The sequence below is a fragment of the Streptomyces inhibens genome, assembly GCF_022221585.1.
GTDB classification, from domain to species: domain Bacteria; phylum Actinomycetota; class Actinomycetes; order Streptomycetales; family Streptomycetaceae; genus Streptomyces; species Streptomyces inhibens.
The window spans coordinates 3214641-3676013 of record NZ_CP084681.1 but is presented as its reverse complement, the minus strand read 5'-3'; the positions used below and the strand labels follow the sequence as shown (position 1 = coordinate 3676013).

General features: G+C 70.4%; 380 protein-coding genes, 9 tRNA genes, 11 pseudogenes and 1 riboswitch (2 of these 401 running past the window's edge). Of the genes and pseudogenes, 214 read left to right on the top strand and 186 right to left on the bottom strand.

Annotated elements, in window-relative coordinates; all coding sequences use genetic code 11:
• A protein-coding gene (locus tag KI385_RS16810; RefSeq protein ID WP_238573014.1) for an FAD-dependent monooxygenase crosses the window boundary here: on the top strand, nucleotides 1-1002 show its 3' portion. 258 nt of this gene lie to the left of the window's left edge; 1002 of the gene's 1260 nt are visible here — the last part of the coding sequence; its start codon lies off the left edge, out of view; its stop codon occupies nucleotides 1000-1002.
• Nucleotides 1003-1174: 172 nt separating this feature from the next.
• Here KI385_RS16810 and KI385_RS16805 read toward each other — a convergent pair whose 3' ends face one another.
• Nucleotides 1175-1621 (bottom strand): hypothetical protein, encoded by a 447-nt coding sequence (locus KI385_RS16805; RefSeq protein ID WP_238573013.1) that lies wholly within the window; start codon nucleotides 1619-1621, stop codon nucleotides 1175-1177.
• Nucleotides 1622-1739: 118 nt separating this feature from the next.
• Between KI385_RS16805 and KI385_RS16800 the strand changes: the two genes are divergently transcribed.
• The 9 genes and pseudogenes from KI385_RS16800 to KI385_RS16760 all read left to right on the top strand — a co-directional run bounded on the left by KI385_RS16800 (nucleotide 1740) and on the right by KI385_RS16760 (nucleotide 12681).
• A complete protein-coding gene (locus tag KI385_RS16800) occupies nucleotides 1740-3458 on the top strand; it encodes a sensor histidine kinase (RefSeq protein WP_238573012.1) in 1719 nt (572 codons plus the stop codon).
• The gene (locus tag KI385_RS16795; RefSeq protein WP_238573011.1) at nucleotides 3451-3978 is read left to right on the top strand and encodes a response regulator transcription factor; all 528 of its coding nucleotides are present in this window, start codon (nucleotides 3451-3453) and stop codon (nucleotides 3976-3978) included. The genes KI385_RS16800 and KI385_RS16795 overlap by 8 nt, the downstream gene beginning before the upstream one ends.
• Before the next feature lie 303 nt (nucleotides 3979-4281).
• Nucleotides 4282-4506: pseudogene (locus KI385_RS16790) on the top strand (ATP-binding cassette domain-containing protein); the annotation flags it as partial.
• 309 nt (nucleotides 4507-4815) lie between these two features.
• Nucleotides 4816-6315, top strand: coding sequence for an alpha/beta fold hydrolase (locus KI385_RS16785; RefSeq protein WP_238573010.1), 1500 nt, complete (start codon nucleotides 4816-4818; stop codon nucleotides 6313-6315).
• 318 nt (nucleotides 6316-6633) lie between these two features.
• Nucleotides 6634-7416: an ABC transporter ATP-binding protein gene (locus KI385_RS16780; RefSeq protein ID WP_238573009.1), complete on the top strand. Its 783-nt coding sequence runs from the start codon at nucleotides 6634-6636 to the stop codon at nucleotides 7414-7416.
• Nucleotides 7417-7511: 95 nt separating this feature from the next.
• The gene (locus KI385_RS16775) at nucleotides 7512-10130 is read left to right on the top strand and encodes an ABC transporter permease (RefSeq protein WP_238573008.1); all 2619 of its coding nucleotides are present in this window, start codon (nucleotides 7512-7514) and stop codon (nucleotides 10128-10130) included.
• Nucleotides 10131-10280: 150 nt separating this feature from the next.
• Nucleotides 10281-10472, top strand: coding sequence for a hypothetical protein (locus KI385_RS16770; RefSeq protein WP_238573007.1), 192 nt, complete (start codon nucleotides 10281-10283; stop codon nucleotides 10470-10472).
• A 377-nt stretch (nucleotides 10473-10849) separates the two neighbouring features.
• The gene (locus KI385_RS16765) at nucleotides 10850-12049 is read left to right on the top strand and encodes a polysaccharide deacetylase family protein (protein WP_238573006.1); all 1200 of its coding nucleotides are present in this window, start codon (nucleotides 10850-10852) and stop codon (nucleotides 12047-12049) included.
• 227 nt (nucleotides 12050-12276) lie between these two features.
• On the top strand, nucleotides 12277-12681 hold the full coding sequence (locus tag KI385_RS16760; protein WP_238573005.1) for a hypothetical protein: 405 nt from the start codon (nucleotides 12277-12279) through the stop codon (nucleotides 12679-12681).
• 415 nt (nucleotides 12682-13096) lie between these two features.
• Here KI385_RS16760 and KI385_RS16755 read toward each other — a convergent pair whose 3' ends face one another.
• From KI385_RS16755 to KI385_RS16735, 5 genes are all read right to left on the bottom strand, one after another.
• The gene (locus KI385_RS16755; protein ID WP_238573004.1) at nucleotides 13097-13588 is read right to left on the bottom strand and encodes a hypothetical protein; all 492 of its coding nucleotides are present in this window, start codon (nucleotides 13586-13588) and stop codon (nucleotides 13097-13099) included.
• A 102-nt stretch (nucleotides 13589-13690) separates the two neighbouring features.
• A complete protein-coding gene (locus KI385_RS16750) occupies nucleotides 13691-14203 on the bottom strand; it encodes a RipA family octameric membrane protein (RefSeq protein WP_238573003.1) in 513 nt (170 codons plus the stop codon).
• Nucleotides 14204-14361: 158 nt separating this feature from the next.
• Nucleotides 14362-15036: a DUF4328 domain-containing protein gene (locus KI385_RS16745; protein WP_238573002.1), complete on the bottom strand. Its 675-nt coding sequence runs from the start codon at nucleotides 15034-15036 to the stop codon at nucleotides 14362-14364.
• A 144-nt stretch (nucleotides 15037-15180) separates the two neighbouring features.
• Nucleotides 15181-16716 (bottom strand): transferase, encoded by a 1536-nt coding sequence (locus tag KI385_RS16740; RefSeq protein WP_238573001.1) that lies wholly within the window; start codon nucleotides 16714-16716, stop codon nucleotides 15181-15183.
• Nucleotides 16717-16801: 85 nt separating this feature from the next.
• Nucleotides 16802-17566 carry a hypothetical protein gene (locus tag KI385_RS16735; protein WP_238573000.1) on the bottom strand — a complete coding sequence of 255 codons (765 nt, stop codon included), beginning with the start codon at nucleotides 17564-17566 and terminating at the stop codon, nucleotides 16802-16804.
• A gap of 280 nt (nucleotides 17567-17846) precedes the next feature.
• Here KI385_RS16735 and KI385_RS16730 point away from each other — a divergent pair, with 280 nt between their 5' ends.
• From KI385_RS16730 to KI385_RS16700, 7 genes are all read left to right on the top strand, one after another.
• A complete protein-coding gene (locus KI385_RS16730) occupies nucleotides 17847-18203 on the top strand; it encodes a site-specific integrase (RefSeq protein ID WP_238572999.1) in 357 nt (118 codons plus the stop codon).
• Nucleotides 18204-18946: 743 nt separating this feature from the next.
• A complete protein-coding gene (locus KI385_RS16725; protein ID WP_238572998.1) occupies nucleotides 18947-19753 on the top strand; it encodes a hypothetical protein in 807 nt (268 codons plus the stop codon).
• A 6-nt stretch (nucleotides 19754-19759) separates the two neighbouring features.
• Nucleotides 19760-21493, top strand: coding sequence for an alpha/beta hydrolase (locus tag KI385_RS16720; protein ID WP_238572997.1), 1734 nt, complete (start codon nucleotides 19760-19762; stop codon nucleotides 21491-21493).
• A 121-nt stretch (nucleotides 21494-21614) separates the two neighbouring features.
• On the top strand, nucleotides 21615-22145 hold the full coding sequence (locus tag KI385_RS16715; protein ID WP_238572996.1) for a hypothetical protein: 531 nt from the start codon (nucleotides 21615-21617) through the stop codon (nucleotides 22143-22145).
• 1355 nt (nucleotides 22146-23500) lie between these two features.
• Complete coding sequence (locus KI385_RS16710) at nucleotides 23501-24514, top strand: AAA family ATPase (protein WP_238572995.1); 1014 nt, start codon at nucleotides 23501-23503, stop codon at nucleotides 24512-24514.
• Nucleotides 24515-24881: 367 nt separating this feature from the next.
• A complete protein-coding gene (locus tag KI385_RS16705) occupies nucleotides 24882-26759 on the top strand; it encodes a S8 family peptidase (RefSeq protein WP_238572994.1) in 1878 nt (625 codons plus the stop codon).
• Nucleotides 26760-27269: 510 nt separating this feature from the next.
• The gene (locus KI385_RS16700) at nucleotides 27270-28418 is read left to right on the top strand and encodes a tyrosine-type recombinase/integrase (protein WP_238572993.1); all 1149 of its coding nucleotides are present in this window, start codon (nucleotides 27270-27272) and stop codon (nucleotides 28416-28418) included.
• A 176-nt stretch (nucleotides 28419-28594) separates the two neighbouring features.
• Here KI385_RS16700 and KI385_RS16695 read toward each other — a convergent pair.
• Nucleotides 28595-28667: transfer RNA gene (locus KI385_RS16695), tRNA-Arg, on the bottom strand.
• Nucleotides 28668-28978: 311 nt separating this feature from the next.
• On the opposite strand from KI385_RS16695, the pseudogene KI385_RS16690 reads away from it, so the two are divergent.
• From KI385_RS16690 to KI385_RS16675, 4 genes and pseudogenes are all read left to right on the top strand, one after another.
• Nucleotides 28979-29368 (top strand): annotated as a pseudogene (locus KI385_RS16690) (GTPase); the annotation flags it as partial.
• Nucleotides 29369-30019: 651 nt separating this feature from the next.
• Nucleotides 30020-31312 (top strand): annotated as a pseudogene (locus KI385_RS16685) (ATP-binding protein); the annotation flags it as partial.
• A 608-nt stretch (nucleotides 31313-31920) separates the two neighbouring features.
• Nucleotides 31921-33822 (top strand): YfjP family GTPase, encoded by a 1902-nt coding sequence (locus KI385_RS16680; RefSeq protein ID WP_238572992.1) that lies wholly within the window; start codon nucleotides 31921-31923, stop codon nucleotides 33820-33822.
• A gap of 209 nt (nucleotides 33823-34031) precedes the next feature.
• Nucleotides 34032-34349: pseudogene (locus KI385_RS16675) on the top strand (single-stranded DNA-binding protein); the annotation flags it as partial.
• Between the two features lie 263 nt (nucleotides 34350-34612).
• Here the strand turns inward: KI385_RS16675 and KI385_RS16670 are convergent.
• Complete coding sequence (locus KI385_RS16670; RefSeq protein ID WP_238578097.1) at nucleotides 34613-34813, bottom strand: hypothetical protein; 201 nt, start codon at nucleotides 34811-34813, stop codon at nucleotides 34613-34615.
• Between the two features lie 313 nt (nucleotides 34814-35126).
• On the opposite strand from KI385_RS16670, the gene KI385_RS16665 reads away from it, so the two are divergent.
• The 4 genes from KI385_RS16665 to KI385_RS16650 all read left to right on the top strand — a co-directional run bounded on the left by KI385_RS16665 (nucleotide 35127) and on the right by KI385_RS16650 (nucleotide 39697).
• Nucleotides 35127-36524: a Cys-Gln thioester bond-forming surface protein gene (locus KI385_RS16665; RefSeq protein WP_238572991.1), complete on the top strand. Its 1398-nt coding sequence runs from the start codon at nucleotides 35127-35129 to the stop codon at nucleotides 36522-36524.
• Nucleotides 36525-36849: 325 nt separating this feature from the next.
• The gene (gene ettA / locus KI385_RS16660) at nucleotides 36850-38514 is read left to right on the top strand and encodes an energy-dependent translational throttle protein EttA (RefSeq protein WP_238572990.1); all 1665 of its coding nucleotides are present in this window, start codon (nucleotides 36850-36852) and stop codon (nucleotides 38512-38514) included.
• 5 nt (nucleotides 38515-38519) lie between these two features.
• Nucleotides 38520-38954, top strand: a complete 435-nt coding sequence (locus tag KI385_RS16655; protein WP_425356916.1) for an acyl-CoA thioesterase — start codon at nucleotides 38520-38522, stop codon at nucleotides 38952-38954.
• Complete coding sequence (locus KI385_RS16650) at nucleotides 38951-39697, top strand: DUF8010 domain-containing protein (RefSeq protein WP_238572989.1); 747 nt, start codon at nucleotides 38951-38953, stop codon at nucleotides 39695-39697. Before KI385_RS16655 ends, KI385_RS16650 begins: the two co-directional genes overlap by 4 nt.
• A gap of 57 nt (nucleotides 39698-39754) precedes the next feature.
• On the opposite strand, the gene KI385_RS16645 is transcribed toward KI385_RS16650, so the two are convergent.
• The 11 genes from KI385_RS16645 to KI385_RS16595 form a co-directional block, all read right to left on the bottom strand.
• A complete protein-coding gene (locus tag KI385_RS16645) occupies nucleotides 39755-40834 on the bottom strand; it encodes an ABC transporter ATP-binding protein (RefSeq protein WP_238572988.1) in 1080 nt (359 codons plus the stop codon).
• Nucleotides 40831-43560 carry an FtsX-like permease family protein gene (locus KI385_RS16640; protein WP_238572987.1) on the bottom strand — a complete coding sequence of 910 codons (2730 nt, stop codon included), beginning with the start codon at nucleotides 43558-43560 and terminating at the stop codon, nucleotides 40831-40833. Before KI385_RS16640 ends, KI385_RS16645 begins: the two co-directional genes overlap by 4 nt.
• 48 nt (nucleotides 43561-43608) lie before the next feature.
• The gene (locus KI385_RS16635) at nucleotides 43609-47031 is read right to left on the bottom strand and encodes an FtsX-like permease family protein (RefSeq protein WP_238572986.1); all 3423 of its coding nucleotides are present in this window, start codon (nucleotides 47029-47031) and stop codon (nucleotides 43609-43611) included.
• Nucleotides 47032-47181: 150 nt separating this feature from the next.
• Nucleotides 47182-47586 carry a globin gene (locus tag KI385_RS16630; RefSeq protein ID WP_128504587.1) on the bottom strand — a complete coding sequence of 135 codons (405 nt, stop codon included), beginning with the start codon at nucleotides 47584-47586 and terminating at the stop codon, nucleotides 47182-47184.
• Between the two features lie 144 nt (nucleotides 47587-47730).
• A complete protein-coding gene (locus tag KI385_RS16625; protein ID WP_238572985.1) occupies nucleotides 47731-49392 on the bottom strand; it encodes an FHA domain-containing protein in 1662 nt (553 codons plus the stop codon).
• A gap of 60 nt (nucleotides 49393-49452) precedes the next feature.
• Complete coding sequence (locus KI385_RS16620; RefSeq protein ID WP_238572984.1) at nucleotides 49453-50814, bottom strand: VWA domain-containing protein; 1362 nt, start codon at nucleotides 50812-50814, stop codon at nucleotides 49453-49455.
• 47 nt (nucleotides 50815-50861) lie between these two features.
• Nucleotides 50862-52328, bottom strand: coding sequence for a PP2C family protein-serine/threonine phosphatase (locus KI385_RS16615; RefSeq protein WP_238572983.1), 1467 nt, complete (start codon nucleotides 52326-52328; stop codon nucleotides 50862-50864).
• Nucleotide 52329: 1 nt separating this feature from the next.
• Entirely contained in the window at nucleotides 52330-54912 is a 2583-nt protein-coding gene (locus tag KI385_RS16610; protein WP_238572982.1) for a serine/threonine-protein kinase, read from the bottom strand.
• Nucleotides 54909-56234, bottom strand: a complete 1326-nt coding sequence (locus tag KI385_RS16605) for a hypothetical protein (RefSeq protein WP_238572981.1) — start codon at nucleotides 56232-56234, stop codon at nucleotides 54909-54911. The genes KI385_RS16610 and KI385_RS16605 overlap by 4 nt, the downstream gene beginning before the upstream one ends.
• 183 nt (nucleotides 56235-56417) lie before the next feature.
• A complete protein-coding gene (locus tag KI385_RS16600; RefSeq protein ID WP_238572980.1) occupies nucleotides 56418-57446 on the bottom strand; it encodes a glutamate ABC transporter substrate-binding protein in 1029 nt (342 codons plus the stop codon).
• A 20-nt stretch (nucleotides 57447-57466) separates the two neighbouring features.
• Entirely contained in the window at nucleotides 57467-58840 is a 1374-nt protein-coding gene (locus KI385_RS16595) for a hypothetical protein (RefSeq protein WP_238572979.1), read from the bottom strand.
• 398 nt (nucleotides 58841-59238) lie between these two features.
• On the opposite strand from KI385_RS16595, the gene KI385_RS16590 reads away from it, so the two are divergent.
• Together KI385_RS16590 and KI385_RS16585 are read left to right on the top strand one after the other, a co-directional pair.
• On the top strand, nucleotides 59239-59931 hold the full coding sequence (locus KI385_RS16590; RefSeq protein ID WP_238572978.1) for a FadR/GntR family transcriptional regulator: 693 nt from the start codon (nucleotides 59239-59241) through the stop codon (nucleotides 59929-59931).
• Between the two features lie 195 nt (nucleotides 59932-60126).
• Nucleotides 60127-60441, top strand: coding sequence for a hypothetical protein (locus tag KI385_RS16585; RefSeq protein ID WP_238572977.1), 315 nt, complete (start codon nucleotides 60127-60129; stop codon nucleotides 60439-60441).
• Between the two features lie 10 nt (nucleotides 60442-60451).
• Here the strand turns inward: KI385_RS16585 and KI385_RS16580 are convergent, their stop codons facing one another.
• From KI385_RS16580 to KI385_RS16550, 7 genes are all read right to left on the bottom strand, one after another.
• Nucleotides 60452-61432, bottom strand: a complete 981-nt coding sequence (locus tag KI385_RS16580; RefSeq protein ID WP_238572976.1) for an N-acetylglucosamine kinase — start codon at nucleotides 61430-61432, stop codon at nucleotides 60452-60454.
• Nucleotides 61423-62676, bottom strand: a complete 1254-nt coding sequence (locus tag KI385_RS16575; protein WP_238577716.1) for a 6-phospho-beta-glucosidase — start codon at nucleotides 62674-62676, stop codon at nucleotides 61423-61425. The genes KI385_RS16580 and KI385_RS16575 overlap by 10 nt, the downstream gene beginning before the upstream one ends.
• A gap of 45 nt (nucleotides 62677-62721) precedes the next feature.
• Entirely contained in the window at nucleotides 62722-63624 is a 903-nt protein-coding gene (locus tag KI385_RS16570; protein WP_238572975.1) for a carbohydrate ABC transporter permease, read from the bottom strand.
• Between the two features lie 6 nt (nucleotides 63625-63630).
• A complete protein-coding gene (locus tag KI385_RS16565) occupies nucleotides 63631-64584 on the bottom strand; it encodes a carbohydrate ABC transporter permease (protein WP_238572974.1) in 954 nt (317 codons plus the stop codon).
• Nucleotides 64585-64609: 25 nt separating this feature from the next.
• Nucleotides 64610-65950: an ABC transporter substrate-binding protein gene (locus tag KI385_RS16560; RefSeq protein WP_238572973.1), complete on the bottom strand. Its 1341-nt coding sequence runs from the start codon at nucleotides 65948-65950 to the stop codon at nucleotides 64610-64612.
• A 79-nt stretch (nucleotides 65951-66029) separates the two neighbouring features.
• Entirely contained in the window at nucleotides 66030-67166 is a 1137-nt protein-coding gene (locus tag KI385_RS16555) for an ROK family transcriptional regulator (protein WP_238572972.1), read from the bottom strand.
• 312 nt (nucleotides 67167-67478) lie between these two features.
• The gene (locus tag KI385_RS16550; RefSeq protein WP_238572971.1) at nucleotides 67479-68573 is read right to left on the bottom strand and encodes a mechanosensitive ion channel family protein; all 1095 of its coding nucleotides are present in this window, start codon (nucleotides 68571-68573) and stop codon (nucleotides 67479-67481) included.
• Between the two features lie 289 nt (nucleotides 68574-68862).
• Between KI385_RS16550 and KI385_RS16545 the strand changes: the two genes are divergently transcribed.
• Nucleotides 68863-69399 carry an HNH endonuclease gene (locus KI385_RS16545; protein ID WP_018088296.1) on the top strand — a complete coding sequence of 179 codons (537 nt, stop codon included), beginning with the start codon at nucleotides 68863-68865 and terminating at the stop codon, nucleotides 69397-69399.
• Nucleotides 69400-69643: 244 nt separating this feature from the next.
• On the opposite strand, the gene KI385_RS16540 is transcribed toward KI385_RS16545, so the two are convergent.
• Nucleotides 69644-72592, bottom strand: a complete 2949-nt coding sequence (locus KI385_RS16540) for a glycoside hydrolase family 84 protein (RefSeq protein WP_238572970.1) — start codon at nucleotides 72590-72592, stop codon at nucleotides 69644-69646.
• 480 nt (nucleotides 72593-73072) lie between these two features.
• Here KI385_RS16540 and KI385_RS16535 point away from each other — a divergent pair, with 480 nt between their 5' ends.
• Entirely contained in the window at nucleotides 73073-73342 is a 270-nt protein-coding gene (locus tag KI385_RS16535) for a hypothetical protein (protein ID WP_238572969.1), read from the top strand.
• A 6-nt stretch (nucleotides 73343-73348) separates the two neighbouring features.
• A complete protein-coding gene (gene malQ, locus KI385_RS16530; protein ID WP_238572968.1) occupies nucleotides 73349-75571 on the top strand; it encodes a 4-alpha-glucanotransferase in 2223 nt (740 codons plus the stop codon).
• A 370-nt stretch (nucleotides 75572-75941) separates the two neighbouring features.
• Here malQ and KI385_RS16525 read toward each other — a convergent pair whose 3' ends face one another.
• Nucleotides 75942-77105, bottom strand: coding sequence for a cytochrome P450 (locus tag KI385_RS16525; protein ID WP_238572967.1), 1164 nt, complete (start codon nucleotides 77103-77105; stop codon nucleotides 75942-75944).
• A 234-nt stretch (nucleotides 77106-77339) separates the two neighbouring features.
• Here KI385_RS16525 and KI385_RS16520 point away from each other — a divergent pair, with 234 nt between their 5' ends.
• From KI385_RS16520 to alc, 7 genes are all read left to right on the top strand, one after another.
• The gene (locus tag KI385_RS16520; RefSeq protein WP_238572966.1) at nucleotides 77340-77828 is read left to right on the top strand and encodes a MarR family winged helix-turn-helix transcriptional regulator; all 489 of its coding nucleotides are present in this window, start codon (nucleotides 77340-77342) and stop codon (nucleotides 77826-77828) included.
• A 134-nt stretch (nucleotides 77829-77962) separates the two neighbouring features.
• Entirely contained in the window at nucleotides 77963-79669 is a 1707-nt protein-coding gene (locus KI385_RS16515) for an alpha-L-fucosidase (protein WP_238572965.1), read from the top strand.
• A 91-nt stretch (nucleotides 79670-79760) separates the two neighbouring features.
• Nucleotides 79761-80009 (top strand): hypothetical protein, encoded by a 249-nt coding sequence (locus KI385_RS16510; RefSeq protein ID WP_128512054.1) that lies wholly within the window; start codon nucleotides 79761-79763, stop codon nucleotides 80007-80009.
• Nucleotides 80010-80247: 238 nt separating this feature from the next.
• Nucleotides 80248-81228 carry an acyl-ACP desaturase gene (locus tag KI385_RS16505; protein WP_238572964.1) on the top strand — a complete coding sequence of 327 codons (981 nt, stop codon included), beginning with the start codon at nucleotides 80248-80250 and terminating at the stop codon, nucleotides 81226-81228.
• Nucleotides 81229-81282: 54 nt separating this feature from the next.
• Nucleotides 81283-82254 carry a DMT family transporter gene (locus KI385_RS16500; RefSeq protein WP_425357077.1) on the top strand — a complete coding sequence of 324 codons (972 nt, stop codon included), beginning with the start codon at nucleotides 81283-81285 and terminating at the stop codon, nucleotides 82252-82254.
• Nucleotides 82255-82289: 35 nt separating this feature from the next.
• Nucleotides 82290-83279: a LysR family transcriptional regulator gene (locus KI385_RS16495; RefSeq protein WP_238572962.1), complete on the top strand. Its 990-nt coding sequence runs from the start codon at nucleotides 82290-82292 to the stop codon at nucleotides 83277-83279.
• A gap of 89 nt (nucleotides 83280-83368) precedes the next feature.
• A complete protein-coding gene (gene alc / locus KI385_RS16490; RefSeq protein WP_238572961.1) occupies nucleotides 83369-84523 on the top strand; it encodes an allantoicase in 1155 nt (384 codons plus the stop codon).
• 155 nt (nucleotides 84524-84678) lie between these two features.
• On the opposite strand, the gene pepN (KI385_RS16485) is transcribed toward alc, so the two are convergent.
• Nucleotides 84679-87243, bottom strand: a complete 2565-nt coding sequence (pepN, locus tag KI385_RS16485) for an aminopeptidase N (RefSeq protein ID WP_238572960.1) — start codon at nucleotides 87241-87243, stop codon at nucleotides 84679-84681.
• A 164-nt stretch (nucleotides 87244-87407) separates the two neighbouring features.
• Here pepN (KI385_RS16485) and KI385_RS16480 point away from each other — a divergent pair, with 164 nt between their 5' ends.
• Nucleotides 87408-87944, top strand: coding sequence for a DUF1203 domain-containing protein (locus tag KI385_RS16480; protein WP_238572959.1), 537 nt, complete (start codon nucleotides 87408-87410; stop codon nucleotides 87942-87944).
• Nucleotides 87945-88041: 97 nt separating this feature from the next.
• On the opposite strand, the gene KI385_RS16475 is transcribed toward KI385_RS16480, so the two are convergent.
• Complete coding sequence (locus KI385_RS16475; protein WP_238572958.1) at nucleotides 88042-89073, bottom strand: aspartate-semialdehyde dehydrogenase; 1032 nt, start codon at nucleotides 89071-89073, stop codon at nucleotides 88042-88044.
• Nucleotides 89074-89478: 405 nt separating this feature from the next.
• Here KI385_RS16475 and KI385_RS16470 point away from each other — a divergent pair, with 405 nt between their 5' ends.
• The gene (locus KI385_RS16470; protein WP_238572957.1) at nucleotides 89479-91224 is read left to right on the top strand and encodes a TIGR03767 family metallophosphoesterase; all 1746 of its coding nucleotides are present in this window, start codon (nucleotides 89479-89481) and stop codon (nucleotides 91222-91224) included.
• A 25-nt stretch (nucleotides 91225-91249) separates the two neighbouring features.
• Here the strand turns inward: KI385_RS16470 and KI385_RS16465 are convergent, their stop codons facing one another.
• Nucleotides 91250-92272, bottom strand: coding sequence for a hypothetical protein (locus KI385_RS16465; RefSeq protein ID WP_238572956.1), 1023 nt, complete (start codon nucleotides 92270-92272; stop codon nucleotides 91250-91252).
• A gap of 124 nt (nucleotides 92273-92396) precedes the next feature.
• A complete protein-coding gene (gene pepN / locus KI385_RS16460) occupies nucleotides 92397-95000 on the bottom strand; it encodes an aminopeptidase N (RefSeq protein WP_238572955.1) in 2604 nt (867 codons plus the stop codon).
• A 131-nt stretch (nucleotides 95001-95131) separates the two neighbouring features.
• On the opposite strand from pepN (KI385_RS16460), the gene KI385_RS16455 reads away from it, so the two are divergent.
• Nucleotides 95132-95767, top strand: a complete 636-nt coding sequence (locus KI385_RS16455; RefSeq protein WP_238572954.1) for a mycothiol-dependent nitroreductase Rv2466c family protein — start codon at nucleotides 95132-95134, stop codon at nucleotides 95765-95767.
• 204 nt (nucleotides 95768-95971) lie between these two features.
• On the opposite strand, the gene KI385_RS16450 is transcribed toward KI385_RS16455, so the two are convergent.
• From KI385_RS16450 to KI385_RS16440, 3 genes are all read right to left on the bottom strand, one after another.
• Complete coding sequence (locus KI385_RS16450; RefSeq protein ID WP_238572953.1) at nucleotides 95972-96613, bottom strand: superoxide dismutase; 642 nt, start codon at nucleotides 96611-96613, stop codon at nucleotides 95972-95974.
• A 172-nt stretch (nucleotides 96614-96785) separates the two neighbouring features.
• Nucleotides 96786-98228 carry an amino acid permease gene (locus tag KI385_RS16445; RefSeq protein ID WP_238572952.1) on the bottom strand — a complete coding sequence of 481 codons (1443 nt, stop codon included), beginning with the start codon at nucleotides 98226-98228 and terminating at the stop codon, nucleotides 96786-96788.
• A gap of 295 nt (nucleotides 98229-98523) precedes the next feature.
• Nucleotides 98524-99936 (bottom strand): amino acid permease, encoded by a 1413-nt coding sequence (locus KI385_RS16440; RefSeq protein ID WP_238572951.1) that lies wholly within the window; start codon nucleotides 99934-99936, stop codon nucleotides 98524-98526.
• Between the two features lie 331 nt (nucleotides 99937-100267).
• Between KI385_RS16440 and KI385_RS16435 the strand changes: the two genes are divergently transcribed.
• Nucleotides 100268-100891 carry a biotin transporter BioY gene (locus KI385_RS16435; protein ID WP_238572950.1) on the top strand — a complete coding sequence of 208 codons (624 nt, stop codon included), beginning with the start codon at nucleotides 100268-100270 and terminating at the stop codon, nucleotides 100889-100891.
• A gap of 78 nt (nucleotides 100892-100969) precedes the next feature.
• Here the strand turns inward: KI385_RS16435 and KI385_RS16430 are convergent, their stop codons facing one another.
• Entirely contained in the window at nucleotides 100970-102445 is a 1476-nt protein-coding gene (locus tag KI385_RS16430) for an amino acid permease (RefSeq protein ID WP_238572949.1), read from the bottom strand.
• Nucleotides 102446-102657: 212 nt separating this feature from the next.
• Here KI385_RS16430 and KI385_RS16425 point away from each other — a divergent pair, with 212 nt between their 5' ends.
• Nucleotides 102658-103143 (top strand): ribose-5-phosphate isomerase, encoded by a 486-nt coding sequence (locus tag KI385_RS16425; RefSeq protein ID WP_238572948.1) that lies wholly within the window; start codon nucleotides 102658-102660, stop codon nucleotides 103141-103143.
• 70 nt (nucleotides 103144-103213) lie between these two features.
• The gene (locus tag KI385_RS16420) at nucleotides 103214-104029 is read left to right on the top strand and encodes an Fpg/Nei family DNA glycosylase (protein ID WP_238572947.1); all 816 of its coding nucleotides are present in this window, start codon (nucleotides 103214-103216) and stop codon (nucleotides 104027-104029) included.
• A 167-nt stretch (nucleotides 104030-104196) separates the two neighbouring features.
• Here the strand turns inward: KI385_RS16420 and KI385_RS16415 are convergent, their stop codons facing one another.
• Entirely contained in the window at nucleotides 104197-105426 is a 1230-nt protein-coding gene (locus tag KI385_RS16415; protein WP_238572946.1) for a GNAT family N-acetyltransferase, read from the bottom strand.
• Nucleotides 105427-105553: 127 nt separating this feature from the next.
• Between KI385_RS16415 and KI385_RS16410 the strand changes: the two genes are divergently transcribed.
• Nucleotides 105554-106699, top strand: a complete 1146-nt coding sequence (locus tag KI385_RS16410; protein ID WP_238572945.1) for a PP2C family protein-serine/threonine phosphatase — start codon at nucleotides 105554-105556, stop codon at nucleotides 106697-106699.
• 1 nt (nucleotide 106700) lies between these two features.
• Here the strand turns inward: KI385_RS16410 and KI385_RS16405 are convergent.
• Nucleotides 106701-106867 (bottom strand): annotated as a pseudogene (locus KI385_RS16405) (VOC family protein); the annotation flags it as partial.
• A gap of 52 nt (nucleotides 106868-106919) precedes the next feature.
• Nucleotides 106920-108083, bottom strand: a complete 1164-nt coding sequence (locus KI385_RS16400; protein WP_238572944.1) for an acyltransferase family protein — start codon at nucleotides 108081-108083, stop codon at nucleotides 106920-106922.
• A 639-nt stretch (nucleotides 108084-108722) separates the two neighbouring features.
• Between KI385_RS16400 and KI385_RS16395 the strand changes: the two genes are divergently transcribed.
• Complete coding sequence (locus tag KI385_RS16395; RefSeq protein ID WP_128509213.1) at nucleotides 108723-108917, top strand: hypothetical protein; 195 nt, start codon at nucleotides 108723-108725, stop codon at nucleotides 108915-108917.
• A 46-nt stretch (nucleotides 108918-108963) separates the two neighbouring features.
• Here the strand turns inward: KI385_RS16395 and KI385_RS16390 are convergent, their stop codons facing one another.
• Both KI385_RS16390 and KI385_RS16385 read right to left on the bottom strand, forming a co-directional pair.
• The gene (locus KI385_RS16390) at nucleotides 108964-109344 is read right to left on the bottom strand and encodes an arsenate reductase family protein (protein WP_238572943.1); all 381 of its coding nucleotides are present in this window, start codon (nucleotides 109342-109344) and stop codon (nucleotides 108964-108966) included.
• A 111-nt stretch (nucleotides 109345-109455) separates the two neighbouring features.
• Nucleotides 109456-109526, bottom strand: a tRNA-Gly gene (locus KI385_RS16385).
• A 193-nt stretch (nucleotides 109527-109719) separates the two neighbouring features.
• On the opposite strand from KI385_RS16385, the gene KI385_RS16380 reads away from it, so the two are divergent.
• The 5 genes from KI385_RS16380 to clpX all read left to right on the top strand — a co-directional run bounded on the left by KI385_RS16380 (nucleotide 109720) and on the right by clpX (nucleotide 114504).
• Nucleotides 109720-109796 (top strand) — tRNA-Pro (locus KI385_RS16380).
• Nucleotides 109797-110023: 227 nt separating this feature from the next.
• Nucleotides 110024-111412, top strand: coding sequence for a trigger factor (gene tig, locus KI385_RS16375; RefSeq protein WP_238572942.1), 1389 nt, complete (start codon nucleotides 110024-110026; stop codon nucleotides 111410-111412).
• Nucleotides 111413-111705: 293 nt separating this feature from the next.
• Nucleotides 111706-112308 (top strand): ATP-dependent Clp protease proteolytic subunit, encoded by a 603-nt coding sequence (locus KI385_RS16370; protein ID WP_238577715.1) that lies wholly within the window; start codon nucleotides 111706-111708, stop codon nucleotides 112306-112308.
• A gap of 65 nt (nucleotides 112309-112373) precedes the next feature.
• A complete protein-coding gene (locus tag KI385_RS16365) occupies nucleotides 112374-113051 on the top strand; it encodes an ATP-dependent Clp protease proteolytic subunit (protein ID WP_238577714.1) in 678 nt (225 codons plus the stop codon).
• 169 nt (nucleotides 113052-113220) lie between these two features.
• Entirely contained in the window at nucleotides 113221-114504 is a 1284-nt protein-coding gene (gene clpX, locus KI385_RS16360; RefSeq protein WP_238572941.1) for an ATP-dependent Clp protease ATP-binding subunit ClpX, read from the top strand.
• Between the two features lie 81 nt (nucleotides 114505-114585).
• On the opposite strand, the gene KI385_RS16355 is transcribed toward clpX, so the two are convergent.
• Entirely contained in the window at nucleotides 114586-115548 is a 963-nt protein-coding gene (locus KI385_RS16355; RefSeq protein ID WP_238572940.1) for a hypothetical protein, read from the bottom strand.
• 163 nt (nucleotides 115549-115711) lie between these two features.
• On the opposite strand from KI385_RS16355, the gene KI385_RS16350 reads away from it, so the two are divergent.
• On the top strand, nucleotides 115712-118360 hold the full coding sequence (locus KI385_RS16350) for a valine--tRNA ligase (protein WP_238572939.1): 2649 nt from the start codon (nucleotides 115712-115714) through the stop codon (nucleotides 118358-118360).
• Nucleotides 118361-118395: 35 nt separating this feature from the next.
• Here the strand turns inward: KI385_RS16350 and KI385_RS16345 are convergent, their stop codons facing one another.
• The gene (locus KI385_RS16345) at nucleotides 118396-119532 is read right to left on the bottom strand and encodes a hypothetical protein (protein WP_281066867.1); all 1137 of its coding nucleotides are present in this window, start codon (nucleotides 119530-119532) and stop codon (nucleotides 118396-118398) included.
• A gap of 223 nt (nucleotides 119533-119755) precedes the next feature.
• Here KI385_RS16345 and KI385_RS16340 point away from each other — a divergent pair, with 223 nt between their 5' ends.
• The 9 genes from KI385_RS16340 (at nucleotide 119756) to rodA (ending at nucleotide 130431) form a co-directional block, all read left to right on the top strand.
• Entirely contained in the window at nucleotides 119756-121204 is a 1449-nt protein-coding gene (locus KI385_RS16340; RefSeq protein ID WP_238572938.1) for a peptidoglycan D,D-transpeptidase FtsI family protein, read from the top strand.
• Nucleotides 121205-121363: 159 nt separating this feature from the next.
• Nucleotides 121364-122875 (top strand): bifunctional tetrahydrofolate synthase/dihydrofolate synthase, encoded by a 1512-nt coding sequence (gene folC, locus KI385_RS16335; protein WP_238572937.1) that lies wholly within the window; start codon nucleotides 121364-121366, stop codon nucleotides 122873-122875.
• 2 nt (nucleotides 122876-122877) lie between these two features.
• Nucleotides 122878-123255: a DUF4233 domain-containing protein gene (locus KI385_RS16330; protein WP_238572936.1), complete on the top strand. Its 378-nt coding sequence runs from the start codon at nucleotides 122878-122880 to the stop codon at nucleotides 123253-123255.
• Nucleotides 123256-123378: 123 nt separating this feature from the next.
• Nucleotides 123379-123792: a nucleoside-diphosphate kinase gene (ndk, locus tag KI385_RS16325; protein WP_128508980.1), complete on the top strand. Its 414-nt coding sequence runs from the start codon at nucleotides 123379-123381 to the stop codon at nucleotides 123790-123792.
• A 294-nt stretch (nucleotides 123793-124086) separates the two neighbouring features.
• Nucleotides 124087-125106 (top strand): rod shape-determining protein, encoded by a 1020-nt coding sequence (locus KI385_RS16320; protein WP_003985182.1) that lies wholly within the window; start codon nucleotides 124087-124089, stop codon nucleotides 125104-125106.
• A gap of 259 nt (nucleotides 125107-125365) precedes the next feature.
• Nucleotides 125366-126298 (top strand): rod shape-determining protein MreC, encoded by a 933-nt coding sequence (gene mreC, locus KI385_RS16315; RefSeq protein WP_238572935.1) that lies wholly within the window; start codon nucleotides 125366-125368, stop codon nucleotides 126296-126298.
• A 3-nt stretch (nucleotides 126299-126301) separates the two neighbouring features.
• The gene (gene mreD, locus KI385_RS16310) at nucleotides 126302-127027 is read left to right on the top strand and encodes a rod shape-determining protein MreD (RefSeq protein WP_238572934.1); all 726 of its coding nucleotides are present in this window, start codon (nucleotides 126302-126304) and stop codon (nucleotides 127025-127027) included.
• A 48-nt stretch (nucleotides 127028-127075) separates the two neighbouring features.
• Nucleotides 127076-129220: a penicillin-binding protein 2 gene (mrdA, locus tag KI385_RS16305; protein ID WP_238572933.1), complete on the top strand. Its 2145-nt coding sequence runs from the start codon at nucleotides 127076-127078 to the stop codon at nucleotides 129218-129220.
• A gap of 29 nt (nucleotides 129221-129249) precedes the next feature.
• Complete coding sequence (gene rodA / locus KI385_RS16300) at nucleotides 129250-130431, top strand: rod shape-determining protein RodA (RefSeq protein ID WP_238577713.1); 1182 nt, start codon at nucleotides 129250-129252, stop codon at nucleotides 130429-130431.
• Between the two features lie 24 nt (nucleotides 130432-130455).
• Here rodA and KI385_RS16295 read toward each other — a convergent pair whose 3' ends face one another.
• Nucleotides 130456-130902, bottom strand: a complete 447-nt coding sequence (locus tag KI385_RS16295) for an ATP-binding protein (protein ID WP_238572932.1) — start codon at nucleotides 130900-130902, stop codon at nucleotides 130456-130458.
• Nucleotides 130903-131087: 185 nt separating this feature from the next.
• On the opposite strand from KI385_RS16295, the gene KI385_RS16290 reads away from it, so the two are divergent.
• The 9 genes and pseudogenes from KI385_RS16290 (at nucleotide 131088) to obgE (ending at nucleotide 143844) form a co-directional block, all read left to right on the top strand.
• Nucleotides 131088-132689, top strand: a complete 1602-nt coding sequence (locus tag KI385_RS16290) for a CYTH and CHAD domain-containing protein (RefSeq protein WP_238572931.1) — start codon at nucleotides 131088-131090, stop codon at nucleotides 132687-132689.
• 88 nt (nucleotides 132690-132777) lie between these two features.
• Nucleotides 132778-134703, top strand: coding sequence for a TIGR03960 family B12-binding radical SAM protein (locus KI385_RS16285; protein WP_238572930.1), 1926 nt, complete (start codon nucleotides 132778-132780; stop codon nucleotides 134701-134703).
• Nucleotides 134704-134780: 77 nt separating this feature from the next.
• Nucleotides 134781-135344 (top strand): GNAT family N-acetyltransferase, encoded by a 564-nt coding sequence (locus KI385_RS16280; protein ID WP_238572929.1) that lies wholly within the window; start codon nucleotides 134781-134783, stop codon nucleotides 135342-135344.
• Between the two features lie 33 nt (nucleotides 135345-135377).
• Complete coding sequence (locus KI385_RS16275; protein ID WP_342593457.1) at nucleotides 135378-136571, top strand: hypothetical protein; 1194 nt, start codon at nucleotides 135378-135380, stop codon at nucleotides 136569-136571.
• Nucleotides 136572-136619: 48 nt separating this feature from the next.
• Nucleotides 136620-137419: pseudogene (locus KI385_RS16270) on the top strand (TIGR03936 family radical SAM-associated protein).
• Nucleotides 137420-137639: 220 nt separating this feature from the next.
• Nucleotides 137640-141380 carry an Rne/Rng family ribonuclease gene (locus KI385_RS16265; RefSeq protein ID WP_238572928.1) on the top strand — a complete coding sequence of 1247 codons (3741 nt, stop codon included), beginning with the start codon at nucleotides 137640-137642 and terminating at the stop codon, nucleotides 141378-141380.
• A 276-nt stretch (nucleotides 141381-141656) separates the two neighbouring features.
• A complete protein-coding gene (gene rplU / locus KI385_RS16260; RefSeq protein ID WP_006605648.1) occupies nucleotides 141657-141977 on the top strand; it encodes a 50S ribosomal protein L21 in 321 nt (106 codons plus the stop codon).
• A 14-nt stretch (nucleotides 141978-141991) separates the two neighbouring features.
• Nucleotides 141992-142249, top strand: a complete 258-nt coding sequence (gene rpmA / locus KI385_RS16255; RefSeq protein ID WP_018088248.1) for a 50S ribosomal protein L27 — start codon at nucleotides 141992-141994, stop codon at nucleotides 142247-142249.
• Nucleotides 142250-142407: 158 nt separating this feature from the next.
• A complete protein-coding gene (obgE, locus tag KI385_RS16250) occupies nucleotides 142408-143844 on the top strand; it encodes a GTPase ObgE (protein ID WP_238572927.1) in 1437 nt (478 codons plus the stop codon).
• A gap of 131 nt (nucleotides 143845-143975) precedes the next feature.
• On the opposite strand, the gene KI385_RS16245 is transcribed toward obgE, so the two are convergent.
• Nucleotides 143976-146072 carry a HupE/UreJ family protein gene (locus tag KI385_RS16245; protein WP_238572926.1) on the bottom strand — a complete coding sequence of 699 codons (2097 nt, stop codon included), beginning with the start codon at nucleotides 146070-146072 and terminating at the stop codon, nucleotides 143976-143978.
• A 452-nt stretch (nucleotides 146073-146524) separates the two neighbouring features.
• Between KI385_RS16245 and proB the strand changes: the two genes are divergently transcribed.
• The 5 genes from proB (at nucleotide 146525) to KI385_RS16220 (ending at nucleotide 151740) form a co-directional block, all read left to right on the top strand.
• Nucleotides 146525-147622, top strand: coding sequence for a glutamate 5-kinase (gene proB / locus KI385_RS16240; RefSeq protein WP_238572925.1), 1098 nt, complete (start codon nucleotides 146525-146527; stop codon nucleotides 147620-147622).
• 281 nt (nucleotides 147623-147903) lie between these two features.
• Nucleotides 147904-148401 carry a hypothetical protein gene (locus KI385_RS16235; protein WP_238572924.1) on the top strand — a complete coding sequence of 166 codons (498 nt, stop codon included), beginning with the start codon at nucleotides 147904-147906 and terminating at the stop codon, nucleotides 148399-148401.
• Nucleotides 148402-148469: 68 nt separating this feature from the next.
• Nucleotides 148470-149738 carry a glutamate-5-semialdehyde dehydrogenase gene (locus KI385_RS16230; RefSeq protein ID WP_238572923.1) on the top strand — a complete coding sequence of 423 codons (1269 nt, stop codon included), beginning with the start codon at nucleotides 148470-148472 and terminating at the stop codon, nucleotides 149736-149738.
• Between the two features lie 89 nt (nucleotides 149739-149827).
• Nucleotides 149828-150505, top strand: a complete 678-nt coding sequence (locus KI385_RS16225; RefSeq protein WP_238572922.1) for an SCO2584 family spore wall biosynthesis protein — start codon at nucleotides 149828-149830, stop codon at nucleotides 150503-150505.
• Between the two features lie 107 nt (nucleotides 150506-150612).
• Complete coding sequence (locus KI385_RS16220) at nucleotides 150613-151740, top strand: SCO2583 family membrane protein (protein WP_238572921.1); 1128 nt, start codon at nucleotides 150613-150615, stop codon at nucleotides 151738-151740.
• A gap of 23 nt (nucleotides 151741-151763) precedes the next feature.
• Here the strand turns inward: KI385_RS16220 and KI385_RS16215 are convergent, their stop codons facing one another.
• Nucleotides 151764-152858: a M48 family metallopeptidase gene (locus KI385_RS16215; RefSeq protein ID WP_238572920.1), complete on the bottom strand. Its 1095-nt coding sequence runs from the start codon at nucleotides 152856-152858 to the stop codon at nucleotides 151764-151766.
• Between the two features lie 153 nt (nucleotides 152859-153011).
• On the opposite strand from KI385_RS16215, the gene KI385_RS16210 reads away from it, so the two are divergent.
• The 9 genes from KI385_RS16210 (at nucleotide 153012) to KI385_RS16170 (ending at nucleotide 158635) form a co-directional block, all read left to right on the top strand.
• Nucleotides 153012-153161, top strand: a complete 150-nt coding sequence (locus tag KI385_RS16210; protein WP_238572919.1) for a hypothetical protein — start codon at nucleotides 153012-153014, stop codon at nucleotides 153159-153161.
• An 82-nt stretch (nucleotides 153162-153243) separates the two neighbouring features.
• Entirely contained in the window at nucleotides 153244-153453 is a 210-nt protein-coding gene (locus KI385_RS16205; protein WP_238578096.1) for a hypothetical protein, read from the top strand.
• Between the two features lie 52 nt (nucleotides 153454-153505).
• The gene (gene nadD / locus KI385_RS16200; RefSeq protein ID WP_238572918.1) at nucleotides 153506-154117 is read left to right on the top strand and encodes a nicotinate-nucleotide adenylyltransferase; all 612 of its coding nucleotides are present in this window, start codon (nucleotides 153506-153508) and stop codon (nucleotides 154115-154117) included.
• A 24-nt stretch (nucleotides 154118-154141) separates the two neighbouring features.
• A complete protein-coding gene (locus KI385_RS16195) occupies nucleotides 154142-155977 on the top strand; it encodes a LytR C-terminal domain-containing protein (RefSeq protein ID WP_238572917.1) in 1836 nt (611 codons plus the stop codon).
• Nucleotides 155978-156233: 256 nt separating this feature from the next.
• A complete protein-coding gene (rsfS, locus tag KI385_RS16190) occupies nucleotides 156234-156668 on the top strand; it encodes a ribosome silencing factor (protein WP_128511099.1) in 435 nt (144 codons plus the stop codon).
• Nucleotides 156665-157318, top strand: a complete 654-nt coding sequence (locus tag KI385_RS16185; RefSeq protein WP_238577711.1) for a histidine phosphatase family protein — start codon at nucleotides 156665-156667, stop codon at nucleotides 157316-157318. Before rsfS ends, KI385_RS16185 begins: the two co-directional genes overlap by 4 nt.
• 124 nt (nucleotides 157319-157442) lie before the next feature.
• Nucleotides 157443-157515 (top strand) — tRNA-Ala (locus KI385_RS16180).
• 634 nt (nucleotides 157516-158149) lie between these two features.
• A complete protein-coding gene (locus KI385_RS16175; protein ID WP_238572916.1) occupies nucleotides 158150-158398 on the top strand; it encodes a hypothetical protein in 249 nt (82 codons plus the stop codon).
• A 3-nt stretch (nucleotides 158399-158401) separates the two neighbouring features.
• Nucleotides 158402-158635 carry a hypothetical protein gene (locus KI385_RS16170; RefSeq protein WP_030413843.1) on the top strand — a complete coding sequence of 78 codons (234 nt, stop codon included), beginning with the start codon at nucleotides 158402-158404 and terminating at the stop codon, nucleotides 158633-158635.
• A gap of 223 nt (nucleotides 158636-158858) precedes the next feature.
• Here KI385_RS16170 and KI385_RS16165 read toward each other — a convergent pair whose 3' ends face one another.
• Complete coding sequence (locus KI385_RS16165) at nucleotides 158859-160229, bottom strand: glycosyltransferase 87 family protein (protein ID WP_238572915.1); 1371 nt, start codon at nucleotides 160227-160229, stop codon at nucleotides 158859-158861.
• 152 nt (nucleotides 160230-160381) lie between these two features.
• Between KI385_RS16165 and KI385_RS16160 the strand changes: the two genes are divergently transcribed.
• From KI385_RS16160 to KI385_RS16130, 7 genes are all read left to right on the top strand, one after another.
• A tRNA-Ala gene (locus tag KI385_RS16160) sits at nucleotides 160382-160454 on the top strand.
• Nucleotides 160455-160928: 474 nt separating this feature from the next.
• Nucleotides 160929-162887, top strand: coding sequence for a S53 family peptidase (locus KI385_RS16155; protein WP_238572914.1), 1959 nt, complete (start codon nucleotides 160929-160931; stop codon nucleotides 162885-162887).
• A gap of 312 nt (nucleotides 162888-163199) precedes the next feature.
• Entirely contained in the window at nucleotides 163200-166121 is a 2922-nt protein-coding gene (locus tag KI385_RS16150; RefSeq protein ID WP_238572913.1) for a leucine--tRNA ligase, read from the top strand.
• Between the two features lie 190 nt (nucleotides 166122-166311).
• Nucleotides 166312-167064, top strand: a complete 753-nt coding sequence (locus KI385_RS16145; RefSeq protein ID WP_238572912.1) for a hypothetical protein — start codon at nucleotides 166312-166314, stop codon at nucleotides 167062-167064.
• Nucleotides 167065-167225: 161 nt separating this feature from the next.
• On the top strand, nucleotides 167226-168071 hold the full coding sequence (locus tag KI385_RS16140; protein ID WP_238572911.1) for a DegV family protein: 846 nt from the start codon (nucleotides 167226-167228) through the stop codon (nucleotides 168069-168071).
• 391 nt (nucleotides 168072-168462) lie between these two features.
• Nucleotides 168463-169350 carry a ComEA family DNA-binding protein gene (locus KI385_RS16135; RefSeq protein WP_342593456.1) on the top strand — a complete coding sequence of 296 codons (888 nt, stop codon included), beginning with the start codon at nucleotides 168463-168465 and terminating at the stop codon, nucleotides 169348-169350.
• Nucleotides 169347-172454, top strand: coding sequence for a ComEC/Rec2 family competence protein (locus KI385_RS16130; protein WP_238572909.1), 3108 nt, complete (start codon nucleotides 169347-169349; stop codon nucleotides 172452-172454). The genes KI385_RS16135 and KI385_RS16130 overlap by 4 nt, the downstream gene beginning before the upstream one ends.
• Here KI385_RS16130 and KI385_RS16125 read toward each other — a convergent pair.
• Nucleotides 172384-173913, bottom strand: coding sequence for a substrate-binding domain-containing protein (locus tag KI385_RS16125; RefSeq protein ID WP_238572908.1), 1530 nt, complete (start codon nucleotides 173911-173913; stop codon nucleotides 172384-172386). The two genes, KI385_RS16130 and KI385_RS16125, sit on opposite strands and share 71 nt — an antisense overlap.
• Before the next feature lie 360 nt (nucleotides 173914-174273).
• Here KI385_RS16125 and KI385_RS16120 point away from each other — a divergent pair, with 360 nt between their 5' ends.
• Both KI385_RS16120 and KI385_RS16115 read left to right on the top strand, forming a co-directional pair.
• A complete protein-coding gene (locus KI385_RS16120) occupies nucleotides 174274-174759 on the top strand; it encodes an RrF2 family transcriptional regulator (protein ID WP_238572907.1) in 486 nt (161 codons plus the stop codon).
• Nucleotides 174759-175571, top strand: a complete 813-nt coding sequence (locus KI385_RS16115) for an arylamine N-acetyltransferase family protein (RefSeq protein ID WP_238572906.1) — start codon at nucleotides 174759-174761, stop codon at nucleotides 175569-175571. The genes KI385_RS16120 and KI385_RS16115 overlap by 1 nt, the downstream gene beginning before the upstream one ends.
• Nucleotides 175572-175706: 135 nt before the next feature.
• On the opposite strand, the gene KI385_RS16110 is transcribed toward KI385_RS16115, so the two are convergent.
• Nucleotides 175707-175931: a hypothetical protein gene (locus KI385_RS16110; protein WP_238577710.1), complete on the bottom strand. Its 225-nt coding sequence runs from the start codon at nucleotides 175929-175931 to the stop codon at nucleotides 175707-175709.
• 298 nt (nucleotides 175932-176229) lie between these two features.
• On the opposite strand from KI385_RS16110, the gene holA reads away from it, so the two are divergent.
• Nucleotides 176230-177213 carry a DNA polymerase III subunit delta gene (holA, locus tag KI385_RS16105; RefSeq protein ID WP_128506026.1) on the top strand — a complete coding sequence of 328 codons (984 nt, stop codon included), beginning with the start codon at nucleotides 176230-176232 and terminating at the stop codon, nucleotides 177211-177213.
• A 34-nt stretch (nucleotides 177214-177247) separates the two neighbouring features.
• Here the strand turns inward: holA and KI385_RS16100 are convergent, their stop codons facing one another.
• Complete coding sequence (locus KI385_RS16100) at nucleotides 177248-178129, bottom strand: hypothetical protein (protein ID WP_238572905.1); 882 nt, start codon at nucleotides 178127-178129, stop codon at nucleotides 177248-177250.
• A gap of 568 nt (nucleotides 178130-178697) precedes the next feature.
• Entirely contained in the window at nucleotides 178698-178964 is a 267-nt protein-coding gene (gene rpsT / locus KI385_RS16095; protein WP_128506029.1) for a 30S ribosomal protein S20, read from the bottom strand.
• 247 nt (nucleotides 178965-179211) lie between these two features.
• Between rpsT and lepA the strand changes: the two genes are divergently transcribed.
• From lepA to KI385_RS16070, 5 genes are all read left to right on the top strand, one after another.
• Nucleotides 179212-181086, top strand: coding sequence for a translation elongation factor 4 (lepA, locus tag KI385_RS16090; protein ID WP_238572904.1), 1875 nt, complete (start codon nucleotides 179212-179214; stop codon nucleotides 181084-181086).
• A 377-nt stretch (nucleotides 181087-181463) separates the two neighbouring features.
• Nucleotides 181464-183353, top strand: a complete 1890-nt coding sequence (locus KI385_RS16085) for an AMP-dependent synthetase/ligase (RefSeq protein WP_238572903.1) — start codon at nucleotides 181464-181466, stop codon at nucleotides 183351-183353.
• A 282-nt stretch (nucleotides 183354-183635) separates the two neighbouring features.
• Entirely contained in the window at nucleotides 183636-185705 is a 2070-nt protein-coding gene (locus KI385_RS16080; protein WP_238572902.1) for an ATP-binding SpoIIE family protein phosphatase, read from the top strand.
• Nucleotides 185706-185758: 53 nt separating this feature from the next.
• Complete coding sequence (gene hemW / locus KI385_RS16075) at nucleotides 185759-186991, top strand: radical SAM family heme chaperone HemW (protein ID WP_238572901.1); 1233 nt, start codon at nucleotides 185759-185761, stop codon at nucleotides 186989-186991.
• A 98-nt stretch (nucleotides 186992-187089) separates the two neighbouring features.
• A complete protein-coding gene (locus tag KI385_RS16070; protein ID WP_238572900.1) occupies nucleotides 187090-187668 on the top strand; it encodes a Uma2 family endonuclease in 579 nt (192 codons plus the stop codon).
• Here the strand turns inward: KI385_RS16070 and KI385_RS16065 are convergent.
• Together KI385_RS16065 and KI385_RS16060 are read right to left on the bottom strand one after the other, a co-directional pair.
• The gene (locus KI385_RS16065; protein ID WP_238572899.1) at nucleotides 187646-188479 is read right to left on the bottom strand and encodes a DUF3097 domain-containing protein; all 834 of its coding nucleotides are present in this window, start codon (nucleotides 188477-188479) and stop codon (nucleotides 187646-187648) included. The two genes, KI385_RS16070 and KI385_RS16065, sit on opposite strands and share 23 nt — an antisense overlap.
• A 43-nt stretch (nucleotides 188480-188522) precedes the next feature.
• Nucleotides 188523-189257, bottom strand: a complete 735-nt coding sequence (locus KI385_RS16060) for an MBL fold metallo-hydrolase (protein ID WP_238572898.1) — start codon at nucleotides 189255-189257, stop codon at nucleotides 188523-188525.
• Nucleotides 189258-189453: 196 nt separating this feature from the next.
• Between KI385_RS16060 and hrcA the strand changes: the two genes are divergently transcribed.
• From hrcA to KI385_RS16040, 4 genes are all read left to right on the top strand, one after another.
• Nucleotides 189454-190470: a heat-inducible transcriptional repressor HrcA gene (hrcA, locus tag KI385_RS16055; protein ID WP_128506046.1), complete on the top strand. Its 1017-nt coding sequence runs from the start codon at nucleotides 189454-189456 to the stop codon at nucleotides 190468-190470.
• A complete protein-coding gene (dnaJ, locus tag KI385_RS16050) occupies nucleotides 190471-191607 on the top strand; it encodes a molecular chaperone DnaJ (RefSeq protein ID WP_238572897.1) in 1137 nt (378 codons plus the stop codon).
• 109 nt (nucleotides 191608-191716) lie between these two features.
• Complete coding sequence (locus KI385_RS16045; RefSeq protein ID WP_238572896.1) at nucleotides 191717-192805, top strand: nitronate monooxygenase; 1089 nt, start codon at nucleotides 191717-191719, stop codon at nucleotides 192803-192805.
• Nucleotides 192802-193545 (top strand): 16S rRNA (uracil(1498)-N(3))-methyltransferase, encoded by a 744-nt coding sequence (locus KI385_RS16040; protein ID WP_238572895.1) that lies wholly within the window; start codon nucleotides 192802-192804, stop codon nucleotides 193543-193545. The genes KI385_RS16045 and KI385_RS16040 overlap by 4 nt, the downstream gene beginning before the upstream one ends.
• A 111-nt stretch (nucleotides 193546-193656) precedes the next feature.
• On the opposite strand, the gene KI385_RS16035 is transcribed toward KI385_RS16040, so the two are convergent.
• Complete coding sequence (locus KI385_RS16035) at nucleotides 193657-196137, bottom strand: hypothetical protein (protein WP_238572894.1); 2481 nt, start codon at nucleotides 196135-196137, stop codon at nucleotides 193657-193659.
• 176 nt (nucleotides 196138-196313) lie between these two features.
• Nucleotides 196314-196742 carry an OsmC family protein gene (locus tag KI385_RS16030; protein ID WP_128506056.1) on the bottom strand — a complete coding sequence of 143 codons (429 nt, stop codon included), beginning with the start codon at nucleotides 196740-196742 and terminating at the stop codon, nucleotides 196314-196316.
• Nucleotides 196743-196983: 241 nt separating this feature from the next.
• Here KI385_RS16030 and KI385_RS16025 point away from each other — a divergent pair, with 241 nt between their 5' ends.
• Nucleotides 196984-197343, top strand: a complete 360-nt coding sequence (locus KI385_RS16025) for a histidine triad nucleotide-binding protein (RefSeq protein WP_238572893.1) — start codon at nucleotides 196984-196986, stop codon at nucleotides 197341-197343.
• A gap of 6 nt (nucleotides 197344-197349) precedes the next feature.
• Nucleotides 197350-198255 (top strand): ribonuclease Z, encoded by a 906-nt coding sequence (locus KI385_RS16020; RefSeq protein WP_238572892.1) that lies wholly within the window; start codon nucleotides 197350-197352, stop codon nucleotides 198253-198255.
• 35 nt (nucleotides 198256-198290) lie between these two features.
• Here the strand turns inward: KI385_RS16020 and KI385_RS16015 are convergent, their stop codons facing one another.
• On the bottom strand, nucleotides 198291-199091 hold the full coding sequence (locus tag KI385_RS16015) for an HAD family acid phosphatase (RefSeq protein ID WP_238572891.1): 801 nt from the start codon (nucleotides 199089-199091) through the stop codon (nucleotides 198291-198293).
• Between the two features lie 279 nt (nucleotides 199092-199370).
• Between KI385_RS16015 and KI385_RS16010 the strand changes: the two genes are divergently transcribed.
• From KI385_RS16010 to KI385_RS15995, 4 genes are read left to right on the top strand one after another with little or no spacing between them, the layout of a single operon-like run.
• Nucleotides 199371-200678 carry a glucarate dehydratase family protein gene (locus KI385_RS16010; protein WP_238572890.1) on the top strand — a complete coding sequence of 436 codons (1308 nt, stop codon included), beginning with the start codon at nucleotides 199371-199373 and terminating at the stop codon, nucleotides 200676-200678.
• Nucleotides 200675-200866 (top strand): hypothetical protein, encoded by a 192-nt coding sequence (locus KI385_RS16005; protein ID WP_238572889.1) that lies wholly within the window; start codon nucleotides 200675-200677, stop codon nucleotides 200864-200866. The genes KI385_RS16010 and KI385_RS16005 overlap by 4 nt, the downstream gene beginning before the upstream one ends.
• A gap of 21 nt (nucleotides 200867-200887) precedes the next feature.
• Nucleotides 200888-201973 carry an S-(hydroxymethyl)mycothiol dehydrogenase gene (locus KI385_RS16000; RefSeq protein ID WP_238572888.1) on the top strand — a complete coding sequence of 362 codons (1086 nt, stop codon included), beginning with the start codon at nucleotides 200888-200890 and terminating at the stop codon, nucleotides 201971-201973.
• The gene (locus KI385_RS15995) at nucleotides 201973-202602 is read left to right on the top strand and encodes an MBL fold metallo-hydrolase (RefSeq protein WP_238572887.1); all 630 of its coding nucleotides are present in this window, start codon (nucleotides 201973-201975) and stop codon (nucleotides 202600-202602) included. The genes KI385_RS16000 and KI385_RS15995 overlap by 1 nt, the downstream gene beginning before the upstream one ends.
• 54 nt (nucleotides 202603-202656) lie before the next feature.
• Here KI385_RS15995 and KI385_RS15990 read toward each other — a convergent pair whose 3' ends face one another.
• Nucleotides 202657-203994 carry a family 4 glycosyl hydrolase gene (locus KI385_RS15990; protein ID WP_238572886.1) on the bottom strand — a complete coding sequence of 446 codons (1338 nt, stop codon included), beginning with the start codon at nucleotides 203992-203994 and terminating at the stop codon, nucleotides 202657-202659.
• Between the two features lie 66 nt (nucleotides 203995-204060).
• On the opposite strand from KI385_RS15990, the gene KI385_RS15985 reads away from it, so the two are divergent.
• The 4 genes from KI385_RS15985 to KI385_RS15970 all read left to right on the top strand — a co-directional run bounded on the left by KI385_RS15985 (nucleotide 204061) and on the right by KI385_RS15970 (nucleotide 208322).
• Nucleotides 204061-205206, top strand: a complete 1146-nt coding sequence (locus tag KI385_RS15985) for a carbohydrate kinase family protein (protein ID WP_238572885.1) — start codon at nucleotides 204061-204063, stop codon at nucleotides 205204-205206.
• A 161-nt stretch (nucleotides 205207-205367) separates the two neighbouring features.
• Nucleotides 205368-206369 (top strand): PhoH family protein, encoded by a 1002-nt coding sequence (locus KI385_RS15980; protein ID WP_238572884.1) that lies wholly within the window; start codon nucleotides 205368-205370, stop codon nucleotides 206367-206369.
• Nucleotides 206370-206466: 97 nt separating this feature from the next.
• Nucleotides 206467-206964: an rRNA maturation RNase YbeY gene (gene ybeY, locus KI385_RS15975; RefSeq protein ID WP_128506079.1), complete on the top strand. Its 498-nt coding sequence runs from the start codon at nucleotides 206467-206469 to the stop codon at nucleotides 206962-206964.
• Nucleotides 206965-206978: 14 nt separating this feature from the next.
• A complete protein-coding gene (locus tag KI385_RS15970) occupies nucleotides 206979-208322 on the top strand; it encodes a hemolysin family protein (protein WP_238572883.1) in 1344 nt (447 codons plus the stop codon).
• 277 nt (nucleotides 208323-208599) lie between these two features.
• On the opposite strand, the gene KI385_RS15965 is transcribed toward KI385_RS15970, so the two are convergent.
• Complete coding sequence (locus tag KI385_RS15965; protein ID WP_238577709.1) at nucleotides 208600-209997, bottom strand: MFS transporter; 1398 nt, start codon at nucleotides 209995-209997, stop codon at nucleotides 208600-208602.
• Between the two features lie 261 nt (nucleotides 209998-210258).
• On the opposite strand from KI385_RS15965, the gene KI385_RS15960 reads away from it, so the two are divergent.
• From KI385_RS15960 to era, 3 genes are all read left to right on the top strand, one after another.
• Nucleotides 210259-211092, top strand: a complete 834-nt coding sequence (locus tag KI385_RS15960) for a helix-turn-helix transcriptional regulator (RefSeq protein ID WP_238577708.1) — start codon at nucleotides 210259-210261, stop codon at nucleotides 211090-211092.
• Nucleotides 211093-211138: 46 nt separating this feature from the next.
• Complete coding sequence (locus KI385_RS15955) at nucleotides 211139-211498, top strand: cytidine deaminase (protein WP_238572882.1); 360 nt, start codon at nucleotides 211139-211141, stop codon at nucleotides 211496-211498.
• Between the two features lie 143 nt (nucleotides 211499-211641).
• On the top strand, nucleotides 211642-212580 hold the full coding sequence (gene era / locus KI385_RS15950; RefSeq protein ID WP_128506085.1) for a GTPase Era: 939 nt from the start codon (nucleotides 211642-211644) through the stop codon (nucleotides 212578-212580).
• Nucleotides 212581-212644: 64 nt separating this feature from the next.
• Here era and KI385_RS15945 read toward each other — a convergent pair whose 3' ends face one another.
• The 4 genes from KI385_RS15945 to KI385_RS15930 all read right to left on the bottom strand — a co-directional run bounded on the left by KI385_RS15945 (nucleotide 212645) and on the right by KI385_RS15930 (nucleotide 216967).
• Nucleotides 212645-213895, bottom strand: a complete 1251-nt coding sequence (locus tag KI385_RS15945; protein WP_238572881.1) for an MFS transporter — start codon at nucleotides 213893-213895, stop codon at nucleotides 212645-212647.
• Nucleotides 213892-215262 carry a GH1 family beta-glucosidase gene (locus tag KI385_RS15940; protein ID WP_238572880.1) on the bottom strand — a complete coding sequence of 457 codons (1371 nt, stop codon included), beginning with the start codon at nucleotides 215260-215262 and terminating at the stop codon, nucleotides 213892-213894. Before KI385_RS15940 ends, KI385_RS15945 begins: the two co-directional genes overlap by 4 nt.
• A gap of 61 nt (nucleotides 215263-215323) precedes the next feature.
• On the bottom strand, nucleotides 215324-215590 hold the full coding sequence (locus KI385_RS15935; protein WP_238572879.1) for a protealysin inhibitor emfourin: 267 nt from the start codon (nucleotides 215588-215590) through the stop codon (nucleotides 215324-215326).
• Nucleotides 215591-215875: 285 nt separating this feature from the next.
• Nucleotides 215876-216967, bottom strand: a complete 1092-nt coding sequence (locus KI385_RS15930; RefSeq protein WP_238572878.1) for a M4 family metallopeptidase — start codon at nucleotides 216965-216967, stop codon at nucleotides 215876-215878.
• Nucleotides 216968-217289: 322 nt separating this feature from the next.
• On the opposite strand from KI385_RS15930, the gene leuA reads away from it, so the two are divergent.
• The 3 genes from leuA to KI385_RS15915 all read left to right on the top strand — a co-directional run bounded on the left by leuA (nucleotide 217290) and on the right by KI385_RS15915 (nucleotide 221226).
• A complete protein-coding gene (leuA, locus tag KI385_RS15925) occupies nucleotides 217290-219068 on the top strand; it encodes a 2-isopropylmalate synthase (RefSeq protein WP_238572877.1) in 1779 nt (592 codons plus the stop codon).
• A gap of 185 nt (nucleotides 219069-219253) precedes the next feature.
• Nucleotides 219254-220285 (top strand): SGNH/GDSL hydrolase family protein, encoded by a 1032-nt coding sequence (locus tag KI385_RS15920; RefSeq protein WP_238572876.1) that lies wholly within the window; start codon nucleotides 219254-219256, stop codon nucleotides 220283-220285.
• A gap of 233 nt (nucleotides 220286-220518) precedes the next feature.
• Complete coding sequence (locus KI385_RS15915; protein ID WP_238572875.1) at nucleotides 220519-221226, top strand: TerB family tellurite resistance protein; 708 nt, start codon at nucleotides 220519-220521, stop codon at nucleotides 221224-221226.
• Between the two features lie 127 nt (nucleotides 221227-221353).
• On the opposite strand, the gene KI385_RS15910 is transcribed toward KI385_RS15915, so the two are convergent.
• The 8 genes from KI385_RS15910 to KI385_RS15875 form a co-directional block, all read right to left on the bottom strand.
• Nucleotides 221354-222589: a cytochrome P450 family protein gene (locus tag KI385_RS15910; protein ID WP_238572874.1), complete on the bottom strand. Its 1236-nt coding sequence runs from the start codon at nucleotides 222587-222589 to the stop codon at nucleotides 221354-221356.
• On the bottom strand, nucleotides 222505-223881 hold the full coding sequence (locus KI385_RS15905; RefSeq protein ID WP_238572873.1) for a cytochrome P450: 1377 nt from the start codon (nucleotides 223879-223881) through the stop codon (nucleotides 222505-222507). The genes KI385_RS15910 and KI385_RS15905 overlap by 85 nt, the downstream gene beginning before the upstream one ends.
• Nucleotides 223878-224510 carry a GTP-binding protein gene (locus tag KI385_RS15900; RefSeq protein WP_397879772.1) on the bottom strand — a complete coding sequence of 211 codons (633 nt, stop codon included), beginning with the start codon at nucleotides 224508-224510 and terminating at the stop codon, nucleotides 223878-223880. Before KI385_RS15900 ends, KI385_RS15905 begins: the two co-directional genes overlap by 4 nt.
• Nucleotides 224485-224847, bottom strand: a complete 363-nt coding sequence (locus KI385_RS15895) for a DUF742 domain-containing protein (protein ID WP_238572872.1) — start codon at nucleotides 224845-224847, stop codon at nucleotides 224485-224487. The genes KI385_RS15900 and KI385_RS15895 overlap by 26 nt, the downstream gene beginning before the upstream one ends.
• Complete coding sequence (locus KI385_RS15890) at nucleotides 224844-225272, bottom strand: roadblock/LC7 domain-containing protein (RefSeq protein WP_128506106.1); 429 nt, start codon at nucleotides 225270-225272, stop codon at nucleotides 224844-224846. The genes KI385_RS15895 and KI385_RS15890 overlap by 4 nt, the downstream gene beginning before the upstream one ends.
• Complete coding sequence (locus KI385_RS15885; protein WP_238572871.1) at nucleotides 225269-226726, bottom strand: ATP-binding protein; 1458 nt, start codon at nucleotides 226724-226726, stop codon at nucleotides 225269-225271. The genes KI385_RS15890 and KI385_RS15885 overlap by 4 nt, the downstream gene beginning before the upstream one ends.
• A 253-nt stretch (nucleotides 226727-226979) precedes the next feature.
• Nucleotides 226980-227270 carry a DUF397 domain-containing protein gene (locus tag KI385_RS15880; protein WP_238572870.1) on the bottom strand — a complete coding sequence of 97 codons (291 nt, stop codon included), beginning with the start codon at nucleotides 227268-227270 and terminating at the stop codon, nucleotides 226980-226982.
• A complete protein-coding gene (locus KI385_RS15875; RefSeq protein ID WP_238572869.1) occupies nucleotides 227252-228085 on the bottom strand; it encodes a helix-turn-helix domain-containing protein in 834 nt (277 codons plus the stop codon). The genes KI385_RS15880 and KI385_RS15875 overlap by 19 nt, the downstream gene beginning before the upstream one ends.
• A 134-nt stretch (nucleotides 228086-228219) precedes the next feature.
• Between KI385_RS15875 and recO the strand changes: the two genes are divergently transcribed.
• A complete protein-coding gene (gene recO / locus KI385_RS15870) occupies nucleotides 228220-228966 on the top strand; it encodes a DNA repair protein RecO (RefSeq protein ID WP_238572868.1) in 747 nt (248 codons plus the stop codon).
• Between the two features lie 108 nt (nucleotides 228967-229074).
• Nucleotides 229075-229893 carry an isoprenyl transferase gene (locus tag KI385_RS15865; protein WP_238572867.1) on the top strand — a complete coding sequence of 273 codons (819 nt, stop codon included), beginning with the start codon at nucleotides 229075-229077 and terminating at the stop codon, nucleotides 229891-229893.
• Nucleotides 229894-229968: 75 nt separating this feature from the next.
• On the opposite strand, the gene KI385_RS15860 is transcribed toward KI385_RS15865, so the two are convergent.
• The 4 genes from KI385_RS15860 to KI385_RS15845 form a co-directional block, all read right to left on the bottom strand.
• Nucleotides 229969-230397 (bottom strand): Fur family transcriptional regulator, encoded by a 429-nt coding sequence (locus KI385_RS15860; protein ID WP_238572866.1) that lies wholly within the window; start codon nucleotides 230395-230397, stop codon nucleotides 229969-229971.
• 122 nt (nucleotides 230398-230519) lie between these two features.
• On the bottom strand, nucleotides 230520-231416 hold the full coding sequence (locus tag KI385_RS15855) for a metal ABC transporter permease (RefSeq protein ID WP_238572865.1): 897 nt from the start codon (nucleotides 231414-231416) through the stop codon (nucleotides 230520-230522).
• Between the two features lie 14 nt (nucleotides 231417-231430).
• The gene (locus KI385_RS15850) at nucleotides 231431-232210 is read right to left on the bottom strand and encodes a metal ABC transporter ATP-binding protein (RefSeq protein ID WP_238572864.1); all 780 of its coding nucleotides are present in this window, start codon (nucleotides 232208-232210) and stop codon (nucleotides 231431-231433) included.
• A gap of 41 nt (nucleotides 232211-232251) precedes the next feature.
• Nucleotides 232252-233214, bottom strand: coding sequence for a metal ABC transporter substrate-binding protein (locus KI385_RS15845; RefSeq protein WP_238572863.1), 963 nt, complete (start codon nucleotides 233212-233214; stop codon nucleotides 232252-232254).
• Between the two features lie 210 nt (nucleotides 233215-233424).
• Between KI385_RS15845 and KI385_RS15840 the strand changes: the two genes are divergently transcribed.
• Nucleotides 233425-234807 carry a glycine--tRNA ligase gene (locus tag KI385_RS15840; RefSeq protein ID WP_238572862.1) on the top strand — a complete coding sequence of 461 codons (1383 nt, stop codon included), beginning with the start codon at nucleotides 233425-233427 and terminating at the stop codon, nucleotides 234805-234807.
• A gap of 115 nt (nucleotides 234808-234922) precedes the next feature.
• Here the strand turns inward: KI385_RS15840 and KI385_RS15835 are convergent, their stop codons facing one another.
• Nucleotides 234923-235393, bottom strand: coding sequence for a hypothetical protein (locus tag KI385_RS15835; RefSeq protein WP_238572861.1), 471 nt, complete (start codon nucleotides 235391-235393; stop codon nucleotides 234923-234925).
• A gap of 152 nt (nucleotides 235394-235545) precedes the next feature.
• On the opposite strand from KI385_RS15835, the gene KI385_RS15830 reads away from it, so the two are divergent.
• From KI385_RS15830 to KI385_RS15815, 4 genes are all read left to right on the top strand, one after another.
• On the top strand, nucleotides 235546-236772 hold the full coding sequence (locus KI385_RS15830; RefSeq protein ID WP_238572860.1) for a sensor histidine kinase: 1227 nt from the start codon (nucleotides 235546-235548) through the stop codon (nucleotides 236770-236772).
• Between the two features lie 8 nt (nucleotides 236773-236780).
• Nucleotides 236781-237419: a response regulator gene (locus KI385_RS15825; protein WP_281066982.1), complete on the top strand. Its 639-nt coding sequence runs from the start codon at nucleotides 236781-236783 to the stop codon at nucleotides 237417-237419.
• A gap of 245 nt (nucleotides 237420-237664) precedes the next feature.
• A complete protein-coding gene (locus tag KI385_RS15820; RefSeq protein WP_181923611.1) occupies nucleotides 237665-238045 on the top strand; it encodes a hypothetical protein in 381 nt (126 codons plus the stop codon).
• A 205-nt stretch (nucleotides 238046-238250) separates the two neighbouring features.
• A complete protein-coding gene (locus tag KI385_RS15815; RefSeq protein ID WP_238572859.1) occupies nucleotides 238251-238796 on the top strand; it encodes an anthrone oxygenase family protein in 546 nt (181 codons plus the stop codon).
• Nucleotides 238797-239124: 328 nt separating this feature from the next.
• Here the strand turns inward: KI385_RS15815 and KI385_RS15810 are convergent, their stop codons facing one another.
• From KI385_RS15810 to KI385_RS15800, 3 genes are all read right to left on the bottom strand, one after another.
• On the bottom strand, nucleotides 239125-239706 hold the full coding sequence (locus KI385_RS15810; protein WP_238572858.1) for a TetR/AcrR family transcriptional regulator: 582 nt from the start codon (nucleotides 239704-239706) through the stop codon (nucleotides 239125-239127).
• 150 nt (nucleotides 239707-239856) lie between these two features.
• Nucleotides 239857-240861 carry an aldo/keto reductase gene (locus tag KI385_RS15805; protein ID WP_238572857.1) on the bottom strand — a complete coding sequence of 335 codons (1005 nt, stop codon included), beginning with the start codon at nucleotides 240859-240861 and terminating at the stop codon, nucleotides 239857-239859.
• 158 nt (nucleotides 240862-241019) lie between these two features.
• On the bottom strand, nucleotides 241020-242573 hold the full coding sequence (locus KI385_RS15800) for an MFS transporter (protein WP_238572856.1): 1554 nt from the start codon (nucleotides 242571-242573) through the stop codon (nucleotides 241020-241022).
• A 101-nt stretch (nucleotides 242574-242674) separates the two neighbouring features.
• On the opposite strand from KI385_RS15800, the gene KI385_RS15795 reads away from it, so the two are divergent.
• Nucleotides 242675-243589, top strand: coding sequence for a helix-turn-helix transcriptional regulator (locus tag KI385_RS15795; RefSeq protein WP_238572855.1), 915 nt, complete (start codon nucleotides 242675-242677; stop codon nucleotides 243587-243589).
• Between the two features lie 48 nt (nucleotides 243590-243637).
• Here the strand turns inward: KI385_RS15795 and KI385_RS15790 are convergent, their stop codons facing one another.
• Nucleotides 243638-245059: an MFS transporter gene (locus KI385_RS15790; protein ID WP_238572854.1), complete on the bottom strand. Its 1422-nt coding sequence runs from the start codon at nucleotides 245057-245059 to the stop codon at nucleotides 243638-243640.
• Between the two features lie 354 nt (nucleotides 245060-245413).
• Here KI385_RS15790 and dusB point away from each other — a divergent pair, with 354 nt between their 5' ends.
• On the top strand, nucleotides 245414-246565 hold the full coding sequence (gene dusB, locus KI385_RS15785; protein WP_238572853.1) for a tRNA dihydrouridine synthase DusB: 1152 nt from the start codon (nucleotides 245414-245416) through the stop codon (nucleotides 246563-246565).
• 16 nt (nucleotides 246566-246581) lie between these two features.
• Here the strand turns inward: dusB and KI385_RS15780 are convergent, their stop codons facing one another.
• Together KI385_RS15780 and KI385_RS15775 are read right to left on the bottom strand one after the other, a co-directional pair.
• Complete coding sequence (locus KI385_RS15780) at nucleotides 246582-247862, bottom strand: cytochrome P450 (protein ID WP_238572852.1); 1281 nt, start codon at nucleotides 247860-247862, stop codon at nucleotides 246582-246584.
• A 52-nt stretch (nucleotides 247863-247914) separates the two neighbouring features.
• Nucleotides 247915-249273 (bottom strand): glutamine synthetase family protein, encoded by a 1359-nt coding sequence (locus KI385_RS15775; RefSeq protein WP_238572851.1) that lies wholly within the window; start codon nucleotides 249271-249273, stop codon nucleotides 247915-247917.
• Between the two features lie 328 nt (nucleotides 249274-249601).
• Between KI385_RS15775 and KI385_RS15770 the strand changes: the two genes are divergently transcribed.
• From KI385_RS15770 to KI385_RS15750, 5 genes are all read left to right on the top strand, one after another.
• Nucleotides 249602-250411: an acetoacetate decarboxylase family protein gene (locus KI385_RS15770; RefSeq protein ID WP_238572850.1), complete on the top strand. Its 810-nt coding sequence runs from the start codon at nucleotides 249602-249604 to the stop codon at nucleotides 250409-250411.
• Nucleotides 250412-250603: 192 nt separating this feature from the next.
• Nucleotides 250604-251185, top strand: coding sequence for a MarR family winged helix-turn-helix transcriptional regulator (locus tag KI385_RS15765; protein ID WP_238572849.1), 582 nt, complete (start codon nucleotides 250604-250606; stop codon nucleotides 251183-251185).
• 88 nt (nucleotides 251186-251273) lie between these two features.
• Nucleotides 251274-252752, top strand: coding sequence for an aldehyde dehydrogenase (locus tag KI385_RS15760; RefSeq protein WP_238577705.1), 1479 nt, complete (start codon nucleotides 251274-251276; stop codon nucleotides 252750-252752).
• Nucleotides 252745-253653 (top strand): DODA-type extradiol aromatic ring-opening family dioxygenase, encoded by a 909-nt coding sequence (locus KI385_RS15755; RefSeq protein WP_238572848.1) that lies wholly within the window; start codon nucleotides 252745-252747, stop codon nucleotides 253651-253653. The genes KI385_RS15760 and KI385_RS15755 overlap by 8 nt, the downstream gene beginning before the upstream one ends.
• Complete coding sequence (locus KI385_RS15750) at nucleotides 253650-254501, top strand: fumarylacetoacetate hydrolase family protein (RefSeq protein ID WP_238572847.1); 852 nt, start codon at nucleotides 253650-253652, stop codon at nucleotides 254499-254501. Before KI385_RS15755 ends, KI385_RS15750 begins: the two co-directional genes overlap by 4 nt.
• 40 nt (nucleotides 254502-254541) lie before the next feature.
• On the opposite strand, the gene KI385_RS15745 is transcribed toward KI385_RS15750, so the two are convergent.
• Complete coding sequence (locus KI385_RS15745) at nucleotides 254542-255450, bottom strand: helix-turn-helix transcriptional regulator (RefSeq protein ID WP_238572846.1); 909 nt, start codon at nucleotides 255448-255450, stop codon at nucleotides 254542-254544.
• 102 nt (nucleotides 255451-255552) lie between these two features.
• Between KI385_RS15745 and KI385_RS15740 the strand changes: the two genes are divergently transcribed.
• The 3 genes from KI385_RS15740 to ppdK all read left to right on the top strand — a co-directional run bounded on the left by KI385_RS15740 (nucleotide 255553) and on the right by ppdK (nucleotide 260921).
• Nucleotides 255553-257067 carry an MFS transporter gene (locus KI385_RS15740; protein WP_238572845.1) on the top strand — a complete coding sequence of 505 codons (1515 nt, stop codon included), beginning with the start codon at nucleotides 255553-255555 and terminating at the stop codon, nucleotides 257065-257067.
• A gap of 61 nt (nucleotides 257068-257128) precedes the next feature.
• Complete coding sequence (locus KI385_RS15735; protein ID WP_238572844.1) at nucleotides 257129-257860, top strand: type 1 glutamine amidotransferase; 732 nt, start codon at nucleotides 257129-257131, stop codon at nucleotides 257858-257860.
• Between the two features lie 280 nt (nucleotides 257861-258140).
• Nucleotides 258141-260921 carry a pyruvate, phosphate dikinase gene (gene ppdK / locus KI385_RS15730; RefSeq protein WP_425357076.1) on the top strand — a complete coding sequence of 927 codons (2781 nt, stop codon included), beginning with the start codon at nucleotides 258141-258143 and terminating at the stop codon, nucleotides 260919-260921.
• A gap of 224 nt (nucleotides 260922-261145) precedes the next feature.
• On the opposite strand, the gene KI385_RS15725 is transcribed toward ppdK, so the two are convergent.
• Nucleotides 261146-261427 (bottom strand): DUF6355 family natural product biosynthesis protein, encoded by a 282-nt coding sequence (locus tag KI385_RS15725; RefSeq protein WP_238572842.1) that lies wholly within the window; start codon nucleotides 261425-261427, stop codon nucleotides 261146-261148.
• Nucleotides 261428-262091: 664 nt separating this feature from the next.
• On the opposite strand from KI385_RS15725, the gene KI385_RS15720 reads away from it, so the two are divergent.
• Nucleotides 262092-262937, top strand: coding sequence for an ArsR/SmtB family transcription factor (locus KI385_RS15720; protein WP_238572841.1), 846 nt, complete (start codon nucleotides 262092-262094; stop codon nucleotides 262935-262937).
• A gap of 167 nt (nucleotides 262938-263104) precedes the next feature.
• Here the strand turns inward: KI385_RS15720 and KI385_RS15715 are convergent.
• From KI385_RS15715 to KI385_RS15700, 4 genes and pseudogenes are all read right to left on the bottom strand, one after another.
• Nucleotides 263105-263754 (bottom strand): annotated as a pseudogene (locus KI385_RS15715) (TauD/TfdA dioxygenase family protein); the annotation flags it as partial.
• Nucleotides 263755-263832: 78 nt separating this feature from the next.
• Nucleotides 263833-264669 carry a carbohydrate ABC transporter permease gene (locus KI385_RS15710; protein WP_238572840.1) on the bottom strand — a complete coding sequence of 279 codons (837 nt, stop codon included), beginning with the start codon at nucleotides 264667-264669 and terminating at the stop codon, nucleotides 263833-263835.
• Between the two features lie 5 nt (nucleotides 264670-264674).
• A complete protein-coding gene (locus KI385_RS15705; protein WP_425357075.1) occupies nucleotides 264675-265622 on the bottom strand; it encodes a carbohydrate ABC transporter permease in 948 nt (315 codons plus the stop codon).
• Nucleotides 265623-265684: 62 nt separating this feature from the next.
• Nucleotides 265685-266944, bottom strand: a complete 1260-nt coding sequence (locus KI385_RS15700) for an ABC transporter substrate-binding protein (RefSeq protein ID WP_238572839.1) — start codon at nucleotides 266942-266944, stop codon at nucleotides 265685-265687.
• A gap of 226 nt (nucleotides 266945-267170) precedes the next feature.
• On the opposite strand from KI385_RS15700, the gene KI385_RS15695 reads away from it, so the two are divergent.
• The gene (locus KI385_RS15695) at nucleotides 267171-267728 is read left to right on the top strand and encodes a nucleoside/nucleotide kinase family protein (protein WP_238572838.1); all 558 of its coding nucleotides are present in this window, start codon (nucleotides 267171-267173) and stop codon (nucleotides 267726-267728) included.
• A gap of 520 nt (nucleotides 267729-268248) precedes the next feature.
• On the opposite strand, the gene KI385_RS15690 is transcribed toward KI385_RS15695, so the two are convergent.
• From KI385_RS15690 to KI385_RS15640, 12 genes and pseudogenes are all read right to left on the bottom strand, one after another.
• Nucleotides 268249-270261 (bottom strand): SUKH-4 family immunity protein, encoded by a 2013-nt coding sequence (locus KI385_RS15690; RefSeq protein ID WP_238572837.1) that lies wholly within the window; start codon nucleotides 270259-270261, stop codon nucleotides 268249-268251.
• A gap of 446 nt (nucleotides 270262-270707) precedes the next feature.
• Nucleotides 270708-272873, bottom strand: a complete 2166-nt coding sequence (locus KI385_RS15685) for an SUKH-4 family immunity protein (RefSeq protein ID WP_238572836.1) — start codon at nucleotides 272871-272873, stop codon at nucleotides 270708-270710.
• 92 nt (nucleotides 272874-272965) lie between these two features.
• The gene (locus KI385_RS15680; RefSeq protein WP_238572835.1) at nucleotides 272966-273199 is read right to left on the bottom strand and encodes a hypothetical protein; all 234 of its coding nucleotides are present in this window, start codon (nucleotides 273197-273199) and stop codon (nucleotides 272966-272968) included.
• A 666-nt stretch (nucleotides 273200-273865) separates the two neighbouring features.
• A complete protein-coding gene (locus KI385_RS15675; RefSeq protein ID WP_238572834.1) occupies nucleotides 273866-276070 on the bottom strand; it encodes an SUKH-4 family immunity protein in 2205 nt (734 codons plus the stop codon).
• Complete coding sequence (locus KI385_RS43935; protein ID WP_281066865.1) at nucleotides 276070-283884, bottom strand: toxin glutamine deamidase domain-containing protein; 7815 nt, start codon at nucleotides 283882-283884, stop codon at nucleotides 276070-276072. The genes KI385_RS15675 and KI385_RS43935 overlap by 1 nt, the downstream gene beginning before the upstream one ends.
• A gap of 109 nt (nucleotides 283885-283993) precedes the next feature.
• Entirely contained in the window at nucleotides 283994-284509 is a 516-nt protein-coding gene (locus tag KI385_RS15665; RefSeq protein WP_238572833.1) for a hypothetical protein, read from the bottom strand.
• Between the two features lie 123 nt (nucleotides 284510-284632).
• Nucleotides 284633-285025: a hypothetical protein gene (locus KI385_RS15660; protein WP_238572832.1), complete on the bottom strand. Its 393-nt coding sequence runs from the start codon at nucleotides 285023-285025 to the stop codon at nucleotides 284633-284635.
• A gap of 130 nt (nucleotides 285026-285155) precedes the next feature.
• Nucleotides 285156-285953, bottom strand: coding sequence for a maleylpyruvate isomerase family mycothiol-dependent enzyme (locus KI385_RS15655; RefSeq protein ID WP_238572831.1), 798 nt, complete (start codon nucleotides 285951-285953; stop codon nucleotides 285156-285158).
• A gap of 36 nt (nucleotides 285954-285989) precedes the next feature.
• Nucleotides 285990-286318, bottom strand: a pseudogene (locus KI385_RS15650) (amino acid permease); the annotation flags it as partial.
• Nucleotides 286261-286392, bottom strand: coding sequence for a hypothetical protein (locus tag KI385_RS43930; protein ID WP_281066864.1), 132 nt, complete (start codon nucleotides 286390-286392; stop codon nucleotides 286261-286263). The gene KI385_RS43930 and the pseudogene KI385_RS15650, both read right to left, overlap by 58 nt.
• A gap of 165 nt (nucleotides 286393-286557) precedes the next feature.
• Nucleotides 286558-287853 (bottom strand): hypothetical protein, encoded by a 1296-nt coding sequence (locus KI385_RS15645; RefSeq protein ID WP_238572830.1) that lies wholly within the window; start codon nucleotides 287851-287853, stop codon nucleotides 286558-286560.
• Between the two features lie 794 nt (nucleotides 287854-288647).
• The gene (locus KI385_RS15640) at nucleotides 288648-289367 is read right to left on the bottom strand and encodes a hypothetical protein (protein WP_238572829.1); all 720 of its coding nucleotides are present in this window, start codon (nucleotides 289365-289367) and stop codon (nucleotides 288648-288650) included.
• A 705-nt stretch (nucleotides 289368-290072) separates the two neighbouring features.
• On the opposite strand from KI385_RS15640, the gene KI385_RS15635 reads away from it, so the two are divergent.
• The gene (locus tag KI385_RS15635; RefSeq protein ID WP_238572828.1) at nucleotides 290073-290699 is read left to right on the top strand and encodes a hypothetical protein; all 627 of its coding nucleotides are present in this window, start codon (nucleotides 290073-290075) and stop codon (nucleotides 290697-290699) included.
• Between the two features lie 96 nt (nucleotides 290700-290795).
• Here the strand turns inward: KI385_RS15635 and KI385_RS15630 are convergent, their stop codons facing one another.
• The 6 genes and pseudogenes from KI385_RS15630 to nirB all read right to left on the bottom strand — a co-directional run bounded on the left by KI385_RS15630 (nucleotide 290796) and on the right by nirB (nucleotide 297423).
• On the bottom strand, nucleotides 290796-291737 hold the full coding sequence (locus KI385_RS15630; protein WP_238572827.1) for an oxidoreductase: 942 nt from the start codon (nucleotides 291735-291737) through the stop codon (nucleotides 290796-290798).
• Nucleotides 291738-291864: 127 nt separating this feature from the next.
• Nucleotides 291865-292782, bottom strand: coding sequence for a hypothetical protein (locus KI385_RS15625; RefSeq protein WP_238572826.1), 918 nt, complete (start codon nucleotides 292780-292782; stop codon nucleotides 291865-291867).
• A 230-nt stretch (nucleotides 292783-293012) separates the two neighbouring features.
• Entirely contained in the window at nucleotides 293013-293318 is a 306-nt protein-coding gene (locus KI385_RS15620; protein WP_238577702.1) for an ArsR/SmtB family transcription factor, read from the bottom strand.
• Nucleotides 293319-293593: 275 nt separating this feature from the next.
• On the bottom strand, nucleotides 293594-294121 hold the full coding sequence (locus tag KI385_RS15615) for an SRPBCC family protein (RefSeq protein ID WP_238572825.1): 528 nt from the start codon (nucleotides 294119-294121) through the stop codon (nucleotides 293594-293596).
• 114 nt (nucleotides 294122-294235) lie between these two features.
• A pseudogene (nirD, locus tag KI385_RS15610) lies at nucleotides 294236-294538 on the bottom strand (nitrite reductase small subunit NirD); the annotation flags it as partial.
• A 227-nt stretch (nucleotides 294539-294765) separates the two neighbouring features.
• Nucleotides 294766-297423, bottom strand: a complete 2658-nt coding sequence (nirB, locus tag KI385_RS15605; RefSeq protein WP_281066862.1) for a nitrite reductase large subunit NirB — start codon at nucleotides 297421-297423, stop codon at nucleotides 294766-294768.
• Nucleotides 297424-297619: 196 nt separating this feature from the next.
• On the opposite strand from nirB, the gene KI385_RS15600 reads away from it, so the two are divergent.
• Nucleotides 297620-298960 carry a sensor histidine kinase gene (locus KI385_RS15600; protein WP_238572824.1) on the top strand — a complete coding sequence of 447 codons (1341 nt, stop codon included), beginning with the start codon at nucleotides 297620-297622 and terminating at the stop codon, nucleotides 298958-298960.
• 11 nt (nucleotides 298961-298971) lie between these two features.
• Nucleotides 298972-299622, top strand: a complete 651-nt coding sequence (locus tag KI385_RS15595; protein ID WP_238572823.1) for a LuxR C-terminal-related transcriptional regulator — start codon at nucleotides 298972-298974, stop codon at nucleotides 299620-299622.
• An 18-nt stretch (nucleotides 299623-299640) separates the two neighbouring features.
• On the opposite strand, the gene KI385_RS15590 is transcribed toward KI385_RS15595, so the two are convergent.
• The 3 genes from KI385_RS15590 to KI385_RS15580 all read right to left on the bottom strand — a co-directional run bounded on the left by KI385_RS15590 (nucleotide 299641) and on the right by KI385_RS15580 (nucleotide 303929).
• Nucleotides 299641-301659, bottom strand: coding sequence for a glycoside hydrolase (locus tag KI385_RS15590; RefSeq protein WP_238572822.1), 2019 nt, complete (start codon nucleotides 301657-301659; stop codon nucleotides 299641-299643).
• Nucleotides 301660-301882: 223 nt separating this feature from the next.
• Nucleotides 301883-303181 (bottom strand): sensor histidine kinase, encoded by a 1299-nt coding sequence (locus KI385_RS15585; protein ID WP_238572821.1) that lies wholly within the window; start codon nucleotides 303179-303181, stop codon nucleotides 301883-301885.
• 73 nt (nucleotides 303182-303254) lie between these two features.
• A complete protein-coding gene (locus KI385_RS15580; protein WP_238572820.1) occupies nucleotides 303255-303929 on the bottom strand; it encodes a response regulator transcription factor in 675 nt (224 codons plus the stop codon).
• Between the two features lie 146 nt (nucleotides 303930-304075).
• On the opposite strand from KI385_RS15580, the gene KI385_RS15575 reads away from it, so the two are divergent.
• Both KI385_RS15575 and KI385_RS15570 read left to right on the top strand, forming a co-directional pair.
• Nucleotides 304076-304579 (top strand): hypothetical protein, encoded by a 504-nt coding sequence (locus tag KI385_RS15575; RefSeq protein ID WP_238572819.1) that lies wholly within the window; start codon nucleotides 304076-304078, stop codon nucleotides 304577-304579.
• A gap of 406 nt (nucleotides 304580-304985) precedes the next feature.
• The gene (locus KI385_RS15570) at nucleotides 304986-305906 is read left to right on the top strand and encodes a D-alanyl-D-alanine carboxypeptidase family protein (protein ID WP_238572818.1); all 921 of its coding nucleotides are present in this window, start codon (nucleotides 304986-304988) and stop codon (nucleotides 305904-305906) included.
• A gap of 78 nt (nucleotides 305907-305984) precedes the next feature.
• On the opposite strand, the gene KI385_RS15565 is transcribed toward KI385_RS15570, so the two are convergent.
• Both KI385_RS15565 and KI385_RS15560 read right to left on the bottom strand, forming a co-directional pair.
• Nucleotides 305985-306206, bottom strand: a complete 222-nt coding sequence (locus tag KI385_RS15565; protein WP_238572817.1) for a DUF397 domain-containing protein — start codon at nucleotides 306204-306206, stop codon at nucleotides 305985-305987.
• Complete coding sequence (locus KI385_RS15560; RefSeq protein WP_238572816.1) at nucleotides 306203-307033, bottom strand: helix-turn-helix domain-containing protein; 831 nt, start codon at nucleotides 307031-307033, stop codon at nucleotides 306203-306205. Before KI385_RS15560 ends, KI385_RS15565 begins: the two co-directional genes overlap by 4 nt.
• 161 nt (nucleotides 307034-307194) lie before the next feature.
• On the opposite strand from KI385_RS15560, the gene KI385_RS15555 reads away from it, so the two are divergent.
• The gene (locus KI385_RS15555; RefSeq protein WP_238572815.1) at nucleotides 307195-307530 is read left to right on the top strand and encodes a hypothetical protein; all 336 of its coding nucleotides are present in this window, start codon (nucleotides 307195-307197) and stop codon (nucleotides 307528-307530) included.
• A 224-nt stretch (nucleotides 307531-307754) separates the two neighbouring features.
• Here KI385_RS15555 and KI385_RS15550 read toward each other — a convergent pair whose 3' ends face one another.
• Both KI385_RS15550 and KI385_RS15545 read right to left on the bottom strand, forming a co-directional pair.
• Nucleotides 307755-309452, bottom strand: a complete 1698-nt coding sequence (locus KI385_RS15550; protein ID WP_238572814.1) for a serine/threonine-protein kinase — start codon at nucleotides 309450-309452, stop codon at nucleotides 307755-307757.
• Nucleotides 309453-309802: 350 nt separating this feature from the next.
• Complete coding sequence (locus KI385_RS15545; protein WP_238572813.1) at nucleotides 309803-309958, bottom strand: hypothetical protein; 156 nt, start codon at nucleotides 309956-309958, stop codon at nucleotides 309803-309805.
• Nucleotides 309959-310051: 93 nt separating this feature from the next.
• On the opposite strand from KI385_RS15545, the gene KI385_RS15540 reads away from it, so the two are divergent.
• Both KI385_RS15540 and KI385_RS15535 read left to right on the top strand, forming a co-directional pair.
• Nucleotides 310052-310273, top strand: a complete 222-nt coding sequence (locus KI385_RS15540; protein WP_238572812.1) for a hypothetical protein — start codon at nucleotides 310052-310054, stop codon at nucleotides 310271-310273.
• A 259-nt stretch (nucleotides 310274-310532) separates the two neighbouring features.
• The gene (locus tag KI385_RS15535; RefSeq protein ID WP_238572811.1) at nucleotides 310533-310991 is read left to right on the top strand and encodes a hypothetical protein; all 459 of its coding nucleotides are present in this window, start codon (nucleotides 310533-310535) and stop codon (nucleotides 310989-310991) included.
• A 280-nt stretch (nucleotides 310992-311271) separates the two neighbouring features.
• On the opposite strand, the gene KI385_RS15530 is transcribed toward KI385_RS15535, so the two are convergent.
• Complete coding sequence (locus tag KI385_RS15530; RefSeq protein ID WP_238572810.1) at nucleotides 311272-312123, bottom strand: aldo/keto reductase; 852 nt, start codon at nucleotides 312121-312123, stop codon at nucleotides 311272-311274.
• Between the two features lie 43 nt (nucleotides 312124-312166).
• On the opposite strand from KI385_RS15530, the gene KI385_RS15525 reads away from it, so the two are divergent.
• Nucleotides 312167-312955, top strand: a complete 789-nt coding sequence (locus KI385_RS15525; protein ID WP_238572809.1) for a sulfite exporter TauE/SafE family protein — start codon at nucleotides 312167-312169, stop codon at nucleotides 312953-312955.
• Between the two features lie 104 nt (nucleotides 312956-313059).
• Here KI385_RS15525 and KI385_RS15520 read toward each other — a convergent pair whose 3' ends face one another.
• Nucleotides 313060-313428, bottom strand: a complete 369-nt coding sequence (locus KI385_RS15520) for a cupin domain-containing protein (protein WP_238572808.1) — start codon at nucleotides 313426-313428, stop codon at nucleotides 313060-313062.
• A gap of 303 nt (nucleotides 313429-313731) precedes the next feature.
• On the opposite strand from KI385_RS15520, the gene cutA reads away from it, so the two are divergent.
• Both cutA and KI385_RS15510 read left to right on the top strand, forming a co-directional pair.
• Complete coding sequence (cutA, locus tag KI385_RS15515) at nucleotides 313732-314085, top strand: divalent-cation tolerance protein CutA (protein WP_238572807.1); 354 nt, start codon at nucleotides 313732-313734, stop codon at nucleotides 314083-314085.
• 1 nt (nucleotide 314086) lies between these two features.
• Nucleotides 314087-315154, top strand: coding sequence for a trypsin-like serine peptidase (locus KI385_RS15510; RefSeq protein WP_238572806.1), 1068 nt, complete (start codon nucleotides 314087-314089; stop codon nucleotides 315152-315154).
• 43 nt (nucleotides 315155-315197) lie between these two features.
• On the opposite strand, the gene KI385_RS15505 is transcribed toward KI385_RS15510, so the two are convergent.
• Nucleotides 315198-315893, bottom strand: coding sequence for a SanA/YdcF family protein (locus KI385_RS15505; RefSeq protein WP_238572805.1), 696 nt, complete (start codon nucleotides 315891-315893; stop codon nucleotides 315198-315200).
• 243 nt (nucleotides 315894-316136) lie between these two features.
• On the opposite strand from KI385_RS15505, the gene KI385_RS15500 reads away from it, so the two are divergent.
• From KI385_RS15500 to KI385_RS15465, 8 genes are all read left to right on the top strand, one after another.
• The gene (locus KI385_RS15500; RefSeq protein ID WP_425356915.1) at nucleotides 316137-316673 is read left to right on the top strand and encodes a gamma-glutamylcyclotransferase family protein; all 537 of its coding nucleotides are present in this window, start codon (nucleotides 316137-316139) and stop codon (nucleotides 316671-316673) included.
• Between the two features lie 5 nt (nucleotides 316674-316678).
• A complete protein-coding gene (locus KI385_RS15495) occupies nucleotides 316679-317704 on the top strand; it encodes an adenosine deaminase (protein WP_238572804.1) in 1026 nt (341 codons plus the stop codon).
• Between the two features lie 161 nt (nucleotides 317705-317865).
• Nucleotides 317866-318810, top strand: a complete 945-nt coding sequence (locus KI385_RS15490) for a sirohydrochlorin chelatase (RefSeq protein ID WP_238572803.1) — start codon at nucleotides 317866-317868, stop codon at nucleotides 318808-318810.
• The gene (locus KI385_RS15485; protein ID WP_238572802.1) at nucleotides 318807-320120 is read left to right on the top strand and encodes a deoxyguanosinetriphosphate triphosphohydrolase; all 1314 of its coding nucleotides are present in this window, start codon (nucleotides 318807-318809) and stop codon (nucleotides 320118-320120) included. Before KI385_RS15490 ends, KI385_RS15485 begins: the two co-directional genes overlap by 4 nt.
• A gap of 344 nt (nucleotides 320121-320464) precedes the next feature.
• Nucleotides 320465-321784, top strand: a complete 1320-nt coding sequence (locus KI385_RS15480) for an NAD(P)/FAD-dependent oxidoreductase (RefSeq protein WP_238572801.1) — start codon at nucleotides 320465-320467, stop codon at nucleotides 321782-321784.
• 9 nt (nucleotides 321785-321793) lie between these two features.
• A complete protein-coding gene (locus KI385_RS15475; protein ID WP_238572800.1) occupies nucleotides 321794-322810 on the top strand; it encodes a threo-3-hydroxy-L-aspartate ammonia-lyase in 1017 nt (338 codons plus the stop codon).
• A gap of 135 nt (nucleotides 322811-322945) precedes the next feature.
• Nucleotides 322946-324865 carry a DNA primase gene (gene dnaG, locus KI385_RS15470; RefSeq protein ID WP_238572799.1) on the top strand — a complete coding sequence of 640 codons (1920 nt, stop codon included), beginning with the start codon at nucleotides 322946-322948 and terminating at the stop codon, nucleotides 324863-324865.
• Nucleotides 324866-325022: 157 nt separating this feature from the next.
• A complete protein-coding gene (locus KI385_RS15465) occupies nucleotides 325023-326372 on the top strand; it encodes an RNA polymerase sigma factor (RefSeq protein WP_238572798.1) in 1350 nt (449 codons plus the stop codon).
• Between the two features lie 61 nt (nucleotides 326373-326433).
• Here the strand turns inward: KI385_RS15465 and KI385_RS15460 are convergent, their stop codons facing one another.
• Nucleotides 326434-327915 carry an FGGY family carbohydrate kinase gene (locus KI385_RS15460; protein ID WP_238572797.1) on the bottom strand — a complete coding sequence of 494 codons (1482 nt, stop codon included), beginning with the start codon at nucleotides 327913-327915 and terminating at the stop codon, nucleotides 326434-326436.
• Nucleotides 327916-327994: 79 nt separating this feature from the next.
• The gene (locus KI385_RS15455; protein ID WP_238572796.1) at nucleotides 327995-328294 is read right to left on the bottom strand and encodes a YtxH domain-containing protein; all 300 of its coding nucleotides are present in this window, start codon (nucleotides 328292-328294) and stop codon (nucleotides 327995-327997) included.
• Between the two features lie 219 nt (nucleotides 328295-328513).
• Here KI385_RS15455 and KI385_RS15450 point away from each other — a divergent pair.
• The 3 genes from KI385_RS15450 (at nucleotide 328514) to KI385_RS15440 (ending at nucleotide 328918) form a co-directional block, all read left to right on the top strand.
• A tRNA-Asn gene (locus KI385_RS15450) sits at nucleotides 328514-328586 on the top strand.
• Nucleotides 328587-328591: 5 nt separating this feature from the next.
• Nucleotides 328592-328664, top strand: a tRNA-Asn gene (locus KI385_RS15445).
• A gap of 180 nt (nucleotides 328665-328844) precedes the next feature.
• Nucleotides 328845-328918: transfer RNA gene (locus tag KI385_RS15440), tRNA-Ile, on the top strand.
• Between the two features lie 150 nt (nucleotides 328919-329068).
• Here KI385_RS15440 and KI385_RS15435 read toward each other — a convergent pair.
• A complete protein-coding gene (locus KI385_RS15435) occupies nucleotides 329069-329743 on the bottom strand; it encodes a tyrosine-type recombinase/integrase (RefSeq protein WP_281066981.1) in 675 nt (224 codons plus the stop codon).
• A gap of 171 nt (nucleotides 329744-329914) precedes the next feature.
• Nucleotides 329915-330199 carry a hypothetical protein gene (locus KI385_RS15430; RefSeq protein WP_238572794.1) on the bottom strand — a complete coding sequence of 95 codons (285 nt, stop codon included), beginning with the start codon at nucleotides 330197-330199 and terminating at the stop codon, nucleotides 329915-329917.
• A 377-nt stretch (nucleotides 330200-330576) separates the two neighbouring features.
• Here KI385_RS15430 and KI385_RS15425 point away from each other — a divergent pair, with 377 nt between their 5' ends.
• From KI385_RS15425 to KI385_RS15405, 5 genes are all read left to right on the top strand, one after another.
• Nucleotides 330577-331116 (top strand): DUF4192 family protein, encoded by a 540-nt coding sequence (locus KI385_RS15425; RefSeq protein ID WP_342593522.1) that lies wholly within the window; start codon nucleotides 330577-330579, stop codon nucleotides 331114-331116.
• 684 nt (nucleotides 331117-331800) lie between these two features.
• A complete protein-coding gene (locus KI385_RS15420; protein ID WP_238572792.1) occupies nucleotides 331801-332469 on the top strand; it encodes a hypothetical protein in 669 nt (222 codons plus the stop codon).
• An 89-nt stretch (nucleotides 332470-332558) separates the two neighbouring features.
• Nucleotides 332559-333257, top strand: a complete 699-nt coding sequence (locus KI385_RS15415; RefSeq protein ID WP_238572791.1) for a hypothetical protein — start codon at nucleotides 332559-332561, stop codon at nucleotides 333255-333257.
• A gap of 120 nt (nucleotides 333258-333377) precedes the next feature.
• Nucleotides 333378-333758 (top strand): hypothetical protein, encoded by a 381-nt coding sequence (locus tag KI385_RS15410; protein ID WP_238572790.1) that lies wholly within the window; start codon nucleotides 333378-333380, stop codon nucleotides 333756-333758.
• A gap of 2202 nt (nucleotides 333759-335960) precedes the next feature.
• Nucleotides 335961-337433: a glycosyltransferase family 39 protein gene (locus KI385_RS15405; RefSeq protein WP_238572789.1), complete on the top strand. Its 1473-nt coding sequence runs from the start codon at nucleotides 335961-335963 to the stop codon at nucleotides 337431-337433.
• A 72-nt stretch (nucleotides 337434-337505) separates the two neighbouring features.
• Here the strand turns inward: KI385_RS15405 and KI385_RS15400 are convergent, their stop codons facing one another.
• The 5 genes from KI385_RS15400 to KI385_RS15380 form a co-directional block, all read right to left on the bottom strand.
• Nucleotides 337506-338396: a hypothetical protein gene (locus KI385_RS15400; RefSeq protein ID WP_238572788.1), complete on the bottom strand. Its 891-nt coding sequence runs from the start codon at nucleotides 338394-338396 to the stop codon at nucleotides 337506-337508.
• Between the two features lie 48 nt (nucleotides 338397-338444).
• Nucleotides 338445-338951 carry a caspase family protein gene (locus tag KI385_RS15395; protein ID WP_238572787.1) on the bottom strand — a complete coding sequence of 169 codons (507 nt, stop codon included), beginning with the start codon at nucleotides 338949-338951 and terminating at the stop codon, nucleotides 338445-338447.
• 10 nt (nucleotides 338952-338961) lie between these two features.
• A complete protein-coding gene (locus KI385_RS15390) occupies nucleotides 338962-339297 on the bottom strand; it encodes a Pepco domain-containing protein (protein ID WP_238572786.1) in 336 nt (111 codons plus the stop codon).
• A 105-nt stretch (nucleotides 339298-339402) separates the two neighbouring features.
• Nucleotides 339403-340161, bottom strand: a complete 759-nt coding sequence (locus KI385_RS15385; RefSeq protein WP_238572785.1) for a class I SAM-dependent methyltransferase — start codon at nucleotides 340159-340161, stop codon at nucleotides 339403-339405.
• A 273-nt stretch (nucleotides 340162-340434) separates the two neighbouring features.
• Nucleotides 340435-341022 carry a hypothetical protein gene (locus KI385_RS15380; RefSeq protein ID WP_238572784.1) on the bottom strand — a complete coding sequence of 196 codons (588 nt, stop codon included), beginning with the start codon at nucleotides 341020-341022 and terminating at the stop codon, nucleotides 340435-340437.
• A gap of 181 nt (nucleotides 341023-341203) precedes the next feature.
• Between KI385_RS15380 and KI385_RS15375 the strand changes: the two genes are divergently transcribed.
• Nucleotides 341204-342340: a hypothetical protein gene (locus KI385_RS15375; RefSeq protein ID WP_238572783.1), complete on the top strand. Its 1137-nt coding sequence runs from the start codon at nucleotides 341204-341206 to the stop codon at nucleotides 342338-342340.
• On the opposite strand, the gene KI385_RS15370 is transcribed toward KI385_RS15375, so the two are convergent.
• On the bottom strand, nucleotides 342300-343067 hold the full coding sequence (locus tag KI385_RS15370; RefSeq protein WP_238572782.1) for an N-acetyltransferase: 768 nt from the start codon (nucleotides 343065-343067) through the stop codon (nucleotides 342300-342302). The two genes, KI385_RS15375 and KI385_RS15370, sit on opposite strands and share 41 nt — an antisense overlap.
• On the bottom strand, nucleotides 343064-343933 hold the full coding sequence (locus tag KI385_RS15365) for a class I SAM-dependent methyltransferase (RefSeq protein WP_238572781.1): 870 nt from the start codon (nucleotides 343931-343933) through the stop codon (nucleotides 343064-343066). The genes KI385_RS15370 and KI385_RS15365 overlap by 4 nt, the downstream gene beginning before the upstream one ends.
• Nucleotides 343934-344037: 104 nt before the next feature.
• On the opposite strand from KI385_RS15365, the gene KI385_RS15360 reads away from it, so the two are divergent.
• Nucleotides 344038-345504: a N,N-dimethylformamidase beta subunit family domain-containing protein gene (locus tag KI385_RS15360; RefSeq protein WP_238572780.1), complete on the top strand. Its 1467-nt coding sequence runs from the start codon at nucleotides 344038-344040 to the stop codon at nucleotides 345502-345504.
• Here the strand turns inward: KI385_RS15360 and KI385_RS15355 are convergent.
• On the bottom strand, nucleotides 345488-346246 hold the full coding sequence (locus KI385_RS15355; protein WP_238572779.1) for an HAD family hydrolase: 759 nt from the start codon (nucleotides 346244-346246) through the stop codon (nucleotides 345488-345490). The two genes, KI385_RS15360 and KI385_RS15355, sit on opposite strands and share 17 nt — an antisense overlap.
• A 5-nt stretch (nucleotides 346247-346251) precedes the next feature.
• Entirely contained in the window at nucleotides 346252-347415 is a 1164-nt protein-coding gene (locus KI385_RS15350) for a serine/threonine protein kinase (RefSeq protein WP_238572778.1), read from the bottom strand.
• Nucleotides 347416-347713: 298 nt separating this feature from the next.
• Between KI385_RS15350 and KI385_RS15345 the strand changes: the two genes are divergently transcribed.
• Genes KI385_RS15345 through KI385_RS15330 form a run of 4 tightly spaced genes read left to right on the top strand, consistent with a single transcriptional unit; the run spans nucleotide 347714 to nucleotide 352086 of the window.
• Nucleotides 347714-349012: an extracellular solute-binding protein gene (locus KI385_RS15345; protein ID WP_238572777.1), complete on the top strand. Its 1299-nt coding sequence runs from the start codon at nucleotides 347714-347716 to the stop codon at nucleotides 349010-349012.
• A 46-nt stretch (nucleotides 349013-349058) separates the two neighbouring features.
• Nucleotides 349059-350114: a carbohydrate ABC transporter permease gene (locus tag KI385_RS15340; protein ID WP_425356914.1), complete on the top strand. Its 1056-nt coding sequence runs from the start codon at nucleotides 349059-349061 to the stop codon at nucleotides 350112-350114.
• A complete protein-coding gene (locus KI385_RS15335) occupies nucleotides 350111-350956 on the top strand; it encodes a carbohydrate ABC transporter permease (protein ID WP_425356913.1) in 846 nt (281 codons plus the stop codon). The genes KI385_RS15340 and KI385_RS15335 overlap by 4 nt, the downstream gene beginning before the upstream one ends.
• 29 nt (nucleotides 350957-350985) lie before the next feature.
• Complete coding sequence (locus tag KI385_RS15330) at nucleotides 350986-352086, top strand: radical SAM protein (RefSeq protein WP_238572774.1); 1101 nt, start codon at nucleotides 350986-350988, stop codon at nucleotides 352084-352086.
• Between the two features lie 9 nt (nucleotides 352087-352095).
• Here KI385_RS15330 and KI385_RS15325 read toward each other — a convergent pair whose 3' ends face one another.
• From KI385_RS15325 to KI385_RS15315, 3 genes are all read right to left on the bottom strand, one after another.
• Complete coding sequence (locus KI385_RS15325) at nucleotides 352096-353073, bottom strand: GHMP family kinase ATP-binding protein (protein WP_238572773.1); 978 nt, start codon at nucleotides 353071-353073, stop codon at nucleotides 352096-352098.
• A 122-nt stretch (nucleotides 353074-353195) separates the two neighbouring features.
• A complete protein-coding gene (locus KI385_RS15320) occupies nucleotides 353196-353690 on the bottom strand; it encodes an NUDIX domain-containing protein (protein ID WP_238572772.1) in 495 nt (164 codons plus the stop codon).
• A 50-nt stretch (nucleotides 353691-353740) separates the two neighbouring features.
• The gene (locus KI385_RS15315; RefSeq protein WP_238572771.1) at nucleotides 353741-354835 is read right to left on the bottom strand and encodes an NAD-dependent epimerase/dehydratase family protein; all 1095 of its coding nucleotides are present in this window, start codon (nucleotides 354833-354835) and stop codon (nucleotides 353741-353743) included.
• 179 nt (nucleotides 354836-355014) lie between these two features.
• Between KI385_RS15315 and KI385_RS15310 the strand changes: the two genes are divergently transcribed.
• Entirely contained in the window at nucleotides 355015-356745 is a 1731-nt protein-coding gene (locus KI385_RS15310) for an NAD-dependent epimerase/dehydratase family protein (protein WP_238572770.1), read from the top strand.
• 582 nt (nucleotides 356746-357327) lie between these two features.
• On the opposite strand, the gene KI385_RS15300 is transcribed toward KI385_RS15310, so the two are convergent.
• Entirely contained in the window at nucleotides 357328-357642 is a 315-nt protein-coding gene (locus KI385_RS15300; protein ID WP_238572769.1) for a hypothetical protein, read from the bottom strand.
• Between the two features lie 49 nt (nucleotides 357643-357691).
• Entirely contained in the window at nucleotides 357692-358567 is an 876-nt protein-coding gene (locus KI385_RS15295; RefSeq protein WP_238572768.1) for a glycosyltransferase family 2 protein, read from the bottom strand.
• A 345-nt stretch (nucleotides 358568-358912) separates the two neighbouring features.
• On the opposite strand from KI385_RS15295, the gene KI385_RS15290 reads away from it, so the two are divergent.
• From KI385_RS15290 to KI385_RS15280, 3 genes are all read left to right on the top strand, one after another.
• On the top strand, nucleotides 358913-359281 hold the full coding sequence (locus KI385_RS15290; protein ID WP_238572767.1) for a cupin domain-containing protein: 369 nt from the start codon (nucleotides 358913-358915) through the stop codon (nucleotides 359279-359281).
• 292 nt (nucleotides 359282-359573) lie between these two features.
• A complete protein-coding gene (trxA, locus tag KI385_RS15285) occupies nucleotides 359574-359957 on the top strand; it encodes a thioredoxin (protein ID WP_238572766.1) in 384 nt (127 codons plus the stop codon).
• An 11-nt stretch (nucleotides 359958-359968) separates the two neighbouring features.
• Nucleotides 359969-360565 (top strand): histidine phosphatase family protein, encoded by a 597-nt coding sequence (locus KI385_RS15280; RefSeq protein ID WP_238572765.1) that lies wholly within the window; start codon nucleotides 359969-359971, stop codon nucleotides 360563-360565.
• Nucleotides 360566-360610: 45 nt separating this feature from the next.
• Here KI385_RS15280 and KI385_RS15275 read toward each other — a convergent pair whose 3' ends face one another.
• The 11 genes from KI385_RS15275 to pgfA all read right to left on the bottom strand — a co-directional run bounded on the left by KI385_RS15275 (nucleotide 360611) and on the right by pgfA (nucleotide 374648).
• Nucleotides 360611-361642: a rod shape-determining protein gene (locus KI385_RS15275; protein WP_238572764.1), complete on the bottom strand. Its 1032-nt coding sequence runs from the start codon at nucleotides 361640-361642 to the stop codon at nucleotides 360611-360613.
• Between the two features lie 210 nt (nucleotides 361643-361852).
• Nucleotides 361853-362461 carry a hypothetical protein gene (locus KI385_RS15270; protein WP_238572763.1) on the bottom strand — a complete coding sequence of 203 codons (609 nt, stop codon included), beginning with the start codon at nucleotides 362459-362461 and terminating at the stop codon, nucleotides 361853-361855.
• Complete coding sequence (locus KI385_RS15265) at nucleotides 362445-363254, bottom strand: FkbM family methyltransferase (protein WP_238572762.1); 810 nt, start codon at nucleotides 363252-363254, stop codon at nucleotides 362445-362447. Before KI385_RS15265 ends, KI385_RS15270 begins: the two co-directional genes overlap by 17 nt.
• Entirely contained in the window at nucleotides 363251-363475 is a 225-nt protein-coding gene (locus KI385_RS15260) for a Trm112 family protein (RefSeq protein WP_238572761.1), read from the bottom strand. Before KI385_RS15260 ends, KI385_RS15265 begins: the two co-directional genes overlap by 4 nt.
• Nucleotides 363462-364394: a DMT family transporter gene (locus tag KI385_RS15255; RefSeq protein WP_238572760.1), complete on the bottom strand. Its 933-nt coding sequence runs from the start codon at nucleotides 364392-364394 to the stop codon at nucleotides 363462-363464. Before KI385_RS15255 ends, KI385_RS15260 begins: the two co-directional genes overlap by 14 nt.
• Nucleotides 364395-364398: 4 nt before the next feature.
• Nucleotides 364399-365163 carry a class I SAM-dependent methyltransferase gene (locus KI385_RS15250; protein WP_238572759.1) on the bottom strand — a complete coding sequence of 255 codons (765 nt, stop codon included), beginning with the start codon at nucleotides 365161-365163 and terminating at the stop codon, nucleotides 364399-364401.
• On the bottom strand, nucleotides 365160-366782 hold the full coding sequence (locus KI385_RS15245; protein ID WP_238572758.1) for a condensation protein: 1623 nt from the start codon (nucleotides 366780-366782) through the stop codon (nucleotides 365160-365162). Before KI385_RS15245 ends, KI385_RS15250 begins: the two co-directional genes overlap by 4 nt.
• Nucleotides 366779-371407: an alpha-(1->3)-arabinofuranosyltransferase domain-containing protein gene (locus KI385_RS15240; protein WP_238572757.1), complete on the bottom strand. Its 4629-nt coding sequence runs from the start codon at nucleotides 371405-371407 to the stop codon at nucleotides 366779-366781. The genes KI385_RS15245 and KI385_RS15240 overlap by 4 nt, the downstream gene beginning before the upstream one ends.
• Complete coding sequence (locus KI385_RS15235) at nucleotides 371404-372129, bottom strand: class I SAM-dependent methyltransferase (protein WP_238572756.1); 726 nt, start codon at nucleotides 372127-372129, stop codon at nucleotides 371404-371406. Before KI385_RS15235 ends, KI385_RS15240 begins: the two co-directional genes overlap by 4 nt.
• 7 nt (nucleotides 372130-372136) lie before the next feature.
• A complete protein-coding gene (locus KI385_RS15230) occupies nucleotides 372137-373312 on the bottom strand; it encodes a glycosyltransferase family 4 protein (protein WP_238572755.1) in 1176 nt (391 codons plus the stop codon).
• Between the two features lie 325 nt (nucleotides 373313-373637).
• Nucleotides 373638-374648, bottom strand: coding sequence for a cell envelope lipid trafficking protein PgfA (pgfA, locus tag KI385_RS15225; RefSeq protein ID WP_238572754.1), 1011 nt, complete (start codon nucleotides 374646-374648; stop codon nucleotides 373638-373640).
• 271 nt (nucleotides 374649-374919) lie between these two features.
• Between pgfA and KI385_RS15220 the strand changes: the two genes are divergently transcribed.
• The gene (locus KI385_RS15220; RefSeq protein ID WP_238572753.1) at nucleotides 374920-375066 is read left to right on the top strand and encodes a hypothetical protein; all 147 of its coding nucleotides are present in this window, start codon (nucleotides 374920-374922) and stop codon (nucleotides 375064-375066) included.
• Nucleotides 375067-375117: 51 nt separating this feature from the next.
• Nucleotides 375118-376365, top strand: a complete 1248-nt coding sequence (locus KI385_RS15215; RefSeq protein WP_238572752.1) for a PucR-like N-terminal domain-containing protein — start codon at nucleotides 375118-375120, stop codon at nucleotides 376363-376365.
• Here KI385_RS15215 and KI385_RS15210 read toward each other — a convergent pair.
• On the bottom strand, nucleotides 376358-377335 hold the full coding sequence (locus KI385_RS15210; protein ID WP_238572751.1) for a GntR family transcriptional regulator: 978 nt from the start codon (nucleotides 377333-377335) through the stop codon (nucleotides 376358-376360). The two genes, KI385_RS15215 and KI385_RS15210, sit on opposite strands and share 8 nt — an antisense overlap.
• A 169-nt stretch (nucleotides 377336-377504) precedes the next feature.
• Between KI385_RS15210 and KI385_RS15205 the strand changes: the two genes are divergently transcribed.
• Nucleotides 377505-379181 (top strand): MFS transporter, encoded by a 1677-nt coding sequence (locus KI385_RS15205; RefSeq protein WP_238572750.1) that lies wholly within the window; start codon nucleotides 377505-377507, stop codon nucleotides 379179-379181.
• A 71-nt stretch (nucleotides 379182-379252) separates the two neighbouring features.
• Here KI385_RS15205 and KI385_RS15200 read toward each other — a convergent pair whose 3' ends face one another.
• Entirely contained in the window at nucleotides 379253-379876 is a 624-nt protein-coding gene (locus tag KI385_RS15200) for a mycothiol-dependent nitroreductase Rv2466c family protein (protein WP_238572749.1), read from the bottom strand.
• Between the two features lie 256 nt (nucleotides 379877-380132).
• Nucleotides 380133-380564: a MarR family winged helix-turn-helix transcriptional regulator gene (locus tag KI385_RS15195; RefSeq protein ID WP_238572748.1), complete on the bottom strand. Its 432-nt coding sequence runs from the start codon at nucleotides 380562-380564 to the stop codon at nucleotides 380133-380135.
• 89 nt (nucleotides 380565-380653) lie between these two features.
• On the opposite strand from KI385_RS15195, the gene KI385_RS15190 reads away from it, so the two are divergent.
• The 6 genes and pseudogenes from KI385_RS15190 to KI385_RS15165 all read left to right on the top strand — a co-directional run bounded on the left by KI385_RS15190 (nucleotide 380654) and on the right by KI385_RS15165 (nucleotide 388492).
• Entirely contained in the window at nucleotides 380654-381673 is a 1020-nt protein-coding gene (locus KI385_RS15190; RefSeq protein ID WP_238572747.1) for an NADP-dependent oxidoreductase, read from the top strand.
• A 235-nt stretch (nucleotides 381674-381908) separates the two neighbouring features.
• Nucleotides 381909-382337: an organic hydroperoxide resistance protein gene (locus KI385_RS15185; RefSeq protein WP_238572746.1), complete on the top strand. Its 429-nt coding sequence runs from the start codon at nucleotides 381909-381911 to the stop codon at nucleotides 382335-382337.
• A gap of 292 nt (nucleotides 382338-382629) precedes the next feature.
• Nucleotides 382630-383631 (top strand): LacI family DNA-binding transcriptional regulator, encoded by a 1002-nt coding sequence (locus KI385_RS15180; RefSeq protein ID WP_238572745.1) that lies wholly within the window; start codon nucleotides 382630-382632, stop codon nucleotides 383629-383631.
• Between the two features lie 233 nt (nucleotides 383632-383864).
• The gene (locus KI385_RS15175) at nucleotides 383865-385487 is read left to right on the top strand and encodes a sugar ABC transporter ATP-binding protein (RefSeq protein WP_238572744.1); all 1623 of its coding nucleotides are present in this window, start codon (nucleotides 383865-383867) and stop codon (nucleotides 385485-385487) included.
• A 127-nt stretch (nucleotides 385488-385614) separates the two neighbouring features.
• Nucleotides 385615-387506 (top strand): annotated as a pseudogene (locus tag KI385_RS44595) (ABC transporter permease/substrate-binding protein).
• Nucleotides 387507-387574: 68 nt separating this feature from the next.
• Nucleotides 387575-388492, top strand: a complete 918-nt coding sequence (locus tag KI385_RS15165; protein WP_238572743.1) for a ribokinase — start codon at nucleotides 387575-387577, stop codon at nucleotides 388490-388492.
• A 297-nt stretch (nucleotides 388493-388789) separates the two neighbouring features.
• Here the strand turns inward: KI385_RS15165 and KI385_RS15160 are convergent, their stop codons facing one another.
• Together KI385_RS15160 and KI385_RS15155 are read right to left on the bottom strand one after the other, a co-directional pair.
• Nucleotides 388790-390184 carry a nitrilase-related carbon-nitrogen hydrolase gene (locus tag KI385_RS15160; RefSeq protein WP_238572742.1) on the bottom strand — a complete coding sequence of 465 codons (1395 nt, stop codon included), beginning with the start codon at nucleotides 390182-390184 and terminating at the stop codon, nucleotides 388790-388792.
• A gap of 99 nt (nucleotides 390185-390283) precedes the next feature.
• On the bottom strand, nucleotides 390284-391573 hold the full coding sequence (locus tag KI385_RS15155; protein WP_238572741.1) for a C15 family peptidase: 1290 nt from the start codon (nucleotides 391571-391573) through the stop codon (nucleotides 390284-390286).
• Nucleotides 391574-391705: 132 nt separating this feature from the next.
• On the opposite strand from KI385_RS15155, the gene KI385_RS15150 reads away from it, so the two are divergent.
• The gene (locus KI385_RS15150) at nucleotides 391706-392494 is read left to right on the top strand and encodes an LppU/SCO3897 family protein (RefSeq protein WP_238572740.1); all 789 of its coding nucleotides are present in this window, start codon (nucleotides 391706-391708) and stop codon (nucleotides 392492-392494) included.
• A 26-nt stretch (nucleotides 392495-392520) separates the two neighbouring features.
• On the opposite strand, the gene KI385_RS15145 is transcribed toward KI385_RS15150, so the two are convergent.
• The gene (locus tag KI385_RS15145; protein WP_238572739.1) at nucleotides 392521-393183 is read right to left on the bottom strand and encodes a TetR/AcrR family transcriptional regulator; all 663 of its coding nucleotides are present in this window, start codon (nucleotides 393181-393183) and stop codon (nucleotides 392521-392523) included.
• Between the two features lie 140 nt (nucleotides 393184-393323).
• Here KI385_RS15145 and KI385_RS15140 point away from each other — a divergent pair, with 140 nt between their 5' ends.
• Entirely contained in the window at nucleotides 393324-395909 is a 2586-nt protein-coding gene (locus KI385_RS15140; RefSeq protein ID WP_238572738.1) for a beta-glucosidase, read from the top strand.
• 70 nt (nucleotides 395910-395979) lie between these two features.
• Here KI385_RS15140 and KI385_RS15135 read toward each other — a convergent pair whose 3' ends face one another.
• The 3 genes from KI385_RS15135 to KI385_RS15125 all read right to left on the bottom strand — a co-directional run bounded on the left by KI385_RS15135 (nucleotide 395980) and on the right by KI385_RS15125 (nucleotide 398870).
• Nucleotides 395980-396627 carry a DUF4097 family beta strand repeat-containing protein gene (locus tag KI385_RS15135; RefSeq protein WP_238577700.1) on the bottom strand — a complete coding sequence of 216 codons (648 nt, stop codon included), beginning with the start codon at nucleotides 396625-396627 and terminating at the stop codon, nucleotides 395980-395982.
• A gap of 218 nt (nucleotides 396628-396845) precedes the next feature.
• Nucleotides 396846-397901, bottom strand: a complete 1056-nt coding sequence (locus KI385_RS15130; protein ID WP_238572737.1) for an aldose epimerase family protein — start codon at nucleotides 397899-397901, stop codon at nucleotides 396846-396848.
• A 57-nt stretch (nucleotides 397902-397958) separates the two neighbouring features.
• A complete protein-coding gene (locus KI385_RS15125; RefSeq protein ID WP_238572736.1) occupies nucleotides 397959-398870 on the bottom strand; it encodes an SGNH/GDSL hydrolase family protein in 912 nt (303 codons plus the stop codon).
• 323 nt (nucleotides 398871-399193) lie between these two features.
• Between KI385_RS15125 and KI385_RS15120 the strand changes: the two genes are divergently transcribed.
• Together KI385_RS15120 and KI385_RS15115 are read left to right on the top strand one after the other, a co-directional pair.
• Nucleotides 399194-399688 (top strand): DUF3145 domain-containing protein, encoded by a 495-nt coding sequence (locus tag KI385_RS15120; RefSeq protein ID WP_018088059.1) that lies wholly within the window; start codon nucleotides 399194-399196, stop codon nucleotides 399686-399688.
• A gap of 81 nt (nucleotides 399689-399769) precedes the next feature.
• Nucleotides 399770-400660 (top strand): NAD(P)-dependent oxidoreductase, encoded by an 891-nt coding sequence (locus KI385_RS15115; RefSeq protein ID WP_238572735.1) that lies wholly within the window; start codon nucleotides 399770-399772, stop codon nucleotides 400658-400660.
• Between the two features lie 75 nt (nucleotides 400661-400735).
• Here KI385_RS15115 and KI385_RS15110 read toward each other — a convergent pair whose 3' ends face one another.
• The 5 genes from KI385_RS15110 to KI385_RS15090 form a co-directional block, all read right to left on the bottom strand.
• Entirely contained in the window at nucleotides 400736-402001 is a 1266-nt protein-coding gene (locus KI385_RS15110) for a beta-ketoacyl-[acyl-carrier-protein] synthase family protein (protein ID WP_238572734.1), read from the bottom strand.
• A 77-nt stretch (nucleotides 402002-402078) separates the two neighbouring features.
• Complete coding sequence (locus tag KI385_RS15105; protein ID WP_238572733.1) at nucleotides 402079-402327, bottom strand: acyl carrier protein; 249 nt, start codon at nucleotides 402325-402327, stop codon at nucleotides 402079-402081.
• A gap of 104 nt (nucleotides 402328-402431) precedes the next feature.
• Entirely contained in the window at nucleotides 402432-403478 is a 1047-nt protein-coding gene (locus KI385_RS15100) for a ketoacyl-ACP synthase III (protein WP_238572732.1), read from the bottom strand.
• A gap of 13 nt (nucleotides 403479-403491) precedes the next feature.
• Complete coding sequence (locus tag KI385_RS15095; protein WP_238572731.1) at nucleotides 403492-404433, bottom strand: ACP S-malonyltransferase; 942 nt, start codon at nucleotides 404431-404433, stop codon at nucleotides 403492-403494.
• An 89-nt stretch (nucleotides 404434-404522) separates the two neighbouring features.
• The gene (locus KI385_RS15090) at nucleotides 404523-405707 is read right to left on the bottom strand and encodes a PucR family transcriptional regulator (RefSeq protein ID WP_128506844.1); all 1185 of its coding nucleotides are present in this window, start codon (nucleotides 405705-405707) and stop codon (nucleotides 404523-404525) included.
• Between the two features lie 57 nt (nucleotides 405708-405764).
• On the opposite strand from KI385_RS15090, the gene KI385_RS15085 reads away from it, so the two are divergent.
• Nucleotides 405765-406460: a pirin family protein gene (locus KI385_RS15085; RefSeq protein WP_238572730.1), complete on the top strand. Its 696-nt coding sequence runs from the start codon at nucleotides 405765-405767 to the stop codon at nucleotides 406458-406460.
• Nucleotides 406461-406518: 58 nt separating this feature from the next.
• Here the strand turns inward: KI385_RS15085 and KI385_RS15080 are convergent, their stop codons facing one another.
• Nucleotides 406519-407340, bottom strand: a complete 822-nt coding sequence (locus tag KI385_RS15080; RefSeq protein ID WP_238572729.1) for a serine hydrolase domain-containing protein — start codon at nucleotides 407338-407340, stop codon at nucleotides 406519-406521.
• Nucleotides 407341-407488: 148 nt separating this feature from the next.
• Here KI385_RS15080 and KI385_RS15075 point away from each other — a divergent pair, with 148 nt between their 5' ends.
• Both KI385_RS15075 and KI385_RS15070 read left to right on the top strand, forming a co-directional pair.
• Entirely contained in the window at nucleotides 407489-407977 is a 489-nt protein-coding gene (locus KI385_RS15075; protein WP_238572728.1) for a MerR family transcriptional regulator, read from the top strand.
• 6 nt (nucleotides 407978-407983) lie between these two features.
• Nucleotides 407984-409000 (top strand): aldo/keto reductase, encoded by a 1017-nt coding sequence (locus tag KI385_RS15070; RefSeq protein WP_238572727.1) that lies wholly within the window; start codon nucleotides 407984-407986, stop codon nucleotides 408998-409000.
• 193 nt (nucleotides 409001-409193) lie between these two features.
• Here the strand turns inward: KI385_RS15070 and KI385_RS15065 are convergent, their stop codons facing one another.
• The 7 genes from KI385_RS15065 to KI385_RS15035 all read right to left on the bottom strand — a co-directional run bounded on the left by KI385_RS15065 (nucleotide 409194) and on the right by KI385_RS15035 (nucleotide 417259).
• Nucleotides 409194-410444: an acyltransferase family protein gene (locus KI385_RS15065; RefSeq protein WP_238572726.1), complete on the bottom strand. Its 1251-nt coding sequence runs from the start codon at nucleotides 410442-410444 to the stop codon at nucleotides 409194-409196.
• A gap of 65 nt (nucleotides 410445-410509) precedes the next feature.
• Nucleotides 410510-411676 carry an alpha/beta hydrolase gene (locus KI385_RS15060; protein ID WP_238572725.1) on the bottom strand — a complete coding sequence of 389 codons (1167 nt, stop codon included), beginning with the start codon at nucleotides 411674-411676 and terminating at the stop codon, nucleotides 410510-410512.
• A gap of 176 nt (nucleotides 411677-411852) precedes the next feature.
• The gene (locus tag KI385_RS15055; protein ID WP_238572724.1) at nucleotides 411853-412533 is read right to left on the bottom strand and encodes a response regulator; all 681 of its coding nucleotides are present in this window, start codon (nucleotides 412531-412533) and stop codon (nucleotides 411853-411855) included.
• Nucleotides 412530-413921, bottom strand: a complete 1392-nt coding sequence (locus tag KI385_RS15050) for a sensor histidine kinase (protein ID WP_238572723.1) — start codon at nucleotides 413919-413921, stop codon at nucleotides 412530-412532. The genes KI385_RS15055 and KI385_RS15050 overlap by 4 nt, the downstream gene beginning before the upstream one ends.
• Before the next feature lie 114 nt (nucleotides 413922-414035).
• Complete coding sequence (locus tag KI385_RS15045) at nucleotides 414036-414914, bottom strand: DUF4429 domain-containing protein (RefSeq protein WP_238572722.1); 879 nt, start codon at nucleotides 414912-414914, stop codon at nucleotides 414036-414038.
• Between the two features lie 213 nt (nucleotides 414915-415127).
• A complete protein-coding gene (locus KI385_RS15040) occupies nucleotides 415128-416342 on the bottom strand; it encodes an alpha/beta hydrolase (RefSeq protein WP_238572721.1) in 1215 nt (404 codons plus the stop codon).
• A 257-nt stretch (nucleotides 416343-416599) separates the two neighbouring features.
• Nucleotides 416600-417259, bottom strand: a complete 660-nt coding sequence (locus tag KI385_RS15035; RefSeq protein ID WP_238572720.1) for a TetR/AcrR family transcriptional regulator — start codon at nucleotides 417257-417259, stop codon at nucleotides 416600-416602.
• Between the two features lie 115 nt (nucleotides 417260-417374).
• Here KI385_RS15035 and KI385_RS15030 point away from each other — a divergent pair, with 115 nt between their 5' ends.
• Together KI385_RS15030 and KI385_RS15025 are read left to right on the top strand one after the other, a co-directional pair.
• Nucleotides 417375-418976: an MFS transporter gene (locus KI385_RS15030; RefSeq protein WP_238572719.1), complete on the top strand. Its 1602-nt coding sequence runs from the start codon at nucleotides 417375-417377 to the stop codon at nucleotides 418974-418976.
• Between the two features lie 508 nt (nucleotides 418977-419484).
• Nucleotides 419485-419898, top strand: a complete 414-nt coding sequence (locus KI385_RS15025) for a peptidase inhibitor family I36 protein (RefSeq protein ID WP_238572718.1) — start codon at nucleotides 419485-419487, stop codon at nucleotides 419896-419898.
• A 128-nt stretch (nucleotides 419899-420026) separates the two neighbouring features.
• Here KI385_RS15025 and aceE read toward each other — a convergent pair whose 3' ends face one another.
• Nucleotides 420027-422759 carry a pyruvate dehydrogenase (acetyl-transferring), homodimeric type gene (aceE, locus tag KI385_RS15020; protein ID WP_238572717.1) on the bottom strand — a complete coding sequence of 911 codons (2733 nt, stop codon included), beginning with the start codon at nucleotides 422757-422759 and terminating at the stop codon, nucleotides 420027-420029.
• Nucleotides 422760-423278: 519 nt separating this feature from the next.
• On the opposite strand from aceE, the gene KI385_RS15015 reads away from it, so the two are divergent.
• From KI385_RS15015 to KI385_RS14990, 6 genes are all read left to right on the top strand, one after another.
• Nucleotides 423279-423701: a DUF3052 domain-containing protein gene (locus KI385_RS15015; RefSeq protein ID WP_128505937.1), complete on the top strand. Its 423-nt coding sequence runs from the start codon at nucleotides 423279-423281 to the stop codon at nucleotides 423699-423701.
• A 148-nt stretch (nucleotides 423702-423849) separates the two neighbouring features.
• Nucleotides 423850-424308 carry a peroxiredoxin gene (locus KI385_RS15010; protein ID WP_238572716.1) on the top strand — a complete coding sequence of 153 codons (459 nt, stop codon included), beginning with the start codon at nucleotides 423850-423852 and terminating at the stop codon, nucleotides 424306-424308.
• Nucleotides 424309-424479: 171 nt separating this feature from the next.
• Complete coding sequence (locus KI385_RS15005; protein WP_128505933.1) at nucleotides 424480-425055, top strand: TerD family protein; 576 nt, start codon at nucleotides 424480-424482, stop codon at nucleotides 425053-425055.
• Between the two features lie 210 nt (nucleotides 425056-425265).
• Nucleotides 425266-425841: a TerD family protein gene (locus KI385_RS15000; protein ID WP_238572715.1), complete on the top strand. Its 576-nt coding sequence runs from the start codon at nucleotides 425266-425268 to the stop codon at nucleotides 425839-425841.
• Nucleotides 425842-425893: 52 nt separating this feature from the next.
• Nucleotides 425894-427027 (top strand): DUF475 domain-containing protein, encoded by a 1134-nt coding sequence (locus tag KI385_RS14995; RefSeq protein ID WP_238572714.1) that lies wholly within the window; start codon nucleotides 425894-425896, stop codon nucleotides 427025-427027.
• A gap of 97 nt (nucleotides 427028-427124) precedes the next feature.
• Complete coding sequence (locus tag KI385_RS14990) at nucleotides 427125-427871, top strand: TerD family protein (RefSeq protein WP_238572713.1); 747 nt, start codon at nucleotides 427125-427127, stop codon at nucleotides 427869-427871.
• A gap of 73 nt (nucleotides 427872-427944) precedes the next feature.
• On the opposite strand, the gene KI385_RS14985 is transcribed toward KI385_RS14990, so the two are convergent.
• The gene (locus KI385_RS14985; protein WP_238572712.1) at nucleotides 427945-429126 is read right to left on the bottom strand and encodes a TerD family protein; all 1182 of its coding nucleotides are present in this window, start codon (nucleotides 429124-429126) and stop codon (nucleotides 427945-427947) included.
• 218 nt (nucleotides 429127-429344) lie between these two features.
• Here KI385_RS14985 and KI385_RS14980 point away from each other — a divergent pair, with 218 nt between their 5' ends.
• The 3 genes from KI385_RS14980 to KI385_RS14970 are packed head-to-tail and all read left to right on the top strand — an operon-like array spanning nucleotide 429345 to nucleotide 433891.
• Nucleotides 429345-430517: an HpcH/HpaI aldolase/citrate lyase family protein gene (locus KI385_RS14980; protein ID WP_238572711.1), complete on the top strand. Its 1173-nt coding sequence runs from the start codon at nucleotides 429345-429347 to the stop codon at nucleotides 430515-430517.
• Nucleotides 430518-430532: 15 nt separating this feature from the next.
• Nucleotides 430533-433070, top strand: a complete 2538-nt coding sequence (locus KI385_RS14975) for a phosphoribosyltransferase (RefSeq protein WP_238572710.1) — start codon at nucleotides 430533-430535, stop codon at nucleotides 433068-433070.
• Nucleotides 433070-433891, top strand: coding sequence for an HAD family hydrolase (locus tag KI385_RS14970; RefSeq protein ID WP_238572709.1), 822 nt, complete (start codon nucleotides 433070-433072; stop codon nucleotides 433889-433891). Before KI385_RS14975 ends, KI385_RS14970 begins: the two co-directional genes overlap by 1 nt.
• Here the strand turns inward: KI385_RS14970 and KI385_RS14965 are convergent.
• Nucleotides 433854-434492 (bottom strand): DedA family protein, encoded by a 639-nt coding sequence (locus tag KI385_RS14965; protein WP_238572708.1) that lies wholly within the window; start codon nucleotides 434490-434492, stop codon nucleotides 433854-433856. The genes KI385_RS14970 and KI385_RS14965 overlap by 38 nt on opposite strands.
• A 109-nt stretch (nucleotides 434493-434601) precedes the next feature.
• Between KI385_RS14965 and KI385_RS14960 the strand changes: the two genes are divergently transcribed.
• The 3 genes from KI385_RS14960 (at nucleotide 434602) to KI385_RS14950 (ending at nucleotide 437224) form a co-directional block, all read left to right on the top strand.
• Nucleotides 434602-435741, top strand: a complete 1140-nt coding sequence (locus KI385_RS14960) for a sensor histidine kinase (RefSeq protein WP_238572707.1) — start codon at nucleotides 434602-434604, stop codon at nucleotides 435739-435741.
• Nucleotides 435732-436391: a response regulator transcription factor gene (locus tag KI385_RS14955; protein WP_238572706.1), complete on the top strand. Its 660-nt coding sequence runs from the start codon at nucleotides 435732-435734 to the stop codon at nucleotides 436389-436391. Before KI385_RS14960 ends, KI385_RS14955 begins: the two co-directional genes overlap by 10 nt.
• Before the next feature lie 209 nt (nucleotides 436392-436600).
• Entirely contained in the window at nucleotides 436601-437224 is a 624-nt protein-coding gene (locus tag KI385_RS14950; protein WP_238577699.1) for an O-methyltransferase, read from the top strand.
• A 41-nt stretch (nucleotides 437225-437265) separates the two neighbouring features.
• Here KI385_RS14950 and KI385_RS14945 read toward each other — a convergent pair whose 3' ends face one another.
• From KI385_RS14945 to KI385_RS14915, 7 genes are all read right to left on the bottom strand, one after another.
• Complete coding sequence (locus KI385_RS14945; protein WP_238572705.1) at nucleotides 437266-437481, bottom strand: FmdB family zinc ribbon protein; 216 nt, start codon at nucleotides 437479-437481, stop codon at nucleotides 437266-437268.
• Between the two features lie 25 nt (nucleotides 437482-437506).
• Nucleotides 437507-438769 (bottom strand): sugar kinase, encoded by a 1263-nt coding sequence (locus KI385_RS14940; protein ID WP_238572704.1) that lies wholly within the window; start codon nucleotides 438767-438769, stop codon nucleotides 437507-437509.
• Between the two features lie 212 nt (nucleotides 438770-438981).
• Entirely contained in the window at nucleotides 438982-439602 is a 621-nt protein-coding gene (locus KI385_RS14935) for a bifunctional 4-hydroxy-2-oxoglutarate aldolase/2-dehydro-3-deoxy-phosphogluconate aldolase (RefSeq protein WP_238572703.1), read from the bottom strand.
• A 290-nt stretch (nucleotides 439603-439892) separates the two neighbouring features.
• The gene (gene dgoD / locus KI385_RS14930; protein ID WP_238572702.1) at nucleotides 439893-441038 is read right to left on the bottom strand and encodes a galactonate dehydratase; all 1146 of its coding nucleotides are present in this window, start codon (nucleotides 441036-441038) and stop codon (nucleotides 439893-439895) included.
• A 283-nt stretch (nucleotides 441039-441321) separates the two neighbouring features.
• Nucleotides 441322-442026 (bottom strand): FadR/GntR family transcriptional regulator, encoded by a 705-nt coding sequence (locus tag KI385_RS14925; RefSeq protein WP_238572701.1) that lies wholly within the window; start codon nucleotides 442024-442026, stop codon nucleotides 441322-441324.
• 206 nt (nucleotides 442027-442232) lie between these two features.
• On the bottom strand, nucleotides 442233-443000 hold the full coding sequence (locus KI385_RS14920) for a DUF4383 domain-containing protein (RefSeq protein WP_238572700.1): 768 nt from the start codon (nucleotides 442998-443000) through the stop codon (nucleotides 442233-442235).
• Between the two features lie 359 nt (nucleotides 443001-443359).
• Nucleotides 443360-444745, bottom strand: a complete 1386-nt coding sequence (locus tag KI385_RS14915) for a coiled-coil domain-containing protein (RefSeq protein WP_342593453.1) — start codon at nucleotides 444743-444745, stop codon at nucleotides 443360-443362.
• Nucleotides 444746-444887: 142 nt separating this feature from the next.
• Here KI385_RS14915 and KI385_RS14910 point away from each other — a divergent pair.
• Nucleotides 444888-444959, top strand: a tRNA-Val gene (locus KI385_RS14910).
• 496 nt (nucleotides 444960-445455) lie between these two features.
• On the opposite strand, the gene KI385_RS14905 is transcribed toward KI385_RS14910, so the two are convergent.
• Nucleotides 445456-446196, bottom strand: coding sequence for a GntR family transcriptional regulator (locus tag KI385_RS14905; RefSeq protein ID WP_238572698.1), 741 nt, complete (start codon nucleotides 446194-446196; stop codon nucleotides 445456-445458).
• Between the two features lie 137 nt (nucleotides 446197-446333).
• On the opposite strand from KI385_RS14905, the gene KI385_RS14900 reads away from it, so the two are divergent.
• The gene (locus KI385_RS14900; RefSeq protein ID WP_238577698.1) at nucleotides 446334-447371 is read left to right on the top strand and encodes a DUF1152 domain-containing protein; all 1038 of its coding nucleotides are present in this window, start codon (nucleotides 446334-446336) and stop codon (nucleotides 447369-447371) included.
• A 1537-nt stretch (nucleotides 447372-448908) separates the two neighbouring features.
• Nucleotides 448909-449784: pseudogene (locus tag KI385_RS14895) on the top strand (IS5 family transposase).
• Between the two features lie 77 nt (nucleotides 449785-449861).
• Here the strand turns inward: KI385_RS14895 and KI385_RS14890 are convergent.
• Complete coding sequence (locus KI385_RS14890; protein ID WP_238572697.1) at nucleotides 449862-450482, bottom strand: YcxB family protein; 621 nt, start codon at nucleotides 450480-450482, stop codon at nucleotides 449862-449864.
• Between the two features lie 603 nt (nucleotides 450483-451085).
• Between KI385_RS14890 and KI385_RS44200 the strand changes: the two genes are divergently transcribed.
• On the top strand, nucleotides 451086-451631 hold the full coding sequence (locus KI385_RS44200) for a GIY-YIG nuclease family protein (RefSeq protein WP_342593452.1): 546 nt from the start codon (nucleotides 451086-451088) through the stop codon (nucleotides 451629-451631).
• On the opposite strand, the gene KI385_RS44590 is transcribed toward KI385_RS44200, so the two are convergent.
• The 4 genes from KI385_RS44590 to arsM form a co-directional block, all read right to left on the bottom strand.
• Nucleotides 451562-452005 carry a transposase gene (locus KI385_RS44590; protein ID WP_425356912.1) on the bottom strand — a complete coding sequence of 148 codons (444 nt, stop codon included), beginning with the start codon at nucleotides 452003-452005 and terminating at the stop codon, nucleotides 451562-451564. The genes KI385_RS44200 and KI385_RS44590 overlap by 70 nt on opposite strands.
• Before the next feature lie 57 nt (nucleotides 452006-452062).
• Nucleotides 452063-452560 (bottom strand): GNAT family N-acetyltransferase, encoded by a 498-nt coding sequence (locus KI385_RS14880; protein ID WP_238572695.1) that lies wholly within the window; start codon nucleotides 452558-452560, stop codon nucleotides 452063-452065.
• 191 nt (nucleotides 452561-452751) lie between these two features.
• Nucleotides 452752-453270: an 8-oxoguanine DNA glycosylase OGG fold protein gene (locus KI385_RS44195; protein ID WP_342593451.1), complete on the bottom strand. Its 519-nt coding sequence runs from the start codon at nucleotides 453268-453270 to the stop codon at nucleotides 452752-452754.
• Nucleotides 453271-453332: 62 nt separating this feature from the next.
• The gene (arsM, locus tag KI385_RS14875) at nucleotides 453333-454103 is read right to left on the bottom strand and encodes an arsenite methyltransferase (RefSeq protein WP_238572694.1); all 771 of its coding nucleotides are present in this window, start codon (nucleotides 454101-454103) and stop codon (nucleotides 453333-453335) included.
• Between the two features lie 206 nt (nucleotides 454104-454309).
• Between arsM and KI385_RS14870 the strand changes: the two genes are divergently transcribed.
• From KI385_RS14870 to KI385_RS14850, 5 genes are all read left to right on the top strand, one after another.
• On the top strand, nucleotides 454310-454690 hold the full coding sequence (locus KI385_RS14870) for an ArsR/SmtB family transcription factor (RefSeq protein WP_238572693.1): 381 nt from the start codon (nucleotides 454310-454312) through the stop codon (nucleotides 454688-454690).
• Nucleotides 454687-455811, top strand: a complete 1125-nt coding sequence (arsB, locus tag KI385_RS14865) for an ACR3 family arsenite efflux transporter (protein WP_281066856.1) — start codon at nucleotides 454687-454689, stop codon at nucleotides 455809-455811. Before KI385_RS14870 ends, arsB begins: the two co-directional genes overlap by 4 nt.
• The gene (locus KI385_RS14860) at nucleotides 455804-456211 is read left to right on the top strand and encodes an arsenate reductase ArsC (RefSeq protein ID WP_238572692.1); all 408 of its coding nucleotides are present in this window, start codon (nucleotides 455804-455806) and stop codon (nucleotides 456209-456211) included. Before arsB ends, KI385_RS14860 begins: the two co-directional genes overlap by 8 nt.
• A 212-nt stretch (nucleotides 456212-456423) precedes the next feature.
• The gene (locus tag KI385_RS14855) at nucleotides 456424-456975 is read left to right on the top strand and encodes a DoxX family protein (RefSeq protein WP_238572691.1); all 552 of its coding nucleotides are present in this window, start codon (nucleotides 456424-456426) and stop codon (nucleotides 456973-456975) included.
• 215 nt (nucleotides 456976-457190) lie between these two features.
• Nucleotides 457191-457691, top strand: coding sequence for a VOC family protein (locus tag KI385_RS14850; RefSeq protein ID WP_238572690.1), 501 nt, complete (start codon nucleotides 457191-457193; stop codon nucleotides 457689-457691).
• Between the two features lie 176 nt (nucleotides 457692-457867).
• Here the strand turns inward: KI385_RS14850 and nicT are convergent, their stop codons facing one another.
• From nicT to KI385_RS14835, 3 genes are all read right to left on the bottom strand, one after another.
• A complete protein-coding gene (gene nicT / locus KI385_RS14845; RefSeq protein ID WP_238577696.1) occupies nucleotides 457868-459013 on the bottom strand; it encodes a Nickel transporter NicT in 1146 nt (381 codons plus the stop codon).
• Nucleotides 459014-459044: 31 nt separating this feature from the next.
• Nucleotides 459045-459260, bottom strand: a riboswitch (cobalamin riboswitch).
• A 67-nt stretch (nucleotides 459261-459327) separates the two neighbouring features.
• The gene (locus KI385_RS14840; protein WP_238572689.1) at nucleotides 459328-460176 is read right to left on the bottom strand and encodes an alpha/beta fold hydrolase; all 849 of its coding nucleotides are present in this window, start codon (nucleotides 460174-460176) and stop codon (nucleotides 459328-459330) included.
• On the bottom strand, nucleotides 460173-460838 hold the full coding sequence (locus KI385_RS14835) for a MarR family winged helix-turn-helix transcriptional regulator (RefSeq protein WP_238572688.1): 666 nt from the start codon (nucleotides 460836-460838) through the stop codon (nucleotides 460173-460175). Before KI385_RS14835 ends, KI385_RS14840 begins: the two co-directional genes overlap by 4 nt.
• A gap of 119 nt (nucleotides 460839-460957) precedes the next feature.
• Between KI385_RS14835 and KI385_RS14830 the strand changes: the two genes are divergently transcribed.
• Nucleotides 460958-461323 carry a hypothetical protein gene (locus KI385_RS14830; protein ID WP_238572687.1) on the top strand — a complete coding sequence of 122 codons (366 nt, stop codon included), beginning with the start codon at nucleotides 460958-460960 and terminating at the stop codon, nucleotides 461321-461323.
• Between the two features lie 23 nt (nucleotides 461324-461346).
• Here the strand turns inward: KI385_RS14830 and KI385_RS14825 are convergent, their stop codons facing one another.
• Nucleotides 461347-461373, bottom strand: the final stretch of a protein-coding gene (locus tag KI385_RS14825) for a nucleoside/nucleotide kinase family protein (RefSeq protein ID WP_238572686.1). Its footprint extends 630 nt past the window's final position; the window shows 27 of its 657 coding nt (coding positions 631-657); the start codon falls outside the window, past its right edge; its stop codon occupies nucleotides 461347-461349.

Here is a 461373-nt window from a genome sequence, read left to right as displayed (position 1 = left end):
GAGGGCGACCAATTAGCGGCGCTACCCCCCGAGTTCGCCGCCGGCGAGGTCGAAATACTCCGCTCGGACCTCTCCCGCATCCTCTACGAACACAGCCTGGCCCCGACCGGCGGCGGCCACGCCCCCGAGTACCTCTTCAACGACTCCATCGCCTCCCTCACCCCCACCCCCGAAGGCGTCCATGTCACCTTCGAACGGAGCGCGCCACGCACCTTCGGTCTCGTCGTCGGAGCGGACGGCCTGCACTCCACCGTGCGCCGGCTGGCCTTCGGCCCCGAGAGCGATTTCGTCAGCCACCTCGGCTACTACGTAGCCGCCTGGGACCTGCCCGAGACCGCCGGCGACCTCGCCGCCCGCCCGGTCGGCTACACCGAACCCGGCCGCCTGGCCACCGTCGGCCGCACACCCCGCCGCGCCAACGACACGGGCTACACCGGCGAAGCCTTCTGCGTCTTCGCCTCCGAACATGAACTGCCCTACGAGCGCCGGGACCTCCAGTCCCAGAAGCAGGCAATAGCCCAGGCCTACGAAGGGGCAGGCTGGCGCACACCAGAGCTGATCGAGACCCTGTGGGGCGCCGACAACCTCTACTTCGACTCCATCAGCCGGGCCGACGTCCCGAACTGGTCCACGGGCCGCACGGTGCTCCTCGGCGACGCCGCATACGGCGCCACGGTCGGCGGCATGGGCACCGGCTCAGCCATCATCGGCGCCTACATCCTGGCCGGCGAACTGGCCCTCGCCGACGGCGACCACCACATCGCCTTCGCCCGCTACGAACAAAAACTCCGCCCCTACGTAACCCAGTGCCAACAAGGCGGCCGCGGCACCGGCGAATTCCTGGCCCCCACCACCCAGGAAGCCATAGACGCCCGCAACACCGCCCTGAACGACCCGGCCACCCTCACCACCATGCTGGCCCAGGGCGAAGACATCTCCACAGCCATCACCTTGCCCAACTACCCCTCACCACTCACCAGCCAGCCCCCACCCCACCCCTAGCCCAAACCCCGACAACCACTGACCAACACCCGAGGTGAACCACGAACAAAACAGAACCCAAAGACACGAAGGGCGGGGGCGGGGAGGGGAGGGGAGGGCCCCGGCGCTTGCCAACGGACTCGAACCGACACGTACTCGGTGGACCAGGTGGCGAGAACCTGCGGGAAGACGGTCATGACTTGGCCGCCAAAGGCAGGATCCGGACCGGGTCGCTGACCGACGGGAAGGAGGCGAGACGGCTCGGTGCACGAACATCTTCGTTGTCGTAGGCCCATCCCACGGCAGCGGAGACCACGTAGTCCGCACGGCCGTCCGAGGTCTCCAAGATATGGACACGGTCGCTGCGGCCGACCGTGCCGGTCTCCGCGAGGATGCGGGCGCGCTCCTCAGCTGTGGCGCACCGGATGACGAGGCCGTCGTAGGACATCCCTGTCCGTACCGCCACGACCGGCTTGAAGAGTACGTCGATTCTTGGAGCGTTTTCGGCGAGCTCGCTGCGCAGCAGGAGCTGGCTGTGGCTGACCGGGTGGACCCAGACCTTGAACCTCCGGTCGGACCGGAACAACTCCCGCCCTGGTACGAAGCAATCGTCCTGGTTGAGCCGCGTGTCCGTCTGCATGGGGGGATCCTGCCGGCCTCGACCGAAATCCCCTCGGTGGTGCCTCTGCCTTTCGGTAGAGGCGGATCGCTCGCAAGGCGCAGGGAACCCCCGCACGAAGCCCCTGATAATCGGCGTTATGTCGTCCAGCGCACCACCAACCATTGAGAACCGCCCGCCCCGCAGCCCCTTCGCTGGGCCCGGGGAGCGGGGGCGGCAGTTGTGGCGGGCGGCGATTGAGGCGGTCCTGGCCGGGGCGCTGGTTCTGCTCACCCACACGGGTGAGTCGGATATCGACGTCAGGCTGAAGGTGGGCTGGGCGGCGGTGGTGGTCCTGGGGCTCAACGGCGTCGGGCTGGTGCTGGTGCGGCGCCGGTTCCCGGTGGCCGGTGTGGTCGGGCTGGCGGCGCTGATGGGGGTGGTGCCGTCCGTGGCGATGCTGACCGCGGTGGCCGCCTACACCGCGAGCCGGCAGCTGGAGACGCGGCGGCGGCGTGTCGGCCTGCTGCTCGCGGCGGCCGCCACGGCGATGGTGACCTGCGCGGCGTGCGCGCCCCAAATGGGGCTGGGCAGCCGGTCGTTCGGTCTGGCGCTGGGTGCGGTGCTTGCCGCCACCACGGTCGTCGTGCCCGGGCTGGTCGGCGTCGCCGCGGGGCAGCAGGACCGGCTGCTGCGGGCGTTGCGGGAGCGCGCGGCCGCCGCCGAGGAGGCGCGGCGGCTCGCGGACAGCGAGTCGCGGATGCGTGAGCGGTCGCGTATCGCCGCGGAGATGCACGATCTGGTCGGGCACCGGCTCAGCCTGATCTCCCTGCACGCGGGTGGGCTGGAGATGGCGTTGCTCAAGGAGGCGCCCGAGCTGCGGGACGAGGCTGCTGTGGTGGGTCGCGCCAGTCGTGACGCGATGCAGGAGCTGCGGGAGGTGCTGGGGGTCCTCGGTCCGTTGGGGCGGGACACCGGCACCGATGCGCTGACCGACGCGACGGGCACCCGTGCGGACATCGAGGCGCTGGTCGAGGAGTCGCGCGGCGGCGGCATTCCCGTCGCGTTCTCCTGGGAGGGGCCGGATCTCGACGCTCGGCCGGCCCGGGTGCGGCGGGCGGTGCACCGTGTGGTGCGTGAGTCGCTCACCAACGTTCATCGGTACGCGGCCGGGGCTCATGTGGCCGTGACCGTCCGCCACGCCGACGGGCGGGTGGAGGTAGGGGTGCGCAACGGCGTGCCGCCCGTGCCGCCGACCGCCACGACCGGGCTCGGCACCGGGCGTGGGCTGATCGGGCTGCGGGAGCGGGTGGCGCTGCTCGGCGGCGGCCTGGAGGCGGGCCGGACGCCCGGTGGCGGCTTTACTGTGGCGGCCGACATTCCTGCCGACCCCGGGCCCGGTGCGGAGACGGCGGACGCGGACCCGTACGACAGCAGACCGGCCACCGTCGGCGGGCCGGGCGGCGGGCTCTCGGCCCTCCAGCGGCGCCTGGCCGGTGCCGTCACCGGGCTGCTCGGCCTGGCGGGGGTGGGCATGATGATGCTGTTCGGGCTGATGCTGGTGGTCGACGCGTACGGTCCTGTGTACCGGAGCCCGGAGAAGCCCCGGGTGGGGATGTCGCGGGAGCAGGTGCTGCGGTCCGTGTCCGGTGACGACGATACGGTGCGCGCGGCCGCCGCCGGGCGCGAGCCGCCGCGGCCGGGCTCCGCCACGGACTGTATGTACCCGTGGGGGGCCGGGGAGGCCAAGGGCGGGCGGTTGGAGATCGTCCGTTACTGCTTCCGGTCCGACACTTTGATCGCGATCGACCGTTTCACCGTTCCGATGGTGACGGAAAAGGCGACCGAACCACCCCGTGGGAGAAGGGCGCATGACTGACCAGGCCAACTCCGCCGACTCCGGGGCGGGTTCCGCGATCCGGGTGCTGCTCGCCGACGACGAGGAGATGATCCGGCACGGCGTCCGGCTGATCCTCCGGCACGCCGACGGCATCGAGGTGGTGGCCGAGGCTGTCAACGGTGCCGAGGCCGTCCGGCTCACCGCCGAGCACCGGCCCGATGTGGTGCTCCTCGACATCCGTATGCCCGTACTCGACGGGCTCGCGGCCGTCGAACCGCTGGTCGCCCTCGATCCCGCGCCGCAGGTGGTCATGCTGAGCGGCGGCGGGGCCGGCGCCAGGGCCGCCGCCCCGGAAAGCACGGTGGCCGGGCCGACCGGCCGGGAACGGGAGGTGCTGGTCATGCTGGGGGAGGGGATCTCGAACCCGGAGATCGCCAAGCGGCTCGGCACCGGCGTGGGAACGGTCAAGACCCACGTCGGGTCGATTCTGGAGAAGACGAGGTGTGGCAGCCGGGTCCAGGCGGCACTGCTGGCGCACCAGGCCGGGCTCATGGGCTGAGCACCCGGCCCGGGGCCGCCTGCCCTCCCTTCGGGCGGCTCTCCCTTCGGGCTGCTCTCCCTTCCGGCAGAGGCGCTGTGGTCCGCGAGGACGACACGGCCGCGGCGGGTCTGTCGTTGGGCAGGCGGCGCATTCCCGACCTGAGAGCGACGGATTCGGGGGTGCCCCGCGGCCACGATGGTCGGGAGTTTCACACCCCTTCCAGGAGCACGCATGTCACAGCCCGCCACCCCTGCCCTCGGCCTCAAGGCCCGCTCGGCGTCGCCGCCACCTGCGCGACGGAGCTGACCAAGCTCTACGGCGGAGCTGACCAAGGTCTACGGCGAGGGCGGGACCCGCGTCGTCGCCCTCGCCCCGGTGGCCGCGGAGTTCGGGCGCGGCCGGTTCACTGCGATCACGGGGCCGTCCGGCTCCGGCAAGTCGATGCTGACGCACTGCACGGCGGGGCCCGACTCCCTCTCCGCGGGCTCGGCCCGGATCGGTGACACCGAGCTGTCCGGCCTGAACGACCGGCAGCTCACGGTCCTGCCGTGGGAAGGTCTGCGACCTTCCTGACGCCGGCGCGGCACTGGTGATCGGGGTACGGGCCGCGATCCGGCCGGCCCGCAGGGCGGCACGGCTGAACATGTTGCCCTCGAACCAGCTGAGTTGAGCCGAGCGGCGGTGCTGCCCGCCGTCAACTCCCGTACGCCGTCACCCCATCCGACCCCCTGGCCCCGGACATCAGCGGCCCACGGGCGGGTGAGCGCGCCACGCGGTGGCGTCTCGACCAGCCCTCGAGTACCCGCGCGGCCGACAAGCGGTCGACGCCCAATGGAAAGGAAGAAGGAGATCCGCGTGCCAATCACCGGCAACACACATCGGCGCAGAAGGTCATGGAAACGCTGGGGTACCGGGGCGGTCCTGGCTTGCGCTGCCGCGCTCCTCGCGCTTCCCATGCTTCCGGAGCGGGGCCAGGCAAGTGCGGGATCGGCAGCACCGTCGACCATCACCTGGCGGCCTTGTGCGGGACACCGCAATGCCCAGTGCGGCACGCTGCCCGTCCCCGTTGACTGGGCCGCTCCTGGCAAAACCTTCAAGCTGGAGGTAGCCAGACGAAAGGCCACCAACCCGGCCAAACGCATCGGAGTCCTGCTGGTCAACCCCGGCGGGCCCGGAGGCTCCGGCGTCGACATGGCGCTGGGCAGCCAATTTCCCGCCGAGCTCAGGGAGCGCTTCGACATTGTCGGGTTCGACCCGCGCGGGATAGGTAGGAGCCACCCCATCAAGTGCTCGAAACGGCTGATCGACAATGCCCCGGGCGAACTGCCACGCAATCAGCGTGAATTCGAGCGACTGGTTTCTCACAACCGTGAACTTCGCCAGGACTGCCGCAGGCATAGCGGTCCGCTCTTCGACCACGCCGACACCCTCAGTGTCGTCCGGGACATGGAAGCGCTACGTGCCGCGCTCGGCGAGGAGAAGATCAACTACTTCGGCCATTCCTACGGCACACTCATCGGCCAGCAGTACGCCGAGAAGTTTGGCGGACGTATCCGGAGCATGGTCCTCGACAGCAACATGGACCACAGTCTGCAGACCAAGGACCTGGCCGTCACCGCGGCGGCCGCAGTCGAAGATTCGCTGAAGGAATTCGTGCGGTGGTGCGAGACCACGCCGACGTGCGCCCTTCATGGCCAGAACGTCCTGCTCCGCTGGGACCGCCTGCTGGCAGCGGCTGACCGCGGCGCACTCTACGAGTCCAACGCCCCGGTTTCCGCCGACGACATCATCGGCCGAGCCTACGAAGCCTTCAGCTCCGGCCCACCGGAGTGGCCTCAGCTCGCCAAGTGGTTGACCACCTTGCGCATCGGCAGGCCCCATCCGCAGGGGGACGCACCACGTACCCGTCAGGCCCCCGGAACCGAACCCCATGGCAGAGACGCGGTGTTCTGCCAGGACTGGCAGGCACGCATTCACGACTACCGGGAACTCCACGCCCTCGTTCGTGCCGAGAGGGCCGCCGCACCGCACGCGCGCACCTCTCCCGAAATGCGCGAAGCGATTCTGAGCTGCATCGGCTGGCCGAAGCACGCAAACAATCCGCAGCGTCCCGTGCACATCGGTTCCCACGCACCGGTCATTCTGCTGGCCAACGCCCGCCATGACCCCGTAACCGGATACGCCTGGGCCCGCAACGTACAGAAACAAGCACAGAAGAAGATCCGGCTACTCACGTATGACGGCTGGGGTCACGGCGCCATCGGCACCAAATGCACCATGAACGCCGTGAACAACTACCTGATCCACCGCTCATTGCCGCGGCCTGACGCCGGCTGCCCCGCATCCCAGAATTGATGATGCGGGTCAATTTGACGGTGTAACGGGTGTAACCGGTGTGTCCGGTTGGTCGGAGCAGGGGCGGTCCGCGCGATGTCGGCGGACCGCCCCTCGCGACGTCCAGCCGCTGAACCCCCGTCCGGGGGCATCGGCTCTCTCTTCGGGCACAGCTGTCGGCTCTGTCTTTGGGCAGAGGGGCTGTGGTTCGTGAGGGTGACACGGCCGCGGCGGTTCTGCCGTTGGGCAGGCGGCGTATTCCCGACTTGAGAGCGACGGATTCGGGGGTGTCTCGCGGCCACGATGGTCACGAGTTCCGCACCCCGTCCAGGAGTACCCATGTCGCAGTCTGCCACCGCTACCACCCGCCTCCGCGCCTCCTCCGGCGTCGCCGCCCGCGCGACGGGGCTGAACAAGGTCTACGGCGAGGGCGAGACCCGCGTCGTCGCCCTCGACTCGGTGACCGTGGAGTTCGGCCGCGGCCGGTTCACCGCGATCATGGGGCCTTCCGGCTCCGGCAAGTCGACGCTGATGCACTGCATGGCGGGGCTCGACTCCGTCTCCGGGGGCTCGGCCCGGATCGGTGACACCGAGCTGTCCGGCCTGGGCGACCGTCAGCTCACCACACTCCGCAGGGAGAAGATCGGCTTCGTCTTCCAGGCGTTCAACCTGCTGCCCACGCTGAACGCCCTGGAGAACATCACGCTGCCGATGGACATCGCCGGCCGCAAGCCCGACCAGGAGTGGCTGGAGCTGATCGTGGGGACCGTCGGCCTGGCCGGGCGGCTGCGGCACCGCCCCTCGCAGCTCTCCGGCGGCCAGCAGCAACGTGTCGCCGTGGCCCGCGCGCTGGCCGGGCGTCCGGAGATCGTCTTCGCGGACGAGCCGACCGGCAACCTCGACTCCCGTTCCGGCGCGGAGGTCCTGGGCTTTCTGCGGGATTCCGTACGCGAGTTGGGGCAGACGGTCGTGATGGTCACCCACGACCCGGTGGCCGCCTCCTACGCGGACCGGGTGGTCTTCCTCGCTGACGGGCGGCTCATCGACGATCTGCTCGCCCCCACCCCCGAGACAGTGCTCGACCGCATGCGGCTCTTTGATGCCAAGGGGCGGACGAGCTGACGCGGCCCTTCGGCCCGGCTTCCCCTCCCGTACGGCTTCCCCTCCCGTACGGATTCCCCGTCCCGACCGAGTACTTCCAGGACTGACATACCACCATGCTGCGTACTGCCCTGCGCAACGTCCTTGCGCACAAAGCCCGATTGATCATGACCGCGCTCGCGGTTCTGCTGGGCGTCGCCTTCGTCTCCGGCACCCTCGTCTTCGCCGACACCACCGCGAACGCCTTCCGCAATGCCTCCGCCCAGAGCCTCAAGGGCGTGGCCGTCTCCGTGCGGGCGGAGGAGGCCACCGACACCGATGCGGCGGGAGGCGAGGAAGCCACTGCCACCGATACGGCGGGCGGTGAGGACGGCAGGCGGACCTCCGTCCTCGACAGCGCGCTGGCGCGGAAGATCGGCCGGCTGCCCGGCGTCGCCTCGGTGCGCCCCACCGTCAACGGCGAGGCCACCTTGGCCGCCAAGGACGGCCGCCCGGTCGACGCCGACAACAACGGGCAGAGCCTGGCTACCAACTACCTGCCGGGCAAGGACGGCAAGGACGGCCACTTCCCGCTCAAGGAAGGCCGCGGCCCGGTTGCCGCAGGCGAGCTGGCGCTGGACGCCAGGACCGCCGAGAGGGCCGGCTACCGGATCGGCGACACCGTCCGCTTCGCCATCGACGGGCCCGCCCTGGTCAAGAAGCTGGTCGGCATCGTCTCCAGCGATGACCCACGGGTCACCGCCGGCGGCACCCTCACGCTCTTCGACACCCGGACCGCACAGCAACTGTTCCTCCACCCCGGCCAGTTCGACGAGATCGCGGTCGCGGCCAAAGACGGTACCGACGAGAGCGCGCTGACCGACCAGGTGCAGGTGCTGCTCCCCAAGAAGGGGGCCAGGGCCACCAGCGGCACAGACCTGGCCGCCGAACAGTCCGCCCAGATCGTCAAGAACACCAGGTCCCTCACCAAGACGCTGCTGGTCTTCGCCGGAATCGCGCTGTTCGTCGGCGTGTTCCTCATCGCCAACACCTTCACCATGCTCATCGCCCAGCGCAGCCGCGAGATCGCGCTGATGCGGGCCGTGGGCGCCTCGCGCCGTCAGGTCGTACGCTCCGTCCTCATCGAGGCAGCCCTCCTCGGCCTCGTAGCCTCCGTCGCCGGATTCGCGCTGGGCCTCGGCATCGCCACCGCCATGCGCCCGCTGCTCAACACGACGGGTGCCGGGCTGCCCGACGGACCGCTGGTCATCACGCCCGCAGCCCCGCTGTCGTCACTCGCGGTCGGCGTCCTCGTCACCGTACTGGCCGCCTGGCTGCCGTCGCGCAAGGCCGCGAAGATCGCCCCCGTAGCGGCGCTCAGCAGCGTCGACCAGGCTCCGGCCGCCCGCGCCCTGGTGTTCCGCAACGTGTTCGGCACCCTGCTCACCGGGGCCGGAGTCCTGGTGATGCTCTACGTCTCCACGCTCAGGACCAGCGCCGAATCCAATCTGATGGTCGCGATGCTCGGCTCCGCGCTGACACTCGTCGGCGTGATCGTGCTGGCCCCGCTGCTCTCCCGGCCGCTGATCACCCTGGCCGGCAAGGTCACCACCCGCTTCTTCGGCGTCAGCGGCAAGCTGGCCAAGGAGAACGCGCTGCGCAACCCGCGGCGCACCGCCGCCACCGCATCCGCCCTGATGATCGGGCTCGCCCTGATCACCGGCCTGACCGTCGGCGGGCACTCCGCCCAGCGCGCCATGGCCAACGAAGCCACCCAGGGCCTGGCCGCCGACTACAAGGTCACCAACAGCACCACCCGCGGGCTCGACACGGACGCGGCCGACAAGGTCGCCCGGGTGCCCGGGGTCGCCGCGGCCGCCCCCGTCACCTCGGCGGGGCTCGACACCCGCGGCAGGTACGGCGTGATCACCGGTACGGACCCGAAGGCGTTCGGCAAGGCCGCGCAACTCGACTTCCGCGCCGGCTCGCTGCGCGACATCGGCCCCGGGCGGATCGCGGTCTCCGACGAGTTCGCCGACCAGGCCGGCCTCGGCGTCGGCGACACCATCGACGCCGATATGGCCACCGGAATGGACACCGGCAAGGCCCCGAAGAAGAAGCTGACGGTCGTCGGCATCTACGCCAAGATCCGTGCCGTCGACGACGCGCTGGGCACGCTGACCGACGTGCTCCCGTACGCCGGCTCCAAGCAGCTTGAGAACGTGCTGGTCAAGACCGAGCCCGGCAAGGCTGCGGGCCTTGAGCGGAAGATCCGTGCCGCACTCGGCGACAGCCCGCTGCTGAAGGTCCGAAGCCAGGAGCAGCTCATCAACGAGAACGACGGGTCGATCACCACGGTCCTCAACATGCTGTACGGGCTGCTCGGCATGGCCGTCGTCATCGCGATCCTCGGCGTCGTCAACACCCTGGCCATGTCGGTCTTCGAGCGCACCCGTGAGATCGGCATGCTGCGGGCCATCGGCCTCGACCGCTCCGGGATCAAGCAGATGATCCGGCTGGAGTCGGTGGTGATCTCACTGTTCGGCGCGGTGCTCGGAATCGGCACGGGCATCTTCCTGGCCTGGGCCGGAGGCGGCCTGACGACGTCGTCGATGCAGGAGTACGAGACGGTCCTGCCGTGGGAGCGCCTGGGCACCTTCCTGGCGCTGGCCCTGATGATCGGCGTCCTGGCCGCGATCTGGCCGGCCCGCCGGGCGGCCCGCCTGAACATGCTGCAGTCGATTCAGCCGAGTTGAGCCCTGATCTCAGGGGCGGCATCCTGCCCGCGCTACCCCGCCCGCGCCACCCGATGGCGCCGCGGTCCGCCCCTGAACGGCCCTCCCGAAAAGCCCTCTGCATACCGGCGCGACCGACCGGCGGTCGACGCCCGGGACCTCCCCGACGGCGTGAACGGCTGGGTCGAGGGGCGAGCCAACGGCGGTAGGTACATCGGGTACATCGGGTACATCGTCTACAAGCTCGACTTCAGCGACGGCAACGGCGCCCGAAAGCAGAAGATGGTCCTCATCCCGGCCCGTGTCCTGATCCAGGCACCCGGCAACTCGGTTCCGACGACGTTCGTCAAGCGCCAGGGGTAGCAGCACAACGCCCCTGAACCACCTGGGGTGGCCCCGCGTTCCCGCGGCGGATTTCGCACGCGGCGGGGCCACCCCGCGGGCTGGACGTGCAGCTGACGGCACCTGGGGACGCAGCGGTCGGTAGCGGCCTGGTCCGTGCAATCCGATCCCGCATTTTCCGTCCGCCGGTGCCGCAAGTGCGCTGCCCCATGAGTACACCCGACACTCGCCGGTCCCCACGGAGGAGCGCACGTCGGTGACCGGCCGACGACCCTGCGTCGACACTCTGTCCAATCTTTGAGCTTTCGCCGCCGCGGCGGAACCGCGGCGTTGGTCATCTCATCTCACTGGGCGTCCCGATAGGGGACTTCTGGGCAATAAATGCGATGGGTACCGTTATGCGCGAATTCAGCCGAAGGGGCATGCTCGGACTCGGGGTAGGAGCGGCGGCGGCGCTGTCCGTCGCCGGCTGCTCCTCCTCCGGGTCATCGGGGTCCGGCAAGGTCGGGGCCAAGCCCGGACAGACGGCCAAGGCCAAGCCGATCGGCGACGGCTCGACCGCCTACACGGGCAAGCAGCCGAGCCAGCCGCCCAAGCCGGAGAAGCTGGAGCCCGGCCAGAAGCCGCCCCAGTTCGTGGTCTTCTCCTGGGACGGGGCGGGCGAGGTGGGCAACGGCCTCTTCCCGAGGTTCCGCAAGATCGCCAAAGATCACAACGCCTCGATGACCTTCTTCCTCTCCGGGCTCTATCTGCTGCCCGAGTCGAAGAAGCGCCTGTACCGGCCGCCGAACAACCCCGTCGGCGCCTCCGCGATCGGCTACCTGTCTGATGACCACGTCAAGGAGACGCTGAAGAACCTGCGCGCGGCCTGGCTGGAGGGCCACGAGATAGGCACCCACTTCAACGGCCACTTCTGCGACGGCACCGGCTCGGTCGAGCACTGGACCCCCGCCCAGTGGGACTCCGAGATCGAGCAGGCCATGGACTTCGTCACCAAGTGGCGTACGAACACCGGCTTCACCGACCTCGAACCGCTGCCGTTCGACTACAGCAAGGAGCTCGTCGGCGGCCGCACGCCCTGCCTGAAGGGGCAGAACAACCTGCTGCCGACGGCGAAGAAGCGCGGCTGGCGGTACGACGCCAGCTCCCCCGGCGGCGTCCAGGTCTGGCCCACCAAGAAGCTGGGCCTCTGGGACTTCCCGCTCCAGTCGATGCCGTTCCCCGGCCACTCCTTCCAGGTCCTCTCGATGGACTACAACATCCTGGCCAACCAGTCGAGGAACTCCACCAAGGGCCCGCCGGCCAACTACCCGGCCTGGCGCAAGCAGGCCACCGACGCCTACATAGCCGGCTTCCAGCGGGCGTACGAGACGAACCGGGCCCCCTTCTTCGTCGGCAACCACTTCGAGCAGTGGAACGGCGGCATCTACATGGACGCCGTCGAGGACACGATCAAGCACATCGCCGACGACAAGCACAAGGACGTCCGGATGGTCTCCTTCCGCCAGCTGTGCGACTGGCTCGACGTGCAAGACCCTCAGGTCCTCGCCAACCTGCGCGGGCTCGGCGTCGGGCAGAACTTCACCGGACGCGGCTGACCGCCCCGGAGGGGGCCGACCCACGATGGCGGCGCGCCGAGCGAGCGGCGCGCCCCCGACGGGCCTGGCCACCGCGCGGCAGCAGCCCGCCCCTGCCGGCGCGCCACAGGGGCGACGCCTTGAGCACCTGTTCTCGAAGCCTTGGCAGGTCTAAGCCTCCCCCGCGGGGACACGGGGCTGGCCAGCAGGACGGCGCCGTTGTCGGCCGCGGTCTGCCAGACGGGCCGATGGATGAGGTGGTGGGTGGCCTGCGGGCAGCGGGCGCTGTCGCGGAGCCCGCTCAGCGGGCCTGCTGCGGCCTTCGCGTCGGCGAGCTTGTGACACAGGCCCTTGGCCGGGTCCTCGAACCAGCAGTAGTTCGCCGCGGCCAGGTGCAGCACCGATGCCTTCTGTTTCAGCACCAGCTCGATCTGCCGGTCGGTGACCACCTTCGCCGGGCCCGGCTCGTGATCCTCCAACTCCTCCTCGACGGACCGGAAGAAGGCCAGCAGTGCATCAGCGCCGGGGCCGGCGGGAAGCTGGCCTTGCTGGAACTGGTGGAACGCCTCAAGGGTCCGGGCGCGTTTCTCCGCGGCTTCCGCGGTCTTCCACTCCTGATGGAAGACCGCCTGGGCGCCTCCGGGCCGGGCTGATGGTGCACTCGGGTACTGGAACTATCGGAATGCCTCGGTCACACCCAAGGCTCCTCTCGCGTCCCGTGTGCAAGACGTAGTCCAGATCTGCCCTGAGCGCGCCACGACCACAGTGCCCACCAGGCCTAAGACCGACCCAATTGCAGGGACCACCCGACGGTGATCAGCATGCGTCCTCTGGTCGCACGCTGCGCACCACGCGGTGACAACTCTCTGCTCCACAAGAAGTACAAGTTTCCGCTCGTGTGAGGGGGGGGAGGACGACACGACCGCTGACACTCATGCCCGCTGTCCTGTCGGCTGCTGCCTCTGAGGCCCACTCGCACGACACCCTCGTCACTGGCGGAGGATCACCGCTGTCCGCCCACGAAACTGCGGAAGCAAGGCGGTTGGTTCCCTGAACCAAGCATGGATGTCAGGCGCCGGACCTGAAGGCACCAAGAGGCCACACGACGTCGACGGTCAACCCGGCCAAGCGGGCCGCGGCCACGGTGTCTGCCGTACCACCGCCGCGACCTGTGGGGGCGCTGCCGTCCCAGACGGCGACGAGGCGGTCCGCGCCCTGGAGCAGTCGGCGATTGGCTGCTTCGTAGGCGGCGCGCCCCGCGTGCTCGTACGGCATGACCACCACTTCGGCGGCGGCGTCGCGCAGGGCGTCGAACTCGGCGAGGTCTGCGGGACGGACCACCGCTTCCCGGTAGTCCCGGGACGGGATGATCGCCGACAGTCGGCCGCCGAGCGAGAGGATCTCCTCGGCGAAGAGGGTGTCGGCGCCGCGGGCCAAGCACGAGCGCCCCACAAGCGTGTCGTCACACAGGTCGGCCAGTAGTTCACGGAGGACTGTGCGGATGGGGCCGATTGTTTCGTCGGCCAGGTCCATGTGACCGGTGACGGCGATGGTGACCATGTAGCAACCCGCTTCCGGCCGAGGCGATGTGCCCTTCACCCTAACCCGCTCCGGTGGCATGGAGAGCGGGAGGTAGCGGGCGGCAGGGAGTAGCCGCGGCCGTTACAGCGCGACGACGGCGAAGCCCAGGAGGTAGGCCACGGCGAAGAGGAAAGGGATCCAGCGCTCGACGCGGTTGAGCGGGAGATAGACGCGCCAGTCCCGCCCCTCGCCGAGAGCGCCCCATTCGGCGGCCACGAACGCGCGGGCCGGCAACCGCTCCTCGAACGCTCCGATCACCGCGAACTTGCCTTTGTTCAACTGCTGGTAGGAACGAACGGTGATCCACCAGGTGGCGCACATGCCCAGCAGGACCAGCAGAGCTGCCAGGGCCAGCGCGACCGGAGCCCTGCGGTGGTGCTCCTGGGCCAGCCAGGAGCTGAGGAAGACGAGCAGACCGCTGTGGAGGGTCAGGAAGAAGGTGTTGGCGAGGTTACGCCGGGCGCTGACCCGATCGGCCATCTCCACGCACAGCTTGTACTGCTCGAAGACCGCGGCGTGGTACGTCGCAGCCGTGTCGCGGTAGTCGTCCGCGTCGATGTCCTCGTTCCACAATGAGTCACTGATTCCGGCCATGTTGGCATCTCCCCCCCGTAGTTCGTCACCGTGCGCTCGTACAGGCCAGAGCCGCGACCGGCGGGCGACGGCCCACGGGGCGCCCCCGCCGCCGCGTTCACAGTGGTGCGCGCCCCGTTCCCTCACACCGCGTTCACAGTGGTGCGCGCCCCGTTCCCTCACACCGCGTTCTGGGCAGGCCCGTGGGTCTGCCACGCGGTGATTCGCCTGACGATGAGGATGACCAGCACGCCGGCCCCCACATAGAGCACCGTGAGCAGGGTGGTTACGTTCGCGTTGGACAGCACGTCCTGCTCGCTGTCGAACGTCGAGGACATGCGCCATTGGATCGGCTTGACGACGAAGTTGGCGACCACGAACAGCGCCCACCAGGCGTTGATCAGGGTGACGGGGACGGACCGCCGGGGGGCACTGGCCCGCCAGACGTCCGACACGACCTGGTACGGGATCCACAGGTTGGCCACCGGGGTGGTCCAGGCGGCCACCACCCAGCCCCGGGCCCGGCGGTGCGCGGCGGCACCGCTCATCAGCTCGGCGTTGATCCGGGCCCGCCACAGCCAGACGAGCACCGCGATGCCGGACACGATCCATACCAGCATGGACGGCCAGAACGCCCCCAGCGTCGCGAGGGCATCGTTGTCGGCGGCCTCCAGGTCCGCGGCCGTCGCCTTCCCGGCCAGGTAGTCGTGGGCGAGGAAGTACAGGCGCCAGTTGCCCACCAGGACCAACACCTCATGCACGAGCGCCAAGGAGATCAGTATCGTCGCGGTCGTGGCCGCGCCGGTCACCGTCCTGGGCCGCTCCGCAGCCACCGGATTCGCGTTCGTCGGCATGCCTTGCTGTGAACCGTCCATGATCCTCCCCCGAAGATCGTCGACCCGCCGCGCAGTACGTGGGGTCGGCAGACTATGAGCCGCTGCCCTGTTGTGTCCCCGGTTTCACGGGATGTCATGCGGGACGGTCGTAACGGAACGGCACTAACCGAGGCCGAAGAGTTGCAGCGCCCGGCTCGCGAGCCAGAGCAGCAGGGCCAGGACCGTGACCAACGCGAGCCCTTTCCACAACGACGTCTGCGTGGCGAAGGTGGCCCGCCAGGCCATCGTCCGTCTGCGGACCCCCACGGCCGCCAGGGCGTCCTTGATGACGCGGGCCAGGTGGTGCGTGGGCGTGAACGTGGTCATCGACACGAAGCCGGCCTTCACGGCGCGGGCCGCGCGGCGCACGAGCGCGCCCCGCGGGAGCTTGGCACGGGGCACGGGCCCCACCGGTTGCACCCGGGGCGTCCACTCGGGGTCGAAGGTGATGACGGCGCCGGTCCAGGGATCGCTCCCGGCCACCTCGGCCAGCCGGGACGGGGTCGGCAGGTGTTCGTCCAGCCGTTCGGCCAGCTCCAGCCGTTCGGCCTGCCGCCACAGTCCGCCCGGCGTCAGCAGGACGAGCTTGCGCGCGGGCTGGGTGGCGCGGGCCCGCTGGACCTCCCACCACAGCCCGTCGCCCAACCCCAGCCGCAGCACGATGAGTTGGGACAGCCCCATCAGTCGCAGCACCGTCGGCTGCCAGTCGTCGAGCGGCAGGTAGAACCGTGCCGCTCCCAGCCGCGGCAGCGGCTCCCCGGGTTTGCCCACCGTGATCACGGGGCCGACGGCGCCCAGCGCCCCCGTGAGTTGCTCCTCCCGCGAGTGGATGCTGACGAACGCGGACGAGTCGTCGACCTGGGCCGCGGTGTCGTCGTCGGTGAAGCTGCGCAGGTAGAGCACGGGTTGGCGGCCGTCGGCCAGCAGGGCCTGGGCCGCGCCGCGCGCCGAGCGCGGGCGGGTGTAGCGCAGGATCAGGACCCCGGCACCCACCATGGCCAGGCCGCCGACCAGCAACAGCATGAAGTTCATCGGCGGCATCGTGTAGCCCCGACGCTGCGCCGTGCCGGCAGCGATGGCGCCCGCCGCGAACAGCACGTATCCGGCACCGCTGGCCAGCAGGAACACCGGCCGCCGCCACCACGGCTGAGGCGGGGCGAACCGGCTGACCACGCTGACGATCTCCGCGGCGCCCGACCGGCGTCGACGCCGCAGCCACAGCGCCGGCCCGAGCAGCACCACGGCGGGCACCACCCAGTACAGAGCGGTCACGCTCGACGAGCTGAGCTCCCGGTCGAGCCCCGCCTGATCCTGCCTGACATCAGCCGCCAGCCCGGCGACACGCTCGCGGGCAAGGGAGAACCGGCCCTCCTCGATGTCGCGGGTGACGGAGGAGACCACGGTCCGGCTTCCTCCTGACGGGGCGTTCTTCTTGAACCACCTGTCGGCCTCACGGATTTCAGCGCGCGCGGACACCTCCCCGTCGGCGTAGCGGTCCAGCGCGGCGGTGAACGCGGCGGCCCGCGCCGGGGCGCCGCGGAAGCGGTCGCAGGCCCGCAGGTCCAGGCCCGCGGTGATCGCCAAGTGCAGCGCGACGTAAGCCGTGACGATCGCGACCGCCGTGACCAGCCGGGTTAACGCCCGTAAGCCCGAGGACACCCCAGCCCACCCCCACCTTGCCCCAGCACCATCCGGCGCAGACTGCGTCCCGTACTACCACCTCAGCCCATCGGCCGTGGCCGGTTCAGGCCACAACCTCCAACCAGATGACACCGCGAGTGCTCGCTGGCGCACGCTGCTTCCGCAGATACCGCGCCACCGCCGGACTCAACCCGCGGCCCCGCCAGGATGAAGCTCCCTCACGGTGTTCCGACCGCCTGCTGACATCGGCGGCACAGGCGGCCCAGTCCCCGGCCGATGCCTTCTGCCACTGGACGGCGACCTTGATATGGACGCCGAGCATCCGGGCGAGGATCGCGGCGGGAAGTTCGGTCGCCAGGGTGAACAGTGCAGTGGACCGGTCCTGTTTGGGCCGTATCCCGATGCTGTGGAGGCGCTTGCCGATCTGGCTGTCGGTGAGAGGGCGTCCTGGGTGGCCGCCCGGGAACAGCCAGGGGACATCGTCCGGAGTGCCGATCTTGGCCTTGCCGCGGCGGGTCGCGACGAGGTCGCGGACCAGGCCGGCCAGAGGTGCGGGGAGGACGACCGGCGAGCTGCCGCTGGTGGCCACTTGCAGGTGCTTGAAGTGGACTTTGGTGGCGAACAGGCCACCGGGCCGGGCAGCCATCTCGAGCGAGAGGGCGCGGCGCAGACGGCGCGGGTGCACCGGGTCGTCGGGGATCGGCTCCAGACCGTGACGGATGCCGGCGGGCGAGGCGACCCACTGTCGCAGCCAGCTCATGGCTCCTCGGCTCTCAAAGCCCTGGAACTTGCCGGACAGCAGCTGTCCGGGCTCGGCGTCGGTGAGTTGCTCGGCCAGCGCGATGCTCCGCGCGACTTCTTCGCTCACGACCCATTCGTCGGGCTCACCGCCCCAGCGGCGTCCCTCGACGACCTTGCTCAAGCTTCCGAACGGCGATCTGAGGATCCGGCGGAGCGACTACGAGCACTGGCTGGACGACCAGGGGGACAGGGCCTGATGGACGGGACATATGACGGCAGGGTGTGGAAGATCCTTACGTACAAGGGCAAGCGAAAGACCACTTACACCGTGCGCTGGACGGCGCCGACAAGGCGTATCGCCAACCGCTCGCAACCTACGCACTTGCGGATGCATTCGCTCGGAGTTGGTGAGCGCGACGCGCCGTGGTGAGGCATTCAGTCTCACCACGGGGCAACCCGTTTCCCGCCGGTCCGGCGCCGGCGCGGTGAACCGGTACGACTTCGCCGTTCAGTTCTGCGACGCCCAATGGCGGCGAACCTCCGGCGTGTCACCGCTCGGGAAACGGGTCTACGACCTGCGGCACACCTGCCTGACCAACTGGCTCAACGACGGCGCTCCGCCGGCGCAGGTTGCTGAGTGGGCAGGTAACAGGGTCCCGGTGTTGCCGGCTACCTACGCGCGATGCATCTCAGGGCAGCTCTCGGACCTGAAGAAGCGGATCGAGGCAGGTGGAGACCTGTCGGAGCTTCCCGCGGCGGACTGAGGCCAGTCGCGAAACCTTCGACACGTATTCGGCACAGCCACCCGTAGACACCCGGTGGCAGCCGGACAACGCCGTACCCTCCCCGCCATCAATCGGGGCGGGTACGGCGCTTTCTGCATATGTGCTTGCACGTGCTCTGACCAGCAAAAAGACCCTCCCGAGGGGAGGGTCTGGTCTGGCGCCCCGGCAGGACTCGAACCTGCGGCCAAAGCCTGAAAGAGAGTGTCCGGGAGGTGCGTCCTCCGGGACACGCACGGATCCGTACGGAGGCTTGCTTCTCACATGAACACCTCACGTGCCATGGCCACTTACCTTAACGCGACCATCCGAACGATCTTGCTACTCTGGCGCACGCACCACAACCTCGGGGGGAGGGCGCGTGTGGCTTTACGTATGCGTGCGGCATCAAGGATCACCACTACCGGCCGCTTGGCCGGTCATCGGCTTCGGCGTCACCGCTCCGCCGGTCTCCCGCGACCCGGCCCCGTGAACGCAGGGGCCCGGCCCACCCGGGGAAGGGCCGGGCCCCTGCGCGCGCCCATCTACAGCTGATCAACTCGCTGTAAAGCGCATACCTGAGAATCTCAACCGCTGGGTATTCCAAGGTAGTTGGCCCTACATGCATTGGAACTCACGCAGCAGCTTCACCACGGGGGACGAAGAGAACAGTGAGCGGCACCACAGAAATAGATCCGAGAGCGTTGCGCGCGGCAGCAGTACCCGCCTCAGACATGAAGTCCGAGATGAGCACGGGGCGCAAACAGCTGGAATCCGGACACCACGGAATCATGGCCAGTGGCCAGGGATTCACCTACCTCACGCAAGTCCAGGTGGTCCTTGAAGCCTGGATGGGACGCCTGGACGACATAGGCAAAGAGAGCGGCGAGATCTCCGAGCTCCTCAAGGCCACCGCAAAAAGCCATGAGAGTAACGATGAAGCGGTCGCGCAAAGCTTCAGCGCACCAGCGGCCGGAATCGACGGGGGTTCGGGGCAGGTCCACACCAGGCCCGCCCATACCGCCATGGATCCCGGCCTCATCGGTTCCGACAATTCCGCCACGCCGATCCGTACGCGTGAGGAATGGACGGCCGACGAGATGCAGAATGCCAAGCCGGCCGCTGGAGGCGTGTACCAGGACCCGCACGAGGCCATTCGCATTCCCTCCGTAGAGGGTGGCCCAGGTTCGCGCCAGGACATCGGCATTCCCTCCGTAGAGGGCGGCCCAGGTCCGCGCCAGGACATCGGCATCCCCTCCGTAGAGGGCGGCCCGCGCCCGCGCCCGGAGAGCAGCATCCCCTCCGTAGAGGGTGGCCCAGGTCCGCGCCAGGACATCGGCATTCCCTCCGTAGAGGGCGGCCCGCGCCCGCGCCCGGAGAGCAGCATCCCCTCCGTAGAGGGTGGCCCAGGTCCGCGCCAGGACATCGGCATCCCCTCCGTAGAAGGCGGCCCAGGCCCACACCAAGACATCAGCATCCCCTCCGTAGAGGGCGGCCCCGACGCAGAGGGCTCTCTCGGCAGGTCGATCTCCCGTCCCAACCCGTTCGGATGATGCCCCATGGTCACGATGCGCGAGCTGCAGAACTACAAATCCGAGCCCAGCCAGAGGGCCGGTGAAGAGTGGGGCGTCATGATGAGCCGCTGCTCGAATTACATGGACTGGGTCGATACCGTGATCCGCCGCCCTCTCCAAGGCTCCTGGAAAGGCCGCGACGCCGACGCCGCACAGGACCGCCTGGGCAGGCTGGGACAGAACTTCCAGTACGCCGCCCAACAGACCAGCCTCATCCGCACAGCCCTGGACGGCGTTGCGACCGCGCTGGCGGCCGAGCGCCGCAAGCTCATCGAGGCACTGGAGGAGGCCGAGTCCCGCAAGTACACGGTGCATGACGACGGCACCGTCGAATACACCGCCGAGGGCACCGACGACCCCCACGCGGGCGGAAACACCGGCCCGGACCCCAATATCCACTGGGCCCAGGAGATCCAGGACCACATCACCCAAGCGGTGAAGAGGGCCACCGAGATCGATCAGGAGTACGCAAGCACCCTCAACCGCCTCCAAACAGGCCGCGGACTGACAATCGACGACCGCATGTGGCTCGACGCGGCCCGCGACTCCAAGGCGGTCAGGAAGGCCGCCGGCGATGATCTGGGGCTGGACTCCATTCCCAAGAAGGGAACGAAGCCCAAGGACGTCAATTCCTGGTGGCGTGGCCTCAGCCACGAGGAGCAGCAGGAGTACCAGGCCCTCTACCCGGGGCAGATCGGCGCGCTCGACGGAATCCCCTCAGACGTCCGGGACGAGGCCAACCGCGGCCGCCTGCGTCAGTCCCATGCCGATGCGCAGATGAAGCTCAACCAGCACCTCCAGGAAGAGCCGGACAAGTGGATAGCCATCGACGCGAGCGTCCGCAAACCGAACCCGGAGTGGGAAGAATGGGACGAGAAGCGGAAATCCCTTCAAGGGCTTTCCGACGGCACCAACGCCATCCAGTCGAATCTGGACAAGGGTGGCGAGAAGGGCCTGCCGGAGGGGTATCTCCTCGGCTTCGATGACGAGGGGATCGGCCGCGCGATCGTCGCCCGCGGCAATCCGGACACCGCCGACCACACTGCCGTCTACGTCCCTGGTACCAAGACCAACCTCCCCACCATCGGAGGCGACCTCGACCGCTCCGACGCACTATGGCGGGAGAGCTCGAGACTCAGCGACGGGCAGAGCGTCTCGACCGTCACCTGGCTCGGTTACGAAGCACCCCAGGAGATCTCGGGCGACGCCATGGAGAGCGAGAAGGCGAACGAAGGCGGGCCACTCCTGAATCAATTCGTCGACGGCACCCGCGCCACCCACGACGGCGACTCACCCAGCCATACGACGCTGGTCGGCCACAGCTACGGATCCGTGGTGATCGGCTCGGCAGCACGGCAGGGAGACGTCCACGCCGACGACATCGTGGTCGCAGGGAGCCCCGGGATGCAGGTCAGCCGGGCCAGCGAGCTGGACGTGGACAAGGGCCATGTCTGGAACGAGACAGGCACCGACGACTGGGTCCCCGAAGGTGGATCCCTTACACCTCATGCCCCCCGCGAGTGGCGGTGGTGGGGCGAGTACGACGCGGTGACCCCGGACTCGGATCTGTTCGGTGCGAACCAGATGGAGACCGACACCAGCGGACATGGCGACTACTGGAATTACAACGACGAGGCGCAGACGGACCCCTCGGAAAGCCTCCGCAACCAAGCCCGCGTGATCGTCGGCGACTATGACAAGGTGTCACGTGATGACTGAGGCGCTTCCACGCTACCGACGCGGGTTTCCCGCACCACGACTGGCGTGCGGTCTCCTGCTCGCCCTATTGCTCAGTGGATGCTCACTGTTCGGCGGAACCGATGCGGAGGACCTGCAGACCATGAAGCCCGAAGCGGCAGAACAGAAGGCCGACGAGATCACTCGCGGCCTCCTCGAACTCACCGCCGTTCGCGACCAGCAGGGCTCGCCCGGCGCTCTCATCACGACCATCGACAGCGCGGAGAACACCTTCTACACGAATGACGCCTGGTCGATCAACGATGCCTCACCCGACGAGCTGCGCAGCGGCATGAAGAATCTCGTCGACAAGATGCCTGCGGCAGGCTGGGAGATCAAGAGTTACGCGCCGGCGAACTCCGAGGCCAAGCAGCCCCAGCTTCGGGCCGTGCACAAGAAGTCCGGATACAAGGTCTTCGCCGAGCTGCTGATCAGGAGCGAACGCAAGAACCCGCACAACCACCCGAGCGCACCGCGGACGGATCTCATCAGCTTCACCGTCACCTCACCGCCCTACCACGCGCCCGAAGGCACAAAAATCGACGAGTACGCCCACGCCCCGACAGAGCCGCAGGTGGTGGCGGAGCTGGTCCCCGACGCCACACGCCATTCCGGCTCCAACCCATTCGGCTGACCTCCTGGACCTGGCGCGGATCGGCGGTACGCGAGGTCACCAGCCCAGGACGATCGCGAAGTTGAGGTGTACCGATCGAAAAGTCATCGTGGCTGGTCATGCGATGTCGCGGTACTCGCTGATCACGCCGCCGAGGATCCGGGTCCACAGCCCCCGGAGGGCGTCGAGGAGCTGCCCTGCAATGTCGGACTGTTCCTCGGCGTCAGGCGGTAGTTGGCAACGGGCCTGGCGAGGGCGATGGGCGCGGTGGTGCCGTTGGTAGGAGGTCAGGACGTTGTCAGTGCCATAAACCCCGTCCGTGCTGGTCAGGCCACCTGAACACGGCCGCGAGGCCCTGCAGTCAACCGTAACGGCAGGAGCATTGCCCCGCTGATTGCCGGCCCGGTCGACCTGAGGCCAACGTCCCGGTGCTGCTCGCCACCTACGCACGTTGCATCTCGGGTCAGCTCTCGGACCTGAAGAAGCGGATCGAGGCGGGAGGAGACCTGCCGGAGCTTCCGACGGGCTGAGGCCGGCCGCGAAAACTTCGACACGTATTCGACGCAGCCACCCGTAGAAACCTGGTGACAGCCGGACAGTGCCGGACCCTCCCCCTGATCACCGGGGAGGGTCCGGTGCTTCTGCGTGCGTGCTCGCACATGCCCTGACCAGCAAAAAGACCCTCCCAAGGGGAGGGTCTTGCGGAGCGCCCCCGGCAGGACTCGAACCTGCGGCCAAGTGCTTGGAAGAGACACGTGCAGTTCGCCGTTCGAACCCCTCTGACCTGGGAGTTTCTTGCGATGAGCGCTCCATGCAGGAGCAACTTCGACACGCATTCGACTGGAGGAGCCTCCCCAGAGCGGCAGTTCGCGGCCGTGAGTGGATACGAAGTCGCCTTCGGCGCCTACCACCTATCAGTGTCGGCTTCGCCGACGGGCTGCAACACGATCTGATGTTGCAGCCCGTCTGTAACCGGACAGCCCGGACAGCCGCGCCCAGAGCTGTCCGGCGGGTTTCCGCAGGTCACAGCTTCAACCGGACAGTCGGATAGCTGGGACACATAAGAGGTTGTGCCTGGCCATGCGTCCCGGCCTGCTGTGACCACCGTCGTTGGTTCATCCTCTGCCCTTTGTTCCCAGCGACGACCGACTCCTGTCGCCTTGGAACCACGCCTGCAGTCGCCCGACAGGATGAACCCCGGAGGGAGGGGTGGACTACTTGCGCCTCAGGTGCGCCAAGTTAGCCCGCCCAAGGATAGGCTAACCCCCATGCTAGAAGGGGAAGTTATGCAACCAGTGGAAGAATCGACGCTATACGATAGGGATATAGTCCATCTTGCTCGCGTAGCGATGGCTGGTCGGGCGCAAGATGTGCAAATGCTGGTGCAGCGCATGGCGCGGCGCTATCGGCGCACCAACGTCGCTCTGTCGGAGGAACTGCGCGACCTGCTGAGGGCGGCTCCTAGCCTTGACAGCCCGATGCGGGACCACGGCAACGCGACGCCAGTTCCGCTGGACGGCGATAGTCGCCTCCCGCTGATCCGAACCGATCAGCTGGGCCCCGCCGTGACGCCTGTGCTTGTTCCCGCAGTCAAGGCGCAGGTGGAGCAACTGCGTGATGAGCACCAGAACCTGGAGCGTCTCGCCAAGTCCGGCTTGACGCCCAGCCGGACGGGCCTTTTTACCGGGCCACCGGGCGTTGGGAAGACGTTGGCCGCCCGATGGCTCGCCGGCGAACTGAAGCGGCCGCTCATGGTCTTGGACCTTTCCTCTGTGATGAGCAGCTACCTGGGGCGAACAGGGAGCAATATCCGCAAAGTCCTTGACTATGCAAAATCTAGTCCATCCGTGCTTTTGCTGGATGAATTGGACACTGTCGCCAAGCGTCGTGATGACGTAGCGGAAGTGGGGGAGCTGAAGCGCCTGGTAACTGTCCTTCTGCAAGAGATCGATGACTGGCCATCCAGCTCCCTGCTCCTGGCGGCGACCAACCATGGTGATCTTCTTGACCCGGCAGTGTGGCGCCGCTTCGACCTGGTGGTCGACTTCCCGCTTCCTGGGCCGAAGGGGCTAGAGCAAGCTCTCGCTCAGTACTGCGGGCCCGTTTCGCGGGAGGTTGTGCAGTTTCTCGTTCACTCCCTAGCCGGAGCTTCGTTTGCTGACGCTGAGCGCCTGGTTATGGCTGCACGCAGGCGCGCGGCTTTGAGCGACGAACCTCTGTTCGATGTATTGCTGAAGCTAGGGCAAGATCGACTGCGTGACATGGGGTATGCCGATCGTCTTCATATCGCCCTCGATCTAGTGCAACATGGAGGGATCTCGCAACGAAGGGTGAGCGAGCTGACCGGTATCAGTCGCGACACGATCCGTCGGCGGCAGCGCGACGAGTAGCGATAGCTAAATATCAGGGGGGCAAATGGCTGGGGAGCGAAACTTCTTACTTGGGCATGGCGAGCGTTTGGTTACACCGGTGTCCTTGCCGGCAGGTGGAGGGGCGCCGGAAGCTCCTTACAGTGCTGAAGAGGCTCGCATTCGGCTGCGACCACAGTTCGACGCTGCTGTGCGCTCATTTGCGCAACTACCGGAAAGCGCTTGCCCGAACGATAGGGCCGTTGGCGTTCTCACTCTTCATCCGCAGTTCATCGCGAAAAGCTATCACCCTGGAAATTTCATCAGGGATGCGGGGTTGTCCTACGTCGGATCACGTGGGGCTCGGGTGACACCTAGTAAGTGGACCCGAAAAGGCAATCCCGTGCCGATGGAGACAAGTGAATTATTCGTCGCGGGCAGCCGAGAGAAGTTCTCTGAGCTGCACCAGCGTATGGGGGTTCAGGGGGTATTTGGGGAGAATTCTCCCATCCGGATTATGGAGGCTTTTCGGGCTCCGGGTGTGCAAGAGAAGCAACGAGGCATTAGTGGTGACCTTAGTTCATCTATCTTTGAGGTCGCTCTGCATTGGCCAAATTCGGGCAGTGATTCGATCTTGCGATCGTTCGCCCGTTATGCTCGATCCTGTGGTGCGCGGGCTGAAGTTGACCGCAGCATCCCCGTTTCAGGAATCATGTTCATGCCTGTCGTGGCGAACCGCGACGAACTCGGCGAATTGAGTAAATTCTCATTCCTGCGGGTTCTTCGGCCGATGCCAACTTTGCGGACGATGCATCCGATTGAGCGGAGTGTAATAGCCCCAGGTTTTGCAGTTCCGTCACTTCCGAATAAAGCAGCCTTGGATCCATCCATCCGGACAGCGATATTCGACGGGGGACTGCCGCCTGAGGGCCCCCTGAAAGCGTGGGCTGACGGGCTAGATGCTGACGGTGTGGGACCGATCGTCGAGAAGTATCTCGACCATGGTCACATGGTAACGTCCGCGGCGTTGTTTGGCCCTTTGAAGTCTGGACAGTCGGTTCCGCAGCCGTACGCTTCGGTCGATCACTATCGCGTGCTCGATGAAAATTCGGACGACCCGTACCTTCTCTATGACGCGCTTGAAAGGATCAGAAGTGTTCTGGAGGAGGAGGCGTACGATTTCGTCAATCTGAGCCTCGGTCCCTCTTTGCCCATTGAGGATGATGAGGTTCATCCGTGGACAGCTGTCTTGGATGAGTACCTTTCGCGCGGAAAAACACTCTTGACTGTGGCCGCTGGGAATAATGGCGACCAGGACCGGGAGTCAGGGAACGCGAGAGTTCAGGTTCCGTCTGATTGCGTTAATGCCATTGCGGTTGGTGCTGCGGATAGCGATCGGCTCTACTGGGAGCGTGCCGATTACAGTGCTATTGGTCCAGGGAGGTCGCCAGGCTTGGTAAAGCCTGACGTGCTGACCTTTGGTGGGGCTGCGTACAACCCCTTCCATTTTGTGCCGAGGTTCCCTGGGGGCGATGTACTGTCCGCCTGTGGTACCAGCTTCGCGGCCCCGGCAGTGTTGCGTATAGCTGCCGGTATTCGCGCACACTTTGGTGGCCACATGAAGGCTCTGGCGCTCAAGGCTCTGTTGGTCCACTGTGCACAGCGAGATGAATCCTCCATCGAGGAGGCCGGTTGGGGGCGCATTCCAGATGAGATCGAGGATTTTGTAGTCTGTAAGCCCAACTCGGTGCGCGTTTTGTATCAAGGGGATATTGAACCTAGCCAGGTTCTTCGCATGCCCATCCCTCTTCCAGAAGACATCGGGAAGGGGGATATTAAGATCAGCGCGACGTACTGCATAAACTCGCCTACTGACTCACGCACTCCCAACGCGTACACGGGAAGCGCTATCCATCCGCTCTTTCGGCCTCATGCCGAGAAGATGTCGAAGGAGGAGAGTGTTCATCCTGCGACCACGGCTTTCTTTCAAAACAGCGACTATATGTCAGAGAGTGAGCTGCGGCATGGGGCGCACAAGTGGGAGACGGTGAAGCATAAGTCCAAGACGTTTCGGGCTTCGTCCCTTCTCAGGCCGGTTTTCGATGTTCGGCATCTGTCGAGAATCGACCAGTTGGCCGACAACGCATCGGAAAAGGTGGAGTACGCTCTGGTGGTCACCATCAGTTCGAAAGATCCAGATATCTATAACAAGGTGGTACGTGCTTTCGGTGGACGATTGGAGATTCTGCAGCCTCAGATCGAGGTGCCAATCTCCCTGCAGCCATAGGGACGACATCAGCCGCCGCCAAACGGCGGTTGATCAGGCGCCGGGGTGTTGAACGCATCCCGCGTTCAACACCCCGAGGATGCGCCGCCGGTAGTCGGACAGCCCGGACAGCTCCTGTTTCTGCTGTCCGGGGGCGTTTTCACTGGTCAGGGCTTTAACCGGACAGCTGGGACACCTGAGGGGGCGTTCCGTGTCCTCCCGAACGTGATTCGAGAGGGCCGTGGAAGCCTGGCGTGCAGCCGTGGCCTGTGTGCGGCCGGTGCGGCTGGCGGCAATCGCGGTCAACTGGTGTGTTTGACCTCTTTGCCGTGCTCCAGATAGACCATTCGCCTCTCGGTTCGCGCTTCGGCAGCTGCCTGGATTCGTCGGGCGAGCCGCGGGATCGTGAGGTCGGTTACGGCGGAGACTGGATGGAAGTCGTACGCCCCGTTGATTACCGCCACACGTCGTGGCGAGGCGTTCAGCGTCACCACGGGCCGGCCGGTGTCCTACTGCTCCGGAGCCGCCGCGGTGAACTGGTATGCGTTCGCGATCGAGTTCTGTGATGTTCAGTGGCAACGGACCTCCGGCAACAACCGGAAGACCGTGGCCAAGGTGCTCATGGCGACGACTATCGCCCTGCTCCCCACGGTGTCGAACAATTTCAAGGCTGTCGATGTCCGCACAGGCCTGCGGGAGTGGGCATTCAACACCCGGCGTCGGCAGGACGCTCCACCCGAGGGGGCCACCATCCTCGCGTGGGTCGGACGCAACTCCCTGTCGATGGCGGCCTGGGAGGACCCGGGCAAGGTCGAAGAGATCCTTCGCGCGGTGGGTACGAAGCTGGACGGGAGCTCAGTCGCCGCATCTTCGATCAAGCGCAGTCGTCGGGTCCTGAACGTGGCCATGGAGCACGCAGTGAAACAGGGAACGCTGCGGTCGAATCCATTGCCGAAGGGGAGGGGCACCACGCCAAAGACGTCCTCGGTTGTCGACAAACGGTCCCTGATCAACAGTCGGCAGGCGGCTGCCCTACTCGCATGCGTGCGCACTCGCCCCCGCGGCGGCCGAAGGCTGCACGCGTTCTTCTCCACGATGTACTACGCCGGGCCGCGGCCGGAGGAAGCAGTGGCGATGGGCGTGCTGGACGTACGTCTGCCCGAGGAGAGCGCCCCGGATCAGTGGGGTGAACTGCTGTTCCACACGGCGCACCCCGAAGTGGGCAAGCAGTGGACGGACACCGGCGAAGTCCATGAGGAGCGTGGGCTGAAGGGACGCGCTGTCGGTGACACCCGCGTCGTACCGTGCCGTCCCGCGCTGACGAAGATCCTCCGCGACCACATCGAAGCGGAGGGGCTGAAGCCCGGCGACCGGCTGTTCCAGGGAGAGCAGGGCGGCATGCTCGCCGGCTCTGTCATCCGCCGCGGATGGCGGAGCGCCCGGGGCGCCGTTCTCACGCCTCACGAGTTCGACTCGCTGCTCGGCAAGCGGGTCTACGACCTCCGGAACACCTGCCTCACAAACTGGCTCAACGCCGGTGTGCCGCCGGCGCAGGTCGCAGAGTGGGCGGGCAACAGCGTCGCTGTGCTGCTCGCCGCCTACGCGCGCTGCATCTCCGGACAGCTCACAGACCTCAAGCGGCGCATCGAGGCGGAAGGCGACCTGCCGGCGGCGGACTGAGGCGGCCCACGAAACCTCGACCCGTATTCGACACAGCCACCCGCAGAAACCCGGTGACAGCCGGACACAGCCGGACCTCCCCATGGTCACCAGGGGAGCGTCCGGCTGTTTGGCGTGTGCGCCCGCACGCGCCCTGACCAGCAAAAAGACCCTCCCGAAGGAAGGGTCTTGCGGAGCGCCCCCGGCAGGACTCGAACCTGCGGCCAAGTGCTTAGAAGGCACCTGCTCTATCCACTGAGCTACGGGGGCCGGGTGTGGACGTGGATCACGGACCGCGGACAAGGATAGAGGTCCGGGTGCCTCGTCCCGGTTGCTTCACCTCCGTGGCACGTTGTGGAGGTTCGGTGAAGCGGTCCCGATAATCGCAGGCAGGTACGAATCCTGCATCGCTTTTGGCGTCTCGTGCGGCGGGTGTTGTGCACTCGTTATGCCTGTGTCTCACTTGTCCTGAACGTCCCATGCGCCACTCATCCCGTTCTGTCGGGGTTCTTGCGGCGCGCACGAGGGGTTATACGCTTCAAAAACCCAACGAAATTGGGCATTCTGCACATGTGGCGACCTTGGACGTACGACCCCGGCTGATCGACGCGCTGTCCGTTCTGCGCGACCGTGTCGACGCCGCCCGCTTTCCGCTGCCACTACGGGGCGCTGCCTACGCCCGGCGCAACCGGGCCGAGCTGCTCGCTCAGCTCGATGACTATGTGATTCCCCGCCTGCGGTCTCCTCAGGCCCCGCTGCTCGCAGTGATCGGCGGATCCACCGGGGCGGGCAAGTCCACGCTGGTCAATTCGCTGGTCGGGCGGAGGGTCTCGGAAGCCGGGGTGTTGCGTCCGACGACGCGTACGCCGGTGCTGGTCTGCCATCCCGATGATCTCCACTGGTTCGCCGGGCCGCGGGTGCTGCCGCAGCTCGCCCGGATGTGGGTCCCCGAGCAGGATGACGGCGGTGAGGGGGAGGAGTACGCGGCGGGGGGCGGCGGTCTGGGGCCGGGGGAGTTCGGGGGGCGTGGCTTGGGTTCGGGGGTTGGTGTGCGTGGGGGTGGGCGTGGCGCGGGTGTGACGGCTGGGGCCGGAAGTGGGCGTGGGGGCGGTGGGGTGGCTGGTGGGGGCGGCTTGGGCTCGGCTCATGGGGGGCGTGGTGTGTACGGGCTGGGTGCGGGCTATGGGGGAGAGGAGGTTCGCGGGCCGAGTGGGCCGGGTTCGGTGTACGGGGGAGAGGAGGTTCGTGGGTCGGGTTCGGTGTATGGGGGCGATGGTGTGCGTGGGGCGGGTGGTGCGGGCTATGGGGGGCATGGTGCGGACGGCCTTTGTGTGGGTGGGGATGGCGATCATGGCGGCGGGGGCGGGGCCGTTGGTGTGGTTGGTGCTCGTGGGATGGAGGGGGGCGGCGAGGCCCGTGGAATGTATGGCGGTGGGGTGAGGGGGGCCGCGTATGGCTATGACTGCGCGGCGGGAAGCGCCGCGGGGGGTGGTCACGGGGCGTATGGCGATGCGGGGCGTGGTGGAGAGGGAGGCGCTGGCGGAGGCCTCGGAGCAGGAGCAGGAGCAGGAGCAGGAGCGGGCGCGGGTGTCGGGGGGCGTTTGGGTGGGGGTGGTGGGGCCGAGGCGGGGATGCTTGCGGTGCGGATCGAGACGGATTCGGCGTTGCCCAGTGGGCTGGCGTTGTTGGACGCACCGGATATTGATTCGCTGGTCGCCCGGAACCGGGAGCTGGCCGCGGAGCTGATCTGTGCGGCGGATGTATGGGTGCTGGTCACCACGGCCGCCCGGTACGCGGATGCGGTGCCCTGGCATCTGCTGCGTACCGCCAAGGAGTACGACGTCACGCTGGTGACCGTGCTGGACCGGGTTCCGCACCAGATCGCCACCGATATCTCCGGGCGGTACGCGGAGCTCCTCCAGCGCGCCGGTCTTGGCCACGTCCCGCGGTTCACCATTCCCGAGCTGCCCGAGTCGGCCGGCGGTGGGAGCGGGCTGCTGCCGGCCACGGCTGTCGCGGCGCTGCGGGACTGGCTGGAGCGGCATGCCCAGGACCCCATCGCCCGCGCCGCCGCCGCGGAGCGTACGGCCGCCGGCGTGATCGCCTCGCTGCGCAGCCGGCTGCCCGCGCTGGCCGGGGCCGCCGCCGCCCAGCACGCCGCGGCGCTGCGGCTGGCCGGCCGGGTCGAGGAGGCGTACGAGCGGGCCGCGGAGCGGGTACGGCGGGAGGTCGCGGCCGGTGAGGTGCTGTCCGGGGACGCGCGCGCCCACTGGCGTGACCATGGGCTCGGCGGACGGCCGGACGAGCTGCTCGATGCGCTGACCCACGGGCTGACGTCGCTGCTGGCCTGCGCCGTGGAGGAGGCCGATGAGCGGGCCGCGGACGCCTGGCGGCGTGATCCCGCAGCGGCGGAGGTCTCGTTGACGTCGGCCGCCGGTGCCGCGGGTGCGGGCGGACGTCTCGGTGTGCTCGTCCGGCGCTGGCGGCGCTGCCTGGAGGAGTTGGCCGAGGAGGAGACCCGTGAGGCGCGCGCCGGGCAGGCCGGTGAGCGCGCGGGCTCTGTGGAGCCGGAGGAGTCGGCGGCGCTGCTGGCCACCGCGTTGCTCGGCGGCCGCCGCGCCCGTACGGCGGGTGAGAACCTCGCCGACCTGTTGGGGGCCCAGACCGCGTTGCGGCTCTGCGACCGGGGCGGCCGGCTGCTGGCCACGTATCTGGAGCGTGCGTTGGACGGCGAGCGTGAGCGGCGGCTGGCACCGCTGGACCAGCTGACTGTCCCGCCGGACCAGCAGTCGGAGCTGATCGCCGCGCTGTCCGTGATGCAGAGGGAGAAGGAGAGGGAGGAGGAGGAAGAGAAGGAGAGAGGGATGGGGCGGGGGATGGGGATGGAGATGCGCAAGGAGGAGGTGTCGGGGTGAGAGTTTCTGAGGTGACCGGTTCCGGGGAAGGTGGCTCGGGGGTTGGGCGGGGGGCGGGGGACGGGGATGTCGGTGAGGGGCTGGTGGGGTCCGTGGGGTCCGTGGAGCCAGGGGAGGGTGGAGCGGGCAGAGAGGGCGAAGAGCGGGCCGGGGATGGGGAGTCGGTGGTTGTACGGGGGGAGGGGGCCGGTGGGGCGTGGGATGACGGGTTGATCGCGCGGAGGGCTCGGGATGGGGGAGTGGGGGTGTCCGGGCCTGGGGGGCGGCGTGGGGTGGGTGGGGCGCGGGGTGAGTCACTTGCCGCGGCGGGGGGCGGTGCGTCCTATGCCGGGGGCTCAGGTGTTGTGTCGGGTGCGGAGGATTCACGTGCCGGGGCGCGTGCTGTGGATTCACGTGCTGTGGATTCACGTGCTGTTTCGTACGGCGAGGGGGCGCGTGGCGCGTCGCTGCTTGAGGCGAGGGGGCAGCAGCAAGGGCAGCGGGCGGGTGTGGACGGCGGGAGTTGGAGCGGGAGTGGGAGTGGGGACGGGGGCGCGGGTGGGTATCGGTGGGTCGCGGATGGGGGGCGGCGGGCCGCGGGGGGTGGGCTGCGGGGGCGGCTGGATGCGTTGCGTGAGTTGATCGCGCTGTCCCGGACCCGGCTGGACGCGCGGACGCTGGAGGAGGCGGGGCGGGTGCTGGAGGCGGCGGACGAGCGGTATCGGCTGTCCGGTGAGCACACCGTCGTCGCCATCGCGGGTGCGACCGGCAGTGGCAAGTCGTCGCTGTTCAACGCGCTGGCCGGGGTGAATCGTTCGCAGGTCGGGCCGCGGCGGCCGACGACCGCCGAGCCGGTGGCCTGTGTCTGGCCGGGCGGCCGGCCGGGGGCGGAGGGGCTGCTGCAGCGGCTGGGCGTGGCCGCGCACCGTCGGCACACCCCGGCGGACGGCGGCACCGAACTGCACGGACTCATCCTGCTCGACCTGCCCGATCACGACTCCTCGGCCACCGAGCACCGTGCGCAGGTGGACCGGATGCTGGAGCTGGTGGACGCGGTGATCTGGGTGGTGGACCCGGAGAAGTACGCGGATGCGGTGCTGCACGAGCGGTATCTGCGGCCGCTGGCGGGCTACGCCGAGGTCATGTTCGTGGTGCTGAATCAGGTGGACCGGTTGCCCGGGGACGCCGCCGACCAGGTGGTGGACGATCTGCGGCGGCTGCTGGACGAGGACGGGCTGGCGCTCGGCGAGCACGGGGAGCCCGGGGCGGCGGTGCTCGCGCTGTCCGCCGCGACCGGCAAGGGCGTAGCGGAACTACGGGAAGCGCTCGGTCAGTTCGTCGAGGAACGAGGGGCGGCGGACCGGCGGCTGGCGGCGGATGTGGATGCGGCGGCCGAGCGGTTGCGGTCGGTGTATGTGGCGCAGAGCCGGGTCGGGCTGACGGAACGGGCCCGGGAGGAGTTCGACGACCGTTTGGCCGAGGCGGTGGGGGCGGTGGCCACCGGGCGCGCGGCGGAACGCGATTGGCTGCGCCACGCGGAGCGCGCGTGCGGGTCGCCGTGGGCGCGGATGCGGATGCGGGGGTGGAGGGCCGGCCGGTGGGGAGAGGCGGGCGCCGATGAGGGAGGGGTGACGGGGGCCACTGGAGGGACTGCCCGAGGGGCCGGGCGGGCCCCCGGCACCCGGGGAGGGGCGACGGGCGTGGGCGCTGCCTGTACGGGGAGGGTCGCTGCTACGGGAGAGAACTGCGGGGGGCGGAGCGAAGCGGGGCCGACGGGTGCGTGGCGGACCGGTAGCGGGCGAACCGGTAGTGGATGGACCGGTGGTGGATGGACCGGTGGTGGATGGAACGATGCCGGGCGGATGGGCGGTGGGCCGACCGGTGCCGGGCGGGCCGAGTCGGGGCGGGCCCTCGTAGGGAGGCAGGGCGCGTCCGGACGGCTGCGCGGGGCCGGGGGGTTGGCCGACGGCGGGGAGGGGCTGACGGTGGACGGCCGGGCGGCGGCGCGTCCTGTGGTGGAGCAGGCCGTACGGGCGGTGGCCGGTGAGGCGGCGCGTGGGTTGCCGGCGCCCTGGGCGCAGGCGGTGCGCGAGGCGGCGGACCGGGGTGCGTACGGGCTTCCGGAGGCGCTGGACAAGGTGGCGGACGATGCCGAGGAGTCGTTGAGGGACGGGCCGGCCATGAAGCCGCGGTGGTGGACGGTGGCGGCCGCGTTGCAGGGGCTGCTGTCCGTACTCCAAGTGGTGGGTCTCCTGTGGCTGCTGGGCGCGATCACGGGCGTGGGCGATGCGACGGCCTGGGTGTCCGGGCTGCTGCCCGCGGTCGTCGGGTCGGTCGGCGGGCCGGTGCTCGCGTGGATGTGCCGGGCGGTGGCGCGCGGCCCGGCCAGGCGTTACGGGCAGGATGCCGAGCGGCGGCTGCGGAGTGCGGCGGCGGGCTGTGGACGGGCCCGGGTGTTGGAGCCGGTCGCCGCCGAGCTGTTGCGCTATCGCGAGGTGCGGGAGCAGTACGCGGTGGCGTCGGGAGCGTGACGGCCGAGGGGTGAGAACTGCCCGGGGCGCGACCGGCCGGGCGGTGGCGCGGCCGACGGGGACGGTGGCCCGGACGGGGACAACGGTCGGGGCTGTGACCGCCCGGGAGGTGGCCCAGCCGGGGGGCGACTCCCCTCCCGGGTGGCCGAGTTGTCCACAGTCGGCCACCCGTCCACAGGCTCCCGCGGCGTTCGCGGAATCCGTGCAGCATGAGGTCAACGCAGCGCGAGCGACGAAGAGCGAGCGTGCATCACGCGGGGGAGGCGTGTTCCGTGAATGACACGATGGTGACGCTGGTGGGGAATGCCGCGACGGCGGTGGAGCACCGGCAGACGACGGCGGGTGTGACGGTGGCGAGGTTCCGGCTCGCGGCGACGTCCCGGCGGTGGGACAAGTCGCAGGAGCGCTGGACCGACGGGGAGACGAGTTTCTATACGGTCCGGTCGTGGCGCGGACTCGCGGACAATGTCGCCGCTTCGGTGGCGGTGGGGGAACCACTCGTGGTTCAGGGACGGTTGCGGCTGCGGGAAGGGGAGCAGCCGGCCGAGCGGGGTGGGCAGCGCTGGTTCTCGGCGGAGGTCGACGCCGTCGCGATCGGACACGATCTCTCGCGCGGGACCGCGGCATTCCGCAGGGGCACGCGGGCGGCGCGTATGGAGGTGGACCCCGTCCCGTCGCAACCGTCGGCACAGCCACAGCCACAGCCACTGCCACAGCCGCAGTCGCTGCCACGGCCACACGCGCAGCCCGTGCAATCGTCCGCGGCGTCGCCCTCTCCACAACGGGAGGCTCAGGAAAAGGTGTTGACGGCCACCGGTACGCCCACGGCCACCGGTACGCCCACGGCCACCGATACCCCTATGACCGCCCGTACGCGTACGTCTGCCCGTACGCCCACCCCCACGCCACCCACCCCCACGCCACCCACCCCCACGCCACCCACCCCCACGCCACCCACCCCCAAGGCATCGACGGCGCCAGAACCCCCCACCCCTCAGGCCCCCTTGGAACCGCCCGAACCCTCGGTCGTGGCGGCTTCAGCTCGGGCAATTTCACCCCACAAGGCGCCAGTGCCCTGAAAAGTCCCGGGGATTTGTCGATAATGCCAGGTCAGGGTGCCTGTTGTCGGTAACGATTGCGATTCGGATCGCTTATGGGATGCCATTACTGGGGACCCTGATGCGCCTGCTCCATAAGATCCGACAAGTACTCACGGGGGCTGACCTGTTCGGCTGTTGAGTTCTTTGGGATCTTTCCGGCGAGGCAACCTCCCCACTCGACCGCCTCGCCCAGAGGGGAAATTCATGCTTTCGATGAAGGGGCGGGGCGCAGCCCGCCTTGCCGCTGCGGTCCTGGCCTCGGGCCTGGTCGCGGCGGGTGCGATAGCCACCGCGGGGACTGCCGCGGCGGACGAGACGACCCCGGCGCACGGGGGTGCCACCGCCACACTCGGCGGGCTGAAGATCTTCGATCAGGCGGTCGTGCACAACGATGGCGGGGACCAGCGCGTCGGCGCCGGGCTCTTCGAGATGTCGGTCGACAACGGCGGCACGCTCCAGACGTACTGCATCGACATCCACAACCCGACGCAGCAGCAGGCGAAGTACCAGGAAGTGCCCTGGAGCGCCTCCTCGCTGCACAACAACGCGGACGCCGGCAAGATCCGCTGGATCCTGCAGAACTCCTACCCGCAGGTGAACGACCTGGCCGCGCTCGCCTCCAAGGCCGGCGCCGGGAACCTCACCGAGAAGACCGCCGCGGCCGGTACCCAGGTCGCGATCTGGCGCTTCTCCGACCACGTCAAGGTGGACGCGGTCGACCCGGCGGCCGAGAAGCTCGCCGACTACCTCGAGAAGAGCGCGCAGAGCGTCGCCGAGCCCAAGGCGTCGCTGACGCTGGACCCGCCGGCCGTCTCCGGCAAGTCCGGCAGCAAGCTCGGCCCGGTCACCGTGCACACCAACGCCGACAGTGTGACGATCTCCCCGGCCGCCGATGTGCCGGCCGGCGTCAAGGTCGTCGGCAAGGACGGCAAGCCGGTCACCAGCGCCGCCGACGGCACCCAGCTGTTCTTCGACGTGCCCGCGGGCGCCGCGGACGGCAGCACCTCGCTGACCGCGCAGGCCGCCACCAAGGTCCCGGTCGGCCGCGCCTTCACCGGCATCGGTGAGCACGCCAAGAGCCAGACCCAGATCCTGGCCGGCTCCAGCGAGTCCACGGTCTCCGCGGCCGCCACGGTCTCCTGGAAGAAGCAGGGCGCCATCCCGGCGATCACCGCCGAGAAGAACTGCTCCAAGGGCGGCGTGGATGTCACGGCGACCAACAAGGGCGATGAGGCGTTCCGCTTCCAGCTGTCCGGCAAGGACTACGACGTCGCTCCGGGCAAGTCGCAGACCGTGACCGTTCCGGTGGCCGAGGACCAGCCGTACGAGATCACGATCAAGGGTGCGGGCGGCTTCAAGAGGACCTTCTCCGGCGTCCTGGACTGCAAGACCGCCGGCAGCGGCGGCGGCAAGCCCTCCTCGCAGCCCAGCCCGGCCTCGGTCGGCGGCAGCACCGGCGGCGACAAGGGCGGCGACCTCGCCGAGACCGGCTCCAGCAACGCCACGCCGATGATCGCGGGCATCGCGGTCGTCCTGGTCGTGGTCGGCGGCGCCGCGGTGTTCTTCCTCCGTAAGAAGAAGGCCGGCACCCCCGCTCAGTGACGCTCGACCCGCACAAGCACCGGGTGCCCGGTAGCGCGGGACCTCCGGCTCACGCCGGGGGTCCGGTGATCCTCGGCACACAGTGACAGTCGGCGACCGCTCGGTGACTCTACGGTCAGCGGGCGGTGGTCGATGGCGTACCCCAAGGCCCCGGAGCGCAGTGGCGCTCCGGGGTCGCTGGCGTCCGCCCTTTGGCACCCGTTTCCATCAAGGGATGGACGTACGGCAAGATGGGGTGTATCTGCCCTCCCTGGCCACGGCGCACCTGGACCCTGGGACGGTGCCGCACAGACCCTGATCGATCCAATCTGCCGGACGGTTTCTCTTGGCTGAGTACATCTACACGATGCGCAAGACGCGCAAGGCGCACGGCGACAAGGTCATCCTCGATGACGTGACGCTGAGCTTCTTGCCGGGCGCGAAGATCGGTGTCGTGGGTCCCAACGGCGCCGGTAAGTCCACGGTGCTGAAGATCATGGCCGGTCTTGAGCAGCCGTCGAACGGTGACGCGTTCCTCTCCCCCGGCTACACCGTCGGCATGCTCCTGCAGGAGCCGCCGCTGGACGAGTCGAAGACGGTTCTGCAGAACGTGCAGGACGGCGCTGCCGAGATCATGGGCAAGCTGCACCGCTTCAACGAGGTCGCCGAGCTCATGGCCACCGACTACTCCGACGCGCTGATGGAGGAGATGGGCAAGCTCCAGGAGGACCTCGACCACGCCAACGCGTGGGACCTGGACACCCAGCTGGAGCAGGCGATGGACGCGCTGGGCTGCCCGCCCGGCGACTGGCCGGTCACCAACCTCTCCGGTGGTGAGCGCCGCCGTGTCGCGCTGTGCAAGCTGCTGCTGGAGGCCCCCGACCTGCTGCTCCTCGACGAGCCCACCAACCACCTGGACGCCGAGTCCGTGCAGTGGCTGGAGCAGCACCTGGCGAAGTACCCCGGCACCGTCGTCGCCGTCACCCACGACCGGTACTTCCTCGACAACGTCGCCGGCTGGATCCTGGAGCTCGACCGCGGCCGTGCCATCGGCTACGAGGGCAACTACTCCACGTACCTGGAGACCAAGCAGACCCGTCTGAAGGTCGAGGGCCAGAAGGACGCCAAGCGCGCCAAGCGTCTGAAGGAAGAGCTGGAGTGGGTGCGCTCCAACGCCAAGGGGCGGCAGGCCAAGTCCAAGGCCCGTCTGGCGCGTTACGAGGAGATGGCCGCCGAGGCCGACAAGATGCGGAAGCTGGACTTCGAGGAGATCCAGATCCCGCCGGGCCCGCGCCTGGGCAGTGTCGTCGTCGAGGTGGACAAGCTGAACAAGGCCTTCGGCGAGAAGGTCCTGATCGAGGACCTGAGCTTCACCCTGCCGCGTAACGGCATCGTTGGCATCATCGGCCCGAACGGCGCCGGCAAGACCACGCTGTTCAAGATGATCCAGGGTCTGGAGACCCCGGACGCCGGCGACATCAAGGTCGGCGAGACCGTCAAGATCTCCTACGTCGACCAGAGCCGCGAGAACATCGACCCCAAGAAGACCCTGTGGGCCGTGGTCTCCGACGAGCTGGACTACATCAACGTCGGTCACGTCGAGATGCCCTCGCGGGCGTATGTCTCCGCGTTCGGCTTCAAGGGTCCGGACCAGCAGAAGCCGGCCGGTGTGCTCTCCGGTGGTGAGCGCAACCGCCTCAACCTGGCGCTCACCCTCAAGCAGGGCGGCAACCTGCTCCTCCTCGACGAGCCGACCAACGACCTCGACGTCGAGACCCTGTCCTCGCTGGAGAACGCGCTCCTGGAGTTCCCGGGCTGCGCCGTGGTCGTCTCCCACGACCGCTGGTTCCTCGACCGCGTCGCCACGCACATCCTGGCGTACGAGGGCGAGTCCAAGTGGTTCTGGTTCGAGGGCAACTTCGAGTCGTACGAGAAGAACAAGATCGAGCGCCTCGGTGCGGATGCGGCCCGCCCGCACCGCGCCACGTACAAGAAGCTCACCCGGGGCTGACCGACGTGCGACACCTCTACTCCTGCCCCCTGCGCTGGTCGGACATGGACGCGTTCGGCCATGTCAACAACGCGGTGTTCGTCCGCTACCTCGAAGAGGCGCGGATCGATTTCATGCGCCGGCTGGCGCCGGGGGGCGGCAGCCCGTCGTTCACGGGCGGCTCGGTGGTCGCCCGGCACGAGATCGACTATGTGCGGCCGCTGGTGCACCGGCCCACGCCGGTCACCATCGAGTTGTGGGTGACGAAGATCAGCGCCGCGTCGATGACGGTCGGCTACGAGGTCAAGGACGAGGACAACCTCTACCTGCGGGCCTCGACCGTCGTCGTCCCGTACAACTTCTCCGAGGAGCGTCCGCGCCGCCTCACCGTGGAGGAGAAGACGGTCCTCAAGGAGTATCTGGCCGACGCCTCGCACCAGGACGGGGCCGTCGCGGTATGACGGCGCTGCACCTGGCCGATGCCGGGGAGGCGGCGGATCTCGCCGCCTTCCTCGCCCGGCTGATCCACTACGACCGGGCCGCGGCGGTACGGCTGCAGGCCGGCGGCGGTGTCCTCGCCGTATTCGGCCGCCCGCCGTCCTTCGAGGTGCTGGCGATCCGTACCGCGCGGCTCGCCGAGGACCTCGGCCTGGACATCACGGTCTCGGCCGGTGAGCTCCTCGACGGCATCGACGAGCCGGCGGGCGCGCTGACCGTGCCCGCCGCGGTCACCGGCCCGCCGTGGACCGGGCTGCTGCCGCCGCGCGGCGGCTGGCAGCGGGTGCCCGGGCTGCCGGCGCCCGAGGCGCTGGTGCGTGCGGTGGCCGCCGCGGTCGCCGAATTCCGCGCCCGTGACGAGGCGCTGCCGCCCCAGCACCGCACCCGCACCGAACGGGACCGCATCGGCCGGGAGATCTGGTCGCGCACCCTCGGCGACACCCACCTCCCGCTGCGTGCCGCGCATGCCGCCCAGTCGCTGGGCTTTCTGCGGCCGGCGCGGGCCGGAGCGCTCGTCGGGGGCCACGGCGCGCACGCCCCGCAGGCACAGCCTCACGGCGGGCCGCAGCCTTCGTCCCAGCCGTTGAGTCTGCTCGCCGCCGGCGGCTGGCTGCGGCTGAGCACCCCGTACGGCTCGATCGCCGTGCGGACGGGCGGACCGGCGGGGCTCACGGGGCTGTCGGGGCTCACGGTCACGCCGGTCTGAGAGGCCGCCCGGCCCGGCGGTCACGCCCGGCCCGGTGATCACGCACGCCCGACGCGCTCACGAGGCCTCGCCGCCGTCCTCCGCGGCACCACTCTCCTCGGCACCGCCCCGCCCCCGCCCCGCGCCATCAGCCGTACGGTCCGGCCACACCCCGATGTGATCGCTCTCCAGCTCCAGCAGGACCCGGTGCTCCATGCCCAGGCTGCTGGTGTACTCCGCGGGCAGCTGGAGCCGGCCCGCGCGGTCGAGCATCGCGTATTCGCGCGCGACCAGCGACTCCTGGCCGGTCGCGGCGTCCCGCTCGGTGCGCCGCAGCACCTCCGAGGACGTACGTCCGTCGCGGATCGCGACGGTGCGCCGTACCTCGCTCGCCACCGCCTGGTCATGGGTGACGATCACGATCGTGGTCCCGAGCTCCTCGTTGGCGGTACGGAAGGCCGTGAAGACCTGCTCGGCGGTGTGCGAGTCCAGCTCACCGGTCGGCTCGTCGGCCAGCAGCACGGACGGGGTGTTGGCGAGCGCCACCGCGATGGCGGTGCGCTGCTGCTCGCCGCCGGAGAGCTGGTGCGGACGGCGGTCCCGGCAGTGGTCGAGGGAGAGCATCGACAGCAGCTCCTCGGCCGCCTTCGTACGGGCAGCGCGCCGCCGGCCACCGCGCAGCTGCATCGGCAGGGTGACGTTCTGCAGGGCGGTCAGATACGGCAGGAGGTTGCGGGCGGTCTGCTGCCAGACGAAGCCGACCACGTCGCGGCGGTAACCGAGCCGGGCCTTGGCGTCCATCGTCAGCAGATCGCGGCCGGCGACCTTGGCGGCGCCCGCGGTCGGCACGTCCAGGCCCGCGAGGATGTTCATCAGGGTGGACTTGCCGCTGCCGGACGCCCCCACCAGCGCCATCAACTCACCCTCCGCGACCAGCAGATCGAGCCCCTGCAGCGCCTGCACCTCGACGCCGTCGGTGGTGAAGACCCGCACCAGCCGGTCGCAGGCGATCAGCGCGTCATGCCCGTAGGAGGGCTGTCCGCGCCGGGACGCCGCGCGCCGCTCCAGCTCGGCGAGGCCGGCGGGCGCGGCGGGCCGGGGCCGGGCGGCCACCGGATCGCTCGCCGCCGGAGTGACGTCATCGGGCCGCCTGGTCATCGGGTGTCCCCCGCTCTCAACTCGGTGCTCTCGCGCCGTCGTTCGCTCAGCCATGCCTGGGCCAGCACCACGGCCAGGGCCAGGGCGACCACGCCCGCCGACGGCAGCAGCAGGGACGCGGGATCGGATTGCAGTCGTACGGTGCCCGCCCCGCCGCCGCCCGGGGAACCGGGCAGGGCGAGCGGGGTGAGATCCATACCGGGGCCGAGCAGCCGGATCGCGGCGGCGCCGGCCAGCGCGCCGCCCAGGGCCGCGAGCAGCGCCTGCGGCAGCGCTTCCAGGACCATCAGGCGCCGCCCCTGGGCGGGCGTCAGGCCCATCGTGCGCAGCCTGGCCAGGAGTTGGGTGCGCTGGGGCGCGGCCTGGAGGAGGGAGAGCAGCAGGGCCAGCAGCGCGAAGCCGGCGCCGGCCGCGACGGCGGCGGTGTAGAGGCGTTCCGCGCCCTGCTGGAGCGGCGAATCGGCGAGCTTGGCGCGTTCGGCGGCGCGCAGGGCCAGATGGGTGGGGAGCGACGCCGGGGTGTGCGCGCGGACGGCGGCGCGCAGCGCCGGTGCGTCCAGGGAGCGTCCGGACAGCAGCAGGACGGAGGCGCCGGTGGCGGGGTCGGCGTAGGTGTCGGGGTGGAGACGGGCGACGCTCCTGGCGTTGATCAGGACGAAGTCGCCGCCGGGCTGGGCGGGGGTGTCGGCGCGTACCGCCTTCGGACGGACCACGAGCCGGCCGAACTCCGGTTGCAGGGCCATCGGGGCGCGCCCGAAGCGGGCGAGGACGCCGGGGGAGACGATCGCGGGCAGTGGCCGGTCGCCGCCGGGGTCGGCCAAGTCCCGGGCGGAGAAGGCGCCCAGGCCGGTGGCGCGGGCGAGCCGGGCGTACGCATCGGCGTCGGCGACGACCAGATAGAGGGGCGGACCGCTGTCGTCGGCGGCCTGGACGTCGATACGGATCGGTACCGCGTCCTCGACACCCGGCACCTTCGCGACGGCCTTCCGCAGCTCCTCGGGCAGGGGCTTGTCGGCGGAGATACGGGCCTCGGCCCCGACCGCGGTCAGCGCCGCGTGATCGCGGGCCGTGGCGACCCCGGCGAGCACCGAGCCGCCGAAGGACGCGGTGGTCAGCGCCACCAGGAGGGCCAGCAGCGGCAGCCCGGCGGTCGCCGGGGCGCGGCCCGCGCGGGCCAGCGAGAGAAAGCCGATCAGCCCGGCGGAGCGGGCGGCGGGGCGGGCCGCCAGCCGCAGGGGCAGCGGGTAGAGCCGCATCAGGACCAGGACGGCGATCACAGCGACGAGGACCGGGGCGGCGCTGACCAGGGCGTCCACGCCGCCGGCCGCCGTGCTCCGGCGGCGCAGCGCGACCACCGCGCCCACCGCCAGTACCAGCACGGTCAGTTCGGCGACCGTACGGCGCCGGGAGGGGCGGGCGCGCACCAGGTCGGCGCGTGCGGCGGGCCGTGGGCGGCGGTGCGCGGCGGCGGCCCGCAGCGGCAGCGCGAGCGTGCCCAGCAGCCCGGTCCCGGCGGCCGCCAGCAGCGAGGGCAGCACCCGCTCCCCGGGCACCAGCAGCAGTGCGAGGCCCCCGCCGGCCGCGGCCGCGGGCAGCGCCACCGCGGCGGTCTCCGCAGCCAGCCGCCCGACCAGCCCCACCAGCGACGCGCCGCGGGCCCGCAGCAGCGCCAGCTCCTCGCGCCGGCGGGCCGCGGTCAGCGCACCGGTCATCAGCAGCACGACACCCGCGACGGTGCCGATCCCGAACGCGGCCACCGCGATGACCGGCGCGATCGCCGCCCGCATCCGCGCGAACGCGTCCAGCAGGCCGTCCACCGCGCTGTCGGCCAGCGCGCCACTGCCCGCCACGGAGCGCAACCGGGCGAGCGCCGCGCCGTGTTCGAGGGAGAGCAGCCGGTCCCGCAGCAGCGGGGCGTCATGGGCGGTCAGCGCGCTCGCGTCGACCGGGTAGCGCCAGAACTTCTCCGGCTCGCCCTCGGTGGACAGCAGTTCCGGACCGTCCTGCGGGGAGAGCAGCAGACCGGCGCGCCAGAACCTGTGTGACGGAACGCCCTCCGTCACATCCTGGCGGGCGGTGGCCATCAGCGGATCCACGGCCCAGTAGGCGCCGTCGGGGTCGCGCGGGGTGAGCAGCCCGCAGATCCGTACCGTGCGGCCCTCCAGGTGCAGTTCGCTGCCGACGCGCAGCTTGAGGGTCCGGGCGGTGGCGACGGTCACCGCCGCCTCCAGGGCGCCCGCTTCCGGGGCGGCGCCGTGCGGCAGCCGGCCCTCGGTGAGCGTGGCGTGCCGGCCGAGGCCGGACACCGCGTACAGCGAGAGGCCGGGAGCGACCCCGTCGGGCCGGGGCAGCCAGGAATCCGGCGCGTCCAGCGACTTGGTGGTGCGTACGCCGTACAGGGACCGGTCCTCGGCGATCCGCAGCGGGGCGCTGAACCCGCCCCGGATCGCCCGGTCCTGGCGGGCCAGCTCCGCCGCACCGTACTCGGCCGCCGGATCGACGCCGGTCAGGTCGCCCCGCGAGACGGTGATCTCCACCGTCCGCTGGTCGGGCGGCACCGAGGCCAGGGCATGGCGCACGCCGCGGGTCTCGTACGCGTCCACACCACGCGGGAACGCCGCCGCGAGGAACGCCGTGACCAGCACCAGGGCGCCCAGCGCCAGGGCTGCCGCGCGGGCCGTACGCAGTCGGACACGGAGCCAGCCCGTCCAGGTGAGCGCGTTCACCGGCCCTCACCCCGCAGGGCCGGCCGGGCGCGCGGCAGCATCGTCATCTCACAGCGCTCCTTGGCTGCGCAGGTCCTGCACCGGGTCGCCGCGGCGCAGCCCGACGACCGCGACGACCAGCAGCGGAACGGCCGCGACCGCCGCCAGCAGCACCACGACCCGGCCGGCCGGCAGCTCCACCAGCACCGGCGGCACCGGCCGGCTCGCCTGCTCGGTCAGCACGATCAACGGGACGACCGCCCGGGTCAGCACCGTCCCCAGCGCCCAACCGACGGCCAGCGCCAGCGCGATCAGTACGCCCTGCTCGGCGGCGATCATCCGCGCCAGCTGCGGGCGTGGCGCGCCCAGGGCCCGTAGGACGGCGAATTCCCTGGCCCGTTCGCGGACCGACCCGGCGGCGCTGACCGCGAAGCCGACCGCGGCCAGCGCCACCGCGACCGCCGCGGCGGCGGTCAGCGCGGTCTGCGGGCCGGCCCCCAGCGGATCGTCGTGCAGCTGCCGGGCGATCTCGTCGCGGACCAGGACCTGGCCCGGGTCGGTGTCCGGGCGTGCCCGCAGCGCGTCGACGACCCCGGCCGCGGCCCCTGGCTCGGGGCGCAGCCACCACTCGGTGGCGGCCAGTGGCGGGGCACCGCGATCGGACAGCGCCTCGTTGACGGCGCCGAAGTCGGCCAGCAGTCCGCCGGTGGCCGGCGCGCTGTCCGCCGGGCCCGGCAGCGCCCGCACCGCCCGTACGATCTTCGCCTTCAACGGCTGCCCGTTGACCGGCACGTCGATGGTGGAGCCGACCTTCGACCCGCTGTCCCGCAGAAAGGCGTCGGTGGCCACGGCGGCGAGCGGCGGACGGGCGGGGTGCCCGGCGGTGATCCGTACCGTCGTCATCGACCCGCCCCACTCACTCTTGGCGCCGCTGTCGTACGTCTGCGACAGCAGACCGCCGGCGGGAACCCCGGACCGGCCCGCCCTGGGGCCGAACGGCTCGCCCACGGAACTGCTCTTGTCGGTGATCCGCGCCTTCCAGGCGAGGTGGGAGGGCGCGACGAGCGGCCGGACGGCACCCTGCGCGGTGACGGCCCGCGCGGTGGTGACGGTGAGCTGCTGGCGGTGCGAGACCGGTGTCTGGTCCAGGTCGACGACGAGCCCGGTCAGCCGCAGCGGCTCGGCCGGGCGGCCCGCCGGGGCACCGGCCGCGGCGGCGATGTCCGCATCGAGGGTGTGCGGCCTGCCGTCGGCCGCGAGCGGGCCCAGCGGCAGGGTGTACGGGACGCCGAAGCGGTCGGTGACCTGGGCGGAGAGGGTCGCGGGCACCGGCCCGGTGTCGTGCACAGGCCCGATGCCGTGCGCCTCGGCATCCTGGCCGGGGGCGGGCGGCAGCGCCTTGAGGGAGCGCAGGGTGGCGGTCAGCCGTAACCGGTCGGTCCGCGCGGGGAGTTCCACTCCTACGGGCGCGCGGTCCTTCGGCGCCACCCCGCGCAGCACACCGTCCGTCGCCGCGCCCGTGCCGTCGTCCGCGCCGCCGCCCGCCAGATCGCCGCGCAGCAGCAGTGCCCCCGCCGCCCCCCGGGCGTCCAGGGCGAGCAGCGAGGAGGTCCGGCCGTCCGACAGCTCCAGGCCGACCTGCCCGGCGGGCAGCGCCGCGGCCACCCCCGGCACCTGCGCATACGCGCCGCCCTGCCCCAACTGCGGGGTCCTGCTGGCCAGTACGCGCACCGCCGCGCCCGCCCGGAAGTCCGCCTGATCGTCCTGCGAACGGTCCCAGGACGCGCCCTGGCCGATCGCCAGCATGCCCAGCGCGGTGGCCAGCACTAGCAGCAGCACGGGGCCCGCGGCGCGGTTGCGGCGGCTGATCTGCCAGCCGGCCAGCGCCGCGGCCAGGCCCCGGCCGCCGGCCGCGCCCCGCTCGGCGATCCGGGCGGCGAGCGGCAGCAGCCGCAGCGTCAGCACCGTACCGGCCAGCAGCGCCAGCGCCGGGGCGGCCACCAGCACCGGGTCGATACCGAGTCGGCCGGTGGTGTCCCCGGTCAGCACCCCGCCGCCCGCGCCGTCGTCCGAGCCGTCGCCGCCCGCCGTCTGCCGCTGGAGCTGCCAGTACGCGACGCCGGCGATCACCAGCAGCCCGACGTCCGCGCCCGCCCGGACCGCACCGGGCAGCGTCCGCGCCCGTCGGCGCTGCGGATCGTCGCCGCCCGCCCGCAGCAGGGCGGGCGCGGCGACCGCGAGGGCGCAGCCCAGCGCCACGCCGATACCGGTCAGCCAGGCCGTGCCGGTGAGCCGGGTGTCCAGCGGCAGCCCGATCCGGGCCAGGGCGCCGCGACCGGCCAGCAGATGCATCAGTGGGCCGGTCAGTAGCGGCGCGCCGACCGCGGCCGGGGCCGCCAGCAGCAGTGACTCGGCGAGGGCCAGTCCGCCGATCCGCCGCCGGGAGGCGCCACGGGCCCGCAGCAGCGCCGTCTCGCCGGTCCGTTCGGTGCTCAGCATCCGGGCGACCAGCAGCAGGGCGTAGCCGGCGAGCAGGATCAGCTGGAGCGCGACGATCAGGATCGTCGAACGGTTCACCAGCAGCGCCCGCTGCAACTGCCCCACCGCATCGGGCAGATCGGTGGTGGCGATGGCCCGGCCCGCGAACGCCGGATCGGCCATCAGCGCCTTGGGGGCCGGGCCGGCGGCGGCGCTCAGCGCGTCCAGCCGGTCCGCGGTGAGCGCGCGGAAGTCGGCGGTGGCGAGCCAGCCGACCGAGTCCTGGACCAGCGGCCCGCCGTGGAACGCCGCCGGGTCGGTGAACAGCGGCCCGTACGTGGTGAAGCCGAGGGAGCGCACCCCGCGTCCGCCGAGATCGTCGAGCTTCCAGTACGGGTCGGTGCGGTCCTTGGGCCGGTAGACACCGGTGACCTCGATCGTCAGACGGGCGGGGCCCGACAGCCGGTTGTCGAGGGTGAGGCGGCGGCCGGGCTTGATCCCCAGCCGGGCGGCCGCGGCTTCCGGGACGGCGACGGGCAGCGGGCCGTGCGCGCCGGGCGTGGGCCAGCGCCCCGCGGTGAGCGTGAGGCGGGAGCGGTCCAGGGCCGCGAGATGGGTGAGATCCGGCTCACCCTTGCGGGCCGACGGTGACCGCGGTGCGCGGGGCAGTGCGTACGGCCCGGAGCGGGTCAGCGTGCGCACCGTGAACGGCAGCCCGTCGAAGGCCCGCCGGGCGCCCTTGGCGACCGCCCGGTCCGCGGACAATCGTGTGTCCGCGGGAAGTTGGGCCTTCACCTGGAGCGCGGCGGCCGCCGCCGTTGGGGTCTCCCCTGCTCGAACGGAGCTGAGAGCTTGGGGACGGGTCTCCAGTGCCTGCCGCAGCCCGGCGTCCCCGACCGCGTCGGAGAAGGCGGCGAGCGTCGCCAGCACGGTGGCGGTGAGCAGCACCGACAGCAGCGCGGCAGCCAGCAGCAGGCGGTGTGCGCGCACCCGCAGAAAGACAAAGCCGGACACGGACACCCCCCTGCCGCGCGCAGCACCGATCAGTACCAAACAGTTGATCGGATGCTGTCAGAGGGCAGGAGGCCGGGTGAGCGGTTTGCGGGGTGCTTGACCGGATCGTGATGGGCCGGTCCGGTCGGGCCGGCAGGTGTGACGCGTTCCTCAGTCCGCGGCGTTGATCATCGAAGCGGCCGCGTACGTGAGGTAGTTCCACAGCTGCGTTTCGTGTTCCTCGGGCAGCCCGAGGGAGTCCACCGCGTCCCGCATGTGCCGCACCCAGGCGTCGTGCGCGGCCCGGTCGACGGTGAACGGGGCATGCCGCATCCGCAGCCGGGGGTGACCGCGGCCGTCGCTGTACGTACGGGGGCCGCCCCAGTACTGCATGAGGAAGAGCGCAAGCCGCTCCTCGGCCGGGCCCAGGTCCTCCTCCGGGTACATCGGCCGCAGCAGCGGGTCCTCGGCGACTCCCTGGTAGAAGCGGTGCACCAGACGGCGGAAGGTCTCCTCGCCACCGACCTGTTCGTAGAAGGTCTGCTCCTGAAGCGTGCCGCGCGGAATCTTGTTCACCCGTCCATGGTGGCAGACGCCCCGGCCGAGGACTTCGGTCGTAGGACGCAGCGGCCGGAGAGGGGGCCGGCGGCGGCCCGGAAACGCGGCCGGGGCGTGATCGGTTGATCACGCCCCGGGTTCGCTCGTCGACCGGCCGGCGGGTCAGCCCCGGCGGACGGTCAGCGTCGTCCAGGCACCGACATGCACCCGGTCGCCCTCATGGAGCGGCACCGGCACATAGGGCTGGATGGGGTCCTCGGCGAGGTTGATCGTCGTGCCGTTGGTGGAGTTCTGGTCCACCACCGCCCAGCTGCCGTCCTGCTGCTGCACCAGCAGCGCGTGCTGGTGCGAGACACCCGGGTCCTCCGGCGCACTGCCCAGATCGATGTCCGGGGCCTCGCCGGTGCTGTTCCGGCGGCGGCCGACCGCGATCTGACCGTTGGCGAGCGGGAGCACCTGCTCGGGGGAGTACGCGGGCAGGTTGAGCCCCGCCGCCTCCGGGCCGCTGCGGCCCATCATCGCCATGAAGTACTCGCGGTCCGGCGCGATCGCCACCACCCAGCCGACACCGACGACCGGCGGCGGACCCTGCGGCGGCGCCGCGGGAACCTGGCCGGGGCCGGGACCGCCGTGCCACTGCTGGTCAGGTCCGGGCTGCTGCTGCGGCGGCATCTGCTGCTGCTCGTACGGGGCCTGTGGCGGCATCTGCTGCTCGTACGGCGCCTGCGGCGGCTGCTGCTCGTACAGGCCGGGCGGCTGCTGCTCGTACAGGCCGGGCTGCTGCTGCTCGAACGGTGGCTGCTGCTGCTCGTACGGGGCCTGGGGCTGCTGCTGCTCGTACGGACCCGGCTGCTGCGGCGGGAACGGCGCGGGCTGCTGCTGCTCGAAGGGGGCCTGCGGGCCGGGGCCGGGCGGCGCGGGTGCCATCGGCGGGGGCGCGCCCTGGGCGCTCGGCGGGTTCAGCGTCCAGTCGTCGCCACCCTGCTGCTGCGGCGGCGGTCCGGGCTGACCGGCCGGGCCGGGGCCGGGCATGCCGGGCGGCGGGCCGGGCTGGCCGGGGAAGCCGCCGGGTCCGGGCTGGTCAGGGAAGCCGCCAGGGCCGGGCTGGTCGGGGAAGCCGGGGGGCATGCCCTGCTGCTGCGGCTGTTGCTGCGGCGGCGGGAAGCCGTAACCACCCTGGCCGCCCTGGGGGCCGGGGCCGGGCGCGGGCGGCGGGAAGCCGTAGCCACCCTGACCGCCCTGCGTACCAGGGCCACCGGGGCCGGGCATGCCGGGCGGCGGGCCGGGCTGCTGGGTGGGCGGCGGGGCGTAGGACGTCGGGGAGTTGGTGAGGAAGTTGTAGCGGCACTCCTCACAGAACGGCGCCATCGACTCGCGCGGCGTACGGCACTGCGGGCACAGCTCGCTCGGTGCGGCCTGGCCGGGTCCGGGGCCTGGCGCGGGCGGCGGGAAGCCGTAACCGCCCTGGCCACCCTGGGTGCCGGGACCGGGACCGGGACCGGGGCCACCGGGGCCCGGCGCGGGCGGCGGGAAGCCATAGCCGCCCTGACCGCCCTGCATGTCAGGAGCACCGGGTCCCGGGCCACCGAGTCCGGGACCACCCGGGCCGGGCGCGAAGCCGCCGGGCGGCGAGCCGGGCTGGCCCTGCGGCGGGCCGGGCTGCCCCGGCGGCGGGCCGGGCTGGCCGGTCGGCTGGCTGGGCGGGGTGTTCAGGAAGCCGGCAGGCAGGGAGGGCGGCGGGGGGACAGCACCCGCCATCCGCTGGCCGCACACCTCGCACCAGTCTTCGGCCACCGACTGGTGGCCGCTCGGGCAGGTCGGCATGTCGGTTCTTCCCCCTCCGTACCGTGTTCCTTCGGTGGTACTGCTCGGTACTTTTCGTAGCTATTTCTTTACGCGAACGGTTTTCGTCGAGCGGGTTTCGAGAGTCATCTCGTCCGCCTCGGCGACCTTCGCCTTCAGTCGCACAGTACCGGTCGTCGCATCGACGACGACCACCACCTTCGCAAGGAGTTTCGCAGTCGCCGCGTTCCCCGAGGCATCGGCCAGCTGTACCGCACGGCCCAATTTCGCCGTCGCGCTGTCGACATCTCCCGACTTGCGTGCATCGAGCCCCTGTTGGATGACTTGTGCCAGTTCGGCCTGCCCTGTGTAGTGCGCAACCTGTGGATTGATCGATGTGGAGGCGGCGATGTCGTCCGTCCATACGGCCCGTACAAGCCCCTGCGACGGGGGCCGCGGCGGGGTCTGCGGCACGCCCTGGGAGGGCAGGCCGTCCGGCGCGGGAATGATCAATGACACACGGCCGGCCAGCATTTCCCGGCCGATGCCGGCGGCCGGGACCCGTAGACAGAGGTGGTAGTCGCGGGACTCGTCGCCCCAGGAGCCGGTCGGATAGTCCGCCGACCGCGGCCCGGACTCCCTGCCCCGCCCGGTCAAGTCCTCCACGGTGGGTGCCACTTGCTTGACGAAGACGGTCTCGGCGCCCAACGGGGTCCACAGCCGCAGAGCGACATCGGCGACCTCCTTGCCCATCGCCGTCGCCATCATCCGCCTGAAATCGGCGGTCAGCCCGGCCGGATCGGCGACGATATCGGCGGTCCCCAGCAGCGCCGAGGCGATGCCGGTGACCTCCTTGACCTCCCAGTCCGTGCCGACGCCACGGGCGTCGCAGGTGAAGGACCCGAAGCAGTCGTCCAGGGTGGCGCGCAGATCCTGCGGTGACTCGTGCTCATTGCGGCCGTCGGTGAGCAGGATGGCGTGCCGGATGGTGAGATCGGCGGACGACAGCAGCCGGTCGGCCAGCCGCAGCCAGGTGCCGATGGCCGTACCGCCGCCCGCACTCAGCCTGCGCAGCGCCTCCGCGGCCTGTGCGCGGGTGGTCGCACCGGCCGCCGCCAGCCGGCCGCCGCCTGGGTAGACCTCGGTGGCCCGGTGCGTACCGGCCACCACCGCGAAGGCGACGCCGTCGCGCAGGGTGTCGAGGGCGGCGGCCGTGGCCTCACGTGCGGCGCGCAGTTTCGTCGGCGGATGGTCCATCGACCCGGAGCAGTCGACCATGATCACCACACCGGCGTCCGGCCCGCCGCTGTCGCCCACGGAAAGCGGCCGGCCGCCCGTCGTGCCGCCCCCGGTCGCGGTCACCGTGACAATGGCGTGCACCTCCCGCCCGCCCTCGGGGAGGTAGGGGTTCTGGTACACCTCGGCGGTGAAACGCGGCACAGGGGATTTGGCGAAATTGGCCATCCGTTCCGCTCCTCACCGGAGTCCGGCTCATTCGGTTTTGGGCCGGGTCAGGCCGATCCCTCCCGCCCCGACGGTGCGGGGAACGGCACCAGCGCCACCGTGACGTTGTCGTGCCCGCCGCCGTCGAGGGCGTGCGTGACCAGCGTGCGGGCGCCGTTCAGCGGCCTGGTGGGAGCGTCGTACGGCAGCACCGCGGCCATTTGCTCCGCGCTCTCGGCGTAGTTCCACAGCCCGTCCGTGCACACCACCACGACACCGGGGCCGTCCGGCTTGAACGTTGCGGTGTGCGGCTCGACCTCGTACGCATCCGCGCCCAGCCAGCCGGTGATGGCGTGCGCCCGCTCATCGGCGTTCGCCTCGGCCTCGGACATCAGATTGTTGGCGACCATCTGCGCCGCCCAGGAGTCGTCCTCGGTGAGCCGGGCCGGCGGCGCGGTGCGGTCGTCGGGGATCCAGTAGGCGCGGCTGTCGCCGACCCAGCCGACGGTCAGCAGCCCGCCGCCGACCACCGCGCCGACGAAGGTGCAGGCCGGGGCGTTCTGCTGGCGCTGCTCGTCATGCACCAGGGACGGGTCGGCGGCCAGTGCGTCGACCGCTGTGGAGGCCGCCAGGATGGCTTCGTGCATGGCCTGCTGGGGATGGGTACCGCGCGGCAGCGACGCCAGCAGCGCCTCGCCGGCGGCCTCGGACGCCGCCTGGGACGCCTCGTCCGGTCGGGTCGCCGAGGAGACCCCGTCGCAGACCACCGCAACCACGGCGGGTGTGCCGTCCGGCAGGGCGGCGGCACGGAGCGCGAAGAAGTCCTCGTTGCGGTGGTGCCGGTGGCCCCGGTCGCTGACCGCCGCGATGCCCGCCAATGCGCGCTCCATGTGGTCGCGTTCGCGGGGGCGGGTGTGGCCGCAGTGCTCGCAGTAGCCCTCGGGGCCGACGGTGCCGGTTCGGCAGGCGGTGCACAGGTTGCTGCCCGGGGCGGGGACGGCGGGCTCGCCCCCGGCCGTGGTGGACGCGTCCTCGGCCGTGGTGGACGCGTCCCCAGCCACTGCGGGTGTGCCCTCGGCCGCTGCGGCCGCGCCCGATTCCGCACCGGCGTCGGCGACCGCCTCGTATCCGGCGACGCGGGGGTCGACGGGCGGTTCGACGGGCGGCGGCGTGTCGGCCACCGCGGCGGGGCCGGCAGGCGCGGCAGGGCCGGGCACCGACGGCGCATGGCCCGGCACCGGCGGCGCGCCCACCTCACCGTGCCCCCCGTAACCCCCGTACGACAGGCGGGTCTGCGGGTCCGGAGGCGGCGGGTCCGCGGGGCCGGCAGGCGCGGGCGGCACCGGCGGTACGGGCGGTACCGGCGGCGCGGGCGGCATCGGCGGTACGGCAGGGGCGCCGTACGCGGGCGGGGCGCCGTACGCCGACGGCGCGGCGGGCGCCAGGAGAGCGGCGCCGCAGCGCCCACAGAACTTGTCCGCCGCATCGAGCGGTTCGTCGCACCCCGGACACCGGGACGGCCCAGTCACACCCATGTCACACCCACGTCCTGGGGCGGAAGCGGTTGGCCCGTTCCACCAGTTCGATCCTTTTCTCGCCACGCTGTGCCAGCCGCGCGAGCAGGCGGTACGACCGCTCCAGGCCGAACCGCAGCCCCCGCTCGTCCAGCGCGCTGCCGAGCAGCGTCGGCCGCTCGATGGTGGCCGGTCCGCCGTCCGGCCCGGCACCGTGGCTACCGGAGAGTACCCAGTCCAGGGCACTACCCAGTACCTCGGTGGTGAGTTGTTCCCGGCGCTCGGCGTCCAGGCCGAAGTCCGCGAGGGCCTCGACCTGTTCGGCGGCCGCCCGCAGATCCGCCAGCAGCGGATCGCCGGGCGGGCGCTGCCGCAGCCGGGCGCGGATCGCCGCGATCCGCGCCGCGGTGTAGTGGATGGACGACTCCGGGACGGACTCCAGCGCCTCGACCGCACCCCTGCGGTCGCCCGCCGCCAGCCGCACCCGGGCCAGCCCGAACGCGGCGCTGACATAGCTGCGGTCGGTGGCCCACACCAGGCGGTAGTACTCCACGGCGTTGTCCAACTGCCCCAGCAGCTCCGCGCAGATGCCCAGCGCCAGCTTCGGTGCCGGCTCGCCGGGGAAGGCGTCGTAGACCGCGTCGAAGGCCAGCGCGGCGCTCTCGCGGTCCCCGGCGGTCAGCGACACCAGCCCGCGGTGCCACACCACCCGCCAGTCGGCGCCCCACTGCTCGAACGCCGTACCGCGCCGCCCCGCGGCGGCCCACTCCTCGGCGGGCTTCGCCGCGATCGCCTCCAGCACCGCCTGCGCCGCCGCGGCATCGCCCGTCTCCAGGCGGGCGCGCAGCTCCCGCAGTCGGATCTCCAGCGAGTCGGCGGGCGCCGAGCGCAGCGCGGCCAGGAGTTCGGCGGGGGCGGCGGTCAGCAGCCCGGCCAGGAGCCCGGCGTTGGCATCGCCCGGATCCACCCTCGACACCGGCAGCGCGAGGGCGGCGCCGGCCACATCCAGGGGACGCAGTACGGGACCGCCGGACTCCGGCGCCGCGGGCCGCGCCGGCGCCGCCCCGCGCGCGCCCAGCAGCGAACTGTCGCCCTCCTGCGGGGCCAGCAACTCGGTGTCCACCGCGCGCAGCTCGGGCCCGAACAGCGAGGACAGCGCCGGCCGCGGCTCGCCCGACTGGAGCGCCACCACCTCCCGCAGCACGCCCGTCAGCTGCTCGGCCATCTCCTGGGCGGTGGCGAACCGGCGCGCCCGGTCCGGGTCCGTGGCGCGCACCAGCAGCCGGTAGAACGACTCGTAGGTGCGGAACACCTCGATGTTGTCGGGATCGGGCAGCGAGTCCGCGAAGACGTTCGTATAGCCCTGGAAGTCGAAGGTGAGCACGGCGAGGGTGCGGGCGACGGTGTACAGGTCGGAGGCGACCGACGGGCCCAGCTCGGCGATCTCGGGCGCCTGATAGCCGATCGTGCCGTAGATCGGGCTCTCGTGGTCGTCCATCCTGCGCACCGCGCCCATGTCGATCAGCTTCAGCTGGTCCTGCTGCTGGATGGCGTTGTCGACCTTGAAGTCGCAGTAGAGCAGGCCACGGCTGTGGAGGTGCCCGAGCGCCTCCAGGGCCTCGATGCCGTACGCACAGGCCTGCTCGACGGGCAGCGGATCGCGCCGCCCCTGGGGCGTGCGCCGGTCGTTGGCGATGTCCTTGAGCGACATACCGCCGACGTACTCCATGACGATATAGCCGTCGAGGCTGCGCGTCGCCCGGTCGAGATGCTCCACGAAGTTGTAGATCCGCACGATGTTGGCGTGCTCGATCTCGGCGAGAAAGCGTCGCTCGGACATCGCGACCGCCAGCGCCTCCTCGTCGCCGGTGTCCAGCAGCCCCTTGAGCACCACCCACCGGTCGGAGACCGCACGGTCGATCGCCAGATAGATCCAGCCGAGCCCGCCGTGCGCCAGACAGCCCACGACCTCGTACTGGCCGTGCACCAGCTCACCGGCCCGCAGCTTGGGCACAAAGCTGTACGGATGGCCGCACTTGGTGCAGAACCCTTCCGTACGGCCCGTCTGCTCACCGCGCGCCCGGCCCACCGGCGCCCCGCAGTCCGCGCGGCTGCAGAACCGCTTCCGTTCGGGGACCTCCGGATCCTCCAGCACCGCCGTGCGCGGATCGGGCCGCGGCACCTGCGGCACCGTCACCAGGCCCGCTCCCAGCCGCCCGCGCGCCGACCCGGACGACGAGCCGCTGCCCGCACTGTGCACCGACACAGCCGATACGTCGCGGGTCCGATCGCCGCCGGACAGTGCGCGCGAGAGCCGCCCGGACACCGAGCGCCGGGACGACGCCGAGCGGCCGGACGGCGCCGAACCGGCGGAACCGGGCGCGGGGGAGGGGATGGTCAGCAGCGCCCCGGCCACCTCGCGGGCGGCCGTCGCACCCGTGAGCGCCCGGCCCGTCAGACCCGTGGGCGGCGAGGACAGCAGACCGCCCGGCGAGACCACCGGCGCCAGACCGCACAGGTCGCAGTACAGCTCACCGCCGCCGACATCCTCGTAACCGCCGGTGCAGCCCCGCCGCTGGCAGCGCTCGTCGGCCCGCTCCGTCACCAGTCCCCCTTACCCTCCAGCTGCTGCGGAACCAACGCCTCCGCAGCCGCCTGCTGATAGCGCCACACCGCCTGCTCGGCCGCCCGCAGATCGCACGGTGCGCTCCACAGCATCCGGCGCGCCACGTCGTAGCGCTCCACCAGCAGCGGATCCTCCGCCATCCCGTGCCGCGCCACCTTCGCCTTGTACGCGTCCAGCCGGCCGCGCAGCTCGGCACGCACCGCGAGCGGCGCGGTCACCGCCGTCAACGACTCGCGGGCACGGTGGAGTTCGTCCTCCGCCCGCTCCTCCAGGCTGTCCAGCAGCGGCGAGAGCCGGTGCCACTGCGACCGTCTGCGGTACTCGGCAGCCGCCGCCAGCTGCTCGTGCAGCGCCATCGACGGCCCGCTGACCGCCGGCACCTCCGACGCGGCGATCTTCGCCAGCACCTCGCCACGGGCCTGCCGCGCCTCGGTCAGCGTGCGGTCGGCGCGGGAGAGCACGTCGCGCAGCTGCATCAGCCGCCGCTCCGCGTCCTGCCGCACATCCAGCACCGCCGCCACCTCGCGCCGGATGTCCTCCAGCGCACGGGCCGCACGGTCGTAGCGCCCGGTGTCCGGACGGCCCCCGCCGGGCGCCGAACTCCCCGTCGAGGACGACACCCAGAACGCCAGCGGATCCGCGATCACCTGGGCGCGCAGCCGCACCAGCTCGTCCGTGATCCGCTCCAGGTCGTCACCCGCCGGATGCTCACCTGGGCGCACCCCCACCGAATGCGCCAGCGAACGCGTCCGCTGCAACTCGGCGGACAGCAGATCTATCCGGGCCGGCAGCGCCGACCAGACCGCGTCGGCCGCGACGATCACATCCAGCGACCGCGCATAGAGCCCGTTCATCCGCTCGACGAGTTGCTCCAGGCTGAACCGCTCGCTCAGCAAGGCCGGGCCGCTCTCCGCACCGCCGCCCGCCGCGGCCGCACCCGGCACCGTCACCCCCTCGCCGTGCAGCAGATCCGACAGCTCCGCCAGCTCCTCGGGCGACGGCCAGCGCCGCCGCGCCCGCAGCTCACGCGCCGTCTCCAACACCGCCGTATAGGCGTCGAACAGCGACCACAGGACCGTGATGGACCGCTCCGTGGCGGCCCAGCGCTCCTTGGTGGTGCCCGACAGATCGGCGCCCTCCAGCAGCCGGCGGCCCGCGTGATCCTGCAGGGCGAGCAGCGAGGTCTCGATCGCCTCGTACTCGGCGCCGAGCCGCGCCAGGGCGCGATCCACCTCCTCCCGGCCCAGCACCGGGGCATCGGGCCTCCCCGGCGAACCGGGGAAGGGTCCAGGGACCCCCATCGATCACTCTCCAATACGCGTACGGTGCACGGCGATTGCTGCGACCGGGCAGCTGCTGCGGTCAGGCTCCTTCCGCTTTCTCATCCCTGCCCATAGTGAACGGCATCGGACCGCCCCATGGGGCGATCGTCACGTACTCCGCTCCTTGGGGCGGTTCCTGCGCGGTACTCGCTCCTCGGGCGATCAGTCGCTGTACTCCGGCGACGGCGGCCCCGATATCCCCGGCATATCGGCCCGCAGCCACTTGCGGTACGCCCGCATCCAGGGGCTGTCGGCGTCCCCGTCGCCCCGGTAGTCGTCCAGGACCTTGTTGACCCGCCGCACCAGATCCGTGTCGTCCTTGTTCATCGCCACTCCGTACGACTCGTCCGTGAACGGCTTCCCCTTCAGCTCCACCGCCGGATCCTGCGCCGCCTGCGCAGCGGCCAGCGCGTTGTCCGTGACCACCGCATCCGCCTCACCCAGCTGCAGCCGCACCAGACAGTCGAGCTGATTGGGCACCGTCAGCACCTGCGCGCCGTGCCGCTGCGCCGCCAGCTCCGATTCACCCGTCGAACCCGCGGCCGTGCACACCCGCTTGCCGCGCAGTGAATCGTCGAACGCCTTGATTTTCGAGGTCTTCGGGGCCAGCACCTGCTGCCCCGCCTGGAAGTACGAGGTCGAGAACGCCACCTGCTCCTTGCGAGCGCAGTTGATCGTCATCGTCCGCACCACCATGTCGACCGAACGCTTCTGCAGTGCGGGCATCCGCTGGTTGGTCGGCACCGCCTTGAAGACGACCTTGGCATCCGGCCCCAGGATGTCCTCGGCGATCGCCCGCGCCAGATCGATGTCGAAGCCCTCCAGCTTGCCGGTGGCCGGATCGCGATACCCCCACCGGTAGGTGTTCTGGTCGACCCCGACGACCAACTGGCCCTTCTCCTTGATCCGTTCCACCGCCGCACCGTCGTCCGGCGACGGCCGCAGACTCTCCGCCGCGTTCTGCGCCGTACACCTCGCGAGGGCGGGGGAGGCCGGCGCCGCCCCCGGCCCGTAGGCACGATGCGTCGCCGCGGGCGAGGACGGACCGCCCCGACCGGGCCCGTCGTCCTCGGCATCACTGCCCAGCGTCGGCACCAGCACGGCCGCGGCCGCCGCCATCACACACATCCCGGCCGCGACCGGCGCCAGGACGGCACGCAGATTCATCAGCCCTCGCGCGCGCACCCTCATGTCCCCATCACCAGGCCCCATCACCGGTACTCCGCCAGCCTGCGCCCGATGCCCAGCACCGCGCCCACCGCCGCCAACGCTGCCAGTACCCCGGCGCCCACCGGCAACCCGCCCAGCGCCCCGCGCCCCTCGTCCGCCGCCGACCGGAACTCCGCCTGCTCATGCACCAGCGCCTTCTGCAGCACCGCGGCCACCCGGTCGAAGGACTCACCGGTGGAACCGTCCGCGCCGATCACCTTCGCCAGCGCCCGGTCGTAATCACCCTTGTCGTCCGCCGTCCGCGCCTCGGCATGGCGCGCCTGCCACTGCCGTACGTGCGTCAGCGCATCGCGCACCGGGCCCCGCCCCGCCTCGTCGTCCGCCAGCGCCAGCGCCGCGCCCAGTCTGCTCTTCTCCGCCGCCGCACCATGGTCGCCCGGGCCCGCCAGATCCTTCATCCCCGAACGAAAGCCCGCCTCGTAGAAATCCTGCTGACCCTCGGTCAGCACCGCACCGCGCGCCACCAGCGTCAGATTCTCGTCCCCGCGCGCCTGCAGCGCATCGATCCGCGCCTCATTGAGCACCCGCAACGACCGGGCGCCGTGCTCATAGGAAGCCGTCAGCCCCGTGCGCGCCACCGCATGCCCCGCCACCAGCCACAACAGCACCGCGACGGACGCCGCCGTCGCGGCCAGAAGCCCCCGGTTGAACACACGGTTGGTGCGCCGGTAATGGCGCCGCTGCGCCCACCCCAGCGCACCGATCGCCAGCACCCCGGCCGCCAGTGCGAACCACGGCCACGCCTCGGCGTCGTCGTAATCGGCCGCCAGCCGGTCCGTCTCCGCGTCGTACAACGCCCGTGCGGCCGGAAGAAGTTCCGTACGCATCTGCTCATTGGCATACCGCAGATACGCGCCGCCCAGCGGCAGCCCCTGCCGGTTGTTCGCCCGCGCCGTCTCGACCAGCCCCGTATAGCGCGGCAGCTGCCTGTTGAGCCGCGCTATCTGCGCACCCGCACCGTCCGAACCCCGGGTGCTCTGTGACGCCTTGGTCAGCAGCTCCGCCGCCGTCGCGATATCGGCGCCATAGCGCTCACGCGTCGCCTTGCTCTCCTCCCCGCCGGCCAGAAACCCGCCGGCGGCCGTCGTATCGGCATCCGCCAGCGAACGGTAGATGCTCGCCGCCTCCGTGGTCAGCGGCTGACTGCGCTCCACCACATCGTCAGCGGCCGCCGCCCGGTCCGAGATCTGCCAGGCCGTGACCGCACCGAACAGCACCACCAGCAGGGCGAGTACGGCACCGATCACCCGCAGCCGGCCCGGCTCGGTCGTCGCCGCGGCACGCAGCTCGTCCAGCCCCTCGGCCCAGGCCGGCCGGCGCCCCGAGGCGGGCGCCGGCACGCTGCTGGTCGACACGGACGGCACGGACGACACAGATCCTCCCCCTAGGTCGCTGACTGCGGGCCCGGCCCCCGCGCACCGCGCCCGAGGGCGCTCACGACAAGGACCGGTGCATGGGCAGCAGTATGTCCGCCGCCGCTGACAAGCACACCGCTATTGACCTGATCTTGTTCGGATCGCGACGCACCACGGGGCGGTCGCGCCACCGCGACCGGCATTACAGTTACCGGAGAGTCGTCAGACATCAGGTGACGCGGCCGGGTGACGGGTGACGGAGGCACGGCACCGGGTGGCGCCGCCGGATACCGGCAAACCGCCCAAGGTCATATCCGACGTGGCCGTATTGACGTGCCTGATGACGACGTGCCCAATGACGACGTGCCCGTGATGACATGCCAAGAGGGAGTGATCTCATGCAGCCGGTCCGCAAGGGCAGGGTGTCGCTGGTGGAGACCGCGACCGACGAGATCCGCACCCAGATCGTGAACGGCATCTGGCCGGTGGGCAGCCGTATCCCGCCCGAGAGCGCCCTCTCCGAAACCCTCGGGGTCAGCCGCGCCTCGGTCCGCGAGGCCGTCCGCTCCCTCGTCCACTCCGGCCTGCTGGAGCCCCGGCAGGGCGACGGCACCTTCGTGATCTCCGACGACGACAGCGCGGTCGCCCTCCGCCGCCGCCTCGAACGCGCCGAGCTCAGCCATGTCACCCAGGTCCGCCAGGGCCTCGACGTGGTCGCCGCCCGTCAGGCCGCCAAACACCGTACGGACGCCCAACTCGCCGGTATCGAGGCCGCGCTGGCCCGCCGAAGGGCCGCCCTCGCCGCACACGACGCCGACGCCTTCACCGCCGCCGACGCCGAATTCCACGTCCTGGTCGCCGAGGCCGGCGACAACCCCGTACTCGCCGACATCTACCGCTCCCTGAGTGCCGCACTGCGCGAGGAACTCCGCCGCGCCGCCTGCCTGGACACCGCCACCGCGGCCCCCGCAGATCCGCACTCCCGCCTCACCGACGCCATCCGCGCCCAGGACCCCCAGGCCGCCGTGGACGCCGCGGTTCTGCTCCTCGCCGGCCACGTACGGGATCTCGCCCTCCCTCTGGATGACTGAGCCCTCCGCTCCGCCTCCGTCGGCCCGTTGGCCCGTTGGTCCGACGGCGCACACGCCACACTCCACGCCCCACGTTTCGCTTCCGCGCGCCGCTGACCGACACCCCCACCTCCGACTACGCTGAGTGACGAAGGTCGACCCTCGTCCCAGCGACCGGCACGGCCCACCCGCGCCCGACGAATCGGAGGCACCCCCATGCGCCGCATCAAGAAACTCCTCAGCCCCCTCACCGCAGCCACGACCAGAGCCCGCGCCGCCCCCCACGCCACCCCATCGGCCAGCGGTTTCCTCACCATCGGCACCACCACATACATCGACCCCCGTGGTAGCTACCCCCTCGACCACCGCCTGAACGGCTTCGCCACCCTCATCATCAACGACACCAACCACCACATCACCATCGTCACGGAACGCAACCACAACGATCCCCCCACCCCACCCCCGGACCAGATCCTCGCCCCCGGCGAACGCACGGAGACACACCGGGGGGACAGCGTGCAGGTGGGGTGAGGAGGGGCCCCTAGCCCCAGGCCCCCCTCATCCGTTCATAGGCCTCCGGGGTGGCGCCTGCCTGGTCAAGGGCATCGAGGGCCGCTCCCAGTACCGGTGGGGCGGTTACCACGTGGGGGGCTGCCTTTGGGGCGCGTTCGGTGAGGAGGTGGGTGACGTGGTCGTGGAGGAGGGGGTGGCGGGCGGCGAGGACGCTGCCGCCGAGGATGACGGGGGTGGGTTCGTCGAGGAGGTCGAGGCGTTGCAGGGCGACGGTGGCCAGGAGGGCGACCTCTTCCGCCTGGCGGGTGATGATGGTGCGGGCGATCGGGTCGCCCGATGCCGCGACGGCGAAGAGGAGCGGGGTCAGCTCGTGGCGGCGGTGGTCGGGGATGGCCCGTAGGTGGAATGCCTCGATCAGTTCCCGCATGGTGGTCAGGCCGAAGTGGGCGGGCAGGGCGCGGGCCAGCTCGGTGGGGTCGCCGCGGCCGTCCTCGGCGCGGGCCGCGCTCCACACGGCCTCGTCCGCGAGGTAGGCACCGCCGCCCCAGTCACCGGAGATCCGGCCGATGGAGGGGAAGCGGGCGGTGGCCCCGTGGTGTCCGAGGCCGACGCAGTTGATGCCGGCCCCGCACACCACGGCGACGCCCACCGGGTCACCGCCGTCGGGCAGTCCGGCCCGCAGCAGGGCGAAGGTGTCATTGCGAACGGTGACCGTCCGCGCCCAGCCGCGGCCGGTGATCTCGGTGGTGAGGTCGGTCTCTTCGACGGGCAGGTCGGCGTTGGCGAGGAAGGCGGAGATGTGGTCGACGGGGCCGGTCAGCCCGGCCTGGGCCAGGGCCGAGTCCACCAGCGGCGTCAGGACGTCGACCGCGCGGGCGGCGCCCACCACCGGTGGCTGGAAGCCGCCGCCGCGGGCCGTCCCGAGGAGTCTGCCGTCCGTGGACACCAGTGCCACGTCGGTCTTGCTGTTGCCCGCGTCGATGGCGAGCGCCGTGCCGGTCAGGCCCACGTGAGGTGCTCCCGGTTGTGCGCGATCAGCTCGTCGGTGAGCCGGTCCGCGTAGTCGATCTGGCCGATGAGGGGGTGGGAGAGGAGGGCGGAGAAGACCCGGTCGCGCCCGCCCTTCAGCGCCGCCTCCAGGGCCAGGTGTTCGTAGGCGGTGACGTTGGCGACCAGCCCGGCGTAGAGGGGTTCCAGGGGGCGTACGGGGAGGGGGGTTGCGCCCGTGGCATCGACGGTTGCCGGGACCTCGATCACCGCGTCGTCGGGGAGGAAGGGCAGGGTGCCGTTGTTGAGGGCGTTGACGATCTGGACGTCACCGGTGGTGCCCAGCAACGACGAGGTCAGCGCCACCGCGGCCTCCGAGTAGAAGGCGCCGCCGCGCCCGGAGAGCAGTTCCGGCTTCTCGTCGAGCGCCGGGTCGCTGTACAGGGCGAGGAGCTGCTGCTCGATGGCGGCCACCTCCGCGGCGCGGGAGGGCTTGGTGCGCAACTCCCGTACGACCGCGTCGTGTTGGTAGTAGTAGCGCAGGTAATAGGAGGGGACGACGCCGAGGTGTTCGAGGAGCGGGCGGGGCATGCGCAGGTCGTCGGCGATGGCGTCGCCGTGCTCGGCGAGGAGTGTGGGCAGGACGTCCTCGCCGCCGACGCGTACGGAGCGTTCCCAGGTGAGGTGGTTGAGGCCGACATGCTCCAGCTCGACCTGGTCGGGGGAGACCCCCAGCAGTTTGGCGAATTTGCGCTGGAAGCCGATGGCGACATTGCACAGTCCGACGGCCTTGTGGCCGTGGGTGAGCAGCGCCCGGGTGACGATGCCGACGGGGTTGGTGAAGTCGACGATCCAGGCGTCGGGGTTGCGGCGGCGTACCCGCTCGGCGATGTCGAGGACGACGGGTACGGTGCGCAGCGCCTTGGCGAGGCCGCCGGCGCCGGTGGTCTCCTGGCCGACGCAGCCGCACTCCAGCGGCCAGGTCTCGTCCTGGTCGCGGGCGGCCTGCCCGCCGATGCGCAGTTGCAGCAGTACGGCATCGGCGCCGTCGATGCCGGCGTCGAGGTCGTCGGTCCAGGTGATCCGGCCCGGGTGGCCCTGCTTGGCGAAGATCCGCCGGGCCAGGCCGCCCACCATCTCCAGCCGGTCCATGGCCGGGTCGATGAGGACGAGTTCTTCCAGCGGCAGGACGTCACGCAGGCGGGCGAAACCGTCGATGAGTTCGGGGGTGTAGGTCGAGCCGCCGCCGACCACGGCGAGCTTGATGCGGGGGCGCGGGTTTCGTCCTGCGGGAGACGGCAGCATGCTGAATCAGCCCTTTACTCCGGTGAGGGTGACGCCTTCGACGAAGGCCTTCTGTGCGAAGAAGAAAACGATGATGACCGGCGCCATGACCAGCAGCGTTGCGGCCATGGTGAGGTTCCAGTTGACGCTGTGGGCGCTCTTGAAGGACTCCAGCCCGTAGGAGAGCGTCCAGGAGGCGGGGTTCTGCGCGGCGTAGATCTGCGGGCCGAAGTAGTCGTTCCAGCAGTAGAAGAACTGGAAGAGGGCGATGGCGGCGATGCCGGGTTTGGCCATCGGCACGATGATCTTCAGCAGGGTGCGCAGCTCCCCGCAGCCGTCGACCTTCGCCGATTCGATGTACTCCTGCGGGATGGTGAGCAGGAACTGCCGCAGCAGGAAGATGGAGTACGCGTCGCCGAACGCCATCGGGATGATCAGCGGCCACAGCGAGCCGGACAGATGCAGCTGCTGCGCCCAGACCAGATACATCGGGATCACGATGACCTGCGGCGGCAGCATCATCGTGGAGATGACGAGGATCATCGCGGTGCGGCGGCCGCGGAAGCGGAATTTGGCGAGCGCGTACGCGACCGGGATCGCCGAGCAGACCGTGAAGAGGGTGCCCAGGCCCGCGTACATCAGGGAGTTCTTCCACCAGTCCAGGAATCCGGGTGTCCGGAAGACCGTGACGTAGTTGGACCAGTTCCACTCGTGCGGCCACAACTCGCCGCTCAGCGCCTGGTCGTCGCTCATGACCGAGGTCAGGAAGACGAAGACGAAGGGGAGGACGAAGAAGAGGGCGGCGGCGATGGCGACGGTGTGTACGGCGATCCAGTGCAGCAGCCGGGTGCGGCGGGCGCGGGCGGCCGGATCGCCGGTGGTGCCCGTAGGGGCCGCGGCGGGGCGCGTGGTGAGGGTCGTGGTGGTCATCCGGGATCAGTCCTCCGCCGGGAGCAGGCCGGCGCGCTTGCGCATCAGCAGGGTGGTGACGGCCATGGCGATGACGAAGAGCACGAGGGAGAGCACGCACGCCGCGCCGGTGTTGAAGTTCTGGAAGCCCAGGGAGTAGACGAGCTGCGGGACGGTGAGGGTGGAGTGGTCGGGGTAGCCGGGCTGGATGACGGTGCCGGGGCCGATGGAGACGCCGGAGGCGAGCTTTCCGGCGACCAGCGCCTGGGTGTAGTACTGCATGGTCTGGACGACACCGGTGACCACCGCGAACAGCACGATCGGGGTGATGGACGGCCAGGTCACATACCGGAACTTCCCCCAGGCGCCGGCCCCGTCCAGCTCGGCGGCCTCGTACTGCTCCTTCGGTACGTCCAGCAGCGCCGCCATGAAGATCACCATCAGGTCGCCGATGCCCCACAGCGACAGCATCACCAGCGACGGCTTGGCCCAGTCGGCGTCGTTGAACCAGGACGGCGCGGGGATGCCGATCACGCCGAGGATTTCGTTGACGGGTCCGGTGCCGGGGTTGAGCAGGAAGACAAAGGCGACGGTGGCGGCCACCGGGGGCGCCAGATACGGCAGATAGAAGGCCGTACGGAAGAACCCGGCACCCGACTTGATCTTTGTGACGAGCATGCCGATGCCCAGTCCGAAGACCACCCGCAGCGCGACCATCACCACGACCAGCCACAGGGTGTTCCACAGCGCCGGCCCGAACAGCGGCATCTGCGTCAGCACATATTTCCAGTTCCGCAGCCCCACGAAATCGGGCGGTTCGATCTGGTTGTAGTGCATGAAGGAGAAGTAGACGGTGGCGATCAGCGGATAGCCGAAGAAGACCGAGAAGCCGATGAGCCAGGGGGAGAGAAAGCCGAGGGTGCGCAGCCGCTCGCGGGTGCGTTTACGCCGTAGCGCCGGCGCGGGGGTGAGGGGTGCCATGGGGGTTCTCCGTCAGCTCTCGGAGTCAGTTCTCGGACTGAAGGTTGTCGGCGTCGATCTGGGCGTCGAGCCCGCGCAGCCCCTTGTCGAGATCGTGGACCTTTCCGGCCTCGACGTCGTACGAGAAGTCCTGGAGCGCGGTGACGTACTGCCCGCCGTTGACGGACGGTGGCAGCGCGACGCTGTGCGCGTTCCGGGCGATATCGAGGAAGGTGCGGAACGTCGGATCGGCGTCCAGTTTCGGGGACTTCAGCGCCGCCTTCGTCGACGGCACATTGTGGATGTCATTGGCGAACCGGACCACCTGTTCGGTGTTGATGGTCAGGAATTGCACCAGCTCCCATGCCGCGTTCTGGTGCTGACTGCTGTGCGCGATCCCGGCGACGGTGCCGGTCAGATATCCCTTGCCGTAGGTGTCGGCCTGGTCGTCCGGCACCGGCATCGGCGCGGTGTCCCAGCCGAACTTCGCCTTTGCCTGCCGGAGCATCAGCCCGCGCCATTCGCCGTCCATGTGCATGGCCAGCTTCTGGGTCAGAAAGGCGTTCTGTGAGGACATCTCCTCGCCGAACCTGGTCCGGAATTTCTCCAGCGGGCCATAGCCGCCCTGCGCCTCGATCAACTCGCGCTGGGTGGCGAAGAACTTCTTGGTGGCCGGGTCCTTGGCGAGCTGCGCCTTGCCGTGCTTGTCGAAGTAGGTCGGCCCCCACTGGGCGAACATCCGGTCCGGACTGTTCTGGTAGAGCCGGAAGTTGGGCATGAAGCCGACCTGCTGGTACGAGCCGTCCTTGGCACGCCGGGTGAGTTTGACGGCGTCCCGTTTCAGCTCGGACATGGTCCGCGGCGGCCGGGTGATCCCGGCCTTCTTGAAGGCGTCCTTGTTGTAGTACAGCCCGTAGGAATCGGCGAGCAGTGGCAGTGCGCACTGCTTTCCTCGATAACTCGTGTAATCCAGCAGGGTCTTGGGGAAGACCTTCTCCTTGTCCACCCCGGACTTCTTCATGAACCGATCGAGGTTCGTCCACATCCCCGACGAGCAGTACTGCCCCACATTGTTGGTGGTGAACGACGACACCACATCGGGCGCATCGTCCCCGCCGGCCCGCAGGGCCTGATTCATCGTCTCGTCGGTGACATTGGGGACCACCTTCACCGTGATGTTCCGGTGCAGTTTCTCGAAACGGGCGATGCTGTCATTGATGGCCTTCATCTCGCCCGGGGTCGACCAGCCGTGCCAGAAGGTGAGGGTGACCGGCTTGGTCGGATCGTCGCGGTCATTGCCGACGCTCGGATTGGCGCAGCCCGAAATGAGCAGCCCGGCGCCGGCCAGCGCCGCGGACAGCCGGATGCGCCTACGCGAAATCGGCATGGCGGACTCCCTTTAAGGCAGGGGTGGGTGGGGGACGTAACGCGGGTGCTCTGTCGGTGTGGGGTGCTCTGTTCTCGGCTCAGCCGGTGTCGAACACCGCATCGCGGGCATCGGCGAGCGCCGTCCGCAGCGCGCCGATGAGAATCGGATTGCCGTCGATATCGCTGAGGCGCAATTCGGGGCGGGGCAGCGCGAGCCCGGTGAATTCCTCCTCGACCAGGGCGCGCAGCGGTTCGCCGCCGGCCTGGGCGACCTCGCCGGAGAGCACGATCAGCCGCGGGTCGACGACTGCGACCACGGCCGCGAGCCCGGTCGTCAGCCGCCGCGCGACCTCGGCACGTACGTCATCACGGGCCAGCGCCTCGGCGACCGTACGGACCTGTGGGTCGCCGTACTCCCGGGCCAGCTCGATCACGTTCGGCGAGCCGACGAGGCGCTGGAAGCCGCCGCCGCCGTCCGGCCGCGCGGCGCTGCGCTCGCCGCCCCGGGACAGCGGGGCGCCGGGCAGCGGCATATAGCCGATCTCGCCCGCGCCGCCGGTGGCCCCGCGCAGCAGCTGGCCGCCCAGCACGATCGCGGCGCCGACCCCCTCGTCGGCCCACACCAGCACAAAGTCGTCGAAGTCCTGTGCGGCCCCGTCGTGTTGTTCGGCGACCGCCGCCAGATTCACATCGTTCTCGATGGTGATCGGGGTGCCCAGCACCTCGGCCAGCTCTTCCTTCAGCGCCCGCGAGTGCCAGCCCGGCAGATGCGGCGCATAGCGCAGCCGGCCGGTCTGCGGGTCCAGCGCGCCGGGCGTGCCGATCACCGCCCCGTGCAGCTGCTCGCGCCCCAGCCCGGCCTTGGCCAGTGCCCCGTCGACGGCCTTCGCCACCAGTTGGGCGGTGCGGTTCGGGGCGTCCTCGGCGACCGCGGCGGTGTCGACCCGCTCCTCCCCGAGCACCTGCCCGGTGATGTCGGCGACCGCGGCGGTGATCCCCAGCTGATCGACGGCGAGGGCGGCGATGTGTGCGGCCGGCGGGTTGATCTCGTACAGCTGTGCGTTCGGCCCCGGCCGCCCGGTCACATTCCCGGTCGTCCGCACCAGGCCGGCCGCCTCCAGCCGCGCCAGCAGCTGGGAGGCGGTGGGTTTCGACAGCCCGGTGAGCTCCCCGATCCGGGTACGGGTCAGCGGCCCCTGCGACACCAGCAGATCGAGCGCGGCGCGGTCGTTCATGGCCCGCAACACCCGTGGAGTCCCGGGGGTCCCTTGCGTTCCCTGCCCACCGGCCATGACTGTCACCCCGTTCGTCGGCGGCCCTGACGACCGGCCGAGCATCTGTTAAGAAACCTTCCAATCGATGAACAGGAAGGTAGGTCGCGGGTCAGGGCGCCGTCAATGGGTTGAGCGGGGCGAGTTGCCCCGCGCGGCGAATGGCCGGATGCCGTGTGCCCGGCGCCGGACGTGACGCAGGGGAGGGGCGTACCGCGATCGGGCGGTACGCCCCTCCCCTGTGGAGCTTCGGGCCCGCGGGTCCGTGCCGGCGGGCTACTTCCCCAGCTTCGGCGGCGCCGCGAGCGGGTCCGTCGCCAGTGACTGGGGGGACGTCGGGTTGTTGAGCGCCGAGGGGGCGCCCATGCCGGCGGTGGGGTCGGCCACGGGCGTGGCCTCGTCCTCTTCCTCGGGGGCCGGGCGCGGGGCGAGGTGGACGCCGGCGGAGTCCAGGGCCCGCTTGATGCGCCAGCGCAGTTCGCGCTCCACGCCGGGAGCCTTGCCGGGCATGGTCCTGGCCGAGACGCTGATGGTGACCGTGTCCAGGTGCACCTCGCTCAGGCCGAGCACCTCCACCGGCTCCCACAGCTGCTCGTTCCAGGGCTCCGACTTGGACATCTCCTGGCCGGCGGCGGTGATGGTGTCACGGGCGCGTTCGAGATCCTGGTCGGCGGCTATCACCACATCCACGGCGGCCGTGGACCAGCCCTGGCTGAGGTTGCCGATCCGCTTGACCTCGCCGTTGCGTATGTACCAGATCGCACCGTTGGGGCCGCGCAGCTTGGTGACCCGCAGGCCGACCTCGATGACCGTACCGTTGGCCACGCCCGCGTCGATCTCGTCACCGACGCCGTACTGGTCCTCAAGGATCATGAAGACGCCGGAGAGGAAGTCGGTGACGAGGTTGCGGGCGCCGAAGCCGATCGCGACACCGGCCACACCGGCGCTCGCCAGCAACGGTGCCAGATTGATCTGCAAGACGGACAGCACCGTCAGCGCCGCTGTGCCCATGATCACGAACGAGGCGACGCTGCGCAGCACCGAGCCGATGGCTTCGGAGCGCTGCCGGCGGCGCTCGGCGTTGACGAGCAGTCCGCCCAGCGCGGTGCCCTGGGCGGCGGCCGCGGTGCGGTTCATCCGCTCGATGAGCTTGGTGATGGTGCGGCGAATCACATGGCGCAGCACCACCGCGATCACGATGATCAGCAGAATCTGCAGGCCGGACGTGAGCCACGTCCCCCAGTTCGCCTGCACCCAGCCGGCGGCGTTGGTGGCCTTCTCCGTGGCCTCGTCGAGCGACGTCGGGCCGGTTGAGCCGGATGTGGCGGCGCTCAGGGGCGCGGCAGCGACCGGCGAAGCGGACCAGAACACAGTCGAACCTTCCGTGTGGGACAGCAGACCCGGGCCGCGGTGGGACCCCGGGGACCGAGCGGACCATCCACACTAACGGGGCAACGAGGGCGGTCCGTGCCTGTGTTCGAGCCGGGAGGTCCCAGGACGGCCGGAATGAGCCGTATCCGGCGGGACATGCGGGGGTGTGGTGGAAAACACCTCCGGCCCGTTACTCGGTCATGGTGGCGCTCCGACCAGGCACCGGGGGACACTGTGGGGAGATCGTCCCGGCGCGAGCCACGCGCCGCCGGCGTACAAGGAGGCACCCGTGCCGCATGTCCTGGTCCTCAACGCGTCGTACGAGCCGCTCGGCGTCGTACCGCTCCGCCGCGCGCTCATCCTCGTACTCAATGAGAAGGCTGTCAGCCTTGAGGAGTCCGGCGCCCTGATGCACAGTGCGACCCGTGTCATCCCTGCTCCGAGCGTGGTCCGCTTGAAGCGGTTTGTGCGGGTGCCCTTTCGTGGCCCCGTGCCACTGACCCGCCGGGCGCTGTTCGCCCGTGACGGCGGGCGCTGTATGTACTGCGGTGGCGTCGCAACCAGCGTCGACCACGTCATCCCGCGCAGCCGCGGAGGTCAGCACACCTGGGAGAACGTCGTCGCCGCCTGCCGGCGCTGCAATCACGTCAAGGCCGACCGCCATGTCGCCGAGATCGGCTGGCGGCTACGGCATCAGCCCGCCCCGCCGTCAGGACTGGCGTGGCGGATCATCGGCACGGGCCATCGTGATCCGCGCTGGCTGCCATATTTGCAGCCGTATGGCGCGGATGATGCCTTGGCCCGGATCGACGCCGTATCGGCGTAGAGCCGGGCTTTTCCGTACGTACGGGCTGGGCCCGCGATGCATTCCGCCGGACTCCCGCCGTCGTGGCTGATCGCCGTGGCGGCGGGCATTTTTCTTCGTCGGGGCGGCGGAACCGTGTTCCGCCGCCCCGACGAAAGAAGTTCCCGCCGCCACGGTGCGACACCACGACGGCGAGGGTCCGGGGGCACCTCCCAGCGTTAGCTGGGGGAGGCATCCAAGACGGGCAGGCACCCCGTCGTACGCCTCACCCGCGGTCCTCGACCGCATACGCCTCCACCGACCACAGCGAATACCCGAACCGCGTCCCCCGCTTATCGCCCTGTATCCGGATGAAGCGGGCATCCTTGGCGTCCATCCTGACGGACTCGCGGCCGCCCTTGCCGTCGCGGACCGTGGCGGCCGTGCGCCAGCTGCGGCCGTCCGGTGAGACCTGGATGCGGTAGCGGGCCGCGTAGGCGTCCTGCCAGTTCAGGACGAGCCGGCCGAGGCGGGCCGGGTGGGCCAGTGCGAACTGCAGCCAGGCGCCGTCCTCGGGCCGCGAGGACCAGCGGGTCTTCGGGTTGCCGTCGGTGGCCGCCGAGGCCGGGAAGTCGGCGGTCTCGTCCCCGGACGAGGTGGCCACGGCGCCGCGCGCCAGGTCCTCGCTGCCGGTGCGCGGATAGGCCCGCACCGTCAGCGTCCGCTCCTCGCCGCCGAAGCCCACCGGGATCTCGTACGTCCCGGAGGGGGTGCCCTTGGGGACATCGACCGCGATACGGACCGTGGCGGTGCCGCCACGCGGGGCGGTGACCTCCTTGGGCGCATGCACGGTGAAGCCCTTGGGCGCCTTGACCGTCAGCTTCTCGCGGACGTCGCCGGGACGGCGGGAGAAGATCCTGGCGTCCACCGTCGCACTGCCGCCGGTCTGCGCGTCCACCTCCTTGCGGGACAGTTCGAGCCCGGCCGGCGGGGTGTCGTCGAACCATGGCGTCAGCGCGTGCACGGAGGGCGCGTCCGCGCCGTTCGCCCAGGTCAGCCGTACCGCATCGGCGCGCAGCCGGGGCGTACGGGACTCCGTCCAGCCGGTCGCGGAGAGCCGGTCGAGGCGGCGCCAGCCCTCGCCGGGGACATGCGCCTCCAGGGAGACCGCGCCCGCGGACGGGCCGGGATCGGTCAGCGCGGTGACCGCGGCCAGCGGGCGGGCCCGCTGGAAGGGGACGGTCAGAGAGGTGGGGGCGGCGCCCTCGGTGGGGTCCGGGGCGTCGCCGCGGGCGCCGGTCCAGGCGTCGGCCTCGGTCATCGACCGCTCCAGGAACGGTGTGAGCACGCCCTTGCCGACCGTCACCGGGCTCTGCTTGATCTCCTTGTGCAGCCGCTGCACCGCGCGCTGGGCGGACCAGGCGGCGTCCCCGTCGTCCTGGGCCTGCGCCATGAGGGTGTCCACGGCCTGTTCGCCGGCGCTGCCGTAGCGGGCCAACTGCTCGGCCCACGGACGTACTTCGGCGGCCAGATCCGAGTTCAGGTCCTTGGGCGCGGTGCTCATGGTGCGGAACGCGGCCCGCAGCGCCTTGGCCGCCTTCGCGAAGTCCGCGTCCCTGCCGGGCCGGCCGTGGTTGACGGCCGCCTCGCGGGCCTTCCAGAAGCGGTCGATCAGCGGCTGCAGATATCCCGACTCCTCCCTGTTCAGCAGGGAGGAGGCGGCATTGCCGGCCAGTGCGCGCAGCGCGGCCCGGGCCCGCGGATCGCCACCCGCCAGATCGTCGATGGCCGCGTTCCAGGACTCCGCCGGGCGGTAGTCGCGCGGATTCCACGCATAGTCGGCGGCGGTGAACAGCGGGATACGGGAGGCGATCGGCTGCTCCATGGCGTTGGCGAGCAGCGCCGCCGAGCCGGTGGCGACGGCCGGCTCGCGGCCCCGGTACGGGCCGAGGAAGATCCGGTCCTGGGCGTAGTCGTTGACCGGGTAGTTGTCCATGGTGACCAGTGGGTGGCCGAACGCCTGGCGGGCGGTGGACAGTTCCCCGCCGGTGATCGTGCGCGGGACCACGCCGACGCCGGTCCAGGCCACCTCTACCCGGTCGCCGAGCGCATCGGCGAGCGCGCCGCGGTACGCCGTCGAGCCGTCCTGGTAGTACTCGGTCGGCATCAGCGACAGCGGCCCGGACTGCGGGTGCCGCTCCGCCAAGTGCTCGGCGAGCGCGTTGGCGACCCGGGCCTGCGCCTTGGCGGCCGCCTGCGGACCGGAGCCGAAGGTCTCCTCGTCGGCGCCGCAGTGCCATTCGCTGTAGCTGACGTCCTGGAACTGCAGCTGGAAGGAGCGCACCCCCAGCGCCCACATCGCGTCCACCTTGCGCCGCAGCGCCCGCAGGTCCTCCTCGGACGACAGACACATCGCCTGGCCCGGCGCGACGGCCCAGGCGAGCGTGACGTGGTTGGCGCGGGCCCGCTCGGCCAGCGCCCGGAAGTCGGCGCGCTGGTCGGCCGGATACGGGTCGCGCCACCGGGCCTGGCGGTACGGATCGTCGCCGGGCGCGTACAGATAGCGGTTCTGCTTGGTGCGCCCCATGAAGTCCAGCTGGGCGAGCCGCTGGGCCCGGCTCCACGGCTGCCCGAAGAACCCCTCGGTGGTGCCGCGCACCGCCGTGCCGGGCCAGTCCCGTACGGACACCGAGGCCAGCTGCCGGCCGTCGGTCACCAGCTGCCGCAGCGTCTGCGCGGCATGGAAGAGGCCGTCCGGGCCGACGCCGTCCAGGGCGACCGTGTCCCGGCCGGCGACCTGGCCCACGGCCAGTCGGTAGCCGCCGGAGGGCAGATCCCCGCGGGCCGGCGCGCGCAGCGCCCGCAGTGCGTCCTGGGCCCGTGCGCCGCCGACCAGGATCACCGGCCCGGCCGCGGGCAGCCGGTCGCCGGGCGCCACCTGGCGGACCGTGCGCACCCCGGCGTCCCGCAGCAGACCGCGCAGCACGTCCAGTGCATAGGGATCGGTGTCCGGCGCGGCCACCAGCGCCGCCTCGTCGCCGAGCGGTACGGCGCCGCCGAGCTCCTGCATCGACTGGGGGCGCGGCCAGACGGCGGGCACCTGCCCCGCGCCGGCCGGCCGGTCGGGCTGGTCGGGCGTGCCGATGGCGGGGTCGGCGGGCGCCGCCTGGGCGCTGGGTACCCCGCCGAGCAGGCCTCCGATGACCGCGGCGGCCAGCGCGGTGGTCCCCGCCACCCGTGCACGGGTGCCCGCGCCGCTCCCCCTGCCGTTCCTACCGATTCTTCCGACGCTCCACACGCCCCGGCCTCGCACGGCTGCTCCTCGTCCCCTGTCCTACGCTTGCCGGCTTGCGCCGGCGCCCCGTTTCCCCACTGACCTTCCCGCCGACGCCCACTGGGACAGACCTTCGGCGGTGAGCCCACCATTGTGGCGGTGAGGGTGTCAACCGGGCGAGGGCGGGGCCCTGGACGGCTGAGTATGCGGCGGTTTCGACCGCTGCTCAGGGTGGGTGTGCGCGGGCGCACCGGTCCGCAGAAATTCCTTTGCGATGCCCGGTTCCTCCGCGTTCTCTGCGCCCGCGGGCGTCCTGTGCAGTGGAATCGCCTGCGTAGGGGGATAATGTGACCTGGGTCACGTTTCGTGAGCAGATGCGTCTGCGATCGTGTCGAGTGGGTAGGGCCCACGTGTCCCACTACCGATGAACGGGAGGCCCTCGTGGCCGCATCCGCTCAACTGCTCCTCGACGCTCTGTCCTCCAAACCGGGAGGTGCGACGATGGAGCCCGATCTCTTCGACGGGGTGTCCGGCCCCGATTGCGGTCTCGACGGCTCCGGATCCTTCAGCTTCGTCGAGCCGCCGCTGACCAGCGAGCCGCCGCTCGCCGACGCCGCGCCGCTGACCAGCGAGGTCCCGATCGCCGCCGAGCTGCCGCTGACCAGCGAGCCGACCGCCGCCGGTCTGGGTACGGAGTCCATGGAGGTCTGAGGACCCATGGGCCGCGCGCGGCTCGCCCGGCTGCACGGCATCGCCACCTCGTACGAACCCTCGCCGGGCAGGAGCGTCCAGATCACCGACGACACCGTCGTCGCCGTGCTCGCCGCACTGGGAGTCGATGCCTCGACCCCGCACGCCGTACGCGCCGCCCTGGCCGCGTACGAGGACGGCGCGGGCCGCGCCCTGCTGCCACGCACCGTCGTCGCCCGCGCGGGCCGATCGCCCGGCCCGGCCGCTCTCGCCGGTCTCCCCGAAGGCACCGTCCTGCGGGTGGAGGCCGAGGACGGCGAGACCTGGGAGCACCAGCGGGCGCGGGAGGCGCTCGCCCGGCTGCCCCTGGGCGTCCATACGCTGCACGCCCGGGCCCCCGACGGTCGCACCGCCCACGCCCGGCTGATCGTCGCGCCCGACCGGGTGCCCGCACCACCCGGCCGCAGCCACGGCTTCCTCGTCCAGCTCTACTCCCTGCTGTCCCGGCAGTCCTGGGGCATGGGCGACCTCGCGGACCTCGCCGACCTCGCCGCCTGGTCCGGGCGCGCCCTCGGCACCGGCTTCGTCCAGCTCAACCCGCTGCACGCGGCCGTCCCCGGCCCGCCCACCGACCCGTCCCCCTACCGCCCCTCCTCGCGCCGCTTCCCCGACCCGGTCCATCTGCGGATCGAACACATCCCGGAGTACGCCCAGCTGGCCGGCGCCGCGCGCTTACGGGCCGACGAACTGGCCGCGCGGGCCCACGCACTGCGCGCCGAGGTGCTCGAAGGCAGCGCGCTGATCGACCGGGACGCGGTCTGGGCGCTCAAGTGCGAGGCCCTGGAGCTGCTGTGGACGGTCCCGCTCACCCCGGGCCGACGGGCCGCGTACTGCGACTTCCTCGCCGAACAGGGCCAGGCGCTGGAGGACCACGCCACCTGGTGCGCCCTGGCCGAGCGGCACGGACCCGACTGGCGCGGCTGGCCGGCCGAGCTGCGCGATCCGCGGTCCACGGGGATCGCCCGGCTGCGGCCGCAGCTGCTGGACCGGATCGACTTCCACTGCCGGCTCGCCTGGCTCACCGACCAGCAGCTGGCCGCCGCCCAACGGGCCGCGCGGGACGCCGGGATGGGCATCGGGCTGGTGCACGACCTCGCCGTCGGTGTCCACCCCTCCGGCGCGGACACCTGGGCGCAGCAGGACGCCTTCGCCGCCGGTATGTCCATCGGGGCGCCGCCGGACGCCTTCAACTCCCGCGGCCAGGACTGGGGGCTGCCGCCGTGGCGCCCCGACGTACTGGCCGCCGCCGGCTACGCCCCCTACCGGGAGCTGCTGCGCGGACTGCTGCGGCACGCCGGCGCACTGCGCATCGACCATGTGATGGGGCTGTTCCGGCTGTGGTGGGTCCCGGAGGGCCGACCGCCGACGGAGGGCGCCTATGTCCGCTACGACGGCGAGGCGATGCTCTCGGTGCTGGCCCTGGAGGCGCAGCGGGCGGGCGCCGCGGTGATCGGCGAGGACCTGGGCACCGTCGAACCGGGCGTCCGCGGCACGCTCGCCGAACGCGGCGTACTGGGCACCTCGGTGCTGTGGTTCGAGCGGGATTACGGGGCGGGGGAGCGGGACGGGGCGGACGGGGCAGATGGTGCGGACGGGGCAGGTGCGGGCGGGGCAGATGGTGCGGACGGGGCGGTACGGGTGAACGCCGGCGACGGCCCCGGTGCGGCCCTCGCGCCCGAGGCCGCCGCGGAGGCCGCCGCCGTCGAGACCCGTGCCCGTATCCTCGCCCCCGACGAATGGCGCAGCGCCTGTCTGGCCACCGTCACCACCCACGATCTGCCGACCACCGCCGCCCGGCTGGCCGGCGAGGATGTCGCACTGCGCGAACGGCTCGGGCTGCTCGCCGGGCCACCGGAGCGGGAGCGGTCCCGTGCCGCGTACGAACTCACCGAGTGGATGAGGGAGTTGGCGCGCCGCGGACTGCTGCCCGAGGGTGCGGGCGACGAAGAGGCGGCGGTCAAGGCCGTCCACCGCTTTCTGCTGCGCACGCCGGCGCGGATGGTCGGGGTGTGGCTGCCCGACGCGGTGGGGGACCGTCGCCCGCAGAACCTCCCCGGGACATGGGATGAATACCCGAACTGGCGCCTTCCGATCGCCGGCCCCGACGGACGCCCGCAGACCCTCGAAGAGCTGGCCGCCTCGCCCCGGCTGCACGCGCTGATGCGGGAATTGACCGACGGACGCCTCTAAGGGCTGTCCCGTAATCCCTGGCGGGCGCACGACGACAGCTACGGCACTCCCCCAGCTAACGCTGGGAGGTGCCCCCACCCCGCGTTGTCGGAACGTCCGGATACGCCCGGTATCCGGACGTCCCTCCGCCTTGCGATGCAGCTCGGCATCCGTACAGCGAATGAAGAGCCGAGACGGAGTGAGCGGTGGGGGCCCCTCCTGCGCCCTTAAGGCGTGGGGGAGAACGCAGTGCATCTGACGCCGTGCGCTGATCCACCAGGGATTACGGGACAGCCCTTAGGCCGTTCTTACGGATCAGTGGGTGAGTCGGAGAAAGTTCCCGGCGGTTGAGAGCGGAGGCGGCGAACCGCGAGGGAAGGCTGGAAGGCCGTCAGCCGTGCAGTGTGACGGGGAGGCTGGTCAGCCGGCTTCCTTGCAGGCCGCCCATGCCGGTCTGCCGGAGCTCTGTGAAGGGGATGGCGAGGCGGGCGTCGGGAAAGTCGCATCGCAGCACCGCGGCCACCGCGCGTAGTTCGAGTTGCGCGAGTTGAGCGCCGATGCAGAAGTGCGGGCCGGCGCCGAAGGTGAGGTCCGGTCCGGGGGAGCGGGCCGGGTCGGTGTTGATGCCCCGGATGTCGACGAGCACGGGGGTTCGGGCCGGAAGCCGTCTCCCGGCGAGTTCGATCTCGGTGGTGGTGAACCGCCAGAGGGTGAACGGGGCGGGCGGGTGCTCCCTCAGCGTCTCACGGACCAGTTCGTCGATTTCCACGTCGTCCGCCGAGCTCCGGTGCGGGCCGGACGCGAGTGCGCGTGCGATCAGGACGCCGAGGGCGGCGTCGGTGGTGAGCTGCCCGGCGAAGATCAACCCGAACAGGTGGTACCGCAGTTGGTCCGGGGTGGTGTGCGCGGGGACCCGGTCACGCAACTCGGCGGCGAGCCCCTGGTCTCCTGCGCCGAGCCCGGAAGCGGCGAGTTCGGTGAGTGCGGCGATCGCCCGGCCCTGCTCGCCGGGCTCGTCGCTGAACATCCGCCGGCAGGCATCGGCGGCTCGATCGACATGGCTGAGAGGAATGCCCAGCAGGTCGAGCAGGACGGTGAGCGGATAGCGGGTGGTGAAACCGGCCATCAAGTCGACCGTCGTGCGGTCGGCGGCGAGTTCGGTGAGCATCTCCCGGGCGATCGCGTGGACCCGATGGGACTGCTCATGGATCCGTTTGGCGTTGAGGAGCGGGGCGTGGGCCCGTCGTAAGTCGGCGTGTTCGGGGCCGTCAAGGGTGGTGAGGGACGGCTGCTCGGCGGCGGTCTGCTCAAGTCCCGCGGTGTGCCGATCCCAGCCGGGCGGCGCGAACGCGGGGTCCTTGGCGACCCGAGGGTCGGTGAGCACTTCGCGCGCCAGGGCGTCGTCGGTCACGATCCATGCCTGTCCCCCGGCCGGGGCGTCCACCTCTACGAGGGGGCCTGCGGCGCGCAGGGCGGCGTGGACCGGATCGGGCTCGGTGATGCCGCGGACGGTCGCGGCGAACGGGTCGAGGCCGTCGAGGTGGGGATTGAGCATCAGGGCTCCATGTCGTTGTGGCGTGAGCGGAACGGGCCATCGACGGGCGGATGCGGAAGCAGAAGCAGAAGCAGTGATCCTGCATACCTCCGTGCTGGAGTGACTCCATCAGTATGTATCTTCACCGTGAAGTAATTCCACGGGGAAGGTAAGCTGGCCGACGGCAGGTTGTCAACGCATGCCGGCATGCCGTCGATGTGAATCGTCGGCGGCACAGGGAAGGTGGGAGGTCTGGTGGCGGAACAGGTGCCCGGCGGCGTCGCGGCGCAGCGTGAGCGGCTGGCGGAAGGTCTCAGGGCGTACGGCGCGGGCTTCACCGAGCTGGGTCGACGCTTCGCCGTTCGGATGGGCGTGCACTCCACCGACGCTTTCGCTCTGCTGGAGATCGCCTCCGCCGATGAGAGGGGTGTCCCGCTGTCCCCGGCCTTGCTCAGCAGGCGCATCTCACTGTCCTCGGGGGCGATGACCGCGCTGCTGAACCGCCTCGAACAGGCCGGATACATCACCCGCACCCGCGAACACACCGACCGGCGGATCGTCACCTTGCACAGCAGCCCGCAGGTCAAGGAGCTCGCGGAAGAGTTCTTCGGCCCCGTCAACGACCGCCAGGACGCCGTCCTGTCCCGGTACCCCTCCGAGGTGCTTCAGCAGTTCGAGACCGTCCTGGCCCAGCTGCGCTCCGCCATGGACGTTCAGCTCACACCACCGGGCGAGGATGTATGACGGGTGGCCGTTCGTCATCCTGCCGAGGCTGACCCTTCCGGTACGCCGTACCGTCCGGCACCATGCCGTGGACACCATCCAGACATCCGACCATTCGTCATTCACCTGTCATGGTCGGCGAGTTGGAGGGAACCATGGCACTGTGCAGCACCCGGCGGACACTCTGTGCGCTCGCGCTCACCGCGGCCGCCGCACTCGTCCCCGTCCAGAGCTCCCTGGCCCGGTCGTCGTCGACCGCCGGCCCCTGCGACAAGCCCGTGACCCCGGCTTCCCAGATGGCGGTCGAGCCCTGCGACACCCCCGCCCGGATCATCGACAAGGCCGCCCATACCGTCCCCACCAAGGGCCAACTCGCCTGGCAGCAAAGGGAGATCACCGCCTTCACGCACTTCGGTATGAACACCTTCACCAACCGTGAATGGGGCTCCGGCGCCGAGGACGAGAAGCTCTTCGATCTTTCCGGCCCCTCCCGTATCGACGTCGACCAGTGGATGCGCGCGTACAAGGCGGCCGGCGCCGAGCAGGTGATGCTCACCGCCAAGCACCACGACGGGTTCGTGCTCTACCCGAGCCGCTACACCCCGCACTCCGTCGCGGCCAGCCCCGGCCGCCCCGATGTCGTCGGCGCCTACGTCAAGGCCGCCCGCAGGGCCGGGCTGAAGGTCGGCATCTATCTCTCGCCCTCCGACGGCGCCGAACTCCCGCACGCCTGGCACGCCAAGTGGGTCGAGGAGATCCGCCAGAAGCAGCAGGAGGGCAAGCCGCTCAGCCTGCCCGAGCGGGTCGCCCTGGAGGACGGCGACCATACGCCGCGCGGCCTGGGCCGCTTCGGCAACGGCAGCAAGGTCACCGGGCGCACCCTCCCCACCCTCGTCCCCGGCGACGACCGCGCCGCCGCCGTCCGCGGCGGCCGGCTGCCCACCTTCCGCGTCCGGGCGGACGACTACGACGCGTACTACCTCAACCAGGTCTACGAACTGTTCACCCAGTACGGCCCGATCGACGAGCTGTGGCTGGACGGCGCGAACCCCTGGACGGACTCCGGCATCACCCAGAAGTACAACGTCGCCCAGTGGTTCCAGATGATCCACCGCCTCTCCCCGGACACCGTCGTCTTCGCCGGGCCGCAGGGCGCCCGCTGGGTCGGCAACGAGAACGGCATCGCACGCGAGACGGAGTGGAGCGTCACCCCCTCCGCCGAGGACCCGTGGACCGTGATGGCCGGCGGACTGCCCAACGACTCCACCGACCCCGACATCGGCTCCCGCGCCAAGCTCCTCGCGCCCACCACCAAGTACCTCCAGTGGTACCCGGCCGAGGCCGATGTCTCGCTGCGCCCCGGCTGGTTCCACCACCCCGGCGAACGACCCAAGACGCCGGCGCAGCTGATGGACCTGTACGAGAAGAGCGTGGGGCGCAACGCCTCGCTGCTGCTGAACGTCCCGCCCGCCAAGGACGGCCGGATCGCCGCCGAGGACGTCGCCTCGCTCACCGCCTTCGGGACCGCTGTGCGCGAGACGTACGGGAAGGATCTGCGGGCGGCCGGCCCCGGGCCCTGGACCTTCGACCGGATCGGGCTCTCCGAGGACATCCGGCACGGGCAGCGGGTCGAGCGCTTCGCCGTCCAGGCGCGGATCGACGGGGCGTGGACGACGGTCGCACAGGGCACCACCATCGGGCGCCGGCGGATCCTCGCCCTGCACCGGCCGGTGACCTCCCCCATGCCCCGAAAGGGCATGGGAGGTGCCCCCATCGCCGTACGGGTCACGGTCCAAGAAGCCCGCGGGCGGACCTACCTCGCGCCGGTGACGCTGCACCGCAGTCGGGCCGCGGCGGGCTGAGACCTGCCGGGACCAGCGCGTTACCGGCACCGGTCGCCGGTTGCGCCACCCCGGACGCGCGGGGTGCCAAGGCGTCCTATACGTTGACTTCGTGAGCAACAAGGTCAATAAGAATGCCCTGCGCGCCGGATTCATCACCGCCGGCACCGCGCTGATGCTGCTGATGTCGTCCCCCGCGTTTGCGCTCACCCCAGACGATGGTGACGACCCGGGTCCGGGCCTGAGCGTGATCCAGACGCTCGGCCTCTATGTCGCTGCACCCATCGTGCTCTTCCTGGTCATCGCCGGGCTGGTCGTCGCGGGCGACAAGTCCCGCAAGCAGGCCAAGCCCAAGGACTGACGCCGGGCAGCAGTGACGCCTTCGGGGCGCCCATCGGTCACAAGAACCGAGGGGCGCCCTTTGTCGTACCCGGATATTTCCGCAGGTGAAAAAGGGGTTGCGCGGCGGCTATCGCGCGATTTTCGACCGTTTTGAGCGGGCGCAGCGTTTAACCGGTCCTAACCTACGATGACGTAACCTACGCAGCCGTAGGTCAAACCTACGGTCCCGTAGGTCATCGTCCCCCTGGAGTTCCCCCGTGACCATCGCCCCCGCCCGCCATAACGGAGAGCGCGGCCAGGCCGCCTGGAGCGACGCCCAGCTGCTCTACGCGCTCGAAGAGGTCGTCGAGAAGGAACTCAACCGGCATCTGAAGGTCGCCAAGGACTGGATGCCGCACGAGTACGTGCCGTGGAGCGACGGGCGGAACTTCCCCGGGGAGCTGGACGGCGAAGCCTGGGCCCCCGAGCAGTCCAAGGTCACCGACATCGGCCGGATCGCCCTGGTGGTCAACCTCCTCACCGAGGACAACCTCCCCAGCTACCACCACGAGATCGCCACGCTCTTCGGGCGCGACGGCGCCTGGGGCACCTGGGTGCACCGCTGGACCGCCGAGGAGGGCCGGCACGGCATCGTGATGCGCGACTACCTGCTCACCAGCCGGGCCGTCGACCCGGACGAGCTGGAGCGGTTCCGCATGGCCCATATGTCGGAGGGCTTCGAGTCCGACAATTCGCACAGCATGCTGCACTCGGTGGCCTATGTCGCCTTCCAGGAGCTGGCCACCCGGATCTCGCACCGCAACACCGGCCACCACTCCGGCGACCCGGTCTGTGACCGGATGCTGGCCCGGATCGCCACCGACGAGAACCTCCACATGGTCTTCTACCGCAACCTCCTCGGCGCGGCCTTCGAGCTGGCCCCCGACCAGACCATGTGCGCCGTACGCGATGTCGTCACCGGCTTCCGGATGCCCGGCCACGGCATGCCCGGCTTCGAGCGGTCCGCCGCCCGGATGGCCATCGGCGGGATCTACAACCTGCGCATCCACCACGACGATGTGCTGCAGCCCGTGCTGCGCTTCCTGAAGGTGCTGGAGATCGGCGGACTGGGCCCGGCCGGTCTGGCGGCGCAGGAGGAGCTGGGGCTGTTCATGGGCGGCCTCGACAGCCAGGCGCGGAAGTTCGACGAGCGTCAGGCGGCCATCCTGGCCCGCCGCCAGGCCCGCGCCAACGCCTGAGGCGCACCTTTCAGTTCTGCTGAAAGAAACAGGCATAATTATTCGATGGACCTGATGGTTGGCGGACTGCCACGGTGGAGGCTCACCACCGCCGAGGGAGAAGAAACCGTGGCAGTCCTGGAGAGGGTCCGCGCCGGCCGCACACCGTCCGCGCAGGGGCTCGGCCTGGCGCTCGCCCTGACGGCGACCGTCGTCTGGTCCGGCAACTTCGTCATCGCCCGCGCCCTGCACGACACCGTCCCGCCCGTCCAGACCGCCTTCTGGCGCTGGATCATCGCGCTGCTCGCGGTCGCCCCGTTCGCCCTCCCGCAGGTCCGCCGCCAGTGGCCGGTCATCCGCCGGCACCTGGGATTCCTGGCACTGGCCGCCCTGCTGGGCGTCACCCTCTTCAACACCCTCATCTACCAAGCGGGACAGAGCACCTCCGCCACCAACATGGCCATGATCGCGGCCGCCTCGCCGGCGATGATCGCGCTGTTCGCCCGGGGCGGGGAGAAGCTCGGCGCACGGCGGATCGCCGGAATGGTGATCGCGCTGGCGGGTGTGGTGACCCTGGTCGGCAAGGGATCGCCGACCGCGGTCCTGAGGCTGGACTTCGCCGGCGGCGACCTGTGGATGCTGGCCGCCACGGCCACCTTCGCCGGGTACAGCGCGCTGCTGCGCCGCCGCCCCCAGGAGATCGGTGGCCTGTCGTTCCTGTTCATGACCTTCGCGCTGGGCGCCGCCATGCTGGCTCCCGTCCACGGCGTCAGCCTCGCGGTCCAGGGCGGCTTCGAGCCGACCGGCGGCACGGTCGGACCGCTGCTCTACATCGGGATCTTCTCGTCCGCCGTCGCCTACTTCACCTGGAACAAGGCGATCGCCCTGGTGGGCGCCGCGCGGGCCGGGATCGTCTACTACCTCCAGCCGGTCTGTGTCGCGCTGCTGTCCTTCGCGGTCCTCGACGAGGCCGTCGGGGGTATCCAGGTGGTCTGCATGGCCCTGATCGTCGCGGGCGTCGCCCTCGGTGCCCGGGACAGACGCTGACCCGGGAGCGGACGCCGACTGCGTACGCTGCCCGCATGGCCGACTGGGACATCAAAAAGCTGCGTATCCTGCGCACTCTCCAAGAGCTGGGCACGGTCACCGCGACCGCCGAGGCGCTGCACATGACGCCCTCGGCGGTCTCGCAGCAGCTGACCGGGCTGGCCAAGGCGCTCGGCGTGACGCTCCTGGAGGCCCATGGCCGGCGGGTGCGGCTGACCGACGCCGCGCACCTGGTGCTGCGGCACGCCGACGCGGTCTTCGCCCAACTGGAGCGCGCGGACGCGGAGCTCCTCGGCTACCTCCAGGGCGAGGCGGGCCAGGTGCGGGTCGGCGCGTTCTCCACCGCCATCCCCGCACTGGTCGTCCCCGCCGTACAGGAGCTGCGCCGTACGCATCCGGGCCTGTCGGTGGCCGTACGGGAGGCGGAGGCGGAGGCCGCGTACGAGCTGCTGGCGGAGGGCAGCGTCGATCTGGCGCTGTCGCTGGCCGCGCACGCCCCCACCCCGCGCGACCCCAGGTTCAGCCAGGTCTCGCTGCTCGCCGACCCGCTGGACGTGGCGCTGCCGGCCGGCCATCCGCTGGCCGCGGAGCCCGGGCTGCGGCTGGCCGATCTCGCGGGCGAACCCTGGATCTTCGGCAGCAGCGGGCCCTGGTCGCAGATCACCACCACCGCCTGCGAGAGCGCCGGGTTCGTGCCCGAGCAGGCGCATGCCGCCGCCGACTGGAGCGCGATCTGGGCGATGGTCGCGGCGGGGATGGGCGTCGCGCTGGTGCCCCGGATGGCGATGGCGGGCGGCATCGGCGCCTTCGACCGGGGGGCACGGGGGGAGCGCGGCGGACCGGGCGGGAGCGGCGGTGCCGGGGTCGCGCTGCGGGTGCTCCACGCCGACCAGCCGCGCCGCCATGTGGTGGCGGCCGCCCGGCGCGGTTCCGAAGGCGCACCGGGCCTGGCCCGGGTGCTGGCGGCACTCCGGCAGGCGGCGGCCGCCCAGGCGCAAGGGGACCCAACTGTTCAGCCCAGCTGAACATAACCCTCAAGAACTTTCGATGGACCTGTGGGGTGGTCCGCTGCGACCGTGGAGCGGTCCGCAACCCGCTCCTTCGAAAGGCAACGATGACCGCCACCCCGGCCGCCGACCCCACTGATCCGCACGCCAACGACGCCAACCCGTACGGTGGCGGAGACCCCTACGCCGACTACCGCGGCGGGGACTTCCCCTTCACCTCGCTCGTCGATCTCGCCGACCGCCGCTTCGGCGCCGGTGTGATCGCCGCGAACGACGAGTTCTTCGCCGAGCGCGAGAACCTGCTGAAGCCCACTCCGGCGGTCTTCGACCCGGAGCACTTCGGCCACAAGGGCAAGATCATGGACGGCTGGGAGACCCGGCGCCGCCGCGGCGCCGACGGGGAGCACCCCTTCCCGACCGACGACGAGCACGACTGGGCGCTGATCCGCCTCGCCGCCCCCGGCGTGATCCGCGGCGTCATCGTCGACACCGCCCACTTCCGCGGCAACTACCCGCAGCAGATCACCGTCGAGGCCACCGCGCTGCCCGGCAGCCCCGGCCCTGAGGACCTGCTCGCCGACGAGGTGAAGTGGGAGGAGCTGGTCCCGCGCACGCCCGTCCGCGGCCACGCCGCCAACGGCTTCGAGGTCACCGCCGAGCGCCGCTTCACCCACCTCCGCCTCAAGCAGCACCCCGACGGCGGCATAGCCCGCCTCCGGGTCTACGGCGAGGTCGTGCCGGACCCGGAGTGGCTGGACGTGCTCGGCACCCTCGACCTGGCCTCCGTCATGCACGGCGGCACCGTCGAGGACGCCTCCGACCGCTTCTACTCCTCGCCCACCCAGATCATCCAGCCCGATCTGTCCCGCAAGATGGACGACGGCTGGGAGAACCGCCGCCGCCGGGTCAAGGGCACCCACGACTGGGTGCGCTTCCGCCTCGCCGCGCAGGGCGAGATCCGCGCGGTGGAGATCGACACCGCGTACCTCAAGGGCAACTCCGCGGGCTGGGCCGCGCTGCACGGCTGCGACGCGGCCGCCGGTGACCCGGCCGACGACGCCTCGTGGTTCGAGATCCTGCCGCGGACGAAGCTGCAGCCCGACACCCCGCACCGTTTCGTGCTGCCGCGCAGGGTCACCGCCACACACGTCCGGCTGGACGTCTTCCCGGACGGCGGCCTCGCCCGGATGCGCCTGCACGGCGACCTCACCGAGGCCGGCCGCGCCGAGCTCGTCCGCCGCTTCGACGCGCTCAACGGCTGAGCGGCGCCCCTGCAACCGCCGGGCCCCATGGGAGGGGAGGGGGCCCGGCGGCCTCGCACTCGTCCGGCGGACGGCAACGCACCAGGGGCCCCCCAAGCTCTTATGGAGCAGGGGGGACCCCCATGCCGGACGTCACCATGAAGGTGGGGGGCCGATCAGGCAGCCGCGTCGGCCGCCTGTGCCTTCAGCGCCCGCTCGATGCCCGCCCGCGACTCGGTGACCAGGCGGCGCAGTGCCGCGCTCGGCTCGGCCGAGGACAGCCAGGCGTCCGTGGCGTCCAACATCTCCTGCGAGACGTGCAGCGCCGGGTAGAGGCCCACCGCGATCTGCTGCGCCATCTCATGGCTGCGGGACTCCCAGATGCCCTTCACCGCGTCGAAGTACTTCGCGGTGTACGGCGCCAGCAGCTCCCGCTGATCGGTCTGCACAAAGCCGCCGATGACGGCCTCCTGGAGGGAGTTCGGGAGCTTGTCGGACTCCACGACAGAGGCCCAGGCCTCGGACTTCGCCTCCGCCGTCGGCCGCGCCGCACGCGCCGTCGCCGCATGCCGCTCGCCCGCCGAGGTCTTGTCCCGCTCCAGCTCCGCCGCGATGGCCTTCTCGTCCGCCCGGCCGGTGGCCGCCAGCCGCTCCAGCAGCGACCAGCGCAGCTCGGTGTCCACGACGAGCCCGGAGATCTCCTCCGTACCGTCCAACAGGCCCTGCAGCAGATCCAGTTGTGCGTCCGTACGGGCCGAGGCGGCGAACGCCCGGGCCCACGCCAGCTGGTGGTCGCTGCCCGGCTCGGCCGCCCGCAGGTGCTCCAGCGCCGCCTCGGTCCACGTCGCGAGACCGGTCTCGCGCCACTCCGGTGCCGCGTACAGATCCAGCGCCAGCTTCACCTGACGGTGCAGCGACTGGACCACACCGATGTCCGTCTCCTTGCCGATACCCGACAGCACCAGCGACAGATAGTCGCGGGTGGCCAGTTCGGCGTCGCGCGTCATGTCCCAGGCCGACGCCCACGACAGCGCACGCGGCAGCGACTCGGTGAAGTCCCCGAGGTGCGCGGTGACGACCTTCAGCGACTCCTCGTCCAGCCGGACCTTCGCGTACGACAGATCGTCGTCGTTGAGCAGGAACACGGCCGGGCGCGGGGCGCCCTTCGGGAACGGCACGTCGGTGCGCTCGCCGTCCACATCCAGCTCGATCCGGCTGGTGCGGACGAGCTTGCCGTCCTTGAGGTCGTAGCAGCCGATCGCGATGCGGTGCGGGCGCAGCACCGGCTCGCCCGTGGCGCCGGCCGGCAGCGCGGGCGCCTCCTGGCGCACCACGAACGAGGTGACGGCGCCCTTCGTGTCCACCTCGATCTCGGGCCGCAGAATGTTGATCCCGGCCGTCTCCAGCCACTTCTTCGACCAGGTCTTCAGATCACGGCCACTGGTCTCCTCCAGCGCGCCGAGCAGGTCCGACAGCCGGGTGTTGCCGTAGGCGTGCGCCTTGAAGTACGCCTGTACGCCCTTGAAGAACTCCTCCATGCCGACGTACGCGACCAGCTGCTTGAGCACCGAGGCGCCCTTGGCGTACGTGATGCCGTCGAAGTTGACCAGCACATCGTCGAGATCACGGATCTCGGCCATGATCGGGTGCGTGGACGGCAGCTGGTCCTGCCGGTACGCCCAGGTCTTCATGGAGTTGGCGAACGTCGTCCAGGAGTGCGGCCACTTCGATCCCGGGGCGTAGGCCTGGCAGGCGATCGAGGTGTAGGTGGCGAACGACTCGTTCAGCCACAGGTCGTTCCACCACTCCATGGTGACCAGGTCACCGAACCACATGTGCGCCAGCTCGTGCAGGATCGTCTCCGCGCGCACCTCGTACGCCGCGTCCGTCACCTTCGAGCGGAAGACGTACTGGTCGCGGATGGTCACCGCGCCCGCGTTCTCCATCGCACCGGCGTTGAACTCCGGCACGAAGAGCTGGTCGTACTTCGCGAACGGGTAGTCGTAGTCGAACTTCTCCTGGAACCAGTCGAAGCCCTGCCGGGTGACCTCGAAGATCGCGTCCGCGTCCAGGTGCTCGGCCAGCGACGGCCGGCAGTAGATGCCCAGCGGCACCGACCGCCCGTCCTTCTCGTAGGTGCTGTGCACGCTGTGGTACGGCCCGACGATCAGCGCGGTGACATAGGTCGAGAGCCGCGGCGTCGGCTCGAAGCGCCAGACGTTCCCGCTCGGCTCCGGCGTCGGGGAGTTGGAGATCACCGTCCAGCCCTCGGGGGCCTTCACGGTGAACTGGAACGTCGCCTTCAGGTCCGGCTGCTCGAAGGACGCGAACACCCGCCGGGCATCCGGCACCTCGAACTGCGTGTAGAGATACGCCTGCTGGTCCACCGGGTCGACGAACCGGTGCAGCCCCTCACCCGTGTTGGTGTACGCGCAGTCCGCGACGACCGTCAGCTCATTACGCCCGGCCCGCAGCCCCGGCAGCGCGATCCGCGAGTCCTTGAACACCTCGCCCGGATCCAGCGCCTCGCCGTTGAGCACGACCTCGTGCACGGCCGGCGCGACCAGGTCGATGAACGAGTCCGCGCCCGCCTCGGCGGCCTCGAACCGCACCGTCGTCGCGGACCGGTACGTCCCGCCCTCCTGCGCACCGGAGAGGTCGAGATCGATCTCATACGCGTCCACGGTCAGCAGTCGCGCCCTCTGCTGCGCCTCGTCGCGGGTCAGATTCGTGCCAGGCACCCGTTCATCTCCTTCGCATGCTTCTCGCATCGGACTCTTCGGCCATCCTTCCACGGTGACCCGGCCCGACGGGGGCCGGTGTTCGTGCCCGGGTGCCCGATATCCGGAATGCAACGTCCGATTTCCGCCGGTGGACGGGCCGGTGCGGGGCCGACGCTGGGGGGATGACGAAGCAGACCGGGAAGTACACGCCCCGCCCCATCGGGGCCACCGCCCTCAAGGAGCTCCGCGCGGTCGACGACGCGGGCCGGCCCGTCCTGCCGTTCACCGCCCACGAGGACGGCAACCCCGTGGAGTGTGTCGGCAGTCCGCTGCGCTGCTGTCTGCGGGCCATCGGGCCCGGTGAGCGGGTCGCGCTCGTCTCGTACGCCCCGCTGCGCCGCTGGGCGGACGAGACCGGGGCGGACCCCGGGGCGTACGACGAGCAGGGGCCGGTGTTCATCCATGCCGAGGAGTGCGACGGGCCGGCCGCCGCCACCGGCGCGGGGTACCCGTTCGCACGGCCGGGGGCGCTGCGCACCCTGCGCCGCTACAACGCCGAGGGGCAGATCGTCGGCGGCCGGTACTTCGAGATCCCCGAGGACGCCGGGGCCGGATTCGACGCGGCCTTCGACGAAGCGTTCGCCGACCCCGAGGTGGCGCTGGTGCACGTACGGGCGCTGGAGTACGGCTGTTTCCAGTTCGAGGTGCGGCGGGCCTGACCTGCGCAGCCCCACAAAACCCGCGCAGCCCCACAAACGGCGGGTGCCCGTACGGAGGAAGCCTCCGTACGGGCACCCGGGCGGTGCGTGGCGCGGATCAGCCGCGCAGCTCCGCCGCGACCAGCTCCGCGATCTGGACGGCGTTCAGCGCCGCGCCCTTGCGGAGGTTGTCGTTGGAGACGAACAGCGCCAGACCGTGCTCGACGGTCTCGTCCTGGCGGATGCGGCCCACGAAGGACGCGTCCTGGCCGGCGGCCTGCAGCGGGGTGGGCACCTCGGAGAGGGTGACGCCGGGGGCGCCGGCCAGCAGCTCCTGGGCGCGGGCGGGGGTGATCGGACGCGCGAAGCGGGCGTTGATCTGCAGCGAGTGGCCGCTGAAGACCGGGACGCGGACGCAGGTGCCGGACACCTTCAGCTCCGGGATCTCCAGGATCTTGCGGCTCTCGTGGCGGAGCTTCTGCTCCTCGTCGGTCTCACCCAGACCGTCGTCGACGATCGAGCCGGCCATCGGCAGCACATTGAAGGCGATCGGGCGGACGTACTTGTCCGGAGCGGGGAACTCCACGGCCGAGCCGTCGTGGGTCAGCTTGGTGGCGTCCTGCTCGACGGCCTTGCGGACCTGGCCGTCCAGCTCCTCCACACCGGCCAGACCGCTGCCGGAGACCGCCTGGTAGGTGGCGACGACCAGCGAGACCAGACCGGCCTCGTCGTGCAGCGGGCGCAGCACCGGCATCGCGGCCATGGTCGTGCAGTTCGGGTTGGCGATGATGCCCTTGGGCCGGTCCGTGATCGCCTGCGGGTTGACCTCGGAGACGACCAGCGGGACCTCGGGGTCACGGCGCCAGGCCGAGGAGTTGTCGATCACGACGGGGCCCGCGTTGGCGACCTTCTCCGCCAGCGCCTTGGACGTCGAGCCGCCGGCCGAGAAGATCACGATGTCCAGCGCCGAGTAGTCGGCGGTGGCCGCGTCCTCGACCGTGATCTCGGTGTCCTGCCACGGCAGCGTACGTCCGGCGGACCGGGCCGAAGCGAACAGCCGCAGCTGCTCGACCGGGAAGTTGCGCTCGGCGAGAATGCCTCGCACCACGCCGCCGACCTGTCCGGTGGCTCCGACGATTCCGATCCTCATGGGACTCCTTCTTTCCGGTTCTTTCCGGCCTGACGTGGGTGTCTGCTTCGGAACACCTGCTCAGTAGTGCCTCCATCATGTGTGTGACACCCGTCGCCTTGTCCAATCAGTTCCAATACGTGGCGGGTCGACGGGCCGGACGGCGACGGAGCGTGTCGACACCCTCACGGTAAGTGTGCCCCGTGGGTGCGGGATACCCCGTGGAGTGAACACCCGGTGACCGCCGGCCGCACCCTCGGGCAGTACTCCGTGACCGCCCGGTGGCCGGCAGATCCCTGTGCGGTGATGGGCCCGCTGCGTTGCGGTGGCGTTCACGCGCAGGTCACCCCCGATGCCAACGATCCCAGGTGACAGGGCAGTTGTGCTGCCCGGCCGCCTTCGCGTTCGCACTCGGGGAGCCCGCGTATGTCCCGTATACGGTCCGCCGCCACTCTCGACCGCCGTACGTTCCTCACCGCCACCGGAGCCGTCGGTGCCGCCACCGGGCTCGGGCTCGCCTTCGGCATCGGCCCCGACCGGGCGGCCCAGGCCGCCACCGTCACCCCGGGCCCGGCCCCGGCCGCGCCGGTACCGGTCGACGCCCCCGCCGTGCCCCGCGCGCCGTACGCCAGGGGCACCACCCTCGGCGACGTCGCCACCCCGCGCGGCAGCGGAGGCTACCGCCGGCTCGCCGACGGCCCCGCCTGGGACCGGGTGGTACGCGCCGAGCTGGCCGCGGCCCACGGCGGGCGCGACCGGCGGCGTACCGCGCTGGCGTCGTTCGTGCAGTTCACCGACCTGCACCTGGTCGATGTGCAGAGCCCGCTGCGCTACGAGTATCTGCGCGCCGAGACCGCCAGCGCCTGGCGGCCGCAGGAGGCGCTCTCCGTCGCCGGGGTCGTCTCGCTGATCGAGCGGGTCAACGCGCTGCCCGGCGGGCCCGCCACCGGAGCCCCGCTGTCCTTCGTGATGACCACCGGCGACAACACCGACAACAACTCCAAGCTGGAGCTGCAGTGGTTCCTGACCGCGATGAGCGGCGGGCGGATCACTCCCAATTCCGGCGACCCGCGCCGCTATGAAGGCGTCCAGGACAGCGGGCTGAAGCTGTTCTGGCAGCCGGACAGCGCACTGCGCGACGCCGACAAGAAGCTGGGCTTCCCGCAGCTGCACGGGTTCCTGGACGCCGCGATCCGCACCGTCCACAGCCCGGGGCTGCGGCTGCCCTGGTACTCGACGGTCGGCAACCACGACTCGCTGCCCGGCGGCTGCTACGCCCCCGCCGACCCCTTCTGGACCGAGCTCGCCACCGGCGGCCGCAAGCTGGAGACGCTGCCCGCCGCCGAGGCCGCGAAGGTGTGGAAGGCGGTCAAGGACGGCCTCGACCCCAAGGGGGAGGACTTCAAGCGGCTGCTGAAGGCCCACGCCAAGCAGGCCAGGGCGGTCACACCCGACGAGCGGCGCGCTCCCTTCACCCGCGCCGAATACCTGCGCGCCCATCTCGACCCGGCGCACACCGGCCCCGGCCCGCACGGCCACGGCTACACCGCGGCCCATCTCGCCGAGGACCGCCTCTACTACACCTTCAAGGTCTCCGACGATGTCCTCGGTATCAGCCTGGACACCACCGACCCCGGCGGCCACTACACCGGCTCGGTCGGTGACGCCCAACTGCGCTGGCTGGAGCGGACGTTGAAGGCGAACGAGAAGGGCGACCGGTTGCATGTGCTGGTCTTCAGCCACCACACCAGCAAGACGATGAACAACACCCGGCCCGACCCGGCCCGCCCGCACGAGAAGCGGCACGGCGGTGCGGAGCTGGTCGAGCTGCTGGCCGCCCACCCCCGCGTCGTCGGCTGGATCAACGGCCACAGCCACAAGAACGACATCACCGCGCACGGCAGCTTCTGGGAGGTCTCCACCGCCTCGCACATAGACTTCCCGCAACTGGCCCGGGTCATCGAGCTGGTGGACAACCACGACGGCACGCTGTCGCTGTTCACCACCCTGGTCGAGTCGGCCGCACCGCACCGCACGGACTTCACCGACCTCTCGCAGACCGGGCTGGCCGCCCTCTACCGCGAGCTGTCCTTCAACGCCCCCGAGGCCCGTACGGACCTGGCGGGCACGGCCCGGGACCGCAACGTCGAGCTGCTGCTCAAGCGGCGCTGACGGCCGGGGTCGGGGGCTGGGGCCGCTAACGGGGCAGTACCACCACGTAGGTGCTCGGCCCCCGGTCCGGCGCCGCCATCAGGGCCGTACGGACCACCGCGGCCTGCTGCTCCGGCGCCTCACGCAGGGTGCGCGGGAGACAGCGGACGACGGTGATGCCGAGCCGCTCCAGATGCTCGCGCTTGTGGTCGAACGCCCCGTGCAGCGGGTCCTCCTCGGGGCGCGGCGCCCGGGTGTCGATCTCCACGGCCACCCCGTACTCCGGCCAGAAGGCGTCCACGCCGCCGAGATGCGGCCCGCCCGGCAGCCGCAGATCGACGTTCCACAGCGGTTCGGGCAGGCCGTGCTCGCACACCATCGCGTACAGCCGCTGCTCGGCCAGCGCCCGGCCCTCGGCCAGCAGGGTCTCGACCGCGTCCACCACGTGCGGCCGGGTCAGCAGCCGGGCCCGGCTCAGCTCCCGGACCACCGCGGGCGCCTCGCAGTGCCCGCCGCGTACCGCCTCGGTCAGCAGCCGGCGCACCGTGGAGGCGTCGGTCAGGGCGCCGACCGCGTCGGCCAGCGCGCGTGGCACCGGCGCGGTCGGCACCCCGGTGATCTCCTGTGACGCGGGCAGCTCGGCCGCCCGGACGATCCGCGCGAAACCGGTCGAGCGCAGCCGCCGGGTGCGGGCGACCAGCACCTCGATGCGGTCCAGGGAGAGCAGCGGGGGCGCCTCGTGGAAGCCGTGCAGCGCGAGCGCCGCCAGGCCGGTGATCATCGCCTCGGGGGTGCCGTTCGACGGACTGCCCTGGCGGGGCACGGTAGGCCCCCGATGACTGGCGTACAGCAGCACCGCATGCAGCCGTTCCTCGCTGGTGGGCGGCCCCGGGTGCAGCAGATAGATGCCCGGGAGCACCTGCTGCCAGCTGCCGCCGGGGCGGCAGCGTTCGGTGGTCTCGGCCGCCGGGACGCCGTGCTCACGCAGCTGACGGGTGGTCAGCACCCGGCGGTGGCTGTCGGAGAGGTGCTGGAGGGGGAGGGGGGAGAGCGGGGTGTCGTGGTTCATGTCTGCCCGATTCCCGCGCCCGCTCCACCCCCTAACCGTTGTTACACGCCCGTACCACAAACCGGACAACCCTGTACTAAAGTACGGGCGTTCGACTGCCGAAAAGGGCTGCTCGCGCGGGAGGTTACGGCCTTCGTCCGGCCGCCTCGTCACAAGCCTGTGCGCGCAGCGCCCGGGCCAGATCGTCCCGCTCCTCCAGCACCATCCGGCGCAGCGCGGGCGCCGCCTGGGCGTGCTCGTCCAGCCAGTTGTCCGCGGCGTCCAGCGTGGACCGCTCCACCAGCCAGCCGGGGAACAGCCCGCGCACCACATCCATCGCGATCTCGATGGAGCGCTCCTGCCACACCCGCTCGATCTCCGCGAAGTAGCGCGGTGCGTACGGAGCCAGCAGCTCCCGCTGCCCGAGCTGCGCGAACCCGCTGATCGTCGCCTCCACCAGGGCGTTGGAGAGCGCATCGGACTCCACGACATCCGCCCATGCCTGCGCCTTGACCTCGGCGGACGGGCGGGCGGCCAGACAGCGCACCTGGTGGCGCTTGCCGGAAGCGGTGTCGTCACGGGCCAGCTCCGCGGCGATGGTGACCTCGTCCGCGACGCCGTGCGCGGCCAGCGGCTCCAGGAACGCCCAGCGCAGCTCCTGGTCCACCTCCAGCCCGTCGATCTTCGCCGTACCCTCCAGCAGGCCCTTGAGCAGCTGGAGATCGGCGGCGGTGGTGGCGACGGCGGCGAAGTGCCGGGCCCAGGTGAGCTGGTGGCCGCTGCCCGGCTCGGCCGTCCGCAGCTCGCGCAGCGCGCCCTCGGCCAGCTCGCGGGCGGCGGTCTCCCGGCGGTCCGGCGCGGTGTAGTGCTCCAGCGCCGTCTGGGCCTGGCCGTGCAGCGACTGCAGTACGCCGATCTCGGTCTCCCGGCCGGCGAACCGCCGCACCAGATCGAGGTAGTCGCGGGCCGGCATCAGCCCGTCGCGGGTCAGCCCCCACAGCGCCGCCCAGCACAGCGCCCGCGCCATCGGGTCGGCCAGATCGTCGAGACGGGCCCGCAGGGTGGCCAGCGAGCCCTCGTCGAAGCGGACCTTGCAGTACGTCAGGTCGTCGTCGTTGACCAGGATCAGCTCGGGCCGCTCCAGACCGGCCAGCTCCGGCACGGCCGTCCGCGGCCCGGAGACATCCACCTCGGCGCGGGCATAGCGCACCAGCGCGGAGTCCCCGTTCGCGGAAAACGGGGTCTGCCGCCGGTAGAGGCCCACCGCGACCCGGTGCGGCCGCAGCTCCGGATGGGCGGGCGCCGCCTCCTGGAGGATGCTCAGCTCGGTGATCCGGTCCTGGGCGTCATAAGTGACCTGGGGGGTCAGGGAGTTGACACCCGCCGTCTCCAGCCAGGACCGTGACCAGGCCGCCATGTCCCGGCCGGACGTCTCCTCCAGCACCGCCAGCAGATCCGTCAGCCGGGTGTTGCCGTAGGCGTGCCGCTTGAAGTAGCGCCGCGCGCCCTCCAGGAACGCGTCCTGCCCCACATAGGCCACCAGCTGCTTGAGCACCGCGGCGCCCTTGGCGTACGTGATGCCGTCGAAGTTGAGCTTGGCGTCCTCCAGGTCACGGATGTCGGCGGTGACCGGGTGGGTGGAGGGCAGCTGGTCGGCGCGGTAGGCCCAGGACTTACGGCGGTTGGCGAAGGTGATCCAGCCGTCCCGGAAACGCGTCGCCTCCACCTGCGCGAAGGCGCCCATGAAGTCCGCGTAGGACTCCTTGAGCCACAGGTCGTCCCACCACTGCATGGTGACCAGGTCGCCGAACCACATGTGCGCCATCTCGTGCAGGATGACGTTGGCCCGGCGCTCGTAGGACGCCTCGGTCACCTTGCCGCGGAAGATGAACTCCTCGCGGAAGGTGACACAGCCCGGGTTCTCCATCGCGCCGAGGTTGTACTCCGGCACGAACGCGGTGTCGTACTTCCCGAAGGGGTACGGGAAGTCGAAGTGGTCGTGGAAGAAGTCCAGGCCCTGCTTGGTGACGGTGAAGACGTCGTCCGCGTCGAAGTGCTTCGCCAGGCCCTTGCGGCACAGGGCGCCCAGCGGGATCTCCAGCTCGGTGCCGTCCTCGAAGGTCCGGCGGTAGACGTCGGACTCGAAGTGGTACGGGCCGGCGACCACGGCCGTGATGTACGTCGAGATCGGCTTGGTCGTCGCGAAACGGTGCCGGCCGCCCTCGGCCGCGCCCTCCTGCGCGCCGTTGCTGAGCACCCGCCAGCCCTCGGGCGCGGTCACCTCGAAGGTGAACGGGGCCTTCAGATCGGGCTGTTCGAAGTTGGCGAAAACCCTGCGGGAGTCGGCGGGTTCGTACTGGGTGTAGAGGTAGACCTCGCCGTCCTCGGGGTCCACGAAGCGGTGCAGGCCCTCGCCGGTCCGGCTGTAGGCGCACTGCGCATCGACGACGAGGGTGTTCTCGGCGGCCAGCTCGTCCAGGGTGATCCGGCTGCCGTCGAACACCACGGCGGGGTCGAGCTCCCGGCCGTTGAGGGTGACGGAGGTGACCGACGGTGCCAGCAGATCCGCGAAGGTCGAGGCACCGGGCTCGGTGCAGCGGAAGCGGAGGGTCGTACGGGACCGGAACGTGGCGGCGGCCGCCCCCTGCCCGACCGCTGAGCGGACATCGAGCGCCACGTCGTAGCCGTCGACGCTCAGCAGCCGGCCCCGCTCACGTGCCTCGTCCCGGGACAGATTCTCACCTGGCACGACGTGACTCCCTTGTCCTCGTCTCGATTATCGAACACGGGGAATCATGGCACGCCCCCCGACGGTTGAAGCTTCCACGGAACAGCTCTGTGTATCCCCACCCCGCAGCACCGCTTTCACGAGGAGACGACGTGTCCGAGACCGCGAAGACCCCGGCAGACTTCTGGTTCGACCCGCTGTGCCCCTGGGCCTGGATGACCTCCCGCTGGATGCTGGAGGTGGAGAAGGTCCGCCCGGTGGAGGTGCGCTGGCATGTGATGAGCCTGGCGGTACTGAACGAGGACCGGCTCGACGAGCTGCCCGAGGAGTACCGCGAGCTGCTGGCCACGGCCTGGGGCCCGGTGCGGGTGTGCATCGCCGCCGAGGAGCAGCACGGCAGCGAGGTGCTCGGCCCGCTCTACACCGCGCTCGGCACCCGCTTCCACAACCGCGGCCTGGAGCGCAGCCGCGAGACGATCGTGGACGCCCTCAAGGAGGCCGGCCTGCCCGCCGAGCTGGCGGACGCGGCGGACTCCGACGCGTACGACGCACAGCTGCGCGCCTCCCACAAGGAGGGCATCGAGCTGGTCGGGCAGGAGGTCGGCACCCCGGTCATCGCCGTCCCCGGCTCCGACGGCGACCAGATCGCCTTCTTCGGCCCGGTCGTCACCCCGGCCCCCAAGGGCGAAGAGGCCGCCAAGCTCTGGGACGGCACCCTGATGGTCGCCTCGATCCCGGGCTTCTACGAGATCAAGCGGACGCGGACGCAGGGCCCGATTTTCGAGTGATACCCCGTCTGTGGGCAGTCGTTCCGCTGGGCGGAACGGGTGGGCACAGACCGGCCACCGGCCCGTAGCCGCACACGGGCGAGGCCCCACGAGTCACTCCCCCAGCTACCGCTGGGAGGTGCCCCCACTCGTGGGGCCTCGCCGTTCTTCCGCCCGCCAGGCGAAAGGTGAGAAGACGATCACGAGGCGGGACGTTTCACAGTGTTACGGCGCCAGCAGCAAGTTGTTCGCGCGCTCCTGAGCGGAGCGGTACCGCTTGGCGACGTCCTGCCAGTTCACGACCTGCCACATGGCCTCGATGAAGTCCACCTTCTGGTTCTTGTACTGCAGGTAGAAGGCGTGCTCCCAGGCGTCGAAGACCAGGATCGGCACCGAGCCCTGGCCGACATTGCCCTGGTGGTCGTAGATCTGCTCGACGATCAGCCGGCCGGTGACCGGCTCGTAGGCCAGCACGCCCCAGCCGGAGCCCTGGGTGGTGGCCGAGGCCTTGGTCAGCTGGGCCTTGAACTTCCCGAACGAGCCGAAGCTCTCGGCGATGGCGTCGGCCAGCTCGCCCACGCCGTCCTTCTCCAGCGGCTCGCCGCCGCCGTCGCCGGTCATGTTGTGCCAGTAGATGCTGTGCAGGATGTGGCCGGAGAGGTGGAACGCGAGGTTCTTCTCCAGGCCGTTGATGTTGCCCCACTGGTCCTTGTCGCGCGCCTCGGCGAGCTGCTCCAGGGTGTCGTTCGCGCCCTTCACGTACGCCGCGTGGTGCTTGTCGTGGTGCAGCTCGATGATCTCGGGGCTGATGACCGGGGCCAGCGCCGAGTAGTCGTACGGAAGTTCAGGAAGTGTGTAGGTGGCCATGCCGAGCCTCTCCAACTGCTTACGACTTCTTATTGCAACCTATGTGCAGAAGCACGCTACCAGCAGCAGTGATCATCGACCCGTTACGGGCACCGGTCCGGTCCCAAAGAAGGAGGCGGGGCGGGACCTCGGAATGAGGTCCCGCCCCGCCTGTGGGCAGTGCGCGTAGGCGCTACTTCGCGGTCTGCTCCGCGCCCTTGTCCAGCGCCCGCTGCCGTATGAGCCCGATCACGATCAGCACCACGCCGAACCCGCCGGTGAACAGCAGCTGGATGCGCTGGTTCTCGTCGCGCAGCATCAGCAGCAGCACGGCGACGATGCCCGCCAGCGCCACCCACGTCAGGAACGGGAACGCCCACATCTTCACCACGAGCTTCTCGGGCGCCTCCCGCTCCAGCTGCCGCCGCATCCGCAGCTGGGCGGCGGCGATGAAGCCCCACACCACCAGGACGGCCGCGCCGACCATGTTCAGCAGCCACTGGAAGACCGTGGTGGGCCACCAGAAGCTGAACAGGACGGCGAGGAAGCCGAAGGCGGAGCACATCAGGACGGTGCGGCGCGGGACGCCGTTGCTGACCTTGCCCAGGAAGGCCGGGCCCTGGCCGCGGGAGATGAGGGAGTAGGCCATCCGCGAGGCGCCGTAGATGTTGGCGTTCACCGCGGAGAGCAGCGCGACCAGGATGACCACGTTCATGATCTGGCCGGCCGCCGGGATCTTGAGGTAGTCCAGCACCGCCACGTAGGGGCCGCTCTTGGCGATCGAGGGGGCGCTCCAGGGGATGACGGTGACGATGACGGCCATCGAGCCGACGTAGAAGAGGGCGATCCGCCACATGGCGGTGCGCACCGCGCCGGCGACACCGCGCACCGGGTCCTTGGACTCGGCCGCCGCGATGGTCACGGTCTCCAGACCGCCGTAGGCGAACACCGACGCCAGCAGACCGATCATCAGGCCGTCGACGCCCTTGGGGAGGAAGCCGCCGTCGCCGGTGAGGTGCGTGGTGCCCGGCGCCTGGGTGCCGGGGAGCACGCCGAAGATCGCCAGCAGGCCCAGGATCAGGAAGATGCTGATCGCCGCGACCTTCAGGGCGGCGAACCAGAACTCGAACTCACCGAAGTTCTTCACCGCGGCCAGGTTCGTACCGGTGAAGATCACCATGAACAGCAGCACCCACATCCAGGGCTCGGTGCCCGGGAACCACTGGTGCATCACATCCGCGGCGCCGAGCGCCTCGGCGGCCACCGCCACACACAGCAGCGCGGTGAACATCCAGCCCACCGTGAAGCCGGCCCAGGAGCCGATCGAGCGCTCGGCGTGCACGGAGAAGGAGCCGGAGGCCGGATTGGCCGCGGACATCTCACCGAGCATCCGCATGATCAGCATGATCAGGGCGCCGGAGACGGCGTAGGCCAGCACGATCGAGGGGCCTGCCGCCGCGATGCCCTCGCGCGAGCCGACGAACAGGCCCGCGCCGATCACGCCGCCCAGGGCGATCATCGAAAGATGGCGCTGCTTGAGCCCGTTGGACAGCGCGGGGCCGTTGTCGGGGCCGCCGCCCTGAACCGCGTCGGTCTGCTCGCGCGCGGGTGCGGCGGACGAGGGTGTCCGATTCATGTCGTACCTGTCCCAGTAGGTGAGAGCGGAGCAAGGCGATACTGCGTTCTCCCGGGGCCGCGACCGGCGCGACGGTGCTGCCAGGTCCCCAGGACCCCCGCCGGGGCGGCAGGTCGCGCAGGGGCTGCCGACGGCGGGGCTCCGGGATCCTCGGCAAAGCTGGCTCAGTCTGGGTGCCGGTGTCCGCTCAGGGCAACAGTCGTGCAGTGAATGTTCGCTATTCAGACGCGTTCGTCACCGTGTGTGCCTGAATCATCGTCGAATGCGACGCGGTGTGATCCCCGCCTCAGGGGCCTCAGCGCCGCGCGCGGCGCTGACGCAGCTCCCGTACTCCCGCCACGAGCAGCACCGCGCAGGTCGCCCCGGCCGACCACAGCAGCTGCGGGCGGGCCGCGGCATCGGTGAGCATCAGCACCAGCACACCGCCCATCGCCAGCAGCGCCGCCCAGGTCAGATACGGGAAGGCCCACATCCGCAGGGTCAGCTTCCCGGGCGCCTCGCGTTCGATACGCGGACGCAGCCGCAGCTGGGAAACGGCGATCAGACCCCAGACGAACAGCAGCACCGCGCCTACCGCATTGAGCATGTAAAGGAAGACCGAATCCGGCCACTTCAGATTCAGCAGCACGGAGACAAACCCGAAGGCCACCGAGGCCAGCACCGCCCGGCGCGGCACCCCGCCGCCCGACACCTTCAGCAGCGCCCGCGGCGCCTCGCCCCGCTCGGCCAGCGAGAACACCATCCGCGACGAGCCGTAGAGGTTGGCGTTCAGCGCCGAGAGCAGCGCCACGAACACCACGATGTTCATGATCTGCCCGGCGCCCGGCACACCGAGGCTGTCCAGCACCGCGACGTACGGGCTCTGGCCCGGCCGCATCGACGACCAGGGCAGCAGGGTGACGATGACCAGCATCGAGCCGACGTAGAAGAAGAGGATCCGCCACACCGCGCTGCGCACCGCCCGGCCCACCGCTCGCGCCGGATCGTCCGACTCGGCCGCGGCGATGGTGACGACCTCCAGGCCGCCGAAGGCGAACACGACCGCGAGGACGCCGGAGATCACCCCCGCCCAGCCGTTGGGCAGAAAGCCGCCCTGCCCGGTGAGGTTCGTCAGCCCCACCGGCTGGGTGTCCGGCAGCACCCCGCAGATCGCCAGCACGCCGAGGCCGAGGAACAGCACGATCGCGGTGACCTTCAGCGCCGCGAACCAGAACTCGAACTCACCGAAGTTCTTCACCGCGGCCAGGTTGGCGACGGTGAAGACGGTCATGAAGATCAGCACCCAGCCCCACTGCGGCACCGCCGGCACCCAGCCGCCGGCGATCTGCGCCGCGCCGGTGGCCTCCACGGCCAGCACCACGACCAGCAGGAACCAGTACAGCCAGCCCACACTGAAACCGGCCCAGCGGCCCAGCGCCCGCTCCGCATGCACCGAGAACGCGCCGGAGGCCGGCATCGCCGCCGACATCTCACCGAGCATCCGCATGACCAGCATCGCCAGCGTGCCCGCGATCAGATACGACAGCACGATCCCCGGCCCGGCCACTGAAATGCCCGCGCCGGACCCCACGAACAGTCCGGCGCCGATCACCCCGCCCAGGCCCAGCATCGTCAGATGGCGCTGCTTGAGCCCCGCGGACAGCGGCTCGCTCGTGCCGGTGCCCGCACCGGCACGGGTCTGCCCGGTGGTGGTCGGTGTGTCGTGCATGGGCTCGTACTCTCGCAAGGGGGCGGGGCGGCAGGGCCGCCGGAGGTTTGGGGGAACTCCACAGGTCACCGCGGGGCGGACCCAGTGTCGCCGCACCCCGCGCGCTACCACAAAACCGGCGCCCCGAAGCGGCCTCGGCCGTGATGAGCATCACGTGACCTGCAAAGACGTCCCGCGCGCCAACGAGGCCGGGCATTCTGGCGGTTGTTCGGAACTCTCCAAGCGGGCCGGTACGGCTTTGTCGCTGCCACACGATGATCGCCGGTGGTCCGCTGGACTAACGTCATCGCGTCCCGACCCGTCCCGATCCCTCTCACACCGCGGAGTCCCGATGAGCACTGGCCGCCTCACCCTCCCCCATGCTTCGCACGGGGTGACCCCCATCGGCGCGGTCCTCGCCGACCTGCTGCCCGCCGCCACCGCCTCCCGCGCCCGGGTGCGCGACGCCGCGCTGGTGTTCGGCGGCGCCGCGCTCACCGGCATCGCGGCCCAGATCGCCGTCCCGGTCCCCGGCTCCCCGGTCCCGGTCACCGGCCAGACCTTCGCCGCCCTCCTGGTCGGCGCCTCGCTCGGCGCGGGCCGCGGTCTGCTCTCCCTCGCGCTGTACGCCCTCGCCGGCATCGCGGGCATGCCGTGGTTCGCGGGCGGTGCCTCCGGCGCCGGCGGCGCCACCTTCGGCTACATCGTCGGCATGCTGCTCGCCGCCACCGTCGTGGGCGCGCTGGCCCGCCGCGGCGGCGACCGCGGAGTGCTGCGCACCGCCGGCACCATGGCCGCCGGCACCGCCCTGATCTACGCCGTCGGCGTCCCCTACCTCGCGCTGAGCACCGGCATGTCCTTCGGCCAGGCCGTCGCCGTCGGTCTCGTCCCGTTCCTGATCGGCGACGCCCTCAAGGCGGCGCTGGCCATGGGCGCGCTGCCGACCGCGTGGAAGCTGGCGGGCCGCCGCGGATAAGCGCCGTCCGCCTGCGAACGGGCCGGGCCCCGCACTCACCCAACGGTGACTGCGGGGCCCGGCCCGTTGTCCGTCCGGCTACTTCCGCTCCGCGGGCCGCGCCTCCACGGCTTCCGTGGACGCCTGGCCCTCCCGCGGCCGCCGCCGGTCCAGGAACAGCCCGACCGCCAGCACCACCACGGCCGCGACCACCGACAGCACCATCTGCTCGCGCCCGTCCGGGTCGTAGAACATATAGCCGATGACGAAGACGATCAGCGCGATCGTCGCGTACGTCAGCCAGGGGTACAGCCACATCCGCACCGTCAGCCGCTCCGGCGTCTCCCGCTCGATGATCCGGCGCATCCGCAGCTGCGAGACACAGATGACCAGCCACACGAACAGCGCCACCGCGCCCGACGAATTCAGCAGGAACTGGAAGACGGTGTCCTTCGAGGTGTAGCTGAAGATCGTCGCGATGAAGCCGAAGGCGACCGAGGCCCAGATCGCGACGGCCGGCACGCCGCCCTTGTTGACGGTGGCGAACGACTTCGGCGCATCGCCGCGCTGACCGAGCGAGAACGCCATCCGGGACGCCGTGTAGAGCCCGGAGTTCAGACAGGACAGCACCGCGGTCAGCACCACGACATCCATCACGGTGCCCGCGTACGGAATGTCCAGCGACTTCAGCACCGCCACATACGGGCTCTTGAGCACCGCCGGGTCGTTCCACGGCAGCAGCGTCACGATCACCGTGATCGAGCCGATGTAGAACAGCGCGATCCGCCAGATGACGCTGTTGACGGCCTTGCGGACGGCCTGCACCGGGTTCGGCGACTCGCTCGCCGCCAGCGTCACGATCTCGCTGCCCATGAAGGAGAAGACCACCAGCAGCATGCCGGAGAGGATCGCGCCGGGACCGTTCGGCAGGAATCCGCCGTGTCCGGTCAGATTCGCCATCCCGACCGGGTCACCGCCCGGCGGCAGCCCGAAGATCGCCAGCGCGCCGACCACGATGAAGACGACGATCGCGACGACCTTGATCCCGGCGAACCAGAACTCGAACTCGCCGAACGAGCCGACCGAGATCAGGTTGGTGCCGGTCAGCACGACCATCACCAGCAGCGCCCAGGCCCACTGCGGGACGGCCGGGACCCATCCCGTGAGGATCGCGGCGGCCGCGGTCGCCTCGACCGCCAGCACCACCGACCAGAAGAACCAGTACAGCCAGCCGATCGTGAACCCGGCCCAGCGGCCCAGCGCCCGGTCCGCGTACGCGGAGAAGGAACCGGAGGTGGGGGAGGCCGCCGCCATCTCGCCCAGCATCCGCATCACCAGCACGACCAGCAGGCCGGTCAGCGCGTAGGAGAGCAGAATGCCCGGCCCGGCGGCCGAGATACCGGCGCCCGATCCGACGAAGAGGCCGGCGCCTATGACACCGCCGATGGCGATCATCGACAGATGGCGGTTCTTGAGTCCTGCCTGCAGTCCGTTCTGCGACTGCCCCCCGGTCGTTCCGCCGCCGGGTTCGCCGGTGGTGGGGACCGCTTTGGTGGTAGGGGGGTGCGCGCCCATGGGCACCGTCCTTAGTGGTTCGCGGATTGGAACCCTCGCATTAGATCTTCGTTAACCCATGGATTGGAAGGCCTGAGGTCGGATCGTTGCCTAAAACACTGGGCGGCTGCGCAATGCACATACGTACGGAAGGCGGGGGGCGGAATTTCGTACGCGGTGCCGCGTGATGACCCGCGGCGCCTACCCGGGACCACGCGTGTCACACTCGTCACATGCGCGTGTATCTCGGCTCCGACCATGCAGGTTTTGACCTCAAGAACCACCTCGTCGAGTGGCTCAAGGCCCATGGCCACGACCCCGTCGACTGCGGCCCGCACCTCTTCGACGCCCAGGACGACTACCCCCCGTTCTGCCTGCGCGCCGCGGAGCGCACCGCCGCCGACCCGGACAGCCTCGGCATCGTGATCGGCGGCTCCGGCAACGGCGAGCAGATCGCCGCCAACAAGGTCAAGGGCGTACGGGCCGCGCTGGCCTGGAGCGAGGAGACCGCCAAGCTCGGCCGCGAGCACAACAACGCCAACGTCATCTCGGTCGGCGGCCGGATGCACACCGAGGAAGAGGCCACGAAGTTCATCGAGGTCTTCCTCAGCACCCCCTATTCGGGTGAGGAGCGGCACACCCGCCGCATCGACATGCTCTCGGCCTACGAGACCACCGGCGAACTGCCCGCCATCCCGGCCCATCACCCGCAGGACTGACCACCGCACACCGCCGTCGCCCGCCCACCCCGGCCGCCGGGGAGGGCGGGCGCGCCCACTGGAGGACACCGTGCCCGAGGGGCATACGATCCACCGCCTCGCCCTGGACCACCGCTCCCGCTTCGAGGGCGAGCGCGTCCGGGCGAGCAGCCCCCAGGGCAAGTTCGCAGGTGGCGCGGCCCTCGTCGACGGCCAGGTCATGACCACCGCCGAGGCTCACGGCAAACACCTCTTCCTCGGCTTCGGCGCGGACCGCTGGATCCATGTCCACCTCGGTCTGTTCGGCAAGCTCGGCTTCGGCGACGCGCCCGCCCCGCCGCCCACCGACACCGTGCGCCTCCGTATCGCCGGCCCGTCCGCGTACGCGGACCTCCGCGGCCCCACCACCTGCGCACTGATCACCGACGCCGAGAAGCAGGCGATACACGACCGGCTCGGCCCCGACCCGCTGCGCCCCGGGGACGACGGCACCCGCGCCTGGCAGCGGATCAACCGCAGCCGTACGACCATCGCGGCGCTGCTGCTCGACCAGAAGATCATCGCCGGCGTCGGCAACGTCTACCGCGCCGAGGTCCTCTTCCGCCACCGCATCGACCCCTACCGCCCCGGCCGCGACCTCACCCGCGCCGAATGGGACGCCATCTGGGCCGACCTGGTGTTCCTGATGGCCGAGGGCGTCCGCCACAACCGCATCGACACCGTCCGCCCCGAACATCTGCCGGAGGCCATGGGCCGCCCGCCACGGGTCGACGACCACGGCGGCGAGGTCTATGTCTACCGCCGCGCCCGTCAGGGCTGCCACATCTGCGGCGCCGACATCCGCACCGCCGACCTCGCCGCACGCAACCTCTTCTGGTGCCCCGGCTGCCAGCCGGCCACCGCCTGACCGAACCGTCCGACCGAACCGCCCGGCCGCCGCATCCCGGGAACCCGTACGCCTACGTCCCGTACGCCTACGTCCCGTGCGCCTACGTTCCGTGCGCCTACGTTCCGTGCGCCTACGTTCCGTGCGCCTACGTCCCGTACGCCTACGCTACGTAGCCTGGCCCGCGTCTAGAACGCGTGCGGCAGCCACGGCGCGACATCCGACCCGAAGGCCACCGAAGCCGCCCCCAGCGCACCGGGCCGCAGCTCGCGCACCCGGCCCGCCGCCGCCAGCGCCGACAGCGTGAAGCCGCCCAGATACGCGGACCCCACCTCCCGTACGGACAGCGCCAGCTCCGCCGGATCCGTGGTCCGCGCGCAGGACGCGCCCGTCGCGTCACCGGTCAGCCGCCACCGCCCCTCGTTCCACGGGCAGAACGGGTCCGCCACCTCCAGCACCACATCCACCGGCGTCCGGTACCTCCGCGCCGACAGCGCCGCGCCCACCTCCACCGGCCGCACGAACAGCGACTCCCGCAGCCCGATGCCCAAGCGCCGCTGATCCGCCACCAGATGGAGCAGCGCATCGTCCACCGGCCGGGTGGCCACCGACACCGACGACGTCAGATCGATCCCGAACAGATAGCGCCACAGCGCCGCGTAGACCACCGGGTCCAGCGCCTCGACATGCCGCACCCGCACTTCCCCCGACGGCCCGGCGACATCCCACTCCGGTTTCACCGCATAGCGCGCATAACCCCGCAACTCACCGTCCACCTCGGCCAGTACACACTGCTGCGCCCCGGCCCCGGCCCGCTCGCCCGGCACATCGAGCACGCCGATCCGCTCCCAGCCGGGCCGCCGCGCCAGCATCCCGGGGCGGGTCGGCACCCGTTGGGCATAGACCCGCTCGCAGTCGGCCAGCGCGGCCACCGGATCCACCAGCCGCAGCCGTACGCCGTCCACCCCGGGCAGCTCGGGGGCGGCCAGCCGTACGGTGTCCACGCTCAGCCGCATGTCCTGGGCCGCCGGACCGTAGCCGAACCGCCCGTAGATCGCCGGCTCCGAAGCCGTCAGCACCGCCAGCGGCTCACCGCGCTCGCGGACGTCCGCCAGCTGGTGCCGCATCATCGCGCGCAGCAGCCCGCGCCTGCGGTGCGTCGGCTGCACACTGACCATCGTGACGCCGGCCACGGGCACCTCCGCCCCACCCGGCACGGTGAGCCCGAACGACGCCGCCGAGGCCGTTGCCACGACCTCGTCGCCGTCCCAGACGCCGAAGGAGCGCTCGATCTCGGTGAGGTCACGCCGCAGGGCGAGCTTCTCAGGAGGCTGAGGCAGCCCCCCGAAGGCCATGTCCAACTTGTCGGACCAGACGTGCCATTCGGCGTCCCGGAGCACCCGTAATTCCGTCGTCATACACCATCCCTAGCAGGACACTCACCGGCCGCGCGACCGCATTTCGAACGGGGTTTCCCGGCAATTGGCCTGGGCGACGTGCGGCGAATCGACGCGCCGCCGAACGGGTGGATAAGGTCCCAGAGCAATGACAAGCGGCCCGGGAACGGAAACCCTGACGGCCCGGGTGCACAAAGGCCTGCACCGGGCCCGGATCGGCATGCGCAAGGCCGGGGTCGACTACTTCCGCGGCGAGGGCTCCGACCGGTTCGCGCTGGCCGCCCTGTTCCTCGCCATCCCCGCCATCGCCGCGGGCACCCTCTGGCGCCCCGAATGGATCGCCCCGACCGCCCTGGTCCTCCCGGTCATCGCCGGCGGACTGCTGTTGCGCCCGGCCAACCTCCTCATCCTGTACAGCGCGTCCGCGGCCGCTCTGGTCGTCGAGTCCGCGCTGTTCGGCCGGTACGACGACGGACCGGACCGGATCACCCCGGGCACGGTCCTGGTCGTCGCCGCCGTCGGGTTCTTCGGGCTGCTGATCGCGCAGTTCCGCAGCCGGGTCGGGGTGCCCTGGCGACGCGGCGGCACCATGCTCTTCGACCTGCGCGAGCGGATCCGCGTACAGAGCAAACTCCCCAGACTGCCCAAGGGCTGGCACCACGAGATGGCGCTGCGCCCGGCCGGCGGACAGTCCTTCTCCGGAGACTTCGTCGTCGCCTCCCGCACCCACGGCGGCAACATCCTCGAAGTCGTGCTGACGGACGTCTCCGGCAAGGGCATGGACGCCGCCTCCCGCGCCCTGCTCCTCTCCGGCGCCTTCGGCGGCCTGCTCGGCTCCCTCCCGCCGCACGGCTTCCTCCCCGCGGCCAACGGCTACCTCCTGCGCCAGGACTGGGACGAGGGCTTCGCCACCTCCATCCATCTCGTCCTCGACCTGGATTCCGGCGACTACGAACTCCTCTCCGCCGGCCATCTGCCGGCCCTCCAGCTCAGCGCCGGCACCGGCCGCTGGGAGGAGAAGCCGGGGGAGGGGCCGCTGCTCGGCGTCTACGACGGTGCCCAGTTCGACCCGGTCAAGGGGACGCTGCGGCCCGGCGACGTCCTGATGCTGTTCACCGACGGCCTGGTCGAGGCCGCCGACCGCGATATCGCCGAGGGCATCGACCGGCTGACCGGCGAGGCCGACCGCTATGTCACCTCCGGCTTCGCCGGCGCCGCCTGGCATCTGATCGAGGCCGTCGCCAAGGACGTCAACGACGACCGGGCGCTGCTGCTGATCTGCCGGGACGCCTGAGCGACTCGGCCGGCTCGTACCGCTTCAGCCCGAAGAACTGCGGCTCGATGCCATCGCGCTCCACGACCGCGTAGGGATTGGGCTCTTCTGCCGGAAGGTCACCTCGAACCCGAGGGCGGTGCAGAAGTCCAGAACGGGCCGGACGGTCCGGCACGCCAGGATCGGAATGGTCTTCTCCCGTACCGCACCCTGGTCAAACTTGAATAGGGCGCGGCTGCGCTCAGGCGCTGACGCGCTCCCGCGCCTTTTCGGCCGGATCCTTTCGGAACGCCCATGCCATCGTCGGCTCCATCGCGAAGCGGAACACCCTGCGGACCGGCGGGGTGCACAGCGCCGTCACGATCACCGCCGCGAGCAGCGTGACCGCGACCTCGCCGACCGGCGTATGCGGCCATGCGTAGTCGTCGAACCAGCCCCAGAACCGCGAACCCTTGGCCAGGAAGCCGTGCAGCAGATAGCCGTACAGCGTTCCCGCACCCAGCACCGTGAACCACGTCCGCCGGGTCGGCACCCAGGAGAAGAAGCAGGCCACGAGCACGATCGAACAGCCGAAGAGGGCCGGCGTCATCACCGCGCCGATCCACCAGGTGGTGCCCAGCTCCTGGGCGCTGTCCCGGTGGTAGAACCACGCCGAGCTCATCCGGGGCGCCGCCCAGTAGGCCATCAGCAGCGCACACGCGAAGATCGGCAGCGACGCGATCCGCACCGCCCGCCGCTGCACCAGTTTGAAGTGCTCCGGCCGCAGCGACAGACCCAGGACGAAGAAGGGAAGGAACTGCAGCACCCGCTGGAGGTCCAGATCGTCCCCGATGTCCGGTGACACGGATGCGAGTACGGCGATGGCCACCGCGAGCGGAATCGGCCAGCGCACGATCTTCCACAGCGGGGTGGTCAGCCGCCAGATGAACAGGGCCACCAGGAACCACGTCAGGAACCACGGGTCGAGCAGGCTGATGGGATGGCCGGGATCGTCGTCCGCCCAGCGCTTGAAGAAGGCGTATGCCGTCTCGAAGAGGATGTAGGGGACGGCGACCCCGGTGACCAGCCGCTGCAGCCGGTCCTTGCGCATGTCGAAGCTGCGCGAGAAGTAGCCGGAGATGATGATGAACGCCGGCATGTGGAAGGTGTAGACGGTCATGTAGAGCGCCTCGGCGGCCCGGCTGCCGTCGGTCAGCGGCTCCCAGGAGTGCCCCATCGCCACCAGCACAATGGCCAGATACTTCGCGTTGTCGAAGAACGCGTTGCGGCTACCGGCCTTCGGCGACTGCTCCGAGGCGCCCTCGGGCGCGCCCGGTGGCTGTGCCGCAGGCTTCGTCCGGACCGTTCCCGCCGCCTCCCGGGCAGGGGGAAGTTCGTGTCGAGGTGTGGGGGCAGCGGGAAACATCCCAGGCACGATAGCGGCGGCCGGCGAATGCGTAAAACCGCATCCGGGCCATTCCCCATTTCCCAGGGCGCCGAGTGTGGATTGGTCACAGATAAAACACGAAATCACCGCGGAGTGGTCGCATCCAGCTCGCCCGGTTTGCCCCTTGTCATCCCCACAAATCGGGTGGTATCCCCCGCGAACGACCCTGGGGGAATGTCCCATTCCTTGATCTTATGTCCGAATGTTAATCCGCCCCCGCGACGCCCCGTAAAACCGTGACGGACGCCACGGATAAATAATTGTCCGGGTCGGAGAATGATCAGAATGATGCGGCCGAATGGTCAGGGTGAATTGCCGACGCGGCGTCAGGCGGAGGAAATTCCTCCCGCCTCGTCCGCCCCCCCGGGACCACCCGGTCGCCGCCCCGGCATCACCCGGCCGCCACGCCGTGGGCACCTGGTCATCACCCTGCCGCCACCCGTGGGCCGCTCCGCCGTCGCCCCACGGCCACCGACGGCCGGAATCGGGCAAACCGTTGGCCGATGATTCGTCACCGGCCTGCAATGGGCATGGAGTTGGTGGCACGATGGGTGCCGGGGGGTGTGCGCGGCATGCTCCCGGGCCGGTGAGGCGTTCCGACCAAGGGTGTGATCAGTTGTGGCTCTGTCGCTGTCAGTTGTGCTGCTGTTGGGGATCATCCTGATCGTGCTGATCAGAGGGAAGTCGCTCAAGGCGGGTCCGGCGTTCGTCGCCATACTGTTCGGCTTCTTCCTTGCCTCCACGGGCATGGCGCCGTCCATCAACCGTTTCCTCAACTCCCTGGCGGACACCATCAACCACATCACCTTCTAGGTGCCCCACACCTTTCAGGTGGTCCGCCGGCCCTCCATGAGGCGCCCTACGAGGTCTGCTCGCCCCCGGTCCGCGCCATCGCGTCGCGTACGGCTTCCTCGCTGCGCCCCACCAACGCCGACCCGTCATCCGCGGTGATGATCGGCCGTTGGATCAGTCGGGGGTGCGCCGCCAGCGCCGCGATCCACCGCTCGCGCGCGGCGTCGGTGCGCTCCCACTCCCCGAGCCCCAGCCCCTTGGTGTCGGGCTCCTGCGTCCGGGTGATGTCCCAGGGCTCCAGGCCCAGCCGCGTCAGCACCCCGCGCAGCTCGTCGGCGTTCGGCGGGTCCTCGAGATATTTGCGCACGGTGTACCGAGCGCCCTCCTCGTCGAGGATTTCCACAGCGGAACGGCACTTGGAACACGCGGGATTGAGCCAGATCTCCATGCCGCCACCTTATTGACCCGCGCGCGTGGGGCGAAGAGGCGTGCAGGCAAACAAACAACGTTCCGGAAAGCGGAAAACCCCAGGCCATCAGGGCTGGGGTTTCCTCGTACGAGCGGGCGACGGGAATCGAACCCGCGTAGCTAGTTTGGAAGACTAGGGCTCTACCATTGAGCTACGCCCGCGAGCGCCACAGGTCACGGACCTCGGCACGCAGTGCATCCTAGCGGGTCGCGGCGGTGCGCCGCACATCCCTTCACGTGGAAGGCGCACGGCGCGCCGTGGTCCGCCGTGTAAGTCCACCCACCGCTTCCGCCGGGCATCCCGATAACTGGCAGCCGTACTGCCTGCGGCCATGTACCCTACGTGTCGCACCGACGGGGTGTGGCGCAGCTTGGTAGCGCGTCCGCTTTGGGAGCGGAAGGTCGTCGGTTCGAATCCGGCCACCCCGACCAGCAGGTCAGCCCGACAGTGCAGTCAGGCAGAAACCCGCCCACTGTTTTGCCCGCGAGATCGCCGGCTGTTCAAGATCACGTTGTGGGCGTCATCCTCCTTGCGGTTACTATGCAAGCTGCGTGCCCGTGTGTCTTTGTACCGGGCGCGATCGGCCGGGCCCGGATCAGCCGGGTACTGGCGGATCTTCAAGCAGAACCCCAGAAGTCAGCCCCAAGGAGACCGAACCGTGAAGAGCGCCGTGGAGACCCTGAACCCGACTCGGGTTCGGCTCACTGTCGAGGTGCCCTTCGAGGAGCTCAAGCCCAGCCTCGACGCGGCGTACAAGAAGATCAACCAGCAGGTCACGGTGAAGGGCTTCCGCCAGGGCAAGATCCCGGCCCGCGTCATCGACCAGCGGTTCGGCCGCGGTGCCGTGCTGGAAGAGGCCGTCAACGACGCGCTCCCGAAGTTCTACACCGAAGCGGTCAACGAGGGTGAGCTCAACGTCCTCGGCCAGCCCGAGGTCGACATCACCGAGCTGAAGGACGGCGAGCTGCTGGCCTTCACCGCCGAGGTCGACATCCGCCCCGCCATCGAGATCCCGGACTACTCCGGCATCGAGGTCGAGGTCGACGCCGTGGAGGTGTCGGAAGAGGACATCGACAAGTCCGTCGAGCAGCTGCGTGAGCGCTTCGCCTCGACCTCCCCGGTCGAGCGCGCCGCCCAGGACGGCGACGTGCTGACCGTGGACCTCGAGGCCAAGGTGGACGGCGAGGTCCTCGAGGACGGCGTCGCCCAGGGCGTCACCTACACCGTCGGCTCCGGCGAGCTGCTGGACGGCATCGACGAGGCCGTCACCGGCCTGGAGGCCGGCGGCACCGCCACCTTCACCTCCGAGCTCAAGGGCGGCTCCGCCGAGGGCAAGGAGGCCGAGGTCAAGGTCGTCGTCACCGAGGTCAAGTCCCGCGAACTTCCCGAGCTGGACGACGACTTCGCGCAGCTGGCCAGCGAGTTCGACACCTTTGAGGAGCTGCGCGCGGACAGCCGCAAGCGCCTCGAGCAGATGAAGAAGTACGACCAGGCCACCCAGGCTCAGGAGAAGGTCCTGGACGAGCTGCTCAAGCTCGTCGAGGTGCCGATGCCGGAGAAGCTGCTCGCGGACGAGATCCAGACCCGCAAGCACAACCTGGAGCACCACCAGCTCGGCCAGATGGGCCTCGACCTCGCGAAGTACCTGGAGATCCAGGGCAAGACCGAGGAAGAGTTCGACGCCGAGACCAAGGAGCAGGCCGAGAAGGGCATCAAGACCCAGTTCATCCTGGACGAGCTGGTCAACAAGGAGAAGCTGAACGTCAGCCAGGAGGAGCTCACCGAGCACCTCATGCGCCGCGCGCAGTCCTCCGGCATGTCCCCCGACCAGTTCGCCCAGGCCGTCGTCGAGGGCGGCCAGGTGCCGATGCTCGTCGGTGAGGTCGCCCGCGGCAAGGCCCTCGCGGTCGTCGTCGAGGCCGCGACGGTCAAGGACTCCAACGGCGAGGTCATCGACCTCGACGACGAGGACGAGACCGCCGAGACCGTCGTCGCCGAGGTCGAGGGCACCGAGGTCGAGGGCGCCGACGAGAAGCCCGAGGCCTGAGCCCCGGTCGCCTCGCGCCTTCACGCAGTCTGAAGTACGGGCCCGAACACGCACGTCCGCGTGTTCGGGCCCGTACGTCATACCGGACCGGTGAGCCTGCGCTCACAGCGAACAGTTATCGATGCGGGATGGCGTTGTCCTACCTGCGCGTTAGGGTCCGTAGATACGAGGGCAGGGGAGTCCCTGAAACCGCGCCGGGGCAGGATACGGCGCCGATCCCCGCGCCCCAGAAGACGACGCTGAGACGGCCTGGAGCCGTCCGACAACGAGCAGGTGGACACGTGACGATCCCGATGCCTTCCGCCGCCGCTGAGCCGACCTTCGGTGGCCTCGGCGACCAGGTCTACAACCGGCTGCTCGGCGAGCGGATCATCTTCCTCGGCCAGCCGGTCGACGACGACATCGCCAACAAGATCACCGCGCAGCTGCTTCTCCTCGCCGCGGACCCGGACAAGGACATCTTCCTCTACATCAACTCCCCGGGCGGTTCGATCTCGGCCGGCTTGGCGATCTACGACACCATGCAGTACATCAAGAACGACGTGGTGACGATCGCGATGGGCCTGGCCGCCTCCATGGGGCAGTTCCTGCTGAGCGCCGGCACCCCGGGCAAGCGCTTCGCGCTGCCGAATGCCGAGATCCTCATCCACCAGCCCTCCGCGGGTCTGGCCGGCTCCGCGTCGGACATCAAGATCCACGCCGAGCGGCTGCTGCACACCAAGAAGCGGATGGCGGAGCTCACGGCCTTCCACACCGGCCAGACCGTCGAGCGGATCACCCAGGACTCGGACCGCGACCGCTGGTTCTCCGCCGATGAGGCCAAGGCGTACGGCCTGATCGACGATGTGATGACCTCCGCCGCAGGCGTTCCGGGCGGGGGCGGCACCGGGGCCTGAGCCCCGCACCACTCGCCCCAGCCACCCCAGCCCACTTGATCGCCATCAGGATGGTGAACACCACGATGAACAACTTCCCCGGCAGCGACTTCTACCCGCGCCCGGAGTCGGAGTTTTCCGGCCCGCGCGCCGAGTCCCGCTACATCGTCCCGCGCTTCGTCGAGCGCACGTCGCAGGGCGTGCGCGAGTACGACCCGTACGCGAAGCTGTTCGAGGAGCGCGTGATCTTCCTCGGCGTGCAGATCGACGACGCCTCGGCCAACGACGTCATGGCGCAGCTGCTGTGCCTGGAGTCGATGGACCCGGACCGCGACATCTCGATCTACATCAACAGCCCCGGCGGCTCCTTCACCGCGCTCACGGCCATCTACGACACGATGCAGTTCGTGAAGCCGGACATCCAGACGGTCTGCATGGGCCAGGCCGCCTCGGCCGCCGCGGTCCTGCTGGCCGCCGGTACGCCCGGTAAGCGCATGGCGCTGCCGAACGCCCGCGTCCTGATCCACCAGCCGTACAGCGAGACCGGCCGCGGTCAGGTCTCCGACCTGGAGATCGCCGCCAACGAGATCCTCCGGATGCGTACGCAGCTGGAGGACCTGCTGGCCAAGCACTCGTCCACGCCGATCGAGAAGATCCGTGACGACATCGAACGTGACAAGATCCTGACCGCCGAGGAGTCCCTGGCGTACGGTCTGGTCGACCAGATCGTCTCGACGCGGAAGTCTTCCGTCTCGATCGGCTAGCGATCCTCGCAAAATGAGCCGGAGCGTTGCCCCCTTGGATCTGACCGGGATCGAGTGAACCGAGTCGGTCCAAGGGGGGCCCGCGCAGGGGGGCCGGCAAGGTACCGTCGATAGGCAAGCACCCGGGTCCGCGGAGCAATGCGGATCCCAGGCGAAGGGGAAGCACCTCGTGGCACGCATCGGTGACGGCGGCGACCTGCTCAAGTGCTCATTCTGCGGAAAGAGCCAGAAGCAGGTGAAGAAGCTCATCGCGGGACCTGGTGTGTACATCTGCGACGAGTGCATCGACCTCTGCAACGAAATCATCGAGGAGGAGCTCGCCGAGACCTCCGAGGTGCGGTGGGAAGAGCTCCCCAAACCGCGGGAGATCTACGAGTTCCTGAACGGCTATGTCGTCGGCCAGGACCCCGCCAAGAAGGCGCTCTCGGTCGCCGTCTACAACCACTACAAGCGGGTGCAGGCGGGCGAGAACGCCCCCGGCCGCGGTGACGACGGCATCGAGCTCGCCAAGTCCAACATCCTGCTGCTCGGCCCCACCGGCTCCGGCAAGACCCTGCTGGCGCAGACGCTCGCCCGGATGCTCAACGTCCCCTTCGCCTTCGCCGATGCCACGGCGCTGACGGAGGCCGGCTATGTCGGCGAGGACGTCGAGAACATCCTCCTCAAGCTGATCCAGGCCGCGGACTTCGACATCAAGAAGGCCGAGACCGGCATCATCTACATCGACGAGATCGACAAGGTCGCCCGGAAGAGCGAAAACCCGTCGATCACCCGTGATGTCTCCGGCGAGGGCGTCCAGCAGGCCCTGCTGAAGATCCTGGAGGGCACCACCGCTTCCGTCCCGCCCCAGGGCGGCCGCAAGCACCCCCACCAGGAATTCATCCAGATCGACACCACGAACGTCCTCTTCATCGTCGGCGGCGCGTTCGCCGGCCTGGAGAAGATCATCGAGTCCCGGTCCGGTGCCAAGGGCATCGGCTTCGGCGCCACGATCCGCTCCAAGCGCGAGATCGAGTCCAAGGACCAGCTCCAGGACGTCATGCCGGAGGACCTGGTGAAGTTCGGGATGATCCCCGAGTTCATCGGCCGCCTCCCCGTCCTCACCTCCGTCCACAACCTCGACCGCGAAGCCCTGCTGCAGATCCTGGTCGAGCCGCGCAATGCGCTCGTCAAGCAGTACAAGCGCCTCTTCGAACTCGACGGCGTCGAGCTGGACTTCGACCGCCCGGCCCTGGAGGCCATCGCCGACCAGGCCATCCTGCGCGGCACCGGCGCCCGCGGTCTGCGCGCCATCATGGAGGAAGTCCTCCAGGCGGTGATGTACGAGATCCCGTCCCGCAAGGACGTCGCCCGCGTCGTCATCACCGAGGACGTCGTTCACTCGAACGTGAACCCGACCCTGGTACCGCGCACTCGCAGCGACTCGGGAGAGCCGCAGGAGAAGAGCGCGTAACGCGCCCAGTAGTCGTACGAGAGCCGCCCGGCAGCGAAATCGCTGCCGGGCGGCTCACGTCGTTGGACGGCAGGGCAGCCGCTACTTCTCCTTGCGGACCGCGTTGCGGATCTTGGCGGTCTTGTCGGAGAGCTCCTCGGCACCGGGCGTCGTCGCGGTGGCGGGACCGCTGGGGGAGGGGATGACCACCGCTTGGATGATGCCGACGGCGCTGTTGTCGGCCCAGACGCAGGTGGAGGCGGTGATGGGTGCGGTCACACCGCCCTGCGTCACCGTGATCTTCTGCGTCCTGCACTTCATCACCGAGCCGTCGAAGTCGCTGGGTGAGTACTCGGTCGTCGGCGTGACGTCCTCGACCTTGGCGTTCTTGCTCGCCAGGGTCTTCTTCTGACCCTCGTCGATCTTGGCGAACACCTGGCCCACTGTGCCGTCCGGATCGGCGACGGTGCCGTACACACCGCTGACCGTCATCTGCAGGCCACCGTCGGCCTTGTAGCCGGCGCTGACACCCTTGGCGTTGGTGATGCCCATCGCCTTGGCTTCCTTGTCATTGGTGAAGTCCTCGGCACCGGACCCGCCGGAGCCACTCAGCTTCGAGAACTGCCCGCTCAGCAGCTTCTCCGGCAGCGAGATCGTGTACGGCTTCACATCCCCGCCCGACCCGAACACGAAGTACGCACCCACGCCGATCGCGGCGACGACCGCGACCGCGCCGATGATCAGGCCGATCTTCTTGCCGCTGCCGCCGGACTCCGGGGGGCCCTGGGGGATCACGCCGTAGGGGGTCTGCTGGCCGCCGTACGGGGGCTGCTGGCCGTAGGCGGGCTGAGCGGGCTGGGCGGGCTGCTGGGGGTAGCCGTAGCCCTGCTGGGGGGCCGGCTGGCCCTGGGGGTAGCCGTAGGCCTGCTGCGGAGGCACCTGGCCGCCTTGCTGCGGGTAGCCGTAACCGGGCTGGGGGGCCGGCGGCTGCTGCGGCTGGCCGTACGGGCCGGGCTGCTGGGGCTGCTGTCCGTACGGGCCGGGAGGCGGCTGGTTGTAGCTCATGGAACGGTTCCCCTCGTGACAACTGAAGACAGTTGAAGTTCTGCGTGTGAAGTACGGCGATGTTTATGCGCTGCCGACATCCTGTATGACGCCGCTGACAGCCGGTGCCCCGGGGGCGAAACCGATTCGAAGCTGCTACATCCGCGCCCGTACACTGTCCGTCGTGACCGAGAACACTCAGCAGAGCAACCACAGCGCCCCCGAACTGCCGACTCAGTACACGCCGGCCGATGTAGAGGGGCCGCTGTACGAGCGCTGGGTAGAGCGGGGTTACTTCGAGGCGGACGAGAAGAGCGAGAAGCCGCCGTACACGGTCGTCATCCCGCCGCCGAACGTCACGGGCTCCCTGCACCTGGGACACGCCTTCGAGCACACGCTGATCGACGCGCTCACGCGTCGTAAGCGGATGCAGGGCTACGAGACGCTCTGGCAGCCGGGCATGGACCATGCCGGTATCGCCACCCAGAACGTCGTGGAGCGCGAGCTCGCCAAGGAGGGCGTTTCGCGGCACGACCTGGGCCGTGAGGCGTTCGTCGAGCGGGTCTGGCAGTGGAAGGCCGAGTCCGGTGGGCAGATCAGCGGCCAGATGCGGCGCCTCGGAGACGGCGTCGCCTGGTCTCGTGAGCGCTTCACGATGGACGAGGGTCTGACCAAGGCCGTCCAGACGATCTTCAAGCGGCTCTACGACGACGAGCTGATCTACCGCGCCGAGCGGATCATCAACTGGTGCCCGCGCTGCCTGACCGCCATCTCGGACATCGAGGTGGAGTACCAGGAGGACGACGGCGAGCTCGTCTCGATCCGGTACGGCGAGGGCGAGGCGTCGATCGTCGTGGCGACGACGCGTGCCGAGACGATGCTCGGTGACACCGCCGTCGCGGTGCACCCGGAGGACGAGCGGTACGCCCATCTCGTCGGCACCGAGATCGAGTTGCCGCTGACCGGCCGCCGTATCCCGGTCGTCGCGGACGAGCATGTCGACCCGGAGTTCGGCACCGGCGCCGTCAAGGTCACGCCTGCGCACGACCCCAACGACTTCGAGATCGGGCGCCGGCACGGCCTGCCGAACCTCGCCGTTCTCGACGAGCGCGGTGTGATCACGGCGCACGGCCCGTTCCAGGGCCTGGACCGCTTCGAGGCCCGTTCGGCGATCGTCGGCGCACTGCGCGCCGAGGGCCGGATCGTCGCCGAGAAGCGCCCGTACCCGCACTCCGTCGGGCACTGCTCACGCTGCAAGACCACCATCGAGCCCCGGCTGTCGATGCAGTGGTGGGTCAAGGTCGGTCCGCTGGCGAAGGCGGCGGGGGACGCCGTGCGGGACGGCAAGGTCGCGATTCATCCCAAGGAGATGGAGTCGCGGTACTTCGGCTGGGTGGACAACCTTCACGACTGGTGCATCTCGCGCCAGTTGTGGTGGGGTCACCGGATTCCGGTCTGGTACGGCCCGAATGGCGAGATGGTTGTTGTCGGGCCCGACGACGAGGCGCCGACCGGCGAGGGCTGGACGCAGGACACCGACGTCCTGGACACCTGGTTCTCGTCCGGGCTGTGGCCGTTCTCCACGCTCGGCTGGCCCGAGCAGACCCCGAGCGTCGAGAAGTTCTACCCGAACTCCGTCCTGGTCACCGGCTACGACATCCTCTTCTTCTGGGTCGCCCGGATGATGATGTTCGGCCTGTACGCGATGGACGGCACCCCGCCGTTCCACACCATCGCGCTGCACGGCATGGTCCGTGACCAGTTCGGCAAGAAGATGTCCAAGTCCTTCGGGAACGCGGTCAATCCGCTGGACTGGATGGACGCCTACGGGTCGGACGCCGTTCGGTTCACGCTGGCGCGTGGCGCGAACCCCGGTGTCGACGTCCCGATCGGTGAGGACTGGGTCCAGGGGTCCCGTAACTTCGCCAACAAGATCTGGAACGCCACGCGGTTCGCGCTGATGAACGGTGCGACGGTCGAGGGCGAACTCCCGCCCGCCGAGCAGCTGTCGGCGACCGACCGGTGGATCCTCTCCCGGCTGAACTCGGTCGTCGCCGAGGTCGACGCGTACTACGACGACTACCAGTTCGCGAAGCTGTCGGACACCCTCTTCCACTTCGCCTGGGACGAGGTCTTCGACTGGTACGTCGAGCTGTCCAAGACCACGTTCATGGCGGGCGGACCGGCCGCCGACGCCTCGCGCCGGGTGCTGGGCGAGGTCCTGGACGTCACGCTGCGGCTGCTGCACCCGATCGTCCCGTTCGTCACCGAGACCCTGTGGACGACGCTGACCGGCGGTGAGTCGCTCGTCATCGCCGACTGGCCGGCCGCTGTGGTCGTTCCTGGGGCTGACGCCCAGGGCGGCTTCCGGGACGCGGCCGCGGAGCGGGAGATCGAGACCGTTCAGCAGGTCGTGACCGAGGTCCGCCGCTTCCGCTCCGACCAGGGCCTGCAGCCGGGCCAGAAGGTTCCGGCGCAGCTGGACCTGTCCGGTACGGCGCTGGCCGCGCACGAGGCCGCGATGCGCTCGCTGCTGCGGCTGCAGCCGGCCGGTGAGGGCTTCAGCGCCACCGCCTCGCTGCCGGTCGCGGGCGCGACGGTGGCCCTGGACCTGTCCGGCGCCATCGACGTCGAGGCGGAGCGCAAGCGCCTGACGAAGGATCTGTCCGCGGCGGAGAAGGAGAAGGCGCAGGCCCTCGGCAAGCTCGGCAACGAGGCGTTCCTCGCCAAGGCGCCGGAGAAGGTCGTGGACAAGATCCGCGGCCGGCTGGAGACCGCGGAGGCGGACATCGTCCGGATCACCGCGCAGCTGGCGGCCCTGCCCAAGGCGTAGCACCGGTCCCATGGACCTGCGCAGGCCCCTCGTCCTCACGGGCGGGGGGCCTGCGCCGTCCCCGCCCGTCCCCCGCGCCCCCGTTCGCGTACCGGCCAGAGCAGGACGTACGCCGTCGAGACGGCCACGAACGCCAGGCGGATCAGGCCGCGCGCGGCGTCGTCGGGGACGGCGAAGACGCTGCCGTAGAGGGTGAGCAGCGCCAGCCAGCTCCACCAGGGGACCAGGCGGCGCTGGCCGATGACGTCCCACAGCAGGGTGCCGAGCAGCACCGACGCGGTGTAGTACGTGTAGACGCTGGGGTCGAGGACGATACGGGCGTTGGCGCCCAGCAGGACCACCGCCGCCCAGCGGCCGCGCCAGACGGCTATCGAGCCCAGTGCCAGGCCGAGGGCGGCCTGCGCGGGGCGGTCCCAGCCGGGGGTCTCCGGGTCGCCGACGCCCAGCCAGCGCAGGGCGGACGCCGGATGGTTGGGGATGGCGAACTTCGCCGCGGCGAACGACTGCGAGTCGCCGATGAAGAACGGCAGCCAGGCGAGGGCGACCAGACCCGCGCACCACAGGCCGGCCCGCAGCCACTTCTCCCTGGGGAGGGCGAGCAGCAGGGGGACAAAGGCCAGGGCGGTGGGTTTGGAATCCATCGCGAGAGCCAGGAAGACGCCGGTGAGGGCGGCATTGCCGCGGGTGACGGCGCGTACCGCGAGGGCGGTGAAGAACAGCGCGAGGACGTCGTCGAGGTGCCCGAAGCGGACCGCGACCTCGATCCACATGGGGATGAAGGCCAGTCCGGCTATCAGTACGCGCTGCCGCAGCCGCTGGTGGTTGGTGCCGGTGCCCAGGAAGTGGTGGGCGGCGCTGCGGCCCGCCAGTACCACGATGACCAGGCCGAGCAGCGACATCAGGGCCGCGGCGAGTAACTGGCCGGTGGCCTCGGGGAAGGGGTTGAACAGGCCGGCCGTCAGAAAGCTGAGCGGGCCCATCTGGAGCTCGGGGTGGTGCGCGTAGAGGTTGAGCCCGCCGGTGCCGTCGCCCGAGGTGCCCTGGTAGATCAGTTCGCCGCCGCTGCGCAGATAGTGCCAGGAGAACCCGCCGTGCGGCTCCACGACGGCGAACCACAGCACGGTCCAGGCGGTGAGCAGCACCAAATGCATCCGCTGACTGATTGCCGGCACTCGTCTTCAGCTCCTGCCTTCCCGACCGCTGCCTGCTCAGGACACACACAGCCCGCCGTCGAAGAGGGGGAAAACCGGCAGAAAGTTGTTCCGGTCGGCCGATCGGGCCGCTGCGGGCCGCTTTCACGGCGCTCTCATGGGGCTCTCATGAAGCCGAGGCACGGTGGACCGGAATGCCGGAGTTCGGCAGAGACGCCAGTTCAGCACCGAGGAGCCGCGCCCCATGAACAAGCCACTGCGACGGGTCTCGGTCTTCTGTCTCGCCCTGATACTCGCGCTGATGGGCTGGGCCACCTGGATCCAGGGCGCAAAGGCCAGTGACTTCAAGGAGGACCCGCACAATCCGCGGGTGGCGATCGGCAAGTACGCGGCGCCGCTGGGCAACATCCTCGTCGACGGGAAGCCGGTCACCGGCTCCGCCGCCACCTCCGCCACGCTGAAGTACAAGCGGACCTACAAGGACGGCCCGCTGTACGCGCCGATCACCGGCTTCTCCTCGCAGATCTTCGGCAGCAACCAGCTGGAGAGCCTCTACGGCGACCTCCTCGACGGCTCCGACAGCCGGCTGCAGAGCCCCGCCGACGCGCTGACCCGTACGCGCGCCAAGGGCGGCGATGTGGCCACCACCATCGACTCCGAGGTGCAGCGGGCCGGCTACCGGGCACTGGGCGACAAGAAGGGCGCCGCGGTCGCCCTGGACCCGGCCACGGGGCGGATCCTGGGCATGGTCAGCACACCGTCGTACGACCCGGGGAAGTTCGCCGGGTCCTCCGCCGCCGACCAGAAGGCCTGGCAGACGCTGTCCGACGACACCGACAACCCCGAGGTCAACCGGGCGCTGCGGCAGCCACTGCCACCAGGCTCCACCTTCAAGCTGGTGGTCGCCGCGGCCGCGCTGGAGAACGGCCTGTACGCGTCGGTGGACGAGCCCACCGACAGCCCCGACCCGTACACCCTCCCGCACACCCGCACCACGCTCACCAACGAGAACGCCTCCGCGCCCTGCAAGAACGCGGACATCCGCACCGCGCTCCAGTACTCCTGCAACACCGTCTTCGCGAAGATGGCCGTCGACCTGGGTAAGGACAAGGTCAAGGCACAGGCCGAGAAGTTCGGCTTCAACGACAGCAAGGTCGACACCCCGGTGCGGGCCGCCAAGAGCGTCTACCCCGGCGACATGGACGAAGCCCAGACCGCGCTGTCGGGGATCGGCCAGTTCAACGACCAGGCGACCCCGCTGCAGATGGCGATGGTCGCCTCGGCCATCGCGAACGGCGGCGAGCTGAAGACCCCGCAGCTGGTCGACAAGCTGACCGACGGCGGCGGCAACACCGTCCAGGAGAACGGCCCGAAGGCGTACGGCAAGGCCATGTCGGCGCACACCGCCGCGCAGCTGCGGTCGGCGATGCAGACGGTCGTGGACAAGGGCACCGGGTCCCACGCGAAGATCGACGGACTGACCGTCGGCGGCAAGACCGGTACCGCCCAGCACGGCGTCGACAACAGCGGCACGCCCTACGCCTGGTTCGTCTCGTACGCCGAGGACGGCAGGGGGCGCCAGGTGGCGGTGGCCGTGATGGTCGAGGACGGTCATGCCGCCCGTAACGAGGTGTCCGGCAACGGGCTGGCGGCCCCGATCGCGCGGGCCATGATGCAGGCCGCCCTGTCGTAAGGCACCGGGCGCCGCCGGCGTACGCGGGGCGCCGCGGCACCGATGTACGCGCGCGGGCCGGGGCGACGATCATGCCGACCGGGCCCGAGGTCACGGCGCATGTGGGGCGGACGGCAGCGCAGCGCACCGCTGTCACACGTGCCTCGTAGACTGGTCGGCGTGAGCGAGCGCCCCCAGAACGACGACCCCGACCCGAACGACGCCTTCGACGAACTGGTCGATGCGGAGACCGACAGAGATCCCGATCTTGCGGTGATCGAGGCCGGCAGCCGGACCCTGCGCGCGCAGGCCGGACCGCCGCAGGACAGTGTTCCCGCGCGGCCCGCCGACCCCGAGGTCGACCGCGCGCTGCGCGCCGTCGAGGAGGAGCTGGCCGGCCGCTGGGGCGAGACCAAGCTCGACCCGTCGGTCCAGCGCATCGTGGCGCTGCTGGACATCCTGGGCTCGCCGCAGCGCGCGTACCCGTCCATCCACATCACCGGCACCAACGGCAAGACCAGCACCGCCCGCATGATCGAGGCCCTGCTGTCGGCCTTCGACCTGCGCACCGGCCGCTACACGAGCCCGCACGTCCAGTCCATCACCGAGCGGATCAGCCTGGACGGCAGCCCGATCTCCGCCGAGCGCTTCATCGAGACCTACCGGGACATTGCCCCGTATCTGGAGATGATCGACTCCCAGCAGGAGTTCCGCCTGTCGTTCTTCGAGGTGCTGACCGCGATGGCGTTCGCCGCCTTCGCGGACGCCCCGGTGGACGCCGCGGTCGTCGAGGTCGGCATGGGCGGCACCTGGGACGCGACGAACGTCATCGACGGCGATGTCGCCGTCGTCACCCCGATCGCGCTGGACCACACCGACCGGCTGGGGGAGACCCCCGAGCAGATCGCCGGCGAGAAGTCCGGGATCATCAAGAAGGACGCCACGGTCGTGCTGGCCCAGCAGCCGGTGGACGCGGCGTCGGTGATGCTCAAGCGCGCGGTCGAGGTGGATGCCACGGTCGCCCGTGAGGGCATGGAGTTCGGGGTGCTCTCCCGTGAGGTCGCGGTCGGCGGCCAGATGCTGACGCTGCGCGGCCTGGGCGGCGAATATCCCGAGATCTTCCTCCCGCTGTACGGCGCCCACCAGGCGCACAACGCCGCGGTGGCGCTCGCCGCGGTCGAGGCGTTCTTCGGCGTCGGCTCGGACCACGCCCGCACGCTGGACATCGACACGATCCGCTCCGCGTTCGCCGCCGTCTCCTCGCCCGGCCGGATGGAGGTCGTCCGGCGCAGTCCGACGGTCGTGCTGGACGCGGCGCACAACCCCGCGGGCGCCCAGGCGGCGGCCGAGGCGGTCACCGAGGCGTTCGGGTTCAGCCGGCTGGTGGGCGTCGTCGGCGCCAGTGCGGACAAGGACGTACGGGGCTTCCTGGAGGCGTTCGAGCCGATCTTCGCCGAGATCGTGGTGACCCGTAATTCCAGCCATCGTGCGATGGATCCCGATGAGCTGGCGGCGGTCGCCGTCGAGGTCTTCGGCGCCGAGCGGGTCCAGGTCGAGCCGCGGCTCGACGACGCCCTGGAGGCGGCGATCACCCTCGCCGAGGAAGAGGGCGAGTTCTCCGGAGCGGGTGTGCTGGTGACCGGCTCGGTGATCACGGTCGGCGAGGCCCGACTGCTGCTGGGGAGGAGCTGACCATGCGCACGTTGTGTGCGAGCACCCTGATAGGCGAGTTCTTCGTGATCGGCTTCGCCGGCCTGGTCGCGATGCAGCTGACCGATCTGTCGACGGCCACGATCTGGACGGTCAGCGGGATCGCGATGCTGCTGACCGTCGTGCTGTGCGGCATGCTGACCCGCCCCGGCGGCGTCCAGCTCGGCTGGGCGCTCCAGATCGCCCTGATCGCCAGCGGCTTCGTCGTCCCGACGATGTTCTTCCTGGGTGCGGTCTTCGCGGCCCTGTGGTGGGCGTCGGTCCACTTCGGACGCAAGGTCGATGCGGCGAAGGCCCGTTGGGCGGCCCAGGCCGAGGCCTCGGGCGACTCGGCGGGGGAGCCGGTGGGCGGGACGGCGTAGGGCGGCCGCGGCGGGGCCCGCGGGGGCCGCGTCGGAGGCCGGGGGCTGGACCGCGTACGGCGTGGTCACCCATGTAGCCTCAGTGCACCCGCTGACCGTTGTTCATATCCAGGGAGTCCCTCCGTGAGCCAGCGCACCCTCGTCCTCCTCAAGCCCGACGCCGTCAAGCGCGGTCTGATCGGCGAGATCATCGGCCGTATCGAGAAGAAGGCCGGCTGGACGATCAGCGCGCTGGAGCTGCGCGGCCTGGACCGCGAGATCCTGGAGCAGCACTACGCGGAGCACGTCGGCAAGCCGTTCTACGAGCCCCTGGTCGCCTTCATGTCCTCCGGACCGGTTGTTTCGATGGTCGTCGAGGGTGAGCGGGTGATCGAAGGCGTGCGGGCGCTGGCCGGTCCGACTGACCCGATTGCCGCGCCGAGTGGGTCCATTCGTGGGGACTTCGGAACGATCACCCGAGAGAATCTGATCCATGCATCGGATTCCGAAGAGTCCGCAGAGCGCGAGATCAAGATTTTCTTTCCGGGGATTTCCTGACACTTCATCAGCCGTACACCCCTCGTGACCAGGGGCGACCGACAAAAACATCGGTCGCCCTTTGGTGTATGCGACACGATCGGGGGAACGCATCACCGCGACACGACGTCACCATTAAGGGGGGCGGGTGCGTGTACGGCTGACAATGGCGGAAGAGCCTCCCGACGTGTTCGAGTGGGCGCACTACGAACTACGATGGAGGCTTCCGCGCCTCACAGCGCATCACCTCCTGCCGACCTCCAGTAAGCATTCGCTCCAGTTGGGAAGGCCAGACGTATCCTCATGGGGAACAACATGTCGTTCATCGGCCGTGACATGGCTGTCGACCTCGGGACCGCCAACACGCTGGTGTACGTCAGGGGCCGCGGAATCGTCCTCAACGAGCCGTCGGTCGTGGCCATCAACACCAACACCGGCGGCATCCTCGCGGTAGGTGCCGAGGCGAAGAAGATGATCGGGCGCACCCCCGGCAACATCGTCGCCGTACGGCCTCTGAAGGACGGCGTGATCGCCGACTTCGAGATCACCGAGCGGATGCTCCGCTACTTCATCCTCAAGATCCACAAGCGTCGCTATCTGGCGCGGCCGCGGGTCGTGGTGTGTGTTCCCTCCGGTATCACCGGAGTTGAGCGCCGCGCGGTCATCGAGGCCTCGACCCAGGCCGGCGCGCGCCAGGTCCACATCATCGAGGAGCCGATGGCCGCCGCGATCGGCTCCGGCCTGCCGGTCCACGAGGCCACCGGCAACATGGTCGTGGACATCGGCGGCGGCACCACCGAGGTCGCGGTCATCTCCCTCGGTGGCATCGTCACCGCCCAGTCCATCCGGGTGGCCGGCGACGAGCTCGACAACGCGATCATCCAGCACATCAAGAAGGAGTACAGCCTTCTGCTGGGTGAGCGCACCGCCGAGAGCATCAAGATCACCATCGGCTCGGCGTACGACCTCGAACAGGACGAGCACACCGAGATCCGCGGCCGCGACCTGGTCTCCGGTCTGCCGAAGACCGTCGTCATCTCGGCCGCCGAGGTCCGCAAGGCCATCGAGGAGCCGGTCAACTCCATCGTCGACGCGGTCAAGACGACGCTCGACAAGTGCCCGCCGGAGCTGTCCGGTGACGTCATGGACCGCGGCATCGTGCTCACCGGCGGCGGCGCCCTGCTCCGTGGCCTCGACGAGCGGCTGCGTCGCGAGACCGGTATGCCCATCCACATCGCCGAGGACCCGCTCGACTCCGTCGCGCTCGGTTCCGGCAAGTGCGTCGAGGAGTTCGAGGCGCTCCAGCAGGTCCTCGACTCCCAGCCCCGCAGGTAACAAGGACCACATCCCGACCGCGCAGCGGCCGTCATGCGGCGTCCGCGGCGGTCGGGCACCATGGCGACAGCAGCCGTTCCGGCCGGCGGACAGCGGATCTGCGAATCGCTGATATACAGGCACAACATCCCGACAGACACGGTGCAGTGACGCTTCACCATCCGGCACCGTCACATCAAGGCATAACGCTCAACTCCCGAACGAGACCGGCGGGGCCCGCAGCCGGCCGGTCCTACGAGGAAGGACACGGCCGCCGCACGTGAGGGACACACGAGAGAGCCGGCTGCTGCTGGTGCTGCTGGTCGCGATCGCGTTCGCGCTGATCACGGTCGATATCCGCGGCGGCGAACAGTCCCCGCTCGATGGCGCCCGGCAAGCCGCCGCCTCCGCCTTCGGCCCGGTCGAAAGCGGCGTCGCCCGCGTGGTGAACCCGATCGGCAACGCGGTCGGTGCCGTACGGGACTCCGGCCGGCGGCACGACCGGATCAGCAAGCTGGAGCACGAGAACGAGGCGCTCAAGGCCAAGCTCGGCTCCTCCGACCGCAACCGCAGCCGTGCCGCCGAGCTCGACAAGATCCTCAAGACCGCGGGCACCGGCCAGTACGCCATCAAGGGCGCCCAGGTCATCGCCATCGGTTCGGCCCAGGGCTTCTCCTGGACCGTCACCATCGACGCCGGCAGCCGCGACGGCATCGCCCGCGACATGACCGTCCTCAACGGCGACGGTCTGGTCGGCCGGGTCACCACCGTCGGCGCCGAAACCTCCACCGTGCTGCTGGCCGCCGACCCCGACTTCACCGTCGGCACCCGCATGGAGAAGACCAACGAGATCGGCTTCGCCAACGGGCAGGGCGTCCGCTCGCTGCGCGTTCAGCTCCTCAACGGCCGGGCCGACGTCAAGAAGGGCGACCGGCTGGTCACCTTCGGCTCCAGCAAGGACAAGCCGTTCGTGCCCGGCGTGCCCGTCGGCAGGGTCGTCAAGGTCGAGCCGTCCCACGGCGATCTGACCCGCACCCTCCAGGTCCGGCCCTTCGTCGCCTTCTCCCAGCTCGACATCGTCGGCGTCGTCGTCCAGCCGCCCCGCGAGGACCCGCGCGACACCGTCCTGCCGCGCCGGCCGGCCAAGCCCAAGCCGATTCCGACGGTCACCGTCACGGCCACCCCCTCCGCGAGCGCTTCTCCCAGGAGCTGACCGATGCGCATCAACCGGATCCTGCTCTCGGCCCCGTTGGTGGTCGTCGCCCTCGTCATCCAGGTCAGTATGCTCGCGCGCCTCCAACTGCCCGGCGCCGTACCGGATCTGCTGCTGCTGGTCGTGGTCGGCCTCGCGCTGGTCTACGGCCACGTCGGCGGCTCGCTCGTGGGCTTCTTCGCCGGACTGCTGGCCGACCTCGCCCCGCCCTCCGACCACGCCATCGGCCGCTATGCGTTGGTGCTCTGCGTCATCGGCTATGTCGCGGGCCTGACCAAGCCGGACTCCGGGCAGCACCGCTCGGCGACGCTGCCGCTGATGGTCGTCATCGGTGCCGCCATCGGCTCGACGCTGATGTACGCCGGCGTCGGCTCGCTCGTCGGCGACACCGCCGCCCGGCACGTCGGCATCGTCGGACTGCTGCTCAGCGCCACCCTCTACGACCTGCTGCTCGCCCCCTTCACCGTCCCGCTGGTGATGGCGCTGGCGCGCAGAACCGAGGGCGATCCGCTGGTCGGTGACGGCTCCGGCAGTACCAGCGGCTCGGCCAACGACTCGGGGTACGGCTGGCTCACCACCGGCACCGGCCTCAAGGCCAGCCGCGGCGCCATGAAGTCCATGCGCACCGGGTCGTCCAAAGGGGCGCGCATCGGCAGCCAGCGCAGCGGTCTGCTCGGCAAGTCGGCCCGCGACAAGGCGGGCCGCATCAAGGGGGTCAAGCGGCTGTGACGCCCTCCCGTCTTCCGACCACCACCTCTCGTGGAGGCGCTGCGCGCCATGAGTAATCTCCCGGAAACCCGGACCTCCCGCGTCTCGGTCCGGCTCATCGCGATCCAGATCCTGGTCTTCTCCCTGCTGCTCACCCTCGGCGGCCGGCTCTGGTACCTGCAGATCCGCAACGGCCAGGAGTACGCCAACGAGGCGAGAAGCAACCACGTCCAGCAGGTCATCGAGCCCGCCACCCGCGGCTCGATCCTCGACGCCCGCGGAGTGCCGCTGGCCGACAACCAGACCCGTCTGGTCGTCTCCGCCAGCCGTACCGAACTGCTGAAGATGAAGGACGACGGCAAGGCCGTGCTCGGCCGGCTCGCCAGGGTGCTCGGCATGTCCGACAAGGAGATCCGCAACAAGGTCCGCCTGTGCGACTCCAAGACCCCGCAGCCCTGCTGGAACGGCTCGCCCTACCAGCCGATCCCGATCACCGACGAGGCCACCACCCAGCAGGCCCTCCAGATCCGCGAGCGCTCCGAGGACTTCCCCGGCATCAGCGCCGAGCCCACCGCCGTCCGCCGCTACGCCGCCCCCGGCGACGCCAACACCGCCCAGGTCCTCGGCTACCTCTCCCCGGTCACCGACGAGGAGATCAACAAGGCCAAGAACAGCCGCTCGCCGCTGCTGCGCTCCGACCAGATCGGCCGGTCCGGTCTGGAGCGTCAGTACGACGACTACCTGCGCGGCAAGGCCGCCGTCACCCGCTACGAGGTCGACAACCTCGGCCGGGTCATCGGCCAGGCCAACAGCGAGAAGGGCCAGGCCGGCGCGAGCGTCGTCACCAGCGTCGACGCCCGCGTCCAGGCCATAGCGGAAAAGCAGCTGGACCAGGCCATGAAGGACGCCCGCAAGGTTCACGACAAGAACACCGGCACCAACTACAAGGCCGACTCGGGTGCCGTGGTCGTCATGGAAGCGAAGACCGGCCGGGTGGTGGCGATGGCCTCCAACCCCAGTTACGACCCCAACGCCTGGGTCGGCGGGATCTCCGGCAAGGACTACGCCCACCTCACCGGCAAGGACTCCAACTACCCGCTGCTGAACCGCGCCATCCAGGGACAGGCCGCCCCCGGCTCGATCTTCAAGGTCATCTCGACCTCGGCCGCGATCAACGCGGGCTACGACTTCAACGGCCACTACCCCTGCACCAGCTCGTACAGCATCGGCGGCCAGGTCTTCAAGAACTTCGAGGGCGAAGGCCACGGCGACATCAGCCTGGGCCGGGCGCTGGAGGTCTCCTGCGACACCGTCTTCTACCGGCTCTCGCACGAGGAGTGGAAGAAGGACGGCGGCGACAAGCCGAAGAAGGACCGCAACGACTGGTTCTACAAGACCGCCCACCAGTTCGGCCTAGGCAAGGAGACCGGCATCGACCTCCCCAACGAGGTCACCGGCCGGGTCCCCGACCGCAAGTGGAAGAACGACTTCTGGAAGGCCAACAAGGCCGGCTGGTGCGAGCAGGCCAAGGCCTGGCCCAAGAAGAAGGACTTCGGCACCAAGCTCGCCCGTGAGGGCTGCCTCGAAGGCATGAAGCTGCACGCCTACGACTCGATCAACTACGCCATCGGGCAGGGCGACACCCTCGTCACCCCGATCCAGATGGCGACCATCTACGCCGCGATCAGCAACGGCGGCACGCTGTACGACCCGACCGTCGGCAAGGCGATCGTCAGCCCCGACGGCAAGCACATCAAGATGATCAAGCCCAAGTCGCACGGCAAGCTGCCCGACACGTCCAAGACGCTCCGGCAGATCGACTCGGCGCTGGCCGGCGTCGCCGTCCGCGGTACCGCCGCCTGGCGCTTCCAGGGCTGGCCGCAGGACAAGATCCCGATGCACGCCAAGACCGGTACCGCCGAGGTCTACGGCAAGCAGACGACCTCGTGGTTCGCGACGTACACCAAGGACTACACGATCGTCATGACGATCTCCCAGGGTGGTACGGGTTCCGGCGCCTCCGGCCCGGCCGTGCGCAACATCTACAACGCCCTGTACGGAGTCAGCCCCGAGGGCGAGATCGACCCGAAGGCCGCTCTGCTGCCGAAGCCGCAGGCCTCGCTCCCCAAGATCGAGGGTGACGGCACGATCAAGGCGCAGCCCATCAAGCCGTACGTCCTGCCGTCGCCGTCACCCTCGGGGAGCCCACAGTGACGACCAGCCACACCTCCCGGGCCTTCTCCATCCGCCGCTACACCCCCGAGCTCGGCGCCTGGGGCAAGCTGACCGCGCGTGACTCCGTGGTGCGCAAGCTGGACTGGATACTGCTGCTGTCCTGCCTGGCGCTGTCGCTCATGGGCTCGGTGCTGGTCTTCTCCGCCACCCGCAACCGCACCGCGCTCAACCACGACGACGAGTACTTCTTCTTCCTGCACCATCTGCTCAACACCGGCATCGGCCTGGCGATGGCCGCCGGCGCGATCTGGCTGGGCCATCGCACACTGCGCGGCGCGGTCCCGATCCTGTACGCCCTGTCGGTCGTGCTGGCGCTGCTGGTGCTGACCCCGCTGGGCGCCACCATCAACGGCTCGCGTTCCTGGCTGGCGATTCCCGGCGGCTTCTCCCTCCAGCCCGCCGAGTTCGCGAAGATCACCATCACGCTGGGCATGGCGATGATCCTGGCGGCCCGGGTCGACGCGGGCGACCGCCCGCACCCCGACCACCGCACCGTCGTCCAGGCGCTCGGCCTGGCAGTCATCCCCGTCGCCGTCATCATGCTGATGCCCGACCTCGGCTCGGTCATGGTGCTCGGCGCCGTCATCCTCGGCGTACTGCTCGCCTCCGGCGCCTCCAACCGCTGGATCCTCGGCCTGGTGGGCACCGGCGTCGTCGGCTGTGTCGCCATCTGGCAGCTCGGTCTGCTCGACGACTACCAGATCGCCCGCTTCGCCGCGTTCGCCAATCCGAGCCTCGACCCCGCCGGCGTCGGCTACAACACCAACCAGGCCCGGATCGCGATCGGCGGCGGCGGACTGACCGGCTCCGGGCTCTTCCACGGCAGTCAGACCACCGGCCAGTTCGTCCCCGAACAGCAGACGGACTTCATCTTCACCGTCGCCGGCGAGGAGCTCGGCTTCCTCGGCGCGGGCCTGATCATCGTCCTGCTCGGTATCGTCCTGTGGCGCGCCTGCCGGATCGCCCGCGAGTCCACCGAGCTCTACGGCACGATCGTCGCGGCCGGCATCATCGCCTGGTTCGCCTTCCAGTCCTTCGAGAACATCGGCATGACGCTCGGCATCATGCCGGTCACCGGCCTCCCGCTGCCGTTCGTCTCCTACGGCGGCACCTCCATGTTCGCGGTCTGGATCGCCATAGGGCTGCTCCAGTCGATCCGCGTACAACGCCCCCTGTCGGCCTCCCGCTGACTCCGCCTCATCGCCCGCTCCGCGTCATCGCCCGATGCGCAGCTCGAACCACAGCGACGTGGACCGCGGCAGGCCCGCGAAGGGCGTGGTGCCCCAGTCGTCGGCAAGATGGCTGGTCAGCAGCAGACCGAGATCGGCCTCCTGCTCACCGGCCGCCGGCGCCGGCCGCGGAAGGCGGATCGGCGCCTCGTCGTGCACGCTGATCCGCACTCCGTGCTCCGCGGTCAGCATCCGCAGCAGGATGTCCGCGGACCGCGGCGTCCGCAGATGGGAGCTGGTGACCGCCTCCGAGGTGAGCAGCACCGCGGTGTCCAGCAGCGGGGCCAGCGGCGTGCGGCGCAGCACGGCGCGTACGAAATCGCGGGCGGCCTTCGGGGTGGTGGGCGCGCTCGGCGCGGCCAGCAGGAACGGGCGGGCGCCCGCCGAGATGTGGATGGGTGTCCTGACGACGGCTGTGGTGTGGGGGTGCACGGGCGTCTCCCTCTCCTGAGGGGTTGAGTGAGCGCCGAAGACGCCACTCTGTGTGTGTGGTGCGTGACACACCGTAAGGCACGTTCCGTGGCAAGTGCTACCCGCTCGTCCGGACCTGATATGCCCGCGGCCCTCCCCGGGCCGGGTGGGTGGTCCTCGGCCGGGCCGGTGGCTAAATTCGATGCATGGCGGACACCGTGCGGGAAATCGAGCGGAAGTACGAGGCCGACGACGACACACAGCTGCCGGACCTGGCCGGGACCGACCGGGTCGCAACCGTGGTGGAACAGGGCGTCGAGGTCCTGGACGCCCTCTACTACGACACTGCCGACCAGCGCCTCGCCGCGGACGGCATCACGCTGCGGCGGCGCACCGGCGGCAAGGACGCCGGCTGGCATCTGAAGCTGCCCGTCGCACCCGGTGTACGGGACGAAGTGCGCGCACCGCTGTCCGACACGCCCCCCGCCGAGCTGACCGCGCTCGTACGGTCACGGGTGCTGGACCAGGAGCTTCTCCCGCTCGTACGGCTGCGCACACGGCGCACGGTCCGGCTGCTCCAGGACGCCGCGGGCGCCCCGCTCGCCGAGGTGGCGGAGGACACGGTGCGGGCGCGGCGGGCCGGCGAGGCGGAAGAGGCGGGGGAGGCGGGGGAGTCCGGGGAAGGCCCCGCCGAGGCCCGGTGGCGCGAGATCGAGGTCGAGCTGATCGAGGACGGCGGCGGGGATGCCGAGCTGCTCGACGAGATCGGCCGGGCGCTGGCCACGGCGGGGGTCCGCCCCGCCTCATCGGCGTCGAAGCTCGCCCGGGCACTGGCCGAGACCGGGCTGGAGCGCGCCCGGCCCGGCAAGGGCCGCACCAAGGGCTCCGGGAAGGGCGCCGGGAAGGGTGCCGGGAAGGCGGAGCGCACCGCCGGAGACGTCGTGCTGCGCTACGTCCGTGAGCAGGTACGGGTGATCATCGAACTGGATCCGGCGGTACGCCGCGACCTCCCCGACTCGGTGCACCAGATGCGGGTCGCCACCCGCCGGCTGCGCAGCGCATTCCGCTCGTACACCAAGGTGCTGGACCGCGCCGTCACCGAGCCCATCGGCATCGAACTCAAGTGGCTGGCAGCGGAGTTGGGGGTGGACCGGGACCGCGAGGTGCTGACCGAGCGGCTGCGGGCCGGACTGGCGGAGCTGCCCCGGACGCTACGGCTCGGACCGGTGGCGGCCCGGCTGCGCATCTGGTCGGAGCGGCGCCGCGCCGGCTCACGGGGCCGGCTGCTCGCCGTATTGGACGGGCCGCGCTACCTCTCGCTGCTGAAGACCCTGCATGCCCTCCTGGAGGCGCCGCCGCTGCGCAAGGCCGCCACCCGGCCGGCGCCCGAGACGGTGGCCCAGGCCGTGCTGAAGGACTACCGGCGGCTGGCCCGCCGTATGGAGGCCGCGCTGGACACCCCGGCCGGACAGGCCCGGGACGAGGCGCTGCACGGCGCCCGCAAGGCGGCCAAGCGGACGCGCTACGCCGCGGAGGCGGCCCGCCCGGCGCTCGGGCGCCCGGCGAAGAAGTTCGTCCGGTGGACCAAGCGGGTGCAGCAGCTGCTGGGCGACCACCAGGACAGCGTCGTGGCCCGCGGCGCACTGCGCGAGCTGGCGACCCAGGCGCAGCAGGCCGGCGAGGGCGGCTTCACGTTCGGCCTGCTGTACGGCCGCGAGGAGGCCCGCGCGGCCGATCGGGAGCGGGAGCTGCCGGGGGTGTGGAAGAAGGTCTCGCGCCGCAAGAACAGGGCCGCACTCCGGCCCTGACCTGCGCCGGAGCCGACTCGTCAAGCCCTTACCGCAGAGCACGTTAGGCTTGAGGGTCACCCCTGCCCGCTGATGAAAGATCACCACGATGCCTGTCGAGTCGGTCTTCCCGCGCCTGGAGGCCCTCCTCCCGCACGTGCAGAAGCCCATTCAGTACGTCGGTGGCGAGCTCAACTCCACAGTCAAGCCGTGGGACGAGTGCGATGTCCGCTGGTCGCTCATGTACCCGGACGCCTACGAGGTCGGTCTGCCCAACCAGGGCGTCATGATCCTCTACGAGGTCCTCAACGAGCGCGAGGGTGTGCTGGCCGAGCGCACGTACAGCGTGTGGCCGGACCTCGAAGCGCTGATGCGTGAGCACAACGTCCCGCAGTTCACCGTCGACGCGCACCGCCCCGTCGGCGCCTTCGACGTCCTCGGCGTCTCGTTCTCGACCGAGCTGGGCTACACCAACCTGCTCACCGCCCTGGACCTGGCCGGCATCCCGATGGAGTCCAAGGACCGCACGGAGGACCACCCGATCATCCTCGCGGGCGGCCATGCGGCCTTCAACCCCGAGCCGATCGCGGACTTCCTGGACTGCGCGGTGGTCGGCGACGGCGAGCAGGCGGTGCTGGAGATCACCGACATCATCCGCGCCTGGAAGGCCGAGGGCAGGCCGGGCGGCCGCGATGAGCTGCTGTTCCGCCTCGCGAAGACCGGCAGCGTCTACGTCCCCAAGTTCTACGACGTCGAGTACCTGGCCGACGGGCGGATCTCCCGCGTCGTGCCCAACCGCTCCGGCGTCCCGTGGCGGGTCTCCAAGCACACCGTCATGGACCTGGACGAGTGGCCCTACCCCAAGCAGCCGCTCGTCCCCCTGGCCGAGACCGTCCATGAGCGGATGTCGGTCGAGATCTTCCGTGGCTGCACCCGCGGCTGCCGCTTCTGCCAGGCCGGCATGATCACGCGCCCCGTACGGGAGCGAAGCATCACCGGTATCGGCGAGATGGTGGACAAGGGTCTGAAGGCCACGGGATTCGAGGAGGTCGGCCTGCTGTCGCTGTCCTCCGCGGACCACACCGAGATCGGCGACATCGCGAAGGGCCTCGCCGACCGGTACACCGAGGACAAGATCGGTCTGTCGCTGCCGTCGACCCGGGTCGACGCCTTCAACATCGATCTTGCCAACGAGCTGACGCGCAACGGCCGCCGCTCGGGTCTGACCTTCGCGCCGGAGGGCGGCAGCGAGCGGATCCGCAAGGTCATCAACAAGATGGTCTCGGAAGAGGACCTGATCAGGACCGTCTCGACGGCCTACGGCAACGGCTGGCGGCAGGTGAAGCTCTACTTCATGTGCGGTCTGCCGACCGAGACCGACGAGGACGTCCTCCAGATCGGCGACATGGCGGTCAAGGTCATCGCCGAGGGCCGCAAGGTCTCCGGGCAGAACGACATCCGCTGCACGGTCTCCATCGGCGGTTTCGTCCCCAAGCCGCACACGCCGTTCCAGTGGGCGCCGCAGCTGAGCGCCGAGGAGACCGACGCCCGGCTCGAAAAGCTCCGCGACAAGATCCGCGGTGACAAGAAGTACGGCCGCTCCATCGGCTTCCGCTACCACGACGGCAAGCCGGGCATCGTCGAGGGCCTGCTCTCGCGCGGCGACCGCCGTGTCGGCTCGGTCATCCGCGCCGTCTACGAGGGCGGCGGCCGCTTCGACGGCTGGCGCGAGCACTTCTCCTACGACCGGTGGATGAAGGCTGCGGAGGAGACCCTGCCCGAGTTCGGCGTGGACGTCGCCTGGTACACCACGCGTGAGCGTACGTACGAGGAGGTCCTGCCCTGGGACCACCTGGACTCCGGCCTCGACAAGGACTGGCTCTGGGAGGACTGGCAGGACGCCCTCGACGAGACCGAGGTCGAGGACTGCCGCTGGACCCCGTGCTTCGACTGTGGCGTGTGCCCGCAGATGGACACCGAGATCCAGATCGGCCCGACCGGCAAGAAGCTGCTTCCGCTGACGGTCGTCAAGTAGCCCTTCCCGTAAGCGCCTTCGGCCCGGCCCCGCACCCGGCGGGGCCGGGCCGTCGCGTACTCCCGCACAATGTGGCGATGCCCGAACCGCAGCTGATCGCTCCCACCGTCGATGTCCACTCCTCGTTCCTCGCCGCGATGGACGAATTCCGTGCCGACGGCGCGGAGGTCACCCCCCGCTCCAACCTGGCCCGCGAGCTGAGGACTTGGCGCACCCGTTGGCCCACCGCCGAGGGGTTCGCCGAGTACGTCGGCACGGTCGGCGGCATCGTGTACGACGAACGTGCCGACGGTGTGGTGCCCATGACCACGCGCTGGTGGGTGGACGGCGGCAGCTACCTGGGCCGCGTCACCTTCCGCCACCACCTCACCGCATCCCTGCTCACCTGGGGCGGCCATATCGGCTACGCCGTACGGCCCGGGGCCCGCCGCCGTGGCCATGCCACCGCGATGCTGCGCGCCGCGCTGCCGATCGCCTGTCACGAGCTGGGCATCGACCCGGTGTTGGTCACCTGTGATGCCGCCAATACCGGCTCGCGTAAGGTCATCGAGGCCTGCGGCGGGGTGTTCGAGGACCAGCGGGACGAGAAGCTGCGCTACTGGATCCACGCCGGAACGCAAGTGACGCACCCGCACGTCTGAGGTGCCGAAGGACAGACAAAGGGGGAGGGGCGGATGGGGCCGATGGAGCCCACCGGCCAGGAGCGGGAGGTGCCCGCACGGTACGAGCCGGGTGAGGGCTGTGTGACCACGGTGGTCCGGCTTCCGGTGCGGATCGTGGTGCTGGTGCTCGTGGTGCCGGTGCGTCTGGTGTGGGACGCGCTGGCCGCCGCCGGCCGGGCCGTCGACCGGACCGTGCTGCGCCCCCTCGGCCGAGCGCTGGCCTGGCTGTGGCGGACCCTCGTCGTGATACCCGTGGCATGGGCCTGGCGCACCCTCGTGGTGACGCCGGTGGCATGGGCCTGGCGGACCCTCGTGGTGATCCCGCTCGCATGGACCTGGCGCACGCTGATCGTCGCCCCGCTGGTCGGGTTGTGGCGGTATGTCCTCGCGCCGGCCGGCCGGGGGATCGCGGCCGCCGTGGCGTGGCTGGTGCGCTACCTGGTGGTGGTCCCGGCCCAGTGGCTGTACGCGTACGTACTGACGCCGCTCGGGCACGGCATCGCCTGGCTGCTGCGCGCGCTGGGCGTGGCCCTGGTGTGGCTGGGCAAGGCGCTGTGCGTGTGGCCGTGGGTGGCGCTGTGGCGGTATCTGCTGGCCCCGGTCGGCCGGGGGATCGCGGTGGCCGTGGCGTGGCTGGTGCGCTACCTGGTCGTGGTGCCGGCCCAGTGGCTGTACGCGTACGTGTTGACGCCGCTCGGGCACGGTATCGCCTGGGTGGTGCGGGGTATCGCCACGGTCCTTGTGACGCTCGTCCGGTGGATCGTGGTCGTGCCGGTCGTCGCCCTGTGGAGGTATGTGCTCGCGCCGGTCGGCCGGGCGCTGGCCGCCGTGGTGACGGTGATCGTCCGTGAGGTCGGGGCCGCGCTCGGGCTCTGCTGGCGGCTCGCCGGGGTGATCTCCCGTGCCGTCGGCAGGTTCCTCGGCACGCTGCTGCGGTGGATCTTCGTCGAACCGCTGCGCTGGGCGTACCGCAGTGTGCTCACCCCGCTCGGGCACGGCATCCGGGACGGCATCTGGCGGCCGGTCCGGCAGGCGCTGCGCAGCGCCCGGGAGACCGTGCGGCAGACCCGTAGGGAGATCCGGCGCGCCCTGTTCGGCGCGCCCCGGGAGCCGGAGCGGGCCGTGGCCGGGGCGCCCCGCCGGGAACCGGGGGCTCGCGAGACACGTACTCTAGGTAGCAGTACGACCGCACTCACGAAGGACTGAGCGACACTGGGCAAGCGACAGCCCGAAGGCCCGCCGCCCGCACCGGCGGTGCAGCGCATCCGACTGCGCTACACCAAGCGCGGCCGCCTCCGGTTCACCAGCCACCGCGACTTCCAGCGCGCTTTCGAGCGGGCGCTGCGCCGCGCCGAGGTCCCCATGGCCTATTCGGCGGGCTTCACCCCGCACCCCAAGGTGTCGTATGCCAACGCCGCCCCGACCGGTACGGGCAGCGAGGCCGAATATTTGGAGATTCAGCTCGCCGAGCGCCGCGATCCGGAAAAGCTTCGCGAACTGCTCGACGAGTCGCTGCCGGCCGGGCTCGATGTGATCGACGCCGTCGAGGCGCACACCAGCGGGCTGGCCGACCGGCTGCAGGCCTCGGTGTGGGAGCTCCGGCTCGACGGGGTCGAGGCCGAGGCGGCCGGGCACGCCGTCGAGGCGTTCCTGGCCGCGGAGGAGGTGCTGGTCGAGCGCCGTACGAAAAATGGCATGCGCACCTTTGACTCACGGGCCGCGGTGGCTCAGCTGGAGGCCTTCGGTCGCGAGGGCGATAGGCCCGACGGCAAAGCCTGTGCGATACTGCGGCTGGTTGTTCGGCATGTGACACCTGCCGTTCGACCCGACGACGTCCTGTCCGGCCTCCGAGCTACGGCCGACCTGGCGCCGCCGGTCCCCGCTGCGGTGACCAGGCTGGCGCAGGGGCTGCTCGATGAGGAGACCGGCGCGGTGACTGACCCGCTAGCGCCCGACCGCGACGCTGCCACGGCCGCCCCACCCAGGCCGCCGGGCTGAGTGCCGCGAAGGCGCCGAGTGGGGCCTCCCCGGCAGCCGGGGAAGGTACTGCGTAGGGCCGCCGTCGTCGCGTCGCCGATCAGCCAGGGAGCCACCCCGGTCCGGCAGACGCACTGACCAGGAGACTTTCGCCGGTCCCCGCCCTACGGGGCCCGGCGAGCGAGACGACAGCTCCCGTGCGGCGCCCACGCCCCGGACAGCGGGCCCGCGCTCATCACGCGGACCGCTACCGGAATCAGGCGCGGCGCCCGGGAGCGTGACGGGAGAACCGCCCGCATGCTCGAGCCCATTGAGCCCACTGATGCCACGAAGTCCCAGGACCGTGGCGCTGACGACAACCACTCACCCAGCGACACGCTGCCACCGCGCCGCCGGCGCCGTGCGGCTTCCCGGCCGGCCGGTCCGCCGACGTCCGGTGGCGCCGCCGAAGCCGCGGTGCTGAGCACCGACGCCGCTGCCGCGCCCGCGGCGGATCCGGCCCCCGTGGAGGAGGGCGCGTCCACGGTCACCACCGGGGACGACGCCAAGCCCGCCCGTGCCCGCCGCCGCGCGACCCGTAAGGTCACGTCCCCGGCCGGGACCCCGCAGGAGGGCGCCGCCGAGCCGACGGAGGCTCCGGCCGCGCCGGCCGCCGCCGAGGCCGCTGTGGAGGCGCCCGCCGAGGAGGCGGCGCCGCGCCGTACCCGCCGCCGGGCGACCCGCAAGGTGACCGCACCCGCCGGCACCCCGCAGACCGACGCCGCCGCGGAGCCGGCCGCCGCCGAGGCGCCCGCCCCCGCCGCGCAGCCCGCCGAGGCCGCCGTGGAGGCTGCCCCGGCCGCCGCCCAGGAGGACGAGGCCAAGCCCGCCCGTACGCGTCGCCGCGCCACCCGTAAGGTCACCGCTCCGGCCGGTTCGCCGCAGGCCGGCGCCGCCGAAGAGGCCGCCGCCGTACCGGCCGCGAGCGCCGCACCGGCCGCCCCGGCCGCCGAGGAGGAGGCGCCCGCGCCCGCGGAGGAGGCCAAGCCCGCCCGTACGCGTCGCCGCGCCACCCGTAAGGCCACCGCCCCCGCCGGTGCGCCGCAGGTCGCAGAGGAAGCCGAAGAGGCCGAGGAGGCGGAAGTCGAGGAGGCGCCGGTCGCCGAGGCCGCCGCCGAGGCCGAGACGCCCCGCCGCCGTGGCCGTCGCCGTGGCGAGCGCGCCGCCGAGCAGCCGGTCGCCGAGGCGCCTCGTGCCGAGGAGGAGCCCGTGCAGGAGGCGCCGCTGCGCGGCCGCCGCCGGGCACAGCGGCCGCCGACCGCCGTATTCCAGCCGCCGGTCTTCACCGAGCCGATGTTCCAGACGCCGGAGACCGCGGCCGCCGCCGCCCATGCCGCGGCCCGCCAGGAAGAGGTCGTCACCGAGCAGGTGGCGGAGGAGCAGCCCGCCGCCGTCGCGCGCCGGCGCCGCCGTCGTGGCGCCCCGGCCGAGCCCGAGCAGGTGACCGCGGTCGAGGAGACCGAGACCGAGGAAGCCGCCGAGCCGGAGGCCGAGCAGGGCGAGGCCGGCCGCGGTGAGGACGAGTCCGCCGACCGTCCCTCGCGCCGTCGCCGCCGTGGTGGCCGTCGCCGCCGTCGCGGTGAGGCCGCCGAGGGCGCCGACGAGCAGTACGCCGAGGAGCGGGAGGCCGAGGCCGAGGCGGAGGCCGAGCCCGAGGAGGACGAGGAGCAGGCCGCCGAGCAGCCGGAGTCGGACGAGGAGCAGGCGGCCGGCACCAGCAGCAGCCGCCGTCGTCGCCGCCGGCGCCGTCGCACCGGCGAGCCCGCCGAGGTCGAGGCCGGCAGCGCCGACGACCCGGAGCGTACGGTCGTCAAGGTCCGTGAGCCCCGCAAGAAGGACGAGGGCACCAGCGCGGACGAGGTGCAGTCGATCAAGGGGTCGACGCGCCTGGAAGCCAAGAAGCAGCGCCGTCGTGAGGGCCGCGAGCAGGGCCGCCGCCGGGTGCCGATCATCACCGAGGCGGAGTTCCTCGCCCGCCGCGAGGCCGTCGAGCGGGTGATGGTCGTCCGCCAGAGCGGCGAGCGCACCCAGATCGGTGTCCTTGAGGACAACGTGCTCGTGGAGCACTACGTCAACAAGGAGCAGGCGACCTCGTACGTCGGCAATGTCTACCTCGGCAAGGTGCAGAACGTCCTGCCGTCGATGGAGGCCGCCTTCGTCGACATCGGCAAGGGCCGTAACGCCGTGCTGTACGCCGGTGAGGTCAACTTCGAGGCGCTGGGCATGTCCAACGGCCCGCGCCGGATCGAGACCGCGCTGAAGTCCGGCCAGTCGGTGCTGGTGCAGGTCACCAAGGACCCGATCGGCCACAAGGGCGCCCGCCTGACCAGCCAGGTCTCGCTGCCCGGCCGCTACCTGGTCTACGTGCCCGAGGGCTCGATGACCGGTATCAGCCGCAAGCTCCCGGACACCGAGCGGGCGCGGCTCAAGCAGATCCTCAAGAAGATCGTCCCCGAGGACGCGGGCGTCATCGTCCGTACCGCTGCGGAGGGCGCGAGCGAGGAAGAGCTGGCGCGCGACGTCCAGCGGCTGCAGACGCAGTGGGAAGAGATCCAGAAGAAGGCCAAGAGCGGCGGCAGCTCCAACGCGCCGAGCCTGCTCTACGGCGAGCCGGACATGACCGTCCGGGTCGTCCGCGACATCTTCAACGAGGACTTCTCCAAGGTCATCGTCAGTGGTGACGACGCCTGGGAGACCATCCACGGCTATGTCTCGCATGTCGCGCCGGACCTCACCGACCGGCTGCAGAAGTGGACCTCGGACGTCGATGTCTTCGCGACGTACCGGATCGACGAGCAGCTGATGAAGGCGCTGGACCGCAAGGTCTGGCTGCCCAGCGGTGGCTCGCTGGTGATCGACAAGACCGAAGCGATGGTCGTGATCGACGTCAACACCGGGAAGTTCACCGGTCAGGGCGGCAATCTCGAGGAGACGGTCACCAGGAACAACCTGGAGGCGGCCGAGGAGATCGTGCGCCAGCTGCGGCTGCGCGACCTCGGCGGCATCGTCGTCATCGACTTCATCGACATGGTGCTGGAGTCCAACCGGGATCTGGTGCTGCGGCGGATGCTGGAGTGCCTGGGCCGGGACCGTACGAAGCACCAGGTGGCCGAGGTCACCTCGCTCGGCCTGGTCCAGATGACCCGTAAGCGGGTCGGCCAGGGCCTGCTGGAGTCCTTCTCCGAGCCGTGTGTGCACTGCAACGGCCGTGGCGTCATCGTCCACATGGACCAGCCGACGGCGGTCGGCGGTGGCGGCAAGCGCAAGAAGAAGGGCAAGGCCGCGCAGGCCGAGCCGCACGTCCACGAGGCCGAGATCGCACCGCCGACCCCGGACGGCGGTGCGCCCGAGCTGGAGCCCGCCCCGGTGACGGAGGCCGAGCTGCAGCCCGCGGTGGCCGAGACCGATGAGTGGTTCAGCAGCCCCGCGGAGGCCGAGGCGGCCGCCGGCCGGAGCCGTGGCCGTCGTCGGGTGAGCCGGAAGGTGTCCGCTCCGGCGGGCGCCCCCAAGGCCGCCGAGGAGGCCGCCGCGATCGTGGTGCCGGTCGAGCCGACGCCGGAGCCGGTCGCCGAGCCGGAGCCGGTCGCCGAGGTGCCGGCCGCGGAGCCCGCGCCGGCCCGTCCGCGCCGTCGGGTGACGCGTAAGGTCACCACCCCGGCGGGCTCGCCGGAGACGACCGACGACTCCGCGGCGACCGTCGTGATCGTCGCGCCGACGGCGGAGCCGGTCGCCGAGCCCGTTGCCGAGCCTGTCGAGGCCGAGGCGGCGCCCGCCGCCAAGAAGACGGCCAAGAAGGCGACGACGAAGAAGGCCGCGGCCAAGAAGACCACGGCGAAGAAGGCTCCGGCCAAGAAGGCGGCGGCGAAGAAGACCACCACCGCCAAGAAGGCCACGGCGAAGAAGACCACCGCGAAGAAGGCGACGACGAAGAAGGCGGCGGCCAAGAAGACCGCTGCCGCCGAGCAGCCCTCGGCCGCGCAGACAGAGGGCGCGGCGTAAGCCGCTCCGGTGGAGCCGGTGCTTGCACCGGGGCTTCCGCGGAGGACTGAGCAGTATTCCGGGCCCCGGACCGTCAGCGGTCCGGGGCCCGGTTTGACCCGCTGGTCAAGGCCCCGTAACCTTGACCGTCGGTGTCTGTGACACCAAACCCCTGAGCAAACACCTCTCGGTTCGCCGAGGGAGGCCGCTCGTCCATTCGGATTCCACGGGCCATATCCCGAGCCCGTGTGAGCGGCTGGCGTCAGAGGATCGAAACCTAGCGAAAGAGAGTTCCGCGTGTACGCGATCGTGCGCACCGGCGGACGCCAGCAGAAGGTTGCTGTTGGCGACGTCATCGAGGTTGACCGCATTTCCACCAGCAAGGTCGGCGACACCGTCGAGCTCTCGACGCTGTTGGTTGTCGACGGCGACTCGGTCACCAGTGACCCGTGGGTCCTGGCCGGCGTGAAGGTCCAGGGCGAGGTCGTCGACCACCACAAGGGCGACAAGATCCGGATCCAGAAGTACAAGAACAAGACCGGTTACAAGAAGCGGATCGGCCACCGCCAGCTCCACACGGCGCTGAAGATCACCGGCATCGACGCTCCGGCGAAGTAAGGGACTGAGGAGACATGGCACACAAGAAGGGCGCATCGTCCACTCGGAACGGTCGCGACTCCAATGCTCAGCGGCTCGGCGTGAAGCGCTTCGGCGGTCAGGCCGTCCTCGCCGGTGAGATCCTGGTCCGCCAGCGTGGCACCCACTTCCACCCGGGCACGGGCGTCGGCCGCGGCGGCGACGACACCCTGTTCGCCCTTGCTGCCGGTGCGGTGCAGTTCGGCACCCACCGTGGCCGCAAGGTCGTGAACATCGTCCCGGTCGCCGAGTGATTTCGGCCTGACCGAGCGATAGCTCAGCATCAGCATCACTCAGGGGCGGACCGCCTTTTCTCGCGGAAGCGGGAAGGCCGGTCCGCCCTTGCGTGTTAGTACAGAGACATTCGCGCAGTACAGCGACATACCCGTAGTTATCTGGAGGCACCCCCACCATGACCACCTTCGTGGACCGCGTCGAGCTGCACGTCGCCGCGGGTAACGGAGGCCACGGCGTGGCCTCCGTGATGCGGGAGAAGTTCAAGCCGCTGGGCGGCCCGGACGGCGGCAACGGCGGCCGTGGCGGTGATGTGATCCTGGTGGTCGACCAGGACGTCACCACGCTTCTCGAATACCACCACCACCCGCACCGCAAGGCCACCAACGGCCAGCCGGGCGCGGGCGACAACCGCTCCGGCAAGAACGGCCAGGATCTGGTCCTGCCGGTCCCCGACGGCACCGTCGTCCTGGACCGCGCGGGCAATGTGCTCGCCGACCTCGTCGGCCAGGGCACCACCTTCATCGCCGGCCAGGGCGGCCGCGGCGGCCTCGGCAATGCCGCGCTGGCTTCCGCCCGCCGCAAGGCCCCCGGTTTCGCGCTGCTCGGCGAGCCCGGCGAGGCCCGTGACATCGTGCTGGAGCTCAAGACCGTCGCGGACGTCGCGCTGGTCGGCTACCCGAGTGCCGGCAAGTCCTCGCTGATCTCGGTGCTCTCCGCCGCCAAGCCCAAGATTGCCGACTACCCCTTCACCACCCTGGTGCCCAACCTCGGTGTGGTGACGGCCGGATCGACCGTCTACACCATCGCGGACGTCCCCGGTCTGATCCCCGGCGCAAGTCAGGGCAAGGGCCTGGGCCTGGAGTTCCTGCGGCATGTCGAGCGCTGCGAGGTGCTCGTACACATCCTGGACACCGCGACGCTGGAGGCCGACCGTGACCCGGTCTCCGACCTCGACACCATCGAGGAGGAGCTCAAGCAGTACGGCGGCCTGGAGAACCGGCCCCGGATGGTCGTCCTCAACAAGATCGACGTCCCGGACGGCAAGGACCTCGCCGACATCATCCGCCCCGACCTGGAGGAGCGCGGCTACCGCGTCTTCGAGGTCTCCGCGGTCGCCCACATGGGCCTGAAGGAGCTGTCCTTCGCGCTCGCCGACGTCGTGTCCAAGGCCCGCGCCGCCAAGCCCGTACAGGAAGCCACCCGTATCGTCATCCGGCCCCAGGCCGTGGACGACGCCGGCTTCACGGTCACGGAGGAGGGCGAGAACTTCTACCGCGTGCGCGGTGAGAAGCCCGAGCGCTGGGTCCGTCAGACCGACTTCAACAACGACGAGGCCGTCGGCTACCTCGCCGACCGCCTCAACCGTCTCGGTGTCGAGGACGCGCTGCGCAAGGTGGGCGCGCACGCCGGCGACGGCATCGCCATCGGCCCCGAGGACAACGCCGTCGTCTTCGACTGGGAGCCGATGATGGCGGCCGGCGCGGAGATGTTGGGACGGCGTGGTGAGGACCACCGCCTGGAGGCGCCCCGGCCGGCCGCGGTGCGCCGCAAGGACCGGGACGTGGCGCGGGACGAGGCCGACCAGGAGTACGAGGGCTTCCGGCCCTTCTGACGGGTCCGCCAGGCGGTCCGCGGCACGGAAGAACCACGGAAGAACGGGGAAGGCCCCCGGGAGGATCTCCTCCCGGGGGCCTTCCCCGTTGCTCTGTACCGCTGCCGAGGCCGCAGACGGCCCGCTGAGGGCTAGACGGCGGCCGCGGCGTCCGAGGCGCCATTGGCCTCGTGCCGGGCCGTCTCGGAGGCGTCCACGTCCTCCTGCGAGCGCTGCCCGGGGATACCGGACAGCCGGCTCTCCATCCGGATGCGGCGCTCGTCGGCCTTCGCGCACAGATCCAGCGCGGCCTGGTTGAAGCGGACCGAGGACGGCGGGTCCGACGGGCCGAGCAGATGCTCCTTGAGCTCGGCGCGCTCCGCGGCGAGGGTGTCCTTCTCCGGGTTGCGGACCGCGTCCAGCAGACCGGCCACCCCGTCCGCCTCGGGCGTGAGGATGGTCGCCGCCCGTACGGTCGGGAAGTTCACCCGGAAGTCGTCCTCGCTCATCCCCGAGGTGTTGGCGACCGCGTACGGCTTCTCGCTGGTCAGGTAGTCCGAGACGACGCTGGAGACATCGCTGATCAGCACGTCCGCCTCGTTGAAGCAGCTGAAGATGCCGGGGCGGGCGGTGGTGATGATCCGGTGCTCCCACTCCGGGAAGGAGTTCCAGTAGGCCTCCTCCCAGGCGGTGACGGCGGCGGACACGGCGTCCGCGCGGCCCTCCTCCGGGGTGCCCTGCAGCCGCATCCGCTCCAGCTCGTCCGCGCTCTTGCGGAACGCGGAGGTGGTCAGCGCGTTGAGCTCCTCCGTGCGGCGGGCCAGCTCGGCGGCGGCCTCGGGGCCGGGTCGGGCACCGCTGCGCCGGCCGTTGGCCTCCGTGATCATCGCCTGGATACGGGTGTTGGCGGCGCCCGCACGCGGGTCCACGGAGCCGGTCATCGGGTGCGGCTTGTACAGAAGGCGCACGTTCTCGTCGGCGAGCAGCTCGCGAACGATGTTCTCGCCGGCCAGGATCACCGAGGTGTTGCCCGGGTTGCCGTCCCAGCCCTCCCAGGTCGGGGCGTACAGCACGGTGGTCAGGCGGCCGGCCGGGGCACTGTCGTGTCGCTGGATCGGCCGGATCGGGGCCAGCTGGGGCCGTCCGACCTCGATGACGTCCTTGTCCTCGACGCCGATGTCGGCGAGCTGGTAGCGGTCACGGGCCGCCGGGCCCGCCACCCACACCTCGTCGTACGCCTTCGCGTACGGGTTGCAGGAGGACAGCTTGTCGCTCTCGCCGTGGTTGGTGAAGGCGTGCTTGATGGAGGGGATACGCAGGATCTGCGAGGTCTTTCCGGAGTTCGCCGGGTGCAGCAGCATCTTGAGCGTGGAGTGCTCCAGGCGCATCAGGTTGGCGACCTTGGGGATGCACACGATCGGCACGTCCGTGGCCTCGATCTTCTGCACCATGAAGCGCTCACGGAGCACGATGATCGGGTTGCCGTCCAGGGCGGCGAGGGTGCTCAGCCACATGTTGGCCTGGTAGGCGGAGGAGGAACCGCCGGAGAAGTACATGCCGACCGTCGGCCGGTACTCCGCGAGCCAGTTGTCCAGCCACTCCAGGGCCTGCTTCTCGTCGGCCACCCGCTTCTTGGGCAGCAGCCAGGTGCCCAGGTAGAGCGTGCCGCCGGCGGACAGGGCCAGGGAGACGGCGAGGCCGATGCCGCCCCAGTACGCGTCCGTGGTGATCGAGGTGAGCATCATGCCGACCGTGGTGGGCACGGAGAAGCGCAGGAGCCGGCGGCCCGTCTGACGGGAGAGGATGCGCGGCGGGGCGTCGCACAGCCGCAGCGCGCTCGCGTCGATGTTGCGGGTCACGAACGGCAGGCTGCGGGTCCTGCGGACCAGTACGGCGACCGCCTGGCACACGAAGTGGGTGCCGTAGAAGAGCAGCAGCGTGATGGTGAGCGGCGCCTGCTCCTCGAGCGGGTTGATGCCGTCGATGTGCAGCAGGCCGACCAGTATCAGCATGTCGCGCAGCAGCTGGCGCACCGTGACGTCGAACCGGATCCGGCCCAGCACCGCGAGCAGGCCGGGCTGCTTGTGCTGGAGGATCAGGTCCAGACCCAGGTTGACCACGGATGCGGCGATGAACAGCGGGATGACGGGCAGCAGTGCACCGACCAGCTGGGCGGTGAACGCGACCATCATCGCGAAGAGGGCCGCGAGCTGTACGGCTCGGCGGGGGACGATTCCGGCGGAAGGCACGGGGGAGGGCTCCTGGCAGCACGAAGGTCAGGGGGGAGGCCGAGGGGGGCGGCCGGGTCCCGCGCTGCGACGCCGCCGGAGCGGCGAAACGGGACCGATGGACACCCGACCGTATGACCTTGTTGGCCTTGGTGACAATCTGCTGTGGCTCTCATCACCGCGAAAGCGGACCAATCGAACGCAACCTCTTGGCCTCGGCTTCCGTCTTAAGAAAACCCAATTGGAGCGGGCGGAGCGGCTCTGCCCGGCCCCTGATTCTTCACGGTGTTGTACCTCCGCAGTGCCGCCGGACCGTCTCGCGGGGCGTCCGCCAGGCGATATCACGACGCGGCCGTGGGCCGCTCTGCCGTAGATTGCGCCCGTAGGGACGTAATACGGGGCGGGCAGGGATCCCCGTACAGCGGTGGATCGGCGAGCACAGGGGCAGTTCAGTGGCAGGGGCTAGGCAGGAAGTGGCGGACGCTCGCCGGATCGTGGTGAAGGTCGGCTCGTCGTCGCTGACCACGGCCGCCGGGGGACTGGACGCGGACCGCGTGGATGCGCTGGTGGATGTGCTGGCCAAGCACCAGGACAAGGAGATCGTGCTGGTCTCCTCCGGTGCCATCGCGGCGGGCCTGGCGCCCCTGGGGCTGGACAAGCGGCCCCGTGATCTGGCCCGTCAGCAGGCCGCCGCCAGCGTGGGCCAGGGCCTGCTGGTCGCCCGCTACACCGCTTCCTTCGCCCGCTACGGCCGCCGGGTCGGCCAGGTCCTGCTCACCTCCGACGACACCAGCCGCCGGGCCCACTACCGCAACGCCTACCGGACCCTCGACCAGCTGCTGGCCATGGGCGCCGTACCGATCGTCAACGAGAACGACACCGTCGCCACCGACGAGATCCGCTTCGGCGACAACGACCGGCTGGCGGCGCTGGTGGCCCATCTCGTCCGCGCCGACCTGCTGATCCTGCTGTCCGACGTGGACGGCCTCTACGACGGCGATCCGGCCACCCCCGGCACCTCCCGGATAGCCGAGGTCCGCGGGCCCAAGGACCTGGAGGGCATCTCCATCGGCAGCGCGGGCAGGGCCGGCGTCGGCACCGGCGGCATGGTCACCAAGGTCGAGGCGGCCCGGATCGCGGCCGCGGCCGGCATCCCGGTCGTCCTGACCTCCGCTGTGCACGCCGCGGACGCGCTGGCCGGCGGCCCGACCGGCACCCACTTCCTGCGCACCGGCCGCCGCTCCGCCGACCGGCTGCTGTGGCTCGCGCACGCCTCCACACCGCGCGGCGCCCTGGTACTGGACGACGGGGCGGTGCAGGCGGTCGTCGAGCGGCGCTCCTCGCTGCTGCCGGCCGGCATCGCCTCCGTGGAGGGCGAGTTCTCCGCCGGCGACCCGGTGGAGCTGCGGGACGGCAGCGGCCGCGCGGTGGCCCGCGGAGTCGTCAATTTCGACGCCCGGGAAATCCCTCGTTTGATGGGGCGTTCGACCCGCGATCTCGCCCGTGAGCTGGGCCCCGCGTACGAGCGGGAGGTCGTGCACCGCGACGATCTGGTGCTGCTGCACCGCTGAGGCCGCCCTGCCGGTCGTGCGGCACCGCTGAACCCGTGTCCGGTCCCGCTGCCGGCCGTCACGACCGGAAAGCGCCGTCGCCGGTGCGGTGTGGAGACCAGCCTTTCCGCCGGGACCTTGGCAAAAACGCCCCCGCGACGGGCCTCGGGCTGGTCAACTTTGTTGCGGGGGCGCCGTAGGGGAACGGCGCCCGCAGCGCGCGAGCGCACACGCCGAAGTACGACCGCACCAATCGGCTCCGCACCCGAGCGCGGAGCGATTCGCATCACAGGAGGCCGCCGGTGAGACGAGGGCGCCCAGGGGCACCGCCCCGAGGGTCGGCGGAGCGCACACTGACCAGCGTCGGAACCGGCGAGGACGCCGGCCGGCCGGATGACGACGAGCGCGTGGAGCGGCACAGGACGGCGCGGCCCGCACCGGAGGGCGAGCGCCGGGAGGCGTCCCGGCTGTGGCACATCACCCTCAGCGTCTCGGGAGCCGAGGCCCCGCTGAAGGAGGTCCGGCGGGCGCTGGAGCAGCTCGCCCACGACCATCCCTTCCTGCTGACCAGCCGCTACGCCAACGACCACGCCGAGATCCGCTACTGGGAGGAGGCGCGGGACCTGCACGACGCCGCGGCGGTCGCGCTCCGGCTGTGGGGCGAGCACCGCTCCACGGCCAAGCTGCCCCCGTGGGAGATCGTCGGCCTGGAAGTCATCGACCGCGAGACCTACCACCAGCGCATCGCGGAGGGGTACGGCCCGCCACCGGCGTCGCCGGTCGGGGTCCATCCCTACTGACGGCCGCCCGCGTCCCGCGCTGTGAGATACCGCATGGCCGCAGCCCGCCACCCCGCTAGGCTGCGGCCATGACCAGCAGCGCATCGCACTCCTCACCCGTCCTCGAGACCGCCCGTCGCGCACGGGAGGCGGCCGCCGTCCTGGCGCCGCTGCCGCGTACGGCCCGCGATGCCGCGCTGCTCGCCATCGCCGATGCCCTGGTGGCACAGACCGAGGCGATCGTCGCCGCCAACGCCGAGGACATCGCCAAGGCGCGGGCGGCCGGCACCGCCGAGTCGATCGTGGACCGGCTCACCCTCACCCCGGAGCGGATCGCGGCCATCGCCGAGGACGTCCGCCAGGTCGTGGCGCTGCCCGACCCGGTGGGCGAGGTGGTGCGCGGCTCGACCCTGCCCAACGGTCTCGATCTGCGGCAGGTCCGGGTCCCGCTCGGTGTGATCGGGATCATCTACGAGGCTCGGCCCAATGTGACGGTGGACGCCGCGGCGCTGTGCCTGAAGTCCGGCAACGCCGTGCTGCTGCGCGGCTCGTCCTCCGCGTACGCCTCCAACAGCGCCCTGGTGGACGTCCTGCGGGACGCCGTCCAGAGCGCCGGGCTGCCCGCCGACGCGGTGCAGCTGGTGCCCGGCGAGAGCCGCGACTCGGTACGTGAGCTGATGCGCGCGCGTGGCCTGGTCGATGTGCTGATCCCGCGCGGTGGCGCCTCCCTGATCCGTACGGTCGTCGAGGAGTCCATCGTCCCGGTGATCGAGACCGGCACCGGCAACTGCCATGTCTACGTCGACGAGGCCGCCGACATCGACATGGCGATCGACATCCTCATCAACTCCAAGGCACAGCGGCCCAGTGTCTGCAACGCGGCGGAGACGGTGCTGGTGCACGCCGGGATCGCCGAGAAGTTCCTGCCGCGCGCCCTGGAGGCGCTGACCGAGGCCGGGGTGATCGTCCACGGCGACGCCGCCTGGCAGCAGGCGGGCCCCGGACTGGTCGCCCCCGCCACCGACGAGGACTGGGCGACGGAGTACCTCTCGTACGACATCGCGGCGGCCGTGGTGCCCGACCTGGACGCGGCGGTGGCGCACATCCGGCGCTGGACCTCCGGGCACACCGAGGCCATCGTCACGACCTCGCAGGCCGCCGCCCGCCGGTTCACCCAGTTGGTGGACTCCACCACCGTCGCGGTCAACGCCTCCACCCGTTTCACCGACGGCGGCCAGTTCGGCTTCGGCGCGGAGATCGGCATCTCGACGCAGAAGCTGCACGCCCGCGGCCCCATGGGACTGCCCGAGCTCACGTCCACCAAGTACATCGTCACGGGCGACGGTCACACCCGCTGAGCGGTCTCCCGGATTCCTCGCCCGCTCCGCTCCGCGTTCTCTGTGCATTCTCTCTGCCCAAAGAGACCCGCCGGGGCTAACCTGGACGGGTGCCGGACGACGTGGGGGGCAAGCCGTTCCCGGACGGCGAAGAGCCCGACGAGCACCACCACGGGAGCCACGGAAAAGCGGACGAAGAATTCGCCTCCGTGGTCTTCGACGAGGAATTCGTCCGGTCCGCACAGGTCCATGAGCCCTCGGCGGTCGAGCGGATGCTGGCCGCCGCCGAGGCGCGCGCCGAGGCCGAGGCGGCCCGCTCGGGGGCCGGCTTCGGCCCTGACGGCGACGACCCGGACGAGACCGGCCCGCACCGCCGCCGTCGCCGCCGCGGCCCGGATACCGACGACTACGAGACGTACGGCGATTACGGCGAGTACAGCGAGTACGAGGACGACGGCGACTACGGCGATTACCGGTCACACAGCCCGTACGGCCCTTACGGGGGGTCGCTGCGCCCCTACCGCGGCAGTATCCGCTGGCATCGGCCGGTCGCCTGGGTGCTGGCCGTGGTCATGGGCATCGGGCTGGTAGCGCTGGCCTTCAGCGCCGTCTACCGGGGCGCCTCGGGGCGGACCCAGAGCCCGGCGCCGGCGCCCACCTCCAGCGGGGTGGACGCCCCCACCACGGGCGGCGTGGACAGCGTGCGTACGGCGCGCCCCGGCCTGCCGTCCTTGCCGTCGGCGGAGCCGGTGCGCCCGTCGTTCTCCGCGGTGCCCAGGCCGCAGTGAGGCCGTCGAGCACTGCCCCGGATACGAGTGCCCGAAACGGAACCGTCCGCTGAAGTTGCCCGGCGCCCCGGCGTTTACCTTCGCCCCGGCAGACCTACTCTTGTTGTATGAGCGGGCCTGGTGACCCTCCCGAAGGGACGCCCAACGGCGCCTCGGGAGGCGGTGAGGACGAATACCGATCCGTTGTCTTCGACGAATCGTTCGTGCGCGCTGCACGCCTACAGGAATTCTCCGCCGACGAGCGGCTCGGTGAGCACCATTCGCCGGCCGTCAAAACCCGGCACGCATGGATGCGGCTGGGCGGCTCCCGGCAGGCCGTCCTGCTGGTGCTGCTGATCATTCTTGCCTTCGGCACGGCCGTCTACATGGGCGTACGGCATCCGTACAAGACCCCGGATCCGGTCCAGGCGCAGCCGCTGCGGTCCGCGGTGGTGCCGCTCGCACCGACCGGGGACGTGCCCGGCGCGTCACCCGAGGACCTCTTCGCGCACAGCCCCGCGGTCGACTACCGGATCGGCGCCGCGGGGGTCAATCTCCCTGCCGTCGCCCGTACGGCGCACTTCTCCGACGGCCAGATCGTCGCCGCCCTGTCCATCGCGAAGGACTACCTCGTCCGCTCCTCGCTGGACCCGGCCACCCTCACCGGCGGATCCGTACGACCCGTGCGGCTACTGCTGGATACCGGCCAACTCGACCAGTTCGACCGGAGCCTGGCGCACCCCGACGACAACGGGCGCCATGCCGCAACCGGCTGGCTGGTCCGCTTCGACCCGAAGTACACCCGGCTCGCCGACCGGAACGTACGGGTCGACGGCACGCTGTCCGCCACGGAGCTGAGCCCGGACGCGCTAGATGTGACCGCCGACTACACCTTCGTCTACGCCGTACGGCCCGCTCCCGGCGCGCAGCAGGACGGCTCCGCCGGCCAGGACATCGGCAAGGCCACCCCGGGCGCCGCCTCGCTGGTCACCGTCCGGCGCGAGATGCAGTTCCGGCTCACCCGTGACGACCTCAGCGACCACCGCCTGGAGGTGCTGCAGAGCAGTCTGCAGGCCGGGCCGCTGGCCTGCTCCTCCAAGCCGGCCGACGCGCTGCGCCCGCTGTTCGCGGGACAGCACGCCGGCATTGACCGGCTCACGGGCACCGACCCCTTTGCCAGGGACCGGGCCAACCCTTCGCTCTGTGGCGAGCTGGCGCCCTCCGCCCAGCCGAAGCCGAGCCATCCGATCCGCTAGTCCACCAGGGCGTGTCCGGGCCGCTAGGACCCGTCCGAGCCCTTGGCGCCACCGGAGCCGTTGGCGCCGCCCGAGCTGTCGGGGCGCGAGCCGCCGCGGAAGACCGTGTCCCGCAGCTTGCCGCCCAAGTCGCCCGCGCCGCCCGCGATATCGCGCACCAGGCCCATCAGCGGGTCCTTGCTGTTGCGCACCGAGTCGGCGTAGTGCGCGGCGGAGTCCCGGAACGAGTCGGAGACCGATGTGTCCTTGTCCTCGTCCCGGCGCGGGTAGTGGCCGTCCATGATCCGCTGGTAGTCGCGGCTGGCCGCCCACTTCTTCAGCTCGGCCGCCCGCACGGTCGTGAACGGGTGGCTGCGCGGCAGCAGGTTGAGGATCTTCAGCACGGAGTCGCGCAGATCGCCGCCGGACTCGTACTCGTCCGCCTGCTTGAGGAAGGCGTCCACATTCATCTCGTGCAGATGATTGCCGCCGGCCAGCTTCATCAGACCGCGCATCGAGGCCTGCAGATCCTGGCCGACCAGCAGCCCGGCACGGTCCGCCGACAGCTCCGACTTGCGGAACCATTCGCGCAGCGCCGTCACGATCGCCATGATCGCGACATTGCCCAGCGGGATCCAGGCGACCTTCATCGCCAGATTCGTCAGGAACAGCAGAATCGTGCGGTAGACGGCGTGCCCGGACAGCGCATGCCCGACCTCGTGGCCGACGACCGCCCGCATCTCCTCCTCGTCCAGCAGCTCGACCAGACCGGTCGTCACCACGATGATCGGCTCGTCCAGACCGATACACATGGCGTTGGGCTGCGGGTCCTGATTCACGTACATCGGCGGGACCTTCTCCAGGTCCAGGATGTAGCAGGCATCGCGCAGCATGTCGTTGAGGTGCGCGAACTGCTGCTCGCCGACCCGCACCGAGTCCGACAGGAACAGCAGTCGCAGACTGCGCTCCGGCAGCAAGCCGCTGAGCGTCTTGAAGACGGTGTCGAACCCGCTCAGCTTGCGCAGCGCCACCAGCGCCGAGCGGTCCGCGGGGTGCTCGTACGACCGTGAGGAAATTCCGGGGAATCGCCGCCGGTCCCGGCTCGGTACGTTTTCGCTGCCGCCTGGGCTCTCCGTCATTGGGGCCTCCCCCTGTTCGACTGCGTGTGTTTCAGACTAGAGGACGCCACTGACAGACGATTGGATGCTCGGGCGTACGCTGGCGATCGCACCAATGACCGCACAGGCCCGTACGAAGGACCGCACGGGCCCGTACCGAGGGAGCGCATCGTCATGCCGCATCCGAGCGTGCTGCTCGCCGCAGTCCAGGAGGGCTCCAGGGCCGACGGGCCCGGCTGGATTCTGCGCACCGTGATCGTCGTCGGCGTCGTGGGTGCCGTCCTGCTCGCCTGGTTCCTGCTGCGCGGCTACGGCCAGGACTGACACACTGACGACCCCCGACGGCACTCTCCGTACGTGTGCGGGTGGAGTCGCCGTGGGCCCGCGGTGAGCCGACGCTTACGATGTGGTGGAAATCTCTGCCCGACCCCAGCCCGGATTGGTCCTGCCGACGATGAGCCTGCACACCACCGCACAGTCCCTGGTCTCCCTCGCCGCCGAACCCGGACACGAGGGCGGTCACGCCAGCCTCAGCCCGTACCTGACCGGCGGTGGCGCCCTTTTTATCCTGCTCCTCCTGCTCTGGATCACCACCCGCTTCAACCGGGACCGCTGAGCCCCGGCACCCGGCCCCCGGCATCGCGCGTCGCCCAGTAGGGTCTGCACGCATGGGAGAGCACACAGGGCCCGTGAAGCGGCGACTCGGAGTGATGGGCGGCACGTTCGACCCGATCCATCACGGACACCTGGTCGCCGCCAGCGAGGTGGCCAGCCAGTTCCACCTCGACGAGGTCATCTTCGTGCCGACGGGGCAGCCGTGGCAGAAGAGCCACAGGACGGTGTCCCCGGCCGAGGACCGGTATCTGATGACGGTCATCGCGACGGCATCGAACCCGCAGTTCTCCGTCAGCCGTATCGACATCGACCGCGGCGGCAAGACGTACACGATAGACACGCTGCGTGATCTGCGCGCGGAGCACCGTGACGCGGATCTGTTCTTCATCACCGGCGCCGACGCGCTCAGCCAGATTCTGACCTGGCACGATGCCGCGGAGCTGGTCTCGCTCGCCCACTTCATCGGGGTGACCAGGCCCGGACATGTCCTCGCGGACCCCGGGCTGCCCGAGGGGGCGGTGTCCCTGATCGAGGTGCCGGCGCTGGCCATCTCCTCGACCGACTGCCGGGCGCGCGTCGCCCAGGGGGATCCGGTCTGGTACTTGGTGCCGGACGGTGTGGTGCGCTACATCGACAAAAAACAGCTGTACCGCAACGACCGCTGACGGGGCTGACGGAAAGGGGCACCGGTGAGCGACCGACAGGATCCGTACGGGCCGCAGGACCCGTATGCCCACGACCCGTATGCCCAGGAGCAGCAGGGGCAGCCGGGCTACACCTACGACGCCTACGGGCAGCCGGTGTACCGCGACGCCGCACAGCCGTCGTACGAGCAGCACCACGACCCGTACGGGCAGCAGGCCGCACCGTCCGGCTACGAGGGCTACGACCCGTACAGCGGCCAACAGGGCGGCGGCCAGGGCCCGCAGTCGTACCAGGGGCAGCAGGGCGGGACGGAGTACGGCTATGACCCGTACGGGCGCCAGCAGGTGCAGGCCCAGCCCGGCTACCCGCAGCAGTACGACCCGTACGCCCAGCCCCAGCAGCACCAGTCCCCGCAGCAGCCCCACCAGCAGGAGTGGATCCCGCAGCAGGCCCAGCAGTCGCCGTACGAGCAGGTTCCCTACGCCGAGCAGCCCCGCTACGAGACACCCGCTGCCCCGCGCCAGGACGGGCCGCCGCGGCCGCCCGCACAGCGTCGCGCCCCGTCGGCCGACATGGCGGAGCCGGAAGCCGCGAGCGGCGTCACCGCGCCCTCCTCGGTCGGCCCGGAGTACCGCACCGAACAGTTCTCCTTCATCGAGGAGCCGGACGAGGACTCCGAAGACGTCATCGACTGGCTGAAGTTCACCGAGAGCCGCACCGAGCGGCGCGAGGAGGCCAAGCGGCGCGGCCGGAGCCGGATCGTCGCGCTGTCCGTCGTGCTGGCCCTGCTGGTCGCCGGCGGCGTCGGCTATCTGTGGTGGGCGGGCAAGCTGCCCGGCCTGGCCGGCCCGGACACCGGCAAGGCGGCCGCGGGCGGCGGCCAGAAGCGCGATGTCCTCGTCGTACATCTGCGGGACACCACGACCGGGAACAGCTCCACGGCGCTGCTGGTGGACAACGAGACCACCCACAAGGGCACCACTGTCCTCCTGCCCAACAGCCTCGTCGTCTCCAAGGACGACGGCACCACCACGACGCTCGCCAAGTCCGTCAAGGACGACGGCGCCGAGCCGACCCGGGACTCCCTCAACAGCCTGCTGGGCGCCGACCTCAAGGCCACCTGGCGGCTGGACACCCCCTATCTGGAGAACCTCGTCGAGACCGTCGGTGGGATCACCCTCGACACCGACGCCACCGTCCCCGGCGCCAAGAAGGGCGCCTCCCCGGTGGTCAAGCAGGGCCGCGCCCAGGACCTCAACGGCCAGGCGGCCGTCGCCTACGCCACCTACCGGGCGACGGGCGAGAACCAGATCAGGCAGCTGCAGCGCTTCGGCCAGGTCATGCAGGCCACCCTGAAGAAGGTCTCCAGCGACGCCGACGGCGCCACCGCCACCGTCAAGGCGCTGCTCCAGGTGCTCGACCCGCCGCTCACCGAGGCCCAGCTGGGCAGCTCGCTGGCGCAGCGGGCCGAGCTGGCCAAGACCGGCGCGTACCGCACGACCCTGCTGCCCGTGCAGACGAACGGCACGCTCAGCCCGACCGCCGCGGCGAGCGTGGTCAAGGACGTGCTCGGCGGCACGGTCAAGAAGGCCGCCCCCGACGCCACCGCCCGGGTCGCCGTCCGTAACGCCACCGGCATTGCGGGCGCCACCGGCAAGGCGCAGGTCGCACTCGTCAACGGCGGCTACAGCTTCGTCGACGACGGCACCGACAGCGCGGCCAGGGCCACGTCCCAGGTCACCTACGCGGACGCCGCCCAGAAGGCGAAGGCTGTCGAGGTCGCCAAGACGCTGGGTCTGTCGGCGGGCGCGGTCAAGCAGGGCAAGAGCGCGGGGAACGCCGACGTCACCGTGGTGCTGGGGCAGGACTACAAGGGCTGATCGGCGCAGCGAGCTCGGCCCCGAGGACGGGGTCGAGCAGCCCCCATCACGGCGCTGACCAGGCCGAATGCCGGAACCGGCCCGTGGGAGAAAAACCCCGGCGGGAGTGTCGGCGGTCCGTGAGACCCTTGAGGGGTACTTGACCGCCGATCCGGTTGCCCATGGGGGACTGCGGCGCGCGCCGCGGCTGAGCCGAGCGCCACCCGCCCCTGCCCCCGCCGGCCGGAGAAGCTGCCCCCGACCCGGAAAGCCGCTTGTGACCGCCACGGACCGTTCCATCGAGCTCATCAACGCCGCCGCCCAGGCCGCGGCCGACAAGCTCGCGCACGACATCATCGCGTACGACGTCAGTGACGTCCTCTCGATCACCGACGCCTTCCTGCTGGCGTCGGCGCCCAGCGACCGCCAGGTCAAGTCGATCGTCGACGAGATCGAGGAACGGCTCAGCAAGGAGCTCGGCGCCAAGCCGGTCCGCCGCGAGGGCGACCGCGAGGCCCGCTGGGTGCTGCTCGACTACATCGACATCGTGGTGCACGTCCAGCACAGCGAGGAGCGCGTGTTCTACGCGCTCGAGCGCCTGTGGAAGGACTGCCCCGAGATCGACCTCCCCGAGGAGGCCAAGGCCACCCGCGGCAAGGCCGCCGCGCACGCCCAGGCCACGACGGGTGAGCAGGACGGAGAGCTGCTCTGAACGGCACCAAGAGCGCCAGGGGGCGCCGCATCGTCCTGTGGCGCCACGGCCAGACGGCCTGGAATCTGGAGCGCCGCTTCCAGGGGTCCACGGACATCGAACTGACCGAGACGGGCTTCGGCCAGGCGCGGCGCGCGGCCCGGCTGCTCGCGGCCCTCGGGCCGGACGCCATCATCGCCTCCGACCTGCAGCGGGCCGCGGCGACGGCAGGCGAGCTGGCCGCCCTGACCCGGCTCGACGTGACACATGACGCGGCCCTGCGGGAGACCTACGCGGGCTCCTGGCAGGGGCTGACCCACGACGAGATCCTCGCGCAGTACGGCGAGCAGTACACCGCGTGGAAGCGCGGTGAGCCGGTGCGGCGCGGTGGCGGCGAACTGGAGACCGAGGTCGCCGACCGGGCCGCCCCGGTCGTGCTCAACCACGCCGACAAGCTGCCCGAGAACGGCACCCTGGTCGTCGTCAGCCACGGCGGCACGATCCGGACCACCATCGGGCGGCTGCTCGGCCTGGAATCCCACCACTGGGAGGGTCTGGGCGGGCTGTCGAACTGCTGCTGGTCCGTGCTGGGCGAGGGCGCGCGCGGCTGGCGCCTGTTGGAGCACAACGCCGGCACCCTGCCGGAGCCGGTGCTCGGCGACGACGACTAGGACGCGTCCCGGCCCCGCCGGGCGGCCCCGACCGACCGGATTTCACATCTGGGCAGGTCGCAGGCTAAAGTTCTTCTTGTTCGCGGCGCCGCCGGGGGAAACCCGGAGGAGCGGAACAAGACCCGGGGCTATAGCTCAGTTGGTAGAGCGCCTGCATGGCATGCAGGAGGTCAGGAGTTCAATTCTCCTTAGCTCCACAACCCGGATGATCCCGTCTCCTCGCGGAGGCGGGATCTCTGCGTTATCGGGCCCGTCCTACAGAGGGTGCTGCGCCGCCGGCTCGGGCGCCGCCCTTCGCCGGCGACGTCGAGGCCGGACAGCTCACGGCTCTCTGCTCTCTGCTCTACGCCTTCCTCGCCAATGGCGCGGCTCCTTCGGCAGGCGAACTGCCGGGCCCGCGGCGGACATTCGTGCGGCGCTTCGGGGGCCGGGCCGGTGATCAGGGGCGGCGGGTCCGGTACCGGCGGCGGGGGCTGGGTATATGTGGCGTATGTCGGTGCCGTCGCGGGCCTCGATTTCGCCCACAGCGCCAATCTCGCCGCCGCGTTGGGGGCGTACGCAAGGAGCGCGTCGCGGATGCGCGCGGTCCTGCGGTGACCGTCAACCGGGTCGGACCGCTGCTGGGTGCCGCGCTTTTCGGGACACTCTTCCTGAAACAGCCCGCTCAGGCAGGGGTGGACGCGCCGCCGCGGGCACTGTGGGTGAGCATGCTCGCCCCGACGGACACCGCATCCGTCGGCCGGGCCCGCCGGGGTGGCGAGAAGGCGGGCCTGACCCGGTCGGCGGTCCGTGGCAGAATCGGACGGCGCCGGCAGGGGAGGAGAGATCGCGATGCCCACGAGCATCCTCGAGAAGGTCAATGACCTGCTCGAAGTGGCCGAGGCGCGGGGTTATGACTGGCTGCCGGAAGATGCGCTCCGCTTCACCTGCCCCGTTGACGGTCCCGCGTTCCCGGGCAGCGGTAGCAAGGGTTCCGCTCTGCAGTGCCCTTCGTGCGGCTCGTCCCATGTCGCTCAGGTGCTGGGCGACAACGGAGGAATTTCCTTCGTTTGTACGGCCTGCGGCCACAGTTGGAGCTGATGGATGGGCGCCCACAGCAGGAAATGTGACTGGTGCGGCAGCGGCACGCCGATCGTCCGCGACATGGAACCCGTCAACACCGACTATCAGTACTGGTGCGAAGAGTGCGCCCGCGCCCTGGTCATAAAAGGCGACCCCATCGAGACCTATCGGGAACTCGACGGGGAGCCGATCTACGGGCGGCTGCTGGACGAGCACTGCACGCTGAAGCGTTTCTACTCGTTCGCCACGGCCTGAGCAGAGTCGTTTCGTCCGGCTCTTTCCGCCTGATATCTCTTCAGCTGTCGCGGGCTCCTGCCGCAACTGCGCCGGGCGCTCCGGGCGTTGTGGTGAAGGGCGGACGGCGACCTCTCAACGACGCAGCGCGGCCGTAGGGTTCACGTCCGCGGTCGTAGGGTTCATGTCCTCGGCGTAGGGTTCACGTCCGCGCTCGTACGGTTCATGTCCGCGGGCGAACGGTTCACGCGGCGCTGCCGCCATCGGCCGGGCCGGATCCGCCGGCAGGCCCCCGCCGCCGGCCGAGCCGCCACAGCCGGGCCCCCGTCAGTGCCAGTACGGCCAGCCCCGCGATCGGATAGACGCCGGAGAGCAGCATCTGGGCGCCGTTCTGGTGCAGTTCCTCGTGATGGTGCCAGCGGTGCGGCACCCACCACAGGGCGAACGAGCAGAACAGCAGGCCCAGCGTGGCGGTCGTCGCCCACCAGCGGCGGGCGGCCCTGCCGCTGCGGCGGAGCGCCTCGGACCCGAGCAGGACCAGTACCGGTACGGCCCACACCCAGTGGTGGGACCAGGAGATCGGGCTGACCAGGAGGGCGGTCGCCGCGCAGGCGGCCGCGGCCCAGGCGCTCCCCCGGCCTTCGGCCGGGGGTTCCCCCGCCGCGCGCAGCAGCGACCCGGCCGCCAGCGCCAGCCCCAGGACCGTGGTCAGACCGGCGACCACGACCCAGGCGGTGCCCGGGTCGTGGCTGTGCAGCAGCCGGGCGAGGGCGCCGCGCAGCGACTGGTTCGCGGTGATCTCCACCTCACCGACCCGGTCGGCGGCGAACACGATCTCGGTCCAGAAGCGGTACGAGTCGCGCGGCAGCGCGAGCGCGGAGAGGAGAGCGGTGGCCAGGAACGTGGTGGTCGCCACGGCGGCCTGTCGCAGCCACGGGTTCCACGCGGCGCGCGCCCCCGCGCCGGAGCGGATCAGCTGCGCGGCCCGGACGGCGCCGGCCAGCGCCAGGAACACGGCGAACAGCGCCGGGGTCAGCTTGAGACCGGCCGCGATACCGATGCCGATGCCCGCGAGACGGTTGGTGTCCTTGCGGGTCAGGTCCCACAGGACCAGTACGGCGAGCAGAAGGTTGATCTGGCCGTAGCGCAGCGTCGTCCAGACCGGCTCGCACCACACCAGGAGCGCGGAGAGCGCGAGGGTGGCGGCGGGCCGGGGCAGCCGCAGGGGCCGGCCGACCAGGCGCAGTGAGAGGTGCACCACGGCGACGAGCAGCAGGAGGTTGCCGGCGGTGGCCAGGGTGCGCATCGCCGGGACGCCGAGGAGGGTGAGCGGGGTGAACAGCAGCGCCGCGAAGGGCGGATAGGTGTTGGGCAGATGCGCCGAGGTGGCCACCATGTCGTAGAGGGACTCGCCGTTGCGGACGGTGAAGCCCTCGGCGCGGTAGACCATGAGGTCGATCATCGTCACATGCGCGAGGCGCTGCGCGATCCAGAAGGCGGTGAAGGAGACCAGGCAGGCGAGGGCCGCCGTGGGGACCGGGTGTCGGCGGACGAGGCCCCTGTCGGGGTGGGCGCCGCCGGGTTCGGTGGGCCTTTCCAGCTCCAGCGCGGTCACGGCGTTCGGCTCCCCAGGACGAATCGGGCACGGATGGCCGACAGTACCGCGCGTCGCGCCGGAGGGCCCCTGGCAGAACGATTTGGCAGAAGCCGGGGAGGTCCGTGTAATGTAGGCGATGCCGCAGCGGGGAACCGGGCGGAACAAAATCTGGGGCTATAGCTCAGTTGGTAGAGCGCCTGCATGGCATGCAGGAGGTCAGGAGTTCAATTCTCCTTAGCTCCACAAGAACAGAGCAGGCCGTCCGTTATGGGCGGCCTGCTCTGTCGTGCGTATACGGTGCCGGGGTGGGGCCGTCCGTCGTGGCCTGTGGTCGTAGGGGGCGGAGGGCGGTGGCCACGAGGGTGGTCGGCGATCGTGGCTGCGGCTGCGGCCGTGGCCGTGGCGGTCCGTCCTGGCCACGGTGTTGCCGTTCCCGGATCCGGGCGGTTCCTGCGGGGTTGCGCTGATATTCGGTCAGCAAACCGTCCGCTATGGCGAGTTAGCTGTTCGCTCCATGCCCATTCCTGACCAGTCCTTGCCGTTCCTTGGGCTCTTCTTGGTGATCGCATGTCCCTGACATGAACGGTTCACCGAAAGAGTGGCGAATCGCGTGAGCGTCACATCCAACGCATTCACCGCTCGTGAGGTGCTGTGCACCGGCGCACCGGCGCAGCGCGGCACCCCGCAGCGCACCGCATCGCCACAGCAGGGGGTTACATGAGATCAAGCCGCTCCAGATCACTGCGCGCCCGCGCCGGTCTGGCCTGGGCAGCGACGCTGCCGCTGGTCGCCGGCGCGCTCGCGCTCGGCGCGCCCGCCGCCGACGCCGCGGGCCACGACGGCGGTCGGCACGCGCTGCAGGGCACCAAGCCCCTGTGGGCCACCCGACAGGCCGACCAGGGCGCCACCTCCGCCTCCGCGGCCGTCACCGCCCGCGTCTACCTGGCCGGCCGCGACGCCAAGGGCCTCGCCGACTACGCGAAGGCGGTGTCCGACCCGCACTCCGCCACGTACGGGAAGTACCTGAGCCCCGCCCAGGTGCGCGCCCGCTACGGCGCCACGCACGACCAGATAGCCAGGGTGACCGACTGGCTGAAAAAGTCCGGCCTGACGGTCACCGGGACCACCAACCGGTATGTGACGGTCAAGGGTGACGCGGCCGCCGCCGAGCGCGCCTTCGCCACCGACCTGCACAACTACCTCAAGAGCGGGCACACTTACCACGCGCCCTCGACCACCGCCTCCGCGCCCGCCTCCCTGGCCGACGCGGTCCTGACGGTCACCGGCCTGGACAACGCGCCCAAGCTCGCCAAGCATCACTCCGGTGAACTGCCGCCGCCGGAAGGCGTCTTCCGCAACTCCGGCCCGTTCTCCTCGTACTACGGCTCCAAGACCGACAAGGAGCTGCCGTCCGCCTACGGGAGCAAGGCGCCGTACGCGATCAAGGGCTACACCGGCAAGCAGCTGCGCGCCGCCTACGGGGCGAAGAAGTGGACCGGCAAGGGCGTCACCGTCGCGATCACCGACGCCTACGCCTCGCCGACCATCGCCCAGGACGCGAGCAAGTACGCCGCCCGCAACGGTGACCCCCGCTACCGCAGGGGCCAGCTCTCCCAGGTGCTGCCCAAGGACTACACGCACATCGAGGAGTGCGGCGCGGCCGGCTGGTACGGCGAGGAGACCCTCGACGTCGAGGCCGTCCACGCGGTCGCTCCCGACTCCGACATCGTCTACGTCGGCGGCGCCTCCTGCATGGACGACGATCTGCTCGACTCGCTCGGCAAGATCGTCGACGGGCACCTCGCCGACATCGTCTCCAACTCCTGGGGCGACATCGAGGCGAACGAGACCCCGGACGTGGCCGCCGCCTACGACCAGATCTTCCAGCAGGGCGCCGTACAGGGCATCGGCTTCTACTTCTCCTCCGGCGACAACGGAGACGAGGTCGCCCACACCGGCACCAAGCAGGTCGACACCCCGGCGAACTCCGCCTGGGTGACCGCCGTCGGCGGCACCTCTCTGGCCGTCGGCAAGCACGACGCCTACCAGTGGGAGACCGGCTGGGGCACCCAGAAGGCGGTCCTCTCCAAGGACGGCAACAGCTGGGCCGGCTTCCCCGGCACCTTCAACGGCGGTGCGGGCGGTGGCGTCAGCAAGACCGTCCCGCAGCCCTTCTACCAGCGCGGAATCGTCCCTGACGGGCTCTCCAACGTTGCTCTCAAGGGCGCGATGCGTACCGTTCCCGACATCGCGGCGGTCGCCGACCCCAACACCGGTTTCCTGGTCGGCCAGACCCAGACCCTGCCGGACGGAAAGCTCGGCTATGACGAGTACCGCATCGGCGGCACCTCGCTGGCCGCGCCGGTGATCGCCGGCGTCCAGGCGCTGGCGCAGCAGGCCCGGCACGGCGTTGCCATCGGCTTCGCCAACCCCGGCATCTACCAGCGTTACGGCACCGCCGCGTACCACGACGTCACCGACCACCCGCTGGGTGCCGGCCGCGATCTGGCGGTCGTCCGGGTCGACTACGTCAACGGTGTCGACGACAGCAAGGGCACCACGACCTCGCTGCGCAGCCTGGGCAAGGACAGCTCCCTGCACGCGGGCGTCGGATACGACGACGTCACCGGCGTGGGCACGCCCGGCGCCGGATATGTGAGCTCCTACCGCCCCTGACGCAGGGGCACGGCACCGCCTCCCTGCACCGTCCGTGACCCAGTGGCGCGGCGGTAGGAGTACGGGGTGAAAGGGGCGGGGCCCGCGCGGGGGAATCCTCCGCGCGGGCCCCGCACGCCCTGCTGTACCCTGGCGCCATGCGTGCCGTACGCCTTCTGCTTAGCGGGCCGCGCTGATCAGTACCGACGGATGACAGACCCCGTCGGAATCGGCGCGGCGTCCCCTCCTGTGCGAGGGGCCTTTTTGTTTCCGGCGCGCCGGAAATCGGGCGCGTTTCCGCAGGCAGAGACGATCGATGGAGCTTTGAGGACGATGAGCGAGACGACCAACTCCCCCGCTGCTCATGGCGCGGGAGGTGCCCCCGCCGAGGTGGCAGCGCCGCACCGCTATACGGCCGAGCTGGCCGCCGACATCGAGGCACGCTGGCAGGACTTCTGGGAGACGAACGGGACATACCACGCCCCGAACGCGACGGGTTCGCTGGCCGGCGACGCCGAGCTGGTGGCCCGCCCCAAGAAGTTCATCATGGACATGTTCCCCTACCCGTCGGGCGCCGGCCTGCACGTCGGCCACCCGCTGGGCTTCATCGCCACCGACGTCTACGCCCGCTACCAGCGGATGACGGGCCACAACGTCCTGCACACCCTGGGCTTCGACGCGTTCGGCCTGCCCGCCGAGCAGTACGCGGTGCAGACCGGCACCCACCCGCGGGTCTCGACCGAGGCCAACATCGTCAACATGCGGCGCCAGCTGCGCCGCCTGGGCCTGGGCCACGACCAGCGCCGCTCGATCGAGACGATCGACCCGGCGTACTACAAGTGGACCCAGTGGATCTTCCTGCAGATCTTCAACTCCTGGTACGACCCGGAGGCGGACGCGGCCCGCCCGATCGACACCCTGATCGCCCAGTTCGAGGCCGGCACCCGCCAGACCCCCGACGGGCGGGCCTGGGCCGAGCTGAGCGACATCGAGCGGGCCAACGTCCTGGGCGAGTACCGCCTGGCGTACGCCTCGGACGCGCCGGTCAACTGGTGCCCCGGTCTGGGCACGGTGCTGGCCAACGAGGAGGTCACCGCCGAGGGTCGCTCCGAGCGCGGCAACTACCCCGTCTTCAAGTCCAAGCTGCGCCAGTGGAACATGCGCATCACCGCCTACGCCGACCGGCTGCTGAACGACCTGGACGCGCTGGACTGGCCGGATGCCATCAAGCTGCAGCAGCGCAACTGGATCGGCCGTTCCGAGGGCGCCCGGGTCGACTTCCCGGTGGGCGACGACAAGATCACCGTCTTCACCACCCGCCAGGACACCCTGTTCGGCGCCACGTACATGGTGCTGGCGCCCGAGCACCCGCTGGTCGCCGGCGCGGAGAACGGCACCAGCGGCATCGTCCCGGACGCCTGGCCCGAGGGCACCCACGAGGTGTGGACCGGCGGCCACGCCACCCCGGCCGACGCCGTCGCCGCGTACCGCAAGCAGGCCGCCTCCAAGTCGGACGTCGAGCGGCAGGCCGAGGCCAAGGACAAGACCGGCGTCTTCACCGGCGCCTATGCGACCAACCCGGTCAGCGGCGAGCGGATCCCGGTCTTCATCGCCGACTACGTCCTGATGGGCTACGGCACCGGCGCGATCATGGCCGTCCCGGCACACGACTCCCGCGACTTCGCCTTCGCCCGCGCCTTCGAGCTGCCGATGCGCTGTGTCGTCGAGCCGTCCGACGACCGTGGCACGGACGCCTCGACCTGGGACGACGCCTTCTCCTCGTACGACGCCAAGATCGTCAACTCGTCCGCCGCGACGATTTCGCTGGACGGCCTGGGCGTGACCGAAGCCAAGGCGAAGATCACCGAATGGCTGGCCGACCAGGGCATCGGCGAGGGCACCGTCAACTTCCGCCTGCGCGACTGGCTGTTCAGCCGGCAGCGCTACTGGGGCGAGCCGTTCCCGATCGTCTACGACGAGGTCGGCGTCGCGCATGCGCTGCCCGAATCGATGCTGCCGCTGGAGCTGCCCGAGGTCGAGGACTACTCCCCGCGCACCTTCGACCCGGACGACGCCGACACCCAGCCCGAGACGCCGCTGTCCCGCAACGAGGACTGGGTCCATGTCGACCTGGACCTGGGCGACGGCAACGGCGTCAAGCGCTACCGCCGCGAGACCAACACCATGCCCAACTGGGCGGGTTCGTGCTGGTACGAGATGCGCTACCTGGACCCGGACAACAACGACGCGCTGGTCGACCCCGCCATCGAGCAGTACTGGATGGGGCCGCGCGAGGGTCAGCCGGCCGGTGGCGTCGACCTGTACGTGGGCGGCGCCGAGCACGCCGTACTGCACCTGCTGTACGCCCGCTTCTGGTCCAAGGTGCTGCACGACCTGGGCCATGTCTCGTCCTCCGAGCCGTTCCACAAGCTGTACAACCAGGGCATGATCCAGGCCTTCGTCTACCGGGACAGCCGCGGCATCGCCGTCCCGGCCGCCGAGGTCCATGAGCGCGACGGCGCCTACTACTACAAGGGCCAGAAGGTCAGCCGCGTTCTGGGCAAGATGGGCAAGTCCCTGAAGAACGCCGTCACCCCCGACGAGATCTGTGCCGAGTACGGCGCGGACACCCTGCGCCTGTACGAGATGGCGATGGGCCCGCTGGATGTGTCGCGCCCGTGGGACACCCGTGCGGTCGTCGGCCAGTACCGCCTGCTGCAGCGCCTGTGGCGCAACGTCGTCGACGAGGCGACCGGTGAGGTCACCGTCGTCGACACCGAGCCGGACGAGGCCACCCTGCGTGCCCTGCACAAGGCCATCGACGGCGTCACCCAGGACATGGCGAACCTGCGCTTCAACACCGCCATCGCCAAGGTGACCGAGCTGAACAACCACCTGACCAAGACGGGCGGCCCGGTCCCGCGGGCGGTCACGGAGCAGCTGGTGCTGCTGGTCGCCCCGCTGGCGCCGCACATCGCCGAGGAGCTGTGGCGCAAGCTGGGCCACACCGACACCGTGGTCCACGCGGACTTCCCGGTGGCCGACCCGGCGTACGTCGTGGACGAGACCGTGACCTGCGTCGTGCAGATCAAGGGCAAGGTCAAGGCCCGCCTGGAGGTCGCCCCGTCGATCTCCGACGCGGACCTGGAGGCGACCGCACTGGCCGAGCCGGCCGTGGTCGCGGCGCTGAACGGTGCGGGCATCCGGAAGGTGATCGTCCGGGCGCCGAAGCTGGTGAACATCGTGCCGGCGTAGGTGGCGGTGTAGGTGGCGGGGGCGCCGGGCGGTTGTCCTGGCGCCCGGGGCTCCTGGCGCGCTATAGGTGGTTTCCCCTACGGGCAGGTTGGGGGTTCATTCGGAACCCGCGACCTGCCCGAGCCGTTTACCGTGGAGGTACAGGGCGCGGGCGAGGAACCGGCGCCGCCGACACGTCTGGGGAGAGCCCATGGAAGCTGCTGTCGCCATCTTCGGGCTGCTCTTCGTTCTGTTTGTCCTGGCCGGGGTGTTCCTGACGGTCAAGGCCGTGAAGGCGGCCAAGCGCGGTGTGGACCGTACGGTCGCCCAGGCCCGCCGGACCGTCGAGGACACCACCCTCCGGGCCCGGCAGATCGCCCAGCCCGGCGTGGTCGGCGAACTGGCGCAGCTGCGGCTGTCACTGCGTACATCCATGCGCGCCACCCAGGACGTGCTCCACACCGGCTCCCCGGAGGACGCCTCCCTCAGCGAGGCGATCGGCCTCTTCGAGCGGCTGAGCGCCCATGGCCATGAGCTGGACGACGAGCTCAAGCGCCTGGAACGGGAGCCCGACCGGGCCACCATCGCCGCCCGCCTCCCGGAGCTCCGGGAGCGGATGGAGCGGATCACGCACTCGGCGGAGTCGCTGCGCTGGGCGGCGCGCGACCGGGCACGGAAGTTCGCGGAAGACGACCTCGCGGCGCTGAGCGACCAGATCGATGTCGAGGCGGGGGCGCTGCGGCATTGGACGCACGACGAGGCGGGCGCTGCGGGCGGCTCCTCGGGCGGCCCCTCTGGCACCGACGCCCGGCCCGGCCAGGCTTCGGATACTGCCGACGGTGGAAACTCCTGGGGCCCGGCCCCCGCCGACGCCCCGCAGGCGATCACCGCCCGGGATCCCCGCACCCAGCCGTCCTACCCGTGGCAGAAGGCGCCGCGGACGGAGGGCACGACGACTACGTGAGCACGTGGACGACTACGTGAGCACTTAGGAGAGCGGTGACGGGCCGGGGGCGATGACGATGCCGGCGGGTGGGCTCTTGGCAGAGCCTTGGTGAAACCTGGAAGATCTTGGGGAGGGACCCGCACTGTGCGGCATCCGGATCCCCGGATAACCTCCCAGTCATGTCCCGCCATGTCGCGATCGTCACCGATTCCACGGCCTACTTGCCGCGGACGGCCATCGAGCGCCACCACATCACGGCCGTGCCGCTGACCGTCGTCCTGGGGGACCAGGCCCTGGAAGAGGGCACCGAGATCTCCGCGAGATCCCTTGCCCAGGCGCTCCAGAAGCGCCGGTCCGTGACGACCTCCCGGCCCAGCCCCACGGTGTTCGCGGAAACCTATCGCGCGGTCGCGGCGGCCGGCGCGACCGGCATCGTCTCGCTCCATCTCTCCTCGGAGTTCTCCGGAACCTACGACGCGGCGGTGCTGGCGGCCAAGGATGCCCCGGTGCCCGTACACGTCGTGGACACCGGAATGGTCGCCATGGCCCTCGGCTTCTGCGCCCTCGCCGCCGCGGAGACGGCGGAGGCCGGCGGGGACGTGGACGAAGCGGTCGCCGCGGCGGAGAAGCGCGCCTCGGGCACCTCCGCCTACTTCTACGTCGACACCCTCGACTATCTGCGACGCGGCGGCCGCATCGGCGCGGCTCAGGCGCTGCTCGGCTCCGCGCTCGCCGTCAAACCGATCCTTCAACTGGCCGACGGGCGGATCGAACTGCTGGAGAAGGTCCGTACGGCGTCCAAGGCCATCGCACGCCTCGAAGAGATCGCCGCGGAGCGGGCTGGCGAGGGCCAGGTCGATATCGCGGTCCACCATCTCGCGGCGGCGGAGCGCGCGGACGCGCTGGCCCAGCGGCTCAGGGAGCGGGTGCCGGGGCTGAACGAGCTGCATGTGAGTGAGGTCGGCGCGGTGATCGGCGCGCACACGGGGCCGGGGCTGCTGGGGGCTGTGGTTTCGCCGAGGTGAGCGGGGTGGTGGAGTGCCCTGTGGGTGACAAAGTTATCCACAACTGGGGTGCTGTCCACCGACTTTGAGGCCGCTCAGCGAGATCTGCGGGGAGTGCTTAGCGTCAATCGCTATGAACTCTTCTCGATCCGCTTGGTTGGATTCATCGGTGTCCGCGTCGGTGTCGGCATTGGCATCGGCGTCGGCATTGGCGTCGGTATCGGCGTCGCCGTCGGTATCGGCGTCGCCGTCGGCGGTTGCTTCGGTCTCGCCGGCGTCTGTCCCATCGGGCCTACCGGGTCTATCGGGCTTGTCGGAACCGGCACGCTTGTCGGACCGGCCACGCTTGTCGGGTCCATCGGGTCCATCGGGTCCATCGGGGCCACTCGGCCTGACGGCTCCGTCCGGTGCGGTGGAGCGACGGGAGTGGGAGCGCGAGCGCGTACGGGCCCGGGTCGCGGCGATCTTCGGCGGCGCGGCGGCGACCGCAGGGGACGGGCCGCCACCCCCTGGGCACGATCCACCGGGCCCGCGCCGTGGGGAGCGGGCGTGGCTCGCGGTGCGCGAACGGCTGCCGCTATGGGTGCAGTTACGGTGCGGCACCGACCCGAAGGCGCTCGCCGCTCTGGTGTTGGTGCTCGTGGTGGCCGTGGGGTTCGCCGTCCAGCATTTCTGGGCCGGGCGCCCCGAGCCGGTACGTGCTCCGGCCGCCGAACGGTCCGTATCGGCGCCCGGCCCCGGTTCCGGACCCGACCCGCGGTCGCCGTCGCTGCCGTCATCGTCCTCGTCCTCGTCCTCCACGGCGATGGCGAGTGGTCCGCCGGGCGGCGCGGGGCGACAGCTGGTCGTCGATGTCGCGGGCAAGGTCCGGAACCCCGGAATCCACCGGATGCCGCCGGGGTCGCGGGTGTTCGACGCACTGCGGGCCGCGGGCGGTGTGCTGCGCGGCGCGAGCACTCGTGGGCTGAACCGGGCGCGCCTGCTGACCGATGGCGAACAGATCGTGGTCGGCGCGGAGGGTGCCGGGACCGGGGGCGGTGCTGGTTCCGGTGATGTGGAGGGTGGCACGGCGGGCAGTGGTTCACCGGGTGCCGGAGGCGGGCCGAGCGGGCCGGTGAGCCTCAGTACGGCGACGGAGCAGCAGCTCGACGCCCTCCCCGGAGTGGGGCCCGTCCTGGCGCGCCACATCATCGAATTCCGTACCCAGCACGGCGGGTTCACCTCGGTGGAACAGCTCCGCCAGGTGACCGGCATCGGTGATCGCCGCTTCGCCGATCTGCGCACCCTGGTGGAGCCATGACCGGCCCTCGCGCCACGGTGCACGCCACGGCGTCGTCGTCGCACGGCGCCTCGGACCCTCGCCAGGACGGCCCGGCCGATCTGCGGCTGGTCGCGCCCGCACTGGCGGCCTGGGCAGCTGCGGCGATCTGCCTGGGCGCTCCCGGTGGCGGAGTGGCGGTGACCTGCGGCGTGGCCGTGGTGCTCGCGGCACTCGCGGTACGGGTGGCCGTAGCCCGTCGCAGTGCGGAGCGAGCGCCGGGGGCCGATGAACCGCCCGGCGTCGAGGTACCGGGTGTCGAGGTACCGGATGGTGAACCACCGGGTGTCGAGCCGCGGCCTGACACCGGCCAGGCCGGGGGAGCGGAACTGCTCCGTCCCCGACCTCCGCGACGGTGGTCCGCGGGAGCGTTCGTCGCCCTGGCCGCGGTGCTGCTCTGTGCTGCGGCGGGGGCCGGGTCCGCGGCGCTGCATGCGGCAGATGTACGGCGCGGGCCGCTGCCGGCATCGGCCCGCACCTACGCGCGGGTCACGGCAGAGCTGGAGGTGACCGGCGATCCGCGGCTGACCCGGCCCAAGGTGCGCGGCTCCCAACGGACGCCCCCGGCAATGGTGTTCACCGCCGAGGCCATCCGCGTCATGGCGCCGGACGGTGCGGTGACCGCCGTGCGTACCCCCGTTCTGGTCGTCGTACAGCAGCGTGGTGGGGGCGGCGAGGGCGGCGGACGCGACCGGTCGGAGCGCCGTGGCGCGCCCCCACAGATCCCGGGAGCCGCCTCACGCACCACTGCTGTCACATCGCTGACCGCGACCGACGCCTCGCACAACCGGCCCGCCGCCCCACCACACACCGTGACCGCCCGGCAAGGATCAGCCGTCGCCCCACCGTCCCTGGTGACCGCTCCGCAAGGCCCAGCCGTCGCCCCCTCGCCCCCGATGGCACCCCCGCAAAACCCAGCCGTCACCCCACCCGAGTCGGGTTCGGCCCACCGCGCCCAGGCGAGCAACGATCCGATGGCAGCATGGCGCGGGCTGCTGCCATCCACCCGTATTCGCCTCGTGGCCCGCGCCGCGCCACCGCTCTCGCCGACGGATCACGTTGCCGCCGTCCTGCGGGTCACCGACGATGCGCCGCCGGACAAGGTCGCTGCGCCGTCCACCCTTCAGCGGCTGGCGGGAAACCTGCGTACGGGTCTCCGGGAGGCCACCGATGGGCTCCCTCCCGACGCCCGCGCGCTGCTGCCCGGTCTCGTCGTCGGCGACACCTCCCGTGTGCCACCCGACCTGGACGACGCCTTCCGCGCCACCGATCTGACGCATCTGCTCGCCGTGTCCGGCTCCAACCTGACGATCGTGCTCGCCCTGCTGATCGGCCCGCGTCATCTCGCGACGCGCGCCGAGCGTCGCGGGCTGGCGCCGCGCCTGAGGCTGTCGCTGCGCGGTACCGCCGTCATCGGCGGCGCGCTCGCCCTCGCCTTCGTCGTCGTGTGCCGCCCGGACCCGAGCGTGCTGCGAGCCGCAGCCTGCGGACTGATCACCCTGCTCGCGATCGGCACCGGCCGCCGCCGCACGCTGCTCCCCGCGCTCGCCGCCGCGGTCCTGCTGCTGGTCCTCTACGACCCCTGGCTCGCTCGCAGTTACGGCTTTCTGCTCTCCGTCCTGGCCACCGGCGCGCTGCTGCTGCTCGCGCCGCGCTGGAGCGCGGCCCTCCAGCGGCGCCGGGTGCCGCCCCGCCTCGCCGAGGTGATCGCCGCCGCGGCCGCCGCCCAGGCGGTCTGTGCACCCGTCGTCGCCGTCCTCGCGGCCCGGGTGGGCCTGGTGGCCGTGCCCTGCAATCTGCTGGCCGAACTGGCCGTGGCCCCCGCGACGGTCCTCGGTTTCGCGGCCCTCGCCGCCGCCCCGCTCGCGCTGCCGGTCGCCCGGGCGCTGGCGTGGTGCGCGGGCTGGCCCACCGAGTGGATCGCCGGCGTCGCCCGTACGGGAGCGGCGCTACCGGGAGCGGAGTTCGGCTGGCCCGGCGGCTGGGCGGGCGGGCTGGTGCTGGCGACCGCCACCGTGGCGCTGGTGACGGTTGGCCGCAGAGTGCTGCGTCGCCCTTGGCTGTGTGCGCTCTGCGCGCTGGCGGTGATCCTGGCGGTCTGCCGCCCGGCCCCTTTCACCCGTGTCCTCACCGGCTGGCCGCCGCCCGGCTGGCGGGCGGTGGTCTGCGACGTGGGGCAGGGCGACGGCCTGGTGCTGGCAGCCGGCGACGGTACGGCGCTGGTGGTGGACACCGGCCCCGAGCCCCGCGCCATCGACCGCTGCCTCACCGACCTGGGAATCCGCCGTATCCCGCTCCTCGTGCTCACCCACTTCCATGCCGATCACGTGGACGGGCTCCCCGGCGCGCTCCGCGGCCGTACGGTCGGTGCGATCGAGACCACGACACTTCAGGACCCGGCGGGACAGGCGCAGTTCGTACACAACACGGCCGCGGCCGCACGGATTCCGCTCGTCCGCGCCGCACCGGGGGAGCGGCGCCACCTGGGCCCCCTCACCTGGGAAGTCCTCTGGCCGCCCGCTCCGCCCGCCCTACCTGGCCCTGACGGCCCCAACGACGCCAGCGTCACCCTGCTCGTCCGTACGGGCGGGCTGACCCTCCTCCTGCTCGGAGACCTCGAACCACCCGCCCAGCAAGCGTTGTTGGCCGCTCACCCGGAGCTGGCCGCCGTCGATGTCCTCAAGGTGGCGCACCATGGATCCGCCTACCAGGACCCGCCGTTGATACGCCGGCTGGCACCGCGTCTGGCGCTGATCTCCTGCGGTGCCGACAACCCGTACGGCCATCCGGCGCCGCGCACCATCGAGGCGCTGCGCGCCCAGGGCGCCCGGGTGCTGCGCACGGACACCGACGGGTCCATCGCGGTCCTGGGCACCCCGGCCAGGCTGTCCGCGACGGTCACCGGCGGTCGCCGGGCCGAAGCCCGCCTGCTCAGCGGCCGAAGACGCGGGTCTCACCGGGCCGGTGGCCGCCGCTCCGGAGTCCCCCCTCCCCGCCGGCCTCCGCCTCGCCGCCTCACGGCCGGCAGACGGCGCCCGGCAGGCTCTGCCGGTCGGCACACGGCACGTGCTTGTACATCCGCATGATGTTCTTCGCCGTGTCGGAGTCCATGAACGCCAGGAACTTCGCGGTCAGTGAGCCGTCTTCGGGCCGCCCGTACGTATAGAGGTACTCCACCGTCCAGAAGGGGTAATCGCGTTGCTGACCCCATTCGATGTCCGGCTCGTGCCCGTTCAGCCGGACGCTGACGACGTGCTGCCGTTGCGCCGCCGCATAGAGCTCGGCGTAACCGATCGCCCCCGGCACCCGGTCCACCGCGTCCAGCAGGCTCTTGGTGCTGTTCACTTCGCAGCGCGTCAGGCGTGCCTGTTCGTCGCGGTCCTTGTCGCCGCAGTCGTACGACGATACGACGCCCGGCTCCGAGCGGTGCAGCACGGACGTCTCGAACGCCCGGCGGGTGCCCGATGCGGCGTCCCGGCTGACGAGGCGGATCGGCAGGTCGTTGCCGTGCAGCTGCTTCCAGTTGGTGTACGTCCCGTCGTAGATCTTGCGGATCTCCTCGGAGGTGAGGTCGTCGATGCCGGCCTTCTCGTTGGCCACGACACTGAGCACGATGACGCCGACCCGGTCGCCCTCCAGCCGCCGGTAGAGAGAGGGCGCCGGAACATCCGATACGGCGATGAAGCCGGGGCCCTCGGCGGTCGCCGGTTTGCCCTCCCGGTTGAGATTGCCCAGGCCGGACAGGCTCCCGCTCCCCAAGACGGTGATCTCGGCGCCCGCGCACCGGGCCCGGTACTGCCGGGCGATCTCCCGCATCGGCGGGGCGAACGCCGTGGATCCGTCGATGGTCAGCCGCCCGGCGGCGCATTCACTGGGTACCGGCATCACCCGGCCGCTGAGCAGCAGCCCGCCGAGCAGCCCCAGCAGAACGATGAAGGTGCCACCCAGCGCGAGGCTGAGCTTGCGCGGCCCCCAACGCTGGGCGTTGCGCCGGATCCGCCCGCCGCTGATGAACCCGCCCACGGTCACCGATCCGGCCGCGCTGTCGGTGCGTCCGCCCTCGGGGCCGGAGCCGGTTCCAGGGCCCGACAGGAGCACCAGCAGCTTGAAGTGATTCCGCTTGTTCAGCGGCACTTTGGGGATGAACAGTCGTCCCCCGTCGTGCCGCAGCCCGCCGCCGTTACGGGTCAGCATGCCCACCAGGTCCGTCGGATTGGCGTCCGGCACCTCGACACCGATGACCGTACGGCCGACGAACTCGACCGTCAGCGGCTCCTGATAGTCCTGCCGGACGATGTCCTTGCCACCGTCGTTCTCGAACCGCAACAGAGCCAGCGTCGCATCGCTGATCTCCTGGTCCTGCCGCAGCAGCCGCAACTGCACCAGACTGTGGGCGTCTTGGGGATTCATCCCGATCGCCGTGTCCATCTGCACGCGGTAGCCGATCCGCTTACGGCCCGGCAGAAACCGCTCAACGGCCCAGACGACAGCCGTCGCCACGAGCCCGGCCGCGGTCAGGATCGTCTCGGTGTCCGGCAGAGCCACGGCAACCTCGCACAGGTGAACGGACAGCAGGATGCCAGCACTTTAAGGACGCCCACCCCGCCCCGAGAGCCCTTCGACAGCCCGTCACCAGAGGTTCATCACTCGTCTTCCGGCCTCGTCAGCCGAATCTCGCCCCCTACCGCTCGTCGGCCGGCTGGCGGCGCCTTCGGCGTGGTCCTGGGCCGGTCTCCGCCTCCCAGTCGCCTTATGGCCCGAATAAACCGAGTGAGCGATAGCGGTCGGGCGGGCCAGGCAGGTCAGGCGGACCAGAGAGGTCTGTGAACGGGACAGGCCAGGCGAACGACATAGGCCCGGCGAAATGGGTGGGGTGGAGGAACCAGGATCTGTAGACTCCAGATTATGAGGATGAGTGAAGGCGTCGAGTGGGGCCTGCACTGTTGTGTGACGTTGGCCTGGCTCGATGGGGAAGGGCCGGTGTCCACCGCTCGGCTGGCGGCTTCGTTCGAGTTGCCGGCGCCCTACTTGAACAAGCGGCTGCAAGCGCTGGTCCGGGCCGGGATCCTCACCTCGACGCCCGGGGCGCGGGGCGGCTTCCGGTTGGCGCGGCCGCCGGAGCGGATCACCCTCATGGATGTGGTCGCTGCGATCGAGGGCACCGACGATGCCTTTCGTTGCACCGAGATCCGTCGGCAGGGGGCCGGGGCCGAGGCGTCCGGCAGGGAGTTCGGCCGGCCCTGCGGAATCTCCACGGCGATGCGCAAGGCCGAGCTGGCCTGGCGCCGTGAGCTGGCCGCACAGACCATTGCCGACGTCATCGCCGGCACACCGGCATCCGCGGCGGAACGCACCCGCCGCTGGTTCGCTTCGGAGAGGACACCCACCTGATGGAAACCGCTGCCGTCAACGCCTACCTCGACCGTATGGGCGCCGCCCGCCCCAGCTCTCCCGATGCCGACGGGCTGCGTGCGCTGCACCTGAGTCATCTGCGCAGCGTCCCCTTCGAGAACCTCTCCATCCACCTCGGTGAGGAGATCGTGCTCGCGGAGCAGCCGTTGCTGGACAAGATCGTCGGTGCCCGGCGCGGCGGGTTCTGTTATGAGCTCAACGGTGCTTTCGCCCTGCTGCTGGGCGCCCTCGGCTATGAGGTCGAGATGCTGTCCGCCCGCGTGTTCGGCCCCGACGGGCTCGGCATTCCGTACGACCACCTTGCGCTGCGGGTTCATACGCCGAGCGGGCCGTGGCTGGCGGACGTCGGGTTCGGCAGGAACAGCCACTTTCCGCTGCGGTTGGACAGCCGTGCCGAGCAGACCGATCCGGGCGGTGTGTTCCAGATCGTGGAGACGGCGGAAGGTGATCTTGATGTTCTGAGGGGCGGTGTCCCGCAGTACCGTCTTGAGCAACGTCCCCGTGCGTTCGCGGAGTTCGAGGTCGGCTGCTGGTGGAACCGGACCTCGCCCACGTCGCACTTCACACAGTCCCTGGTGTGCTCACGGCTGACGGAGACCGGCCGGATCACGCTCTCCGGCCGTACGCTGGTGATCACCGGGGCCGACGGGGCGCGTGATGAGCGTCAGGTGGGTGAGGGCGAGGTCCTCGCCGCCTACCGGGAGCACTTCGGGATTGCGCTGGAGCGGGAGCCCGAGGTGGCGGCCGCCGGCGCGGATGCCCGGGCGCGTGGGGCGGGCACCCAGCCGTAGCGCCTCGGCTCCCGATCCCCGATCCCCGATCCCTGATCCCCGCCACCCGCCCCCGGCCTGCGGTCTGTGGTCTGTGGTCTGCGGTCCGTGTTCGATGGGCTTGTGGCCCGTGGACCTGTGGCCTGCGGCCGGTGTCTAGTCGGCCTCGCGCCAGCCCTCGTACTCCGCGGCCAGACCGTCCAGCAGCGCCGGGTCATGGGTGGCATCCGGGTCCTCGACCACTACCAGCCACTGCGCGTCCTCGGCGTCGTCCTCACCGGCCAGGGCGTCCCGTACGAGTTGGGGTTCCTCGGAGACACCGAAGCGTTCGGTCAGGGCCTCGGCCACCTCTTCCGCCGCGTCGCGGTCGGGCAGGACCAGTACGTGTCGTACCGGGCGGAGCTGTCGTTCGGGCGGTGCCTGCCGTGCGTCTCGTCGGTGGGGGGCAGCAGCATCATTCACCTGACCATTGTCCGGTAGGGGATGGGGATGCTGTCGGGCGGGGAGGGGTGAACTCTGGGCCGGAGAGCGGCCGGGGAGCGGCCGGGGAGCGGCCAGGGAGCGGCCGGGGAGCGGCCGGGAGAGCCGGTCAGGAGAGCCGGCCGGAGAGCTGTGAGGGGAATGGCCGGGGGAGTGGGCCGGGCGGCGTTGTCAGTGGGGCGTGGGATGCTGGGTCGCGATGGCCAGGAAGACAGCTAACGACGACCCGCTTGCCCCCGTGACGATCGCGGTGGGCCAGGAAGACCTGCTGCTGGATCGTGCGATGCAGCAGGTGGTGGCGGCTGCCCGCGCGGCCGACGCGGACACCGATGTGCGCGACCTCACCCCCGATCAGCTCCAGCCCGGCACCCTGGCCGAGCTGACCAGCCCCTCGCTCTTCGCCGAGCGCAAGGTTGTGGTGGTGCGGGCGGCCCAGGATCTGTCCGCGGACACCATCAAGGACGTCAAGGCGTATCTCGGCTCGCCCGCCGAGGAGATCACGCTGGTGCTGATGCATGCGGGTGGCGCCAAGGGGAAGGGCCTGCTGGACGCTGCCCGTAAGGCCGGGGCGCGGGAAGTGGCCTGCCCGAAGATGACCAAGCCGGCCGACCGGCTGGCGTTTGTGCGGGGCGAGTTCCGTGCGGTCGGGCGTTCGGCGACGCCCGAAGCCTGTCAGTCGCTGGTCGATGCGATCGGCAGCGATCTGCGTGAGCTGGCGTCGGCCTGTTCGCAGCTGGCGGCCGATGTCGAGGGAACGATCGACGAGGCCATCGTCGCGCGCTACTACACGGGCCGGGCCGAGGCATCGAGCTTCACCGTTGCGGACCGTGCGGTCGAGGGGCGGGCCGCCGAGGCGCTGGAGGCGCTGCGGTGGGCGATCGCGACCGGCGTCGCCCCCGTCATGATCACCAGCGCTCTTGCCCAGGGCGTCCGCGCCATCGGCAAACTGGCTTCCGCCCCGCGCGGCGCCCGCCCCGGCGACCTCGCCCGCGACCTCGGCATGCCGCCCTGGAAGATCGACCGGGTACGCCAGCAGATGCGCGGCTGGTCGGCGGACGGCGTGGCGACGGCACTGCGTGCGGTGGCGGCGGCCGATGCGGGAGTGAAGGGCGGCGGGGACGATCCGGGGTACGCCCTGGAGAAGGCGGTTGTCGCCATTGCCCGGGCGGCTCGGTCGCGGTGATCTTGGTGGGGCCGGCCGTCACACCCGCCCCCCGCTACCGCGAGCGCTGTAGCCGCTTGAGTGTCTCTGTGGCGCTGGTCTTCAGCATCGTGGCCACCTCGGCGGAGGTCGGCTGCTTGCCGGCGCTGCTGCTCGACGCGTAGCTCGACCACGTGGACTGATACGTCATCCAGCCGTCCCGGACGCCGAGGATCACGTACGAGCCGGTGCTACTGCTGCCCTGGTCGTTCCGGGTGACCAGGTAGGCCTCGTCGCCGATGCCCGGTACGGACTCGACCTTGTAGCCGACCGAGGCGTCCTGCTTCTCGTACGAGCGGTAGCCGTCGGCGAACTCCGCTGCCGGGTCGGTCTTCTTGTGCAGCGTGGCGGTGTTGTAGAGCCAGTTCGAGGAGTAGTCCGAGCTGCTCGCGTTCTCCTGCTCCAGTGTGACGTTGCACCACATGGTGTCCAGCGAGTTCTGCTGGGCGCCGCTGTGTTGTGGGTTGGCGTCCTTCGAGGCTGTGCCGGTGCTCGCCTTGGTCTTGTAGTGGGCGTTCTCGAAGGGGGTCAACGAGGTGTCCGCGCACAGATCGCTGGTGTAGCCGTAGCCCGCGAGATCGGGGCTGGGCTCGGAGGAGAAGCCGCCGGTGGCGAACAATACGGAGCCCCAGATCGCGGAGGCGGCGACCGCGCCGCCGATCGCCCAGAGCCAGCCGGACAAGCCCCGGCCCGTACCACCGGCTGCGCCGGGCGGCCCTACGGGTGGGGCGGGCACGCCGGGTGCCGGATAGCCGTAGCCGCCGCCCGGTGCCTGCGGCGGGGGCTGCTGCGCGTACGGGTTCTGCTGCGCGGGCACCGGATTCTGCGGTGCGGGCACCTGGCCGTAGGGATTGGGCTGCGGCTGGTAGGGATTGTTCTGGTCCCCCGAGATGGACATGGCCGCAGCGTAGCGGACACCGGCGAATGTGAACCCGGGCCTGCGCGGCAAGGGCGGTCGGCTTCGGCGCGGTAGTGACGGGCGTTGGCTCTGTCAGGCGCCACCCCAGTAACAAACGACCGCGCCAGCGACAAAAGACCCCGCTGGAACAATGGGCCCGCCAGTAACAAACGACCGTGCAGCAACAAACGACCGGGCCAGCAACAAACGACCGCGCCAGCGCCAATAGACCCGCCAGGAAAAGGCCCCCACCAGCAACAAAAGACCCCACCAGCAACAAAAGACCCCGCCGCCCCTGGGGAAGGGGCGAGGCGGGGCCTTCGTATCAAGCGATTGTGGCTTCGTCGGCGGTGACCGCCGGGTGAGCCGGGTGCGCCGCACCCGCGTGGCGAACGCAGGCCGTGTGCGGCGCGATGGTGCACCGGTCAGGGAGCGGAGAGAGGGGCCGCTGGGTCCCTGGCGGCAGAGCTAATAGTTACTGCGCTGTGTGCACAGATACCGCAGCTATTGCGGTGGGATGAAGATCAGGCCCCAAACGGGACGACGATCTTCATCTGGAGGGGAAGGTTCAGGCCTTGAGGGCCGCGACCTTCTTCGCCAGCGCCGACTTCTTGTTGGCGGCGGCGTTCTTGTGGATGACACCCTTGCTGACGGCCTTGTCGAGCTTCTTGGCCGCCTCGGCCTGGGCGACGGTGGCCTTCTGCAGGTCACCGGCCTCCACGGCCTCACGGGTACGACGGATCGAGGTCTTCAGAGCGGACTTGACAGCCTTGTTGCGCTGACGAGCCTTCTCGTTGGTCTTGATCCGCTTCATCTGGGACTTGATGTTCGCCACGAAAGAGCCTTTTCAGGTTCGTTGGAGTTTCGAGTTGCGCCGCGCACCAAAGAGGGCACGAAGCGCAGTGGACCAGGCTACCAGCAGGCTCTATGCCGCCCCAAACCGGCCGCCCGAAGCTCCCCACTCCCCGCCCGAAGCCCTCCCACCCCGCCCAAACCGGACCAGGCCCCTCGCTCATGGGACCATGGGGGGAGACGTCACATACCCGAGTCCCGCCTACCCGCGTTCACTGAATGGACCCTGCGTGCCCGCGACCCCTACGAACGTGCCGGAGCCGAGCCGTACCGATCCGGCCCTCCTCCGTAACTTCTGCATCATCGCGCACATCGACCACGGCAAGTCGACGCTCGCCGACCGGATGCTCCAGCTCACCGGTGTCGTCGACCAGCGGCAGATGCGCGCGCAGTATCTCGACCGCATGGACATCGAGCGCGAGCGCGGCATCACGATCAAGTCCCAGGCGGTCCGGCTGCCCTGGGCCCCTTCCGAGGGCGAAGAGGCAAGTGGCACGACCCACATCCTCAACATGATCGACACCCCGGGCCACGTCGACTTCACCTACGAGGTCTCCCGCTCGCTCGCCGCGTGCGAGGGCTGCATCCTCCTCGTCGACGCCGCTCAGGGCATCGAGGCCCAGACCCTCGCCAACCTCTACCTGGCGATGGAGAACGACCTCACGATCATCCCCGTCCTCAACAAGATCGACCTGCCGGCCGCGCAGCCCGAGAAGTTCGCCGCAGAGCTGGCCAATCTCGTCGGCTGCGAGCCCGAGGACGTGCTGAAGGTCTCCGCCAAGACCGGCGTCGGCGTGCCCGAGCTGCTGGACAAGGTCGTCCGCGAGGTGCCGGCCCCGGTCGGCGTCAAGGACGCCCCCGCCCGCGCGATGATCTTCGACTCGGTCTACGACGCCTACCGCGGTGTCGTCACGTACGTGAAGGTCGTCGACGGCACGCTCAGCAAGCGTGAGCGCATCAAGATGATGTCCACGGGTGCGGCGCACGAGCTGCTGGAGATCGGTACGAATTCGCCCGAGATGAAGTCGGCGGACGGGCTGTCCGTCGGCGAGGTGGGCTACCTCATCACCGGTGTGAAGGACGTCCGGCAGTCCAAGGTCGGTGACACGATCACCCAGCTCAGCAAGGGTGCCGAGGTGCCGCTGGGCGGCTACAAGGACCCCAAGCCGATGGTGTTCTCGGGCCTGTACCCGCTGGACGGCTCGGACTACCCGGAGCTGCGTGACGCCCTGGACAAGCTGCAGCTCAACGACGCCGCGCTGGTCTACGAACCGGAGACCTCCGCGGCCCTGGGCTTCGGCTTCCGCGTCGGCTTCCTGGGTCTGCTGCACCTGGAGGTCATCCGCGAGCGTCTGGAGCGCGAGTTCGGCCTCGATCTGATCGCCACCGCTCCGAACGTGGTCTACCGCGTGGAGATGGAGGACGGCGCCGAGCACGAGGTTACCAACCCGAGCGAGTTCCCGACGGGCAAGATCGACAAGGTGCACGAGCCGGTCGTACGGGCCACGATCCTGGCGCCCAGCGAGTTCATCGGCGCGATCATGGAGCTGTGTCAGAACCGCCGCGGCAACCTGCTCGGCATGGACTACCTCTCCGAGGACCGGGTCGAGATCCGCTACACCCTCCCGCTCGCCGAGGTCGTCTTCGACTTCTTCGACCAGCTCAAGTCCAAGACCCGTGGCTACGCCTCGCTGGACTACGAGCCCACCGGCGAGCAGGCCGCCGACCTGGTCAAGGTCGACATCCTGCTGCACGGGGACAAGGTCGACGCGTTCTCCGCCATCACGCACAAGGACAAGGCGTACGCGTACGGCGTGCGGCTGGTCGCCAAGCTGCGTGAGCTGATCCCGCGGCAGAGCTTCGAGGTGCCGATCCAGGCCGCCATCGGCAGCCGGGTCATCGCCCGTGAGACGGTCCGCGCCATCCGCAAGGACGTCCTCGCCAAGTGCTACGGCGGTGACATCTCCCGTAAGCGGAAGCTGCTGGAGAAGCAGAAGGAAGGCAAGAAGCGGATGAAGATGGTCGGCAGCGTGGAGGTCCCGCAGGATGCCTTCATCGCGGTGCTGTCCTCGGACTCCGACGGTGACGCGAAGGCGAAGAAGTAAGAAGCCGTAAGAAGAAGTAAGAAGCCGTAAGAGGCAGTACGCCGAGCGGTGAGCCGACAGGGCGCCGGTCCCCCCAGGGGGCCGGCGCCCTGTCGCTTGCCCGGAGCGTGGCGCGGCGGCGCGCGCACGCATCGGAATGAAAGCGGAGCGTGGCGCTCCGCGATGCCCCGGTCCGCGCCGACCCGTGTGGTCTGGTGTGGGGTGATCGGCGCGGCTCGCTATCGGGCGTTGCGCGTGCTACGTACACCTATCGCACTGGTCACATCGTGAACCAGTCGGCCGTAGCCCCTTACGCGTCGGCGCAACGCGCTCTAGTCTGATCACTGCTCAAGGTTACTCGCGAGTCACCAGCAACGAAGCGGGCCCCGGAGGACGCCGTGACGGACATCCACACGCTGATCGAAAGCCGGCCGCCTTCGGTGGCAAACCTCTTCCTGGAGCGGGTCGCGGCCACGCCCGATATCGAGGCCTACCGCTATCCGGTCCCGTCTTCCTCGGGCCAGGGGCCGGACGACTGGAAGTCGATCAGCTGGGCCCAGGCCGCGGACCGGGTCTACGCCGTGGCCGCCGGGCTCATCGCGCTCGGCGTACGGCCCGAGGAGCGGGTGGCGCTGGCCGCCAACACCCGCGTCGAATGGATCCTGGCCGACCTCGGTGTGCTGTGCTCCGGCGCCGCCACCACCACGGTCTACCCCAGCACCAACGCCGAGGAGACCGCGTACATCCTGGCGGACTCCGGCAGCCGGGTGCTGATCGCGGAGGACGCCGGTCAGCTCGCCAAGGCGCGTGAGCGGCGCGCGGAGCTGCCCGAACTGGCGCATGTCGTCGTGATCGACGAGGCGGACGTCGAGCCCGCGGCGGACGACCCCGAGGGCTTTGTGCTCACCCTCGCCGAGCTGGAGAAGCGCGGCACCGCCCATCTGGAGAAGCACCCGGAGTGCGTCAAGGAGCGGGTCGCCGCGCTGCGCGCCGACCAGCTGGCGACGCTGATCTACACCTCCGGCACCACCGGCCGCCCCAAGGGCGTACGGCTGCCGCACGACTGCTGGGCGTACATGGCCCGCGCGATCCAGGCGACCGGGCTGGTCACCGAGGACGATGTGCAGTATCTGTGGCTCCCGCTGGCGCATGTCTTCGGCAAGGTGCTCACCGCGGGGCAGATCGCCACCGGCCAGGTCATCGCGGTCGACGGCCGGGTCGACAAGATCATCGAGAATCTGCCGGTCGTCCGCCCCACGTACATGGCGGCCGTACCGCGGATCTTCGAGAAGGTCTACAACGGCGTCGCGGCCAAGGCCCGGCAGGGCGGCGGGGCCAAGTACAAGATCTTCCAGTGGGCGGCCGAGGTGGCCCGCGAGTACGCCAAGGTCTCGCAGGACAACTTCCGGCGCACCGGCAACGCCTCGGTGCCCTTCGCGCTCGGCGCCAAGCACAAGGTCGCCGACGCCCTCGTCTACGCCAAGCTGCGGGACGCGTTCGGCGGCCGGCTGCGCGCCGCCGTCTCCGGCTCGGCCGCGCTCTCGCCGGAGATCGGCTACTTCTTCTCCGGCGCCGGCATCCACATCCTGGAGGGCTACGGCCTGACGGAGTCCAGCGCCGCCAGCTTCGTCAACCCCGGCGAGGCCTACCGGACCGGAACGGTCGGCAAGCCGCTGCCCGGCACCGAGGTCCGGATCGCCGAGGACGGCGAGATCCTGCTGCGCGGCCCCGGCATCATGCAGGGCTACCACGGCCTGCCGGACAAGACCGCCGAAGTCCTGGAGGAGGACGGCTGGTTCCACACCGGCGACATCGGTGAGCTGTCCCCGGACGGCTATCTGCGGATCACCGACCGCAAGAAGGACCTGATCAAGACCTCGGGCGGGAAGTACATCGCGCCGGCCGAGGTGGAGGGCCAGTTCAAGGCGGTCTGTCCGTTCGTCTCCAATGTGCTGGTGCACGGCGCCAACCGGAACTTCTGTACCGCGCTGATCGCCCTCGACGAGCCGACGATCATGGGCTGGGCGAAGGAGCACGGCCTGGAGGGCAAGACCTACGCCGAGGTCGTCGCCACCGACCGGACCCGTGAGCTGATCGACGGCTATGTCGAGCGGGTCAACGAAGGGCTGCAGCGCTGGCAGCAGATCCGCAAGTTCCGGCTGCTCCCGCGTGACCTGGACATCGAGCACGGCGAGGTGACCCCCAGCCTCAAGATCAAGCGGCCGGTGGTGGAGCGGGCGTTCAAGGATCTGCTGGAGGAGATGTACGCGGGAGCGCGCGAGGCATAGGCGCGCCACGGCACCCGCGGTGCGGACCGGTCCGGTCCGTACCGCGGCGCTGCTCCCGTACGGGCGGTCACGGCTGCTGTGCGAGCCGCGGCTGCCGCTGAAGTTGTCCCTACAGGTTCACCGGGCTCATCCTCCGCGCGTCGGCCAACTCCCGCGGTGCGTCAGTCGAATTGCCCGCTGTGACCACACACTTCCGTGACTCACTGCTTATGACTGCGCTCGTTCTGTCACTCTGTCGGTGGCGCATCCGGCGCTGTAGCGGAGCTGCTCGGGAGTTGCTCAATGAGGACGACCACTTCGTCTCAACGGGACGACAACGTCACGGCGACGCGCACGACGTTGACGGGAGGGTCCCGCGGTGGACCCGCCGCCGGGCCTGCCCCCGGGCCCGCCGCCCGCGCCCTGCGGGCCAGTCTGCCCGGGGACCCGCAGGCCGCTGCCGCCGCCCGGCGGTTCGTCCGGGCCGCGTTCGCCTGCTGGGCCGACCGTAGGCTGCCCGGCGCGGAGGGCCTCACCGACCGGCTCGCCGACGAAGCGGTACTACTGGTCAGCGAGCTGGTGACGAACGCGGTGGTGCACGCGGGCACCACCGTCGAGCTGCACTGCCGGCTGGACCCGGCGGCGGAGCAGGAGCCGCACGCGATGTTCTGCCCGGAGGTGGAAACCGCGCCGGGGACGTGCCCCGAAGCCGGCGTCGTCATCGAGGTCTCCGACCGCCACCCCACGCAGCCGATCCGCGCCCGCGACGAGAGTGCCGCGGCCGAAGGCAGCGGCCACGGACTGCAGCTGATCAGCGCGGTCGCGGAATCCTGGGGCATCACCTACCGCCGGGCCATGAAGACCGTGTGGTTCCGGCTGCCCGTGGAGGCCCCGGGCGGCGGCGGACGGCCGGAGCCGGAGCTCGCCTTCGACGACCGGCTGCTGCAGCGCGGACTGCGGGCCGCCGAACTCCTCGCCCCGGCGCCGCGCCGGGCCGCCCGGCAGGAATGCGACGCCGACCGGGTCGACAATGGCGCCCTCTCCTTCCTCGCCGAGGCCTCCGACCTGCTCTCCGGCCAGCTCGACGCCGATCAAGTCGCTTCGCTCGCCGCCCAGTTGATCGTGCCGCGGCTCGCCGACTGGTGTGCGGTGTGGCTCTACGACGGCGACGGCGGCGCCCCCGGCCGGGGCATCGCACAGGCCGGCGAGGAACAGCGGCTCGCCCGCGTCTGGCACACCTGCGAGGGCCGGATCGACTCACTGCGTACCGCACTGGAGAAACAGCCGCCCGAACTCCCGGGCGGCCTCCCGTCCGGCAGCGCACCCACCGCGGCTCCCTGGCCCTGGTCGCAGGAACCGAGCGGCTACGAGCCCCCGGGCGCGGCCCTGGCCTGTCCCCTGGTCGCCGGCGGCCGCCGGCTCGGCACGCTGCTGCTCGGCCGGGGCGGCCTGCTGCGCTTCCCCGACGAGGTGGTCGGGTTGATCGAGGACCTGTGCCGGCGGGTCGCCCGCGCCGTGGCCACCGCCCGCGCGTACAGCCGCCAGGAGCGCATCAGCCAGGTCCTGCAGCGCCGGCTGCTGCCCCCCGGCCGGGCGCAGGTGCCCGGCGTGGAATCGGCGGTGGTCTACGAACCGCGCGAGGGCGCCTGGGCGGGCGGCGACTTCTGGGACCTCTTCGACGCCGGCGACGGCCGCTGGTGCTTCGCGCTCGGCGATGTCTGCGGCAGCGGCCCGGAGGCGGCCGCGGTGACCGGGCTGGCCCGGCCGGTGCTGCGGCTGCTGGCCCGCGACGGCTTCGGTGTCGCGGCGGTGCTCGACCGGCTCAACAAGACCATGGCCCGGGAGGCCGCGGACTCCGTCGCGGCGGTCGCGGCCGCGGTGGCGGCGGCCGGCGCCGGGGCGGAGGCGCCGGTGGAGATCCGCGAGGAGGGTGAACAGGCCCGTTTCCTGTCCCTGCTCTACGGCGAGATCGTCCCCCATCCCGACGGCTTGGGCGGCGCCCGCTGCACCCTCGCCAGCGCGGGCCACCCCCTGCCGCTCGTACTGGGCGCGGACGGCGCGGTCCGGGTCGTCGCGGCGCCGCAGATGCTGCTGGGGGTGGTCGAGGACGCGGCGTACGTCAGCGAATCGTTTGACCTCTGCCCGGGGGAGACCCTGCTGTGTGTGACGGACGGGGTGACCGAGCGCCGGTCGGGGCTGCGGCTCTTCGACGACGAGGACGGTCTGGCCACGGCCCTCGCCGCCGGTGTCGGCCTGAGCGCCACCGCCCTCGCCGACCACATCCGCCACACCGTCCACGCCTTCGACCCGACCCCGCCCGACGACGACCTGGCGCTGCTGGTCCTCCAGGCGGCGGGGGACGGGGTGGCGTAGGGCGTATCGGCGCCCGGGACCGGAACCGTCTCCCATGACGGACAATGGTTCCCATGCCTTCCGCACTGCCTGATGGTGAGCCGATGCCCGAGGACGGGGCGCTGCCCGGTCATGCGCTGGCGGGGGCGGCCGGGCGGCCCCTCGGCTTCTATCTGCATGTGCCGTACTGCGCGACCCGCTGCGGCTACTGCGACTTCAACACCTACACCGCGAGCGAGCTGCGCGGCTCCGGCGGCGCCCTGGCCTCCCGTGACAACTACGCCGACACCGTCGTGGCGGAGATCCGGCTGGCCCGCAAGGTGCTGGGCGACGACCCGCGCCCGGTCGAGACGGTCTTCGTCGGCGGCGGCACCCCGACCCTGCTGCCCGCCGCCGACCTCGGCCGCATGCTGGCCGCCATCCGCGAGGAATTCGGCCTCGCGTCCGGCGCCGAGATCACCACCGAGGCCAACCCCGAGTCCGTCGACCCCCGCTACCTCTCCGAGCTGCGAGCGGGCGGCTTCAACCGGGTCTCCTTCGGCATGCAGAGCGCCCGGCAGCACGTCCTCAAGATCCTCGACCGTACGCACACCCCGGGCCGCCCCGAGGCCTGCGTCGCCGAGGCCCGCGCGGCCGGCTTCGACCACGTCAACCTCGATCTGATCTACGGCACGCCAGGCGAGAGCGACGACGACTGGCGGGCGTCCCTCGACGCCGCCCTCGGCGCCGGGCCCGACCACATCTCCGCCTACGCCCTGATCGTCGAGGAGGGCACCCAGCTCGCCCGCCGGATCCGCCGCGGCGAGGTCCCGATGACCGACGACGATGTGCACGCCGACCGCTATCTCATCGCCGACGAACGGCTCGCCGCGGCCGGTTTCACCTGGTACGAGGTCTCCAACTGGGCCACTACCGAGGCCGCCCGCTGCCGCCACAACGAGCTGTACTGGACCGGCGCCGACTGGTGGGGCGCGGGCCCCGGCGCCCACAGCCACGTGGGCGGCGTCCGCTGGTGGAACGTCAAGCACCCCGGCGCCTACGCCCAGGCCCTCACCGAAGGCCGCTCCCCGGGCGCCGGCCGTGAGCTCCTGGCGGACGAGGACCGCCGCGTCGAACGGATCCTGCTGGAGCTGCGGCTGTCGGAGGGCTGCCCGCTGGACCTGCTGGCCCCGGCGGGGGCGCGGGCCGCGGCGCGGGCGCTCGCGGACGGGCTGCTGGATCCGGGGCCGTACGAGGAGGGGCGGGCCGTGCTCACGTTGCGGGGGCGGTTGCTGGCGGATGCGGTGGTGCGGAATTTGGTGGACTGACCTCGAACGAGTGAACCCATGCGAAGGCCCTGCGCCCCTGCCTAGGCTGTTCCTAGCCTGTGCCGTATACACGGCGACAGGAAACGGAGGCCATGGAGATGACCGCTGTGGATGAACGCCGGATGACGGAGCTCTTCGAGAACCTTGAGGTTCCTGAGGGCATCAAGATTGAGCTCCTCCGGGGGGAAATCGTGATGATGGCGGGGCCGGATCTGGTCCATAACCTGATCGTCGAGGAGGTCTGCGACCAGATTCCGCGTCAGAAGTGGCACAGGCTTCAGACGCAGGACATCGACGTTCTGAGCGAGATCAGCGAGCCCCAGCCCGACCTCGTGGTCCTGGAGCGTGATACCGCACCGGAGTCCGGGCGGCTCATGCCGTCCGGAGTGGTCACCATGCTCGTCGAGGTCGTCTCCAAGACCAGCGTCGACCGCGACTACGGGCTCAAGCGCAGCATCTACGCCGCAGGTAAGGTGCCCGCGTATTTGATCATCGACCCCGTCATGGCACAGTGCGTTCTGCTCACCGAGCCGTTCGGTAGCGGCCAGGAGGCCGACTACGCAGTGCAGCGGATCACCAAATTCGGCGACCCGGTGCCGCTGGAGCTGCTCGGGATTGATCTGGACACCACCGAGTTCGGAACCCTCAAGGGCGTCAGGCCGCACCGCCGGCCGTAACAAAGTCGATCAACTCCTCCACCCTCCCCAGCAACGCCGGCTCCAGGTCCTTGTAGGACCGCACGCACGACAGGATCCGCTGCCAGGCCGCGCCCGTGTTCTCCGGCCAGCCCAGCGCCCGGCACACCCCCGTCTTCCAGTCCTGGCCGTGCGGAACGGTCGGCCACGCCGCAATCCCGACCGAGGACGGCTTCACCGCCTCCCACACGTCGATGTACGGGTGGCCGACGACCAGCGCATGATCACCGGTCACCTCGGCGGCGATACGGGACTCCTTCGAGCCGGGCACGAGATGGTCGACCAGGACGCCGAGGCGGGCATCCGGGCCGGGGGAGAAGCCACGGACGATCGCCGGGAGGTCGTCGATGCCCTCCAGGTATTCCACGACGACGCCCTCGATGCGCAGATCGTCGCCCCACACCCGCTCGACCAGTTCGGCGTCGTGCCGGCCTTCCACATAGATACGCCCGGCGCGTGCGACCCGGGCGCGGGCGCCGGGGACGGCGAGTGAGCCGGATGCCGTACGGGCGGGGCCGCTCGACGCCGGCCGGTTCTGCGGGCGTACGAGGGTGACGACCTTGCCCTCCAGGAGGAAGCCGCGCGGGGTCATCGGGAAGACGCGGTGCTTGCCGAAGCGGTCCTCCAGGGTGACCGTCGGGCCCTCGGCCGTCTTCTCGCAGCGGATCACGGCGCCGCAGAAGCCCGAGCCGACCTCCTCGACGACCAGATCGGGGTCGGCCGGTACCTCAGGGGCGGGGCGCTGCTTCTTCCAGGCAGGAGTGAGGTCGGGGCTGTAGCGCTTGCTGTGCATGGGGGCCTGTCTGTCCGGGGAGTGGGCGGGGGCAGGAGGGGGGTCAGGAAGGGGTGACGCCGAAGCGGGTGGCGAGGGCGTCGCGCTGGGCGCGGACGAAGCGGGCGTCCACCACGGCGCCGTGGCCGGGGACGTACACCGCGTCCTCGCCGCCGAGGGCGAGCAGCCGGTCCAGGGCGGCGGGCCACTGCTGCGGCAGTGCGTCCGGGCCCGCGCTGGGCTCGCCGGACTCCTCCACCAGGTCGCCGCAGAAGACGATCTCCGGGGTGCCGTGCTTGCCGGGCACCAGGACGGCCAGATCGTGGGCGGTGTGACCGGGGCCGACGTTGGCGAGCAGCACCTGCCGGTCGCCGAGGTCGACGGTCAGCTGGCCGTGTACGTGGTGGTGCGGGGCGACGAGCAGGTCGGTGGCCTCGGCCGCGGCGTCCCGGTCGACGCCGTGCCGCGTCGCGTCGTGCCGCAGCTCGTCCTTGCCGCGGCGCAGCAGGTCACCGAGGCCGGCCGCGCCGAACACCTCGACGCCCGCGAAGGCGGCGGTGCCCAGCACATGATCGAAGTGTGGATGGGTGAGCGCGACATGCGTCACTTCCCGGCCGAGCACGCCGCGGATCGCGCGGCGCAGATCCGCGCCGTCGCGGATGGTCGCCCCGGTATCGACGATCATGACGCCGGTCGCACCGGCGATCACGCCGATCGTCTCGTCCCAGCCCGGCATCCGGCGCCTGGCGACACCTTCACCGAGCCCTTCCCAGCCGGCCTCTTCCCAAGCAGTGTGCATACCGAGACGCTAGCTCCATCGCGATAGCGTTGCCCGACAGATCGACCGAACACGGTCATCGGGTGAGTGCTCCGCGCGGCCGCCCTTGCCGTGGCCGTGCTACCCGGCCGTACACTGGCTCCGGGTCTGGCACTCGGCCCGGGTGAGTGCCAGGAAGAGACGAGACGGCGGGACGGCCGGACTGGAGGTGCGCGGGATGCTCAGTGAACGCAGGCTGGAGGTGCTGCGCGCCATCGTTCAGGACTATGTCGGAACGGAGGAGCCGGTCGGCTCCAAGGCGCTCACCGAACGCCATCAGCTGGGGGTCTCCCCGGCCACCATCCGTAACGACATGGCGGCGCTGGAGGATGAGGGATTCATCGCCCAGCCGCATACGAGCGCCGGGCGGATCCCGACCGACAAGGGCTACCGCCTCTTCGTCGACAAGCTGGCCGGCGTCAAGCCGCTGTCCAGCCCCGAGCGGCGGGCGATCCAGAATTTCCTGGACGGCGCCGTCGACCTCGACGATGTCGTCGGCCGCACGGTCCGGCTGCTGGCGCAGCTGACCCGGCAGGTCGCGGTCGTGCAGTACCCGTCCCTGACGCGGTCCACGGTCCGCCATGTCGAGCTGCTGGCGCTGGCCCCGGCGCGGGTGATGCTCGTACTCATCACGGACACCGGGCGGGTCGAGCAGCGGCTCATCGACTGCCAGACGCCGTTCGGTGAGACGTCCCTGGCGGATCTGCGAGCACGGCTCAACAGCCGGGTCGTGGGGCGCCGGTTCGCGGATGTTCCGCAGTTGGTGCAGGATCTCCCGGAGTCCTTCGAGCAGGACGACCGCGGCACGGTCTCGACAGTGCTGTCGGTGTTGCTGGAGACTTTGGTGGAGGAGACCGAAGAGCGGCTGATGATCGGCGGTACCGCCAATCTCACGCGCTTCGGGCACGATTTCCCACTGACCATCCGGCCGGTGCTGGAGGCTCTTGAGGAGCATGTGGTGCTGCTCAAGCTGCTCGGGGAGGCCAAGGACTCGGGCATGACCGTACGTATCGGGCATGAGAATGCCCATGAAGGCCTGACGTCCACATCGGTCGTCGCGGTCGGCTACGGTTCGGGCGACGAGGCAGTCGCCAAACTCGGCGTGGTCGGACCGACCCGCATGGACTACCCCGGAACGATGGGAGCGGTACGCGCAGTGGCACGTTACGTCGGACAAATCCTCGCGGAGTCGTAAGTGGCCACGGATTACTACTCGGTCCTCGGTGTCGGCCGCGATGCCTCGCAGGACCAGATCAAGAAGGCCTTCCGTCGGCTGGCGCGCGAGCTGCACCCGGACGTGAACCCGGATCCCAAGACCCAGGAGCGGTTCAAGGAGATCAACGCCGCTTACGAGGTCCTGTCGGATCCGCAGAAGAAGCAGGTCTACGACCTGGGCGGTGACCCCCTCTCGCAGGCGGGCGGCGGCGCGGGCGCGGGCGGCTTCGGTGCGGGCTTCGGCAACTTCTCCGACATCATGGACGCGTTCTTCGGCACGGCCTCGCAGCGCGGACCGCGCTCGCGCACCCGCCGTGGCCAGGACGCCATGATCCGGCTCGACATCGAGCTGAACGAAGCGGCCTTCGGCACGACCAAGGACATCCAGGTCGACACCGCCGTCGTGTGTACGACGTGCAGTGGCGAGGGCGCGGCGCCGGGCACCTCGGCGCAGACCTGTGACATGTGCCGCGGCCGCGGTGAGGTCTCGCAGGTCACCCGGTCCTTCCTCGGCCAGGTCATGACGTCCCGGCCGTGTCCGCAGTGCCAGGGCTTCGGCACGGTCGTGCCGACGCCGTGCCCCGAGTGCGCCGGCGACGGACGGATCCGGTCCCGCCGCACCCTGACGGTCAAGATCCCGGCCGGTGTCGACAACGGCACCCGCATCCAGCTCGCGGGCGAGGGCGAGGTCGGCCCCGGCGGCGGCCCCGCCGGTGATCTCTATGTCGAGATCCATGAGCTGCCGCACCCGGTCTTCCAGCGGCGCGGCGACGATCTGCACTGCACGGTCACCATCCCGATGACGGCGGCCTCACTGGGCACGAAGTGTCCGCTGGAGACGCTCGACGGGGTGGAGGAGATCGACGTCCGGCCCGGCACCCAGTCCGGTCAGTCGATCCCGCTGCACCAGCGCGGGGTGACGCATCTGCGCGGCGGCGGCCGTGGCGATCTCATCGTCCATGTCGAGGTGCAGACCCCGTCCAAGCTCGACCCCGAGCAGGAGGAGCTGCTGCGCCGACTGGCCAAGCTCCGCGGCGAGGAGCGGCCCACCGGGCAGTTTCAGCCGGGGCAGCAGGGGCTCTTCTCGCGCCTCAAGGACGCGTTCAACGGGCGGTAGACCGGACGCCGATGGCCCCGGGGATTGACCCCGGGAGGACGCCATACCGGGCGGTAGGTCGAGCCCGCCCGGGTTCGGGACGAGGCGGTGGGCGTGACACGATGTGCTCATGCCCACCGCACCGACCGATCTCTGCCGCTACCCGATCGTGCAGGCCCCGATGGCGGGAGGCGGCTCCGGACCCGAGCTTGCCGCCGCCGTCTGCGGCGCCGGCGGTCTCGGCTTCCTTGCCGCCGGTTACAAGACCGCCGACGGCATGTATCAGGAGATCAAACAGCTGCGCGGGCTGACCGACCGGCCCTTCGGTGTCAATCTCTTCATGCCGCAGCCCTCCCTGGCCGACAGCTCCGTCGTCGAGGTCTACCGCGAACAGCTCGCCGGCGAGGCCGCCTGGTACGAGACCGAGCTCGGTGACACCGACGGGCCCTCCGACGACAACTACGAGGCCAAGCTCGCGATCCTGCGGGAGGACCCGGTGCCGGTGGTCTCCTTCACCTTCGGCTGCCCCTCGCGCGCCGTCCTCGACGCCTTCGCCAAGGTCGGTACGTACACGGTCGTCACGGTCACCACGGCGGCCGAGGCGCAGGCCGCGCAGTGGTCGGGGGCGGACGCGGTGTGTGTGCAGGGCGTGGAGGCGGGCGGCCACCAGGGCACCCACCGGGACGATCCGCACGCGGACGGGACCGGCGCGGGGCTGGGGCTGCTGGCGCTGCTCGGCCAGGTCCGCGAGGCCGTGCAGATCCCGGTGATCGCCGCGGGCGGGCTGATGCGCGGGGCGCAGATCGCGGCGGTGCTGGCCGCCGGGGCGTCGATGGCGCAGCTGGGCACCGCCTTCCTCGCCACCCCCGAGTCGGGCGCCAATCCGCTGCACAAGCAGGCGCTGACCAACCCCCTGTTCACCCATACCGAGTTGACCCGGGCGTTCTCCGGGCGGCCGGCCCGCGGGCTGGTGAACCGCTTCATGCGCGAGCACGGCCCGTACGCGCCCGCCGCCTATCCCGCCGTCCACTACCTCACCTCCACCGTGCGCAAGGCCGCGGCCAAGGCGGGCGACGCGCAGGGCCTGAACCTCTGGGCGGGGCAGGGGCACCGGCTGGCGCGGGAGATGCCCGCCGGGCAGCTCGTGGAGGTCCTGGCGGCCGAACTCGACGCCGCGCGCGCCGCGTTGAACCTCCCTCACGCCGGCAGCGCCTCATGACCGCGCCGGTCTTCCTCGTCGACTCACTCGCGGACGTACGAGCCGGCGCCACGCTGACCCTGGACGGCCCCGAGGGCCGGCACGCGGTCTCGGTGCGCCGGCTGCGGGTCGGTGAAGAGGTGGTGCTGACGGACGGCCACGGGGCCGGCGCCCAGGGCACGGTCGCCGCCGTGGAGGGCAAGGACCGGCTCACCGTCGCGGTCGCGGAGCTGCGCACCGAGGACCCGCCGAACCCCACGATCACCGTTGTCCAGGCGCTGCCCAAGGGCGACCGGGGCGAGCTGGCCGTCGAGACGATGACCGAGACCGGTGTGGACGTCATCGTGCCCTGGCCGGCGGCGCGTTGCGTCACCCAGTGGAAGGGCGAGCGGGCCGCCAAATCGCTGGGCAAATGGCGCGCCACGGCCCGCGAGGCGGGCAAGCAGTCGCGCCGGCTGACCTTCCCCGAGGTCGCTGACCCGCTGACGACGAAGCAGGTGGCGGCGCTGCTCGCCGACGCCGACTTCGCGGCCGTCCTCCACGAGGAGGGCAGCTCCCCGCTCGCCACCGCCGAACTCCCCGCCACCGGCCGCATCGTGCTCGTCGTCGGGCCCGAGGGCGGCGTCTCCCCGGAGGAGCTCGCCGCCTTCGCCGAGGCCGGCGCCCAGCCCTACCGCCTCGGCCCGACCGTCCTGCGCACCTCCACGGCAGGCACCGCGGCGACGGCCCTCCTGCTGGGGCGCACGGGGCGCTGGAACTAGGGCCTGGCCGGCCCTGATCCACCGGACAGGCCCTGGAGCCTGTCGGGCGGACCATGGCCGACAGGGCCAAGAGTCTGTCGCGGGACCGCCCCGAAGGCCGTCCCGCGCCGCTCAGTCGGCCGGCCGCGCGATCGCGCCCGCCGTCGCGACCAGCTCCGTGAGGCTGCCGGCGAACGTCGGCAGAAGCCGGAGGCAGACCGTCCAGGCCTCGACGTCGGTGCCCAGATGCTCATCGGTCAGTGTGGCGGCGTACGCCCGCAGCTTCTGCCGGTCTTCTTGCCGGCCGGGGGAGTTGAGGGCGCGTATGAGGTGGGACAGGGCCGTCCGCGCGGGGGCCGAGCGGGTCAGCAGGTCCTCGGGGGTGAGCGCGCCGCGGTCGAGGGCCGGCTGGATGCACGAGTGGTGGTAGTGACTGTCCTCGGGGGTGTGGGCCAGGAGTTCCAGCAGCAGCTCGCGCGGGCAGTCGGCGCGCTCCGCGAGCGCCTCCGGGAGCCCGAGGGTCAGCTCGCCGGACCGGTACGCCTCCAGCAGCGCCGCCCAGGGGAGCGCGATGCCGTCGCCGGTCAGCTTGTGCGGCCGCTGGCCGGCGTCGTAGGCCGGGGTCGTGTTGAGGAACGCCACCAGCTTGGCCGGGTCCTCCTCGGCGGCCAGCCGGGCGCGCAGCCGCGCCAGGCCGTCGGGGGCGTCCAGGGCCTGCTCGGTCTGCCGGCGCAGGGTGACCGGGAGCCGGTCCATCGCCAGGATCTCGCGCACCGCGTCGGGCCCGCTGCGCTCCCATACAGCGATCAGCAGCCGCAGCCGGGCCGCCGGTACCCGGAGCTTCAGCCGCTCCATGATCTTGCGGGCCACGCCCAGGTCACCGGATTCCAGGCCCGCGACGAGCCAGTGCCGGTAATGGCCGAGGTTGACCTCGTCCAGCACCCGCAGCAGCTCGTCGGGGACGGTGCGGGTGCCACCGCCGCGCAGCCGGCCGGCGAGCATCCGCTCCCGCTCCTGCTGGTCGATGCGGCAGTGGAGGAAGAGAGCGGCGTCCACCCGCGGTTCGTCGAGATCGAGGAGGTGGGCGAGCTGTTCGGGGGAGAGGGAATCGGTGGAGGCCTGTGAGACCGGCGCCGACACACCATGGGCGGCCACCACCGCATCCCGGACGGCCGGGGCGGGATCGCCGTACACCAGGAGGTGCTGCACGGCCCGCGCGTCGAAGTGCGGTACGACGGCGATCTGCGCCTTCTGGGAGGCGCACTCGAAGAGGCGGAGGAACGCGGCCCGGGACGCCTCGGGGGCGGTTGCGGGGAACACCGCCTCCAGCGGATGCGGCCAGGTGGTGTTGCGCTTCTTGCGAGAGGTGGCCGAGGCGGCGTCGGCGATCAGCTCGGCGACGCTGCCCCGGGCGCGCCCCGTCCGCGCGTAGCACGTCAGCCAGTTGACCGGGTCCATGCCGAGCCGGTCGGCCAGGGCGGTGAGGGCCTTGCGGGTCGGCTCGTGGTCGTACGGCAGCGCACGGAGCACCTCGGCCGCCGGCGTCACTTCGGTCAGGACGCGGTCCACGGACAGCCGGCCCTCGCGGATGCCGCGCCCGAGAAACTCCTCGAAGTCCAGTGTGCCCGCCCGGGCCTCGGCCCCCACCAGCGCCTCGAAGGGCAGCTCGGCGGCGAGCCGCGCGGTGATCGCCGGGTGCTCGCGGAAGCTCTCCATGACCAGGTCGTGGGGGCAGCCCTCCCACCCGATGAGCCCGAGCAGCCGGTTGCCGCTCTGATATCTCGAGCCACGGCGGGTCTCCGTCCCCAAGGGCAGGCGGGCGTGCTCGCGCCGGACGAGCTCCCAGTCGAGGCCGTCGGGCTTCGTCAAAGGGCCGTGGCCGTCCCGGACCATCAGCAGCGCCTGCAACGCGGCGGGGTCGGCCCACTCGCCGGCCGGGCGGTGCTCGCGCAGGAAGGATTCCGGGTCGGCGGCGGCCGCGGCCGCCCGCATCAGATCCAGCAGTCCGGGGTGGCCCAGATCGATGTCCGAGGCCTCCTCGACGGCACGGACGAACGCGGCGAGCCCTTCGCCACCGGCGAGTTGCGCCAGGGCGATACCGGAGTCGAGCGCGGCCGGCAGCGGGAGGTTCGGCGCCAGCCGGACCAGGGAGTAGGCGATCAGCGCGGGGAACGGGCCGGTCAGCGCCGGTGCGAGTTCGACTCCGGTCGCCTCCTCCTGGAGCAGCGGAACGAGCCCGTCCTCCTCGTACCAGCGCGGGTCCGACGGGTCGGCGGCGCGCAGAACCGCCGCCAGCAGGCCCGGGATGTCCTTCACACGCCGCGGGTGCTGCGAGGCGGGGCGGTACCGCGCGTCCCACAGGGCGCGGGCGATCGCCGGGTCGCCGGTCTCCGCCGCCCGCAGGAAGAACGCCTCGTGATCGGCGGCCATCGCGGCGCGCAGCGCCGCACCGCCCGGTCCGATCAGCTCGGCCACGACCTCTTCCGGCAGCCCGAACCGGTCGGACAGCGCGGCCAGCAGCTCCGGGCGCAACCGCTCGGCCAGCGCATCGGCGGTATCCGGACCGGCGAGCCGCAGTGCCTGGCGGAGCGCGGTGGAGGAGCTGGTGGTCACGTGGTGGATCCCTTCGCGGAGCGGGCGTGCGGCCGTCCACGGAGCGGCGGTGTGCCGTCCGTACGAAAAGATCGTGGCATGAGCCACTGACAACGCGGCGGTGCGCCGACCGGCCCTCAGAGGCCCGTCGGCGCACCGCCGTTCACCTACAGGGGACCGGCCCGGCCGGCCTCCCGTCAGACCAGTGCGGCGTCCAGCGTGATGTTCTTGACGCCCGCCAGCGCCTGGCTCACCGGGCAGTTGGCCTTGGCGTCCTGGGCCGCCGCCTGGAACTCCTCCTCGGACAGACCGGGGACGCTGGCCCTGACGGTCAGTGCGATGGCGGTGATGCCCTCACCGGGCTGGAAGGTGACATCGGCCTGGGTGTCCAGGGCCGCGACGGTGTAGCCCTTGCCCGCCAGGCCGTGCGAGAAGGCCATGGAGTAGCAGGAGGAGTGGGCCGCCGCGATGAGCTCCTCGGGGCTGGTGACGCCGTTGGGCTGCTCCGCGCGGGCGGGCCAGTTCACGTCGTACGTACCGACCTTGGAGGACTCCAGGGCGACGGTGCCCTTGCCCTCCAGGAGGTTGCCTTCCCAGTGGGTCTTGGCGGTGCGCGTGGTTGCCATGGTGCATAACTCCCGGTTGTGGGCGAAAGCTGTTCTGCGGGCCAGCTTAGTGATCCTCGGGCCCCGCGCCCTGCCGATCCGCCCCGGCCGGGTCGGGGGCGCCCCTCCCGGCGCACGGGCGGGTGGGACGGGGAGCCGCCCCTCCGGCCCACGGCCGCTGCGACGCCCCGTCGGGGTCGCCCGGTAGCATCCGAGGCCGTACGCACCGTGCGTAGGACGGATGACCCGGGAGGAGCCACCGGTGGCGGGAGAACCGCAGGCCGACTGCCTGTTCTGCAAGATCGTGGCAGGGGAGGTGCCGGCGACCATCGTCCGGGAGACCGAGACCACCGTCGCGTTCCGCGACATCAACCCCCAGGCACCGACGCACGTTCTGGTGATCCCCAAGGTGCACTACCCGGACGCCGCGACCCTCGCCGCCGCCGAACCGCAGATCATCGCCGACATACTGCGTGAGTCCCGCGAGGTCGCTGCCGAGGACAAGGTCGAGGACCGGGGCTACCGGGTCGTCTTCAACACCGGCGCCGGCGCGGGCCAGACCGTCTTCCACGCACATCTGCACGTGCTCGGCGGCCGCGGCCTCCAGTGGCCCCCCGGATAACCGCTCGTGTCCGTACGTGAACTGGTCGTCCTCGGCACCGCAAGCCAGGTGCCCACCCGGCACCGCAACCACAACGGCTATCTGCTGCGGTGGGACGGCCAAGGGCTGCTCTTCGACCCCGGCGAGGGAACGCAGCGCCAGATGCTGCGCGCCGGGGTCGCGGCCCACGACCTCAACCGGATCTGCGTCACGCACTTCCACGGTGACCACTCGCTGGGCCTGGCCGGGGTGATCCAGCGGATCAACCTGGACCGGGTGCCGCACCCGATCACCGCGCACTACCCGGCCAGCGGGCAGCACTTCTTCGACCGGCTGCGCTATGCCACCGCGTACCGCGAGACGGTCCGGCTGGTCCAGCGGCCGGTCGCCGTCGACGGCGAGCTGGACCGCTCGAAGTCGTACGTCCTGGAGGCGCGCCGGCTCTCGCACCCCGTCGAGTCCTACGGCTACCGCCTCGTGGAGCCGGACTCGCGGCGGATGCTGCCGGAGCGGCTGGCGGCACACGGCATCACCGGGCCGGACATCGGGCGCCTCCAGCGGCTCGGCGAGCTGAACGGCGTCACCCTCGACGAGGTGAGCGAGGAGCGCCCCGGCCAGCGGTTCGCGTTCGTCATGGACACCCGGCTGTGCGAGGGCGTGCATGCGCTCGCGGAGGGGGTGGACATGCTCGTCATCGAGTCGACGTTCCTGGACGAGGACATCCAACTGGCGGTGGACCACGGCCACTTGACCGCCGGGCAGGCCGCGGAAGTGGCCGCCGGGGCGGGCGTACGGCATCTTGTGCTGACGCACTTCTCGCAGCGCTACGCCGACCCCATGGAGTTCGAGCGGCAGGCACGCGCAGCGGGCTACACCGGCGAATTGACCATCGCCCAGGACCTGCTGCGCGTGCCCCTGCCCAAACGGCGCTGAGCGCCCGGCATACGGGCTGCGGCTACGGGCTACGGCTACGGAAGGAAGTACATCGGGTTCGGCAGCTTGAACGTCCGGTCCCCGGCGCCGCCGTTCAGATCGCTGTACTGGTCCCCGAAGTTGGCGACGATGTTGTAGCCGAGGGACTCGATGTGCTTGCGGGTGCCCGACTTGTACTCGACGGTCGTGCAGGTGGCACCGCAGGGCAGGTACGCCGGCGGGTGCTCCTTGTCCTTCAGGTAGACGTGCGTGCGGTCCAGCGGCACGCCGTAGCCGACGTTCTTGAGGTTGCGCACGCTCCAGTCGCGCTGCGCCTCCTTGCGGCCGGTGATGAAGAAGACCTCGGCGCCCTTGTCGTGCGCCCAGTTGACGAGCCGGTCCATGCCGAAGACCGGGTCCATGTCGGTGTTCGCGAGGTACTTGTCCTGGCTCTCCGGGGTGAAGTGGAAGCCCACCTGGAGCTCGTAGTTGTAGGTGAGCAGGGTGGTGTCGTCCATGTCGAGGACGATGGCGGGCCTGGCCTGCTTGCCGTTCTTGGAGTGCCGCGCGAGCGCCTTGGACAGGTAGGTGCGGGCCTTGGCCTCTATGCCGCGGACCTGGCGGGCGTAGTTGCTGTGCGGGGAGGCGTAGTGCTCTCCGTCGGCCGTCACCGTGTCGCCGTAGTACGCCTTGATCTTGTCCTGCACCTGAGTGAGGTTGGGGATCTCCTTGTCGGTGCGCGGCACGGAGTGTTCGGCGGTGGCCTGGCCGATGCCGAACACGGCGGTACCGGCGACGACGGCGGCGACCGTTGTGGCGCCGAGGCGGGCGCGGCGGGAGAGGGCGGGACGGGGCATGCGCGGCTCCTTCAACTGGCATGAGTGTGGACTCAGGTAGGTCTAACAGAGCCTCATTTCCGTATCTACGCGCGGAGATTCAACGGTTGGTAAAGGCTCGGCGGGGCGGGCCCGTTGCGCCCCTGCGCCGTTGCGGTCACGGGTATTGACGGCCGGGAAGCGCGCTCCGTAACCTCCTTCTGCATTTGCAGACGTCATCTACATATGAAAACAGCGGGACAGTGGCACACGTGCACAGGCGCAGGGAACCAGCGCCGTCGACCTCGTAGGAGCCCCCGGATGACCGACTCCAAGAACGGCCTCACCATCACCGAGGTCCGGCTCACCCCGATCCTGGTGGCCGATCCGCCGCTGCTGAACACCCAGGGAGTACACCAGCCGTACACCCCCCGGCTGATCATCGAGCTGATCACCGAGGGCGGCACCACCGGGCTCGGCGAGACCTACGGGGACACCAAATACCTTGATCTGGCCCGCCCGTTGGCCACTGCGCTGATCGGCCGGTCGGTCACGGATCTGAACGGGCTGCCCACCCTCGCCGCCGAGGTGTGCGGTGACTCGCCGGCCGCGACCGGTGTCGACGCCGTGGACGTCGGCGGGCTGCGCGGCGTACAGACCGCCGACAAGCTGCGGCTCTCGGTCCTCTCCGGATTCGAGGTCGCCTGCCTCGACGCCTGGGGCCGGGCCACCGGACTGCCCGTCCACGCCCTGCTCGGCGGCAAGGTCCGCGACCGCGTGGAGTACAGCGCCTATCTCTTCTACCGGTGGGCCGAGCACCCGGGCGGCCGCGGCGAGCGCGACGACTGGGGCGCGGCGCTCGACCCGGCCGGCGTCGTCGCACAGGCCCGCCGGTTCGCCGACACCTACGGCTTCACGTCCTTCAAGCTCAAGGGCGGGGTCTTCGAACCCGCGCAGGAGGTGGCGGCGGTCAAGGCGCTGGCCGCCGAGTTCCCCGGGCGGCCGCTACGGCTCGACCCGAACGGCGCCTGGACGGTGGCGACTTCGCTGACGGTCGCGGACGAGCTGCAAGACGTCCTGGAATACCTGGAGGACCCGGCGAGCGGCACGGACCGGATGGCGGAGGTGGCCGCCGCCACGCCGCTCCCGCTCGCCACCAATATGTGCGTCACGACCTTCGACGAGATCGCCGAGGCCTTCACCCGCGGCGCCGTCCAGGTCGTGCTCTCCGATCACCACTACTGGGGCGGGCTGCGCAACACCCGTGAACTCGCCGCCGTCTGCCGCACCTTCGGTGTCGGCCTGTCCATGCACTCCAACACCCATCTGGGGATCAGCCTCGCCGCGATGACCCAGGTCGCGGCGACCGTGCCCAACCTCGACCACGCCTGCGACAGCCACTACCCCTGGCAGACCGAGGACGTCCTCACCGAGCGGCTCACCTTCCGCGACGGCGGGCTGGACGTCTGCGACGCCCCCGGCCTCGGCGTCGAACTCGACCGCGAGCGGCTCGCCACGCTGCACCGCCGCTGGCTGGCCGACGACGGCGGCCTCCGCGACCGCGACGACGCCGCCGCCATGCGGCGCGCCGACCCGGACTGGACCGCCCCCACCGTTCCGCGCTGGTGACCCCGGGGCGGGCCCGCCCCTGCTCCTCAGCCGCGCCGGTCCGCGGCGGCGGGCGCAACGAGCGGGCGCGCGGCCGGGACCGGGCAGCGGAGATCATGGACCCGGCCGGGGTCCTGTGCGCGGTCGCCCCGCCCGCGTACGGTGAGGCACGGCTGAGTGGCGGTGCGCCACAGTGGTCCCGTACGTGATCTTTGAAAGGGGCTGTTCCGATGGCACAGGAAGTGCGCGGCGTCATTGCGCCGGGGAAGAACGAACCGGTCCGGGTGGAGACGATCCTGGTGCCGGATCCGGGTCCCGGCGAGGCCGTGGTGAAGATCCAGGCGTGCGGGGTGTGCCACACCGATCTGCACTACAAGCAGGGCGGCATCAACGACGACTTCCCGTTCCTGCTCGGCCACGAGGCGGCCGGGGTGGTGGAGTCGGTCGGCGCCGGGGTCACGGAGGTGGCGCCGGGCGACTTCGTCATCCTCAACTGGCGTGCGGTGTGCGGACAGTGCCGGGCCTGTCTGCGCGGGCGTCCCCAGTACTGCTTCGATACGCACAACGCACAGCAGAAGATGACGCTGAAGGACGGCACCGAGCTGAGCCCCGCGCTCGGCATCGGCGCCTTCGCCGACAAGACGCTGGTCGCCGCCGGCCAGTGCACCAAGGTCGACCCGGAGGTCTCGCCCGCGGTGGCGGGGCTGCTGGGCTGCGGTGTGATGGCGGGCATCGGCGCCGCCCTCAACACCGGTGGCGTCGGGCGGGGCGACTCGGTGGCCGTGATCGGCTGCGGCGGCGTCGGCGACGCGGCCGTGGTGGGTGCCCGGCTGGCCGGTGCGGCCAAGATCATCGCGGTGGACATCGACGACCGCAAGCTGGAGACCGCACGCTCCATGGGTGCCACCCACACCCTCAACTCCCGCACCACCGACCCCGTCGAGGCGATCCGCGAGCTGACCGGCGGCTTCGGTGCGGATGTCGTCATCGACGCGGTCGGCCGCCCCGAGACGTACAAGCAGGCGTTCTACGCCCGCGACCTGGCCGGAACCGTCGTCCTGGTGGGTGTCCCCACCCCGGAGATGACCCTGGAACTTCCCCTGCTGGACGTCTTCGGCCGCGGCGGCGCCCTCAAGTCCTCCTGGTACGGCGACTGTCTGCCCTCCCGCGACTTCCCGATGCTGATCGACCTCCACCAGCAGGGGCGCATCGACCTCGGCGCCTTCGTCACCGAGACCATCGGCATCGAGGACGTGGAGCAGGCCTTCGAGCGGATGCATGCGGGCGATGTCCTGCGTTCGGTGGTGACGTTCTGATGGCGGCCCGCATCGACCACCTGGTCACCTCCGGAACCTTCTCGCTCGACGGCGGCACCTGGGACGTCGACAACAACGTATGGATCGTCGGCGACGACGACGAGGCGATCGTCATCGACGCCGCCCATGACGCCGACGCCATCCTCCGGGCCCTCGACGGCCGGACGCTGCGCGCGATCATCTGCACCCATGCGCACAACGACCACATCGACGCCGCCCCGGCGCTGGCCAACCGCACCGGCGCCCGGATCCATCTGCACCCCGCCGACCTGCCGTTGTGGAAGCAGACCCACCCGGACACGGCGCCGGACGCGGAGCTGGCGGAGGGGCAGGTCCTGACGATTGCCGGTACGGATCTGACCGTGCTGCACACCCCGGGCCATGCCCCCGGCGCGGTCTGCCTCTACGCGCCCGACCTGGGCACCGTCTTCACCGGCGACACCCTCTTCCAGGGCGGCCCGGGCGCCACCGGCCGGTCCTTCTCGGACTTCCCGACGATCGTCGCCTCGATCCGCGACCGGCTGCTGACCCTGCCGCCGGAGACGGTGGTACGCACCGGACACGGCGATCCGACGACGATCGGGGAGGAGGCGCCGCACCTGGACGAGTGGCTCAAGCGCGGCCACTGAGCGGCGGCAACCGGGCAGGGACGGCGGCCCGGCCCGGCTCCCGCCGGCCCGCCCTCACGCCTCGTCGGCCGCCCGCTCCAGAATGCGGGCGGCCACCGCGGGGGAGTCCACCAGCGGATGCAGCGCCAGCGCCCGCAGCGCGGCGCCCCGGTCCTTGAACGTCGCGGCCTCCACCGCCGCCCGCTCCACCGCCTTGACCTGCAACATCAGCCCCAACTGGTCCTCGCGCAGCGGCGCGCACGGCAGCGGGCGGGCGCCGTGCGCGCCCACCTCGCACACCGTCTCCACGATCGCGTCCGGCGCCAGCTGGGGCACCGTCGTGCCGTTGCGGACGTTGAGGATCAACCGGGTGCCGCTGTCGCCCACGATGGCGTGCATCAGGGCCAGCGCCACCCGGTCGTAGCCACCGCCCTCCAGATCGTGGCTGTCGCGCTGCCAGCCGCCGCTGGCCTCCCGGCTGTGCGCCATATACGTCTGTTCGCGCTCCAGCCGGGTCCGCTCCCACAGCGCGTACGCCGCGTCCGGGCCGCCGGCCGCCGCGGCCCGCTCGAAGAAGCCGCCCTGTTGCTGGTCGAGGAACTCGCCGCGGGTCTCGGGGGTGTCCCGTACGGAGTCGAGGGTTTCGCGGCGGAAGTAGTAGTAGTGCAGATACTCGTTCGGGAGCGCGCCCAGGATGCGCAGCCAGTCCGCGCCGAACAGCCGGCCCTCCTCGAAGGAGGCCAGCGCCGCGTCGTCGGCGAGCAGCCCCGGCAGCAGCTCGGTGCCCTCCAGCGTCAACGACCGCAGCCAGCCGAGGTGGTTGAGCCCCACGTAGTCGTAGCCGAGCCGGCCGTCCGCGAAGGCCGCCGGGTCCGCGCCGGCCGCCCGCGCCGCCCGGCGCACCAGCCCCACGGGTGAATCGCAGATCCCGATGACACGGTCGCCGAGCACCTGGGACATCGCCTCGGTGACCATGCCCGCGGGGTTGGTGAAGTTGATGACCCAGGCGCCCGGGGCGAGCGCGGCGACCCGCTCGGCGATGTGCAGCGCCACCGGGATCGTCCGCAGGCCGTAGAGGACACCGCCCGCGCCGACCGTCTCCTGGCCGAGCACGCCCTCGGCGAGCGGGATCCGCTCGTCGCGGATCCGGCCGGCCGTACCGCCCACACGTATCGCCGAGAAGACGAAGTCGGCGCCGGCCAGCGCGTCGTCCAGCCCCTTCGCGACCCGTACGGGCACCGGCGTCGGATGCCCCTGCGCCAGCCGCGTCAGCACATCGGCGATCACCGCCACCCGGCGCGGATCGGTGTCGTGCAGCACCACCTCGGAGACGGAGCCTGCCGGGTCGTCCAGCAGCGCGCGGTAGACCAGCGGCACCCGGAAACCGCCACCGCCGAGAATCGTGAGCCTCATGGGGCGGAACGTACCGCAGCATCAGGCACACTGGCGGCACGTGCCGATACGAGAGGGGCGAGCACGGTGAGCAGCCGACGCGATGTCCATCCGCCCGCGGGCCCGGCCGCAGTGCCGCCGGCCCTGGATCCGCTCGCCGAGGTGCGCGCCGATGGCGATCCGCGCACCGATGTCTATCTCACCGGCACGGTCTTCCTGGACATCATCTTCACCGGCCTGGATTCCGCGCCGGTCCGCGGCACCGAATCCTGGGCCCGCGGTATGGGCTCCAGCCCCGGAGGCGTCGCCAATATGGCCACCGCGCTGGCCCGGCTCGGGCTGCGCACCTCTCTTGCGGCGGCCTTCGGCGACGACAAGTACGGCGAGTACTGCTGGGAGGCGTTGGAGCAGGGCGAGGGCATCGACCTGGCGCTGTCACGCACCGTCCCCGGCTGGCACTCCCCGGTCACCGTCTCCATGGCGTACGAGGGCGAGCGCACGATGGTCTCGCACGGCCATGAGGCGCCGCCGCCCGATTTCGCCTTCGACGGCAAGCACGCCCCGGGCTGCCCGCCGCCGTCCCGCGCCTGCATCGCCTCGCTCGTACCGGGCCGGCGGGAGGGCTGGCTGGGCTGCGCGGCGAGCCGAGGCAGCCGCATCTTCGCGGATGTCGGCTGGGACGACAGCGGCCGCTGGGACCCCGCCGACCTCGCCGATCTCGAATACTGCGAGGCGTTCCTGCCCAACGCCGAGGAGGCGATGCGCTACACCCGCACGGACTGCCCGCGCGCCGCCGCCCACAAGCTCGCCGATCTGGTGCCGCTCGCGGTCGTCACGCTGGGCGCGGAGGGTGCCTACGCGGTGGACGGGCGGACCGGCGAGAGCGCCGAGGTGCCGGCCATCGCCGTGGAGGCGCTGGACCCGACCGGAGCCGGCGATGTCTTCGTCGCCGGATTCGTCACCGGCACGCTGGCCGACTGGCCGCTCGCCGACCGGCTGGCCTTCGCGGGGCTGAGCGCCGCGCTGTCCGTGCAGGAATTCGGCGGTTCGCTGTCCGCGCCGGGCTGGGCGGAGATCGCCGCCTGGTGGCAGCAGGTAAGGGGGTACGAAGCGGGTGCCCCGGGTGCGCTGCGCCGCCAGTACGCCTTCCTGGACCAGGTGCTGCCGGCGGCCTACCGGCCCGCCCCGCTGGCTCGCGCGCTCCCCACGATCGGCTTCCGGCGCCCAGCCTGAGCTGCACCGGCACGGTCGCGCTGCGGCCGGCTGCCCGCCCCCGCGGAAAAGCCCTCGGGCTTGTCGGTGCCCCGTCGTACTCTTGTATCCCAAGGAGTCGAGTGCTGCCGGCACCTCTGATGAGCAAAGGATGGGGGTTGAGCAGGCCACCGAGCCGCCCTATGACTCAGACACCTACGCAACCGCAGGCGCGCGCCCAGTTCACCGTTCCGGCCAAGCATCCGATGGTGACGGTCCTGGGCTCCGGAGACTCGCTTCTGCGTGTGATCGAAAAAGCCTTCCCTGCGACCGACATCCATGTCCGGGGCAACGAAGTCAGCGCTGTCGGCGACGCCCGCGAAGTCGCCCTCGTCCAGCGCCTTTTCGACGAGATGATGCTGGTGCTCCGCACCGGACAACCGATGACGGAGGACGCAGTGGAACGCTCCATCGCCATGCTGCGCGCGGCGGAGGACGGCGAGGGCGCGGTGAGCGAGACGCCCGCCGAGGTGCTCACCCAGAACATCCTCTCCAACCGTGGCCGGACGATCCGTCCCAAGACCCTCAACCAGAAGCGCTATGTCGACGCGATCGACAAGCACACCGTCGTCTTCGGCATCGGCCCGGCGGGCACCGGCAAGACCTATCTCGCCATGGCCAAGGCCGTGCAGGCGCTGCAGGCCAAGCAGGTCAACCGGATCATCCTGACCCGTCCCGCGGTCGAGGCCGGCGAGCGGCTGGGCTTCCTGCCCGGCACCCTCTACGAGAAGATCGACCCGTATCTGCGCCCGCTCTACGACGCGCTGCACGACATGCTCGACCCCGACTCCATCCCGCGCCTGATGGCCGCGGGCACGATCGAGGTCGCGCCGCTGGCGTATATGCGCGGCCGGACGCTCAATGACGCGTTCATCATTCTCGACGAGGCGCAGAACACCAACCCCGAGCAGATGAAGATGTTCCTCACCCGCCTCGGCTTCGATTCGAAGATCGTCGTCACCGGCGATGTCACCCAGGTCGACCTCCCGGGCGGCAAGAGCGGTCTGCGCCAGGTCCGGGAGATCCTGGACGGCGTCGACGATGTGCACTTCTCCCTGCTCACCAGCCAGGACGTGGTCCGGCACAAGCTGGTCGGCCGTATTGTCGACGCCTACGAGAAATACGACAGCCGCAACGGCGAGTGAGCCCCGCCGGCCGTGAGGTCACGGCCGGCCGGGCGCACGACCGGCAGGCGCCACCCACCCATCGAGCAAGCACCGAGAAGCGAGAAGCAACGCCCTCATGTCCATCGACGTCAACAACGAGTCCGGCACGGACATCGACGAGCAGGCAATCCTGGACGTCGCCCGCTACGCCGTGGCCCGGATGCGTATCCACCCGCTCTCCGAGCTGTCCGTCATCGTCGTGGACGCCGAGGCCATGGAGCAGCTCCACATCCAGTGGATGGACCTGCCCGGACCGACCGATGTCATGTCCTTCCCGATGGACGAGCTGCGTCCGCCGGCCAAGGACGACGAGGAGCCCCCGCAGGGGCTCCTCGGTGACATCGTGCTGTGCCCGGAGGTCGCCAAGAAGCAGGGCGAGGAGGCGCCGACCGGGCACAGCATGGACGAGGAGCTCCAGCTGCTGACCGTCCACGGTGTGCTCCACCTCCTCGGGTACGACCACGAGGAGCCGGACGAGAAGGCCGAGATGTTCGGTCTGCAGGCGGCGATCATCGACGGCTGGCGCGCCGAGCGGGGCCTGACCGGCCCGTCACCGGCCCCCACCGTCACCTGACGGGCGGCGCCGTCATGACCACCCAGCTGATCGCGGTCGCGGTCCTGCTCGTCGTGATCGCCTGGCTCGCCGCCTGTGCGGAGGCCGGCCTGGCCCGTACGACCAGCTTCCGTGCCGAGGAAGCCGTCCGGTCCGGCCGCCGCGGCAGCAGCAAGCTCGCCGCGGTCGCCGCCGACCCCACCCGCTATCTCAATGTGGCGCTGCTGGTGCGGGTGGGCTGCGAGATGGCCGCCGGCGTCCTGGTCACCTACGCCTGTCTGCGCTCGTTCGACAAGACCTGGCAGGCGCTGACCGTCGCCATCGCCGTGATGGTGCTGGTCTCCTATGTCGCCGTCGGCGTCTCGCCGCGGACGATCGGCCGCCAGCATCCGCTGAACACCGCCACCGCGGCCGCCTATGTGCTGCTGCCGCTGGCCCGCATCATGGGCCCCATTCCGCAGCTGCTGATCCTCATCGGCAACGCCCTCACCCCCGGCAAGGGCTTCCGCAAGGGCCCGTTCGCCTCCGAGGCCGAACTGCGCTCGCTGGTCGACCTCGCGGAGAAGGAGTCGCTGATCGAGGACGAGGAGCGCCGGATGGTGCACTCCGTCTTCCAGCTCGGCGACACCCTCGTCCGCGAGGTGATGGTGCCGCGTACGGACCTGGTCGCCGTCGAGCGCTTCAAGACCATTCGTCAGGCGCTGACCCTCGCACTGCGCTCCGGCTTCTCCCGTATCCCGGTGACCGGCGAGAACGAGGACGACATCGTCGGCGTCGTCTACCTCAAGGACCTCGCCCGGAAGGTCCACATCAACCGCGACGCCGAGAACGAGCTGGTCTCCACGGCCATGCGCCCCGCCGTTTTCGTCCCCGACACCAAGAACGCCGGTGATCTGCTGCGCGAAATGCAGCAGGACCGTAATCATGTCGCGGTGGTCATCGACGAATACGGCGGCACGGCCGGCATTGTCACCATCGAGGACATCCTTGAGGAGATCGTCGGCGAGATCACCGACGAATACGACCGCGAACTCCCGCCCGTCGAGGATCTCGGCGACGGCAGCTATCGCGTCACCGCCCGGCTGGACATCGGCGATCTGGGCGAGCTGTACGGCCTGACCGAGCTGGACGACGAGGACGTGGAGACGGTCGGCGGACTGCTCGCCAAGCTCCTCGGCCGGGTCCCGATCGCCGGTGCCACCGCCGAGGTCGACCTCTCCGACGACGCTTCCGACCCGGATCTGAAGGCGCTGCGGCTGACCGCCGAATCGCCGGCCGGCCGCCGCAACAAGATCGTGACGGTGCTGTGCGAGCCGGTGCGGACGGAGAGCGCGAGCGAGTCCGAGGAGCCGTCGACGGGCGGCCGCTCCGCCGGCTGAACTCCCAAAGAATTCCCCGGGTAATTCCCCGGTAGTTCCGCACGGAATCGGGAATATTTGCCGCTGTGGTGTTGTGCGTGCGGTTACTTATCTCCAGTGCAGCAGAAATGTTCTGCAAGCCATTTCCGGTGGAACTGGATTCTGTGGTGCGCGCCGTGGAAGGATCTTCAGGTGGTTACCGAAAAGGCGACCACCATGCGTGAGAGAAATCTTGCGGCGCAGGTTGCCCCGGCCACGGGGGACCGGGGCAACCACCCTCTTCCTCCGCCGTGGCAGCTCAGCCGCGGCGCGTCCCACGAGCCGTCCGCAGCCCGGCCGCCACCAGCACTGCGACCACCGCGACCAGCGCCGCGTCCAGGCCCAGGCCCAGCTTGATGCCACCGAGCGTGGCGGCCGCGAAGCCGCTGCCGTCCGCCCGCAGCGCCGCGATATGGGCCGAGGCGACCGCGCTCAGCAGCGGAATTCCGATGGTGATGCCCACCTGCTGCGAGCTGGTGACCAGGCCGGTGGCCAGACCCTGTTCGGCGTCCGGGACGCCGGAGGTGGCGGTCACGCCGTACGAGATGATCGCCCACAGGTGGCCGAGGCTGGCGAAGGTCACCCCGACCAGGGCCAGCCACATGCCGGTGCCGGTGCCCAGGCCCAGCAGCGTGGCCGTGAAACCGGCCTGGAGCAGCAGCCCGATCAGCAGGGTGCGGCGGGCGCCGAGCCGGCCGATGACCTTCGGGGCGACGACACCGGCGAACGCCGAGACCACGCCCTGCACACCGAAGACCAGGCCGGTCTGGAAGGCGGACAGCCGCAGCACCTCCTGGAGGTAGAGCGTCAGCAGGAAGATGACGGTGCTCATCATCGAGAACGTCGTCAGGCCCGCCAGATTGCCCCAGGCGACCGTACGGCGGCGCAGCATCGGCAGCGACACCAGCGGCTGGTCGGCCCGTGACTCGACGACGACGAACGCGACCAGCAGCGCCAGGCCCACGACCAGCGTCACGATGACGTCCGGGTGGCCGAAGCCCTGCTCGGCGGCGGTCGACAGGGCGTAGATCAGCGACAGCAGTCCGCCGGTGACGGTGACCGCGCCGGGCACATCGATCCGCGGCCGCTCCGGATGCCTGGACTCGGTCAGCAGCGCCGGCGCCGCGGCCAGTACGGCCACCCCGGCGACGGACAGCAGGCCCATGGTCGAGCGCCAGCCCAGCGCGTCCGTCATCACCCCGCCCAGCACCATGCCGATGGTGAAGCCCATCGAGAGCACGGTGCCGCTGATGCCCAGCGCGCGTTCGCGCTGCGGACCCTCGGCGAAGGTGGTGGTCAGCAGCGACATCCCGGTGGGCACGATGATCGCCGCGCCCAGACCCTGGACCGCGCGCCCGGTCAGGAAGACCGCCGGGGACCACGCCAGCGCGGCCAGCACCGAGGCCGCGGTGAACAGCGCGAGCCCGGTGAGGAACAGCTTGCGCCGCCCGAAGAGATCGGCGATCCGGCCGAACAGCAGCAGAAAGCCGCCGGACGGCAGCGCGAAAGCGGTGACCGCCCACTGCAGATCGGCCTGGTCCATGCCCAGGTCCTTGCCGAGCACGGGCAGTGCCACATTCAGGATGGAGAAGTCCAGCGCGGTGATGAACTGCGCCGCGCACAGCAGAAGCAGGATGAGCTTGGCGCGCGGGGTCATCCGCGCGTCGGCCGGCGCGGAGAGCGGTTCGGCGGTGGCGGCGACCGGCGCGTCCGTCTGTGTAGCGGGGCCAAGTGAGGTGTCGGTTATCGGCATGCAAAGAGCTTGTGGCCCCGGAATACGGAGTGGGGAGCGGGAACTTATCGTGGTGTCCGCACCACCAGCCGCGCCGACAGGGGGAGACACGTGGTCTCGAATGCTGCCTCGAACGCTGCCGTCCAGGACACCTCACGCCGACGACAGGAACTGCGCGACTTCCTGATGAGCCGTCGGGCCCGGGTCACCCCGGCCGAGGCGGGCCTGCCCGACGGCGGCCGCCGCCGTACGCCGGGGCTGCGCCGCGAGGAGGTCGCCGTCCTCGCCGGGGTCGGCGCGTCCTGGTACCAGTGGCTGGAGCAGGGCCGCGACATCACCGTCTCGCCGCAGGTCCTGGACTCGGTCGCCCGGGTACTGCGGCTCAGCGGCGCCGAGCGACGGCATCTGTACGTCCTGGCGGGGCTGAACCCGCCGCTGCGGCAGGACGCCGAGGACCTGGACCTGGGGCCGACGGATGTGTGCGCGGGCCTGCAGCGGCTGATCGACGCCTGGATGCCGTTCCCGGCGCACATCATGGACCCGTACTGGAACACCATCGCCTACAACGAGTCGGCGCATCTGGTCCTGGGCCACGGCCGCCCCGGCACCTCGCTGAACTGCCTGATCGCGTTCTTCACCGACCCCGTCTACCGTGCGCGGGCCGCCAGTTGGGAGGCGAACGCGCCGCTGGTCGTCGCGCAGTACCGTGCCGCCTGCTCGGCGCGGCCCGGTGACGAGGGCTTCGGGGCGGTCGTCCGCGAGACCGCCTCGCTCAGCGCGGAGTTCGCCGGACTGTGGGCGCGCGGCGATGTGCAGGACGGCGGCCAGCTCCACAAGGAGATGGACCATCCGCTGGTCGGCGCGCTGCTCTTCGAGACCACCCAGCTGCGGATCCCGGTCCGGCCCGACCTGAACATCGTGCTGCACAACCCGCGCCCGGAGACGGACACCGCGGCGAAACTGGAGTGGCTCACCTCGCCGGAGGGCCGGCGCGGGGGGATGTACTCGGTGGCGGGGTGACCGCCCCTTGCCCCCGTCCCCTAAGGGCCCGCATATGCTCGCCCGTATGAGCGAAGCCGCACCGCTGGACCCCGAAGACCGCAAGATCATCACGCTCGCGCGCTCGGCGCGGGCCCGTAACGGTGTGCCCGAGGGTGCCGCCGTACGCGACGAGACCGGCCGCACCTATGTCGCCGGCACGGTCGCCCTGGACTCGCTACAGCTCAGCGCGCTGCAGACGGCCGTCGCGATGGCCGTCGCCAGCGGCGCCACGTCGCTGGAGGCCGCGGCCGTGGTCACCGAAGCCGAGCGCGCCACCGACGCGGACCGCGCGGCCGTACGGGACCTCGGCGGCCCCGCGACGCCCGTCCTGGTCGCCGGCCTCGACGGCACCCTGCGCAGCACCGTCCCGGCGGGCGACGCGTAACCCCGCACGGTAGCCGTACGACGGCGACGGGGCGGCCGCCCGGCACCGGAGGGCCGCCCCGGCAGGGTCCGTCTCCGGGGCCCGCGACGGGGTCCGGGTCCGGGTGGTCGGAGTGACGGCCGGGATCGGGGAGAATGGGCGCCATGAGCGTTCGTACAGACTCCTCCGCCCCGCACCGGTCCGGCTTCGCGTGCTTCGTCGGTCGCCCCAACGCGGGCAAGTCCACCCTGACGAACGCTCTCGTCGGCACGAAGGTGGCCATCACCTCCAACCGCCCGCAGACCACCCGTCACACGGTGCGCGGCATCGTGCACCGCCCCGAGGCCCAGCTGGTCCTGGTCGACACCCCTGGTCTGCACAAGCCGCGCACCCTGCTCGGTGAGCGGCTGAACGACATCGTCCGCACCACCTGGTCCGAGGTCGATGTGATCGGCTTCTGTCTGCCCGCCGACCAGAAGCTCGGCCCGGGCGACCGCTATATCGCCGGCGAGCTGGCCGAGATCAAGAAGACCCCCAAGGTCGCCATCGTCACCAAGACCGACCTGGTCGACTCCAAGGCGCTGGCCGCCCAGCTGATCGCCATCGATCAGCTCGGCAAGGAGCTGGGCATCGAGTGGGCCGAGATCATCCCGGTCTCGGCGGTCGGTGACACCCAGGTGTCGCTCCTCGCCGACCTGCTCGTCCCGCTCCTCCCGGAGGGCCCGGCGCTCTACCCGGAGGGCGACCTCACCGACGAGCCCGAGCAGGTCATGGTCGCCGAGCTGATCCGTGAGGCCGCGCTGGAGGGCGTACGCGACGAGCTGCCGCACTCCATCGCGGTGGTCGTCGAGGAGATGCTGCCGCGCGAGGACCGCCCCGCCGACAAGCCGCTGCTCGACATCCACGCCAATGTCTACATCGAGCGCCCCAGCCAGAAGGGGATCATCATCGGCCCCAAGGGCAAGCGCTTGAAGGAGGTCGGCACCAAGTCCCGCAAGCACATCGAGGCGCTGCTCGGTACGCCGGTCTTCCTGGACCTGCATGTCAAGGTCGCCAAGGACTGGCAGCGGGACCCCAAGCAGCTGCGGAAGCTGGGGTTCTGAGGCCGGACGGCCGCTGTTCGGCTTCCAGGGGCCGGCCGGCTTCCGCGCCCGGCCCCGGGGGCCGTCATTCCACGCCCCGGATCCTTCGTACGAGCAACGCCCCCATCAGCCCGACGGCCGCCGCGACGCCGTACAGCACCCGGTAGCCGCCGAGGTGCTGCACGATCGGCGCGGCCAGCGCCGGGGCGGCCACCTGTGGCAGCGAGTTGGCGATATTGATGACGCCGAGGTCCTTGCCGCGGTGCGCGGCGGCCGGCAGCACATCCGTCATCAGCGCGAAGTCGACGGAGGTGAAGACGCCGAACCCGACCCCGAGCAGCGCCGCGGCACACAGCGCGCCCGCCCAGGTCTGCCATACGGCCAGCAGCACTGTGGCCCCCGTCATGATCACCCCCGCCCACCGTACGAACGGCTGCCGTCGCCCGATCCGGTCCGACCAGATCCCTCCGACGACGACCGTGCCCAGCAAGGTCACACCGTTGACCGCGGTCAGCAGCAGCACCCCGCCGCCGGGGTCCGGCCGGTGCAGCACATCCCGCAGGTAGTACAGCAAATACAGCAGCGCCAGCGAGTTCCCGAGGTTGATCAGAAACCGGGTCAGCCAGGCCCAGCCCAGGTCGGGATGGCGGCGCGGGCTGATCCAGAACCCGGCGAGAAAGGCCCGCCCGGTCAGCGCCGGCCGTCGCTCGGCCGGCAGCACCGGGTCCCGGTGCATCAGCACGTACGGGAGGGTGCCCAGCACCGCGAAGGCCGCGCAGGCGACGTACCCCCAGGTCACCCCGCCGGCAAGCGTCGCCAGCCCCGTACCGGCCACCACCCCCAGGATCTGCGCGGCCCCCAGCCATCCGCCCACCGATCCGCGCTGCCGGTGCGGCACCCGGTCGGGCACGGCCGCGGTGATCGCCGCGAACGCCGCGTTGAGGGTGAGCTGCACCAGGCACCACCCCACCGCCATCACCGGCACCGTGCCCGCCCCCGCCAGCAGCACCAGGGCGGCGGCCCCGCCCAGCACGCCCGCCACGATCCACGGGGTACGCCGCCCGAACCGCGAGGTCGTACGGTCCGACAGCGCCCCGAACAACGGGTTGCAGACCATCGAGACGACGGCCCCCATCCCCGTCACCCACGCCAGCACCGACTCCTTCGGCATCCCCGGCGGCGCAAGCTCCGCGGCCTGTAGGGCCAGCAGTATCTGCAGCGGCCCGTACCACCCGACCCAGATGGCGCCGTTCGCCAGCGACAGCGTGGCGGTCCAGCCGCCCCCGACCCGCTCCGACGGCTCCGCGAGTGCGTCCGGAGCCGCTGCGGCACTCATCCCCGGGCCTGCTCCCGCAGCGCATCCCGCAGCCAGTGGTACGACGCCTTGGGCGTACGCACCTGGGTCGCGTAGTCCACATGCACCAGCCCGAACCGCCGCGCGTACCCCTCCGCCCATTCGAAGTTGTCCAGCAGCGACCACACGAAGTACCCCCGCACATCGACCCCGGCCGCCATCGCCGCGTGCAGCGCCCTGAGGTGACCGTCGAGAAACGCGATGCGCTTCGTGTCCTCGATCCCCTCGTAGGAGCAGCCGTTCTCGGTGATCACGACGGGCGGCAACCTGTCGCCGTACCGCTCCCGGAACGACACCAACAGCTCGGTCAGCGCCTCCGGCACCACCGGCCATCCGAAATCCGTCCGCGGATACCCTTCGATCTCCCTGGGGGCGAAGGGGAGTTCCGCCGGCAGCCGGATCCCACCGAAGTGGGACGCGCCGGCTCCCTCCGGGTCCGGGGCTCCCACCAACGTCGGCTGGTAGTAATTCACGCCGTACCAGTCCAACGGCTCCGAAATGACCTTCAGGTCGTCCGCCACCGGCCCCGGCAACAGCCCGGCCAGCTCCTCGTCCGGATACCGCCCCAGCAGCACCGGCTCCGCGAACAACCGGTTGAGCAGCAGGTCGTAGAGGTCCGCCGCCGCCGTGTCCGCCTCCTTCGCCGAAGCCGCCCAGGTCGGCCCGTGCGAATTGGCCATCCCGATGCTCGTGGCCCCGCGGGCCCGCAAGGCCTGCACGGCCAGACCGTGCCCCAGCAGCTGGTGGTGCGCGGCGGGCAATGCGTCGAACAGCAACTCCCGCCCGGGCGCATGCTGCCCCAACCCGTAGCCCAGCAAGGTCAGTTCGGCCGGCTCATTGAGCGTGATCCAGCGCTCCACCCGGTCCCCGAGCCGCCCCGCCACCGCCTCCGCGTACGCCGCGAAATGCTCGGCCGTCTCCCGTACGAGCCATCCGCCGCGTTCCTCCAGCGCCTGCGGGGTATCCCAGTGGAACAGCGTCGGCACGGGCTTGACCCCCGCCGCCAGCAACGCGTCCACCAGCCGGTCGTAGAAGTCCAGCCCGGCCCCGTTGACCGCCCCGCTGCCGTCCGGCACGACCCGCGGCCAGGCCACCGAAAACCGGTAGGCCCCGACCCCGAGCCCCTTGAGCAGCTCCACATCCTCCGGGTACCGGTGGTAGTGGTCGGTCGCCACCCGGGCGTCCGACCCGTCCTTGATCCGCCCCGTCCGTGCCGCGAACACATCCCAGGCGGACCGCCCCCGTCCGTCCTCCTCCACCGCGCCCTCGATCTGCGCGGCGGATGTCGACACCCCCCACTCGAAGTCGCGGGGGAATCGGGGCAGGGGTGACGCCGGCGCGGTAGTCATGCCTGGATCTTTGTAACCGGCGGTAACAGTGTCAAGAGGCAGGCGTTGAACGGAAGTTGGGCTATGAGCCTTCCTTCATCACTCGTGTGATCAGCGTGCGCTGCTCGTCCGTGAGGCGCGGGTCGGAGCAGTACACCGTCCGGCCGTCGACCGTGATCTGGTAGCTGTAGCCGTCCGGGACGCCGACGGGGGGCTCGCTGTGGGCGGTGGCGACGGCCTGTTCGGCAAGGGTCTGCCAGTCGGCGGCGTCGGGGCGGTCCGAGGTGTCGATCTCGGCGCGGCGGTCGATGGCGGCGAAGCCGCCGGTGCGGTGGACATGAATACGCATATCGGGCTCCTCCGGCGTCCTTCGACGTCCTTACGACGGGCTCCTACCCCCTTAGGGGGTGTCTTTCGGATCAGGGCGGGCTCGCGGGGCCTGGCACGCACGCTCGCCGTGTTGTCGTCACTCGCCGACGCTCCGCGTCGACTCCCTCCTCCGCCTTGCGATCGCACGCACCAGGCCCCGCTCCCTGATCCGCCCTGATCCGAAAGACACCCCCTAGGCCCACGGTAAGCGTGCCCGGGGCGGGAGCGCCTCCTGGCCGCGCCCCCGCCCCGGCCGTGCCTCCCGCTACTTCGGGGTGATCCCGACCTGCGTCCAGGCCTTCACCGCCGCCTCGTGCTCGCCGGCGCCGAAGCGGGCGTGGGCGGCGGCGATGGTGAGGGACGCGAAGTCGGCGAACTGGGCGTCCTTGGCGAGGTTGCCGCCGGTCAGGACGTCGTACCAGACCTGACCCGCGCGCTCCCAGGCCTTGCCGCCGACGGCGGTCGCGAACAGGTAGAAGGCGTGGTTGGGGATGCCGGAGTTGATGTGTACGCCACCGTTGTCGTCGGTGGTGTGGACGTAGTCCTTCATGGCGGCCGGCTGCGGGTCCTTGCCGAGGACATCGTCGTCGTACGCCGTACCGGGGGCCTTCATGGAGCGCAGGGCCTTGCCGGTGACGTTCGGGCCGAGCAGGTCGGCGCCGATCAGCCAGTCGGCCTGGTCGGCGGTCTGGCCGAGGGCGTACTGCTTGATCAGGACGCCGAAGACGTCGGAGACGGACTCGTTGAGGGCGCCGGACTGGCCCTGGTAGTCGAGGTTGGCGGTGTACTGCGTGACACCGTGCGTGAGCTCATGGCCGATGACGTCCACGGGGATGGTGAAGTCCCGGAAGAGGTCGTTGTCGCCGTCGCCGAAGACCATCCGCTCGCCGTCCCAGAAGGCGTTGTCGTACTTCTCGCCGTAGTGGACGGTGGCGTTGAGCGGCAGGCCGGCGCCGTCGATGGACTTACGGCCGTAGATCTTGAGGTAGAGCTCGAAGGTGGCGCCGAGGCCGGCGTGCGCGCGGTTGACGGAGGCGTCCTGGGAGGGGCCGTCGGATTCCGAGCGGACCTTCTTGCCAGGCAGGTGTGCCTGGTGTTCGGCGTCGTAGATGGTGCGGTTGGGCTTGTCGGCGCCGGCGTCGGGCTCCCCGGGGGTGAGGCCGCGGGCGGCGATCTCGCGGCGCTGGGTGCGCCGGACGTGGTCGTGCTCCAGGGTGCGGCGGGCGGGCTCGTGCCGGGCGGGGTCGTCGGACTGGGCCAGGTTGTCGAGGATGTGCGGGGGGATGATCGTGCAGAAGACGGGTGAGTCCGGGGTGGCGGAGGCGGTGGCCTTTTTGGCCGAGTCGTTGAGGTCCATGGACAAACGGTGGCACTGTGTAGTCCCGGTGTCACTGCCTGCGGTCGAGATTCCCGAATATGTGTGGTTCATCGCATTTCGGCCGTAAAGTCGGTTCCGGTCCGCATACTGATACGCACCCGCCCCTCAGGGCGTACCTCAGCTAGGGTGCTGTGCATCATGCGTTTCGGGCTGCTTCTCCTTAGCTGCCGCGGCGAGGGCCTGTAGTCGAGGCCGACCCCCTCCCCGCGGAGTTCGGTGTTGCGAATTTCGCCCCGTCGGCCTTCCCCGAGCTCCTACGGAGCAGGGGAACCCCGCGGACATACGAGGAGCCCCACGCACCATGACGAATCCGTCGAGCCCCGCAGCCAATGCCGTCGGCCGCCGTACCCCGGTCACCAACGCGACGCAGCTGCAGCGGCCCTCCGGTATGCCGATCCACAAGTACGGCCGCTACGAGGCCGTGGACATCCCCGACCGCGCGTGGCCGGACAACCGCATCACGGTCGCGCCCCGCTGGCTCTCCACCGACCTGCGGGACGGCAACCAGGCGCTGATCGACCCGATGTCGCCGGCCCGTAAGCGCGAGATGTTCGATCTGCTGGTGCGCATGGGCTACAAGGAGATCGAGGTCGGCTTCCCGTCCTCCGGGGAGACGGACTTCGCGTTCGTCCGCTCCATCATCGAAGAGGGCGCGATCCCCGAGGACGTGACGATCTCCGTCCTGACGCAGGCCCGCGAGGAGCTGATCGAGCGGACGGTGGAGTCGCTGCGGGGTGCCCACCGCGCCACCGTCCACCTGTACAACGCGACCGCCCCGACCTTCCGCCGGGTCGTCTTCCGCGGCTCGAAGGAGCAGGTCAAGCAGATCGCGGTGGACGGCACGCGGCTGGTCATGGAGTACGCCGACAAGATCCTCGGCAACGAGACGATCTTCGGCTACCAGTACAGCCCGGAGATCTTCACCGACACCGAGCTGGACTTCGCGCTGGAGGTCTGTGAGGCGGTCTGTGACGTCTGGCAGCCCGAGGAGGGCCGCGAGATCATCCTGAACCTGCCCGCCACCGTCGAGCGTTCGACGCCGTCCACGCACGCCGACCGCTTCGAGTGGATGTCGCGCAACCTGTCCCGGCGCGAGCACGTATGCCTGTCCGTACACCCGCACAACGACCGGGGCACCGCGGTCGCCGCCGCCGAGCTGGCGATCATGGCGGGCGCGGACCGTATCGAGGGCTGTCTGTTCGGGCAGGGCGAGCGCACCGGCAATGTCGACCTGGTGACGCTGGGCATGAACCTGTTCTCCCAGGGCGTCGACCCGCAGATCGACTTCTCGCAGATCGACGAGATCCGTCGCACCAGCGAGTACTGCAACCAGATGGAGGTCCACCCGCGCCACCCCTACGCGGGCGACCTGGTCTACACCGCCTTCTCCGGCTCCCACCAGGACGCCATCAAGAAGGGCTTCGACGCCATGGAGGCCGAGGCGGCCGCCGCCGGCAAGACCGTGGACGAGATCGAGTGGGCGGTGCCGTACCTGCCCATCGACCCCAAGGACGTCGGCCGCTCCTACGAGGCCGTCATCCGCGTCAACTCGCAGTCCGGCAAGGGCGGTATCGCCTACGTCCTGAAGAACGACCACAAGCTGGACCTGCCGCGCCGGATGCAGATCGAGTTCTCCCGGATCATCCAGGAGAAGACCGACGCCGAGGGCGGCGAGGTCACCCCGGGCGTCATCTGGTCCGTCTTCCAGGACGAGTACCTGCCCAACCCCGAGAACCCGTGGGGCCGCGTCCAGGTCAAGACCGGCCAGACCACGACGGACCGCGACGGCATCGACGCGCTCACCGTCGAGGCGGTCGTCGACGGCCAGGACACCGTCCTGACGGGCTCCGGCAACGGTCCGATCTCCGCGTTCTTCGACGCCCTCCAGGGCATCGGCATCGATGTGCGCCTGCTGGACTACCAGGAGCACACGATGAGCGAGGGCGCCTCCGCGCAGGCCGCCTCGTACATCGAGTGCGCGATCGGCGACAAGGTGCTGTGGGGCATCGGCATCGACGCGAACACGACGCGTGCGTCGCTGAAGGCCGTCGTCTCCGCGGTCAACCGCGCCGGGCGCTGACCCGGTCGGCAGCTTCCCACCGCGCCCCCGTCGCTCACTCCGAGCGGCGGGGGCGCGGTTGTGCGCCGGGGCCACCTGAAGGTGGGGTTTGAAAATCCAGGTCGGTAACTCTCCGTAATTCTCCGGTACGTTCGGTGATGAGCGCCAGTCGGACAGGCCGTGGCGCGGACATCAAGGACGTGCAGATGACCAGATTTCGCATGCCCGCACACTTCCGGCTCGCCCTGGCCGGGGTCGCCGCCCTCGCCCTGATGGGATCCGCCCTCGCTCCGGCGGCGTCCGGGACCCCGGCCGATGCGGTGGACCGTCCCGAGTACGTGGCGCTCGGCGACTCGTACAGCGCCGGAGTGTTCGTCCGCCCCTGGGACGCGAGCGACGGCTGTGGCCGCTCCGCACGCAACTACCCCCACCAGGTCGCCGAGCAGCTCGGGTTCGAGCTGACGGATGTGACCTGCGGGGCCGCCGAGGTGATCGACGGGGTCCTGGCGCCCCAGCCGCCATCCAAGATCTACGGGCCGCCGTCGATCCCGCCCCCGGGCGGCTGGGAGGAACAGGACCCGCAGATCGAGGCGCTGTCCCCCGACACGGATTATGTGACCGTCGGCATCGGCGGTAACTCCCTCGGCTTCGGGGCCATCGTGACCAAGTGCATCGAGCTGGGGATCACCCAGCCCTTTGAGACCACGCCCTGCACGAAGTACTACACCAACGGTGGTGCGGGGGAGGGCTGGCTGAACGGGAAGTTCGCCGAGCTCGAACGCGACTTCGGCCACATGATGTCGGCGATCCACGCCCACGCGCCGCACGCGAAGGTGGCCGTCGTCGGCTATCCCGCCATCGTCCCGGACAACTCCGGCTGCAGTTTCCTGCACTGGAACCAGCTCGGCAGCATCAAGAAGGGCGATATGCCCTGGCTGGACGGGCTCGAAGGCGACCTCAACGGCCTGCTCGAAAGGCACGCGGACAAGCCACGCACGACCTACGTCGACGTATACGGCCCCAGCGTGGAGCACGGGGTGTGCGAGAGCGGGCACGCGAAGTGGATGTATGGGATCCGTGACAACCTCACGGGTGACGGCGACCAGACCGACCCGCCTTCGGAGGCATGCAGCGAAATCCCCGGTACCGGCGAGGCCTGTACCTTCGTCCACCCCAACGCCCGGGGTCTGGACAACCAGGCGCGTCAAGTGACCAAGGCGCTGACCTCGGAAGGCTGACGCGGATCCGGCCTTTGTGCGGCGTCAAAGGGCCCCGCCTTCCTCCACCCGGAGGGGCGGAGCCCTGTGCCATCCGGCCAGTTGTCCGATACGAGGTGCTGACGCCGCATCAATGATGTGGCTAACATCACGTCCAATACGGCGACGGGGTCATGGTGGTATTCCCCCAGCTACCGCTGGGGACCCCCACCCGTGCCTTGAGGGGTACGGGGGAGTTACGGAGGGCTGACGCGATGCACAAGATGTGTGTGATGGGTGTGCGCACGTCCTGGCGTACCGTCGCCGATGGCGAGTTCTTCTGTCCGGACTGCGGCGGCGACCGCAACTATCTCCGCAGGACCGGCCAACGCCGCCTCACCGTCCTCGGTGTCCCGATCCTCTCCCGAGGCGTCACCGGCCCGGTCCTGGAGTGTTCCGCCTGTCACGGCCACTTCGGCCTGGACGCGCTCGACCACCCCACCACCGTCCGCTTCTCCGCGATGCTCAGGGACGCCGTCCACACCATCACCCTCGCGCTGCTGGCCGCCGGCGGCACCTCCTCCCGCGCCGTCCGCGACACCGCCGTCGACACGGTCCGCGCGGCCGGCTTCACGGACTGCTCCGAGGACCAGCTGCTCACCCTCCTCGCCGCCCTCGCCGCCGACACCGGCCGGCTGACCGGCACCTACGACGCGGTGACCGGCGGCCACTGCGGCCACCACGGTCTCGACCCGTGCGGCACCGCGCTGGCCATAGAGCTCCATGAGTCGCTGGAGCCACTGGCCCCCCATCTCGCCCCCGCCGGCCGGGAGTCGCTGCTCCTCCAGGGCGCACGGATCGCGCTCGCCGACGGCTCCTACACGCCCGCCGAGCGCGAGGTCCTCACCACCGTGGGCGGTGCGCTGATGCTCCGCCCCGCCGACACCGAGCGGTTGCTGACGGCGGCGCGTACGCCGTCCTGAGCGCGGCAGCCGTTTCATCAGCGCGGCCGCCGTTCCATCGGAACGACCCCGCCACCAAGAACGAGGTGACGGGGTCGTCTGCCGGGAACGGCCGCGGAGGTGCCGGAGCCCCCGTCGCAGCCCGGACTCAGCTGGACGTCAGCCGGACCGGCAAGCCGCGCAGACCGCCCGAGATGAAGCCGCTCGTGGGCTCCAATTCCTCGGCCGGTACGGCAAGTTGGAGGTCGGGGAAGCGGGCGAAGAGCGCCGGGAGGGCGATCCGGGCCTCCATACGGGCCAGTGGGGCGCCGAGGCAGTGGTGGACACCGTGGCCGAAGGCGAGGTGTTCCTGCCCGGTGCGCCGGATGTCGTATGCGGCGGCCGTGTCGCCGTGGAATCCGGGGTCACGCCCGGCCCCCGCGTACGCCGGAAGGATGGCCTCGCCCTTGCGGATGGTGGGACCGCCCGGGATCTCGATGTCCTCCACGGCGAAGCGGAGCGGGAGGTTGGCGATGCTGGGGGACCAGCGGAGCGTCTCCTCGATGACGGAGTTCCACGGGACCTGCCCCGACAGCACCAGCCTGAGCTGGTCGGGGTGGGTGAGCAGTGCGTACACGGCGTTGCCCAGCAGATCGACGGTGGTCTCGTGGCCGGCGCCGATGACGAGCAGGAGGGTGTCCAGGAGCTCCTGCTCGGTCATCCGCTGCCCCTCGTCGTCCCGGGCGGAGACGAGGAGGCTGGTCAGGTCGTCGGCGGGCTGCTCGCGCTTGGCGTCGACCAGGCCGCTCAGCAGCGTATAGACGGCCGCGGCGGTGGCGCCCGCCTGCTCCGGGGTGGCCGTGGTGTCCATGATGGCCTCGACGAGGCGGGCCAGTTCGGCGCGCGGCTCGCCCTCCGGGAAACCGAAGAGCTCGCAGATGACCTGCATGGGCAGCGGGTGGGCGAAGCGCTCACGGAGGTCCACGGGCGCGCCCGCGGGGTGCTGTGCGAGGTCGTCCAGCAGAGCCTGCGTGATGCGCTCCACGCGCGGCAGCATGGCGTCCGTGCGGCGGGCGGTGAACGCCGGGGCGATCAGCTTGCGCAGCCGCCGGTGGTCGGCGCCGTACGCGGTGAACATGTTGGTGACGCCGATCCACGACTGCAGCCAGCTGTTGCGGATCTCCTCGCGCTGCCAGGCCGGCCAGTGATCCCGGGGGTTCTTGGAGACCCGGTCGTCGGTCAGCAGCTCCTTGAGCAGGGTGTGGCTGGTGACCGACCAGGCCTCGATACCGCCGGGGAGTTCGACCAGCGCGGCCGGGCCTAGCTCGCGGAGGCGGGCTGCCTCTCCGTGGATATCGCTTCCGACCGGGTCGATGACGTAGGGCTGCTGTCCCTGTTGTGCCACGGAGTGGCTCCTGCCTGGTCGGGGGTGATGGGGGTGAAGCGGGCCGGGAGCGCGACGAGGGCCCGGTGGAAGGCACCGTTGCGCCACTCCAACTCGCCTGCGTCCACGGCCAGTTCGATGTCGGAGAGCCAGGCGGTGAGCCGCTCGATGGCGGTGGTGGCGATCAGCAGCGCATACCGCTTCCCGGGGCAGGCGTGCGGGCCGGCCGCCCACGCCAGGTGCGAGCCGCCGCCCGAGCCGGGCGTCCCCTGGGACGTGGTGTCGAACTGGCTGTTGGCGGCCGCGTACGACACCATCACCAGCTGGCCCTTGCGCACCCAGGTGCCGTGGAAGAAGACATCACGGACCGGGAAGTGGGCCGAGTAGTTGGCCATCGGCGGGTCGTTCCACAGCACCTCGTTGATGGCGTCGTGCGCGGTCAGCGCGCCACCGGTCAGGGTGTGGTAGTAGCGGTCGTCGGAGAGCATCCGCGACAGCGCGTTGCCGATGAGGTTGGCGAGCGGTTCGTTGCCGGCGCCCACCGTGAGGATGATGTTGTGGATCAGCTCTTCGTCGTTGAGCGCGTTGGGGTGATCCATGAACCAGGACGTCAGGTCCGCCCCGCGCTGCGCCTTCTTCGCACCGACCAGCTCCACGATGTAGCGGGTGAACGCGTCGTTGGCGGCGGCCGCCTCCTCCGGGGAGGCGCCGTCCAGCATCCCCGCGATGGCGTCGATGAGCCGGTCGCTGTACGAGTCCGGCAGCCCGAAGAGGTTGTTGAACATCAGCAGCGGGATCAGCCGCGCATAGTCGGCGATCAGATCGACCTCGCCGTGTGCGCCGAAGCGCTGGATCAGGGTGTCAGCGGCGTGGTGGACACGGGCGCGCAGCTCATGCGGCTCGACGAGCCGCAAGCTGTCGACGATGACATCCCGGTAGCGGACGTGCGCCGGCCCATCGCTCCAGAAGACGTTGGGGCGCCACATCAGCATCGGCATGACCGGGGTGTCCGGCGGGACGGTGGTCATCCACTCCCGGGAGTCCTTGGACCAGGTGGTGTCGTCGTGCAGCAGGTCGAGCGCCGCCCGGTAGTCGGTGACCAGCATCGCGGTCACATCGGGCGCGATCTCGACCGGCGCCAGCGCGCCGTACTGCCGCAGATGCGCGTAGGTGCGGTGCGGGTCGGCGGCGAACTCCGGACCGTAGAGCTTCACCGGCGTCTGCGCGTCGGGGTGGGCCGGTGCCTGCGGTGCCGCGGCGTGCGCCGGGCAGCCCGGTGGCGGTGCGGCTCCCGGCTGGTGCGGGGAAGTCACGGGTTCGGGTTCTCCTCAGGAGTGTGGGCCAGGACATGTCCGACGAGCGCGATCAGCGCATCGACGGACTGCTGCCGGTCGCGGGCATCGCACAGCACCAGCGGCGTCTCGGGGTGCAGATCGAGCGCCTCGCGGAGCTTTTCGACGTCGTACTGGGGCGCGTCGGGGAAGGTGTTGACCGCGACGGCATAGCGCAGCCCGGCCTCCTCGACGATGTCCATCACCTCGAAGGAGTCCGCCAGCCGGCGGGTGTCCGCGAGGACGAGGGCGCCCAGTGCGCCGCGGGCGATGTCCTGCCACAGGGGCCGGAAGCGCTTTTGTCCGGGCGTGCCGAACAGATACAGCACCAGGTCCCCGGGCAGGGTCAGCCGCCCGAAGTCGATGGCGACGGTGGTGGTGGTCTTCTCCCGGACACCGGCGAGATCGTCGACGATCGCGCCGGTCTGGGTCATGACCTCTTCGGTGTGCAGCGGCGGGGTTTCCGACAGCGCACGGATGAGCGTGGTCTTGCCGACCCCGAACGGGCCCGCGACCAGCAGCTTGACCAGCGTCTGGTTGTCGCCGGAGAGGTACATGTTGCCGGTGCTCGCGCCGGTGCCGGCGCTAGCACTTGAGAGAGCGGAGTCCATCGAGAACCCTCTCCAGGATGTGCCGGTCGAATTGCTCGGCTTCGGGAATGGGGACACGGGCGTGCAGCCGCCCGGCATCGACAAGGTCGGCCACCAGCACCTTCACCACGCTGACGGGCAGGTGAAGGTGGGCGGCGACCTCGGCCAGAGACAGCGCCCCGGGCTCCAGGAGCTCCAGGATGCGGTGCTCTTCCGGGCGTACCTCGCTGGTGATCGGCATCCCCACGCCGTGCAGCAGGGTGAGCCGGTCCAAGGTGTTGCGGCTGGGCTGGGCGCGTCCGCCGGTCGCAAGATAGGCCGGTACGAGGCGCCTTCCGCTGCTCTGGCGCGGGGTCATGCCGGGTTACCGGTGCCCCGGGCCGGGCTGTTCATGACCTTGTTGCCCAGGGTCGTCACCTGGATCTGCATATGGTGCGCGACGACGCCCATGTTCACCTCCGGGTCGGCGAAGACGGCCAGGCAGGTGTTCTCGCCGGCCGGGATCGCGAAGACGAAGCCTTCGTCGGACTCGATGACGGTCTGCCGCAGCCGGGTGTCGTCCTTGCCGGCGAACGCCGCGGTGACGGCACGCCCCGCGCCCTGGAGCGCGGACATCATCGCGGCGACACCCTCGGCGGAGTCACGCTCCAGGCCTGGCGAGGCGCCCTCGATGAAGCCGTCGCCGGAGATGACGGCAGCGTGGATGACGTGCGGCAACTCCAGGAGAGGTGCCAGCACCCAGGACTTGTCCTCGGCAACACGGCGGCGGGTGGGGCTGTTCATGATTGGGCGTTCCCTTCGGGACTGCGAGGGGGTTCTGACTGAGCGGCGGCCCGGCCGGTTTCGGTGCCGCGCTGGAGCGCGGCCCAGCGGGTTCCGGTCTCCTCCGGGGAGCGCTCGGGAAACGATTCGGTGCGCGAGGCACTTTCATCGAGTTCGGATACGGGCTTACGGCGGCGCCGGCGCGGGAGTTCACCCTCGGCCGGGGCGGCCGGCGGCGCGGGATCGAACCGGTCGGCCTGGCGCGGCGCCGGCGCGGTGGCCGGGGCGGGTGCTGCGGCCGGGGCGGGAGCGGTGGGAGCGGACGCCGTGGCGCCGGTCGGCAGCATGGAGGCGGACCGGTCCGGCACACCGGAACGGTGCGGCAGGGGGGCCATCACGGACATGGGCTGGGCGCTCTCGTCGAGGACGGTGAGGAGGGGGTCGCCCGGGATGTACACGACCGCGCGCACGCCGCCGTACGGCGACGGCTCGACATGCACGCCGTAGCCGTATTGGCGCACCAGCTGGCCGGCCGCCGCGAAACCGGACCGCGGCGGGTCACCGAGCTGGGTGAGCAGCATGTTGTCGTCGCCCGCCAGCAGCTCCATGGCCGCCTTGATCTCGTCGTCGTGCATACCGACGCCGTAGTCGTCGATGATGACCGAGGCGCCGCGGTTGCCCTGCTGGAGGGTGACGGTGACGGGCAGTTCACGGTGCGAGTGGTGCAGCGCGTTGGCCAGCAGCTCGGTGACGGTGATCGCGATCGGCTCGACGGCCCGCGCGACGACGGCGACCGGGTCGCGCAGCTGATTGCTGATCGTGACGCGCTCGTAGCCGCGCAGCCGGGAGCTGGCGCCGACGACCAGCTCGGCGAGGTAGGAGTCCTCCCGGGTCAGCCCCGGCCAGGCGCCGCACACGACACCGGTGGCCTGAATACGCCGCAGCGCCTGCTCGTTGAGGAAGTCGGCGTTCAGCAGGTCCTGGGCGACGTCCGGGTCGTCGTAGCGGTGCTGCATCTCCTGAAGCGCCGTCTGGAGCTGGTAGAGCAGCGCCTGGATGGTGGTGGTCGCGCCCCGGAGTGTGGACTGCGCGGCCGCGTCGACGCGGGTCCGCTCGCTGGTGATGGCCTCGCCGACCTGCTCCAGTACGGCGCTCAGCGCCTGGTCGGTCTCCGACCCGGCGAACCGCGCGTCCAGCAGCCCCCGCACGGGCACATGCGGGTGGGCCAGCGCCATCGTCAGATCGGGGAGCCGGGTCCCGGCCAGATGCAGGATCTCGGCCTCGGTGGCGCGCAACCGGGCCGACAGCTCCGTATTGCTGTGGAGCGTGGCGCTGTTCTGTTCCTCAGCGGAGGCAAGGCGCGCTCTCAGGGCTTTGCGCTGTCCGCTCGCCCGGACCGAGAGCGCCGCCAGGACCACGGCGGCGGCCGTACCTGCGCTGAGGCACCACAACAGCGCCTCCGGTATGGATGTCATCGAGATCCTCAATTGGGGTACTGACTGGGTCGGCCGGCCATCACGGCGTCGTGTCGCCGAACATTCACGGGATGCTACCGGGCAGTTGACGTGCCGTGAGGGGCAGATCCGAGGGGCGACTGAGAAGTACGGAAGGTCGCCTTCCGCCCGCGATGACCCGGACCATAACGTGATGTGACCCTGTCATCCAGAGGATGGCAGGGCCAGGGTGTGACGGTTTTGTGTGCCTGGTGAGGGGCTTGTTGAGGGCGAGTCAGACGGTCCGGAATTGGCCGTCTTTGACGCCTTCGATGAAGGCGGACCAGGGTGTGGCGGGGAACACGATCGCCGGGCCGTGCGGGGTCTTGCTGTCACGGACGGGGACGAGGCCGGGGAGGTCGTCCGAGACCTCGATGCAGTTGCCGCCCTCGCCGTTGCTGTAGCTGCTCTTGCGCCAGGTGGCGGCGCCGGGGAAGTCTTGGGCGACCTCGATGCAGTTGCCGCCGTGCTCGTCGCTGTAGCTGCTCTTCCGCCACTGAGCGGTGCTCAGGTCGTACTCGCGCATCGTCTGTAGTCCTCCACCGCAGATTCGATCAGGGTCAGGGACGCCTCCGGCGACAGTGCGGCGGCCCTGAACAGATCGTAAGCCTCCTGTGCACGCTTCACTACGGCAGGATCGTCCAGCAAATTCCCCGAATACGCGCCTTCTGTATAGGCAGTTGGCGGGGCGTCCTTGAACTCCATGAGTCGCAGCGACTTGCCCATGAGCGGATACGCCCCCGCAGCGAACGGGAGGACCTGCAGCAGGATCTTTCGCTCGCGCACGAGCTGCGCGATGTGCTCCAGCTCTTCGGCCATGACGGCTGGACCACCCACTGGCACCCGAAGCACGGCCTCGTGCAGCACCGTCCAATACACGGGGCGGGTAGCGTCCTTGAGGATGGCCGCCCGGTCGAGGCGGGCGCGGGTCACGCCCTCGATGTCCTTGTCCGTCGCGAACGGGTTGCCCGCGACCACGAACTCCTGCGTGTACGCCGCTGTCTGGAGCAGCCCCGGCACGATCATGGGCTCGAACTCGCAGATCTTCGTGGCAAGCCGCTCCAGCTCCGCGACCGGCGCGAAGTAGGACGTGTACGGCGACGCTTCCAGCAGCTTCCGGCACAGCCGCTCGAAAAACCCATCGGTTTGCAGAACCTCGTCGATCTGGATTGCCGTGTCCAGTCGAGGCTGGCGTTCCGCGGACTCGAACCTGCTGATTAACGCGCGGGACACGAACAGCTGCTGCGACAGCTCCTCCTGGGTCAGGCCGGCTCCCTCCCGCCGGCTCTTGAGTTCCGAACCCCAGAATTCCCACCCGATCTGTTGCGAAGCGTTGGCCATGGGCCATACCCCCTTGTGCTGTACAGCAGTCGTAGCGCTGCTCTCCTTGCTCAGCGTAGTTCCGCAGCGTCACGCCGCGTGTGCGAACAGTGAAGCCGCTCACCCCTCCCCGCCCATGCGCGAGAATGGGCGCCATGAGTCTGTTCCGCGACGACGGCATCGTGCTGCGCACCCAGAAGCTGGGTGAGGCGGACCGGATCATCACGCTGCTCACCCGTGGCCACGGGCGGGTCCGGGCCGTGGCGCGTGGGGTGCGACGGACGAAGTCGAAGTTCGGGGCGCGGCTGGAGCCGTTCTCGCATGTGGATGTGCAGTTCTATTCGCGCGGCAGCGAGCTGGTGGGGCGCGGGCTGCCGCTGTGTACGCAGAGCGAGACGATCGCCCCGTACGGTGGCGGGATCGTCACCGACTACGCCCGCTACACGGCCGGCACCGCGATGCTGGAGACCGCCGAGCGTTTCACCGACCACGAGGGCGAGCCGGCCGTACAGCAGTATCTGCTGCTGGTCGGCGGGCTGCGGACGCTGGCCCGCGGCGAGCACGCACCGCATCTGGTGCTGGACGCCTTCCTGCTGCGCTCGCTCGCGGTGAACGGTTATGCGCCAAGTTTTGAGAGCTGTGCACGGTGCGGGCTGCCCGGTCCCAACCGGTTCTTCTCGGTGGCGGCGGGCGGTGTGATCTGCGGGGACTGCCGGGTGCCGGGGAGCGTCGTACCCTCCTCGGAGGCCATTGGGCTCCTGAGCGCGCTGCTGACGGGCGACTGGGAGACCGCGGACGCCTGCGAGGCGCGCCATGCCCGCGAGGGCAGCGGGCTGGTCACGGCGTATCTGCACTGGCATCTGGAGCGGGGCCTGCGCTCCCTCCGGTACGTAGAGCAGTAGAGCTACGTACAGCAGTAGAGCAGTAGAGCAGTAGAGCAGTAGAGCAGTAGAGCAACAGACAAAGCGAAAACGAACCCCTCGAAGCGACACATAGGAGACGTGGGCCGCATGGCACGACGCGGGATTCTGGGCCGTAATCGGCGCGAGTACGAGAGGCCCGAGCCGCACCCCTCCGGTGCCCGGCCGCCGAAGATCCCCGGTGAGCTCGTCCCGAACCATGTGGCCGTCGTCATGGACGGCAACGGCCGATGGGCCAAGGAGCGCGGGCTGCCGCGCACCGAGGGCCACAAGGTCGGCGAGGGTGTCGTTCTGGACGTCCTCAAGGGCTGCATCGAGATGGGCGTGAAGAACCTTTCGCTGTACGCCTTCTCGACGGAGAACTGGAAGCGGTCGCCCGACGAGGTCAAGTTCCTGATGAACTTCAATCGGGATGTGATCCGGCGCCGCCGGGACGAGATGGACGCGCTGGGTATTCGTATCCGGTGGGTCGGCCGGATGCCGAAGCTGTGGAAGTCCGTGGTGCAGGAGCTCCAGATCGCCCAGGAGCAGACCAAGAACAACGACGCGATGACGCTGTATTTCTGCGTGAATTACGGCGGGCGCGCGGAGATCGCGGATGCGGCGGCGGCGATTGCCGCAGACGTGAAGGCCGGGAAGCTGGACCCGTCGAAGGTCAATGAGAAGACCATCGCGAAGTACATGTACTACCCGGACATGCCGGATGTGGATCTCTTTGTCCGGCCGTCCGGTGAGCAGCGGACCTCGAATTACCTGATCTGGCAGAGCGCCTATGCCGAGATGGTTTTCCAGGACATTCTGTGGCCGGACTTCGACCGGCGGAATCTGTGGGACGCGTGCCTGGAGTACGCGAAGCGGGACCGCAGGTTCGGGGCGGCGCCGGAGCCCGACGGGCGGTCGGCCACCTGAGAACAGCGAGAACGGGCCGCCTCCGTAGTCATCGGAGGCGGCCCGTTCTCGTGTGTGTCGGCGTCCGGGGCGTGTTCAGTGCTCCTTGCCGGAGCGGTCGGCGCAGTCGCCGCACGTCCCGAAGATCTCGATCGTGTGCGCCACGTCCCGGAAGCCGTGCTCGGTGGCGATCTGGTCGGCCCACTTCTCCACCGCGGGGCCCTCGACCTCGACGGCCTTGCCGCAGGCCCGGCACACCAGGTGATGGTGGTGGTCGTCGGTGCTGCACCGACGGTAGACCGCCTCGCCGTCGCTGGTGCGCAGCACATCGACCTCGCCGGCGTCCGCGAGCGACTGCAGCGTCCGGTAGACGGTGGTCAGCCCGACCGAGTCGCCCCGGTGCTTGAGCATGTCGTGCAGCTCCTGGGCGCTGCGGAACTCGTCCACCTCGTCGAGTGCGGCCGACACCGCGGTCCGTTGCCGCGTCGACCGGCCGCGTACCGGAGAACCCGCGCTCGTCGCCACCGTTGCCTCCCTAAGGCCTCAGGACTTCCCCCTGCAATGCGTCCCGCCATTGTGCCAGGTGATGACCGGGGTCCCGGTGGGACGCTTACGCGTACCTCTACCTGCCGACACGGCGGTACCCACTAGCCGCTCACGCTGACGTCGTCGGGGGTACGGCTGCCGGGTACCTCCAGGGTGCACCCCTTGGCGGCCTCAGCGGCAGCCCTGGCGCGCTTTTTCGCCAGTGGGTCGGCGAGCGCGGTGAAGATCACGAACAGTCCGATGGCGAACAGCACGATCGTCGCACCGGACGGCACGTCCACGTAGTACGAGGTGGTGGTGCCCGTAAGGGTGACGGCGACACCGATCGCGACGGACACCGCGAAGGTGACGGCGAAGCTGCGGCTGATCTGCTGGGCGGCCGCGACCGGGATCACCATCAGGGCGCTGACCAGCAGCAGGCCGACGACGCGCATGGCGACGGCGACGGTGACCGCGGCGGTGACCGCGACCAGGAGGTTCAGCAGGCGCACCGGCAGGCCCGTCACCCGGGCGAACTCCTCGTCCTGGCAGACCGCGAACAGCTGGCGGCGCAGCCCGACCGTGATCGCCAGCACCAGGCCGGCGAGGACATAGATCGTCGTCATGTCCTGCGGCGAGACGGTGGTGATCGAGCCGAAGAGGTAGGTACCGAGGTTGGCGTTGGAGCCGGCGTCGGAGAGGTTCATCAGCATCACACCGCCCGCCATACCGCCGTAGAACAGCATGGCCAGCGCGAGGTCGCCGCGGGTCTTGCCGTACCAGCGGATCAGTTCCATGGCGATGGAGCCGGCGATGGCGACGGCGGTGGCGACCCAGACGGGGCTGGTGTTGAGCATGAAGCCGAGGCCGACGCCGGTGAGGGCGACATGGCCGATGCCGTCGCCCATCAGGGCCTGGCGGCGCTGGACGAGGTAGATGCCGATGGCGGGGGCGGTGATGCCGACGATCAGGGCGGCGATCAGGGCCCGCTGCATGAAGGCGTAGTTCAGGATTTCCATGAGCTCAGCGGCCCCTAGCTCAGCAGGCCGGTACGGATCGGCTCCGCGGCGGCGTCGGCGTGCGGGTGGACATGGTCGTGGCCGGGCAGGGCGTGCTGGCCCACGGCCTCGGGCGGCGGGCCGTCGTGGACGACGCAGCCGTCCCGCAGCACCACCGCGCGGTCGATCAGCGGCTCCAACGGGCCGAGCTCGTGCAGCACGAGCAGGACCGTGGTGCCCCGGCCGACCTGCTCGCGCAGGGCGCTCGCCAGCACCTCCTGGCTGGCCAGGTCGACGCCGGCCATCGGCTCGTCCATGATCAGCAGTTCCGGTTCGCCGGCCAGCGCGCGGGCGATCAGCACGCGCTGGTGCTGTCCTCCGGAGAGCGCGTTGACGGAGTCCTTGGCGCGGTCGGCCATCCCGACCAGCTCCAGCGCACGGTGCACCGCGGCCCGGTCGGCCTTGCGCAGGATGCCCAGCTTCGTACGGGCCAGCCGGCCGGCCGTGACGACCTCGCGGACGGTGGCGGGGACACCGCCGGCCGCGGTGGTGCGCTGCGGCACGTAGCCGATCCGGGCCCAGTCCCTGAACCGGCGGAACGGCGTACCGAAGAGGGACAGCTCGCCGCCGGTGAGCGGGACCTGGCCGATCACGGACCGTACGGCGGTGGACTTGCCGGAGCCGTTGGCGCCGAGCAGCGCGACGACCTCACCGGTGCGGACGGTGAGGTCGACGCCGCGCAGCACGGGGCGGGCGCCCAGCGAGGCGGTGGCGCCGCGCAGGTCGATGACCGGCTGGGGGAGCGACTGGTTCACGGTGACCTCCGTCACATGCCGGGGTGGTTGAGCGGGCCGGCTCACTTGCTGCCGAGGGCCTTCTGCAGCGCGGCGAGGTTGGCGCGCTGGACGCCGAAGTAGTCCTTGCCGCGGGACTTGGCGGTGATGCCCTCGAGCGGGTCGAGGACATCGGTCTTCAGGTGCAGATCGCCGGCCAGGGCCTTGGCGGTGGCCGGGTTGGCGATCGTCTCGAAGAAGATCGTGGAGACGTGGTGCTCGCCGGCGAGGGAGTGCAGGTCCCTGATGCGCTTGGCGCTGGGCTCGGACTCGGGGTCGAGGCCGCTGATGGCCTCCTCGGTGAGGCCGTAGCGCTCGGCGAGGTAGCCGAAGGCGGCGTGGGTGGTGATGAAGGTGTCGGACGCCCGCTTCTTCAGCCCGTCCTGGAACTCCTTGTTCAGCGCCTCCAGCTTCTTCACCAGGGCGTCGGTGTTCTTCTGGTACTCGGCCTTGTGGTCCGGGTCGGCCTTGGCGAGGGTCTTGCCCACGCCCTTGGCGACCTCGGCGTACTTCACGGGGTCGAGCCAGATGTGCGGGTCCTTGCCGCCCTCGGCCTCGGAGTGCGAGTGGTTGTCGCCGGTGGTGTGGTGGTGACCGTCGACCTCGGTGCCGTGCTCTTCGAGGGAGGTCAGGGCGGCGGCGTCGGCGACGTTCTCGACGCCGGACTGCTTGACCGCGTCGTCCACGGCGGGCTGCAGGCCCTTGAGGTAGACGATCGCGCCGGACTCGCCGAGCCGGCCGGTCTGCTGCGGGGTGAGCTCCAGGTCGTGCGGCTCGACGCCCGGCTTGGTGAGGTCGGCCACCTCGACGTGCTTCCCGCCGATCTGCTGGGCGAGGAATTCCATGGGGTAGAAGGACGCTGTCACCTTCAGCTTGCCGTCCGCGGTGTGCGTGCTGCCCGAGGGGGAGCAGGCGGACAGAGCCAGCAGGCCGAGCACCGAGGCTCCGGCGACGGCCGCGGTGGATATGTGACGGCGTATGTTCATGACACTCATTTTCAACAAAGTTGGAAACGATTGTCAACAAAGCGCGGGGTGGGTGTGAGCGGGACGACAGTCGCCGGAACCGATTTGGTCCGGGGGGCACGGCCGCCGGTACCCTGAACCATTCGCCCAGCCGTCTCCCCACCACCACCCCACACCGAGGCGCCAGGGCGCCGCCCATCCATCGTTCGTCGTCGTAATGAAGAGAGCACCGTGGCCGCCGACAAGATCGATACCATCGTCAGCCTGAGCAAGCGCCGTGGCTTCGTTTACCCCTGCAGTGAGATCTACGGCGGCTCGCGGGCTGCCTGGGACTACGGTCCGCTGGGTGTTGAGCTCAAGGAGAACATCAAGCGCCAGTGGTGGCGCTCCATGGTCACCTCGCGCGACGACGTCGTCGGTCTCGACTCGTCGGTGATCCTGGCCCCCGAGGTCTGGCAGGCGTCCGGCCACGTCGCCACCTTCACCGACCCGCTCACCGAGTGCACCTCCTGCCACAAGCGCTTCCGCGCCGACCACCTGGAGGAGGCGTACGAGGCCAAGCACGGCAAGCTCCCCGAGAACGGCCTCGTCGACATCAACTGCCCGCACTGCGGCAACAAGGGCGGCTTCACCGAGCCCAAGCAGTTCTCCGGCCTGCTCTCCACCCACCTCGGCCCGTCCCAGGACACCGCCTCGGTCGCCTACCTGCGCCCCGAGACCGCGCAGGGCATCTTCACCAACTTCGCCCAGGTGCAGCAGACTTCCCGCAAGAAGCCGCCGTTCGGCATCGCGCAGATGGGCAAGTCCTTCCGCAACGAGATCACGCCCGGCAACTTCATCTTCCGGACCCGCGAGTTCGAGCAGATGGAGATGGAGTTCTTCGTCAAGCCGGGCGAGGACGAGCAGTGGCAGGAGTACTGGATGGAGCAGCGGTGGAACTGGTACCGCGACCTCGGCATCCGCGAGGAGAACATCCGCTGGTACGAGCACCCCGCCGAGAAGCTCTCGCACTACTCCAAGCGCACCGCTGACATCGAGTACCGCTTCAACTTCGGCGGCACCGAGTTCTCCGAGCTGGAGGGTGTGGCCAACCGCACCGACTACGACCTCTCGGCGCACTCCAAGGCGTCCGGCCAGGACCTCTCGTACTTCGACCAGGAGGCCGGCGAGCGCTGGACTCCGTACGTCATCGAGCCGGCGGCAGGCGTGAACCGCGCCATGCTCGCCTTCATGCTCGACGCGTACATCGAGGACGAGGCGCCCAACGCCAAGGGCAAGATGGAGAAGCGCACCGTCATGCAGCTCGACCCGCGCCTGGCGCCGGTCAAGGTCGCGGTGCTGCCGCTGTCGCGCAACCCGCAGCTGTCGCCGAAGGCCAAGGGCCTCGCGACCGACCTGCGCAAGAACTGGAACATCGAGTTCGACGACGCGGGCGCGATCGGCCGCCGCTACCGTCGCCAGGACGAGATCGGCACCCCGTTCTGCGTCACGGTCGACTTCGACACCCTCGACGACAACGCGGTGACCGTGCGCGAGCGCGACACCATGAAGCAGGAGCGGGTGTCCCTGGACCAGATCCAGTCCTACCTGGGCGGGCGGCTGCTGGGCTGCTAAGCCCTTGCGGGGCGCCGCCGATCCCTCGCGGGGCGTTGCCCACGTTTGACCTCAAGCGCCGGTCGGGCTCGGTTTTCCGGGTCTGGCCGGCGCTTTTGTGTGCGCCGGGGCTTCGTCAGCGGCGCTGCTCGGCCGTACGGCGGGTGGCGAGGGCCGCGCACAGCGCCGCGAGGGGGAGTTCGGCGCCTACGGCCATGGCTATGGCGGTGGCCAGCTCCGCGCCCGGGGCGGCGGTGGCGAGGTCGATGCAGGCGTCGGCGAGGAGGAGGACGGCCGCGGCGGCCGCGGGGGCGCGATGGCGCGGGTCGGCGCGCAGCAGGCGGGTACCGGTGGCGAGAAGGGCGGCGGCCTCCAGGGTGTCGAGGGCGACCCAGGCGGCGGCCTCCGCGGGCGGGAGGGTGGCGGCGAGGTAGCCGAGCCAGGGCAGGAGGGCGAGACCGGCGCCGGTCAGGATGCGGCCCTGCCAGCGGCGTGCCACGGTGAGCTGCACGGCGCCACGGGCCGCCCGGATGATGGGGTAACTGCCGCTGGAGGATGGTGAGTTGTAGGCGATGAGGGCCATGGCAGGGGTCTCTTCCGGTGTCATGAACCCGGCCGTCGGGCTCGTGATCAAGACTCCGGTTTCCGCCGGCAACAGTCAGTAACGCCGCTTTCCGACTTGGGGTGGCACCAGCTACACCCCCGATCCGGGCAGAGGGTTCATGGCTGCCGCCCACCGCGCGCCCCTATCGTTTGATCATGAACATTCCACCCCGGCTGCGGCGCGCTGTTGTACGGCTGCGGCGCGACATACTCTTCATCGCCGCGGGGGTGCCGCTGCACCTCGCCCCGCCGTTGCTCTTCCTCTGGGCGCTGACCCAGTTGATCCGGATCCTGGAGGCGACCTCGGACGTCGCCCCGCTCATCCTGCCCGCGCCGGTCGCGCTGCTGGTGATCGCGGGATACGGGTTCACCGAGGCGCAGCGGTGGCGGTTCCGGGCGCTGTGCGGGGTGGATCTGCCGCGGCTGCGGTTCGGGCGGACCAAGCGGCAGTTCGGCTACAACTGGCTGGTCGGTCCGCTGCTCGGCGTACTGGAATTCCTGCTGCTCGCGCTGGTGTTGGTGGCGCTGACGGCGGCGCTCGTACTGGTGTGGGTCTGGGCGGCGCCGTGGGAGTGGCGGCTCGCCCACCGTGGATTCACCACCACGGCCTCCTACATCACCGTGCTGGGGCTGCTGGCGCTCACCGCGGTGCCGGCGCTTGCCGCGGGGCTCGTACGGCTGGAGAACCTGGTCGGGCGGGCGGTGCTGGGCGTCAGCCGGTCCGACGAGCTGGCGCGGCGGGTGGAGGACCTCACCGAGAGCCGGGCCGGTGCGGTGGACGCCGCCGACGCGGAACGCCGCCGGATCGAGCGCGATCTGCACGACGGCGCACAGCAGCGGCTGGTGTCGCTGGCCCTCAACCTGGGGCTGGCCAAGGCCACGCTGACGGATCTGCCCCCGGAGGCGCAGGAGGTCATCGATGCGGCGCACCGCGAGGCGAAGGATGCGATCGAGGAGCTGAACAACCTTGTGCGCGGGCTGCATCCGGCCGTCCTGGACGAGCTGGGGCTGGATGCGGCGCTTTCGGGTCTTGCGGCCCGCGCACCGCTGCCCGTACGGCTGCGGGTGGACCTGCCGGCGGATCTGCCGCAACGGGCGGCGCCGGCCGTCGAGGCGGTCGCGTACTTCGTGGTCTCCGAGGCGCTGACGAACATCGCCAAGCATGCGTGGGAGGCGACCCGGGCGGATGTGACGGTCACCCGGCTCGGCGGGATACTTCGAGTGGTGATCGCCGACGACGGAGTGGGCGGGGCCGATCCGTCCAAGGGGAGCGGCCTGCGGGGGCTTGCCCAGCGCGTGCGGTCCGTGGACGGAACATTCCGGATGAGCAGCCCCGTGGGGGGCCCGACCATGATGAGCGTGGAGCTGCCGTGCCCGATGTGAGGCGTGCCGTGATCGCCGAGGATTCCGTACTGCTGCGGATCGGGCTGGTCAAGGTGGTGGAGATGGCCGGGTTCGAGGTGGCGGCCGAGGCGGGGGACGCCCAGGAGCTGCTGGCGGCGGTCGAGAAGCATCGGCCGGACCTCGCGGTGGTGGATGTCCGGATGCCGCCCGGCTTCACGGACGAGGGCGTGCGGGCCGCGCTGTCGATCCGTCAGAAATGGCCCACCACGGCCGTGTTGATGCTTTCCCAGTACGTCGAGGAGCGGTACGCGGCCGATCTGCTCGCGACGAACACCAGCGGGGTGGGCTATCTGCTCAAACAACGGGTCGCGGACGTCGAGGAGTTCATCGAGGCGCTGCGCAGGGTCGCGAACGGCGGCACCGCGCTCGACCCGCAGGTCGTCGCCCAGCTGCTGGTGCGGCGGGCGAGCGATCCGCTGGAGCGGCTGACGGCCCGTGAACGGGATGTCCTCGCCCTGATGGCCGAGGGCCGCTCCAACGCCGGCATCGCCGCCCAGCTCGTGGTCAGCGAGAGCGCGGTCGCCAAGCACATCAACAACATCCTCGCCAAGCTGGACCTGCCGAAGGCGGACGCCGATCACCGCCGGGTGCTGGCGGTGCTGCACTTCCTCGGGGTGGGGGACTGAGGGGCGGAGTGACTGGGGAGTTGGCGGCTGGGGAGTTGGCGACTGGGGCGGGCGGCTGAAGGGGCGGCGGCTCAGCGTTCCCGGGAGGGGCGTGGCTGGGTGCGGCGGGGTCGGACGAATTCGGATATAGCCGAAAAACGTTGCGCGATTCACCCCACTGGAACAGGCTGACCAGCTGTCAGGCACCTGCAACGGTGTGCCCGCGACATTCGACTCGCGGGGTGCCTGAGAAGGGGGAATCCCAGATGTCCGTACTGAAGCGAGCCGGCCTGGTGGCGACGGCCGTCGCAGCGCTTGTCGTCCCGGCGGGCGTAGTGGTCGGGACGGCCGGAACCGCAGCGGCGGCGGCAGGCACCTACGAGGGGTGTCCTTACGGCGCGGTGTGCATCTACCCGCAGAACGCCGGGTGGAACGGCGGCCACCCGTCCCTCGTCTACTACAGCTACGGGGCCCACAACCTCAGCAACCAATTCGGGACGCACCGCATCTTCAACAACCAGTCCGGCGGCGCCACGGTGCGGGTCTGCACGGGGTACAACGGCACCGGATGCGGGGGCACCACGCCGCCCTGGACGTATTACGACAGGGACTTCACGCCGATCAACTCGATCCTCCTGGAGCGGTAGTCGTTCACCGGCCACGGTTCGCCCGGGCCGGGCCTCCACCCGGAGACCCGACCCGGGCAGGGGCGTGCGTGTGCGCGGGCGTGCGTGCGCAGGGGCGTGCGTGCGCAGGGGTATGCGTGTGCAGAGGTATGCGTGCGCAAGAGGATGCCGCCCTGCGGGGGCAGGTCTCGGTAGGGTCGGCCCACGTCCCGGATACGGAGGAGCCTTGAGAGCACTGCAGACCGCCACGCTCCTCCTCGCGACGCTCGGCGCGGGCCTGATGGCCGGCCTGTTCGCCGCCTTCGCCTACGCCGTGATGCCCGGCCTCGGCCGGTCCGGCGACCGCACCTTCGTACAAGCCATGCAGAACATCAACAGGGCCATCATCAACGGCTGGTTCCTGCTCCCGTTTCTGCTCCCGATCCCGCTACTGATCCTCGCCACGGTGCTGGCATGGAACGGGCCCGGGCGGGTGGCCCTGCCCTGGATCCTCGCCGCGCTGGTGCTGTACATGGCCGGATTCTTCGTCACCAGCGGAGTCAACGTCCCGCTCAACAACGCCCTCGACAAGGCCGGGACGGGCGAGGGGGCCACCGACGGACCGGGCGGCGGATCGGGTGACGGCAGTCGCCGCGACCGGCTCAAGGCGGCCAGGGGCAGCTTCGAGCGCCGGTGGGTCACCTGGAACATCGTCCGCGCGCTCGCCCACACCGCCGCCTTCGGCCTGCTCGCCTGGGCCCTCTTCCTGCACGGCACGGCGGGCACGGCGTAGGGGCCGACCGCCTCAGGCAGGCCGCCTCAGACCGGTCACCCAGGCGTAGCGAGACCGGGCACGCCGCACCCTGGTTCCAGGGCTACGGCTTCCAGGGCTACGGCTTTCAGGGCCACGGCTTCTAGGGTTACGGCTTTCAGGGCCACGGCTCCCAGGGCTACGGCTCCCAGGGCTACGGCTCCCAGGGCTACGGCTTTCAGGGCCACGGCTTCTAGGGTTACGGCTTTCAGGGCCACGGCTTCTAGGGCTACGGCTCCCAGGGCCACGGCTTCCAGAATTACAGCTCCCAGAACTACAGCTCCCAGAGCCGCGTCCGGGAAGCAGTGCTCTAGCTGCGCAGGCCCCGGAGGACCAGGTCCCGGACGGCCTCGAAGTCGGTGGTGATTTCGGGGCGGGACCACTCGGGGGCGTAACACGGGTCGTGGAAGCGGCCGGTGGCGTCGAAGACGGCGCGGGCGGTGGTCGCGGGGGAGGGGGTGCGGAAGGCGCCCTGGCTGACGCCGGCCTCGATGATGGTGGTGAGCTGGGCTTCCAGATCGGTGACATGGCGGTCGACCACGCCGCCGCTCTCGCCGATCAAGGTCATGTAGGTGGCGAACAGTTCGGGGTCGTCGCCGGCCTTGTGCCGCTTGGCCTCGAAGAGGGAGGTCAGCCAGCGGTCCAACCGCTCCTCGGCCGGCCCCTCCTCCGTGACGATGCTCGACAGTTCCTCGCTCGTACGGTCCAGCCAGCGTTCCGTGACCGCCTCCCGCAGCGCCGCCTTCGTGCGGAAGTGGCGGTAGACGCTGCCATGGCTGACGCCCAGGGCGCGCGCCACGTCCACGACCGTGGCCTTGGCCGGTCCGTAGCGGCGCAGCACCTCCTCGGTGGCTTCGAGGATGCGCTCGGGGGTCAACGTCTCGGGGGGCATGGGGCGGGCCGGCCTTTCGGTGAGAGCGGGTGGGACGGGGTGGCGGAGAGGTGCGTGCGCACCCGGTCTGCACGCCGGGTCCGTACGTCGGGTCCGTACGCCGGATACCTACGGACGGTACCTGGCCGCGTCCCTCGCGCGCCCCCGTGGTCAGTGCTCGCTGTCCAGGTGGGCCATCTGCTCGGCGGGGTAGCGGTCGCCGGCGGCGGCGCCGGCCGGGACGGCGCGCTCGATCGCGGCCAGGTCGTCACCGTCCAGCGTGACGTCCAGGGCACCGAGCGCCTCGGCCAGACGGTCGCGGCGGCGGGCGCCGACCAGCGGGACGATGTCCTCGCCACGGGAGAGCACCCAGGCGATGGCGGTCTGCGCGACCGAGACGCCCTTCTGCTCGGCGATCTTGCCCAGCGCATCCACCAGATCGAGGTTGCGGTCGAGGTTCTCGCCCTGGAAGCGCGGGCTCATGCCACGGAAGTCGTTGGCGGCGAGCTTGCGGTCACGGCTGAAGTGACCGCTGATCAGGCCGCGGGACAGGACGCCGTATGCGGTGATGCCTATGCCCAGCTCGCGGGCGGTGGGCAGGATCGCGTCCTCGATGCCGCGGGAGATGAGGGAGTACTCGATCTGGAGGTCGGAGATCGGGGCGACGGCGGCGGCCCGGCGGAGGGTCTCGGCGCCCACCTCGGAGAGGCCGATGTGCCGGACGTGTCCGGCCTCGACCAGTTCGGCGATGGCGCCGACGGTCTCCTCGATCGGGACGCCGGGGTCGACACGGGCGATCCGGTAGATGTCGATGTGGTCGGTGCCCAGGCGCTGGAGGGAGTACGCGGCGAAGTTCTTCACCGCGTTCGGCCGGCCGTCGTAGCCGGTGAAGCCGCCTTCGACCGTGCGCAGGGCGCCGAACTTGACGCTGGTCAGCGCCTTCTCGCGGGCCGCGGCGGCGGCGGTACGCAGCGCCTCGTTGATCAGCAGCTCGTTGTGGCCCATGCCGTAGAAGTCGCCGGTGTCGAGCAGGGTGATGCCCGCTTCGAGGGCGGCATGGATGGTCGCGATGGATTCGGCCCGGTCGCTGTCGCCGTAGAGGGCGGACATACCCATGCAGCCGAGGCCGAGGGCGGAGGTCTGCGGGCCGGTGGTGCCCAGGGTGCGGGTCTGCACGACGTGCTCCAAAAGTGAGAGGGGATGCGGGAGGGGGGACCCTGCCGTGCATTCACTATGGCATGACGACTGACAGATTTCAATATCTGTCAGTCGTCATGTGTGATTCGGAGTCCACCACGGATCCGGAACCCGCCGCCCAGCCGTCTTCTCGCAGGTCAGCGCAGTGCGCGCGGCAGGCGTAGGGCGAGAGTCGTCGTGCCCACGACGATCGCCAGCTGTGACAGCAGCGCGGTGAGCAGCGCCTCGCGGACGCCGACGGCCGGCAGCAGCGCGAGGAAGAGCGTGCCGAGGGTGGCCACGCCCAGGGCGAGACCGGACTGCTGGGTGGTGATCATGACGCCGCCGCCCACGCCCGCCTGCGCCACCGGCAGTTCGCTCAGCACGATGCGCAGCAGGACCGGCAGCACCATGCCCTGCCCGAGCCCGAGCACCGCCATGCTCGGCGCCAGGCCGGCCACCGAGATGCCGGGCCAGCCCGCGTACACGGTCAGCGCCAGCGCGATCAGTCCGGTGCCCTGGATCAGCGAGCCGGCGATCACCACCCGTCGCCCGAAGCGCAGCACCAGCCGCGGGCCGGCGAGCGAGGCGAGGAAGAACGTGACGCAGAGCGGCGCCAGCGACAGACCGGCCGCGAACGGGCCGTAGTGCAGACCGTTCTGGAGCGCGACGGCCACCACGAACATGAAGCCGCCGAAGCCCAGCGAGAACGGGACGATCATGGTCAGTCCGCTGTTCACGGAGGGGATGCGCAGCAGCGAGGGCGGGACCAGCGGCGTACGGCCGGCGCGTTCGGCCCGGCGCTCGACGAGGACGAACGCGGTGCCGGCGAAGGGGAAGACGGCCAGCAGGATCCAGGACCACACGGGCCAGCCGGCCGCCCGGCCCTCGGTCAGCGGCAGCAGCAGGGTGATCAGTGTGGTGGCGAGCAGCGCGGTGCCGGGGCCGTCGACCCGGGTCGGGTGCGGGGAGCGGGTCTCGGGGACCGTACGGGCGGCCAGTAGCCAGGCCGCGACGGCGATCGGGACGTTCACCAGGAACACCGCGCGCCAGCCGGTGCCCGCCAGGTCGACGGAGACCAGCAGACCGCCGAGCACCTGGCCGACGGCGCTGGAGACACCGGCCGTGCCGCCGTAGAGGCTGACCGCCTTGGCGCGCCGCTTGCCGGTGGTGGTGGCCTGGATGGTGGCCAGCACCTGCGGCAGCAGCAGCGCGGCCGCCGCGCCCTGGGCGACCCGGGCGGCCACCAGCGTCCCGGCGTCCGGGGCAAGACCGCAGGCCAGCGAGGTCAGACCGAAGGTGGACAGGCCCCACAGGAACAGCCGGCGGCGGCCGATCATGTCGCCGAGCCGTCCGCCGAGGACCAGCAGCGTGGCGTACGCGACGCCGTAGCCGGCCACCACCATCTCCAGCATCGCGGGGCCCGCGTGCAGATCGTGGTCGATGGTCGGCAGGGCGACATTGACGATGAAGAAGTCGATCAGGGGAAGGGCCGCGCCCAGCAGGACGGTCAGCAGGCCGAGCGGGGTCAGCACGGTGGGTGCCGGGTGCTGCTGCGGGGCGGGGCGGGTGGTCGCCGGAGCGGCCGGTGCCTCCGGGGTCGCCGGGGCGGTCCGGGCTGCCGGGGTCCGGGCGTCCGGGACGGTGGCCGGGGCGGCAACGGTCGTGGCCGGGGCTTCCGGGGTGGTGGTCTGGGCTCGGGTATCGCTCACGGAGTCGACGATCGTCGACCGCCCAGACGGGTACCAGAGTGTCCTTATCCTGGTACCAGTGCTACCTGGCAACCGGCTGGGCACTGCGGCACGCTGGAAGCATGACCGTCGACGTGACCATGCCGCAGGCTGCCACACCCCCCGGCGCCGCCCCGCGCCCCGGCACCGCCCCGCGCGACGATGCCGCCCGCCGGGCCGAGCTGGCCGCCTTTCTGCGCAGCCGTCGGGAGCGGATCACGCCCGAGCAGGTCGGGCTGCCGCGGGGCGCCCGGCGGCGCACCCCTGGGCTGCGCCGCGAAGAGGTCGCGCATCTGGGCGCCGTCGGGGTCACCTGGTACACCTGGCTCGAACAGGCCCGGGACATTCATGTATCGCCGCAGGTCCTGGACGCGGTGGCCCGTGCGCTGCTGCTCGATCGCGCCGAGCGCAGCCATCTGTTCGCGCTGGCCGGGGCGGTCGACCCACTGCCGGGCACCGAGTGCACGGGCGTACCGCGCGCACTGCGGCAGATCCTCGAACAGCTCGCGCCGTTCCCCGCGGTCGTACAGAACAGCCGGTTCGACATCCTCGCCTACAACAGGACCTACGGGCGGCTGATGTGCGATCTCGACGCGCTGCCCGAGGAGGACCGCAACTGCCTGTGGCTGGCGTTCACGAACGCCGAGTGGCGGGCGAGCGTGGTCGATCTGGATGCCACGATGCGGGTGATGGCCGCCAAGTTCCGGGCGTCGATGGCCGAGCATGTCGCCGAGCCGCCCTGGAAGGCGCTGGTCGCCCGGCTGGCGGAGGCCTCGCCCGAGTTCCGTGAGATCTGGGCACAGCACGAGGTCGTCCGCCCGATGAGCTCCGTCAAGCTCTTCCGGCATCCGCGGGTGGGCGTGCTCCAGCTGTCCGCCACGAGCCTGTGGACGGGGCCCAACCCCGGCCCCAAGCTGCTGTCCTACACCCCCGTGGACGAGACGTCCCGTGAGCGGTTGGTGCGGTTGGAGGAGCTGGCGGCGCCGGTCGCGGTGTGACAGTACGGGCCGAGGGGCACGGCCCGAGCCGGGCGGCCGGGCCCCCGCCTACGACCGCATGTCCGCCGGCCGGTAGTCCCGCGCCTCGTCCTCGAACAGCGCCGCCGTGCGGCCGGCCGTCGCCCGCGCCCACCGGCCCGTCGTCAGCGCGCCGAGCAGCAGGATCGCCGCGCCGCAGCCGGCGATGATCCACCAGGCCGGGCGGCCGGCCGCGAGGAATTCGTCCGCGGTGGCGGCGGCATGCGCCCCGCCGGCCAGTACGGCGCCGATCACCGCGACGCCGAGCGACTGCCCGACCTGCCGGCTGGTGGAGGCGACGGCGGCCGCCACCCCGGCCTGGGCGCGCGGCATCCCGGACACCGCCGTGTTGGTGATCGGCGCGTTGACCAGGCCGAATCCGATGCCGAACAGCACATAGCCGGTGAACAGCAGGGCATTCGTCGACTCTGCGTCGAATGCCGCGAAGAGCAGCCCGCTCGCCCCCATCATGACGCCGGCGAGCAGCAGCGACAGCCGGGGGCCGCGGCTGCCGACCAGCCGCCCCGACAGCGGCGCGAAGATCAGCGTCATACCGGCCATCGGCAGCATGTAGAGCCCGGCGTCCAGGGCGGACAGCCCGCGGATGTTCTGCAGATACAGCGTGTTGACGAAGAAGAAGCCGCTGAGCGCGGCAAAGGCGCAGACCGCCACGACGGTGGCGCCGCTGAACGGTGCGCTGTGGAAGAACCGCAGATCGATGAGGGGTTCGGCCCGGCGGCGTTCGTACGGGATCAGGCCCGCCAGTGAGGCGAGCGCCACCAGCACGAACGCCAGGATCTCCGGGGACGCCCAGCCGGCTTCGGGGGCCTCGATGATCGCGTACGTCAGCGAGCCGAGCAGCGCGATCACCAGCAGCTGGCCGACCGGGTCGACCCGGCGCGGCTTGGGGGCGCGCGACTCGGGGACGTAGCGCAGGGTCAGGAACAGCGCGAGTGCGCCGATCGGGACGTTGATCCAGAAGATGGAGCGCCAGCCGACGCTCTGCACCAGCAGCCCGCCGATCACCGGCCCGGCCGCCATGCTGATGCCGACGACCCCGCCCCACACCCCGATGGCGCGGGCCCGCTCCCGGGGCTCGGTGAAGGTGTTGGTGATGATCGACATCGCGACGGGGTTGAGCATCGAGCCGCCGACCGCCTGCACCATCCGGAAGATCACCAGCCATTGCAGGTCGGGCGCCAGGCTGCACAGCAGTGAGCCGAACGCGAAGACCACCAGACCGACCACGAAGATCCGGCGCCGGCCGAGCCGGTCCGCGGTGGAGCCGGCCAGCATCAGCAGCGACGCCAGGACCAGGGTGTAGGCGTCGATCGTCCACTGCATACCGGAGACCGAGGCGTGCAGCTCGCGCTGCACGGACGGCAGCGCGACATTGAGAACGGTGTTGTCGAGGCTGACGATCAGCAGGCTCAGACAGCAGACCGCCAGCACAACCCCACGCCGTCGACGACTCAGCTCGGAGCCCGTCCGGGAACCCCGGCCGGGCTCGGGACGCCTGGCACGCACGCTCGCGGCGTTGGGGAACCGCCCGCGTAGCTTCGCTGCGAGGGCGCTCCGCCGCCTGGCGATGGCACGCACCAGACGACCCGAGGTGATCCGGCCGGGGTTCCAAGACGGGCTCCGAGGCATTCTTGAACGCTACAGCGATCTGGGGCCGCCGGCTCTGTCCTGGGCCACTTGCGTGGTGCGGGACAATGGGAGATCGCGGCGGCCGGGTCGCCGCTACGGCCGCGGTCAGCACCGCCCCGCCGAAGGAAGCCGAAGAAAGCCGAAGGTATCGCCTCCATGTCTCTGCTGCAGATCGGTCCGCACACGGTGCAGCCACCCGTGGTACTCGCGCCGATGGCCGGGATCACCAATGCCCCGTTCCGGACGCTGTGCCGGGAGTTCTCCGGGGGCAAGGGCCTCTTCGTCAGCGAGATGATCACGACGCGGGCGCTGGTCGAGCGCAATGAGAAGACCATGCAGCTGATCCACTTCGACGAGACCGAGAAGCCGCGCTCGATCCAGCTCTACGGCGTCGACCCGGACACCGTCGGCAAGGCCGCCCGCATGATCGCGGAGGAGAACCTCGCCGACCACATCGATCTGAACTTCGGCTGCCCGGTCCCCAAGGTGACCCGCAAGGGCGGCGGCTCGGCGCTGCCGTACAAGCGCAACCTGCTGCGCTCCATCCTGCGCGAGGCGGTGGCGAACGCGGGCGCGCTGCCGGTGACGATGAAGATGCGCAAGGGCATCGACGACGACCACATCACCTACCTGGACGCGGGGCGGATCGCGGCCGAGGAGGGCATCACGGCGATCGCGCTGCACGGCCGGACCGCGGCCCAGCACTACGGCGGCACCGCGGACTGGGACGCCATCGCGCGCCTGAAGGAGCATGTCCCGGAGATCCCGGTGCTCGGCAACGGCGACATCTGGTCGGCGGACGACGCCAGGCGGATGATGCGCGAGACCGGCTGCGACGGGGTGGTCGTGGGGCGCGGCTGCCTGGGGCGGCCGTGGCTTTTCGGCGATCTGGTCGCCGCCTTCGAGGGCACGGGCCTCCAGGCCGGAGGCCGTGATGTCGCCTTCGCCCAGCCCACGCTCAAGGAGGTCGCGGCCGTGATGCTGCGGCACGCCACCCTGCTCGGCGAGTGGATCGGCGACGAGGCCCGCGGCGTGATCGATTTCCGTAAGCATGTCGCCTGGTACACCAAGGGCTTCTCGATCGGCTCCGAGATGCGCCGCAGCCTCGCGGTCACCTCCTCGCTCGACGAGCTGGACGCGCTGCTGTCGGAGCTGGACCTGGACCAGCCGTGGCCGGTGGGCGCGGACGGCCCGCGCGGCCGCACCTCGGGCCGTAACCGGGTCGTCCTGCCGGACGGCTGGCTGGACGACCCGTACGACTGCGCGGGCGTGGACGCGGACGCGGAGCTGGACACCTCGGGCGGCTGAGCCGCGGCGGGTCTCGTCAGGCCGGCACCACCTCGACCGGCAGCTCCTTGATGCCGTTGACGAAGTTGGAGCGGACCCGGCGGACCGGGCCGGTCAGCCGGATGCCGGCGAGCCGGGGCAGCAGTTCCTCGAACATGATCCGCATCTCCAGGCGGGCCAGCGAGCTGCCCAGGCAGAAGTGCGGGCTGCCCTTGCCGAAGGTGACATGGCCGTTGTTCCGCCGGGTCACATCGAAGCCGTAGGGGTCCTCGAAGACCGCCTCGTCGCGGTTTCCGGAGGCGAACCACAGCACGACCTTGTCGCCCTCCTTGATCCGTTTGCCGCCGAGTGTGACGTCGCGGGTCGCGGTGCGGCGGAAGTGGTAGACGGGGGAGGCCCAGCGCAGGAACTCCTCGACCGCGTTCGGGATCAGCGACGGGTCGGCCTGGAGCTTGGCCATCTCCCCGGGGTGGTTCATCAGCGCGAGCATGGTGTGCGAGATGGCGTGCCGGGTGGTCTCGTTGCCGGCCACGACCAGCAGCAGGAAGTAGTTGTCGAAGTCCTCCTGGGACAGCGCGATGCCGTCCCGCGGGGTCTGGTTGACCAGCATGCTGACCAGGTCCACGCCGCTGCCGCCGCGCCGTTTCGCGGCCAACTCCCTTCCGTACGCGAAGACTTCGAGGGCGGCCGGGGAGCGGAACGGCAGATTGCGGTACCGCTCGCTCTCCGCGCTCTCCAGGAGGACATCGGCGTAGTCGGGGTCGGTGTTGCCGATGATGCGGTTGCCCCAGTCGATGAGCCGCCGGGTGTCGCCCTCGGGGACGTCCAGCATCCGGGCCAGCACATTGATCGGGAAGTCGGCGGCGACCTCGGTGACGAAGTCGAAGCCGCCCTTGGCCAGCGCCGCGTCCAGGGTGCGGGCGGTCAGTCCGCGCAGAAAGTCCCCGTACGCGGCCACCGCGCGCGGGGTGAACCGCCTCTGCAACAGCCGGCGCAGTGCCTGGTGGCGCAGGCCGTCGGTCTCCAGGAGGGAGCGGCGGACGGCGATCTGGTCGTCGTCGACCTCTTCGAGGTTGGTGAAGCGGGTGGAGGTGAAGGTCTCCGGGTCGCGGTCGACCCGCACGATGTCGGCATGCCGGGTGACCGCCCAGAAGCCGTGGTGGGGGGCCGGTTCGGGCTGCCAGTGGACGGGGTCCTCGCGGCGCAGGGTGTCGAACATCCGCCAGGGGAGTTCACCGTCGGTGAAGCGGTCGTTGTCGGCGAGATCGACATCGGCGAGCGGCAGCGGGGCGGGCGCGGCGGCGAGGTCGCGCGGCATGAGGGGCTCCTAGGGGCGGTAGGGAAAGTGAGGGCGGAGCGAGGCGCGCGGGTCACAGCAGTCGGGCGTACTCGCGGAACTCCCAGTCGGTGACGTACTGCTGGAAGCGCGCGATCTCATTGCGCTTGTACGCGAGGAACGCCTCGGTGAAGCCGGCGCCGAGCAGGCCGGTCAGCTCGGTGTCCGCGGTGAGCGCGTCCAGGGCGGCGTCGAGGGTGCCGGGCAGCTTCGGGGCGAGGTCGGTGCGGTAGCCGTAGCCGTCCAGCGGGGCGGGCGGGTCGAGCTTGCCGCGGATGCCGAGCGCCAGGGCCGCGACGGCGGAGGCGATGGCGAGGTACGGGTTGGCGCCGGCGTCGCCCAGGCGCAGCTCCAGCCGGGTGCCGTCGCCGCGCTCCGGGGGGATGCGGAGCATGGCGCTGCGGTTGTCCAGGCCCCAGTCGATCAGCCAGGGCGCGAGGGAGTCCGGGCCGAAGCGCTTGTAGGAGTTGACGGTGGGGTTGTGCAGCGCGGCGAGCGCCGGGGCGTGCGCGAGGATCCCGGCGATGGCGTGCCGGGCGGTCCCGGAGAGCCCGTCGGGGGCGTCGTCGTCCGCGAAGACATTGTGTCCCGCGCCGTCCACGAGGGAGAGGTGCAGATGGAAGCCCGAACCGCCCTCCGCGTTGAAGGGCTTGGCCATGAAGGTGGCCAACCGGCCTTCCGTACGGGCGATTTCCTTGACCGCGGCTTTGAAGAGGAAGGCCCGGTCGGCGGCGTCCAGGGCGGCGGAGTGGGTCAGATTGATCTCGAACTGGCCGGCGCCGAACTCGTGGTTGCCGGCCGTGGCGCCGATGCCCAACGTGTGTAGTTGCCGCAGCGCGGAGACGAGGTGGCCGTCGGGGTCGCCGCGCCGGCCCGCGCTGTAGACGTTGCCGGGCTCCGGTGCGTACGGGGACCAGCCGCCCGGCGTGGACGGATCCGGTCGGCACAGGTAGTACTCCAACTCCGGTCCGACCACCGGGTGCAGGCCCAGGTCGGCGGTGTGTGCCAGGACGCGGCGCAGCAGGTCGCGGGGCGATTCGGGGGCCGCTCCGCCGGTCGTGGGGACGTGGGCGTCGCCCAGACACCAGGCGACGCCGGGCTCCCAGGGGAGCGGGGCGAGGGTGGCGAGATCCGGTCGTACGGTGATGTCCGGCAGCCCCGCGTCCAGGCCGCCGGCGACCGGGACCACATCGCCCTGCGGGCTGGTGTGGTAGACGGCGCGGCAGAAGGCGAGGCCGTGGCCACAGGCGGCCGGCAGCTGATCGACGAGGATGTCGCGGGCCCGGTCGGCTCCGATGAGATCGGGATAGACGACGCGCACGATGTCGATGCCCTGGGCGGACAGCGCCTCGGCGGTAGGTGCGGGGGACTGCTCGGTCTGTGGTTCGCGCACCGGACCCCAGCCTTTCTGGACGGATCGGGAGGGCGGTCGATGTCGAGGGAGGGAGCAGGGAAGGGAAGCAGGGAAGGGAAGCAGGGAAGGGAAGCAGGGAAGGGAAGCAGGGAAGGGAAGCAGGGAAGGGAAGCAGGGAAGGGAAGCAGGGAAGGGAAGCAGGGAAGGGAAGCAGGGAAGGTCGTTTATTTGGGTTCAAACGGTATGGAGGTGCAGGGCGCCGCACAAGGGGGCGTGCCGAATTCGCCCACCCCTCGGGGCTGGTGACAAGTCGGCCTCGGCGGCATAACGTACGGCCCCAAATGACTCCCTGCTCCCAGGAGGCGCCGTGCCCGCCGTCCGTGGATTCTTCCCGCCCAGGACCGCCACCGGACGCTCGTCCCCGGTCCCCGCCCCGCCCTGGTACTACTCCGGCGATCTGCTCACCGTCGAGTACCGCACCGACCCGGCCCGGGTCGCCGAACTGCTGCCCGCGCCGCTGGAGTTGGCCGCCGAGGACCCCGGCGCGATCGCGCTGATCTGGGCCGACTGGCAGTCCTGCGGGGCGTCGAAGGAGGAGCTGCTCGACCCCGTCCGCAGCCAGTACAAGGAGTGCTTCGCGGTCGTACGGTGCTCCTACCGCGGAAGGACCTACTCGCGCTGTGTCTACATCTGGGTCGACAAGGACTTCGCCCTTGCCCGCGGAATCCACCAGGGCTACCCCAAGAAGCTCGGCTCGATCCAGCTGACCCGCCCGCACCCGTACGGCCCGGCGCCGCGTATCGAGGCCGGTGCGGTCTTCGGTGCCACGCTGGCGGCCGCCGACCGGCGGCTGGCCCAGGCCGTGGTCACACTGCGCGAGCCGACCGACTCCAACGGCTTCGTCAACGGGCATCCGATGGCTCATCACCGCTCGCTGCCCTCGATCGAGCCGGGCAAGGGGCTCGCTCTGGACGAGCTGATCGCCTCCGGGGCGGAGTCCTTCGAGGGCGGTCGACCCTGGTCTGCGGAAGCCGAGTTGGAGCTGTTCGAGACGCCTACGGAGGAGCTGGCGGCGCTGCGCGTCGAGGAGCCGATCGGCGCGTACTACCGGCAGGTGGGCGTGTGCTGGAACGGCGGGACGCTGCTGGAGAGCAGGACGTCGGGCGCCGGACGCTGAGGTCCGCTCCCTCAAATCGACGTACAGGGCGTGTCGACGTACGGGCAAGGGGCGAGCCGGTCTGGACCGCGATATCGTTTGAGTCCGTACGGGATGCGGGGTGCGGCGGATCGTACGGCCGCAATCGAAGCCCGGCAAGGGATCCGGCCGGGGGACGGCCGGCATCGGGCAAGACGCTGAGGAGATGCTGTGGTGAGCGGGCACCGTTCCATCGGGGACACGGAGAAGGCGGTACAGGCCAAGCTCGGTGATACCCCCATCCGTCACGAGCAGATGGCCGCCGTGGCGAACATCTACCGCGCCGCGGCCGCCGTACGGCAGCACTTCGAGAACTCCGTGCTGCGCAGCGCCGAGCTCACCTGGACCTCCTTCGTGGTGCTGTGGGTGGTGTGGATCTGGGGCGAGATGGAGACCCGCCGGGTCGCCGAGGAAGCCGGCATCTCCAAGGGCACGCTCACCGGCGTCGCCCGCACCCTCCAGGCCCGCGGCCTGGTGGAGCGCACCGGGCACCCGGCCGACGGGCGGCTCGCCCTGCTCTCCCTCACGCCCGAAGGTGAGCGGCTGATGGCCCGGGTGTTCCCGGAGTTCAATGCCGAAGAAGCCTTTGTCACCGAGGGGTTGAGCAACGACGAGGCGCTGGATCTGGCGGACCTGCTGCGCCGGATCGTGGTGCAGGTCGAGACCCGCGGCGAGGAACGGCGGCTGGAACTGCTGGACGGTGAGGACCCGCGACCGCGGCGGAGCGGCCGGCGGGCAAAGGGGCCGAGGGGTTGACCCCACCCCGCCCGCCTCCTACTTTGTTTGAGGTCAAACAAAATGGAGGTCGTGAGTGACGGCTCCCCCCGCACCCCCGCACACCGCCATGGTCGCCGGCGTCCCCGTCGACACCCGCCACTGGATCGGCGGCCGGCGCATCGCCTCCGCCGCGACCTACCCCGACCACTCGCCCATCGACGGCGCCCCGCTCGCCGAGATCGCCCGCGGCGGCCCGGCCGAGGCCAAGGCCGCGGTGGCCGCCGCCCGCGACGCGTTTCCCGGCTGGGCCGCCACCCCGCGCACCGAACGCGCCCGGCTGCTGCACGCCGTCGCCGACGGTGTCGAGGCCCGCCTGGAGGACCTCGCCGCCGTGGAGACCGCCGACAACGGTGCGCTGCTGCGTTCCCACCGCCGCGGGGTGATGCCCCGTGTCGCCCACAACCTGCGCTTCTTCGCCGACCGGCTGCTGGCCCTGGGCCACGACGACTTCACGACTCCTTCCCCTGCCTCCGGCGCCGGGCGCGGACACACCAACCACATCGACTGGGACCCGGCCGGCCCCTGCGTCCTGATCACGCCGTGGAACGCCCCGCTGATGCTGGCCAGTTGGAAGATCGCCCCGGCGCTCGCGGCCGGCAACACCGTCGTCCTCAAACCCGCCGAATGGACCCCGCTGACCGCCTCGCTGTTCGCGGACATCGCTGCCGAGGCCGGACTGCCGGCCGGCGTCCTCAACGTCGTCCAGGGCTACGGTGCCGAGGCCGGCGCGCCGCTCACCGCCGACCCGGACGTCCGCCGGATCAGCTTCACCGGCTCGGTGCCCACCGCCCGCAAGATCGCCGCGGCCGCCGCCGCGAACCTGGTCCCCACCAGCTTCGAACTCGGCGGCAAATCACCGCTGCTGGTCTTCGCCGACGCCGATCCGGAGCTGGCCGCCGATCTCGCCGTCGAGCAGTACGACAACGCGGGCCAGGTCTGCCTCGCCGGCACCCGGCTGCTCGTCGAGGAGCCGGTCCGTGACGCCTTCCTGGAGCGCTTCCTCGCCAAGGCGCGCGCCCTCACCCAGGGCGACCCGCGCGACGAGGCCACCGACATCGGCCCCACCATCCACCCCGACCACCTCGCCCGGATCGACGGCTTCGTCCGCCGCGCCCTGGAGGACGGTGCCCGCGCCCTGCTCGGCGGCGGCCCTCACGACGGCCTCGGCGGGAACCACTACCGCCCCACCCTCCTCACCGATGTCGCCCAGCGCTCGGAGATCGTCCAGGAAGAGGTCTTCGGGCCCGTCCTCACCCTGCAGACCTTCACCACCGAGGACAAGGCCGTGGCGCTCGCCAACGACACCCGCTTCGGGCTCGCCGCCACCCTCGCCACCGGCGACCGCGCCCGTGCCGACCGGGTCGCCGCCCGGCTCGTCGCCGGCACCGTCTGGGTCAACTGCTTCTTCGTACGCGACCTTGCCGCACCCTTCGGCGGCTCCCGCGCATCCGGCATCGGCCGCGAGGGCGGCGACTGGAGCTTCGACTTCTACTGCGACCTCAAGAACACCGTCACCGCACCGATCGGCGGGCCCCGGCATGGGTGAGGTCGTCGGCGCCGGACTGCTCGCCCACGTCCCCACCATCGTGCTGCCCGAGGCCACCCGCAGAGAGCTCAACAACGGCGACGAGATCAGCCTCGTCCCCGGCCTGCGCCGGCTGCGCACCGAGGTCTTCGAGACCGCCGACTACGACACCGTCGTCGTCCTCGACTCCCACTGGGCCACCACCGTCGAATTCGTCGTCGCCGCCCAGCGGCGCCGGGCCGGCCTCTTCACCTCCGAAGAGCTGCCGCGCGGTATGTGCCGGATGTCGTACGACTATTCCGGCGACCCCGAACTCGCCCACTCCATCGCCCGGTTCGCCGGCAGACACGGCACCTGGATCACCCCCGTCGACGACCCCCACCTGCCCGTCCACTACGCCACCGTCAACCTCTGGGACCACCTCGGCAAGGGCCTGCCCGACAAGCGCTGGCTCTCCATCGGCGTCTGCCAGACCGGCGACACCGAGGACCATCTACGGCTCGGCCGGGCGCTCGCCGACGGCATCGCCGCGCTCCCCGGCCGCAGGGTGCTGCTGATCGCCTCCGGCGCCCTCTCGCACACCTTCTGGCCGCTGCGCGAACTGCGCGACCACGAGGCGAGCGACCCCGTACACATCCGTACGCCCGAGGCGCGCGCCGCCGACGAACGGCGCATCGCCTGGTTCGCACGCGGCGACCACGCCCAGGTCCTCCGCACCATGCCGGAGTTCCTCACACACCGGCCCGAGGCCCGCTTCGGCCACTACCTGATGATGATCGGCGCGCTCGGCGAGGAACGCTGCACCGCACCCGCGCGGGCGTACAGCGCGTACGAGAACTCCGTCGGGACCGGCCAGATCCACCTCTGGTTCGACCGCCCGGCCCAGGGCTGGACCACCGACAGGAACGAGGCAGCCGAGTGACCACCACCGAATACCGCCGCGTCCTCCTCGACGGTGCCGCAGTCCAGGTGGTCCGCGAGGGCGACGAGCTGCTCGCCGCCGACGGCCGCCGGGTGAAGGCCGACCGGGCCCACCACCTCCCCCCGGTCGTCCCGTCCAAGGTCATCGCCGTCCACCTCAACCACCGCAGCCGGGTGGCCGAGTTCGGGACGACGCTGCCGCCCGCCCCCACCTACTTCCACAAGCCGGTCTCCGCCCTCAACTCCCACCGCGGCGCCGTCGTCCGCCCCGAGGGCTGCCATTACCTCAACTACGAGGGCGAGATCGCCGTCGTCATCGGCCGCACCTGCCGCAATGTCTCCCCGGCCGACGCGGGTGAGCACATCGCCGGCTACACCCTCGCCAACGACTTCGGCCTGCACGACTTCCGCGACACCGACGCCGGCTCCATGCTCCGCGTCAAGGGCTCCGACACCCTCTGCCCGCTCGGCCCGGGCCTGGTCACCGGCTGGGACTTCCACGGCAAATATCTGCGTACCTACGTCAACGGCGCGCTCGTCCAGGACGGTTCGACCGACGAGATGACCTGGGACATGCACTACCTCGTCGCCGACATCGCCCGCACCATCACCCTCCACCCGGGCGATGTGCTGCTCTCCGGTACGCCCGCCAACTCCCGCCCCGTACAGCCCGGCGACCTCGTCGAGGTCGAGGCCGAGGGCCTGGGCCGGCTGTCCAACCGCATCGTCAGCGGCCCCACCGCCATCCGCACCGACGTCGGCGCCCAGCCCACCGCCTCCGAGGAAGTCCTCTCCACCGCTTTGGGCGGCGACTGGGAATTCCGCGGCATCCGCCCGCCCCGCCGCTGAGCCCTCCACCGCACCGAGCTGCTCGCCGCTCCGGTCCCCGTCAGCTCCCCGGCCCGTCCGCTGCCTCGGCGACCAGCCCGGCGGCGCCGATCTCCCGGTAGCGGACGAGGAGTTCATCGATCACCCGGACGGCGTCCGGGCCGGCCGGCGTATAGATCCACATCTTGGCGTCCGGGACCGCGGTCGCGGTGAAACCGGTCGCGGTAATGGTGACCTCGCGACCGTCGACCGTCCGGAATCCCTTGCGATGGGTGACCGGCGCGGAGACTTCGTGCCGGGCCCACATTTCCACGAAGAGCGGGCTGGCCTCGGAGAGTTTCCGGATGTACGCGCGCCAGCCCGGGTCATGGAGCCGCCGGCCGAATTCGGCCCGCAACTGGCCGACCATGAAAGAGACCTCGCGCTCCCAGTCGACCAGCGGCTGGGTGTTCTCGTCCGCCGTGAAAAGGCGCCACAGCACGTTACGGTCCGACGGCGGCAGCAGCACCATTCGCGGATCGAGCGCCGCATAGGCCTCGTTGAAAGCCAGTACGTCGTAGCCGGCGGACACCATGCTCGCCGGCAACGGGCTCAGGGAATCCAGAATGGTCTGCGCCTCGGGCGGCAGCGGCTGCCGCGCCGGGGTGCACTTCGCGGCGCCGGGGACGCCGGCGAGCCGGTGCAGATGGTCGCGCTCGGTCGGGTCGAGCAGCAGCGCGCGGGCGATGGCATCGAGCACCTGCACACTCGGGTTGATGGCCCGCCCCTGTTCCAGCCAGGTGTACCAGGCCACTCCCACACCGGCGCGCTGGGCGACCTCCTCGCGCCGCAGCCCCGGGGTACGGCGCCGCGGGCCGCCGGGCAGGCCCACGTCCTTCGGCGCGATGCGCTCCCGGCGGAGCCGCAGAAACGCGGCGAGTTCACCGCGCCGGGAGGCGGCGGCCGCGGAACGGGTCGTGATGGTGGACACCGCACCATCTTGCGGGACGCCGTCATGCCGTGCCAGATACCGCCGGTACCAGGATCACCGGATATCTGGTACCCGAATGGACCGGCGCCGATCATCGCTGCCATGAGTGAGACGACACAGGAACGCGCATACGGCGATACCCGGGAAATGCACAGCGGGACACAACAACCCCCCGCCACCCGGGAAAGAAAGCACTCGCAGCACACCGGAATTCTCGTCGTCATCCTCGGCGCGGTATTCATGGCGCTGCTGGATGCGACCGTGGTCAATGTGGCCACCCCGACCATGCGGACCGACCTCCGTACCACCGGCTCCGCACTCCAGTTGATCGTCTCCGGCTATACGATTTCCTATGCGGCGCTTTTGATCACCGGGGCCCGGCTCGGCGCCCGGCACGGATTCCGGACCGTCTTCCTGATCGGGCTCGCGACCTTCACCCTGGCCTCGTTCGGGTGTGGGCTGGCACCGTGGGCGGGCGTGCTGATCGCCGCGCGTGTGGTGCAGGGCATCGGCGCGGGGCTGATGGTCCCGCAGATCTACAGCCTGATTCAGCTGACCTTCGAAGGGCCCGCCAGGGCGCGGGCATTGAGCCTGTACGCGACGGTGATCGCCGTCGCCGTGGTGGTCGGCCAGGTCGCCGGCGGGCTGCTGGTCAGCGCGGATCTGTTCGGCACCGGCTGGCGGCCGGTCTTCCTGATCAATGTGCCTGTCGGGCTCGCCCTGCTGCTCGCCGCGGTCCGGCTGCTGCCCCGCGGGCTGCCCCGGTCGGACAAGGGTCTGGACCTGCCCGGCCTGGTCACGCTGACGGCCGCGCTGCTGTTGCTGGTCGTACCGCTGGTCCTGGGCCATGAGCAGCGCTGGCCGTTGTGGACGACGGTCTGTCCGGCCGCCGCGGCCCCGGTGTTCGTGCTGTTCGTCGTCGTCGAGCGGGCGGTCGCGCGCCGGGGCGGAGCGCCGCTGGTGCCCGGCCGGGTGCTGCGGTCACGCCACCTGGTGTGCGGCGCGGCCTCGCTGTTCTTCGGTATGGCCGGGTATGCGGGCTTTCTCTTCTCCTTCTCCCAGCATCTGCAGTCGGGGCTCGGCGAGTCCGCCACCCACGCCGGCCTGACCTTCGCACCACTGGCCCTCGGCGTCGCCACCGGCAGCCTCACCTGGCAGAAGCTGCCCACCCGTTGGCATCTGCCGATGATTGCGGTGGCCTGCACCCTCGCGGCGGCCGGCTACCTCGGCATCGGACTGGCCATGCGCCCGGGCGGCCAGGGCGGTCTCGTACTGCCGGTGCTGCAACTCGTATGGGGGCTCGGCCTGGGATACACCACCAGCCCGCTGCTGACCCTGGCCCTGTCCAAGATCGCCCCGGCCGATGCCTCCGACGCCAGCGGGGTGCTCACCACCGTCCCGCAGATCGCGCAGGTGGTCGGCGTCGCGGCGTACGGGAGCATCTTCCTGGCCCTCGCCGACCGGCACGGGGCCGGGGCAGCCACCGCGGCGCGGACGGCGGCCGCATCGGCGGACGCCCTGCACGCGACCGCACTGCCGGTCACGGCCGGTGCGTTGCTCGCCGCGCTGGCGATACTCCCGCTGCTGCTGGGCAAGCGGCACCGAGAACGGCGATAATGAAGTTTGAGCCCAAACGGCTAACCGTTCGGCTCACCGAAACGGGAGGGAAGTGCCGACCATGCGTGCCTTGGTCATCGTTCACGACCATCTGTCCACCGCCGGCCACGTGGGCGAGCGGCTGGCCGAACGTGGCTATGAGCTCGACGAACTGCTCGTCGTGCCGGCCGAGCGGTATACGAATCCGGACGTCGACGTGGCGTTCCCGCCGGCCGAGAACTATGGCCTGATCCTGACGCTCGGCGCCCCGTGGTCGGTGGCACGGAGGAACGCCTGGATCGAGGCCGAACTGGCCCTGCTGCGCTCGGCGCACGAGGCCGGCATACCCGTGCTCGGCATCTGCTTCGGCGGTCAGGCGCTTGCCGCGGCGCTGGGCGGGGACATCGAGGCCGCGCCCCGCTTCGAGCTGGGCTGGAGCCGGATAGCGACCGACGAGCCGGAACTGGTGGGGCCCGGCCCCTGGTTCCAGTTCCACGGCGAGCGCTGGCTGCTGCCGCCCGGCGCCCGGGAGGTGGCGCGCAACGACGTCGGCCCGCAGGCCTTCGTCTGTGGCCGCTCCTGGGGGGTGCAGTTCCATCCGGAGCTGACGCCGGAGGTGCTGCAGGCCTGGTTCGACCAGGACGGGACGCAGATCGCGGCCGAGTTGGGCGTCGACCCGGAGCGACTGGTGGCCGAATTGCGCGCAGATCTGCCGGCCGTACGGGAGCGGGCGCGCGCCCTGGTGGACGCATTCCTTGATCAGGTAGCCGAGGGGGGTCCAAATGATGGGACCGAGTCACACATGAGCGCGTGATTCTCGCCACGCCTGATAGGGGGTGGGCTCAGATGAGCGCTAATGACAGGGCTCCACCTCTCCAATGGTGGCACCGGGTGCCACGCTTCATATGTTCGATTAATTAACCCATCCGTCGCAGTGAGTAGCACACTTTGCCCAATCCGAACGCGTAGCGGAGTGATGCATTCAGGTAATGAACTGTCCGCCAGATGCATGATCACTTTCGATCTGCTGGCGGACGACTGGTTACGCACGTATGTCGACCAAGTGGACGTACCCATACGCCTTCGATCTGGGTATGTTCCTCGCCGTCAGGGCAGCCCGTCGGCGAGGAGTCAGTGCCGTGCCGGAAACACAAGATCCCCACGTAACCCAGCCTTCGTCCGCGAAGTTCGTCTACGACTTCACCGAGGGCAACAAAGACCTCAAGGACCTCCTCGGTGGCAAGGGTGCGAACCTCGCCGAGATGACCAACCTGGGACTTCCCGTCCCTCCGGGCTTCACGATCACCACCGAAGCCTGCAAGGTCTACCTCGAGAGCGGCACCGAGCCCGCGGCACTGCGTGCCGAGGTCTCCGAGCACCTCGACGCCCTTGAGCAGAAGATGGGCAAGAAGCTCGGCCAGGCCGACGACCCGCTGCTCGTATCGGTGCGTTCCGGTGCGAAGTTCTCCATGCCCGGCATGATGGACACCGTCCTCAACATCGGTCTCTCCGATGCATCGGTTTCCGGCCTCGCCGCGCAGGCCGGCGACGAGCGGTTCGCGTGGGACTCCTACCGCCGCCTGATCCAGATGTTCGGCAAGACCGTGCTGGGCGTCGACGGCGAACTCTTCGAGGACGCGCTGGAGGAGGCCAAGCAGGCCAAGGGCGTCCGTGTCGACGTCGACCTCGACGCCGCCGACCTCAAGAACCTGGTCGCGCACTTCAAGGACATCGTCGCCAAGGAGACCGGCCGGGACTTCCCGCAGGATCCGCGCGAGCAGATGGACCTCGCCGTGCGCGCGGTCTTCGACTCCTGGAACACCGACCGCGCCAAGCTCTACCGCCGCCAGGAGCGCATCCCCGGCGACCTCGGCACCGCGGTCAACGTCTGCTCGATGGTCTTCGGCAACCTCGGCCCCGACTCCGGCACCGGCGTCGCCTTCACCCGCGACCCCGCCAGCGGCCACCAGGGCGTCTACGGCGACTACCTCCAGAACGCGCAGGGCGAGGACGTCGTCGCCGGTATCCGCAACACGGTCCCGCTCGCGGACCTGGAGCAGATCGACAAGGCGTCGTACGACCAGCTGATGCAGATCATGGAGACGCTCGAAACGCACTACAAGGACCTGTGCGACATCGAGTTCACCATCGAGCGCGGCAAGCTGTGGATGCTGCAGACCCGGGTCGGCAAGCGCACCGCCGGTGCCGCCTTCCGGATCGCCACCCAGCTCGTCGACCAGGGCCTGATCGACGAGGCCGAGGCCCTCCAGCGGGTCAACGGCGCACAGCTGGCGCAGCTGATGTTCCCCCGCTTCGACCTGGGCGCCAAGTCCGAGATGATCGGCCGCGGTATCGCCGCCTCCCCGGGCGCGGCGGTCGGCAAGGCCGTCTTCGACTCGTACACCGCGGTCAAGTGGTCGCGCTCCGGCGAGAAGGTCATCCTGATCCGCCGCGAGACCAACCCCGACGACCTCAACGGCATGATCGCCGCCGAGGGCATCCTCACCTCCCGCGGCGGCAAGACCTCGCACGCCGCCGTCGTCGCCCGCGGCATGGGCAAGACCTGTGTCTGCGGCGCCGAGGAGCTGGAGGTCGACACCAAGTCCCGCAAGATGACGACCAGCGACGGCACCGTCATCGAAGAGGGCGACGTCGTCTCCATCGACGGCTCCACCGGCAAGGTCTACGCCGGCGAGGTGCCGGTCGTGCCGTCCCCGGTCGTGGAGTACTTCGAGGGCCGGATGCACGCCGGCGCCGACGACGCGGACGAGCTGGTCAAGGCCGTCCACCGGATCATGGCGTACGCGGACCGGGTCCGCCGGCTGCGCGTACGGGCCAACGCCGACAACGCCGAGGACGCCGCCCGCGCCCGCCGGTTCGGCGCCCAGGGCATCGGCCTGTGCCGCACCGAGCACATGTTCCTCGGTGAGCGCCGCGAGATGGTCGAGCGGCTCATCCTGGCCGACACCGAGACCGACCGGGAGGCCGCGCTCCACGAGCTGCTGCCGCTCCAGAAGGCCGACTTCATCGAGCTGTTCGAGTCGATGGACGGGCTGCCGGTGACCGTCCGGCTGCTGGACCCGCCGCTGCACGAGTTCCTGCCCGACATCACCGAGCTGTCGGTACGCGTCGCCCTCGCCGAGGCCCGCAAGGACGCCAACGAGAACGACCTGCGGCTCCTCCAGGCCGTGCACAAGCTGCACGAGCAGAACCCGATGCTCGGCCTGCGCGGTGTGCGCCTCGGTCTGGTCATCCCCGGTCTGTTCGCGATGCAGGTGCGCGCCATCGCCGAGGCGGCCGCCGAGCGCAAGAACGCCAAGGGCGACCCGCGTGCGGAGATCATGATTCCGCTGGTGGGCACCGTCCAGGAGCTGGAGATCGTCCGCGAGGAGGCCGAGCAGGTCATCGCCGAGGTCGAGAAGGTCCACGGCGTCGACCTCCGGCTCACCCTCGGCACGATGATCGAACTGCCCCGCGCCGCCCTCACGGCCGGTCAGATCGCCGAGTCCGCCGACTTCTTCTCCTTCGGTACGAACGACCTCACGCAGACGGTCTGGGGCTTCAGCCGCGACGATGTCGAGGCCAGCTTCTTCACCGCGTACCTGGAGAAGGGCATCTTCGGCGTCAGCCCCTTCGAGACCATCGACAAGGACGGCGTGGGCTCCCTGGTCCGCAACGCCGCCGAGGCCGGCCGGGCCACGCGCCCCGACCTCAAGCTCGGGGTCTGCGGTGAGCACGGCGGCGACCCGGAGTCCGTCCACTTCTTCCACGAGGTCGGCCTGGACTACGTCTCCTGCTCCCCGTTCCGCATCCCGGTCGCACGACTGGAGGCGGGCCGCGCGGCCGCCGAGTCGAAGGGCAGCGACAGCCGCTGACCGATCCGGCCGGGTCACCGCGGGCGCCGAGCGCGCTCGCGGCGACCCGGACCAGGCCCACCGGAGCCGACCGTAGGCACCGACCCTCAGCCGCCTGGCTGTCGGCTCCGGCACCCTGATGAGGGCGGCACCTTGTGCGGAGGTGCCGCCCTCACTTTTTGTGATCCGCGGTGTGAACTGCGCGGCCCGGGGCGCGGCGCCCCAGGCCCGCCGTCATGCCGGGGTCAGCAGGTGCGGCCGACGTAGTGCGCGCCCTGGATCTTGCTGGCCGATCCCAGCCACGTCTTGCCGGGGGTTACGCAGCGCTCGTAGTCGGGGCCCCATGCCACTTCCACTTTGATGACCACGCGTGAGCCGTCGCTCGTGCAGTGGTTGTAGAAGGCGTCGCTGCCGGTCTCGTAGAACCCGCAGGGGTCGGCGGCGGCCGACGGGGCCGCGGCGGTGGACAGTCCGAAGACGAGGGCTACGGCGCCGAGGACAGCCGGCAGGGAACGGCGAACGCTCACGGTGAACTCCTTCTTGAGGACGCGATGCCCGAGCACTGGTTGACTCGTGCACGCGGAGAGCGTTGCAGCAGGCACTCTTGGTGGTCGTACGATGTCGCTCGTACGAGTGGGGGAGTTCACCCAGTTGGGTGCGGAGGTGTTTGAGGTACGTCAGGGCCCTGTCGAGGGGACTTTGCGCAGGTCAGCCCAACGAGGGCGGCACCTGTGCGGAGGTGCCGCCCTCGCTTTCTCCGGACTCCCCCCTCGGGAGCTGCCGCCACCCCAGTCGGCGTGGGAAGGCGGCCTTCGACGGGGCTGCCGAGCGGTCGGTTGTTTGCCCATCACCCCCCACGGGATCGAGCAATCCGGGCCGTTCGCGCCGCCGTCGAATTGAGTACAAGCATTCCTCCGGCCCGCCGGGTGGCGCGAGCACTTTCAAGTCTGGCCAAAAGGGCATGGTGACCGGGTGTGTTGGCGTGCATACTCAGGCGTGCCGGGGGCCGACTGAGAAACCAAGGGTGGGGGTTCGGTGTTACGCGTCCATTTCAGTGGACTCGATCTGGCCCGCGTGCGCATTGCGGCACGCCCGGACGCACTGTGGGAGACCGTCTTAAGCTTTCATCGCCTACGTGACAGACGTGACGATTCGGCGTTCGGCAAATGGCGATCGGAAACGCGCGGAAAGTTGAATGGCGAAGCGCGACTGCTGGCGCCACTCGTGCCCACGCGCGGCTATTTTCCCGATTTCCTGACGCCCGCCGAAGGGCTCCTGGGGATGTCCGACGCACTCGCCGCGCTGCGCGAGACGCCCGCCGCCCGCCTCTGCGACGAGCTCTCCCGGCTCTCCACGGCCACCCGCCCGCTCCCGTCGTGGATACGGGCGATGGCCGACGGCGACACCCGCGCCCTCGGCCGGCTCGCCGGCGTACTGCAGCGCTACTACGAGGCGGCGGTCGCCCCGTACTGGTCGCGCGTCCAGGGCCGAATAGAGGCCGACCGGGCCACCCGCGGGCGGGCGCTGCTGGACGGCGGCGCGGACCGGCTGCTCGCCTCGCTGCCCCCGATGATGCGCTGGCGCCCGCCCGTCCTGGAGGCCGACTATCCGGTGGACCGCGATCTGCATCTGGGCGGCCGGGGGCTGCTCCTGCTGCCTTCGTACTTCTGCCGCCGCACCCCCGTCACCTTCCGCAACCCGGATCTGACGCCCGTTCTGGTCTACCCCGTCGAGCACCAGGCGCCCCGGCTCACGCCGCACGTCGCGCCGGAACGCTCCCTGGGCCGGCTCGTCGGCCAGACCCGCTCCGCGATACTCCAGGGCGTCGGCGTCGGCTGCACCACCAGCGAACTCGCCCGCCGCGCCGATGTCTCGCTCGCCTCCGCCAGCCAGCACGCGACCGTCCTCCGCGACGCCGGCCTCCTGGTCACCCTGCGGCAGGGCAACGCGGTGCTGCACACCCTCACCCCGCTGGGCGCGGCCCTGCTGCGCGGCGCGCGCCCGGCGGAGGGGCCGGCGTACGAACGGCTGGCGTGAGACGCGTCGGTGAGGCGGGTCAGCGGTGAGGCGGGTCAGCGGTGAGGCGGGGTCGGCGGTGAGGCAGGGCCGGCGGTCAGGCAGGGCCCGTGGTCGGGCAGGGCCCGTGGTCGGGCAGGGCTTGCGATCGGATGCGACTCGCGGTCACCACGGGCGATCGTCTCGCCTCAGTACGGGCGATCGCCGGCGATGGCGACCCGTTCGGCGACCCGGCGGTGCGTCCCGTAGTCGTTCACCGCGTAGCGCTGGGTGGCGCGGTTGTCCCAGAACGCGATGTCTCCCGCCTGCCGGCGCCACCGCACCTGGTACTCCGGTGGCGCACCACCGGATGCTCCACCGGTCGGAACTCCGCCTGTAATGGCGCGGGTTGGGCCGCGGAGTAGAGGCGTGCGAAGCCCGGAAGATAGTCGTGCACCGCATGTGTGCCATAGACCAGGGCCCTGCTTTCCATCGGCAAATTGTCGTATGCCGCCGCCATATCGGCCCACATCGCGTCTCCGCCCGCCGGCGGCACCTCGCGCAGCTGCAACACCGCACCCGGCGCCGGCCGTTCCCGGAACGTGACATCCGTGTGCCCTACGTTCTCGAACGTAGGGACCCCGCCGACCGCCTTGTCGAACCGGACCACATCCTTCGAATCGCCCGGAGCCAGCAGCGGATTGGTCTCCAACTCACCCCAATTGCAAGCGAATTCGGCCTGTGCGGCGGAGCTCGGACGCCGGCCCCGGAAGAACAACACCTTCCACTCCAGCAACGCCCGGTTCAGCTCCGCGCGCAGGCCCCCGGACAGCGGCCGGGACAGATCGAGCCCGGAGAGGCGGGGTGGGGGCGGGGGTGACATCGACGACCGAGGCGTCAGTCATCCCACCGAGGCATCAGTCATTTGCGCGAGGCGTCAGTCATCAATCCCACTACGCTCCACCCCCGCCACGATGTACCGCTGGAGCAGCAGGAAGACGACCACCAACGGAGCGATCGAGACCGCCGCGGCCACGAACAGCTCATGCAGATTGAGGTTCTGCGCGGTGGTGAACGTCGACAGTGCCACCTGCACCGTCCAGGCCTCCTGGTCCTGCCCGATCACCAGCGGCCACAGGAACGCGTTCCAGGCGCCGATGAAGACGATGGTGCCGACCGCGGCGAAGACCGGCCGGGTGTTGGGGACGACGATGCGCCAGTACGTCCGCCAGTAGCCGAGCCCGTCGACCCGCGCCGCATCCTCCAGCTCCTTGGGGAAGCCCAGAAAGTACTGCCGGAAGATGAAGCAGGCGAAGGCGCTGAACAGCGTCGGAATGACCAGCCCGCGCAGCGTCGAGATCCACCCGAGCGACGACACCAGCACAAAGCTCGGCACGAACGTCACGGCCGCCGGGACCATCAACGTCCCCAGGATCGCGTAGAAGACGACATTGGCGTGCCGGTACGGGATCCGCGCCAGGCCGTACCCCGCGAGCGAGGCCAGCACCACCGTCCCCACGGTCGTCGACACCGCGATCAGCGTGGAGTTCAGCAGCGCCCGCCCCATGGGCAGGCTCGGGTCCTCGAAGACCTCGGTGAGATTCGACCACTGGAGAGCGTGCGGGAAGAACGTCCAATCGGGCGCCGTGATGTCCCGCTCGGTCGCCAGCCCGTTGCGCACCAGCAGATAGAACGGGATCAGGAACAGCAGCGCGAGGGCGATCAGGACGACGACCCGCAGCGCGCGCCCGGCCCTGGTCAGAGCGTCATGCATCTTGCTCAGTCCTCCTTGCGGCCGAGGCCGAACCAGCGTGCCTGCACCACCGTCACCACCGCGATGATCAGCGCCAGAATCACCGCGCCCGCACTCCCCAGCCCGAGATTCTGATCCCGCCCCAGCGCCGTGTAGTAGAGATAGACCAACGGAGGCCGGGCATACGGCGGATAACCCCGCGCATCGCTCAACAAGTTGTAGAACTCGTCGAACGCCTGGAACGCATTGATCACCAGCAACAGCACCACCGCCACCGACGTGGCGCGCAGCTGCGGAAAGGTGATGTGCCGGAAGGTCTGCCAGCCGGGCCGCGCTCCGTCGACCGCCGCCGCCTCGTACAACTGCGGCGAGATCCGTTGCAGCCCGGCCAGGAACAGAATCATGTAGAACCCGGCCTGCAACCACAGCCGTACGGTCACGATGACCAGCCAGTACCAGGGCGGATCGGTGGTGGACAGCCAGGCGGTCTGATCCGTGCCGAACCACCCCAGCACGGTGTTCGCCAGCCCGAACCGCACCCCGTTGAAGATCGACAGCTTCCAGATCACCGCCGCGACGACATACGAGCAGGCCGTCGGCAGAAAGAACACCGACCGGAAGAACGCCTGGGCGAAGCGCAGCCGGTTGACCATCAGCGCGAGTGCGAGCGAGAGCGCGTACGTGGCCGGCACGATGAACACGGTGAACAGCAGAAAGGTCCCCAGGCTGCCGAGAAACGCGTCATCGGTCAGCATCGACGCGTAGTTGTCCAGCCCGACGAACTCCTCGCCGGTCGGACTCACCGTGTTGTGCGCATCAAAGAAACTGAGATAGACGCTCCACACCAACGGTACGTATGTGAACAGCCCCAGCCCGATGGCGAACGGCCCGACGAAGGCCCAGAACCAGAGGTTGCGGCGCTGCGGTCCGAGCAGCCGGGCGCCGAGGGAGGGGCGCCCGATGCCGCCCGGCACCACCGCGGACTGCGCGCCCGGTACGTCCTTGACCGCCCCTTCAGCCGCTCCTGTCACTCCCGTCACTTCTTCTTGACCCGCTGAAGCTCGGCATTGGCCTTCCGCACCACGGTCTTCAGCTCACTCTCCGGGTTGGCGCCGTCCTTGATGATCCGACTCAGCGCGTCCTGGTAGGCGGTACGGTCCGCGGTCGTCCACAGCAGCGGCTCGGCATAGCCATGATCGGTCGCAAACCGCACCGCGTCCGCGGCCGCGCCCTCCCGCAGCTGCTCGGCCTTCTTCGCCAGCGAGATCCGGGCCGGGATGTGAAAGCCGTACGAGAGCGCGAAGTCCTGCTGGAACTCGGTGCGGTCCACCCACAGCCACTTGGCGAACGCCTTCGCCTCCGCCTTGCGCCTGCTGTGCGCGCTGACGGCGGAACCATATGCACCGACAGGTACGGAAGGCTTCCCACCGGCTCCATCCTTGGGAAACGGCAGCACCCCGAAGTCGTCCCCCAACGCCTTCTTGATCTGCGGCAGCGCCCACAGCCCCGACCACTGCATCGCGGTCAGCCCCTGGATGAAGGCGGCCGGATCGGACCAGTCCGTGGGGGCGCCGAGCAGCAGCGACTTGTCGGCGTACAGCTGGCGGATCTTGCCGAGCGTACGAGCCGCGGCCGGATCGTCGAACCCGACCTTCCCGTCCTCCCCGATCAAACTCAGCCCGGCGGCGAACAGCGGCGTCCCACCGAGCACCCCCACCCCACCGTCATTCCCCAGAAACAGCCCCTTGGCCTTCTTCGTGGTGAGCTTCTTGGCCGCGTCCACCAACTCATCGAGCGTCTGCGGCGGTTCCACACCCGCGTCCTTCAGCAGACTCTTCCGGTAGTAGAGCAGCTGCATGTCGATGACCTGCGGGATGCCCCAGATCTTCCCCTGCCAGATCTTCGGCGCCAGCACGGCCTGGTTGAAGTCATCCTTGACCGGCTCGACCTCGGCCGTCAGATCGACGACCTGGCCCCCCTGAATCTGGTCCAGCAACGGCCCATTGACCTCGAACACATCAGGCCCCGCGTCGGTGAGCAACGCCGCCGCCGTCTGCCGGTCGTAGTCGCCCGGCCGCCACTGCACCGAGACACTGGCCTTGTCGTAAGCGGCGGCATACCGCTTCACGGCCCGCTCGACCCCCGGCTCCCCGTACTGGTGGTACCACTGACTGATCCCCGGCCCCGAACCGCCGCCACCCCGCCCGGTGTTGGACCCGCACGCCGTGGCGAGCGCCGCAGCAGCAGCCACCCCGCCCCCGGCCGCCAGCAGCCGCCGCCTGTCGATGCCCGTCATGGTCCCGTCGCCCCCTGCGCTCGTAACCTGCTGCCTGCCGGTGATCGTCGATCACCACACGGTGCGACCGTCCACTCTGCCGCACGACCGTGACACACACATTGCATCTCTACGAACCGAACCCCGGAACGGCCTGCCACATTCCCTGACCTTCCATCAGCCACTGATCCGGAGCTCAGGCAAAACCAGATCGCGTAGGCCGGGCACGGGCTGCCACCCTGCCTCCATGAATCACCCGGAGGCACCCGCAGAAGTACTGCTCATCGGCGGCCGCGCCGGCGCCGGCAAGTCGACGGTCGGCTGGGAGGTTTCCGCCCGACTGCGCGCCGTATCCGTCCCGCACGCGATCATCGAGGGCGACTTCATGGGCCAGGTGCACCCCGCCCCGGAGGCAGACCCGCACCGCGCCCACCTCACCGAAGCCAACCTGACCGCGATCTGGTCCAACTACTCCCGGCTCGGCTACCGCCGCCTCATCTACACGAACACGGTGAGCGTCCTGCCCGAGAACGCGGGCATGTTCATACGCGCCATGGGGCCGGACACACGGCTCATACGCGTCCTGCTCACCGCCACCGACGCCACCACCGGCGAGCGCCTCGCGGGTCGCGAACTCGGCTCGGAACGGGAACAGGAACTGCAAAACAGTGCCGACAAGGCACGGCTCCTGAACGAAAGGGCCTCCGCGGACACCGTCCGGGTGGCGACCGACGGCCGCACCGTCCCGGACATCGCGGTTGACGTACTGGCCGCCGCTGGATGGGTTGCCGAGATGCCGTCGTGAGCGGCTCGGCCACTCCCGAAAACGCCGTCACTCGGCCTGTGAAGTGACATATGTCAGTCGGTATTTGCCGGGAAATAAACGGTTACCGCGGAGATCGCCGGCGCTCACACCTCGTATGAGGGACGCCTGCCCCGCCGCTGTCACTGCCGTTACTTCACAGAGTGTCCGGTCGATAGAACTTGCGGAACAGCGCGATGGAATCGGACGGCGGCCGATGCGGGACCCTGCAGATTTCGCCGGTGTCTTTGGTGACCACTACGCAGGTACCGCCCGGGCTCCTGGGGCGTTGGGGTTCTCCTGTCGGCGTGGTCTTCGGGTGGGGCGCGAGCTTTGCGTATACGAGGTATCCGATGTCGAACTCGCGGATCCTGAGCGGGGCCGGAGTGCCATCCGGCCAAACAGGTGCGTACTCCGTGCGGGCAATCTCCAGAGCTTCCTCGACGTTGGTCGGTAGCGGTCGATCGGGCCGGTCGGATCCTGGGGGGTTGGGTGACGTCATGCGTTTTCCTCGCTGTCCCGGTCAGTATTGTTCTTCAAGGTCAATGCTCCACACACCTGAATCCGTTCCGGGTTCATCGATGCTCGACAAGGCGATCTCCAGGTCCTCTCTGATCGCCTCCAACTCGACCCGGCCGGCAGCCATCGCCAGCATGCACCGGCCGAGAAGGTATGTCTGAAGCAATTCGATAGAGGTGCAGAGGCTGCCGGCGATCAGTATGTTGCCTTCGTCTTCCTCGGAAGGATCTTCCGGCAACAAGTGGACTTGCCCGCTGGGGCCATGGAGAGCAACGTCCTGCCCTCTCCACATGCCGATGCGGTAATAGAGCCCGGGCGGGTCCCACGCCAGGACATCGTCCTCGTCGGACGTGCCCAGTTGGGCGAGCGCGTGCTGCTCATCGAGCGGTAGTAGAGCCATTGCCGCGCCCTCGAATGCGGGAAGCCCGGTCTCGGTGAGGACACGGCGGGTCTCTGTGTCAGCCAGACCGTCAGGGAGCGATTCAGCAGCGCAGCGCCGTACGATCTGCGGCTCGAACAGTTCAGGCCAGAGGAGCCCGCCACCACTGTGGGGCTTCTTGCTCAGAGCGCAGAGGTAACCGGCATCCTTGAACATGGGCTCGCCGTGCACCGTCCGGGGGCCTTCAAAGGCACCAGGGGCTGCCGGCTCGACGGCGAACACGCCTCCCGAACCGGCGACCACTACGACGTTGCCGGCCTTGAGCGAGCCGGTGAGGAAGGCCGGCTCCTCGACGTGTTCGAGCAGGTCGTCCCAATCGGGAGTGACACCGCTGTCCTCGTCCGGGTGCCACAGTGGTTCCCTTTGCCCGGCCGTCGGCACCTCGTCTCGCCAGGGTCCGGCAAGCGCCTCACCTGTCTCTGCATCCCACACCCGGAACCGCGCGTCCCACGATCCCCGGGCGATCACGGCGGTCCGGCCCGGCCAGTCGCCCTCGGGGGCGACGGACAGCTGGGTAAGCGGGCCGGGCTGTAGGTACGAGGAACCCATTCCACCCGGTGGCCGCCAGTGTGCCCAGCGCACCCGCCAGGGGAGGATCACACCCGAGCGCTCGATTCCGGCAGCGATTTCCCTGTCGCCGCGGACCGTGCTTGTGAGGTGCAGCCAGGACGCCCACTCGCTTTGTGGGAGGGAGTCGACTCCGCTCAACCAGAGGTTCGTGGCATCGGCGGCGGGGGAGTCTCCGTCGATCCAGTACGGATCGTGGCAATCGGCCGCGTCCACGAGAGCCGTCCGGTCGAGGTGGGCCACCAGCCGGCCGTCCCGCTGAACTTCGTCGAACACTCCGGCTTGGACGGCGTGCATCGCCAGGCCATGGGCCGCATACCGGCCGACGGGGTCCGCGGAAGCCCAGCCCTGGGGATCCCGGCGCGGGGCTGCCCAGTTCCGTAGCCATTCGACGATTCTGCTGTTCACGGCCTTGAGGGCGGCCGACGGGACAGTACGGCGCATCGCCTCGGCCACCCGCTCGTCGCGAAACGCGACCGTGCCGTCATCAGCAATGGTGAGGAGCTGTGACGAGTCCTCCCACAGGCTTTCCGTAGGGGCCGGTTCCCCTTCGTATGTGCTGAGAGCCCGTGCCAGCTCTTCCCAGACAGCGACCGGAGTGCGACGAACTTCCGCCAGAGCAAGGGCTCGTAGGGCTACGTTCCCCGCGCTTCCCACATCACCGGGTGGGACCTCGTCGGCCCCTCCTTCCTCCGCCGACGCTGGGGCAAGAGTGACGATCAGGCGGTCGTGCGCCAACCTCTCGTCATCCTGCTCTCTCTCGACGAGCACTCTTGTGCGCGCGCCCACGGCCAGGTCGGAGGCCAGGAGCCGGACCACCCGACGAGGCTGTGCGGAACGACGCGTACGGCCGGCGCGCTGGGCATTGGTGATGACCACAAGTCCATCACGCACCGCGGACTCCGCCAGGGCGTCGTCCCACCCGGCACGCCGTTCCAACGGCAGGTCGATGCCGACGGACGCCATGACGCGCTCCACGATCTCCTCGGCCGTCAGATCGGTGGCGTCCACCGACACGGCTCCGGGTACCGCGGCTTTGACCTCTGTCAGTACCTGGGTACGGCCGGAGGCCGGCGGGCCGGCCAGTTCCGCCACGCGTTGAGCGCCACCCGTCCACCAAGAGAGAAGAATGGTCAAGGCTTGGTCGCGCGTCAGCCGCTGAGGGTGCGGAGTCTCGGAAGCCCTCACTAACTTTCGCGGAGAGGAATCTCGTCTCGTCGGGCGGCGGTTGGAGACGAGGGGTATGGCGTGTACGCCGTTGGGGCCGTCGTGGAGAGGGTTGTTACCGCGTTGGCCGGTTTCAGATCCCCTTCGTACCCCTGCGGACACTCGAAGGAGAACTGGAGGCACCCCGGCCACTCATCATGTCTTCCTCGATGCTGTCGGCACTGTCAGCCATGCCCCAATTCTGAACGGACGGGGGCGCCCGAACAGAGCGTGCCTGTTCGCCCTTGCCGTCACTCGTTATGGAACACGTAGGACCAGGCGGGTGCCTCGGCTCCCGCGTCATCGACGGCCGACTGCGCGATCGCCACATACTGGGGCAGCAAGAAGGCTTCGAGGTCGTTGGGGATGGTCTGCTTGATGCGGAGGCCGGTGACCCACAATCCGACCATGGTGAGGAAGTCCTCAAGGCTGCGCGCGGCGGGGAGAGCCGCGAGGTGTTCCTCGTCGGGCTCCGTCGGGATGCGGAGTACGTGCCCGGTGGGGCCGTCGACGACGAGTTCGCCGCCCATCCAGAAGCCGATCTGGAAGAACGGTCCGGACTCCTCGGCCGGGTCGACGTCGTCGGGCCAGGTGACTTCGTCCATCACCTCGAAGCGGTGGTCCCCGTAGGGGTAGAGGCCCATACCGCCTTCCCGCATATCGGGCAGGCCGAATTCCAGGAGGGTGCGCCGAGCCGCTTCGTCCGTCAGCTCATCGGGGACTTCCTCCTCTTCGAGCTCGAAGACCTCATCTTCGCCATACAGGGCGAGGAGATCTCTCGGGCCGGGCGGAGGCGCGTCTACGGGTGCGGTCCGGCCGGCCGCGGCATAGGGCCCGGACAGCATCCCCACGGTGCGGGAGCCGAAGCCGGAGAACTCTTCTCCTGCCTGGGGCTCGATCGCGAAGAGGCCGTGCAACCCCCCGAGTATCACCAGGTCTCCGACGGGCAGCGGGGGACATTCCAGCAGAGCGGGGTGTGCGCCGCGCCCCTCGGGAACACCCGCGTAGAGATCGCCGAACGATGCGGGGCGGGGGCGGTCGGCGCCGTCCGGGGACGGCCAGGAGAGGGCTTCCAGATGCTCCTCGGGAACGTCCTCTCCCTGCCAGGGAGCAACGAGCGATTCGCCGGTCCCGGCATCCCAGATCGCGGCTTCCGGACGCTTGCGTTCACAGAGACCAGCGATGGCGGGGCGGCCGCGCCAGCGCACTTCGGCCAGCCCTGTCAGCTGCATCGTCTGCGTGTAGCTCACGTGGTAGCCGCCGGGTGGCCGCCACCGCGTCCACTTGGTTTTCCACGGCAGCCGGACCCCCGACTCGGCAACTGCGGAGGCAAAGGCCGAGTCATTCCGCGCGATGGCCATCAGGTGCATCAAGGCAGCCCATTCCGACTGCCTGGGTGGGACCACCCCGTACGACCAAAGGTGGATGCCGTCGGCGGCCGCGGAATTCCCCGGGACGCTGCCGCCGTATGCACAACACGCGGCGTCCATCACCGCGGTTTGTGGAATGTTGGCGAGCAGACCGCCATGGGTGAGCAGCTCTTCCAGTGCTTCGGCCTGTACCGCATGCGCGGCCAATCCCGTCGCCGCGTAAAGGCCTTCGGGACCGGAGCGGGCCCATCCCTCAGGGTGCCGGAATTCGTGTGAGACGCGGCGCAGCCAGTCGAAGAGGTGCCGGTTGACCCGCGCGATCTCCTCGGGCGCCGATTCCTGCCGCAGCAGTTCCGCTGTCCCCTCATCGATGAAGGACACGCCATTCGGGCCCCGCTCGATGACGTCGGAACGGTCATCCAAGAGCGGGGTGAGCGCGGCTCCGGACGTGGGTTCACCGGTCAGAGCGCCGGCCAGTTCAGCCCATACCCGCATCGGAACCTCGCGTGCCTCGGCCAACGCCAATGCCCGCAGAAGAGGGGAATCCAGCGGCTGTGTCGCTTCGTTCTCCGGAAGCCGAAAGACAACCGTGGACCGGTCCGGGAGATCGCGCGGAGCGGTATGAGCGAGCACGGCCACACCACCGCCGGTGACTCCGGCGATGGTTCTGGAGATCAGGCGTTCCGGTTCGTACGAGCGCCGGGTCCGGCCCGCCCTGTGCGCATTGACGAGCAGTACGAGCCGCGCCTCGGGAAGCTGCCGCAGAGAACTCCGCCATCGGCTTCTGTTCCCGGGCGACAGATCCACGCCGAGGGCCAGCAGGACTTCCTGCTGCACCTCCTCGGCGCTGAGCCCCTGGGCATCCACGAGGACACTGCCTTCGATGTGCCCGTGAACCTCCCGCAGAACCGAGGCACCGTCCGTCCCGGACGGGTCGAGCAGATACGCGGGACGGCCGCCGGGACGACGCTCCCGCCACCAGTCGCTGACAGCGGTGACGGCTTCAGGCGGCGGGGAGCTTTGGGAGGCGTTCTCGCGGTTCGTCATTATGTGCCTACTGTCCCGTCGATCTGCCGCTGCACCATCTGAATCCTGGTCAGGGCCCACAGTTCGCCTACGACGCGCAGACGGTCGTGCACCTACTGCTTCATTGCAAGCTGAGCTTCAGTGTAGGTCTCGGAGACGGCGGTCTTGATTTCAGCCGAGGATTTATTCTGTTCCTTCAAGCTGTCGCGCACCGCGTCCTGCAGCGGATTTCGGTCTTCGTCGAACCGGTACGTTGTGCCGTAGTACACCGGCACTCCGGTCATGTCCTGGGAATCGCGAATCACCTTGGAGCAGTCTGCGTGACCCGAGGAATCGACGACATACATACTCTCTCCCTTCGAGTCGACGACTTCCAGAACGGCGTAATTCTTGGGCCAGGTACATCCCGCCCTGGAGGGAGACCCGAACCGCGCCCACCTCACCGAAGCCAACCTGGCCGCGATGTGGGCCAACTACTCCCGGCTCGGCTACTCCCGAAAGCACCCTCGCTCGGCCTGTGAAGTGACATATGGCAGAGGGTATTTGCCGGGAATGCGGACCCGTCTCGGCGACCGGCTCACCGGTCTGCCAATTCAGCCCATATCCGCATCGGCACTTCGCGGGGCTCGGCCAGGGCCAGCGCCCGCAGAAGAGGGGATTCCAGCCCTTCCGCGGTCTCGCTCTCCGGCAGTCGAAAGATCGCCTCGGACCGCTCAGGGAGGTCGCGCGGAGCGGTATGCGCCAGCACGGTGACATTGCCACTGTTCAGGCCCGGGACGGTTCGGGAGATCAGACGTTCGACGCGCCGGTGGACTTCTCGCAGAATCGCCCCGCCATTCGTTCCGGACGGGTCGACAAGAAATGCTGGCGGGCCACCGGGCTGCGAAGACCCTGCCACCAGTCGCTGAAGACGGTGACGGCACGTGCGGCGTGGTGAGCTTCAGGAGGTATGCCCATGCTTCGGCCAAGCCCCTTTCTCTCATGCCGGCGCGCTGGTCAGCCCTCTCACGGTGTCAGTCGTTAAGGAAGGCGTACGACCACGCGGGAGCTTCCGCGCCTGTTTCATCGACGAGCAACTGGGCGCTCTGCACGTGCTGCCGCAACAGGTAGACCTCGTCGTCATCCTCGATGACGGCCTTGAGGCGAAGGCCGGTGACCCACAAACCGACCAGGGTGAGGAAGCTCTCCAGACTGCAGGCCGCGGGCAAGGCTGCCAGATGTTCCTCATCCGGCTCTGTGGGGATGCGGAGTACCTGACCTGAGTGGCCGTCGATGACCAGGTCGCCACCCATCCAGAACCCGATCTGGAAGAGCGGACCGGCCCCTTCCGGGGCGCTGATGCCCGACGGCCAGGAGACCTGTTCCAAGGCTTCGGGCAGCCGGCCGGCCCATCCCCAGGGGTAGATCGCCATGCCGCTCTCATCCACAGCGGGCAGGCCGATGTCGGTGAGAGTGCGCCGGGTTGCCGGGTCGGTGAGTCCGGTGGGGAGTTTCCCTTCTCCGAACTTCCGGAACTCGTCGGCGCCGTACAACTCGATCAGGTCCGCCGGACCGGGCGGTGGTGCGTCGACGGGCGTCGTTTCGTTTGCCGCCACGTACGGGCCGGAGAGGGGACGCACTTCAGGTGAGCTGGTCCCGGTGAAGGCTTCTCCTGCCGCGGGCTTGACGGCGAACAGGCCGCCGACACCACCCAGGACGGTCACCTCCTCAAGGACCAGCGGGGGAGCGGCGAGCAGCAGGTCGTGGACCGCAGGCTCGTCCGGCATGGCTTCGAAAAGCTCGTCAAACGTCGTGGGTCCCGAATCTTCCTCTTCATCGGGCCACGACAGGTCGGGAAGGTGCTCCTCCGGAATGTCCTCTCCGTACCAAGGCCCGGCCAACAGCCGGCCGGTGAGGGGGTCCCAGAGAGTCGTGGACTCGTCGGCGTCGTAGAGGCCGGCAATGGCTGGTCGCCCTTGCCACTGCACTTCGGTCATGCCGTCGCAGGCGCGGAATGAGAGGTAGCGATGGTGGTAGGCACCTGGCGGCCGCCACTGCGTCCACTTCGTCTTCCACGGGAGGTCCACGCCCGAAGCGGCGATGGCCGAGGCGAACGCGTCATCGCCGCGTGCGGTGGCCATGAGGTGCAGCCAGGCAGCCCACTCTCCTTGCGCGGCCGGAATCATGCCGTACAGCCAAAGGTAGGAGGCGTCCGCAGCGGCCGAGTTGCCGGGAAGAGTGCCGAAGCTCGCACAGGCAGCGGCGTCCAGCAGCAAGAGCTGGGGGACGTTCGCCATTGCCTGCCCGTCCTGGAGCAGATCACCGAAGACCCTCGCAGGCCCTTCGTAGTCTGCGGGAATCCCCTGGTAATAGCCGGCACGTGCGGCATGCATGGCAAGTCCGGTCGCGGCATAGGCGCCTTCGTGGCCGTGCTTGCTCCACCCTTCCGGGTGCTGGAACTCCGGCGAGATGTCACGCAGCCACTGGACCATGTGCCGGTTGACGTTTTCGACGTCCCGCTCACCGGCACTGCGGCGCAGTTCTTCGGCGAGGCTTTCGTCCGTGAACCGGACGCCGCTCTCGTCGGAGGCAAGCTCGGCCGGAAACTCCGCCAAGACCTCCAGAAGGGCTGCCTCCGTCAGCTGTTCGCCGGTCAGCGCGGTGGTGAGCTCAGCCCACATGCGCAGGGGCACGACGCGCGGTTCCGACAGGGCCAGCGCACGGACAGGCTGCGGCCAGTCGCGATGCGTGGACTCAGGCCCCGCCACATGCACCGCGACGGGTGCGCGTACGGAGCGCCGCAACGGCCCGCTGTGAACGACCAGTCCAGCTTTGCCACCGCTCAATCCCTGAACTGTTCGGGAAAGGAGGCGTTCCGGCTCGTACGAGAAGCGAGTGACTCCTGCCCGATGAGCGTTGATGATGAGGACGAGCCGAGGCTCTTCCAGTCTCCGCACCGACACGCGCCAATTTCGACGGCTGCCCGCAGAGAGGTCAACGCCAAGAACCCCGAGTATTTCGGTGTGCAACTCTTCGGCGGTACGCCCGGTGGCATCCAGCAGAACACTACCGGCGATGGTGCGGTGGACCTCACGCAGAACCTGGGCGCCGTCGCGCCCTGAAGTATCCGCCACATGGATCCACTTGCCGCCGGGGCGCTCATCCCCCCACCACTCGGTGATGAGGGAAACGGCATCCTCGCTCGACGTGATGTTCGGTGACCGTTCCTGGTTGCCCATTATGCCTCTACTGACGTCCCTGCTTGCTTGCGATTCAGCATCGAGATTCGGGTGTGCGCCCAGAGTTCACTGATGACGTGCAGATGGCTCTCCATCTCCGCCGACATCTCTGTTTCATTGTCCGAGCGTGTTTCCTTGACCCGAGTATTTATCTGCGCGTCAGTGAGCCCCTCCTTCTTGAGTTGCTTCTTCAGATCCGCCTCGGAGAGGTGGCTGTTCTCCTCGATGAATTTATCGCGATTGGCCTCCAGCTCGGCGCGCTTCTCTTGCTGTGCCTCAGCGCGTCCATCGGTGTCCTCGCGATATGTGGTGCTGTAATATACCGGAATCTTCTGCTCGGCCAGTGCCTTGCGCAGCTCCAGCGAGCAGTCAGCGTGCCCCGGGCTCTCCTTGGGGGTTCCGCACGGCTCTCGCTCGGTGTAGAGCCCGGCTATGGTATAGCCCTCCTCCCCCTTGGTTGCATTGAGGCGATTTATCCACTGGAGAATGTGTCGCTCGGAATGGCGCGGAGTTGCTCCGTCGCTCTGGGCAGGAACTGACGAATCGACAATGTATGTGCTGTTGCCGTCGGAGTCCACGACTTCCACAACGGCGTAGTTCTTTTCGGAGAAGTCGGGGACATTGTCTTTTGCGTCTTTGAGGAGCGTCGCGAAGCGCGGTGTGATGTTTGCCTTGTCCGAACCCGTTTTTGCTCGCTGGAGGTCCTGCATCGCCTTGTAGGCCGCGCTTCCCTTTTCGCGATACTTCGGCGGTATGAGGTTGGCTTTCCCCTTTCCGCTTGCCGTATTCGCTCGGCGGGCGGCGGCGGCCGACTCGTCGAACTCCGTTGCCGGATCTTCCCGGTCCTTTTGCTGCTGCCGCGCCGCACCCTTGTAAGGCGTCTGGCCGTCGGGCGCGCGCTCGGGGCTGCTTCCTACGCTGTTGTTCGCGTGGAATGCCAAGCTCATGCGGGCCACGGTGGCGATGACGACATGCCGATGGCCGTCATTCATGCGCGAGAAGTCGGGGCCGAGGATTTCTCGGAGTTCCTTCTCCGTGAAGGCGGTCGGAGGTATGTCCTTGTCCTTGACGGCATCCCGTGCGGCCGCGTGATCCTGCTTTGCCTGTTCGTACTTCGCGGTGGCATCCGCCACCGCTTGCGCGTTCTTGTCGCTCGGGTTCTCGTCGTTTTCCTTGAGTGCCTTCGCGTGCTCCGCTCGGGCGTCGTGGAGAGCATTCCTGGCATCCGCGACGCCTTGCGTGACGTCCACGTAGGCGGCTCGCCTATTGGCGGCCACCTCCAGGAGGTTGGCCAGGCGTCCGTTTTTCGCCCATTCGCGCAAGTGTGTGTAGGCAGGATTATCCGCAGGGTTTTCGGGGTGCAACTCGATCCTGTGGACCGGGGTGCCGACGCTTTCGTGCTCCCGCACCAGACCCTGGGACGTGTCGGGTGGACGGTTCGAATGCTTCAGGTCCGACGCTTCAGGCTGCGGAAGCTTTTCGTTGCGTGCTTCGCGCGACTCACTTGCAGTCTGGTGGTGCGGGTCGTCGGCATCGGGCATGTCCACGTCGGAGGTGTTGTCCGGCGTGTAGTCGTTCGGCTTCTGATGTTTCTGGGCGGCTCCCTCGTCGATCTCCATGTCGTCGGGGGAGAGCTTGTGCTTCTTGCCGTCGCCACTGCCGGCGGGTTCGGCGGCCGGTCGGCGGTTGTTGTTTGCCGCGTCCCGGGAGGGAGTGGCCGTAGTGCTCGGGGCGGGTTGGCGGTTGGGGTTGAGGGGGATGGCGTGGACGCCGTTGGTGCCGTCGTGGAGGGGTTTGTTGCTGCGTTGGCCGGTTTGGGCGTCGACGTAGGTGATTTTGCCGTTGTGGTTGACGACGTTCCAGGCGTGGGCGCGGCCGTTGCGGTCCTGGGTGACGATGACGGCCTGTGAGCCGTGGCCGGAGTTGCGGAGGTCGTTTTCGAGGCGGTTGAAGGCGTCGCGGCCGTTGCCGTAGTCGTTGAAGCGTGCGCCGAGGGTGTTCTCGATGCGGTCGCGGCCGTTGTTCTCGCCGCGGTCGGAGGGGGTGCCGTCGGGGTTGGTGTCGGGGGTGCGGTGGGCGGCGGCGGTGGGGTTGCCGGAGTAGGTGTCGGCTGCGGCCAGGGCGGCGTCGACGCAGTTGTTGTTGCGGCCGGGGGCGTCGGGGCCGGGGTCGTTGATGGAGTTGACCCAGTCGCCGTCGTCGGGGTCGGGGTGGCGTTGTGGTTCGCCGTTCTCGTCCGTGGGGATCGAGTCCTCGACGTGCTGTTGGTGCTCGTCGGTGGGGCCGTCGAGGCCACCGGGGCGCTCGCGGTTGCGGGTTTCGGAGGAGGGGGTGGGGTCGTCCTGGTCGGACCGGTCCGAGTGGTCGGAGCGGTCCGAGTGGCCCGAATGATCCGACGGGTCGCTGTGGTCGGCCTGTTCGGTGTGGTCGGCCTGGTCCGGGTTGTCGGACTCGGCCTTGTGCTCCGAGGGGACCTCATTGCCTTCGGCGTTCTCCTCCGGTCGAGAGGAGTCGTCGGGGCGTTCGGCGTGGTCGGAGCGTTCGGCGTGGTCGGAGCGTTCGGCGGCGTTGTCCGCAACGTGATCGGGGGATGTCCCCGGATCGTTGGGCGCCTGGGAGTCCGTCGTCTCCTGGGCAGGCTGACGGCGGTCCGTGTCGGGGCGCGGGGTGACGTCGGTCGCGTCCGTCTCGGACCGGTTGTCCGGACGCTGGGCGTCCGGGGTCGGTGATCCGCCGGCCGCGGTGTCGGGGGCTGCTGCCGGGTGTTGGGGGTTCTGCGGGGCCTGCTGCTGGTACGGGTTGTGGTTCTGGGGCTGCTGGTGAGGCTGCTGTGTGTACGGTCCCGGCTGCTGCTGCTGCTGCTGCTGCTGCTGCGGCTGCGGCTGCTGCTGTTGCTGTTGCTGGGGCTGGGCGTACGGGCCGGGCTGCTGTTGGTTCGGTTGCTGGTACGGCCCGGGCTGTTGCTGTTGCTGCGGCTGCTGGGTGTAGGGGTTCGGCTGTTGCTGCGGCTGGGCGTACGGATTCTGCTGCTGGGGTTGCGCGTACGGACCCGGTTGCTGTTGGTACGGGCCCGGTTGCTGCGGCTGGGCATACGGGTTGTGCTGCTGTTGCTGCTGGGGTGCCGGCTGCTGGGTGTACGGGCCCGGCTGCTGCTGGTGGGGTTGCTGGTACGGGCCGGGCTGCTGTTGCGGCTGGGCGTAGGGGTTTTGCTGCTGCTGGGCGTAGGGGCCTGGCTGCTGTTGGTGGGGCTGTTGGTACGGCCCGGGTTGCTGTTGCTGTTGCGGCTGCGGCTGCGGCTGCGGCTGCGGTTGGGTGTACGGGTTCTGCTGTTGGTGTTGGGCTTGTGCCTGGGCCTGTGCCTGGGCCTGTGCCTGTGCCTGGGCTTGTGCCTGTGCCTGTGCCTGTGCCTGGGCTTGTGCCTGTGCCTGTGCCTGTGCCTGTGCCTGGGCTTGTGCCTGGGCTTGGGCCTGGGCTTGTGCCTGTGCCTGGGCTTGGGCTTGGGCCTGGGCCTGGGCTTGGGCTTGGGCCTGGGCTTGGGCCTGGGCCTGGGCCTGGGCTTGTGCCTGTGCCTGGGCTTGGGCCTGGGCCTGCGCTTGGGCTTGGGCCTGTGCCTGTGCCTGTGCCTGGGCCTGTGCCTGGGCTTGGGCTTGTGCCTGTGCCTGGGCCTGCGCTTGGGCTTGGGCCTGGGTCTGGGCCTGGGCCTGGGCCTGGGCTTGGGCCTGGGCCTGCTGTTGGTTTTGGGGGTTCTGTTGCTGTGGGGTCTGGTTCTGGTTCTGGGTCTTGGTGGGGTCGAACGGCTGGCGGTTGGCGTCGAGGACCAGGTGCCAGACGTTCTTGGCGCTGGTGTTGATGGGCTGCTGGCTGACCTTGCCGGTCTGGCTGTCGACCCAGACGACCTTGCCGTTGTGGTTGACCGCGTTGAAGACGTGGGCTCCGCCGTTGGGCCAGGTGACCAGGACCGCCGCCGCGGCGCCGGGGCCGGCGGCGTGGAGATCCTTGGCTATTTGGTCATAGCCGTCCTTGGAGTTCTGGCCGGAGTTGCGGAACTTGGCGCCCGTGTACTGCTCGATGTTGCGGGTGCCGTCGCGCTCGCCCGAAGCGCGGTCGATGCCGCCCTTGCCGTCCGGGTCGTAGGTGCGGACCCCGGACACCTGCGGGTTGCCGTACCAGGACTCCATGAAGGAGCGGGTGCAGTCGGCGCAGTTGTTGGAGCGGCCGAGGACGGTGGGGCCGCCGTCGTTCTGGAGCTGGGCCCAGGGCTGGAACGGGTCGTTGAAAGCCCGTGGGGTGCCGTCCGGGTTCCGCGGGAAGTTCGCCTCCAGGGCCTGCTGGTCGTGGGGGAAGGGCGAGTACAGGCCGCTGGGCTGGTGGTTGAGGGTGACCCGCACGTCGAGGTGGCTCGGGCGGTTCGAGGGCTGCGGGACCGGCGCCTGCTGCTGTTGCTGCTGCTGGTCCGGGGTGGGCTGGGTCTGGTTGGGGTTCTGGTGCTGCGGCGTGGGCTGCTGGTGGGGAGCCTGCTGCTGGTGAGGTGCCGGCTGTTGCTGCTGTTGCGGCTGCTGGTTTTGGGGCTGGTGCTGTTGGGGGGTTTGTTGCTGCGGGTGCTGTTGCTGGGTGGGTGTGGTGCTTTGGAGCGTGGGCTGCTGCTGGTGCGGTTGCTGCTGCTGTGGCGTCGGCTGCTGCTGCGGCGTGGGCTGCTGTGGCGTCGGCTGCTGGTTCTGGTGCGGGATGTTGGGGTTCGGCGCGCTGGGAGCTTGGGCACCCGGGCGTGACGGGGCCTGCTCGGGGCCGTCGGCCTGGGGTCGGTCCGAACGGGTGGGGTCAGGCTGCTGCTGCGTTGTGTCCGGGCGGGGCGAGTCAGGGCGGGGCGAGTCCGGGTGCGACGAGTCCGGGCGGGTGCCGTCGGGGCGGGATGAGTCCGGGCGCGGCGTATCGGGGCGCGTCTCGTCAGGACGGTTGCCGTCCGGGTGGGTTGCGTCAGGACGTGTCGCGTCCGGGCGGGTGCCGTCGGGGCGTGTGCCGTCGGGACGTGCCCCGTCCGGGCTGGTCCCGTCGTGCCGTGTGTCCGACGGGTTCTGCTGGGGGTGCTGCTGGCGGCCGTCGCCCTGGCCCGGGGTGTCGGGGCGGGTGGGGTCGGTGTCGTGGAGGGGGCCGTCGAGGCGGGGGTTGTGCGGGGGGCGCTCGGGGGTGGGCTGCTGGGTGTGGTCCTGGACGATCTGTGAGCCGTCCGCGCGGCGGTTGTTGCCGGGGGGTGTGGTGGGTGCGTCGCGGCGCGGGCCGTCCAGGCGGGGGTTGTACGGGGCCGACGTCTGGTCCCTGCGCGGGCCGTCGAGGCGGGGGTTGTAGGCCGGGGCGTCGGGGCGGGGTTGCTGGGTGGCGTCGTGGATGGCCTGGGAGCCGTCGGGGCGGCGATTGGTGCGTGCAGAAGCGGTTCCGCCGTTGGAGTTGGACGGGGTGCCGCTGCGGGGCGCGGTGGGCGCGGTGGGGGTGGTGGCGCCGCCCTGGGGTGGCATGGCGCCCATCATCGGGCCGCCGGCCTGGGGGGAGTTGGGCTGCGCCTGTGGGGGCGTGGGGGTGGAGGGCGCGTTGGTGCCGGGGTCGGCGGTGTGCTGGGTGGGCGGGGGGAGGGTGGCGGTGCCTGCGGACTGGGTGGCGACGGTGGTGTCGTCGGCGTCCACGGTCGGCATGGGGTCGCCGGGGGCCGGGTCACGCTGCTGGATCGGCTGGCCGGACGAGGGCGTGTGGTGTACGGGGGCGCCCTGGGGCGGCGTGCTGACGTGCGGCATCGAGGCGCGGCCGCCGCCACCGGTGTTGCTGGAGTTGTCCCCGTTGCCGGAACCGTTGCCGGATCCGTTGTTGGTCCCGTTGCCGGTTCCGTCGCTGGAGTTGTCGCCGTAGGAGGGCGGGTTGCCGGCTACCGGGTCCGGGGTCGGCGAGGGCGTCGGGGTCGACTGGGGCGCGTCAGGGTGCGAAGTCCCGCCCTCGTGGGGGGAGTTGCCCGGCGCGGGGGCGGGGCGGGCGGCGTCCGGAGCGTTGTCGGGGGTCGGCTGGGTGCTGACCGAGTCCGTGTCCGGGCGGGCGGCGTCCGGGGTGGTGTCCCGGGTCGGCTGGGTGCTGATCCCGTCGGAGTCGGGGCGGGCCGAGTCGGGGGTGCGATCGGGGGTCGGCTGGGTGCTGACGGCGTCCGTGTCCGGGCGGGCGGCGTCCGGGGTGGTGTCCCGGGTCGGCTGGGTGCTGATCCCGTCGGAGTCGGGGCGGGCCGAGTCGGGGGTGCGATCGGGGGTCGGCTGGGTGCTGACGGCGTCCGCGTCCGGGCGGGCGGCGTCCGGGGTGGTGTCCCGGGTCGGCTGGGTGCTGATCCCGTCGGAGTCGGGGCGTGCCGAGTCCGGGGTGTTGTCGGGGGTGGGCCGGGTGCTCGCCGAGTCGGAGTCCGGGCGGGAGGCGTCCGGGGTGGGGCCGCCGGAGTCGGGGGTGCCCGAGTCCGGAGTGCCGTTGGAGTCGGAGGTGTGGGAGGCCCCGTACGGGCTGTCGTTGCCGCCCGAGTAGCCCTCGTCGAACGGGGAGCGCTGGTCCGGCGGCGGGAGGGGCTGCGCGTCAGGGACGTTGTGCGGGGTGTCCGAGCCGTTCGGGGAGTTGTCGTTCGGGGAGTTGTCGGAGGAGGGGGAGGGAGAGGAAGGGGAGTTGGTGTCGGGGCCTGGGCTGTCCGGGGTGCCGGAGGCGCCGGTGTTGTCCGAGGCGCGGGGGGTGTGGCTGGTGGAGCCACCGCCGTCCGAGCCGCCGCGGTTGCCGTCGCTGCTACCGCTGGAGTCGTTCGACGTGCTGGACGAACCGCCGCCGTCGGAGCTGCTGCCCGAACCGCTGCCGGTACCGCTGCCGGAGCCGCCGTCGCCCGCACCACTGCTGGAACCGGAACCGGAACTCGAACCACCGCCGGAGCCGCTGCCGGACCCGGACCCGCTGCCCGAGCCTCCGCCGTCGCTGCTGCCGCTGCCCGAACCGCTGCTGGACCCGCTCCCCGAGTTGCCGGAGCCTCCGCTGTCGCCGTCGCCGCTGCCCCCGGAGTCGCTGCCCTCGCTCCCGTGTCCGGCCGCGCTGTCCAGGCCGTGACGGGCGTGTCGTCCGGCCCGGCCGCCGGCGCCGTCGCGGAGGCCTTCGCCGAGGGTTTCGCCGGTGTTCTTGATGGCGTCGGTGGCGGCTTTCTGGCCCTCCTTGAGGGTGCGGCCGGCGTTGTAGCCGTTCTGCGCGCCGAAGTTCTGGTTGACGGTCTGGGCGATGATGTCGGAGACCATGGCCTCCAGTGCGGAGATCACCGGCTCCTTGGCGGCCTCCAGGATGGTGTCCAGCAGCTGCTTGGCGACCTCCTTGAGGATCTTGCGGATCACTTCACGGGTGGCCAAGGTCGCGGCCGCGCCACCGATTTCGGAAAGGCCGAGGGTGAAAGGCGCCGCGACCTGTGCCGCGATGATTTCCGCGGCCAGAATCGCCAGCTGGACGATCACGGCGACCTTCATGCCGATGACCAGCATCGCGGCGGCTTCCAGCGTGAAGGCGATGACTTCGGCCGCCTCGCGGGCGTCGTTGAAGTAACCGGAGCCGCCGGAGAACTTCTCCCAGGTCTTGCTGAAGCCCTCGATGGAATCGCCGTAGTTCTGGCTGAGCACATTGGAGGCGTAGGTGGTGCCCCGGGACTGGTGGCCCTCGACCTCGGCTGCGAAAGTGCGCCAGACCTGGGCACATTCCATCAACTTGTCTTCGTCTGCGTGCGGCCAGTTGAAGCCGAGCATATCCAGGACCCACTCAAGTGGATCCGGCAGCATGACAGACAAGGTAGAGCTCCCCCGTGAAAAAAGTGCAATTTGGCGTGGTGTGGACGGAGGCCTTGTGAAAAGGCCTCCACGTCAAAGACTTCGGAACCGACCGCGAGCCTCAGCCGCTGGTGGGTCTCCAGGCGGTGCGGATCACCTGGGGGCCCTGTTCCTTCGTCGGGTCCTGCCACGCCTGCTTGTTCTCGACGTGCTGTTTCATCAAGGACTCGCTGAAGTCCTCGCCCTCCGCGTAGTTCTTGGACATGGAGGTGAGCGCCTTGCCGATTTCCTGGAGTTTCGAGGAGAGGTGGCCCATCGACTCGTACATGCCGTCGCGCACACCCTCGTAGGCGACACCGAACTTCTCGCCGATGTCGTCATCCCCCCACGGCGGGGCGCCGTCCTTGCTGTCGAACGTCGTCAGACCGCTCCAGAACTGCTGGCCGAACGACTTCTCCGGCGGCGGGGGCTGGTTGTCCCCCTTGCTGGGCGGGCCCGCGCCCAGCGCGCTCAGGCCGTCCATCAGCCGCGCGACCGAGGTGTAGAAGTCCTCGCCGAGCTTGACGAAACTGGTGCCCTCAGCCTTGAGGGACTCCACATCCGTCTGGAAACCGCCTGCCCCCACAACATCCCCCATGTTGGTAATGGTTACTCAACGACATATACAAGCCAAAGCTTAAAGCCGGGCGGTGACAGTCCGCCAGGTGGTACCGCGCGAGCCCCGGCACCGGCCGGGACACCCCCGCCGGCCCGCCCGGCTTCAGGAGCCGCTCGGCCGGTACCAGCGGTGGTAGAGCTCGACCGCCTCCTCCGGGGGGAAGTTGGGCAGGAACGTGATATCGCCGTTCACCTTGGAGATGGCGACGTTGCTCCCACCGGGGTCGGACGGCGGGGCGTCGGGGTCCTCGGAGGCCGGCCAGCTCGCGTGCACCAGGTAGGCGACGTCGAATTCATGGACAAACAAAGCAGACGGGCCGTCGGGCGAACCGACCTCGGGGAAGTGCTGCCGGCCGATCTCCAGGGCTTCGTCCTGGCTGGTCGGCACCGGCTTCGGCGCGCCGTCCTCCGCGCCGCCGTGCGGAGGAACCGGAGGGACCGGGGGCGGCGTGGGGGGCTGGCCGGGATTGCTGCCCGTCATGCCGGGGTCTGTCATGGACGCTGCTCTCCTTGGCGCTGATCTTGGCGCGGGTCTTGGCCTGATCTTGTCGGTGGTGGTCAACCTAACTCACGCCGCGGAAGCCTGTTCGGTTCGCGGGAACGGCTGCCGGCCGGCCTGCCGGGGCTCAGCCGAAGAGGACCCGTGCCAGGTAGAAGTCGAGGAGCTCCGCGTCGCCGAGGACCTCGAAGGCTTCGTCGTCGGCGGGGCGGCGGCCGTAGATGAGGAGCAGGAGATCGGTCAGCGGGGCGCGGACCGAGACGGCGGCTTCCTCGGCGGAACGGCGCCAGGCGAGGGCGTCACCGGTGAGGTCGACCAGCCAGTCGGCGGCCGCTTCCGGCGGGGTGTCCGTGGCGTGGAAGTGGAGGGTGCGGCCGGGGCCGAGCAGTTCGCGCCGGTCGGGGTGGAAGTCGAACATCTCGGGGAGGGAGCCGAGTTCCATCCACTCGTCCATGGTGTCGATGGCGACGTGCTGGTCGACGGCGAAGTCCGCGCCGAGGGCCAGGGTGGCATCGCAGCGGTGGATGACGGTCTCGTGGGCCATCCGGCGGGCGAAGAAGAGCGGGGACCCGGAGGGGAGCGGGGTCCAGATCCTGGTGTCCGGGCTCGTGGCGCGGAGTGTCGTGGCCAGGAGTCCGGCGCCCTCGGTGACCCAGGCGGCGAGTTCGGACGGGGTCTGGGGGGCGTCGCGGGGGAGGGTGCGCAGGGCGGTGTCGGGCGGGGGCTCGGTGGCCCGGGTTCGCACGATCTCCTCGACCCAGCGGTGAGCCTCGCCCAAATGCCGGAGCAACTGGGCGAGGTTCCAGTCGGGGCAGGAGGGGACGGAGGTGGTGAGGGCGGTGTCTTTGGTGAGGGTGGATGCCAGCAGGTCGGCCTGGGTGACGATCTCGGTGCAGTAATCGTCGTAGCTCAGGGTGGAGTTCATGCCGTGACGGTAGAGGCCGCCACCGACATTGAGCCGTTACGACGTGCGGTCGGCCGCCTCGGCCGCCTCCAGGCGGAAGCGCAGCCGGCAGATGACCGTGTCCGTGTCCCGGCGGACCGCGTGGGCGACGACCGCGCCGCGCTGGGGCTGGAGCAGTCGCTGCCAGAGGTGGGCGGGTTCGGCCTCCGGGATGAGGGCGGTGATGCGGGTGGCGGGGTGGCCGCGCGGTCCTCGGGAGCGCCGTACGTCACGGTGGCCGCCACCACCTCGTTGCCCAGGGACACCACCGCTTTCAGGGCCTCACAGGTCAGCTGTTGAGCGCGTAGTCGAGGATGAGCGAGGCGGCGGCGACCAAGGCGGTGCGGCGGCCGACGTGGGTCCTGGCAACTGCGTACGTGCCGCCGTGGTGGGGGAAGGCGCCCGTGTCCTCAGGTGTCATTACGCTGCACTTCGACCTAGCTCCCTGAGCTGGGGGAACGCGGGCACAGGCGGGCTGAGGTCCCCCGCCCAATGCCGACTTCAACGGCCGCCTCACCACACAGGACACGGTCTTGTTGCCCGCCCATCAGCATGGGGCGAGAGCTCTGCAAGCGCGTGGCTCGCCTCAGCCTCCGCCGACGCCTGTGGCGTTGTCGCCGCCGGGCGTGGTGGCGCCGGTTGTGACGGTGGCGCCGGTTGTGGTGGCGCCCGTGATGCCGCCGTTGCCTCCGGTGGCGTTGCCGCTGGTGGTGCTGGTGGTGGTGTTGCCTCCGGTGGCGTTGCCGCTGGTGGTGCTGGTGGTGGTGTTGCCGCCAGTGGCGCTGCCGCCGGCGCCGCCGGACCCGCCGGCTCCTCCGATAACGCCGCTGCTGCCGCCGGTTCCTCCGTTGCCGCCGGACCCGCCGGTGCCGCCGACGAGGATGCTGCTGCCGCCGGTTCCTCCGTTGCCGCCGGACCCGCCGGTGCCGCCGACGAGGATGCTGCTGCCGCCGGTTCCTCCGTTGCCGCCGGTGCCGCCGACGAGGATGCTGCTGCCGCCGGTTCCTCCGTTGCCGCCGGTGCCGCCGACGAGGATGCTGCTGCCGCCGGTTCCTCCGTTGCCGCCGGTGCCGCCGACGAGGATGCTGCTGCCGCCGGTTCCTCCGTTGCCGCCGGTGCCGCCGACGAGGATGCTGCTGCCGCCGGTTCCTCCGTTGCCGCCGGTGCCGCCGACGAGGATGCTGCTGCCGCCGGTTCCTCCGTTGCCGCCGGTGCCGCCGACGAGGATGCTGCTGCCGCCGGTTCCTCCGTTGCCGCCGGTGCCGCCGACGAGGATGCTGCTGCCGCCGGTTCCTCCGTTGCCGCCGGTGCCGCCGACGAGGATGCTGCTGCCGCCGGTTCCTCCGTTGCCGCCGGCGCCGCCGACGAGGATGCTGCCGCCGCCAGTTCCTCCGGAGCCTCCGGTGCCACTGAAGATGCTGCCGCCGCCGGTGCCGCCGGACCCTCCGGACCCTCCGGACCCTCCGGCTCCGCCGACAACGCCGCTGCTCGTGCCGGAGCCAACTCCACCGCCGCCGGTCGTGGTGCCGCCGGTGGTGGCACCGGTCGTGCTGGTGCCAGTAGTGGTGGCACCGGTCGTGGCACCGGTCGTGGTGCCGGTCGTGGTGCCGCCGGTGGCGGCGCCAGACGTGGTGGCACCCGTGGTTCCACCGCCCGGCAGTGTGCAGTTCGACGGGAACTTGACGAGACTTCCGGTCTGCTTGTCGACGTGGAACGACGAGCAGCTCACGTCCGGTGTCAGGTTCGACGATTGCGCCGTAGCCTTCGTAGGCGCTGAGTCAGCGGCCACCGCGTTGATCGCGCCCGCCGTTCCGGTGAGCGTCATGGCCAGGAAAGACACACCGACCACCTGGGGAAGGCGCTTCCGGATGTTCGTCGTCATGGTGCCTGCTCTTGAGTGGATGGGCCGTGGGTACTCCACCAGCGTGGGAGGTCGACACCAGCGTGGGAGGTCGACCATGACGGCGGCGTTGATCCGGCGTGACCCTCTCGTGACGCCGCCCAGTACCGGGCGCGGGGAGTCGACATCTCGTGCAGCCGGCCCGTTCCCGGCGAGCGAGCTGATCCACCACTCGGACCGGTCCGTGCTTGACCAGGCCGGTGCAGATTTCCTTGGGCTCGGCACCGTACTTGAGGTGCTCGAACCAGCCTTGGTGCTCGTACACACCGAACACGATCAGCCGAGGCGATCAAGTTCGAAGCGGCCTGCGCCCGGAGCCCGGGCCTGCGCCTAAAGCCGTCCCGCGTGGTCGACGAGGGATGGCAGGCCCTGATCCTCCACACCCGCGTCAAGGCGGACCTGGCGCGCAGGCTCGGACTGCTCGGACTGTTCGGACTGTTCGTGCACCACGTAGCGGAACCCCCGGCCCACCCCCCCCGCCCGAGCGCCACGGCCCAGGCGCGCTCGCCCGGACGCAGGACGCCCTCCGGGCCGCCGGCTACGTTCCCGATCCGGAACGGTGGGCCGGCCCGGCCGACGGCTTGATCTCCGTAGCGGCGACCTGCGAGCGCTGCGAGCCGCCGCGCGCGGGGTCCGGTGCCGACTGCTCGAACACCGGACCCCACTGATCCGTCGCCCTGTGCCCGCTCCCCCTACGGCTCTACTGCCCTTGGGGGAGCGGAGGAGGCTGGCATGAGCGAGTGGATCAGGTCATAGCACGCGGCGACGCTGATGCCTCAGCCGATGGTGGCGCCGGTGCTGGTGGCACCGGTCGTGCCTCCGCCTCCGCCTCCACCGATGGTGGCGCCGGTGGTGGTGGCACCGGTCGTGCCTCCGCCTCCGCCTCCACCGATGGTGGCGCCGGTGGTGGTGGCACCGGTCGTGCCTCCGCCTCCGCCTCCACCGATCGTGGCGCCGGTCGTGGTGGCACCGGTGGTGCCGCCTCCGCCTCCGCCGATGGTGGCGCCGGTGGTGGTGGCACCGGTCGTGCCTCCGCCTCCGCCTCCACCGATCGTGGCGCCGGTGCTGGTGGCGCCCGTGGTGCCGCCTCCGCAGAAGCGTCCGCTGACGACGACGCCGCCGATGATGCAGAGGCGTCCTCCGCCGATGGTGGCGCCGGTGGTGGTGGCGCCTGTCGTGCCGCCTCCGCCTCCGCCGATCGTGGCGCCGGTAGTGGTGGCGCCCGTGGTGCCGCCTCCGCCTCCGCCGATGGTGGCGCCGGTGGTGGTGGCGCCTGTCGTGCCGCCTCCGCCTCCGCCGATCGTGGCGCCGGTAGTGGTGGCGCCCGTGGTGCCGCCTCCGCCTCCGCCGATCGTGGCGCCGGTAGTGGTGGCACCTGTCGTGCCGCCTCCGCCTCCGCCGATCGTGGCGCCGGTGGTGGTGGCGCCTGTCGTGCCGCCTCCGCCTCCGCCGATGGTGGCGCCGGTGGTGGTGGCACCCGTCGTCTGGCCCGGCACCTGTAGTGCCGACGATGTGGCCGTTGTCTGAGGCGCTGCATCAGCGCCCATCGCGGTTATCGCACCCACCGTTCCGGTGAGTGTCACGGCCAGGAAAGACGCGCCGATCACGTGGGGTATGCGCTTCCGGATGTTTGTCGCCATGATGCCTGCTCCTGAGTGGATGGACCGTGGGCACCTCCAGGGTGGGAGGTCGGCCATGACCGCGGTGTTGATCCGGCGTGACCCTCGCGTGACGCCGCTCGGTACCCGGCGCGGGGAGCCGACATCTTGTGCGGTCAGCCCGTCTCCGGCGAGTTGATCCACCACGCGAACCGGTCCGCGCGTGACCAGGTCGGTGCCGATCTCGGGTCTCCGGGGATGGGGAATCGCCCCGACTTCGCCCCGACTTCGCCCCGACTTCGACGGGGGCTTCGACGGGACTTCGGCGGGACTTCGGCGGGTTTATGGCATTGGCCACGCAAAAACCCCGCCCGTTTGCTGTTTCCAGGGCGGCGAGGCCGGTCACGGACCGTGCCTGCGTACGTTCCTGCACACGTCCCGTACGTCCCTGCGCACGTCCCGTACGTTCCTGCATGCGTGCCTGCACTCGTTCCGGCGCGTGTGTCAAAGGCACGTCAGCGCTACGTCAAGGTTCGCGGGGGCCGTGTCAGCGCCGTGTAAACGCCTCCGGTGCCCCGGGTGGCCCGCTCTAGCTTCTGAGGCATGGGACGGCGACGAGGCCTGGGGCCCGAATTCACGACGGACGACGGCGACGACGCGGGTGAGACCGGCGGGGCCGGTGAGACCGGCGAGGCCCGGTCGGCGATACCGCCACCGTCGGTGGGCCATGGCGGGACGGACCACGACCGGACCTGGCTGCCCGAGTTGCGGGCCGCGCTCGGCTGTACGGCCGGGCTGTTCGCCCTCATGCTGCTGGTCGACCTCGCCAACGGGACGCTCGTGCCATGGCGGCTGCTGTGCTGGGCGGCCGTCGCGCTGGCGCTGTTCGCGATGCTCTGTCCGCCCCGGGTGACGGCCGGCGAGCACTGGCTGGCGTCCCGTGGACCGGTGCGTACCCGCAGGGTCCACACCGATCTGCTCGTCTCCGTCCGGCTCTGCGACGGGATGGCCCCGCGGCTGGTGCTGCGCGACGCCGTGGGCGGCCGGGTGGAGCTGGACCCGAAGGTCCTCACCGTGAATCCGGTGCTGTGGCACCGCCTTGACCAGGGCGTACGCCGCTCCCGCGAGCGGGGGCTGCTGCGCTGTGGCGCGGCCCCGCTGCGGGCGCTGGCGGAACGGATCGATCACGACGGCGCACGGGCCGTGTTCGAGGCGTCGGGGCTGGAGTGAACCGCCCGGCCGGCGGTGGGACAGCCAGAACAGTCAGGTCAGTCGGGTCAGTCGGGTCAGCGAGGGCAGTCAGGGTAGTCAGGGCAGCCAGGCAGATCACCCCGTCGCCGGCCGGGAGAAGTCGTGGCGTACACCGGTGAGCTGTTCCGAGGCGGCCCACAGACGCTCGCCGTTCGCATCGTTCCTGGTCCAGGGGGCGCGGTAGGACTGGGCCGGGGCGCCGCGCAATCCGCTGCGCGGGCCGATGAAGGAGTCCGGCCGCATGTGCGGGGCGGTGGCCGCGCAGAGGGTGCCCAGGGCGCCGCCGTCGGGGGACTGGGCGATCAGGCGGTTGCCCAGCTCGATGAAGCGTTCGGCGGAGGTGCGGCCCTCCATGCGGGCGCCCGCGGTCTGCAGATTGGTGGAGGCGTAGCCGGGGTGCGCGGCGGCCGCGACGACCTGCGAGCCGGCCGCGGCCAGCCGCCGGGAGAGCTCGTGGGTGAAGAGGAGGTTGGCGGTCTTCGAACGGCCGTAGGTGATCCAACGGCGGTAGGAGCGCTCGCTGTTGAGGTCGCCGAGATCGATGTCGGCGAGGGCGTGCAGCATGCTGGAGACGGTGACGACGCGGGCTCCGGGCGTGGCCAGGAGCTTGGGCAGCAGCAGTCCGGTCAGCGCGAAGTGGCCGAGGTGGTTGGTGCCGAACTGCATCTCGAAGCCGTCGGCGGTGGTGCGGTACGGCAGCGCCATCACGCCCGCGTTGTTGATGAGCAGGTCGAGGCGGTCGCCGTCGAAGTCGTCGAGGGCGGCCGCGAAGTCCCGTACGGAGGACAGATCGGCGAGGTCGAGGGGCCGGAACTCGGCCTCGGCGGTGGGGACTTCGGTGCGCAGCCGGTCCAGGGCGGCGTTGCCGCGCGACGGATTGCGGCAGGCCAGCAGCACCCGGGCGCCGCGCCGGGCCAGTTCGCGCGCGGTGATGTAGCCGATGCCGCTGTTCGCGCCCGTGACGACCGCCGAGCGGCCGGTCTGGTCGGGGATGTGGCTGGTGTTCCACCGGGTCACGCTGCACTCCTCCGTAGGGGGCATCCAGGCTACGCCTGGGGGTGCGGCGACCAGGGGCGGAGCGGCGGAGGGGCGGAGCGGCGGGCCCGGCTCCGTGCCGGGCCCGCCTTGAGGTCAGGACTTGAGGTCAGGACTTGACGAGCGTGACCTCGGCCGTCTTGTACCCGGTGTCGACCGTCACCGGGTAGTCGCGGTCATCCGCCTTGCCGATGCCGCGCACCGTCGCGGTGCCGGGCTGGAAGGTGGTGCCGGGCTCCATGCTGGCGAAGGAGACGGTCCACGGGACCGGGGCCCCGGGGGTGCAGTCGACGACCTGCTCCTCGTACCAGCCGACCGGCGTCGCACGCTTCTGGGCCTGGTCGGCGTTGCCGGCGAGGGTGATCCGGGCCGGCTTGTTGCAGGTCACGGTGCCGCCGACGGTGATCTGGCCGGTGCGGGTGTCGATCTTGCCCGTGGTGTCGAGGTTCAGGCCGACGGCCAGCTCGGCCGGCGGCTCGGCCATGCGGGCGTGGACCTCGCCGCGCAGGGGCAGCGTCGATCCGTTGCAGTACTGCTCGAAGGTGGCGTCGAGTTCGCGTACGTAGCCGTAGGGGCCGTAGGCGATGTGGGAGATGGTGAAGGAGCCGGTGCCGGTGTTGCACGACCGGTCGGTCTCGCCGAACTGGAGCTCCGGGTCTTCGGGCTTGGCGTCGGGCCAGCGCGATGCCCCGGTGAAGGTGGCACCGTCGGTCAGCTTCTGGCCGTCAGGAGCGGCCATGTGGAGGTACCAGCGCTTGCCTTCGGTGGTGACCACCGTGACGCCTACGGAGTTCTCGTCGGTGGGACCTGAGATGTCGAACATCTCGGTGGACCCGGCCGTGTACTGGTGGGACTGTCCGTCCGAGACGAACTCGCCCGGCTCGCCGCTGAAACTGAGGGATCCCGATACCGCGTCGTGGGCCTGCGCCGTGCCCGTCAGCGGGGCCGCCGCCACCGCCACGGTCATGGCCGTTGCGAGAACGGCCGCCGCGCGGGCCGCAGTGCGTCTCAGCGCGCTGCTTTTCATCAAGCTTCTCCTCCAAGGAGCGGTCCCGGTCCTGGTGGACCGGGATGCGGTCGCACATGCGTCACCGATCGTCAGGTACCGGTCAAACCGGACCCAGGGGGGCGGCCGTAAAGCTCCTCAGTGATGCAGGCGGGACGTTAACAGCTGCCAGTGACAACGGCCGCCGCTGGGGGTGATCACCGGATGCGTGCGGGTGGGGAGTTCACCGTCCACACCGCTCCTGGAGGCGGTCACTTTCCTTCGGCGAGGCGCTTGATGGCCGCGAGGCGGGTGTCCCATGCGGCGGCCACCCGGTTCATCCAACGGGCGGCGACCCCGAGCCGCTCCGGTATGACCCGGTAGCGCGCCTCCCGGCCCTCCCGGTGGCCGGTGACCAGGCCGGCCCGGTCGAGGACCCCCAGGTGTTTGACGATTGCCTGGCGGCTGACCGGCAGCTCCGCCGCCAGGACCGTGGCGGTCGCCTCGCCGTGCGCGGCGAGGGCGTCGAGTATCCGTCGGCGGGTCGGGTCGGCGAGCGCGGCGAACACCTCCGCCACGGCGTCCCCGCCCGTCACGGCGTCCGCATTCGCCCCGGCATCCGTGCCCGCCACGTCCCCGCCCGTCACGGCGTCCCCGCCCGTCACGGCGTCCGCATTCGCCCCGGCATCCGTGCCCGCCACGTCCCCGCCCGTCACGGCGTCCCCGCCCGTCACGGCGTCCGCACCCGCCCCCGCATCCGTGCCTGCCATGACGTCCCCGCCCGCCCCCGCATCCGCACCCGCCCCGGAGTCCCCGCCCGCTTCCGGGTGTGCGCCTGCCCCTGTGCCCGTCGTCATGCCGCGAGCCGCTCCGTGTACTGCCGGATGTTCTCCACCTGGCCGGACCAGCCCTCGGAGTGGCTCTCGAACGAGGCGCTCGCCATCCGCTCCTCGGGGATGGTGATGTCGGCGAAGCCGGTCTCCACGACGCGCAGATGGGTGCCGTCGCCGTCCGGGGTGAGGGTGAACTCGACGAGGGTGGAGTTGCCCTCGACCGCCACCTCGCCGGGGTATGCGCTCGCCCAGCGGTACGAGAAGTAGTGCGGCGGGTCCACCTTCACGATCGTGGTCGGGAACTGGCCGTGCTCGCCGTGGTCGAGGTGCATGATGCCGCCCGGCCGCAGATCGACCGGCGTCGGCTCGCCCTGCCCGAACCATGAGCCGACGTGCTCCGGCTCGGTGAGCACCGCCCAGACCCGCTCCACGGGTGCGGAGATGCTGATCTCGCGCTCGATGCGGTTCTTGTCCTTGCCGTCACGGGTGTCCTTGCCGTCACGGGCGTTCATGTCGTCATGGGCGTTCATGTCGTCATGGGTGTTCATGGGGTGGTCCTCCTGCCGCGCGTCCGCCGTGGCTTACGCCCTTACGTGCTACCTAAGGGTTGCACGTAAGGACGGGAGGTGCAACCAGAGGGTTGCGCATGGGTATTCCTGCCGTCAGTCCGCCGCCCGTACGCGGTAGGTCGGAACCGTGACCGACGGGTCGTCCAGGCAGTCCCCCGTCGCCAGGTCGAAACGCTGCTTGAGCAGGGGTGATGCCACGAATGGGCGGCCCGCGGCGGAGCCGGTCAGGCCGCGGGAGAGGACCTGCGCGCCGGTGAACGGATCGCGGTTGCCGATCGCGTACATCCGGCCGCCCCGGTCGATGAACAGCGCGACCTGGGTGCCGTCCGGAAGGAGGGCGGCGGCACCGCGCCCCGGGGTGAGGTCGCCCGGCGCGCAGACCGCGAGCCAGCCCTGGGGGCAGTGGACCTCGACCGTGGCGGCGACCCCGGAGGCGGCCCCGGAGGCGGCCCCGGAGGCGACCCCGGAGGCGACCCCGGAGGCGGCCCCGGAGGCGGCCCCGGAGGCGGCCCCGGAGGCGGCCCCGGAGGCGGCCCCGGAGGCGGCCCCGCGGGCAGCGTCCGGTGCGGCGGCGGTGAGATCGGCAGTGGCGGTGACAGCGGCGGTGACAGTGGCGGTGGTCATCAGGCAAAGGTCCCTTCCAGTGTGCGTACGGGCAGGGTCGGTCCGGCCAGCAGCGTCAGGTCCGGCTTGACCTGGTCGCGCTCCGGCACGAAGCGGACCGACGGGTCCGGGGCGTCGGGTGCGTTGACGAAGGAGACGAAACGGGCCAGCCGCTCGGGGTCGGCGAGGGTCTCGGCCCATTCGTCGCGGTAGTGGGTGACATGGGCGGCCATCAGGGCCTCCAGCTCGTCGCACAGCCCCAGGGAGTCGTGGACGACGACATCACGGACGTGGTCGAGGCCGCCCTCGATCCGCTCCAGCCAGGCGGAGGTGCGCTCCAGCCGGTCGGCGGTGCGGATGTAGAACATCAGGAAGCGGTCGATCAGCCGGATCAGCTCGGCGTCGCTCAGATCCTGGGCGAGGAGGTCGGCGTGGCGCGGGTCCGCGCCGCCGTTTCCGCCGACGTAGAGGTTCCAGCCGTTGGAGGTGGCGATGACGCCGAAGTCCTTGCCGCGGGCCTCCGCGCACTCCCTCGCGCACCCGGAGACCGCGGACTTCAGCTTGTGCGGGGAGCGCAGGCCCCGGTAGCGCAGCTCCAGTTCGATGGCCATACGGACCGAGTCCTGGACGCCGTAGCGGCACCAGGTCTGCCCGACGCAGGACTTCACGGTGCGCAGCGCCTTGCCATACGCATGCCCGGATTCGAAGCCGGCGTCCACCAACCGGGCCCATACCTGGGGGAGTTGGTCGACGCGGGCGCCGAACAGATCGATCCGCTGACCTCCGGTGATCTTGGTGTAGAGGCCGAAGTCGCGGGCCACTTCGCCGATCACGATCAGCTTCTCCGGGGTGATCTCACCACCCGGGATGCGCGGCACGATCGAGTACGAGCCGTTGCGCTGGAGGTTGGCGAGGAAGTGGTCGTTGGTGTCCTGGAGGGCGGCCTGTTCACCGTCGAGGACATAGCCGTCGGCGCCGACGGTGGGCGCGAGGGAGGCGATGATCGAGCCGACGGTGGGCTTGCAGATCTCGCAGCCGTCGCCGTTCCTGGCCTCCGGGCGGCCGTGCGAGTCCAGCAGCTCGGCGAAGGTCGTCAGCCGCAGCGTCCGTACGACCTCGTAGAGCTCGGCGCGGGTGTGCGGGAAGCAGCCGCACAGACCGGTGTCGATGGTGGCGCCGTTCGCGGCCAGCTCGTCGTTCATGACGGCGGTCAGCGACTTGACGCAACTGCCGCAGCCGGTACCGGCCTTGGTGCACTTCTTGATCTCCGGCAGGGTGCCGCAGGAGTGCTCGGTGACCGCGGCCTTGACCGTCCCCTTGGTCACGTTGTGGCAGTTGCACAGCACCGCGCTGTCGGGCAGCGCGGACGGGCCGAGCGCGGCGCCGCCGTCGGCCGCGAGCCCCGCGGGCAGTACCAGCTGCTCGGGCGCCACCGGGGGAACGGAGCCGGTCAGCGGGCGCAGCATGCCGTACGACTCGGCGTCGCCGACCAGCACACCGCCCAGCAGCTCGCCCTCCCGGCCGATCACCAGCTTCTTGTAGACGCCGCTGCGGGAGTCGGAGTAGACCACGTCCAGACAGCCGTCGGCGGTGCCGTGCGCATCGCCGAAGGACGCGACGTCCACGTCGAGCAGCTTGAGCTTGGTGGACAGATCGGCGCCGGTGAAGCCGTCGACCTGCCCGGTGTCGCCGGCGAGCTGCCCGGCGATGGTGCCGGCGGCCGTACGGGCCATGTCGTAGCCCGGCGCGACCAGACCGTAGACCCGGCCGTCGGCGGCCAGCGCGCACTCGCCGATCGCGTACACGGCGGGGTCGTCGGTGCGGCATTGCTCATCGACGATGATGCCGCCGCGCGCGCCGACCGGCAGCCCGCAGTCCCTGGCCAGCTGGTCGCGGGGGCGGACACCGGCCGAGAAGACGACCAGGTCGGTGTCGATACGGGAGTCGTCGGACAGTCCCATGGCGGTGACCGCGCCGGCCCCGTCCGCGACGATCTCCTTGCCGCCGACGCCGGTGTGCACCTCCAGGCCCATCTCCTCGACGGTACGGCGCAGCGCGCGGCCGCCGCCCTCGTCGACCTGGAGGGCCATCAGCCGCGGGCTGAACTCCACGATGTGGGTACGCAGTCCGAGCCCCTTGAGCGCACCGGCCGCCTCCAGGCCGAGCAGCCCGCCGCCGACCACCACACCGGTGCGGGCGTTCTTCGCGTACTCCTCGATGGCCAGCAGGTCCTCGATGGTGCGGTAGACGAAGCAGCCCGCACTGTCCTTGCCGGGCACCGGCGGTACGAACGGGTACGAGCCGGTGGCCAGCACCAGGGTGTCGTAGCGGACGGTCAGGCCGGAGCGGGCGGTGACCGTGCGGGCGACGCGGTCGACGGCGGTGGCCGGGTCGCCGAGGTGCAGCTCGATACCGTGCCGGGCCATGAAGTCCGGATCGACCAGGCTCAGCTCGTCCGGGGTGCGGCCGGCGAAGTACGACGTCAGCTGGACGCGGTCGTAGGCCGGGCGCGGCTCCTCGCACAGTACGACCACCCGCGCCCGCTCGGTGACGCCACGGTCGGCGAGCTCCTCCAGGAAGCGCTGGCCGACCATGCCGTGGCCTATGAGGGCGATGGTGGGGGTGGTGCCGGGCGGGGTCTCCGGCGTGGTGTCCGTGTGCGGCGGAGTCGAGGTCATGGTCGTCAGCCTGCGGTCCGGCTGTTACCCGCCCGCATCTGTGCTGTTTCCCGGGCGGAACGCTGCCCTCAGTGCGGTGCGGGCCGGGGTGTGAGGGGCGCGGCGGCGGCCACGGCCCGGCGCCCGGCCCGGCGGACCCGGCAGTGATCTTCCGGACAGGGCCTGGGGCGGCCGCATCAGGATCTAGGTTGACCACATGCCCCGCACCCGCCCCCGCCACCCCCTCATATCCGCCCTTGTCGCGCCCTTCGCGCCGCGCAGCCTCGCCGCGCTGCTGCACGCACTGCTCGCCGCGCCGCTCGCGCTGCTCGGGCTGGTGCTGGTGCCGGCGGGGCTGGCGGTGGGCGCGGTGCTGTCGTGGACGGCGCTCGGGCCATGGCTGATCGCGTTGACCGTACGCGGCGCCTTGGGCCTGGGCGGTATCCAACTCGGCCTGATGCGCGGCCTGTTGGGGGAATCCGTCGATCCGGCCGGGCGGCGCAGCGGGCCCGGCGCGTTCGGCTGGCGGCGGGCGGTGCTCGGCGACCCGGCCGGCTGGCGGGCCGTCGGCGCCGCGCTGCTGGCGCCGCTGACGGCCGTACTGCCACTGGTCGCCGTCCTCGTGTGCTACGTCTACGGGCTGCTGGCGCTCGCCCACCCCGTACTGCGGAACTGGAACTACGACACCCTCCGTGGCCCGGACGGCTCGGTCCGCAGGGTGTCGTTGCAGATTTACGGCGTGGAGTTCGACAGCTGGCCGCGGTGGCTGGTGGTGGTCGCGATCGGGGCGCTCCTCGTACTCCTCGCCCCCTGGCTGGTGCGCCGGGCGGGTGCGCCGCACCGGCTGCTGCTGCGCGCACTGCTCGGCCCGAGCGCCGCGGACACCCGTATCCGCACCCTGGAGGAGACCCGCGCGCACGCCGTCGACGACGCCGCCGCCACGCTCCGCCGGATCGAACGCGATCTGCACGACGGCACCCAGGCCCGGCTGGTCGGCCTCGGTATGCATCTCACCCTGATCCGCGAACTGATCACCCACGACGCCGACCGCGACCGGTTGCTCGCCGTCGTGGAGACCGCGCAGGGCAACGCCACCCAGGCCGTCACCGATCTGCGGCACCTCGTCCGCGGTATCCACCCGCCCGTCCTGGACCAGGGCCTGGAAACCGCGCTGGCCACCCTCACCGCCGATGTGCCGCTGCCGGTCACCCTCCGTACCGAGATCGGCCGGCGCCCCTCCCCGGCGCTCGAATCCATCGCGTACTTCTGCGCCGCGGAGCTGCTCGCCAATGCCGTCAAACACAGCGGTGCGTCACGGGTGAGCGTGGCGGTCGCGACGGACGACGGGCCCGGGGGAGCGGTCCTGCGGCTGTCGGTACGGGACGACGGGCGGGGCGGCGCGGTGGTCGGCGCGGGCAGCGGACTGACCGGGCTGCTCGGCCGGATTCGTACCGTCGATGGCACGCTGACCTGCGAAAGCCCTGCCGGAGGGCCTACGGTGGTCGCCGTCCGGCTCCCGTGCCCGCCGCCGTCCGGAGCCCATCCACGTCACGAGTAGAGGCAGGGACCATGCGTGTCGTCATTGCCGAGGACTCCGCGATCCTGCGCGATGGCCTCGTCCAACTCCTGGAGCTGCGCGGGGTGAAGGTCGCGGCCGCCGTCGGGGACGCCGAGGCGCTGCTCACCGCCGTCGAGGAGCACCGGCCGGACGCCGCCGTGATCGACATCCGGCTGCCGCCCGGCCACACGGACGAGGGGCTGCGTGCCGCCGTCGAACTGCGCCGCAAGCACCCCGCAACCGGTGTGCTGATCTTCTCCCAGTACGTGGAGACCGCTTACGCGGACCGGCTGTTCGGCACGGGCTTCGCCGGCGTCGGCTATCTCCTCAAGGAACGGGTGGTGGACATCGGGGAGTTCGTGGCCGCGCTGGAGCGGGTGGCGGCCGGCGGCACCGCGCTGGACCCGGACGTGGTGTCCCAGCTGTTCGGCGCGAGCCGCCGGGCCAGGGCGCTGGACTCGCTCACCCCGCGCGAGCGCGAGGTGCTCTCCCTGATGGCGCAGGGCCGCACCAACCAGTCCATCGCCGCGGCGCTGACCGTCTCGGAGCGGGCGGTCGAGAAACATATCGCCCATATCTTCGGCAAACTCGACCTGCCGCCCTCCGAGACGGACCACCGCCGGGTGCTCGCGGTGCTGCGCTACCTGGAGGCGGCGCGCTGACGGGGAACCGCTCGCCCGTCAGCCGTTCAGCTGCGCCGGGCACAGCCGCCGCGGCTGCTGGTCGGTGCGCAGCCGGGCGTCGACACAGCCGCCCGGCAGACCGTCGTGGGCCTTGGTGCCGAAGTTGGCGGTGACGGTCAGCGTGCCGTTGCCGAAGACCGTGCGCTGGACGGTGCGGTCACCGGTCAGCCATCGGAACGACGTCATCCGCTCGGTGCCGGCGGCGCGGTGCAGCGGTGCGAAGTACTTCTGCAGCGCGGCGAGTTCGGGCCCGTTCCTGGTCAGCGTGGGGCCGTCGAGGACGTAGTTGAGCGGGGTGTTGTAGAGCATCGCGAGCAGCGCCCGCGCGGTCTTTTGCGCCGGCAGCTTCTCGTACGACAGCTCCCAGCGCTCGACGTTGACCAGCGAGCCGTGCAGCGCGGTCTCGTAGAGGGGAACGCGGTACTTCGGGTCGTACATCGCGGTGGCCAGATCGGCGGGCAGCTGAACAGGCTTGAAGAAGATCGTCGGGGCGTTCGCCGGGGAGTAGCCGCCCCACTTCTGCCGGTCGCGCTCCAGCTTCCACAGACCGTCGGCGACCGGTGTGCCCGAGCCGTGGTCGAACGCCAGCACCTGGTTGGCCCACGGCTGGGCGGACTCCGAGCCCAGGACGAGGTTCTTCGCCAGCCGCCGCATCCGGGCGAGCCGCATCTCCCGGTCGCCCGCCTTGGTCATCTCATGGCCCTTGGCGTGGTCGCGGAACAGCTCGCCGGTCGCATCGACATCCAGGAAGTAGCTGTCCGCGCCGTTGGCGACCATCGAGCGGGTGCGGTCGGCGAGATAGTGCTTGGCCGGCTCGGCCTTCTCGAAGGCGCGCGAGCTGAGATAGCAGCCGCGGCCGCCGAACCCGGTCTGCGCGGTGCCGTCCGCCTTCCGTACACAGAAGTCGGGGTAGACCCGGTCCGGCCAGGCCGAGGTGGGGCTGTCGGCGGTCTTGGGGTCCTGCCCGTTGGCGAACGTGTCGTACGGGCCGACGAGATAGCCCGCCTTCTTGGCGGCCGCTACCGCCGCGGTCTTCATCGGGCCGGGTCCGGCGTCATAGCCGAGCCACATCCGGTCCACGCCGAGCCGCTTGAGCCGCTCGACGCCGGCAGCGGTACGGGCCTCGCCCCACACATAGGCGTGGAAGGCGCCGAGCAGCTTGGCATTGGCCGGGTTCTTCCGGATCTTCTTGCGCAGGCTGCCGAGTTGGCCGTGCTGGGCGAGGTAGGAGCGGTAGTCGGCGGCGGGGGCGACCGGGTTGCCGTCGGTGAGGGCGAAGGAGACGTCGTAGTCGCGGGTGCCCTCACCCGCGTCGAAGGCGTGCGCGGCCGTGGTGCGCAGCCGGCCCCCGGTGGAGGTGAACCGCAGCGACGTGCCGAGGTCGGTGGGGGTGAGATAGCTGACGCCGTGCCCGCCGCCGGACCCGTTGGCCCCGCCCATGGAGTAGCCCCACAAGGGGAGGGCCAGCTCAGCACCCACATCAACCGTGCTGCCGGCCAGACCGCCCTTCTCGGAGCCGGAGTTCCAGAACGCGTCCCGTACGGGGATGTCCAGGCCCTCGCCGCGCGGCAGCTGGACGGCGGAGGCGGCCCGGTCGGTGCCGGTCACCGGCCAGCTGACCGATCCGTCGCGGTCGGACCGCAGCTTGATCCGCAGCCGCCCGCGCTCCGAACTGGCCGTCACGCTCAGCCCCTTGGCCGGGTAGCTCCAGCGCGCCCCGTCGGCCGTACGGGTCACCGGCCCCGGCTCACCGAGCCCGCCCCCGGCCGGCCCGGACAGCACCAGCCGCTTCCCGTCGCCGGTGCGCGCGGTCACCGCGAGCGAGGTGGTGTCGACGACGGCCGTGCCGCCGGTGACGGGAAGTTCGAGATGGCTGCCCTCAAGGGTGCCGGCGGCGGCGCTGTCACATCCGGCGACGCCGAGGGCGGTCGCGGTGAGCGCGAGGGAGGCGGCGAGCACACGGGTGCCGCGGCGCCGCCCGGCGGTTGTGGGCCTCTTGGAGATGTCGGGTGTCATAGGTGACTGGATAGTCGGGCGGCTTAAGAGACTTCTAAGAGTTGCGGCCCGCCGGGCTGCTCTTCCCTGGAGCCTGAGGCGCAGCGTCCGGGGCCTTGCAAAGGGCTCCAGACCGGGCAGGGCTCCAGACCGGGCAGGGCTCCAGACCGGGCAGGGCTCCAGACCGGGCAGGGCTCCAGAGCCGATCAGGCCTCGCCGAGCAGGTGTTTCCAGCATCGAGGTGTCATGATCGCGCCTCCTGCGGCCGACGGAGCGATTGCGGCGGTGCCTTGGGCAGGCGCAGGACGAGGCGGGCGCCGCCCTGGGAGCCGATGGGGGCTTGGGCGGTGAGGGTGCCACCGTGGGTGGTGGCGATGGAGCGGGCGATGGCCAGGCCGAGTCCGGTGCCGCCGTCCTGGCGGGTGCGGGCGTCGTCGAGGCGGGTGAAGCGGTCGAAGACGCGCTCGCGGTCGTCGGCCGGGATTCCAGGGCCGTCGTCGGCCACTTCCAGGACCACGTCCTGGCCGTCGATGGTCACGCGAACCTGGATGGCGGTGGCCGCGTGGCGGCGGGCGTTCTCCATGAGGTTGGTCAGCACCCGGGTCAGATGGGCGGCGTTGCCGAGTACGGGTGCGGGGCTGGGGGCGTCGATGTCCACGGACAGGGTGGCGCCTGGTTGGCGGGCCAGATCGTGGGTGAGGGGGGTGAGGTCGACCTGACGGTGGTGTGGTTCGTGGTGGGCGTCCAGGCGGGCCAGTAGCAGGAGGTCGCTGACGAGGTCCTGGAGGTGGCCGGTGTCTTCGAGGGCTTCGGCGGCGACCTGGGGCCAGTGCGCGCTGTCGGGGCGGGCGAGGGCGAGTTCGAGGCGGGTGCGCAGGGTGGTGAGCGGGCCGCGCAGCTCGTGGGAGACGTCGCCGGTGAAGGTGCGCAGTCGTGTGACGGCGCGGTCCAGGCGGTCCAGGGTGGCGTTGAGGGTGGTGGCCAGGCGGGAGATCTCGTCCCGCGCGGGTGGGACCGGGAGACGGCGGTGCAGGTCGTTGGCGGTGATCTCGGCGGCCTCGCGGCGCACCGCTTCGACCGGGGCCAGAGCCCGGCCTACCGTCACCCATGTCAGCAGCGCTCCGAGCAGCACGATCAGCAGCACACCGGTCGCCACAAGGACGAGCACGCTGCGCAGGGTGTCCTCGGCGGCGGTGAAGTCGACCGTGCTCTGGACGCTGTACCGGCCGTCGGCCGAGAACGAGAACTCCTTGATCCCCTCGGTGGCCTTCGGCACCGGGGACTTCGGTTTCCGGGACGCTCCAGAGGTGGGATCCGGTACGGGGACCACTTTGACTTGGGCTTCGCTCACCTTGATGCCGTCGACGGTGTACGCGCCGGTGCCGCTCTTTCCCGCGTGGTGCAGTAGATCCACTGCCATATCGGCTTGCCGCTGCGAGGAGTTGCGGGCCGACTGCCACAGGTCGCCGCGTACGGTGCTGAGCAGGACGGCTGCCCCCGCGGTCAGCGCGACGGTCAGCACCGTGGCCACGGCGAGGGTCATCCGGCCCCGCACTGTGGAGGGCCATATGCGGCGCGGGGACCAGCGGCGTACGGATGATCCGGGCATCGGGCCCTCAGCTTTCGGGGGACAGCCGGTAGCCGGCGCCCCGGATGGTGCGGATGCTCCGGCGCCCGAACGGCGCGTCGATCTTCCGGCGCAGCGCACTGACGTACACCTCCACGATGTTCAAGTCACCCTCGTAGTACTCGTCCCACACGCGCTCGGCGATATCGGTTTTGGTGATGACCTCGTCGGCCCGCTCGGCCAGACAGGCCAGCACCGCGAACTCCTTCGCGGTCAGCGCCACTTCGACCGGGCCGCGCCAACAGCGCAGTGACACCGGCTCGATGCGCAGATCTCCCACCTGTAGCACCGCCGTCGCACGGCGTCCGGAACGGCGGATGAGGGCCTTGAGCCGGGCGGTGAGCACGACGAAGGAGAACGGCTTGGACAGATAGTCGTCCGCCCCCGTCTCCAGACCTTCGGCCACGTCGTACTCCCCGTCCTTGGCGGTGAGCATCAGCACCGGCGTACTACTGCCCGCCGCGCGCAGCCTGGCGCACACGGCATAACCGTTCAGACCCGGCAGCATCACATCCAGCACGATCACGTCGTACGTTCCCGACAGCGCACGCCGCAGCCCCTGGCGCCCATCGGCGACCCAGTCCACCTCGAAGCCCTCGTCGGCCAGCCCCTGACGCAGCAGTGCCGCCAACCGTGCATCGTCCTCCACCATCAGCATGCGCATGAGGTGCAGCCTGCCTCACCGGCGGCTTGGCCGACGCCAACACTGAAGCCCGCTTCAGGATTTCAGCGTGGCCTCAGCGGCCCCCTGCCACGGTTACGCCCATCGCCACCGCGGATCGAGCGGTGGCCGGACCGGAAGGACCTCCTGTGCGTCAGCCCAAGACCCTCAAGCGCGCCATGCTCATCGGTGCCACCGCTCTGCTGGGCATCAGCGCCACCGTCGGCGCCGCCCACGCGGGCGTCGCCCAGGCGGACGACGCCAACACCCGTGCCACCCCCAAGCCCGCGGTCACCAGCGTCCAGCACACGGACAAGAGCTCGGGCGCCTCCGCCAAGGCCGTGAACCTGAAGACGGGCGAGACCAAGACCGTCCCCGTCAAGGCGAGCAAGGACAAGGGCGCCTCCGCCGAGGCCGTGGACCTGAAGACGGGCGCGACCAAGTTCGTCCCCGTCAAGGTGAGCAAGGACAGCGACAAGCCGGAGTTCTGCTTCGTGCCGGTCGACGGTAAGGTGCCGGCCGGAGCGACCTTCGTGTCCGACTCCGCCGACAAGCCGGGCCTGAAGACGTCCACCAAGGCGGTCAGCAAGGGCAAGGGCAAGGGCAACGACGACAAGCCGGAGTTCTGCTTCGAGCCTGCCGCCAAGAAGTAAGCCGGTCCGCCTCAGCGCTACCTGCCCCACAGGGCCGTCCCGCCCGCCAGGCGGGACGGCCCTTCGTGGCTCTCGGGTGCCCAGCGGGGGTGGACCGGCACGGCGACGCGGCGTGGTGTTCCGCTCGCTGGAGGCGGGGCGGTTGCAACTACCGATCTGTGACGGGCCTGAAGACAAGACCTGTGGCCAGATTCGCGCTGGCGTGATCGTCCCTCATGTAAATCTCGCCGCTATCAGCGGTATAGCGGTAGTTCAATGAACGCTGAAGCGTCTCGCGTGAGCCGCTCGGAGATGCTGAGCCCGCATGCCGGTTCAACGGCGACGGGGGTGGCGACTACGAACGTATCGTCGAGGCCGAGTTCTGCGGCAAGTGACCCGAAGCACCACAGATACGGAGCGTTTCTCGTTGACTGCCAGGATTCTGACCACGCGCGCGGCCGCCGTCGCCTGTGGCACACTGCTCGCCCTCTCCCCGCTGACCGCTCAGGCCGCGACACCTGCCCAGGCTGAACCGACCCTCGCCGCCAAGGGCGCCACGCTGGTGGACGGCACGAGCGGCAACACGATCTTCGGCAAGGACGCGGACACGGTCCGTCCCATGGCCAGCACGGCGAAGATCATGGCCGCTTCCGTGGTGCTCGACACCAAGGACGTCGACCTGGAGCGCCAGATCCCCGTCCAGCAGGAGTACCGGGACTACGTCACCGAGCACGGGTCCAGCACCGCGGATCTCCAGACCGGGGACAAGATGACGGTCCGCCAGCTGCTCTACGCAGCCCTTCTCCCCTCCGGCGCAGACGCCGCGTACGCTCTCGCCGACACCTTCGGCACCGGCGCCACCCGCGCCGAGCGCACGACGTCGTTCATCTCGAAGATGAACACGAAGGCCGACGAACTCCACCTCCCCTACACCGGGTTCACCTCCTTCGACGGCGGGGGCTCCGACTCCAGCACACCGACCGAGCTGGCGAAGCTGGCTCAGTACGCCATGAAGAACGACACCTTCCGTACGATCGTCAAGTCCAAGCAGTACAAGGGTGACGCCCCTGCCGCCAACGGTCGCACGCGCACGTACACCTGGATCAACACGAACCAGCTGCTCGGCTCGTACGACGGCGTCATCGGCATCAAGACCGGTACGACCACCGCGGCGGGCGACTGCCTGGTCTTCGCGGCCACCCGCGGTGACAAGACCCTCATCGGCACCGTTCTGAACAGCGCCGACCGGTTCACCGACGCGGCGAAGATGCTGGACTACGGGTTCGGTTCGAGCACCGCGAAAAGCATGAAGCTGCGCACGCTCCCGGCGGGCGCGCAGCGCGACTGATCCGGCCGGAACGGATGGGACGGGGAGCGCGGCCACGGCGGTGCTCGCGCTCTCCGTATACGCCCAAGTGGCCGGTGATCAGACGGAGAACTGCCCCCGCTTGACGGCCGAGACGAACGACGTCCAGCCGCCCGCCGGGAAGACGAGCGCCGGGCCGTCCGGGGCCTTGCTGTCACGGACGGGGACGAGGCCGTGGGCTTGGGTGAGGGCACGGGAGAATTCGATGCACTGCCCGCCGTCCCCGTCGCTGTAGGAGGACTTGACCCACTCAGTGCTCGCAAGATCGAAGTCAGTGCTCATGATCTGTACTCCTTCACCAGGGACTTGATGAGGGCCAGCGATCCGCCGGGAGACAACGCGTGCGCCCTCAGCCGATCGTAACTGTCGTAGTGCAACGCAACTGTCGCGGGAGAGTCGTACAGCTTGCCCCCCTGCGGGCCATCGGCGTAGAGCACAGTTGGATGCTTTTCGAAGGTCAGCAAGGTGAACGGTCTCGTATGTGCCCCCGGGGCTCCTGCGGAGAATGGCAGGACTTGAAGGTCAATATGAGGCGAGGTAACGGCCTTCAGCAGGTACTCAAGCTGCCCGGCCAAGATCTCGGCGTCGCCGACGACCGTTCGCAGGCACGCCTCATGAAGGATGACCCACAGGAGCGGCGGAGCGTCCAGCTCGAAGAGCTCGCGACGGCGCAAGCGGGCGGCAACCCTGCCTTCGATCAGGTCCGCGTCTTCGCGTGGATGCGATGCTCGAAAGACTGCCCGCGCGTACGCCTCCGTCTGGAGGATGCCCATCACGAGGCTCGCCGAGTAGTCCAGTATCCGCGAAGCCTTCCGCTCCAGGTTGAGGTGCGGAACGAACCAGCTCGGGTGATCCCCTTCATCGATCCTCCGCAGCAACCCCGCGAATAGCTCGCCCGTCCCGAATACGGTGTCGCAGCCCTTGGCGAACTTCTCACTGGGTCTGGGCAGCAGCGTCCCGGATTCGACCTTGCTGACGTACCCCTCGGAGTACCCCGTGGCCTTGCCCAGATGCTTCTGCGTGAGCTTGCGTGCCAGACGTACCTGTCTGATGTCACGACCGAAGCGCTGGAGCGGATTCAAGTGCTCGGGTGGGGTCGTCTCGTCCAACGCTATGACCTCTCGTCATGTAAGCGCACACCGGCGTTGCGGCAGGTCGCAAGCTTGAGCGCTGCCGGTTCAAGCACCTCGATCCTATTGCCCGTTGCGTTGTCCGCGTGACCGAATGACTACATCCGGTTACCTGAGAAGGTCCCAAGGAGGTTGGCGACATGACAGACGCAATGGACGGTGCGCGGCTCCTGCCGTGGACGAGCCCGGACGGTAAGCCGTGTTTCCTCGTGGGCGACGGCATCGGCTACGTATCCCGCATCGCTGACAACATCGAAGCGGTGCAACTCGGCCTGGCCGGCGAACTCATCGACGAGGCGCGGCGCGTCCTCGGCGGGCGGAACTGGACCTCCGGTGAACTCCACCTGCTGGCCGTCGAGTTGACCGAAGCACTCGCCGACGTACACCGGGTCGCGACGAGCCGGGGCGCACGCCTGCCCGCACTCCGCCACGAGGACGGCAGCGGCCCGCAGCTTCCGGCGGAGGCGTTCGGATGACGCACGCGACCCCCGCACATGAGCGGGGCGACACCGATGCGCCCCGCCTGCCTCAACAGTCGCCCGCCGTGGTCCACATGCCTGCGGGCAACGCCGTGCGGCCGTGCCCGTTCCCGTGCACGATCTGCCGCCGCGCAGGCCGGCAGGGTTCGCGGCATCCCGGCGAAACCCGTGGTTCTTGACCGTGTTCTACAGGGCGGTGGCGGCACACAGAACACGCTTGATCAAAGATCAAGGGGCAGCGATACAAAGGAGGGTGACGGCACCCACCGTTGGCCGCCGTACTCGGAGAGGGCTTCCATCAGGTCGGTCCGCTGCCGCTCCGTCATCGGGCCGAGGACACAGATGGGGATCCTCCCGGTCGGGCGCACTTTGACCGTGTGTGGTTGGGGATAGATCCATCCTGCCGGTCGCATCATCGTCGGCCGCGTGGCGCCAGGTGCGAGGTCGATGTGGACTCCGGTGTACCGATACGCCGGTGACCCCTGGATCGCTTCGATGGCGACGCGCTGGATCCGGTCCCAGGGGAACTCGTGCGTTCCTGCGGCGCTGTGGGTCACCATGCCTTGAGGGCCGACGTGCAGCGCCCATCCGGCTCTCTTCGTGCGCAGGAGCGCGTGCCGCACCTGGTTGAACATGTTCACGACTACCACGAGGACCGCGACGAGCGCGCAGAGAGCGACAATGCCCCCCACCATGACGAGGACCGCCCACGGGTTGCCGTGGGCCCACTCAGGTCCCATCTGGACGCGCCCCGTACCGAACGGGAAGTAGATCATTCCTGCCGCCGCCAACGACAAGCCCACGGCCCAGAACGAGGCACGGAAGCTGCTCGGTCTGTCCGCGTAGGTGGACAGCCGCTCCTCGCCGGTCCAGGTCGCGTCGAAAGGCCGGGCGGAGCTGGGCAGGCGCCGCGTTCGGACTGTCGTCTCCGCGGGCGACTGCGGTGACCGGCGGACGCCTTGTGTGAGCGAGGCCCGGGCGGGCACGGTCGCCTTGGCGATCACCGCCCTCATCGCCCCGGCCGTCCTGGCCAGCAGTACTGTGCGGGCCTCGGTCGGACCGCCCTCCGTGACCTGGCCATCGGCGGTGAGGGCGGTCCGGAGGCGGCCGAGGCGTTCGAGGACCTGCCGTGCCGACTCGGGGCGTCGCTGAGGATCACGAGCCAGGAGTTCGTCGACCAGCGCCGTCAGCGCGGGCGGCGAGTCCGGGCGCAGTGAGGCGAGTGAGGGTGCGTCCTCGTCCAATTTGAGGCGCACGAGGGCCAAGGCGTTGTGCCCGGTGAAGGGCGGCCGGCCGGTGAGCATGGCGAACAGCACCCCGCCGAACGCGTACAGGTCCGAACGCGCATCGCCGCGTTCGGTGAGGAACTGCTCGGGCGCGCCGTACTCGGGGGTGCCGGCAGGAGTCAGCTGGGAGGAACCCATCACGGTGAACATGGTCTGGATGAACCCGGCGATGCCGAAGTCGACGACCTTCGCATGCCCGTCGGGAGTGATCATCACGTTGTGCGGCTTGATGTCGTAGTGGATGACACCGGCCCGATGCGCGGCGACAAGTGCCGCACAGATCCCGTAGGCGATCTCCAGCGCGCGGGCGGGGGGCATCGGGCTCTCGTCACGGATGTGCTCGGCGAGCGTGGCGCCCTCGACCTTCTCCATGATCAGGAACAGCGCGTCCTCGTGGACGCCGCGGTCATGGAGGGCGACCGCGTGGGGGTGGTTGACCTGCGCGGCAGCCACCGCCTCGCGTTCGAAGCGCAGGGCCAGTTCCGGGTGGGGCGCATCCTGGAGGGCGAGCAGCTTGACCGCGACATCGCGGTGCAGACTGTGGTCCCGTCCGGCCCACACCTCGCCCATGGCCCCACGGCCGAGCCGCTTGATCAGCTCGTACCGGCCCGCGACCAACTCCCCACGTTCCAACGCCCACCCCCCTGGGACTTGAGCATGCCGGAGCCAGGATACGAGCGGTGCGGCCGATTGACCCGTACTTGCGCAACTACCTGGGGTGTGGGCCTTGTTGGCATGCAGGCGGGGGCTTCCTTGTGCCCGTACTGGGCGGCGTCACGGCGGGGTCACGCCGGATCAACGCCGCGGTCATGGCCGCCCTCGCACGCTGATGGAGCGTACCCACGGCCCCTCCATTCAAGGGCAGGCGTTATGGCGACGAACATCCGGAAGCGCATTCCCCACGTGATCGGCGCGTCTTTCCTGGCCGTGACGCTCACCGGAACGGTGGGCGCGATAGGCGCGATGAGCGCTGAGACAGGGCCTCAGGCAAAGGCGACGTCGTCGTCACCAGAGGTGATCTGCCAGACCCGCGTCGTAAACGGCAAGGTCGTCACTTCCCCGCCGGGATGCAGGCTGCCAGGCAGAGGATCCACGGCCGCCACCACGACCAGTACCACCACCAGCAGCAGCGGACGCACGGGCGTGACGCTTGATGGTGGTCTGACGGCTGTGACCACCATCGGTGGGGGGGCAAGGCCAATGGTGTGACGCTTGATGGTGGTCTGACGGCTGTGACCACCATGAGTGGGGGTGGCAAGACCGATGGTGTGACGCTTGATGGTGGTCTGACGGCTGTGACCACCATGAGTGGGGGTGGCAAGACCGATGGTGTGACGCTTGATGGTGGTCTGACGGCCGTGACCACCATGAGTGGAGGCGCCACGTCGACCGGCTCCACCACCGGTGGCACCACAGGCACCACGTCGACCGGCTCCACCACCGGCGGCGGCTGAGGCAAGCCACGCGCTGTGCGGCGTCACGCGAGGGTCACGCCGGATCAACACCGCGGTCATGGCCGACCTCCCACCCTGGAGGTGCCCACGGTCCATCCACTCAGGAGCAGGCATCATGGCGACAAACATCCGGAAGCGCATACCCCACGTGATCGGCGCGTCTTTCCTGGCCGTGACACTCACCGGAACGGTGGGTGCGATAACCGCGATGGGCGCTGATGCAGCGCCTCAGACAACGGCCACATCGTCGGCACTACAGGTGCCGGGCCAGACGACGGGTGCCACCACCACCGGCGCCACGATCGGTGGTGGTGGCGGCGGTACGACGGGTGCGACGACGACGGGTGCCACGATCGGTGGTGGTGGCGGCGGTACGACGGGTGCGACGACGACGGGTGCCACGATCGGTGGTGGTGGCGGCGGTACGACGGGTGCGACGACGACGGGTGCCACGATCGGTGGTGGTGGCGGCGGTACGACGGGTGCGACCACGACCGGTGCCACGATCGGCGGTGGTGACGGCGGTACGACGGGTGCGACCACGACCGGTGCCACGATCGGCGGTGGTGACGGCGGTACGACGGGTGCGACCACGACCGGTGCCACGATCGGCGGTGAGGACGGCGGTACGACGGGTGCGACCACGACCGGTGCCACCATCGGCGGTGAGGACGGCGGTACCACGGGTGCCACCAGCACCGGTGCCACCATCGGCTGAGGCTGAGGCGAGCCACGCGCTTGCAGAGTTCTCGCCCCATGCTGACGGGCGGGCAACAGCCCACGGTCTCAACCTGCGGTCAGGCGATCCTCAAGGCGGCCTCAAAGAACGGGAATCAGGGGCTGACCTGCTGCTTCGAGGCCGCCTGGCCGTAGCTTCGGCACCGTGACCGCCGAGGCCGACACCCCGTACCTGCATCTGCATGCGCACCCGCACTCCACCCACCCCCTCTCTACGTCTCTACGCGCCTCGCTCCGCAGTCCGTGGCGCCCGTGAGCTGCTACGCCGGCGCGTTCAGCTGCGCCATGTCCTCCTCGGTGAGGGCGATGTCCGCCGCGTCCACGTTCTCGTCCAGGTGGGCGGGCGCACCCGTACCGGGGGTGGGCAGCAGGACGGGGGAGCGGTGCAGCAGCCAGGCCAGCGCGATCTGCCCGGTGGTCGCGCGGTGCCGGGCGGCGACCGCGGCGAGCGCCTCGCCCGCCGTGCCGGTCAGCGCGCCATTGCCCAACGGGAACCACGGCAAAAACGCCGTGCCCCGCTTCTCGCACAGCTCCAGCACGTCCTCCGAGGCGCGATCCAGCACGTTGTAGCGGTTCTGCACGGACGCGATGGGAGCCATCTCCTGAGCCTGTGTCAGCTCCGTGACGCCGATGCTGTCCAGGCCGATGTGCCGGATCTTCCCCGCCTGTTGGAGCTCGGTCAGCGCGCCCAGCTGGTCGGCCATCGGCACCTCGGGGTCCAGCCGGTGCAGCTGATAGAGGTCGAGGGCGTCGGTACGCAGCCGGCGCAGGCTCGCCTCGCACATGGCGCGCAGCTGCTCCGGCCGCCCCGCGATATGCCAGACGTCCGGGCCCGTACGGACCACCCCGCCCTTCGTCGCGATCACCAGCCCCTCCGGATACGGGTGCAGGGCGCGCGCCACCAGCTCCTCGGCCACGTCCGGGCCGTAGTTGTCGGCGGTGTCGATCAGCGTGACGCCGCGCTCGACGGCCCGGCGCAGCAGCGCGACGGACCGCCGCGGGTCCTCGTGGCGCGGCCCCCAGTAGCCGGGGCCGACGAGCCCGCCGGTCCCGAACCCCAGCCGCCGCACCGGGAGGCTTCCGCCGATCGGAAAGACAGTCTCAGCATCCATGATTCCGGAGCCTAGAACGGCACACGGTTCATAAGATCACCCGGTGCCCCCTGACATATCGCTGTTCGCCCTGACCTTGCTCTGCCTGACCGCCCTCGCCGCGGGCTGGATCGATGCCGTGGTGGGCGGCGGCGGACTGCTGCTGCTCCCCGCCCTGCTGCTCGGCCTGCCGCACACGCCCGCCGCGTATGTCCTCGGCACCAACAAGTCCACCATGATCGTGGGCACCACAGCGGCCGCGATCACCTACGTCCGCAAGGCCCCGGTCGATGTCCGTACCGCGCTGCGCATCGGCCTCGCCGCGATCGCCGGCTCGCTGGGCGGGGCGTTCTTCGCGGCCGGTATCAACAGCGAGGTGCTGCGCCCGCTGATCATGGCCGTCCTGCTGGCGGTGCTCGCCTTCATCCTCTTCCGCCCGGCCTTCGGCACCGCCCCCGCGCCGTCGGGACCGGTCTCCCGCAAGCGCGTACTGGCGGCCGTGCTGATCGCGGGCCTCGGGATCGGCTTCTACGACGGTCTGATCGGGCCCGGGACCGGTGCGTTCCTGGTGATCGCGCTCGCCGCCGTCCTGCACATGGACCTGGTCACGTCCTCGGCCACCGCCAAGGTCGTCAATGTCTGCACCAACGTCGGGGCGCTGACGATGTTCGCGATCCAGGGCACCGTGCTGTGGCAACTGGGCGCGCTGCTCGCGCTGTTCAACCTCGTCGGCGGGATGGTGGGCGCGCGGATGGCGCTCAAACGCGGCGCCGGGTTCGTACGCGGAGTCCTCGTGGTCGTGGTCGTCGCCCTGCTGTGCAAGCTGGCCTACGACCAGTGGCTGGCGGTCTGACCGGCCCCGGCCACTCCTGCCGGCACCGGCCCGGCCGCTCCCATCGACCTGCATAACATTCAGAAAAATATGAATACCTTGAAGGGTGGTGGCTGCGGGGGGTGCTAACCCCGTGCCCCCGCCGCCGCGTGCAGCGCGCCGCGCGCCCGCGCCGGCACCTCCGGGACGGCTGTCAGCAGCACCGCCGAGTCCTCGATGGCCCGCAGTCCGTGCCGTTCGTGCGGGAGCATGGCGACCTGACCGGCCTTCAGCTCCTGGCTGCCGCCGGGCCCGGTCAGCCGGACCCGCCCCTGAAGTACTTGCAGGCTCGCCGCCGGGGGCGCGTTGTACTCGTTCAGTTCGGCGTCCGCGATCAGTGCGATCACGGTCTGCCGCAGCGGGCCGTCGTGGAGGAAGAGATGGGCGCTGCGCCCGTGAGGGGAGGCCTTGGCGTCGTCGAGCTGCTGGCGGGCGAGCGCGTTGAGGTCGTCCATGATGCCGGCCTTTCGCATGCGGACGGTGGGCGCGCGGTACCGCGAACCAACCGCACCGTGGCCCCTGGCTGGCTGTGCTCCCTTCCATCGTTGCCGTTGCACGGGCGGACGCAACCGGGGGGTTCGTCCGTGGACGGACGGCGTCCGGGTGCATACCGCCGCGGGGCGGTCCCGTCACTTACGGGATGATCATCTCGGTCCGTACGATGCGAGGCGGTCCGGCGCACTCGGTCAAGCGTGCTTGACCGGTGCGGTCCCGTCCGCCTGCCTCTTCCCGTCCCCCACCGCGAAGGATGCGCAACCGTGGCCGACCCCAGTGCCCTGCACGAACCGCCCGACCCCGCCGGTTTCCTGACCGTCATGACGACCACCGACAGCGAGAACAAGGCCGTACGGCTGGCGCGCGGTGCGATCGAGGCCCGGCTCGCCGCCTGTGCGCAGATCAGCGCGCCGGTGACCTCGGTCTTCCGCTGGGAGAGCGCGGTCGAGACCAATCAGGAGTGGCAGGTGCTGTTCAAGACGGCCGACGCCCGATACGAGGTGCTTGAGGCCTATCTCCTCGAAACACACGACTACGAAACCCCCGAGATCATCGCCACCCCGATCACCCGCGGTGGCACCGGCTATCTGTCCTGGGTCGCAGAGGAGACGAGCTGACGTGGAGCGAGACGACACGGGGCGCGCCGGCGCGGAGCGGGCCGGTCTGGAGCGGCGCGCCCAGGTGCGGCGGTGGAGGAGAGCGGCGACGGCCGCGGTCGGCATGGTGATGTGTCTGGCCACGGCGCCGGTCGGCCACGCGGCCGAGGACGCCCGGGGCGCCGTGCCGAATGCCGGCAGGCCCAGCCCCGCCCCCGACACGGTCTGGAGCAGCCGGGACGCCGCCGCCTACTGGACGTCCGAGCGGATGGCGGCCGCCGCACCGCCCGACGGCGAGGCTCCGGCTTCCCCTGCCGCACCCCCCACCGGCAGCACCCCGGCCTCCTCCGCAGCCACGCCCAAGGCAGGCAGCCCGGCTCCGTCCGCCGCCGTGAAGGCCCAACGCGCCGCCACCGCACGGCACTTCGACGGCGTCCGATCCGTCGGCGTGCTGTTCTCCGTCGACGGGGACGCCCGGGCGCACCACTGCACCGCCAGTGTGGTGCACAGCCCGCACCGCAATCTGATCCTCACCGCCGGGCACTGCAACCCGGGCACCCACGCCGCCTTCGTCCCGCAGTACCGCTCCGGCGCGGCGACCCAGCCGTACGGGGTGTGGGCGATCGGCGACACCTTCGCCTACCCCGAGGGCGGTACCAGCGGCGCCGGTGCCGATCTGGACTTCGCCTTCGCCACCGTCGCCGCCGCCGAGGACGGCCGCTCCCTGGAGGACGTCACCGGCGGCAACACCCTCTCCCCGACGCCTGGTTACACCAACGATGTCACCGTCGTCGGCTACCCCAATGTCCGTAACGACCCGGAGGACCGGGCCGTACGCTGCGCCACCCGCACCGCACGGCTGACCGGCACCCGCCAACTGCGCATGGACTGCGGCGGGTTCTACGGCGGCACCTCGGGCAGCCCCTGGCTGCGCGACTTCGACGAGGAGAGCGGGACCGGCCACCTGATCGGGCTGATCGGCGGTCTCAACGGCGGTGGCCCCAAGGGCCCGAACAGCGACCGGACCTCCTACAGCCCGTACTTCGGAGGGAAGATCTTCGCCCTCTACGCCCGCGCCTCGCAGGCGTAGCCGGAGAGCGGGCCCCACGCCCGCCCACCCCGTGGCGGGGGCGCTAGCGCAGCGCCTCCGCCACCCCCTTCTCGTGCGGACCGAGGAAATGCGGATCGGGCCGCAGCAGGGCGTCCGCCGCCGCCTTCCCGGCCGCGAAGATCTCCCGGACGCCGCCGTACGCCCAGGTCACATCGTGTCGGGCGGCGACCCCGACGCCGTAGGAGTCGATGCCGGCCGCCGCGCACAGTGCCAGCGCGCGCCGGATGTGGAAGCCCTGGCTGACCAGCACCGCCCGGTCCACACCGAAGATCCGGTGCGCACGGCTGCAGGAGTCCCAGGTGTCGAAGCCCGCGTAGTCACTGACGATCTTCCGGGCCGGCACGCCGTGCCGCAGCAGATAGGCGCGCATCGCGTCCGGCTCGTCGTAGTCGTGTCGGCTGTTGTCGCCGGTGACCAGGACCGCGCGCACCGTGCCCCGGTCGTACAGCGCGGCGGCCGCGTCCAGCCGGTGGGCGAGATACGGGGACGGCTCGCCGTTCCACAGGCCCGCCCCGAAGACGATGGCGACCGGCGCGGCGGGCGCGTCCGCGACGCTGCGTACACGGGGGCCGGCGGTCGCATTCAGCCAGGTCGCGGGCGCCAGTGCGAGCACCGTCAGCACCACGACGCACTGGTAGGTGCGGCGCCACCCGCGCCGCGTCCGCGGCAGCCGTATGCGGCCCGCACCACCCCGTATTCGCCGTGCCAGCCCTCGCATCCGCTGCCCCCGTCCGTCATCGCGCCTGGTGTTCCCGATCGAAGTGTGTCCCGATCGGGGTGTGTCCCGGTCGGGGTGTGTCCCGATCGCGTTCGATCTCGCAGGCAGCGACGCCTGCCGGGCGGTGATGGTTGCACCGTGACCTGGCATCGTGGCAGGAGGAGCACCATGTCCCGGAGAGTCCACGAGAGCCCCGGCGAGCCCCGGCGAGTCCCGGCGAGTTCCGGAGAGGAATGCCCGACCATGACCACCGAGCCCGAGCGTCTGCCGTTCTTCGTCTACGGAACGCTGCGCCCCGGCGAGGCCAACCACGCCCGGTCCCTGCGCGGCCGCACCACGTCCGAGGAGCCGGCCCGGATCGGCGGCGCGCTGCTGTACGACGGCCCCGGCTATCCGTACGCGACAGCCGGGCCCGCGGAGGCGGTGGTGCACGGCGCCCTCGTGCGGCCCCGCGACACCGACTACGACCGGGTGCGCACGGCGCTGGACCGGTTGGAGGGCTATACCCCCGGCGATCCGTCGAACCTCTACGAGCGGGTGGTCACCGAGGCCGTGTGCCCGGACGGCAGGACCGTACGGGCCTGGGTCTACCTGGCGGCCGACCCCCTCGCCGCCCGGCTGCGCGCCACCGGCACCTCCCTCCCCAGCGGCGACTGGCTGAGCGACCCGGCCGCGCGCTCCCGGCGCCCCGGTGCCGCCGCGGGATCCGACCGCACCCCGGATAACCTGGACGACTCCTCCCGTACCGAGGCCCCTTCCCGTACCGCAGAACAGGTGTGACCCGCGTGGCTTCCTCTCCCGCCTCTCCCTCCGACGTATCCGCCCCCAAGCCGCTGCCCAAGGCCGAGCTGCATCTGCACATCGAGGGCACCCTGGAGCCCGAGCTGGCCTTCGCGCTCGCCGAGCGCAACGGCGTCAAGCTGCCGTACGCCACCGAGGACGAGCTGCGCCGCGCCTACTCCTTCGCCGACCTGCAGTCCTTCCTGAACCTCTACTACGCACTGATGGCCGTGCTGCGCACCGAGGACGACTTCGCCGACCTCGCGGACGCCTATCTCGCCCGTGCCAAGGAGCAGGGCGTACGGCACGCCGAGATTTTCTTCGACCCGCAGGCGCACACCGCACGCGGTATCTCGATCGGCACGGTCGTCAACGGCCTGGCCCGCGCGCTGGACCGGGCCCAGGAGAACTACGGCATCAGCACCCGCCTGATCATGTGCTTCCTGCGCGACGAGAGCGCCGAGTCCGCCCTGACGACCTTCGAGGCGGCCCGCCCGCACCTGCACCGGATCACCGCCGTCGGCCTGGACTCGGCCGAGGTCGGGCACCCGCCGGAGAAGTTCAAGGAGGTCTTCGCGCTGGCCCGGGAGGCCGGGCTCAAGTGCGTGGCGCACGCGGGGGAGGAGGGGCCCGCCGCCTACGTCTGGGAGGCCCTGGACATCCTCGGTGTGGACCGGATCGACCACGGTGTGCGCTGCATGGAGGACGAGCGGCTGGTGGCCCGGCTGGCGGCGGAGCAGGTGCCGCTCACCGTCTGCCCGCTGTCGAACGTCCGGCTGCGGGTCATCGACGACCTCGCCGACCACCCGCTGCCCGCGATGCTGGACGCCGGCCTGCTGGTGACCGTCAACTCCGACGACCCGGCCTACTTCGGCGGCTACGCGGACGACAACTTCACCGCCGTACGCGACGCCCTCGGCCTCGATGAGGAGACGCTGCGCACCCTCGCCCGCAACTCCTTCCGCGCCTCCTTCCTCGATGAGGCGACGCGTGAGAAGTACCTGAAGGAAGTGGACGCACACCAGGCGTAGGGCGGGTTTTTCGGATCGGCCCGGGCCCACGGGCGGCAGGGGCACGAGTTGTCCGCTGCCGCCCGTCCTTGCCACGGGGCCACCGCCGGTGGCAGCCGGACGGAACACGAAGTTCGCCGCGGGGAAACGGTCCCGCAACGCCCGGCTGCCAGGCTCACGCCATGACGGCGTCGATACCGCAGGATCCCGCCCCGGCCGCCCCGATCGACCTCGGCTCGGCAGCCCTCGCCGCCGAGATCACCGCACAGCTGAGCAGCCGGCTCAGCAAGGTGCGGCTGCGCGGCTTCAGCCACTCCGCCTCGCCCGTCCCCACCCTCGTCGCGGTGGCCCACGGCAGCCGCGACCCCCGCGCCCTGCCCACCGTCCGTGCGCTGCTCGACCGGGTCCGTGCGCTGCGCCCCGGCCTGCCCGTACGGCTCGGGCACATCGAGCTGAACCGGCCGCTGCTCGCCGACACCCTCGCGGAGCTGCACGGCGAGGCCGTTCTCGTACCGCTGCTTTTCGGCCATGGCTTTCACGTCACCCACGACCTGCCCGACGCGCTCGCGGCCGCACCGCACCTGACCGGGCGGATCGCCGCGCCCCTCGGCCCGCACCCCCTCCTCGCCGAGGCGCTGCACGGCCGCCTGCTGGAAGCCGGCTTCCCCGCCGGCCGGCCCCGGTCCGGCCACGATGCCGTGGTCCTGGCCGCCGCCGGCTCCCGCTCCGCGCGCTCCGCCCAGGACACCGAACACACCGCCCGGCTGCTCTCCGCCCGGCTCGGTGGCCTCCCCGTACTCCCCGCCTACGCCCACCCGTCGCCCGCCACCACCCCAGCGCGAGACGCTGCGCGTCGCCCCTCTGACATTGCGGCCGCCCCCACCGTCACCGAAGCGGTCCGTACGCTGACCGCCCGCGGCCACGACCGGATCGCCGTCGCCGGCCTGTTCACCGCACCCGGCCGCTTCGCCACCCAGTGCGCGGCCGCCGCCCCCCGGATCGCCGCCGCACCCCTGGGCGACCACCCCGCACTGGCCCGTCTCGTACTGCACCGCTACGACCAGGCACTCCTCGCACGTACCGGATCCGACCCCGAGAGCACCAGGGCGGCTACCGTCGCTGTATGACGGGCACACCACCGACCATCCCCGGCTACACCGCGGCCGACCTCGACCGCTGGGTCCCCGAACCCGACAAACGGCCCGGGCGCACCGCGTTCCAGCGCGACCGCGCCCGGGTGCTGCACTCCGCCGCGCTGCGCCGGCTGGCCGGCAAGACCCAGGTCGTCACCCCGGGCGGGCACACCCACGCCTGGGACGCCAGCCCGCGCACCCGACTGACCCACTCCCTGGAGTGCGCCCAGGTCGGCCGGGAACTCGGCGCCGCCCTGGGCTGCGACCCGGACCTGGTCGAGACCGCCTGTCTGGCGCACGATCTCGGCCACCCGCCCTTCGGGCACAACGGAGAGCAGACGCTCAACCAGGTCGCCGCGGCGTGCGGCGGCTTCGAGGGCAACGCCCAGTCGCTGCGGCTGCTGGCCCGTCTGGAGCCCAAACGGTTCGTGTCCGCCCCGGACGGCTCGACGGTCAGCGTCGGCCTGAACCTCAGCCGCGCCGCGCTCGACGCCGCCACCAAGTACCCCTGGCCGCGCGGCGCCCACCCCGAGGACCCCGCGTCGCCGAAGTTCGGGGTGTACGAGGACGACCTGCCGGTGTTCGAGTGGTTCCGGCAGGGCGCGCCCGACGGAGCACAGAGCTTCGAGGCACAGGTCATGGACTGGTCCGACGATGTGGCGTACTCGGTGCACGACGTCGAGGACGGGCTGCACGCCGGCCATCTCGACCCCAATGTGCTGCTCGCCGACGCCGAACGCGCCGAGATCTTCGCGGTCGCCGGTGCGCGCTATGCGCCGGGCGCCGACCCCGAGGAGCTGGCCGCGGCGCTGGACCGCCTCCTGGACCAGGAGTGGTGGCCGCACGGCTACGACGGCTCCGCGCTCGCCCAGGCCCGGCTCAAGGACGCCACCAGCCAGCTGATCGGCCGCTTCTGCCTCGCGGCCGAGGGCGCGACCCGGGCCCGGTGGGGGAGCGGTCGGCTCACCCGCTACCGGGCGGAGCTGGTGGTTCCGGCCGAAACGCGGCTGGAATGCGCCGTTTTGAAAGCCGTCGCCGACCGGTACGTCATGCAGCGCCCCGACCAGGAGGCGCTCCGCGCCGACCAGCGCGTGGTCATCGCCGAACTGGCCGAGGCGTTGCTCGCCCGCGCCCCCGACGGCCTTGACCCGCAGTTCCGTTCACTGTTCGACACGGCCCCCGACGACACCGCCCGTATGCGCGCTGTCATCGATCAGATCGCGGCCTTGACGGACACCTCGGCCCGCTCTCTGCACGCCCGGCTCACCCGTCGCCCTGGTAACGCCAGGGACAACCGAGGGTGACCCTAGGGGGGATGCCCCTCTTCCCCCCTCACGCTCCGTGCGGGACGCTCAAGGCGACCCTCGAAGACGACCGTTTTCGAACGGAGACCCTGACAACACCGCACACACCACCGTGGCACCACCGCACACACCACCCTGACACCAGCGCACGCACCACCGCACGCACCACACGGGCAACAACGAGCAGCGAACCCTGACAACAGCACACGGGAAACCCCGAATCACCAGCGAACGGGAACCCCGACCGCACCGCACACATCAACGGGGGAAGCAATCCGGGGGCACATCGGGGGCGTTTACGGACGCGGACGCGGACGTACGGCACCGCAACGAGGAGGAAGCAAGTGGTCGACGCACACCAGACGTTCGTCATCGTCGGGGGTGGCCTGGCTGGCGCAAAGGCCGCGGAGACTCTCCGCTCGGAGGGCTTCACCGGCCGGGTGATCCTCATCTGTGACGAGCGCGACCACCCGTACGAGCGCCCCCCGCTCTCCAAGGGGTACCTGCTCGGCAAGGAGGAGCGCGACAGCGTCTTCGTCCATGAACCCGCCTGGTACGCCCAGGCACAGATCGAGCTGCACCTGGGCCAGCCCGCCGTCCACCTGGACCCCGAGGCCAAGACCGTACGCCTCGGGGACGGCACCCTGATCGCCTACGACAAGCTGCTGCTGGCCACCGGCGCCGAGCCGCGCCGCCTGGACATCCCCGGCACCGGCCTGGCCGGCGTACACCATCTGCGCCGCCTCGCACACGCCGAACGGCTGCGCGGCGTACTGGCCTCCCTCGGCCGCGACAGCTCGGCACCCGAAGACACGGAGGAGAGCCGAGACGGAGCGAGGCGGAACGGCCATCTGGTCATCGCCGGCGCCGGCTGGATCGGCCTGGAGGTCGCCGCAGCGGCCCGCTCCTACGGCGCCGAGGTCACCGTCGTCGAGGCCGCCCCGACACCGCTGCACGGCATCCTGGGGCCCGAACTCGGCGGCCTGTTCACCGATCTGCACCGTGAACACGGCGTCCGCTTCCACTTCGGCGCCCGCTTGACCGAGATCGTCGGGCAGGACGGCATGGTGCTCGCGGTGCGCACCGACGACGGCGAGGAACACCCCGCCCACGACGTGCTCGCCGCGATCGGCGCCGCCCCGCGCACCGCGCTCGCCGAACAGGCCGGCCTGGACCTGGTCGACCGCACGGGTTCGACAGGTGGCGGCATCGCGGTGGACTCCTCGCTGCGCACCTCCGACCCGTACATCTACGCCGCCGGCGATGTCGCCGCCGCCGACCACCCGCTCCTGGACGCCCGGTTGCGCGTCGAACACTGGGCCAACGCCCTCAACGGCGGCCCGGCCGCCGCGCGCGCCATGCTCGGCCAGGACGTCAGCTACGACCGCATCCCGTACTTCTTCTCCGACCAGTACGACGTCGGCATGGAGTACTCCGGCTACGCCCCGCCCGGCTCGTACGCGCAGGTCGTCTACCGCGGTGACGTCGCCAAGCGGGAGTTCATCGCCTTCTGGCTCGGCGCGGACGGCCGGCTGCTCGCCGGGATGAACGTCAACGTCTGGGACGTCGCCGAACCCATCCAGCAACTGATCCGTTCCGGGGCGCCGTTGGAGCCCGACGCGCTGGCCGATCCGGAGGTTCCGCTGACCTCGCTGCTCCCGTAGCGTGCGCGTATGACGCAGAGCCCCACCGGTCCCACCGACCACGCCCACCCCGCCGGCTCCGGGTCCGGCGCCCCGGTCGTCACCTTCGACGACGTACGGGACGCCGCCCGGCGGCTGGCGGGCGTGGCGCACCGCACGCCGGTGCTGCGCTCCCGCACCCTCGACGAGCTGGTCGGCGCCGAGGTCCACCTCAAGTGCGAGAACTTCCAGCGCGTCGGCGCGTTCAAGTTCCGCGGCGCCTACAACGCCATCTCCCGGCTGTCACCGCAGCAGCTGGCCCGAGGAGTCGCCGCCTACTCCTCCGGCAACCACGCCCAGGCCGTCGCACTGGCCGCCCGGGAGCTGGGCAGCCACGCCGTCATCGTGATGCCCGAGGACTCCCCGAAGTCCAAGACCGACGCCACCGCCGGATACGGCGCCGAGATCGTCCGCTACGACCGCTACACCGGCGACCGCGTCGCCCTCGGCCGTCAGCTCGCCGAGGAACGCGGCCTGACCCTCATCCCGCCGTACGAGCATCCGCACATCATCGCCGGCCAGGGCACCGCCGCCCTGGAGCTGATCGAGGAGACCGGCCGGCTCGACGCGCTGCTGGCGCCCGTCGGCGGCGGCGGGCTGATGGCCGGCTCGGCCACCGCCGCCACCGCACTCGTCCCCGGCATCCGCATGATCGGCGTGGAACCGGAGACCGGCGACGACACCCGCCGCTCACTGGCCGCCGGCCACCCCGTCACCATCCCCGTCCCGCGCACCATCGCCGACGGCCAGGCCGTCGACACCCCCGGCGCACTGACCTTCGCCATCAACCAGCGCCTCGTCGACGCCGTCGTCCTGGTCAGCGACGACGAGATCCGCGCCGCCATGAAGCTGGCCTTCGAACGCCTGAAGATCGTCACCGAACCCAGCGGCGCCAGTGCCCTGGCCGCCCTCCTCGCCGGTCGCATCGACCCACTGCCACCCCGCATCGGCGTGATCATCTCCGGCGGCAACGTGGGCCTGGACCGCTTCATGGAACTCCTGGGCTGACCGACCGATCGCCAGCCCGCCCGCGTCCCGCAACCTGAGCGACCCGCCTCGTGAACCGACACATGACCGGGGTGGAGCCGCCTCACGAACCGACATGTGGCCGGGAGTGTCCGACCCCCGCCGTAGAATTCACGCGTGGCAGGCAGGATCAACGATGACGACGTGAAGGCGGTACGGGACGCGGTCCCGATCGACGCCGTCGTGTCCGAGTACCTCCAGCTCCGCAACGCCGGCGGCGGCAACCTCAAGGGCCTGTGCCCCTTCCACGACGAGAAGTCCCCGTCCTTCCACGTCAGCCCGGCCAAGGGCCTCTACCACTGCTTCGGCTGCCAGGAGGGCGGCGACACCGTCGACTTCATCATGAAGATCGACCACCTCTCCTTCGCCGAGACCATCGAGCGGCTCGCCTCCCAGGCCGGCATCACCCTGCGCTACGAGGAGGGCGGCTACACCCCCGGCCGCCAGCAGGGCGAGCGCACCCGCCTGGTGGAGGCCCACAAGGCCGCCGCGCAGTTCTACGTCGAGCAGCTGGACGGCCCCGAGGCCGAGATCGCCCGTAAGTTCCTGGCCGAGCGCGGTTTCGACCAGGCCGCAGCCCAGCATTTCGGCGTCGGCTACAGCCCGGCCGGCTGGGACCACCTCACCCGCTTTCTGCGCGGCCGCGGCTTCAGCGACAAGGAGCTGGTCCTCTCCGGCCTCTCCCAGGAGGGCCGCCGCGGCCCCATCGACCGCTTCCGCGGCCGTCTGATGTGGCCGATCCGCGATATCGCCGGCGAGGTCGTCGGCTTCGGCGCCCGCAAGCTCCGCGACGACGACAACGGCCCCAAGTACCTCAACACCCCCGAGACCCCCATCTACCGCAAGTCCCACGTCCTCTACGGCATCGACCTCGCCAAGAAGGAGATCGCCAGGACCAACCGCGCGGTGGTCGTCGAGGGCTATACGGACGTCATGGCCTGCCACCTGGCCGGCGTCACCACCGCCCTCGCCACCTGCGGTACGTCCTTCGGCGAGGGCCACATCAAGATCCTCCGCCGCCTCCTGATGGACAACTCCGGCTCCGAGGTCGTCTTCACCTTCGACGGCGACGCCGCGGGCCAGAAGGCCGCCCTGCGCGCCTTCGAGGACGACCAGAAGTTCGCCGCCGAGACCTCCATCGCCATCACCCCGGGCGGTATGGACCCCTGCGATCTACGGCTCGCCAAGGGCGATGCGGCCGTCGCCGATCTCGTCGAGGCCCGCACCCCGCTCTTCGAGTTCGCGCTGCGCCATGTCGTCTCCCGGCACAACCTCGACACCACGGTCGGCCGCGCCGCCGCCCTCGACGAGGCCGCCCCCATCGTCGCGAACATCAAGAACAGCGCCATCCAGCACGAATCCGCCGTCCAGCTCGCCGGCATGCTCGGCATCCTGGACACCCAGTTCGTCGTCCGCCGGGTCAGCCAGCTCGCCCGCTGGGCCCGCGAGCGCGGCCGCGAGGGCGGCGGCCCCGACCAGGGCCGCCAGCAGCGCCGCGGCCAGGCCCCGCCCCCCGAGCAGGCCCGCACCGCGCCCGGCCCGCGCGGCCCGGCGCTCAACCTCCGCAGCCCCGCCCACCGCGTCGAGCGCGAGCTCCTCAAGCTCGCCCTGCAGCGCCCCGACCTGGTCTCCCCGGCCTTCGACGCCTACGGGACCGACGAGTTCACGGCGCCGCCGTACGCGACGGTCCGCCAGTGCATCGAGGACGCCGGCGGCGCCGCGGCCGGCGCCGCCGACAGCGCCTACGTCCCCCGGGTGCGCGAGGCCGCCCCCGACGACACCGTCCGCGCCATGGTCACCGAGCTCGCCGTCGAGCCCCTGCACACCCGCCGGGATCCCGACGAGTCCTACGCCGGCGTCCAGTTGGTCGCCGTCCGCCTCGCCGCCGTCAATCAGCGCATCACCGAAATCCGCGGCACCCTCCAGCGCCTCGGCCCCCGCGCCGACCCCGAACACCTCGCCGCCGTACAGAACGAACTCTGGGTCCTCCAGCAGTACGGCCAGTCCCTGCGCGAGCGGGGCTACGCGGCGCTCTAGGCGCGTCACCCGTCACCAACGTGCCCGGACAACACACCCGGCGCGTCCGCCACTCCCCGGGAAACGCCCCGCGGTAGCCGTTCGGTCACGGACCGGACTCAAAAAGTGCTCGCACGCCCCTCGTGGCGGGAGTGTGTCGTACTCCACACTGAGAGCGGTGCCTGAGTCCTCGGAGCGCGGCGGGTCCGGTCGCACCGCACCGGAAACCCCCGCGGAACCGCTCTTGACGTACGGGACGGCCGGCGGCTCGGCCGCAACCGTGCCCGACCTTTCTGCCGCCTCAGCTGCGATCACCCTGGAGGTCGCCCCCGTGCAGACCCGGACCCTCGCCGACGCGCCGGCCGCCACACCACCGGTCACGGAGCCGGTCACGGAACCCGTCGCAGGAGCGGTCGCCGGGCCGCTCCTGGACCCGGTCACCGAGCCCCTCACCGTGCCTCAGCAGGCCGAACCACCCGCCGCCGAGATGCTCACCGAGGAGATCACCCCGGAGCCGGAGCCGGAGCCGGAGCCGGAGACGGAGCCGGTGTCGGAGACGGAGCCGGTGTCGGAGACGGAACCGGTGTCGGAGCCGGCGCCCCGCGCCGACACGAGCGGCCCGTCCTCCGACCTCTTCCGCCAGTACCTCCGCGAGATCGGCCGGATCCCGCTGCTCACCGCCGCCGAGGAGGTCGAGCTCGCGCGCCGCGTCGAGGCCGGTCTCTTCGCCGAGGAAAAGCTCACCAACACCCCCGACCCGGCCTCCCAACTCGCCTACGAACTCGACCAGTTGGTGGTCCTGGGCCGCATGGCCAAACGCCGTCTGATCGAGGCCAACCTGCGCCTGGTGGTCTCCGTCGCCAAGCGCTACGTCGGCCGCGGCCTGACCATGCTCGACCTCGTCCAGGAGGGAAACCTCGGACTGATCCGTGCCGTCGAGAAGTTCGACTACGCCCGCGGCTACAAGTTCTCCACGTATGCCACCTGGTGGATCCGCCAGGCGATGTCCCGCGCCCTCGCCGATCAGGCCAGAACCATCCGCGTCCCGGTCCATGTCGTCGAGCTGATCAACCGCGTGGTGCGCGTCCAGCGCCGGATGCTCCAGGAACGCGGCTACGAACCGACCCCCGAAGAGGTCGCCACCCACCTCGACCTGACCGAGGAACGCGTCAGCGAGGTGCTGCGACTGGCCCAGGAACCGGTCTCGCTGCACGCCCCCGTGGGCGAGGAGGAGGATGTCGCCCTCGGTGACCTCATCGAGGACGGCGACGCCGCCTCACCGGTCGAATCCGCCGCGTTCCTGCTGCTCCGCGAGCACCTCGACGCGGTCCTGTCCACCCTCGGCGAACGCGAACGCAAGGTCGTCCAGCTCCGCTACGGCCTCGCCGACGGCCGCCCGCGCACCCTGGAGGAGATCGGCCGGATCTTCGGCGTGACCCGCGAACGCATACGCCAGATCGAGTCCAAGACCCTCAACAAACTCCGCGACCACGCCTTCGCCGACCAGCTCCGCGGCTATCTGGACTGAGCGCGCAACGTACGGACAGGCCCGGGTCCGCCCGCGCCTCCGTACGTCACGCCTCCCTACGTCACGCCTCCCGCTGGAACGCCCCCGGATGCGCCTCGTCGCGCACCGCCCCGTACTGCTGGCGCACCGCCTGCCCGACCGGCAGTTCGTCGCCCGGCTCGAAGACCTGGCTCGTGGCCGCCGGCCACTGGGGCGGATCGATCCACACGGGCCCGCCGGCCGGCCCGGCCTCCGCGCCGGCGGCCGGGGTGAGCGTGCCGTGCGCGACCCCCCACGCCCAGGCCGCCTGCCGCGCCGCACCCAGCGCCGCGTACTCCGCCGGCTGCGGCACCACGACCTGCACCCCGAACAGCCCCGGTGCCACCGCCTGGATCGCGCCCAGCTCCGCGGCCGCGCCCAGCAGGAACACCCGGCGCACCGCCACACCCCGCCCGCGCAGCACATCCAGCGCATCCGCGAGTCCGCAGAGCATGCCCTCCACGGCCGCCCGCGCCAGATGCTCGGGCTTCATGCTCTCCCGCCGCATGCCGTGCAACGACCCGGCGGTGTGCGGCAGATGAGGCGTCCGCTCGCCCTCCAGATAGGGCAGCAGCACCATGCCGTACGCACCGGGCGACGACTTCAGCGCCAGATCGGACAGGCCCTCCAGATCCGTCCCCAGCATCTCCGCGGCACCGCGCAGCACCCGCACCGCGTTGCTGGTGTGCACCACCGGCAGATGCCGCCCGGTGGCGTCCGCGAACGAGGTGATCGTGCCGCTCGGATCGACCAGCGCCTCGTGATGGATCCCGAACACCGACCCCGAGGCGCCCAGCGACACCACGGCGTCACCCTCCCCGACGCCGAGCCCGAACGCCGCCGCCATCGTCTCGCCCGTACCGGCGGAGATCAGCAACCCCTCCGGGGTGAAACCGGCGGTCCCGGAGGGGCTCAGCACCTCCGGCAGCCGCACCTGATGGCCCAGCGCCAGCTCGATCAGATCCGGCCGGTACGACTCGGTCGCCGCCGACCAGAACCCGGTCGCCGAGGCCCCGCCGCGGTCCGTCGTACGCCGCGCCGGCCGCCCCAGCAGCTGCCAGGCCAGCCAGTCGTGCGGCTGCATGACCTCCGCTATCCGGGCCGCATGCGCCGGCTCGGTACGCGCCAGCCAGCGCAGCTTCGTCACCAGGTGCGCCGCCTGCGGCACCGCCCCGACGGCCTGCGCCCACGCGGTACGCCCGCCCAGCGAGTCGACCAGGTCCGCGGCCGCGCTCTGCGCCCGCTTGTCATTGCCCACCAGCGCGGGCCGTACGAGATTGCCCTCGACGTCCAGCGGCAGCAGACCGTGCTGCTGCGCCGCGACGCCGATCGCCTGCACCCCTTCGAGCAGCCCACCCCCCGCTGCCTCGCCGAGCGACATCAGCCATGCCTGCGGATCGACCTCGGGCCCCTTCTCGACAGGGTGCGGCGCATACCCCTGCCTGATGACGGCACCCGTGTCCGCATCGCAGACGACGATCCGTGTGCTCTCGGACGAACTGTCCAATCCGGCGACTATCCCCATGGCCCCAGATGATGCCCCATGGGACGCATAAGGAAAGAGTCAGGGTTTGCCCCGGGAGGGTGCCGCCCCGGGTTCCGCCTCAGGTATTGCTCGTGCCCCACTCGTCCTCGTCGGAGGCGCGCTGCTCCCGCAGCGAGCGGACCCGTTCGCTGACGGGCCCGGGCAGCCGGTCCCCGACCTTGGCGGAAACCGCCCCGAACGCCTTCGCCGCCGTCTCCCGCCCCGTCAGCGCCACGGTCTCGGCGCTGTTGCGGACCGCCGGATTCTGCGCGACCCGCTGGGCGGCCTTGCGGAGCTGCTCGTACCGCTCGCGGCCGGCCCGTGCGCCGAGCACGTACCCCGTGGCCAGTCCCGCGATGAACGTGAGCCGGTAGCGCATCGCTCCACCTTTCCCTCTCGTCGGTCCCGTCCGGTGCCGTACGCACCGGGGTGCCGGGCTGTGCCGCGCGCCTACCCTCCGGGGCCGGAGATCACCCGAGGTGACCTGAGGCGATACCGATTGGCGGAGCACCCCCCTGCTTGCGCTAATGTATGTGTCGCAGCGAGCGCGCGCCGTCCGGAGCCCCGGACAGCGGTGCATTCGAGGCACACAGAGCGATCCCCTGTAGCTCAATTGGCAGAGCAGCCGGCTGTTAACCGGCAGGTTACTGGTTCGAGTCCAGTCGGGGGAGCTCGGTCCCCTGTAGCTCAATTGGCAGAGCATTCGGCTGTTAACCGGAGGGTTACTGGTTCGAGTCCAGTCGGGGGAGCAGAGAGAACGAGGACCCCGCAAGGGGTCCTTTTTCTTGTGCCGTGGAACCGAATCCCCAATGATCGAAGTCCTCTTGGGCGTGCGCGGTCGCGCGACGGCAGCCCTCACGGGCAGCAGATCGTATGAGCAGCTATGCTGCGGCAGACGGCGCGCACAAATGTGCGCGACGCGCCGTGAGGGGGCGGTAGCTCAGCCGGTTAGAGCAGCGGACTCATAATCCGTCGGCCGTGGGTTCGAGTCCCACCCGCCCCACTCCGGCTCCCAGGGCGAAGATCCTTTCTACCTGGGGGAGAAGCAGAAAGAAGGGCCGCCACGCGAGCGTGGCGGCCCTTCTGCACCCCGTTGGACCAAGATCCAGGGGACACGCAGGGGACACGGGGACCGATCCGGGGGCGGGACGGCTTACGCGGCCTTGCGGCGACCGCTTGAAGCGCGGCGTGCGGACCTCCCAGCGGTAGGAGGCAGGCCCTGCGGTAGCGCCCAGCCGTCGACTCGCGGAGCTTTGGAACGAGCGATAGTGAAGTGCGTGAGTGAGAAGTCCGTCCGCTGTTCCTCCGGGTAGCGGTCGTTGAAGTTCTCCACCCGGACCAGCTCCAGGCCGTTGGCCGTGCAGTGATCGCGTATCCACTTCACGGAGGCGTTGGCCGCGTCCTCCTGGCCCCGGCCGGCCAGCTCGGTCATCCCGAGGAGATCGGAGTCCGGCTGGGTCTGCGCTCCAACGGCCCAGGTGTCTCCCAACTGCCGCGCGCCGTGGGTGAAGAAGATGCCGATGTCGCCCTGCCAGGCTGTCTCGGGGATCTCCAGCGCGGTGCGCACCTCGAAGGGGACGTCGCGGGGGACGACCGCCATGACCGACTCGGCCTCGGCCCGCGTCATCTCGGGCAGCAGGCTCGTGTAGGTGTCGGAGGTGATCTGGCGCGAGGAGTGCCCCAGCTTCTCCTGGACCACCTTGATGTCGGTGCCGGCGAGCAGGGACAGCGTGGCGGCGAGGTGCCGCAGATCGTGGAGGCGGACCGGCGGTAGGCCGGACAGTTCCACCAGGCGTGTGAAGCGTCGCGATATCCAGTCGGGGTGCAGTTCCTCGCCGCTCTCGTGTGTCCACGCGCGGCCGGTCTCGACGTAGGCGTCGGCCCACTCCTGGCGTTTCTGCTCCTGCTTCGCGCGGAAGCTGACCAGGTTGTCGCCGGACTCCAGGCTCAGCGACAGGGTGCGTACGCTGTCGGACTTCGGCGCTTCGCCGTACAGCTTCTAGGCGACATCCACGATCTGCTGGGAGATTCGCAGCCAGAGCGCATCGGTGTTGACCTCCGTCCAGGGCGGCGCGGCCATCTCGCCGCGGCGGGGGCCGAGGAAGATGAACGAGTGCCACAGCTCGTAGAGCCAGTCGTCCTTGACGAAGTCGAGGAACTGGCCGGTCAGCTCCGGTGTCCAGACCATGACCGGGCCGGGCTTCTCGCCGGTGCGCTTCCAGTGTTCGATGCGCTCGGGCGTCCGGACGAGCGGCTTCGGTCGGGTGACCGGTGGCAGCTCCACGAGCTGTGCCCAGTTCTTGGCGAAGGCTTGCTCCCGCTTGATGCCCCACGTCAGGGCGGAGGAGAGCGTGTCGTTTGATGCGGTGCATGGTGGCGGCGGAGGTGACTTTCCGCAGCCCCTTCTTGCCCTCGCGGAGCGCGGCGTTCGCCTCGAGGAACGCTCGGCGGGCGGCGCGGCGCTCCTCCTTCTTCCCGGCCGCCCTAACCCAGGTCCGGTGTGCGGCGTCGCGATCCTCCTGGAGCTGATCGACGCGGAGGCGGTGGAGAACCCTCTCGGCGTTCTCCTTCTCGATCGCGTCGTACATGAGGTCGAGGTGACGGACCTTGAGGTCGCGGCGCTTGATGTGCCCCAGGTGAGGGAGCCCCCGCACCAACGACATCATCAAAGAGTTCCAGCCCACAACCGACCGCGACTTCCTCGCCGTCCTCGGCAGCACCGCCCTCAACTTCGAAAAGCAGTGCGCCACACCGCTCGGCCAGGACGCCGCGCTCGACACCACGCACGCGCTCATCGACATCGCAATGCGCCGGTTCCGAGACGGCGCGACCGAACTCGGCCAAGAGCTGACCGCGCGGATCATTGTGGGTCTCCAAGACGACGGAGCCGTGGATGGCGGCCCTGCCTTCGCCGAAGAAGACGACCTCCTCCACGCCCGACGCCTGTGGGCCTACCTCGCCCGCCACTGCGCCGCCCCGTACGCCCAAGAGGCGGTCCCGGTCCTCACCCTGCTCGCGTTCGTCGCCTGGCGCCAACAGGACCTCATCACCGCCCGCCTCGCACTCGAGCAGGCAATCGCCACCGACCCCGACTACGAGCTGGCTCCCGGCATCCACCTCGGAACCATCGACGGCGAAGACCCCCGAGAACTCCTCGCTCTCGCACGCCAAGCCCGAGCCGAACGCATCGCCGGCATCTAACCCCCCGACCAGGCAGACACCCACACGTCATGACCACCGCGGCAGCCCCGTCGCACCGCCGGGGCTGCCCCACCCCGAAAGCCCCGCGCATGAACACCCCGCCTGAACCCGTCGGCGCCATCGCCCGCCACGCCACATATCTGCCCCGCTCCTGGGACAAGACCCAAAACGTCCGCGACGTCTGGTGCATTGACAGGGACCGATCCGCACCACCCATACGGGGATCGAGAAACGGCACCTGCCCGGAGCGACGTCAGGAGGCGGCTACGACCTCGCGGTGGAACCCCCGAAACGGGGCCGCGGTCGGCCTCGTGCAGTTGGTCACTTGCTCAGTGACCGGGGCGGCATCGTCAGCGCCGTCAGGGCCCTGAGCCGCTGAGCCGCCCCGCCGACCTGTGGCTATACGTGCCAGGTATGTGGGCCGAGTACAGGGTGGGCAGCCCGGCCGGGGCGAAGGTGCCCGCCCCAGCAGCAGGAGCTCCCCCGTGGCACACAGCCGTCGGCGACACGCTGGCTGCGCCCGGGCGTACGTGTGCGCGTCTGGCCACCGAGGGATGAGGCCGGCGATGAGGCCCGTTCGGACCAATTCTGGTTGGCATGCAGCTGCTCAGGGATTTCTAGTAGAGAGTGAACGGCCAACCAACTGCCTCGAAAGGGTTCCCCATGCCTGAATTTACTGTAACCGTGTCGATCGACGATAAGTCCATCGAAGAAATGACAAACTATGTCCTCTACGGTTTCAAGGCCGTGAAGACCGCAGATTCGCAAACCAGCCCCATCGTCTGGTTCGCGAGCACGGACTACACCACGACAACCGACATCTCTTGGCACACGGAATACCAGTCGTACGCCGCTCCGTACAAACAGTCCGGTCCGGTCTCCTCGTACAGTGCCAGAGATATCACGTTGGGGAAGACCATGAAAATCAAAAACAAGAAGTGTTTGGGTGAAGTGAGTGGTGACCCGGATCCCTCGAAGCCCATCAAGGTGATGAACGGACTCGATGACACTCAGTTCAGGACAGGGATCGCCCAGAGGCCGTCGCTCACCAATGAGTTTCGTCCGCTCTGCGTATCGAAGATCATCGCTGATGGCACGAATGCTTTTATGCCGGTCGAGAAGATCATGCTGATTTTTGCCACGGAAGCGGTTGACGAGGGGGCGGTCATCACGCAAGCCTTCTCGGCCGGACTGCTCATCGATGTGACCGGCGCATCGGAAAGGAAGGTCAATTTCAGTACGAGTAATTCATGGAAATGGGATGCGGGTGCGCCGTGGGCGAAAAAAATCACTGCCCAAGAAGACATCACCAAGCATCTGGTGGTTGGGCCGAAACTTGAACTGCTGGCCTGAAGCGGGAATGGTAACGGCTTCTGCCCCGGCGTCACTTGGGAGTCGTATCGACGAGCCGCAGCGTCGAAACTTCCAGAGAAAGGAGGAGCGTGACCAGATATAAAGTGACCGTGGTGGTCGACGGGAACACTTCAGCCTCCGGAAGCGAAAGGGCTAGACTCTACGGCCTCAAAGCAGCAGGCGACAATCATTGGCAGAGCAAACCACTCGTCTGGTTCGCCACGGAGGAATATGCAAGCCGAACCAGGATCGAGTGGAACAGCCAGTGCTGGATCTACATTGCCAAGGCCCGCCACGACAAGGAGCCGCTTACGTCCTATAGTCCGCACGAATTGTTGTACGGAGAGCAATTCGTGGCGGAGAGTGAGTCGGGGATCGGGAAAAAAGAAACATATAGGGACGTTTCTCATATGGCTGTCGTCAATGACGCCGGGAAAGATCTCCGAACGGGCCTGGCGGGGCAGATCTCAGTAGCCGACATCTCCCTGGAACACGCTCCCTATTGCGAAAACCCTCTGACCAGCCATGCGACGACCACCCTCAGGGCCGTCGAGAAGATGCTGCTCACGGTCTCCCAGTCGCCCGATGATGCGAAAATCAAGAAGGGGACCGTTGTCGACAGTGCGTTGTCACCAGGCGTACTGATCGATGCAAGTGCCAGCGGCGAAGAAAAGAAAGTCCACTTCGACGAGAACACAGGCTCCTGGAGTTGGCCCGAAGGAGCCACATGGGCAACCGCTGTCAAACGTGGGGATAATCTCACCAGCCGCCTCATCGAAAAATGGTGACGCGCCTTCCCGCCAAGACTTAGGGATTGTCTGGCGACCCGGAAGGTGTCAGATCGGGTAACTCGCCCAACGAGGGTCAGGAGTGCTCGACCAGCGCCGGAACGGAAGGAACGACTGAAGATGCCCATCAAGCGGACGGACGGCGAAAAATTCAAGGGAATCCAGGCCAGCGAGAAGCAGAAGACACAACTCAAAGAACTCTGCCAGGAGTTGACGGACAAGTACCCGCAGCTTTGGAGCAAGGCCGGAACCATCGTCGAGGACACCAAGATGAAGATGCGCGTCGACCGCCAAGGCAAGCTGAGCAAGCCGTTCGTGGGCATGAACATCCAGGCCCAGACCGGCAAGGAGTCGCTCGCAGCGATAGGCCTGGCAGAGACCCTAAGTGACGGCAAGATGCCCGAGGAGGGCCAAAGGGCCGTGGAGGAAGAGGTCAAAGCCGCTCTGCAACACAGCGCCGAATCGGGGAAATGGCGGTATGTCACAGGCACGTATCCCTGAGCAGCCTGGCAGGGGCTGCGTCCGCCGGGGCGCCATGGCCTCGGTCGGGTAACGCCGCCAGCGGCGATGAGGGTGCCGGGTACGTGGGTGCTACCAGATGATGGGGGCGCTGGACATCGCTGGGGGGTGCCGCCGAGGAGGTGTCCGGGGCGGCGAGGGTGCCGCGCTGGCGGACCTCGTATTGGTGCGCTGTGTCCGCAGTGGCGGAGTGCCAGGCCAGGCGCAACATCTTGCAGGTGTTCTCGGGATCGGTGGCGAGTGAGCCGAGGATGATGGCCGGCCCGGTGGGTGGGGGTGGGGTGGTGAAGGGGCTGTCGTGGACGGCGATCTGGCCGATGCGCAGTTCGTAGGAGGGTTCGTGTCCGCGGCGGTGATGTGCAGGCTGAGGCGGATGATGGTGTGGCCGGCGTAAGCGGCGAGGGGTGCTGTCAGGGTTTGCCGGCCGGTGCCTGGTGTGCCGGTCAGGTCGACGGTGGTGAACGTCGTGGGGGCGTCGGTGAAGGCGAGGGCCGCCTTCAGGCTGGAGTCGGTACCGGCGGGAGTCTTTGCGACGATGGTGTCCTTGGTGACTGCGAGGCTGGTTTGGTAAAGGCGCAGGGTGGTGGGCTTGCCCTTTCGAGATTCCTGGCCAGTTGCAGGCTGCTGACGCCTTCGAAGGCGTCGTCGAAGGGCAGGGAGGCAGTGACGGACGACCCGACGTTGGGCGGGGAGATCCACCGGCAGGGCGTCACCGGCTGACCTGTGGTCAGGCGGCTGACCTGCGATGAAGCCGCGCGGCTCCAACCTCGGGCGAAGAGGGCGGGGCCCTTTTCGTCGGTAAGGCACTCCGCTGCTCTCATCTTCCGCGTGGCTCACACGCACAGTGGTGACCAGCGCCCTCGTGCGCGAAGAGACGCCGCAGCACCTCCGCTCAGTGCTTAGGGGCACGGCTCAGGGGCCTTCCAGGAGCCTGCAGGGGGCCGGAACGACCGGGAAGGATCAGGAAAGGCTAGAGCTGGTCCGCACGAGAATGCAGCTCTGACCTGCGGAAACGGGAAAGGTGCGGCAGGATCGGGAAGATCGCGGACGATCCTCGAAGGACTCATGATCCGTCGGCCGTGGGTTCGAGTCCCACCCGCCCCACTCCGGCTCCCAGGGCGAAGATCCTTTCTACCTGGGGGAACGCAGAACGAAGGGCCGCCACGCGAGCGTGGCGGCCCTTCTGCACCCCGCTGGACCAAGATCCAGGGGACACGCGGGGGGCACGCCGGGGACACGCGGGCGAATCCGGGGTACGGCAGCCCCTGCGGCAGTGGCGAGTGATCCCATGGTGGCGTTCGCAGCCTGGTCCTGGCCCCGCCCGGTCGTTCTGATCTCCCCGAGGAGATCGCTGCCTGGCCGTGCCGGGGATCTCCAGCGGGCTGTGCACCTCGTCCGGGACTTCTCGGGGGACCACAGAGGTGACGGACTCGGCCTTGGCGCGCATCACCCCCGGCAGGACGCTCGTACGGGTGTCCGAGGTGATCTGGCGTGAGGAGCGGCCGAGCCTCTCCTTGACGACCTTGATGCCGTTCTTCGCGAGCAGCGACAGCGTTGCAGCGAGGTGCGGCACGACACCGACAGCGGGCGGCTGATCGTGCTGTCCGTCACTGTTCTGAGGACCTATCTCGTAGAAGGCGGTTGGCGATAGATCTGCCCTCTCATCGCGCTTGTCGGATTCGGTCGGGCGTAGGTCCGTCGGAAGCTGTTCCTGGGGTGAAACGCGCCCTTGGTGAAGAAGATTGCCAATGGGGCATTTTTTTGAAAATGGGCAGGTCTCGGCGTGGCCTTCGTCGGAACCTGTAGCTGACTGCGGTGTGGCTGTGTGAAATATGTCCATGTCACGTAGATTCTTTGGCGAGGGGGCGGTCGCCGAGCCCAAGTGAGGCTCTCCCTCGTCGACTTGACGGAACGCTCCAGCTGTCGTTCCTGTACTGGGTTGGGGGAGCCCTCGTGGCGAATGGTGTTGGTTCCGGAAGATCGCCTTCTGGCATATCGGCGCGGCAATCCGAGCCGGCGCCGACCACCGACGCATCGGGGTGTGCCTCGGGTCGCCCCAAGGTCGGATGAGCCACTCCCGTCGGCGAGAAGGCTCAATGACGCGGCACCAATGACCTGGATGCCGCCGAGGCGTTCGGTCGGGCTGCCGGACCGCGCCTGACACCATCACTCATTGGGGGAACAGTGCGGCATGGTCGCATATCCATCTGCGCCGGTCCGGCCGTCCTCGCGCTCGCTCTCGGGCTGTGGGGCATCACGCGCGAGCACAGCATGTGGCGGGATGAGGCGGCGACCTGGCAGGTAGCGCATCGGTCGCTGGCCGAGATAGGGCACATGGTCGGTCAGGTCGACGTCGTCCATGGCCTTTACTACGCGGTGATGCACGGGGTGTTCGCCCTCTTCGGCGACAGTCTGGTCACCCTGCGGCTGCCCTCGGTGCTCGCCACGGCCGCCGCGTGCGGACTGACCGCGCTGGTCGGCGCCCGGCTCTCGGATCGCTGGGTCGGGATGGGCGCAGGGCTCGCCCTGGCGGTCATTCCAGCAGTCCAGGAGTACGCCCAAGAGGGGCGGCCGTACGCCCTTGTCCTCGCCTTCGTGGTGCTCGCGACCTGGCTGCTGGTAGGCGGCCTTGAGCGGCCGGACGGTCGGCGGTGGGCCTGTTATGCGGCGGCCACGCTGATCGCCGCGTTGCTCAACTGGTTCTCGCTGCTCGCGTTTGTCGCGCATGCCGTCACCGTGGTGTACGTCCGCCCTGGCCGAACTCGGTTTGTCGGGTGGGCGCTTGCCGCCTCCGGGGCTGTTGCTGCGGCCTTGCCGTTGATCCTGGTCAGCCGGGCCCAAGCCTCGCAGGTCTCCTGGATCAAGCCGCTCGGCTGGTCGACGGTGCTCGGTGTGCTGATCACCGTAACGCTGGCAGCCCTCTGTACGCGCCTGCCGCACGCACGTGTGCCAGAGCGCATGCGTGAGGAAGTGCCGCATACACGCGTGAACCTCGCAGCCGTCGCGCTCCCGCTCTGTGCGGTGCCGCAGGTCGGCCTGGCGTTGGTCTCGCTCGTCAAACCTCTCTACATCACCCGCTATGTGCTGTTCGCGTACGTAGGTCTCGCACTCCTCATCGGCGCCCTACTGGCCACGATCGCCGCGCGTCTCAGAACACACGCCCGCGTGCTGCTCCCCGTCGCCGTCGCCCTGGCGCTCCTGGCGCTTCTCCCGATCGAGTTCCGCCTGCGTACCGAACAGAGCCGTGTCGACGACGTACTCACCGCGGCAGCCACGGTCGGTCATGTCCGCGACGCCACCGACGGCGTCCTCTACATTCCCGCCGCGCGCCGCGACACCGCCCTTGTCTCGCCCCGAGAGTTCGCAGGCCTGCGGGATCTTGCCCTGGCCCAGGGGCCGGTGGAGTCAGGCACGTTGAAGGGCATAGAGGCCGAACCACGCGACATAGAGCGGGCCATGCTGGGCGCACGGCGCATAGTGCTCGTCACCGATCCTGGACCGAGCCAAGCCGACTCCGCACGCGACCTCGCCAAGCAGCGTGTTCTGGACGAACACTTCGTGCGGCGCTCGGACAGTAACGAACGGGGCCGCCGGGTGAGCGTCTACGAGCGACGTGAGCGGGAACGCCCCGCATCCAGGGCTGCCTCTCTCGACTGATCGATGCCTGGTCGTGGTTGACCACGCGATGACCCGGTGCCGGCCGTCGCGCCGGATCTTTGCTCCGATGGCTCACGAGCCTTCGCACTGGGGGATCAATTGCTGCTCCTCGGTCGTCAGGCTGGGGGGCGTCGTCCCACTGCCGGCCTTGAACTCGCGGCGCGCGGCATCCTTCTTGCAGGCGGAGGCCTGGACGGCGAGTTCCCGGACCCGGGTGCGGGCCTGGCCGACGCTGTCCACGGCGATCGTCTCCTTGACCTGATTGCGCAGGTAACCGGGGAGGTATTCGAGTTCGATCTCGGGGTGGTCCTCTTGGACGTCGGAGAGCTGGATCCATCCCAGCTTCTGGCTCAGCCCCTGGTAGACGGCGACATGGCTACCCACCACGCCGACGTAGTACTGGGTCCGGGTCCACTGCCGGACGCCGACAAGTCCGCCGGTGACCACGGCAAGCACGGTCGCCGCGACGATGCCGCGCCGGATCCACGAAGGGCGACGGCGGTCGGGCGTCGCGGCCGGTGAGGAGGCACGCCGCGAGGTCGTCGGCGTGCTGGCCCTCGACCGTGTGGCCTTGGGCGGCGGGTCGGGGTGCACGAGTGGTGGCGGACCGGGCGTTCTTGTGGATGTCGTCCCCAGTCCCATGGCTGAAGCATCGTGCGGGGGTGCCGGGAGGGGGGCGGCCGGCGATACCGGTGGTGACGCCGAGGGCGCCGGCCGGCCGGCCCTTGGGAGGAAGAAGAAGTTGTCGGAGGGGATGTCGGTGACGAGCCGGAGGATCTGGGGCCGGCCCTTCTTCCGGTAGGCGCGGTGCAGCTCCGTCACCCGGTCCTGGACCGCCTCCATGAACTCGTCCAAGGCCGGCGCCTCGGTACCGGGCAGCCGGGCCACCACATCCGACACCGACCGGGAGAAGAGGCTGAACGACTCGCCGGGCCTGGTGCCGTGATCGGCTCCGGGCGGCACCGCTTCATGGGCGCGTACGAAGAGCGCGAGCTGCGCGGGCGAACATGCCTACACATACGCCACCTTGCGGCGCAGCGCCGCACCGATCTCCTGCTTGCCCCACTCCCGGACACCCGCGACGCCCATCGAGTCCTGATGGATGCCTTCCCGGCAGGCGTCGATGAGGATCACCACATGCTCGGCGAGGGTCTCGTCGAGATGCCGGCGCCAGTCGATCGCCACGCACCCCGATTCGAAGGGGTGCATGTCCTCGTCGATGTCCTCCGGCACCAGAAAGTCGCGGCCCCGGGCGTGCACTCCGTGTCCGCTCAACAGGATGAACAGGGTGTCGCCGCGCCGTGCGCGCCTGAGGAAGCCGATGACGCGGGCGTTCACGTAGTTCGCCGAGATCTGTTTTCCGTCGGCCCTTGCGGCCAGCACCTGGACGTCCTGGAAGCCGCGTGACTCCAGTACGGATCCCAGGCGCCTCAGGTCACCGGGGATGAAGGGAAGCGGCTGGACTCCCCGCATCTCGTAGTCGCTCGCCCCGATCAGCAGGGCTCGGTGGCGCCCCATGGCCGGCCGGTCACTGCTTGAAGACCAGGACGATGCCGCGGCTGCTCTGCAGCTGGGACGTCCCGATGAACTGCACCCCGCCGGCCGCGGTCACCTGGAAGGACAGATGTGCCTCGCGCAGCGGCAGCGGCCCGCCGCGCGCGGCGACATCGGTGAACAGCTGCTGCAGCGCGTCCACCGCCTCGGCCAGGTTCTTGCGCAGAGGTCCCAGCGGTACGTTCCGTAAGGCGGTGTCCCCGCTGTCCCCGAAAAGCCCCATCGAGTCCCTGGGCTCTTCGTTCTCGTCGTCGAACGACACCCAGAAAGGCAGCGTCGGTTCGCTGAGCGGTGATTCGGATTCCTGCATGACGTCCCCCTCGTCCGATGCGTCAACTCTAGTGAAAACGTGGTCGGTTCACCTGGTGAGTGGCGGGATTGAGGCGGGCGATCGGCCCGGCTGCGCGTGCCTCGGTCAGCTGAACGGTTGGTCAGGAGCCGGAGGGTTGTCGCGGCGGAACAGGGCGGTCCAGAGGAAGGACTCGCCGAAGTACGGGGACTCGGGCGGTTCGTCGTGCATCCGGCGCAGCTCCACCTCCGTCAGCTCGGAGAAGATCCAGCGCAAGGACTCCGGCGTGTAGGCGAGTCCGCCGTGGAGGCGGGACTGGCGGTAGAAGGCCGCGTCGGGGAGTTCGGAGCCCATCTCTCCGGCCGCGAAGCAGGTGAGGGCGAGATGGCCGCCGGGGGCGAGGCTGCGGTCGAGGAGGCGGAGGTAGCTGATGCGGCGGTGGGGCGGCAGATGGTGGAAGCAGCCCGAATCGTGGATCAGGTCGTACGGGCCGCCCAGCTCGGCCGCGGTGAGGGTGAAGGCGTCGCCACAGTGGAACCGGATGTCGGCCCCGGCCTCGCGGGCGCGCTCCTCGCCCCAGGCGACGGCCGTCGGGGAGAGGTCGACGGCGTCCACCCGGAAACCCAGGGAGGCCAGATGGAGGGCGTTACGGCCCGGACCGCAGCCCAGATCGAGAGCCCGGCCCGGGGTGATCAGGCATCGGTCGAGGTACGAGGCCAGACTCTCGTCCGGCTTCGCCACGAAGAACGGCACCGGCCTGGAGCGGTCGGAGTAGAAGCCGTCCCACCAGGTGGCCGCGTCAGCCGTCCAGCGGTCGGCTTCCGGCGTGAACAGGTCGTCAAGGAGCTTCAGTACATCGTCGACCGTGCGGATGTTCCGGTCCATGCGAGTCCCCTTCCGTGTGGGGGAGACGGTAGGGCCGAACGAGGCAAAAGCCGAGCTCAGGGCCCTTGGGGTGAGGGCGTGGGCAGGCGTTTGCGAGGGCTGGGAGGGAGGGGGAGGGGACGAGCCGCAGGTGTGTACGTGCGGTCGTCCGTGTCGCCGTCGAAGCCCGTCACGGAGGCTTTCCGAGTAGCGGTCAGGTGGGTTTCTTGGGGATTTTCCGGGGGGTGCCGGCCAGGGCGGGCTGTTGTCGAACGGCGGCTGTCCAGGGCCGGTTCACTGGTGGCTGTGGTGGCTGTGCTGATTGCGGTGGCCGCGGTGGCGTCGGTGGTAGGAGAGCGTGACGGCGGCGAGGAGGGGGCCCCAGGCCATCAGGGGGAGGTAGCAGGCCTGCATCAGTACGAGATGAGCGCCGTGCGGGCCGTTGTCGAGGTGGTCGAGCAGGAGCCATTGCGCGAGGGGCAGCGCGGTGCAGAGGAGGAAGAGGAGCGTCGCGCCGATGGCGGCGGCGGTCACGGCCAGTTTGGGGATGACCGGGCGTCCGCCCAGGAGCGGCAGCCATCGCGGGACGACCTCACCCCAGGGGCGGACGAGGCCGAGCGTGAGGAACGCGAGCGCTTCGGACAGCAGGCTGAGGGCGATCATGTACAGCGTGCCCCAGCCGGGGGAGTCGTAGTCCTGCCGCAGCACGGCCGCGCTGTAGCCCAGCGGAACGCCTGCTGCGAGGGCCAGTCGCCACAGGGACGAGGGGAGGACGCAGGCGACGGTCAGGTGTGCGGTGCGGATCGCCCAGCGGGGCGGTGGCGGTGGCGAAGGGGTGGCGGCGGTGGTGGGCGTATCGAGTGTCGGATTGTCGGTGTTCACAAGAGGCATGGTGTCCGGGGGATGTGAAGCTCGGCATCGTTCTAGAGAGGTATCTCTAAAAACTTGGGGATGAGATCGGCTGCCCGGCGGCGGGATCCGGCCGTTGTTCGCCTCGGGGCCCGGGGGCGGGGTGCTGATCTGCCACGATGAGGCGCCCTGCCGGCGAGGTGAGGAGTGCTTGGTGAGCGCAGCTCGGGTCAGTTCGGCCGTGATGACGCATCCGGTGCGCAGGGAGCAGGCCGCGGCGCTGTCCGCCCGGCTCGGTCTCGGCGGGCTGGCGATGGACCCGGATCCGGAGGGTGCGCCGTCGGCGTTACGGACCGCGCTGGTCGCGTGGTCGGCGGCGTCCCCGGAGGCCAGTCACCATCTGGTCGTACAGGACGATGTGGCCGCGCCCCGCGAGCTGCTCGACCTCGTCGCCGGGTCCGTGGCGCGGTTCCCGGACGAGGCCCTGATCTTCTACACCAACTGGCATGCGCGCAACGGCTCCGCGGCCCGGCTGGCCGCGCTGGCGGGCGCGGGCTGGGTCCGCGCCGTTCCCGAGGAGTTCGCTCCGACGCTGGCCATCTGTCTGCCCGCGGAACAGGCGGCCGGATTCCGGCGGTTCGCCCAGGACAGCACGGAGCGCCATGACGACGAGGTGATGGCCGCCTTCCTCCGTACGGCGGGCCGGGCGGGGCTGCTGGCCGTACCCAATGTGGTGGAGCACATCGGCACCAGCAGCATCAACGGGCATGCGGCACAGGGGGTTCGACTGGCCGCCTGCCCGGTCGGTGCCGCGGATGCCCGGCCGCTGCTGTGCCACGGGTGGGTTCTGGAGGAGCTGGACTGGCTGCCGTACATGCGGTACGGGGAGGGGTATCTGCGGCCGGCCGGGCCGGAGGCGCTCGCCGATCCCCGGCGGCACACCAGGTGGCAGGAGGCGCTGCCGGCCACCGGCCTCACGGAGGGGCAGGTGCGGGAGATCGCACGGCGCCACCGGCCGGCGGATGCGGAGGGGGAGGTACGGCGCCTGTTCGGCGCGGGCTTCGCGGACGAGCTGTGGATCCACTGTCTGCTGCTGGGCAGGCAGGCCGAGGACGCCGCGCGTCGCCATGCCCCGCGCCCCAGGGGCGGCCGGGCCGGTGGCGCGCGGCTGCGGGCCGCGGCGCTGTCCACGGTCGGCCCGGCGGGGCTGTCCCCGGACCGGCGTCCCGAGGTGCTCCCGGCGCATGCCGAGCTGCTGGCGGCATACGCCGAGAGCGCGGTCGGCTGCGGCGGCCTGCTGCTTGATGACGTTACGGCGGGGGCGCGGCCCGGCCCCGCACCTCGTGGGTGATCCAGACACACGGTTCCCAGTACGCACCCCGATCGCGTTCCCGGTCGATGAGCACGGTGTCCAGGCCGCCCGGGAAGACATACGCCCCGTCATCGGGGAACGCCATCTTGGTCCAGGACTCCCATTCGGCCACCGTGCCGGTGATCCGTGACGACTGTGTGACGGATGCCGCGATGGTGCCGCCGAGCCGTACCTGGGTGCGGATCCAGGGGTCGAAGGGCGCACCGTCGGCGCGGGTCCAGGCCGCGTAACGCTCGATGGGGACCAGCGGATAGCGGTCCTTCCAGGTGGGGCGGACCGGCACGATCACATGGGAGAGGCCGTCGGCGCGGGCCATCTGTGTCATGTGCCGGAGGAGGGCGCCGGACAGCCCTTTTCCCTGGTGGGCGTGCGGGATCTCGATGCCCAGGGCGCACAGGGCGTCCGGCTCGGCCCCGGCGTCGTGGTCGGCGAAGGCCGCCGCGATGGAGGCGTCGAGGCCGGTGCCCAGGCCTTCGGGGGTGCCGTCCCAGGTGCGCGGGAGGGTGCGCCCGGCGCCCAGGATGGCGTCGCTCTCCGTGTCGTGGAGCACGAATTGATGGTCCGGGAAATCGGAGAACAGCCGGGTCCAGAAGTCCGCGTTGATATCGCCGTGGAGGTTGTATTCGGGGACCACGCCGGCGAATTCTTCGGGGATACGGTCCCAGAGTTCTGGGCGTTCGGAGTGGCGGACGATCTCCATGGTCATGCGCCGCTCGCTTCGCCCTGCCGGCTCTTCACTGCCTCCCAGACGATGACGAGCGGAATTCCCTCCCAGGCGGCGCGGGCGGCGTCGGCGATGGATTCCTCGTAACCGCCCGGTGCCAGACGGCCGTTGAAGACCGGTTCATGGCAGCTCCGTACGCTCAGTCCGGCCTTGGTGAAGGCGGTCAAATAGCTGCTGGGGAGGTGTACGTGGTTGCGTACGAAGGCCAGCTGGCCGGCGCCCTTGACGAACAGACACTGGCCCTGGAGCGAGATGACGAAGGGGTGCATGTCGGAGAGGACGATCCGGCCGCCGGGGCGGACGACCCGGGCCAGTTCGGCGACGGCCGTGGTGAGGTCCGGCAGATGCGTCATGGCCAGGGAGCAGACGGCGAGGTCGACGGAGTCGTCGTCCAGCGGCAGCTCTTCGAGACGGCCGTGGCGGTACTCGGCGTCCGGGGCGTTGTGGCGGGCCCGGGTGAGCATCTCCGGGGACTGGTCGACGCCGATGGTGCGGTGGCCGCGGGCCGTCAGGGCCGCCGTCTGCCGTCCGGTGCCGCAGGCCGCGTCCAGGGCGGTGCCCACCGGACCGCGGTCCAGCAGCTCGTGGACCACCGGCTCCTCGACCTCGATGGAGGCGCTCGGCAGCGAGTCGTAGACGGTGGACCAGGCGGCATAGCCGGCCGCGGCGTCGAGTTCGCTGACCGCCGCCCCGCCGTCCGGTAAAGGGGCGCCCCGTCCCGAGGCGAAGGCGAGTATTTCCGCCACCCGTTCCTCAAGGAACTTCTCGTCGGCGTCCATCGCATGGCGCAGCAGAGCCAGCCCCTCAATGCCCAGTACGAGTTCGCGCACCCGGAATTCACTGCCCATCTCATGCCTCCGTTGTCCTGAATTCGATGGTGTCCTGAATTCGACCCAGGAGGGCCGGATCCCGGCATTTACCCTGTGGTGTGGTGGCGTCTAGCATGACGCGCGTGATCGAAGGTTATGTGGACCGGGAAAGTGTGATAGCCGGCCGGAATCTGACGCTTCATATCTCGACGGACGCCGATGAATTCCGCGTGCGTTTCTACCGCTTGGGCAGAGAGCTCGCCTTCATGGCGGAGTCCGGCCCGTTCCCGGGGGTGTACGCGCCCCCGCCGCCGCACCCCGACGGCGTCGCGGATCATGCGTCGCCCGCCGTCGCCTGGGACTGGCCGCCGTACGGCATTCCCGTACCGGACGACTGGCCGCCGGGCATCTACCTCGCCCATTTCATCGAGGGCGACGACCGCCGCGCGCGGGCCGTACCGCTGCTGGACGATGCCGGAATCGAGGGCCACGAGCGGGAGTTCTTCCTCGTCCGGCCCCGGCACCCCGGCCGGAACGCCCGCATCCTGTACAAGAAGTCGACCTTCACCCGGCACGCCTACAACCGCTCGGACCGGGCGGATGCGCAGCGCGCCGGCAGCCTCTACGACAACCCCGTCTACCAGGAGGGCGGCCCCGGCCGGCCCCGCGGGCACCGGCTCAGTCTGCACCGGCCCGGCGGCGTCATCGATCTCGCCTACTGGGACGCGCCGTTCATCGCCTGGCTGGAGCGCGGCGGCTATGACGTCGAGTACTGCACCGACCTCGATCTGCACGAGGACCCCGAACTCCTCACGTCCTACCGGCTGCTGCTCAGCGTCGGGCACGACGAGTACTGGAGCGCGGCGATGCGCGCGAGGGTGGCGGCGTTCGTGCGCGAGGGCGGGAATGTGGCGTTCTTCAGCGCGAACACCTGCTGGTGGCGGGTGCATCCGGTGGCCGGGAACACCGCCTTCGTCTCGGACACCGATCACCATGTCGGGGAGGTCTACCCGCACCTTCCGGCGACGGATCTGTGGTGGCCGGCGCCGCCCGACGGGGTCGGTGAGCCGGAGAACGCGCTGACCGGGGTCAGCTTCCGTAACGGCGGCATGTGGCCGGGGGAGTGGCCGGGCGACCGGCCCCGGGCGGGATACCGGGTGCAGCACGCCGATCACTGGGTGTACGAGGGGACCGGGCTGCGCGACGGCTCGGACGGCGGCCCCCCGGACGCGCTGGGTGCCGGGACCGCGCTGATCGGGTACGAGTGCGACGGTGCCGCCTTCGTCCGCGACGAGGACGGTATCGCCCGCGCCAGTGGGGTGGACGGCACCCCCGAGTCCTTTCTCATTCTGGGCATCTACCTCCTGGATCCGGTCCATGACGACTTCCACCACCTGAAGTGGGGGCACTGGAACTGCCCCGAGAGGGAGCCGGAGATCACCGGCCCGCGCGCGGCGACCATGGGGCTCTACACCGCCGGCGGCACGGTGTTCACGGCCGGTACCACCGACTGGCCGGTGGTCTGCGGCCGTGAACTGGACGCCGGGGTCGTACGGGTGACCCGTAATGTGCTGGACCGGCTGGCCGGCCCGGCTACAGCAGATCGGTGAGCGCACACAGCGAGGTGATCCGCGCGGCCCCGTCCGGCACCGGCGGGGCCACCCCCTCGACGGCGCGGTCCGGACGCCACAGATGCGCGGCCCGCATTCCGGCCGCGAGCGGGCCCACCACATCCGTTTTCCACATGTCCCCGACGAACAGCGCCTGTTCGGGGCGCAGTCCGCAGCTCTCCAGTACCGCCTGATAGATCCGCGGATGCGGTTTGCGCGCCCCGGCGCGGGCCGAGGTGACCGCCACATCCACCAACCCGGCGAGGCCGACGCCCTCGATGGCCCGGTCCAGATCCCAGAACCAGTTGGAACAGACCGCCACCACCAGGCCCCGCGCCCGCAGCCGGGCGAGCACCTCCGGCACATCGTCGAAGAGCGCCAGCCGGAGATCCTTCATCGCCCGGTCGAGCTCGGCGGCGAGCGCGTCCAGCTCGCTTTCCGGGACGCCGCAGGAGTGCGCCCGCCGGCGCAGCCGGTCCAGCTCCCAGGCCCGGTAGGTCTCCTCGTCGACGGAGTGGGCCGCATGCTGCTCACCGTCCCGCGGCCCGACCGTCCACTGATCGCCCCACCGCACGGCGGCCTCGGTCAGGCCCCGGCGGGCGAAGAGGGAGTGGTGGCTGGGCGGCAGCGGTGGCACCATCCGCACCAGCGTGCCGTAGAAGTCGAAGATCACTCCGCGGACGGCCGGCGGACCGGGCAGTGGACCGGGCGGGGGACCGGGCGGCGGCGGACCGGACGGCATCCGCCTCAGAACCGTCCGTACCGGCGCGGGAAGTAATCCTCCAGCTCCCCGTCGCGTTCGATGTCGAAGGTCGCGCAGTGCAGACCACCGCCGAACGGGCCCACCGCGCGGAACGGCACCGGCACCACCTCGAAGCCGTACGACGAGAGCTGGTCGGCCAGCGCCACTTCCTTCTCCTCGATGCACAGGGTGTTCGGGTCGAGGTTGAGCATGTTCCCCGCCAGCCAGGGGCTGCAGTAGGACAGCTTCGGCGGATGGTCCCAACTGGCGGGCTGCACCGCCTCGATGATCTCCCAGTCGTTGCGCTGGAAGAACTCCATCAGCTCGGCGTCCGCGAGCCGCTCACCGCAGTGCAGCACCAGGCCGGGGCGCAGCGGCACCCAGGTGGCGTCGATGTGCAGCGGATGGGTGTTGGTCGAGGTCACGGCGTGCACCCGGTAGTCGGGGAAGTGGCGTTTGAGCCACTGGTATCCGCTGCGGTTGGTGACGAACGACAGCTGTACGAAGAGGTCCTTGCCGAAGCGCGCCACATCGGCCGCGTCGAACAGCGGCTCGGCCTCGGTCAGTACGAGGTCGTAGTCGCGCACCCGGGCGAGCTGTTCCTCGGTTTCCAGGGTGTTGTAGGTGTCCCAGAAGCCGGGGCGGTACGAGGCGTCGGTCAGCCGTGGCTTGGGCGCGGCTTCCCAGCGCATGTTCTCGTCGGCGTCGAAGAGGCTCTGCAGGAGGGGCCGGTAGCAGAGGTACTCGAACCACCGGCTGCGGTAGGACATGGTGGCTTCGAGGATCTCGTTGCCCACGGTCAGGAGCAGATCGCGGGGCGGCATACAGCCGGACATCGAGTCCTGGGTCCAGTCCGGCGTGGCGACCTGCCGGCTGAAGTCGACGGGGGTGGGGCGGTCGACGCGGATGCCGCGGCGGCGCAGCATCTCGGCGAAGTTGTCCAGCTGCTCGTTGGCCTCGGCGGTCATCTCGGCCGGCATCGGGCCGTATGTGCCCAGCGGGAAGCCGTCGTCCGGGAAGTCCCGCCGTACGGCCGGTTCGGGTGCCTGCACCACCGCGTTGTCGGCCCGTCCGACGACGACGTGCCGCAGCGGATCCCAGCCGTTCCACGAGTTGACCCTCACCGGCCGGGAGGTCGAATCCGCGGGCGTCGTGCCGTTCTCAGTCACGTGCAAACCCTTCGATAGGGGACGTGGGAGACACCCGAGCAAAACTGAGGCAGCGGGTGCGGCAGCGTCAAGGGCGGATCTGCTGCGCACCGCCGTGTTTGCGTCAATCCACCGATTCCATTTTTGTTGCGTACGGGAGTTCGGAACGCTGTCCGGCCTGCCGTACGGGTGTGGTGCGTTTCCCCGACCGATCATTTTCGGGCGCCGGTTTATCTGGCCGGAAAAACCCCCTGGGGTGATTGGCCGTGTGCGCGGGGTAGATAGGCAGCCGGTTCCGGCTACCCCGACGGAGGAGACCATGGCCGAGCGCATCTCCCGTTTCGCCGCGGGTGTGGGGACTTTGGTGTTGCTGGCATCGATGGCCGGCTGTGGCTCCGGTGACGACAAGCCGGTTCCGGCGGCCGAGCGCTCGGGAGATCTGACCGTCTGGCTCACCGTGGACGCCCAGGAGAGCTGGCCGGATCTGGTGTCCGAGGTCAACGCCCGCTTCCGTAAGGCATATCCCAAGATCAATGTGCGGGTGCAGTACCAGCAATGGACCAGCAAGAACCAGAAAATCGATGCCGCGCTGGCCGGTCAGCAGGTTCCCGATGTGGTCGAGATGGGAAACAGTGAGACCACGAACTACCTCGTCAACGGCGCCTTCGCGCCCGTGGATCCGGCAAAGTTCGACCATTCCGAGGAATGGCTCGGCGCGCTCAAGGACGCCTGCCGGATGGACGGTCGGACCTACTGCGTTCCCTATTACGCGGGCGCCCGGGTCGGTATCTACCGCACCGACCTGCTCAAGAAGGTGGGCGTTGCGCACGCCCCGCGCAGCTATCCGGAGTTACTCGCGGATCTCGACAAACTGAAGCGGAAGTTCGGCGCCAAGGACAAGAATTTCTCCGCGTTCTACATGCCCGGCCGCTACTGGTACGCGGCGATGGCGTTCGTGAAGGACGCGGGCGGCGAGATGGCGGTGAAGAAGGACGGCCGCTGGCACGGCGCGCTGTCCTCCGCCCGCTCGGTCGCCGGCCTCACGGCGTGGAAGGACCTTCTGGAGGCGTACTACGTGGGCGACCGGTCCAAGGACAACGGCGATGAGCCGGCGGTCGTCGGCCAGGGCCGGGTCGGCATGTTCTACGGCAACACCTGGGAGGCCAAGGCCGCCACGGACAGCAGATCCGGTGGCGATCCGGCGCTCCGCGGCCGGTTCGCCACCTTCGCCTTCCCCGGCCCCTCGGGCGAGCTGCTGCCGCCGTTCCTGGGCGGCTCCACCCTGGCGATCCCCGCCAAGTCCGAAAACCAGGACCTGGCCGGCGACTGGATCCGGATGTTCACCGACCGCACCGCACAGCGCCGGCTGATCGCCGCCGACACCCTGCCGAACAACACCGCCCAGCTGCGCGAGGTGGCTGCCGGCGGCGTCAACGGCCCGGCCGCGCGGGCCGCCGAACGCGGCTGGGTCACCCCGCTTGCGCCCGGCTGGGGAGCGGTCGAGAAGTCCAACGTCCTGCAAGAGATGCTGCAGGACATCGCGACCGGGAAGCAGTCGGTGGCGGATGCCGCGAAGGCCGCGGACCACCGGATCGACGCCGTGATCAACGAGAACTGACGGCTGAGCCGGCGCGGAGCGCGCAGGCATCGAGGAGTTCGCAGCCATGGAGACCGCAGATCCGCCGCGCCCACCGGAAACGCCGGGATCACCGGGATCATCGGGATCATCGAGAGTGCGGAGAACGCCGGGAAGACCGCGGCGTCCCCGCACATCCGGCAGCCATCGCCAGGGTGCACATGCCCCAGGTGCCCGGCGCACACTGCGTTCGGCGCGGCGCCGCGCGCTGCCCTATCTGCTGATCGCGCCGACCGTACTCGCCCTCGCCGCCGTCCTCGGCTACCCGCTCGTCGATCTGCTGCTGCTGTCCTTCCAGGACATGGCCCGCCGGCAGCTGTTCTCCGGGGCCGCACCGCCCTGGGCAGGTCTCGACCACTACCGGACGATCCTCTCCGACGGCTTCTTCTGGACCGTCGTCGGCCGCACCGCGCTGTTCACGGTCGTCTGCGTCGGCGCGACGATGCTGCTGGCGATGGGCGTCGCGCTGCTGATGCGGCGGGTGGCGCCCTGGGTGCGGATGACGATGGTCGGCGTGCTGGTCGCCGTATGGGCCATGCCGATCATGGTTGCCGCCTCGATCTTCCGCTGGCTGTCCGACGCGGACTACGGAGTCGTCAATTGGCTGCTCGGGCTGGTCCCGGGGCTGGATTTCAGCAAACACAACTGGTTCGACAATCCCTGGCAGGGATTCGCCGTCATCGCCGGTGTCGTCGTCTGGGGCGCCGTGCCCTTTGCCGCGATCACCCTGCAGGCCGCACTCAGCCAGGTGCCCGCGGAACTCGAAGAAGCGGCCATGGTCGACGGCGCCCGCGGGCTCCAGCTTTTTCGGCATGTCACCTTCCCGGTGATCAAACCGGCCGTCGTCCTGGTCACTTCGCTCTCCGCGATCTGGGATTTCGGGGTCTTCAACCAGATCTGGCTGATGCGCGGCGGCCAGCCGGAGAAGGACTACTACCTCCTCGGCGTCTATTCCTTCATCGAATCCTTCGCCGTCAACCGCTACAGCGTCGGTGCCGCCATCGCCGTCATCACCGTACTGATGCTGCTGGGCGGCGCCGTCGTCTACGTACGCCAGATCATCCGGCTGGGAGGCACCGAATGAACCCTTCGTCTGCCCGGCGCTCCCGGCACCGCCGTTTTACGGCCAATGCACTGGGACTGCTCTTCAGTGCGGTGATGGCATTCCCGATCTACTGGATGCTGCTCACCGCATTCCGGCCGGCCGAAGAGATCCACCACAGCCCGCCGCAATTCTGGCCGGGCCACCTCACCCTGGAACACTTCCGCCGAGCCATCGATACCCCGACCTTCTGGGCCAATGTGCGCGCCAGTGTCCTCATCGGCATCGGCACCGTGCTGGTCTCCCTGCTGATCGGAACGCTCGCCGCATTCGCCCTCGCGCGCTTCTCCTTCGCCGGCCGCAAGGCCTTTGTCCTCGTCATCCTGGGCGTCCAGATGATCCCCCTGGCCGGGCTGATCATCCCGGTCTATTTGCTGCTCAGCGATGCCGGACTGACCGACAGCCTGCTCGGCGTGATTCTCACCTATCTGGTGTTCATGCTGCCGTTCACGGTCTGGCTGCTGCGCGGCTTCATCGTCGGTATCCCCGTGGAGCTGGAAGAGGCCGCGATGGTCGACGGCTGCACCCGCCTGGGCGCCTTCCGCCGGGTCGTGCTCCCGCTGCTCGCCCCGGGGCTGGTGGCCACCTCGATCTACGCCCTGGTCCAGGCGTGGAACGAGTACGTGCTCGCCTACGTACTGCTCTCCAGCAACGACAAACAGACGCTCAGCATCTGGCTGGTGTCCTTCCAGACCAGCTTCGGCACCGACTACGGCGGGCTGATGGCCGGCGCCACCCTCACCGCGCTCCCCGTGGCGGTCTTCTTCGCGATCGTTCAGCGCCGGGTCGCCACAGGGCTGGCGACCGGGGCCGTCAAGGGATGACCTCTGTACCCGACCTCGCAGGAGAACACGTGACGTTCGACCGTCTCGACCTGGTGTCCAAGCTGTACCAGCCGTCGGGCTGGCCACGGATCCTCGAAGCCGCCTCCGGAGACTCCTCCAGCGGCCCGCTGGTCGTGGACCTCGACCCCACGACCTTCTGCGATCTGGCGTGCCCCGAATGCATCAGCGGGAAGCTGCTCAACCAAGGGCGCTTCACACCCGAGCGGCTGGCCGAACTCGCCGAGGAACTGGTGGAGATGTCGGTGCGGGCGGTGGTGCTCATAGGTGGCGGGGAGCCGCTCGCCCACCGTGGAACCCGCGCGGTGCTGCGTGTCCTCGGCGAGGCCGGCATCGCCATCGGGGTCGTCACCAACGGCACCTTGATCAAGCAGAACCTGACCGAGCTGGCCGCGTACGCCTCATGGGTGCGGGTGTCCGTCGACGCCGGCACCAGCGAGACGTACCGGCTCTTCCGGCCCGACCGCAAGGGCCGCAGCGTCTTCGACAAGGTCATCGGCAATATGCGGCTGCTGGCCGAGGCCAAACAGGGCGCCCTCGGCTACTCCTTCCTCGTCATGACGCGGCAGGAGCCGGACGGCAGCGTCGTGAGCAACCACCACGAGGTGTTACGGGCGGCGGAACTGGCCCATGACATCGGGTGCGACTACTTCGAGACCAAGGCGATGTTCGACGACGGACACCATGTCGTCCAGGTGCCGGCGGAGGTCCTCGGCTCCGTCGAGGACCAGCTGCACGAGGCCGCGAAGTGGGAGGACGACACCTTCGAGATCGTCAACTCCTCGACCCTGACCTCCCTACGGGCCCGGGTCGGCCCCGTACAGGAGAAGGACTACCACCGCTGCCGGGTCGCCGAGCTGCGCACCCTGGTGACCCCGTCAGGGGTGTATGTCTGCTCCTACCACCGGGGGAACGCCGGAGCCAGGATCGGTGACGCGGTGACCGACAGCCTGGCGGAGATCTGGCGCAGCTCCGACCGCGGCGTGGTGGACCCGAGCCGGGACTGCCGCTTCCACTGCGCGCGCCACCGCTCCAACCTCGAACTCGACAAGATCGGGGCGGGAACGGTGGCGGCACCGGAACCCGGCAGCGACTACGACCCGTTCATCTAGGGCCGGTTCCTAGGGCATCGGCTGTCCGGCGATCTCCGGGGCGAGACCTGCGGCCGCCCGGGTGGGGATCACCCGGGCCCGCGGATGCGTACCGTGCAGCGCCTGCCGCAGGCGTGCCACGACCTGCTCCTGTTCCGCCGCCGGGCAGACGCCGACCAGCGCGCCGCCTCCGCCGGCCCCGCTCAGCTTCAGCGGCAGGCCGGCGGAGCGCAGGGCCAGCGCCCGGAGCTCCTCCAGCAGAGGCGTCGACATCCTCTGCAGGTCGCGCATCGCGTCGTGCGCCGTGCTCATCGCCGTACCGAGCGCGGTGAGATCGTGGCGGTGCACGGCGTCCCACACCGCTGCCGACGCCGCATCGGACCGCTCCATGTACGCCGTGAGCCGGGCATCGCCGGTCGCGAGTTGATCGCGTACGACACGGATGTGGTCGCTGGTGTCCTTCTTGGTGGCCGAGTCGACGACCACTACGGCCCAGTCACGAGGGAACTCCGCGCGGCTCCGGATCTCCGGGAGGCCGGTCGTCCGCCCGTCGAGCAGCAGCGCACCGCCCGCGATGACGGCGAGATGATCCATCCCGCCACCGTTGAAGACCGCGAACTCGAACTCGTACGCCCACTGCGCCAGCGTCCGGGCGCGGATGCCGCCGGCCGGCGCGCAGGCGTCGGTGAACGCCCGGAACAGCGCCACGATCAGCGCGGTGGACGACGACAGTCCGCTCGCCGCCGGTGCCTGGCTGCGTACCGTCACCGCGGGGGGACGCGGGCCCAGCCCGGACAGCCGTTGGCGCAGGAACGCCCACACCTCGTCCGCCCAGCTCCCCGCCCCGCCGTCGCTCTCCGCCGCGCCCGGGGGACGGGCGGCGGGCGGCCGTAACGCGACCGAGGTCGTCAGATCCAGCGCCAGGCTGACGGACCGGCCGCCCAGCCAGTCCAGATCCTCCCCGGACAGACACGCCCGGCACGGCACCACCGCCGCTCCGGCTGTCACTGCCTGCCCTGTTGTCACTGCCCGCGCCGTTGTCACTGCCCGCCCCGTTGTCACTGCTCGCTCCGCTTTCGCCGCTCGCTCCGCTTTCGCCGGTCTCACCGCTTGCCCCGCTCTCTTCGCGTTCATCGGGCCTGAAACCTTCCGGTCGAGCTGAACTCCCGGAACATCTCCAGGACCACAGCGGTGGGCGGATGCAGCGGGCCGGGCGGATCCGTGAGCGCACAGAACCGCATCCGGGTCACCTCGTCCCGGCCCGGGGACGGCTCGCCCGACCAGCGGCGGGCCACGAAGCACAGCGCGAAACAGTGGGTGACATCCCCGTTCGGGTAGGTGAGCGTGTGGACGTCCGGGTCGGAGAGCGAGCCGAAGGCCTCCAGATCCGCGCGCTCGACCCGTAGTCCGGTCTCCTCCGCCAGCTCCCGTACGGCCGTGCCGGCGAAGTCGCTGCCTTCCTCGCACGCCCCGGCCGGCAGCTCCCATACGCCGTTGTCGACGCGCTGCTGGAACAGCCCGTGGCCGGCGTCGTTCAGCAGCAGCACCTGGGCGCCCGGTACGAGCAGCCGCCGGGTGCCCACCTTCTGCCGCAGGGACCAGAGGTACGAGCCGACATAACTCATCTGTGTGTCACCCTTCGTGGTGCCCTGTCCCGGATTCCGGGAGCAGGCTGTCATGCGGCCGGTTCGGCGGCCAGCCAGCCGGGCACCGCGTGCGGGGTGGCGGTCAGCCAGCGCACATAGCGCTCCACACCCGCGCGTACATCGATCCGCGGCTTCCAGCGCAGCAGTTCACGGGAGTGGTCCGTCGCAGCGTAACCGCCCAGGGGATCGCCCTCGGGCATCGGGGTGGTGATGAACCGGCAGCGGGGAAAGTGCGGTGCGATCAGCTCGCCCACCTCCCGCACCGAAGTGGGCACCCCGGTCCCCACGTTGACGGTCTGTCCGGCCATCCGCTCCTCGATCAGCGCCAGTGCGGTGGCCGCCGCCACATCCTCGACATGCACCAGGTCCCGCACCTGTACGCCGCCCCCGTTGAGCCGCATCGGCCGGCCGAGCCGGGCCTGCATCGACAGCCACGCGACCATCCACGAATGGCTGCCGGGCTTGGGGATCTGCGGATCGCCGTAGACGGAGAAGTAGCGCAGCACCGCGTACTCCGGACCGTCCGGACCGCCGAGCAGCAGCCGGGTCTGGTGCTCGGCCCAGAGCTTGGAGTTGGCATACACGGACACCGGGAGCAGCCGCTGGTCCTCGTGGAACACCTGCGGCCCCCGGATCGCGGGATCACCGTCGCCGTACACCGCGGCCGACGACACCAGCACCAGCCGGCGGGCCTTGGAGGCGGCGGTCTCCTCCAGCACCACCTGGGTGCCCTGGACGTTCGCCCGGAAGGCGATGTCGGGCCGTCTGGTGCACGCGGCGACATCGGCGTACGCGGCGGCATGCACCACATAGTCGGCATCGGCGATCACCCGGCGCACCGCCTCGCGGTCGCAGATATCCCCGACGACCACCCGCACCCCGAGATTCTCCACACCGAACAATGCGGTGTGCGCCGATTCCGGATATGCGTCCAGGCGGTCCAGCACCGTTACCTCGGCGTCGGCCTGGCGTAATAATGCGACCAGTCGGCTGCCCACCAGGCCGGCGCCACCGGTGACCACCACACGCGCATCCCGCAGTTTTTCCAGCCGGGCCGCAACCGTTTCCTCCGGGGCGTTGCGCGGCGCACTTACCTCGCCATTTCCGTTCACCGTCTGAGACATGGAATCCTCTCACCGCACATGAGATCGCCGGATCGTTGTCAGCGGTCAGCATGTCGGGCGCCGAATGCCGCTACCAGAGCGCCATTTCGGCAGTCTTGCGGCGCTGAGTGCGGCGGCCGTACTGTCCGGAATCACCTGTGCCGGATTGCCCGGGACTGCGGAATGTTGCGGAGGAATTAATGACGCGTTATCGGTTGAGCGGCGCCGTGATGACCCACCCCAAACGCCGTGCGGCGGCCGAGAGCCTGGCGCAGGCCGCGCCGCCGGGGGCGTTACGGGTCGTCATGGACCCGGACCCGGCGGGCCGGCCGTCCGTGCTGCGTACGGCGTTGTGCGCATGGTCGGCCATCGAGGACGGCGCCACCCATCAGCTCGTCGTCCAGGACGACATGATCCTTTCCGATACGTTCTTCGAGCGCGCCCGGGCGGCGATCGAAGAGATGCCGGACGCGGCGCTCGCGCTTTTCGCCCTGTGGGACTCAAGAAACGGCGCCGCGGTACGTTTTGGGGCCATGACCGGGGCGCGGTGGGTGGGCGCCGTCAACGAGTACTTTCCGTGCGTGGCCATCATTCTGCCGAGGCGTGTCGCCGATGGATTCGTGGCTTTCGGCCGACGCCATCTTGACAGTTGGCCCGACGACATACTGATGTACAGGTACTTACGCGCCAATGGAATCCCTTCGTACGTATCCGTGCCCAGCCTCGCCGAACACGAGGACCACGGCAGCATCTCCGGCAACGCCTTCCGCGGACCGCGCCGTTCGGTGTGCTTTCTCCCCTCGGACATGCCCGGTCGTGAAGAAACCCGGCTGACCGGCCTGAAAGTCCTGCCGTTCTTCAAACACGGTGTGGCGCAATGCGCGGTACGCCTCGACGGACCCGATCCCGGGCGCTGGCTCCACCTCGACTGCGCGCAGTACCTCGAAGGCTGCGGTGTGCGTGTCGAAAGGGTGCAATCAGCCATCGCGGGAATGGCCGAAGCCGCCACCCCCGCCGCCGCGAAGGGGACTTGGCTGACCGCCTTCACGATGGGATTCGTACAGCGACGGGAGGGGCTCGGCCGCGCCGGGGAGCCCGACCCCGAGGTGCTCGCCGAGGCGCTGGCCACCGTGGGTCCCGGCGGCATCAGCTACGCACAGCCCGAGGAGCGGATCGCGGAGCTGCGCGACGAGCTGGCGCGGATCGCCCGGGCCGGCGTCGAGGCGGGCGGCGAGGCCGCCGGGCGGCCCCGGACGAGGCGGGCCGCCGCCGGACCGTGCCGGATCGGGGTGCTCGGCGCCGGGACCCCGTTGGGGGAGCACCTCGTGCGGGGGCTGGCGGACGACGGGCACCAGGTCACCACCCTGGGGCCGGGGCGGCAGGCGGAGCAGACCCTGGACGCGGTGCTCGATCTGACCGCCCTCGGGGCGTCGCCCGGCGCCGACGGCAGCCGTATCACCCTCAACTCGCCCTCCTGTGAAGGCGTCTGCATCGTGCGCACCGGGGACCTGTACGGTCCGGGCTGCCCGCACGACTCACGGATCGGCCGCATGGTGTGGGACGCGCTGCGCAGCCACCCGCTGACCTTCGAGGAGCCGCCCGGTGCGCTGCTCCGCCCGCTGCACACGAGCGATCTGATCGGCGGCCTGTCGGCGATGCTGCGGACACCCCCGTCCGAGCGCGCGATCGGGCTCGCGGACGCCGCCACCTGCACGGTCGCGGAGATGGCACAGGCGGTCCGCAAGGCCGTCCGCCCGGTGCCGATCGCCGACCGGGCGGCACCGCCCGAGGCACCCGGACCCCGCGCGAAGGAGGCGGCGTGGCCGCCCCCGCCGCCGGGCTGGAAAGCCACCACCGATCTGACCTACGGCCTGCACACGTACGCCCAGTGGCTGGCTTACGAGGGCATCCACGGCACGCCGGACGCGTAACCGTGGGCCTTGGGCCACAAGGCACGTCCTGGACGATCGACGGGCCAGTGCCGTGACCGCATGGGTTCACCGGGTTTGGTCAAGCTGCGATCTTGAGAGGGCGTCCGCCCCAGCGGATGCCTTTCTCACTGCGGACGCGGGCACGTTCGCGGCGTTGGGCGGCCAGTACGTCGGGATGGTGGGCGTGTTGGTTGCGCCAGCGCACGTATGTGTGCAGGGCGCGGGCCCGAACGCGTCGAACGCGAACACCCGGTCCGGGAATCGCTCCAGCACCTCTTCGACGCGGTCCGGCTTGGCGTCGCGCTCGGGGTCCGGGGACTCCTTCCACGTCTTGGTGCGTTGGAAGGCGATGCCGCGGCGGGCGAGCAGGCACCGTAACGCCTCGCGGCCGATACGGATGACGCGACCGTGGACTTTCCGCAGGTAGGCGGCGAGTTTGCGGATGGACCAGCGGGTGAATGCCCGGCCGAGCTTGGTCGGGCGGGTGGTGGCCGTCTGGATGACGACCGGCGGTCGGATCAGACGTCACCGCACATCCGACCGCCGTGACCACGACCCGGGCGAACCTTCCTGGTCGGAGAGCTACTTCTCGCGCAGAGTCTCGATTTCGGCGGCCAGCACAGCCAGGTCGCGCACGTGCGTGTAGTACCTGGCCGCGTACGCGTCGTCGATCGCCGGGAGAACCTTCTCGAACACCGTCGTCAGCCGGATCAAGCCTTTGCCGCGCTGTTCGTCGAGCGGGCCTTTGAGAACGCCCAGGGCGTAGCCGTAGGCGTCCGCACCAAGCATCACCATGTCCTGGTCCTCGATGTCCAGGCCGCGAAAGCCTGGCGGGAACGGCATGGCCATGTGCTCGGCCATCATCTGCGAGAGCGCGTCGAGCTTCTCTTCGAACATGCGTGAGATCCTTCCGGATCACACCCGGCGGACCAAAGCGGTCACGGCACTAGATGATCGGCGGGCGCCCCAGCTTCGTCATCCGCCACACCGTGCGCCAGCGCATCGGCCGCCGCCGCCCGCACGGAGTGCGTACTCCTTCGGCGAAACCGGCGGCCCAGGCCCGCATGCCCGCCGCCGAGCGGCTGCGGACGGCGGTCAGCGCGGCCCATACGCCCAGGTAGAGCGGCACCAGGAGCGCGGGGAGATGCCGCTTCGCCAGCCATACCCGGTTTCTGGCCACCATGCGATGGAAGACGGCATGCCGGGTGGGCGAGGTGTACGGGTGCTGTAGCACGATCTCCGGCGCGTAGCGGATGTTCCAGCCGTCGTCCAGGGCCCGCCAGGCCAGGTCGGTTTCCTCGTGCGCGTAGAAGAACTCGTCCGGCCAGCCGCCGATGCGCTCCAGCATCGGCACGGACAGGGAGTGCCCGCCGCCGAGGAACGTCGTGACCGGACCGCCGCGCCGGGGGTCGCCGACGCGCAGGCGGGGGACGTGCCGGCGCTGGGTGCGGCCGAGTTCGTCGGCGATGCGGAAGCTCACGATCCCCAACTTCGGGTCCTGCTCGTGAAGTTCGGCGAGCCGGCTGAAGACGTCCGGGCTGATCAGCAGGCCGTCGTCGTCCAGATCGACCACCACGTCCAGCTCCCCGAGCTTCCGCAGCTCGTCCAGGGCGACGTTCCGGCCACCGGAGACGCCCAGGTTCTCGCTCAGCTCGACGCCGGTCGCACCGTGCGGCAGTGGGGGGAGCGGCGAGCCGTTTCCGACGACCACGATGTGCGCCGGCTGAAGGTCCTGCTTGGCGACCGAATCCAGCAGCGCCTGCAATTCAGCGGGGCGGTTTCCCATGGTCAAAATGGCGACGCCTACGCGCAGATGACGCACAGATGAATACTCCGTTCTTGGCGGTCTCTCTGCGATGCTAGTCCCCGGGGGAGGCGGCTGCGCGCCATGACGCAGGCCCGGCGACATCCCTGTGACGCGGGCCCGGCGACCCCTTCCCACCGGGTCCCCCGCGAGGCGTCCGCACCGGCGAGCGGACGCCGTGTCCGTACCACGGCCGTCAGAGCGCAGCGGCTCCTCCGCGTCCACCAGGAACTGGTTGAAGGTGAAACCGATCCGGTGAGATGTCCGGCCGGGGCACGGTGGCCCGCTGTCCTGTCGCGGCGCACCATGGAAGGACCAGGGGGTGGTTCACAACGACCCGGGGGGTGGTGGGAGGAAGCCCTCATGATGGAAGTCAAAACGATCGACAAGCCGGATGAACGGCGTGACTTTCCCCGGGGTCACCTCGAAGCCCTGCACCTGACCGGACTGGACTTCGCCGTGGGCACCTTCGAGCCCGGCTGGCGCTGGTCGGAGTCGGTGGGCCCGATCGCCGGAACCGACAGCTGCGAGGTCCATCACAACGGCTTCGTGGTCCAGGGACGGATGCGCGTCAGGATGAACGACGGCGCGGAGTCCGAAGTCGGACCCGGCGATGTCTTTGTCGTCCCGGCCGGCCACGATGCCTGGGTGGTCGGCGAGGAGCAGGTCGTCATGTACGACTTCGCGGGCGCTATGGCGACGGAGTACGCCAAGGCGAAGGGCCCGGGCTGATCCGGAAGACACGCTCTGGACGGTGAAACGGTGCGCGCTCTCCCGGACGAGGTCCGGGGGCGGCGCGTACGCCTGATTCCCCTGTGGCCGGTAGGGCGGATTCCCTCGCGGCCGGGGGGCGGATTCCGGCGTGGCCGGCGTGTGGATTCCCACGTGGATCGGGATGTCTAGGAACGTGTTCGGTGGGCAGGGGAGCGGGACGGTCCGGCGCGGAATATGTCACGGGGTGATCCCGTTTTCGCAGCGGAAACCGACTGAACATCGTCGAACGACCGGAAGCAGGGAAACACGCATGGCCACGGTGGAGCTCACCAAGGAAAACTTCGACGAAATCGTCTCCGGCAACGGTTTCGTCCTCATCGACTTCTGGGCCGAGTGGTGCGGGCCCTGCAAGCAGTTCGGCCCGGTCTTCGAGCGATCGTCCGACAAGCACGACGACCTCGTCTTCGCCAAGGTCGACACGGAGGCGCAGCCCGAGCTGGCGCAGGCCTTCGAGATCCAGTCCATCCCGACCGTGATGATCGTCCGCGACAACATCGCGGTCTTCGCCCAGCCGGGCGCACTGCCCGCCGAGGCCCTGGAGGACGTCATCGGGCAGGCCCGCGCCCTGGACATGGACGAGGTCCGTGCGTCGGTCGCCGAGTCCCAGCAGAGCGAGCAGGCACAGGCCCAGTAGGCTCAGGGCTCGTGAGCGAACTACTTCTGGTCCGGCACGGCGAGACCGAGTGGAGCCGGGACGGCCGGCACACCAGTTGGACCGATCTGCCGCTGACCGCCAATGGCGAGGAGCAGGCCCGCGCACTGCGGCCGCTGCTGTCGGGCCGGAAGATCGCGCAGGCGTACGCCAGCCCGACGGCGCGGGCACAGCGCACCGCCGAGCTGGCGGGCCTGGCCCGGCCGCGGATCGACGCCGACCTGCGGGAATGGGACTACGGCGGCTATGAGGGCATAACCACCGCCGAGATCCACCGCAGCCGGCCCGGCTGGTATCTGTTCTCCGACGGTGTCACCCCCGGCCCCGAGGGGCACCCGGGGGAGTCGCCCGACGAGGTCGGGGCGCGCGCCGATCGGGTGCTGGCGCGGATCGCGCCACAGCTCGATGCCGATGAGGGCGATGTGGCGCTGGTGGCGCATGCGCACTTCCTGCGGGTGCTGGCCGCCCGTGCGCTCGGGCTGCCGGCCTCCGCGGGCGGGCGGTTCACGTTCGAGACCGGGGCGTTCGGCGTCCTGGGCACCGAGCACGGCCGCCCCGCGGTGATCGCCTGGAACACCCGGAGTCTGTAACGGCGCGGCCGACGCCGTGGCGGGCCACGACGGCCCCGGCGGGGGCTACGAGGCCATGGGGTCGAAGTGCAGCGGCTGCACCTTGCCCTCGATCATGGCGCCGAGCCCCATCACGGCACAGGTGTCGGGGCGGTCCGCGGTGTGCACGGGCATGGTGGTGGCCTGATGGATCATCGGCTCCAGGCCGGGAATCAGGGCGCTGCCACCCGCGAGCATGATGCCGCGCTCCCCCAGGTCGGCCACCAGATCCGGCGGGCAGCGGCGCAGTACGGCGCCGATGCTGTCGAGGATCGCGGTCAGCGGGGTGGTGATGGCGTCCCGTACCCGCTCGGTGTCGACATGCACCGAGCGCGCCATTCCGCTGACCACGTCCCGGCCGTGCACCTCGGTCGAGCCCGGGGTGAGCCCGTCGCCGCCGGAGAGGATCAGCTGCAACGGGCGCACGGCCTGGCCCGCCAGCATCAGCTCGTGGTGCAGCCGCAGATGCTGCACCACCGCGTGGTCGATCGCGTTGCCGCCCACCGGCACCGTCTCCGCGGCCACGATCGAACCCAGTGAGAGCACCGCGACCTGCGTGGTTCCCGCACCACACACCACGATCATGGTCGCCTCCGGCTGCTCCACCGGGAGCCCGGAGCCGACCGCAGCGGCCACCAGGGTGTCGACCAGCTCGACCCGGCGCGCGCCCAGCCCGGTGAGCGTCTCCACCGCCGCCCGCTGGGCCAGCGGCTCACTGCCGTACGGGAGGCAGACCGCGGCCCGCATCGTGGGCCGGCGCCGCCACGTCTTGCGCAGCTTGTCGCCGACGAGGGTGCGCAGCAGCCGCTGGGCCATGTCGATGTCGACCACGGTTCCGCCGGCGACGGGGCGCACCACGCGGATGTAGTCGGGAGTCCGGCCGTCCATCACCTCGGCCTGGGCGCCGACGGCCAGCAGCGCCCCCGTGCGGGTATTGATGGCGGCGACGGTCGGTTCATCGACCACCAGCCCCTGGTTCTTCACATACACCCTGGTCCGGGCCGCGCCGATGTCGACGGCGGCCGAGCAGCGCCGCAATTGGGCGAGGCTGATGGTCATGGGTGATTCCTCCCCGATGGGCCGGTATGAACAGAGCGCTCGCACGGCCCGTTCACACGGACCGCTCGTGCGCCATCCTCTGGGCGCGCGCGAGGGCCCGCCTGTTGGGAGCGTCCGCCCGGGGGACGGGGAGGGGCTGCTCGGGGGACACGGAGGGGCCGGCTACGGCGAACGGGTGGCGCGGCGGTGGCGGGCCGGTGCGGCGGATGCTCAGTCGACCCGTCGCTGGTAGAGCCCCCAGGTGAATTCGGTGACGATGTCCTGCGGTGCGCCGTCGGGGCCGGGGGCGGTGCAGGCCAGGCGCCAGCGGGTGGGGGCGCTGCCCTCCATCGGGCGGGCCGGGGCGAAGGCGCGCGCGACCTCGTCGACGGTGCAGGACCAGGGGGTCAGGTCCGCGGTCGTGCGCAGATCGGGGGCGGCGGCGCCGGGGGCACGGACGAGCCAGGCGTTCCAGACGGTGCCCCGGGCGGCGGTGAGCACCTCGAAGCGCAGATCGGGCCAGAGGGGGACGGGCCAGGTCAGGGCCTCGCAGGTGAGATCGCCGATCCGACGGGGGGTGACGGTCTCCGGGGCGCCGAGCAGCGCCCGGTACGGTTGGACGCCGCCCGCCCGGGGTGCGTGCATCCGCGCCTGCCAGCGGCGGTTGGCCTCCCTCATCTGCGCGCGGGAGACGCCCAGTTCGCGCAGCGCCTGCTCGACCGGTCCGGGGTGGTGGTCGGCCATCCGGCGCAGCAGGACGAGCTGGAAGGCGACCGGTCCCGGCAGGTCACCGGGGGTGCCGGAGCCGGTGGGCGGGTCATTGTCAGTGGTGCGGTTCATGATGGACATGGTCGTGGAAGGCGGGGCCCGCGGGGGGTCCGGGGCGCTCGCCGTCGGGGAGGAAGAGCACGGAATTGACGTAGCGGCGGTGCGGGGCGAGGGAGCGGCGGAGCAGGCCGTGCTCGGCGACATGGGAGGTGCGGGACTGATGGGCGGGCAGATCGAAATCGGCCAGTGGCAGCCAGTGGTCGTGCGGCAGGACCCAGCCGCGATAGCCACGGGAAGCGGTCCAGTCCAGCACGGGCCCGAGCGGCTGGATGCGGGTCTCCAACTCGACGAACAGCGCCGGGAGTTCACGCTCGACGGTGCGCTCGGCGCCGCGCAGCACCGCCAGCTCGGCGCCGTCCACATCGATCTTGATGAGCGTGACGGACGCCAGGCCGAGCGCGTCCAGGGGGAGGCAGGGCACGTCGAGCGTGGCGGAGTGCAGCTCACGGCGTACGAGCGAGGAGACGCCGCGGTCGCCCCGGCCGTCCGGGGGCAGCCAGAGGGTGGCGCAGCCCGTGCGGTCGGTGGCCGCGGCGGGGACCACCTCGACATGCGTGGGGGTCACGGACGCGAGCAGACGGGCCAGATGGGGGACCGGCTCAAGGGTGACGACCCGGTCGGCGCGCCGGGCCAGTCGCCGGGTCCATGGGCCGTACCACCCACCGACATCGACGGCCGTGCCGCCCGGCGGACAGAAGTCGGCCAGCCGCCGCAGCTCCGGCTCGAAGCGCGGATAGATCCCGGCCGCGAGCGCCGACACCAGCCGGGCCGGCAGCCGAGGCCCCAGCCGCGCGGCGAGCGTCACGACCCCGGCTCCTGGTCCGTGAGGCGGCGCAGCAGACGCTCGTGCTCGGCGTCGGTGACCTGCTCGCCGGAGGAGGGGAGGAGCTGGGGGATGCCGTCGAGGAGGGGGTAGCGGCGGCGCAGCCGGGGGTTGTAGAGGACGCCGTCGGGGGCGAGAAGGGACAGCGGGCCCTTGTCGAGGGGGCAGGCGAGGATCTTCAGCAGCGGGTCATCGGGCTTCATGGCTCAACTCCGGTATGCCGGCGGGTGGTTCGGGGGCGGGGGCGTCATGGCGGGGCAGTGCGAGCAGGACGGCCACCGCGACGGCGGTGCCGCCCAGCCGCAGTGCCAGGCGCAGCGGATCGGCGGGCAGCGGCTCACCGAACGCCACGGTGCCGCAGGCGACGGTGAAGACACAGGTGACGGTGGTGCAGACGGGGACGATCACGGAGGCGCGGCAGCGTTGCAGAGCGGTCTGGGACAGGACCAGGCCGGTGGCTCCGGTGAAGAGCAGGAGGTAGGGGTACGGCGAACGGAACAGCTGCCCGGCGGCGGCCGCGAGGTGGTGGGTGGTGAGCAGACCGGAGACGCCCTTGATGGCCAGTGAGCTGACGCCGTAGAGCAGGCCGACGGCCACCCCGTAAGGGACGCCCGCGGTCGGCAGACGATGGCGGCGTCTGGCACGCCGCTCCGCCGAGCGGTACAGCAGCAGCCCGGCGGCCAGCGACGGTACGGCGATCATCAGCAGCGTCGTGGGCGGTGCGGTGCGGGCCACGGCCCGTGCGTCATCGCCCCGGAGGGAGGCGACGACCAGCACCAGCGCGACCAGGATCGCCGCGATGCTCTGCCGCTCCCGGCCGCTGGTCCGCTCGCCCAGCACCACCGAGGAGAGCAGCAGAAGCAGGACCAGACCGGAGACGAAGATGCCCTGGGCGGCGGCGATCGGCAGGGTGCGGTAGACGGCCAGTTGGGCGGCGAAACCGGCGGCCAGGGCGAGCGAGCCGCCGAGCCACAGCGGGCTGGAGAGGAGGTGCCGGACGACCCGGGCGGGCTGCCGGGTGCTCAGCGCGGGCAGCGCGGCCAGGGCGCGTTTCTCCAGTACGAAGCCGGTGCTGTAGAGGACGTTGGCGAGCAGCGCGGACGCCACGCCCCACCACGGCATCGCGCTACTCCCTTCTCCGGCGGGCATGGGCGAGCAGGATGGAGGCCAGCGACGGGACATGGCAGGCGGCCCGGTCCAGGGGGCGCAGCGGGCGCGGCACATCGTGGTACGGCGCACCGGCGATCCGTACGACCTCGAAGCCGGACGCCGCGAGGAAGCCGCGCAGTGCGCGGGCGGTGTAGAGGCGCAGATGGCCGACGACCTGGGTGCCGGGCCGGCCGTGGACCTGGCGCAGGCTCACCTCCGAGAAGACAGGCTGGACCCCGGCGAGCAGAAGTCCGCGGTTGTACCAGGCGGCGAGATTGGGGGTGGAGAGCATCAGATGACCACCGGGGCGCAGCACCCTGCGCAGCTCGTCCAGGGCGGCGTCGGGGTCGACGAGATGCTCGACGACCTCGCTGAAGAGCACGGCGTCGGCCGAGCCGGCCGCGAACGGCAGCCCGCCGTCGGTCAGTTCGCCGCGTACCGCACAGGGGATACGGGTCCGGGCGCGGCGCAGCGCGTCCTGCGACCAGTCGACGCCGACGAGGCGGTGACCCGCCAGGACCTCCGCCGCGGTGGCGGCCGCGGTGCCGTCGCCGCAGCCGATGTCCAAGATGGTGGCGGCCGGTGTCCCGGGGCGTACGGGCCCGAGGGCGCGTGCCAGCAGCCGCGCTTGCCGTCGGCTGCGGGCGGTGCCGGATGCCACCGGCACGGTGGGGTCCTCGTAGAAGTCCCGCAGTCCGGCCGGGTGTACGCCGGGCGCGGTGGCGGCAGGGGGCCGGGTCATCGGGCGTTTCCTTCGGTCGGGGGAGAGGGCGGGGGAGAGGGCGGGCGTGAGATCGGGGGAGAGACTGGGGGAGAGACCAGGGGCGGGAACAACGGCCCGCGGCCGCCCGGTGGTTCGGTCCAGGCGGTGGCGGCGAGGGAGGACGCGAACAGGGCGCCGAGCCGGGCGCCGGCCGGATCGTCCAGGAGGGCGTGCGACCAGCGCAGCGCGAGCTGGATCCGGCCGGCGACGGAGACGGTGGTGACGGTGAGGCCGCGCGGCATCCGGGCCGGCGCGGAGAACCACACCGCGGTCGGGCGGCCGGCGTCCCCGAAGTCCAGCGGGTAGGGGATCCGGCCGATGTTGGAGAGGAGCGTGGTGGAGGTCCAGGGCGCGGCGGCGGTACGCAGCGCACGGGTGAGCGCGCCGCGCAGCCCGACGGGCAGCAGGGGCACGGTCAACACCCGCCCGGAAAGGCCGAGTTGATGGCCGGGCGGCGCCGACTTGAGGGCGCGGGTACGGGCCGCCGTGCGCCGCAGCAGCCGGGCCACCGCATCCGGGTCCGGCGGATCGGCGGTGAGCAGCCCGGCATCCCGGCGCTCCTCGGGCCCGAAGCCGACCGAGAGCAGCCGGGTGCCGTTGCCGATGGGCATCTCGGTGCCGCGTGGCCGGTCGTCGACCGGCATGGTGACGACGACGGGAGCGGCGGTGCGGGCGCCACCCGTGCCGTTCGGGCCGTCGGGAAGGTCGTGCAGCCGGTTCCAGCGGGCCACCATCAGACAGGTGGCGACCAGGAGTTGATCGTTGACGGTGTACGGCGCCCGGCCGTCCGCACGCGGGGGACGGGCCGGAATCGGCAGCTCGACGATGAGCATGCCGTTGCCGTGCCGGCCGCTGTGCGGAGTGTGGCCGGGGTCGGCGGCGATACGGGCCGGGCGGGCGAAGCGCCCGCCGGTGCTCGGCAGGTCGCCGGCGGGCGGCCGCTCCGTACCGGGAACGGCGGCGCGCACGGGCGGGGGGCCCGGAGAGTTGTCGGCGCCGCCGTACAGCTCGGCGGCGGTGGCCAGCACCCGCAGGCAGGCCGGGCCGTCCAGTGCGGTGTGGTTGATGGTGAGCAGCAGCACGGTGCCGTCCGCCGCGCCCGGTTGCCCGATCACCTCCAGCCGTACGGGCGGCGAGGCGTCCAGCGGCGGACAGTCGGTGAGCGCGCGTTCCCTTGCGCGTACGAGGGCATCGGGACCGGGAGGCGGGAAGGCGACCGGCTCCACATCCGGCGCGGCGGTGAGCTCCCACTCGTAACGGCGGCGCCACCGGCGGACCGGCGCCTGGCGCATCAGGATGCGCGGGTGACGGGCGAGCGCCTGGTGGAACGCGGTGCGCAGCCGCGCCTGATCGACCCGGCCGGGCAGGTGCACCTCGATGTGGACGGTCTCCGGTTCGTCGTCCTGGAGGCAGTGCCGGGCGACTTCGTCGACGACGGGGAAGGGGAGGCGGGCGACGGCGGGTTCGAGGGTCCGCGCCCCCCCACCCCCGAACCCACCCCCCGCCCCCTCCCCCGAAGGGGGAGAGGGGGAGGGGGCGGGGGAGCCCTCGCCCGGGCCGCCGGGCGGCTCGTGCCGGGCCGGTTGCAGTGCGGTCATCGGGTGGTGTCCTCCCCGCTGTCGGTCGGCCGTACGGGGCCGGTCGGCCGGGGCCGGCGCCGGTTCGCCCAGTTCGGGCCGGCGCCCGGAGTCCGTCCCCGGGCGACGATCGGACGCCCGGCATCGGCCGCACGGCGGGCCGGGCTACCGGCCGGGCCCCCGGCCCGGGCCGTACCGCCGTCACCGTCCCGCACCCGGCGCGGAAGCGGCGGTGGCGCGGGTGCGGGCGCCGGCGCGAACGGGTCGGACCTGCCAGGCGGTTCGAACGACGGCGGCCCGCCCGGATCCCTGCCGGAACCGCCCGGATCCCTGCCCGAACCACCTGGATCCCGCCCCGAACCATCCGGACCCGCTCCCGGATCCGCTCCCGGACCCGCCACGGTCACCTGCCGCCGCGACGCCCGACCCGGCACCGTCACCACCGCCGCCGCCAGCGCCAGCAGCGCCAGGGCCTGCGCGGTCCCGCTGAAGGCGCCCTCATCGGCGGCGATCGGCTCGCCCGCCCCGAGGGCGGCGGTGACGCCGGCGCCCAGCATCGCCACCAGGGCGAGGGGGACCAGGAGCGGGGGCCGGAAGTGGGCGAGCAGGGCCAGCAGCGGCACGATCAGCGCGTACGGCCCGGCCGCCATGGCCACCACCGCGGTGAGGGCCAGCACGCCCAGGACCCACGAGGGTGCGGGCGGGGGCGGCGGGACGGCGGGCGGCGTGCGCGGGGTACGGCGGACCACGGCGGAGACGAGGAGGAGCAGCACGCCGAGTGCACCGCCGATCAGGCCCAGGTCGTAGGTGGTGGCCGGGGCGTAGGAGAGCTCGACGGTGCCGCCGGCGCCGGCCGGTACGAGGAAGGCCTGCTGCCAGCCGTCGATGCGCAGCGGGGTCAGCGGCCGGCCGTCGAGAGTGGCGTGCCAGCCGTCGTTGGCGTTCTCGTACATCTGGAGATACACGGCCCGGCCGGAGCCGATGGCGACCGTGCGGTGGTCCCCCGTCCAGTCGGTGGCGGTGACCTTGCGCACCGGGCCGCCGGAGCCCGAAGCCGCGCCGGAGCCGTTGGTACCTGCTCCCGCTCCGGAGCCGTCGGCACCTGCCCCCGCGCGGGAGCCGTCGGCACCCGCCCCGGCCGTCCCGCCGGCCGCCGTGTCCCCCCTGCTCAGCGTCACATCCGTCAGCGCCAGCGGCCCCTGGTCGCCCGCCTCCACCCGGTGGCGGCCGGAAGGCAGTTCCAGCCGTCCGTCACGGGCCTCGCCGGCGCACAGCTCGACGCTGATGGGGCGGCGTTCGGTCAGATCGCGGACGTACCCGGAGGCCTTGGTGGCGTGCAGTACGCCGTCGACGGCGAGCATCGGCCCCTGGCCGCAGCCGACGGAGAAGCGTTCGCCGGCGGCGGGCCGCGGTGTGCGGTAGGCGTCGAGCGCGGGGAGGTAGACCTCGCTGAGCCCGACGGGGAGTTGGAGGGGCTGGCCGGCGACCGGGTTGTGGATCGTCAGCGGTTTGACCTTGCTGATGGTGAGGTCGAGGCGGTCCGTGGTGATCGGATCGAAGCGGGCCTGGCCGTTCTCGTCGACGCCCGCGGTGGCCGCCCCGTCCGGTGAGTTGATCAGGATCTGCTCCGGCCGGGTGGAGATACCGCCGGCCGCGGCCAGCACGATCTGGTCGATCTTCTTCCTGCCCGGCCAGCGCAGATGCAGCGTCGGCCGGTCCCCGGCGATCCAGGCGGTGGTCAGATCGCCGTCGACGAGGTTGCGGGGGCTGAGCGACTGTCCGAAGCCGAAGCTGGTGGAGTCGGCGGTGGCGGTGATCCGGTCCTTCTGCTCCGGCGCGATACGGTCCAGCAGCCGGTCGAGTTCGGGGCCGGGGACGGCCAGCGCCTTTCCGGAGATCTTGTACGAGGCGTTGGCGCCGGTACGGAACTGGCGGTGCAGCCCGGACTCCGCGGAGACGGGGGACAGCCCGCCCGGGTCGCTGCCGCGGTGCAGCGAGAAGGTCTCGGCGGGTGTGTCGGAGCGCTGGGCGTCGGTGGGGAGTTGCAGCAGCCGGGTGACCTGGACGCCGGGGACGGAGATCTCGGCGAAGCCGGCGCCGGAGAGTCCGGCGCGCGGGGTCTGTGAGCCGAGGATCGTCACCTTCAGCCATGTCGCCGTTCCGGCCGGGGCCTTGACCTGCTGTTTCGTTCCGTCGGGGCGCAGTGTGTCCTCGGTGCTGCCGTGGTCGGTCTGCACGCGTACGGACGTCGGGGCGGCGCGCAGCCCGTCCCCGGGCAGCGGGGTGAGGGACAGCGAGGACGGGACGGCGGTGGGCCGGCCGAAGTCGATCTTGATCCACTGGCCCACGGGGTCGCCGGCGCTGCCTTCCGCCCAGGCGGTGTCCGGGTTGCCGTCGAAGGCGTTGACCGGGTCGTACTGCGGCAGATGGAAGAGCCAGTTGCCGCTGGTGGAGGCGGTCACCGAGGAGGCGCCGCGGAGCACGGCGGTGGTCTGGTGGCCGATACCGGAGGTCGGGAGGATCTGCCGGGGCGGCCGGCCGGGGTCCTGGACGCTGTCGGGGTGGTTCTTCTCGTCGGCCGTGTAGGTGTAGGACGTATTGCTGTTGACCAGCCCGAAGCGGGTGTCGGCGCGGCGCAGGCCGTCGGCGGTCAGCTGGAGCGGCGGGGTGCCGAGGCCGGGGTGGTTGTCGCCGGTCAGGACGGTGGGACGGTCGCGCAGGGTGGGGTCGGCGGACAGCTGGAGGAGGGCTTCGGGGCCGCCGCTGAGCTGTGCGGTGTCGGCGACCGCCCGGGCGGTGACCGGGCCGGGCTCGGGGGTGTCCTGCGGCCGGTAGATCTCGACGGAGCGCTGGCGCAGGTAGAGGCCCTGGATCTGCAGCGGGGCCTCGGCGGGGATCCTGCCGCCGGTGGTCAGCGGGCCGAAGGCCGCCGCCTTGCGGTAGCCGGACGCCTCCAGCGTGCGTTTGACGGTCTGCGGGGGGACATAGCCGATCTGGTCCGGGTCGAGATCGTTCCGTACGACCACCTCGTGGATGCCCGCCCGGCCCAAGTAGTCGCGCAGGCCCGGGACCTGGGCGCCGGTCAGCAGCGCCTGTTCGACGGCGTCCAGCGCGCGGCGGGCGCCCGGGGTGCCGAAGGGGACGAAGTCGCGCTGCGCCCAGGGGGATTCGGCGAGCACATCGAGGGGTTCGTCGATGGGGGAGCCCCAGGTGTAGATGCCGTGGGCGGTGGCGGGGACGATCAGGGCGCGGCTGTGCGGGGTGTGGTGCTTGAGCCAGCTCGCCGTCTGCTCCCAGTAGGTGGGCAGCTTGGTGAAGGCGCCGGGCTGGAGGACGGTGCCGGTCAGGAACGGCAGGGCGAGCGCGGGAAGGACGAGCAGCGCGGTCAGCAGGGGGAGGTGGCGGCGGGCCGGGATCCGGCGGGTGCCACGGCGTTCGGAGACCAGCCCCAGGAGATGCGCGAGGCCGAGGGTGAGCGCCAGGGCCAGGCCCGGGGTGAACTTGTAGATGTTGCGGAACGGGCGCAGCCAGCCGTTCAGCCAGTCCTGCCACAGCCCGTGCACCGGCCCGCCGAGCGCGCCGCCGTAGCCGGCCAGCGCGATCAGCGCCACGGTCAGCACGGTCAGCAGCAGCCAGCGCCGCTCGGGCAGATCGCGGCGGGCCAGACCGGCCAGGCCGAGCGCCGCGGCCAGCGCCGAGCCGAGCACCGCGAAGGTGTTGGCGGTCATGGTCCAGCCGGCCGGCAGCCAGGGTTCGCCGAAGCGGAGGTAGCCGACCCAGTTGCCGGCGCCGCGCAGCAGTTCGGTGGCGGACATGGTGCCGGTGGTGGTGTCGGCCTGCTCGATGAACGGCATGAAGTTCTCGCCGTGGATGCCCAGCAGGAGCAGCGGCACCACCCACCAGGCGGTGGCCAGGACGACGCCGGGCAGCCACCAGGCGAGCAGGGTGCGCCGGCGTGGTCCCGTACGGGAGAGCAGATACAGGCCGGCGGGCAGCAGCGAGGCCAGCGTCGAGGCCGCGTTGACGCCGCCCATGAAGGGGATCAGCAGCGCCGAGCGGGTGGCCGCGATACGGGCGCCGGCCCGCGGGCCGGTCAGCGGCAGCAGGACCCAGGGCAGCAGCGCGCCGGGGAGGGCCGCGGCGGAGGTGGAGCCGATGACGATGGTGAAGGTCGGCCACAGGGCGTAACAGGCGGCCGCCAGGAGCCGGGCCGGCGGGGTGCCGAAGCGCAGCCGTTCGGCCAGCCGTAACGCGCCCCAGAACGCGGCCGTGACGATCAGCGACATCCACAGCCGCTCGGCCAGCCAGACCGGCACCTGCAGCAGGTCGGTCAGCCCGTAATACGGCAGGGTCGGGAACGCATAGCCGAAGTACTGGTCGGCGATGCCGCCGAAGCCCGCCCGGTCGTGCCACAGCTGCCCGAGGTCGCCGAGGAACTTCCACGGGTCGGTGGTGACCCCCAGCTTGGTCTCGAACGTCATCCTGCCCGGTGCGGGCGCGAGAAAGCCGGTCAGGGCGAGCGCCCAGAACGCGAGCAGCCAGCGCCTGCGCCGGGGTGGGCCGGGCGGCGGGGCGGGGGACGGCGTCGGCCTGCCGCCGGCGTCGGGTGATCCCGGGGACGGGGAGGGCCTCAGGGTCTGGGTCATGGCAACCGCCGGAGGATGAGGAGGAGGTTCCAGGTCGCGACCTCCCGGACGCCCGGGAGGCGGGGGATGGCCTCGGCGAGGAACGGCGCATAGCGGGAGCGGGCGGTGACGATCGTGACGTCGTCACGGGCCCGGACCTGCCGCAGGGTGCGGCCGATGTGCACGGCGAAGAGGTTGACGCCCAGGGTGTGCTTGGCCGCCCTGCCGGTACGCCGCCGATAGCGGGCCCGGGCCCGCTCGGCCCCCAAGTAGTGCCAAGGCGCGGTCTCATGGCCGCCCCAGGGTGAGAACCAGTTGGTGAAGGCGACGTAGATCAGCCCACCGGGGCGGGTGACCCGGACCATTTCGCTGAGGAAGGTCTGCGGGTCGGCGACATGCTCCAGGACGTTGGAGGAGAAGCAGATGTCGGCGGCGCCGTCGGCGAGCGGCAGCAGATAGCCGTCGGCGACCACCGCGCCCTCGGGGACATCGCCGTGGGCGGTCAGCTCCGCCGTATCGGGCTCGAAGAGGTAGCCGTGCGCGCCGCGGCGCCGGAACTCCGTGGTGAAGTGCCCGGCGCCGCCGCCGACATCGGCGACCACCGCGCCCTTCAGCGGTATATGGCGTTCGACCTGGTCGGCGGCGTCGCGGGCGAGCAGCCGGTAGCAGTGTTCGGGCTCGGTCTGCTCGCGCAGAAAGGCGCGGAAGAGGGCATAGGACCTGCGCAGCGAAGGGTCGCGCACCGGGGCCTCACCGCCTGGGGAGCGTATCGAGGAAGGCTTCCGCGGCGACCGCCCGGAAGCTGCGGACGGTATGGCTCCATCTGAAGCGGGCGGCGCGTTGTTCCGCGGCGATGCCCAGTGCTTCACGGCGCCGGGCGCTGAGCGCCAGGGTGCACCAGTGCGCGGCGAACGAGCTCTCGCCGCGGGCCAGCAGGCCGGTGACCCCGTCCTCGACGGAGTCGCGCAGCCCCGGGATGTCGAAGCCGACGGTGGGGGTGCGGCGGGCTGCGGCCTCCATCACCACCAGGCCCCAGCCCTCGACGAGCGAGGGGTGCAGCAACAGCCAGGCGGAGCACAGGAGTTCATGTTTGCACCGCTCGGAGACATGGCCGGTGAAGGTGACATCGGGGCCGGCCGTCGCGGCCAGCCGCGCCCGTTCGGGGCCGTCGCCGACGATCACCAGCCGGCCGCCGGTCACCGGGCGGACCCGCTCCCACAGCCGCAGCAGCAGATCGATGCGCTTGTACTCGACGAGCCGGCCCATGGCCAGGAACAGTGGCTCCGGCGCCTTGGGGACCAGCGGTCCCGGCTCCTCCACGCCGTTGTGGACCAGGCGGATCCGGCCCTGGTCCACGCCGAGGCCGCGCAGCGCGGACGCGGTCGAGCCGGAGACCGCGACCATCAGATTGCGGCGGTGGGTACCGGCCAGCGCCCAGTGCTCCAGACGGCGGCCGAGCCGGGCGGCGGGTGCGGGGTAGCGCAGTTGCCACAGATCCGTATGGACGTGGTTGACCAGGCACAGCGTCGGCCCGCGATGCCACAACGGCGCGAGATACGGCATGCCGTTGCAGACCTCGACCAGCAGATCGCAGTCGCCGACCCTGCGGGCCAACTGGCGGGGTGCGCGCAGGAAATGACCGGCGTCGCCGCCCGCGGAGACCACGCGGTAGCCACGGTCGGCCGCGGGGCCGCCGCACAGCAGGGTGACCTGGTGGCCGTGCGCGGTGAGCCCCTCGGCGATCCGGTCCACCAGCAGCTCGGAGCCGCCGGCGGCGGGGTTGCCCAGATCGCGGCGGGCTAGGAAGACGATACGGCGGGGGAGCGGGGGCGCGCCGGCGGCCGGGGGACCCGAGGCCGATGGCGTGGGTGGGGCGACCGGTGCCGGTGGTGCCAGGGGCGGGGACGGACGTACGTGCTGGGGCATGTGCGATCCAACTCGTCTCAGGGTGCGGTACCAGCGGTGGGGGTCGTACTGCGTGCTGAGTCGTGCTGAGTCGTGCGGGGCCGTGCTGCATCATGCGGTGGTGCGGTGGTGCGGTGGTGCGGTGGTGCGGTGGTGCGGTGGTGCGGTGGTGCTGTGTGGTGCGGCTGCTCACCAGTGGTGTTGCTGCGCTGCGGTAAAGCGGAATTGTGCCGACCGGAAGGCCGGTCGTCTGCGTGTGGGGTGGATAGTTTTCGCTGCCCCGTTCGCCGCGGCTACTCACCGGGATGACAAAATCCGGGCCGATTCTTGCTGACGGTTCATCACTTCACTCAGGGCCGGCCGCCCGCCGCCCGCGCATCACCCACACCATTCCGGCGAGCGCGAGCACCCCGCCCGCCGCCGCGGCCCCCACCGGCAAGGTCCGCCCGACCAGCGCCAGCCTGTCGCTGTCCGTCCGCGCCAGCCGCACCTGCGCCCGCTGCGTCGCGGGCGTGAACTGCAATCCCTCGCCGCGCAGCAGCGTCACCGCATCGCGCCGGGCACCCGGTGCGCGCAGCGTCTTGTGCGGCGAGATCGAGGCATTGATGATCCGGCCGGTGCGCTGTTCGACGACCAGCTCGATACCGGAGTTGGCGTACCACTCCTCGGCCTGGATCTGGCCCTGCCCCGGCCGTCCGACCAGCCGCCCGGGGACCTGCCGGCTGCCGGTCCTGGTGGGCGGCACGGTCCCGGTGAAGCGATAGCCCGGATACCCCTGAATCTTCTTCGTGCCGGCGAAGCGGAGCGGGACGGCCGCACCCAGCGTGTTGTCCCACCAGCGATAGATCTTCTTCTCCACATCGAAGGGGAATTTGAGGTACGCATCGCCGTCGAAACGGGTCGGCGCCTCCTCGCAGCAGTGCACCGGAGCATTGCTGCGCCGGTCGGTGACCCAGCGCTCGACGGTCCACTGGAACGCCTTGCGCGGATCCTTCAGGGCGAGCGTCTGCGGGGTGTCGACCGTGGTGGAGACGTCCCATACGGCCCGCCCGTTCTTCTCGCTCGCCGCGACATCGCCCAGCACATGCCGGGTGATGGTGATCTTCTGCCGGTCCCTGGTCCTCAGCGCCCCGGTGTCGAAGTAGCTGCCGGTGCCGGTGAAGACGGTGGTGACATCGACATCGACCGGGGTGACCTTGGCCCGCGGCTCGACGTACCAGGCCAGCAGGGGCGCCAGGACCAGCAGAAAGACGCCGAGACCGAGCACGGCCAGCGACAGCGGCGAGGCGGTGCGGGCGGTGGTGGCGCCGGCGGGGGGAGCGGCAGGGGGTGTGTCGGGCTTGCCGGAATCAGGCATACGAGCACTCCTGGAAGCGGTGAGGGGAACACGCTCTGGTGCACGTGCGGCGTCGCGATGCGCCATGGGCCGGGAACGTAAGCGAACTCTTGACAGGGCGTCAATGCCCTTCCACACTCGGCAGGCACCAGAACTGAAGCAGTGCCGCGCTGTGGGACGCGGCACCGAGCCGGCCGTCGATCCGTACGCCCCGGGGCCGTGCCGTGTGCCGTCACCAACCTCGACGGAGACCGGCGATGGTCTCCGGCATCGACGAAGGGCTCGCCGCGCCATGCACCGAACGCTTGCCGCCGCACTGACCGCGCTGGCCGCCGCCGTATTGGCCGTAGGCGTCGCGCTGGGCATCGTCGCGGCGCTGGACGCCACCCCGAAGCAGCCGAATGTGCCGCTGGTGACCTTCGACCGGACCGGTGAGTAGGCGGGCCGGGCGTGCCGAGGAGGGCCGGATCGTGCTGAGGAGGTCCGGGTCATGGTGACCGCCGTCCGCTCGGCCTGGCGGGAGGTCCCGCCGTACCAGGTACGGCAGTTCGCCGCCCTGGCGCTGGACGAGGTGCCCGCCCTGGCCCAGGACATCCTGCGCGAGATCCGCCACGAATACCCCCAACTGCCGCTGGTCCCCGACGAGTTCGGTGAGCCGCGGGCGCTGGTCGGCATCCGGCAGTCGCTGGAGCACTTCGTCGCGCACATGACCTCCGGGCTCGACGGTCCGCATGTCCACCCACGGGTCTTCCAGGAGTTCGGCCGCGGCGAGGGCATGCAGGGGCGCAGCCTGGACGCACTGCAGGCCATCTACCGGCTGGGCGTACGGCTGGCCTGGCGGCGGCTGGCCGAGATCGGCCAGCAGGTCGCCATCCCGGCGCCCGCGATGTACGAGCTCGCCGAGTCCGGCTTCGAGTACCTGGACGGGCTGGTCGCCGAATCCGTACGCGGCTACGCCGAGGCCGCCGCCCGCCAGGCCGGTGAGCGGCTGCGGCTGCAACGCCGCCTGATGGAGCAGCTGTTCGCGAGCCCCGGCAAACGGCCGCGCAGAAGCGGCGCCGGGGCGGCGGACGGGGCGGGCGGGGTGCCGCCGGCGCTCGCCGAGCGCGCCGCCCGGATCGGCTGGCCGCTGCCCGAGCGCGTCGCCGTCGCGGTCCTGCTGCGGCCGGCCCGCGAGGCGGTGGCGCCCGCCGTGGCCCCGGACGTCCTGCTGGACATGGAGTGCGAACGGCCGCGGATGGTGGTGCCGGAGCCGGACGCCCCCGGGCGGCGCGAGCTGTTGGGCCGTGCGGCGGCCGGCTGGTCGGGCGCGATCGGCCCCGCCGTACCGCTGCTGGACGCCGCGAAATCGCTGCGCTGGGCCGGGGCCGCGGTCGATCTGACGGAGCGCGGACTGCTGCCCGCCGGCGAGCTGCTGCAGTGCACCGAGCACACCGAGGCGCTGGTCCTGCTGCCGCCCGAGGAGCTGATCGACGACCTCACCCGACGCCGTCTCGCGCCCCTGGACAGCTGTGGTCCCACCCACGGGCGGCGGCTCGCGGAGACCCTGCTCGCCTGGCTGGAGACCCGCGGCGGCGCCCCCGAGATCGCCGCCCGGCTCGGCGTCCATCCGCAGACCGTGCGCTACCGGCTGCGCCAGATACGGGAGTTATGGGGCGGGGAGATGGACGACCCGGACCGCCGCTTCGAACTGGAGCTGGTGTTACGGGCCAGGAGGCTGCGCGGGGAGCTCAGCTGACCCCGCCGGACTCCGCCGCCCGGCGCTCGACGAACGCTTCCATCCCGTCCAGGAGACGGGCCAGCCCGAACTCGAACAGCGACTGCAGATTCACCACGTCCTCGTCGTGCCCCGCCATCCCCCCGTACATGGGGTAGGAGCCCGAGGTGAGGATGCCCTCGAACTGCGGCTCCATGGACGCCATCCACTGGTTCTGGTCCATACCGGTCTCCTGCTCGGCCTCCAGATCGTCCTCGAAGCCGGCGGCGGTGGCCCGGACATGGTTCAGCAGCGTGATGGCCATATGGATCAGCGTCACCGGATCCATCCCCTCGACCCGCGCCATGGTCCACTCGATCAGCGCCATCGCCCGCGGCATCGGCTGCGGCCGGGTGATCGACAGATAGTGCGCAAGCCATGGATGCCGCTGGTAGAGCTCCCATTGCAGCCGGGCGCCCGCCTCCATCCGGTCGCGCCGGCCGTCCGGCGCCGGATCGGGCAGTCGGACGTCCGAGAACGCGGCGTCCGCCATCAGCATCACCAGCTCGTCCTTGTTGGCCACATGACGGTAGAGCGCCATCGAGGACACCCCGAACTCGGCGGCGACCCGGCGCATCGACAGCGCCCGCAGCCCCTCGGCGTCGGCAACCTTGATCCCGGCCCGTACGACGCGCTCGCGGCTCAGCCCGCTGTCCGTCTCGCGCGGCCGCCGCTCACGCGCCGGTTCGGAGCGCGCGGTCCGGTGCGACGGCGTCCCCGCGTCCGGCCGGGGCTCGGCGACCACCGTGCCCACGCCCGGTACGGCCCGTACGAGACCCTCCTGACGCAGCGTCGTGAGCACCTTGGTGGCGGTCGCCATCGCCACCTGCCACTCCTGGGTGATCCGCCGGGTCGACGGCACACGGTCGCCCGGCACCAGCTCACCGGCGTCGATCCGGCGCCGGATCTCGTCGACGATCCGGCGGTAGGGGGGTAGGGCGGACTGCTCCACGGGATGGCCTCCGTACTAGTGCACTAGGGGAATTCGCTAGCGGTGAGGGTAGCAGTGTGGCGCTCACCAGGGCCTTGCACTAGGTAGGTGCACTAGTGTGATGCACGCCCAACTCCTCAGTCCCGCCATATGTTTGCACCATAAGCTTGAGGTGCTTACCGTGTCACCCATGTCGTTTACTACGTACACACCTCAGCCGCCGGCCGGCCGCCGGGAGTGGACCGCCCTCGGCGTCCTCCTGCTGCCCTGCCTTCTGGTCTCGATGGACGTCTCGGTGCTCTACTTCGCGGTGCCGTTCCTGACCGCGGAGCTCGAACCCAGCAGCGTCCAGCAACTGTGGATCCTGGACGTCTACGGCTTTGTGCTCGCCGGCCTGCTGATCACCATGGGTTCGCTCGGCGACCGCATCGGCCGCCGCAAGCTGCTGCTGTCCGGCGCACTGCTCTTCGGCCTCGCCTCGGGGCTCGCCGCGTACGCCCGGAGCGCCGAAATGCTGATCGCCGCACGGGCGTTGCTCGGCATCGGCGGCGCGACCCTGATGCCGTCCACCCTCGCGCTGATCCGCAACCTCTTCCACGACGCCAAGCAGCGCGGCAAGGCGGTCGCGATCTGGTCGGCGGCGATGATGGGCGGGATCGCGGTCGGCCCGGTGCTCAGCGGTGCGCTGCTGGAGCACTTCTGGTGGGGCTCGGTATTCCTCATCAATGCGCCGGCGATGGTGCTGCTGCTGGTCTGCGGGCCCCTGCTGCTGCCGGAGTTCAAGAACCCGGCGGCCGGGCGCTTCGACCTGCCCGGCTCGGTGCTGTCATTGCTCGCGATGCTGCCGATGGTCTACGGCATCAAGGAGATCGCCCGCAACGGGGTGGCGGTGCTGCCCGTCGTCGCGCTCGTGGCCGGCCTGCTGGCCGCCGCGGCCTTCGTCCACCGCCAGCGCACCGCCCGCCACCCGATGCTCGACCTGGAACTGTTCCGGCACCGCGGGTACAGCGTCTCGGTGCTGATGAACCTGCTGGCGATGTTCGCGATCGTCGGCTGCGCGGTGTTCTTCACCCAGTACCTGCAGTCCGTACGGGGCATGAGCCCCATGGAGGCGGCGCTGTGGAATCTGCTGCCGACCCTCGCGGTGGGCGGGATGGCGCCGGCCGCCACTGCGCTCGCCCAGCGGATGGACCGTGCGTACGTCATCGCCATGGGGTTCGTCATCGCGGCCGGCGGCTTCGTCTGGCTGTCCTGGCTGGAGCCGGGTTCGGCCCTGTGGTTCGTGCTGGTCGGTTCGTCGGTGTACGCCTCGGGCCTGGTGATGGTGATGTCGCTCGGCAACGAACTGGCCATCGGTGTCGCGCCGCCCGAGCGGGCGGGCTCCGCCTCGGCCCTGCTGGAGTCCGGCACCGAACTGGGCGGCGCGCTGGGCATGGCGATCCTGGGCAGTATCGGGAGCGCGATCTACCGCGGTCACATGGACGACGCACTGCCCGCCGGGCTTCCGGCGGGGGCGGCCGACGCGGCGCGGGAGACCCTTGCGGGCGCCGTCGCGGTGGCCGGCGAACTCCCGGGCCGGGCCGGCGAGGCGCTGCTGACCGCGGCCCGGACGGCCTTCACCGACGGGCTACAGGCGGCGGTGCTGGGCGCTGCCGGGGTGATGGTCTGCGCCGCGGTCCTGGCGGTGGCCCTGCTACGAGGCCTGCACACCAAGGGAGTTGAGGGCGAGACGGGCACTACCGGGGCGGCCGGCGTCACCGGGGCGGCAGGCGTCACCGGGGCAGCCGACGCTGCCGGGGTGGCCGGCGGTCGGCAGGCCGCCGTCGTACCGGCCGGAACGGATCCGGCCGGTACGCCCGCCGGTTAGAGGGCGCACCCGGAGCATCCGGGGCGTCCGGAGCGTCCGGGGCGTCCGGGGCGTCCGGGGCGTCCGGGGCATCAACTGAAGTCGAACTCGCCGGTGCGGGTCCGCTTCAGCTCGAAGAACTTGTCGTATCCGGCGAGGAGGCGGGCGCCGTCGAAGACCCGCACCGCGTCCTCGCCGCGCGGGATCGCCATCAGCACCGGCCCGAAGAACGCCACCCCGTCGACATGGATCGTGGGGGTGCCGACCTCCTCGCCGACCGGGTCCATGCCCTCGTGGTGGCTCTTGCGCAGCGCGTCGTCGTACGCCTCGCTCCCGGCGGCACGGGCCAGCTCGGCCGGCAGCCCGACCTCCGCGAGCGCCTCCTCGATGACGGTGGCGGTGTCCTCGCGGCCGTCGTTGTGGATGCGGGTGCCGAGCGCGGTGTACAGGTCGCGCAGCACTTCCTCGCCGTGCTCCTGGGCGGCCGCGATGCACACCCGTACCGGGCCCCAGCCCGCGTCCAGCAGCTCGCGGTACTTCTTGGGAAGATCCGCGCGGCCCTCGTTCAGCACGGACAGACTCATCACCCTGAAGCGCAGATCCAGGTCACGGTGGCGCTCGACCTCCAGGATCCAGCGGGAGGAGATCCAGGCGAACGGGCAGATGGGGTCGAAGTAGAAGTCGACGGTGTGGCGGGTGGTGCTCGGGTTCGTCATACGGCCGAGATTAGAGCGCCACCGGACCAGCCGACCGGGACACCTGCCCACGATGATCCTGGGCCAATTGCCCTCCGCGCCCGGACCCACCCGGCCCCACCCGGCCCCACCCGGCCCCACCCGGACGCGACCGGGCGAGGCCGGGCGCGGAGTGGCCTCGCCCGAACCAACCCGGCCTCGCCCGAACCAACCCGGGCCCGCCCGGCCTCGCCCGAACCAACCCGGGCCCGCCCGGCCTCGCCCGAACCCGCCCGTCTCACTCGGGTGCGACGCCCAGCATCCGCTGCAGCAGCTCCTTGAGCAGTGTGCGCTCGGCGACCGTCAGCCGGCCGAGGGGCTCGCGCGCGAAATCGAGCGAGGTGCGCAGCGCCTCGGCCGTGCGCGTGCCCTCGGTGGTCGGGGCGGCGAGCTTGACGCGGCGGTCGGCCGGATCGGGGCGGCGCTCGACCAGACCGCGGGACTCCAGACGGTCCACGATGCCGGTGATGTTCGACGGCTCGCACTTCAGCCGCTGGGCGACCTTGCGCATGGGCAGCGGCTCGGCGGACAGCAGGCTGAGCACCCGGGCCTGCGCGCCGGTGAGGGAGTGCTCGGCCGCGGCGTGGTCGTACTCCTCGTAGTAACGGGCGACGACATCGCCGATGAGCTCGACGACCTCGACGGTCAAGGGGTCTGCACGCGGTGTCATACACACCAGGATACCCAATTGCTTGACAACATGAAATATCGAGGGGCATCATTGTTTCAGTACCTGAAACATTAGGAAGGACCGCGCTCATGTCCGCACTGCCCACGACCGGCCGCGAATGGCACCTCATCGCCCGCCCGCACGGCTGGCCCACCCCGGAAGACTTCGCGCTGCGCGAGGCCGCGGTGCCCGAGGTCGGCGAGGGCCAGATCCTGGTCCGCACGAAGCACTTCTCCGTCGACCCGTATATGCGCGGCCGGATGAACGATGTGAAGTCCTACGTCCCGCCCTTCCAGCTCGACCAGCCGATGGACGGCGGCGCGGTGGGCGAGGTCATCGCCTCGCGCGACGACTCCATCGCCGTCGGCGACCACGTACTCCACGGCCTCGGCTGGCGTGAGTACGCGGTCCTGGACGCCAAGCGCGCCGCCAAGGTGGACCCGTCGCTGGCGCCGCTCACCGCCTACCTCGGCGTGCTGGGCATGCCGGGTCTGACCGCGTACGCGGGTCTGCTGGAGGTGGCGTCCTTCAAGGAGGGTGACGCCGTCTTCGTGTCCGGCGCGGCCGGCGCGGTGGGCAGCGAGGTCGGTCAGATCGCCAAGCTCAAGGGCGCCTCCCGGGTCATCGGCTCGGCCGGCTCCGACGAGAAGGTCAAGCTCCTGGTCGAGGAGTACGGCTTCGACGCCGCCTTCAACTACAAGAACGGCGATGTCACCAAGCAGCTCAAGGAGGCCGCGCCGGAGGGCATCGACGTCTACTTCGACAACGTCGGCGGCGACCACCTCGAGGCGGCCATCAGCTCCCTCAACGTCCATGGCCGGGCGGCCATATGCGGCATGATCTCGATGTACAACGCCACGGAGCCGAGCCCGGCGCCGCGCAACCTCGCGATGGTGATCGGCAAGCGGCTGCGTCTGGAGGGCCTGCTGGTCAGCGACCACGCCGCGCTGCAGCCGCAGTTCGTCGAGGAGGTCTCCGCCTGGATCCGCTCCGGCGAGCTCAAGTACAGCGAGACCAAGGTGCCGGGCATCGAGAACGGCGTCGAGGCCTTCCTCGGCCTGCTGCGCGGCGAGAACACCGGAAAGATGATCGTCAGCCTCGACGCCTGAGGCCCCGAGGCTTGACGGCGAGCTTGAACGATTCCGGCGACAAGCCTGACCGATGGGTGCGGGGTGGGGGGAGGCGGGGGAGTGACGGGGAGGCGAAGGACTCTGCCTCCCCGTCACTCCCTCTCTCTGCCCCTGCCCCCGCCCCCACCCACCCCTTGTGCAGGCCCGTTAGGCTCAGCGGCAAGCCGTCGCGATCCGTGGGCGCGAGTCGCGGCGAACCACAGGAGGATTTGGTATGTCCATCCAGACTGTCGACGTCGTCTACACCGCCGTCGCCACCGCTGAGAACGGCCGTGACGGCCGCGTCGCCAGCGACGACGGCAAGCTCGACGTCGTCGTCAACCCGCCCAAGGAGCAGGGCGGTAGTGGCGCCGGCACCAACCCCGAGCAGCTCTTCGCGGCGGGCTACAGCGCCTGCTTCCAGGGCGCGCTCAGCGTCGTCGCCCGCCGGGAGAACGCCGATGTCACCGGCTCCCGGGTGACCGCCAAGGTCGGCATCGGCAAGACCCCGGACGGTGCCTTCGGCCTCACGGTCGAGATCTCCGCCTCGATCCCCAATGTGGACGCGGCCACCGCCAAGGACCTCGTGGAGAAGGCGCACCAGGTCTGCCCGTACTCCCACGCCACTCGTGGCAACATCGAGGTCAAGTTGAACGTCGCCTGAGACGCGGCCGACCGCACAGTCCGAGCCGAGGGCCGTACCCCACCGGGGTGCGGCCCTCGGCCGTTGTGTGCCGGCCGGGCACCGGAGGGACGGCCACCGGGGGGCCGGCCGTCGGAGCCGAACCGGCCCGATGTGACAGAGGCAACATTCACGGCACCTTGACGCACCACCCGTGTAATCGATTTCGTAGCCCCCACGAATTCCCCGCGAAATCGATTACACGTCGATCATGCGAAGCCGGTCCCAGACACGGTGAGCGATCGCATCGCACGGACAGGACGGCAACGGCGCCATGGCGAACATCAAGGATGTGGCAGAGCGGGCAGGGGTCTCCGTCGCCACGGTCTCCCGGGTCCTCAACGGCCACAGCCCGGTCGCCGAGACCCGTGACCGGGTGCTCGCCGCCGTACGGGAGCTGGGCTACCGCCCCAACAACGTCGCCCGCGCGCTGCGCACCGCACGGACCGGTGCGCTCGGCCTGATCATCAGCGATCTCACCAACCCCTTCTTCACCGAACTGGCCGACGCCGTCGAGGACGAGGCCCGCAGCCTCGGCTACAGCCTGGTCATCGGCAACGCCGGCGAGCGCCCCGCGCAGCAGGACGACTACATCCGCACCCTGCTCGACCGCCGGATCGACGGCCTGCTGGTCAGTTCGGCCGGCACCGGCTCGGCGATGCTCAGCGAGGTCGTCGCCTCCGGCACCCCGCTGGTCCTGCTGGACCGCACCGTGCCCGGCGTCGACGCCCCCTGCGTACGCGCCGACGGCCGCGCCGCGCTCACCGAGCTCGCCGCCCATCTCGCCGCCCTCGGCCGCCGCCGGCCCGCGATCATCGTCGCCCCGGCCGGCACCCCCACCGGCGACGAGCGCCTCGACCTCTTCCGTACGGCGCTGGCCGCACACGGCATCGCGCTGCCCGACGAGCGGGTCGGCGCCACCCCCGACCTCCAGCACACCGGCGGCCGACGGGTGATGAGCGACTTCCTCGACCTCGCCGAGCCGCCGGACGCGGTGCTGGCCACCGACAACCTGATGGCGCTGGGCGCGATGGACGAACTCCGCGCGCGCGGGCTGCGGGTCCCCGACGACATGGCGCTGGTGGTCTACGACGACGTGCCGTGGTTCACGCACACCGATCCACCGCTGACCGCCATCGCCCAGCCCACCCGCGAACTGGGCCGGGCCGCCGTACACACCCTGCTGGCGCGGATCGAGGGCCGGCCCGCCGACCCGGTGCTGCTGCCGGCCCGGCTCGTCACCCGCCGCTCCTGCGGCGAACCGCCCACCGGCTGAACGAGCCGTCCCGGCGGCCCGGCCCGCCCGGCGGTCCCGGCCGGCCCGCCACCCGGGCAAGCCATCGGATCAGGCCACCGGCGGCGACCGTCACTGAAGCCCGTCACCCGACGACAGCTACTCACGACAGCTACTCACGACAGCTACTCACGACAGCTACTCACGACAGCGACCAAGACCGTCACCCAAGACAGCCACCACAGGAAGTCACCCGACGAAGAGAGGGGCAGCGCATGACCGGCGTCAACGACGACGTACCGGGCGGCCGCGAACTGCTGCGCGTGGAGGGGGTGACAAAGTCGTTCCCGGGCGTCCGCGCCCTGGACGGCGTGGACCTGACCCTGCGCACCGGCGAGGTGCACGTCCTGCTCGGCGAGAACGGCGCGGGCAAGAGCACCCTCATCAAGATGCTCTCCGGCGCCCACCGCCCCGACGACGGCCGCATCCTCGTCGCCGGCGGACCGGACGGCGCGCACGACGGCCCGCGCGAGGTGCACATCCGCTCGGCGCAGGACGCCGAACGGCTCGGCATCGCCACCATCTACCAGGAGTTCAACCTCGTCCCCGGGCTGACCGTGGCCGAGAACATCTTCCTCGGCCGGCAGCCGCGCACCGCACTCGGCCTGATCGACAAGAAGACGATGCGGGCCCGGGCCGCCGAACTGCTCCGGCGCGTACGCCTGGACGTGTCCCCGAACACGCCGGTTGCCGAACTGGGCATCGCCCGCCTACAGATGGTCGAGATCGCCAAGGCGCTCAGCCTGGACGCGCGCGTCCTGATCATGGACGAGCCGACCGCGGTCCTCACCTCCGAGGAGGTCGAGACCCTCTTCGGGATCGTCCGCGAGCTGCGCGACACCGGCGTCGGCATCATCTTCATCACCCACCACCTGGAGGAGATCGGCGCGCTCGGCGACCGGGTCACCGTGCTGCGCGACGGCCGCTCCGTCCAGGAGGTGCCGGCCTCGACGGACGAGGACGAGCTGATCCGCCTCATGGTGGGCCGGGACATCGCCGAGCAGTACCCGCGGCAGCGCCCCGACGAGCCGGGCGCGCCCCTGCTGCGCGTCCGCGGTCTGACCCGCAACGGTGCGAAGGCCGGGCCGGTCTTCGAGGGCATCGACTTCGAGGTGCGGGCCGGTGAGGTCGTGGGCCTGGCCGGACTGGTCGGCGCGGGCCGTACCGAGGTCGTCCGGGCCATCTTCGGCGTGGACCGCTATGACGCCGGCACGGTCGAGATCGACGGCACCCAGCTGGCGCGCGGCGATGTCCGCGCCGCCATGCGGGCCGGGCTCGGCCTCGTACCGGAGGACCGCAAGGGCCAGGGCCTGGTCCTGGACGCGTCCCTCCAGGACAACCTCACCCTCGCCCGCCTCGACCGCGACACCCGGGGCGGGCTGGTGGACCGGGGCGCCCAGCGGCGTGAAGCGGCCGCCGTCGCCGGGCAGTTGAAGGTGCGGATGAGCGGTCTCGCGCAGCCCGCCCGTACGCTCTCCGGCGGCAATCAGCAGAAGATCGTCATCGGCAAGTGGCTGCTGGCGGACACCAAGCTGCTGATCCTCGACGAGCCGACGCGCGGAATCGACGTCGGCGCGAAAGTCGAGATCTACCAGCTGATCAACGAACTGACGGCGTCGGGCCGGGCGGTCCTGATGATCTCCAGCGATCTGCCCGAGGTGCTCGGTATGAGCGACCGGGTGCTGGTGATGTCGCAGGGCCGGCTGGCCGGTGAGCTGTCGGCCGAAGAGGCCACCCAGGACGCCGTGATGGAGCTCGCGCTCCAGTCCCCGAACGGCGCCGCTGAGGGCTCGAAGAACAAGAACGAGAGCGCGATGGAGGGCTCCGATGTCCACTGAGGTGAAGACGGGAGCCGCCGCCGAGGCGGTGGGACGGGCCCCGGACCGGGACGGCCTCGGGCCGTGGTTCTCCCGGGCGGTCCTCAAGAACGGCCCGCTGGGCGGCCTGATCGCCCTGGTCGTGGTGATGGCGGTGCTCTCCAAGGACTTCCTCAACGGCCAGAACCTTCTCAATGTCGGCGTCCAGGCCTCGGTCACCGCGATCCTCGCCTTCGGCGTCACCTTCGTGATCGTCTCGGCCGGTATCGATCTGTCGGTCGGCTCGGTCGCCGCGCTCTCCGCCACCGTCGTCGCCTGGGCGGCCACCGCCGAGGGCCTGCCCGTCTGGATCGCGGTGCTGCTCGGCCTCGCGGTCGGCGTGGCGGCCGGACTGGTCTCCGGCGCCCTGGTCGCCTACGGCAGACTGCCCGCCTTCATCGCCACGTTGGCGATGCTGTCGATAGGCCGCGGCCTGGCCCTGGTCATCTCCGGCGGCTCGCCGATCGCCTTCCCGGGCTCGGTCAGCAGCCTCGGTGACACCCTCGGAGGCTGGCTGCCGGTGCCCGTCCTCGTCATGATCGCGATGGGGTTGATCGCCGCGCTGATCCTGGCCCGTACGTACGCCGGACGCGCGATGTTCGCGATCGGCGGCAACGAGGAGGCGGCCCGCCTCTCCGGCATCAACGTGCGGCGCCGCAAGCTGGTCATCTACGCGCTGTCCGGTCTGTTCGCCGCGGTCGCCGGTATCGTCCTCGCGGCCCGGCTCACCTCCGCCCAGCCGCAGGCCGCCAGCGGCTACGAACTGGACGCCATCGCCGCCGTCGTCATCGGCGGGGCCAGCCTCTCCGGCGGCTCCGGCAAGGCGTCCGGCACCCTCATCGGCGCGCTGATCCTCGCCGTACTGCGCAACGGCCTCAACCTGCTGAGCGTCTCGGCGTTCTGGCAGCAGGTGGCCACCGGACTGGTCATCGCGCTGGCGGTGCTCCTGGACACGCTGCGCCGCCGGAGCGCGCGATGAAGGCCCGGGGGAACGTCCGGAGGAGCGTCGTCCGGGGGAACGTCGTCCGGGGGAACGCCCGGAGGAATGCGCGGGGGAGCGTCTGGAGGACCGCCCGGAGGACCGCCCGGATCAAGGTGTCGCTGGCGGCCGGGCTGGCCGCGACCGTCGCCCTCGGTCTGGCCGGCTGCGACCGCGGCGGCAACACCGACCTGGGGCTCGCGCTGTCCACGATGAACAATCCGTTCTTCGTCGGCATCAAGGAAGGCGCACAGGCCGAGGCGGACGCCCGCGGCCTGCACATCAACATCACCGACGCGCAGAACGACCCCACCCAGCAGATCAACCAGATGGAGACGTTCACCAGCCAGAACGTCAAGGCGGCCATCATCAACCCGGTCGACTCCGACGCCGCCGTCCCGGCCGTCGGTGTCGTCAACCGGGCGAAGGTGCCGGTCATCTCCATCGACCGCGGCGTCAACGGCGGGAAGGTCGGCTCGACCATCGCCTCCGACAATGTCGCCGGCGGCCGGCTCGCCGCCAAGACGCTGGCCGAATCGCTCGGCGGCAAGGGCAAGGTGGCCTTCCTCGAGGGCCAGCCCGGCACCTCCGCCGCCCGTGAACGCGGCAAGGGTTTCGAAGAGGGCATCAAGAAGTACCCCGGTATCCAGGTCGTCGCCCGCCAGCCCGCGGACTTCGACCGCACCAAGGGCATGGATGTGATGTCCAACATGCTGCAGGCGCACCGCGATATCGCCGGGGTGTTCGCCGCCAACGACGAGATGGCGCTCGGTGCGTCCAAGGCGCTGGGCGCCCGCTCCGGCAAGGACGTCAAGGTGGTGGGGTTCGACGGCACACCGGACGGCGTCAAGGCGGTCCGCAACAAAACCCTCACCGCCACCGTCGCCCAGCAGCCGAAACTCCTCGGCAAGCAGGCCGTGGACTGGGCGCTGAAGGCCGCTCACGGTGAGAAGCTTCCGCAGTCGGTCAAGGTGCCGGTGGTGCTGGTGACGGCGGAGAACGCCGCGAAGTTCGACGACTGAGCGCGCGGCCCGGCCCTGGAGCCGGGCCGCGGGGCAATGACAGATGAGAAGAAGTGGGAGAGCGGTGCATGTATGACGTCCTGGTGGTCGGCTCGGCCAACGCGGATCTGACGGTACGGGTCGAACGGCGGCCCGGCGCGGGCGAGACCGTGCGCGGCACGGACCTGGTCGAATCGGCCGGCGGTAAGGGCGCCAACCAGGCGGCCGCCGCGGCCCGGATCGGCGGGCGCACCGCGCTGCTGGCACGGGTCGGCGGCGATGCGTACGGCGAACTGCTGCTGGGCGCCCAGCGCGAGGCGGGCACCGATGTCACGCCCGTCATCGTGGACGGGGCGGCTCGCACCGGCACCGCGATGATCATCGTCGACCCGGACGGCGACAACAGCATCGTGGTCTCGCCCGGCGCCAACGCCGCCCTCACCCCGCAGGATGTGGCCGGGGCGAAGGACGTCATCGCCGCCTCCTCGGTGGTCTCCCTTCAGCTGGAGATCCCCATGGAGTCCGTACGAGCCGCCGCCACGGCCGCCGAGCAGGCCGGGACCCGCGTGGTGTTCAACCCCTCGCCGGCTCCCGAGGCGGCCCTGGCACCCGAACTCCTCGCCGTGGCCGACCCGTTGGTGGTCAACGAGCACGAGGCCCGGGAGCTCTCCGGCCGCGCCGACGGCACCCCCGCCGAGTGGGCGCAGGCTCTGCGTGACCAGGGCGCCCGCTCGGTCGTGGTCACCCTCGGCGGGGACGGCGCGCTGGTCCTGGACGCCTCCGGGGTGAGTGAGGTCCCCGGCGTACGCGTGAAGGCCGTGGACACCACCGGCGCCGGCGATGCCTTCACCGGCGCCCTCGCCACCCGCCTGGCCCGCGGCGATGCGCTCCCCGAGGCGGCGCGCTTCGCCGTACGGGTCGGCGCGGCGGCCGTCACCAAGCCGGGCGCCCAGCCGTCCTACCCGACCCGGGCCGAGCTGGAGGCGCTGGCGCCCGAGCAGGGCTGAGGGCTGAGATCCAACTGCCCGCCTGGGCGAGGGAGTCGGTGACGAGGACGACCGCCCGCGCGGCCGGTCCGGGCGGTATCTCGTAATGGGTGGTGGACTTGGGGCCCAGGGTGCTCAGATGGGTGCCCGGGGCGATCCGGTCCGCCTCCACTACGGGCGTCGGGCTGTTGGCCGCGACGATCACCACATCCCGGTCCGGCACCGCCCTCGCCGGGTCGAGCCACTCGCGGACCTCGGCATCGCCGAGCGGTCCGGGAGACAGGGATGGGGACGGGGTGTGCGGCGGCACGCGGGTCGTCACTGCTCGGCCAGCTCCTTCGCGGCGTACAGCGCATGGTCCGAGCCGGTCGCCAGCGCCCAGTAGCGGTCGCCGTAGGACCAGTGCCACCACTCCGTCGGGTAGTTGACCAGACCGGACGCGGCCAGTGCGGCGGCCAGCACCCGTCGGTTGGCGCGGGCGGCGGGCGGCAGCCCCGGAGCGCTCGTGTAGCAGGCGCCGTCGCTCTCCTCCGGGGAGGCATTGATCGGTGTCCCCATGTCGACATCTGCGCCGTCCGCGGTGACGAGCGTGAGATCCACCGCGCCACCCGCACTGTGCGGTGCGATCTCCGGCGGCGAGACATAACGGCTGGCGGCCTGATGGATACGCGCCCCGTCCCACTCGGGGAACCCGGCGCGCAGCTCGTCCGCATACTCCTCGAAGTAGCGGCGCTGCAGCCCCGGCGGGCGGTAGCCCTCGACGAACTGCAGCCGCAGCCCGTCCGGCAGCGCCTCCTGCGCCGCCAGCAGCCGCCGCAGCAGCCCCTCGCGCAGATACGCGAACGCGCCCTGCTCGTCGTGCCGGTCCGCGGCCACCAGGAGCGTGGGCGCCGCGGTCCGTACGTCCACCAGCGGCTCACCGCACTCCTTGACGGGGATCGCCGCCACCGCCGGATCCGACATCAGCGTGATCCGGTCCCGGGCATCGCTCAGCACCAGCTCCGCCCCGTCGCCCGGCACCGGCTCCGTCCACTCGGCGGCCGCCGCCACCCGCTCGCCGGACGGCAGCCAGACGCCGCTGAGGCCGCAGGCCGGGCCGGGGCTGCCGACCTCCGTGCCATTGGCGAGCAGTACCTGCAGTCCGTTGTCCCGGGCCAGCCCGGCATACCGCGCCACGCCCTCGGCCGAGTCATGGAAGGAGCTGGCGAGATACACCCGGCAGCCGTCCGCCGCGGCCCGAGCCGGAACGTCGGGAAAGCTGTTGTCGTAACAGGTGGCGAGCGCGAACCGGATGCCGCCCAGGGTGAAGCGGCCGTCGGTGGCGCCCGGCGCGAAGATCTCGCTCTCCTGATCGGTCAGGTGCATCTTGTCGTAGCGGGTGAGCAGCGCGCCGTCCGGCCCGTAGACGAACGAGGCGATGGTCGGCCGGGCCCCGGCCTCGGGGGCCCGGCCCGCGGCGTTCACGACCGCCGCGACCCCACTCGCCCGGCACGCCTCCCGTACGGGGGCCAGCCGGGCATCGTCGGGCAGGACCAGCAGCCCCGCCGGATCAGCGACTATCAGACGCAGGTCGTAGTGCGTCAGGGCGAGTTCGGAGAACACCACCAGACCGGCGCCACGCCCGGCGGCCTCGGTGATGAGTGCGGCCATCCGCGCGGCGTTGGCTTCGATATCGCCCGGTACGGACGTGAACTGTGCGGCAGCAATGAGCATTCGCCCATGATGCCTGGCGCCCACCCGACGCGGGCGGCCCTGTGGATAACCGCCCTGCCGCGCGACACCGCAGTGGTGGACAGGCCCTGGGGCACCCCGCTAACCCCGCGCGACCTCGGACGCCGCCACCGTGACGATCGCCCGCACCTGATCGGTGATCGCGACCCGGTTGCGTACGAAGTCCGGGTCGGTGACCCGGCCGCTCGACGGATCCGTGTTGCCGGCGCCGAACTCCAGGACCGGCGTGTGCAGATGCCCGCCAGGGAGGGCCGGCCGCACCGCGTCCCGCAGCAGCGTCGCCCGGTAGGCGATCTCATTGGACAGATAGTCCCCGCCGCCCCCGGCACGGGCCGTGGACCCCGGAGTCGGGCCGTCCGGCCGCTCCACCGGCTCGGTGTCGCCCGCCGGGATCTCGGTGACGGCGGTGTGGTCGACCACCGGGTACGGCCCGGTGCCGGCCGCCACGATCCGCGCGTACGGCAGGCTGGTGGCCGTCCACTGCGGCTGCGGCCGCACGGTCGGCACCCCCGCCGGAATCGGCACGGTCTCGGTGCGGGACTCCCGTACGTTGTCCGGATAGCCGCCCCGCCAGGCCCCGTTGGTCCGCTCGACATCGAAGCGCCCCGGCCGCCCCTGGCTGATCGTCGTGAACAGATCCGCCTGCCGCGCCCCGCCCCGGAAGTGCGGCAGCAGCGTGCGCTCCACCGTCCCCTCGGCGAAGTCCGCCCAGCGCACCGGGAAGACCGCGGTCTCGATCCGGGCCGGCCGCCCCGAAGCGGTACGCACCGTCGTCCCGTCCAGCGCGAGCGCCGCCGCCCCCGACGGATTGCTCCGCCGCGCATCGGCGTCCAGCTGGAACGGGTCGAACCCGGTCACGACGATGCGCAGCACATGCTTCCCGGCGGGCAGCTCGATCGAGTCCTGGCCGCGTGAGCCGCGCTCCAACGACCCGAGGAGAGCGGTGCGTTGGGAGGTGGTCAGCCCGAAGTCCGGCTGCCACTGCCGCAGCTCCTTCGTCATCCCCAGCCGCGCCCAGTACAGCGGCCGGTCGTCGTCCCGGCTCAGATCGCCGCCCGCGGGCCCGCGCCCCTGGGCCCGGTCCACGGCCCGCCGCCACAGCGCACGCCCCTCGCTCCTGACATACCGTCTGGCTTCCGGATACGTCGTCACCCGTGCCAGCCCGCGCCCGAACTCCCGCTCCCAGGCGTCGAATCCGCTGCGCCGCAGGATCTCCTGCGGCGCGGTCTGCGTCAGCCGGCCCTCCTCCACCGTGACATCCGCCGTTGCGTCCGCCGTGGTGGCCGCGGTGGCCGGAGCCGTCAGGGACAGCGGGAGGGCGGCGAGCAGTGCGATACCGAGTGCGACCGGCTTGGTGCGTATGCGTCTCATGGGGCGAGTAAAACGGGGTGCGCGGCGCGGCGGTAGAGGGCGCGGGGTGGCTTGAATCGGCCCACGGCTAGGGTTTCTGGTCCGGTCCGCCCACGCGCCCGGCACATACCGCGAAACCCAGGGGGAATCTTCGTGGCCACACCGCCACCGCCGCAAGGCCCTTACCCGTACGCGCAACAGCCCGTGGGCCCCTACCCGCCGCAGCCCACCGGCCCGTACGCCCCACCACAGGGGCACCCGGCCCCAGGCCCGTATCCCTACGCCCAGCAGCCGCACCCCGCGCCCTACGCCACCGCCCCCGGCTGCGAGTTCTGCGGTGCCCAGCCCGCGGTACAGGCCACCGTGCGTGGGCATCAGGGCATCCTCTTCCTGATGCGGTTCCTCAGCCGGAGCGCGGTGTTCTGCCGTTCCTGCGGGCTGGCCACCTACCGCGAGATGTCCGCGAAGACCTTGTGGCAGGGGTGGTGGAGCCCGCTGTCCGTGGCCATCACGCCGATCACCCTGCTGGTGAATCTCGGTCCGCGGGCCCGCTTCCGCAAGCTGGCCGCCCCCGTGGGCGGTTTCCGGCCCTCGCTCGATCCGGGCAAGTCGCTGCTGCGCCGGCCCGAGGCGCTGCTGTTCCTGGTGCCGATGGCGCTCGTGGTCCTGGCGATACCCACCCTGTTCGTACTCGGCGCGTTCGTCGAGGGAGCGGGTATCGGGAAGGCGCCGACCCTCGCCGTGGGTAACTGCGTCCGCAACGACGGCGACTGGCACGACCAGGACCTGGAGATCGTGGAATGCGGGTCGGCCGAGGCGGAGTACCTGGTGACCCGCAGGCTCGACACCTCGAAGGACACCTGTGGGGACGGTGAACTGCTCGCCGACCCCGAGTACAGCCCGGACAAGATGACGATTTCCTGCCTCGCGCCTGCCCGTTAGGGCGGGTCCTTCGGTCCCCCCCCCGATCAGCCCTCGCCGGGCTCCTCGGCCTGCCCGCTCCCGCCCCCCAGCAACGCCACGAAGTCCCGGAACGCCGCCGGCATGTCCACCTTCTCCGGGTCCAGCAGCCACTGCAGCTGCAGGCCGTCCATCACGGCGACCAGCAGCGGCGCCGCCTGCTCCGGGGTCAGGCCACCGGGCAGGGTGTCGCCGAATTCGGCCCGCAGCACATTGGCCATGGAGGCGCGTACGGTGCGGAAGCGGGTCTCGAAGAAGGCGCGGGCGGGGTGGTCCTCGGTGACGCTGTCCGCCGACAGCACGGTGTAGGTCTGGACGATGCCGGGGCGGGTGGCGTTGTAGTCGACGAGCTGGGCGAGGGTGTCGGTGCGCCAGCAGTCGGACGCGGCGGCCGCCGAGGCCAGATCCCAGCGGTCGCGCGCCTCCAGGACGCCGACCAGCAGCAGCTCCTTGGTGGGGAAGTGGTGCAGCAGCCCCGGCTGGGTGAGTCCGGCGCGCTCGGCGACGGCGGCGAGCGAGGTGCGGCGGTAGCCGCGCTCGGAGATGAGCTCCATGGCGGCCTGCAGGATGGTCTCGCGCCGCTCCGCGCGCAGGGTCTCCCGCCCACCGCCGCGCCGCCGCGGTCCGGGCCGGCCGCCGCCGCGGGGTGCGTCCTGGTCTCGTGCAGTCACCGGCCGAGCGTAACTCCCGCGTGGAGATCCCGTACGACTGAGGTAACGGAAGGGTGACGACACTTACCGACCGGAAGGCGTGAGGGTAAGAATCCGGACAGCGGGCCCGCACATCCGCCGAGGGAGCACCGGAGAGCCGCATGACCGACGACCAGCCCCACGACCCCGCCCACGACGACGCCCGGCACCCTGACCGCGGCCTTGCCTACGACCGCACCGCGGCCGTGGAGCGGGCGCTCGCCGCACTCGACCTTGACACCAAGGTCCGGCTGCTGTCCGGCCAGGACATGTGGACGCTGCCGGCCGTCCCCGCGATCGGGCTGCGGTCGCTGGTGATGTCGGACGGCCCGATCGGTGTACGGGGCCCGGAGTGGAGCGCCGAGGACCCCTCGGTCGCGCTGCCCAGTCCCACCGCGCTGGCCGCCACCTGGGACCCCGGGCTGGCCCGCCGGGTCGGCCATCTGCTCGCCCAGGAAGCCCGCCGCAAAGGCGTGCATGTCCTCCTGGCGCCCACGGTCAATCTGCACCGCTCACCGCTGGGCGGCCGCCACTTCGAGTGCTATTCGGAAGACCCGCTGCTCACCGGCGCGATCGGTGCCGGTTATGTGCGCGGCGTCCAGGAGGGCGGTGTCGGGACGACGGTCAAGCACTTCGTCGGCAATGACGCCGAGACCGACCGGCTCACCGTCGACAACCGCATCGCCCCGCGCCCGCTGCGCGAGCTCTATCTCGCCCCCTTCGAGCACATCGTGAAAAACGCCCGCCCCTGGGCCATCATGACTGCCTACAACCAGGTCAACGGCTCGACGATGACCGAGCACCACCCTCTCGTCAACGAGGTCCTGCGCGGCGAATGGGGCTTCGACGGTTGCAATATCTCCGACTGGACGGCGGCCCGCGACACCGTACGTGCGCTGCGCGGCGGCCTGGACGTGGCGATGCCGGGGCCCCGTACGGTCTACGGCGCGCCGCTCGCCGATGCCGTCCGCGCCGGTGCGGTTGCCGAGGCGCAGGTGGACGACGCGGTGCGCCGGGTGCTGCTGCTCGCGGCCCGTACGGGATGCCTGGCGGGGGTGCCGGCGGCGGTCGCCCCGGCCGATGTGCCCCGGGGGATCGACGGCCGGGCGGTGGCCCGTGAGGTCGCCCGGCGGGCGTTCGTCCTGCTGCGGAACGAGCCGGTGGGCGGCGCGCGGCGGGCGCTGCCGGTGGACGCCGCCGCGGTCCGCAAGATCGCCGTCATCGGGGCGGCCGCGCGCGACGCCCGGGTGCTCGGCGGCGGGTCCGCGACCGTCTTCCCCGAGGCGATCGTCTCTCCGCTGGAGGGGCTGCGCGCCGCGCTGCCCGACGAGGTCGAGGTCGGCTTCGCGGTCGGCGCCGACCCGCGCACCCGCCTCCCGCACGCCCGCGAGGGCTTCACCCTGCGCGCCCGCTACCTCGCAGCGGACGGCCGACTGCTCGCAGAGACACCGCAGTTCGACGGCAAGGTGCAGGTGATGGGCTGCTTCCCCGAGGGCGTCACCCGGCAGAACCTGAGCGCCGTCGAGCTGACCGGCAGCTACACCCCGCAGATCACCGGCGGCCACACCCTCGCTGTGGCCGGCACCGGCGAGCTGCGGCTGACCGTCGACGGCTCGGTCCTCTTCGACGGCCGCTGCGCACCAAAGGGCAACGACCCCTTCGAGGCGTTCATGAACCACGTCGAGCGGCGGGTGACGGCGGAGCTGACGGCCGGCGAGAGCGTCGATGTCACGCTGCGGTTCGTCCCGCTCGGCCTGGGCCCGGGCGAGGGCCTGGCCGGGCTGAACTTCACCCTCGGCCACAGCGAACCGCAGCTCGACGCCGACGCCGAGATCCAGGAGGCGGTCCGCGCCGCGGCCGCCGCCGATGTCGCGATCGTCGTCGTCGCCACCACCCAAGAGGTCGAGTCCGAGGGCTTCGACCGCCGCGATCTGCGGCTGCCCGGCCGCCAGGACGAGCTGGTCACCCGGGTCGCCGCCGCCAATCCGTACACCGTCGTGGTCGTCAACTCCGGTTCGCCGGTGGAGCTGCCGTGGCGCGAGCAGGTGCCCGCCGTGCTGCTGAGCTGGTTCCCCGGCCAGGAGGCCGGTGCGGCGCTGGCCGATGTCCTGCTCGGCGCGGACGAACCGGGCGGCCGGCTCCCCACCACCTGGCCGGCCCGCCTCGACGACGCCCCGGTCACCACCGTCACCCCGACGGACGGCCAACTCCCGTACTCGGAGGATGTGTTCATCGGCTACCGGGCCTGGCAGCGGTCCGCGCCCGCCACCGCCCCCGCCCCGGCGTACCCCTTCGGCCACGGTCTGGGCTACACCGACTGGGAGTACGAGTCGCTGGACCCCACCCCGGACTCGGTGCGGGTGCGGGTGCGCAACGCGGGCGACCGTCCCGGCCGCGAGGTCGTCCAGATCTATCTGGCGCCGACCTCGGACGCCGCCCCGGACGCACCGGAGCGCCCGGTCCGCTGGCTGGCCGGATTCGCCGTCGTCGAGGCCGGCCCCGGTGAGAGCGCCGAGGCCGAGATCCCGCTGCCGGACCGCGCCTTCGCGGTCTGGGGCTCCGCTTCCGAAGGCTCGGCGGCGAGCGGAGGCGGAGCGCAGTGGAGCGAGCAGGAGGACGGCTGGCGCCGGGTCAAGGGCGTCTACGCCGTCGAGGCGGCGCACAGTGTCGACGACCGGCGGCTGACGGCGGAGGTCACCGTCGGCTGAAGCGGACCGGGGCGGGGGCGCTCCTCCGCGAAGGCGCCCCCAGCCACCCTTCATGAGGGCACCACCGGCATCACGAGGCCACCACCGAGACATCACCGCCGCTCGTCCGTGCCGTCACCTTGTGCGCGGAGCTCTTGTCCGTCGGGACGGAGACCTTGCTGGTGCCACCGCTCGTCGAGGCGTCCACCGCGTACGAGCCCTTCGGGAGGCGGATGGTGACATCGCCTCCGCTGGTCCGTGCCGAGACGTCGTCGGGCGCGGAGGACAGCGTGGCCTCCACATTCCCGCCGCTGGTCCTCACCTTCATCTTCCGCGCCGTGGAGTCCGCGACGGTGATGTCGCCACCGCTGGTCTCCGCGGTGATCCCGCCCGCGGTGCCACGGACGGTGATGTCGCCGCCGCTGGTGTGCAGATCGACCGAGGCGTTACGCGGCAGCAGCACGCGGTACCCCACTTCGCACCGGCGTCCCATACCGCAGTCCTCGGCCTCCAGCGTCAGCCGGCCGTCCTTGACCCCGTGCTCGGACTTCGGCTTCTGGTCGTTGTACCGGTACTTCTCCGTCACCTTGATCGACCCGCCGGCGTCGATCGGCACGATCTCTATGTCCCCGCCGTGTGTCGTCGCCGACAGCGTGGTGACCTTGCCCTGCACCGTGTACGTGCGCTGCGCCTCCTTCGTCGGGCCGAAACCCGACAGCGAGCAGCCGGTCACCAACACGGTCAACGCCGCACAGGACAGAACGAGATGAGGAGCGCGAAGGCGGGCCATGGTGAAGAGGTCTCCCGTAGCAGGCAACGAAGCGGAACGGATCAGAACGGAACAGCTCGGAACGGAACAGCTCAGAAAGGAACGCAGCGGAACCGATCACCACTCATGGTTCCTGTTCCGCCTCCCCGCGGCGTCACCGCACGGTATGAACCTCCCCTCCCACGCCCTTAGGGGTTCCCCGCACTCCGCGGCCGCGCCGAGAACCCGTACACGGTCTCCGAGCGATGGATCTCTCCGGGCCGCAGGACCGTGCCGGGGAAGTCCGGCCGGTTGGGGGAGTTCGGGAAGTGCTGGGTCTCCAGGGCGAGGCCGGCCGCCGATCCGTAGGGGACGCCCGAGGTCCCGGTCAGGGATCCGTCGAGGTGGTCGGCGGTGTAGAGCTGCAGACCGGGCTCGGTGGTGGCCAGCTCCAGGGCGCGGCCGGAGCGCGGGTCGTACAGCTCCGCGACCGTGCGCGGGGCCCCGGTCACACCGCCGTCGAGCACGAAGTTGTGGTCGTACGCGCCGGCCACCGCGCGCGCCGCCCGGAAGTCGAAGCGGGTACCGGTGACATCGGTGGGCGCGCCGGGCACCGGGATGCCGCTGGCGTCGACGCGCGTGTACCGGGACGCCGCCAGCCGCAGCTGATGCCCGGTGGCGCTGCCGCTGCCGTCACCGCCCAAGTTGAGATATGTGTGGTTGGTGAGGTTGACGACGGTCGGTGCGTCGGTGTGCGCGCGATAGGCGATACGCAGCGCGTCACCGCCGGGACCGGTGGAGAGGGTGTACGTCACGCGCACATCCAGGGCGCCGGGGAACCCCTCCTCGCCATCCGGGCTGACCCGGCGCAGCCGCACCCCGCCCTCGACGGACCGGGCCTCCCACACCACCCGGGAGAAGTTCCGCGGCCCGCCGTGCAGGCTGTTGCGCCCGTCGTTCGGCGTCAGCGGGTACGCACGGCCGTCGAGCGTGAACGACGCCCCGGCGATCCGGTTGGCATAGCGCCCGACCAGCGCGCCGAAGTGCGACCCGCCGTGCATGACATACGACGCGAGGTCGGCGAAGCCCAGCGCCAGCCGGCTTCTTTGTCCGTCCCGGTCCGGGGCCTCGATGCTCTGGACGATCCCGCCGTACGTCAGGACCCGGACCCGCAGCCCGCCCGAGCCCGCCTCCAGGGTCCAGCGGTCGACGCCGGTGCCGTCGTCCAGTGTGCCGAAGGGTTCCCTGCTGACCTGCGTGTTCATGAGCGCGAGCCTATGCCCGCAAACCGGCGGCCCTCGCCCGGGGAACGCGTCCCGGTGCTATCGCTGCGGGCGGGTGATCGCGCGGAACGCCAGCTCCGCCAGCTCCTTCTGGCCGCCGGTGCCCGGGTGGAACCAGTCCCAGGTGCTCAACTGCCGTCCGGTGAAGCGGTAGTCGAAGACCGACCCGTCGAACCGGCACAGCGGATCCTTGCCGCACACCTCCGCCAACGCCGCGTTGTACGCCTGCACCCGGTCCCGCACCTTCGCGCGCCGGTCCTGCGCCGCCTTCGTCAGATCGTCCGGATCGCGCAGCATCGACCCGCAGATCCCCAGCTTCCACACCTGCTTGCCGAGCGGGTTCTTGCGCCCCTCGGACCACAGTCGCAGCAGATCCGGCACCGCCGCGACATACACCTGGGTGTGCGGCAGGGCGCGCCGCAGATACGTCATCGACCGCGCGAAGTCGGTCCGGAAGGCGGCCTTGGGGGTCATCGTCCCCACGTCATGACGGCACGCGTCGTTGGCGCCGATCAGGATCGTCACCAGCTCGGGCTTCCGGCCGGCGGCCGCCGCGATCTGATCCGGCAGATCGCTCATCAGCGCGCCGGTCTTCGCGAAGTTCCAGCTGTGCGTGGCGGGGTGGGTGACCAGCCGTCGGGCGAGACTGTCCACCTTGGGATCGGTGCCGGTGGCCCAGGAGACCTCGGGGCAGTCGGAGAGCACCGTACAGGCGTCGAAGCCGACGGTGATGGAGTCGCCGAGCGCCGCGATCGAACCCGGGTCGGTGCGCCAGACGGGCGCCCGTTTGGCCGGACGCTTCGCCGACGCGCCGGAGTGTGACGCTGAACCACCGTCGGCACTACAGGCGGTGAGGGCGGTCAACAGCGCGCAAGCGGTCGCCACGGTGCGTACGGAACGGCGGCCGAAACGGCTGCGCCAGGGGCGAAAGGGCCGATCGATCCGCGTCATCCCCTGTCCCCTCCGGCGTGCGAGTGATATCTCTTCGGGTACCGACGGTACGTCACCCCCTCGACCGGCACTGCACGGTAGCTTTGCCCCGTGCCTGCCGGGCGGTGACCCAAAGTGGCAAGTGCAGTCGGCACAGACAAATTACATCACGTCATTTCCTGTCCCATTTGCGGCAAATTCCGCCCAATGGTGTTTACTGTAGGTCACCTCGCAAGCTGGTGCCGAAGTGATCACTGGGGCAGAATGACAACTGTCCCGGCCGCAACCGGAACGGGCACGAGGCCGCTGGGGAAGGCGAACCTCGAACCGCACTGGAGGTCCCGGTGACGACACGTGGAGTTCTGTACGTCCACTCCGCTCCGCGCGCGCTGTGCCCGCACGTCGAATGGGCCGTGGCGGGCGTCCTCGGTGTGCGCGTCAATCTCGACTGGATCCGCCAGCCGGCGTCCCCGGGCACCTGGAGAGCCGAGTTCTCCTGGCAGGGCGAGGCCGGCACGGCCTCCAAGCTGGCCTCCGCGCTGCGCGGCTGGCATCTGCTGCGCTTCGAGGTGACCGCGGAGCCCTGCTCCACCGCCGAGGGTGAGCGCTACAGCTCCACCCCCGACCTGGGCATCTTCCACGCCGTCACCGGCATCCACGGCGACATCCTGATCCCCGAGGACCGGCTGCGCGCCGCGGTCGCCCGCTCGGCGCGCGGCGAGACCGAACTGGCCGCCGAGGTCGCCAAGCTCCTCGGCAAGCCCTGGGACGATGAACTGGAGCCGTTCCGGTACGCGGGCGAGGGCGCCCCGGTCCGCTGGCTCCATCAGGTCGTCTAGGCAGACCCCAGAGGGCACCCGCCGTCCCCGACACGCGGCGGCTGTTGCCTTGGAGTCCACTCCACGGCCTAGCGTGCCGCCATGGCCGACAACAACGCTTCCGACACTCTCTCAGTAGCGGTGCTGGGCACCGGAATCATGGGCGCGGCGATGGCCCGCAACCTCGCCAGGGCCGGTCTGGACGTCCGCGTCTGGAACCGTACGCGCGCCAGAGCGGAGCCGCTGGCCGCCGACGGGGCCCGTGTCACCGACACCCCCGCCGAGGCGGTGGACGGCGCCGATGCGGTCCTCACCATGCTGCTCGACGGCGATGCCGTCCTCGACGCGCTGCGGCAGGCCGCCCCGGCGCTGCCGGCCGGTGCCGTATGGCTCCAGATGAGCACGGTGGGGGCCGAAGGTCTCGCCCCCCTCGCCCGGTTCGCCGACGAGCACGCCCTGCGCTTCGTGGACGCCCCCGTCCTGGGCACCAAGGCACCTGCGGAGAAGGGGGGGTTGACGATCCTGGCGGCCGGCCCCGAGGACGTGCGGGAGCGCGCGGGGCAGGTCTTCGACATCGTCGGGAGCATCACCCGGTGGGTCGGCGAGGACGGTGCGAGCGGGGCCGCCAGCCGCCTCAAGCTCGTCGTCAACAGCTGGGTGCTGACCATCATCAACGGTACGGGTGAGGCGCTCGCGCTCGCCAAGGGGCTCGGTGTGGACCCGCGCGACTTCCTCGCCGCGATCGCCGGCGGGTCGCTCGACATGCCGTATCTGCGGATGAAGTCCGAGCTGATCCTGTCCGAGGACTACCCGGCGAGCTTCACGGTGTCGGCGGCCCGCAAGGACGCCCGGCTCATCACCGAGGCCGCCCGCGACGCCGGCGTACGGCTGGATCTGGTGCCGGCGGCCGCGGAGCGCTTCCGCCGGGCCGAGGAGCAGGGCCACGGCGAAGAGGACGGCACGGCGGCGTACTTCGCCAGCTTCGAGGGCTGAGCGGCGCGGCGGACACACGAGGAGGGCCCGCCCGGTGCGTACACCGGGCGGGCCCTCCTCGTACTACTGCGTGCTTCAGACCGTACGGAACGCCAGCACCACGTTGTGGCCACCGAACCCGAACGAGTCGTTCAGGGCCGCGATCCGGCCCTCGGCGGGCAGCTTGCGGGCCTCGCCATGGACGATGTCCGCTTCGGCCTCCGGGTCGAGCTCGTCGATGTTGATCGTCGGCGGAGCCACCCGGTGGTACAGCGCCAGGATCGAGGCGACCGTCTCGATACCGCCCGCGCCGCCCAGGAGGTGACCGGTCATCGACTTCGTGGCGGAGACCGCCATGTGGTCGGTGTCGTCGCCGAAGACCTTGCGCAGCGCCTTCAGTTCGGCCAGGTCGCCCTGGGGCGTGGAGGTGGCGTGCGCATTGACGTGCACGATCTCGGCCGGGTCGAGGTCGGTTGCGTCGAGGAGGTTCTGCAGCGCCTGCGCGATGCCGTTGCCGGACGGCTCGGGCTGCACGATGTCGTGGCTGTCGGCGGAGATGCCCTGGCCGACGGCCTCGGCGTAGACCTTGGCGCCACGCTTGGCGGCGTGCTCGGCCGACTCCAGGACGATGACGCCGGCGCCCTCACCCATGACGAAGCCGTTGCGGGCGGTGTCGAAGGGACGGGAGGCACCCTGCGGGTCGTCGTTGGACTTCGACATCGCCATCATGTTGCCGAACGCGGCGATCGGCAGCGGATGGATGGCCGCCTCCGTACCGCCCGCGACGACGATGTCGGCACGACCCGTACGGATCATCTCGATGGCGTAACCGATCGCCTCGGAGCCGGACGCACAGGCGCTGACCGGGGTGTGCACACCCGCGCGGGCGTTCACGTCCAGGCCGACGTTGGCGGACGGGCCGTTGGGCATCAGCATCGGCACGGTGTGCGGGGAGACGCGGCGGACGCCCTTCTCCTTGAGCACGTCGTACTGGCCGAGCAGGGTGGTCACGCCACCGATACCGGAGGCGATGACGGTGCCGAGCCGGTCGGGGTCGACCGAGGTGTCCTCACCGGCCTTCGCGGTGAAACCGGCGTCCGCCCATGCCTCGCGGGCGGCGATCAGCGCGAACTGCGCCGAGCGGTCCAGCTTGCGGGCCTGCGCCCGGGGGAGGACCTCCGACGGGTCCACGGCCGCCTGAGCGGCGATCTTCACGGGCAGGTCGGCGGCCCAGTCCTGGTCGAGGGTGCTGACACCGGAGCGTCCGGCGAGCAGGGCCTCCCAGGTCGAAGCGCTGTCGCCACCCAGCGGTGTGGTTGCGCCGATACCGGTGACGACCACGGTGCGATTGGTCGCGTTCACGGGAATTCTTACTCCACGGGTAGAGGGGTCTGAATCGACGGCGCCACCGCGGGGTGGCGACATGCGCGAGAGCTGGATCAGCTCTGGTGCTTCAGGATGTACTCGGTCGCGTCGCCGACCGTCTTGAGGTTCTTGACGTCGTCGTCCGGGATCTTCACGTCGAAGCGCTCTTCGGCGGCGACGACGACCTCGACCATGGACAGCGAGTCAACGTCCAGGTCGTCGGTGAAGGACTTCTCCACCTGGACGTCCTCGGTGGGGATCCCGGCGATCTCGTTCACGATCTCGGCGAGACCGGAGACGATCTCTTCCTGAGTGGCGGCCATGATGGCGCTCCTTCGGTCATTTTAAGGGGAAACTGCGTTACTTGCGGTGAAGATCCGTGCGGCGGCCGACACGTACGAGACGTACGGTGCTGCGTAGATCTTGCCTAGGGGAGGGTAACGACCGTCGCGGCGTAGACGAGACCCGCCCCGAAGCCGATGACCAGCGCGGTGTCGCCGCTCTTGGCCTGCCCGGTCGCCAACAGCCGCTCCATGGCGAGCGGAATGGAGGCTGCCGAGGTGTTGCCGGTGGTCTCCACATCGCGGGCGACCGTTACGCTCTCCGGCAGCTTCAGAGTCTTCACCATCGAGTCGATGATCCGCATGTTGGCCTGGTGCGGAATGAAGACGTCCAGGTCGTCCGGGCTGACTCCGGCCGCGTCCAGCGCCTGCTGGGCGACCTTCGCCATCTCGAACACCGCCCAGCGGAAGACCGCTTGGCCCTCCTGCGTGATGGCGGGGTACCGGATCTCCTCCAGAGCCGTGCGGCCTTCCGGGCCGTCGCCTCCGGGGGTCGGGGTGGTGCGGTAGACGTCCCAGCCCAAGGTCTGCTTGATGGTGTCGGACTTGTCGCCCTCCGAGCCCCACACGGTCGGGCCGATCGCCGGCTCCGTGGCGGGCCCGATGATCACCGCGCCCGCGCCGTCACCGAACAGGAAGGCCGTCGCGCGGTCCTCCAGGTCGGTCAGGTCCGAGAGCCGCTCGACGCCGATGACCAGGACATACTCCGCCGATCCCTCGACCACCAGGCCCTTGGCCAGGGTCAGACCGTAGCCGAAGCCCGCGCAGCCCGCCGAGATGTCGAACGCGGCCGGCTTGCCGGCACCGATACGGTGCGCGATCTCGGTCGCGATGGCCGGCGTCTGCTTGAAGTGCGAGACGGTGGAGACGACCACGGCGCCGATCTGCTCGGGCGTGATGCCGGCGTCGGCGATCGCCTTGCCGGCCGCCTCGACCGACATGGTCGCGACGGTCTCCTCGGGGCCGGCCCAGTGGCGTGTCGCGATGCCGGACCGCGAGCGGATCCACTCGTCGGACGACTCGATGTGCTTGAGGATCTCCTCGTTGGGCACGACACGGGTCGGGCGGTAGCCGCCGACGCCCATGATCCGCGCGAACGGGGCGCCCTTCGAGGGCTTGATCTTCGAGGTCATGCGCTTCGGACTCCTATTCGGCCGGTGCAGAGTGCTCGGCGATCAGCGTGCGGGCCGCGTCGAGGTCGTCGGGCGTCTTGAGGGCGAGGGTCTGCACACCGGGCAGCGCGCGCTTGGCCAGTCCGGTGAGAGTGCCACCGGGGGCCGCCTCGATGAGCGCGGTGACACCGAGCGCCTTGAAGGTCTCCATGCACAGGTCCCAGCGCACGGGGTTGGCCACCTGGCCGACCAGCCGCTGCACCAGTTCCTGACCGGAGGAGACCAGCTGCCCGTCCTTGTTGGAGACATAACGGGTGTGCGGATCGGCGACCGACAGCTGGGCGGTCGCTGATTCCAGGGCCGAGACGGCGGGTGCCATGTGGTGAGTATGGAACGCGCCGGCCACCTTCAGCGGTACGACCCGACGAGTGCCTTCCGGCTTGTTCTCGACCAGTGCGGCAATCTGCTCGGCGGTGCCCGCGGCGACGATCTGGCCGGCGCCGTTCACATTCGCCGGCGTCAGGCCCAGCTGCTCCAGATGCGGCAGGACGACGGCCTCGTCGCCGCCCAGCAACGCGGCCATACCGGTCTCGGTGACGGCGGCGGCCTCGGCCATCGCCCGGCCGCGCCGGCGCACCAGCTCCATCGCGGCCTCGTCGGAGATCGTGCCGGCCAGGGCGGCCGCGGCCAGCTCACCGACGCTGTGGCCGGCCGCCGCGCCGACCTGCGCGGCGAAGTCGTCGGCCGTCGCGAACAGCTGCCGCGCGGAGATCAGTGCGGACGCCACCAGCAGCGGCTGCGCCACCGCGGTGTCGCGGATCTCCTCCTCGTCCGCCTTCGTGCCGTAGTGGACCAGGTCCAGGTCGATGGCGGCCGACCACGCACGGAGCCGGTCTTCGACACCAGGGAGGTCGAGCCAGGGGGTCAGGAAGCCGGGCGTCTGAGCGCCTTGGCCGGGAGCGACGAGTACGAGCACCCTCACACTCTCTCTTGTGGGTGGTTCCGCCCGCCCGTGGGGACAAGGACGAAGAACCATCGGGGGAATTGTTGGTGTTCGACAAAAGTCTAGAGTTGCGCCTCGCCGTCAGCCAGACGCCCCAGAATCAGCGCGATACGGAGGGTGAAGGCCGAGCGCACATCGGAGGGTGACCAGCCGGTGACGTCCGTCACACGTCGCAGCCGATAGCGCACGGTGTTGGGGTGCACGAACAGCATCCGGGCGGCGCCCTCCAGACTGCTGGCCTGCTCCAGATAGACGCTCAGGGTCTCCAGCAGCGCCGACCCCGCTTCCTCCAGCGGTCTGTAGATCTCCTCCACCAACTGCTCCCGCGCGACCGGGTCCGAGGCCATCGCGCGCTCCGGCAGCAGATCGTCCGCGAGCACCGGTCGCGGGGCGTCCGGCCAGGCGGCACAGGCCCGCAGGCCGGCGGCCGCGGCCTGCGCGGAGCGGGTCGCGGCCAGCAGATCGGAGACGACCGGGCCGGCCACCACGGGACCGGCGGCGTACGGGCCGATCAGTGCCTTCGCGGCCTTCAGCGGATTGTCCGAGCCGCCCGCGATCACCACCAGGCGGGAGCCCAGCACACCGGTCAGCACCTGCAGCTTGGCGTGCCTGGCGGCTCGCCGGATCGCCTCCACGGTCAGCTCGCTGTCGCCGTCCGGGGCGGTGCCGAGCACCACACACACATGTTCGGGGGAGTTCCAGCCCAGCGCCGCCGCACGCGAGACCGCGCCCTCGTCCGCCTCACCCGAGAGCACCGCGTTGACCACCAGCGACTCCAGCCGGGCGTCCCACGCGCCGCGGGCCTCGGCGGCCTGGGCGTAGACCTGGGCGGTGGCGAAGGCGATCTCCCGGGCGTAGACCAGCAGCGCCTCGCGCAGCACGGACTCGTCGCCCGGGGCCGCGACCTCATCGATCGCCGCCTCCATGACCTCGATGGTCGTACGGACCATCTCCACGGTCTGCCGCAGCGTGATCGCCCGGGTCAGCTCGCGCGGCGCCGTGCCGAAGACATCGGTACTGATCGCCTGTGGGGTTTCCGGATGCCGGAACCATTCGGTGAAGGCGGCGATACCGGCCTGCGCCACCAGGCCGATCCAGGAGCGGTTCTCCGGGGGCATCGCGCGGTACCACGGCAGCGTGGCGTCCATGCGGGCGATGGCCGCGGCCGCCAGCTTGCCGGACGAATTCTCCAGGCGCCGGAGGGTGGCGGAGTGCGGGTGCGCGTCGCGCGATGCGGGTTCAGACACGGGACAAGCCTGCACTATCGGGGCGGGGAGGTGAGGCGGCGGGGCTACGGTGGGCCCATGATTGAGGTGCGTAGAGGCGATGAACGCTATCGGGGCGGCGATCCGGAAGCCGGGATTGAGTCACTGCACGCGTTCTCCTTCGGGCCCCATTTCGACCCGGACAACCTGCGTTTCGGCGCGCTGATCGCCTGTAACGAGGAGCGGCTGGCCGTCGGCGCCGGCTTCGACGAGCATCCGCACCGCGACACCGAGATCGTTACCTGGGTCGTCGAGGGCGAGCTCACCCACCGCGACTCGGCCGGGCACGAGACCACCGTACGCCCCGGCGATCTGCAGCGGCTCAGCTCGGCGGACGGCGTCCGGCATGTGGAGCGCAACGACGCCACGGAGCCGCTGCGCTTCGTCCAGATGTGGCTGTCGCCCGTTGCCCGCGGCGGCAGCGGCTCATGTCACTTCGGCGGAGAGCCGTCGTACGAGGTGGTGCGCGGCATCGCCGACGGCACCCCGTACGCCGTCCCGCAGGCCGGCGCCCTGCTGCATCTGCGCCGCCTTGCCGACGGCGAGCGCACCGCGATCCCGGACGCCGCACGCGCCTATGTGCATGTGGTGCGCGGCGCGGTACGGATCGGTGAGGAGCGCCTGGAGGCGGGCGACGCGGCGCGGATCACCGACGGGTCCGGGCTGGAGCTGAAGGGGCTGGCGGCGGCGGAGTGCCTGGTGTGGGAGATGGCGGCGGAGCCGGGGTACGTGTGACGGGCGGCGGGCCCGCTTCCGTCGGCCCGCGCGCCTGGCTCAGCGCCGTACGGGCAGGTCAGGCCGTCCCCGCCAGCTCGGCCAGCACCGCGTCCGTCAGCTTGGGCCAGGCCTCGATCGCCCACGGCCCGAAGGCCCGGTCGGTCAGCGCGATGCATGCGGCGCTCGCGTCCGGATCCACCCACAGGAAGGTTCCGGACTGCCCGAAGTGCCCGAAGGTACGGGGCGAGGACGCGGCGCCCGTCCAGTGCGGCGACTTGCCGTCGCGGATCTCGAAGCCCAGGCCCCAGTCGTTGGGCTTTTGGTGGCCGTAGCCCGGCAGCACACCCGTCAGACCGGGGAAGACCACCCGGGTCGCCTCCGCCAGCGTCTGCGGCGCCAGCAGTCGCGGCGCCTGTAGCTCGGCCGCGAAGCGGATCAGGTCGGCGACCGTGGAGACGCCGTCCTTGGCGGGAGAGCCGGGCAGCTCCGTCGCGGTCATGCCGAGCGGTGCCAGCACCGCCTCGTGCAGATACTGCGGGAAGGGGATGTCGGTCGCCTTGGATATATGGTCGCCCAGCGCCTCGAAGCCCGCGTTGGAGTAGATCCTGCGGGTGCCCGGCCCAGCCATCGTGCGCTGCTCGTCGAAGGCCAGCCCCGAGGTGTGGGCGAGGAGATGACGGACCGTGGACCCCTCGGGCCCGGCCGGTTCGTCCAGCTCGACGGCGCCCTCCTCGATGGCCAGCAGCGCGGCGTACGCGGCCAGCGGCTTGGTGACGGACGCCAGCGGGAAGCGGTGCTCCAGGGGACCGTACGATCCGGCCACCGACCCATCGGCTCGTACGACGGCGGCCGCAGCGGTGGGCACCGGCCAGTTCTCGATCATCCGCAGGCTCTGCATGCCACGAGCCTAACGCCCCAAATTCCGGTCAAGTCCGCGCGTGATCCGCGCTTGCTTGGAGTGCGCTCCAAGTCTCTAGCGTTGAGGCAGTCGAGAGACATCCGGCGGGAAAGCCGGGCGACATCCGGCGAAACAGGGGAGACGGGGCATGACGGTGACGCAGAGCGAACCGGTGACGAGCGGCGGGGCCGCGACCGGGGGGCTGCCGACGAGGGTGCGTGACTGCGGAACCGCGCCTCCGCACCCGCGCCCGACCGGCCGCGACAAGTACACGATCAGCGAGGTCGCGGAACACACCGGCCTCAGCGCACACACCCTGCGCTGGTACGAGCGGATAGGCCTGATGCCGCATGTGGACCGTACGCACACCGGGCAGCGGCGCTTCACCAACCGCGATCTGGACTGGCTGAGCCTGGTCACCAAGCTGCGGCTGACCGGTATGCCGGTCGCCGACATGGTCCGCTACGCCAAGCTGGTGCGGGAGGGCGAGAGCACCTTCGCCGAGCGTGAGCAGCTGCTGACCGCGCACCGCGAGGACGTACGGCAGCGCATAGCGGAGCTGCGGAGCACGCTGGACGTACTCGACTACAAGATCGATATCTATGCCGACGCCCGGCGGGCGTCCGAGAGGTTCTGAGGTCTCATGGGTAGCAAGAAGATCGAGACGGTCGAGCTGGGCACCGGCGGCCCGCGGGTCGGGGTGCAGGGCCTCGGCTGCATGGGCATGAGCTTCGCCTACGGCCCGACGGACGCCGACGAGGCGCGGGCCACGCTGGAGCGGGCCCTGGAGCTGGGCGTGACGCTCTACGACACCGCCGACATGTACGGCATGGGGGAGAACGAGAAGTTCATCGCCCCGTTCATCCAGGCGCACCGTGACGAGGTCGTGCTCGCCACCAAGTTCGCGATATCCCCCGACCCGGACGACCCGACCAAGCGCACCATCCGCAACGACCGGCCCTACATCCGCCAGGCCGTCGAGGGCAGCCTGCGGCGCCTGGGCGTGGACGAGATCGACCTCTACTACATGCACCGCCGCAATCCGGACGTCCCCCTTGAGGAGTCGGTCGGTGCGATGGCCGAGCTGGTGGCCGAGGGCAAGGTCAAGCACCTGGGGCTGAGCGAGGTGACCGGTCCCGAACTGCGCGCCGCGCAGGCCATCCACCCGATCGCGGCGGTGCAGTCCGAGTGGTCGCTGTTCAGCCGGGACGTCGAGGCCGGTGTGGTGCCGGCCGCGGTCGAGCTCGGCGTCGGCTTCGTGCCGTATTCGCCGCTCGGCCGGGGCTTCCTCACCGGCGCGTTCGTCAGCGCCGACAAGGAGCTGGGCGCGGACGACTTCCGCCGGATGCAGCCCCGCTTCACGGGTGACAACGCGACCGCCAACGCCGCGCTGCTGGAGCCGATCCGCAAGATCGCCGAGGCGCACGGTGCGACGCTCGGCCAGATCGCGCTGGCCTGGGTGCAGCAGCAGGCCGCGGCGCACGGCCTGGCCGTCGTGCCGATCCCCGGCACCCGCAAGCGGACCCGGGTCGAGGAGAACACCGAAGCGACCCGGATCGAGCTGACCGAGGAGGACCTGGCGCTGCTGGAGCCGATCGCCGGGCAGGTCGCGGGGGCGCGGTACGCGGACATGTCGTCGACGTCGGCGGGGCGGGAGTAGGGCCTGTAGTCTCGCCGGTCGCCGGTCGCCGGTCGCCGGTCGCCGGTCGCCGGTCGCCGGTCGCCGGTCGCCGGTCGCCGGTCGCCGGTCGCCGGTCGCGGTGGAGCATCCTCCGCCGCGACGGCGCGCGGCCCCGGCTCCCGCCCCGGCCCCGGCTCCCGCCCCGGCCCAACGCCCTTACCCCGGTGGGGACTTACGCCAGCCCCAGCGCGAAGACCGCGAACCCGGCGGCGAGGAGTGCCGCGACCGCCCGGCGGGCCCGGGTGACACCGGTCCATGGGGCCTCGAAGCGGCGCGTCGTACGGCCGATGAGGAGCAGCGCGGCGGCGAAGACCGGCAGCCAGGCGAGCCGGGTGAGAAGCCATCCGAGGGTGTCGGGCGCGATCGTCAGACCGGGCACCGGGCCCAGGAAGGACGCGGGCACGGCCGCCGAGAGCATGGCCGTCTGGTGCCAGCACAGGATCGTCATCGCGGAGAGATTGATGATGACGACCGGCGCCCACAGCGCGGGCCGGCGCAGGAGCCGGGCGAGCCGGTCACGGAGCAGGATCGCGGCGCCGGACTGGGCCGCGGCCAGGGCCAGGACCAGCAGCGACGGCGGGTGGGAGTTCGTCCGGTCCTGACCGGGGACGCCGACCATGCTCGCCGGATAGTGGAAGAACAGCAGCAGCGCGGCGAACAGCGCGGCACCGCCGAGGAGCAGCGACCAGGCGGCGCGCCGGCCGAGCCGCCGTTCGCCCCACGAGACCCCGAGCTGATAGGCGAACATCCAGCCGGGCAGGAGGTTGAGCAGGCTCAGCCAGGACGGCATGGCGTCGCCGAACGGCCCGTAGCGCAGAAAGTCCACCACGGCCACCGCCGCGAGCAGCGGAGCCGCGGCCCAGGCGCCCATCCGCCGCGCCGCGCGGACGCAGTACGGCGTCAGCGCGGTGATCACCGCGTACACGCCGACGAACCACAGCGGCTGGATCACCAGCGTCGCCCCGGTCCGCAGCGTCGCCTCCGGCACCCCCAGGCCGTACAGAAGGGGGAGCAGTACCGCCCACACGGCCGTCACACCGAGTACCGGGCGGCCCAGCCGGACGAGCCGGCCGCGCAGCCAGTCGCCGGTCGACCCGCCCCGCTCGGCGGCGCGCCGGAAGGACAGCACCGACGCATGGCCGCCGACCAGGAAGAAGATGCCGAGCATCTGCAGCACCCAACTGGCGGGCGAGAGAAAGCCGAAGACGGACAGCGGGCTGGCGTTGTGCAGCGCGCCGTCGGCGTCGAGGGCGAAGCCGCCGAGCAGCCAGTGGCCGGTGGGTACGGCGAGCAGTGCCAGGGCGCGCAGCCCGTCGATGGCGCGGTCGCGGTCGGCGGACGTGCGGTCCTCGATGGAGCGGACCGTCCGGTGGGCGCTCGCGCGGACCGTGCGTCCGAGGGGCGCGAGGAATGCAGTGGCCATGAGGCGTCCTTGAGTCCTTGAGTCCTGGTGTCCTGGAGGTGGGGCGTGGCGTGGAGACCGGTGGGTCAGCGCACGTGGCCGTACCGGCCCAGCACGATGGCCGCGAAGTTGCGGAGGGAGTCCGTGCCGGGGGCGAGGTAGCCGGTGTGGCCCTCGGCCCGCTCGGCGGAGACACGGCGGGCGCCGAAGGCCGGGTCGGTGGGGTCCGCGCCGTGGCCCAGGCCCAGTAGTTCGACGTTCGGGATGTCGCCGATCCAGTCGGATGCGTCCCGCGCCGCCCAGACCCGGGCCGAGGTGTGCAGCTCGGCCACGTTGTCCCGGCGTATACCGGGGGAGCCGAAGACGACCAGGTCGGCGATGCCGCCATGGCCCAGCCGCGGAACGGCCAGCCCGCAGACCACCGAGCCGTAGCTGTGGCACAGCACGGCCGGTGCGGGGGTGCCGGTGGCCGCGAGGCCGGACAGGAAGCGGGCCAGCCGCGGCGCGCCGGCGTCGGCGAGCCGGCCGGTCGCGGCGTCCGGACCGATGCCGACCGGGGTGGTGTACCCGACCCAGGCGATCACCGCGGTACGCGTCCCGGGCGCGTCGGCGGCCATCTGCGTCCGCAGCGACCTGGCCATGCCGGTCGGAGTGCCGTACGGGTCCTTGGCGCGGTCGAAGGAGGCCAGGTCGATGTCCGAGCCGGGCACGATCACGGCGGTGTGTTCGGCGGTGGCCAAGTCGCCGTGGACCTCGGCCACTTGACCCCGCCCGCGCGGGTCGAAGGCGAGGATCCGGTGGCCGGGCGCGAGCAGCGCGGCGCACCGGTCGGCCGCCTTCCTGGCCCGCTGGTGGTCCTGGAGGGTGCCGGCCGGGTCGGTGGCGCGAGCCAGCTGGCGGTCCCGTTCCGCCTTGAGGGCAAGGGAGTTGGCCTCGTACCGCAGGGTGAGGGGCGCGCCGTCGAGATTGCCGACGGTGAGCGGATGCCGGGCGGCGAGTGTCTGCCGCTGGGCATCGGTCAGCGAGGCGAAGAAGCGGGCGACGTCGACGGGGGGTGCGGTCGCCGGATCCGGCAGCCGGACGCCCAGCGAGTGGTCGGCGCGCCAGGCGGCGGCGCCGGGCGCGGGGCCGGTGACGGCGGTCTGCGCGGAACCGGCCGCCCAGCCGCCGGTTCCGGCGGCCATGGTCAGCGCGAGCGCGACGCTGATGAGCGTGCGCTTGCCGCGTCGGGCGGCGGTTCGCAGCAGGGACATGGTGGCGTCTCCCTCTTCCGTTGGTGTGGCGGAGGGAAACGTAGGAAGAGGGTGTATGACGTGACGTCACACCGCGGAGCCAACTCCGGGGTGATACCGGGGTAGGGGGTGCGGGCCGCCCCTCGTCCTCAGGAAGGAGGAGCGGCCATCGGGACCCCTGGGAAGGGGTGCCGGCCCTACCGCTCCCCGGGGGCCACCAGCCCCGACTCGTACGCGTAGATCACGGCCTGGGCGCGGTCCCGCAGCTCCAACTTGGCCAGCACCCGGCCGATATGGGTCTTCACGGTCTGCTCGGCGAGGATCAGCGCATCGGCGATCTCCTGGTTCGACAGACCGCGGGCGATCAGCTCCAGGACCTCGGTCTCGCGCGGGGTGAGGCCGTTCAGCCGCAGCGCGGCCCGGTCCTTGCGGGGCGCCGGTCGCCGGCGGGCGAAATCGGCGATCAGCCGCCGGGTCACGGAGGGCGCGAGCAGCGCCTCACCGGCCGCCACCACACGGACCGCGGAGATCAGATCGGCCGGCGGCGCGTCCTTGAGCAGGAACCCGGACGCGCCCGCGCGCAGCGCCTCGTAGACATAGTCGTCGATGTCGAAGGTGGTCAGCATCAGCACCTTCGGGCGATGGGTGACGCCGATGGGCGGATCGAGCAGCCGGCGGGCCGCCTCCAGGCCGTCCATCTCCGGCATCCGCACATCCATCAGGACCACATCGGGGTGTGTGCGACGGCTCAGCTCCACACCCTGCACCCCGTCCGGCGCATCGCCCACCACATCGATATCGCTCTGTGCGGCGAGCAGTGCGGCGAACCCCGCCCGCACCATGGCCTGGTCGTCGACGATGATCACGCGCGTGGTCATACGGAGTCGGAATCCTTCGCTGAGAGGGGAGACGCTGAGGAGGGCGGTGGCGAGAGGGGGAGCAGGGCTGCGACCCGGAAGCCGCCGTTGGGCAGCGGCCCGGTGTCGAGCGAGCCGTCCACCAGACGCACCCGCTCGCGCATCCCGACCAGACCATGGCCGGTACCGGTGGTCTCCAGCGGCGTGGACGGCGCCGGCGGCGCGGAGTTGACGACCAGGACCGTCAGCCGCAACCCGTTCGTCCCTGTTATCAGCGACACCCGGGTTCGCGCGCCCGGGGCATGCCGCACCACATTGGCCAGCGCCTCCTGAACGATGCGGTACGCCGAGAGATCCACCGCCGGTTCGAGCGCCACCGGATTTTCGGGCAGCGTCAACTCGACCGGCACACCGGCCCGTACGGTCCCCTCGATCAGCTTCGGCAGCATGGCGATCCCGGGTTGCGGGGCCTTCTCCGGGCCGCCGTACCGCTCCGTCTCCTCGCTGCGCAGCACCCCGAGCAGCCGGCGCATCTCCGCCAAAGACTCGCGCGCGGTCGCGGCGATCGCCCCGAACTCCTCCTCGGCCTCCTTGGGGATCCCGCTGATGCGGTAGGGGGCGCTGTCGGCCTGGACCGTGATCACCGACATGTGGTGGGCGACGACATCGTGCAGCTCGCGGGCGATACGGGTGCGTTCCTCCAGCAGCGTACGGCGGGCCCGCTCGGCCTCGCTGATGGTCTCCTGCTCGATCAACTTCCGCTGGGCGTCGCCCCGTTCCCGCAGTGTGGCGCCCATCATCAGCATCACACCGGAGAGCACGAACAGCAGTACCCAGGTGCTCTGGCTGCCCTCGGGGGTGATCGCCTCGGAGAGGATGCCCGCCACACCGGTCGTCAGCCAGACGGCGATCAGCGTGCGGCGGCGTTCGCGCAGGGACAGTGCCAGCATCAGCGCGAGATAGCCGACGATCACCGTGGGCGGCCAGGGCCAGGCGCGGCCCACGACGCCGTCGACGCCGGTGAGCGCCAGGGCGCACACGACATCGGCTGCGAAGATCACCCACCAGGCCTGCAACGGCCGGGTCACCGCGAGCAGCAGCGGCACGGTCTGCGCGGTGGCGAGCGCACCCGTCAGTCCGCCGTTCATGCCGTAGTCGTGGTTGAGGACGTGGATGGTCGTCGGCAGCAGGGACACCGCGAAGGCGAACGCGACGAGGTACGGCAGGCGGCGCAGCCAGGCATTCTGGACGCTGCCGAACAACGGAGTGCCGGGTTCGGTCGGGGTGCCGAGCTCGACGGCGAGGACGCGCAGCGCCTGCCGCGCGGCGCGCAGCACCCTGCTGCGGGTCGGCTCGGGCCCGGGGCCGCGGCCGGGCTCGTGTGCTGGGGTCAGTGATCGTCCGGTCATCGCGGACTCAATGTAAGCAAAGCGCGGCCACCGGGGCGTCATACCAGGGTCCGGGCTTTCGCCCCGTACCACGGTATGAGCCCCCGGGCCGGTCATCGGCCCCGCACCGGCGCTTCAGAGCTCCGCCAGCAGCTCGGCCTTCTTCATGCTGAACTCGTCGTCCGTCAGCAGCCCCGCATCGTGCAGCTCGCCCAGGTGCCGTATCCGGTCCGCGATATCCGCCGGATCCCGGCGCGCGTCCCCGGTCCGCCGGCGCACCGGCTCACCGTCCGGCGTCTCCTCCGGCTCCGCGGCGCGCACGGCCTGCAGCACCGCGGCCGCGAACGGCAGCGACTCATGGACCGGGCCGTACCCCAGCCCGAAGACCACGGCGGCCGGGTCCTGGTCCGCCTCGCCAGGCCCCGGCGCGCGCGCCCCGCGCTCCAGCAGCCGCAGATAGCCGTTGAAGACCTCCGGCGAGCGCCACTCGACCCCGGCCAGGTCGCCGACCGTGAAGGTCTGGTCGCCGCACTTCCACTTCGCCGACGACGCACCCGTCCAGAACCAGCGGAAGGCGACCGAACGGCCGTCGAAGGACGCCTTGCCGTCATACGCCTTGAAGTGCAGCGGGGGCTCCGGCGCGGCCACCAGATGGCGGTCGGCGGGCTCCTTGGCAGCCGGTCCCAGTGCCGTGCGCAGCTCGTCGGCGTAGAACTCGGCGAGCGTCTCGCGCTCGGCCGGCAACACCAGCCGATAGGGGTCGGAATCCTCCTTCAGCTGCCCGTTCGCCGCCTCCATCAACGGATCGGCGCCGTGCCGGGGCACGGCATGCAGCACCACCGTGCCGCGTCTGCCCTCGGTCACCTCGACCGAGCTCAACGCCTCGTACGGAATGCGTCGCTCGCCGAGCGCCTGGAACAGCTTCGGCCTGCGGATCCCCCGTTCGAAGCGGATGAGTACGGAGTCGGTGTCGAACTCCCAGACGGCATGAAAACCGGCCAGCACATCACCCATGCGACTCATCGTATGCGGGCGGTTGCCCGCCCGTCCCCCTTCCGGACACCTTGAGGTGCCTGCCGAAGCTACGCGCGTCACGAGGCTCCGGGCCACCCGCTCCGTCCCTTGCCCCGTGGACGCCCTCGCCACCGGGAGCGGTTCCCGCAGGCATGGCCCGTCCCCGGGCGCCGGGCCATGCCTGCGGCCGCCGGTCGTGCGGCCCTGTGGCCCTCAGGCCAGGTCGGTGCTGCAGTGCGGGTCGTCGGACGCGCAGTCCACCGAGCCGGTCGCACCGACCCCGACCAGCGCGAAGTTGCGCAGGCTACCGGTGCCGGGCGCGAAGTAGCCCGCATGCCCGACGGCGCCGTCGGCGGACAGGATCCGGGAGCCGAAGGACGGATCGACCGGGTCGGCGCCGTGGCCGAGCCCGCCCACCTCCAGATACGGCACGTCCTGGATCCAGTCGTCGGAGTCCCGCATGGCCCAGACCCGGGCGTGGGTGCCCAGCCCGGACAGGCTGCCGGCCCGCATGCCGGGGCTGCCCGCCACCGCGATGTCCTCGACGTTGGACGGCAGGTCACGGGCCGCGACGCCGCAGACCACGGACCCGTAGCTGTGGCAGAACAGCGAGACGGTGTCGGAGGACGGCAGCGACTGCACCAGGGCGCGCAGCCGGACCGCGCCGGCCTCGGCCATCTGCCCGGTGGCGGCCCCGACGCCCAGTCCGGACGGGGAGGTGTAGTCGGCCCAGGCGATCACGGCCGTACGGGTGCCGGGGCGGGCCTCCCGCTCGGCGCTGTAGAGGGAGCGCGCCATGCCGACGGGGGCGGTGGTCGCCCGCGCGGTGCGCTCGAAGGTCGACAGATTGGTGTCCACGCCGGGCACCACAACGGAGACCCGGTCCGCCGCGGGGAGGTTGCCGAAGACCTCGGCGGCCCGGCCGCCGCCGGCCGGATCGAAGGCCAGGATCTGCCGACCCGGGCTCATCATCGACTCGAGGCGGTGCATCAGCCGGCCCGCCTCCTGGCGGCCGACGGGGGTGAGCCGGCGGTCGCCCATCCGCTTCTTCTCCACCGCGCGGGCGTCGTCGATCGCCAACCGGTTGGCGCGATAGCGCAGTTGGACGGGGGCGCCGCCCATATTGCCGACGGCCAGCGGATAGCGGGCGGCGAGCTGCCGCTTCTCGGCACGGGTGAGCGTGGCGAAGAAGGCCCGCAGCGCGGCCGGCGATCCGTCGGGGTCGGGCAGCGGGCGCCCGAGGAAGGTGGCGTGCTTCCAGGCGGCCTTGGCGGTGACCAGCGGGTTTGCGTCCTGCTTGGTACCTCTGACGGCCGTCCAGCCGGTCATGGCAAGCATCACGAACACCACCACCAAGGCGAGTGCGGCGCGCCAGGCGGTGGACTGCAGGAAACCGGAGGAGGGGCCGAGGCCCGGGAATGAATTCACCGCGAGCCACCCTAGGAGACGCGACAGGGCGCCTGCTCCGGCCGTGAGTGATCTCACGTTTCACGGTGGGTATTTCGACCAAAACGGACACGAGCCGTCGATATCCGGCGCTCAGTCGTGCAGGCGCAATCTCATCGGGCGCAGGAATGATCGCGCAGTGGTGGGCGCCCGCTACAACGGGTTGCGATGATCGCCGGCTTACGGGGCTGTGGAGGGCGCCCGCCGCAAGGGGGTTGAGAGCGCCGCACCGCATCGGCCTACGGGTGTGAGCGCCAGTCGTCGGCGATCGCCGGCCCGATGCGGTCCAGATAGGACTCGGTCAGCTCGCGGATGGACGCCACACTGCAGTCCGGCCCCTCGCCCCACACCTTGCCCGCCGCCCGCATCACCCCGCTGAACGCGGCAACCAGTACCCGCGGTCGCGGGTCGGTGTCCACGTCCAGCCCCTCGCGCCGGGCGATCAACCGCGCTATCTGCTCCTCCAGCTCGGAGGAGCGCCGCAGATGTACGGCGACCAACGCGGGTGTCGACTCGATCATTTGGTACGAGCGCATGTGCAGCTCCAACGGGATCACCGACTCGATGGCGCTGCCGATTTCGTCCCAGGCCACCATCACGGCGCTGCGCAGGGCGGTCAGCGGGGCCTCCGCCGCGGGCCGCGCGCTCAGCTCCTCCAGGAAGCGGGCCTCGACCATCTCCTGGACGGCGAAGGCGACATCTTCCTTGTTGGCGAAGTACCGGAAGTACGTGCGCTGGGAGACATCGACCGCCTCCGCGATCTCGTCGACCGTGGTCGCGTCGTATCCCTGCTCCGTGAACAGTTCGAGCGCCGCACGGATCAGGGCGTCGCGGGTGCGCTGCTTCTTACGTTCGCGCAGGCCGCCTGTGGGTGCCGTCTGCGGCGTCGGGGTCGCCATCCTGCGCCGCCTTTCCCTGGTGTTCTCGCTGCTCAGATTACCTGTGAGTGAGATGACAGTCACCGACTCATGAAATGCTTTGTCAATTGTCAGCGACTGACATTAGCCTCGTCGTATGAGTTCTCAGACCCCGGTCGCCGTTGCCGCGCCGGAACTTTCCGTACCGGAGCCCCCCAAGGGGCTGCGCGGCCATCCGTGGCTGACCCTCTTCTCCGTCGCCATCGGCGTCATGATGGTCGCCCTGGACGGCACGATCGTCGCCATCGCCAACCCGGCCATCAAGCAGGACCTCGGCGCCTCGCTCGCCGATGTGCAGTGGATCACCAACGGCTACATGCTCGCCCTGGCCGTCTCGCTGATCACGGCAGGCAAGCTCGGTGACCGCTTCGGCCACCGCCAGACCTTCCTCATCGGCATCCTCGGCTTCGCCGCCGCCTCCGGCGCCATCGGGTTCTCCCACGAGGTCGCGCTGGTCATCATCTTCCGTGTACTGCAAGGCCTGTTCGGCGCGCTGCTGATGCCCGCCGCGCTGGGTCTGCTGCGCGCCACGTTCCCGGCCGAGAAGCTCAACATGGCGATCGGCATCTGGGGCATGGTCATCGGCGCCTCCACCGCCGGCGGCCCGATAGTCGGCGGACTGCTGGTCGAGCACGTCAGCTGGCAGTCCGTGTTCTTCATCAACGTCCCCGTCGGCGTACTGGCATTGGTGCTCGGCCTGGTGATCCTCAAGGACCACCGCGCGGAGAACGCCCCCCGCTCGTTCGACATCCCGGGCATCATGCTGCTCTCCGGAGCGATGTTCTGCCTCATCTGGCCGCTGATCAAGGCGTCGGAATGGGGCTGGGGCGACGCGAAGACCCTGGGCTTCCTGATCGGCTCCGTGGTCCTCTTCGCGCTGTTCGCCGTCCTGGAGACCAAGGTCCGCGAACCGCTCATCCCGCTGCGGATGTTCCGCTCGCTGCCGCTGACCGCCGGCACGGTCCTGATGGTGCTGATGGCCTTCGCCTTCATGGGCGGCCTGTTCTTCGTGACGTTCTATCTGCAGAACGTGCACGGCATGACCCCCGTCGACAGCGGTCTGCACCTCCTGCCGCTCACCGGCATGATGATCGTCGGCTCGCCGCTCGCGGGCGCCCTGATCACCAAGTTCGGCCCGCGGATCCCGCTGGTCGGCGGCATGGTCCTCACCGCCGTCGCGATGTACGGCATGTCCGGCCTGGACGCCCACAGCAGCACCGGACCGATGTCCGTGTGGTTCGCGCTGCTCGGCCTGGGCCTCGCGCCCGTCATGGTCGGCGCCACCGAGGTCATCGTCGGCAACGCCCCGATGGAGCTCTCCGGGGTCGCCGGCGGTCTCCAGCAGGCCGCCATGCAGGTCGGCGGCAGCCTCGGTACGGCCGTGCTCGGCGCGGTGATGGCCTCCCGCGTCGACAACGAGCTCCCGGGCAACTGGAAGTCGGCCGGCCTCCCGCCGGTCCCGCCCGCGAAGGCGTCCGAGCTGTCCGACGCCGTCTCGGCCGGCATCGCCCCGGTCCCGAAGGGCACCCCGCCGGAGTTCGCCCAGAAGATCACCTCCGTCGCCCACGACACCTTTGTGTCCGGCATGGGGCTGGCCTTCACGGTCGCCTGCGGTGTGGCGATCGTCGCGGCCCTCGTCGCGGTCTTCACCAAGCGCGGCGCGAACGCCGAGTCGGGCGCCGGCGTCGGCCACATCTGACCGGCGCCCCACGCTTCACGCCGGTACGACCCGGCACCACCCGCAGCATCCCGGCGCGCGGCCGGCCCGAGCATCCCTCGGCCGGCCGCGCGCCGTCGCGTTGTCCCGTCAACCGGTCGTTTTGGACGGCTGTCCGGGCCACCCGCCGTACGCCCGGCGGTAGTTGGCCTCTGCCGCGGGGGCGAATCCCTCATCCGGATGAGGCAACAGGGGAACCAACCGCCCGACCTGCCGCCTCCTGGGCGCCACCCCCGGACACCGACACCTGGCAGGCCCCGGGAGGAACGGTTCCGCACTCGCTCCCGCCGCCCCGGCCCGCGTCAACACCGCGCCCCGTGGCCCCGCTCCGAGCCGTCCCGCTCATCCACATACCTGATCCGGGTGGGACCTCCGCCACGGCCTTGGCAACCGCGCCGCGCCCTCGCAAAGCTCGGAAGCGAAGAACCCGCCGCGGGCATCCGGCCCACCGCGGGACGCCATCGTCGTACTCCACGGGGGAGCGATTCCTATGCGTCTGCGTACGTCCCACACCACCGCGCTCATCACCGGCCTCGCCGCACTCACCGCGGCGCTCGCCGTCCCGCCCGCCCTCGGCACCCCGGCCGCGCACGCGGCCACCGGCGGCCGTACCGGTGCCGCCTCGGGCGACTGCGCGGCGGGCCAGCTGTGCGTCTGGCCGAAGGCCGACTTCGGCGGTGAGCGGCGGACCTACGAGCTCCCCGACACCGACATCGAGAGCTGCGTCCCGCTGCCCGAGGGAAGCAGCGCGGCCTCACTCGCCAACCGCACCGGCCGGCCGGTCACCACGTATCAGAGCGTGGAATGCGCCGAGACCGCCGAGTTCGACACCTACCCGGGCGGCGGCAGCTGGGTGCCCCGATCGCCGTACCAGGTAAGGGCGTTCAAGGTCTGGGAGCGTTGAGCCGGGCGCCCGCGGACACCCCCTCACGCACCATCGCGCCCCACCACACACCACCGCGCCCCCCGACCGGCGAAGGACGCTGGTCGAGGGGCGCGGCGGAGGCGATGCGGCGGCAGACCGCGGAGAGGTCAGGCGTCGCCGCCGGCCTCACCCGCGTCGGCGGCCGTGACGTCCAGGAGCTGGTAACGGTCGATCGCCTGCTTCAGCAGCGACCGGTCGACCTTGCCCTCCTTGGCGAGCTCGGTGAGCACGCTCAGGACGATGGACTGCGCGTCGATGTGGAAGAAGCGACGGGCCGCGCCACGGGTGTCCGCGAAACCGAAGCCATCGGCGCCCAGGGACTGGTACGTGCCGGGAACCCAGCGCGAGATCTGGTCGGGAACCGAACGCATCCAGTCCGAGACCGCGACCTTCGGGCCCTCGGCGCCCTGGAGCTTGTGCGTCACATACGGGACGCGCTGCTCCTCCTCCGGGTGCAGAAGGTTGTGCTCCTCGACCTCCACCGCGTCGCGGCGCAGCTCGTTCCAGGACGTCGCCGACCAGACATCGGCCTTGACGTTCCACTCGTCCGCGAGGATCTGCTGGGCCTCGATCGCCCACGGCACCGCGACACCCGAGGCGAGGATCTGGGCGGCGTGCTCGCCCTTCTCGCCGGGCTTGACGCGGTGCAGACCCTTGAGGATGCCCTCGACGTCGACGTCGGCCGGCTCCGCCGGGTGCAGGATCGGCTCGTTGTAGACGGTCAGGTAGTAGAAGACGTCCTCGGCGTGCTCGCCGTACATCCGCCGCAGACCGTCCTTGACGATCTGCGCGATCTCGTAACCGTAGGCCGGGTCGTAGGCGACACAGGCCGGGTTCGTCGAGGCCAGCAGCTGGGAGTGGCCGTCGGCGTGCTGCAGACCCTCACCGGTCAGCGTCGTACGGCCGGCGGTCGCGCCGAGCACGAAGCCCCGCGAGAGCTGGTCGGCCATCTGCCAGAACTGGTCACCGGTGCGCTGGAACCCGAACATCGAGTAGAAGACATAGACCGGGATCAGCGGCTCGCCGTGCGTGGCGTAGGCGGAGCCCGCCGCGATCAGCGAGGCCGTGCAGCCCGCCTCGGTGATGCCGTCGTGCAGCATCTGACCGGTCGGCGACTCCTTGTACGCCAGGAGCAGTTCACGGTCGACCGACTCGTACTGCTGGCCCAGCGGGTTGTAGATCTTGGCCGACGGGAAGAACGCGTCCATGCCGAAGGTGCGGTACTCGTCGGGCGCGATCGGCACGAAGCGCTTGCCGATCTCCTTGTCCCGCATGAGGTCCTTCAGGACACGGACGAACGCCATGGTCGTGGCGATCTTCTGCTGTCCCGAGCCCTTCTTGGCACCCGCGTACGCCTTGTCGTCCGGCAGCGGCAGCGGCTTGGCGCGCACGACACGGGTGGGCACATAGCCGCCCAGCGCCTTGCGGCGGTCGTGCATGTACTGGATCTCTTCGGAGCTGCGGCCCGGGTGGTAGTACGGCGGCAGGCCGTCCTCCAGGTCCTTGTCCGGGATCGGCAGGTGCAGCCGGTCACGGAAGCCCTTGAGGTCCTCGACCGTCAGCTTCTTCATCTGGTGGGTCGCGTTGCGGCCCTCGAAGTTCGGGCCGAGCGTCCAGCCCTTGACGGTCTGCGCGAGGATCACCGTCGGCTGGCCCTTGTGCGCCTTGGCCGCCGCATACGCCGCGTAGATCTTCTTGTGGTCGTGACCGCCGCGGCCCAGGTGCAGGATCTGGTCGTCGGTCATGTTCTCGACCATCGCGCGCAGGCGGTGGTCGTCGCCGAAGAAGTGCTGGCGGATGTAGGCACCGGTCTCGGTGGCGTACGTCTGGAACTGACCGTCCGGCGTGCTGTTGAGCTTGTTGACCAGGATGCCGTCGCGGTCCTGCGCGAGCAGCGGGTCCCAGCTGCGGTCCCACACCAGCTTGATGACGTTCCAGCCGGCACCGCGGAACTGCGACTCCAGCTCCTGCATGATCTTGCCGTTGCCGCGGACCGGGCCGTCCAGGCGCTGCAGGTTGCAGTTGACGACGAAGGTCAGGTTGTCCAGGCCCTCACGGGCGGCGATGGACAGCTGGCCGAGCGACTCGGGCTCGTCCATCTCGCCGTCGCCGAGGTAGGCCCATACGTGCGACTTGGAGGTGTCGGCGATGCCGCGCGCCTCCATGTAGCGGTTCATCCGCGCCTGGTAGATCGCACCGAGCGGGCCGAGGCCCATCGAGACGGTCGGGAACTCCCAGAAGTCCGGCATCAGCCGCGGGTGCGGGTAGCTGGACAGGCCGTTGGGGGCCTTGGACTTCTCCTGGCGGAAGGCGTCGAGCTGGCCCTCGGACAGTCGGTCCAGGAGGAACGCGCGGGCATAGACACCGGGCGAGGCATGGCCCTGGAAGAAGATCTGGTCGCCGCCGTCGCCCTCGTCCTTGCCCCGGAAGAAGTGGTTGAAGCCCACGTCGTAGAGGGAGGCGGAGGAGGCGAAGGTGGCGATGTGACCGCCGACGCCGATCCCCGGACGCTGGGCGCGCGAGACCATGACGGCGGCGTTCCACCGGGTCGCGTTCAGGACCTTGCGCTCGATCTCCTCGTTGCCCGGGAAGAACGGCTCGTCCTTGGTCGCGATGGTGTTGACGTAGTCCGTGCTGCGCATCTCGGGCACGGCCACGCGCTTCTCGCGGGCACGCTCGATCAGACGAAGCATGAGGTAGCGGGCACGTTCCCGGCCTCGCTCATCGACGGCAGCGTCGAGCGAGTCGAGCCATTCCTGGGTCTCTTCGGGATCGAAGTCCGGGACCTGGCTGGGAAGGCCGCCAATGATGATCGGGTTTCGATCGGATCCGGAAGCCACGCTGTTCCTTCGTGTTCGGTTCGTGTCGTGCTCTGCAAGCCTTTGATGCTGCGCACGGGACGAAAGCTGTCTCTGCCTTGGTGTCGCGCCGTCTTCCATCGTGTACCGAGCCACAGGGATACGTCACCTCTACCGATGGGTAACCACCCGCTGAGAGATGGCGCTGAAAAGGCCGATTTCTCAGGTCGGCCAAATCGCAACCATACGCCCATGTCGAAAGTGCTTCGCGTACGGACGTGCGGCCCCCGAAAATAGATCCGGAACGACCCCGTCCGCCCCCCGAAGGGACCAGTCCCGCGCGAGTAGCCGATAAACCCCGCAGAACGCTGTGGTGTGAATCACTTCAGCTTGTCCTGTGGGCGTCGTGGTTGCGGCGAGACGCCTCCAAACGTCACCGTTTCGGCGGTCTGGACCGCCGGGTACTTGCGCGATCCGCCCGGCCCGTGTGGACTACGCCTCAATGCTCCGCGCACGCGCGGGGTCCCCGAGCATTTCCCGAAACATGACAGGAGGCAATCCGTGAGCGCGACCGCGGACCACGCGGAGGAGCGGACCAACCCTGCCGCCAGGCTGGGGTTCGAGCCCGGACAGGTGGTCCAGGAGATCGGTTACGACGATGACGTCGATCAGGATCTCCGCGAAGGCATTGAGACCGTGATCGGCCAGGAACTCGTCGACGAGGACTACGACGACGTCTGCGACGTCGTTCTGTTGTGGTTCCGCGACGAGGACGGCGACCTCACGGACGCGCTGGTGGACGCCATCGGGCTGGTCGACGAGGGCGGGCAGATCTGGCTGCTGACCCCCAAGACCGGCCGCGACGGGTACGTCGAGCCGAGCGACATCAATGAGGCCGCGCAGACCGCGGGTCTGTCCCAGACCAAGAGCATCAACGCGGGCAAGGACTGGGCCGGCAGTCGCCTGGTCACCCCCAAGCGCTGAGCCGCACCGTCCCGACACTCGTCACCGAGCCCCCTCCGCCCTGTTCGGAGGGGGCTCGGCCCTGTTCAGGACGGGTTCCCCGGCCGTGCATCCCGGCGCGTAGGGTTGGTCGCGTCTTGTTGAGCGTGAGCGGAAGGGAACCCACCCCATGGCGATCGAGGTCGGCACGAAGGCTCCGGATTTCGAGCTGAAGAACCAGCACGGCGAGCTGGTCAAGCTCTCCGACTTCCGCGGCGAGAAGGCCGTCGTCCTCCTCTTCTACCCCTTCGCCTTCACCGGCGTGTGCACCGGTGAGCTGTGTGCGCTCCGCGACGAGCTGCCGAAGTTCGTCAACGACGACGTCCAGCTGCTGGCCGTCTCCAATGACTCCCCGTTCTCGCTGCGGATCTTCGCCGAGCAGGAGGGCCTGGAGTACCCGCTGCTGTCGGACTTCTGGCCGCACGGCGAGGCCTCGCGGGCGTACGGCGTCTTCGACGAGGAGAAGGGCTGTGCGGTGCGCGGCACGTTCGTCATCGACAAGGACGGCGTGGTGCGCTGGACGGTCGTCAACGGTCTGCCCGACGCCCGTGACCTGAACGACTACGTCAAGGCCCTCGAGACCCTCTGAGCCGGCCGCACTCTCCCGGGCGCCGCTGGTCCCGCCGGCCGAATCCGCAGTGATCCAGGTGCGATATCTGCAATCGGTGGGAACCGGTCACTAGGATCAATTCGTTGATCCGATGCCATGCACGATGGGGGCGCAAATCTTTACGTACCCCTCGAATCTATGGGAGGACTCGTGGGAGTCAGCCTCAGCAAGGGCGGCAACGTCTCGCTGACGAAGGAAGCCCCCAATCTGACCGCCGTCATCGTCGGTCTGGGCTGGGATGCGCGTACCACCACCGGTACGGACTTCGACCTGGACGCCAGCGCCCTGCTGACGAACGACCAGGGCAAGGTGGCCAACGACCAGAATTTCGTGTTCTTCAACAACCTGAAGAGCCCGGACGGTTCGGTCGAGCACACCGGCGACAACATCACCGGCGAGGGTGAAGGCGACGACGAGCAGATCAAGGTGAACCTGGCCGGTGTGCCGGCCGATGTCGCCAAGATCGTCTTCCCGGTGTCGATCTACGACGCCGAGACCCGCCAGCAGAGCTTCGGCCAGGTCCGTAACGCGTTCATCCGCGTGGTCAACCAGGCCGACAACAACGAGCTGGCGCGCTACGACCTGAGCGAGGACGCCTCGACCGAGACCGCCATGGTCTTCGGCGAGCTGTACCGCAACGGTGCGGAGTGGAAGTTCCGGGCCATCGGTCAGGGCTACGCCTCGGGTCTGCGCGGTATCGCGCAGGACTTCGGCGTCAACGTCTGATCGGCAGGACCGAGACAGGACCGAGACCGGACCGAGATCTGATCGTCGACGTCCGACCGGGCGGCGCTGCGACAGTGGCTGCCCGGGCAGAAGAACGACCGCGTCCGGCGCCGTACGCCCCCGTCCGGGGAGTGCGGCGCCGGGCGCGCTTGCAGGGATACGGGCCGCGCCCGGGCACGGCCCGCACCGACACCGGGGAGGAAGTGAACGATGAGCGTCACGCTCGCCAAGGGGGGCAATGTCTCCCTGTCCAAGGCCGCTCCGAATCTCACGCAGATCATGGTCGGCCTCGGCTGGGACGCACGGTCCACGACCGGAGCGCCGTTCGACCTCGACGCCAGCGCGCTGCTGTGCGAGTCGGGTCGGGTGCTGGGGGACGAGTACTTCGTCTTCTACAACAACCTCAAGAGCCCTGAGGGCTCCGTCGAGCACACCGGAGACAACCTCACCGGCGAGGGAGAGGGCGACGACGAGTCGATCCTGGTCGACCTCTCCCAGGTGCCCGAGCAGGTCGACAAGATCGTCTTTCCGGTCTCGATCCACGACGCCGAGCTGCGCGGCCAGAGCTTCGGCCAGGTCAGCAATGCCTTCATCCGTATCGTCAATCAGGCCGACGGCACCGAACTCGCCCGTTACGACCTCAGCGAGGACGCCTCCAGCGAGACGGCGATGATCTTCGGTGAGGTGTACCGCTACAACGGCGAATGGAAGTTCAGGGCGGTAGGCCAGGGGTACGCGTCGGGCCTGCGGGGCATCGCTCTAGACTTCGGGGTCAACGTTTCGTAAAGCGCCGCGCGCTGCGCGCGGGGGACCCACACAGCGAGGGATTGGGTAGGCAGTGCTCCTGAAAACCTTTGGCTGGTCGTTCGCCATCACGGTGTTCGGCCTCGCCTTGGCGGGCGTGCTCTGGGGGTGGCAGGGGCTCGCGATTGTCGGGATCCTGTCCATCCTGGAGATCTCGCTCTCGTTCGACAACGCGGTCATCAACGCAGGCATCCTGCGCAAGATGAATGCCTTCTGGCAGAAGATCTTTCTGACCGTCGGCATCCTCGTCGCGGTATTCGGCATGCGTCTGGTGTTCCCGGTCGTCATTGTCGCGATCACCGCGAAGATCGGGCCGATTGAAGCGGTCGATCTCGCCATCAACAACAAGGCGCACTACGAGGAGCTGGTCACCAGCGCCCACCCGGCCATCGCGGCCTTCGGTGGAATGTTCCTGCTGATGATCTTCCTCGACTTCATCTTCGAGGAGCGCGACTACAAGTGGCTGGCGTGGATCGAGCGGCCTATGGCCAAACTGGGCAAGCTCGACACACTGTCGATCATCATCGCGCTGGTCGTGCTGCTGGTGAGCGCCATGACGGTGGCCACCGACGTCGCGCACGGGGGCGGTGACAAGAGCGCCACTGTCCTGCTGTCCGGCGTCGCCGGCCTCATCACGTATCTCATCGTCGGCGGAGTCTCCGGCTATTTCGAGGACAAGCTGGAGGACGCGGAGGAGGGCGAGGAAGCCGCCGCGGCGACTCCCGAGAAGAAGGGCGGCGGGACCGGCGCGGCCGTGGGTCTGGCCGGCAAGGCCGCGTTCTTCATGTTCCTCTACCTGGAGGTCATCGACGCGTCCTTCTCCTTCGACGGTGTCATCAGCGCCTTCGCCATCACCAACGACATCTTCATGATGGCGCTGGGTCTGGGCATCGGCGCGATGTACATCCGTTCGCTGACGGTCTTCCTCGTCCGCAAGGGGACCCTGGACGAGTACGTCTACCTGGAGCACGGCGCGCACTACGCGATCGGCGCGCTCGCGGTCATCCTGCTCGTCACGATCAAGTACGAGATCCACGAGGTCATCACAGGCCTGATCGGCGTCGTGCTGATCGCCCTCTCTTACTGGTCCTCCGTGGTGAAGAACAAGCGCGATGGCAAACCAGGGGCCGAAGGCGGGGCGAAGTCGGAAGTCGCGTCCGGAGTGTGACGCGGGGCTGATTGAGGAACGCTCTCTGCGGGGCGGCCATGGGGTGCAGACCTCGGGCCGCCCCGCGGTAGTTGGGGCCGAGCAATGGGGTGGGAAAGTGTCGTTCCTGGGGAATCTGTGGCGCGGTGGCGCGTCGTCGAAATTTGATTTCGACAGCGGTGGAGCGTCGTACGTCGTCGAGCTGACGAAGCGGAATCCGGTCGTATCCCTGACCAAGCAGGGGGCTGCCACCGGGCATCTGCGGGTCAACCTGCACTGGCAGATGCGGACCTCGGACTTCCATGAGCGGGGCGGGCAGGGCAAGGGCAGCCTGCTGCGGCATCCGGGCAAGCTGTTCAAGCCCGAGGTCGTGCAGGCGCAGGGGCCGGCCGTGGTCAATGTCGACCTGGACCTGGCCTGTCTGTACGAGCTCAAGGACGGCACCAAGGGCGTGGTGCAGCCGTTGGGCAACTTCCTGGGTGACCTCAATGGGCCGCCGTTCGTCCAGCTGAGTGGTGACGACCGCTTCGGTTCGGGGTCCGGCGAGACGCTGTACATCAATCTGGACCACCGCGACGAGATCAAGCGGTTGCTGATCTTCGTCTACATCTACGACGGCACGCCGGCGTTCGACCGTACGCATGCGATCGTGACGCTCTATCCGAGCAGCGGACCGCGGGTGGAGGTCAAGCTGGACGAGCGGGCGCCGCAGGCCCGCTCGTGCGCCGTCTTCATGCTCGAGAACGTCAAGGGCGAGCTGATGGTGCGCCGCGAGGTGAAGTACGTCTACGGCTTCCAGGCGGAGCTCGACCGGCTGTACGGCTGGGGGCTGCAGTGGGGCCGGGGGTACAAGACGAAGGTGTGAGCCGCCGGGGCCGCCCGCGCCGCCGGGGCTGCCTGCCGACGGCCGCCGTCAGCGGGCGGCCGCGGGGCCTTCCCTAACGGCGCTGGAACTGCGGGCCCTGGGGCGGCAGGACGAAGGACGGGTCCGGCACGAAGGGCTGCTGCTGCATCGGATAGCCGTATGTCGCGCCCGGATACGGCTGCTGTTGCTGCGGCGGCTGCGGATAGCCGTACGCGGACGGCTGCTGCTGGGGCTGGTACTGGGGCGGCGGGCCCGGGTAGCCGTATGCGGGCTGGGCGGGGGGCTGCGCCGGCGGCGGCGGAACGTTGTGCGGGTAGCCGTAGCCGCCGCTCGTGGGCTGGGGTCCCGCAGACGTCGCGGCGGCCGACGGCAGCGGAGCGGCCGAGAACGGCTCCGGCAGCGCATCCGGCACATGCTGGGTGACGGCATCGGGGTCCGACGTCGGATAGGTCTGCGCGTTCGCCGCGGACGGCGGGCCCGAGGCCTCTTCGGGCCAGGTGCTCGGAGGCGGGGTCGTGGGGGTGGACGGTCCGGTGGCGGGCGGCACGGAGGCGCCGGGGCTGCCCGCCGCGGGGGCGGACGGGCTGCCGTTCGGGCCGGCGGAGGACGGCTCGCTTTGGGCGGGCGGGTCGATGGCCGTCGTGGGTTCCGTGCCGGGCGATGCCGACACGGGTGCCTCCGAGGCCGGCGGGGTCTTTCCGGCGGCCTCGGCGTTCTCGTCCACCGAGATCCCGAACTCGGTCGCCAGGCCGACCAGACCGCTCTCGTACCCCTGCCCCAGGGCGCGGAACTTCCAGCCCTCGGCGCGCCGGTACAACTCCCCGCAGATCAGGGCCGTCTCATCGCCGGTCTCCGGCACTACGTCGAAGATCGCGATCGGCTCGCCCTCAGCCTCCGCGACGTCGTACAGCAGAACCCGCAGATCCGCTACGCCCGCGAACGCACCGCCGTCCGACGATGCGGCCAGTACGACCCGGTCCACCGACGTATCCAGGGTGGCCAGGTCCGCCTCGATGGTGTCGGTCACGCTGTCGGTGACCCGGGTCTTGGGCAGATGCCGCACCAGGCCGCTGGGGTGCCGCGGTTGGTTGTAGAAGACGAAGTCCTCATCGGAGCGCACGCATCCGTCGGGCCCCACCAACAGGGCCGAGGCGTCAACATCAGGGACACCGGCGCCGGGCGTCCAGCGCAGGACCGCCCGAACAGCCGTGGCATCGAGGGGTACGTTCGACCCTTTCAGCATCGCGTGCGTCATGCCGCAATCCTGCCTTCCCTGAGGTCGCAGGGACAACGCGGGGGCCTGTCAGCGGTGCGCGGGCCGCGATCCCGGACATCTGGGCGCCTCATGCGGGTTACGTGATTTTCACGCACGCGGGAACTAACCGCACCCCCACACACGTACGATTACCGGCTGGATCCAGACAGCGAGACGCAGCGGGGGTGCCCGGGTCCCGCATGCATACGGGGAGTTATATGCGTCATTTTGGGCATCTTGCGCCCGACATCCGGAAGGCACTGTTCCACCAGGAGCCGGCGGAGTTCACCGCCGACTCTCCGGCCCGTACGCTCGCGGTCGCACTCGGCGCCACCCTCTACAGCCCCGCGACCCGTCCGCGCCTCGCCGCGGATGTCCTCAAGCAGGCCGGGCGTGGCGTGAAGTCGATGGTGCTGTGCCTCGAAGATTCCATAGGGGACGGGGATGTCGAGGCCGGTGAGGAGAATCTCGTACGGCAGCTCGGTCTGCTCGACGAGGCGGCCGCCGCGGGCACGGACCTTCCGCTGCTGTTCATCCGCGTCCGCACACCCGGTCAAATACCGGACCTGGTGCGCAGACTCGGCCCAACGGTGCGCAGGCTGTCCGGATTCGTACTTCCGAAGTTCACCGAAGAACGCGGAGTCCCGTTCCTTGAGGCGCTGACCACGGCAGAGTCCGTCTGCGATCGACGGCTGTTCGCGATGCCGGTGCTGGAATCCCCGCAGCTGCTGCATCTGGAGAGCCGGTTCGAAACCCTTCAGGGCATCGCCAGGACCGTCGACAAATACCGGGACCGGGTCCTCGCCCTCCGGCTCGGTGTCACGGACTTCTGCTCCGCCTATGGGCTGCGCAGAGCACCCGACATGACGGCGTACGACGTCCATATCGTCGCCTCCGTGATCTCCGACGTGGTGAATGTGCTGGGACGGGCGGACGGCACCGGCTTCACGGTCACCGGGCCGGTGTGGGAGTACTTCCGGCTGCACGAGCGCATGTTCAAGCCACAGCTGCGACGCAGCCCGTTCCTCGGACGCGCCGAGGAATTGCGTACGGCCCTGATCGAGCACGACATGGACGGCCTGCTGCGCGAGATCGAACTGGACCGCGCGAACGGGCTGCAGGGAAAGACCTGCATCCACCCCTCGCATGTCGCGCCGGTGCACGCCCTCTCGGTCGTCAGCCATGAGGAGTTCAGCGACGCCGCTGACATCCTGCGGCCCGAACGGTGCGACGGCGGCGTCCTGCGCTCCGCCTATACGAACAAGATGAACGAGGTGAAGCCGCACCGCGCCTGGGCCGAGCGAACCCTGCTGCGCGCCGAGGCTTTCGGCGTCGCCCGCGAGGGCATCGGGTTCGTGGAGCTGCTGACGGCGAGCCTGCCGCAGACGTGACATGCGGCGAACGACATGAACGGTACGACGGAGGAGACGAATCGCGTGGTGTGGACGGGAGAATGGGTCGCCGGTCGGCTCGGGGTCTCGCTGAGCGGCGGGGACGAGCTGCCGGAACTGCTGGGCCTTGCGTTGCGACGCAACCCCAAGCGGGCCCATCTGCTCGTGTCGAACGTGCTGGGCAAGCACGTGCCACAGCGGCCGGGCGTGGTCCATGGCGCCGGCTTCGGGCTGGGGCGCCGGGTGCGCGAGCTGCTGGGTGACGAGGCAGCCGCCCGCTCCGTCGTCCTGGGCTACGCCGAGACCGCCACCGGCCTGGGCCACTCCGTGGCCGACGGGCTGGCACTCGCGCCCTACCTGCACTCCACCCGCCGGCCCGTGGCAGGCGTGGCACAAGTGGGCGGATTCGAAGAGGAGCACAGCCACGCCACCTCGCATCTGCTGCTCCCGGAGGACCGCGAACTCCTGGCCGGCGACGGGCCGCTGGTGCTCGTCGACGACGAGTTCTCCACCGGCCGGACGGTCCTGAACACCATCAAGGCGCTGCACGCACACTTCCCGCGCGAGCGGTACGTGGTCGTCGCCCTGGTCGACATGCGCTCCGACGCGGACCGCAGCCGTCTGGAGAAGTTCGCGGCGGAGCTGGGCGCCCGCGTTGATCTCGTGGCGCTGGCCGCGGGCGGCGTAGGCCTGCCCGAGGACGTTCTGACCCGCGGCCAGGAACTCGTCGCCGAGCACGAGGCCCGTGCGGCACAGGGGCCGGCGGCTGCCCCGGGGAGTGCCTCCGAGCCCGCCGGTAGCGGTGGCGCGGAGATCACGCGGATCGACCTCGACTGGCCGGCCGGGATCCCGGACGGCGGGCGGCACGGCTTCACACCGGCACACCGCGAGCGGCTGGAGGCCGGGCTGCCCGGCATGGCGGCCCGCATCGCCCAACACCTGGACGGCGCCCGCCGCATCCTCGTTCTCGGCAACGAGGAGCTGATGTACGCGCCGCTGCGGATAGCCGAGTCCCTGGACACTCTGGTCGCCGAGAAGGAAGACGCCACCCGCGCGCCGCGAACCGATGAGCCGGCCGCGCCGGCCACGGGCGCCGGCGTCTACTTCTCGACCACCACCCGCTCGCCCGTGCTCGCCGTGGACGACCCCGGTTACGCGATACGGACCCGGCTGTCCTTCCCCGCCCACGACTGTCCGGCCGACGGGCCGGGGGAGCGCTACGCCTACAACGTCGCTGCCGGCACCGACCCGGAACGCCGGTTCGACGCCATCGTCGCCGTCGTGGACTCGCACGGCGACCTCCCCGAACTGCATGCCGCCGGCGGTCTGCTGGACCGTCTCGCCGACCACACCGACCGGCTGCTGCTCGCCGTCATCCCCTCGTACACCCCGCAACCACAGGCCCCCTCCATGCCCTTGCCCGAGCCGCTGCGCGGACCCGCCTTCTCCTCCTACGCCGCCGATGAGGTCGGCTGGCTGCTGCAGGACCTGTCCGACGTCACGCTGGAAGCGCCCACCGAGGAACGCGAGGAGGCGATTCAGCGCGGCGGCGCCCACTACGCCGAGTCGCTGCCCGTCGAATACCAGCCGAGCGAGCAGTACCAGGCGCTGTTTCACAGCGCGCTGCAGACCTCCGCGACCCGGATCGCGCGAGCTGTCGGGACCGTCACCGAGACCGTGCTCGCGGAACGCAGTCAACGGCCCGTGCTGGTGTCGCTGGCGCGGGCCGGCACCCCCGTCGGGGTGCTGATGCGCCGCTGGGCGCTGCACGCACACGGCCTCGACCTGCCGCACTACGCGGTCTCGATCGTCCGCGGCCGGGGCATCGACACCACCGCGCTCCGCTGGCTGGCCGCCCATCACGATCCGGCGGATGTCGTTTTCGTGGACGGCTGGACCGGCAAGGGCGCCATCACCCGCGAGCTCGCCCAGGCCCTGGAGGACTTCCCGGGCTTCGACCCGCGGATCGCCGTGCTCGCCGACCCCGGCGGCTGCGTCGAGACCTATGGCACCCGCGATGACTTCCTCATCCCGTCCGCCTGCCTCAACTCCACCGTCTCCGGCCTCATATCGCGCACGGTTCTGCGCGACGACCTCGTGGGCCCGGACGACTTCCACGGCGCCAAGTTCTACCGCGAGCTGGCCGCAGCCGATGCGTCGCGCACGTTCCTGGACGCGGTCAGCGCCCGCTTCGACGAGGTCGCCGACGAAGTTGCCGCGGAGGTGAAGGAACTGGCCGCCGCCGACCGGGCCCCCACCTGGCAGGGCTGGGCGGCCGTCGAACGGATCAGTGAGGAGTACGGCATCCACGACGTCAATCTCGTGAAGCCCGGTGTCGGTGAGACCACGCGCGTACTGCTGCGCAGGGTCCCCTGGAAGATCCTGTCCCGGCGGGGTGCCGGGGCCGATCTCGATCATGTGCGCCTCCTGGCTGAACTACGGGGTGTGCCCGTCGAAGAGGTCGACGAACTGCCCTATACCTGTGTCGGGTTGATCCACCCCCGCTTCACTCGCGGGGCCACGGGTGCTGACGGAAAGGCTGTGACCTCCTGATGAGCGCGATCGTCGCCAGCGACCTCGACCGCACCCTGATCTATTCGGCGGCCGCTCTGGGCCTTGCCATGCCCGACGCCGAGGCCCCACGACTCCTGTGCGTCGAGACCTACGAGCGCAAGCCGCTGTCCTATATGACGGAGACGGCCGCCGGGCTGCTCGCCGAACTGGCCGGCAGCACCACCTTTGTGCCGACCACCACCCGCACCCGTGAGCAGTACGGGCGTATCCATCTCCCCGGCCCGGCGCCGGAGTTCGCCATCTGCGCCAACGGCGGCCACCTGCTCGTACGGGGCGAGTCGGACCCGGACTGGCAGCGCACGGTCGCCGAGCGGCTCGCCTCGCACTGCGCGCCCCTGGACGAGATCCGTACACACCTTGTGCGCACCGCCGACCCGGCCTGGCTGCTCAAGGAGCGCGTCGCCGAGGACCTCTTCGCCTATCTCGTCGTGGAGCGGCCGCTGCTGCCCGAAACCTGGGTCAAGGACCTCGCGGGCTGGGCGGAAGAGCGTGGCTGGACGGTGTCCCTGCAGGGCCGCAAGATCTACGCCGTGCCGCAGCCGCTGACCAAGAGCGCAGCCGTGGCGGAGGTGGCGCGCCGCACCGGGGCGTCCGAGATCCTCGCGGCCGGTGACTCCCTTCTCGACGCCGATCTGCTGCTGGCCGCGGACCGCGGCTGGCGGCCGGGCCACGGCGAGCTGGCCGACTCCGGCTGGCAGGCCCCGCATGTCACGGCGCTCGACGAGCGGGGTGTCGCCGCGGGCGAGGAGATCGTGCGGGCCTTCATCCGCGGCGCCGCATCCCCGGGCCGCGCCGGCTGACGCGCACCGAGACAAAGGCCGCCACCGCCAGCGCGGCTGCCGCAAGGACCACCTTCGAATAGACATCCACAAAGCCCGTCACCTCCTCCCACTTCTCGCCGAGCAGATAGCCGGCGAGGACGAAGATCGCGTTCCAGACCAGGCTGCCGAGAGTGGTCAGTGCGAGAAAGACCGGTATCGGCATGCGCTCGATGCCGGCGGGTATCGAGATGAGGCTGCGGAAGAGGGGAATCATCCGGCCGAAGAACACCGCCTTCGTCCCGTGCCGCTGGAACCAGCGCTCCGTCTTCTCGATGTCGGAGACCTTGACCAGCGGCAGCCTCGCCGCGATCGCGACCGTACGCTCGCGCCCGAGCAACGCGCCCACGCCGTACAGCGCCAGGGCGCCGATCACCGAGCCGAGGGTCGTCCACGCGAGCGCGGACGCCAGATGCATACTGCCGCCACTGGCCGCGAAGCCCGCCAGCGGCAGGATCACCTCGCTCGGCAGCGGCGGGAAGAGATTTTCTGCTGCGATCGCCAGCCCCGCGCCGGGCGCGCCGAGCGCGTCCATGAGGTCGGTGATCCAGCCGGGTGCGGTGCTTCCGATGCTCTCGATCATGTTTTCAAAGCTATGAATTCTCGCTCGCCGGCACATTGCGGTACACCGCACAAAAGACTGCGGTTTTCCGCAGTGTGCGAGGGCGCGCGATGCGGCTAGCGTTTTGATCATGTTAGGAATTGCACGGCGCGGATTGCGCCTGGCGACAGGGCTGGTGCTCGGTGCCGTGTTCACGGTGGCCGAGCTCCCCTTCGTCGCGCTCTCCGCCCTGTCGCTGCTGCTCGTCCTGGCCTGGCCACGCGGCCGCCGCGCGGTGCTCAAGCCCGTGACGGCCGGCGGGCGCGCCTTGACGGAGGCCAACCGACGCCGCCTCCGCAGCTACATCACGACCGACACCTCGCACGCCTACACCGACCACCGCGCTCTGCAATATCTTTCGCTGCGCTGGGCGTTGGGGCTGTTGGGTGCGCTCGTCCTGAGCGTGACGCTGATCGGGGCGGCGTACGGCATCTCCTGGATCTTCATCCTGCTGCTGTCCGAAGTCCGCAATCCCGGCACCCTCGCGATCTCGAGCATCGGCGGCCTCTTCCTTCTCTTCCTCAGCCTTCAGGGCACATTCGGCGTCGCCAACCTCGAAACCAAGCTGGCGCGGCGATACCTCGGCCCTAGCCACCAGGAGGAGTTGGAGCGCCGCATCGAGCAGTTGGCGACCAGCCGCGCCGGCGTCGTCGCCGCGGTCAATGACGAGCGCCGCCGCATCGAGCGCGATCTGCACGATGGCGTGCAGCAGCGGCTGGTGGCCCTCGGAATGCTGCTCGGCCGCGCCCTGCGCAGCCAGGACGAGCAGCGCGCGGAGCAACTCCTGCGCCAGGCCCATGAAGAGAGCGGCCAAGCCCTGACCGAGCTGCGCGAAGTGGCCTGGCGGGTCTATCCGACGGTGCTTGACGAGGCGGGGCTGCGGGCCGCCTTGGAGACGGTCGCCGAGCGCTCGGCGATCCCCGTACGCCTCGACTACGAACTCGCCGCCGAGCCCGAGACGGCCGTGGCGACGGTCGCCTACTTCGTGGTCTCCGAAGCAGTCACCAACGCCGTCAAGCACTCGGGTGCCGGGCTGATAACCGTCCGCGTCGCCCAAGGCGAGGACGCCGTGCTCGTGCGGATCGAGGACGACGGACTGGGCGGCGCGGATTCCGCCGGCAGCGGCCTGTTCGGGCTGGCCCGCCGGGTCGCCGCCCTCGACGGCCGGTTCCGGGTGGACAGCCCGGCCGGCGGACCGACCACCATCACCGCGGAGCTGCCGTGCGCGTAGTGCTTGCCGACGATTCGACCTTGCTGCGGGAGGGCCTGGTGCGCCTCCTCGCCGAGGAGGGGCACGAGGTGGCGGCCGCGGTCGGTGACGCCGATCAGCTGATCGCCGTGCTGGAGCGCGCGGCGGAGACGGGGGAGAAGCCGGACGCGGTGGTCGTGGACGTTCGTATGCCGCCCACCCATACCGATGAGGGGCTGCGGGCAGCCGTGCGGATCCGGGAGCGCTGGCCCGAGGTCGGTGTGCTGGTGCTCTCGCAGTATGTCGAGCGCCGCTATGCCACCGAGCTGCTGACCGACGACAGCGAGGGGGTGGGCTATCTCCTCAAGGACCGGGTGGTCCAGGTGGACGAGTTCCTGGACGCGTTGGAGCGGGTGGGTGCCGGTCAGGCGGCCTTCGACCCCGAAGTCGTACGGCAGTTGCTGACGCGCAGCCGCCGCTCCGATCCGCTGGGCACGCTCACCGCACGCGAACGCGAGGTGCTCGCAGAGATGGCACAGGGACATACCAACGCGGCGATCGCCGTCCGGCTGCACATCTCGCAGAGCGCCGTGGAGAAACACGCCAACGCCATCTTCGACAAGCTCGATCTGATCGGCACATCCGGGTATTCACGCCGAGTCCTGGCGGTGTTGCGGTACCTGGGCACATGACGAAAGGGGCAGATGAGGGGTGCCGTGGAGCGCCTGACGGCCTGTGCGTGACGGCTCGTGGAGGGGGTGAAAAGCAGCTGGTGGTGTCGGAGCTCGGTTAGTCTCGCCGAGGCGGTCGGCTGCACCGTCCGGTGATCGGCCGAGACCGCGATCCTTGATCAAGAGGAGTGGCAGTGGTTGAGTCCAAGAGCACGCCGATCACCGCGGAGATGTACGAATACGTCCTCGCCCACAATCCGCCGTTGAACCCCGCGCAGCGCGACATTGTGGAGCTCACACACCAGAAGTTCCCCGAGGCGGCCGGGATGCAGTCGGCCGAGGAGCAAGGGCCGCTGCTCGCGTTCCTGGTGCGGCTGACCGGGGCTCGGCACGTCGTCGAGGTGGGGACGTTCACCGGGTTCTCGGCGCTGTCCATGGCCCAGGCGTTGCCCGCGGACGGCACACTGATCACCTGCGATGTGTCCGAGGAGTGGACGGCGTACGGCCGGGAGGCATGGGCGAAGGCCGGACTCGCGGACCGTATCGAGCTGCGGATCGCGCCCGCACTGGAAACGCTGCGGGCGATGCCGGCCGAGCCGCATATCGACCTCGCCTATGTCGACGCGGACAAGGGCGGCTATATCGCCTACTGGGAAGAGCTGGTACCCCGGATGCGGCCCGGGGGACTGATCGTCGCGGACAATGTGCTCTTCCGTGGCGAGGTCGTCGACCCGGCGGCGACCGGGTCGGCCCTGGCGATCAGGGCGTTCAACGACCATGTCGTGGCGGACCACCGGATGGAGGCGGTGATGCTCACCGTCGCGGACGGCGTGACGCTGGCGCGCAAGCGGTAGCGGCCCCGAGGGCGCGGCCCGGGGCCCGGCCGCAGACGTGCCTAACCGCAGCAGCCGCCTCCGCAGCAGCCACCCCCGCCACCCCCGCCGCTCGGGGCGGGGGCGGATGCGGAGCCGCCGACGGCGACCGTGGAAAGGAGCTTCACGGTGTCCTCATGGCCTTCCGGGCAGACGGCCGGGGCGGAGGACTCGGCCATCGGCCGGTTCAGCTCGAAGATGGAGCCACACGGGCGGCACCGGTATTCGTAACGAGGCATGGGCACAGGTTAGCCGTGGCGCTGGTCAGCGCACGACGGTGCCGGGCGGTGCGCCCAGCATGCCCAGCTCCGGACGGGTCGGCGCGCCCTCCCAGTCACCGCGGGACGCGACCGCGAAGGCGCCAGTGGTGACGGCGCGCTCAAGGCGTCCGGCCGGTCCTTCGCCGTCCAGCAGGGCGGAGAGATAGCCCGCCACAAAGGCATCGCCGGCCCCCACGGCGTCCACGGCCCGTACCGACTTGGCGGGCTGGTGGTACAGACAGCCGTCGTCGGTGAAGGCCGTCGCCCCGTCCGCGCCGAGTTTGACCACCACCTCGCCGACGCCGAGGTCCAGAAGGAGCTTGGCCTGGGCCGCGAGGGGGGTGGTGGCGGCACGGGGGGTGGCGGCTGCTTGGCCTCTGCCTGGGCCGTCCCCGCCTCTGCCGCCTTCGCCTGGGCCGTCCCCGCCTGTGCCCTTCCCGCCGGTGCGGCCCCCGCCCGTGCCTTCCTGGCCTGTGCCGTGTCTGGCTGTGCTGTCCCCGCCCGTGCCCTCCCGGCCCGTGCCCTCCCGGCCCGTGCTGTCCCCACCTGTGCTGTCCCCGCCCGTGCTGTCCCCACCCGTGCCCTCCCGGCCCGTGCTGTCCCCACCTGTGCTGTCCCCGCCCGTGCTGTCCCCACCCATGCCCTCCCGGCCCGTGCCCTTCTGGTCGTTTCCCTCCCGGCCCATGGCTCCGGGCAGGCACAGCGGTAGTTCGTCATCGGAGGCGATCAAGACGTCCACGGAGGGAATCCACTCGCGCAGGACCGTGGCGGCCTCCTCGGCGGTCCACAGCCGAGCGCGGAAGTTGACGTCGAGGCAGGTCAATGAGCCGTGCCGACGGGCGAGTTGGAGGGCCCGACGAGCCGCCGAGCGGGCCGTCGGGCTCAAGGCCGGGGTGATGCCCGTCAGGTGCAGGACGCGGGGTGGGGCGACAGAGAAGGCGCGTTCGATCGTGTCTGCCGTGAGCCGCGAACCGGCCGATCCGGCGCGATAGTAGTGCACCCGGGTGACCTCGGGTAGCCGCGGCTCGAAGAGGAGCAGCCCGGTGGGGGCACCGGCGTCGGGCGAGGCGCCGGACACCTCGACGCCCTCGGCACGCAACGTACGGAGCACCAGCTGTCCGGCCTCGTCCTCGCCGACCGCGCCCGCCCAGCGCACCTCGTGCCCAAGGCGGGCCAGGCCGATCGCGACATTGCTCTCCGCGCCGGCGATGGAGACGTTCATGGTGCCACCGAGCTTCAGGGGGCCGCTGCCGCGCAGGGCGACCATGGTCTCGCCGAAGGTGAAGACGTCCGGGCGGCCCGGTTGCCCGGGAAGGCGGGGATGGCGGGGATGGCGAGGGGCGGCCCCGGGACGAGAGGCCGAGCCACCTTGTTGTGCCTCGCCGCCTCGTTGCGCTTCCTCGCTTCGCTGCGCGGTCTCGCCTGGTCGCATCTCCGCACCCCGTTGCGCGCCCCCGTCCCCGGCAGCCGCCCGTCCCGTCACCGTGCGCACACCGCCTTGAACTCCGCGGCCCGCTTCCTCAGCCCGTCCAGATCGCCGCCGTCCGCCGCGTCACCGACCAGCGGTGAGCCGACGCCCACCGCCACCGCTCCGGCGTCGAAGTACGCCTGGGCAACGGCCGTGTCCACCCCGCCCACCGGCACGAACGGCAGCTCGGGGAAGGGACCGCGGAGCGCCCGCAGATACGCGGGCCCGCCGGCCGACGCCGGGAACAGCTTCAGCGCCGACACCCCCAACGCCTCGGCCGCGATCACCTCGGACGGCGTCATCACCCCCGCGAGCGTCGGCAGCCCCTGGCGTACGGACTCCTCCAGACCTGCCCCCAGGCCGGGCGTGACGATGAGATTCGCCCCGGCCTCGGCGGCGCGCCGGGCGTCGTCGCCGGTCAGGACGGTGCCCGCGCCGAGCCAGGCCGCATCGCCGAGCTCGGCACGCGCCCGGCGGATGACGGTGAGCGCGTCGGCTCCGCTGAGCGAGATCTCGATCAGCGGAATGTCTGCCTCCACGAGTGCCATGACCGTGCGGAAGGACGCCTCCGGGTCCCGGCCGCGGATGATGGCGACCAGCCGCTCGGTCCGGAGCGCTGTGCTGAAGTCCATGGCGTTTCCTGCTTTCTCCTGCTCCCCGCAAGCGTGTGTACAGCGCGGGCGGGGCGTTCGGGCACGCGGGTGGTGTCTTCGATTATTCCGGCCGGGCCGGCAGGCGTGCTGGGTGCATTGCGTGATTCGACCGCGCCGTTGTGTCCATGACCTGCCTGTTCGTCGTAGATCACCCGGTCAGCGGCCGGAATCCAGGGAGCAGCGGCCATTAACCACCGACCAGCGGCCACTAACCACCAGCCACTAACCACCAGCCACCAGCCACCGGGCACCGGCCGCCGTCCCGCCCGTCACCATTCGGCGAACCCCCCGTCCTCATAGCGCCACACCGGGTTCCGCCACGCATGCCCCCGCTCGTCCGCCGCCCGTACGGCTGCCTCGTCCACTTCCACACCGAGCCCCGGGCGGTCGGTCCGCAGCAGCGAACCGCCATGGAAACGGAAGGGCTCCGGATCCGCGACATAGTCCAGCAGCTCGGCATCCTGGTTGTAGTGGATGCCGATGGACTGCTCCTGGATGAGGAAGTTCGGGGTGGTGAACGCGACTTGGAGGCTGGCGGCCAGTGCGACCGGGCCGAGCGGGCAGTGCGGGGCGAGCTGCGCCCCGTATACCTCCGCGAGTGCGGCGATCCGGCGCAGCTCGGAGATGCCGCCCGCATGCGAGATATCCGGCTGGAGGATCGCGACACCGGCTTGCAGCGGAGTCAGGAACTCTCGCCGGGTGAAGAGACGTTCACCGAGTGCGAGAGGGATGTTGGAGGCGTTGGCGAGGTCGGGGAGGGCTTGCATGTAGTCGGACAGCACGGGCTCCTCGACGAACATCGGCGCGTGCTCGGCCAACAGGGGGAGGAGTCTGCGGGCGTTGGCGGGGGAGACCCGGCCGTGGAAGTCGAGGCCGAAGTCCCGGTCCTCGCCGAGGACTTCGCGTGCCGTCTCGGCGCGGCGCAGACATTCCCGTACCTCGGCGCGGGTCGCCACCGGGCTCATCCGGCCGCAGCCGTTCATCTTGACGGCGGTGAAGCCCGCCTCGATCTGCGCGGTGACCGCGTCGCGGATCGCCTGCGGCTCATCGCCGCCGACCCATGCGTAGGCGCGGATCTTCTCCCGGACCGGCCCGCCCAGCAGCTGATGGACGGGTACGCCGTGCCGCTTCCCCTTGATGTCCCACAGCGCCTGGTCCAGGCCGGCGACGGCGGACGACAGGACGGGGCCGCCCCGGTAGAAGCCGCCCTTGGTCATGACCTGCCAGTGGTCCTCGATGCGCGCCGGATCCTGGCCGAGGAGGTACTCGGCCAGCACCTCAACGGCCGCCCGGACCGGTTCGGCCCGCCCTTCGACCACCGGCTCACCCCAGCCGACGACGCCCTCATCGGTCTCCACCCGTACGAACATCCAGCGCGGCGGGGCGAGGAACGTCTCGATGCGGCTGATCTTCATGACCGGTCCGTCCTTTCGGCGTGGGGCGTACGGCGTAAAGGCGTGCTGCGTGCCTCGGGTTCGTGGGCGTGCGTCGGGCTCGTGCGTGGCGGGCTCGTGCGCGGTGTTCTGCCCGCCGAAGCCGTCACGAATGCCGAGGTGATCGTGAACGCCGACGTCATCGCCCGTACGCCGCTACGACCCTCACCCCCCACACGCACACCGCACACCTTTACGCGGCCTCGTCCTACGCCCTTGCTCTACAACCCCGCCCCGTACTTGCCACCCGCCCCATGCCCCCGCCCTACGGATGCGCCCGAGCCGACACATCCAGCAATTCGAGCATCGACATATACGCGCCGTCGACATCCCGGTTCCGTACGGCCTCGACGACCGCGGCGTGCACCGCATGCGGGTCCATGAACTCGCCGCCGGTGGACAGCACCTCTTGGTCCCGTTGGACGAGTACGGGAACGATCACCCGGTGCATCTGCGCGTAGAAGCGATTGTTCGACGCGATCAGCATCGCCGTGTGGAAGGACGCGTCGGCGCGTACGAGACGTACCGGATCGTTGTCGCTCGCGGCCATCGCGCGCAGCGCGGCGTCCAGCTCCGCCAGGTCGTGATCGGTACGGCGCTCCGCGGCGAGTGCGGCCGCGGCGGGCTCGATGGATCGGCGCAGTTCGAGGACGTCGGCGAAGAAATCGGACGAGACGCCGGCCGCCAGCTTCCAGTGCAGCACATCGCTGTCGAGGAGATTCCACTCTTCCCGCGGACGGACGAATGTGCCGCGCTGCTGGCTGGTGTCGAGGAGGCCCTTGGTGGTCAGCACCCTGACCACCTCACGGAGGACGGTCTGGCTGACGTCCAGCTCCTTCATCAGCTCCGGCATGACCAGGCTGTCGCCCTCACTGTAGGTGCCGTTGAAGATCCGCTTGGCAAGCTCTTCGACCGCCACGCTGTGCACCCCGTGTCCCGAATGGGGGGTGTGGGTCCCCGACCGGCTCATGGTGCTGTTCTCCCTGCTCCCCCTCCGTGCCCCGTCCGTCCGCCCCGTCCGCCCCGTCTGCCCGTCCGCCGGTCCGCCGGTCCGCCCGCACTCCAGTCGTCAGGGCGTACTGGATCATCGTCGTCAGGGTGTACCGGGTCAGTCGTCAGGGCGTACCGAGCACCCCAATCCCACCTCGGTACGCCCTGACATCCACCCGCCCCGGCTCACGACTCCTTGCCGCGGGTTCTTCCGCTGCCCGTTCTTCCGCCACTGGTTCCGGTCCCGCTCCTGGATCCCGTTCCGGTGCCGATACGGCCACGGGTCCTGTCCCCGCTGGTGCCGGGGCCGAACGAACCGAGCCCACCGTGGCTCTGGCCCTGCACTCTGATGCGTGATAGCTGCCGGCGGGCCGTCATGCCGGACACGGGATGCAACTGCCCGCGGTCGAACTGTTCAGCTTCCTCCGGGTGTCGGGCGCGCCAGTACGGGTTGTCGTGCGGAAGGCCGCCGCTGACCCTTCCGTACATCCCGAACACCAGGAGCATCAGCCCAACCACGAAGCTGAACAGGACGTTCTGGATCTTGAAGGCGAGGAAGTTCGCGCCGGTGTCCAACAGCGCCAGATTCACGAATCCGCTCAGCAGGAACAAGCCGCTGAACACGATGTTGAGGGTCGAGGCGAAGTTCCCGCCGATCACCATGCCGCCGAAGAGAATCGCGCCGACGACGATCGAGAGCACGCTCAGGGCGCCGTTGGTGTTCAGTCCGGCAACGGTGTCGCCGCCGGTGTCGAAGTAGCCGATGTGGTGGGTCAGTCCGAGGATGCCGAATGCGACCAGCACCAGACCCATCAGCCCGGCACCGATGCGGTAGACCTTGCTGAGCCGGTGGTCCACAGGCAGATGCTCATCGAGCCGCGTGTGGTGCACCTTCACCCGGTGGAGCGGGTTCGAGGGCCCGTGCAGGATCTGGCCAGTAGCCCCAGTAGCCATGTCCGGCCTCCTTCGCGCAGATATGCCGCCTGGCCGTACTTCTCTCCAGGATCCGCCCACGTGGCACTTCACGCCATCGCGCCCGGTGCTTCATGCCGTCGCGCCCGGTGTTTCACGGCAACGCGCCCGACTACTTCACGGCATCGCGCCCGGTCGGCCCGTCGTGGTTGACCCTCGTGGTTGACCGGCCGACCACGACGGGGCGCGTCCGGGGCCGACCGTGACCCGGTCCGGCGTCCAGCCACCGCCTGGTCCGGCACCCGGTCCCCACACGCGCGCCACCAAAGCCCCGAACCTCAGCCGACCGCCGGCGCTCGCCTAATCACCCCGAGCTTCCCGCCGCTCAGCCCTGTCGCCGCTCAGCCCCCGTTACCCGCCCCGCCCCGAGCCTCCCGGATCTCCTGCACCACCCGGGCCACCGTCTGCCTTACCGCCTCGGTCTCCATCAGGAAGTGCCACCAGTCCGGATGCCGCCCCTCCAGGCCCGCGACCGCACGGTCCAGTCGCGCCACCGCATCATCCAGGGGGCGGGCATGCCGCGGATCGGGCGTGCTGCGCCCGGCCATCGCCAGCCGCTGCGCGTCCCGGACGGCGAAGCGCGTCCGCTCGACCTCCTTCTCCCGGTCGAACGACACCGCATCGAGCCGCTGCAGCCGGTCACCGGCCGCCGACACCGCCTCGTCGGTGGTGTCCAGCAGCGCCCGTACGGTCGCCAGCCGGCTCGTGGCATCCGCCCACCGCTGCTCGTCACGGGCCTGCTGCGCCTCCCGCAGCTTGACCTCGGCCTGCTGGACGGCCTGCGCGGCCTGCTCCGGTACCTGCTGGAGGTCCTGCCAGCACGCCGCGCTGTAGCGCCGCCGCAGCTCGCTGAGGACCGGATCGACCTTCCCGGCGCGTGTCGTGATCGCCTGCGCCCGGGTCCGCAAGGACACCAGCCGCTTGTCGACCTCCGCCGCCTTCGCCGGCAGCCGCTCGGCCTCGGTCCGTACGCCCTCGGCCTCGCGCAGCACCTCGTCGGCGCGCCGGATCGTCTCCTGTACGCCATGCTGCCCGGCGCCCTGATTGAGCTTGGTCAGCTCCGGCCCGAGCGCCGCCAGCCGGGTCGCAAGATCATCGGCCCGAAGCCCCTGCGCACGGACCGTATCCAGTGCGTTGCTCGCCGCCAGCAGCGCCTGCCGCGCCCGCTCCACGGCCGGCGCCAGTTGCGCCAGCTGCGTGTCGGCCGACTGCAGCAGCGGTCCCAGCCCCTGCGCGAACCGGTCGAGCTCACTCTTGACCCGGTCCAGCTCCTCCTTGGCCCGCGTCAGATCGGCCCGCGCCCGCGCCACCGCGGCGCCGTCGAGATCGTCACGGTCCAGATCGTGGGAGTCGACGGCGGTGATGTATCCCTGGCTCACCTCGTCGATCCGCCGCCCGAAGCCCTCGTAATCCGCCGCGGCCTTGCGCGCCTGCGGCGAATTGTCGACGGCGGTGATCGTCTCTATGGAGATCCGCAGGTCCCGCTGCGCGGTGTCCAGCTCGTAGAACGCCGCCGCCGCGGCATCCTTCGCGGCCTGCGCATCGGCCCGCTGACTCTCCCCGCGCCCGAACCAGCGACGCGTCCCGCCACCTGCGAACGACATCGGTGCCATCGCCACCAACAGCGGCAACGGCAGCAACATGAGCCCCACCACATCCCGGACCGGGCCCCTGCGGGCGCGACGGCGTTCTCGCTGCTCATGCGGCTGCGTGTATGTCGCCGTCACTTCCCTCTCCCGATCGGATCGCCCCAGGGCCGAATGTCATTCTCCCACTCACCGGAAACGAACACACCGGCCGGTAAGTTCGCACTTCGAGCACTGGTTTGCAGATCAGCCCCGATGGCAAGGTAGTCTGTCGGCTCGGCCAGGGCGCATAGCTCAGCGGTAGAGCGCTGCTCTTACAAAGCAGATGTCGGCGGTTCAAATCCGTCTGTGCCCACAAACCACGCAAAACGACAAAGGCCCAGGTCATCCGGTGTGAACTCGGATGCCTGGGCCTTTGATCATGTCCGGGCGCACATGGCCCACCGGCGGCTCCAGGCACTCACGCCCCACATTCCAAGCTGCCCCCGCTCTGCTACGCCCTGTCTCGCTCGGCCGCCGGATCCCCTCGCCCACATGATCCACAATCGCGCGATCACGCCCCCGGCATGCCACACGTGGCTCACCCCGCGCCACCCCTTACCGGTATCGGTGCCGTGCCGTGCCGTGCCGTCGCAGTCCAGCCGGCACCGCTTGCCCCTGGCACGGCCGCGAGCATCAGCAACGCGTCGTAACCCGGCACGCCTCCGCTCACGCTCACGCCTGCTCACGCTCGCGACGTCTGCGCACGCTCACGCCTGTCCCGCCTTCCGGCAAAGCAGCATGAGCACCCACTGGATAGTGGCATTAGCCACTTGGCCCGCAATCGTTTCGGTCCACAGAGCCAAAGCCCTCTACCCGATCGGATACCCCTGCTCGAACGCCCAACGGCCGGGCGGATACGTCGCCTCGACAAACTCCAGAGGGTGATCCTTCATGTCATGGACGACGTGATGGACGATCAGCACCGCGGACCCCGGCTCCAACTCCAGGTCGGCGGCCTCATCCTCCGTGGCGAGGCGAGCGCACATCCGGTCCTCGGCGTAGCTTCCCTGACGTCCGGTCATGTTCTCGACGTACATCAGTGTCCCCTCCTGGATCCACTCAGGATCTCGGAGCTTCGGCGCACGGTCGCCCACGTCGGGACCGAACCAGGAGGTGGAGACGGTGATCGGCCCGGAGTCGTTCCTGGCGACCCGCCGACGGTGCACCGCACGGGCGCCGGCCGGCAGATTCAGCGACTCCGCCACGTAATCCGGCGCCTCCATCCAGCCCACCGACGTGATCACCGCGTACTCGCCCGGCGTGTGGATCTTTCCGGTCCGCTTGGCCCGCCCGTACACCTCACGGCCGCGGCGGTTGACCGCCAGGCCCCGCACGTAAGTGCCCGACCCCTGCCGTTTGTCGACCAGCCCCTGGTGCCTCAGCGTCTCCAGCGAGCGCGCGGTCGTCGGACGCGACACACCCCAGTCCGCCGCCAGTTGACGCTCCGACGGCACTTCATCGCCAGGCCGCAAGTCGCCCCGCAGGATCTGATCGCGGATGTGGTGCGCGATCTGAAGGTACTTGGGCCGAGTCTCCTCGATCTTCGGCATCCGTTCCCCCCTTCCCTAAGTGGCTATTACCTCTAGCCACTATAGAGCGAGTGGCTAATACAGCAGCCCGTACGCTGACGCATGTGACGCGCTTGATCGTTGCAGCAGGAGGAGGCGGTGACGCCGTCGCCGCTGCGATGCTGGACGCCGCCCTCTACAGCGGCGAGACTCCGGCGCTGGTCCTCACCTACGCATGGGATCGCCTCCTGGTCGACCCGATTCCGGGGCCAAGAGGGCCGGCCAACTTCACCGGCCTCCGCCCCCTCACCCGAAGCGTCCAGACCGTTCCAGCCCACGCAACACCGATCGCTCCCGCAGGCTCCACGCTTCCCGGACTGGCCGCAGAGCTCCCGCAGACCTTCGCCCTCATCGACCCACACCACGGCGCCGAGGGCATCATTCGCCAACTCGAAGAGCTCGTCCAGTACTTGGAACCGGACTCCGTCGACCTCCTGGACGTCGGCGGCGACATCCTCGCCCAGGGCGACGAACCCACGCTCCGCAGCCCGCTCGCCGACGCCCTCACCCTCGCTGCGTGCTGCGAACTCAACTTCCCCGTACGCCTCCTGGTCGCCGGCCCCGGCCTCGACGGCGAACTCCCCGTCGGCGTCCTGCACGACCGCCTGGGCCCCGTTGCCCTGACACTCACCGCCGAGCACGTCCAGCCGGTCAGCTCAGTACTGGAATGGCACCCCTCCGAAGCCGCCGCCATGCTGGCCGCCACGGCACGAGGCGCCCGCGGCCTGTGCGAAGTGCGAGATGCCGGCCTACCGGTCCCACTCACCGACGAGGGCCCCGCCGTGCACGAGGCCGACCTCGACGAAGCCCTCAACCGCAACCAGCTCGCCCGAGCCATCCTCGCAACGGAGAACTTGCACGAAGTCGAGCAGTACAGCCGCGAAATCTGCGGCTTCTCCGAAATCGACTACGAACGCCACAAGGCCAGCTGGCTCGGCACCCAGCCCACCCCAAAGCTCGACCAGGAAGCCGTACTCCACCAACTCATCGACTTCGAGTCCGACGCCCAGCGCCGCGGAATCACCCACACAACATTCCGTCGACTCACCGAAGCCTTCGGCCTCAGCGGCACCCAACGCCAGGACCTCAGAGCACTATTGCTCAGCATCCGCCCTGAGCAGTATGAGGCCCCGCTCTGGCGAATCACGCAGGCGTAGAACCCATGTCGACCTCCGTGATAGCTCTCCTGCTCTCCTTGTCGCTGTTGTAGGCGTCATAGGACCCCTCACCTCAGGGCTTCGCATGCCCACCACTGCACCCGCCGCAGCCCCAGACCAGGGGATGCAGGTGCGGCGAGTAGGAAGAGATGCGAGCCTGAAGTGGGGCGGAAGCGGTGAGCGGTTTCCGTGACGGCGCACTGTCGAATGCGCCATAAGTCTTGGTTCAAAACGGATGAGCGGCCCGGATTCTGATACGTGACTGAGGGGGAGCTATCTGCTGCCGTGATGTGGTTGAGCCCGGCATGGGCGCTCCGCTCACTTTCTCGCCGGTGGACCAAGACAGCTCTGGCTCCAAATCGTTCCACCGGCTTTCACTTCACGCCGGCCCCGACTAGATAGTCAATGTCTGATCCTCAAGAGCGCGGACGAGCATCGACGATTCGGCGACAGCAGCTCGACCGGTCTCCTTCGCTGCCTTGAGGCGTCGCCTCCACCAGAACCGCGATCTTTGCGGATGCCACAGAGCTTCGTGGACCAAGTCGGTAGCTCGTTGAGCCCGCGCAGTAGTTCAACCTCCACCCCGCCACCGTATTCGGGATCCGGACACTTCTCCCAGCTCCGGCGACTTTCGAGGTAGAGAGCTGTCCTGGTCTTCACATACCAGTGCGAGATCTCCCGAGGAACACCAGCGATCATTGCGGCCGCTTCAAAAGCGTGCTGTGCGGAGCGAAGGCGACCCCACTCCTCTTGTACGCCCTCTGACCAGACCGCCTCTTCCAACGCCGCCATAGCACCCCGGGCCGATGCACGAGCCTGACGACGTTCGGGGCCAGCGCTCACATACTGGGTCACGATTCCGCCTACGCTACCGGCACCGAGAAGTGGTAGAAGTGCGACGAGATCGGCCATCCGGCGAACGTAGCAGCGAGGAGCCGTAGGGCGTGGCCGTTTCTCATACTGGGTCGTCCCAGGGCTGAAGCTGCCCGACCGAGGACGGACACGCCCGCAGCCAGCCCGCCGTCCAGCGAGAAGCCAGCGAGCCAAGAGTTATCGGACGACGCGGGCCCGGAGCCGAGTGGGAATGCCATATGTACGCGCCCAGGCACGAATGTACTTCTCTACCGAAAGCGTAGTGCTGTCCGCCCAGTCAGCGTCTGGTGCATCACGGTGGTATTCCCTAAGGACCTGCGGCGGAATACTCGGATCCTCTTCCAAACACGCGAAGGCCTCACGCATACCACGTTGCTGCTCCACGACCCCGCGAAGCCGCCCAAAATCGATAGCATCAGCATCAATCAAGCTGGAATCGGAAAGGGCGATGTGCTCACCTGTATCCATCTCGATAACGGCAAGCAGAGCGAGATCCCGGACCGCTCCAGGAAACCCGTTATCGGTTGTCCTGCAGTCAGCGCAACTACGGCCAACGGTCAGCGACTCCAGGCATCTGAGTGAGCAGTTCGGAGAGGACCCAGCAACGGAATGCCCCTAGGGCGTGTATCGGAAGTAGATCTTGGTCGTGAGATGATCTCGGTTCGTGGCACGTGGAGATCTGACGGACGAGCAATGGGCGGTGCTGGAGCCGCTGTTGCCGAAGGGCAGGAAGCCCGGCCGGCCACCGATATGGACACGGCGGCAGCTGATCGACGGCATGCGGTTCCGGGTCCGTACCGGCATCCCATGGCGGGACATGCCCGAGGAGTACGGGCCGTGGGGCCGGGTGTACGACCTGTTCCGCCGCTGGCAGCGCAACGGCATCTGGCATCGCATCTTCACCCAACTCCAGGCCCAGGCCGACGCGAAGGGCCTGATCACTTGGGACCTTTAACGTCGACTCCACTGTCTGCCGGGCTCACCAGCACGCCGCCAGAGCCAGGGAAAGGGGGATCTGTAGAAGGAGCCGCCCGGCGGCGTCGCCGTCGAGCCTGATGACCACGGGCTCGGGCGCTCGCGCGGTGGCCTGACTACCAAACTGCATCTGGCGGTCGAGCAGGGGCAGAAGCCCATGTCCATCCTGGTCACTGCCGGGCAGCGCGGGGACTCCCCGCAGTTCGAGGCTGTCCTGGGCCGTGTCAGGGTGCCGCGACTGGGTCCGGGGAGACCGCGCACCAGGCCGCGGCGGGTGCGCGCCGACAAAGCGTATGCCTCCCGCAAGAATCGCTCCCACCTGTGTAGACGTGGCATCCGCTGCACCATCCCGGACAAGGCCGACCAGGCCCGCAACCGGAAGAAACTCGGCTCCCGCGGCGGCCGTCCGCCGCAGTTCGGCCCGGAGGACTACAAGGCTCGGCATGCCGTCGAATGCGGCATCAATCGCCTCAAAAGGCACCGAGCCGTGGTCACGCGCTACGACAAGCTCGCGGTCCGCTATGAGGCGACCGTCCTCGTAGCGGCCATCAATGAGTGGCTGTGACCAGCACCATTCGAGCCACGCCCTAGGTGTATGGGCCTGTGAGCTCGACTTACCGCTTACCGCTTACCGGTTGCTGTTCAGGTGCTCCTGCCGCGTTGTGATCCGGGTTCGCTTGCGGGCGCGGGTGAGCCGTCGGTGGGCGCGGTGGCAGAGCCCGAGGCTGAAGCGCCTGCGAGGTACTGGGTGAGTAGGGCGCGGCAGACCGGGACGAGTGTCGTATCGGATAGGCCCCGCTTGGGCACGACGACGGAGGGTTTGCCCGAGTGGTCCAGGAGGACGAACTGCCGGCTGGACTCCCGGAACTTGCCGAACTGTGACCATGCGTGGGTGCAGGACAGCCCCTCCGTGCGGAGCGTCAAAGCTTCCGGTCCGATCTCTTCCTCGTGTGCCTGCTGCAGCTTCGGCGAGCGCTGCCAGATCGCGCGTGCCTTACGGCGAAGACCCCTGCGGGAGGAGAAGGCAAACGCTCTTAGGGCATAGTTCCCGAAGGACAGCGCGAGGAACAGCGCAGGCAGCAATGTGTCCCACGTCGGTTCGACGGTGCCCAGCCACACCACGAAGCACAGCAGCAGGAGAATGGCGACCGCGTTGCGTACCGCCTGGTTCCGTAGACGCCGCCGTTCGGGGGAGCCGGCCAGCAACTCGAGGAGGTCGTCGATCTCCGGGACATACCTCAGCGTCAGTGTCTGCTGCATCATCCCCCTGCCGTCCACATGTGAGCCCGCGCATCATAGTTGTTGATGCGGGAGCGTTCGGAGTCGCTGCCCTCTCTAGGCGTGCGCTGGCTCCCGCCCCTCAGACGGGAGTCTCTGGAAGTGCGCTGGACGTAGCGGTGCCGGGTGCGGGCGCCGAGGGGCGGCGCCTCGCCCACTGCGTATCCGTGAGGTCTCCACGCGCCACGATCATCACGTATCCAAGATCTACTTCCGATACACGCCCTAGCTCGGGGCGGAGTGGCACATGCCGGATGCGTGCCAGATGGTGCGGGGAACGACGAGGAATGCCGGGACGCGAAAGCTGACGACCAACCGAACACCGACGTCCCTCTACCGCAGGCCGACTGGGCAACAAGCCAAGACATCGGGCGGATGTAGCGGCAGGCGGGGTGGCCGGCGAAGAGATGTGAGAGAGGGTCGCAGCGGGTGACCGCCCCCTCGCCGCTCTGACCTGGGCGTCCCAGGCGGTCTGCCACACTGGATGCACCATGTCTGCATGCGGGGAACTTGCTTATTCCTAGGCCTAGTTGGCAGAGAGCAGGCCACTGTGTGCGTAGGCGATTTCGGTTGCAGGGAGGGGCAGGTATGCACGATGACACTCTCACCAGACCTGACCGACTCTGGCTCGCGAGTGAGGTCTTGTCGCGTCCGAGTCCGGTCCCCGGCACGGCAGGGGTGTATGGGTGGCACTTCGAGGAGGCCCCCTTCCCGGACCTTCCAGCCGACCAACTCCTCTACGTGGGCATCGCGCCGCGCCATATGACATCTCGGACCAGCATGCAGAACCTGCGCAAGCGGGTGCGGTATCACTTCCGTGGCAACGCCTATGGCTCCACACTGCGGCTGACTCTTGGGTGTCTACTCGGCTTGGAGTTGCGACGTGTCGGCAGTGGCAAGCGCATGACCTTCGCCAAGGCCGGGGAGGCCGTTCTCAGTCAGTGGATGGCGCGGCATGCCCGAGTGTGCTGGCTGGAGCATCCGGAGCCGTGGACTGTGGAGTCGGGCCTTATCGCTCGCCTGGACCTGCCTCTGAATCTCGACCGGAACCGGCACAACGCGTTTCACCCTCGTCTGACGGAGATGCGCGCCCAAGCTCGGCAGCGGGCCGGAGAGCTGCCCGTCACCACGTGATCGGGCTGACTTCTGGTAATGGCGGCTGACATCGCCCAGTGGCTCAAGGGCCCGCGACGAGGCGGATGATGCCGGCGAGTGTCACCTAGGGCCTGTCTGTTGGGTCGCTTGGTCCAGAGGAAGATTGCTGCGATGTACAGGCCGGCTTGGTAGATGCGGGCGGTCTTGTCGCCCTTCCAGGACCCGTACTCCGGCGGAAGGCGCCGCCATTGCGCGCCGGTCTGGTACTTCCATGCGATCGCGGCGATCAGCTGCCGGTGATCGCGCCACCGGCCGCCGTGGCGCGGCGACCGGTCAGGGAGCAACGGCTCGATCCACGCGCACTGGGCATCCGTCAACGGCGCATCCGTCAACGGCGCATCCGTCAACGGCACATCCGCGCAACGATCAGACGATCTTTACAGACACATTCAGGCACCGCCTCGGATGTGTCACGAGGCGCGCGGCAGCGCGAGCCAGTCCTGCCAGGTAATGTCGCGGCCCAGATAACGGGGCTGCTGGAAGGGCCAGTCGGCGGCGATCCACTGCGGCACCAGCGCGTCGATCGCGCGCTCCACCTCGCCGCCGGCGAGGTCGTCCACCACCCACCACGAGACCTCTCCGTCGGAGCCGGTGCGCTCGGGCGGGTCGATGTAGACGCAGCCGAGGATCGCCGTCTCCTCCTCGTCCAGCAGCGCGTAGTTGAACGACTGGTGCGCGGCTATCTCCTTCTCGTGCCGCAGCAAGTCGATGCGGTCCTCTTCATAGGTCATCGTCTCCTTGGGCCAAGCCCAGGCCGGGCCGAAGATCTCCCACAAGCGCTCTCGGGAGCCCATCACGGCGGGGTAGTCGAGCGCGGTGTCCGCTTCCCGGATCGGCCGCAGGTGAAGCGCGGTGTTGGGCACGGGCACGTAGACGGGGTGGACGAAGTCGTCAGGCAGCCAACTCATAAGGACCGAGGCTACAACCGGTCGGCGCGGGATGATCCAGGCGGCGCGGGCGCCAGGGCGGACGACCACCGGGCTTCGACAAGACCGCCCGCATCCACCAAGCCGGCCTGTCCATCGCAGCAATCTTCCTCTGGACCAAGTGACCCAACAGGCAGGCCCCAGCTCGTGCCCAAAAGGGGCGTCGGCCACGGTCACGCCGGTGCGAACAGCCAATGTTCGACCTCGTCAGGGCACACGTGACGGTTGAGGTGATCGCTTTCCTCCTCGGCCCAGCGACCCAACAGTGAGCAGTGGCGCTGATAGGTCTCGGCCGGCCAAGCCCCCTTGCTGGACAACGAGGCCCACCCACAACGCGTGTGGAGTGTGTGCGCGACTCGGCTGTCGAGGATGACACACGCGTGGGTCGGCGAAGCGAACCTGAGTGCCTGCTCGAGCCGGCTGCGGTCAAGGCGGAGTTTGGACCCGCTGCCCCATGCGAGGACGTGCCACAGAAAGCGGAGGCTGTCCTTATCGCTTCCAAGATGCTTGGCGAGCTCGAAGAGGTGGGCACGGCTGATGATTGTCTGCCCGGAACTGCCAGTGTCTCCGCCGATGGGGCCGCCGGGCAGGTTCCGGTCTGTGAGAGCTGTGTTCCACCGGACCGCGGGAACAGCGACCGAGTGGGCGTGGACGCGAGCTGTGCGCGGTGCTGTGAGGGCACTGCGGTACACGCGAGGTGGGCCGTGAGGTCCGCGGACCCCGGCTGGTTTGAGTTGGGGGGTTGGGATTGTGGTTAGGGGTTGGGCTTGGTGGCGTGGATTTGGGCGGAGTGTATGCCGTTGGCTATGGGGTGGGTGGGGGTGATGTGGATGTCGGTGAAACCGGCGGCTTCGAGGGAGTGGCGGTATTCGGTGAAGGAGAGGGCGCCGGCTATGCAGCCGGCGTGGTCGCCGCGTTCGGCTCGTTGGGTGGTGGTGAGTTCGTCGTCGGCGATGACGTCCGAGATGCCGATTCGGCCGCCGGGGATCAGGACGCGGAAGGTCTCGGCGAACACCGCCGGTTTGTCGGTGGACAGGTTGATCACGCAGTTGGAGATGACGACGTCGATGGTGTGCGCCGGGAGGGGGATGGCTTCCATGGTGCCCTTGAGGAATTCGACGTTGGTGGCGCCGGCCTTCCTTTGATTGGCTCGGGCCAGGGCGAGCATTTCGTCGGTCATGTCCAGGCCGTACGCCTTGCCGGTGGGGCCGACGCGGCGGGCGGAGAGCAGGACGTCGATGCCGCCGCCGGAGCCGAGGTCCAGGACGCGTTCGCCTTCGTGGAGGTCGGCGACGGCGGTGGGGTTGCCGCAGCCCAGGGAGGCGGTGACGGCTTCGGCGGGCAGGGTTCCGCGCTCGTGGGCCGTGTAGAGGTGGGGGCCGAAGATCTCGTTGGCGTCGGCGTCGGCGTCGGCGTCTGTGGATTGTGGGCCGCAGCAGGCGGCGCCGCCTTCGGTGATCTGGAGGGCGGCGGCCGCGTAGCGCCGGCGGACGGTCTCGCGGAGGTTGGTGGGGTGTTCGCTCATGACGATTGCTCCTTGTGGGCAGGTGCTGCTCGTCGTGTCGGGGCCTCTGCTCGTTGCGTTGAGGCTTTCGCTCCTCGCGGTGGGGTGCCTGCTTTGCGTGTTCTGGCCCTCGGGAGGGGGAGGCCCCGCCAGGGCGCTGAGCGGGCTGTATTGAGGTTCTTTGATGCAAGCTTGCGCCTTGGATCGAAGAACTTCAATATGGGGGCATGTCGAAGCGAGAGTTTGTGGTGGTCGGGCAGGACGGGGCTGATGCCTGCTGCCCGGGGCTGCTCAGTGCGCCGCTGGGTGAGGAGCAGGCCGTTGAGCTGGCGAAGGTGTTCAAGGCTCTGGGGGATCCGGTGCGGCTGCGGTTGTTGTCGATGATCGCTTCGCGGGCCGGGGGTGAGGTCTGCGTGTGTGACCTCACGGCCGCCTTCGAGCTGTCGCAGCCGACCATCTCCCATCACCTCAAGCTCCTGCGGCAGGCCGGTCTCATCGACTGCGAACGTCGCGGGACCTGGGTGTACTACTGGCTGCTGCCGGAGATGATGAACAGGCTCGCCGGGATTCTCGCTCGGCCCGCCGATGCGGTCGAGGTCGTTTCGTGAGCGCGGAGATCGGGACGGCGACGGTAGGGACCGTGGCGACCCGGCTTTCTTTTCTCGACCGGTTTCTCACGGTGTGGATTCTTCTCGCGATGGTTGCCGGGCTCAGCCTCGGCCGGCTCGTCCCCGGTCTGGGCGGCGCGTTGGCCGAGGTCACGGTCGCCGGTGTCTCGCTGCCGATCGCGCTCGGGCTGCTGGTGATGATGTATCCGGTGCTGGCGAAGGTCCGTTACGACCGGCTCGGCACCGTCGGTCGCGACCGGCGTCTACTGGTCCCGTCGCTGGTCCTGAACTGGGCCGTCGGCCCGGCGATCATGTTCGCCCTTGCCTGGATCTTCCTGCCGGATCTGCCGGAGTACCGGACCGGCCTGATCATCGTCGGCCTGGCCCGCTGTATCGCCATGGTCATCATCTGGAACGACCTGGCCGGTGGCGACCGCGAAGCCGCCGCCGTGCTCGTCGCCCTCAACTCGGTGTTCCAGGTGATCGCGTTCTCCGTGCTCGGCTGGTTCTACCTCCAGGTGCTGCCCGGGTGGCTGGGGCTGGAGACGGCCGGTCTTGAGGTGTCCGTGGGGGAGATTGCCCGGTCCGTTCTGATCTTCCTCGGGATTCCGCTGCTGGCAGGGTTTTTGACGCGGCGGGTGGGCGAGAAGGTCAAGGGGCGGAGGTGGTACGAGGCGCGACTGATTCCTCGTATCGGGCCGTTCGCGCTGTATGGGCTGCTGTTCACGATCGTGGTGCTCTTCGCCCTCCAGGGCGAGGCGATCACCGCGCAGCCGTGGGACGTGGCGCGGATCGCGCTGCCGCTGCTGGTGTACTTCGCGGTCATGTGGGCCGGATCCATGGTGCTCGGCAGGGCCGTGGGGCTGGCGTATCCCCGTGCGACGACACTGGCGTTCACGGCCGCGGGCAATAACTTCGAACTCGCCATCGCGGTCGCCATCGCGACCTTCGGGGCGTCCTCCGGGCAGGCGCTGGCCGGGGTGGTCGGTCCCCTTGTCGAGGTCCCGGTGTTGATCGGGCTGGTTCATGTCGCCCTGGCCGCGCGGCGGCTCTTCCCCGTCACGACCACCGCCTCAGCTGTCGAAGCTGCTGCCTCCCCGGAAGGTTCCGCCCATGTCTGACATCGCCGGTCCGTCGGTGCTGTTCGTCTGCGTCCACAACGCCGGCCGTTCGCAGATGGCCGCCGCCTACCTCACCCACCTCGCGGGCGACCGGGTCGAGGTGCGTTCCGCCGGATCCGCTCCGGCCGAGACCGTGAACCCGGCCGTTGTCGAGGCGATGGCGGAGGTCGGCATCGATATCTCCGCCGAGTCCCCGAAGGTGCTCACCGTCGACGCCGTACGGGCATCGGACGTGGTGATCACGATGGGCTGCGGCGATACGTGTCCGGTCTTCCCCGGCAAGAAGTACCTCGACTGGAAGCTCGACGATCCGGCCGGGCAAGGGGTGGGCGCGGTCCGCCCCATCCGTGACGAGATCGAGCGGCGTGTGCGCGGGCTGATCGCCGAGTTCGACGTCTGAGCCGGCCGTCGCTTCCGGGCGGCGCTGGGCGGGGATTGCGCGGGGCGGGTTCGAGGTGGAGACCTCGGGCCCGCCCCGCGCGCTGTTGTTCGTCGTGGGGCTGCTGTGTATCGTCGGAGAGAATTGAAGTTTCAAGTAATTTCTTCAGTGGTCTGGTGGCCGGTCCTCGAAGGGGGCCGTGCCAGTCCCCGACATGGGAAAGAGCGCTCCGTATGACGTTCCCGCTCAGCACTCTCGAGTCCTCCCGCGTCGGCGCATCGACGCGCCACGCGCCCTCTCTGCACGGCTACGACACCGGGCTGCTCCTGCTGCGGCTCGCGCTCGGGCTGACCATGGCGGCGCACGGCGCCCAGAAGCTGTTCGGCTGGTTCGGCGGTCCGGGGCTGGACGCGACCGGGCAGTTCTTCACGATGAGTGGCTATCCGTCGGGCCGGGCCATGGCCGTCGTGGCCGGTCTCAGCGAGACGCTCGGTGGGCTCGGGCTCGTGGTCGGTCTGCTCACGCCGCTCGCCGGCGCGGCGGTCGTCGGCACGATGATCAACGCACTCGCCGTGAAGTGGGGCGGCGGTTTCTTCGCGCCCAAGGGTGTGGAGTACGAGCTGCTGCTGACCGCCGGCGCGGCCGCCCTGGCGCTGACCGGCCCCGGTCGCTACGCCATCGACCGCGCGCTGCCCGGTCTGCGTGCGCACCGGCTGGCCTACGGCGTGGCGGCGTTGCTGCTGGGTGCGGTGATCGCCGGAGGGGTGCTGCTCGTCCGGAAGTGAACCCCGGGGAGCGCCCTGGAGGTGAGCGCCTCGGCCTGAGGGCGAGAAGTACGCCATTGCCGGGGTCTCCGGCCGCTCGAACTCCGGCCGGAGATCTACTGGGCAGGCCGAGGCGGGCGAAGTAGAGCAGAAGCAGAGCGAAGTAGAGCAGGGGCAGGACAAGGAGTGCGGTGGCGCCCGGGCGGTGCCGCGGCGGGAGATCGGGGAACAGTCTTATGGCCGTACGTCGGCTCAATCATGCGGTGCTGTATGTCCGGGATGTGGTGCGGTCCGTCGCCTTCTACACCGAGACCCTGGGGCTCACGGTGGATGTCGAGATACCGGGGCGGGCCGCTTTCCTCAGCGCGCCCGGCTCGCTCAACGATCACGATCTGGGGCTGTTCGCGGTGGGCCCCGACGCGCCGGGACCGGAGACCGGGCGGGTCGGGCTCTACCACCTGGCCTGGGAGGTCGGCACGCTCGGCGAACTCGCCGCGACAGAGGCGCAGCTCACCGAGCGCGGCTCCCTGGTCGGCGCCAGCGACCACCTTGTCGCCAAGTCCCTGTACGCCAAGGACCCGGACGGCAACGAGTTCGAGGTGATGTGGCGGGTCCCGCGGAAGGACTGGCCGGGCCCGGACCAGGCGAACCGGCTGGTCCCGCTCGATCTCGCGGCGGCTCTGAAGCGCTGGGGGCCGGATCTGGTGACGGGGGCGGCGGCCGGTTCGGCCACGTGAGAGGCGTGGTGGCCGACTTGGGCAGGTGACGGAGGCGGCGGCCGCGTTGGGCGGGTGGCGGGAAGTTCCTGGCCAAGCCGGCCGGGATCCCGGGCCCCGGTGGCCCCCTGGCCCCGGCGCCCGACGGTGTACGTACGGGGCTCCAGGGGAGCGGGGTGCCTCAGACGCCAGAGGGCTCAGGTGGTTGAGGAGGCCGACGTCGCCCGGTCCGCCGAGTCCGTTCGCTCGGCCCGCTGCGCCCAGCGCCTTTCGACGCCGGCCAGCCGCCAGTACGCCAGCGCCGCGGCCCACACCACCACGAACAGGCCGACGATGATGAAGCCGACATTGTCCAGGTCGAGGGTGGAAATCCAGCCGGTCAGCGGGTCGTTGAGGGCGAGCTTGTCGTGCAGCACGGTCACCAGCTCGATGGTGCCGATGAAGAAGGCGACGGCGATCGACAGACCGGTGATGGTGAGGTTGTAGTAGACCTTGCGCACCGGGTTGGAGAACGCCCACTGGTAGGCGAAGTTCATGAACGTGCCGTCGAGGGTGTCGAACAGGCTCATTCCGGCGGCGAACAGCAACGGCAGACACAGCACGGCGTACCAGGGAAGGCCGGCCGCGGCGCCGCTGCCCGCCATCACCATCAGGGTCACTTCGGTGGCGGTGTCGAAGCCGAGCCCGAAGAGGAAGCCGAGCGGGAACATCTGGCCGGGGCGGGAGATCGAGCGGGTGAACCGTCCCAGGAAGCGGTTCATGAAGCCGCGTGAATCGAGGCGCTGCTCCAGCTCGGTCTCGTCGTAGCGGCCGTCGCGCATCCCGCGGAAGACCCGCCAGATCCCGGCCAGCGCGATGAGGTTGAGGGCGGCGATGAGGTAGAGGAACGTCCCGGAGACCGTGGTGCCGATGGTGCCCAGGATTTGGTGGGTACGGGACTGGTCGTTGAGCAGGGTGCCGGCGAGCTGGGCGCCGCCCGCCACCAGGGCGGCCATCGCGACGACCACGCTGGAGTGGCCGAGGGCGAACCAGAAGCCCACCGAGACCGGCCGCTTGCCGTCGGCCATCAGCTTGCGGGTGGTGTTGTCGATGGCTGCGATGTGATCGGCGTCGAAGGCATGCCGCATACCGAGGGTGTACGCGGTGATGCCGAGGCCCACGCCGAAGACCTGGCTTCCGACGGAGTAGTGGTTCGGGACCACGAGCAGGAAGAGCACGCCGAAGGCGACGATGTGCAGGCCGGCTATGACGGCCATCAGGCCCGCGGTACGGATGGTGTCCTGCCGGCGCCAGCGGAATGCGGCGGGGGCGGGGGTGTTCGGGGTATCGGTGGACAGGGCCATCCGGCGGTCACGCTCCAGCACCTCGTGGATCAGTTCGTGAGATGCCGTGGCCGGTCTCCTGGCTTACGGGTACACGTGTCCGTCCCCGCCTTCCCGGCCGCGGGATGCGGTCAGTGGCGCCGTACACGCACCGGGCGCATACGGAAAGGGCTGGAAACTCCCCGATCACAGTGGCGAGGGCCGCTCCGGCCTGGGACCACAAGGTCCGTCACCGGTCTTCCCGAACACCACGGCCCGGCCACTCTAGCGGCCGTCGGGGAGAGATGGCGTGTGGGGGCGTTCCCGCAGGTGAGGGGGGCGGTGGTGCCGCGAAGTCAGTAGTCCAAGGAGGAGAGAAAGGCGTGCAGTTCATGGTCAAAGAGAGCGGGGTTCTCCAGGTTGACCATATGGCCCGCGCCCGGTATTCGGACTCTTCGGGCGCGGGGCACGGTCAGCGCTATCGCATGGGCATTGGCGGAGATGTCCGTACTGTCGAGGTCGCCGTCGAACACGACCGTCGGCACCCGGATCTCGCCCAGGCGGTCGGCGGCGCCGACTTCCAGGGGCATGCCGGCGCCCACTCCATCGGCGTGCACCTCCACATTGGCCTCGGCCGATGCGCGCATCCGCTCGCGGAATCCCGGGTGCACGGCGGACGGTTCGCGATGCGGCCCGTCCACCCACATCCGCAGGAAGTGCTCGACATACCGCTCCGCGCCGTCCGGTGCGCCGATGGCCGCCACCTGCTCCCTGATGTGTGCCAGGACGAAGGGATCGGTGAAGGCGCGACCGCTGACCCCGGGGGAGGCGAGCGCAAGGGCCGTCACCCGGTCCGGGTGGGCTATGGCGGCGTCCAGCGCGACCCGCGCACCATGGGAAAGGCCGACGAGCACGGCACTGGGGACATCGAGCGCGTCGAGCAACGCGCACAGGTCGTCATGGTTGGCGTAGTCCCCGGCCACGGTGGAGGAGAGGCCATGGCCGCGGGAGTCGTAGCGGATCGCGCGCAGGCCGGAGTTCACCAGCCAGGCGAACTGCTCGTCCCACATGTGCTGGTCGAGCATGCCGCCGTGCAGCAGCACCACCGCGGGGCCCGCGCCGGCCGTCTCGTAGAACAGCTCGCCGTCGTCGACCGGCACGATCCCGTTGTCGATCTCGGACCAGGCGGTGATTGGTCGGGTCATTCTCCGGGCCGTCCTTTGCGTGCCAGATGCGGTGGGGTGGGTGGGCTGTCATCGGCTGAGTTGCCGTTACTGCTTTTACTGCTTGTACTGCCGTGGCTGTCGTAACCAGCCTGACTGTCTTGACTGCCCTGACTGTCGGTTTCCTCCCGTGGAACGCGCGAGCCGTTCGCCAGGTGCCGGAATTCCTCGCCGATCCGGTCGAGTACGTGCAGTGCGGTGCGGATGTCCTCGGCGGGCAGATCGGCCAACCGCTGCCGCAGCTCCGTCGCCTCGAACTCCTGGATCCCGCGTATCACCTCCGTGCCTTCGGCGGTGAGCCGGATCAGGGACGAGCGGCGGTGTGCGGGATTCGGTGCCGTCACGACCAGGCCCAGCTCCGCGGCGTGGTTCACCCAGCGCTGCACCGGCTGTCGGTCGAGGCCCATCGAGCGCGCCAACTGCGGCACGGTCCGGGGGCCTTCGCTGCGCAGGGCGTCCAGCAGCGCGTGTTCACCGGCGGTCATGCCCGTGCCCGTCAACTCGCGCTCCACCGCGCGCACGACCGTGCGGTGCAGCGGCCACAGGCGTCGGATGACGCCGTACAGCAGGTCTTCGGGCGGCGTCGGTCCCCCGTCGCCATCCACCTCAGCATCCATTTCAGCATCCACCTCAACGACACTCATGATGTCATGATGACATCGGTGATGTCGTTTGGGAAGGGTGCGATGACGGAAAGGAGTTGATGAGGCGGCGGGCATGCCGAGACCCGCGCGATTGATCGGTGAGAAAGGCGGGACGGCGGATGAAGGTGGGTCTGTTGCGTGCGGTCGGGGTGGCCACGGCCGTGTACGGGGTGGCGGTGACGGCGGTGCCCGATCTGCTGGCGCGGCCCTCGGGGCTGGTCGATGACGAGGGGCGGACCGCGCGGGCGACCCGGACCTCGCTGCGCCCGCTGGCCTGGCGGGACGCGGCGAGCGGGCTGGTGATGGCGCTGGCTCCCCGGGGGCCGGCGCTGCGCACCGCCGCGTATGTACGGATCGCGGCGGACTTCGGGGACGCCGTACTGCTCGGTGCGACGCTGCCGGGCCGGGACCGGAAGCTGAAGGCGGCGGCGGTGTCCGTGGGGTGGGGTGCGCTGTCGGTGGCCGGTCTGCTCGCCGGCGGGTAGGGGCGACGGGGCAGAGGGAGGGGCTATTCGTCCGGTGGAGGAGGGGCTTC

Coding starts and splice junctions, on each gene's coding strand:
- KI385_RS16805 (WP_238573013.1), bottom strand. CDS start 1,621: ATGCAGACGGACACGCGGCTCAACCAGGACGATTGCTTCGTACCAGGG.
- KI385_RS16800 (WP_238573012.1), top strand. CDS start 1,740: ATGTCGTCCAGCGCACCACCAACCATTGAGAACCGCCCGCCCCGCAGC.
- KI385_RS16795 (WP_238573011.1), top strand. CDS start 3,451: ATGACTGACCAGGCCAACTCCGCCGACTCCGGGGCGGGTTCCGCGATC.
- KI385_RS16780 (WP_238573009.1), top strand. CDS start 6,634: ATGTCGCAGTCTGCCACCGCTACCACCCGCCTCCGCGCCTCCTCCGGC.
- KI385_RS16775 (WP_238573008.1), top strand. CDS start 7,512: ATGCTGCGTACTGCCCTGCGCAACGTCCTTGCGCACAAAGCCCGATTG.
- KI385_RS16765 (WP_238573006.1), top strand. CDS start 10,850: ATGCGCGAATTCAGCCGAAGGGGCATGCTCGGACTCGGGGTAGGAGCG.
- KI385_RS16760 (WP_238573005.1), top strand. CDS start 12,277: ATGGATGAGGTGGTGGGTGGCCTGCGGGCAGCGGGCGCTGTCGCGGAG.
- KI385_RS16755 (WP_238573004.1), bottom strand. CDS start 13,588: ATGGTCACCATCGCCGTCACCGGTCACATGGACCTGGCCGACGAAACA.
- KI385_RS16750 (WP_238573003.1), bottom strand. CDS start 14,203: ATGGCCGGAATCAGTGACTCATTGTGGAACGAGGACATCGACGCGGAC.
- KI385_RS16745 (WP_238573002.1), bottom strand. CDS start 15,036: ATGCCGACGAACGCGAATCCGGTGGCTGCGGAGCGGCCCAGGACGGTG.
- KI385_RS16725 (WP_238572998.1), top strand. CDS start 18,947: ATGAGCACGGGGCGCAAACAGCTGGAATCCGGACACCACGGAATCATG.
- KI385_RS16720 (WP_238572997.1), top strand. CDS start 19,760: ATGGTCACGATGCGCGAGCTGCAGAACTACAAATCCGAGCCCAGCCAG.
- KI385_RS16715 (WP_238572996.1), top strand. CDS start 21,615: ATGAAGCCCGAAGCGGCAGAACAGAAGGCCGACGAGATCACTCGCGGC.
- KI385_RS16710 (WP_238572995.1), top strand. CDS start 23,501: ATGCTGGTGCAGCGCATGGCGCGGCGCTATCGGCGCACCAACGTCGCT.
- KI385_RS16705 (WP_238572994.1), top strand. CDS start 24,882: ATGGAGACAAGTGAATTATTCGTCGCGGGCAGCCGAGAGAAGTTCTCT.
- KI385_RS16665 (WP_238572991.1), top strand. CDS start 35,127: ATGCTTTCGATGAAGGGGCGGGGCGCAGCCCGCCTTGCCGCTGCGGTC.
- KI385_RS16650 (WP_238572989.1), top strand. CDS start 38,951: ATGACGGCGCTGCACCTGGCCGATGCCGGGGAGGCGGCGGATCTCGCC.
- KI385_RS16645 (WP_238572988.1), bottom strand. CDS start 40,834: ATGACCAGGCGGCCCGATGACGTCACTCCGGCGGCGAGCGATCCGGTG.
- KI385_RS16625 (WP_238572985.1), bottom strand. CDS start 49,392: ATGCCGACCTGCCCGAGCGGCCACCAGTCGGTGGCCGAAGACTGGTGC.
- KI385_RS16620 (WP_238572984.1), bottom strand. CDS start 50,814: ATGGCCAATTTCGCCAAATCCCCTGTGCCGCGTTTCACCGCCGAGGTG.
- KI385_RS16615 (WP_238572983.1), bottom strand. CDS start 52,328: ATGGGTGTGACTGGGCCGTCCCGGTGTCCGGGGTGCGACGAACCGCTC.
- KI385_RS16605 (WP_238572981.1), bottom strand. CDS start 56,234: ATGGGGGTCCCTGGACCCTTCCCCGGTTCGCCGGGGAGGCCCGATGCC.
- KI385_RS16600 (WP_238572980.1), bottom strand. CDS start 57,446: ATGAGGGTGCGCGCGCGAGGGCTGATGAATCTGCGTGCCGTCCTGGCG.
- KI385_RS16590 (WP_238572978.1), top strand. CDS start 59,239: ATGCAGCCGGTCCGCAAGGGCAGGGTGTCGCTGGTGGAGACCGCGACC.
- KI385_RS16585 (WP_238572977.1), top strand. CDS start 60,127: ATGCGCCGCATCAAGAAACTCCTCAGCCCCCTCACCGCAGCCACGACC.
- KI385_RS16570 (WP_238572975.1), bottom strand. CDS start 63,624: ATGACCACCACGACCCTCACCACGCGCCCCGCCGCGGCCCCTACGGGC.
- KI385_RS16565 (WP_238572974.1), bottom strand. CDS start 64,584: ATGGCACCCCTCACCCCCGCGCCGGCGCTACGGCGTAAACGCACCCGC.
- KI385_RS16560 (WP_238572973.1), bottom strand. CDS start 65,950: ATGCCGATTTCGCGTAGGCGCATCCGGCTGTCCGCGGCGCTGGCCGGC.
- KI385_RS16555 (WP_238572972.1), bottom strand. CDS start 67,166: ATGAACGACCGCGCCGCGCTCGATCTGCTGGTGTCGCAGGGGCCGCTG.
- malQ (WP_238572968.1), top strand. CDS start 73,349: ATGGGCCGCGCGCGGCTCGCCCGGCTGCACGGCATCGCCACCTCGTAC.
- KI385_RS16525 (WP_238572967.1), bottom strand. CDS start 77,105: ATGCTCAATCCCCACCTCGACGGCCTCGACCCGTTCGCCGCGACCGTC.
- KI385_RS16515 (WP_238572965.1), top strand. CDS start 77,963: ATGGCACTGTGCAGCACCCGGCGGACACTCTGTGCGCTCGCGCTCACC.
- KI385_RS16500 (WP_425357077.1), top strand. CDS start 81,283: ATGGTTGGCGGACTGCCACGGTGGAGGCTCACCACCGCCGAGGGAGAA.
- KI385_RS16495 (WP_238572962.1), top strand. CDS start 82,290: ATGGCCGACTGGGACATCAAAAAGCTGCGTATCCTGCGCACTCTCCAA.
- alc (WP_238572961.1), top strand. CDS start 83,369: ATGACCGCCACCCCGGCCGCCGACCCCACTGATCCGCACGCCAACGAC.
- KI385_RS16480 (WP_238572959.1), top strand. CDS start 87,408: ATGACGAAGCAGACCGGGAAGTACACGCCCCGCCCCATCGGGGCCACC.
- KI385_RS16475 (WP_238572958.1), bottom strand. CDS start 89,073: ATGAGGATCGGAATCGTCGGAGCCACCGGACAGGTCGGCGGCGTGGTG.
- KI385_RS16470 (WP_238572957.1), top strand. CDS start 89,479: ATGTCCCGTATACGGTCCGCCGCCACTCTCGACCGCCGTACGTTCCTC.
- KI385_RS16465 (WP_238572956.1), bottom strand. CDS start 92,272: ATGAACCACGACACCCCGCTCTCCCCCCTCCCCCTCCAGCACCTCTCC.
- KI385_RS16450 (WP_238572953.1), bottom strand. CDS start 96,613: ATGGCCACCTACACACTTCCTGAACTTCCGTACGACTACTCGGCGCTG.
- KI385_RS16445 (WP_238572952.1), bottom strand. CDS start 98,228: ATGAATCGGACACCCTCGTCCGCCGCACCCGCGCGCGAGCAGACCGAC.
- KI385_RS16440 (WP_238572951.1), bottom strand. CDS start 99,936: ATGCACGACACACCGACCACCACCGGGCAGACCCGTGCCGGTGCGGGC.
- KI385_RS16435 (WP_238572950.1), top strand. CDS start 100,268: ATGAGCACTGGCCGCCTCACCCTCCCCCATGCTTCGCACGGGGTGACC.
- KI385_RS16430 (WP_238572949.1), bottom strand. CDS start 102,445: ATGGGCGCGCACCCCCCTACCACCAAAGCGGTCCCCACCACCGGCGAA.
- KI385_RS16425 (WP_238572948.1), top strand. CDS start 102,658: ATGCGCGTGTATCTCGGCTCCGACCATGCAGGTTTTGACCTCAAGAAC.
- KI385_RS16415 (WP_238572946.1), bottom strand. CDS start 105,426: ATGACGACGGAATTACGGGTGCTCCGGGACGCCGAATGGCACGTCTGG.
- KI385_RS16410 (WP_238572945.1), top strand. CDS start 105,554: ATGACAAGCGGCCCGGGAACGGAAACCCTGACGGCCCGGGTGCACAAA.
- KI385_RS16400 (WP_238572944.1), bottom strand. CDS start 108,083: ATGTTTCCCGCTGCCCCCACACCTCGACACGAACTTCCCCCTGCCCGG.
- KI385_RS16390 (WP_238572943.1), bottom strand. CDS start 109,344: ATGGAGATCTGGCTCAATCCCGCGTGTTCCAAGTGCCGTTCCGCTGTG.
- KI385_RS16370 (WP_238577715.1), top strand. CDS start 111,706: ATGCCTTCCGCCGCCGCTGAGCCGACCTTCGGTGGCCTCGGCGACCAG.
- KI385_RS16365 (WP_238577714.1), top strand. CDS start 112,374: ATGAACAACTTCCCCGGCAGCGACTTCTACCCGCGCCCGGAGTCGGAG.
- KI385_RS16355 (WP_238572940.1), bottom strand. CDS start 115,548: ATGAGCTACAACCAGCCGCCTCCCGGCCCGTACGGACAGCAGCCCCAG.
- KI385_RS16340 (WP_238572938.1), top strand. CDS start 119,756: ATGAACAAGCCACTGCGACGGGTCTCGGTCTTCTGTCTCGCCCTGATA.
- KI385_RS16330 (WP_238572936.1), top strand. CDS start 122,878: ATGCGCACGTTGTGTGCGAGCACCCTGATAGGCGAGTTCTTCGTGATC.
- KI385_RS16320 (WP_003985182.1), top strand. CDS start 124,087: ATGTCGTTCATCGGCCGTGACATGGCTGTCGACCTCGGGACCGCCAAC.
- mreD (WP_238572934.1), top strand. CDS start 126,302: ATGCGCATCAACCGGATCCTGCTCTCGGCCCCGTTGGTGGTCGTCGCC.
- mrdA (WP_238572933.1), top strand. CDS start 127,076: ATGAGTAATCTCCCGGAAACCCGGACCTCCCGCGTCTCGGTCCGGCTC.
- KI385_RS16290 (WP_238572931.1), top strand. CDS start 131,088: ATGGCGGACACCGTGCGGGAAATCGAGCGGAAGTACGAGGCCGACGAC.
- KI385_RS16285 (WP_238572930.1), top strand. CDS start 132,778: ATGCCTGTCGAGTCGGTCTTCCCGCGCCTGGAGGCCCTCCTCCCGCAC.
- KI385_RS16280 (WP_238572929.1), top strand. CDS start 134,781: ATGCCCGAACCGCAGCTGATCGCTCCCACCGTCGATGTCCACTCCTCG.
- KI385_RS16275 (WP_342593457.1), top strand. CDS start 135,378: ATGGGGCCGATGGAGCCCACCGGCCAGGAGCGGGAGGTGCCCGCACGG.
- KI385_RS16265 (WP_238572928.1), top strand. CDS start 137,640: ATGCTCGAGCCCATTGAGCCCACTGATGCCACGAAGTCCCAGGACCGT.
- rpmA (WP_018088248.1), top strand. CDS start 141,992: ATGGCACACAAGAAGGGCGCATCGTCCACTCGGAACGGTCGCGACTCC.
- obgE (WP_238572927.1), top strand. CDS start 142,408: ATGACCACCTTCGTGGACCGCGTCGAGCTGCACGTCGCCGCGGGTAAC.
- KI385_RS16230 (WP_238572923.1), top strand. CDS start 148,470: ATGACCAGCAGCGCATCGCACTCCTCACCCGTCCTCGAGACCGCCCGT.
- KI385_RS16220 (WP_238572921.1), top strand. CDS start 150,613: ATGAGCGGGCCTGGTGACCCTCCCGAAGGGACGCCCAACGGCGCCTCG.
- KI385_RS16215 (WP_238572920.1), bottom strand. CDS start 152,858: ATGACGGAGAGCCCAGGCGGCAGCGAAAACGTACCGAGCCGGGACCGG.
- KI385_RS16210 (WP_238572919.1), top strand. CDS start 153,012: ATGCCGCATCCGAGCGTGCTGCTCGCCGCAGTCCAGGAGGGCTCCAGG.
- nadD (WP_238572918.1), top strand. CDS start 153,506: ATGGGAGAGCACACAGGGCCCGTGAAGCGGCGACTCGGAGTGATGGGC.
- KI385_RS16175 (WP_238572916.1), top strand. CDS start 158,150: ATGCCCACGAGCATCCTCGAGAAGGTCAATGACCTGCTCGAAGTGGCC.
- KI385_RS16170 (WP_030413843.1), top strand. CDS start 158,402: ATGGGCGCCCACAGCAGGAAATGTGACTGGTGCGGCAGCGGCACGCCG.
- KI385_RS16155 (WP_238572914.1), top strand. CDS start 160,929: ATGAGATCAAGCCGCTCCAGATCACTGCGCGCCCGCGCCGGTCTGGCC.
- KI385_RS16150 (WP_238572913.1), top strand. CDS start 163,200: ATGAGCGAGACGACCAACTCCCCCGCTGCTCATGGCGCGGGAGGTGCC.
- KI385_RS16145 (WP_238572912.1), top strand. CDS start 166,312: ATGGAAGCTGCTGTCGCCATCTTCGGGCTGCTCTTCGTTCTGTTTGTC.
- KI385_RS16140 (WP_238572911.1), top strand. CDS start 167,226: ATGTCCCGCCATGTCGCGATCGTCACCGATTCCACGGCCTACTTGCCG.
- KI385_RS16130 (WP_238572909.1), top strand. CDS start 169,347: ATGACCGGCCCTCGCGCCACGGTGCACGCCACGGCGTCGTCGTCGCAC.
- KI385_RS16120 (WP_238572907.1), top strand. CDS start 174,274: ATGAGGATGAGTGAAGGCGTCGAGTGGGGCCTGCACTGTTGTGTGACG.
- KI385_RS16115 (WP_238572906.1), top strand. CDS start 174,759: ATGGAAACCGCTGCCGTCAACGCCTACCTCGACCGTATGGGCGCCGCC.
- holA (WP_128506026.1), top strand. CDS start 176,230: ATGGCCAGGAAGACAGCTAACGACGACCCGCTTGCCCCCGTGACGATC.
- KI385_RS16100 (WP_238572905.1), bottom strand. CDS start 178,129: ATGTCCATCTCGGGGGACCAGAACAATCCCTACCAGCCGCAGCCCAAT.
- KI385_RS16080 (WP_238572902.1), top strand. CDS start 183,636: ATGAGGACGACCACTTCGTCTCAACGGGACGACAACGTCACGGCGACG.
- hemW (WP_238572901.1), top strand. CDS start 185,759: ATGCCTTCCGCACTGCCTGATGGTGAGCCGATGCCCGAGGACGGGGCG.
- KI385_RS16070 (WP_238572900.1), top strand. CDS start 187,090: ATGACCGCTGTGGATGAACGCCGGATGACGGAGCTCTTCGAGAACCTT.
- KI385_RS16065 (WP_238572899.1), bottom strand. CDS start 188,479: ATGCACAGCAAGCGCTACAGCCCCGACCTCACTCCTGCCTGGAAGAAG.
- KI385_RS16060 (WP_238572898.1), bottom strand. CDS start 189,257: ATGCACACTGCTTGGGAAGAGGCCGGCTGGGAAGGGCTCGGTGAAGGT.
- hrcA (WP_128506046.1), top strand. CDS start 189,454: ATGCTCAGTGAACGCAGGCTGGAGGTGCTGCGCGCCATCGTTCAGGAC.
- KI385_RS16045 (WP_238572896.1), top strand. CDS start 191,717: ATGCCCACCGCACCGACCGATCTCTGCCGCTACCCGATCGTGCAGGCC.
- KI385_RS16040 (WP_238572895.1), top strand. CDS start 192,802: ATGACCGCGCCGGTCTTCCTCGTCGACTCACTCGCGGACGTACGAGCC.
- KI385_RS16030 (WP_128506056.1), bottom strand. CDS start 196,742: ATGGCAACCACGCGCACCGCCAAGACCCACTGGGAAGGCAACCTCCTG.
- KI385_RS16015 (WP_238572891.1), bottom strand. CDS start 199,091: ATGCCCCGTCCCGCCCTCTCCCGCCGCGCCCGCCTCGGCGCCACAACG.
- KI385_RS16010 (WP_238572890.1), top strand. CDS start 199,371: ATGACCGACTCCAAGAACGGCCTCACCATCACCGAGGTCCGGCTCACC.
- KI385_RS16000 (WP_238572888.1), top strand. CDS start 200,888: ATGGCACAGGAAGTGCGCGGCGTCATTGCGCCGGGGAAGAACGAACCG.
- KI385_RS15995 (WP_238572887.1), top strand. CDS start 201,973: ATGGCGGCCCGCATCGACCACCTGGTCACCTCCGGAACCTTCTCGCTC.
- KI385_RS15990 (WP_238572886.1), bottom strand. CDS start 203,994: ATGAGGCTCACGATTCTCGGCGGTGGCGGTTTCCGGGTGCCGCTGGTC.
- KI385_RS15980 (WP_238572884.1), top strand. CDS start 205,368: ATGACTCAGACACCTACGCAACCGCAGGCGCGCGCCCAGTTCACCGTT.
- ybeY (WP_128506079.1), top strand. CDS start 206,467: ATGTCCATCGACGTCAACAACGAGTCCGGCACGGACATCGACGAGCAG.
- KI385_RS15970 (WP_238572883.1), top strand. CDS start 206,979: ATGACCACCCAGCTGATCGCGGTCGCGGTCCTGCTCGTCGTGATCGCC.
- KI385_RS15965 (WP_238577709.1), bottom strand. CDS start 209,997: ATGACCCCGCGCGCCAAGCTCATCCTGCTTCTGCTGTGCGCGGCGCAG.
- KI385_RS15960 (WP_238577708.1), top strand. CDS start 210,259: ATGAGCCGTCGGGCCCGGGTCACCCCGGCCGAGGCGGGCCTGCCCGAC.
- KI385_RS15955 (WP_238572882.1), top strand. CDS start 211,139: ATGAGCGAAGCCGCACCGCTGGACCCCGAAGACCGCAAGATCATCACG.
- era (WP_128506085.1), top strand. CDS start 211,642: ATGAGCGTTCGTACAGACTCCTCCGCCCCGCACCGGTCCGGCTTCGCG.
- KI385_RS15945 (WP_238572881.1), bottom strand. CDS start 213,895: ATGAGTGCCGCAGCGGCTCCGGACGCACTCGCGGAGCCGTCGGAGCGG.
- KI385_RS15940 (WP_238572880.1), bottom strand. CDS start 215,262: ATGACTACCGCGCCGGCGTCACCCCTGCCCCGATTCCCCCGCGACTTC.
- KI385_RS15935 (WP_238572879.1), bottom strand. CDS start 215,590: ATGCGTATTCATGTCCACCGCACCGGCGGCTTCGCCGCCATCGACCGC.
- KI385_RS15930 (WP_238572878.1), bottom strand. CDS start 216,967: ATGGACCTCAACGACTCGGCCAAAAAGGCCACCGCCTCCGCCACCCCG.
- leuA (WP_238572877.1), top strand. CDS start 217,290: ATGACGAATCCGTCGAGCCCCGCAGCCAATGCCGTCGGCCGCCGTACC.
- KI385_RS15920 (WP_238572876.1), top strand. CDS start 219,254: ATGACCAGATTTCGCATGCCCGCACACTTCCGGCTCGCCCTGGCCGGG.
- KI385_RS15915 (WP_238572875.1), top strand. CDS start 220,519: ATGCACAAGATGTGTGTGATGGGTGTGCGCACGTCCTGGCGTACCGTC.
- KI385_RS15900 (WP_397879772.1), bottom strand. CDS start 224,510: ATGGACTCCGCTCTCTCAAGTGCTAGCGCCGGCACCGGCGCGAGCACC.
- KI385_RS15895 (WP_238572872.1), bottom strand. CDS start 224,847: ATGACCCCGCGCCAGAGCAGCGGAAGGCGCCTCGTACCGGCCTATCTT.
- KI385_RS15890 (WP_128506106.1), bottom strand. CDS start 225,272: ATGAACAGCCCCACCCGCCGCCGTGTTGCCGAGGACAAGTCCTGGGTG.
- KI385_RS15885 (WP_238572871.1), bottom strand. CDS start 226,726: ATGACATCCATACCGGAGGCGCTGTTGTGGTGCCTCAGCGCAGGTACG.
- KI385_RS15880 (WP_238572870.1), bottom strand. CDS start 227,270: ATGCGCGAGTACGACCTGAGCACCGCTCAGTGGCGGAAGAGCAGCTAC.
- KI385_RS15875 (WP_238572869.1), bottom strand. CDS start 228,085: ATGGCCAACGCTTCGCAACAGATCGGGTGGGAATTCTGGGGTTCGGAA.
- recO (WP_238572868.1), top strand. CDS start 228,220: ATGAGTCTGTTCCGCGACGACGGCATCGTGCTGCGCACCCAGAAGCTG.
- KI385_RS15865 (WP_238572867.1), top strand. CDS start 229,075: ATGGCACGACGCGGGATTCTGGGCCGTAATCGGCGCGAGTACGAGAGG.
- KI385_RS15855 (WP_238572865.1), bottom strand. CDS start 231,416: ATGGAAATCCTGAACTACGCCTTCATGCAGCGGGCCCTGATCGCCGCC.
- KI385_RS15845 (WP_238572863.1), bottom strand. CDS start 233,214: ATGAACATACGCCGTCACATATCCACCGCGGCCGTCGCCGGAGCCTCG.
- KI385_RS15835 (WP_238572861.1), bottom strand. CDS start 235,393: ATGACACCGGAAGAGACCCCTGCCATGGCCCTCATCGCCTACAACTCA.
- KI385_RS15830 (WP_238572860.1), top strand. CDS start 235,546: ATGAACATTCCACCCCGGCTGCGGCGCGCTGTTGTACGGCTGCGGCGC.
- KI385_RS15820 (WP_181923611.1), top strand. CDS start 237,665: ATGTCCGTACTGAAGCGAGCCGGCCTGGTGGCGACGGCCGTCGCAGCG.
- KI385_RS15810 (WP_238572858.1), bottom strand. CDS start 239,706: ATGCCCCCCGAGACGTTGACCCCCGAGCGCATCCTCGAAGCCACCGAG.
- KI385_RS15795 (WP_238572855.1), top strand. CDS start 242,675: ATGACCGTCGACGTGACCATGCCGCAGGCTGCCACACCCCCCGGCGCC.
- dusB (WP_238572853.1), top strand. CDS start 245,414: ATGTCTCTGCTGCAGATCGGTCCGCACACGGTGCAGCCACCCGTGGTA.
- KI385_RS15780 (WP_238572852.1), bottom strand. CDS start 247,862: ATGCCGCGCGACCTCGCCGCCGCGCCCGCCCCGCTGCCGCTCGCCGAT.
- KI385_RS15760 (WP_238577705.1), top strand. CDS start 251,274: ATGGTCGCCGGCGTCCCCGTCGACACCCGCCACTGGATCGGCGGCCGG.
- KI385_RS15755 (WP_238572848.1), top strand. CDS start 252,745: ATGGGTGAGGTCGTCGGCGCCGGACTGCTCGCCCACGTCCCCACCATC.
- KI385_RS15740 (WP_238572845.1), top strand. CDS start 255,553: ATGAGTGAGACGACACAGGAACGCGCATACGGCGATACCCGGGAAATG.
- KI385_RS15735 (WP_238572844.1), top strand. CDS start 257,129: ATGCGTGCCTTGGTCATCGTTCACGACCATCTGTCCACCGCCGGCCAC.
- ppdK (WP_425357076.1), top strand. CDS start 258,141: ATGTTCCTCGCCGTCAGGGCAGCCCGTCGGCGAGGAGTCAGTGCCGTG.
- KI385_RS15710 (WP_238572840.1), bottom strand. CDS start 264,669: ATGCATGACGCTCTGACCAGGGCCGGGCGCGCGCTGCGGGTCGTCGTC.
- KI385_RS15700 (WP_238572839.1), bottom strand. CDS start 266,944: ATGACGGGCATCGACAGGCGGCGGCTGCTGGCGGCCGGGGGCGGGGTG.
- KI385_RS15695 (WP_238572838.1), top strand. CDS start 267,171: ATGAATCACCCGGAGGCACCCGCAGAAGTACTGCTCATCGGCGGCCGC.
- KI385_RS15685 (WP_238572836.1), bottom strand. CDS start 272,873: ATGACGAACCGCGAGAACGCCTCCCAAAGCTCCCCGCCGCCTGAAGCC.
- KI385_RS15680 (WP_238572835.1), bottom strand. CDS start 273,199: ATGTATGTCGTCGATTCCTCGGGTCACGCAGACTGCTCCAAGGTGATT.
- KI385_RS15675 (WP_238572834.1), bottom strand. CDS start 276,070: ATGGGCAACCAGGAACGGTCACCGAACATCACGTCGAGCGAGGATGCC.
- KI385_RS43935 (WP_281066865.1), bottom strand. CDS start 283,884: ATGCTGCCGGATCCACTTGAGTGGGTCCTGGATATGCTCGGCTTCAAC.
- KI385_RS15665 (WP_238572833.1), bottom strand. CDS start 284,509: ATGGGGGATGTTGTGGGGGCAGGCGGTTTCCAGACGGATGTGGAGTCC.
- KI385_RS15660 (WP_238572832.1), bottom strand. CDS start 285,025: ATGACAGACCCCGGCATGACGGGCAGCAATCCCGGCCAGCCCCCCACG.
- KI385_RS15655 (WP_238572831.1), bottom strand. CDS start 285,953: ATGAACTCCACCCTGAGCTACGACGATTACTGCACCGAGATCGTCACC.
- KI385_RS43930 (WP_281066864.1), bottom strand. CDS start 286,392: ATGACACCTGAGGACACGGGCGCCTTCCCCCACCACGGCGGCACGTAC.
- KI385_RS15645 (WP_238572830.1), bottom strand. CDS start 287,853: ATGACGACGAACATCCGGAAGCGCCTTCCCCAGGTGGTCGGTGTGTCT.
- KI385_RS15635 (WP_238572828.1), top strand. CDS start 290,073: ATGGGACGGCGACGAGGCCTGGGGCCCGAATTCACGACGGACGACGGC.
- KI385_RS15625 (WP_238572826.1), bottom strand. CDS start 292,782: ATGAAAAGCAGCGCGCTGAGACGCACTGCGGCCCGCGCGGCGGCCGTT.
- KI385_RS15615 (WP_238572825.1), bottom strand. CDS start 294,121: ATGAACACCCATGACGACATGAACGCCCATGACGACATGAACGCCCGT.
- nirB (WP_281066862.1), bottom strand. CDS start 297,423: ATGACCTCGACTCCGCCGCACACGGACACCACGCCGGAGACCCCGCCC.
- KI385_RS15600 (WP_238572824.1), top strand. CDS start 297,620: ATGCCCCGCACCCGCCCCCGCCACCCCCTCATATCCGCCCTTGTCGCG.
- KI385_RS15595 (WP_238572823.1), top strand. CDS start 298,972: ATGCGTGTCGTCATTGCCGAGGACTCCGCGATCCTGCGCGATGGCCTC.
- KI385_RS15590 (WP_238572822.1), bottom strand. CDS start 301,659: ATGACACCCGACATCTCCAAGAGGCCCACAACCGCCGGGCGGCGCCGC.
- KI385_RS15585 (WP_238572821.1), bottom strand. CDS start 303,181: ATGACCCTCGCCGTGGCCACGGTGCTGACCGTCGCGCTGACCGCGGGG.
- KI385_RS15580 (WP_238572820.1), bottom strand. CDS start 303,929: ATGCGCATGCTGATGGTGGAGGACGATGCACGGTTGGCGGCACTGCTG.
- KI385_RS15565 (WP_238572817.1), bottom strand. CDS start 306,206: ATGAGCACTGACTTCGATCTTGCGAGCACTGAGTGGGTCAAGTCCTCC.
- KI385_RS15555 (WP_238572815.1), top strand. CDS start 307,195: ATGACAGACGCAATGGACGGTGCGCGGCTCCTGCCGTGGACGAGCCCG.
- KI385_RS15530 (WP_238572810.1), bottom strand. CDS start 312,123: ATGGATGCTGAGACTGTCTTTCCGATCGGCGGAAGCCTCCCGGTGCGG.
- KI385_RS15520 (WP_238572808.1), bottom strand. CDS start 313,428: ATGGACGACCTCAACGCGCTCGCCCGCCAGCAGCTCGACGACGCCAAG.
- KI385_RS15505 (WP_238572805.1), bottom strand. CDS start 315,893: ATGCGAGGGCTGGCACGGCGAATACGGGGTGGTGCGGGCCGCATACGG.
- KI385_RS15500 (WP_425356915.1), top strand. CDS start 316,137: ATGACCACCGAGCCCGAGCGTCTGCCGTTCTTCGTCTACGGAACGCTG.
- KI385_RS15490 (WP_238572803.1), top strand. CDS start 317,866: ATGACGGCGTCGATACCGCAGGATCCCGCCCCGGCCGCCCCGATCGAC.
- KI385_RS15485 (WP_238572802.1), top strand. CDS start 318,807: ATGACGGGCACACCACCGACCATCCCCGGCTACACCGCGGCCGACCTC.
- KI385_RS15475 (WP_238572800.1), top strand. CDS start 321,794: ATGACGCAGAGCCCCACCGGTCCCACCGACCACGCCCACCCCGCCGGC.
- KI385_RS15460 (WP_238572797.1), bottom strand. CDS start 327,915: ATGGGGATAGTCGCCGGATTGGACAGTTCGTCCGAGAGCACACGGATC.
- KI385_RS15455 (WP_238572796.1), bottom strand. CDS start 328,294: ATGCGCTACCGGCTCACGTTCATCGCGGGACTGGCCACGGGGTACGTG.
- KI385_RS15410 (WP_238572790.1), top strand. CDS start 333,378: ATGCCCATCAAGCGGACGGACGGCGAAAAATTCAAGGGAATCCAGGCC.
- KI385_RS15395 (WP_238572787.1), bottom strand. CDS start 338,951: ATGGGGCGCCACCGAGCCCTGCTGATCGGGGCGAGCGACTACGAGATG.
- KI385_RS15390 (WP_238572786.1), bottom strand. CDS start 339,297: ATGCAGGAATCCGAATCACCGCTCAGCGAACCGACGCTGCCTTTCTGG.
- KI385_RS15385 (WP_238572785.1), bottom strand. CDS start 340,161: ATGGACCGGAACATCCGCACGGTCGACGATGTACTGAAGCTCCTTGAC.
- KI385_RS15370 (WP_238572782.1), bottom strand. CDS start 343,067: ATGACCATGGAGATCGTCCGCCACTCCGAACGCCCAGAACTCTGGGAC.
- KI385_RS15365 (WP_238572781.1), bottom strand. CDS start 343,933: ATGGGCAGTGAATTCCGGGTGCGCGAACTCGTACTGGGCATTGAGGGG.
- KI385_RS15355 (WP_238572779.1), bottom strand. CDS start 346,246: ATGCCGTCCGGTCCGCCGCCGCCCGGTCCCCCGCCCGGTCCACTGCCC.
- KI385_RS15345 (WP_238572777.1), top strand. CDS start 347,714: ATGGCCGAGCGCATCTCCCGTTTCGCCGCGGGTGTGGGGACTTTGGTG.
- KI385_RS15340 (WP_425356914.1), top strand. CDS start 349,059: ATGGAGACCGCAGATCCGCCGCGCCCACCGGAAACGCCGGGATCACCG.
- KI385_RS15335 (WP_425356913.1), top strand. CDS start 350,111: ATGAACCCTTCGTCTGCCCGGCGCTCCCGGCACCGCCGTTTTACGGCC.
- KI385_RS15320 (WP_238572772.1), bottom strand. CDS start 353,690: ATGAGTTATGTCGGCTCGTACCTCTGGTCCCTGCGGCAGAAGGTGGGC.
- KI385_RS15315 (WP_238572771.1), bottom strand. CDS start 354,835: ATGTCTCAGACGGTGAACGGAAATGGCGAGGTAAGTGCGCCGCGCAAC.
- KI385_RS15310 (WP_238572770.1), top strand. CDS start 355,015: ATGACGCGTTATCGGTTGAGCGGCGCCGTGATGACCCACCCCAAACGC.
- KI385_RS15300 (WP_238572769.1), bottom strand. CDS start 357,642: ATGTTCGAAGAGAAGCTCGACGCGCTCTCGCAGATGATGGCCGAGCAC.
- KI385_RS15290 (WP_238572767.1), top strand. CDS start 358,913: ATGATGGAAGTCAAAACGATCGACAAGCCGGATGAACGGCGTGACTTT.
- trxA (WP_238572766.1), top strand. CDS start 359,574: ATGGCCACGGTGGAGCTCACCAAGGAAAACTTCGACGAAATCGTCTCC.
- KI385_RS15275 (WP_238572764.1), bottom strand. CDS start 361,642: ATGACCATCAGCCTCGCCCAATTGCGGCGCTGCTCGGCCGCCGTCGAC.
- KI385_RS15270 (WP_238572763.1), bottom strand. CDS start 362,461: ATGAACCGCACCACTGACAATGACCCGCCCACCGGCTCCGGCACCCCC.
- KI385_RS15260 (WP_238572761.1), bottom strand. CDS start 363,475: ATGAAGCCCGATGACCCGCTGCTGAAGATCCTCGCCTGCCCCCTCGAC.
- KI385_RS15255 (WP_238572760.1), bottom strand. CDS start 364,394: ATGCCGTGGTGGGGCGTGGCGTCCGCGCTGCTCGCCAACGTCCTCTAC.
- KI385_RS15250 (WP_238572759.1), bottom strand. CDS start 365,163: ATGACCCGGCCCCCTGCCGCCACCGCGCCCGGCGTACACCCGGCCGGA.
- KI385_RS15245 (WP_238572758.1), bottom strand. CDS start 366,782: ATGACCGCACTGCAACCGGCCCGGCACGAGCCGCCCGGCGGCCCGGGC.
- KI385_RS15240 (WP_238572757.1), bottom strand. CDS start 371,407: ATGACCCAGACCCTGAGGCCCTCCCCGTCCCCGGGATCACCCGACGCC.
- KI385_RS15230 (WP_238572755.1), bottom strand. CDS start 373,312: ATGCCCCAGCACGTACGTCCGTCCCCGCCCCTGGCACCACCGGCACCG.
- pgfA (WP_238572754.1), bottom strand. CDS start 374,648: ATGCCTGATTCCGGCAAGCCCGACACACCCCCTGCCGCTCCCCCCGCC.
- KI385_RS15220 (WP_238572753.1), top strand. CDS start 374,920: ATGCACCGAACGCTTGCCGCCGCACTGACCGCGCTGGCCGCCGCCGTA.
- KI385_RS15215 (WP_238572752.1), top strand. CDS start 375,118: ATGGTGACCGCCGTCCGCTCGGCCTGGCGGGAGGTCCCGCCGTACCAG.
- KI385_RS15205 (WP_238572750.1), top strand. CDS start 377,505: ATGTCGTTTACTACGTACACACCTCAGCCGCCGGCCGGCCGCCGGGAG.
- KI385_RS15200 (WP_238572749.1), bottom strand. CDS start 379,876: ATGACGAACCCGAGCACCACCCGCCACACCGTCGACTTCTACTTCGAC.
- KI385_RS15195 (WP_238572748.1), bottom strand. CDS start 380,564: ATGACACCGCGTGCAGACCCCTTGACCGTCGAGGTCGTCGAGCTCATC.
- KI385_RS15190 (WP_238572747.1), top strand. CDS start 380,654: ATGTCCGCACTGCCCACGACCGGCCGCGAATGGCACCTCATCGCCCGC.
- KI385_RS15185 (WP_238572746.1), top strand. CDS start 381,909: ATGTCCATCCAGACTGTCGACGTCGTCTACACCGCCGTCGCCACCGCT.
- KI385_RS15180 (WP_238572745.1), top strand. CDS start 382,630: ATGGCGAACATCAAGGATGTGGCAGAGCGGGCAGGGGTCTCCGTCGCC.
- KI385_RS15175 (WP_238572744.1), top strand. CDS start 383,865: ATGACCGGCGTCAACGACGACGTACCGGGCGGCCGCGAACTGCTGCGC.
- KI385_RS15165 (WP_238572743.1), top strand. CDS start 387,575: ATGTATGACGTCCTGGTGGTCGGCTCGGCCAACGCGGATCTGACGGTA.
- KI385_RS15160 (WP_238572742.1), bottom strand. CDS start 390,184: ATGCTCATTGCTGCCGCACAGTTCACGTCCGTACCGGGCGATATCGAA.
- KI385_RS15155 (WP_238572741.1), bottom strand. CDS start 391,573: ATGAGACGCATACGCACCAAGCCGGTCGCACTCGGTATCGCACTGCTC.
- KI385_RS15140 (WP_238572738.1), top strand. CDS start 393,324: ATGACCGACGACCAGCCCCACGACCCCGCCCACGACGACGCCCGGCAC.
- KI385_RS15130 (WP_238572737.1), bottom strand. CDS start 397,901: ATGAACACGCAGGTCAGCAGGGAACCCTTCGGCACACTGGACGACGGC.
- KI385_RS15125 (WP_238572736.1), bottom strand. CDS start 398,870: ATGACGCGGATCGATCGGCCCTTTCGCCCCTGGCGCAGCCGTTTCGGC.
- KI385_RS15115 (WP_238572735.1), top strand. CDS start 399,770: ATGGCCGACAACAACGCTTCCGACACTCTCTCAGTAGCGGTGCTGGGC.
- KI385_RS15105 (WP_238572733.1), bottom strand. CDS start 402,327: ATGGCCGCCACTCAGGAAGAGATCGTCTCCGGTCTCGCCGAGATCGTG.
- KI385_RS15100 (WP_238572732.1), bottom strand. CDS start 403,478: ATGACCTCGAAGATCAAGCCCTCGAAGGGCGCCCCGTTCGCGCGGATC.
- KI385_RS15085 (WP_238572730.1), top strand. CDS start 405,765: ATGATTGAGGTGCGTAGAGGCGATGAACGCTATCGGGGCGGCGATCCG.
- KI385_RS15080 (WP_238572729.1), bottom strand. CDS start 407,340: ATGCAGAGCCTGCGGATGATCGAGAACTGGCCGGTGCCCACCGCTGCG.
- KI385_RS15075 (WP_238572728.1), top strand. CDS start 407,489: ATGACGGTGACGCAGAGCGAACCGGTGACGAGCGGCGGGGCCGCGACC.
- KI385_RS15070 (WP_238572727.1), top strand. CDS start 407,984: ATGGGTAGCAAGAAGATCGAGACGGTCGAGCTGGGCACCGGCGGCCCG.
- KI385_RS15065 (WP_238572726.1), bottom strand. CDS start 410,444: ATGGCCACTGCATTCCTCGCGCCCCTCGGACGCACGGTCCGCGCGAGC.
- KI385_RS15060 (WP_238572725.1), bottom strand. CDS start 411,676: ATGTCCCTGCTGCGAACCGCCGCCCGACGCGGCAAGCGCACGCTCATC.
- KI385_RS15055 (WP_238572724.1), bottom strand. CDS start 412,533: ATGACCACGCGCGTGATCATCGTCGACGACCAGGCCATGGTGCGGGCG.
- KI385_RS15050 (WP_238572723.1), bottom strand. CDS start 413,921: ATGACCGGACGATCACTGACCCCAGCACACGAGCCCGGCCGCGGCCCC.
- KI385_RS15045 (WP_238572722.1), bottom strand. CDS start 414,914: ATGGGTGATGTGCTGGCCGGTTTTCATGCCGTCTGGGAGTTCGACACC.
- KI385_RS15035 (WP_238572720.1), bottom strand. CDS start 417,259: ATGGCGACCCCGACGCCGCAGACGGCACCCACAGGCGGCCTGCGCGAA.
- KI385_RS15030 (WP_238572719.1), top strand. CDS start 417,375: ATGAGTTCTCAGACCCCGGTCGCCGTTGCCGCGCCGGAACTTTCCGTA.
- KI385_RS15025 (WP_238572718.1), top strand. CDS start 419,485: ATGCGTCTGCGTACGTCCCACACCACCGCGCTCATCACCGGCCTCGCC.
- KI385_RS15010 (WP_238572716.1), top strand. CDS start 423,850: ATGGCGATCGAGGTCGGCACGAAGGCTCCGGATTTCGAGCTGAAGAAC.
- KI385_RS15000 (WP_238572715.1), top strand. CDS start 425,266: ATGAGCGTCACGCTCGCCAAGGGGGGCAATGTCTCCCTGTCCAAGGCC.
- KI385_RS14985 (WP_238572712.1), bottom strand. CDS start 429,126: ATGACGCACGCGATGCTGAAAGGGTCGAACGTACCCCTCGATGCCACG.
- KI385_RS14980 (WP_238572711.1), top strand. CDS start 429,345: ATGCGTCATTTTGGGCATCTTGCGCCCGACATCCGGAAGGCACTGTTC.
- KI385_RS14975 (WP_238572710.1), top strand. CDS start 430,533: ATGAACGGTACGACGGAGGAGACGAATCGCGTGGTGTGGACGGGAGAA.
- KI385_RS14970 (WP_238572709.1), top strand. CDS start 433,070: ATGAGCGCGATCGTCGCCAGCGACCTCGACCGCACCCTGATCTATTCG.
- KI385_RS14965 (WP_238572708.1), bottom strand. CDS start 434,492: ATGATCGAGAGCATCGGAAGCACCGCACCCGGCTGGATCACCGACCTC.
- KI385_RS14960 (WP_238572707.1), top strand. CDS start 434,602: ATGTTAGGAATTGCACGGCGCGGATTGCGCCTGGCGACAGGGCTGGTG.
- KI385_RS14950 (WP_238577699.1), top strand. CDS start 436,601: ATGTACGAATACGTCCTCGCCCACAATCCGCCGTTGAACCCCGCGCAG.
- KI385_RS14945 (WP_238572705.1), bottom strand. CDS start 437,481: ATGCCTCGTTACGAATACCGGTGCCGCCCGTGTGGCTCCATCTTCGAG.
- KI385_RS14940 (WP_238572704.1), bottom strand. CDS start 438,769: ATGGTCGCCCTGCGCGGCAGCGGCCCCCTGAAGCTCGGTGGCACCATG.
- KI385_RS14935 (WP_238572703.1), bottom strand. CDS start 439,602: ATGGACTTCAGCACAGCGCTCCGGACCGAGCGGCTGGTCGCCATCATC.
- dgoD (WP_238572702.1), bottom strand. CDS start 441,038: ATGAAGATCAGCCGCATCGAGACGTTCCTCGCCCCGCCGCGCTGGATG.
- KI385_RS14925 (WP_238572701.1), bottom strand. CDS start 442,026: ATGAGCCGGTCGGGGACCCACACCCCCCATTCGGGACACGGGGTGCAC.
- KI385_RS14920 (WP_238572700.1), bottom strand. CDS start 443,000: ATGGCTACTGGGGCTACTGGCCAGATCCTGCACGGGCCCTCGAACCCG.
- KI385_RS14905 (WP_238572698.1), bottom strand. CDS start 446,196: ATGCCGAAGATCGAGGAGACTCGGCCCAAGTACCTTCAGATCGCGCAC.
- KI385_RS14900 (WP_238577698.1), top strand. CDS start 446,334: ATGCTGGACGCCGCCCTCTACAGCGGCGAGACTCCGGCGCTGGTCCTC.
- KI385_RS14890 (WP_238572697.1), bottom strand. CDS start 450,482: ATGATGCAGCAGACACTGACGCTGAGGTATGTCCCGGAGATCGACGAC.
- KI385_RS44200 (WP_342593452.1), top strand. CDS start 451,086: ATGCACGATGACACTCTCACCAGACCTGACCGACTCTGGCTCGCGAGT.
- KI385_RS14880 (WP_238572695.1), bottom strand. CDS start 452,560: ATGAGTTGGCTGCCTGACGACTTCGTCCACCCCGTCTACGTGCCCGTG.
- arsM (WP_238572694.1), bottom strand. CDS start 454,103: ATGAGCGAACACCCCACCAACCTCCGCGAGACCGTCCGCCGGCGCTAC.
- KI385_RS14870 (WP_238572693.1), top strand. CDS start 454,310: ATGTCGAAGCGAGAGTTTGTGGTGGTCGGGCAGGACGGGGCTGATGCC.
- KI385_RS14860 (WP_238572692.1), top strand. CDS start 455,804: ATGTCTGACATCGCCGGTCCGTCGGTGCTGTTCGTCTGCGTCCACAAC.
- KI385_RS14855 (WP_238572691.1), top strand. CDS start 456,424: ATGACGTTCCCGCTCAGCACTCTCGAGTCCTCCCGCGTCGGCGCATCG.
- KI385_RS14850 (WP_238572690.1), top strand. CDS start 457,191: ATGGCCGTACGTCGGCTCAATCATGCGGTGCTGTATGTCCGGGATGTG.
- nicT (WP_238577696.1), bottom strand. CDS start 459,013: ATGGCCCTGTCCACCGATACCCCGAACACCCCCGCCCCCGCCGCATTC.
- KI385_RS14840 (WP_238572689.1), bottom strand. CDS start 460,176: ATGACCCGACCAATCACCGCCTGGTCCGAGATCGACAACGGGATCGTG.
- KI385_RS14835 (WP_238572688.1), bottom strand. CDS start 460,838: ATGAGTGTCGTTGAGGTGGATGCTGAAATGGATGCTGAGGTGGATGGC.
- KI385_RS14830 (WP_238572687.1), top strand. CDS start 460,958: ATGAAGGTGGGTCTGTTGCGTGCGGTCGGGGTGGCCACGGCCGTGTAC.